Raw genomic sequence first — 461,373 nt, 5'->3', positions numbered from 1 at the left:
TTAATCAAGCTCGACCTGAATCAAGCCGCACAAAATCGTGACAACGTCTTGGCGGAGTGGGAAAAACGATACGCGACCAAGAGTGAACCCAAGTAAGCAGTGAGGAGAACAGCATGACACAATCCTATCTATCCATTCAAGGGGTCAGTAAACGCTTTGGTTTGTTTGCCGCATTGGAGCACATTTCCATCGAAATTGACAAGAATGAATTTGTTTGTCTGCTCGGTCCCAGTGGCTGCGGTAAAACGACATTACTGAGAATGCTGGCTGGATTGGAACAGCCGACAACAGGCAAGATGATCTTGGGAGGCAGGGAGATTACTTCTCTGCCTCCTGCAAAAAGAAACATTGCGATGATGTTCCAATCTTACGCCTTGTTTCCCAATTTGACGGCTGCCGAAAACATTGCCTTTGGCCTGCAAGAAAAGAAGCTAGGGAAAAAAGAGATCGCAGCCAAAGTAGAAGAGGCGCTAGACATGGTTGATTTGTCTCATGCCGCCGCCAAATATCCCAGCCAGCTCTCAGGCGGTCAACAGCAGCGAATTGCCTTGGCGCGAGCGATTGCACTATCGCCGGATATCTTGCTTTTAGATGAACCATTATCAGCATTGGACGCAAAGGTAAGACAAAAGCTGCGCCGGGAGATTCGGCGTTTGCATGAGCAGTACGGCATGACTACCGTGATGGTCACCCATGACCAGGATGAGGCATTAACCATGGCTGACAAGATCGTCGTCATGGATCACGGCGAGGTCGTTCAGGTAGGTACACCCGAGGAGATCTATAACAGACCAGCGACTCCGTTTGTTGCTGATTTTATCGGAGCGATCAACTTTTTTGAGTACAGTCGCTTTGAGAATGCGAAATCTGATCCGAATCGCTTACTTGCGATCAGACCGGAGCATGTGCGGCTTTTGCAGCAAGAATCCGAATGCACCTTGCCTGCGACTATTTCCGAAATAGAATTTCGCGGTGCTTTTTATCGAATCTTTCTGGAGTGGCAAGAGGAAGGTCAGATAAAAAAAGAGCTTCTGACAATCGATTTAATAGCGGCCGAGGCACAAAGGCTTGGAATTGCCCGAGGCAAAAAGGTGTGGCTGGAGTTTCCGCTGGAGAATTTGCTGTCATTTGAGCATGCGCCAACCATAGAGGGACAGGAGTGAGCAGCATGAAGGAAATGACATCGATCTTCGATGGAAAAGCCATACAAAAGTGGCTCATCGGCCTTGTCGTTCTTGGATTGTCAGCGAGTGTTCTGTTGCCACTTGGCCAGCTGTTTTCCAAAGCATTCTATAACAAGAACGGTCAGTTCATCGGCCTGGACAATTTCGTTACGTACTTTTCCACCCCAGCACTGGCAGGGTCGCTGAACAACACTTTATATATTTCTGCTATGACCACGCTTATTGCAGTCACACTCGCTTTTCTATTCGCATATGCCTTGACGCGCAGCGGGATTCGCGGAAAACGAGTCTTTCGGGCTATCGCGCTGCTACCGCTGTTTGCACCCACGATGATGCACGGAATCGCCCTGACTTACCTTTTTGGGAATCAAGGGCTGGTGACGACAGGAATCTTCGGGTTGCTCCCGTTCCAATGGGACATCGATCTGTACGGCCCTGTTGGGATAATTTTGGCGGAGATCGTCTATGTTTTTCCGCAAGCGTATTTGATTCTCGCTGTTTCCCTTGCTTTTGCCGACTATCAATTGTACGAAGCGGCGGATACGCTCGGGGCGAACCATTTGCGCAAGTTTTTTGTAGTGACGATTCCCAGTGTGAAATACGGTATCGTCAGCGCCTGCTTTGTCTGTTTTACTCTCTCGTTTACTGACTTCGGAGCACCAAAGGTTGTCGGCGGACAGTTTTCTGTACTGGCGACAGACGTCTACAAGCAGGTCATCGGTCAGCAAAATATGACGATGGGAGCAACGGTTGGGCTGCTATTGATCATTCCAGCTCTCGTGGCGTTTGTCGTGGACCGGATTGTTGAGCGGAAGCAACATGCGGCTGTTACAGCCAAGTCCAAACCGTATCGAATCAAGGAAAATCGTTTGCGCGACTTGTTTTACTCCGTTATTTGTGTGAGCGTCAGCGGATTTTTGCTGCTTCTCATGGCTGCAGTGGTACTGGCTTCTTTCATCAAAGTATGGCCGTATAATCTGACTTTTGGCTTGGATCATTACGACTTTTCCAATGTAGCCGGAGAAGGGATCGAGCCACTGTGGAACAGCATTCTCGTCGCCTTGCTGACGGCAGTGATCGGGACGGCGGTCACGTTTATTACGGCCTACACGATTGAAAAGTCCCAAGTGTGGAAGGGGCTTCGCCAAGCTGGATACTTCCTGTCGATTCTCCCGCTGGCATTGCCGGGGATGGTCATTGGGCTAGCGTACATTTTCTTCTTCAATAATCCATCGAATCCATTTCACGGCATGTACGGAACGATCTGGATTCTAATTTTGGCGAACGTCATTCATTTTTTCGCAGTCGGTTTTATTACAGCAACCAGCGCGTTGAAAAAGCTCGATCCCGAGTTCGAGCAGGCGGCAGAGTCCATGGGGATCTCGCAAACAAAGCTATTGTGGCGCGTCACGATTCCCGTCTGTATGCCAGCAATTGTCGAGATGGCGGTTTACTTTTTCATCAACTCGATGGTGACGATCTCGGCGGTTGTTTTTCTGTACGCAGCGGATTTCAAGTTGGCATCTGTCTCCATCGTCAACATGGATGACGCCGGGGATGTGGCTCCGGCAGCAGCGATGTCGGTATTGATCGTCTTCCTCAACATCCTCGCACGTGCTGGTGCAGAATGGATTGCATCCAAACTTCGCAAGCGGACAACAAGGTCCTACCAAGAGAAAGGTCAGGTGGCATAAAGCATGAAAGCAGTAGTATTTGATTGGGCAGGAACGATGGTAGATTACGGGTGTTTCGCTCCTTTGGCGGTCTTTTTACAGGTGTTCAAAAAACGGGGGATCGAGCTGACAGCAGCAGAAGCACGCGAGCCGATGGGGATGCTCAAGCGCGATCATATCCAGGCGCTGTGCAAAATGGAGCGGGTAGCAGCGCTGTGGCAAGAGCGTTACGGTCGACTTCCGAATGAAGCGGATGTGGACGAATTGTACGCTGACTTCGAACCGATGCTGATGGCTACGCTGCACGAGTATGCTACTCCTATACCGGGGGCAATCGAATTGGTAGGACGACTGCGTGAGCAAGGCATCAAAATCGGCTCAACTACAGGGTACACAAGGGAAATGATGAATGTTGTAGCAGCATCGGCTAAACAACAGGGCTACGAGCCGGACGTACTGATCACCCCGAGTGAAGTGCCTGCTGGACGTCCATATCCATGGATGTGCTATCAAAATGCGATCCTGCTGGACGTATATCCAATGAACGAGATGGTCAAGGTCGGTGATACGACGAGCGATATGAAAGAAGGCAGAAACGCCGGAATGTGGACCGTTGGCGTTCTGAAGGGTGGAAGCGAGCTCGGTCTGTCCTTGGAGGAAGTGACGAGCATGCCACAGGAAGAGCTGGATAAAAAACTTGCTATCGCAACAGAACGACTGATGGCGGCGGGCGCGCACTACGTAATCGAGGAGATTGGATGCTTGGATGAGGTGCTGAAAAAGATCGAGATGCGTCATGTAGGAGGAGAGAGACCATGAATCAGACAAGACCAACCGACAACCCGTACTTGTTGCTCACCCCCGGACCATTGACAACTTCCTCAACCGTCCGCGAGGCGATGCTGCGGGACTGGTGCACATGGGATCGTGATTACAATGAACTGGTACAGGCAATCCGCCAAAAGCTCGTCCGCTTGGCAACCTCGCAGGTAGAGGATTATACGAGCGTCTTGATACAAGGAAGCGGGAGCTTTTGTGTGGAAGCGGTGATAAGCAGTGCGATTCCCGCAGACGGCAAGCTGCTCGTCCTGACGAATGGTGCATACGGGGATCGGATCGTGGAAATGGCACAAATTCATGGAATTGCAACGGAGGTCATTGATTTTGGCGAAGTGACACAAGCAAATGCAGAGGTATTGGAGCAGAGACTAGCGGCGGATGCAACGATCACGCATGTGGCTGTCGTACACTCAGAAACGACTACGGGCATGCTCAATCCCATAAAAGAAATCGGTGAGGTCGCCAAGAAATACGGAAAAGTCTATATCGTAGATGCGATGAGTAGCTTCGGAGGCATTCCAATGGATGCAGCAGAGCTCTCGATAGACTTCCTGATCTCAAGCGCGAACAAATGCATCCAAGGCGTGCCTGGCTTTGGCTTTGTCATTGCGAAAACGTCTGCGCTCATTAAATGCAAAGGGTTTGCCCGTACGTTGTCCCTTGATTTGTACAGCCAGTGGAAGACGATGGAGGAGCAAAACGGAAAGTGGCGCTATACTTCTCCGACCCATGTCGTGCGAGCGTTTTATCAAGCACTGATAGAGCTTGAGGCTGAGGGCGGAGTGGAAAAACGGTACGAGCGTTACCAGCGCAATCAGCAGCTACTCGCAGAAGGCATGGATCGCATCGGTTTTCGCATCCTGTTGCCAAAAGAATCGCAATCGCCCTTCATCACGTCCTTTTATTATCCCGAAAGCGAGGCATTTACCTTCGCACAGCTGTATGAGCGGCTAAAGCAGGCAGGCTTTGTTATTTATCCGGGCAAAATCTCGCAAGCGGACACGTTTCGGATTGGCAATATCGGAGAGGTTTACCCAGGGGATATCGAGAGATTAATAACGGCAATGGAAAACAATCGTTTCTGGCTGGAGTAAATAAAGGGAGGCTATTGTGATGAAAGTGTTTTGCTTGGGTGGAGCGGGAAATATTTGTCGGGAAGCTGTGCTCGATCTCGTGATGCATTCGGATTTTGAGCAGATCACGATCGGCGATTTTAACGAACAAGAAGGTCGCAAGGTAGTCGAGTGGCTGAATGATCCACGCGTAGATTTTGTTCCGGTAAACGTACGCGATCATGCGGATACGGTCCAAAAAATGCGCGGTTACGACATCGTAATGGACGGAACCACGATCACACTGAACGGCCTGTCTACTGCTGCAATTGCGGAGGCTGGCTGCCATGGCATCAATTTGAACGGTTTTGGGGAAGAAAACGCATCAGATGCGATCTTCCGCGACCATGGGAAGACCTGCCTTCCAGGCTTTGGCATGACACCTGGATTGACCCAAATGATGGCGATGCATGCAGCGAACCAGCTCGATGAAGTCGACGAAGTCCGCGTCAGCCACGGTTCCTTTCGCCCGATTGCCTTTTCCAAATCGATCACAGAGACGACGACCTATGAGTATGATCCAGACTTGCCAGGGCGCGTCGTCTATGAAAATGGGGATTTTATTCAAGTCCCGCCATTTGCTCGCCCACGCGAAATAAAGCTTCCCGAGCCGTATGGAAAAACCATTCAGTACATCATTCCTCATGCAGAAACGAAGACGCTGGCACAAGCTTTGTCTCCAAAAGGGGTAAAGCTGATCGAAGTACGGGGAACATGGCCGAAGCAAAACATGGAGCTGGTCAAAGCCCTCTACGATTATGGCTTTTTACGGAACGATCCCATCACGGTAGGCGAAACAAAGGTGGGAATCCTTGATTGTATCTCCCAATACCTCTACAATTCTAGGGAGGGAAAAGAGACGGAATTATACGGGTACTCTCTCCATGTCGAGGTAACAGGTACCAAGGACGGTCGCAAAGTAGGACACGTCCTGTACCATACACATCCGGCATCTGACGGCTCTGTAGCTGACTGGGCTGGCCTGCGCGCCTATACCCGCAACGTAGGAATCCCGCTGGCGATTGCGACTGAGCAGATCGCAAAAGGAAACGTAAAAGCTACTGGCGTCATTACTCCAGAAGAGGCATTCGATCCGGCAGTGATTTTTCACGAGCTGGCAAAACGTCAGATTTACATCCATGGAGAGAAAATCGAAATGACGTAAAGTACGATATAGGGGGACATTCGTCGTGTCGTTGTTCGGGGAAGAGCGTAAGCAAATCATTTTGCAGTTGATCAATTCCAATGGCAAGGTGCGGACCAATGAACTGGTCGAAAAGCTGCAGGTTTCGTCTGAGTCGATCCGCAGGTATTTGGAAGAGCTGGAAGCGGAGAAAAAGCTGAAGCGCGTTTATGGCGGGGCAGTAAAGCTGACAGTGGAGCGCTCCGAGCCCTCTCATATTACCCGTGAAGTCTTGCGATCGGAAGAAAAGAAACGGATTGGACGGTTGGCAGCAGACTTGGTGCAAGACAGCGATACCATTGTCATCGATGAAGGGACAACGCCTTTGCAGATGATCAGCTTTCTCGTCACGAAAAAAGATTTGACGATCCTCACTAGCTCGATCACGGCGCTGAATCGATTAATCGAGTACCAAAACAGTGGAATGCTTGCGGCAGACATCTACTTCCTGGGTGGAAAAGTGAGCGCCAAGCATCATCGGGTAAGCGGGACCTATGCAGAGAAGATGATGAAACAATTTTATGTGGACAAGGCGTTTATCGCGGCTGACGGCATCTTGCTCCATAAAGGCTTGACCTGCTATGAGCCGGATCGAACAGAACTTGCCCGTTGTTTCATCGAAAATGCCAATGAAAGCATTGTGCTAGCGGACCACTCCAAGATCGGGGTCAGCACATTGTGCAAGATCGCAGATTTAGGAGAGGTCGACATCGTGATCAGCGATACGCCAGCACCAGCAGAATGGAATAAAGGACTCCAAGCCAAAAATGTAGCATGGATGGTAGCAGAGGAGTAGTAAGCAGGCCAGCGATTCCCCACGACAGGGAAGCTGGCCTGTTTGCTTCAGGAAGAATGGCGCAGCAAAAGTGGCAGCACATGCAGCAATCTCTCTCTGGTAAGGGCAGCGCCGCCATTCCATTTTTGCGCTTCTACAAAATAAACATACCCATTTTGAACGGCTGGCAGACTGTGCCACCTATCACTTTGCATCAATGCAGCAGCAGCCTGACGCGATTCGGGGTCTTCGGACAGCAGCATAAAGATCCGATTGCCAGCGTACAGGTGGATGTCCTTCTCTTGAATTTCGATAAAACCGTAGCCAGCTTGCATTACTTCTTGAATTTTATCCACCGGAGTAAAACCGTTTGGATGGTAGAGGGCGGAGGAAAGCCCGGAAGTACCCATTACGAACAGGCGCCAGCCATGCTCATGGATAAAGACGGATGCAGTCTCACCGGGCACAAGCTCGGAGCGGAGCTGATTCCACATGGTGGCAGCGTTCGTGTGGTATTTCCTGAGCCATTCCCGCGCCTCGTTCTTCTTCCCTAGCCAATCTCCGAGTGTATGCAACCGTTCCTCCAGCGAAGCAAATGAATTAAACGTGAGTGTTGGGGCAATCTGGTTCATCTGCTTGTATTTGTCTTCTTCTGCGTTCGCGAAAATAATCAGATCTGGCTTCAATGCCGTCAAATGGTCAAAGTCAACGGGAAACGCAATATCCTTCATGTGTCTTACTCGGTCCCGGTAGATTGTTCGTTCTACCCAGGTAAAATTTCCGCCGACGATATTTTCCACATGGAGCGCGAGCAAATCATTAAATGTCTCCCCAATATAGACGATGCGTTGTGGGAGAAGGGGGATTTCTACCTCATGCCCTGTCCAGTCCTGCACGAGCTCCATGCGTTGAGTCAGCCTGGAATATTGCCTAGGCGTGTAACCGGTCGTCTTTCGAAAGCGACGATTAAAATAATACTCATCCGTGAAGCCGACCTGCGAGGCGATGTCCCGCAGTGAATCGTTCGAGCTTTTCAAGAGCTTTTTCGCATGATGAATACGCAGCGCTGTCAAATATTCCAAAGGCTTTTTACCCGTCAACTGGCGAAAGAGCTGTGTGTACTGCCACGACGGTACATTGGCCAGATCTGCCAACTGCTTGACCGTCATGTTCTCTTGATAATTTTGCTGGATATAACGAATGCTGTTCTCGACCTCTTTGCTCTTGTTGGGGATAAGGCTAGGAGAGAGATTTTGCTCCAGCAAAAATCCGATCAGCTTCTGGAACCGCAATTGCTGCCAAAAGCTGTCCATTTCAGAAGAAGTTGAACGCCCCAAGAGCAAAGCGTCACATAAGCGCAAGAGCTGGGCAGAGGGGTGAGCGGACAGCTCGATACGACCATCAAGCAGTTCGTATGGATAAGATAGGGGCCTATTGTCTGCATCGAACTGGATGACAGTAAACGAGATTTGGTAGCATTCAATCGCGCTGTCGTATAAGGATTCGATAGCAAAAGGAGTAGACGGTGAAAGCAAAAAACACTTTCCTGCCAAAGGTGAAAACGTTTGGTCGTGAATACGGAGGCTGCCGTACCCTTTTGTGAAGAAGAGCAGGGAATGGAAGGGAGTGGCTGAAGGACTAGCCGTCCGCTCTACTTTACACAACTGAAAATGAAGGGAACCGAGCGGAGGAAGAGGTGGTATAGAGTGAAGCATCGGTTTTGCCCTCCTTTTTGTGAGAATCATTATCATTTATTTTATCATTCGTATACAAAAGAAAGAAGCCTTTCAATCATTATTGAAAAGCTTCTCTATTTCATTGCTTCGCCAGGATTTCAGGAATCTTTTGCAGGAGCCATTCTCTTGTTGTCGCATCACTGCTAGATTTTTCGATGTCGATAAAGTAGACAGATCCGTTTTTAACAGCCGGAACGTCTTTCCAGATGCGTGATTTTAGCAGATTCTGCGTTGATTTCTCAGCTTCCTCGCTCGGCGTATTCAGTATAAAGATACGATCTCCCGCTATTTCGGGCAAACGTTCCACGGAAATGAGCTCAAATCCTTTTTGTGCATGGAGTATTTCCTGAATGGGCGCGGTGGGCTTGAATCCGTTTGTATCGTAGAGCACTTGGGAAAGCCCTGTTCTAGCCATGACAAACAGCCGATCACCCGGATAATAGGTAAAGACAGAGGCGGTTTCCCCTTCTTTCATAGTGCCAGACTCCTTCAGCTTCTTCCACATCTCCTCCGATTTCCGCTTGTAATCAGCAAGCCATTTCCTAGCTGCCTCCGGTTTCCCAAGAATATCACCGAGCTGGGTCATCCGCTCTTCCAACGGCGCGAATGTATCAAAAATGACGGTAGGAGCGATTTTGGCTAGCTGTTCATATTCTTTTTCCTCCGTATTTGCGTTGATAATCAGGTCGGGCTGTAATTCCAGGACCTTTTCGAGATTAATGGGAAAACCGACATTCTCGACATCATGGAGTTGGTCCTCAAAGATTTGGTTGGAATACCCGAATCCCCCAATCGGCTTCACGCCCAGCGCGAGCATATCGCCAAATGTCTCACCGGAATAGATGATTCGTGCAGGGGAGACCGGGATGTTGCCTGCATGCCCGAGATAATCCGTATAGGGACGCGTCTGGCTTTTCTGACTTGCCTCACTGCTCGCGGAGCTCGTTGCTTGCGAAGCAGATGGACTGCATCCGATGAGCAAGCTACCAGCCAGCACGAAGATTCCTAGCGTTCCGCTTATGTTGCGCATGTGTTTCATTTCTATTTTCCTCCAGTATTCGTTTGAATCTGTTTGCTATCACTGATAATCATTATCATATACAGCTTACCAGCTCAATGGACAAACGTCAGATACCCTTCATTGATTTTGTGCAAAGGGAAGGGTTTCACACGGACGGTTGTGGAGTTTGGACAAAAAATAATGGAGAAAATGCATTGTCAGATAGAGTGGAAACAAATATGATCAGGATGCAAAAGGTGAGAATGAGTATCAATTGGATAATCATCAACAGATGCGAGAGAGGGTAGAAAGATGGTCAGAACGGTTCGGAATGCAGGATTGGCATGGATGGCATTATTATTGATCATGATGCTCGTGTTAACTGCGTGTGCAGAAAAAGCAGAGGAGCCAACATCCACTGAGCAGAAAGCAACGACTGAGAACACCGCTGTGAAAACCAAAGTGGTGAAGGACGCCTATGGCGATGTAGAAATTCCGATAAAGCCAGAGCGGGTAGCGGCGATTTATCAGGAGGACTTTTTGACAGCATTGGGTGTGACTCCGGTTGTCCAGTGGTATCACCCGGCGTGGGGCAAACAGGATTACCTCGGGCTGGACGTGCCGCTTTTTGATATTACAGGAAGTATGGAAGCGTTGCTTGCAGCCAATCCGGATATCATCATTGTGGATGGCTACGCTGATCCCAAGAAATACGAGGAATTCAGCAAGGTAGCCCCTACGTACAAGCTGCCGGATGAACTCCGTAACGACACGATTGGAAGACTCAAGAAAATCGCCGAGGTGTTAGGCGTTCCAGAAAAAGCAGACGAAGCGATCCAAAAGTACAATGAGAAAATAGCGGATACCAAGGCGAAGCTGGAAAAGGCGATTGGCAATGAAACGGTGGCCGTCATTCGTTTGAACGTGGGAAATAAGCCGAATTTGGCCCTCTTCGGAGATGGCAATGTTTACACAGGCATGCTCTACAAGGAGTTGGGACTTACGCCGTATTCCGCTGCCAAAAATCAGGAAACGCACGTGGTATTATCAGAAGAAGCCATCCCGGCTATCGATGCAGACCATATCATTGTGTTCCCGTCGAATGGCACGTGGACTTCCGAAGAAAACAAGGATGCACTCAAGATTTTGGAGAGCCCCATCTGGAAATCCGTTCCTGCAGTAAAAAAAGGTCATGTCTACCCAATGGAGCGAACGCATTGGCAATCTGGTGCCATTCTGGCCAATATGAAGAAGGCAGACGATTTGGTCAAAGCGATTGTAAAGTAATCGAGTTTAGTAGAGAAAGCGCAGCATCAGTCCTTATATTTTCCAACTTGCTATTGGGAATATCATGCTTGTGCCATGTAAATAATGATCCTGACTTTATGGGCGACCACCAACATTTTAACGACAGGTTGTTATGTCCGCTAATGCTAAGCGTATAAAACAGTTAAAGGTTGGCTCTACCCCTATATAAAGGAGATGATTTACTTGGAAGATAATAATAATAATAATAACAGCGGCTCGGGGAAACCGGATCCAAAGTCAGAGCCTTCGACAGGGTCTACGACACCTACGACACCTACGACATCAACGTCACCGGAGCCTGGAGGAGGTATAATACCGAAGCCTGGCCCTGGAGGAGGTACAATACCGCCACCGTCTCGATAATAGTCCGCAGATGATCAAAACACGCTTTTGTTCATTTGTAACTTGTTCTAAGCATAAGGAGCCTCTGGGGGCTCCTTTAATTATTTTATCCATCTTCTTCTGTTCGAAATGCCCCCACAGTTGTTCCAAATCTTTTGCTATTTTGCTAAACGAATTCATTATTTTGCGATCAATTTCTTGCCTCCTATATTGTCTTGTAACATACATTTGGGAACAGTAGAGCTTGTAGTCGGGATGTTTACTCATTATAATAGAAATGATAATCATTCTCACGAGAAAGGTGAGGGAGATGAATAACGAAGCAACCGGGGCCAAGCTATCTCCACCATCATTCTTTGCCATGACGGCCATCCAAAAAGTAAATGTGGAAAGATGGCAGGACTATCAAGAGCCGGAGGACTACACGATGATTGTAGCAACAGACGGAGAAGGGCACATGGAAATCGAATCGTCGACATATCGGTTCACTCGGGAGCGATGCTGGATTGCAGCACCGCGTCAGAACGTTCGGATCAGTTGCACCAGTCATGTTCTCGACTACTATTATCTGACTTTTCGTGTCGTCCACACGGGAGCTCCGACGCAGGAACAAGCTTCCGAGGCTTTTTTCTGTATGGGGGAGTTGACCTGCACGCCTTTTTCTCGTGTCGTTGAATCGATTGCAGAGATTTACAAGCATCGCGATGCCACAGAGTCGCTGCAACGATTTTATAATCACGTGCGCTTTGAGGAATTGCTATGCGTTTTGGCCCAGCAAAATGTGCCAGGCAAAACAAGTTTGGACCCGAGGAGAGCAGTTGAACGTTCGATTGCGTATGTAGAGGAGCACTATCAGGAGCCGCTGACCGTAGACCAGCTAGCACAGGAAGCGAACGTTCCACGTTGGCGATATACGCAGCTCTTCAAGGAAATGACGGGAGAAATACCGCTCGATTACATGAATCAACTGCGGATCAATCGGGCGAAGCAACTCCTGCTCATGACAGGTGATCGGATCAACGAGATTGCCCAAAACGTCGGATTCAACAGCGAATATTATTTCAATCGTCGTTTTAAACAGAGTGTAGGGCTTGCGCCAGGAAAATACCGCAACATTCATCGGGATGATTTACGAGTCGTCTCTCTTTATATGGAGGATTATTTGCTGGCTCTTGGTATTCGACCCGTCGTTCAATGGGCGCATACATATTGGGGGCAGCAAGACTACTTGGGCCTGCATGATGTACCGACGTACGATGTGCTGACCGATGACGTGCAGCTATTGTCCAGTCGTGCCCCAGATGTCATTATGCTTCGGGAGTGTACAGGCTGGAAGGCGGATGTGTATGACCAATGTGCCCGGATTGCCTTTACATTCGTAATTCGGCAGTTCGGTCCTGAGTGGCGAAAAACATTGCGCACCCTCGGTGATCGGTTGGGCCGAAGTGAATTGGCAGAGCGGTCAATCGAGCAGTATGAACAAAAAGTAAGAGCTGCCAAAAATGGAATAGGACGGAGTCTCAAAGGGCAGAAGGTAGCCTTCTTGCGCATCTCGGCCGATCAAATCCTCGTAGAGAAAAACTACACATCGCAGGTGTTGTTTCAAGATTTGGAAATGGAGCCGGCCCCGCTCGTAAAAAAACAATTTGCCAAGCAAGTGAGAGAAGGGGTGTCGTGGGAAGAGCTGTCTACACTGGATGCTGATCATATCTTTTTCGCCTTTGACAAGTGGCATGACGGAAAACCAGGTGCCGAACAGCTTCAGCTCGACCATCCCGTGTGGCAAGCGCTTCCCGCTGTCCAAAAAAAGCGGGCGTACCAGGTGGATTTCATGACCTGGATGAATCACGGTGTGATCGCCAACGGGAAAAAGGTCGACGAAGTCCTTAAAGTATTAGCGTAAATGTACAAAGAAACGGTCATGACCGTTCTTTGTAGACCGCAAGCGGTCACATCCTGTTTAATGAAAAACGTCAAGACGTTTTTCACAAAAAAGACAAGTTCGCGATTGTCCATTGACACTGTTTTCACGCATCGCCTAAAATCATTATGTGATAATAAGAATCAATATCACTATTAGCAACTCAGCTCCAAACTAACGAAAAAAAGGTGGCACGTATGAGTCAACACGCACATTCCCTGAAAGAGGGGAATAACGGAAAGTCGGTTGCGTTTCGCTCTCGCCCTTGGGCAGCGACACTCATTTTGACCGGCGGAGTATTCGCATTAATATTGGGGATGTTTTTGTCTGTGTCATTTGGAGCAGCCGACATTCACTTTGCTGTCGTATGGGAAGCTATTTTTCAATTTAATCCAGATATTACCCAACACCAAATTATTCAGGAGATTCGTTTGCCGCGTCTGCTCGGCGGTGCAATGGTCGGGGCCAGCCTCGCTGTTGCAGGTGCCATCATGCAAGGGATGACACGAAACCCGTTGGCGGATTCTGGGCTGCTTGGTTTGAATGCAGGTGCCGGATTTGTTTTGGCTCTCTGCTTCGCTTTTTTCCCGGGTCTGCCGTTCATGTACCTGATTCTCTACAGCTTTTTGGGTGCTGGCGTAGGGGCAGGTATGGTCTACGGGATTGGCTCCTTGGCAAAAGGCGGTCTGACTCCGGTACGCCTTGTTTTAGCGGGTGCCGCATTGACCGCACTATTGTCCGCGTTAAGCGAAGGGATTGCGCTTTACTTTAAAATTGGACAAGATTTGGCCTTCTGGTATGCAGGCGGTGTGGCGGGAACCAAATGGTTTCAGCTTGAAGTCATGTTTCCATGGATTGTCGCAGCTCTTATTGGGGCGATGATGTTGTCGCGTTCCATCACGATGCTCAGTCTTGGAGAAGATGTAGCGAAAGGATTGGGGCAGCGCACGGCGTTGGTCAAACTGGCAGGCATGATCATCGTCCTGATTTTGGCTGGATCTGCAGTCGCCGTTGTTGGGGCTGTAGGCTTTGTTGGATTGATCGTTCCGCATTTGACCCGCTTTTTGGTTGGGGTTGATTATCGATGGATTATTCCTTGCTCTGCTATTTTGGGCAGCTTGCTCGTCGTTTTCGCCGATTTGGCCGCAAGAATGGTAAATCCGCCGTATGAGACGCCGTTAGGGGCACTTATTGCGCTAATTGGTGTACCGTTCTTCCTTTACTTGGCGCGTAAAGAAAGAAGGGAGATGTAATGATGCAGCAAATGCTTTCCCAATACCAAACCCGCAAAAGAAATAAAGCCTTTGCGGTTATGACGATACTCGCTATCCTCATTTTCATCGCGTTTATCATCAGTATGAACACAGGCTATATCCGGTTGTCACCAAGCGATCTTCTGATGACGCTAATCGGTTCTGGAACAGACAAACAAAGCCTGATCTTGTTTGAATTCCGCTTGCCACGGATTGTGATTTCCCTCCTGATCGGGGCAGGACTTGCCGTATCCGGTTGTATTATTCAAGGAATTTCCCGCAATGCGTTGGCCGAACCTGGTATTTTGGGGATCAACGCTGGTGCTGGCTTGATGGTGATGCTGTTCATTTCGTTTTATCCATCGACGTCTGCGGCACCTGTTTTTTTGCTGCCAGTGTTGGCGTTGCTCGGAGCCAGCGTGACAGCAGCGCTGATCTTCGCATTGTCTTATAAAAGACACAAGGGATTGTCTCCGACCCGTATTGTATTGACGGGGATTGCCGTGGCGGCCGGGATGAGTGCCGCGATGATCGTCTTGACGCTGAAGCTGAGCCCGGACAAGTACCAGTTTGTGGCGACTTGGCTCGCAGGTAGTATCTGGGGGACCAACTGGAAGTTCGTTCTTTCGCTCTTGCCCTGGATCGCCATTTTAATCCCTTATGTTTTTTACAAAGCACGTGTTATGAATGTGCTCAATTTGGGAGAAGAGTTGGCGAAAGGCTTGGGTGCACCCGTTGCCAAAGAACAATTGAAGCTGCTGGCTGCCGCAGTCGGGCTTGCCGCTTCCTCCGTGGCAGTGAGTGGAGGCATCGGTTTTGTCGGGTTGATCGGTCCGCATTTGGCTCGCAGATTAGTAGGGCCAAAACATGAGATGCTTTTGCCAACATCAGCGCTGACGGGTGCGCTACTGGTCATCGTGGCGGATACTATCGGGCGCTGGATCATGCAGCCGTCAGAGATTCCGACTGGTATTGTTGTAGCGGTTATCGGTGCACCGTATTTCTTGTACTTGCTGGCACGTTCAAAAGCATAGTTTCGCAAAGCGTGGATATAGCGAGCGTTTTCCCGTCTGTTTACGAGGGAGACGCTCGTTTTTGTATTTGGTGAAGTGGAGATGAGGCAATTTGGGAATTGAAAAGAGGGAAATGTTGGAGGACAATGGGGAGGAGAAGCAACCGCCTTGTGTTTGTTATAATAACAGCATGAAGCATGTATCGGGACGAGAAGGAGTAAAGGCATATGATCGATCGATTAGACCACTTGGTTTTGACGGTAAAAGACATCGAGGCAACCTGTCACTTTTACGAAAAAGTCCTGGGTATGAAGGCAGTTACCTTTGGCGATGGCAGGAGGGCTCTGCACTTCGGCCAGCAAAAAATCAATTTGCATCAAATCGGACAAGAATGGGAGCCAAAAGCGATGCATCCAGTCGCAGGCTCCGCTGATTTGTGTCTTATCACATCCCTTCCGCTGGAGCAAGTCATCCAGCATATTCATGCATGCGGCGTCCAATTGGTGGAAGGACCTGTTCCAAAAACAGGGGCTATCGGACCGATTCGTTCGGTGTATTTTCGTGACCCGGATCAAAATTTAATCGAGGTCTCTCAGTACTTGCCACAGGAATCAGGGGAGGATTCCCTTGCTCCTGCCATCAGGGAGATTTCAAAGAGATTGCAAGAACGTGAACGTGGGACGAGCGGCGCGTACAGTGTCTTGCTTCCGCTCGTCAAAATGGCTGACAACCAGCTCGGCATTTTATTTGAAAAAAGAGCCAGTACGATGCGGCGACAGGCGAACGAGGTTTGTTTTCCGGGAGGGCGAGCTGAGAAGAGTGACGAATCACGTTGGGCGACCGCTGCTCGGGAAACAAGCGAGGAGCTGGGGATTCCACTTGATCGGATTCATTATGTAGGCGAGCTCGATCAGGTGATTGGGCCAGGCTCCTCTATCATTACGCCCTTTATTGGATACGTGGAAGGAATTCGAGATATGGAGCCGAACCCAGACGAGGTCGGAGAGGTCTTTATCCTTCCACTCGATCGTCTGTTGGCAACACAGCCAGCGAAGTATCTTTCCTCTGTTATGACCGAGCCCGAAGAGGATTTTCCTTATCATCTGATCCCAGGTGGCAAGCGATATCCGTGGAAAATAGGGACAGTCGAGCATTTGTTTTACGAGGTGGACGGGCGTGTCATCTGGGGGTTAACTGCCCGGGTGTTGGCTCAGTTTCTCGAATGGATTCACAACGACGACCAAGTAATGAGTAAACAATAAAAGCGGTTATTCAAAAAGTGGAGGAGTGAAAAAACGATGTGGCCAAACAATCCGATCACTTCGCGTTTACATTTGAAATGGCCGATTATTCAGGCGCCAATGGCAGGGGGAGCGACCACACCTGCCCTGGTAGCCGCTGTCTCAGAAGCAGGGGGACTCGGGACGCTCGGTGCCGCATATATGTCTCCTGAGCAAATTCGTGAGGCGATCAAGTCCATTCGGGCGTTAACGGACAAACCGTTTGGCGTGAATCTGTTTATTCCCGAAGATTTCGATGCCGACCAGCCGATCGCAGAAGGCGTTGCTCAGGCAATGAATGATGTGCGAGATCGATTGGGCATTCCGCTTAACCCGCAGGTGACGCAATTTACAGAGCCGTTTGCTGAGCAGATGGCTGTCGTCCTGGAGGAACAGCCCTCCGTTTTCAGCTTTACCTTTGGTGTTCTGGATCATCGCTTGATGGCAGAGCTGAAGCAGCGGGGAATTACTGTCATTGGAACAGCGACAACCGTTCGCGAAGCGATTGCATTGGAAGCGAGTGGAGTCGATATGATTGCCGCCCAAGGCAGTGAGGCAGGCGGGCACCGTGGTTCCTTTTTGCCGGATTCACCAAGCAATATGATTGGAACAATGGCGCTCGTCCCGCAAGTCGTGGATCGGGTCAAGATTCCGGTATTCGCGGCTGGTGGGATCATGGACGGGCGTGGGATCGCAGCAGCACTTGCCCTCGGGGCACAGGCAGTGCAGCTCGGAACGGCTTTTCTGACGTGCAAGGAGAGCGGAGCACATGCCCTGCACAAGAAAGCTATTTGGGAGACGAGCGAAGAGTCCATTGTGATGACACGTGCTTTCTCTGGAAAATGGGCAAGGGGCATTCAAAATGAGTTTATGACAACGCTCGCCCCACTTGATCACGAGCTCCCGACCTATCCGGTGCAAAATGCTCTGACGAAAGACATTCGAGCCGCAGCGGGCAAGCAGCAGCAAATTGCGTACATGTCGATGTGGGCGGGGCAGGCAGCTCCACTCAGTCAGGAAATCAGCGCGAGTGAGCTCGTTGAAAAGCTGGCGGCGGAGACGACGAGAATTTGCAGCAATCTGGGGCAACCCCAGTAGAATAAATGGGCAAAGAAAGCCACGCCAAAGACGGAGGAAATCAAATTGAACCAGGAATACGCTCTCAAGGGGAAACTTGTCGCAGATGGACAGGAATTGCATGATGGTCTCGTAGTCGTGGGAAATGGAACGATCATCTATGCAGGCAAGGCTGATGAGTATGGAAAAGCTTTGCCAGATCATGTGGTGACAGTAGAGGATGGGTGGATTTGTCCCGGATTTGTCGATATGCATATGCATGGGATTGACGGATACGACACGATGGACGGGACGCCGGAATCACTTCAGGCCATCTCGACTGCACTCGCGCGACATGGGGTGACGTCTTTTTTGGCGACGACGATGACGGCTCCTTATGCTCAATTGGAGCAAGTGCTGGTAAACATCGCGCAGAACAGCAGGGAAGGGCTTCCGGGGGCACAATCGATCGGCATCCATCTGGAAGGTCCGTGGATCAACCCTCGTTACAAGGGGGCGCAAAAAGAAGAAAACATCGCGATACCCAAGCTCGATGCAGTGCAAAAGCTATACGAGCTATCAGAAGGTCTGATCAAGGTCGTGACGATTGCGCCAGAACAACCGGAAGCGCTTGAAGCGATTGCCTGGTTAAAAGAACGCGATGTCATCGTATCTGCTGGACATACAGGAGCTACGTTCGCCCAAGCGACAGAAGCGGTAGATGCGGGCGTGCGCCATTTTACCCATTGCTTCAATGCCATGACAGGGCTGCATCATCGGGAGCCAGGTGTAGTCGGTGCCGCGATGTATCACGAGCAGTTGAGCACAGAGCTGATCGCAGATGGAATCCATGTGCATCCAGCAGTCATGAAGATTTTGTATCGGGTCAAAACAGCTGAACGGCTCGCTCTCGTCAGTGATTCCATGCGGGCAGCCGCGATGGGCGAAGGGACTTATGACCTTGGGGGACAAGAGGTTCACGTCCAAGACAATCAGGCAAAGCTCGCAGATGGAACCCTTGCTGGAAGTATCCTGACGCTGAATCGAGCAGTCGACAATATGGTGACGCTGAGCGGTGTCTCTTTGCCAGATGCAGTGGATATGGCTTCCCTGACACCAGCAAGCATCCTTGGTTTTGGCGAGCGAAAAGGACGGTTGGCGGCAGGGTATGATGCGGATATTACGGTATTGAATACACAATTTGACGTGATCATGACTTTTGTAGCAGGTAAAGAAGTTTATCACCAGTCAAAATAGTTACTTAATAGAAAAAAGCAGTCCAAGGTCGCTCCTGGATTGCTTTTTTTGCATGAAAGAATAAAGGTATACCCGAGGGTTGTGGTCGGGGCGGAGGCCGAAGCGTAGACTGGAAATGCACTTCTTCCCTCTCCACAGCTCCTCCTTACATCTGCTGCTGCAACGCATCCGGTTGAAACCATATTTTATGAAAGTCCAACCACCCCGACGAATTGATCGAGACACCGCGTAGTGATTTGTGGAACGACGTAAGAGTCTTTTTCTGAACCAAATACAGGACAGCATAATTTTCCTTGATCATGGCTTCGATTCTGGCGAGATGGCATTCCCGAGCAAGCCGGTCTGGCTCCTGAAACGTCAAGCGAATCTCCTTGTTGATAGCCAAAGCCAACGATTCATCAAATGCGGGGAGAAAGTAATTTCTTTGCAAATACATTTCCAACTCGCTGATTTGATCGCTGCTAAACACATTGCCGTACAGCTGGCAGTCATGCTCGGGCAAACATTCGCGATTCGAAAATTCCCATGGTTCTCTCACATCGACTTCCAGATGTATGCCATAATTGCCGCATCGTTGTTGAATCCATAGCGCATCCTCTTCATGGTAGGCTGTGGTCACGAGTCGGAGTGTTTCTCCCTGATAGCCGCTTTCCTGTAGCAGGGACATGATTTTCGCATGGCAGAGCTGCTCGTTCTCTCTCGCTCTTACCTCCCTTAAAACAGGGTGATATGTGCGGAAGCCTTTTGCCGGGTAGATGCGATCACCGCCTAAATCGGAAATCATTTGGTCCCGATCAATCAGCTGATCAAGCGCTTGACGGAACTTGAAATGATTGTGCGGACCGCTCTTCCACTGGTTAAAAACAAGCAAATTACAGCAGGAAAAAAATGCCTCCGTATCGTACCAGTCTTGACCGCCCTGAATGACTGCTTCCTTCAATGCTAGTGCTTTCGACTGGACCCCGTGCGACACCATCACAGACGCCCAATTTGGTTCTTTTAGGCGACCCATGTCCAACTCGGGAAAGATCAAAATTTCCACACGATCCAACTGCGGTCTCCCCAGAAAATGAGCAGGAAATGCCTCAAGAATACAGATCCCCTCGTTAAGGCGGACCAGTTGAAAGGGGCCTGTTCCGATTGGCTTTTCTCCAAAACCTTTCTCATCCTGCTGAACGATTTCTTCTGGAACAATGCTTGCGGGGATCGTCGCCAGCAGCCTCAGAAGCAAGTAATTCGGTTCTTTAAGCAGGATGCGCACGGTTCTGTCATCAATGGCGATGAGCTGATCTATGTCACGAAACATCCAGCTTGCCTCAAACGTGTCTGGATGCAAACGAAGCCGATTCAGGGAAAAAACAACATCATGAGCAGTCAGTTCCCGTCCGTGATGAAACTGCACGTTCTTTTTTAAATAAAAGGTCCATGCTGTTGCATCTGGACTGCTTTCCCACGAGTGAGCGATAGAGGGCAAAATAGACCGACTGTTCTGATCATAATGGACGAGTGTATTGAAAATTTGTCCCGCAAGATGTGCATCGAAGTGGTAGTAAACCAGACCTGGGTCCAGCGTCACAATCGTGCGGTATACCGGAAAGCGGATGATATCTTGGGTACGATTCGATACCGAGTAGCTGGAGAAGCCCATTCCTTCCGAGAGCCAATCCATGATCTGGTCTTTGACGGCTGCTTTGCCGTAGCGATTCATGAGCTCCATCGCTTCTTTGACGTCGCCTTTGTCTATCTGCAGCTTGACCTCGGCGAGGAGGATTTCATCGGAATCAGCATAAAGCGTCATGACCGAGACATTCCCGCGTCCGCGTCCCGCCTTCCATTCGACCCAATCCAGATCGACTAGCTTACGGACAATCAGCTTGGCGTAGCGAGGCGTACAGTGCCAAATTCCTGCCAGCTTTTCGATGGTGACAGGGAACGGTTTCCCGATTTCTTCTTGATGAAAAAACGAACGAAGCTCTAGAAAATGCAGAACGGTAACCATGCTGGCCCCCATTTCTCAAATAAAATACATACTTTAAAAGGTGATCGGATTCACTTAAACCGAACCCTTTTTCCCCTTTTTCTAGTTCCATATACTGAAGATAACACGAGAGATAACAAACGGGAATGGGAAAGAGAGATGGGGAGAATGAGATTTCATCCGGTGGCATGGGGTGTCATTATCGGAACATTTTTGTCACGCACTGGTTTTTTTATGACGCTTCCGTTTTTGGGGATTTATTTAGGAAAGGTAAAAGGAATTGATCCTGCGATCGTCGGTTCGATCCTCGCACTCAGCTTGCTGGTTGGCACAATTAGCAGCTTTGCTGGGGGAGCACTGTCAGATCGATTGGGCAGATATCCAGTGATGATCACTGCGATGGGAGCTTGGAGCATCGTCTTGATCGGATACGTTTTTGCGACGGAGACGTGGATGTTCTTTTTTTTAAGTGCTTGTAACGGTCTTTTTCGAAACGTATTTGAGCCAACGGCCCGTGCCCTGCTGGCGGATGTCACGTCGGATGATCAGCGGGCAGCTGTTTTCAACGCCAGATATTTCGCGATCAACCTGGGTGGAGCAATCGGTCCGTTAATCGGTTTGCAACTGGGAGCCGGAAGCACTTCTTTGTTACCGTTCCTCGTTACAGCCATCATTTTTGCCGTGTACGCAGCTGTGCTGGTGGTATTTATGATCATGTTCAAGGAACAGTGGAAGAAGGATATGGCTGCTAATCCGGTCACCATGAATCAGATGGCACGCATTGTATTTACGGACAAAGTATTTCTTTACTTGCTGCTCGGGAATTTGTTCGTTGCCGGTGCCTACTCGCATCTGGACACCACACTCTCCCTGTACATTGGGCATGATCGGATAGAGGCGTATTCCTTTTTATTTGTAGTGAACACCATCTCCGTTTTAGCGCTTCAATATCCGCTCGCCAAGTTTATGAAGCGGTACTCCTCAATGACTGCATTGAAGCTGGGCTGTCTATTGTTTGGGCTGGGGCTGTTCGGTTTCGGGCTATTTACGAATTTGTTTTGGCTCTCTGTGTCGATGGTGGTGTTTACGATCGGTGAAATCTTGTGCTTTGTCGTTGGAGATATCCTGATCGGGGAGATTGCTCCTCAGCATTTGCGTGGAGCGTATTACGGGGCCAGCGGCTTTGCCTTCCTTGGACAGAGTGTTTGTGCGTGGATTGGTGGCGTGTTGCTCCAGGTACTCGGCTTTGGACAAGGGTCGCTCATCTTCGCGATCCTCATGCTGTTGACCTTTATCGCGCTTCCGTTCTATCAACGCGGCCAGTATTTATGGGAACAGCAACAACAGCAAAGAAAAAGCTGCGAAAAATCTTCTCAAGCTATCATTTGAATAGGGTGCAAAACATCGAAAAGAAGCACGCTGTTGACGCATGCTTCTTTTTCTTTTTTCTATATCCAACTGACTAGTTGTTCTTTTGAATGACTCCCCACATGTTTCCGCTCGGGTCAAAAAACTTGAGCACCCATCCGAAGCCATCGTTTTGGTAGTGGGTAATCGAGACTTCATGGGCCTGCAAATAATCATGGAGTGCATGGACATCGGAAGTGGTGTACAAAAAGACAGGCATGGGTTGATGATGAACGGTAAAGGTTGTGGACGTCTGCTCATCGGTTTCCCATATCATCAAGGTGGGTCCCGCAGACAGGGCAAGAAAAGCGGAAGTACAATACCGCGCCTGCAAGGAAAAGCCAAGGTGATTGCAGTACCAGACAATGGCCTCTTCCAAATTTTTTACGGGAACTTGTACGTGAAGCAACGATTCCAAATGTGCCATGATCTATCATTCCCCTCTCCATTCTTATTCTTTATATTGCCAGAATCCCCCATCTTTCGTTATCATTTTTTGAGAGGAAAGATAGGGGAGGCCATGACATGGGACAGGTAGAACGGGAAAGAGGTCTGAAAAAAGGCACGATCCTGCAAAAAGCTTATCGGATCAAAAAGACCATTTCCACAAGTGAGCTGTCGAATGTGTATGTGGTCTACCATATGAAAAGCAAGCGGACACTTATTCTCAAAGAGTTTTTCCCTCAAGCATTGGCGATGCGAGATTTGGATCACGTGAAGGTCATTTGTCGCAGACCAACGTTAAAAAACAAATTCGACATGTTGCTAGACAGCTTTTGGCAAGAGGCGTCCCTGCACAAGGAACTGAATCATCCCAATATCATCGGATACATCGACCATTTTGCGGAAAATGGCACAGGTTATCTCGTCGTGGACTATTGCAAAGGAAAGACGCTGGATGAGTATGTACTCGCCCAAACTGAGCTTGATCTGGGAGCATTTTTGCATCAGACGGTACTTCCGGTATTTGACGGATTAGACTATTTGCACAAAAAAGGCATTATTCATCGCGATATCAAGCCCAAAAATATCCTGGTCACTGAAGCTGGCCATCCTGTGCTGATCGATTTTGGCTCCGCGATCTACTTCGAGAGTGATGAACCCAAGCCGATTGTGACGACAGAAGGATATTCACCGCTTGAGTTTTACTCGGGTCAATCCAAGCAAGGAGTAGTCTCCGATATTTACAGCCTGGCTGCCACCCTGTATTACTGTCTGACCAAAGAGCGTCCCGTTGAAGTGGCGGCAAGAGTCATTGAGGATACCTTGCCAGCGATTCGAACACGGAACCCTGATGTTCCGCTGCTGCTGGCGAATGTCATTATGTGGGGATTGGCCGTCGACTCGAAAAAAAGATGCCCCACCCTCAAGCTGTTTGCGACAGCGATTCGTGCGGAGCATCTGATTTGGAAGGGAAAGGCGCGCTTCTCTCTTAGGAAGCTTCCTCATTAGACGACGATTTCTTAAAGCGAATTTCGATCTCGGTCATCCGATCCTCAAAGGTCACATACACCTTGTCGTTGTATTGGAGGACGAGCTTTTTATGCCGGGGCATGGTTTCTTTGCCCCGTTCAATTGTGCAGTGACTATGATTGACCAAGAGGAGCGTCTGATTTTTTCCCGGCTGGAAGTAAATCTTCTGCGCTTCGGGCAAATGCTCATTCACATCCAAACTGGTGAACAGCTCCTGCAACGTGATCCGCTGCTTCTTGCCAAAGGAGGCGAGAGGCCAAAACTTGACAGGGATGTCATTGCCGCTTGCCGTGTGCAGGAAATAACCCTCCAGGCGACCCACAAACGCAGGCTTGGGACGTGTAAGCAAGTAAACACCGTAGCCAATCGCAGCTACGAGCAACACAATCATGCCGATGGTGATGTAGCGATCCCATACCGAGTGTACGGTAATGACCAGTGGGCCTGTGACACTTGCTCCTTCTGCATCTGTGGCGGTGATGGTGATTTCTGATGTACCGCTTTTCTCGGGTGTCAGCTTCAGAGCCGCGTCTTGAATCGTAGCGACAAATCGTTCTTCGGGATCAGCGGTGACGATGGTATAGGTCAGCTTGTCGTTATTGGCGTCCGTGAAGAACGAACCCAAATCGATAGCCTGCTCACCGTTTTCCTTCTCGATTGTCAAGGTATTGACCGAAGCAGCAACTGGCGAGATATTCGTAATGTCATAAACGCTCGTAGCCGTTTCGCGATAAAAGTCCGGGCCGTTCATAAAGATTTTCCACTGGTACTTGCCCGTGTGAGGGAAGACGTAGTCGACCGTAAAGCTATCGCCAAGATTCTTCATCGGGACCTTTTCTTCTTTTTTCCCCACGAGATCGTTTACGATCAGTTCTGCTTGCATGGATGCGTACACATCCTTGTCATCCAGTCGTCCCTCCAGATGGTTCAGATAGGTAGTAAACGTGGCAGGAATCCCCTTGATAACAGGTTCAGGCTTGACCTCCACACCAGCCATCAAGCTGTAATTCCCCAGTAAGTTGATCTTCACCAAATCCCCGGGTTTGCCTCTAAATTTAACGAGATAGTTCCCCTTCTTCGGCTTTTCTATTTTCATCAGCGAGTATTTTTTTGATTTCATAAAATGGACATTCTGCGATTGATAGTACACTTGCGATTCCAACAGCGGATTGTTGGACAACAGGATAATGTTTGCTTCCTGCATGCTAGAGTTAGGAATGGTTACGGTCACTTCCTGCAAGCCGCCGGTCGCTGTCATGGCTGCCACCGAAACGAGCTGAGATTGAATATGCTTGGCAAAAATCTGATTGAAGATTTCAGGCAGATCATCCGTACTTTGTGTGACAAAGGAAGTTCCGCCTGTTGCCTCAGCGATTTTTTTCAATTGTTCCTTCTGGACGGAGCCATCGCTATTGAGACCAATCGTATAGATCGGATAGCCTTGCGCTTTTGCCTTCGAGATAGCTGTCTCCACATCCTTGTTGGATGCTGCCACACTCCTGCCACCCGCGTTTTGCCGCAAATCTGTTCCCCCGTCTGACAAAAGGATCAAAAATGGCTTGCGAGCCGGGTCCTTTGCTTTTTCAATCATCTCTGCCCCTCTGCGCAAACCGAGTCCCAAATCCGAATACCCAGAGTAACGCAACCCTTGAATGGTTCGCTTGAGCTGTTCCCGATCTCTTGCTTCGGCCATGCTCGCTGGAGACTGAGCTTGTACAATTCGATCATTATAGGCAACAAAGCCAATGCGGGTACGCGTGGCTTCGCTCATATCAATGAACATACTCATGACCTCTGCGGCTGTTTTGCCAGGGTCCGTTTTGTTCATGGAATTACTCGTATCAACGACAAAGACCGCGTCTACTCCGGCATCTGCTGTTCCATTTGCCCCAGCAGTTAGTGGGGCGGACAAGAAGAGCATGGGGAGGAGCAGTCCAATGACCACCATTCGGAAAAGTGGCGGCATAGAGACGGTTGACTGACGATTTTTGTACATACATTCACCTTTTTTCTGAAAAAAATTTTAAAAAAGTTCATGACTTACTAAAATGGGACGATTTACCTATAAATGGTTGTTCGTATAAAAGATCGGTTTCTTATTGCCGATGTATATAAAAGTTAATTGCACCCATTTTTGTAAATATGAGGTGAATGTATAATCCTCCCCAGCGGCAACTAGGGAGAATTATCTATCAGTCCTTGTGCTTCTTTCCTAGTAAGAGAGTGGACAAGGCGAGGCTTATCCCTATTTTTTCGAAGACCTAGGAAAGGAGACTCTGTGTCTTCAGCATAAAACGGGAATCCAAGAAAAGGAAGATTTGTGGAATAAAATGGGTCTAAATACTGAGAATGGTCGTGCAGGTATAGGAAAATTGTCACAATCTGCGGAATGTTGACAAATAATGCGGGCAAAGTTTAATTTAGAGGCAAGATTTTTTGTTTGTTTTTGGTATAAATGTCACGATTTGTATTTCTATTCATGAAGTAGGACTCATCATTTATCAAGTAGGACTAAGTGGTTATGCAGACAACAGAAAGGGGCCATTTATGGACATTATTAACCAGACCAACCGAACCATGCTGTTCGAAGAGATCAACCCGGAAAAATTGGACCTGATCACTATTGTTGGAGATGTAAAAGGAATCGACAGTCTCAGCGACGACAAGATCAAGGAGATCAACGAGCATCTTCTCGTGCGCAGCTTCGATGAGTTTTTGGACAAGTTCTCCCCGAGTGTGTATTCGTTCTACAATGCAGCGAACCAAAAAGTGATGTACACCTTGAAAAAGCCTGACGGAATTGCAGAGGATGCGATTTCTGAAATCAAGATCGATCAGAGCAATGACTTCTTGAAAATGCTGTTTACCCTGATTGATACGAAGCGCAGCCAAGGGATCACCAACGTGGATTTCAAATTCGAGAATTTGCTCGATATGATTTCCCCGAAAAAAGTGATGGATGACATCCGTCAGGTGCGCAAAGAGATTCACTACTTGTACGGCCATTATGAAAAGCTCGATGATGGCGATCCGAAGAAGCTCGATCTCGGTGACAAGCTGAACACGATGTTCGAGGATGCGAGCAAAAACTACAACAACGTCATGGCGATGCTGCCGCTGGCGATTGAAGATATCAAAACAGGACTGCTCTTGGGTGGCGCTCAAGAGGAGAACCAATCCGAAGCGATTCAGATCGGGATGCTGACGATTGGGGAAGACGGAGAACTGAAGATCATCGAGGCACCAAAGAGTGACAGCCGCGAGCTGATGGTTCTCGATGAAAACAGCGGAAACGGACTGATGAACGTTTTCGAAGAGGATTACGAGTCGATCACAGAGACGCCATCCTCTTATGTAAAAGATCTCGTGGTGCGCACCTTCTGCCCGCTGCCTACGGTACATACCGAAGTCAACATTGAGACAGAAGTACAGAACTACAATACGTATCTGGAGTTTTACAAAAACGCCAAGGACGACTTCGTAAAAACGGTGAAGCCTTTGGTTGAGAAAATTTTGGGCGTGAAGATGTTCTTCGATCAATACGTGACCAAGAACAAAGGCATGCAGCCAGCGATGCTGATCACGAATACGAAGCTCGACATGCTCGTGAAGTCCAGCAACATTCCACGTCTGGAGACATACCTGAACACGGTCAACGCGAAAAACGACTTCACGGATACCATCTGGTTCGGAATCGTTCCATCTGTGGATATGGATTCTGCGGGAAAAGCAAAAGTGACTCGCGAGCGTTTCCGTGGGAACGAAAAAGTCGTCAAGCAGGACGGCAATACGATGGAATCGCTCACCATGCTGCTTCAAGTCGTCAAGGACTTCAAGGTGCAAGTGTTCTTCAGCTTCAGTACAGGTGAAGAAACGACCTTCAACAGCATGGCGACAGCGGGCATTGATAAATATATCGACAAGTGCGGAATCCTGGTACGCAAAGAATTCAGTGAATTCGCTATCCCATGCATTCCGAACTTCACGATTATTCCGAAAGATAAATCAGGAGTTGTCATCGACAGCAGAATGCTGCAAACCGAAGACGGCGTGAAGCTGTCCCAGGAAAAAGAAGACATCTTGAAGCTGTGGATCGAGGGTGTCTATGTTGGTGCCAGCTATGTAGCTGCTGGTGTCGTGGCAGCGTACCAGTGTCCAGAGTACTTGCGCGAAACATTCAAAGTGGTTAGCCGTGAGTATCCGGGTGTGCGCTTTGACATCGAAGCAGGTGAAAACGGACTGCGCGCTGTTACCACAATGGCCAAAGAAATCTCCGGCTTCACCAACAACATCAAAGATTCCATCAACCGCAAAAACTTTGGATTCGTCTTCTCTTCCGAAAATGCACAAATCCAAGGCAAAGACATCAAGCGCATTACGGTGTACAAGGCACGCAGCCTCGCTATGGCAGAGGACGGCTTTGATTCCATCTACAAAACACTTGTCAGCACCTATATCGAGCGGATTCTCCGCTTCCAGACGGGTGATTTCAAACACGACAACATCGTGAAGTTCTTCAGTAACAATCCGAGCAGCCAAAAAAGCAAATGGCTGGGCACGCGTGGCTTCGTGAACTCCATCATTCAAGATGGCGATGATATGAGCTACATCATCGATGACAAGAGCAATCTGTGCCATATCGATTTGGTGTTCAACGGCAATGTGAAAAACCTGGAGGTCACCATCACCAAGGGAACGACTCCGGTCAAGGCATAGCATTGATCCCCTGGAGAGCTGTTTATGAAACTTTTTGACACATTACGCAGGTGGTTTGAGGTGTGTTTCCCAAAACGCACCCTTACACATAAGCCTCGAAGCCAATCAGGTACTTCGAGAGCAAGATTTCATTTCAAGGAGGTTTTATTCATGGGTTTTCGACTCAAAGTAGAAGGTTCTGAAACAATTGAGCTGGGCATGGACAACATCCAAACAGTGAAGTACGACACTGACACGCCAGACGATTCCAACGCGCGCTCCACAGATGTGGGTGCAACACTGAAACTGACTGGCAAAATCATCACTGCAACTGATGGTGACAGTGCGGATGACACCATGAAGCTGGCTCTCTGGTCTTTGGTACCAGCAGAAAAAGCGGATTGCTACCGCAAAGTAACACTGGAAGTAATCGCTGCTGATCAAGTGATCCGCAAAATCTACTTCCCGAACGCATTCGTAGTAGATTACAACGAGAGCTTCGGTGATACCGAGGGTGTAGGAACATTCAGCATCTTCATCAAGCAAAAGAAAGACAAAACCGAACTTACCAAAATCGAAGGCGGCTACGCTGTTTAGGTTTTGGGAGAAGTAAGGTAGGAAGAGCCGTACCTCGAAAGCCGTGTTCGAGGTACGGCTCTACAAAATAACCAAAATCATTGCCAGACAGAGGGTGCGCGCATGAAAAATTATTACGAGATTCTGGGGCTAACCAAACAGGCTTCCACGAATGACATCAAAAAAGCATACCGTCAACTGGCAAAGCAGCATCATCCGGATGTCAATGCCGGGAGCAGTGAGTCAGAACGAATTTTTAAAGAAATTACCGAGGCCTATCAGACATTGCAGGACCAGGCCTTGCGCGAGGCGTACGACGCACGTTACGAAGCTTTTCAGCAGAAGAAACAACAAACTGGTGGTCATACAAGCAGTACAAAACAAGGACAAAGCAAACAGCAAGCGCAGTCTGCACCGGGTGTAAACTTCGAAGACTTGGGGAGCACCTTTGAACGATTTTTTGGGTTTCATCCAAAGACAGGCGAGATTAATCCAAACACCATGAAATCCGAGAAGAAAAATCCACTGGATACAACGGATATGTTTGAACAGTTTTTCCGCATGAAGAAAAAATAAGAGGGAAAAATCGGGCTTGGATGACAGCTCTTTCATGACATAGAGGTAGTAGCAACCTGCTCCTGTCTTTGGATGGATGTCCATACATACACCATTCGCCCAAAGCTCGGAGCATTTTTCATAAGAGGAAGTTCAAAAATTCGTCTATTGATCACGAAGTCATTCTCGAAGTTCATTCGGCATCGAAATTTACGTTCACCTTTGAAGTCCGGTGCTCATGTAGGTCCCCTACACTGCGCTCCTCCTTCTTCAGGTTCACGTAACTTTCTCGGTGCTGAAAAGACAAATTTTTGAACAAGAGCATGTTGAGGTAGTTGATTGGGGGTAAAAATGTGGCGAAGAAAAAAGGGTACCAAAAGTCCGTCAGAGTGAAGCTCATAGAGTTGCTGATTTCCATTCTTGTGATTTGTGCACTTATTTATGTCTTTGGTTATACGGACAGCAACGCTCTGAAAATCTTTACAGGAATTGCCTTCGGACTCTTTTTGTTCGGGGTCATTATCGTCAGATTCGGAAGCCCCGACGAACCGGCGCCAAAAAAAGAGGATGGCGTCACCAAACTGGTTTTATTGGATGAAGAGGGAGAGAGCGTGAAGGAGTGGTTCATCCAAGGGGAGACATCCCTTTTGATCGGCAAAAGCTCTGCGCAAAACGAGGTCGACATCGACTTGGCGGACGCGGAATACGCCGCTTTGATCAGCAAGCAGCATGCGGTTCTGAATCAAGCGTCTGGGGACTGGTTCATCGAGGATATTCATTCCAAAAACGGCACAGGCATCAAGCAGCCGAACAAACGCGACAAGAGCAAGCTGGAGATTGAACAGCCGCATAAAGTGAAGGCTGGCGACATCATTTACATAGCTAATACCCGCTTGTTGCTGAAATAACAACGGGAGAAACATCGCTTTTACACATACATATCGTCCTTGCACGGAACGAAACGGGGGAGCAGAAGAATGAGTTTGACAAGATGCGCGAATGGTCACATGTTTAGCACCAGAAAACACGGAAGCACCTGCCCTTATTGCAGTATGGTCGTTGAGCCTGGGGCGAAACCGGACAACAAAGCACCAGCGAGAGTGGCAGACGACGATAAGACGATGCCGTATCTAGGGGAAACAGAAGGAATTGAGCCTGTTACCGGATGGCTGGTATGTATTGAGGGGCCGCAACAAGGTCAAGATTACCGCATTATGGCAGAGAAGAACTTCATCGGTCGCGCAGAGGATATGCATATCCGAATCGTCGGGGACAACGCGATCTCCCGCCGCAATCATGCGGTGATTGTCTACGATCCGAAAAAACGCAACTTTTACTTGCTCCCGGGCGATGCGTCGGGGCTTGCTTATCATAACAATGAAGCGGTGTACACGCCAGTTGAGCTTACTGCGTACGATGTGCTTCAGCTCGGAAAGAGTACCTTTATATTCATCCCGCTATGCGGTGTTCACTTCGAGTGGGACAACTCCAACAAAGGCAAGGAATGATGAGCATGTTTCAACAGGGCGCAATCCCGTATCTGGTCGTCCTTGGCGTGATCATTGCCATTACTCTTTTGTTTCGTCTGCGTGCAGCTTTGATCCGGCAAGAAATGAATCCCGTCATCCAGATCGGAAATGGACAGACGATCGGCAGACGAGAAGAACAGGATGATTACTTTTCGACAGCAACATCGTCTCATGGGACGATTGCAGTCTTGGCTGATGGAATCAGTGGACTGGCTAACGGCAGACTTGCTTCAACACTTGCCGTGACTACATTTATCCGTGAGTTTACAAAGCTGGACAACCCGAAGCATTTGTCCCTCTTCTTTTCCCGGGCCGCTTCTCTTGCCAATTCGGAGATTTTGCAGGCGCTGAGAGGAAGTCGGGGTGGGACTACACTGGTCGCTGGCGTAATCGTAGAGGACAAGCTGTATTGGGGAGCGGTTGGAGACAGTATCATTACCGTTTTCCGGAATGGAGAATTCATCTCGATCAATCAAAAAGACATTTATGAGTCGGTGCTGGAGGCTCGTTTTCTGTCCGGCGAGATTACGAAGGACGAGGCATTGGACCATCCGCAGAAAAAACAGCTAATCAACTACTTGGGCTACGATAACTTTCAAAATATCGAAATTGGTCGTGAGCCGTTTCCGCTTGAGAAGGGAGACAAGGTCATCCTCTGTAGTGACGGCGTTTACGATACGTTAACTGAGATGGAGCTGGAGCAGATTTTGTTCCAAAATATCGCTGCCCATGACGCGGCTGACCAAATCATTGAAGCGGTGGAAAGCAAGCAAAAAGCCAATCAGGACAACGCAACCATTCTCATCCTGGAAAAAGGCTGGTAACGGGGGAGCGGGTAGTACGAATGAGAAAGGACAACAGTGAATTCATTACCGGGTTTCTATCCGAATCAGGCAGCTTCGTTCGCAACAAGGATTACTTTGCCTACACGGAGCTGGATGATATCGCGTGCTGGGTAATCGCCCGCGGATTGGACAATGATCAGGAAGTAGAAAGTGCGGAGTTGGCGGCCAAAAGCGTTCTGGGCTACTTTTTGCAGAAGCCATCCATTTCGCGTTATCGCATACGCCGCTATTTGCAGGAAGCCCATCGTGTCCTGCAAGCCGAGAGCCATCGCGTCAGGCTAAAAGCGAGCTTGACCGTAGTCGTAACGGACTATGCCAGAGTGAGGTATGGGGTCGCTGGTAACACCCGACTGTATCAGTTTCGCAATGGCCGATTGCAATGGCAGAGCAAGGATCAGAGTCTTGCCCAACAGATGGTGGATGGGGAGGAAATCGCAGAGGACGCGCTTGATCAGCACGAAGAGCGACATAATCTCTTGAGCTATTTGGGGACACCCAATGAATTTCGTCCGTTTGTCTCCAAAAAGTTTCCGCTCTATGACGGTGATGTTTTTCTACTTGCCACCCCCGGTCTGTGGGAGAAAGTAAATCCGGCCGAAATGCAGGACGGGCTTCAAGAGGCGAAAGATCCTGAAGCCTGGATCGATACGCTAGAAGATGTGCTTTTGAGCAAGCAAGAGCATGTCGTTCAAAACTACACGGCAGCCGCTATTTTTGCGAACAAAATTTTTAAGACAGACCCACAAAAAAAATGGCGAATTATCAAACGGGTGGCACTCATCCTTCTCGTGCTTGCCTTGGCTGGAGGCGGAGCTCTGCTGTACAAGATGAAGGAAGCGGAGCGCATCGCGGATGCTGCGACAGGGATGTTTGAGTATGAAACAGCCGGAGACGCTTTCATTGCGGAGGGAGATTATCCGAAGGCACTCAAGGCGTACAGCGATGCCCGAAATGCCGCAAATATCGTGAAAAACAAAGTTCAGGCTGCCCTCTTGGCCAAAAAGATCCGCATTACACAGTTGATCGTGGATGGAGATACGGCTGTAAAGGATGAGCAGTACGCCAAAGCATTGGATAAGTACGACAAGGCGCTCAAGGAAATGAAAGGGCGCGATGATTTTAACGAACCGGAGATTTTGGAGAAAAAAGAAAAGACGCAATCGTATGTGCTCGTCATGCAGTGGAAAAAGGAAGGCGATCTCTTGTTTGAGGCACAGGATTACGCTGGTGCGGAGGCCTATTACCAAAAGGCGCGCAAGCTGGCGTTGGAAACGTCCTTTGTGACAGGAGAAAAGGAGCTTCGCACCAAGCTGGACGAGGTAGCTTCCAAAAAGACCGGAATCGATAAGGAAAAGAAGACGCTTGATGGCGACAAGCTGGAGAAGCAAGGCGACGAGAGCTATGCGGCGCAAGACTTCGAGGGAGCGATCCAATCATATACGATGGCCCAGGAAATTTATCAGGAGATTGGTGTGCTGGAAAAAGTTTTGGCGATGGAGCGCAAGGTGACAAAGGCAGAGGAGAAGCTAAATCCTCCTGCTGCTCCGCCGTCGGCAGGTGCGTCAGCAGGACAGCCACCTGTGCAAGGGACGAGTGCTGCGAGTCAACCAACGGCAGTTCCGGTGAATCAAACGGCACCAGTTAACCAGACGGCTCCCGTAAATCAGACGGCACCGGTGAATCAGACGGCACCGAATAACCAAACGCCCTCGGTTAACCAGACAGTCCCAGTAAATCCGGCGGCTCCAACGTACCAGCCAGTTCAGGCGCCTCCAGTAGTGCCGACCAATCAAGCAGTTCCGCCAGCCGCGACAGCTCCGGCGACTCAGCCAGTTCAGCCACCGCAAGCTAATCCACCAGCTACAGCCAATCCGACACAGGAGGAGGCAGCGAAAACGCCATGAAAGAGATCGTACTGGATCGTTTGAACAAAATGGAGGAGCTGGAGCAGCGCAGGTTGCTCAAGCAGATCATGAACGGCGTCTTCCTCAACCTGGTCGAGTATCAGGAGGAGATGCAGAAAAAGCTGGAGGAGCGTGTTTTTACCGAGATCGAGGACAAGGAAGATAAGCATGACATTTATGTGACCCTCTGCCATCGCGATGACTTTGACCCGATCCATGAGTATTTGTACCCGATGATCCCTGGTGATGAAGAAAAGAAAATATGTGATCGCAAAGAGTTGGCAGTCAAGCTCAGCAACCGGGAAGAAGCGGTCATGATGACGATCTTTTTAGAGTGTGAGTACGACAAGATACAGGCGCTGATAATGAGCAAGCGGACCTTCAAGGGGCGTTTGAACACGGGGGGCAACCACTATCCAATCGAGGTGCGCCTCCAACAAAGTCGTGTGTATATGGATGAGCTGGAAAAGCTGTACAACATGTTTCAAAAGAACGGGATGCCGTGGAAAACGGTGAATCACCCTTACGCGAGCAAGTTTTTCGATGTCATTTTGGTTGCCTGTGAGGGCACGTTTACAGAAGACGAAGAGATACTGGAAATGTCGATTACCCTCGATGAGTGGGAGCCTTACAAAAAGCTGGATGTGATCCCGTTGTGGAACATCGAACGTTTGGCTTTAAAAAACATCGGCTTTCCCGTACCTGCCATTGACCGGGTGAACTTCGAGCATGTTCTGTCGTTACGCAAGACAGGCAGCGAGCACGGGTATTTGGTGGATGGAGATGAAGAGCTGATTCGCTATATCAAGCGGTCACCGGAAGAGCTGACGATTGTCTCACCTCAGGAGAAGTCGGGAGTTTGGAACGTATGCAAAATTACGCAGCCTGTCACGACCCGCATCGGAAGACTCGATTACGAATTGGTATCCAATCGTCGCAAAAACAGCTTTATTGGGAGCTATGCGAGGAAGCAAGCGATGACTGTCCGGGCCAAAGGAGAGATTATCCGAATCGTCCATTCCTTTGAGGCCGCTGAGCAGCTGGAGCTAGTGAATGTGGAGATCCGGGACAAAAACAATCGGCCTTCCGCCACATACGGTTTGAATCCGTTCATTAGCGATAACGTCCGCGTAGAAAATGACAAGAAGATCATGGCTCTCGGCTTTCGGAGACGCGGGGCGAACAGCTTTATTCTCCAAGACATGATGAGCTTTCTCGTCTCCGAGGTTCAGATGTATTTTCCGGAATACAAGTGTGAAGGAGAATGGGCTTGAATTACATCTGGGATTTGGTTATTCGTGCAAAACGCGCCGGGATCGCCAAAAAAGACATCCAGTTCAAAGCGGCTAAAGTGTATTCGCCCTACATGGAGCTGAGTCATGAGGCCATCAACGCCAAAATGGTGGAAAAGACAGTAGAGGTGAATCCGTACTACCGCTTCGACGATATTTTCCGTGACCTTTTTGATGCCAATTACGCGGACGATGCAGAGCTTCGGCATACCTTGTTTGATATCATCATCCATTTGCTTGCCGAGATCGATCTGTCGCAAGGGATGAACAAGCGTGAATACCACATCCGCTTTGTATTGCGCGATTTGGAAGCGGGGCTGTTTGGCAGTCGGGTACAGGAAAATATCCGACTTTTTACCAAAGAGGAGCGAGAGATTATCGCAGGCAATATTTTGCGCTTGTATGAGACTGGCGAAGCGGTGTACCTGCTCAAGGATACGATGCGCAAAATTTTCTCTCACTCCACCATTTACGCCAATTGCGAAGAAAAAGACGAGCTGCTGATTTACGTCGGGCAGTCGGAGAGTGAAACCGCACATGCCAAGCTCGCTTTAATCAAGGATATTTTCCTGCCAGTTCGGTTCCATACAGAGATTTATTGGCGAAATCATTTCGGCATTTTGGATGTCGAGGAAACGATGCTAATTGACAGTGTTGCACTGTACTAGAGGGTTTTGACCGATTGACCCCAACAAAAGGTCGGGAGAGAGGAGAGTTGGGATGTCTACCTATTCATATAAGCTTCATCTCCAAAAAGGCAGCGGAGATGGCAAAGAACGCAATCATCCAGGAGAAGCGACCTATACGCGGGACGAGCTGATGGAGATGACAACCTTTCAGCTCCGCAATATTTGTTACAAGGAAAAGCTGGTCCGCTCTTTCGTGAACAATCTTGATCGGGAGGGACTGCTGCACACGATTCTGCGTTTTCGCGGCGCAGAAGAAAACCTCCTGATTGAGCGTGCTGTTCCAGGTGGTGTTGAACGCCTCGAAGCTGTACTCCACAAATATTTAAACACACCGATGCCAGGTGTAGATGTGATCAAAATTCCAGCGAAGATGTGCTTGTACATGGGTCTCGCCATTGACAGGCTGGACAACTATCGCGTCGAATCCTCCCAAGGCTTGTCCGAATCCAATGTGCTTTTGGTGAATGACCATATGGAGTTATGCGGGATTTTGCATCTGCGCAAGGACAAAGACGATAGGAGAGCCGGGCATTTTGTGCTACACGCTTGCCAAGATGCTCCATTGAGAAAAACGGTCAATCAAAACTACAGCCTGCTCTTTTTCCGCAAACAGGATTCGGAGTATTTGTACAAGGCGTATCACCAGGACCATCCGTTGCCGCCTGTTAATCTCCACTACTACAAAGTACCGGTGACTGACCTCGAGATCAGGGAATTGGAAGAAACAGATGCCGTTCTCGCGATTGATTTTGGTACCTCCTCGACGACAGCGGGTGCTTTTCTCGACCATCAGTATGTCAGCGCCCCTTCCAGCAACGACTTGCTGAATGGACGCATACGTTTGAATGCGATCAATTATGTCTCTTTTCCTGATACAACGCAAAAAAACGAGGAATGGATCGAGGTGCTGCCGACGGCTGTCAGCGTGGCGGATTGCTCCTCCCCGCATGACGTTCGCTTTCACATCGGTTATGAAGCACTTCGGCACATGAAAAAGAACGGATACAGCACGAACGCGACCGTGTTTCAAGGTATCAAGCGCTGGGTGAACAGCTATCACAAAATCGAAGAAGTCATGGACAGCCAAGGGAATACCGCGACTGTGAAACGAAGCGACATCCTGCGCCAGTACCTTCTTCACGTCATTCAAATGGCCGAGCATCAATTCAAATGCCGCTTTCGTCATCTGCATATCACAAGTCCGGTCAAGCTGAAAACGCAGTTTCTTGAGATGTTCACCGAGATTTTGCCGGAGTATCGCATTGAATCAGAGCACGCCCTCGATGAAGGAATGGCCGTCCTGTTTAATACGATTGCGGATCAAATTGACAAAAACAGCTTTCTGGACGGGGAGACGTATCAAGCACTCGTTATCGATTGCGGCGGAGGAACGACGGACCTGTCATCCTGCCATTTCCGGATTGAGGACGGACATATCTCTTATCGCATCGATATCGACACGACCTATGAAAATGGCGACACCAATTTTGGCGGCAACAACATTACGTATCGCATCATGCAATTTATGAAAATCGTCTTCGCGGACTATTACGGAAAAGGGCGACAAGTGACCGACATCGACCAGATCATCGACATCCCTGGATCGGAAATATTCCGGTACGTGGATGAATACGGCGTCGACTCCATCTATGAACGCTTCGAGGCGAGATATCGGGAAGCCGAGGCGATTTTGCCGACTCGCTACAAGGAGTACGAGAACAAGAGCCGGGACGAGTATCAGCGTGTCCGCAACAATTTCCACTTTTTGTGGGACCTCGCTGATCACATGAAAAAAGAGTTTTTCCGTCAGACTGGCATTTTGCGCAATCGCTTCACATCCGATACGGAAAATCGTCAAGAGCCTGATCTAAAGCTGACGGCAGTCGAGCGATGGGTGTTGTCGATACGGGAGGATGGTCGCTTCCGGGATGTGTTTGATTTTCCAGATGTCGTTTTCAACGCCAAAGAGATCAATCACCTGATCAAGGCGGATATTTACGAGATTTTGCGCGTTTTTTTGGACGATTTTTACCAACAGGGAAGGCTGGCTGACTTCTCGATTATCAAGCTGACTGGGCAGTCGTGCCGGATTGATGTTTTCCGTGAAGCGCTCAAAGAGTTCGTCCCTGGACGCAGTATCGAGTTCCGGCAAAAGTCGGAGGATGCGGGCAAGGTGCCAGACCTGAAGCTGTCTTGCTTGCGTGGAGCACTGCGCTATCAAAGTGCCAAAAAGGCGGGTTTCATCGAAGCGAACATTACGAATCATGCACCGATCGTCCCGTATTCTGTGACTGCCTTCACGCATAACAAGCAAGAGAGGGTACTCATTCACAGTCAGGAAAAGCTGAGTCTCGTGCATGGCTCCATCTCGCGTCCTTACGGCGTGAGCGAGGTTGAATTTTATCTCAAGGAAAATGACGGACAGCTGCGCCAGCGGTACTTGTACATAGATGATCCCGCTCAATACAAAACCGTGTTGTATGAGGACATCGCGAGCAAGTATGGGACACATATCCCGCAGGATGAGACGGACTCGATTCAAAATGGCGAGTCGAAATACTTCGTTTTTGCAAGCGGCAGTGAGTGGGGATTCCATGTCGTGCCAGTAGCTCGTCTGAATGAACAGCTTGCTTTGGGGAAAAAGGTTTTCTTTGCCTTTGAGAGTGACTTGTCCGAGCTGGATTTCTTTGACGGGATGAAATGATCAAAATAACCAGGCAGCTTAAATGAACAGGAAGGGGGAACAGCGGTGTTTTCCCATCTCTATCCCAATTTTCATAAAGGGCGAATTCTCAAGCGAGAGATGCTTGAGAATCTGCGTGATTACCCGCGGCATTTTGTAGATTTATACTTTCAGGATTATACAGACGGCATTATTTCCGGGATGGATGTAACGATAGGCGAAGGGCACCTCACTGTCGGCAGAGGGATCATCAAGCATCAAGGACGGATTTACTTGTTTGAACGCGAAGAGCGTGTCCCTTATGAGGCCACAGGTATAGAGACGGTGCTCAAGATTCGCTTTCACGAGGAGACTTCGCTGACCGACTATTATGTTTACGAGACGTCGTATGTTCTCGATCAGGAGCTAGAGTCACGCCCTGATGAAAGGGAGTTGGGGCGCTTCAAGCTCAAGCAAGGAGCAAGGCTTCGCGGTGATTATCAGGACTTATCCGATATGGCGACCGAATTCAATACGTGGAATATCGTGCATGTCGAACATGCCGGGAGAAACGAGCCAACGCTTGTCCCCTACATCCTGCGGTATTTTGCGAATGAAATGCTGAAAACGGTCACCAATCACCCGTATGATCTCACCTTTGCCATGCAGTGCTTGAATGCGGACAGAGTAGAGCGGGGGCTCATTCTTCATTATATAGGCAATAGACTTGGGACGGGTTACCGCGAGTACACGAACCTGCAGATTCTCAAATACCTCGCACGTATATTGGATGACGCCAAGAGCGGCGGAAGGTCCTCAAAAACGGAGTGGAAAACAGGCGGGCGTCAGCGGGTTATTGTTGATTAACGAGAGGATGGTGAATGGAAATGGCGCGCATGGATGAAAGCATTATCGGCATGTTGAATGAGCTTTCCGGTGAGGATGCACAGCCAGCAGCAATACGTTTTGGTCCCAAGGGCAAAAATCGACTGGATGTGGTGAACAAATCATTTATTACAGTCGGTGAAGAGAAAATTCCCATGGAGGACAAGCGCGTCCTCGACGATCTCGTACAGATTCGAATCCCGAAGACATTTTCCATCATGAGTCCAGAAGTAGCAGCTCTGAAGTATCCATCGGAACGTAGGCCTTCCCTGATTTTTACGAACGAAACAGCTTCAATTAACCTGGCTTTTACCTATACCGAGAGCAAGCTGACGGATTCTCCTGCACAACTGAAAGCCTTCATGGATGTCATGAAGCAGGTTTTGCGGAGAACACAGCCGCTCGCTCGTTGGCAGGAGGAAGGAATACGTGAGATTGCTGGGACCAGTGTCGGATTTTTCGAATTTGTTGCACCAGCATTGGATACAGACATTTACAACCTGATCAGCTTTGTCTCCCTACAGGGACGCGCTCTTCTCTGCACGTTCAATTGCACGGAGCAGGAACTGTCAGATTGGAAGCTAGTAGGCTGGGGGATCATGGATTCCCTGTCGCTCGTATCCACCAATTCAGATGAAAATGGGAAGGGAGAAGGGAAAATATGAGTCTTCCTGTCATTGCCTACAACAATTTGCAAATCTCTCCTTATCAATTAACGCATCTGGTAGAACTGACGATTACGAAAAAGATCAATGAGCATGCCCGCCTGACATTTACGGGGATCGTACCAGAAGAATTGAAGGACAGCTATGTAGAAATGACAGAAGCACAGACCCCCATCGAAATCAGTCAGGTGGATAACGAAGGCAATGCCACACCGCTTTTTGCAGGGATCGTTCTGGAGATAGGCATCAAAGCCGTACGGGACGTCTATTATTTGTACGTCGAAGCTGTCTCGCCTACGTACAATCTCGACGTGAAGCGCAAGAGCCGTTCGTTTCAAAACAAAGCGATGACCTACGGTGCCCTTTTGAAAACAATTGCAGGAGAATACCCAGGCATGGACATTATGGACATGGCCTCCAATGGAGGGAAACTGGGCTCCTTTACCATGCAGTATCAGGAGACGGATTGGCAATTTCTCAAGCGGCTGGCTTCGCGTTTTCAGACTGGACTGATGCCGGCATCCGTTTTTGAAAAGCCGAAATTCAGCTTTGGTGTGCCAGAGGGTGCATCAAAAGGCAAGCTGGACGATTTTCACTATCGGGTGCGCAAAAATTTGAATGAATACCGCCACTCCTCGGAAAACGGGGTCAAGGGCGTGGATGAAAATGACTACATCTTTTACGAGGTAGAGACGGATCGCGTACTTGATTTGGGCAACGGAGTGGATTTTAAAGGGAAGAGCCTGTATGTGTATGAGGCCCATACCGAGATGAAGAAAGGCTTGCTCAAGCACAAGTATTTGCTCGCGTCCAAAAAAGGAATGAGCCAAAAGCCGCTCCACAATTCGCTCATCGTAGGGGCATCGGTGCAGGGGAAAGTCATTGAGGTCTCAAAAGACAACGTCAAAATCCACCTCGATATTGATGAGAGCCAAAGCAAGAGCGAAGCGCACTGGTTCCCGTATTCCTCGGTTTATACGGCCGAAGGAAACAGCGGTTGGTATTGTATGCCGGAGCTCGATGACTACGTCCGTGTCTATTTTCCGAGCAACAAGGAGAGTGACGGGATTGCGATTAGCTCTGTCCGGAAAAATTCAGACGAGGGCGAAACGAACAAGCTCGGGAATCCCGATATCAAATACTTCCGTACGGCCAACGGGAAAGAACTGATGTTCAGCCCGTCGGAGGTATTGCTTAGCGCAAAGGATGGGGAAATCCTCATACGCATGACCGACGCGGACGGCATCCAGATTTTCAGCAAGAAAAATATCAAGGTTGTCTCCGAAAAGGACATCCTGATGGACTCTGCCACGAAGGTGATTATCTCTGCGAAAGAGGAGATCAGTCTCACCTGCAAAGAGAGCAACATCAAAATGGACGGAAATACAAGCATCGTCGGGCAGGAGCTCAAAACCAATTGACACACATGGTTGCCACGCGGGTAACCGTGTGTTTGGTGTATGCAAAAAGGTGAGAAGAAGGGGGGATTGGCATGGAGAGAGAGGAAGCCTTGCAGCATTTCAAGGAGCACGAGGTGCCGAAGAGAACCATTGCCAGCCTGCATGCCTTGGATGCTTACTATCAGGCGAATAAAGAGAGGCTTGCAAAAGAATTTCTCCGTTCATTTGAAGAGATTTGCCGACGAGTCGTTGACATGCAGGAGCGAGGGGAAAAACGCAAGCTGGCGCACTTGACCTATTCCATGCTGCGGACGGAGCTTCTTCTTGGAAGCAGTCATTATTTGCTGGAAGCTACGGACAGCAGTTGGTTTTTCGATCCGGTAGAGTGTCAAACCAGCTATGATGCGAGATGGGCATTCCACTTTTTGGATCGGCTTGTAGACGAATGGAACGAGGCTGCCAGAGCGTATGCCGGACACGTAAGACTTCCCGATATCGAACGGATCAAGCTCGTGGAAGCAGAGAAGTTTCATCAATATGTCGTTCACTTAATCCGTTATGCCATGGTGCAGGCTGTTCAGCTGGAAGTCTTTCAACAGGTGGACAAGGAGCCGGAGCTGGAGGTGCGTGTCGGAGAATATCTCGATCAAAGCGAGATCGTGTATTGTCTGGACACTCGCCACAAAGATTCCGGGATGATCCGTACTTGGCTGGAAGAAAAGCAAGAGCTGGAATACGGCTACAAGGTTTTGGCTGGCCTCGATTTGGGACAAGGACAATTCGATGGTCTTGATCTTCGTTATTCGGACCTCTCTGACAGTCAGCTAACGAAAGCGACCCTTCGCGAAAGTGTTTTGGTCGGAACGAGATGGCATCGTGCCCAGCTAAAAGCGGTTGATTTCGGAGAAAGTCTCATTCATGGAGCGGATTTTACTGGAGCGAATCTGCTAGGCGCGAGCTTTCGTGAAGCATCCGGGCCAAGGGGGTTGTTGGAACCAGATGCGTGGGAGACACCCGGCTTTGATGGTGTCTTGTTCGTCGGGGCGGACTTGACCGGGACTGATTTTACTGGAGCCGATCTGCGCGGCGCAGACTTTACAGATGCGATTTTGACCGGAGCGAATTTTAGCGGCGCGCTTCTGGAGAGAGCCGTATTCTCGGAGGAGGCCAGGGATTCTATTCTGTTGGATGAGCTTCAGGAGCGACATGTCATTTGGCGAGAGGGGAGTCAGACATGAATTATTTCATCTTGTCACAGGACGAGCGAATCGCGAGTGCAGTAGAGCCAACGGGCGTTTTTGACGCCATCCGGCAGGAGTGGCTCACCACAGAATATCAGGAGGAGCTAGACGAGGCCGTCATCCAGTTCGACATCAAGCAAAAGAAAGAAAATGACTATCTGGATTTTCTCGACAGACCGATCCCGCTCTATTCCAACCGCTTAAAGACAATCATCCACAAGTTCGCGCCGAAGCTGTTCGTCAAATCTGTCGTGCTGGTAGACAGGGAGCGGATCAAGCAGGATTTGTACTGGCTGATGATCCTGCCGCGCGTGAACTGCCTGTCCGAGAAAAGCGAGTTTCACAGGGACGGCTCACTCAAAAGGTTGGTTCTCGATCCAGAAAAGATTGGACGCCATACGATCTTTCAAATCGAAGGGATTCGCGAACCGTATATCATCATCGATTTGCGGCTGGCGGAAGCTTTGCTGCGCAGGGACTTTTTCGGTATCCGCTTGAAAAAAGTAGAGCAAGCAAGGAGGAGAATAAGTCATGCCCATGATTGAAGATGTCGATGTTGTACCGTCGTCGGCTCCAAAGAAAAGCTACGTCGTGGCAGGAGCAATTCTCACGTGCGACTACGGGAGCCAGAAGAACAAGCTGAAAACACCGTTTAGTCATGGCGTGTACATTCGCAATCAGGCACAGATGAACGTGAATGACTATATGCCGCAAGTGAACATCATGCCGTTCGGCAAATGCAAATGCGAGAAAAATCCAACCGTTGCAGCTGCAACTGCTGCTAACAACGGTGTACTCAAGCCGATGCCATGCGTTCCAGTAGTCACCATGCCCTGGATCGATGGCAAGGCAGATGTACTCGTGGAAAATCATCCCGCCCTGTTAAACACCAGCACGAACATGTGCATATATGGAGGCTGCATTCGCATCGAAGACGACGGACAGGAGCAATAGTGAGGGGGATTGTATGAATACGACAGAGAAGCTGGCTGGATACGAGAATATTCAGTTGGTCTCACCCTTTGAAATCCAAAGCCTACAAGATGTCAGAATCGTGAAGAAAGTCAATGAGCACGCGAGACTGTTCGTCACCGGTATCATCCCGGAGGAAAAAAGCGACCGCTACATTGAGATGGCGACGAGTGAGGATACAGTCGCGCTAAATTTGGTGGAAAACGGTTCGCTTACAAAGACGCTGTTCAAAGGACTCGTGGATTCCGTCAGTGTCAACTTTGTTCACGGCGTGTACCATTTGGAGCTCGAAGCGGTCTCGCACACGCAGCGAATGGACGGACAGCGCAAGATGCGCTCTTTTCAGCATAAACAAATGACGTATGTCAGTCTGCTGGATGAAATCACGAAGGACTATCCCGGCTCGGATTATTTGGACCATGCTTCGAACGGAGCGCCGCTTGGGACCATTGCCATCCAGTATCAGGAGACAGATTGGCAGTTTTTAAAGCGATTGGCCTCTCGCTTTGGTTCCATTCTCGTCGCTGAGGCAGTGGCAGATACGCCCAAGTTCTGGTTCGGCTTGCCCGAGGGACGTACTGCTCAACTGACAGACGCCAGCTACACCATTAGCAAAAGGCTGTCTCCCTATATGGAAACGACAGAAAACGGCTACGCGGCAGGTATGTCGGAAAACGATTTTCTCACCTATGAAGTAGAAAGCGGACAGGTCCTCCAACTCGGAGACCGCGTGAACTACCAAGGCAAAGAGCTGGTCGTCGCGGGATCAACAACAAGGATCGACCATGCCCTTCTCATTCACACCTATCAGCTCATGCCCGAAGCAGGCATTCGTCAAAACCCTATCCGCAACGATGACATATGCGGCGCTGCTCTGGAAGGCAAGATCATCGACATCCAGAAGGACACCGTCAAAATCCACCTCGACATCGATCCGAAGCAGCCCAAGGCAGAGGCGAGTTGGTTCCCGTATGCTACGGTCTATTCGGCAGAGGGCAACAGCGGCTTTCACTGCATGCCGCAAATGGGTGACTCCGTCAAGCTGTACTTCTCCACACCAGATGAAGAAGGCGCCATGGCAGTCAGCTCCGTGCGAAAAGGTGGAGGCAGCACGGCGAAGACGGGCAATCCCGGCATCAAGTACTGGGGAACCAACTTTGGCAAAGAGCTGATGATGGGCGGCAAGGAGCTCGTTCTTACTGCAAAGGAGAGCAAGGAAGGCAATATTTTTATCAAGCTGCATGAAGAGGACGGTATCGAGATTCACAGCATGCATCCGATCGTATTTTCCTCGGAAAAGGATATGGAGATTACGTCAGACACCAAGGTTGAGATTAAGGCCAAAGAAGCGATCTACCTCATGTGCAGCACCAGCAGCATGATTTTGGACGGGGAAGTGGATCTTCAAGCACCGAAGATTGAGATGGTTGGGCTGACGAAGGCGCCTGTGGTTGTGGAGGATTTGCCGCAGGAGGAGGAAGAAGAGGAAGTCGTTGAAGAGGAGCAGGAGGAAGAGGATTCTGGATGGGGCTTCCTCGATAGCTTACAGCTTGGACTCGATATCGTGGGGATGATCCCTGTCATCGGGGAAGTAGCAGACGTCGTCAATGCGGGGATATCTGTCGCGCGTGGCGATTATGCGGGTGCCGCTATGTCCCTTGCAGCTGCGATTCCAGGTGCGGGTACGGCAGTGACTGCGGCAAAGCTGACGACGAAAGCAGTGAAGGCAACAAAAGCGATGACCAAGGCAACGAAAGCGGTAAAGGCAGCAGACAAAGCACTGGGTGTATCTAAAGCGGTAAAGGCGACGGCCAATGCAGCAAGCGCAGTGAAAGGCAAGGTCATTACTGCTGCGCGGAACATTCAGGAGAGTATGGACAAGCTTGCCGCTGTGCAGAAGCTGAAGAAGAGCATGGTCGGCAAGTTCATGCAGAAACCTATTGTGAAGGAAGTGCTAAAAGAGGCGGGATCTGAGGTATTAGATTATGCGACGGATGGTGTCTTCTCAACCGTAACGGGAATTGCCGGGCGCCGTAAAAAAGTTCGTGTGACTTATAAGAACACTGATAGGCTGAAAAAGCGGAACATCAAAAAAGCGAAGCTGAAAAGTTGCCTTCGAGACCCTATCCACGGAGGCACCGGAGCGCAATTTATCGTTCATCCTGCCCTCAAGCTGTATGGAGCCGAGACGTGGACGTTTGAGCTGCATTACAACTCCCTGCTTTTGCAAGAGGGAGCACTGGGAAAAGCATGGACACACAATTACGAAATGCGTCTGGAATTCTTGGATGAGACACGCGAAGAAATTACGGTTTGGTGGAATGCTGGCCGCGCCAATACCTTTACTCGTGTTCAGGACGGCTTATACCGGTCCAGTGATGCGGACGTCTTTTTTGACGAACTGCGGGAAAGACAAGACGGCTATACGCTGTGGGTCAAGGAAACGAGAGAGACGTACGATTTTGCAAGAAATGGACAAGCACTTCGCCATACGGTAGCTGCCGGGATGTCGCTGCTCTTTAGCTATGACCAGCATGGCAGGCTGAATCGCTTGACAGAAGAACGGAGTCGTCGAGCGTTTTCACTGGAATATGGGGCGGATGGCTTGGTGTCAGCATTGTCCGATGGGACTCGTTCCCTTCGCTTTTCGTATGATGCCGACCGCAGGATGACTCGCTACACCAATCCCAATGGTGTTGTCACTGACTTGTCCTATACAGGAAATGACCAACTGGAATCTCTGGCATCCGATGGCGTCATCGTCTATACGAATACGTTTGACGAGGAAGGACGCATCATCTGCCAAACAGACGCGGCAGGCATCCCAGGTTATATTCACTATGATACCGAGAGCCGCCCGGACATGATGGTCACGACCTTCACAGACGGAAATGGGCATGTCGAGGTTATGGTCCATGACGACAATGGCCAATTGCTGGAGAAAACCGAGAAGGATGGAACGGTCACCAAATACTCCTATAATGAGTGGGGACAAACGACTTCTGAAACAAACGGAGCGGGCGAAACAACCACTTACACGTATGACCATCGTGGGAATCTGGTAAAAGAGACAGATCCTCTTGGCAATACAACGACCTATACGTACAACGAAAATGACCTCATGGTAGCAGAAGAAGACGCGGAAGGCGGAGTCACGACCTACGCCTATGATGAACACGAGCGGCTGGTCAGTATTACTCGACCAGATGGCTGCACCTCTTCCATCGGGTATAACGAGCACGGGCAAAGAAGCACTTATATTGATTTTACGGGAGCAAAAACTACTTATCATTACGATGGACAGGGAATGCTCGTTTCCGCTCAAGACCCAGAAGGGCGTATCTTCCGTGTTGGCTTCGACCCTACAGGTAGGATGACAACCTTTACAGATGCTTTTGGGGGGGCGCTGCGTCAGGTATTCGATGCCAATGATAATCTTGTTGGTGTCATAGATCCTCTTGGAAGGATGCATTCCTTCACCTACGATACACAGGATTGTCGGGTAGAGGAGACTACGCCGAGCGGAGTATCGACGAAGATCGGATATACGATTACAGAAAAAGTAGAATCCATCACGAACGTCTATGGTGAAGTCACTCGTTATGAATATGACAAGGAATGGCAGATCGTTGGGGTGGTAGATCCAACCGGAGCGAAGACCAGTCTCGAACGCGATGCCATGGGCAGAGTGACGTCTGTCACCGATCCTTTGGGGAACACCCAGCGCTATGAATACGATGCAGCGGGACGTTTACTGGCTATCTATGATGCAACCGGACAGAAAGTGAGCGGTCTTACCTATGATGGCGCAGGCAATATTCTTGCCCATATTGACGGACTCGGACGAACAACCCAATACCAATTCAACAAGCTTCATCAAGTCATTACCACAACAAATGCGGCTGGACAAAAGAATAAGTTCTCCTACGATGCAGCCGCACGACTGACAGAGGTATTGGAAAACGAATCAGCCGTCTACAAGCAGCAATACGACGCAGAAGGCCGCCTAACGAGCTATACGGATGCCAATGGCAATGCCACCATGCTCTCCTACGATGCCAGTGGTTTGCTTTTAGCTGAACGCAATGCTACCGGAGAAGGAACGACCTACCGCTATGACAAGCGCGGATGGCTGACCGACAAGACCAATGCGCGCGGTCAGGAAACGCACTACCGCTACGATGCAGCCGGACAGCTCATTGAACAGCAGGACGAAGCGGGGACTGTTCGCAGGACTTTCGACGCCGAGGGTCGCGTGGTAAGTGTCAAAGAAGATGGAAAAGACACCAAGCGTCGTACCTACGATCTTTTGGGACGAATCGTCTCTAGTACAGATCAGTATGGGAATACGCTACAGTACACCTACGATGCGGGAGGCAGACTGGCAACGCTCGTCTATCCAGATGGCAAGAAGGTTCACTATTCCTACGATCTCGCAGGTCAATTGACCACGGTCACAGACTGGGCAGGTCGTGTTACAAGGTACACGTACGATGAAAATTACCGCCTCATCCGTACAGAGCGACCGAACGGTACGGTAGAGCAGCGTCACTATGACGCAGCCGGACAGCTTTTGCGTCTTTGGGATCAGAATGCGCAAGGGGTCATGCTCCAGCAATATCGGTTTGTATATAACGAGCTCGGGCAGATCATCCAAGAGGAAGAAAAACAGTACACCTATGATTCCCTGCGGCGCCTGACAAGTGGAGCCATGGCAGGACGTAAGATTCTCTATACCTATGACAAGGGCGGGAATATTACCGCGATCGGGGATTCAGGTTCGAGTCTTGCTACGGCGATGACGTACGCCAAGGACAACCGACTGGACACCGTAGATGGTAAACCCGTTCAGTATGATGAGGACGGCAACCTTCTGTTACTTCCGGGCAAGCATCAGTCAGAAACGTATGCATACGATGCCCGCAATCGTCTCGTCCGTGCCGGACAAGCTCGCTACACCTACGATGCTGAATACGTCCGCACCTCCATGACCTGGAACGGTAAGACGACACGGTATGTGGTTGACCAAAACGCCGATTTGACTCAGGTTCTTATGGAGCTGGAGGAAAGTGGAACCGCCAGAGCGTATTATGTATATGGACTGGGCCTCATTGGTCGTGAGGATGCGCAAGGCGATTATTTGTCCTATCACGCGGATACGCGCGGAAGCACGACCCTGTTGACTGACGAGCATGGTCGAGTCACAGACCGTTATACCTATGGATTGTACGGGGAACTGGAAGTACACGAGGGCAGGACAAAACAGCCGTTTTGCTATAACGGCCGAGATGGAGTCATGACCGATCCGAATGGGTTGTACTACATGCGGGCGCGGTATTACCATCCGGGATTGAAGCGGTTCCTGAATCGAGATGTGCTCCAAGGGGACATGACGGACGGGCAGACGTTTAACCGTTTTGCTTATGTGAATGGGGATCCGATTGGGTTCATTGATCCGTTGGGGTTGATGAAGTGTAAGGATGAAACGGCTAAAAAGAAAGTAACACCAGCAACAAAGAAAGTAGATGAGCTAGGGGAATATTACGAGACAACAATACGTTTTGAAACGAACGTAAAATGGGGTGACGAGTATCGTGATATGAACCGAAGAGATTTTAATCGGAAAGTTAAATATTTGCAAAAATTGAGCGATGCGAATTTATTAAGGAAAGTAAAGCCGGTAAGAGATCAAGAGTTAACAAAGAAATACAAAGCTGCTGTAATTAAGAAAATAATTAAACATTATTATCATAGGGATAAAGAATTAGCTAAAAAGTTAATAGACAAAGTTAGAGATGATTTGGATCCGGATCATATGTGGGATTTAGGACTAGATGGACCAGATGTTAAACGGAATTTAAAACTTATGGATCAATTTACAAATAGAAGATTAGGTGGAGTATTAGGAGTACAATTAAAAGATGTTCCGTATGGTTCTAGAATAAAAATAAAAATAGAAAGGTGAGGAATATGATCGAAATAGTAATCGGAAAAATAGATAAAATTAGTAAAATATTAAGTGACGATCCATTAAGTCTGATCTTTGCGGACATTGTTAAAAATACTAATGAAGAACAATTCACAAATTCCCAGAATAGTAATTTAAAAGATTATTACTTGATTACAAATCGATATGAAAGATTAATTGGAGGAGTTATCAATATTTTTGGTCAACGGAAAGTTGCCGAAAATCAGTTTTATGTAGAGGAAATGCAAAGGTTTGATGGTGACTGGATTTGTATAGGAAAAATTGAAATGTATCCCCTGTTTATTAATAAGGAAAATGGCCAAGTAACGTGTTTATTTGGAGATCCATTAGATCAAAATTATGTTTTGGAGTCATATGGAGACTTCAATAACTTCTTACTTAACTATTTTCTAGGAGAACAATATGGAGAAATTGGATTGAAGTTTGTTGAATCTGGAGGAAGTATAGATACCGTTGGTTCAAAAGAGGATGAATGGTATAAAGTGTTAGAAGAGAATGGTTTGTTAACATAGTAAGGATCTGGCAAGATTTTTGTGTAAATCCATGTAATCCCCAAAAAACAAGAACGTACAATCAATAAACGAAAAAATAAGCAGCTTAACTATCAATTGACAAACTTCCAAAGGCTGATTTCCATCTTTTAACAATGAGGTGGAATCAGCCTTTTTTGCATGCACAAAATCAAGTAGCTGTTTGCTCTCCCAGAATATCAGGAAGAGCTGGACGAGGCAATCATCCAGTTCGACATTAAACAAAAGCGAGAAAACGACTACCTGGATTATCTCGACAGACCGATCCCGCTCTATTCCAACCGCTTAAAGACAATCATCCATAAGTTCGCGCCAAAGCTGTTCGTCAAATCTGTCGTGCTGGTAGACAGGGAGCGGATCAAGCAGGATTTGTACTGGCTGATGATCCTGCCGCGTGTGAACTGCCTGTCCGAGCAAAGCGAGTTTCACAGGGACGGCTCACTCAAAAGGCTGGTTCTCGATCCAGAAAAGATTGGGCGTCATACGATTTTTCAAATCGAAGGGATTCGTGAACCGTACATCCTCATCGATTTGCGATTGGCGGAAGCTTTGCTGCGCAGGGACTTTTTCGGTATCCGCTTGAAAAAAGTAGAGCAAGCAAGGAGGAGAATAAGTCATGCCCATGATTGAAGATGTCGATGTTGTACCGTCGTCGGCTCCAAAGAAAAGCTACGTCGTGGCAGGAGCAATTCTCACGTGCGACTACGGGAGCCAGAAGAACAAGCTGAAAACACCGTTTAGTCATGGCGTGTACATTCGCAATCAGGCACAGATGAACGTGAATGACTATATGCCGCAAGTGAACATCATGCCGTTCGGCAAATGCAAATGCGAGAAAAATCCAACCGTTGCAGCTGCAACTGCTGCTAACAACGGTGTACTCAAGCCGATGCCATGCGTTCCAGTAGTCACCATGCCCTGGATCGATGGCAAGGCAGATGTACTCGTGGAAAATCATCCCGCCCTGTTAAACACCAGCACGAACATGTGCATATATGGAGGCTGCATTCGCATCGAAGACGACGGACAGGAGCAATAGTGAGGGGGATTGTATGAATACGACAGAGAAGCTGGCTGGATACGAGAATATTCAGTTGGTCTCACCCTTTGAAATCCAAAGCCTACAAGATGTCAGAATCGTGAAGAAAGTCAATGAGCACGCCAGGCTGTTCGTCACCGGTATCATTCCGGAGGAAAAAAGCGACCGCTACATTGAAATGGCGACGAGTGAGGATACAGTCGCGCTGAATTTGGTGGAAAACGGTTCGATTACAAAGACGCTGTTCAAAGGACTCGTGGATTCCGTCAGTGTGAACTTTGTTCACGGCGTGTACCATTTGGAGCTCGAAGCGGTCTCGCACACGCAGCGAATGGACGGACAGCGCAAGATGCGCTCTTTTCAGTATAAACAAATGACGTACGCCAGTCTGCTGGATGAAATCACAAAGGACTATCCTGGCTCGGATTATTTGGATCATGCTTCGAACGGAGCGCCGCTTGGGACCATCGCCATCCAGTCCACACCAGATGAAGAAGGCGCCATGGCAGTCAGCTCCGTGCGAAAAGGCGGGGGCAGCACGGCGAAGACAGGCAATCCCGGCATCAAGTACTGGGGAACCAACTTTGGCAAAGAGCTGATGATGGGCGGCAAGGAGCTCGTTCTTACTGCCAAGGAGAGCAAGGAAGGCAATATTTTTATTAAGCTGCATGAAGAGGACGGCATCGAGATTCACAGCATGCATCCCATTGTTTTTTCCTCGGAAAAGGATATGGAGATTACGTCAGACACCAAGGTCGAGATCAAGGCCAAGGAAGCGATCTACCTCATGTGCAGCACCAGCAGCATGATTTTGGACGGGGAAGTGGATCTTCAAGCGCCGAAGATTGAGATGGTCGGGCTGACGAAGGCGCCTGTGGTTGTAGAGGATTTGCCGCAGGAGGAGGAAGAGGAGGAAGAGGAGCAGCAGGAAGAGGAAGAGTCTGGCTGGGGTGGATTTCTGGATGGTGTACAGTTAGCGCTGGATGTTGTGGGACTCATTCCGGGTTTGGGAGAAATAGCGGACTTAGCGAATGCGGGAATCTCGCTCGCACGAGGAGACTATGCAGGAGCGGCGCTATCTTTGGCGGCGTGTATCCCTTTTGCAGGCTGGGCGGCAACCGGAGCCAAGCTGGGAGCAAAGGCGCATAAAGCACTAAAGGGAACGAAAGCGGGACAGAAAGTGCTTGAGGTAGCAGACTCAGCGGCGGATGTAGTGAAGACGGTAGCAAATGCCGTCGAAAGCACCGTCGGGAAGGTCTGGACGGCTGCCCGCAAAACACTAGACGAGATGGATGTGATGCAAGCCGTCCAGCGAATCAAGGAGCAGTTGTACGCTAGCGTCATGGCCGCAAAAGATGCTGTCATAGCCAAGGCAACACAGATGAAGGAACAGCTCAAGCAAAAGGTTAGGAAGCTGCGCGATGATATGCAAGAAGGCTTGCAGAATTTAGCGGATAGTTTAGGCCCTCAGTTACAATCGGCGGAAGGGTTTCCAATAAAATTCTCGAATAAAAAAGATGTAGTGGAGCTTGCCCCTACAGAGAACCAACTGAAGTGGCGCGAAACATACGGGGGACCGAATGGGCAGAAGCCGAATCAAAAGCCGCCGGAGAAGCCGCCTGAAATTGATGGATCCGGAAATGGTCCTAATAAAACATTTGTTGATAATCCATTTGATGAAACAGGAAAACTTAAACCGAATGTGCAGTACAAAGCAGGTGAACACAAATATGACTATGAAACTGATCATCTAGGCAGAATTGAAAGCTTTAAAACAGATGATCTAAAATTAACTGCAAGAGATGAACGATTACCACATGAATCAAATACGCCAGGTAAGGAACCTGGAGACCATGCAGGGCATTTGGCAGGTGATAGGTTTGGTGGTTCACCAGATATCGATAACCTTGTATCCCAGTCAAGTAAGGTTAATCTCAGTACTTATAAGAAAATTGAAAATGAATGGGCAAGAGCTTTAAAAGAGAATCCGCCTAAACAAGTGTCTGTTGATGTAAAAGTAAATTATGAGGGGGATTCGCTTAGACCGTCTAGTTTTAATGTAAGTTACATAATAGATGGTGAGCTAAAAGTTTTTGATTTAGTAAATTAAAGGAGATTGGACTATGACAAAAGTATTTGAAGATTATTTTTCAGAACTACAGGCAGATATGGTCTCCATTTGTCTTGAGTATGTAAATAATAAAGCTGATATGATATATATATATGCCTCGAATGAATATGGACAATTTAGTACAGATGTATTTTATCAAATTAACAAAGCTATTGTAAAAAAACACAAGGTTAATGATGCAGTATTAGACACTAATAGTAATTCAAGACCTAGCTATGATATATCAAAAGAGAGACAAGTAACTTTACTCAATATTCTTAATAAAAACTTACGTGAAATTAGTGATTTATGTAAGAAAAATAACAGGGAAATGCCCACAGAGATGAAATTGGTTTATAACGTATCTGAGAACAAATTAAAAGCTCAATACAGTTACGAGATAAAGTATACTAATGATCCTGAAAAATTACCTAGTCATATATTCAATGATTGGTTCGAAGAAATGGGTGGAAAAATATAAGGACAATATACTAAAAAAGAACCGTACATTACAATAAAAAGCACGTACAATAAGTAACATTACTATCACATGATAAACTTTCAAAGGTTGATTCCATCTTTCAACAATAAGATGGAGTCAGCCTTTTTTGCATGTTCAAAATCAAATGAGCGAAGGTGCGGGTACGGCAGTGACTGCGCCAAGCTGACGACGAAAGCAGTGAAGGCAACAAAAGCGACGGCCAATGCAGCAAGTGCGGTGAAAGGCAAGGTCGTCACTGCTGCGCGGAACATTCAGGAGAGTATGGACAAGCTTGCCGCTGTGCAGAAGCTGAAGAAGAGCATGGTCGGCAAGTTCATGCAGAAACCTGTTGTGAAAGAAGTGATCAAGGAAGCCGGATCTGAGGCATTAGATTATGCGACGGATGGTGTCTTCTCGATCGTAACGGGAATGGCCTGGGCTCGGAAAAGAATCAAAGGGAAGCACAAGAAACCAGGCAAGTTAAGAAAGATGAACGTCAAAAAAGTAAAACCGAAAAGCTGCATCAAAGACCCGGTTCATGGTGGTACCGGAGCGCAGTTTATTGTTCATCCAGCCCTCAATCTGTATGGCGCCGAGACGTGGACGTTTGAGCTGCATTACAACTCCCTGCTTTTGCAAGAGGGCGCGCTGGGCAAAGCATGGACGCACAATTACGAAATGCGCCTGGAATTCCTGGATGAAACTCGCGAAGAAATTACGGTGTGGTGGAATGCTGGCCGCGCCAATACCTTTACTCGTAGTCAAGGCGGCTCATACCGGTCCAGTGATGCGGACGTCTTTTTTGACGAATTGTGGGAAAGACAAGACGGCTATACGCTGTGGGTCAAGGAAACGAGAGAGACGTACGATTTTGCTAGAAATGGACAAGCACTTCGCCATACGGTGGCTGCCGGAATGTCGCTGCTTTTCAACTATGACCAGCATGGCAGGCTGAATCGCTTGACAGAAGAGCGGAGTCGTCGAGCGTTTTCTCTAGAGTATGGGGAAGGAGGCTTGGTGTCAGCATTGTCTGATGGGACTCGTTCCCTTCGTTTTTCGTATGATGCCGACCGCAGGATGACTCGCTATACCAATCCGAATGGTGTTGTCACTGACCTGTCTTATACAGGAAATGACCAACTGGAATCTCTGGCATCCGATGGCGTCATCGTCTACACGAATACGTTTGACGAAGAAGGACGCATCATCTGCCAGACAGACGCAGCAGGCATCCCTGGTTATATTCACTACGATACCGAGAGCCGCCCGGGCATGATGGTCACGACCTTCACAGACGGCAATGGGCATGTCGAGGTCATGGTCCATGACGACAATGGCCAGTTGCTGGAAAAGACTGAGAAGGATGGAACGGTCACCAAATACTCCTATAATGAGTGGGGACAAACGACATCTGAAACAAACGGAGCGGGCGAAACAACCACTTTCACGTATGACAATCGCGGGAATCTGGTAAAAGAGACAGATCCTCTTGGCAATACAACAACGTATACGTACAACGAGAATGACCTCATGGTAGCAGAAGAAGACGCGGAAGGCGGAGTCACGACCTACGCCTATGATGAACACGATCGGCTGGTTAGCATGACAAGACCAGACGGCTGCACCTCTTCCATCGGGTATAACGAGCACGGGCAAAGAAGCACTTATATCGATTTTACAGGAGCAAAAACTACTTATCATTACGATGGACAGGGAATGCTAGTATCCGCTCAAGACCCAGAGGGGCGTATCTTCCGTGTTGGCTTCGACCCTACAGGCAGGATGACAACCTTTACAGATGCTTTTGGGGGTTCGCTGCGTCAGGTATTCGATGCCAATGATAATCTTGTAGGTGTCATAGATCCTCTCGGAAGGATGCATTCCTTTACGTACGATACACAGGATTGTCGCGTGGAGGAAACAACACCGACCGGAGTATCGACGAAGATCGGATACACGATTACAGAAAAAGTAGAATCCATTACGAACGTCTATGGTGAAGCCACTCGTTATGAGTATGACAAGGAATGGCAGATCGTTGGGGTAGTAGACCCAACCGGGGCGAAGACCAGACTCGAACGTGATGCCATGGGCAGAGTGACGTCTGTCACCGATCCTGTGGGGAACACCCAGCGCTATGAATACGATGCGGCGGGACAGAAAACCAAGTTCTCCTACGATGCAGCCGCACGACTGACAGAGGTATTGGAAAACGAAGCAGCTGTCTACAAGCAGCAATACGACGGAGAAGGACGTCTAACGAGCTATACAGATGCCAATGGCAATGCCACCACCCTCGCCTACGATGCCAGTGGTTTGCTTTTAGCTGAACGCAATGCTACCGGAGAAGGAACGACCTACCGCTATGACAAGCGCGGATGGCTGACCGACAAGACCAATGCGCGCGGTCAGGAAACGCACTATCGCTACGATGCAGCCGGACAGCTCATTGAGCAGCAGGACGAAGCGGGGACTGTTCGCAGGACTTTCGACGCCGAGGGTCGCGTGGTAAGTGTCCAAGAAGATGGAAAAGACACTAAGCGCCGTACCTACGATCTTTTGGGACGAATCGTCTCCAGTACAGATCAGTATGGGAAAACGCTCCAGTACACCTACGATGCGGGAGGCAGACTGGCAACGCTCGTCTATCCAGACGGCAAGTCGGTTCGCTATACCTACGATCTCGCAGGTCAATTGACTACGGTCACAGACTGGGCAGGTCGGATTACAAGGTACACGTACGATGAAAATTACCGCCTCATCCGAACAGAGCGACCGAACGGGACGGTAGAGCAGCGTCATTACGACGCAGCCGGACAGCTTCTGCGTCTTTGGGATCAAAATGCGCAAGGCGTCATGCTCCAGCAATATCGGTTTGTGTACAACGAGCTCGGGCAGATCATCCAAGAGGAAGAAAAGCAGTACACCTACGATGCCCTGCGGCGCCTGACGAGCGGAGCTATGGCAGGACGCAAGATTCTCTATACCTATGACCAGGGCGGGAATATTACCGCTATTGGAGATTCAGGTTCGAGTCTTGCTACGGCGATGACATACGCCAAGGACAACCGACTGGTCACCGTAGATGGTCAAACGGTTCAGTATGACGAGGACGGTAATCTGCTGTTGTTCCCGGACAAGCAACAGTCAGAAACGTATGCATACGATGCCCGCAATCGTCTCGTCCGTGCCGGACAAGCTCGCTACACCTATGATGCCGAATACGTCCGTACCTCCATGACTTGGAACGGTAAGACGACACGGTATGTGGTCGATCAAAACGCTGACCTGACTCAGGTTCTTATGGAACTGGAGGAAAATGGAGCAGCCAAAGCGTATTATGTATATGGACTGGGGCTCATTGGCCGTGAGGATGCGCAAGGCGACTATTTGTCCTATCATGCGGATACGCGCGGAAGCACGACCCTGTTGACCGACGAGCATGGTCGAGTCACAGACCGTTATACCTACGGATTGTATGGGGAACTGGAAGTACACGAGGGCAGGACGAAACAGCCGTTTTGCTATAACGGCCGGGATGGAGTCATGACCGATCCGAATGGGTTGTACTACATGCGGGCACGGTATTACCATCCCGGATTGAAGCGGTTCCTGAATCGAGATGTGCTCCAAGGGGATATGACGGACGGGCAGACGGTTTAACCGTTTTGCTTATGTAAATGGGGATCCGATTGGGTTCATTGATCCGTTGGGGTTGATGAAGTGTAAAGAGGAGACGGGTGTTGATGCTTATGGTGGATATTATAAACGTAAGCAACAAAGAACCTATGATTACAATAATAAAACAGGTAAATGGGCACCTGCGAAAAAGGGGACAGGTGATACTCAGGAAATACTCTTCGGACAAAGGCGTATATCCGATACATTTAGGATTAACAGTGGTGCACCAGATTATATTGAGGGACGGAAATTGGCAGATGTAGCGGCAGATTTGAAGTCTGGTAATTTACATCCTGATCAATTTGAGGTTAAATATTTCATTTACCCTAACAGTGGACAAAAAGTAGCTGAAAGTAATAGAACTCTTGCAGTATTAAGTATGGCAGGATTAAAACCAACTAAAACAAAAGAAATAATACCTAGCCAAGATGTTTTAAATCGATTGGACCCAAGCTTGTTGGAAAATAAACCAATAAAGCATCGTGGAGAGACATTTAATATGCCTGGGAGAGCAATTCCAGTAACTGTTGGACCGAACAATTTGGAAATACTAGATATTGTAAGACTTCCATAGAGATGCGGAGGTAAATATATGATCAAAATGAAAGTTGTACCTGTTAAGGTGCCATGGATGATAAGTCCATCTCATGATTTTGCTAGTTTTATTGGTTATGAAAATCGCGAAGTAAGTGTACAAGTTATGTGCGGATATAATACTAAACACTATGATAAGGTTATTGCTAACCTAGAGTTGAAATACGGAGGTGACATACCAGACGAAGAATATAATAAAGCTGGAAGTGTAATCATCGAAATTAAATTTACTCCAATATGTCTTTTTAATATATATGGAAAAATGGATGGTTATGAGAGATATGATTTCAGCATATTTGACTCTTACTATTATGGAGGTTTGTCTATAGGTGATGAGTGGAACAAAACCGATATTTGCCCAAATCCAGGATTTTATGAAGTTGTTGAATCGAACTTAAAAGAAACTTTTGGTTTCATATCCCCTAGAGTAAAGCATTGGGTATTGCGTGGTCATGATTCTTGCATTGATGTGTTAGCATATTCTTTTGAATGGAAGGAGGTAGAATGGTAAAATTTATTGATCTCGGGTAATAGTTTTTAGGCACATGGGATTTATTCTAAATCTCTATCAAATAACAACAAAGGCAGTACAATAAAGCCCTCAAACCATACACTAAACTTAATAAACTTAGAAAGCTTATTCCAACTTGAACATTTAGAAGGAATGAGCTTTTTTCATATCCAAGTTAAAATAAGAAAAGTATATGGCTAAAACAAGTGCAGAATAAAGTAGGTTTAATTACTCAGGCATGAGCACAGTATTATCGGTTACGAGGATGTCATTGACTATTGCTAGGAGTACGAGAGTTACGGTAACAGGCGGCAGAGTTGAGATGCTCTTCAGTGACATAATAGGTAGCAACAGATATCGGGATGTTACTCGAGAGGGTTAAGAGGTTTGACCAGTTGGTTGACCATAAGGACGGACATTATCCGAGGATATTAAGCGGAAAAGAACGAGGGATGGCACAAGTAGCCGTTTAGTTATAATCGTCTCGATGGAGTAATAGCCGACCCGAATGGTTTGTATTACATGTGGGTACCGTATTACACTCCCGGGCTAAAGCATTTACCTCGACCGGGACGTTATCCGTGGGGATAACATAATTGAGGTTAACCCTAAAATGGTAAATTTTGCACAAGAATCAATAAACAAGTCATTTGACACCTCGAACGGTAAGGTCCCAATTACCAAAGTTGTAAAACAAGGGCCAGATCAGGTGAAAATTTCCCACCAATTAGTGTAGTAAATGTTAAAGGTCAACTTGTCGCTAGAGATGGTAATAGCCGTTTGTATGTTGCAGTAAAAACTAAAGCCGAGAAGATCAAAGTGAGAATTGAAAAAGATATTGAAGTTTTAGAGGTCTTACAATGAGGCCGAGAAATAACGACCTTCCTAATGAAGGAACTAAGGAACCACCAACACCAAGGTAGGTGATTAGGGGACACCTCACCGACCTAGAATGGTATGACGACACGAAATGTGGTCGACTAATGGAAATGGAGGGAGTAATGAATGAATATCAAAGAAATTATCGACGAAATAAAAGGTTTTGATAATTGCATTATACATCCATCTCTAGGTTTACCTAAGATTGAATACCCACACATATTACCAGATGACGTGAAAGAGTTCTATGAACTTTGCGGGGGAATTGAATTATTTAAAGATGAAGATTTTGGTGTAGACATTGTATCTCCAAAAAAATTCGAATTAGCAAATCCCGTTATAGTAAAAGAGTTATGTGAATCTGATATCTCTTCTAATTGGTTTATCATAGCCGATGATAGAAATGGAGACTATCTAACAATTGATCTTCATAAAGATAGATTAGGTAAATGTTATGACAGTCATTGGGATTGTCATGCTATTGCAGGTAGTTGTGCGATTATAGCCAACTCGTTTACGGACTTACTGAATAGACTTATAGAGTCAAAAGGTGAAGGCACAACATGGTATTGGTATGAAGATGATTTTGAGTCTCTTGGAGATGCATATGATGGTACCGATTTAGATTAACAATGAGATAGTGGACTAAGTACTACCTATACCTCAAGCGAGTAATATTGTCAGCTCGTCTTGGGTTTCTTTTTTTATGCTCCACTATCATAATCAGGAGGCAATAAGAATGGAAAAAATAATAGAATTTCTCACGTGGGCTGAAGAAAAAGGATGGGAAGTTCAAAAGCGGATCAATGGTGAACTAACATTGACGAATGAAATCGTTAATCGATATCCAGTAATATCCGAACAATTTATTCAATTTCTTAAACTGGTAGTTATTTGTGTAACAGCAGATGAAAAATCTTGGTTTCTATGTGTAAACGATTATAACCGAAAAGTAGAAATAGCGTTTTAGTTGGGATGAGTTTAAGAAAATAAGTTTAGAATCGGCGTGCGACGATGACTCGTGGAAACAAGAGATTACAAAATTTTGGGACAGGTATTTGCCCATAGCTTTATCTGTAAGAAATGGTTATACCGTTTATGCAATAGATCTCGGGAGTGAATTTGGTTCAATCGTATGCGGTTATGAACCTGAATTTGAAGAAGTTGAACAAATTGCATCTTCGTTTGAGCAGTTTTTAGATAAAATCATGAAGAATAGCGTAAACTTTTCATCATTTTAATCGAGCAGTATGAGGTGAGGCTATGTCATATGTAACGTTTGATTGTACACAGTTTATTTCATTTGATTCCGATAATGAAGCTGATATTGCTGCCATCTTTGAAAGAATTTGAATTTGGAGATGTCATTTTGCAAGTGGAACCAGATTACACCAAGAACAGTTATATCAAATAGCTTTCTCTGAGTAACAATCCAGACCCGCCTAGGCCTTCCCTGGGCTTTTTGCGTTTTCCCCAAATCCCACACTTTCCCCTTACTTTTCACGAGGTTATCCCGAACATTCCCGGCGCCCATACGGTACGATTTGTTTGCAAGAAACAATAGGAGACAGGGAGTGTTCACACATGAAAAAATGCTTTCCGTATCTGTAATCGCAGCGTGCTTGATGGCAACGAGTGCGGTAGGAGCTTTTGCGGCGGAGAAAGAAGGAAAAGGAGCAGGGTGGAGCAGCCTGCCTGAAGTTCAATCACTAAAAGCATTGCAAGTAGAGCAAAAAGCTCTGCAAGATAAACTGAAAGCACAATCGCAAATCAACCAACAGGCATGGGATGTTCTTTGGGGCAATGTGACGAGAGAAGTGCGCGAACAGGTAAAAAGTGCACTGGAAGAAACGAAGCCACTGAGCGAAGCAAACAAATCGTTGTCTGCTGAACTGAAAGAAGCGAAGAAAGCAAAGAATAAAGAAAAGGTGGCGAGCATCAAGGCTGAAATCGCCGCAAACCATACCGCCATCGAAGAAAAACTGGCGCATATCCAAACAGAGTTGACCCAGGTAAAAGAGAAAAAAGCGTCCTTCAAAGAGATGAACCAACAATTGAAGCAAATCCGCACTGAAAAGAAAGAGAACAAAGACCAAGCAAAAGAACTGAAAGCAAATGAGAAAAACACAGTGAAAGAAGCAAAAGAAGCATTCAAGGCTGGTGACAAGGAGCCAGCAGCGACATCCTTGAAAGAGGCAGCTAATCTGTTGAAAGAACTGATACAGGTACAAAGCGAGATTTTGGAGCAAAAGCAAGCAATTTCCGAGATTATTCAATAAGGAACGTCTACGAGAATAGTGACAGCCCGAATCCTGTTATTGACTAGACAGATGTTCCCCTTCACATAAGAGACAGAAAGTCCGTTGCACGCCAGCGGGCTTTTTTCATTCCCCAATTCTTCAAGCTCCGTTAAAACATCTATAATAAAATGGAAGATAAAGACATGGGGTGGGAGGAGTTTCACATGGATATTCTTGAGAGAGCGAGTACGGTTGAGAGTAGAGAGGATATGGTTCAATTCATTTCTCATTTGATTAAGGATTATCAGCAAAATAAAAAAGAGTGGGCGAATATGTCCCTTGAAGAGTTCCTAAGTGGGATGGAATCATGGATTGAGGATTGTGATAATATGTTAGCTGATCTTGAAGGTGTAGATTGGAATTTGTTTGCTACCATTTTAATTGCAGGAAGCCGTTATGAATAAATAGGAAACGAATTCAAGGGTCTGCGACGATTTTAAGGGATATTAAAGGTACAAAGCCCCTCTCCTTGCCTCAAAATCATATCATTCAGGACTAACGACCCATTCAAAAAATCCCAAATAATACCGATTGTAAGATTGTATGTAAAATAATGGTCTTATTTGGAAAGGTGAATCTATTTCCCTAGGAGCATCGGAGGAGGGGGATTCATCTGGCAGGGAGGGGATACCATGAGCAATCGAACACTCACTTATGGAGATATACAAGTTTCACCCTATGAGTTTACGCATTTGCAAACGATGAAAGTCGTGAAAAAGATGAACGAGCACGCGCGACTGACGATCACGGGGATCATTTCTGAAGAGCGAAAAGATAGCTACGTGAACCAGACAAATGCGCAAACACTGATCAGCGTGGCACTGGCTGATGAATCGGGCAAGCCGAAAACATGGTTCCAGGGCATCGTTTTGCGCGTCCATGTCAAAGCGGTTCGCGATATTTATTACTTGTCGCTGGAGGCTATTTCTCATACGTATTTGTTGGATGTCAAAACGAGAAAACGTTCGTTTCAAAACCCGGCGATGACTTATGCGGGGCTCGTGAAAACGGTGCTGTCCGGGTACGGAAAAGCTGACTTTATTGACTCAGTTACGAACGGCAAAGCTTTGAATACTTTTGTGATGCAGTATGAGGAAACCGATTGGCAGTTTCTGAAGAGGATGGCATCGCGTTTTTATACAGGTTTGATCCCGACAACGGCTTTTGACATTCCCAAGTTTTACTTCGGTTTGCCAAAAGGTCAAGATAAAGGAAAGCTGGCCGTTAGTCATTATACGGTGCACAAGCGTGTCGGGGATTATCAGAGTGATGCGGAGAACAAGGTTCCGGGAATCGATGACCAGGACTATACCGTGTATGAAGTGCAGAGCGAACGAGTGCTGGAGGTAGGCAATGAGGTGAATTTCAAATCCAGACCACTTGTCGTCGGAGAAGCGGTCACAGAGATGAAGGAAGGCATTGTCACGCACACATACAAGCTTTATCCGCGGCTAGGTCTGGCGCGAAAAAAACAGTATAACCATGCGATCATCGGGGCGTCCATCCAAGGCCGGGTGCTGCAAGTCCAGAAAGACAATGTGCGGGCCAAGCTGGACATGGATGATCAGCAGGATCAGAGTACGGCATACTGGTTCCCTTACTCCACCATTTATGCCTCCGAGGATCAAACCGGATGGTACGTCATGCCAGAGCTGAACGACCAGATTCGGATTTATTTCCCGAGCAAAAAAGAAGAGGACGGTATCGCGATCAGCTCTGTTCTCAAGGAAATCCCAGACGATGACAAGCCATCTCCCAAAAAGAAAGCCACACCGAAAAGCAATGCAGGTGGGGGTGGAGGTGGTGGTGGAGACCGGATGAAGGACCCTGCTGTAAAGACGTTTCGTACCAAATATGGCAAGGAAATCGTGCTGGCTCCTGATAAAATTGTGATCACGACAGGAGATATGTCGATCACGATTAGTGATACGAGTGGAATCGATATCAAGAGTAGCCAGAACGTGAATATAACGGCGGATAAGGACATGAAGCTATCAGCTGCTTCTCTTCATATTAGTGCCGATAAAATAGAGCTGAGTGGAAAAGGAAATACGATCAAACTGGAAGACAAGATCGAGCTGAAAGGTTCGGAAATCAAGATGAACTAGGGGGCACTTGCATCGATGAAGAAAGAGGAAGCGCTCCAGCATTTGAACGATAACACCTTCCGGCCAGCACTGGCTGAAAGCATAGCCGCAACCGAGCGCTATTTCCAGCAAAACAAGGAACAGCTCGTCCGGGAGTTCGTGGAGTCTTTTCGGCAAATGCTTCTGCATATTGAGTTCATGCAGAGCAACGAGGAGCTACCCCCTGTCGGTTTTATTCACTACTCATTGCTGCGGACAACCGTATTGGATGGCACGTACACACTTTTGATAGAGGCTTATACGGAGCAATGGTACTGGGAGCCAGTGGAATGCTATGCACGTTACAATTCAGCATGGGCTTTGCAAGAGGCTTCCAAGCTCATTTCGCTACTGGACGAACGCCGAAAAATGTACATGGGGATCATACACGCTGCTGATGTGGAGTATATGGTGCTAAAGGAAATGGAGCTATTCGGTCAGTTTGTCACAGCGCTTGCCCGAGTAGCGATTCCGGAGCTCATTAAGCTGCCTGAGTACCAACAGATTAGGAAAGCAGATCGTCTGTACATACGAGTGGGGGAATTCAAAGACATCAGTGAAGTGGTGTACGTAGATGAGCGGAACAAGCGGGAGGAGAAGGAGAGTAGAAGCTTGCTTGGGCAACCGAAAGGAACGTTTTGCACCCATGAAACATTCGCCTACATGGATTTGCCGCGAAGCATGGTAGAAGCATTAGATTTGCGCTATTGCGATTTTAGCGGCAGTAATTTTGCAGACAGTCAGTTCCGTGAGTGTGTCCTATTCGGAACAAGATGGGTAAAGAGCAAGCTTCAACGCACAGATTTCAGTCATTCGCTTCTTTGTGATGCCGATTTTCGTCATGCTGACTTGAGTGGAGCCATCTTCTCTTATGCCGAAGGACAAGGAGTCAGTGCGGACGAGCTGCATCGTGTACCGGGCTTACTCGGTGTCCAATTTGCTTATGCTGATTTGCAAGGAGCGGATTTTCGCCATTCTCGTCTGTATCATGCGAATTTTCATGGAGCGAATATGCAAAATACCGTTTTTTTCGAAAAGGATCGTGGGCGTTTTGCGTTGAGTGAAGCACAGATGCAGCAGATTGAGTGGAAAACGGAATAAAGGAGGCGGGATGACATGCGCGATTATTATTTGCTAGCAGATGACAGTCGAATCGCTCAAAAGGTTGTACCAGCGGGTCTGGGGCTGCAAAAGGAAAACACCTTCGAGCAACTCCCGCCGATATCCGTTCTTGAGGTCAACGCGGATGGTACCCACGCCTACACAGATTGGTTGGAAAAGCCACTGCCGATGATTTCGGAGCGGATGAAAACCATTACTGCCAAATACAATCCGAGCGTACAATGGAAGCGCGTCGATTTGATTGACAGTGAAACCAACCTGCGAAACGTCTACTGGGTCATGCAAGTACCTGCTGTAGATTGCCTTTCCATGGAGACTGCGTTTCATTTGAATGGAACGGTAAAGAGACTTGTATTAGATACCGATAAGATAAAGGCACATCATTTCTTTAAAGTTCAAGGGATCTTGGAGCCGTATATCGTGGTGAGTCTGGATGCTGCGGAAAGCTTCCTTCGCAGAAGCTTGAACGGATTTGTTTTGCAAAAAGTAGAGCAGGCACTGCGGAGGGAGCTATGACGATCTACTGGGATGAAAAGATTTTGGATGTATGGAACAGTATCCAGGCACGGCGTCAACTCGCTGAAATGGAAGAACAACAGGTGAAATTGACGCTTGCCGAGTGTCTGGATGGCGTGCGAAAAGGCTGCCTGGAGTACGAAGGACGCAGGTTCGAATTCGCGGAGAATATCCTCTTTGACGGGCAGCTTGGCATTCAGCTGCCCCGATCGATGCAGTTCATACCGAGGGGACGCGGGTCAAATAGCGCAGGGAATTCTCAGCACGAGCAGATTTCCTATAAAGAGGAAGAGAGCGCGGTCATGCTTGGCATGAATCATATGGCACATCCGTTGCCGATGAGCGGCGTGGAAACGTTTGTGCAGGCGATGACAGCACAAGTCAAAAAGGCGCAGGCAGGCTTGCAGGTTGTACATCATGAGCTGATCGAGCTGAATGGATGCAGAGTTGCCTGCAGCGAATTCATTATCCCGGTCGAGGACAAAACCTACTATCAAATCTTGTTCGCGACATCAGTAAACGGGCGGGCACTTCTCGGGAGTTTTCATTTTGAGTCTGAGGAAGTGCTCGTGTGGCAGCCTTTGGCCCATGCGCTGATTCGCACGCTGCGGGTAGAGAACGTTTGATCATGACAGAACAGGGAGGTTTCCAATTGGAACAGCAGCAACATCAACAGCAAATGCAAGTGAGCGTGCCTGAAAATGAGCGGGTCATGTCGGTCAAGGAATGGTTGATTACTTTTTTAATTATGATGGTGCCCGTGGTCAATCTCGTGATGTATTTCGTTTGGGCATTTGGCAGTGAAGGCAATCTAAACAGAAAGAACTGGGCAAAAGCGAACTTGCTGATTATGGGCGTTTGCATCGGGTTGTACTTATGCGTATTCTTTTTTATTCTGATCTTGGCATTCATTGGAGCATCGGTTGAACAATAGCGAGAACGGTGGATTGGCAAAAAATCTGGAGGGTATAGAATGGATCACCAAACGCATGTGGAAGGAAGCGTAGCGGAAAACGAAAAGGTCATGACGATGAAAGATTGGATAATCGTCTCGTTGTTCATGATGATTCCGATCGCGAATATTGTTTTGTTATTTGTGTGGGCTTTTGGTTCAGATGGGAATCTGAATCGTAAAAACTGGGCAAAAGCCGGCTTGTTGTTAATGGCGATTCTTTTTGGTTTATATTTCGTATTTGGTACGATAACCGCAATTATCACGTTTATTTTAATCGGCATGGAAGGGCAATAAGGGACGATACAAAGGCCACTACAAGGCATATTCCAACTCGAATCACCGAGGAGGAACATGCCTTGTTTTTTTACACGGAGGTTTTCTCCTATTCGTGTTATCCTGAAGATAGTAGCAATTCCGATCATGCAGAAAGGGAGAGGTACATGTCAGTTGAGAAAGAGACCCGACTCTGCCAACGCTCCAAACAGATTCATAACCGTACATTTGTCGTGACCTGCCAAGATTTTTTGGTGAAGCAAGCAGACTTTCTGTTGGACGTATTCTCTGATGTAGAAGACGAGATGGGTCCGATCAAGAACGGTGCGAAAATTCAGGTAGGATGGACCATCCTGCTGGTTTTCGAACGGGATGGGTGTATGGAGATCATGGCACCCGACTACGGGGCGAACCCTTTTTCCGAAACAACTTCTGACCTGACTGTGTCCTTGGTCGTGCAAATGGCGCAAAACAACTGCTTGCAAACGGTGCGAGCAGAAGGGGAAGCTGCTTTGTTCCAAGATAAAATTGTGGTGGCAAAAGGTGCATTTGAACAAGAACACGTCTATTTGCAGCGTGCAGAGGATGTTCGAAAAGGTGACTCCGGGTGGTATCTTGGGCCTGTGGAAGGCGAAGTAGACAGTGACCAGCTAAAGTCATACTACGTTTACCAACTGCTAGAGCTACGTCCCTCTCTTTTGCAGGCGATGGCTCTGCCACGAGGCTACATTGTCGTTTTCCAAGGAGATCAGATTGAAGCAGTTCTGGACGAGCACGATGTGAATGTATGGCCGACACTCCATTAGCGGCTGCTATTTAACTCCGCTGATACTTTATTCACGAGTTGATCCGCTTGGCGTGTGGTTTCGGGCAAACGATATTTGGGTGAGAGCGTGGTGATCCATGCGCATGCGGTTGGCAAAGAGATTCCGTGCCCGATTGAGACGAATATCGGTTTGATATTCGGTTGTGTGCGCAAGACTCCGCCGATGATTTCACCCTGATCGAGCAAAGGGGAATACGCACCTCTTACCTGTGCTGGTTCTTCGTATTCTCCTAGCAGTCTCGTTTTTCCACAACCAATGGTAGGAATGTCAAACAGGACGCCCAAATGACTGGCGAGTCCGAATCTTCGCGGGTGAGCGATTCCTTGCCCATCGCAGACGACGAGCTGTGGTGTTGTTTTGAGCCCCTTGAATGCACGTACCAACGGAGGCAGCTCTCGAAAAGAGAATAAGCCGGGAATATACGGGAATTCGACGGTGTCTTGAATGACGACAGACTCGACGACTTGCAGGGAAGTGGCGTCGAGGATCAAGACACCAGCAACTAACAAATCAGACTCGGCATGATAAGCGACATCTACCCCGGCGATAAAGCGTACGTCCGCTAGTTGATCTTCTTTTTTTACTTGCTGGGCTAGCTGTCGTTGTAAGTTGATGGCCTCTTGCTCATCAATGTTCCAAGGATGTTGGATAATCGGCTCCATCTGGTTACCTCCGGATGATAGAAGATTGGTTCATTATATCGAATAGATGTGCTATGCTCCAAGTCTTAGGAACAATCCCGAGAAAATACGTTGACTTCTTGAATGAAAAGCACTATTTTGTAACCGACCGAATCATCATGTTCGAGATTAGCTAGGAGGGCTCGTCGTGAAAATCGCAGTAGTAGGAAGCATCAATATGGATCTCGTAACCCATGTACATCATTTACCCAAAGCAGGAGAAACGATCGCAAGCCATCACTTCGAGCTGATCCCGGGTGGAAAGGGAGCGAATCAGGCGGTAGCAGCGTCTCGCCTGGGTGGGCATGTCTCCATGATTGGAATGGTAGGAGAGGATGAGAACGGCCGAGTTATGCTGGGAGGGCTAACAGATGCGCACGTTCACATAGAGGGGATCAAATGCTCAGGTACGACAGGCATGGCTTTTATCAATGTAAGTGACGATGGGGAAAATAACATCGTGCTTGTTCCAGGAGCGAATGCGCTCGTCAGCACAGAGCATATTGCAGACCATTTGTCTATTTTAAAGGACAGCGACGTCGTATTGCTCCAATTGGAAATCCCGATGCCTGTCGTGGAATATACAGTCAAAGAGGCGGCTCGACTCGGCAAGCTGGTCATTTTAAATCCGGCACCTGCACGCAAGCTATCCAGCGAGCTATTAACTCATGTACATACCTTAACCCCAAATGAAACAGAGCTTTCTATTCTCACAGGAATGCCTGTATCCACGATAGACGAAGTGCATGCTGCTGCCAAAAAGCTTTTGTCTGGTGGACCAAAGCGCGTCATCGTGACGTTGGGGGAAAAGGGCGCTCTCTTAGTCACCGCCGATAAGGCGACCCATATCCCTGCTTTCCGCGTAGAGCCAGTGGATACAACTGCGGCAGGCGATTCATTTACGGCAGCTTTTGCGGTTGGGATCACACAAGGAATGACCGAAACCGAAGCGGCCACTTTCGCCAGCAAAGTCGCAGCGATTGTCGTTACAAGGAATGGTGCGCAGCCATCCCTGCCTACTTTTGATGAAGTACAGGCATACTCTTTTTAATGGAGGGGAAAATGGTGGAAAAGGTCAATTTAGCTGAAAAATTTTCGTTATTCGATGAGCATTGGAGTCCCAAAATTGCAGGAGAAATCAATGACTCCTATGTAAAGCTAGTCAAATTAAAAGGAGAGTTTGTCTGGCATCAGCATGAAAATGAGGATGAAATGTTTTTAGTAGTGAAAGGGAAACTGCTTATCAAGTTTCGGGATAAAGATATTTGGTTAAACGAAGGGGAATTTGTCATTGTTCCAAAAGGGGTAGAGCATATGCCAGTTGCAGAGGAAGAGGTTCATGTATTATTGCTTGAACCAAAGTCGACGCTGAATACTGGAGATCAAGTAAACGAAAAAACAGTAACTGATTTAGAGAGAATATAATCAATGAGCAAGCCTATTTTGAGAAATGATTTTCAAAATAGGTTTTTTCTTTATGCGTAGTTACAGTTGCGGATAGTTCATTTGTTGACCGAGCGGTACAAAATGTGTAAGATTTCCATAACAGTTGGAAACGAAAGGAGGATTCCGGTGAGCAAACGCGGCAGACCTCGTGATTTTGATTACGCGTCCATCGTAGATGTGGCTATGAAAACATTTTGGTCAAAAGGCTACAATGGTTGTTCTACACATGATTTATGCAGTGATACTGGACTGGGGAAAGGCAGCTTGTACAATACGTTTGGCAGCAAACAGGACCTGTATCTCGCAGTGGTGGAACACTATCACGATACCGGGCTTCGTGAACAGCGGGCATTATTGGAGAGTCCGGGTTCTGTGAAAGAACGGTTGCAAAATTTTTTGGCTTGGGCATTGGTGGAAGACTTTGAATCTACGAATCCAAAGGGGTGTTTGCTGATCAATGCGGGATTGGAACGGGCAAAAGAAGATCCCAAGATTGAAGAAATTGTCTCCAGACATGTTGAACTTCTGAAGCAGACCATGGAAAAAGTGATGGAGGAAGGCTTGCGAACGGGCGAAATCTCCAAAAAACGATCTGCGGTGGATTTGGCAAGCTTATTTTTAAGCAGTTACTACGGCTTTCGTGTGTTGAATACATCCACACAGAATCGGACATTGGCTGAACAAATCATGAATGGCACGATAGAATCTATCTTCGGCGCGTAATGCGCTCTTTTTTTGAGTGATTTTTGTACCGATTGTTACAATAATTAGATAAGGAGTGTTCCTTAATGCCGTCGATTATTTATTTGTTAGCGGTAGCGATTTTTGCGATGACGACTTCTGAATTTATGGTGGCTGGGATGATGAATGAACTTGCCGATGATTTTGGCGTGTCGATCCCATCCATCGGGTATTTCATTACGGCGTATGCGGGGGCAATGGTGATAGGAGGTCCCGTCCTGACAGCAACTCTCTTGCATATTCGCCGAAAACAAGCGCTGCTTTCTTTGGTTGCCGTCTTCTTTATTGGTCAAGCGTTAGGGGCAATAGCTTGGAATTACGAGTCGATGATGCTTGCTCGTATCCTAACGGGTATCGCTTCATCCGCAGCGTTTGGTATCTCCGTCAGTATTTCAGCCAGCTTGGTTCCCCCTCATTCACGGGGAAAGGCTGCTTCGATTGTCTTGGCAGGCTTAATGATTGCTACTGTCATCGGGCTCCCTCTGACAACCGTGATTGCACAATATTTCGGCTGGAGAATGAGCTTTTGGGCTGTTGCGGTAGCCGTATTATTATCAGGGATCTTGATTCAATGGATGCTCCCTTCCTCTGCACAAAGAGACCAGATGAATGGAAAGGATGAGCTTGCCAGTTTTCAAAATCCACACCTTTGGGCGGCGTATGCAACGAGTATGCTGATCATTGGTGGTACGTTCGCAGCGTTTAGTTATTTTACTCCGATTCTTACCGGTGTAACGGCATTTTCGGATGCGAGTATCCCGTATTTGCTTGCCCTTTACGGTATCGCGACCGTGATCGGAAATAGCGTGATTGGCAGACTTGCCGATCGTTTTACCATGCGAATCCTTGTAACGGGAATAAGCATACTCCTAGGGGCATTGGTTCTGTTTGCGGTAGGTGCCGAAAATAAATGGATCGCAGTGCTGTCCATTGTTCTGATTGGGTTGACGGGCGTAGCGATGAATCCGGCCATGATTGCACGCGTTATGAAAACAGCAGGCAGTGGGACGATGGTAAACACGGTACATACTTCCTTTATTACATTGGGAGTTACCATTGGTTCTTCTTTAGGTGGGATCGGAATCAGCAGTGGCTATGGACTTGTTTCACCATTGTGGGTAGGTGCTTGTTTAGCTGTAATCGGGTTACTTTCAATCGTTCCCTACCTGAAAAAGAGCAAAGTGTAAAAAACCATACAATCCCTCTTGAAAGTCAAAGAAGGTCAAACTATAATAAAGTCAACGAAGGTCAGAAAAGGTCAAAGATCTTCTGAATTCCAAAACAAAGCTTTTGGGGGGATTGAATATGCATTGTGAAATCTGCAAACAACGTGAAGCAACTGTGACTGTTCATATACGTGTACAAAATCAGCAACAAAAGTACGATCTGTGCCAGGATTGCAAAACAAAGCTAACTAATAAAATGGGAGTGGGCATGGGCTTTAGTCCTTTCTCCTCCTTCTCTGGACTGGATGAGTTCCTGCAAGGCTTTGCCCAAGGTCGGGTGAATCCAGGCAAGTCTTCAGGCCAACCGCAGCAACAATCACCAGAGCGCGGTGGAGGCATCCTCGATGACCTGGGCCGTAATCTAAACGATGCGGCACGTGCCGGACTGATTGACCCTGTGATTGGACGCGAACAAGAAATCGAGCGTGTGATTGAGATTTTGAACCGACGCAACAAAAACAATCCGGTTCTGATCGGGGAGCCAGGCGTCGGGAAGACGGCGATTGCGGAAGGCCTCGCTCTGCGCATTACGGAAGGGCAAGTACCGACCAAGTTGAAAAACAAGCAGGTGTACATTTTAGATGTCGCCTCTCTGGTGGCAGGGACGGGAATACGCGGACAGTTCGAGGAAAAAATGAAGCAAGTAATTGCCGAGCTGCAGAAACGCAAAAGCGTCATCCTGTTTGTGGATGAGATTCATCTCTTGGTGGGAGCAGGCTCTGCGGAAGGCTCCATGGATGCAGGGAACATCCTGAAGCCTGCACTGGCTCGCGGTGAGTTGCAATTGATTGGGGCAACTACGCTAAAAGAGTATCGCGTCATTGAAAAAGACGCTGCTCTGGAGCGCCGCCTGCAGCCAGTTATGGTCAAGGAACCAACCGTAGAACAAGCCATCGAGATTTTAAAAGGATTGCGTCCGAAATACGAAGCATTCCACCAAGTCGCTTACTCGGATGATGTCATCCGTGCCTCCGTGGAATACTCCCATCGTTACATCCAGGATCGATTCTTGCCTGACAAGGCGATTGATCTCATGGATGAAGTGGGCTCGCGCTTGAACCTGAGATCCTCCGCGGTTGATACGACAGAGCTGCATGAGCGGCTGGCGCAAATCAATCAGGAGAAAAAAGAAGCGACGGAGCAAGAAGCATACGAACGAGCTGCCCGTTTGAGAGACGAGGAAGCGGGTATTTTAGAGAAGCTGGATCAAATCGAAGGCACGGAGCAACGCGTCCAGGTTGACGTCACAGACATCCAAGCCTTGATCGAGCAAAAGACCGGGATTCCGGTAACCAAGCTGCAAAGTGATGAGCAGATGAAAATGAAAAACCTGGCGTCCCATTTGGAAGCAAAAGTCATTGGTCAATCCGAGGCAGTCACACAAGTAGCGAAGGCGATTCGACGCAGTCGTGCAGGCCTGAAACCGAAAAACAGACCGATTGCTTCCTTCCTGTTCGTCGGTCCGACTGGCGTAGGGAAAACAGAGCTGTCCAAAGCGCTGGCAGAGGAGCTGTTTGGTACCCGCGATTCGATGATCCGCCTTGATATGAGCGAGTACATGGAGAAGCACTCGGTATCCAAATTGATCGGTTCTCCTCCTGGCTACGTCGGTCATGAAGAAGCAGGTCAATTGACAGAGCGCGTACGCCGCAATCCGTACAGCATTATCCTGCTGGATGAGATTGAAAAAGCACACCCAGACGTGATGCACATGTTCCTGCAAATTCTGGAGGATGGTCGTCTGACAGACAGTCAAGGCCGTACGGTGAATTTTAAGGAGACGGTTATCATTGCGACGAGCAATGCTGGTGTGAGCGAGCGTAAAATCTCCGTTGGCTTTGGAGCACAGGCGCCTGAGCCTGCTACCGTGCTGGATTCTCTGGGAGCGTACTTCAAGCCGGAGTTCCTGAACCGCTTCGACTCGATCATCTCCTTTGCCCATCTGGAAAAACAGGATTTGGTCAAAATCGTCGATCTGCTGCTGCAAGATGTCAAGGGCAATCTGTCTGAGCAAGGAATGGAGATCAGCGTGACAGATGCCGCAAAAGAAAAGCTGGCAGAGCTGGGCTACAACCCTTCCTTCGGGGCACGTCCATTGCGTCGCGTGATTCAGCAATACGTCGAGGATGGCATTGCGGACCTAGTGATGGAAGAAGACAATGTGACAGCTATGGTCATTGATGTCGAGGACAATGTAATTCGTGTGAAAAAAGGATAACAGTCGTAAAAAAAGAAACCCCGATCGGGGTTTCTTTGCTTTTTGAAATCGTCTTATTTATTCATGACTTTCTCATTGATGCCATTTCTGATGCCAGCACTTTCAATTTTCAGCTGGCGGCGCTTGGCGACGATTTTCTTCACCCATAACCCGATCAAGATGAGCGGCACCACGGTGAGAAAGATATAGAGAGAAACGTTATGGACCATATTTTCCGCCATTTTACCGTAAAAATAAAACAAGAATCCGACTGCGTAAAATTTGACAGCCCGTCCAATTGCGGCATACCCGATCAACTTCCACAACGGGAATTTCAAGCAACCCGACATGATTGTAAATACTTTAAACGGAATCGGTGTAAACGAACCGATGAAGATCGCGACTTCGCCCTTCTTTTGAAACATCTCTGTTGCAGAGTCAATCCATTCCTTTTTGAGGATTTTGTACAGAACGGATTTGCCTAGTACTTTACCGATTAAATAACCGACGGGAGTCCCTATGAGACAAGCAATGTAGCCTACCGTTGCAATCCACAATGCCTGCGAAGGATCAACGAGGCTGAGTGGCACTTGAAGAAAGAAGGCAGGAACGGGGAAGATGACTGCGTCTGCAAAAGAATGAATGAACATTCCCAAATAGCCGTATTCCATTAAGAAATCTAAAATGTTCTGAAACATCTATTTCTCCTTTGTCATTCTATCGTTAACTGCCAGTCATCAACTCAATCGAGTCGGATCGTACCAGGTAAATTTTATGTGTATAGATGCGATTCTACTTCAAACTGGCTGACTTTGGAACGAATTTTTTTGAATTGGGATTCACTTACTATGCAACGGTAAACCATGTTCCTGTATCTATCTGATAATACGATGTAGATCGTTTTCTGGTTACTCAACAATTCTTCACGTTCGCCTTGGTTTTTTTGAATACACTCAATAGCTTCATTATCGAGATTTCGTTGTTGTCCAAAAACGCACTCTCGTCGGATTTGATCTACGACTTAAGGCGGATAGGTTAACGGTGCATGCGACGTAACACATCCATCAACACGTCAATCCCTTGCTCAATCACTGCTTCCTTGGCATAGGACACATTCAGCTTCAACATATTTTCTTGCGGAAAGCCCTCCAAATAATTTTTGTCGGCAGTATCCACAAGGATCGAACGTTTTTTGAGCTGGCTGATAACAGCAGGAACCGGGATGGAATCGGTCAACACAATGTGCGTATGAATCCCTGGGTATGCAAGGGGCTGAAAGGTGAACAGATGGTCTTCATTCGCCGCAAAATGGTTCAAGGACGCCATCAGCAGGTTGGATCGCCGGTGATAGGAACTGCGTATTTTTTGCTTGTGTCGCTCGAACATTCCGCTTTTTAGGTAAATTTCCAGCGCTGCTTGAGATAGCATGGAGCTGTCGATATCCATGAGTCGTTTGTGTTGGTTGAAGGAATCCTTTAGCACATCCGGTATAACAGCTACACCCAGACGGAGCCCGGGAAAAATAATCTTGGAATAGCTTTTTACATAAATCGTGCGAGAAAAGCGGTCATAGGCAAAGAGGGGATCGGCTTTACTGTCATGCTCAAGGTCTGCCATGTAATCGTCTTCTACGAGATAGACGTCGTACTGCTGGGCAAGCTCCACAATACGCTGCTTATCCTTTCGGCTGTACGACGTACCGAGCGGGCTATGATAGCGAGGCATCGTGTAGAAAAACTTGATATCTCCCGTGCGGAAAATAGACTCCAGCTCTTCTAAATCGATTCCTTGGGCAGTGCGCTTGATCCCGACGACAGGATGCTTGCGTACTTGCAAGCTTTCAATGAAAAGATGGTAGCTGGGCTGCTCAATCAGAATCGTTTCTTTGCCATTTGGAAAAGGAAGACTGCATAGCAAGGATAGAGCTTGTTGGACACCGGAGGTAATGAAAATATTGCCCGGGTCCGTAAAAACCTGATGATTCCCAAGCAGCTTGGCAACGACAGCAATGAGCGATGGCAAGCCTTGGGTGGTTCCGTATATGAAAAGATCGTTTTTATAGGTTTCAATCGCTTTATTGATGCAATGTTGAAAGTCGATGTAAGGAAAGAGGTCAGGATCGGGAGCAGAGGTCGCAAAATCGATTGTCGACGTATCTGCGGGTTGTATCTTCCTTTGCTTTTTCACGACGTAGTAGCCACTTCGGTCGACCGAGTAGATGAGATGACGCTTTTCGAGCTCATCCAAGGTGCGGATAACAGTACTCTTGCTGCATTGGTAGCGAGAGGCGAGCTCCCGAATGGAGGGAAGTCGGTCTCCGTCTCGATAGGAGAGGCTTTCAATCAACGATTCAAGTTCATTTTGAAGCTGCAAATATTTGTGCATCTAGAAACCTTCCCTTACCCCCGAATTTGTATCGGTACAGTTACTCCTTTTTTGCATTGTAGCACGATTGCTCCCCCATTACTATTAACCTAAGACGGCCGTCTGTAAAAAGTCCCCAGTAGGAGAGATACATGCGATGAAAGACCAACAAAAAGCGATTCTTGCGGCATTACTGAATGCAGGGATTACCGGCTTGTCGTTTTTGTTTCTGAAAATGGCACTTGCTGTAACCAATCCGGTTGATACTTTGGCACACCGTTTTACCGTGGCATTTATCGCTGCATCCATCCCGATCGTGTTTGGGTGGATCAAGCTGTCCATCAAACCAAAAGACATGCTCACGATTATACCGCTCGCCATGCTGTACCCCATTCTGTTCTTTACCCTTCAGGCGTTTGGACTGGTGTATACCACTTCGTCGGAAGCAGGGATTATTCAAGCAACCGTTCCGATTTTTACCATGATCATGGCGGCATTCTTTTTGGGAGAGTCTTCTACGTGGCTGCAAAAGCTGTCCACGCTTTTATCCGTCGGAGGTGTCGTGTACATTTTTGCAATGAAGGGGCTGGGTGTAAGCGCAGGCTCAGGGAGCAGTATCGGTACCATTCTCATCCTGTTATCCGCGTTTTCTTTGGCGGGGTATAGTGTTCTGGCGAGAAAAATGACCAAGTCCTTTCATTATATAGACATGACGTATATGGTGGCGTTACTCGGATTTGTGTTTTTTAATGGCTGGTCTGTTATTCGCCATAGTACAGAGGGGACTTTATCCACGTATTTTGCCCCTTTCGCCAGCTCGGCCTTTATCATCTCGATTGTATTTTTGGGGATACTGTCCTCGCTCATGACGTCATTTATGACCAACTTTGCCTTGTCCAAGATGGAGGCATCCAAACTCAGCGTGTTTAACAATTTGTCTACGCTGGTTACCATCGTGGCAGGCGTTATCTTTTTGCAGGAACAACTGGCATACTACCATCTCATTGGCGCAGTGATGATTATTATCGGGGTGATTGGGACGAACTTCCTGGGGGCAAAATTTAAACAGAAGAACACGCCTCAACCGAAATCCACGTCTTTGTGAGAAAAGAAAAAGGATACACAACAGAGCGAATGTTTATTCATTGGCTCTGTTTGTTTTTGTGGAGGAATCGTTCGTGAAACTGTTTACAAATCGTATCATACACGATATAGTTACCTAGATTGTGAGTATAATGACATATGGTGAGATGACGGAATGAAAAAAATTATACATCTGGATTCGATTGAAAAGAGATTTGCAGATACTGTCGTCGTCCCCTCTTTTTCTCTCTCCATTGAAGAAGGGGAGTTTTTGACGTTACTCGGCCCCAGTGGCTGTGGGAAAACGACACTGCTGCGAATGATTGCTGGATTTGAGCAGCCAACGACCGGGGAAATTTTCCTGGACGAAAAGCCACTTAGCGCTGTGCCGCCGTATCAACGCGATATGAACATGGTGTTTCAGCAATATGCTTTGTTTCCACACATGACCGTGGAACAAAACATCCTGTTTGGTTTGAAAATGAAAAAAGTGAACGCAGCCGAACAACAGAAGCGTTTGGAGGAAGTACTTCAGTATGTCCAACTGACAGAATTGCGGAAGCGCACGCCAAAGCAGCTGTCTGGCGGACAACAGCAACGCGTAGCAATCGCACGGGCGATTATTAACAACCCACGCGTTCTGCTTCTGGACGAGCCTCTAGGTGCTTTGGACTATCAATTGCGAAAAAGCTTGCAGCTCGAATTGAAAAACTTGCAGAAAAACCTAGGGATAACGTTCATTTACGTTACCCATGACCAAGAAGAAGCGATGGCGATGTCCGATCGAATCGCAGTCATGAACAAGGGACGAATTGAACAGATTGCTTCTCCAGCAGAGATTTACAACTCCCCGCAAACCTTGTTTGTGGCTACCTTTATTGGGGAAAACAACATTTTCCGGGAAAACGGAACGAATGCAGCGGTACGTCCGGAAAAGATCAAGCTGTACCCGGTTGACTCTGACAAGGACAAGCACAAGAAGCTGGGTACCATTGCTGACGCGGTGTTCCTCGGCAATCTGCGCAAGGTATTTATCCGCCTTGAGGGGCAGGATATGACCGTAATGGCACACCAGTACGCAGGTGACGGTCTGGACTGGCAGGTGGGAGATCAAGTGGCCATTGGCTGGGCACAGACGGACGAGGTGATTCTTCCTTGTTAAACAAGAAGCCGGTAAAACTGCTCGCGCTTCCCGCCCTTTTGTGGATGGGTGCGCTTTTCGTCCTGCCTATGCTTATGATTGCCATACTGTCTTTCCTCAAAAGAGGCACGTACGGGCAAGTTGTCTATGAGTTTACGCTGAACAATTACATCCGTATTTTCGATCCGCTGTATGGCCAAATTTTTGGGGATACGCTGGTCGTAGCGGTTTTAACAACTGTCTTTTCGATTTTGTGCGGCTATCCGTTGGCGTATTACATTTCACGGCTGGAAAAATCGACTCAGCAAATATGGCTTTTGCTCGTGATGATTCCGTTTTGGATCAACTTCTTGGTCCGTTCCTATGCGTGGGTAATCATCCTGCGTTCGCAAGGCGTAATCAATACGTTCCTGCAATCGCTGGGCATTATTTCGGAGCCGCTGCCGCTTCTGTACAATTCGGGCTCTGTCCTGCTCGGGATGGTGTACACTCTTATGCCGTTCATGGTACTGCCGATTTATGTGTCGCTGGAGCAAATGGATCGCCGCAAGCTGGAAGCCGCGTATGATCTGGGCGCAACGCCTTGGAAGGCTTTTTGGCACGTGACTCTGCCGATGACCAAGACAGGTGTCGTCACTGGATCGATCCTCGTCTTTGTTTCTTCCATCGGGATGTTCGTCGTTCCGGATGTGATGGGCGGAGCGAAATCGGCTCTGATCGGAAACGTCATTCAAAATCAATTTTTGTCCGCGCGTGACTGGCCGTTCGGTTCTGCCTTGTCCATCGTGCTGATGCTATTGTCCATGCTGTTGATTCTTCTTTATTTCCGCGCTACCAAAGCGAGCGAGACAAAGGAGGGATCAGCATGAAAACATTACGTCGAAACGCACTATCTGGATACTCGTGGCTGATGCTGGTCTTTTTGTATCTGCCAATTTTGATCCTTGTCCTTTATTCGTTCAACGATTCACGGATCAACGCTACGTGGACGGGTTTTACGTGGAAGTGGTACGTTTCTTTGTTTGAAAACAGGCAGGTCATGCAAGCGCTGATGAACAGTTTGACGATTGGGGTTATCAGCAGCGTCATCGCAACGGTTTTGGGTACGGCTGCCGCTCTGGCGGTCAAGCACTATTCGCTTCGTTGGAGCAATATCTTTAACGGGCTGATGTACTTGCCGATCGTCATCCCGGAGATCATGATGGGGTTGGCTATGCTCGTGTTGTTTAGCCAGGTGCAGATGGAGCTGGGGAAAGTGACTCTGATTCTGGCGCATGTCACGTTTAGCATGCCGTATGTGATGGTCATTATCTCTGGACGTTTGGCTGATATGGGCAAGGAACTGGAAGAAGCGTCTCAAGATTTGGGAGCAACTCCTTGGGAGACATTGCGCTATGTGACGTTGCCTCTGATTATGCCAGGGATCATCGCAGGCTTCCTGATGGCGTTTACCCTATCGTTGGACGATTTCATTATTTCGTTCTTCGTGGCTGGTCCGAATTCGACTACATTGCCACTCTACATTTATGGGTTGGTCAAACGAGGCGTCTCGCCAGAAGTGAATGCACTCTCGACGCTTTTGATCGTGAGTACCGTGCTGTTGGTTGTGGTGGCAGAGGTTTTCCGCCGCAAAGACTCAAAAAATAATCAATCCATCTTTTAGAAACATCATGGAGTTTTCATAAAGGCAATCCCATAACTGATTTGGAGGTTGAGAGGAAAAAATGAAACGTTTCAAGTCCTTGATGATCGGCGCTTTGACCGCCGTACTTGCGGTGACTGCTGTAGGCTGCTCATCGTCATCTGAGCAAGAGCAACAAGTATTGAATATTTATAGCTGGGCAGACAACTTCGACCCAGACGTCATCAAAGATTTTGAGCAAAAATTCAACGTGAAGGTCAACTATGATGTATACGGCAGCAACGAAGAAATGCTGGCAAAAATTCAAGCGGGTGCATCCGGTTACGACCTGATTCAACCTTCCGACTACATGGTAGGCACTATGATTCAGCTGGGTCTCCTGGAAGAGTTGAACAAAGCGAACATCCCGAACATGGGCAATATTGTGTCTACGTTCAAGACACCTCCTTTTGACAAAGAAAACAAGTATTCACTCGTATATACATGGGGAATTACCGGGATCGCTTACAACAAGAAATATGTAAAAGAAGCCCCGACAAGCTGGAACGATCTGTGGAATGAAGCTTACAAAGGCCGTGTCATCATGCTGAACGATCCTCGTGAGGTTATGGGAATGGCACTGATCAAGAACGGTTTCTCCAATAGCACGACGAACACAGAGGAACTGGAAAAGTCCTTTGCTGATTTGAAAAAAGTAGTACCGAATGTTGTTGCTTTTGATACAGACAACATCAAGCAAAAGATGATTGCGGAAGAAGCATGGATCGGAACGGTTTGGTCCGGAGACGCCGCTTTCATTCACGCACAAAATCCAGATGTGGAGTACGTTATTCCGAAAGAGGGCGCAACGATCTGGGCAGACACGCTGGCGATTCCAAAAGGCGCTAAGAACAAGGAAATGGCTGAGAAGTTCATCAACTACCTGATGGACCCAGAGGTCAGTGTGAAAAACTACGAATCGATTGGCTACAGTAACCCGAACGAAAAAGCATACCCACTGCACAGTGAAGAATATCGTTCCAACAAGATGGTCTTCCTGGATACAGCAGACATTGCCCGTGCGGAGTGGCTGGTCGATGTAGGAGAAACCTTGCAGCAATACGACCGCTACTGGACTGAAATGAAGAGCGGCAGATAAAAAGTGGTGAACAAACCGAGAGGGAGTATTTCCGTCTCGGTTTTTTTTGTGTTCATTTTGTCTGGGATCTTACTCTTCGGCTGGAAGGGGGGAATAGAGCGAAGACATTGGAAAAATAATAAGGGGACACCATATATTGGGGTAAATATTAAATGACAACCAACATGATTTCTGAATCCGTTAGCGAGACGCGTGAAAAATTATGGGATCAGATGCGAAATCCGCGAATGGTGTTTCGTAACCTTTCTTGTGGAACCAATAGCTTGTTGCTAGCCTATCTCCCCTATCTAGTTGATACGGTCATTCTCCAGCAGGTGTTGCTTCCTTATTTCGAAAGGTTACCTGACGAAAAGATCGATCCTGATACGATTTTGGGGAATGTTCCTGTTGCTCATGTCACCAAAACCATGGATTACAGTCAAGTCAGCGATTATCTCGTGAGGGGATGGATTTACCTTCAAATAGAAGGAATGGCGTGCGGGCTTCTTCTCTACGTAGCAAGAATACCGAGTCGTTCTTTGGGAGAGGCTCAGGTCGAAACCCAGATTTTCGGTCCCCAGGTTTCTTTTACTGAAGACTTGGAAACCAATTTAGGGGTGCTACAGGGGTATCTGTCGACTGATTTGCTTACCAACGTATCCATTACGATTGGGAAACGGAGCAGGACGAATGTGGAAATATGTTACATGGAGGAACTGGCGGCTCCTGAAAATATTCAAACCGTCATGCAGCGTTTACGCGATTTAGATATAGACGGCGTGATTGACAGCGGAAAATTGGTTCAACTGATTGATGACAATACGTTCTCTATTTTTCCGCAGCTAATCCTGACAGAGCGACCTGATCATGTAAGTGAAGCTTTGTTGGAAGGAAAGGTAGTCGTATTTGTCGAGGGGAGCCCGTTTGCTATCGTCGGCCCCAGTTCCTTCGTGGACTTTTTCAAGTCCAATGAAGATCTCTATATCCGGTGGCAAATGGCTTCTTTTATAAGATTGTTACGTTTCTCGGCTCTTTTTGTCTCTCTGTTTTTTACAGCTACTTATGTGGCTGCGCTTACGTTTCATTATGAAATGATTCCATCTGCTCTCCTTGTATCGCTCGTAAAGTCTCGATCCAAGGTACCTTTTCCCCCATTATTTGAAGCTTTGTTACTTGAAATGATTATTGAATTCTTGCGGGAGGCTGGAGCAAGACTTCCTTTTAAAGTTGGGCAAACGATAGGGATCGTGGGCGGTATCGTAATTGGACAGGCAGCCGTTGCAGCGGGTTTTACCAGTAACATATTGATCATGATTGTGGCGCTCAGTGCCCTAGCTTCATTTACTTTTCCCTCCTACATGATGAGTACGGCAGTCCGCATCCTCCGCTTTCCGATTATCCTGTTAGCTGGAATTTGGGGAGGTTTTGGAATTATGCTAGGCGCGTCTTTTTTATTGATACACATCCTGCGTCAATCAAGTCTGGGACGCCCGTTTTTTCTCCCCTTTTTTCCTTTTCGCTCGCAGGATTTTAAAAACAGTCTGATCCGGTTTCCTTTTTACTCTCTCGGCAAGCGTCCGGTTATGACACGTTCTCCTGACGATACCCGTTTGCCTGATAAAGTCGAGAAAAAAAGACCAGTTCAGTAGTTAGGTGTTGAGTGTGAATGTCACGGTCCATTTTTCGTCGGAATAGCCATATGGCTATCAGCGTATCGCTTGCGCTATTTATGGTTCATAGCAATCAGGTTGGAATCGGCATAGCAGGCGTACAACGCTTTATTTATGATAGGGTACAACAAGACGCCTGGATTGCGGTCATAATAGCAGGCATTATGACCCATATTGCGGCGTGGTTCATGCTAAAAATCTTAGCGAAATACAAAGACATGGATTTGTATGACATTCATCAACGTGTATTTGGGAAATGGCCTGCCCGTGTTCTTAATTTCATCTTCATCGTATATATCATGGGCTCGGCCTTAACGATCTTGAGAGGGTACATCGAGATTATTCAGTCATGGATGTTTCCGGAAGTACCTTCCTGGATATTAAATGCCTCCTTGCTTTGCCTGGCCATTTATGGAGTAACAGGTGGTATTCGGGTGTTGGCTGGAATTAGCTTTTTTTCTGTAGGGTTGACGATATGGCAGCTACTGCTCTTGGTTTATCCCATGCAATACGCTGATTTTCATCTGTTGCAGCCAGTCTTTCATCATGATCTTGTACAGCTGATGGACGGTGCGAAGAAGATGTCCTTTTCCATCATCGGATTTGAGATCATTTTGTTCATCTATCCGTTTGTAAAGGAAAAGGAATTGCTATCGCGGTATGTACATGGTGGATTGTTTATGACCACCTGCTTGTATGTGGTAGTCATGCTGGTTACACTCTTGTACTTTCAAGGAGAACAGCTTCAGCATCTAATCTGGGCAACGCTAATGATGATGAAAATTGTAGAGTTTCCGTTTTTGGAGCGTTTTGAGTTTGTGTCCATCTCACTGTGGATGCTCATCATGCTGGATAATTTGCTGATGAACCTGTGGGTAGCCATGCGAGGGGTTCATCATATTAGTGGGCTCAAGGAGAGAATGGCACTTATCGGGATTGTTGGTGTCATGTTTTTGGCTAGCAATTTTTTGGAAACACGCCAGTCGATTAATCTCATCACGGATATTTTCGGTGGTGTAGGCTTCTATATCATTTTTGTTTACCCCATCGTGCTTTATGTAGTAATTCGGCTGTTTCGGAAGGGACCGGTCCGGACATGAAAAGGTTGCGTTTGCTTTTACACTATCTTTTAGTGGTCGTGTTATTGAACGGCTGTGGGGAGCAACATGTATTAGAAAAATTGGGACTGGCGGTTGCGGTGGGGTACGATCTTAGCAGAGACGGAAAGCTGTTGGGTACCACGGTATTTTATCAAATTGACCCGGAGGCACGTGAGCTGGTCACTGTCATTTCTGGCACAGCACATACAAGCAAAGGACTCACCGTTTCACAGAACAGGGAGTCTTCCAAAAAAATTGTAGGAGGTCAAATTCGCGTCGTGGTCTATCACGATGAGTTAGCGCGTAAAGGGATCCTGTCTCTTGTGGAAAACTTAACGCGTGATGCCTCCATAGGAAGTAATGTCTATTTAACGGTAGCGAAAGGTCGGGCGTATGATATTTTGACACATCGCTACCCCGAGAACAGCAACATTGGCATTTACCTCTATCAAGCCATACGGCAGAACGTCGAAGGGGAGAATATGATTTCCTCGAAACTTCATGAGTTCATGAAAGATTATTATGCAATCGGGAGAGATCCCGTGATGCCTTATATTGAAAGAGTAAAGAATGAATTGCATATTAATCAAATTGGTTTATTTCGAGATCAAAAACTGGTAGCAGAGATTACTTCAAGGGATGGATTTTTCCTCAAGATATTACGGGAGCGTTACAATAAGGGGGAATTGGAAATAAATATTTCCCTCGATAAAAAGCGTCTTTTTACTGTCATTGAACATATCTCAAGCAAAAAGCAAATAAAAGTTTTAGATTTGGAGAAACCAAGATTTTCTGTGAAAGTCAATATGTCAGCGCAGATTCAGGAAATGGCTGAAAAAATTGATTTATCCAAGCCTGAGCAGTTGAAAAAGGTCCAAAAAGCAATCGAACTGGCGGTTAAAAAAGAGACGGAACATTTACTGGAAAAGTTAAGAAAGCACGATGTAGACCCGGTAGGATTTGGGGAAATCTACAATATAGCCAGTCAAAAGAGTGGGAAAAAGAAATTGAGTAAAGAGGAATGTCGGGAAATCATCAAAAGGGCGAAATTTGATGTAGATGTCGAGATCATGATTTTGCGTACAGGCGTCATTGGGTAGTCGGAACAAAAAATACATAGACAAGCAACAAGCCGGGGTGAGATAGTGAGGGCGAGGTGAGAAAAGATGGAAAACGGGCAAGCTGTACAGACAGGCTTTCTCGAAGCAAATGGTGCACGTATTTACTATGAAGTAGCAGGGGAAGGCGAACCGCTCTTATTAATCCACGGCTTCAATCTGGATACAAGGCTATGGGATGCCCAGCTGCAAGCATTTGCACAAACGTATAAGGTCGTTCGATTTGATATCCGCGGGTTCGGTAAAACACTGGCGACTGACGTTCCTTTTACGCTGTACGATGATGTGAAAGCGGTTCTGCAAGGGCTTGGGATCGAAAAGGCGCATGTGGCCGGGCTTTCGTTTGGGGGAATGGTCGCGCAGGAGTTCGCCCTTGCTTACCCGCAGATGGTGAACAGCTTGATTCTGGTCGCATCCGGCTTGTTTGGTCACCCAAGAAGTGAACAGAGGCTGCACGATGTGGAACGTTTCAATCAAGTATGTCAGCGTGGGACGACAGAGGAAGCGTTGGAAATGACGACACAGATGTGGTTTGACGGTCCTGGTCAGCCGGTAAATGAGCAAGCTCGTCTAGCACGTAATCGTTTTAAAGAAATAAACAGACACGCCTTTTCGCTGCCGGAGTTTGGAGCCGGACTGGAGGTTTTATCTCCCCCACCAATCGAGCGTTTGGAACATATCAAAGCGCCGACTCTCGTTATTGCAGGAGCGCGGGATTATCCAGATTTTCTACAGATCGCCGATGTATTGACTGAACGGATATCCGGCGCAAAAAAAGTCATCCTGCCTGACTCAGCGCATATCCCACCGATGGATCAACCAGAGGTATTCAACAAGCTCGTCCATGAATTTCTCGCACAAAACACTGTAAAATCATCCTAATGCAGTTTGAAATGGCATGGATCGGAGAGAATTACCGAACATGCCTTTTTTTGTTTTCAACACTTTGCCACATCAGATAGCCCGATGGAGCCATATAGATTCTCGCACTATTTTGATAGGATTAAGGACGGAATAAGGAAGCAGGTGATAGCGTGACATACAACATCAGACAATATGCGGTTGTGTTTTTGCTCTCCTTCTTACTTGTACTGACAACGGGTATGACAACTGCTTACGCCCATGCTGGCTTGATGAGCAGCTCCCCACAAGATGGTGAGGTACTGAAGGCGAATCCGGGACAAATATCTGCGCGGTTTACCGAAACATTGGAGCCCGATCTTGTTAACGTGCGTTTATTTGACTGGAATGGCAAGGAAATAAAAGTGGAGCGGCCGACATTGCAGCCGGGTGATGCCTCGCAGTTGAATGCGAAACTGCCGAGCGATTTGGCTGAGGGGACGTATTCGGTAATCGTGTCTGTCGTATCCGAGGACGGACATCCGATCGAAGAGAAGCTCACGTTTTCTATCGGACAAAAAAGTGTGGTTGTGGTTCCGCCAAATGAGCAAAAAGTAGATTCAAGCTACTTGATCATGTACCGCTATTTGGCGCAAGGAATTATTCTGGTCGGTGGCGGCTTGTATCTGGTAGCGTGGGCAGCACAACGTCATGGATTGCCTTCGCTTGCCCAGCTCATCGGGATTGGCAGACAAATCGGATGGAGTTTGGCGATCATCGGACTTATATTTTTGTGGTTCTTGTATGACGAATCGTTAACCGCTGTATCCCTTACGCAAGCACTGTGGCAGATGGACGGGAACTTGCTCAGTCAGTCTCCGTTTGCGATCATGCTGCTGGTGTCCTTTGCTCTACTGTTATTGATCGCGATCCCCAATATGGTGTCAGGCTGGTATGTGGGAATCTGGGTTCTCTTGATCGGCGCGCAAGCTTTTGGCGGTCATGCATGGGGCATTGCTCCTGTCTGGCTGTCCATTTTGCTGAGACTGTTGCATGTATTGACGGTCGCCGTGTGGATGGGGGCACTTGTCTACTTGTTACTTACAGTCAAAGCGGCTGAACGAGGACAGGAGTCGTTCAAGAGGTTCTTTTTGAAAACAGTTGCGGTGGCGGCAGTGCTTGCCGTCGTGACGGGCGTTGTCATGCTCTTCGTGCAAACGGATGTCATGAGCATTTTCCAGAGTGCAACGACATGGAGCTATCTGTTATATGGAAAAATAGCAAGTGTCTGCCTCATGCTTCTTCTGGCCTTTAGGCAAACCAGACGTTGGCGGACGAAAAATTCTTTGCAGCCCGCTTACTTGCGTTGGGAAATCATATTCGGGATTATCGCGGTTCTGGCAGGACTTTGGATGAGCCAAATCAACTACCCGACTGCGACGACAAATAATCAAGCCGTGATTCAAACAGATTCAAATTAGGGAGGATTTCATAATATGAAAATGAAAAAATGGATGAGCAGTGTACTGGTAGCAGGTGCAGTTTTGACGTTGGCGACAGCAGCACAAGCACATGTGAACGTATATCCGAAAGAGGCTACTACAGGCTCCTATGAAAAATACACCGTGCGTGTCCCTGTAGAAAAAGACGTCAACACGACAAAAGTGAAGCTGGAATTCCCGGCAGGTGTGAAGGTAAATTCCGTACAACCGATTCCGGGCTGGTCCTACGAGTTCGAAAAAGATAAAGACGGTGTGAACACAGCGCTTGTCTGGACAGCAACAGAAGGCGGAATCAAGGCGCATGAGTTCCAAGAATTCACGTTTGTCGGGGCAAACCCGAAAGAAGAGGGTCAATTGGCTTGGAAGGCTTATCAGACCTATGCAAATGGCGAGGTTGTGGAATGGACAGGGGACAAGGATTCCAAAACGCCAGCGTCTGTCACTACCATTAAGGCTGGTGTAGGTGAAGCAGGGCATGAGCATGGACAAGAACAAAAGCCGGCAACTGCTCCTGCCGGGGAAGCAGCGGGTGCAGGCAGCAACAATACCTTGCCATTGGTACTTTCCGGTTTGGCGTTGCTGATCTCCATCGTAGGTCTGTTTAGAAAAAAAGCGTAAGTGCTTCTTCATAATTAAGCTGTGCAGTGTGTCCAATCACACTGCACAGCTTTTTCCATTGTATGGCAATTAAAATCATTCTATAATAGTTGTAATTACTTTCGGAGGTGTATCACATGTTAAAAACACTATTCAGAGCAAGCAAGTACACAGGAAGGAAAAATAGGAACGGCAGCATGACGCGTACGCATTTTGCACAGTAGCGGATTGTAGAGTAGCGATCAGTATGTGAAAACGGGACGCGTCATCTGCCTAAAAAAAGGTGGATACTGCTTCCATGTTTATGAATGCGACAAAAGTATATACGATCAAAAGTTTTTTGACTTCCCTTGCCAATACAACCATGTTCACGACCTATGCGCTTTACTATATTGTGACACTGGGCTTTAACCCGTTTGAATTGCTATTGATCGGGACGGTATTGGAGTTATCCGTGTTGGTGTTTGAAGGGATAACAGGAGTAGTTGCGGACACGTACAGTCGCCGTCGCTCCGTCATTATTGGGATGTTTTTTCTGGGAATTGGATTTTCGATGCAGGGGATCGTTCCCGTGCTTGATGCTTGGATACCGTTGATTTCTGTCTTCGGCTTGGTCCTGTTTTCGCAAGTCATCAGTGGTCTCGGGTATACGTTTATCAGTGGAGCGGATACTGCATGGATTGTGGATGAGGTTGGAGAAGAGAAGATCGGTACGATTTTCATGAAGGCTAAGCGCTATTCCTTGTTTGGGAATCTGCTCGGGATTGCACTTAGTGTGGCTTTGTCAACAATCGCACCCCATTTGCCTTTCCTCATAGGTGGCCTTATGTATCTAGGGCTTGGTGTCTTTCTGATTCTGTTCATGAAGGAGACCGGATTTATTCCTCGTGAGCGTGAGCAAGGTGCTTCCCACGTGAAGGAAATGATTCAGACGTGGACTTCGGGTGCCCAAGTGATTCGCAGTCAGCCGATTCTCATGCTGATCTTGTTCGTGACCCTATTTACGGGTGCAGCTTCTGAAGGGTATGACCGTTTGTGGGAAGCGCATTTGATCACAGAAATTGGCTTTCCGGAGCTAGCGGCTATTTCAATGCCAATGTGGTTCGGGATCATTGCCGCACTCGCAAGCTTACTCGGCCTCATCGTCGTAGGCGTTGTAGAAAAAAGGCTGGATGTGAACAATGAGAGGGTTGTCCTTGTGGGCATGTTCACGTTGACGGGGCTCAAAATTGCAGCGATGATTGCTTTTGCTTTTTCCCCTAGCTTTAGCTGGGCATTAGTTGCATTGCTGTTAATCGGTGTGATTCAGTCTTTAAGCAGTCCGCTGTATGATACGTGGCTGAATCTAAACATTGAGAGCAGTGTGCGAGCGACGGTTTTATCGATGATGGGCCAGTCCAATGCCTTGGGACAAACGGCAGGCGGTCCGGCTGTCGGATGGATCGGAACCCGTTTTTCGATTCGAGCTTCTCTTGTTGCGGCGGCTATTTTATTGGCACCGATTCTGATTGTGTTCGGGCGTGCGCTTAGAAGGCGCTGAGTCAAACAAAGTGTGACAAGTATAAGGCATGTGTCCATTTTTAGGGCGCATGTCTTTTTGTTGTGGCAATCGTTGGTTATTGCAAACAGAACTTGCGAACAAATGTTCTCTTTTGATATGATGATCTCAACAACAAGAAGACACATTATGTGGTGGTGACAGCCTGATGATTCAGGAGTTGAGAAGGTACGCAACGCGGCAGCAAGCAGTGGAGATCATTTATTTGAAGAAGGATGGAGAGACTAGCAGGCGCACGAGCCGTCTGGTACAGATTGATGAGAACAAAGGGAGCTTAAAAGCATATTGTTATATGAGGAAGGCGTATCGTGTATTTGTATTGGAAAACATTTTGGCGATCGTACCCGTGTCAGGGCATTTTGCCGGATGAAAAGGGATCATCCTCCACGCCCCCAGCCTATTCCAGCTACACTATGTTATACTAAATAGGAAACAACTTCAAAAAAGAGGAAGGGCGGGGACAACAATGGAGTTCTTCATTGTCATCGTCATCATGTTTTTGATCGTAGTATTTGTCTTGGCGTCCAAAGCTGCAAAAGGCGGAAGTAGTCGCTCTCATTCCTCTTCAGACAGCGGGGGCGGAGCCTTCTTTGTAGACAGCTCTCACAATCATCATCATCGAGATCACGACTCAAACGATCGTTGGGATAGCTATGACGGCGGAAGTGATAGCGGTAGTGGTGGAGACAGCGGTGGTGGCGGAGATAGTGGAGGCGGCGGCGGGGGAGATTGACGCTGTTGCATTTTGTTTCATTATGGTACAATAATTGGGAAATATGATTCCAAACCTGAATGGTAGGTTTGCTAAAGGAGAGATGTTTTATGGTAGTCATCAAATTTGTTCAGAGTGTCGTAGTCGGGGTCACAGGAATCCTCCTTTCAAGCGAACAGTAATACCGTTCACCAAATGAGGATTCGACTGTGACTGGTTCTGGCTGATAGCCATATATTTAACCAATTGCAGGGGGAATCCGCAGTGAATCAACTAACCAATCAACAAGTATTGCAATCTATGGGCTGGAATGAGTATTTTGCTAATCATTTTGCCCCTTATGCCGAGCAAGGCTACAGTGTGGGACGTATCACACTCGAACATAAACGTATTTATCGTCTGTGGAGTGAGCATGGCGAGCTCTTGGGCGAAGTAACGGGTAAGCTTCGTTATGAAGCCATCGGGCGAGAAGATTTTCCGGCTGTCGGGGACTGGGTAGTGATCAGTGCTCGCCCAGAGGAAAAGAAAGCCTCCATCCACGGACTTCTTCCACGTAAGAGCAAGTTTTCCCGCAAAGTAGCTGGGGATACAGTGGAAGAGCAGATTGTGGCCGCGAACGTCGATACCGTTTTTCTCGTGAATTCCTTGAATAATGATTTGAATTTGCGCAGGTTAGAACGCTATCTCATTCTCGCGTGGGAAAGTGGAGCCAATCCGGTAATTGTGCTTTCCAAAGCAGATTTGTGTGACGATCTGGATGCATGCATGGCAGAGGTAGAATCAGTTGCGATCGGAGTACCTGTTCACGTAGTCAGTGCTGAGCAGGGAGAAGGACTGGATCAACTCGCACCGTATCTGGGCGAGGGCCAGACGATTGCCTTGATGGGTTCCTCTGGTGTTGGCAAATCCACGTTGATTAATAAATTGAGCGGAGCGGAGATGCAAAAAGTCAGTGGCGTTCGTGAAGGTGATGACCGTGGCCGCCATACGACGACACATCGTGAATTGTTCCGCTTGCCGAGTGGTGCTCTGATGATCGATACACCAGGCATGAGGGAACTTCAGCTCTGGGAGGCAGATGAAGGCTTCCGCGGTGCCTTTGACGATATCGAGTCCATTGCGGAAACATGCCGTTTCAATGATTGTAAGCATATGCGCGAGCCTGGCTGTGCTGTTCAAGCTGCCATCCAAGCTGGATCATTGGAAAAGGCACGCTTTGACAGTTATCTGAAGCTTCAACGCGAATTGGCACATCTAGCGCGTAAAGAAGATGCAAGGCTTGCAGCGGCTGAAAGGGATAAATGGAAGAAGCTCAACGTTCAAATGCGGCAGAAAAAACCGAAGAGATAAGTATGAGAGCCCTTGAGAAATCAGGGCTCTTTCCTTTGTTTGAGCAAGTAAGCGCTTCCTTTTCCTTTCAAAAATTAACGCTTGCTCACAACGAGGGAGTTATGATAGATTTGGTCAATACTCGTTATTACACTTCGAAAAAAATAGATAGGTAGCTCGTATAATTTTGGGAATAAGGCCCAACCGTTTCTACCAGGTGACCGTAAATCACCTGACTACGAGTGAAAGTGCGTCTAGGGTTCCGTCTTTTTCTTTCCTATTCCAATCATAGGTTGAAAGAAAGCTGGTCCGAGCGACGCAGGCACGAATGATGTGTCACACCTAAGGGATAAAAGCCCAGAGGGACAGTTTCACTTGGCGTTGGTTTATTACGTAGCCCGCTTGTGACACTGTCCACTCTGGGTTTTCTATATTTTCAGCAGGCCGCAGGTAAAAAGTGGCCGGAACCATATCCGAGGAGGAAGAACTGATGAAAGAATTACAAGAGCGCATCGTACAGGACGGCAAGGTACTGTCGGCATCCGTTTTGAAGGTGGATGCGTTTTTGAACCACCAGGTAGATCCACAATTGACGATGAAGATCGGACAGCGTTTTGCCGAGTTGTTCGCTGGTGAAAACATTACAAAAGTCGTGACGATTGAGGCAAGTGGAATTCATTTTGCGATGGCGACTTCCTTTGCTTTGGGTGTTCCCTTTATCTATGCGAAAAAGAAAAAAGCTGTCACGTTGACAGAGGAAGTATACTCTGCTCCTGTTCATTCTTTTACCCGTCAGGAAACGTATCAAATCAGTGTTTCCCGTCAGTATTTGTCCAAAGAAGACCGCGTATTGATTGTCGATGACTTCCTGGCTACGGGAGCTGCTCTGGTGGGTCTTACGAATATTGTCAAAGATGCGGGTGCTCATCTCGTAGGGGTTGGCGCTGTTATTGAAAAAAGCTTCCAGGAAGGCCGCGGTCTCTTGGAGCAAGCTGGCGTACGAATCGAATCATTGGCACGTATTGAATCGATGTCACCAGAAGGCATTCACTTTATTGAAGAAGAGCCTGCACGCGTATAATCAAAAAATCAATAGGAGGTAAGGGTTCACTCATGCTAGCCAAACATAAAATTGTTACTTTGGGCTTACAGCACATTCTTGCCATGTATGCAGGAGCCGTCGTCGTACCGTTGATTATCGGTGGTGCTTTGAATCTGACTCCTACGCAAATCGCTTATTTGATTGCTGCTGACCTTTTCACATGCGGAATCGCGACGCTCTTGCAAGTCCTTGGCACAAGGTATACGGGGATTCGCCTTCCCGTTGTGCTAGGCTGTACGTTTACAGCAGTAGGACCGATCATTGCGATTGCTTCTACGAGTAATCTAGCGACCGCTTACGGTGCCATCATCATATCGGGTATATTCGTTGTTTTGGCAGCTCCACTGTTCGGCAAGCTGCTGCGCTTTTTCCCAACCGTGGTACAGGGTTCAGTTGTTACAATCATTGGACTGTCGCTCATTCCCGTTGCGATGAACAACGCGGCTGGTGGACAAGGTATGCCGGACTTTGGGCAACCGCACAATTTGCTTTTGGCTTTAGGAACGTTGGTTATCATTTTGCTTATTAATCGTTTCTTTACCGGATTTATTCGTGCGATTTCCGTATTGCTCGGCTTGATTGTCGGTACGGCTGTAGCTTACATGATGGGGATGGTCAGCTTCGCGAATGTTGCGGAAGCCTCTTGGTTTAGCGTGGTTGAACCGTTTTACTTCGGTACACCACAGTTCAGTATTGTGGCCATTGTTACCATGATTCTCGTTAACATCATCAGCATGGCTGAGTCCACAGGCGTTTACTTTGCACTCGGTAAAGTGACGGATACAAAAGTAACGGATCAAGACGTTGTCAAAGGTTTGCGCGGAGAAGGGGTTGCAATCGTACTGGGTGGCATTTTCAATGCATTCCCTTACACGGCTTTTTCACAAAACGTTGGTCTGGTTTCCTTGACTGGCATTAAATCGCGCGATGTGATGATTGGTGCCGGTGGAATCCTTGTCGTTCTCGGATTACTGCCGAAGCTGGCTGCTTTGACAACGGTCATTCCTAACGCGGTATTGGGTGGAGCGATGATCGCCATGTTCGGGATGGTTGTTGCATCAGGTATCAATATTCTCTCGCAGGTTGACCTGAGCAAAAACGAGAATCTGCTGATCGCTGCTTGCAGTATCGCTGTGGGTCTAGGCTCTGCTGCAGTTCCGACGATGTTTGATCAACTGCCTACTTTGGCAAAAATGATGCTGCAAAATGGTATTGTGACAGGTTCTTTGACGGCAGTCATCTTGAATATCGTGCTTGTTCACACGAATAAAAAAGCATCTCAGACTGCTCCGGCAAATGTAACTGTTTCGGAAGCGTCATAACATCATTAGATAATGAACCAACCACCATTTCCTGGTTTGATAGGGGAGTGGTGGTTTTTTATTATGTGGCTGCGGTGGGGAGAAGAATATTTCCAGTCTAGGCTCCAGGCTCCGTCCTGCTGAGGGCTGAGACTGCCCGCTCCGAAGGGATTCGCGGGGAAACGCAAAAGTGGTAGCCGCTACGTCGCGTGGGCACGGTTGCGTTTCTGTTGCCCGCGAATCCCTTCTCCGCTGGGGAGGACTCCACAAGTCGCTACGTCTGGAAATATTCTTCTCTGTCGTAACTGATACCATTCTTCATTCTTTTCAGGCTTTTAAAACCCGTTTAACACGGAAAGCTCGTAGAGGAAACAGGAGAAAAAAGCGAAGATCTTAGGGACGCCGACCGAGGCGGAATGAAAAAAAGAGAAACAAGCTCTTAGCGTCCACCTCTGAGAAGCTTCCTGAATAGACCACTTTGGACGCGGGTTTCGCTTTTTTTCATGGAGCCGGGCAGTCCATCCCACAGGGGGTGGCCCTAGAATCTGAGCGTTTTCTCCTGTTTCCTCCCCAGCACTACAGCAACTACTTAAGATTTCTATGTATGTGGCTGCGGTGGGGAGAAGAATATTTCCAGTCTAGGCTCCAGGCCCCGTCCTTCTGAGGGCTGAGACTGCCCGCAACGAAGGGATTCGCGGGGAAACGCAAAAGTGGTAGCCGCTACGTCGCGTGGGCACGGTTGCGTTTCTGTTGCCCGCGAATCCCTTCTCCGCTGGGGAGGACTCCACAAGTCGCTACGTCTGGAAATATTCTTCTCTGTCGTAACTGATACCATTCTTCATTCTTTTCAGGCTTTTAAAACCCGTTTAACACGGAAAGCTCGTAGAGGAAACAGGAGAAAAAAGCGAAGATCTTAGGGACGCCGACCGAGGCGGAATGAAAAAAAGAGAAACAAGCTCTTAGCGTCCACCTCTGAGAAGCTTCCTGAATAGACCACTTTGGACGCGGGTTTCGCTTTTTTTCATGGAGCCGGGCAGTCCATCCCACAGGGGGTGGCCCTAGAATCTGAGCGTTTTCTCTTGTTTTCTCCCACTACTACAGCCCGACCGAGAGGTTTTTAAAAAAGGCTTCCCGGCAATGACAAGCGTCCAACAGTGCTGGCCAAGTTTTACATACGATGACCATGTAAAACAAACTTATCTCCCGAAAGGAAGGGGTGCCATGGCAACCTTTCAGGAAGCGCTCCTGGCCAAGAAGCATTTGCTCAAAAGGTGGAAGCGGATGCCGGGCGTAATTGGCATCGGGATTGGCTACGCAAACGGAAAAAACAAAAAAGGCGGCGCCTGCATTGTGATGTATACCGTAAATGCAAGTGACGCCGTGAAGAAGAGATGCCCAAGTTGCGTCCTTGTCAAAAGGCAGGTGGCGACAGCCCGTGTATCTGTTCCTGTTCGTACCGTCACCTCTGGACCGTGCCAGTGTCATCCTGCTGTACGTCCCTCTGCAACGAATTATCGCAGAAGAATCAGACCTGTGATCGCTGGATATAGTATCGGCTACCCAGGGGCGTCCGGAACGGCTGGTTTAATCGTTGCGCGAAGAGGACAGCGATTTGTACTGAGCAATAATCATGTCCTGAATCGTAACAATACGAGCGGCTATACCGAGACCATCCAGCCAGGTGGAGCAGACGGAGGCCGTTCAGGAAGAGATCGAATCGGACGCTTGTATCGGTATGTTCGACTTCGAAAAAATGCAGGTAATCGAATGGATGCAGCGATTAGTATCCCTACTTCCAATCGACTCCTTGCCCCTCGTTATGCAACAGTGGGCAGAGTACCAGGTGTAATTCGCTCGTATGGCATCGGGCGTAGATTGAAAAAGGTGGGCCGTTCATCAGGGCTGGCATGGGGAACGGTTGAATCGATCCACACTGATATTGATGTGAGTTACGGGAACTACGGAGGACTGGGGACCATCCGTTTTCAGAATCAGACGGTCATCAGAAGTACGGTTCCCATCTCCTTGCCTGGAGATTCCGGCTCTGTTTGGCTGACTGCGGGCAATTACGCGGCGGCTGTGAATTTTGCTGGTTCAGCCAATGGGAGGCTCTCGATTTCGTATCCGGTTGTCTGGGCATTGCAAGCGTTTGGCGTCGGGATAGCAAGAGCAGCAGGGAGAGCCGGCAGGTCGGTTCCTAAAGCCAAAAGAGTCAGGCAAACAAACGCTCGCACTAGACCGCTATCTCCCGGGGAGTTAAACCGTGTCCAAACAAAAAAAGCTGCCTCCAAAAGGCAGCCTGGCAAGAAAAAGCGAAATAGATAATAGCATTAGGAAACTTCTTCGGCTAACTGATCCAGTACGTTGAGAATGCGTTGTGAGATATCTTCTAGCGTATCAAACGTAGCTTCTGCTTCCTCTAGTTTTCCTTGCTTGACGAAGTGGTAAATCCGCCGAACCGTTTCGTGGAACTGTCGATGAGGTGCTTCTAATTGCTTGAAAGAGGGCAAGGTGCTCAAGGAAGGATTGTTCAGGGCCTCGTCATACCAAATCCCCAAGCGGCATTGATGATGGTCGACGATTTCCTTTTCATCAATGTGGTGATACCCAAGCATGAAGTTGTACAGCCACCATCTCCATAAGAGATGATCGGTTTTTACGATTCGCAAATAATGCTTGGTCTTTAATTGGCTCGTTTGTGTGATGCTCAGCTTGTGAAGGCTGTTAATGCCAGCGCCAACATCATAGACGTTTTTACCTACATTTGAGACGTGCGAAGAGACCTGCTCCATATTCGTCAGGACTTGCGATATGCGCATTGAAATATCATCTGTGGCAGCAGACTGCTCTTGTGCCAATGCTGCGATGTGTCCGGTGGAATGCCCGACAGTCTCAATGTTTTGCACAATATCTCCTAGTATCCTTATCGCATCCCGTGTCTGAATCATTTTATCGTTAAAATGGTCGCTCATGAGAGTGGCCGTTTCTTTTACCTGGACAGCTTCATTCTGAACGTTGGTGATTGTGGTTGTAATGCTTTGAACGGATTGCTTGGTCTGTTCTGCGAGCTTTCGTACTTCATCTGCCACGATAGCAAAGCCCCGCCCGTGTTCGTTGGCACGAGCTGCCTCAATAGACGCATTTAATGCAAGCAGATTGGTTTGATCGGCTATATTGCGGATGACTTGGACAACCTGAGAAACTTCTGCGATGGATGTCATTAATTGAGAAGTTTTTGTTTGCATCTCTTGGAACTCCTCCGCCATGGAAAGAAAGCTGGTTAATGACTCTTGGATAATATCCTTGCCCATCGCCGCTTGCTCGATTGTAGTAGAAGCACTCTCTGCGACAGAGACGGCTGATTGAGCCACTTTTTGCACAGATTCACTTAGTTGCTCAGCAGCAGATCCCACATTGCCGGCTTCCTCAGTCGTATCCTCAAGCGTGTCCAGCACATGCTTGAATTTATCGATCTTAATCACTAACTCCAGAACTTCGCCCAGGCGATCAATGACTTTGTAATCATTGTCTTCCTGATACGATTGGAGGACAATTTGCGAATCAAGCGTGATGATCTTCAGGAGTGCCAACAGGACAGAAGATAGTTCCTGGGGACGCTTCGAATAGGTGTTGACGATTGCGGGAATCAAATATTCATAGACCCGCAAGTAAGAGCCCGTATACCATTCTGGCGCAAGTCCAATTTTGCTGTGGACCTCTCCGATTTTCTTGCGCCCGGCAACATAGGCCTCGTCTAGTTTGGCGTGTGGAAGCGATTGCAAATAGTGACGAAAGGAAACGGCCAATCGGTCAACCGTCGTATGCGTTTCGATCGTCTGCATAAGATGGGAATATTGGCGAAGCATGTGGTAATGACGTTCTGTAATGGCCTCTAGGTGTTCTGTTAGGAGTGGTTCAATTTGTTTCAGCCGATCAAGGTCTGTCTGATTCATTTGCAAAAAATGAACCTTCCCCGTTAGCTGATCGGACATTTGGACATCGCTTTTTTGAATTGAGGCGGTAACGGTCTGGACGCCACGCTTACCAAACATAAAATCCCTCCATATGTTTACGAAAAACGGGCCTATTCATAAGGGGAATAGGCCATAAGTACTTTATAGATTATAGCATTCACGTATGGGGTTGAATCTTTGGAACTATTATGATTTTGTGAAAAGAATGTTAAGAAATGGGCAACATCATCGATTATTCAAAAAAGTTCATGTGATGCTTTTCGTCCCGGTAGTAAGCGAGACGGTCCTGGAGAGTGCCTGTATGTAATTCGAACTTATGCCCATCAGGGTCGGTGAAATAAATGGAGCGCTTATCCCGCTCCGAACGATCCCGTCCATGCAAAATGGTAACGCCATGCTTTTCCAAGTGAGCGTACCACTCGTCAAATGACTCTTCTGTTATTGTGAAGGCCATGTGTGTATAGGAGTGAGCAATTTCATTGCGTGGGATGTCAGGTTCCTCGTTTAGCGCCAACCAGTAGCCATTTAAGTCAAAGTAAGCCAGCTTGCGACCTCGTACGAGTGGTTTGGCATGCAGGACATCCCGGTAAAAACAAAAAGATTTTTCCAGATTAGAGACAGAGAAAAGCAAATGATTCAATCCTTGGAGTTGCGGCAATACGTCCCCCACCTTTTTAGCATTCATCTTGCAACTATTGCTATTGTATGGGGAAAACAGGCAAACCACCAGTCATTCCGGGTCTGCCTGCATGTGTTTAGGATTGACTTTGTTGAGCTTGCGCTTGGGTTTGCAGCGAGGATTGGACTTGGGACACCATCGTTTGCGCTTGGGCAATTTCCTGTGACGCTTGTTTCAAGGCTTCTTCGGCGAGCTGTGGATTGGCTGCAGATTGCTCGATCGCTTGCGTAATCATATTTTTTGCCAGCGTGGTTGCTGCCTCTGCTTTTTTTAGTGAGTCAGTGTTAATTTGGCTAGGCATTGCTATACCTCCTGCGGGTTTTGATGATGGGAACACCGTATTAATTTGTCCCTCATGCAACGGTTTATGTATATGGATACGCGTCCAACCGTTTTCCTCCCGTGATGCATAGTCTGACAAGGGGAGGGACGTCAGATGAAAAAGCAATGGGTGCAGGTCATTCGATTGGCAGAGCAAGCATTCTTTACGATTATCTTTTCAGCCCATAAGCGGGTGGGGGATCGCGGAATCATTTTGCCAAAGCGGTTCAATTCCAAGTTGAAAATTCGCCGTTTCCTGCAAAAATTCATGACCCCTTGTCTGGCAAATCGAGTGATCGGCAATCTTGATTTGCGGCGAATAAACGGACGACTCGCGATCCCGGTAGGGGATACGATAGGGGCGCCACCGATTGTAAAATCACAGGTCCTGTCTTCGGGCAGCAAGCGTGCGACACTTGTGGTATGGTTTGCCTTCGATTCCAGTGATCGATTTTTCCGTGTGTATCAGTTGAAAAAGCTTCCAAATGGGCGTTGGATCATTGTAGGGCGTCATCCGCTGGATTATCCTTTTAACCTTCCGCAAGATTTCTTGAAACGGCAAATACCATGTGGGAAAATCTGTCCTCCAAGAAGAGAGAAGTTCAATACTAGGAAAAAATGACTATATTCCAAAAAAATCCGGTATTGATATTGGTTCAATTTGTCTGTATAGTATGTAAGTGTTGCGATACTTATCGGAAGTTGTCGAATGAGAGAAGGTCCGATATGGCTGGCAATCGGGAAGTAGCTCAGCTTGGTAGAGTACTTGGCTTGGGACCAAGGGGTCGCAGGTTCGAATCCTGTCTTCCCGACCATTTTCATTTTGAATAAGCCGGTATGGCGGAATTGGCAGACGCGCGCGACTCAAAATCGTGAGGGAAACCGTGGGGGTTCAAGTCCCTCTACCGGCACCAGCAATCTATACATATGGTTTTCGTTATAAGGTGGGGAACAGTGAGTAGGCCTGTTTCTCACTTTTTTTTGTTCTTACAATCATTGTCCATTATACCGACAATAGATAGGGAAGATTGTATGGAAGCATCAGGACAAACAAAGCCTGCCAAAGGAGAGGACGACAGTGATTAAGGTAATGATAGTGGAAGATGAAAAGCCTATCCTTGATCTCATGAAGCATGTCATCGGACAAAACGATCACTATACGATCGTTGGAGCATTCACACATCCACTAGAGGCTCTCGCTTGTCTGCCCGATCTATGCCCTGATGTGGCGTTCTTAGATGTAGAAATGCCAAAAATGAACGGACTTGAGCTAGGTTCCAAAATAAACGAGTTGTCTGAGCACACAAAAATTATTTTTACGACTGCCTATAAGCAGTACGCGTTGGATGCGTTTAAGGTATACGCGTTTGACTATATTTTAAAACCGATTACGCCTGCTGCCATTGAACGGGTGACGAATCGGTTAGTCAAACAGCTACAAATGACGACTCCGATCAAACATCCCATGAAGAATAGTTCCATCCAATGCTTTGGTGGTATGGACGTGCGCAATGCAGGAGGCGAAGTTGTGCGATGGCCAACGAGAAAGAGTGAGGAGCTGTTTGCCTACTTTCTCTGTCATCCCAGGGAGGATATCAGCAAGTGGCATCTGACTGATCTTTTATGGCCGGAGATGGACGAAAGCAGAGCCACGCATAACCTGCACAATACCATGTACCGCCTGAAGAAAATCATGAAAGAGCAAGAACTCGGCATCGATATACAAAAAACGGGTGAAGGTTATCTATTTCACCCGTTGGATCAGACGTACGATTTATTGGCATTCCAGCAATTCGATCTTGCTTCGTTAAAGGATAGGCAAAGCGCAAGAGGAGCCGAAAACTTGTGTGCAATGTACAAGGGAGCCCTTTTTGATCGCAAGGATTTCTTGTGGAAAGCCCCTCTGGAAGAACGGTATCGAAAAAAGTATACGGAGCTGGTGTGCAAACTGGTAGAGCTAGACATTGCCTCAGAGGAGTTGCCCAAAGCAGTGCGCAGGCTGGAAGAGTACTTGACGGTGTACCCTTTGCACGAGGAAATGAATGTCGCTTTGATGAGCATTTACGCAAGGGGCGAACAAAAACAGAAAATCGTCCAGCACTATGCCAAATTCGCTAATGCCTATCGCCAAGAGTGGGAAATGGATCCGCCTCAGGAGATAAGCGAGTGGGTGACGCGCGTGATTGGGCAGTGAGACAAGAAGCAGGAAGATATCATTACAACCACAGATCCTGTGAGAAGTTTGGGAGAACGAATTGCTATCATTCCAAGAAAAAGGAAGAAGGCGAGTTTCATGCAGTTCACCATAATATCTGTGGGAAAAATCAAAAATGATATCTTGCCGCGAGTGGAAGCATACAGCGAACGCTTGGCCGTGTATTGCAAAATGAACATCGTCGAAATTCCAGAAGATGACCGAATGGAAAAGATGAACAGCTCTGAAATCGAACAAGTGAGGCAGTTGGAAGGACAAAAAATTCTCGCGCAAGTCAAACAAGAACAGTATGTTATTGCCCTCACTGGAGAAGGAGAACTGTGGACCCCGAAGCGACTTTCTATGCAAATTGAAGATTTGTCGGCGGAGGGTCAAAATGAGATTATCTTTGTGATTGGCGGCTCATTTGGCTTATCAGAGGAAGTCTTGTTAAGGGCAAATGAGCGGTTGGCACTCCCAAAGAAAGCATATCCCTATCAGTTGGCGCGTTTGGTCGTGCTGGAACGTTTGTACAGAGCACTGCGAATCAGCTTGGGAGAGCCGCTTCGGTAGTCTCGTTCAACAAGAAGTTGATAATCGGCATAAGGAGTCTTGAAACTATATTCGAGCTCTGTAGGGGAAGGGGATACATTTTTGGAGCGAAGAAATTTCCTGATGCCTGCCGGGATTGGATTGGTTTTTTTACTTTCTATAGCAGTATTTATCGGGATTTATATACAAACCTTTCCTAGTCGGGACATGCCCATGGCGAAGCGGGGATTACTCGATTTGTCGAGCTGGGATTTTCAAAGCCAAGGCTTGGTCAATTTAGATGGGGAATGGGAGATATATCCGGGGGAATTGCTATCACCTGAAGATTTTCGACGAGGGCTACATGCAAATGTCTCGTATCTGGTCGTACCTGGGACGTGGAAGGGAGACCGTGTCATCGATAGTATCGACAGGAAAGGCGCTGCAACCTATCGATTACAAGTAAAGCTCCCAAAAGACGGGCAAATCTACGGATTGAAAACAAAAAGCATTCGGATGTCCCACCGATTATTCCTTAACGGAAACGAAGAGGGTGCGAGTGGACAGCCTGCTGTAGTGAGTGAAGCCCATCAACCAGGAAATACGCCCTATACCGTGTTTTTTTCCGCAGATGACAAGGATCTGGAGATTGTCATTCAAGTGGCGAATTTCATGTTTTTCACCGGGGGGATTGCGAGCTCTATCCAACTAGGTTTGGATGAGGATATTGCCATTTTAAACAGCACCTTGCTCGGAACAGATATCGCCTTTGTCGTAACACTGGGGATCATGGCTGCGTACCATCTTAGCTTTTATTTTCTCCGCTTGAGGGAGCGAACCTATTTATTTAGCGGCAGCTATATGATTCTTCTTGGTATTTATCACATGGTTTTTGGTGAGAAGGTGCTGCTGCAACTCTTTCCTTCGATTCCTTTCACAGTTGCATATAAGGCACAGGATGCCTCCCTATTTGCGAGTTCAATCTTACTCGCCCTATTTTTCTGTTCCATCGATACAAGGGTTCTATCCCGCAACTGGCTGGTGAAGCTGACAGCGCCCATTTTTCTCTACATTCTTGTCATTCTCGTCTTGCCGTACTCCTTCTATACGAATTTGAAAGGGCCTCTCTTGATTTATGTGCAAATCATTCATTTTTTCATAATGGGTAGGCTGATTTATTTATCTGGCAAGAGTCAGAGGGACTCGTCCGACCGAAAAGAACTGCTGCTTTTCATTGGGGCGAGTGTTTCCATGTCGATCGCTCTCATTGACGGTCTCTTATACGCAGAAAACATCGTGCCCACTGATCTTGCAGGAAAAATCGGCATCCTCTATTTCATTACCTTCATCAACATTCTTTTGGCCGTTCGATTCACGAATGCGTATGAAAAGACTGAAATTCTCTCCCATCAATTGAGGATTTCCAATCAGATCAAAGATGAGTTTCTGACGCATACTTCGCATGAGATGAAGACACCGCTTCACGGGATTATCAATATTACGTCCCATTTACTAGAAGATGAGAGCAATGCGTTGTCTTCCAAACAAAGACAAAATCTTTGGCTCGTCAAGGATACATCGATCAAGCTGTCCATGCTAGTTGGTGATTTACTCGATGTTACTCGCTTGAAGCACGGGGAGCTACGCCTCCATTTCTCGATTGTAGATATCAAGGTCATCACCCAAATTGTCTTTGACGTACTGCAATTCGAACTGCTGGGGAAAGATGTCCGGCTGGAAAATGAGGTCCCCGCTAACATTTGGGTGTATGCAGATGAGAATCGGCTTCGTCAAATTATGTATAATCTTGTGCACAATGCCATCAAGCATACGAATATAGGCTCGATTAAGGTAACGGCGGGCGTGGCAGGGGGACAGGTTCGTATCTCTGTAGAGGACACGGGGATAGGAATTTCACCGGATAAGCACGAAGCCATTTTTGATTACTTTGAGCAGGTGGACCAACTATTGCCACAGGATGGGTATACAGGCATGGGCGTAGGCTTATACATCAATCGCAAGCTGGTTGAACTCATGGGAGGGGAGATTTGGGTAGAGAGCTCGGAGCTGGGCAAAGGCACCCGTATGACACTTACGCTAGCGACGGGGCAGCAGCAGATGGTGACACAGGAGCTTGCTGCAACGGCTCAGGAGAGGCTTCGGGAGGCAAGTGAGCAGATTCCTCTCAACATATTGGATAACCACCAATACACCATCATGATTGTCGATGATGAGGCATCCAACATTCACACCTTGCTGAACATCCTTTCCAAGCATCGCTATAATGTCATTTCCGCCTTTTCGGCAAGAGAAGCCATGACGAAAATCAAGGAGCAACCCCAACCTGACCTCGTCATTCTGGATGTGATGATGCCAGGAGTATCAGGGATTGAGCTGTGCCATTTGTTGCGAACGCAGTATTCGATTCTTGACTTGCCGATCCTGTTTGCATCCGTCAGAGATACCCCACAAGACATTGCACTCGGCTATAGAGCAGGGGCGAATGACTATGTGACCAAACCGTTTGATGCGGAGACACTCATTGCCCGCGTGCAGACATTGCTCTCGATGAAGACCTCCATTCAGGAGGCAATTCGCAATGAACACGCGTTTCATCAGGCTCAAATCAAGCCGCATTTTCTCTATAACGCTTTAAGCAGTGTCATTTCTTTCTGTTATACCGATGGAGAAAAGGCAGCGTATCTCATCACCATGCTCAGTCAGTACTTGCGCTATATTTTGGATATGGATCGGACGACGTTGTTCGTTCCGTTATTTCGGGAAATGGAGCTTATCCATGCTTATGTAGAGATCGAAAAGGCTCGTTTTGGAGAAGGCTTCGACTTTGTATGTCACGTGGACGAAGGTATTCTTGAAAAAGAGATTCCTTCCTTGAGCATCCAACCGTTCGTAGAGAATGCGATCCGGCATGGATTGTTCGAAAAGGACGAAAAAGGTCATGTGACGCTTACCATTGTGGACGGAGGTCATTACATCAAGGTCATGATCGAAGACGATGGGGTCGGTATAGCAGATGATCTCTTGTACCAAATATCAAAAGGAGAAAATCAAAAAGGAAGCATCGGCATCCAAAACATCCGCAGACGATTGGATACCATTCCTGGAGCTACCTTGAGTATCACCTCTGAAATGGGAAAAGGGACAAAAGTCGTCATGCACATACCTACTCCTGAGGAAATGAATGCTTGATCCATGAACCTACTGTCTTTTCCTTCTGTACCTGCTACAATAGCGTAGTATAGAAGGAAAAGGAGGCGAGAACATTGAGACTTGCAGGAAAACAAGTGGTTTGCTTCGTCGAAAGTGAATTTGAGGATCTCGAGCTCTGGTATCCGGTGATGAGATTGCGAGAGGAAGGCGCTACGGTCCATTTTGTAGGCCCAAAGGCAAATCACGTCTACATAGGGAAGTACGGTGTACCGTGTGAGGCCGACAAAGCGATGGCAGAGGTCAATCCTGCCGACTATGCAGGTGTACTCGTTCCAGGAGGGTGGGCACCTGACAAGCTGCGTCGCTATCCAGAAGTGCTGTCGTTTGTGGTTGCGATGCACGAGGCGAAAAAACCAATTGGGCATATTTGCCATGCGGGGTGGGTGCTTGCTTCCGCAAAAATTTTACGCGGGGTAACGACTACATCTACGCCGGGCATTAAAGATGATATGGAGAATGCAGGAGCGATTTGGATAGATGAAGAGGTTGTGGTAGACGGTCATATTGTTGGTTCACGCAGACCGCCTGATCTGCCTGCGTACGCCAAAGCGTTTGCTGATTTGCTGGCACAACAATAGGAAAAGTGGAAAAGGGCTTGCTCGGATAGACGGGTGAGTCCTTTCTTGAAAGAAACTCCAATCGAATAGGGGATGATAGGGTGTTCCATAATCGGGAGCTACTCCCAAAAGAAAATCATAGGCCAAGCAGCAAAAATCTATCTGACAATGTACGTTCCCCACAAAATTCCCCCCGAAATCTGCCACCCGTTTTACAGCTCGCCAAAAAAGTAGGAAACAAAGCAATGACGCAGCTGTTGCAAAATCAAAAGCAACCTCGAATGCCAATCATCCAAAGGAAACTCAAACAAGAGAATCTCAATAAAATGAAAGCGGACCATCCAGATGTATTCGAACAAGAAGATTTTGAAGAAGCCGTTGGAGATGACGGGAAGTTTACGGATGTGCAAGCAGATAAAGGACTTCCTACTTTTTGGGGGATGTTAAAGGAAGTGTACGGGGAAAAAAATTTGAATGCAAAGGTATTTGCCAAAACAAAAAAAGAATTGGGAGATACATGCGACCGTCCTCATTCTGTTACCGCTCTTATTACAAAAAGTGCCTCTAAAAATGACCGTGAAGGCTTAAAGTTGGTAACAGCCATTGGAAATCTTGGAAATGAAGAGATTCTCATACGGGAAGGCGCGATCAGCGGGTTATTGGCTAGCTACGACGGAGGTCATTTGGTTGGCTATCAGATCCTCAGAGGACAAGGAGCCGATCAAGAATGGAATGTAGCCCCGCAGGATACAAAAAATAATCAACAATCCTATAATAATACAATCGAGGAAATGCTTCGTGAAGCGAAAATTGGAACAAAGTATGAGTACACGGTAGAAGTAAAATACGATCAATTGAACTTCAGTGTAGACCAGGATCAGCTATTAAAATTGGGGATCTTGAAAAAAATAGACGCGGACAAGCCGTGGGAAATTCAGCTTCCTGTCAGAATACCCTTCAAATGGGAGGCAAAGGCAGAGATGCTCAACAATGGGCAATTTGGTCGTCCGACGGTAGGGGATTCCTCCTATGATCAATATTCAGAAAATATGGACGAAAGTAATTTGGATTATACGGAGAGTGATTATACGGCGAGATACCATTTGTCGTATTCCGTAAATCGCGGAGAAGACAAAGACTATACGAAGAAGTCCAGTGAATTGGAAGATACGAAGGGCGTTTCAGGTATTCGCTTTTCCATGCATCAAGCCTTGATGTCAGATCATGCGAAAAATAAAGATCCGATAGCATGGAAAGGACGGGAAAGGGTAGCGGACTACGGGAGTGTACAAGACGGATTGGTGGTAGAGTCTGCGGGTATTCGAAAAGCAATCGAGAAAATGTACGAGAAAAATAGACAAGATTTTATCGAGTTTGAAGCCATGGAGGATGCAGACCAACCAGAAGCCTTTGAGCTAGCTCCTGCTGTTGTGATGGACAAAATGGTTGATGAAGGATACAGAAGCTGTTTTATCCAAGAGTTGCGAGATGCTGAGATTGAGACGGAATACGATGAGCTGAAATATGCAAATGAAAATTATTTGGAATCCTTTTCCATGAAGGATGATGACTTGAATAGCTTGCAACTGGAAAAGGATCATCTGAAAGACATTGAAACAAAAATGAACGCAAAAGATTCAAGCCCAGACCTGCTGAAGGAATGCAAAGCCCTGCTCCAAAAGCAAAGCCGCGTTTTACGGGTCATCCTCAATCATAGACGGGAAAGAATGACGTATGCAAAGATCGTCAAAAAAACACGTCCTATCTATAAAAGAAAATGGGAAAAATCGGTCAAAAAATCGATTGACGCACATGAAAGATTGAAAAACATGAAGATGAAAAGAAGAAAAACGCGGAGTGAGGAACAAATTTTACGAGACTTCGAGTGGAACAAAAACAATTGCAGGCGAATCGAGACATTTGACGGATATTTGAAGGGGGATATTACATTGCGAGAACTTGAAATCGAATGAGATAAACACCAAGCCGAAACATGGTACATTTCGGCTTGGTGTTTTATGAACCGGAGTTATTCCGTTTCTTCCACGGCGGATCGCCTAACTCATGAATTTTGTTATTGATTTTAAAAAAAAGATAGGGAATCAAAAACGCCATGATCGTTCCTGCGAAGGTCATATAGGGAGGAACTACGCCTAAAAATTTGAGCATGGAATCACCTGTTGTTTTGGCGTTCGGTACGGTTGATTGCACCGATATTGCGTAAATAGACTTTTGCTTGAACTTTTATTTCACTTTTTTCATACAGATGCTGCCCTGTTTCCCAATCCCGCCGAATCTTTTTCCAAAGCGAAAAATAATGCTGCTTCAGATAGTTGCCAAGCTTGATGACATCCACTTTCATCTGCTTATGGACCTTCCTGATGGTATCATTACTCATTCGCTCGATTTCTTCGGCAAACACTTGTTCAAGCTTTTCCATCGTAGTGTTATTCAGAGAATCCATTGTGGCGTAAGACTCGGCTAATGTGCCTTCACACTCGATAGTTATCTTGAATTTCATGTGTTGCGGATCGTGTAAATCTGGTTCAATGCTATGCTTGATCCCTTGGATGTTCATCGAGACAAGATTGTTTTTTAACTTGCCTTTTACCATACCTCCGCTAACTTTTCCCGTGAGAAAATTCAGCCCTTCCGTCTCTTCTTCCCCGAGAAAACCAACCAACTGATTGTCATGGGTAAAAACAGCGGCGCCTGCTAATTTTACCTCCTGCTCTTCGGGTCTAATACGCGGAACCACAAAACTGTACGAACTGAGAAGCTCCTCATGGACATCGCCCAATCGGGCCTCTGGGAGCATGCGGGAATTTTTTTTGACGTTTTCTCCAATCGAGTTGACGTAAATAGCGGGCAGCTTCTCTGTTTTCGGTTTGACTTCCAGTACTTCTTTAGCGAGGCCATTTGAGATAAATACCTTGCTGCTTCGTCTGGAATCTGGATCACGTAGATAGAAATCGAGTGCTCTGGCAAAACCGTTTTTCGTACGGGCAACGTCTTCGGAGACGATCAGGATCTTCATATGCTGATAAAACGGAGTTCTGCTGGTCCGGGTAGCCAATTCGCGGGAAATCTCGAAAAGAGAGTCTCCCTCGGATACGAGGTTGAGGTAAGCCTCATTGGCTGTGTTTTGACCACCGCCGCTTCCTTGGCCGCCGGAGATCAATCCACCGGGGACGACGAATTGATGGGTGACGAGAAAGCGCTCTTTTACTTGAGGTTTGTCTGGTGCCTCTTGTTTGGCTTGCTGCTCGGCTTCTTTTGTACGAGGTTTATCAACCGCTACGCCTACCACAAATCCTCGTTCCTCAATTTGAACCTGATCCCAGCATCCAGCCAGCAAAGTCGATAAAAGCAGGAAGATGCAGAAAGCAGTGAGCTGTCTATTCATGACCCTTTACACCTCGTATGACAGCGATGAGGAGCAGCAAAATCGGACATAAATAGACGAGGATCATTCCGAAATAAGTGATGCTATCTGCAAATGCGAAGAAATCAACCAGGTTTTGCGGAAGCATCGCGACAAAATAAATCATGGGAGAAAGAATGAGCACCCAAAACGTTTTGCGCACCTTGTGGAACATGGAAGATAAATTGAGCACGGTAATATCGAGCCACATCGCACATGTGTTGAAGATCGTCATGATCCAGATGGTGAAGAAAATGGACTCCACCCGCTCAAAAAAACCGCCGGGGATTTCGACCTCTTTTGCCAGCTCGATGGTTGGATAGGTCAGGTTCGTCGCAACCTCCGCAGAGAATACTCCGATGGCGAACATGTAGATGGTCATGTAGAGCAGAATGGGGATCGAGAGACCTAACGTCACGGCCTTTGCCCCTTCCTGAGGCTTTTTCATCAGCATGGTGTAAAAAAGGATAATCTCAAAGCCCGAATAAGACAGTCCGACTACTCTGGAGCCTTCCAAGAGAGAGCGCCAGTCTGATGAAAAGAAGGGACGGATATTATCGATCTCAAACAACTGGGTAGTAAACAGCAGGACGATGAACATGACGACAAGAACTACAGGCAAAAACAGCAAGTTGAGCCGCAGCATGGCAATGCGTGATCCAATCACGGAATATTGAACGATCAAGAGAAACGAGAGCGTGATCATTTCCACCGGGGTATTGTAGAACAGATACTGTTTGGCGATGTTTCCGATTGCCCTGATTTCAAATGAAACAAATAGCATCGTGTAAATACAGACGAGAAAGGTCAAGATGTAGGCGATCGGTTTGCTTGCGATGATCGAGCTGTATTCAAAGAAGCTTTGTCTCGGAAACCGAGCAGCCAGCTTGGCAAGCAGCCAGCCAACCAGACACGCGCAAAGACCGCTAATCACGACGGAAATCCATCCATCGAATGCTCCGGTTGCCTTGGCTAAGGAGCGGGGAAAGGTCAGGATGCCGACGCCGATTGTGACTGAGGCAATATTAATCCCCATATGATTTTTGCTGATCATTTTCTCCGCCAAGGTTTCTGCACTCACTTACGACCCTCCTGTACTCATTCTGTTTTCATCTTTCGTGTGAAGGGCATCTGGTCGGGTTTTCAAAAAGGTAACAGGTGCGCGCAAAATCATATCCTTCCAATCCCTTGGCATCTGTGGAGCAAGAGGCGCCAAATAAGGGTACCCGATGCTGGTCAGATTGGATAAATGAATCATGATGGCAATAAAGCTAAGCACCACGCCATAAATACCAAAAATGGCCGCCATAAACATGGCGAAAAAACGAATCATCCGAAAGGCGATGGCAAGGTGATAAGCAGGGATGGCAAAAGAAGCGATGGCAGTGAGGGCGACGACGATGACCATGACTGGACTGACGATGCCCGCAGAAACCGCAGCATCACCGATGACGAGACCGCCAACGATTCCGACGGTTTGGCCGATCGGCTTCGGCAAGCGTAATCCCGCTTCCTGCAACAGCTCCATCGTCGTCACCATCATGATTGCTTCTACGAATGCCGGAAACGGAACCCCATCACGTGTGGCTGCAATCGAGAAGGCGAGATCTGACGGGATCAAGCCGGGGTGGAAAGTGACGAGAGCGATATAGAAAGCGGGCGAATAGACGGCCAGAAATGCTGCCAAATACCGCAACAGCCTGGCTAATGAACCGACAATCCAACGCTCGTAGTAATCCTCAGGTGAGTGGAGGAGCAAGCCAATCGTCACCGGCAAAATAAGCACCATGGGAGTGCCGTCCACCAATATCGCAATGCGGCCTTGAAACAATGCTGTACTCACTTTATCGGGCCGCTCTGTGTTATGAATCTGCGGAAAAGGCGACAGAAAATCATCTTCAATCCATTGCTCGATAAAACCGGACTCTTCTATCTCGTCAACATCGATCGTAGATATTCGCCGTCTCACTTCATCCAGTAGTTCTGGATCAACGATGTTTTCAATGTAGGCGATAATCACATCTGTACGGCTGCGTCTGCCTATGATAGACCCTTCAAAGCGCAAGTTTGGGTCTTTGACGCGTCTGCGAATGTGGACGGTATTGTCCCGGATACTCTCCGTAAAGCCATCCCGCGGACCTCGCACCAAGCCTTCGGAGACAGGCTCCTCAATGGCCCGCGTTTTCCATCCCTTGCTGTCGATAATAATGACTTCGGTCGCTCCATCTACAAAAATGGCTGTATCCCCGGAAAGAATGCCTTCGAGTATTTTTGTCAAATCCGTTGCTTTCGATATTTCAACAACAGAAAGGACTTCCTCATAAAGCATCCGGACAATCTCATCAGGTTCAGTCGGTACTACTTTGGAAGCAGTCGAGATCATCAACTGGATTTGTCCAAGGACTTGCGCATCTAGCATATCGCAGTTCGCCAATCCATCAATCGCAATCACGGCACAGGAATGTGTGGTGTTGCCGATCGTAAAGGAACGAATTAATAAATCGTGTGGGCTGCCGAGCACAGTCTTAAATGTCTCCATGTTTTGTTGCAAACTGGTCGATAGTGCAAGTGCAGGATCATTTCGCTGCTGCAAACGCTGTGTGATAAGAGAGGGAGTTTTCTTTTTGCGACGCTGTGACAAAAATCTGCGCATCATTTTAAGTTCCTCCCGTTCAGATTGCGAATATCATGTTAGTGCGATTTTTTCCAGATGAGAGGAAAATTATGCGGAAGAATAGGCGAATGCTAAATCTTTCATAGTTTTGAATTGAACTCATTTGTGACCTATGGTACATTCGGCATGGTAGAATAGAGTGTAGGATAAAGGAAGTTCTTTTGAACAGGCACAAGTAGAGAGAGTAGGAACGATGGAGAAGGGTGGAATAGAAGTGCTTGACAGTCAAGTATTGATCCGGGAAACGGACTTTTCCCGACTGGCACATACATGGGAAGAACTCGCAGAAGTAATGAAATCGCAGGGTGACGAAACCACGCCGCACAAGCTCATTCAACTGGCCGCGAAAACAAAACACGCTGAACTGAATATTGCGTTTTGCGGACATTTTTCCGCTGGAAAATCAACGATGATTAACACGCTTCTGGGTGTCAACTTGTTGCCGTCCAATCCGATTCCGACAAGTGCGAATGTCGTGAAGATTCGGGGCGGAGAAAAAGCGGCTCGCGTCTTCACCATGAACAGCGGAGTCCTTACATTTGATCCAGATACAGAGATGGAGAAGCTCAAGCAGTTTGCTGTTGACGGAGATACGGTTGAATCCGTAGAGGTCTCTTATCCGGGAACATTCCTTGACGAATACGCCAGCTTGCTCGATACACCGGGCATTGACTCAACGGATGCCGCACACAAAATCGCTACGGAATCTGCTCTGCATTTGGCGGACGTCGTCATTTACATGATGGACTATAACCATGTTCAAGCCGAAGAGAACTTCAATTTTACGAAGACGTTGAAGGACCGAGGAAAGCCAGTCTATCTGGTTGTGAACATGATCGATAAACATATTGATTTCGAATTGGATTTCGATAGCTATAAGGAAAGTGTCGAGGAAGCATTCGCGACTTGGAACATTCATCCCGATGGTATTTTTTACACGTCGCTTGCGGAGCCAGATCATCCTGAGAACATGTATGCGGATTTTAAGGGCATGCTCTCGCAGTTGATCGCTGATCGTGAAAAGCTGGTTGGCACGAGCGTTCGCAGTGCTGCCGAGCATTTGATCGAGGAACACATCCAAGTAGTAAGAACAAGCCAGGCAGATCAACGCCAGCAGTGGGAAGCCCAGCTGGATGGTCTGGAAGTAGAAGGCATCGACAGTCGTAATAGAGCGGCTGTGGAGAAAGCGCTTGAGCAGGAGGAAGCGACTGCAGCGGCTCTACAGCAGCGCGCTGAGGATGCCCGACTTCAGATGGAAAAAGAGCTGAGTGTACTCTTGGACAATGCTCGTTTGACTTATTTCAGCACAAACGAAGCAGCACGAAGCTACTTGGAGAGCCGTAAGCCGGGCTTCAAGGTGGGATTGTTGTTTGCAGGCAAGAAGACGGAGGAAGAACGCGCACGTCGTGAAGAAGCGCTTCTCGTTGAGTTCCGCGAAAAAGTGGCGGGAAATCTCGACTTCCATTTCAAAGAATGGCTTGGCAAGCAGCCGCAAGTGTTTGATTTGCGGAGCGAAGAATATCACGCCAGCGTGCACGCGACCAAGATTGAGATTACAGGAGAGTTCCTGAGCAAGCACATCAAAGAGGGTGCTGCTTCGAGTGAGTACGTCCTGAACTACTGTGCGGATATTTCCAGCGGGATGAAGCTGGAGTACAGACGAGTGGGTCTCTCTTTCATTGCACAAGTGGTCGAGATGATAAAGGAGAAAGTGCGTGTAGAAAGTGCAGCTCAAGGCGAGCGTCTTGGCGTATTGCGTGAATTGGCAACACTGCATCAAAAGCTGGCTGGACTGGCAGCGAGAGAAGAAGAAACCAAGGGTCGTCTGTTGGCGATTATGCGTGGAGGAGAACAGGTAGCATGAATCAACTACGAGACAAACTAATTGCGGCAGCAGAGCGTCTGCGACGCGCAAGTGAAGAAGTCGTATCTGTACCAGGGATGCAAGCACAGGCACAGGCGATGCTGGATCGAGCAGATCGCCTGACTGCCAATCGTTTTACCGTTGCACTGTTTGGCGCATTCAGTGCAGGGAAATCGTCTTTTGCGAACGCTTTGATGGGCGATCTCGTGCTGCCAGTGTCACCGAACCCGACAACAGCGGCTATCAACAAAATCATGCCGCCGACAGATACACATCCGCATGGCACGGTTCGTGTCGTCATGAAAGAGCGTGAAGCCATTGAGCAGGACGTGATCCGTTCCTTAGCTGTCTTTGGTATGACCGCTACTGATCTCGAAGGGGCACTGGCTGAGCTGGGCAAGATCGACGTCGCCCAAATCCCGCCAACGGCAAAACCTCACTACACCTTTTTGAAAGCTGTTACAAAAGGCTTGCCAGAAATGTCGGCTCATCTGGGCGGCGAGCTGCTGGTTGATATGCAAGCGTTTAAAGGGTTTGTGGCAAAAGAAGAAAAAGCTTGTTTCGCAGAGTACATCGAGCTGTTCTATTCTTGTCCGCTGACTGATCAGGGAATTGTTCTGGTAGATACCCCTGGTGCTGACTCCATTAACGCACGTCACACAGGTGTGGCGTTTGAATACATGAAAAACGCGGATGCGGTTCTGTTTGTGACGTATTACAACCACGCCTTTGCACAGGCTGACCGCGAGTTTTTGCTGCAAATGGGTCGCGTCAAGGATACATTTGAAATGGACAAAATGTTCTTTATCGTCAATGCTTGTGACCTCGCAGCGAATGAAGAAGAATTGCAGGGTGTCCTAACCCACGTAGAGAAAAACCTCCTCTCGTGCGGAATTCGCCTCCCACGTATTTATCCGGTATCGAGCCAGACTGCTCTGTTGGCACGTATGCATGAAAAAGGCAAGCTGGCAGCTTCTGCTGAGAAAGTATACCGCCAGCGCACGAATACGGCTGAAGGCGAGCCGCTAATGCCAGCAGATGAAGCATTCAAGTTCTCTGGAATGGCGTCGTTTGAAGCAGAGTTCCTCCGCTTTACGATTGAAGAGCTGACGCAAATTGCTGTGAATGCTGCAATCGGTGAAATCCGTCGCGCCCATGATACCTTGACTGAATTCATGCGTATGGCACAGTCCGGGGAAGACGAGCGTCTATTGCGCAAAGAAGCAGCAAGCAACGCCAAGACACAGGCTCTGTCAGCTGTTGAAGCACTGTCTACCGCTTCGTTCGAACGCGACTTGGCAAAAGAGCGCGAGGAGCTGCTCTACTACGTTCGCCAGCGCTTGTTCTTCCGTTTCAATGAGCTGTTTAATCTGGCTTTTAACCCGGCTGTGATTAAGGACGATGGACGCAACATGAAGCAAGCACTGCAAGGATGCTTGACTGATCTTCTGCGTTCGATCAGCTACGACTTGGCGCAGGAGCTGCGTGCCACTACCCTTCGTTTGGAGAAATTCACGAACAAGCAGGGCACAATGCTTGTTGCGGCGTGGCAAAAGGATGTACAAGGTTATGCAGCAGGTTTGACCTTGGCACCTTATCAGCAGAGACAGGTGGAAACATTGTCCTTTGCAAACGAGCTGCCAGTAGCCGAATCCGCATTTGCTTCCGCGATTTCCTTGTTCAAAAACACGAAAGACTTTTTCGAGCAGGATGGCAAAGCAAAAATGCGTGACGAGCTGGAGAAGCGGATGCAAGAACCAGTGAGCGGATATGTAGAAATCGGAAACAAGCAATTGGATGAGCAGTTTTCTACGCTGTTCCAAGAGCTGGTGGCAAGTGAACGCAATCGCGTCATCGACCAGATCAACGAGTACTTCACAGGTCTGTTTGCGGCTCTTGAGATGAACGTCGATCTCGACGAGCTGGCTGCAAAAGTGAGTCGTGTGGCGGCTGAGTTGGAATAGAGAGGTTTGAGAGTGAAAAATGAAAAGGGCAGTTCCCGGATCTTGTAACGACGAGGGGATTGCCTTTTTTCTGTTGTTAAATAGAGCATGTCACATGATTAAATGGAGTAAAGGAGTCATCAGATTCTCCTCTTGTAGTTCCATTAATCAAATCTCCTTTTTCCCCTCATAGCTGATCGTCTAAATGAATGACGGTTGATTTTGTGTGAGGATCCGCGTGTCTGGTGAAAAAACCTATGAGCCAAACCGCAATCAAGACGAGTATCGTACCGGTCACGGTGATTATAAAATGACCACCTGTATGAATGAACAAAAAGATAAGACCAATAAAGCTTAGGTACGAATGTAATATACTAAATACTAATGCTGCCCACCCTGTAAACAGATGAAAATGGAAGATATGTTTGACGAGCGGGCCAAGTAAATGAAAGATATCTCGATAATCACCGCTCGCCATATTCGGATGACCGCCACTGATAGGAGGAACTTGGTGCATTTTTTGTGGTGTGGTATAGAATGAATAAAGAATAAACATTGCAATAACCGTTACGAAAAGGACCGCGGGTAGCCAAGGTTTTATTTTTTTTCACAAAAGTCACCTCTGTCTTTAAGTTGGATAAATAGTAGCGTAGAAAACTTAACAAATCCTTAAGTTGCGAGGATGTGAACTTTAAGGAAGAGTTAAGGGTTGTAAGACATAATTGATCCTCAGTATGAAAATAGATGTATTGATGTGGGGTGAAGTGATGTTGCGTTTGTTAGTTGTAGAAGATAATCTCCCGTTGAAAGAATCGATTATTCAAATATTAGTGGATGAGTTTAAAGTAGATGGAGTATCTGAAGGGGAGGAAGCACTCTTTCTAGCCATGCAAAATATTTATGATGCTATTGTGCTAGATGTGATGATACCAAGAATGGATGGCTTTCAAATTATAGAAAGCATGCGCAAGGAGGGAATTAAAACGCCAGTATTATTCTTGACAGCGAGGGATTCATTGGAGGATAGAGTGCAAGGTCTGGAGTTGGGAGGAGATGATTACCTGACCAAGCCTTTTCAAATGGCTGAATTAAAAGCACGCATTCGAGCGCTGTTAAGAAGGAGCGGCAGTTTGACGACTGATCATACTTTAAAGTACCGTGGCATCCAGTTAGTTGGTAAAGAACAGGAAACCCTAGTAGATCTGGTGCCTGTAAAATTGACATTAAAACAATACGAATTATTGGAATACCTCGTACAAAACAAGGGCATCATTCTGACAAAAGAGCAGATTTATGATCGCATATGGGGATTCGAGTCAGATACAACAATATTAGTTGTTGAGGTTTTTGTGCATCATCTTCGAAAAAAGCTGGAGCCCTTCGGATACCATAAAGATATTCAAACCATTAGAGGCGTTGGGTATATGTTAAAAGAACAGTAAGGGGAAGAATATGTTCAGACGAACGCATATGCGCCTTACCATTATGAATTCAGTTGTTTTCATAATGCTTATCGGTTTGCTAGCTACTGTGATCTACTTTTTCACCTATGTACAATTGTATAAGGATGTTGATCGATCCCTGTTAAAAACAGCTGAGAAGTTAAACCCGCAGCCTAGGCCTGAAAGAAGCGATGAGCCTAGAAGTAAGCCCGGGAGTCAGCCTGGCGCTGGAGCAAAAAAAGGACCTGAAAAAGGACCGGCTCTCGAGGAATTCTTGTTTGAAAATGATCCGCGTGTCATTACGCTTGTCTGGAATGATAAAAATGAACTGATTAATACTGGGCCAGGAGTAGATTTCTTCCAAAAAGCGAATTTCGTCAAGAAGCCAAGGCACTTGGATGATGGAGAGATTCAGGAAATTCATGTTAAGCGCTTTGCTTTTCACGTGAAAACCTTGAAAGTTCATTCCCCGAATGGGGTAATAACGGTACAGTATCTCCGCAATGTAAATTCAGAGCAGGAGCTTTTGGACAGATTGCTCGTCATTATTATCATCGGAAGCTGTATCGGGGTCGTATCTTCTGTGATTGCCGGTTATTTTCTTGCAGGTCGAGCATTGGTCCCAATACAAAATTCCTGGACAAAACAACAACAGTTTGTTTCAGATGCTTCTCATGAGTTAAGAACACCACTTGCTGTCATACAAGCAAAAACAGATTTATTATTTCGCTCGCCTGCTGCAACGATTCAAGAAAAAAGTATTGATATTTCCATGATTTCAAATGAGTCTAGAAGATTATCCAAACTGGTCACCAATTTACTTACCTTAGCGAGATCTGATTCCAATCAGATGGAAATGAAGAAACAGCCCTTTTTGCTTGATGAAGTTCTGCGAGATATTGTAGCTAACTATGAAGAAATTACTGTATATCAAGAGAAAGCGATCACTCTTCATACGCCAGTAAATGTCAGTTTCACAGGAGATAAAGAAAGGGTCCATCAGTTGATTCTCATTTTCTTAGACAATGCTATGAAATATACAGAAGCAGGAGGCGAAATCTCACTTATATGTGAACAAACTGCCTCCACAATTAAACTGAAGGTGAAAGATGATGGGATTGGAATGGACGAGAAAGAAATTCCAAACATTTTTGAGCGGTTTTACCAAAGCGACAAAGCACGGACGATGGCAGAAGGCTATGGTTTAGGGCTATCTATTGCCAAGTGGATTATTGACAAGCATCATGGAAAAATTACGGTCAGCAGCAAAGCAGGGGAAGGAACTTGCTTTGAAATTACGTTCCCTAAGAATCAAAAATAACAAAGTATTGGGTACCGATTCCATTGGTACTCTTTTTTCTTTTTCCTGCTCTTGTAGTTCTTAAGGGAAAGTTAAGACTGGAGGTCCATAATCGTACCTGTAAACAAAACATCTCATCATCGAAAAAGGAGGAGAATGGATGAAAGAAAAAAAAAAGAAGCGGAAAATCTGGAGGTGGCTGATCGTTGCTACTGTTTCAGCTGTCATTCTTGCTGGTGGATTCCGGGCTTTACATGCAACAGGCTGGATGAATAAGGAGATGCTCGCTTATCCGCATGTTAATCAAATCTTTGTAAGCTTGCAAGACAGAGGCGAGAAGGAATTGGTAGGACAAAGCGAACATTCCGAGCGATTACAACCCAAATCTGAAGGAAGGCGATTCCACAAAGAGGATATCAAACGAGAACATGGTGAGCGAAAACATCAAGCAGATGTTTGGGTATTCTTCCTGATTGCAGCAGGTCTTGTCATCAGTGGTTGGTTTGTTCGCAAACATGCAAATGAGAGTATCTGGAGAAAATGGACAGGCTGGCTTCTGATCTTTGTTGGGGTTCTTCCCATTTTACCATTACTTGTCATTGCGTTCGTCATTTACTGGTTATGTATACGAATCAGACCGCGTAAAGGGAATATCGTTTTCGTTGATGTACCACTTCACTCCCCATATTCAGGTGAGAATAGTAATTCAGCCATTTTAGATAAATGGGAAAAACAGATGTCGAAGGAGGAAAAATAAGATGGGTATTTTTAAACGGGTAAGAGATATTGTTGTTGCAGATGTGCATGAGGTATTAAATAAAGTAGAGAATCCAATCACTTTGTTAGATCAATATATAAGAGACATGGACAAGCAAATCGAAAAAGCTAACCACGCACTTTCCTATCAACTCTTTCTTGAGAAAAGATATGATCTTCTCATCGCAGAAGAAGAAGCAAACATAGAAAAGCGCACGAAACAAGCCAACCTTGCTGTTGATTGTAATGAAGATAACATGGCAAAGCTTGCCCTACAGGAAAGAGTAATTCATGAAAATAAGCGCAATTTGTACCAGAATCAATATGACGCGACAAAAAAACAGACAGCGATCCTGTATGAGCAAATAGATAAACTTAAAAACACCTATCAAGAGTTCCAATACAAAAAGCTGGTGTTAACATCCAGAGCCCACGCTGCAAAATCTATCAAGCAAGGACAGGAAATGTTGTCAGGGTTTCATAGCGACTATGCAATGAAAGGATTTGCGAGGGTAGAAGAGTTTGTCCAGAAGCTGGAAGCTGAAGTAGCTGCGAGTTCATACGTTTACGGTACGAAAGCTGTCGACAGGAAGCCATATATTGATCATCTTCTGGCAGAAACAGTGGAGGCGCAATTAGCAGAGCTGAAAAAAACGAAAGAAGTGAAATAAGAGGATGTGAAACGCAGACAAACTCCCTTTTTTGTTCAGATAGAAGGGAGTTTGTTTTTTGCGGTACCCGACAACCGACTGAACAGACTTCCGCTGCTGCATGATAAATGGCACCAACAAACACATAGCTCTTTCGTTCTGCATTCGACTTTTGGACGGTGATATCTTCCATATTGGGCATACAGTTTCCTCGTATAGGGAGTTTCCTATACAGATGGAAGATGCTCATGTTAAAAACAACCGTTATTCAAAAGTCTTATTTCCGATCTCCCATTCCTCCCGCAAAATCCCCATCTTAATCGCATCGTAATATTCACCACGAACAATCCTTGCTTTGCGTACCCGCGCTTCTTCCACCATGCCCATGTGAGCAGCCAGCTTGATCATCCGTTCATTGCCAGACCACGTACCAATGCCTAAACGGACTGTATCCATATGGGTAAACAAGTAGTCGATCCACATCCGAAACGCTTCCCGACCATAACCATTCTGCCAGTAGCGGGAGTCGTAAATGACGATTCCGATTTCGCACCAGTTCGTCTCCTCAGATACCCAGTAGCGACCGACACTGCCTTTTAGCTCGCCGTCAATCTCAATGATCAGCTCAGTTCTTGGTGCATCTGTCCCGACGAGAGCGAGAGACTCCTGGTAGCGTGGGAGGGCACGATACTCTTCTTTTGTGTACGGATCAAGCGGTTTGTAGGGGCCATTCCAATTGAGATGTTCACGATCTTCTGCTTCGTATTTCCAATAGTAGATCGTATCCAAATCTTCTGCTCGAATATCTCGCAGAACGACCTTTTCTCCTTGCAAATGAATAGGCATGACTTGTTCTCCTTTCGTTTGGGTGAATCTGGTACAATCATTGTATAAGAGAACTGCTCCTATACATAGTGACAGTTTGGGAGAATTAGATGGGGACAGAATGGAGGGCCGCTGATGGAGTACATACCGATCATGGATGCACAGAGCAAAGAACCTCTGTATCAGCAGCTATACAAGCAATTGAGCAGACGGATTGCATCAGGAGAGATACCATCCGGAACCAAGATGCCGTCGATCCGTCAGTTGATGAAAGCAAGCGGCGTCGGAAAAAATACGATTGAAGCAGCCTATCAGCAACTGCTAGCAGAAGGATACATTGTGAGCCGGGAGCGAAGTGGCTTTTACGCTGCCGAGATCGAGAGATGGTCAGAGCCAGTGGATCAGGATGAGGAGATGGCCTTGTACTCGTCCATCTTGAAAAAGAAAAAAGGGGAGCATCTCACCTGTCGTTACAATTTTCACGGTTCTGTCATCGATACGAAGTCGTTTCCTTACGCTGCATGGCGCTCTTGCATGCTGGAGGCGCTAGATGTCTATCCGGAGGACTTTGCTTTTTACGGGGATGATCAAGGAGAGAGGGAACTCAGAGAAGAACTTAGTAAATATTTGCGCAGAGCACGTACGCTCATTTGTCAGCCTGAGCAAATTATCATCGGCACGGGTTTACAGCAGGCTCTCAGCTTTTTATGTCTGCTCTTGGCAGATCGGCATCGTGTGGTTGCGATCGAGGAGCCCGGCTATGCAGATGCACGGATTGTCTTTTCCCATCACGGCTATGAGGTCGTGTCCATCCCGCTAGCGGAAGAGGGGCTGTCCATTGAAGCCTTGGAGAAAAGCAAAGCAACGGTCGTGTACACGACGCCTGCCCATCAATTTCCGTATGGGATGGTGATGCCAGTCGGTCAGCGCCAACAATTGCTGCAATGGGCAAAAAGAAAGAACGGAATCATCATCGAAAATGATTATGATGGTGAATTCCGCTACAACGTACACCCTACGCCATCTTTGCAAGGAATGGATCGGGACGGTTGCGTTGTTTATATCGGCAATTTTTCCAAAGCATTTTCTCCAGCACTTCGCTTGGATTATACGGTACTTCCGAGGCAATTGCTCGGGCGTTATTTGGAAGCATTTCAGGCGTATCCTTCTCCGGTTTCCCGCCATTTGCAGCGGAGCATGCAGTTGTTCATGCAAAAGGGCTACTGGGAAAAGCATGTCCGAAAAATGCGCACCGTCTATCACCGCAAGCACGATGCATTGCTTCGGGCGATACAGACGTACATGCCCCGGGAAGTACGAGTATTGGGACAGTCAGCAGGGCTGCATATTTTGCTGGAGGTGGATACTTCCCGAACGGAGAAGGAGCTGATCGAGCTGGCCCGTGCGGCCGATGTTCGCATTTATCCGAGTGGGCACAACTGGGCCAATGATCCGACGAATGCACGGCCGCGAATCATCGTTGGATTTGGTGGAGTGGAGGAACAAGATATTGCGGTAGGAATCAGTCGTTTGGCAGAAGCTTGGTTTTCGTTATGATCTGCGCTTTTGCCGGATCTTCTCGTTCCGATGAGGGTCCCAAATCGTTTCAACAGAAAAAAGCAGCCTACGGCGTGGGACAGGGCAATTGTCCAGCGCATAGGCTACTTGGCTTTTTTTCGAAAAGGATTATTTCATGCTTTTTTGGTACTCATCAAACTGAGCGCTGACCTCATTCGAAGGCTTGCTGGTCAGTTGGCTGACAACTACGATGGCGAGCAGGCTAATGGCAAAGCCCGGAACCATCTCATAGAGGAAGTCCTTCAGCACATCAAAACGAGTCCAGATGATAACGGTAAGCGCGCCAGCGACCATACCCGCGAGAGCACCCCATTTGTTCATGCGCTTCCAATAGAGGGAGAGCAAAATGACAGGCCCAAACGAAGCACCGAATCCGGCCCACGCGTATCCGACGAGATCGAGGATCGTGTCATTTTTATTCAAGGCGAGCAAAAAGGCGACGACAGATACTATTAAGACGGACAGGCGACCAAAGTTGACCAGTTCTTTGTCGGTTGCAGAACGCTTGAAAAAGGTTTTGTAAATATCCTCGGTCAAGGAGCTGGAGGTTACGAGCAGCTGAGAGGAAATCGTACTCATGATCGCTGCCAAAATCGCCGCAAGCAAAAATCCGGTAATGAGTGGATGGAACAGGATCGTACCTAGCTGGATGAAGATCGTTTCAGGATCGCTTAACGTCCAGCCTTGCTTGGAGTACAGGGCAATACCGACCAGACCTGTCAGCATGGCGCCAATGACGGAGAAAATCATCCAGCCCATACCGATGCTACGTGCTTTTTTGATCTCACTCGTGGACGTGATCGCCATAAAGCGAACGATAATGTGCGGTTGTCCGAAATAGCCGAGACCCCATGCAAACAAGGAGATGATGCCGAGCAGGCTCGTCCCTTTAAAAATATCGAGCAAAGAGGGATCGACAGTGTGGATCTCGGTAAATGTTTCTCCCAATCCGCCTGCTGTAAGAACGGTCACGAGTGGAACGAGAATGAGCGCGATGACCATGATGAGTCCTTGTACAGCGTCCGTCCAGCTTACAGCGAGGAAGCCGCCAAACAATGTGTAGGCAATGGTGACCAATCCAACAATCCATAGCCCCGTTTGATAGCTCAAGTGGAAAGTGTTTTCAAACAACACGCCTCCAGAAACGAGCCCGGATGAGACGTAAAAAGTAAAAAAGATCATAATAACAAGAGCCGAGACAAGACGGAGCATCCGTGACCCATCTCCGAAACGATTTTCCAAAAAAGCAGGAATCGTAATCGAGTTGTTGGCAACCTCTGTATACGAACGAAGGCGGGGAGCGACGTACAGCCAGTTGGCATAAGCTCCGAGAGTCAGACCGATGGCAATCCAGGATGCGCTAAGACCTTGGGCAAACATGGCGCCAGGCAGGCCCATCATCAACCAGCCACTCATGTCGGATGCACCCGCACTGAGAGCGGTTACAGTTGGACCGAGCGACCGACCGCCGAGCATGTAGTCTGTCAGATTGGAGGTACGCTTGTAGGCATAATAGCCGATCAGGAGCATACCTGCCATGTACACAATAATAGATGCGAGCAGCATATTCATTGGCATCACCTCGTTGTGTTTAGTATTTGTGAAATTTATATGAACATCTTACACATTATCATGCCCAATTATAAAAATCTATAAGGAAACACAGAAAATTTCGTAGAAATCCAATAAAAAGTTTTTTACAACACGAAAAAGCCCGCGAGGATTGATCGCAGGCTTTTCTTGAAATGTTTTCCGAATTACTGAACCTGAACCTGACCGTTTCCGTCGAGCGTTACTTTGAATTCCTTTACGACTGTAGGCTCTGCACCTTGGTTGTTCAAATCGTGCTTGAGCACTTTGAAAGTACCATCGGCAGAGAGCGTGCCTGTATATTCAACACCAAACATGTCAGATTTGTAAAAGCTGAAGTTCGCAAGCTCGGTCTTTTGCAATTGTTCTACAAGCAACTGACCATCTCCACTGAACATGGCATTACGCAATGCTTCAGAGGATTCGTATTTTTGCTGGAGGTATGTTTGCAGCTGTTTGGCGACTTCAGACTCAGCCAGTTGCTTGCCGGCTTCCAGTACTTGTTGGCCCGCCTCGACAGCCTGTTTACCTGTCTCAATCGCTTGTTGACCTGTTTCTACTGCTTGCTGAGCGGTTTGGACCCCTTCGGATAGATCGGAGCAGGCAGTGAGCAGCAACGCGCATGCAATCATCCATACTTTTTTCATGTGATTCACTCCTTTCTGGCGTGACGATTCATACTTTATTTATTTTACCGTATATCCACTGACTTCGCATCCGCATATGATGAGGTAAGCGTAAGAGCTGCACTGATTACAGGGAGGAAACACAATGATTCAAGGGAAAGTAAAATGGTTCAGCAAAGAAAAAGGCTATGGGTTTATCGAGCGTGATGGGGGACCTGATGTTTTCGTACACTATTCTGCGATCACGGGGTCCGGTTACCGGAACTTGGAGGAAGGCGAGCAGGTGGTTTTTGAAATCGTGAATGGGCAGCGTGGGCTGCAAGCCGCCAATGTGGCGAAGAAAGTCGTGTAAAAGAGGCAACATCTTCTACAAACACATGACGAAGGACTTCCTTCGATTCAAAAACGCCGTCATACCTGTAAAAGGCAGACGGCGTCTTATTTATGTCACGTAGCGTCGGGATTGATCAAAGATTGTTGTAGAGAAAGACTGACAGTGCAATGACCAGAGCGATCGTAATGATGCCGTAAATGATCAACAGATTTCGGGAGCGTTGTTTAAAGCCCCGCACTTTGGATTCGGATGGGTTGATTCCGATTTTTATCGTAACGACGAGGGCTATAAGAACAAGTACAATAATTGCAATAATGAAAGGCAAAATACTCATAACAGCCAGTCCTTTCTGTATGGCCCAGTCATCCTGCTGGATATACACGAGGATGCATACGGTAGCTTACTTCGATCATATACCGACCGCACAAAAATGTTGCCATCCACTTGGGGATTATTTTGCCCATCCACTTGCTGAGAATGCATCCGCTAAGCGCGAGACTGCCTCAGGGATCTGATCCAGGGTGGCTCTGCCAAAGGTGAAGCGGACATACCCTTGCTCTGCGCCGAAAAGATGTCCCGGAACAAAGACAACTCCTCGTTTGACTGATTCTGTGAGAAGACATTCGCCGCTCCATACCCCTTTAAATTTGCACCAAAGGTGAATGCCTCCCTCTGAACCGACTATTTCTACTTGATCATTGAACTTGTCTTGAAGCGAGGAGACAAGCTGATCGTGCCGCAAGGATAGCTCTGTTCGTAAAAGATCAATATGACTCGCAAACTGAGGCGATCCGAGAAAGCGATTCGCCAGCCATTGCGGAAAAATGCTGTGTCCAAAATCAAACTGTTGTTTCGCATCTGCCAGTCTTTCCATGACAGTAGGGGGCCCGACAATCCAGCCAATGCGCAGACCCGAGGCGACGATTTTGGTCAAAGAGCTGATGTAGAGTACTGTTCCGTGTTGATCCAGTGATTTCAAGGTTGGGACGGGCTCTCTCGAAAAGCTGGTCAAGCTGTATGGATCATCCTCAATGATGGGAATCCCATTTTCATAGGAAAACGCGAGTAATTCATGGCGTCGCTCCAATGAAAGCAGTGTCCCTGTCGGGTTTTGATAATTCGGATTGAGAAAAACCATTTTGATGCGGTGCTGGCGATGGAGCTGGGCTAAGTGCTTCGGATCGATTCCGTCCCGGTCTACAGGCAGCGAAAACGTACGCAAGCCAGCTGAATGAAAAAGCGGCAAGGAATAACAATAAGACGGCTCCTCAATCGCAACCGCATCCCCTGGCTTTAACAAGCATTGAACGACGAGATGAAGGGCTTGCTGGGCTCCTGACGTAATCATGATCGAGGTAGCAGGTGCTTCGATGCTTCGCCAAGTTTTCATATGGATACTCAATGTCTCTCGCAAAGCCCAATTGCCCTGCGGATGCTCATAGCCGAGATGAGCAGGGAAGTCATCGGGGGTCATGAGCTGTTGGAGCGTTTGGTTGGGGACGAGATCGCTCGAGAGCTCGCCACTCGCCAAATCGATCAAGTCATTTTCCTGTGTTTCACGACGGATTTTGCGAATCAACGGTAAATTCGGACGAAACGAACCTGACTCCGTCAAATGTCGCCAGTTCGGAACGCGGGTCCGTGCCAGTCCCCAAATATCTTGACTGACGATCGTGCCACTTCCTTGTATGCGCTCGATCATACCTGCTGCTTGCAGCTCATCGTACGCTGCGACGACGGTAGAACGGTTGACGTTCAGTTCTTTGGCCAGCGTGCGCTCCGAGGGCAAATAGCTGCCAGGACCGAATTCACCACTGCTGATTCTTTGCTCGATTTGCTCTGCTATTTGTTTATATAAGGGCTTTGTAGCCACAGGAGATATGCCATCCATCACGAATCCCGCTTTCTACATTTATCCATTTATTATATCATGACATTCCGATCTTTCCTTTTTGTCTCGGTCAGGTAAAATAGATGAGATGGAAGGAGAGATGGACGATGAAACAATACCTGGATTTATGCCAGCGCATTTTGGATGAGGGTGTCACAAAAGAGGATCGGACAGGCACCGGAACGACCAGTGTTTTTGGGCATCAGATGCGTTTTGACTTGAGTGAAGGCTTTCCCATGGTCACGACGAAAAAGCTGCACATGAAATCGATCATCCACGAACTGCTCTGGTTTTTATCGGGAGATACCAATGTGAGATATTTGCAGGAAAACGGCGTGCGGATCTGGAACGAATGGGCCGATGAAAACGGAGATTTGGGCCCGGTATACGGGAGCCAATGGCGTTCTTTTACTGGGCGCGACGGCAAAACAGTGGACCAAATTCAATGGGTCATTGATGAGATCAAACGCAATCCGGACTCTCGCCGCTTGATCGTTAGCGCGTGGAATCCGGCTGAATTGGACAAGATGGCATTGCCGCCTTGTCACCTGCTGTTCCAGTTTTATGTAGCGAACGGCAAGCTGTCCTGCCAGCTGTATCAACGCAGTGGCGACACATTTTTGGGTGTGCCGTTTAATATCGCTTCCTACGCGTTGCTGACGCATATGGTAGCGCATGTCACCGGGCTTGAAGTGGGCGATTTTGTTCATACGATTGGAGACGCTCATCTGTATCTCAACCATATCGAGCAGGTCAAGCTCCAGCTCACCCGCGAGCCGAAACCACTGCCAAAGCTCGTGCTCAATCCGGAAGTGACTTCCATTTTTGACTTCAAATACGAAGATATTGAAATCGTCGGCTACGAATCCCATCCCCACATCAAAGGTGAGGTGGCCGTATGATCAGCCTGATTGTTGCCTATGCTCGCAACCAAGTCATCGGAAAAGATGGCGACATGCCGTGGCACCTTCCCGCCGACTTGAAAAATGTGAAAGAATTAACGACAGGCAAAACGATTGTGATGGGACGCAAAACGTTCGAATCGATTGGCAAGCCTCTGCCTAACCGCAGAAATGTCGTGCTGACGCGCAGCCATGACTTTCACCCTGAAGGTGTAGATGTTGTCCATACGAAGGAAGAAGTGCTAGCCATGGGTGATGTTATCATCTTTGGCGGCTCGGAAATTTATCGCCAGTTTCTCGATGTCGTTGATCGTCTGTACATTACAGAGATCGATTTGGAAACGGAGGGCGATACGTTTTTCCCGGCATGGGATCGCGATGCTTATACCTTGGTAGACAAGCGTGAGGGTATCGTGGATGAGAAGAACGTTCATCCGCATGCGTTTTACGTGTATGAGCGAAAAAATAGCTAAAAATCAAAAATGCCTCGTTGCGGAGGCATTTTTTTGTTCTTTTGTCACCTCTTCTGCTAGGTCGTTCGTCATGTGAATACTCGACATATGTATGGAACCAAACGCATATATAACGATAGAAAATAGCAGGGACGAACCCAAGGAGGTGATCGGGTGAAGGTAGACTTTCACGTCCATCTGGAGGAAGGGCCGTATTCGCTGGACTGGTTGCTGAAGCAAGCGGAATCATTGCGCCCCCTCGTGGAGCATGCCGAAGTGAGTGGGAGTCGAAAATGGGCAAGTATGCTGACCAATGGGTTGGCAGAGCGGCTTCAACAAGGACCGTATTCACGGGATTGGCTTGAATTGTATCGATTACGTGCTAAACAGGCTGGGATTCAGCAAGTTTGTGTGGTCGAGCACTTATACCGCTTTCTTGAGTACCAGTCGTACTACGAACAGCATGTGCACATCGGCTCTGATCGTTTGGGGACAGCGCAGCGCAAATGGCTGAGTCAGGTCGCAAACGACTCACTGGACAGCTTTGTTGTTTTCCTGCAAAAAGAGCGGCTTCGTTGGGCGGAGGATGGGATTGAGCTGCGTGTGGGAATTGAATTGGACTATTTTTCAGGTGGAGAAGAGACGCTACGGCATGTCATCAATCAATATCCTTGGGATGTATGTATAGGAGCCGTGCATTTTCTGGAAGGCTGGGGCTATCCGATCCACGATGCACGAGAACGCTTTGGAAGACAGGAGCTCATCGGATTGTATAGCCTTTATTTTGACAAGCTGGAGCAGGCGATCAAATCTCAATTATTCGATGTCATCGCCCATATCGATGGCATCAAAGCGTTTGGTGTAAGACCGGATGAAACTGCACTATTACCCTATTATCAGCGTGTGGCCCGGACTCTTGGACGAATGGGGATTGCGACGGAAATCAATACAGGCTACGGTTTGGCGAGTCAGCTCCGAGAATTTTCGCCCAGCTATCGTTTTCTGGAAATTTTGTTTCAGAATGAGGTGCCCATCACTTTGGCATCTAGTGCTACTGCGCCTGATCAAGTCGGTCAGCAGTTGGACGAGGCTCGAGCGCAGTTGAAACGGGTAGGCTATACGAGCTTTGCCGTTTTTGAAAAACGAAAACGCAGCATGCTCGCTCTGGATTAGTCAAGCTCCCCATTTGGCCCATGATTCTGCTATGATGGGAGAAAGAATGGTGCATCCAGGGGAGGAGTAAGAACCATGAGCTTGCAGGAACAATTAAAAGAGCTGCTCAAAGAAATGGAGCCGCAAATCATTAGCTGGAGGCGTCATCTGCACCAGCATCCCGAGCTTTCCTTTCAAGAGGAGAAGACTCCAGCGCTTATTGCCGAAATATTAAGAGGACTTCGCTTCGATGAGGTTCGCACAGGCGTTGGCGGTAGAGGAGTCATCGGTGTTTTGCGCGGAGGGAGCCCGGGTAGGGTCGTCGCGTTGCGTGCGGATTTTGACGCGCTGCCGATTCAAGATCAAAAAGAAGTACCGTATAAATCTACTGTACCTGGTGTCATGCATGCGTGTGGTCATGATGCGCACACGTCCCAGCTATTAGGACTCGCTTCTGTTTTGGCAGCAAATCGTGAGCAGTTTGCCGGTGAAATTCGCTTTGTCTTTCAGCATGCGGAAGAGGAAAATCCGGGCGGAGCAACCCAAATGGTTGAGGATGGGGCTGTAGATGGCGTCGATGCGATCTTTGGCGTTCATCTCTGGTCGATGTTCCCTGTAGGAAAGGTATTCATTAGTGCGGGTCCGCTCATGGCGAATACGGACGACTTTTCCATCGAGATCAAAGGTAAAGGGGGACACGGTGCTGTTCCAGAAGAAACTGTCGACTCCATTGTGATCGGTTCGCAAATCGTCGGTCATCTGCAAACGATTGCCAGCCGCAACGTCAGCCCATTAGAAAGTGTGGTCGTGACTGTGGGAACGTTCAACGGCGGAGACAGTACGAACATCATCGCAGATAGCTGTCGTTTGACAGGGACTGTCCGCTCCTTTTTGCCAGACGTCCGCGATCGAGCGGAGCAGCGCCTGACAGAAATTGCGGAAGGGACAGCTGCCATGATGGGAGGAAGCGCTACAGTTGTCTACGAGCGAGGGTATCCAGCTGTCATTAACCATGAAAGAGAAACAGCTATCGCCCGGGAAGCAGCCATTGCCGCATTTGGAGCTGGTCGTGTGGAATCGATGAAGCCGTTGATGGGTGGCGAGGACTTTTCGTACTACTTGGAAAAGGTGCCCGGCGCTTACTTGTTCGTAGGGGCAGGCAATCCGGAAAAGCTGGCGACATATCCCCACCATCATCCCCGCTTCGATATCGACGAGGATGCCATGCTGATTGCAGGCGAGCTCTTGGGACGAACAGCACTGCATTATTTGGAAACACATAAACGATAAGAAAACGTATGAAAGATGCGCTTTTGCCTACATAGGACAAAGGCGCTTTTTTTTGCTTTCAACCATAAGCTATACAAGGCTAGCTAGAAAATCGAACAAGGGAGGGAGTGGCCTTTCGGTGAGAAAACGGATAGGCGTACTGACCTACCGAGGAGAATCAGGCTTTGTCGAGCCCGGCTATTTGCGAAGGCTGGTTAAGGAAGGAAGAGAAATGGGGGCAGAGGTTTTTTTATTTAGCCCACAAGATGTCCGTTTGGAAGAAAAGCGGATCAACGGTTATGTACCAGATGGTACGAAGTGGAGACGAGAGCGTTTTGCCTGGCCCGACATCGTCATTGATCGTTATCGCTACTATCCATTGCCCAAGCATCGTGCCTATTTGCCATTTCGCAAGCAAGACTGGTTTCGTTATGCGAATAACCGTTTCTCGAACAAATATGTCGTACATCAGATTTTGATACAAGATCCTGATCTGCAGCGCTGGCTTCCCGAAACACTCCCCTACGACAGAAAAACGCTTGCTACGATGCTTGCCGATCATCGTCTGGTTTATCTCAAGCCGACAAACGGCACTGGTGGCAGAAGTATACTGCGTGTGGAGAAACAAGCAGGTCGCTACCTTTTGCATGGCAGGACCAAGCAGCAAGCCAAAAGCTGCGAAAAACTGGCGACGCTCACAGAGGTGTGCGAGCGGCTGGAGCATTGGATGAACAAGGAGAAGAGCGGAAACGAGCAGTTTTTTCTTCAACAGGGGCTACGGTTGTCACTGGTTCCCAAGCGAACAGTAGATGCTCGCATGCTTGTGCAAAAGGACGGGAAAGGTCAGTGGTGTTTGACCGGGATGGGCATTCGCGTTGGGCCGATACAATCGTCCACCTCCAATTTGCATGGAGGGGGAACCGCTTTGCCTGCTGTTTCCTTTTTGGTCAAACGATTTGGTCAGGAAACGGCAGAGCGGATTGTGCTGGAATGCAGGGAGCTCGCGATCAAGACTGTCAAACGCATTGAAGAGCATTTCGGCCTGATGATGGAGTTTGGCTTTGATCTGGGGATTGATGTTCATGGCAGGGTTTGGATTATCGAAATCAATCCGAAGCCAGGGAGAGAAATTTTCAAGCAGATGCGTCAGCACAAGCGATATGCGACGGCGGTTCGGCGGCCGTTGGAGTATGCGTTGTACCTTGTTAATAAAAACAATGCAGTGAACTAAAGGGGATCTTCCAAAGAGGAAGATCTCTTTTTTTGGTATTTTCGTTTCTTTTAGGAGGGGGACACGGCATAATAATAAAAAAATGCACAAGAGGTGAAACGTACATGCAAAAACAATCCTTTTCCATCGCACTCGATGAGGAGTTGACGCTTCGCGGCGATATTCATACGGAGGAAGCGGCAGGCTCAGAACAGCCACTACTGCTGTTTTGCCATGGCTTTAAAGGCTTCAAGGATTGGGGAAGCTTTCCCTACGTAGCCGATGAGCTGGCCAAGCAAGGCATTACCACGATTCGCTTTAATTTTAGCTGCAATGGCGTAGGGGAGAGCTTGACGGAGTTCGACGAGCTGGAGAAATTCGGACGCAATACATATGCCCGCGAACTGGCTGATTTGCAAGCGTTGACGGAACGGATTTTGTCAGGCGAGCTACCGTTACCCGATTACGTGGACAAAACGAAGCTGTATGTATTGGGACACAGCAAGGGCGGCGGTGACGCGATTTTATTCGGAGCAAACAACCCGCATGTGGCAGGGATTGTGACCTGGAACGGAATCGCTCATGTCGATTTGTTCGACGAGAAGCTGCGCAGACAAATAGAAGAGACTGGTGTCGGATACATAGCGAATGCGCGGACTGGTCAAGATATGCCAATCACGAGAGTCGTGATCGAGGACGTGGATAACAATCGAGAGCAATACGATATTTTGAAACTTGTCTCTACGATGGAGCAACCACTGTGCATCATCACAGGAGAAAAAGATTATGTCCGTCTGGTAGAGGGTGCAAAAAGAATTCATCAGGCCGCCAAAAACAGCGAGCTGCACTGGATAGAAGGCGGAGATCATACATTTAACACGCGTCATCCGTTTGCGGGAACATCGACTCCGTTGGAAGCTGCAATCAAGCAAACCGTCGCATTTGTCCGCACCCCACGGACATAGAAAAAACCTCTATTTTCCCGCGTTTTCTTTCCATTTGGGCTGTGGTATACTGGGAATCGTTCTAACGGTTGGAATGATGTGATTATTCAGAAAAATAAAAGAACAGGTGGAGAAGAAACATGAATAGCAAGGTGTATCTGTATGATACGACCCTGCGAGATGGTACGCAGGGAGAGGGGATCAGCCTGTCAGTAGAAGACAAGATAAAGATCGCACTGCGGCTGGACCAGTTTGGTATCGATTTTATTGAAGGCGGTTGGCCGGGCAGCAATCCAAAGGACATGGCTTTTTTTGAGCGTATCCGGGAGATTTCGCTGCAGCACGCAAAGGTAACGGCTTTTGGCAGTACCTGTAGACCGAATGTAGCAGCGCCGGATGATGACAATCTGCAAGCGTTGATCTTAAGCGGAGCCTCGGCAGCCGCGATCTTCGGGAAATCATGGGATTTGCACGTGACAGATGCTCTGAAGACGACATTGGAAGAAAACGTGCGCATGGTCGCTGATTCGGTCGCATTTTTAAAAGAAAACGGACTGACGACTCTCTTTTTGGCTGAGCATTTCTTCGATGGGTACAAGGCGAATCCGCGCTACGCATTGCGGGTACTGGAAGCAGCAGAAGAGGCTGGGGCTGACTGGATTGTTCTCTGTGATACAAATGGCGGGACACTGCCGCATGAAGTCTATGATATTGTCAAAACGACTGTGGGCCATCTGCGGACGCCTGTAGGCATTCATCCGCATAATGACAGTGGAGTGGCAGTTGCCAATGCACTAGCTGCGATTCAGGCTGGCGCACAGCAAGTGCAAGGAACGATTAACGGCATCGGTGAGCGCTGCGGGAATGTCAATTTGATCTCTGTGGTTCCGAATTTGCAGCTCAAGCTGGGCTATCATTGTGTGAGCACTGATCAATTGCAGGAGCTGACACAGCTGTCTCGCTATGTAGCGGAAATTGCCAACATGACCATGCCGAACAATCAGCCGTTTGTCGGGTACAGTGCTTTTGCTCACAAGGGTGGTATTCACGTAAGCGCCGTTATGCGCGACCCGAAAACGTACGAGCACATCGAGCCAGAAAACATCGGCAACAAACGCCGTGTACTCGTCTCAGAACTCGCAGGACAAAGCAATTTGCTCGCCAAAATGGAAGAGCTCGAGATCGACCTCTCGCTGGATCGCCAAAAGGCGAGAGAAATCATCACACACATCAAAGAGCGCGAATTCCAAGGCTATCAATACGAGGGAGCAGAGGCTTCACTGACGCTGATGCTGCTGGAAGCCTCCGGCAAGCTGAAGAACCTGTTCAAACTAGACTCCTTCAAAATCATGCTGGAAAAGGCAGCCGTCCAATCGATCACGTCGGAGGCGACCGTGAAGTTGCGGGTGAACGGGGAGTCTGTCCATACGGCTGCTGATGGCAATGGTCCGGTGAATGCACTGGACAATGCAATGCGAAAAGCATTGGAAGGCTACTATCCATGCATTGCAAAAATGCAGCTGGAAGATTACAAAGTGCGTGTCCTGGACGAAAATGGCGCGACTGCCGCAAAAGTACGTGTCCTGATCGAATCCTCGAGCAACGGGGAAAAGTGGAGCACAGTCGGCGTCTCTACCAACGTCATTGAAGCGAGCTGGGAAGCGCTGGCAGACAGTATCCGTTACTTGCTGTGGAAAGAAGGCTGCGAGGAAGTCGGAAGCCTTGCTTCCTCCGGGACGCGCGTAGGAATTGTGAATCATTAACAAAGTGAACCAGCCCAGACAGATGTCGTCGGGCTGGTTTTCCTTTGGTATGCAAGTTTTAAAAGGTACCGATCAACCAACAAAGCTGGCGAGAAGAAAAAGCACAGGGCTCGTAGACCTTGACAACGCCTACCCAGTCGGAACTTCCAAAAGGGGACCACGCTTGTCGAACACTTCTTCCCTGAGAAGCCTCCGCCCGTAGGGTGGCTTTGGCTCGACGGTCCCCTTTTGGAAGTGGAGACGGGCAGTGAATCCCCCAAGCTGGCGTGTCAGAGTCGAAGAGAACTGTGCTTTTTCTTCTCCTCCACCATGTTGACTCAAACCCCAAAGACCTTGGGTCAAGGTTTGCTAGAAGTAACAGGCCGATCAATCAACTGCCGCAGCTTTGTCTCCGTGGCAGAATTCGGGTCAGGCGTGTAAATGCTGCACCGCAAATCCGCGCTCCCGGAAACTTGCAGCGAGGTCAGATGAAAGAGCATTTTCCCTGCCTTCGCATGACGGAATTCCAGTAAAACCTCCGGTGCTGAGCTGACGCGGCTTTGCTCCCAAAGCTCGTGAAAGTCGGGATGAACCTGTCGCATTTCGCTTAAAAACTGCTCGTACCACTCGTCCTCTACATACTGACCGTAATTGGCGCGAAAAATCGCGAGAAAGCCGCTGACGAAATGCTCCCAGTTCACGGCCAGCCGCCGTAATTCCTTTCGCGTAAACACCAGGCGGATCAAATTGCGCTCTTCATAAGGGATTTGTTCAAAATCGAGAAAGACATGCGCCGCTGCCTCGTTCCAGCCGACTATATGACTGCGCCGATCTGAAATGATGGTTGGACATGAGCGCAACTCTTTTAAGATTCGTTTGAGGGCAGGATTGATCTTCGGCGGTTCATCTTCTTTTTGCACGTCTTGCCCTACTCCAGTGCCTGTCTCCAGTGCCAGCGCATACAAATATTTTCGCTCATCGACGGTAAGCTGCAAGGCTCTCGCTACCGCATCCAGAACGGATGGCGAGACCTTGATATCGCGGCCTTGTTCCAGCCATGTATACCAGGTGGAGCTAACCCCCGCGAGTTGAGCAACTTCTTCTCTTCGTAGCCCAGGTGTTCTTCTGCGTGTCCCAGGAGCCAGCCCGACCGATTGTGGCAGGATTTTGGCGCGCTGCGCTTTCAAAAAAGTAGACAGTGCCTGCAAGCGTGTTTGCTGATTCATGGTACACTCTCCGTTTCCTCAACTGGTTAAGTTTGTTAGACTAGTACTCATTATACTAGGATAAACAACAACTTGTAATAGGATAACCCGTGTGACAAGATGGTTTTCATAAGGCACTCAATGGGAGGCTAATCATGGAAAAAGTCGTTGTCACAGGCATGGGGGTAATCTCCCCGATAGGGAATACAGTGAATCAGTTTTGGAACAGTCTCGTGCAAGGGAAGTCTGGTATCTCGCCTATTGATACTTTTGATACAGCACGCAATAAAACGAAAATCGCAGGTTTGGTGCGAGATTTTGATCCGGTAGAGCGGTTTGGGCGCAAAGAATCGCGGCGAATGGACCGCTTTTGCCAGTTTGCCCTTGCTGCTGCAGAAGAAGCGCTAGAGGATGCTGGGCTTCGGCTGGACGAGTTGGACCGCGAGCGCATCGGGGTATATGTAGGCTCTGGCATCGGTGGGGTAGGGACGCTCCTTGAGCAGCATGACGTTCTTCGTGAACGAGGTCCTGAGCGGGTCAGTCCGACGCTGGTTCCCATGCTCATCTCCAACATGGCAGCAGCGATGATCAGCATCAAGTACGGTCTGTACGGGCCGACGATGTCACCTGTTACGGCGTGCTCGATTGGGAATACGTCCATCGGTGAGGCTTTCCGGCTCATTCGGGCAGGCGGAGCGGATGTCGTCATCGCAGGAGGGTCTGAGGCCGCAGTGACGGACATATCTCTCGCCAGCTTTAGCAATGCGACGGCATTGTCCACAAGAAATGATGATCCAACAGCAGCGAGTCGGCCATTTGATGCCAAGCGGGATGGGTTTGTCATGGCGGAAGGTGCCGGAATTGTGATTTTGGAATCGGAATCACACGCCAAGAAAAGAAACGCACGCATGTATGCCGAAGTGATTGGCTATGGGGCAAGCTCTGATGCCTACCACATGGTGGCGACACATCCGGAAGGAATCGGTCCCTACCGTGCGATGAAATGGGCCCTCCAGGAAGCAGGGGTGCAACCGACAGACGTGGATGTCATCAGCGCGCACGCAACCAGCACAGAAATCGGAGACCGTTCCGAGACATTGGCTATCAAAAAGCTGTTTGGCGACCATGCGTACCGTGTACCGATCACCGCCAACAAATCGATGACGGGTCATATGTTTGGTGCAGCAGGAGGGGCGGAGGCGGTCGCTCTGATCAAGAGCTTGCAGGAAGGAATCATTCCCCCTACGATCAATCAGGTGGAGCGTGACCCTGAATGCGATCTGGACTATGTGCCAAATACAGCGCGCAAAGCCACGCTTGACATCGGCATGTCCAATTCCTTTGGCTTTGGCGGTCACAACGCAGTCATTGTGCTGAAAAAAATGTAATGGATAGAGCCTGTTCTCGTAGTCTCAGGTAGACTGTGAGAGCAGGCTTTTTTTATTTCGATAGAAAAAAATGAAACGTTTTGTCGCCCTGATTTCTCTAACAGGGGAGAAAAGGAGGGGGGAGCTGTTTGAATAGACAACTTGGTCTCGTTGCTCGTGCCAAGGCTGGTGATGCTGACGCGTTCCAAATGCTGATTCATCAGGAAAAAACCAATTTGTACAAGATGGCTTTCGTGTATACGCGCAACGAAGAGGATGCACTTGAGATTTTTCAGGAAACGGTCTATAAGGCGTTGCTCTCCATTTCAACCTTAAAGGAAGAGCAGTATTTTACCACATGGTTGACACGCATTTTGATCAACTCGGCGCTTGCCTATTTGGCTAGGAAACGCAAGGTAATTTCACTTAGCAAAGACATGATTGAAAATGTGCGGGATACAGGAAGCGTAAGGCTCGAGGAACGGATCGATCTGCTGGAAGCAATGGAAGAGATGGAAGAAAAGTATGTAACGGTACTGCTGCTAAGGTTTTACAAGGACTACTCCGTAAAACAAATCGCCGAAACGCTGGATTGTCCGGAAGGCACTGTAAAAACGAATATTCACAGAGGATTGACGCTATTAAAAAAGAAACTAAAAGGGGAGTATTTCGATGAGAGAAAAAATTCATGCCTATAAAGAGCAAGTAGATCGCATTCCAGTCCCGACAGAGAAGCTGGACGCTATTATCGCCCAAACGGTTCAGGCTGTACCGAAGAGAAAACGCCTGAACAAACGAAAGCTGGTGTACAGTACAGGGGCAGCGGTCGTAGCTTTAGGGGTCTTGTTTAGCTCAGCAGCAGTTTCCCCGGCGATGGCCAATCTGGTGTCCAAGGTGCCTTTGATTGGATCGATTTTCTCGGCATATGGAGACAACGGATTGAAGCTAGCGAGTGAAAAAGGCTTAACAACTGTCATTGGCGAGTCGCAGGAGGTGGATGGTCATGCAATTACTGTCAATGAAGTGTACTATGACGGCACGCGTTTTACGATTGGTTATACATTGGAAACGAAGCAGGCAGTCGGAGAGCATTATTTAGGCTCCTCCCCAGATCTGACGGTAAATGGGAAAGCATTTGGATACGCAGGAAGCAGCAAACATACACAGATCACGCCGACGCTAGCGACCGGGATTGTCGATATCGATGCGATCAATGGCTTGCCAGAGGAGTTCAAGCTGGGATTGAGCTTTCATGGGGAGGACGGCAAGCAGTGGAACTTCTCCTTGCCAATCAGTTCCCGTACAGAAACCAAGCGCATTGCGATCAATCACCAGCAAAAAGCTGGAGGCATTGACCTCACTGTTCCGGATATAACAATGGGTCCAGCAGGACTGGTGGTCAGCTTCCAGGCGGTAACGGAGGAAATCGGCTATTTATCGAGCAATTTGGAATTCAAGGTCGTTGATGATAAAGGAAATGAGCTAGGAGCCTACTCAGGCGGTAGCCAAGGCAAAAAATCTGATGGTAAAGAATACCTTGCAGGAACCCGTCGTTTCGATCCGGTGACAGCAGATGTAAAAGAATTAAGGATCACTCCATATCTGTCATTGCCATCTCAAGGTGGTGGTGTTGGGATAGATGGAAATGGAAAAGAAACGATAATCCAAACAACCATCGACATGATAAAGAAACAAGGGAAAGACATTGAGTTCAAAACGTTTACCGTTACGTTGAAAAAATAAAGTCCACGCAAAAAAGCGTCACTCCATGTACAGGAGCGACGCTTTTTTCTCTTGTTAGGGCAAAAACTAGGATTGTTTTCTCATCGCACCCAGCTCTTCAACGATGGCAGTCATTTCATTGATGCCAAACGCTGCTTTTTTCTGCACCATGTTGTACAGGTACAGCAAATCCTCGTAATGAACGAGATCGAAATCCTCCGGGCGCATCACCGCCGTATTCGCCATGTTCAGCTTTGCTTTGATGCCCTCAATGATAATGGCCAAGTTTTCTACAGTCGGTTGATTCAGGTCAGCCATGCTTTCTCGCTCCTCTCTACAAAGCTGGTTTTTATTTCGTCAGTTGCCCACGTGTGACACCCAACTGGTTGGTTGCCTTCAGGGTACGCCATACATGTGTACCGCTAACTTCTCCGCGCAATGCTTTGCGATACAGACTGATTACCTCTTTCACGCGCTCTGGCTCTTCTTCCAAAAACTCGATGCGATAGCTACCGACATTCAGGGAGCGGAACTCACTCAAATACTCAGCACCAGACTGGTCAATCGCGTTATAAACGGTATTGCGGCAACCGGTATCCACACGTATAGGGTGTGAGAAGCCGACGCGGTCTTTCAAAGAAATGCGGGAGGTCTCACATGGAGTTCCGCAGTTCGTATGGTCAGTACCTTCACTCATGAATGTGCAGTATACGCAGTGCTCCGTGTGGAACATCGGCATGTGCTGGTGGATAACCAGTTCCATGTTCGCAGCGTTTGAGCGGCTGAGCAGATCGACCATTTGTTGGATGTTCAGATCGTACGATGGCGTTACGCGCTCAAGACCTGTTGCAAGGAACAGCTCAACTGCCTTGTGGTTCGCGACATTCAGGGAGAAATCGCCAATCAGCGGAATGTCGATTTCATCACGACGGGACAAGTAGTAATAGAGTGCTCCCGTATTGCGGACCAGAATAGCATCTGGTTTGCTTTTCGCGATCAGGGCAAGGACCCCGTTTTCATCCGGCATATGAATGCGCATCGTAGCAATCCCGATCTTTTTGCCGTACTTATGGGCCAGCTTGACACCCTCTGGATACTGCTTGACGAATTCAAAGTCAGCGTAGAGGAAGTCCACGTCGGTTTGCGCAGCTGCTTCCAATTGCTCAAGGGAACGGCACAGCGCTGTCAGGAGCGGCTTTTCCACTGGCTGGCTCTTCGGAACATCCGCGTATACGTTGATATCGTGATGGTGGTAAATCGGCGGCTTGGAGCGCAGGAACACGAGCTGTTCGACTGCGTCACGGCGCATCCGGTTCAACTCACTGACAGGTACGATGAGATCCCCTTCGAGATCGACAGTCAGATCGTGAGCTTCCAGGTGGAAAATGGTTCCGCCCAGACGGCTTAATTGATCGTGCAGTAACTCTTTCGACAGAGGGCGCTTCAAAGCAGTCTCCAGCAGTACCTCGGAAGGAACACTGACAGCGTGATTCGCTTGTTTATCCACCCAAGTGACACTGAGTTTTTCACCCAGCTTTCCGCTCACGTGAACGGACAGCGGGAAGGTGCGATAAGGCTTTTCGGTCTCGAACGTTTTGCGCAGGCGACGATCCAGCTCAGGGTCGCTCGTCTTCCATACGCGGTCACCGACGTGAAGACGCTTCAGATTCACGTCATTGCGTCCCATGACGATTTCGTACAAGCCTTTGGAAACTTCACCTTCTACCTTTTTACTGCGGCTCAAAATATCGTAGATGCGACCGCCTTCTTCTTTTTGCGTAGGGTCACCCGCGTCGAACACGATACCGTCTCCGCGTTTGACAGGAGCAGTGATGTCCACCAAAACGCCTGTAGGCAGCAGTTTTTTCACGGTTCCCAAAAACACACCGCGGCTTTTCGGGAACGAACCATCTACGAGCTGCTTGTTGTTTGTCCCGGTCAAAAATCCGTGCGTAAACCCGCGAGAGAAGCTTTGTTGCAGCTCACGTACTTCTACCTCGGTTGGTCCCGTATCTTGTCCGGCAAAATAACGCTCGATGGCGGCATTGTACTTGCTCACGACGTTTGCCACGTATTCAGGTGTTTTCAGGCGGCCTTCAATTTTAAAGGAAGTCACGCCAGCCTCGATCAACTCAGGAACCAAATCGATAGCAGCCAAGTCCTTCGGGGACAGCACGTAAGCGATGTTTCCCATGTCCTTTTGCACACCGTCTACCATCAGGTCATACGGCAAGCGACAGGCCTGGGCACACTCCCCGCGGTTTGCCGAGCGTCCCCCCCACATTTCCGAGGTCAGACATTGACCGGAATAAGAAACACACAAGGCACCGTGGACGAATACTTCCATCGGCAGCTTCGCTTTTTCTCCGATTTTTTTGATCTCTTTTAATGAATTTTCACGACCGAGCACGACGCGTTCCATATCAAACGGCTTCGTGAACTCCACCGCTTCCGGCGAAGTAATCGTCATTTGTGTAGAGCCATGAATCGGGAAGTCTGGAGAAATCTCGCGAATCATCTTTACAAGACCGAGGTCTTGTACGATCACCGCGTCTACTCCAGCGTGAATACAGGCGTCAATCAGCTCGCGTGCATCCTCCAGTTCATTTTCAAATACGAGAATATTAAAAGTAAGGAAGCCCTTTACCCCGTACATGTGCAAATAAGCCATAATCTCAGGCAGTTCCGCCATTTGAAAGTTCTCAGCACGAGCACGCGCGTTGAACTTTTCTACCCCAAAAAAGATGGCATTGGCACCGTTGGCCACGGCTGCCTTCAAACAGTCCCAGTTACCAGCAGGTGCCAACAGCTCAATATCTTCACGCTTTATACCATTTCGCATGTGTATGTCTTACCTCCAAGGTCTTCAAACAAGCTCTTCTTCATCATAGGGAAATGTGCTGGTCACCGCAACAAAAACATCCTTTCTGCCAGATGTTGAAAATGTGCCTTCCAGAAAGATACATAGTAATGGTATTCTGTAAGAAAAATCGAAATATTCTACGAACCAGGGGAACCGATATATGTTAATCATCAAAGACATTTTGCTGCAGTTGCTGTTCGTTATCGTCCCTGTTTTGCTGTATAGAAACGTTTGGCTGGGGCGATCAACCTCGAACAAGATGAGCGTCAAATCATCCATGGTTATCGTTTGTAGCTCGATCAGTGTCATTTTTGCCATGAGCTTTCCAGTACAACTCAGTAATGGTATGGAGTACGATTTACGCTCGATACCGATCATTATTACCATTTTATACGCCGGGTATATCCCGGGCATTTTAACGATTTTGATGATGTTTGTTGTAAAGATTGTTCTGGGAGGCGATGGCGTTCTTATAACGATTCTTGGAACGATGGTCTACGCGATCATCCCGTTTTTGTTGGTCAATCGTTGGTATGGCTACTCTTTACGAAAAAAACTAGCGACCGTTCTCTTGATCGGATGCTTAAAGCAGCTATCCATCATCGGTGGAGGGATGGTTGTTTTGATCTGGAGAGGGTTCCCGTTGTCCATCATTAGCGATCATCTGGAGCCGTTAGTGGAGATTGGCTACCTCGCTTTGATCGTTCAAGGTGGAGCCGTTTATTTCATCGAGTTTATTCGAGAATCTCATATTATCCGCAAGCAGGTCGAACGCTCGGAAAAGCTGAATCTGATCAGCGAGCTGGCAGCCAGTGTCGCCCACGAAGTGCGCAATCCACTCACGGTGGTACGAGGTTTTGTCCAATTGTTGCGTGAGGAGACGAATCCGAAAAACGTTGAATACATCCGATTGGTCTTAAATGAACTCGACCGGGCTGAATTTATCATTTCCGACTATTTAAATCTGGCCAAGCCTCATTCTGAGACGCTGGAGCGACTGGAGATTGCGCATACCGTAAAAGAAGTGAGCGCCATTATGTCCTCGTACAGCGTCATGAATCGAGTGGAAATCGCCTGTGAGACCGAGCCGGGCCTATTCGTTGAGAGCAACGCCGTTAAGCTCAAGCAAGCATTGATGAATCTAATGAAAAACGGTATCGAATCGATGGGACAAGGTGGCATACTCCATGTCACCGTACGAGCAGCCGGGAACTATCATGTGATTTCCATCAAGGATGAGGGAGAGGGGATGACGCCGGAGCAGATTGAACAGATTGGGCTACCTTTTTATTCTACGAAGGAAAAAGGGACAGGTCTCGGTTTGATGGTAACCTGCCGGATTATCGAGGCGATGCGGGGGACGATCCACTTTCAGAGTGAACGCGGGCACGGAACGCAGGTGACGATTCAACTGCCTGCAGTGTATACGACCGAAAAAGGAGGCGAACATGGACAAAGATCAAGAGGTGTGGGAGCGACTCTTTCATGAGTTGGCTGTCATCAGAAGTGAATTAAAAGCGTTCAAGCTCGAAACACGTGCAGAACTCTATCAAATCAAAAACGAGCTGAAAGAATGGCAGCAGCGTGAAGAACAGCGAAGGCTCTCAAACGAAGGAGAATAGACCATGAGAAGTTCCGCAAAACGATGGTGGCAAAAGACAGGAAAAGTTGTTTTCGCAGCAGGTTTGGCTTTCGCGCTTGCTGCATGCGGACAACCTCAGGAAGCAGCAAAGCCTGCCACACAACCAACGACAGAAGCTACACCAGCTAGTGCATCTGCGCAACCTGAACAGATACTCAGGCTGAATAACTTTACAGAACCGCTTTCTCTTCATCCCGGACTCATTTCGGATGTTTGGTCATCCAATGTTATTTTTCAGACGTTTGAAGGGCTGACGCGAATTGACGACAAGGGCGTTCCACAGCCCGCGATGGCCCAGGAAATCAAGGCATCAGATGATTTGTTGACGTACACCTTCACGATTCGCGACAATGCGAAGTGGTCGAACGGCGATCCCGTAACCGCGCACGATTTTGAAAATGCCTGGAAATGGGCACTCGATTCCAAAAACGGTTCCCAGTATGCCTACCAGCTGTTTTATGTAAAAAATGCAGAGGCAGCCTTTGCTGGCAAAGCGAAGCCCGAAGAGATCGGGGTCAAGGCAACAGACGACAAGACACTGGTTGTTCAACTGGAAAACCCGACGCCGTTTTTCCTGGAGCTGACGGCTTTTTACAGCTACTTTCCGCTAAATACCAAAGTGGTGAAAGAACATCCGGACTGGGCGAAGGAAGCAGGACCAACCTACACCTCGAATGGACCGTTCAAACTCACTGCGTGGGAGCATAAAAACAAGCTGACGCTTACGAAAAATGAGCATTATTGGGACGCAGACGCTGTCAAGCTGACCAAAATCGAAATGAGTATGATCAATGACGCGAATACAGAGCTGTCCATGCTGGAGGGCGGCGATCTCGATTGGGCAGGCGCCCCGACTGGCAATCTTCCGCTCGACGCGATGCCGACCTTGAAGGAAAAAGGTTTGCTGGTGATCACGCCAAAAGCAGGGACGTATTGGTATGAATTCAACACAGAGCAAAAGCCTTTCCACAACAAAAAAATTCGCCAAGCCTTTTCATACGCGATCAGCCGGAAAGACATTGTGGAGAATATCACCCAGGGAGGGGAATTGGTTGCGACAGCCGTAGTGCCGCCTACGATGTTTGCTGAGAACGAGCAAGGCTTGTTTATAGACAACGACATGGAAAAAGCCAAGCAACTGTTGGCGGAAGGCATGAAGGAAGAAGGGTATGCCAGCATCGACCAGCTCCCGCCGATTACACTGTCCTATAATACGGAGGAAGCACAGACGAAAATCGCCCAAGCCGTACAGGACATGTGGCAAAAAAACTTGGGTGTGCACGTCAAGCTGGAGAATCAGGAATGGAATGTCTATTATGAAAACGTGAAAAACGGGAAGTATCAAGTAGCGCGGATGGGGTGGACGGGGGATTTCAACGATCCGATCAACTTCCTGGAAATATTCCGGACGAAGGAAGGCAACAACCATACTCGTTGGGAGAATCGTCAATTTGCCGATCTATTGGCGGCTTCTGCCAAGGAGAAGGATGCTGCCAAACGAAAAGCGATCTTGCAAGAGGCTGAGAAAATCTTGGTAGACGAAATGCCAGTTATTCCGTTTTACTTTAAGTCTACGGTGTATGCGCAAAACCCCAAGTTGAAAGGCGTAGTCATTTCTGGTCTGGGATACGCGCAGTACAAATGGGCCTATTTCGAATAAATCATATGTAGTCACATTCGAAGGGCTGGTCAGTCGGATTATTCCACGACCAGCCCTTCGAATACGATAGAGACCTTCTCTTCCATGATTTCTTCGAGTGCCCAGGCGCCTTCGCTGCGTACCCAATCATAAAGAGCGTTATAGTAAATATTTTCCAACATATTTGCAGCGACAAGAGGGTTGAATTTGCTTTTCAATTGATTCTTTTCTTGCGCTTCTTCAATCAGGTCAGCGAATAGTTGGCGCAATTCAAAGTACATGTTCTTTTCATTCTCAAGCACTTTTCGATGTTTCATCGAGGATTCTACGACGACTTTGATGAAATCGAAATTGGTAATGGTGACTTCATTCATGATCTTGTAGATCCGCAGTACCTTCGATTTGCAGTCGTTACCATAGTCCCACTCTTCCCGACGCTCCTCGATTTCATGCAGACGTTCATATCCCCAGTTAGCGAGAATGGCTTCCTTTGAAGTGAAATGCAAAAAGATCGTACCGCGAGCAACATCGGCTTCTTCGGAAATCATGTCGATGGTGGTTGCTTCAAAGCCGTGCGTTTTGAAAAGCTTGATGGCAGCATTGAAGATTTTTTCGCGTGTTTCGCGCTTTTTCCGTTCCCGTCTCGTCGTCAAGTTATGTAGCACCTCCTTAAGAACTCGTACGCTTGATTATAACACAACCGTTACCTAACAAAAGAATAGTTCATGGAATTGAGCATAATTTAGGTGAAAAAAGGATAGACTTCTGCGCAGTGCGAATGTATATTTATATACTATAATGAATAAATATTAAATCATACCAGGCTCGTTATGCATGGGGTGGAGGAGAGTAAAATGGGTGTTGCAAAGGCGCTGGCAGTACGTCAGGCTACGATGAAAGACGTGGATGCCATGTTGGAGATTGTTAATGAATATGCACAGCAGGGCTTGATGCTGCCACGTACGAAGCTGTCTTTCTTGGAAAACTTGCAATCCTTTATTGTCGCTCATGATGGAGATTCGGTCGTAGGTGTCGCAGGCTTGCATATTTTGTGGGAGGACCTGGCGGAGATCCGCTCCTTGGCTATCTCGGAAAAAGCAAAGGGGATGGGCGTTGGGAAGCATCTGGTTCTTCATTTGGTTGAGCAATGCCGCCTTTTGGGAATTAAGCGTGTACTGGCGCTGACCTATCAACAAGTGTTTTTTGAAAAGTGCGGATTTTGGGTGGTCGCCAAGGAAACACTGCCGCAAAAAGCCTGGAAGGATTGTATTAACTGCTCCAAGCTGCCGATGTGCGACGAAATTGCTATGATTTTCGAAACGTCCTGATACATTTGGTCTAGCCTTCCTTTTTCCTTTTCTGGTACTATATTCATATGAATAGTAGAAATATAAACAATATTCTATTAGTATACCAGAAAAATAGATTGGCAAAAATGGGGGGCTTTTCCATGAAGTTGGGCGCTCGTATACTGCTCGTACTACTATTGGCAGGAAGTGTACCGCTGACGGCAGCGGGAGTGTTTGCTTATCAGGAATCCAAGCAGGAATTGTTGAATGGAAGTGCCGCTACACTGGAAGCACTACGTCAAAGCAACAAGGAACAGGTGGAAAATTACTTTCGCGAGCGAGCCAGGAACGTGGATACGTTGGCTGCATCGGGAACAGTAATGTCCGCCCTTTCTTCGTTTGAGGACGTGTGGCGGCAAGGCCTGGAATCGCCTGCTTATGAAGAAGTGCAAGCGCGATATACGAACGAATTGAAGATGGAGGTTGCCCGCTACGGCTTCGTAAATGCTTTTCTGTTGAATGCACAAGGGGATATCGTGTACGAGACAAAGCCGCAGGCCGATTTTGGTACCAATCTCCTGACGGGCCCACACGCTGACTCTGTACTTGGCCAGACTGTGCAGCAAGTCCAGAAAACCCAAAGCGCAGAAATGTCGGATCTAGGCATTTACGAACCATCTGGAGGGGCGCCAGGGGTATACATTGCAGCGCCGATCTACGAACGAGGCTACATCATCGGGCAAATAGCAGTCGAAGTCTCCATGGATTATATTTCAAGAATATTCAACCAACGAGAAGGTCTGGGGGAAACCGGGAAGATTTACTTGGTTGGCGGCCCGGACAAGCTCATGCGCTCGCAACTGGGCAGTGGACCAAATACGTTGTTACAGCAAAAAGTAGATACGCCCATCGTCGATCAAGTCTTGCTCACCCAACAATCCGAAGGAACGGCCGAAAGCGTGGATTACTTAGGGCAGCAAGTGCTCGTAGCCTACGATCAGGTTAAAGTGGGGAAGAAGACGTGGGCGATTTTGGCAGAGAGAAATATGACAGAAATACTGGAAGGCCCAACCCGCATTCGGGATGCCATGATTGCCTTTAATGGTGCCGTACTCGTGCTCATTGTCATCATCTCATTACTTACAGCAAACTGGCTTCGCCGCTCGTTTCGCGGCATGCTTGCTGTCGCAGAGCGGATTGGGCATGGTGATTTTTCGCGTGAGATTCCTGACAAGCTATTAAAACGAAAAGATGAATTAGGGGAGCTGGCAGGGTCTCTCGTTACGATGCAAAAGCAACTGCGCAAAATCTTGTTTCAAATTCAGCAGGCAGCTGCTTCCGTTTCCGGTGCCGTGCGAAATATTCAGGGAAACACCAGTGAGATTGCCGCTTCCAGCCAGCAAATTGTCCTCGTCGTCGATCAAGTGGCTGCAGCAGCTGACAGTCAGGTAGAGAAAATGGGACAAACCTTGAATCTTGCTGTGGATTTGACGAAGGATGTGGCGGTGGTAACGGAAAATGTAGAACGAGTGACCTTATCTGCGGAAGAAATGAAGCAGCATGCACACGCAGGCAGACGCGCAATCGCAGATGTGATGGAAAGCATGGACGAAATCAATCGTTCGGTAGAAGCTGCCACGGATGTCATTCATGTATTGGAAGGTCGCTCGAAGGACATTTCGAGAATTATCTCTGTCATTACAGAAATTGCCCGCCAGACCAATCTGCTAGCCTTGAATGCTGCAATCGAAGCGGCCAGAGCAGGAGAGCATGGCAAGGGATTTGCCGTAGTTGCAGGGGAAGTGCGCAAGCTCGCGGAAGATACCAACAGTGCTGCCCAGCAGATCGTAGGCATGATTGGAGACGTACAAAAGGATACGAGAGAAGCAGTATCCAGAATGGTAGAGGGTGCCCAAACGACCGCCCGTGGCATGAAGACAGCACACCAATCGCAAGAGATGTTCCAGCACATCGAGGAAAACATCCACGGGGTGTCGCAAGAAATTAACAGCGTCAGCGAAGCCTTCAAGCGTATGGCGCCAGATACCCAACAGGTAGCTGTAGTCGCTGGGGAAGTATCGTCTGCTTCGATGCAAGCGGCTGCAGGTGTCCAAAGCATCTCGGCTGCGGTGGAGGAGCAGAGTGCAGCGATGGAGCTCATCGCAGATGCTGCGAATCAGCTGGCTATTCTGGCAGAAGAGCTGAGAAGCTCCCTTGCAACCTTTGTTTCGCGCGAAAATTAAGAAAAGAGGGACGGAGCAAAGGCCGGTGACAACTGCCTTTTCTCCCGTCTCTTTTTGTATTTTGGAAGGATATCTCACACAAAATGTTGAATGATAAGGACGATGGAGAGTTTCAAGCCGGAGGGACGTAAGCGTGCACAAACTAGATTGGGAACTATATCTGCTACCGTTCGAACAAGCTGTAGAAGAAATCAAAGTCAAAATTAAAAATATCCGTAACGAGCTGCGCAAACGCAAGGAGCATTCACCGATTGAGTTTGCGGTAGGCAGGGTCAAATCGATCCCGAGTATTTACAACAAGGCAAACCGCTTGCAGTTTCCGATTGATGAGAATATCTGCTGGGAAATTCGCGATATCGCAGGCATCCGCGTCATTTGTCAGTTTATTGATGATATACCGGCAGTCGTAGAGATGATCCGCAATCGCGGAGACATGCGTGTCTATTTGGAGAAGGATTATGTTTCTACCCCAAAAGAAAGCGGATACCGCGGCTATCACCTTGCTGTGGAGTATCCGATCATGATGGCGGGTGGACAAGTGACCATTCCGGTAGAAATTCAGATTCGCACGTTGGGAATGAATTTTTGGGCGACGATTGAGCACTCGCTGAATTATAAATACGAGGGAATTATCCCATCTGATATACGGCAAAGATTGTTTGAGGCTGCCAAGGCGTCCTACAAGCTGGATAGCGAAATGAACAATATCCGGGACGAAATTAAAGACGCCCAAGCAGAGTTTACGAAAAAAGAAGTGCCGATGGAGTCATTGTTATCGCTGGTGGAGCTGGATCTCGACGTCGATGCGGCAATGGACGAAGGAAGTATAAGTGAGGGGACTGTAGAAGAGGATGACAAGCGTTAATTGGCTGGAAGAAACAAATAAACGCAAGGAAGAACTGATTGCGACAACGCAACAATTTTTGCAAATAAAGAGCGTATTGGACCCTGAGTCCGCACGGGAAGGGGCCCCTTTTGGAGAAGGGATTCGGCAAGCGCTTGACTTTGCGCTAGACGTGTGTGAAAAGGCAGGCATGACAACCAAAGACGTCCGCGGCTATGCAGGGCATGCTGAATTCGGGCAAGGCGAGGAATTGATCGGCATTCTGAGCCATGTCGATGTCGTACCGGAAGGCGATGGCTGGAGTACGCCACCGTATGCAGCCGAGATCGTGGATGGACGCATCGTGGCTCGTGGAGCGATTGATGACAAGGGCCCGACGATGGCTGCCATTTTCGCCGCGAAGATCGTGATGGAGCTGGGATTGCCGCTCTCGAAGCGCGTGCGCTTTATTTTCGGTACGGATGAAGAATCGAGCTGGCAATGTGTGAACACGTATTTTGAAACGGAAGAAATGCCGACGATGGGCTTTACGCCGGATGCAGACTTCCCGCTGATCTATGCGGAAAAAGGCTTGACTGATCTGTCGTTGCGTCAGACGCTTGACTCCTTCCAAAGCCTCGGAATGCCTGTAGCGGAAAACGTGGAGGCAAAGCTCGTTTCCTTACAGGCTGGCTTGCGGATGAACATGGTTCCAGACAAGGCTGTAGCAACACTTGCGCCAATCGGTTTGAATAGTGAGGCGATTGCACAAAGTTATCGCCAGCACTTGGATACAACTGGCTTGAAAGGCAAGGCGGAGGAGCAGGACGGTCTCGTAGTGCTGCACATGGAGGGCGTCTCGGTTCACGGAATGGATCCGAGCAAAGGCGTCAACGCGGGTACCGAGCTCATTCACTTTTTGTGCACCTTGTCCCTGGATGAACGCGGAGCTGCATTTGTAAGCTTGGCTGATCGTTATTTGCACAAGCAACACTACGGGGAAGAGCTTGGCATCGCGCATGATGATGAAGAAATGGGTGCGCTCACACTGAACACAGGTGTGATCGAGTATGATGAAAAGCAGGATGCGCTTTTCCGTCTGAATATCCGTTACCCACATTCTGTTTCCTTCGAAAAATGGTCGGCTGTTCTGGCTGAACGATTCAGCGAAGGGGCATTTTCGCTCGAAGTGGCTGAGCACCTGACACCGCACCGCGTCGATCCAAATCACCCTTTGGTGACGACACTGCAACGCGTGTATACAGAACAAACAGGCGAGGAAGCTGGCATCATTGCCATTGGCGGCGCTACCTACGGCCGTTCATTGGATGTTGGGGTAGCATTCGGACCGCTTTTCCCAGGGCGTCCTGACAGTGCACACCAGCGAGATGAATATATTTTCGTGGATGACCTGATCAAAGCGACCGCGATTTACGCGCAAGCGATCTATGAATTAGCGAAGTAGAAATAGCAAACGGCTGGTACAAAGCGCCAGCCGTTTTTTTATTTTTGCTGAATCAGGCGAGACAAAAGACTTTGGGAAATGCTGCGAAGGCAACCCACTCAAATGTGACAGCATAAGAAGTACTCGGGCGCATTCGGGACAGGGGTTGGGGGAACAATCATAAGTAGGGTGTAGGCAATTTGGAAATGAAAGGATTCTGTAGGCGGTTTCTCGAACTCATATGGGAATATGTCAGTATCGAAAAGGAGATAAATGATGGACGATCTTACGAAATTGATCAAGGATTTGACGGAAACGGACGGAGTACCTGGGCACGAGCGCGAAGTCAGGGTGAAGATGGAGGAGTACTTGCAGCCTCTCAGCGACGAGTTGGTAAAGGATCGGCTGGGTGGGGTACTCGGAAAGAAGACGGGTGCAGAAAACGGCCCGAAAATTTTGCTCGCGGGACATTTGGATGAAGTAGGGTTCATGGTGACGCATATCACGCCAAAAGGGTACTTGCGTTTCATCCAGCTTGGCGGATGGTGGACGCACAATATGCTCTCACATCGTGTGAAGGTCAAGACACGCAAAGGTGAGTATCTGGGACTCATTGGTTCTAAGGCACCACACGCGCTGGAAAAAGAAGAACGGGAAAAGGTCATGAAGCTCAAGGAGCTGTACATTGATATCGGGGCAAAAGATGAAGCAGATGCGAAGGAAATGGGTGTTCGCCCAGGTGATTGGATTGTTCCTGACAGTGATTTTACGACCATGCGCGACGGTGAGCTGTGGGTAGCAAAGGCACTCGATAATCGTGCGGGGTGTGCGCTGGCAATCGAAGTACTGAAACGTTTACAGAAGGAAGAGCATCCGAATGTGGTATACGCCGGTGCAACTGTGCAGGAGGAAGTCGGAACTCGCGGTGCTGGCACAGTAGCGAGGCTGGTTGAACCGGATATTGCTTTTGCTGTTGATGTTGGACTCGCATATGACACTCCTGGGAATGAATCGTATCCGATGACCTGCAATGTGGGGGACGGTCCGCTCGTCATGTTATTTGATGCTACGATGATTCCGCATACCGGATTGCGCGATCTCGTATTCGACACAGCAGAGGAGCTCGGCATCAATATCCAGGTGGATGCACTCGCTGGAGGCGGGACAGACGCCGCAAAATTCCATACAAGCGGCATTGGCTGCCCGTCGATTGTCGTCGGTTTTGCGACACGGTATATTCACAGCCATAATGCGATTATGTCCAAAAGCGATTTCGAGCAGGCTGCCCAGCTGCTGACAGCTGTTATCAAGAAGCTCGATAAGGAAACAGTACAACAATTGATAGACAGATAAGGTAAGGAAAGCAAAACCCTCCCCATTCAAGGTGTGAATGCATTGGGGAGGGTTTCGTTTGGTTACTTGTTCTGCTCGGGGAGGTCTACCTTTATTTCCAGACCCTTAATAAACTGATCGTCTGTGACTGTTTCAGCGAAATGATCTTTTACGACAAAAGGCTTGATTATGAAATACTTCGGCTGTCCTTGTTCAGAAGCATAGCGGGCGTCAAATGTGAGAGTGCTATCCTTGCGTTGTTCCCCTTCTCCGTGGAGGGATGTCAGTTGACGACCTTGGTCGTCAAACAGGGCAGCTCTGATGGACTTATCTGATGTCTCGCCATCCAGTTTGACCGAATACAACAAGCGCGTCGTCACTGGCGTCACATTGACCTCGGATACTTCGAAAGAAATCCCATCGTTTGATTGAACAGCATTCGGTTTTAGCTGGATGGTGTTGCTTGTCGCTTTTTGGAACGGAATGTCCAGCTTGAAGGTTTGATCAATTCCAGCAAGCTTAACAACCACTTCCGCTTGGAAAGAGTCTGGAATCTTGCCTGTTGAATTGTGGTCAGGTGTCTTCAAAATTTCTTCGAAGACAAGCATGTTTGGGTGCGATTCGCCAGCAGAGGAGAAAAAACCACCGCCAGATACCAAACTATCTGGGGCATCTTGACCTTTTCCATCGATACTAAAAGTGACATTCTCGATAGCGTCACTGAGTTTGACAACCTCTTTTCCCGTATCAAACATGCCGTCCTTCAGGTTTGGAGCCGTTACACTGAGTAGGTAGACAGCGCGTGTTCCGTCGAAGACGGTCTCCGTTACCTCGAGCTTCATGTCCTGATGAGAAATACTCTTGTTCACCTTGGAAGAAAGACCTTGTTCGCCTGCAGCTCGTAAGCCGAGGTCCGCCTCGATTAAGCTAAAGAGACTCCCCACCACTGGGATCTGTTTAATCGATTGCGCCATGACCGGCGAGATAAAACCGGAGGTGAATACAGTTGCACCCAGAATGACTGCGGCGGCCGCAACATAAGGTGCCTTGCGTGATCGTTGGACTTTTCGATCGCGAGACATTTCTGGGAGTGCAGCGTATGTTTCATCCAGTCGTGCTCGTACCAATGGTGACATCATCGTTTCCTTTGAACGTTTGTACTCTTTTAGTTCGAAATCGAATTTAGATTGATCCATAATGTATCTTCCCTTCCCGAAATGTAGTTAATTTCTCCATCAAGTTGTTCCGTGCCCGACTGAGTCGCATTTTCGCGGCACTCTCCGAAATTTCCAGTACCTCTGCTACTTGTCTTAAAGGCATGTCTTCAAAATAGTGAAGCACAATAACAAGGCGCTGCTGTTCATCCAACCTCTCAACGGCGTCCCGCAGATCAATATGTTCGTCTTTCGGTGAGAGTGACAATTGGGTAGGGAATTCATCCACGAGAACGTTACGGGAGCGATTTGCTACTATCTTGTTGCATTCATTGATCAAAATTCGGAACATCCATGTCTTGAAAAATTGGGGCTCACGAAGTGAATGCAGCGATTTATATGCTTTTAAAATGGTTTCCTGGAGAGCATCCGCAATATCTTCCTCTTTTTTCAGGATGGATTTAGCCGTATGGTACAAGGAGCTCTCCACTTGTTTGACAACAGCGATAAAAGCTTCGCGATCTCCTTGCTTTGCCAGGAGAACCTGTTCTCTTAGATTCACCTTTTTCACTCCTTTCTGTGTTGGTTTTTCACATTGACAGTAATTAGATCAGCGAAATCGATACATGGTCACATTATGTAAGCAAAAATTTCGGCTAGGCTTGCTTCATCGTCGCGAGACTTGAAGAAAAATACCCGGGAGTTGAACGGTTTAGTTGTTTTTTCGAAAGGACTCCTTTAGTATAGGTAGGATAGGATTTCGCAAGGGCAACAACCTGCCTAGGATGAATTTTGATTGATGAGAGCCGATTTTATCGCATTCACTGTCCATGCAGTTATGGTGTACGAATCGGATCGCTTGTGAAAGGAAGTGGAAGTTATGGCAAAATCGTTTGCGTCTTTTGGTTTTCGTCCGGAGCTGATGCAAGGGATTCAAGACCTGTATTATAAAGAACCGACACACATTCAAGAGGAAGCCATTCCTCTCATTATGGAAGGCAAAGATCTGATCGGACAAGCTCAGACAGGTACGGGAAAAACAGCTGCATTCATGCTGCCGATCCTCAACGCATTGGAAGAGGGAAAACGAGACATTCAAGCGCTCATCCTCACCCCGACACGTGAGCTTTCCATTCAGATTGCAAAAGAAGTAGAAAAGCTGGGTAAGCACCTGAATGTAAACGTGCTGTCTCTGCACGGTGGAACGGATATCGACAAGCAACTGAGTAAACTGAAAGAAACGGTTCATGTTGTAGTCGGAACACCAGGGCGCGTGCTGGATCATATGAAGCGCGGATCGCTCCATTTCGGACGCATCTCTACACTAGTGCTGGATGAAGCAGATAAAATGATGGAAATGGGCTTCTTGGAAGATGTGGAGCAAGTGATCGTCCACACGCCTTCCCAGCGTCAAGTGCTGTTGTTCTCTGCTACGATGCCTGATTTGGTGAAAAGACTGGCGCACCGCTTCATGAAGCAGCCACCGCATATCAAGATCGAGGGCAAGCAGAAGACTGTGGAGCGCATTGAACAATTTTACTATGTGGTGAACCAAAGCGATAAGACGGACGCTCTCGTCGATGTGCTGGAGCAGGAGCAGCCGTTCTTGACTATCGTGTTTGCCAATACGCAAGTTCGTGTGCAGCAGCTTACAGCCCGATTGCAGGAAAATGGCCTCGCTGCGAAAGCACTGTACGGTGATTTGTCTCAAAACAAGCGGGAACAACTGATGAAGCAATTCCGTGAGATTCGTTTCCAATACTTGATCGCGACAGATATCGCAGCTCGTGGACTCGACGTAGAAGGCGTAACACATGTCATCAACTACGATTTGCCGAATGACGTGGACAGTTACATTCACCGCGTTGGGCGTACGGGTCGTGCGGGACAAAAAGGAAAAGCCATCTCCCTCATCTCTCCTCGTCAGAAGAATTTGATGGGGCGTTTTGCCAAAGCCACGAAGGCATCGATCGAGGAAAGAATTTTGCAGGTAGGTCGCCATCTGGATGCGGGTCGCCGTGAACGTGCGGAAGAACGGGAAGCTCATTTCATTGAGCTGCGGGCGCAACAGGCGAAAGAGCAACAGAAGGAAAAAGACAAAGAGTTCTCTCCTGTACGTGAAGCCTTGAAGAAAAAGACGAAGGTAAAACCAGGCTACAAAAAGAAGATGGCGCGTGAACTGGGTGAAATGCAGACCCAGTATGAGAAAAATCGCAAGAAGGCAGAAGCAATTGCAGCACGCAAAGCGGGTAAATCTGCTAAGCCTGCCGATGCCAAAAAAGCAGGGAAAGGTGGAGCGGCTCGCTCTGCCAAGGGTGGAAGACCGTTTAGTCAATCTGCCGGGAAATCAAGAGGAAGATAAGAAATGAAGAGGCTGCCCAGATTCGAAAAGGATCTGGGCGGTTTTTTTGTAGAAACGCCTTTGGCGTATGAAAGGAAGTTCTTGACTTTATACTCGACTAGAAGGTTTATACTCGGATCGAAATAATGGGAGAGAAGGTGTGGAATTGTTCAAAATCAGCGAGTTTTCCCGACTGAGTCGAATTCCGTTACAAACGTTGCGCTATTATGATCAGATTGGGATTCTAAAACCAGCAAAAATCGATGATACGACCGGGTACCGTTATTACTGTGCCGAACAGCTTCTGCAGATCAATCGAATTGTCATCTTCAAAGAATTGGGGTTCTCGTTGCAGCAGATTGCGCAGTTGCTTCATGAGAATATACCAGCCGAACAAATTCGGGGCATGCTGAGGCTCAAAGAAAATGAAATCCAATCCCTGCTGGAGATGGAGATGTCAAAGCTTGCCCGTATTAAAGAACGGGTGCAGCTTGTTGAACGGGAGGGAAGGATCGAGAAGGAGCAAGAGGTTGTTCTGAAGCAGGTAGATAGTATGCACTTGATTTCCTATTCAGCACGAGGTGCTGCTGAAGATATTCCTTGGCTGTTTCAAATGTTCGACAGTTTGCTTGATGCCAGCCTGAAATCATCCTTGACTGGTCCCAAAACAGTGCTATGGAAGGAAAGCGGAACAAAGGATCAGCTTTTCGAATTTGGGGTGGGCTACGCCATTAAAACAGATTCTGTCACACTGCCCGAGCAAATGGAACGAAGCTTCTTGCCTGCCGAGACAATGGCTTCGCTGCTATTTCGTTCGGATTCGACCTTTAAGGAATCAGCTTGCCTGGATCTGGCTACGTGGATTGAACAGCATGGCTACTGTATTCGAAGCGAACAGCCCGGCAGAGAAATCTATGTTCCCTTATCAGAAGAACCTGGAGTTGAGCTCATAGAAATCCAGATTCCAATTGAAGCAAGGGGGCTAATTGAGCATGGGAAATAAATGGGTCGTCTATACTCTTGCTTTGGCCGTTTTCCTGATTGGGACAGTGGAGTATTTGATCAGCGGCATTATTCAAATCGTGGCAGTTGACCTGGGTGTCACGACATCGTCTGCCGGATTGCTTGTCACTGCTTTTGCCCTCTCAGCGGCAATAGGGGCTCCCATAATCATCACTGCTACAATCTATCTTGACCGAAAAAAATTATTACTCACGATGCTTGGCATTTTTATGTTGAGCAACTGGCTGGTCTATGTGAGTCCTTCCTTTGAGATGATGCTGGTTACACGTATGATCCAAGGACTCAGTGGAGGAGTTGCTACTGTTGTTGCGATGGCGGTATCTACACAGCTAGTTGAAGAGGGCAATCGTGGGCGAGCAATCGGTATCATTTTGATGGGATTGAGCAGCTCGCTTGTACTTGGCCTCCCGGTTGGCACTTATTTAAGTGAAGCGATTGGCTGGAGACTGCTGTTCATTTTCATTGGACTGCTGGGCTTAATTCCGCTGCTTGTCATTTATAAAAAAGTCCCGCCTATAAAAGCGCAGGAGACTGTAACACCGCGGGCACAGTTGGCTGTTATAAAAAATAAAAAAATTCTGGCCGCGGTTGTTATCACGCTGTTGTACATCGGCGCTTATTCAACAGTGTTTACTTATATTGCGCCTTTCCTGCTAATCCGGGCAGAGCTTTCGGCATCCGAGATTTCCGCGATTCTGTTTTTAGCAGGCATTTGCAGTTTTATGGGGTCAAAAATTGGAGGGGTTATCGCAGATCGCAAGGGACCGAAATTTTCGATTTATTTTGGACTCTCCCTTCAGGCAAGCATGCTGCTTTTGCTTTCGGTCATGGATGGAGTGATAACTGTCCATATTGTGATCATCATGCTGTGGATGCTCGCCACATGGGCAACGTCTCCGGCCCAACAGCTATATCTGGTTACCCAAGTGCCCCGTTCGCCGGATATCGCTCTTGGCATCAATACATCCTTTATTCAATTTGGCTTCGCTTTGGGATCATGGGTTGGGGGACTGGTGATCAGCAACGCCTCTGTGGAGCATCTAGGCTGGTCCGGATTTGTTATTGCGTTGCTGTCACTGTTGCTCGCGATCCGTTTGTTTTCGTTAAAGAAAGAGAAAGAGCAATTATCAGCGTAGAAGATAGCGAAAGATGCCTTTTCGTCTCTCTCGACAGCATGATTTTAGGAAAACGCCCCAAGATTATTTGTGCTACAGAAAAAACAAAAGAGATAGTGCGTCAATTCTTTAAAAAATACGGTAATAGTGCCGAACTCCTTTTTGTTCTAAAGAAATTGGTATAATCTTGATAAAAAGGAGGGGTACCACTATGGACCGGATCGATGAACAAATCCTCCGCTTATTGCGGGAAAATGCCCGAATCACCAGCTCCGACATCAGCAAGCAGGTTCATTTGTCCGTGCCTGCGGTCTCCGAGCGAATACGTAAGCTGGAGGATACAGGACTCATCAAGCAATTCACGGTGAAGCTGGATCGGGAGCAGCTAGGGCTTCACCTGATTGCGTTTGTGATGGTACAAATCGAGAAACCGGAGCATATCGCTGGCTTCCGTGAAACGGTCATGCAGGCAGACTGTGTCCTTGAATGCCATCATATTGCGGGAGCTTACGACTATGTATTGAAGGTCGCCGTAAAAGGGACGGCTGATCTGGAACGATTCATCTCTGAAACATTAAAGCAAGTAGAAGGGGTAAGCAAGACGAATACGATGATCGTCCTGTCTTCCATGAAAGAGGAGATATGAATCTGATGGCGATCTGGAACGGTCTATTATTCGGGATGATGCTCCAGCTATCCGTTGGTCCGGTTTGTCTGGCGGTGTTGCATCGCTCAATGACTCGGCGATTGCGGGAGTCACTTATGATGGTACTGGGTGTGGCACTCGTGGATACGGTGTATATGGTAGGGGCAATTGGGGGACTGTCGCTGCTGTTACAAATCCAATGGGTCAAACAGATGGTCTTGATTATGGGAGCCCTGATTTTGACTTGGTTTGGGATTCAAACCTTGCGTGCCATAAAAGGAAGAGGAGAGCATGAACAAACACCAGTCCAGCATCCTCGGTCGGATCGAAGCAGCTTTTGGCACGGCGTGCTTCTGACGCTCGCAAATCCTCTGACCGTTCTGTTTTGGGCGGGAGTATTTGGCTCGCTATTGGCATCTGGCACTTTTGTTCATTCAACGGAGTTATTCTTGTTTGCTACGGGCTGTCTGTTATCGACTGTATTGTTCCTGGGGTTGGTAGCTTTGTTGGCCGCGTATTTGGCTCGCTTTTTTCGCCCGGGTTGGCTCAACGTTTTTCATGGGCTTAGTGGTGTCTTTCTCATTGGGTTTGCGATTGCTCTTTACGCGAAAAGCTGTTTGCCGCCGCGATACTGGCCTTTTTAAAGGAGTTCGGAATGACTGCATCGAATTTTAATAGGATACAGGAATTGTGAGAGAAAATAGTGTTTTCCTCCCATGTGAATTGGGTAATAGATAGGAAGATAGAACCCTTTCTTGTGAAAGTACCATAGTACAGGGTGTGAGGAGAACCAGTGATGACGACGGATACGTGCTTGAAATGCGGCAGTCCGATGGGCCGGGGAGAGTACAGTTGCCAGGTTTGCGGAGAAAACGAAATACAAGACTACCAGATGATTCGCAATTACGTGAGAACTTATCCGAATTCGAATGCGATGCAAATTGCCAATGCAACAGGGATATCTGTTTCAAAAATATTGCGTTATATAAGAAATGGCTCGTTGACGGTAGTAGACAGTCCGCCCCGCAGAGGGCGATCATGAGAAAAAAGAGAAAAGCCCACAAGCAGTCACGAATGCATTTCGTGTAGCTTTGTGAGCTTTTTTATTTTTGATGTAATCTTATAACCAGCGTAGACCTTTTGGATAATGATTTTTGAGTTGCCCCTCTGATTGCTTGCCCCAACCGATGGAGTATCCATCTACAGTAACCAGCGTCCAGCCGCTTTCCCCATCACGTGTGAGCGCTTCTCCTTTTAGGTACCGCAACAGTTCAGGATCGTCCGCGCCATACGAAGCGACACGGGCTACCTCCGAAGGAGAGAGGGCGAGCGCCAAGGCGTGTGCAGGTTCAAATCTGTTCTTTTTTACGGTTCCCAGGTGCAGACCGACGCGCATGACCTTGAGCTTGTCCCAGTCGAGCTCGGGAGCAGGTGAGTAGTAGAGCTGCTCGCCAAATAAAAGAAAAGCAGCTTCATCTTCGAATGATTTGGAGAGCGCCGGGAGCGCTTCGACTGCGAACGTACGCCAGGCTGCCAGTGCTTCTTTTCGACCCGTCGGAGTTGATTTTGCTGCACGCTTTTCTTTACGCTTCCCGGAAGGTTCATGAACCTCAGCGCTCTCGCTCTTTTGCAGCTTGGCGAGGTAATGACCTTCTCCCTGTAGACGATGCGGCCACAATCTGGCTGTCTGGGTGAGCTGCTCGTTTTGTGGCGACGCCCACTCGGGTTGGCCAGCAGAAAAGCAATCTGCATGTGGCAGCGAGACGATCTCAAATTCCGGGTGACGGTCCAGGAAGTTAACCAGGGACTGTTCATTTTCCAACGGAGCAAATGTGCAGGTGGAGTAGACCAACGTCCCGCCTGGCTTCAGCATTGCAGCGGCCGCCTCGAGAATATCACCTTGCATGACATGGCATTCCATTACTTTTGCAGGACTCCAGTCTTCGATTGCTTCGGGTAGCTTGCGGAACATTCCTTCGCCAGAGCATGGAGCATCTACCAAAATTCGGTCAAAAAACTGGGGGAATCGCTCTTGCAAACGTTCAGGCGTTTCGTTGGTCACGACGGCATTGGTAACGCCGCAGCGCTCCAGATTTTCTGACAAGGCTTTTGCTCGAACAGGATGGATCTCGTTTGCCACAAGCATTCCTTGTCCACGCAAAAACGCTGCAAGCTGCGTCGATTTCCCTCCTGGCGCTGCACATAGGTCGAGGATGCGCTCACCAGGTTGGGCACCGAGTGCTTCGGCAGCGGACATCGCGCTTGGCTCCTGTAAATAGTACATGCCGGCGGAGTGAAAAGGATGCTTGCCGGGACGAGCTGGCTCTTTGTAGCGAAATCCGTTTTCGCACCAAGGGACTGCTTCCAGAGCAAAAGGCGAGATTTTCAAAAAAACGTCACGCCCTACCTTCAACGGATTGACCCGTAAGCCGTGTGTTACAGGCTGATCATAGGAGGAAACGAATGCCTCGAAATCGTGCCCGAGCAAGGTTTGCATGCGCTCGGTAAATGGTGTCGGTAAATTTTTTGTCATAACAGCCTCCGATGTCAGATTTTGGCCCCATGTGAAAGGAAAAGATAGAATCATGGCGAATCATAGAGAATGAGGTGAGAGCATTATGGAAGGATCCCGTGCAAAACGCTACCGCTCCCGGCGGAGGAATGACTCGGAAGTAAGCCGGTTTTGGATCATGGGGTTGCTGTTCTCACTGCTGGTGCTCGCTTTTGAATTCTTTATCGAAATACCCGCCGACGCAGATTGGCTGATCGATATGGAGATGGCTTTGTTTTCTGCCAGCTTTACATTGCTTGCCTTTTATCTGCTCGGACTTACCTTTGCCTTTTCACGCCACCAAAAGGCAGGGAAGATCAATCACCAAATCATCATCTATGTATGGTTGGGTGCGATCTTGTTTCACTTGTTCCTGCTCATCAGCAATTTGTCCAATCAGCATGTGTACAAGGCAGGGATCATTCTATTTTTAGGACCATTGTTTTTAACTGTCTACCATTTTATCACGTACTTGGCAGCTTTGCGCGAGGAGCGTGAGGAGCAGGAGGCAGCTACGACAGCTACGCTTGAGCGTACGGCCTACCAGATGATTCTGGAGGGTGGGCGTGTATACAGCGAGCTAAGTCGCCTGAAAACGGAATATCCAGAAGTGGAGCAAATGCTTCGTGCCAACGATTTTCACGATAAACTGGAGCGCTATGCTTTGGAAATGCAGCAGTATTTGCAGGCGAAGCATTTTGAGCGTAAAGACGTGGAGCTCTTGGAGGGTCACTATTATTTCTTGGAAAACTTGCTGAGCTTGGCGAAACAACATCCGGGAATAATCGAGTCCCGCGTATATAGCCGCCGAGGTGACAATTGATGGGTACAGAGGAGAGGGAAGCGGATGTTTTGGAAAAAAGACAAAGGCCTGGCAGAAAAAGAGACAGCAGCGACGACAGCCACAACCACAATGACAGGACAGCAAGACGCTTGGAAACATGAGCTTCGCGATCTTTACGAACAGATGGGTGCGATCCTCAGTTCAAACCAGGCGATAAACGCCGAATCCGATCAAATGGTGCGACTGGTGACAAGGATGAAGCGTGTCGTAGATAATATCCAGGCCATTAACGAGCGGGATGATGAATCTGCGAGCCAGTTGTCGGTTCGAGGAGAGCGCCTGACAGACATCTGTAAACAATCGGTAGCGTGTGCAGATGAAGGCAAGAAGGCGATGACGGACGTTGTGCAGGTCATGAGCCTGCTCGACAAAGAATCGGTCCATACGTCCAAGTCCATGAGCCGCTTGGAAGAGAGCTCTTCGGAAATTACGAGCATCGTCAAGGTGATCAGCGACATTGCGAATCAGACCAACCTTCTCGCCCTGAATGCAGCGATAGAAGCGGCACGTGCAGGTGAACAAGGCCGAGGCTTCGCCGTCGTAGCGGATGAGGTACGGAAGCTGGCCGAGATGACAGCGAACTCGACCAAGACGATTGCAGAATTGATTGGCAAGATTCAGGAAGAAACAAAAGAAGCATTGTCTAACAGTGAAAAAAGCAGCAGTGCAATCAAAAATGGACTTTCTATCAGCAAGGATGCTGCACAGAAGACAGATCAGATCGTGAACGCTTTCCAGGTACTGAACGTCGAAGTGTCGGGTGTGATGGAAATCATCGCGCATCAAAAGCGATTTGCTGATGATGTGTCCCAGCAGGTAAGTGATGCAAAGGGTTTGCTGGACGAGCTGAATGAAGGCTTGACCAAGCACATAAGGGACGCCAACGCGACGGAGCAAATGCTCGCGACGAGCGTAAAGAATGTCAAATCGTTATTGTGAGCATAAGGAAGAAGAACCAGGAGTCCGTATCCAAGCGATGCGGGCTTTTTGATATTTGTTACTTCCTTTCACGAAATATTTACATGTTTTCGTTTGACTATTAGGAATAGAGTACTATAATCTAAGTATGATTCTCCATATCTTTCCTTTTTTCGACAAAATATTATCAGCATTCGCTATGAATGGGCAAACCCATTGAAAATTGGGGACGCAAAGCCACGGGCCTAATGTACACGTTACGATGGCAGCCGGGTTGCCAACGAGCAGTGTATTTTGCTGTTTTAGTTTTACGGCTCCTTTCATGCGAAAGGGGCCTATTTTACTTTACAAAAGGGAGAGGTTGTAGCATGTCAATCCTGCAAACATTGGACAAGCAGTACATCAATGGGGAGTGGCGCGACGGGCTTGGCGTGAAGACATTGCAAGATATCAACCCTTACAACGGGGAAGTCATCGCAGAATTCAAAATGGCAAATCTGGAGGATATCGACGCGGCTTACAAGGCGGCAGCCCACGCGAAAAAAGAGTGGGACGAAGTGAATGCTTATACCAAATCTCGAATGTTGGAGCGTGCTGTTCACTATATCGAAGAGCATGAAGAAGAAATCATTCAGATCATCATTCGTGAATTGGGCGGAACCCGATTGAAGGCGTTTTTTGAGATCGGGCTTGTGAAGGATATTATTCGCGAGGCGGCTACCTTCCCAGTGCGGATGGAAGGAAAAATTCTGCCTTCTCCCGTTGACGGAAAAGAAAACCGCTTGTATCGGATTCCCGCAGGAGTTGTCGGCGTCATCAGTCCGTTCAATTTCCCGTTCTATCTGTCGATGAAGTCTGTGGCTCCAGCTCTTGGCGCGGGCAACGGTGTCGTCCTCAAACCGCATGAGCACACGCCAATCACGGGTGGGACTCTCATCGCGAAAATTTTTGAAGAAGTAGGTCTGCCCAAAGGCTTGATTAACGTCGTAGTGACGGACATCGCTGAAATTGGCGATGGTTTTGTCTCCCACCCGATTCCGCGCATCCTTTCGTTTACAGGGTCTAGCCAAGTTGGGAGCCATATCGCGCAGGTGGCAGCGAAGCATTTCAAAAAGGCGATTTTGGAGCTGGGCGGCAATAGTGCGCTGATCGTTTTGGAGGATGCGGATCTCCAGTATGCCGTCAATGCAGCAGTATTCAGCCGTTTTACCCACCAAGGTCAGATTTGCATGTCAGCTAACCGGGTTCTGGTTCACCAAGATGTATACGATAAATTCCTCGATCTGTACGTGGAAAAAGTATCTGGACTCAAGGTAGGCGACCCGAATGATCCTGACACGGTAATCGGTCCACTCATCAATCAACGGCAAGTCGCCAATCTGATGGCAACGATCGATGAGGCGATACGCGAAGGAGCCGTTCCTGCACTGAAAGGGGAAGTAAAAGGAAACGTGGTCGAACCGATTGTTTTGACAGGAGTGACCACAGACATGTCGATTACATCCAAAGAGCTGTTTGGTCCGGCTGTTTGCATCATGTCGTTTGCTTCCGAGGAAGAAGCGATTCGCATGGCAAACGAGACACCATTTGGATTGTCCGGGGCAATTCACACCCGCGATCTGGAGAGAGGTGCCGAGATGGCCAAGCGCATTGAGACCGGCATGATTCACATCAACGATGGAACGATCAATGACGAGCCAATCGTGGCGTTCGGCGGTGAAAAGCACTCCGGGTTGGGACGATTGAATGGTCAATGGAGCTTAGAAGAGTTTACTACGCTGAAATGGATTTCGGTTCAGCACAAGAAGCGTCAATTTCCGTACTAATGCCAGCAAAATATAGAGGTGAAGAGGGTCATGAACGGATACGAAGAATGGAACGAAACAGAAGCTTCCGAAAAGGGGAAAAACGCAGAACTGCTTGAGGCTTTCATCAAGGTTGCCCCCTATTTAAATGATTTGCTCTCCGATGACATTACCATTGGGGTCTACGACACGGAAAAGCTATTGTGCAATGTACCTGCCCAAACATTTGCACTGCAAGTCAAGCCTGGTGATCCACTCCAGGAAGGAGATGTGATCACCAACGCGATTCGAAAAAACACCAAGCAGGCGATGATGGTCCCCAAGGAATTGTTTGGTTTCCCTCTCGTCGCACGGGCGATTCCCCTGCATGATCACACGGGAAAAGTCATTGGCGGTGTCGGCATTGGTTCGAGTATGGAGCGAGCCAATGAGCTGTATGAAATCGCTGCAAATCTCTCGAGTGTCGTCGAGCAGGTGAGTGCCACCACACACGAGATGGCCGTGCAGATCGGGAATTTGAACGAGCAAATGAAGGCGATCTCAGAGCAAGCCAATGATGTCAGCCAAAGTACGACCGAGATCGAGCAAATTACACTCGCTGTGAAAAAAATCGCTGATCAAAGTAACATTTTGGGACTAAATGCGAGCATTGAGGCTGCGCGAGTAGGAGATGCAGGGCGTGGGTTCGCTGTCGTTGCGAATGAGGTTCGCAATATGGCGACTGATTCCAGGGCGAATGCAGACAAAATCAAGCAAACCACGGATTCCATCCGGGATTTGATAACCCTTCTGCAAAACTCGATTGAACTGATCAATCAAACCATGGAGAGTCAGGCAGCCGCTACAGAGGAAATTTCCGCGACGATGGTCGAAGTGAGCGGCAATACGCAAAAGCTGGCAGGGCTTGCCCAAGAAGTGTTTGAAATAAAGTAAGCCCATACATGTAACAAAATTCCCCTCTCAGGAGTCTAACTTTAGAGAGGGGAATTTTTCCTTTAATTCTTTTGTGTGGTGGGTAGCGGTTGCTCCAGCATATAGCGATACACCGGGACTTCATCGCCCTTTTCAACGGGCAAGAAGTTAAACGTGACGTAGCTGTCCACTGATTCCGGTTCCAGGGCTAACGCAATGAAGTTCGCGTTTGGCTGGGCCATGCTGAACACGTAACTACCCGCAGGAAAGGTTTTCGTTGTTTCTGTTACATTTGCAGTCACTTGGTTGGTGAAATGCCCATTCTCGTAAATCGTATTCACCTTGTTTTCCAAAATGGTGTAGCTTTCTACCGCTATGGTCGTTTCTTTTGATAGCTTGCTTACCGAAACACCGAGCAATTCCAGCTTGGTCGCGACGTCATGGTAGCCAGGAGGCATGAGGTAGGCAGTGGGGCGCTCGCGTTCGAGTATGGGATAGGCATCCGTGGAGCTTACCCAGTCGATGGGGGTAGAGACTTTTTTTGCGGTGGCTAGATCGACCACTTCGAGAGACTGATCTGGTACGCGCTTATTATCACTCAGGATGACGAGTTTGTCGTTGTCGTTTGCCTTTTTGCCTTTTTCCGTGATTTCTTCGCGTGCTTGCATCACGGCGGACTTGATTGCTTTGGCGTTGACCGCTGTTGATTGAATGACAGCAGCGTGAGTCATGGCCTGGCTGAATACACGGCGCTCAAAATCGGCGCGTCCAATGCCAATGCCGCGTGTCTCCACCAAAAACGTCAATGTGTTTTTCAATCCAAGAGCATTGCGTCCGATTCTTGTCTCTGTGCTGCCTTCTGTTGCGGTCACTTTTCCGTCCTTGCCTTTTGCCAGCGTATAGTAAGCGTGATGAGAAAGCTGCTCCTTGTCGAGTGCTTTTTGAACGTCAGCCAAGAGCAGGTTGTCTGACATTTTTCGCAGGTTTGCGGGGATATTCAAGTTTTTCGCAGAGGAGATCAGAACATCGTAGGAAGAGATCGCGCCTTTTTCTCCAACATCGCGAAGCTGGTTGGAAGAGACGCCGTATTCGTGGGCGTCAAGCACCACATCAGGTTGATAGGCATTAATGGCTTGGTGAACCGCTTGCACTTCTGGATATTCTACCTTCATGTAGTCGCGGTTGGCATCCAGCTCTGTCGCGATGTAGCGTTTGAACTGGTAGGAGCCATCTGGATTGATGCGGGGAACAATCGCAATGTTTACTTTATCCAAGAGATCGGCGCCAAGTTTTCCTTCTGCCAGCCATTTGGCGATCAAAAGAGCAGATTCACCGGATGCGGGTTCATTTCCATGGATTTGTGCCTGTAGCCAGATGAGTGGCTTCTCTTTGTTTTGTTTGAGCTTGCCGTGGTCTTTGCTGAATAACAGCAGGGGGATATCGCGACCTTCCAGGGATGTACCGATGGATAGCAGCTGGATTTCCTTGTTGCCTGCAGCCAATTTGCTTATGTAAGCCATCATTTCTTCCTGGGACGTAAAAGCTTCTTTTCCTTCTTGGAAGCCGGGTGTCCCAAACTGGATAGTTGGCTTGGGAAACAAGCTCTCAATCTGTGCAGGCTGTACATAGGTTGGCCCTATTCCGTAATAAGGAATGTGGGTTTGTGGTTCAGCTTGGTTGGCATGGATGATTGAGGGGCTGGTGAACAGAGATATTACGAGTGCTGTAGAAACAACGTAGCGTACTTTCTTGTCCATAAATTCCCTCCTGAGAAATAGAAGTAGACACCTATGGTTAATTTATCAGATTATTATAAAAATAATAATCACTACGAAATATTCATTTTAAAGTAGGACTTTCGGTTCTCCTTTAATAGAATAGGGGGATGACATGGTCAGAAAAATCAGCAGAATGCTCCTTTTGATGACGGCCATCGCCGTAAGTAGTTTCTTTCCGAGCGATATTTCTGCAAACGAATGGAAAAAACCAACAGAAACAGAGACTGTTGACCACCTGAATGGCGCGATTCACCAAAAACAAGAATTTCGATTCTCCGATGGTGTCACGTATTGGGCCCATAAAATGACAGGTCAGCGCAATATGATGCCCCACGTTTTCACCATTCCGATTCAGGGCAACAGTCAGAACATGATGTTCCGCTATCGTGCCTATGATGAATCGAAGAAACCGTATTGGAAGGTTGTCACGCTTGATCAAGTCCAGACCCTTCCGCTCTCCTCAGGTTTTGTAGAGACGGAGGGCAGGTATATTTGGTTAGGTAAGCCCATTACCTACGTGGATAAAGGCAGAGCCACGATTGAAGAAAAGCCGGCATTGGCGTTGCCAGTCGAAGTCAAACAGACGGCTTATGGTGTCGAGCTCGTGATCAAGCTGCCGATGAAAGCAGGGCTTATCAGCGAAATGTGGGCGCTCGATTCGAGAGATCCGCTCGTTCCTTGGGGAGAACAATCGATTGACAGCGTCTGGATTAACTTGGACGTGACGGAAAAGGCAAAATGGCTGTACGATGGGTATTACTATCAAAGCCCTTCCACGTATGAGCCGACTTCGGAGTCCTCCTTTTGGCGGATTCCTGAAAACTATGTCCTTCGCTCCTTTTTATATACAGGTGGAAGCAAGGCTGCCCGAGATATGGGCTATGTGATGCTGAGGGCGAGCTTGAAACAGCAGGAGCCTGAGGGGTACTGGAAGACGCAGCCGCGCTCCTTGTGGCTAAGTGGCGATTACGGGATACCAGAGGGCTTTTACGATACGAGATTCAACACAGGAGCGGCTGATCTGATGCTGCGGGGCTGTGATCAGTATCAAGAAAAGGACTTTTGCCAATCAGCGAAAAAATATGCTTCTTACTTTCACAATCATGCAGCCATGAACCGTTTTGTCATCGCTGGTGTACAGCAAGGCTGGCTGGTTTCTGACTACGCGACAGCAACGAATCCGATGATTCAGACACATGTTTCTTTGAACCATCAGTTGGCGGAAATCAATTTTCTCTACAAAAGCTACCTGCAATTCGGCGACCGGACTGACAAAGATTTAGCGGATATGATGCTTTATGGTGTCGTAAACCTCGGATCGCAGTGGATTCTCGGAAATGGCGATTTGCATTACGCTTATTTTCCCGATGGAACATTCGGCAGACCGGACTATCCGTTCTTGACCTACAATGACTTGGTCGAAACGCAGCGTTTGTACCGTCAACTGCACGGAATGGATGAGATGACGCTTGCGATGCTAATTGACAGTAAATGGATGTGGATGCAGTTGAATAATGTTTCGTATCGGTAAGTAAAAAATCTAAATGATAATGAATGTGACCCTCAATAAGATCAAGTTAAAGTGATTTTATTGAGGGTTTTTTGTTTTTGTATACTTTTTACATTTCGTTGACAATAAAATCCTAAAAATGTGTAATGATGGTGGGGGTGTTATACAGCATGGCATATTCAATATTAATCGCTGAAGATGATCCATCCATATCCGAACTAATCAAAATGACATTAGGCGCCTCAGGCTATGTCTGTAAAGTTTCATCCGACGGTAACACGGCGTTGAACGATCTCGAAGAAAAGGAGTATCACTTGGCGCTCCTTGACATCATGCTGCCTGGAGTTGATGGGTTCACACTGCTGGAATCCTTTAAGAAAAAGAATATCCCGGTCATTTTTGTTACAGCCAAGACGAGTGTAATGGACAAAGTACAAGGTTTGCGTCTTGGTGCTGAGGATTATATTACAAAACCTTTTGATTTGTTGGAGTTGTTGGCACGAGTGGAAGTCGCTCTGAGAAGAAGTCATCAGGTTGTATTGGAAACATTGACCGTAGGTGATGTGACAGTGGATTATCATAGCCGAAAAGTGTACAAAAGTAATCAGCTCGTCACGTTAACCCCGAAGGAATATGAGTTGCTTGAATTTTTGTTGCATAATCCGAATATTGCTTTTTCTCGTGAAAGTTTGCTGAATCAGGTCTGGGGTTATGACTTTTATGGCAGCACCCGGACAATTGATACACATATCTTGAATCTGCGCACAAAGCTAGGTTTGTCCGATCATATTCATACGGTGCACAAAATTGGCTATCGAATGGAGTTTTAAGATGCGTGAGAGGATGAAGAAAACTCCTCTGTGGATGCGAATCTATCTCATGGTGTTCGGATTGGTGACAGTGGTCATTGTCTTTGTTTCCTACCAGATCATCGAGGTTTCTATTGAGTACAATCTTCAAAGGGAAATCAGCAGTTCCCTTGAGAACCATAGCATGATCGGGAACTCGCTGAAAATGTATGAAAGTACGATTGATGATTACTATCCGACGTTGCTGAAAGACATTTTGCCGAAATCTTTTCAAAATTATGGGCAGTATTTTACTGATCAGAGAAGCCATCTTGCCATAACGGGTGAATCTGGCGAGAAGCATTTTAGCAGTATATCGAATGAAGAAGAGAAGGTAATGAGTCTAGTCCCACCCAAAGATGGGAGAAGAAGCTATGTGATTCGAAACATAGATGCGCGCACCGTACTGTTTGTTTCGAACTGGATGAAAATGGATGGCCAACTGCTTCGATTGGATTACGCCCATGACATAACAAGTCTGATCGATGACCAGAAGTCACTCTCCTTACAGATCTCTTTTTGGGTATTGGTTGGCTTGACGGTCTTTGCGGTTGGCTTGTTTGTCCTGATTAGACAAGCCTTGCGTCCACTCGGCCTGTTAAGCCAACAGGCTCAAGGGATTGCAAAAGGAAGCTATCAGCATCGCATAACGGTTCAGCGCGGCGATGAGATTGGCCAGCTTGCGGTTGACTTCAATCATATGGCAGAAGCGATTCAAGCCAACATGGAGCTTCTGCAGAGGGGCGTAACGGAAAGAGAGGCGTTTATCGCAAGTCTGGCCCACGAATTCAAAACGCCGCTTACATCCATCATGGGCTATGCCAGTTTGCTTCAGCATTATGACCTGGAAGAAAAAGACGTCGAGCAGGCCCTGAGCTTCATTCATTCGGAAAGCAAACGGCTTGACGGGATGTCAAAAAAGCTGTTGGAGCTTTTCCGACTTGGAAATGGGGAGGCACTGAACAAGCAGCAAGTTGATGTTTCTTCCCTTATGCAGCAGTTGAAAATCATCTCCCAGTTTTCGTTAGACAGAAAGGGCCAAACGCTGGAAATCATATATTCAGTCTCTACGGTTACCGTCGATCCGGAGCTTTTTTTGGTGCTATTAAACAATCTCGTGGAGAATGCCTCCAAAGCGTCTGAAAACGATGCAGTGATTCGATTTACTGTTTACACAGAGGACTCATTTGTTGTTTTTTGTGTGGAAGATCATGGCTGTGGGGTGCCGGAAGAGCATCTGACAAATGTTTTTCAACCATTTTTTATGCTGGATAGCGCGAGGGATCGGAAAAAGAACGGTCACGGTTTAGGGTTGTCTCTAAGCAAAGCGATTGCTACGGCACACCAAGGCAGTATTTATATGAAAAGCAGATTGAACGGCGGAACATCGGTTTACACCCTGGTTCCAGATCAAACTTCGAGGTAATTATGGAGGCATGTATTGCGAACTATCCAAAAAATAAAGATAAAGTCCCACGGCTTCAGGCTTAGCCTTGCTGTTATCGGCATACTAGGTCTGGCCTCCTTCTTTTCTCCGGCTGCTTTCGGCCCTGCTGTTCTGGACAGTAAAAAGGATGCCATCATGACGGAAACCTCTCCACCAGCAAACCTTGAAACCAAAGAAATCGCTTGGAAGCAAAGCCACGAGCAGAGTAAAAAATCCTTTGATCCGTTGACCAAGGATCAGGCGGCCCCCTATATTCGGATGGCAAGAGAAGCGTTCGATGCGCAAGGCATGCCAACACCTGAAACCGGTTATTGGATCAGCAGTACCGTGACGGAAGGCAAAAATCATGTGGATATCATCTGGTATCCCAATGGTGTTGTTTTTGGCCAAGAGAGCAAGATCAAGGAAAAGGTTTACTACGCACTATTTTACAACGCCGATGTGGATAAAGGCGTAGGGAAAATGGTTGAACTTGAGGTTATTTGGAATTACGGTGAATCCCATTGGTATGGCGAAAACGCAGAATAAGAAGCAGGACTGTAAGGAGATAGAATTGTGAAAAAATTGACCGATACAAAAATGAAGCTGGGGTTATGGTTAAGTATTGGAGTGATGGGCGTGTTAGCCCTTGCTTTGAGCTTCTCCCCGACAACGTTTGGCTTGGCTGAAATCAATAAAAACAAAGATGTCATTAAGACGGAAACAACGGCGTCAAACACGCTTGAACCGAATGAAGGTGAAGAGCATCAGGACAAGAAGAAAACCGATAATCCGACACCCACCAAAGAAAGTTCAGTGAAGTTAATCCGCACTGACTTTAGTAAAGAAGAGCGAGAGCCCTTCGTCAAGTTGGCAACAGATGCGTTTATCGCCAATCATATCGACCTGCCTGATAATAATTACAGGCTTTCATTTTCCAGTGAAACGAGCGAGGATACAACGACCGCTGAGATATGGTGGCATCCAAAAAGAGAGGAAGGAGCCGAACCACCTTTGATAGGCTTTCACGAAAGCTATTTTGTCAATTTGACCGATGTGGACTTGGAGAAAGGAACGGGCACAATTAAAGAGATCAAGATTTGTATACGCAGGGACATCGTATCGTTCAAACCAAACACGATGTTCGCCCCGTATATAGACAAGGCAACAAAAGTTTGGAAAGACAAAAACATCAAAATTCCGCAAATCGGCTACGATCTGGCGGGATGCTTGGTCGTAAAACCCATCACGGAAAAAGAGACAATAGCGCTTGTCGATCTTTACTGGTACCCAAGATATACGAAAAGCAATAACGTTTATCAAGCTGTTCATGACAAGCTTTATTACGTGCAATTTTCAGATGTTGATTTAAAAAAAGGAACAGGTACAGTTGAGAACGTAGAAACGAACGAAGAAGAAACGAGAATCGTGGACGAAATACCACCAGAGCCGATTATCAGGAGTGTGAAACTGGCACCAGCACAGGCAGCCCCGTTTATCCAGATGGCAAAAGACGCTTTTCAAGAGAAGCAGGTAAAACTTCCTGAAAGTGGCTATTGGATTAGTAGCAAGATTAGGTACCACGATGATCAACCGAAACGACTACCAGAGGTGAGAATTTACTGGTATCCCGACGGCGTTGCTGAAGGGACTGATATCGCTTCTATAAAGGAAAGAGTTTATCTTGCTTATTTTGATGAAGTTGATTTAGAGAAAGGAACTGGTGAATTATGGGATATCTGGGTAAGAAGAACCGTTCCTTAGTAACAAGTTTCACATAGCAGGGTGGACGAAGAAGATGGAGAGTCGCGTATGGCGGCTCTTTTTTCATACCCGGATTCCAGCTTGCCCCAATGCTCGAGACGATCTTTGACAAAACCATGACAACCTACCGATTAAACGTAAGCGCCAAACTCTTCCCACCTTCAACCACTATGCTAGCTAAGAGATCATGAGATTAACCTGAATACGGAGGGTATCTCATGAATGCCAAAGAACAACGCAGACAAGATTGGTATGTACGCATCGAAGCCTATCGGGCAAGTGGCCTCACGATGAAAGCTTGGTGCACCGCAAATCAATGCTCTGTCGAACAATTGAAATATTGGCTCTACAAAATAAATCGTGTTTCATCCAGGGCTACTCCAGATCCAAAGACTTCTCCCGTTCAGTTTGTACCGCTTGCCGCCGTAGATCTGCCTGGTAGCACCTTTCCTGTTCCTTCTCTCATTCCGGTTTTGACCCGAAGCTTCTGCGCGAAGTAATTCACGCGCTTACTTCATCATGCTAACCTTTCCAAGCAATCAGCGTGTGTTTCTCGCCTGTGGTTCTACCGATCTGCGCAAGTCGATCGACGGACTTGCCGCCATCGTTCAGGAAAGCTTTGGTCTGAATCCGTTCTCCTCCGGCTTGTTCGTATTCTGTAACCGGGCATGTAACAAGCTCAAGATTCTCTACTGGGATCATAATGGGTTCTGGCTTTATTATCGCCGTCTGGAACGTGGCAGATTTCAATGGCCGACAGGTAAAGAAGAAGTAGTAGCCATTTCGAGCAGGGAGCTTCGCTGGCTGCTGGATGGTCTTTCACTCAGCCAGCGGCAAGCGCATCCCAAGGTTAATGCCGTTTCCGTCATTTAGTCACATCTTTGTAATCACTTTGTCAGAGGCACTTACAGTAATTGGGTTTTTATTATCTAATGTGTAAAGTATGGAAAAACATGCAGATATGCCAACCATTGAATCTCTACAACAACAAATCATCGAACTATCGGCCAAGCTCAAATGGTACGAAGAGCAGTTCCGCTTAGCGCAGCAGAAGCGTTTCGGTGCTTCCAGCGAGCAGACGCATCCGGATCAATTAGAAATCCCGTTGTTCAACGAAGCCGAAATGCTTGCATCGCCTGCCGATGAAGAGCCGCTGTCTGAACAAATCACCTACGAGCGGCGCAAGTTATCCGGCAAGCGAACAGAGGATCTTTCCAAGCTACCTGTAGAGACCATTACCTATACACTTTCTGAAGGCGAGCAAATATGTGCGTGCTGCGGTGGGTTTCTTCACGAGATGAGTACCGAGACACGCAGTGAAATTGCCGTTGTACCACCACAAGTGAAGGTCATCCGTCACGTGCGGAATGTGTATGCTTGCCGTTATTGTGAACGTGAAGATATTCAAACCCCGATCGTCACAACTGCGATGCCAAGACCTGTTTATCCGGGAAGTTTGGCTTCACCGTCGTCTTGGATACACGTTATCTCGTCAGACGATGGCGAATTGGATGATCTACGGAGCCGAGAAATGGCTCATGCCATTGGTCTCCGTGATGAAAGCTTATCTGCTAAGGCAGGATGTGCTTCATGCAGATGAGACGACGCTGCAAGTGCTGCGTGAGCCCGGGAAGTCTGCCCAATCGTCCTCGTATTTGTGGCTGTATCGCACCGGACGCGGCGTAACGCCGGCGGTCATCTATGATTACCAGAAGACACGTGGCGGCGAGCATCCTCAAAGCTTCTTATCCGGGTTCAATGGTTACCTGCATGTCGATGGTTACGCGGGCTATCATAAGGTTGCTGGTGTGACTCTTGTGGGATGCTGGGCACATGCGCGGCGTAAATATGACGAAGCGCTGAAAGCAGCTCCGCCGGCGACGAGAGATAACAAGGATTCGGTAGCCAGTCAAGGACTGGCTTACTGCAATGCTCTCTTCACCATTGAGCGCGAACTGAAGGATGCTTCGCCAGAAGAACGATATGCCGAGCGGAAGAAGCAAAGCCTTCCAATCCTGGAGACTTATTTGGTGTGGCTCAAGCAACATCGCTCTCAAACCCTACCGAAGAGTCTGGTCGGACAAGCGATTGCTTATAGCCTGAATCAGTGGGAGAAATTGACCGAATTCCTGAAGGATGGCCGACTCGAAATCGATAACAACCGAAGTGAACGCTCGATCAAGCCGTTCGTGATCGGAAGAAAGAACTGTTTATTTGCGAATAAGCCTCGCGGCGCGAAGACAAGTGCGGCGATCTACAGCGTGATCGAGACGGCGAAGGAAAACGGACTTCTTCCGTTTCAATATTTAAAGTATCTGTTCGAGCAGCTTCCGCAGCTTTCGAATCCACAAAATCCAGAAGCGATCGAGCCTTATTTGCCATGGTCATCTTCGCTTCCGAGCACTTGTCGCGTGATGGGATAGGTGTCGTATTACATCAAAATTCTTGATGAGGCCTAAGTCTATGTGACGCTTACGTATATGCGAAACTTGTGATTAAAAAAAGAGTTAATACCGTAAAAAACCCTTAGGTTTCCCTAAGGGTTGAAAAGTATGAGTTGTTTGTTCTGTTAACTCATTTTCTCGGTTGTTGCTTGATCAAAGAATAAGCTGCAAGCGTTACTTTCCGAATCCAGTCTGCTGTGGGAAGAAGAGAAGGGAATTGTGTACCAATTGGCAAGCGGCCTCGCTGTGGATGAACTGAAAAAGATGGCAGAGTCTGTCGGAGTGGGTACACCTCCCACGCCACCGGATCAATACGAAATCGAATCCGATACAAAAACAATTACCGCAGAAGAAGCCGAGAAATGGCTTGGCTCGAAGATCCCAATGCCGACGAAGCTGCCTGTGGGAGCCGTCATCACGTACAGCTTGACGAAATCAGAGGATGAGGAGTCTGTAACTGTCAATTTCCAGAACCCGACCAATCCGGATGAACGCTTTTTCATCGACATCATGAAAGGCGACATCCAAAAAGAGGTAGGGAAGGTCCCGTACATCGAAGGCAAAAGCACCGTGAAGGAAATCAAGCTGGCAAACGGAACGACTGCGTATGCTTGCCAGTATAAGGCGTGGAGCGCTCAAGATCCGAACCTGACAGCCTTGCAGGTGCTGTTCTGGGAGCCGAGCAAAGGTGTCATTTACAAAACGTTCGGAACCAAGCCGATCGAAGAATATGTGAAAATAGCAGAATCGGTGAAATAAACGAGTGGGAGGACGGCGAAGAAGCCGTCCTTTCGTTTTTTTGGAAATTGATCAATTAGTGGATAAATGGATGGAATTTACAAATCCATGACATCGTAATGACGAAGCCATGACATTGGATTGATACTCTATCAATGCTATCGAGTACTTTGGCTCGATAAGCACCGAACCAATGGAGGATTTTCTATGAAAAAAACAAAATCGAAGCTGGGATCATTTCTGAGCGTTTCCGCTCTGTCTGCGTTGGCGGTAACTGCCGTATTCCCTGTAATTCCTGCACAGGCGGCCATGAACGGGAACAAAGATGGTATTGTCGCGCAGGTAAAAAAAGTGGAAAAAGCGGATAGCAAAAAACAGCAGAATGACGAAGAGGACAAGAAGGGCAAGAAGGGCAAGAAGGAAGATATTAAGCTGACTCCAGAGCAGGAAGCCATTTATATTCAAAAAGCAAAAGATGCCTTCCAGGAAAAAAATATTGAACTTCCTGCAAGTGGATACAAGATTGAAGCATACCATTTCATGAAAGAGACAGAGACCGTATATGTGAGTTGGTTTCCTGAAGATGAAGATGAAGATGAAGCAAAGAAACCGATGAAAGTGTATCGAGCCAAGTTTGAAAATGCCGATCTGGATAAGGGAACAGGCACGGTGAGTGTAAAGGTCATCAATCAATTCGGCACCGTATTCAGTAAACTTGACCAAGAACTGGCCGCTCCTTTTATCGAAAAAGCAAAAGAAGCTTTACAAGAAAAGAATATCGACCTTCCTGAAACTGGGTATGAAGCTAAAGGTGTCAAAGTCACTACTGATGATTTACTTCGCTCGGTTGAAGTGTCCTTTTTACCCGAAGGTACTGATGGGCGATCCGGAAAGGTCTACTATGTGCATTTTGTAGATGTCGATTTGGATAAAGGAACCGGTAAAGTATTCAAATCATTTGTTAGAGAACACAAAGAACAGCAGGATGACGAAGACGACAAGAAAGACAAGAAGGCTGATAGTAAGCTGACAGCAGAGCAGGAAGCCAATTACATTCAAAAAGCAAAAGATGCCTTCCAAGAAAAGAATATTGAACTTCCTGCAAGTGGATACAAGATTAATACTGACTTCAGCAGCAAAAATTCAAATACTGTAATTGTGATATGGCTTCCAGAAGATAAAGAAAAAGTACGTACGATGAAAGTGTATCTTGCCGAGTTTAAAAATGCCGATCTGGACAAGGGAACAGGTACGGTGGATGTAAAGGTCATTAATAAATTCGGTACCGTAATCGGTAAACTTGACCAAGAATTGGCTGCCCCTTTTATTGAAAAAGCAAAAGAAGCTTTGAAAGAAAAGAATATCGAGCTGCCTGAAACCGGGTATGAGATTAAGGCTGTCACATTCACTACCAATGATGTACTTCGCTCGGTTGAAGTTTCCTTTGTTCCTGAAGGCACCAACGGAAGATCAGGAAAGGTTTATGAGGTGTCCTTTAGAGATGTCGATGTAGATAAGGGAACTGGTACTCTATACGATGTATTCGTTGATGACAACGACGACGAATAGCATTGAACTTTCGCAAAACGTAAAATGAGGCACAGGATACATGTTAATTCCCCCCAATCTTTATAGAGTCGCTGATGCGGCTCTTTTTGTCTTTCCTTTTGGGAACGAATTGATCAATAAATCCTTATGATCGATTGAGATATTTTTATGTTGACTCGAAAATTTCGCACACGAATAGGGTTATCGTATAGTTCATTTCCCTCCAGCTCGAACTTTTCTAATTTTAGGCGCATTGTATGATAATATTCCCCGTTAAAAACAAGAGAATCAATTTTCCCGCCACTAGCCTTGATTTCTACTCTTTTCATTTCTCTAACCCTTTCTTCGCCGCAAGACTATTAACCAGCAGCTGAGCCAGCATTTTCGACGAATGATGATCTACATCCCGGAGTCCGGAAAATTCAGTTACTTCCAAGCCAATCACACGACGATCTCCAAGGAGCAATTGCAAGATTTCTTGGCATATGTCTAGTGAAAATCCCTGCTCGCTAGGAATGTACGCTACCGGCATTTCTTTCTTGCAAATCGCATCCACATCGAAATGGATAATATCTTGGCATCATTAGGTATTTCGGAAAGCAATAAGCATATAAGCAGAATTACCATGTAGATGTACTAGTTTTTGATAAGTACCGACGATAATATTGCAATCTCCCCCCAAAATTAACGAAAAATCATCTTGGGAAAACCAATCAAAAGATTGATCGTTCACGATATCTTCCCAAACCATTCACATAATAGAATAGCTGCAAGCAGCTCGTGACAAAGCAAAATCTGATGCATCCATAAGGAAAGCATTACATTTACACGCACACTAAACTTACCCCTTAGCTAACGAAAGCGAAGGGGTACGGAGGATTTACATGAACCGCTCAATATTCGTTCGATAGGCAAATCACGAGTGTTCATCCTCCAGCTTTAGGGCTTGCAATACAAGTACCGCAAATTCAACGTATGCCCCTCCAACTGCCGTAATAAATTGTCCATCCATCACAACATCCGCATCTACTTTATTTTCCCACTGGAATACTCCTTCGATATTCTCTACGAAAGAAGTGGTGTACGTCACATCGCGAATTCCATCGATGATCTAAGCGGATTTGACAGTTGTCGTTTTTTCGTTTGCGTAGAAACACTCGATCCAACGCAAAAACCTTGGAGGTAGTACGATGAAAAAGTCCAAAACGAAAAAAACTGCTGCATGGCTGAATCTCTCTGTTATGAGTGCTTTGACAGTGACGGCCATGTTCTCGCCTGTAGCTGCCAGCGCCGCACTCAACGATACGAAGGATAACGTTGCAGCCGAGGCAACAGACGAGGAATTCGATCTCTTGAAACTGACAGAAAAACAGGCGGCTCCGTTTCTTGCAAAAGCAAAAGAAGCATTCACAGCGGAAAATATCTCCCTTCCGGAAAGTGGTTACAAAGCTCGGAATTATGGCAGCAAGAAAAACAATACTTTGACTGTCGTATGGCGATCTGAAACTAACGTGAAGGACAAGGCGTATGTCGCCGAATTTGAGGATATCGATGCAGAAAAAGGAACAGGGACGGTGAAAACGGTAAAGGTCATTAATCGGCCAGGTTACTTCGAAGAGAAACTGACAGAAAAACAGGCCGCTCCGTTTATCGAAAAAGCGAAAGAGGCTTTGCAAGAAAAAAATATAGCTCTCCCAGCGAGCGGGTACAAGCTGTCAAGCAGCAGCCGTGCTTATGACGATGTGCTGGAAAGCGTTCATATTACCTGGCGTCCTGAGACGGGGCAAAAGGAAGGTAAGTACTACTCCGTGCGTTTTGCAGATGTCGATCTGGAGAAAGGAACGGGGAAAATCGATGATGTATATGTAGACAATTATGATAAGCTCATCGCTTTGGAAGAGGAGGATGAAAAGGAAAACAGGAGGACAAGGAACAAAAAAAGGATCTCTTGAAATTGACAGATCAACAGGTGGCTCCGTTTCTTGCAAAAGCAAAAGAGGCTTTGCAAGCAGAGAAGATCGAACTTCCAAATAGTGGATATGAGGTGACGCATTTCGGGAGCAAGAAAGACAAGACCTTACAGCTTCTATGGAGTGCTGAAGAACAATCGAAAGGGTATGTTGTCCATTTTGTTGATGTTGATGTCGAGAAAGGCACAGCGACAGTAAAAAGTGCAAGAGTGATCAATGAGCTTGGCGTCGTTATGCGAGATCTTCCACAAGAACAAGCTGCCCCTTTTATTGAAAAAGCAAAAGAGGCTATGAAAGCGAAAAATTTTACCCCATCTGAAAGTGCATACGAAATTTCTGCTACGGGTGTGACAGTTGACGATGTTTTGCAATTTATTGACGTTTACTGGTATTCAAATGGAAATCCGCAGCCGAAATACAATGTACACTTTACCGACGTCAATTTGGAGAAAGGAACAGGCACAGTGGAGGATGTCATTGAATTTAAGCGCTAATTGATGAGCAAGTATGTGAAAAAAACCAGCCGTTTCCCTGTAAGCTTCAGGGAAGCGGCTTCTTAATCATGTGTTGCGCTTGCTTTTCAAAGGAGAGTAATCTTCTCGTTTTTTTCAAATGCGTTGATGCTCCCAACACAACGTCCCATTCTTTCGTACCACAAGCAGTGCATCGATACCGTTGACGCTTTACCGGTATCTCAATGATTTCATTATTGATGAGATCTTTGTATATTTGGTGTTTATTATCAGATTTGTGAAAGCTCCCATTCCCACAATGAAAGCAAATGATAGGGGCAATAATTGTAAAATTGTATTCGTTGATAATGATACTCACCTTCCGAGATGTGTGTCGCACAAAGTTATAGTAGAAGTAATTAAAAAAGAATGAAAAATAAATAATTTTTAATAGCACGACCCATTTTAACAACGAAATATTGGTTAGTAAACTGCCCAGTTATGGAATAGCAAAGCCTAGACTAACGGGACTCTGTTTGACGTGATTGATCATAAAAAATTGCCGGTTTTCCCTCTCATAGGTGTGACCGGCATACTTCACTTAAAGTTGAGAGCATTCTGATCTATTTCCGCAATGCAAACAAGGTCAAAAAGCTGACAGCCTCCCGCAGCTCTACGCTTAAGCGGCCCGCGATATCTGGCGTAATTCCCTCTTTGTATACCGGCTCTTCACCCAGCAGTGTGAAGCCATTTTCGCTCGCCAACTGCTTGGCTTCCCAGGGCATCATCGTATTTTGGATCGTCGTCTCTTCATATAGTCTGCGATAGCTATGCGCACGTGGACCAGCTGTAGGACCGAGGATACCCAAGACGAGAATTCCTCCGGGTGCGAGCACGCGGTGAAGCTCTAGGATTGCCTTGAGCGGAGACGGAGTGAATTCCACTACGTTAATGGAGAGCACACCGGAGAATGAATCATTGGCAAAAGGAAGCTCACTGATGTCTCCTGTCTGAAAATGAACGGATCCCGAGAAGGAAATGACCCGGTCATGAGCGAGGCGGATCATTTCCCCGGCAATGTCGATGCCCTCCACCTGGTAGCCGTGCTCTGCAAGCTTGCAACTGGCATAGCCGTCACCACAGCCTGCATCGAGAACAGATCCAGATCCGACAGGTACATGCTTCATAAAATAGGGAAGGATGGTGCTTCGACTCCCTTTTTCCCACATGTGCTCACTTCTTTTTTGCCAGTCTTCTGCAAATTGATCCCATTGCTTGGCCGCTTGTTCCGTCCATTGGCTCATCCTTGTTCACGCCTTTCTCTTCGATTGAGTGATACCATTATGAAGAAAAACTCCGGTCGAGGGGGCCGGAGCTTTTCATGGAAGTTGTTTTACGTCAGTTGATCATGGTTTGGGGATATGTGGGACCAAATCAGCAATTTTTTTACTCTTTAGCGTCTGCATCATTTGCTGCTCGGCCTCAGTCACAACCTGTTGAATCAGACAGGCACTATCATGTCGGAAACTGCATTCAAACAAGGAGGTGGTCCCTTCAATGGCTTGGATAACATCCAGAAACGATATATCATCCTGGTTGCGTTTGAGCTTGTATCCGCCATTTGCGCCGGAGATCGAGTGGATCAGCCCAGCCTTGACCAGTTTGGTCAGCATTTTGGATAGGTACGTTTGTGAAACGCCCAGCTTCTCTGCCAAAAGCTGAACACTAACGGGTTTATCAGGGGCTTCTGCTACCAGATAGAGCATCGCATGGAGGGCATAGTCTGTTGCCTGTGAATACTTCATAAGACACCTCAATCATGGACTTAATACATCCATCATAAAGTGAATGGGAAGCATGAGCAAGGGGAAGAGTGATTCGCGCTGTCATCCTGCACTTTCGATGCCCATATTTAGATGGTGCAACTTGACACAAAAAATCTTTAAGGGATATTATAGATGCATCAAGTCTGTGAATGAGTTATTTGAAATGATCGAAGTACAGAGAGTTATTTTTTTGTCTCCATTAAGGATATTAAAGATCTTTAATGATCATTTTGATTAGCTGTTCAACTTATAAAAGGGAGGAAAGTACAAATGAGCATTTGCCACACGACAGATACTACGTTTCAACATGATGTAAAAAGCGAAGGCTATACTCTCGTCAATTTTTGGGCACCTTGGTGCGGGCCATGCCGCTTTTTTGGGCCGATACTCGAATCGTTTGACGGAGAGCATAGCAGCGAAGTGCGAGTCCTAAAGGTCAATGTCGATGAACAAACGGAGATTGCCAATCAGTATGGCATTATGAGTTTGCCAACGACCATTTTGCTCAAAAACGGGGAATTGATCGACAAAGTCGTAGGAGCGGCCCCTCTGGCGGAACTGAAACAATTTGTTTTCAAACACAGGTAAGTAGCTAAACTCAGGGAAAGCCATCGGTCAACTTGATCGGTGGCTTTTTGGTATCCAGTTGTTACTCGCATGCGTACTTTAATGAATGAAAGCGTTTGAGCGTTTTCGCGTTGTTCCGTGTTCTTGCAAGGGGAAGCGCTTCCAATGTACTCTCAAGATAACGACAAAATAATCCCAATTCACAAAATAATGTCAATAATCGAAAAGGAAAGCGGAGGGGTAGGCAATGAGCAATACCGATTTTTTCCCGATTCAGGACTGGGACTACCTGGAGTTTTATACAGGGAACGCCAAGCAAACCATGCACTATTTCACAAAAGCGTTTGGATTTGAAGCAGTAGCCTATGCGGGCTTGGAGACAGGTTCTCGGGAAAAGGTTTCCTACGTCTTGAAGCAGAAGCATATGACGTTCGTGATCAGCGGGGCGCTTACGCCTGACAGCCCGATCTCGGATTTTGTGAAAAAGCATGGGGACGGCGTCAAAGACGTTGCCCTGCGTGTAGAGGATTGTGAGCAGGCTTACCGGGAGGCAGTTTCTCGCGGAGCCATTCCGATCATGGAGCCGACTGAGTATACCGATGAATTCGGGACGGTCAAAAAAGCGATTATCGGTACGTACGGCGAAAACATCCATTCCTTTATCGAACGAAAAAATTACAACGGACCATTCTTCCCAGGCTATAAAGCTTACCAATCTCCTGTCAAAGGAGAGAGTACGGGTATTATCGGCATCGACCACATCGTTGGAAACGTCGAGGTCATGGATGAGTGGGTAGAATATTACCAAAAGGTCATGGGCTTTACAGCTGTACAAAATTTCAGTGAGGACGACATCTCGACAGAGTATTCTGCGCTCATGTCCAAAGTGATGCAAAGCGGAACCGGACGCATCAAGTTCCCGATTAATGAGCCCGCAGAAGGACGCCGCAAGTCGCAGATTCAGGAGTTTTTGGAGTTCTACAAAGGGCCAGGGGTACAGCATATTGCTATCCTGACCAACGATATCATCGACACTGTATCGAAGCTGCGTGATAACGGTGTGGATTTCCTCATGGTGCCAGATGCTTACTACGAAGATTTGAAAGAGCGTGTAGGGGAAATTGACGAAGACATCGAGGCGCTGAGAAAGCTGGGGGTCTTGGTCGACAGAGACGACGAGGGCTACCTCTTGCAGCTGTTCAGCAAGCCGATTGTAGACCGTCCGACGCTGTTCATCGAGATTATCCAGCGTAAAGGTGCGCGTGGCTTCGGGAATGGCAACTTCAAGGCACTGTTCGAGGCGCTGGAGCGCGAGCAAGAGCGTAGAGGTAACCTGTAATTTATTGATGTAACGGCATGACAAGACCATCTCAAGCTGATAAAGCTGAAGGGATGGTCTTTTTCTATTTTGCGAAGCAGAAAAATGAATGCCTCATGAACCATTTACCCGTCTCTATCATCTATACTAATGAGAACCAAATGTTGGATATAAAAGGAGGGTTATGCGATGTGAGCATCAAGAGGGAAGTTCAGCAGGACATTCAGCTGGCGCAGGACGGCAGCGTAGAAGCTTTTGCCAGAGTCATTCAATCGTACGAGCGGACTTTGTATGGCTTGGCACGAACCTATGTCGGGCGGGACGAGGATTGTGCCGATGTGGTGCAGGATGCGGTGATGAAAGCATTCAGAGCCATCCGAACGCTACGAGAGCCTGCTTATTTCAAAACATGGATGATTCAAATTCTCATAAACGAATGCAGACAATGGCAGAGAAAAAAGAAACGAAGCCCAACAACCGTAGAGCTGTTTTCACTACAAATAGAGGAGAAAGCGGTACAGGCTCCCTACGAAGCGATTGAATTAACAGAGGCAGTATGGAAGTTGGAGCAAGAGCTGCGCATCGTCGTTTGGCTTCACTATTACGAGGATTTGCCAATCAAGCAGGTCGCCCTGCGAGCAGGCATCCCGGAAGGCACAGTGAAATCCCGGCTGCACCGGGCTCGCCTACTGCTTGCAGAAGAGCTGGAATCCTCCCAGGAAAGGAACGTGGACGATGACCCGACTTTTGTGCGGAAGCTGAGTCTGGACGACTTCGCTCCGCTATTAGCCGCATAAGTACACAGATGTCCAAAAGAGAGAGAAAGGGCCGAAATTAGGATGATTCATCGATTGGAACCAAATGATTATGCAAAAATCAGAACGTTGCTCTCGCCTGATAATGTGAACATTTTGACCATCCATGCGATTATCAATGGGACAAATCGAGGAGCGATTTACGTAGACGATGTGGAGCAGCCCCGGACAGCCTTGGTCGATCAAACAGGAGTGATCAGCATTTTCGTAGGGGATGCTGCCAATGAAGCGTTCACAGCGGATCTGGGGGGCTTTATTGAGGGGGAATTGCGCACATATACGACCGAATCGTGCGGGGGCACTCATTTTCTGGCAGTTGTCCCAGATGAGACGTGGGAAAAAGCAGTGACCAAAGCCATCTCGCATCGAGAGATCGAAACGGATTGGGAGTATTACTACCAGTTCAATCCCGAGCAATTCCAAGCGCGAAAGATCAGCTATCGCCCTCTGCCCGAAGGATACACGTTGAAAAGAATCGATGCAGGCGTCATTGAAAACGATCCGGACAACATCTTGCTCGAGGTTGTGGAGGAATTCTATCATTCGGTGGATGATTTTCTGCAGTGGGGCGTAGGTTTTTGCGTATGTAAAGGAAATGCGATTGTGAGTGCTTGCCTGTCTTGCTGTGTCCATGAGCGTGACCATGAAATTAGCGTGGAAACGTACGAGGAAGCCGATATGAACAAAGGCTTTGCTACGCTTGCTTGTGCGGCGTACCTGGAGCATTGCGTGGAACATGGGCTGACACCGCACTGGACCATGCTGGAAACGAATGAGGAATCAGTTCGTTTGGGGATAAAGCTAGGATTTGAGCCGAAGGAAAAGTGCAAAATATTGGAGTTCGAGTATTAAAACGATACGGATATCCATGGGTTGTCGAAATCATTTCGGCAACCTTTTTTACTAGGAAAGGAAGAGAAACAAAAGGGAAATACGTAGTAGAGAGTGAATATTTTGATTAGTTACAGAAACGAGCAGGAACCATCGGGCGGCGACAGGAGAGGGATCAACCAATGAATATGGCATTAATGGTTCCGTTGACGGAGCGGACGGCTGTTTTGATAGTGGCGGCCTTGTTGTTTACACGTGTACGAGCATTCCGCAGCATATTGAACCAGCAAGCGACATGGCGAGAAAAAGCACTGATGGTCGTCATTTTTTCTGCTATTTCCATACTGGGTACCTATAATGGCATTTGGTATCAGGATGCGATTGCGAATTCACGTGTGATCGGGACTGTCGTGGCTGGATTGCTGGCTGGTCCCTGGGTAGGGCTGATGACAGGGCTGATTGCGGGAATTCATCGCTATTCATTGGGGGGCTTTACAGATTTGGCATGTGCCATCTCGACTATTAGCGAGGGCTTGTTTGCGGGATTAATCTATCAGTTCCTCCGTAATCGCAGCAAAAAAATCGGGTGGACGACAGCACTCTTCGTTGGTTTCTTGGCGGAGTGGCTGCAAATGGGAATTGTTCTTCTAATCGCACGGCCTTACGCTGACGCTTTGGCATTGGTGCAGGCCATTAGTGTGCCGATGTCAGTCGTCAACTCGGTTGGAATTGCTATTTTGATTATTATAATTGATTTGGCCAAAAAGGAAGAGGATCGGATTGGCGCGCTCCAAGCCCAGCGAACGCTGCAAGTAGCGGACAAGACACTCTCTTACTTGCGTCAAGGACTGACGTATGATTCTGCCCAAAAGGTAGCGGAGGAAATATTACGGACGACGCGTGTAGCAGCGGTAGCAATTACCGATACGCGCTCTGTGCTTGCGCATGTTGGCGCAGGCTCGTCCCATCACGTAGTTGGAGAAGGCATAACAACTAAGGCGACCCGTGAAGTTTTATCGACCAAAGAAGTAAAAATTGCTCAGACGAAAGAAGAGATTGGGTGCAGGGAGACGAATTGTTCCTTGCGCTATGCGATCCTTGTCCCTCTGATGCGAAGACGTGAAGTGGCGGGCGTGCTCAAGCTGTATCAGGATCGGTCTCGCAAATTGTCGGCAGTGGACCTGGAACTCGTGCGTGGATTGGGGAACCTGATCTCGAGTCAGCTCGAACTGGCTGAGCTGGAGAAGCAATCCCGTTTGTTGGCAGATGCAGAAATCAGAGCCTTGCATGCGCAGATCAATCCGCATTTCTTGTTTAATGCGCTCAATACGATCGTTTCGTTCATTCGCTTCCGCCCCGAACAGGCCCGTGAACTGTTGATTCATTTAGGGGAGTACTTCCGGCGTAATTTGCATGACTCTGGCGGATATGTCAGTCTGGCGCGTGAGCTGGAGCATATCGAAGCGTATTTGGCCATCGAACGTGCGAGGTTCGGGGACAAGCTCCATGTAGAGTACGACATCGAGGATGGTGTAGAGCGGATTACTGTGCCAGGACTGATTTTGCAGCCTCTGGTAGAAAATGCGGTCAAGCACGGGCTATTGCCCAAACGCGAAGGGGGAACGGTAGTGATTCGTGCGCGCCGCAAAGAAAAGCAAATCGTCGAACTGACAGTGGCAGATAATGGGGTCGGAATGGAAATGGACCCATTCGAACCAGCCCTAAATGAGAAGCGTGCAGGGCGGCAATTATCCGGGATCGGTCTTGCCAATGTAAAAAGCCGTCTCCAGTCGATCTACGGAGAACCGTATGGAATCGTGATCGAGAGCAAAAGCGGGAGCGGTACAACATGCACCATACAATTACCGATAGGGGTGAACGTCAGTGCTCAAAGTGTTCATCGTCGATGATGAGACGCCTGCCAGAGAAGAACTGCGGTATTTGCTGGAGCAGTTTTCGGAAGTGTCCGTAGTAGGAGAGGCGGGCAGCGGGGAAGAGGCGTTGGAAGCGGTGCTTCAGACAGAGCCAGACGCGGTCTTTTTGGACATTCATTTGCAGGACAGGGATGGAGTTGATGTGGGACAGGAGCTTCTCGAATCCATGGTCAATCCACCTGTTATCATCTTTGCAAGCGCGTATGACTTTCATGCGGTTCGAGCATTTGAGGCCGAAGCCGTCGATTATATTGTCAAGCCGTTCAGTGAAATGCGTCTGGAAAAGACGATGAATCGGGTACGAAAAATGAGGCGGAAAAGCGAACCTGCATTGGACGCGTCACCGCTGCTGGAGGAAAGGCTACAGTCCCTTCTGCAAAATGTGCTGGTCGATACTCAGCCGCGTCGTGTCCCCGTAGAAAAAAACGGCAAGATCATGCTGATTGATCCAAACGAAATCGTCTATGCCACCTTGGAAGGAAGGTATGCGAACATTTATACAGCAGGTGAGCAATATGCGACCACGTTTACGTTGCAGGAGCTGGAGAGCAGGCTGTCACGCCAGCAGTTCTTTCGGACGCATCGGGCTTTTATCGTCAATTTATCTAAAACGGCTGAGCTCGTCCCTTGGTTCAAAGGCTCGATTCATCTAGTCATGCAAGATCACCGCAAAACAGAAGTGCCTGTTAGTCGCAATGTCGTGAAGGAATTGAAGAAACGATTGGGGTTTTAAGCAAACAGACCAATCCTGCGTCCCGTTTGGGGGGAGGATTGGTCTGTTTTTTCCGACAGCTTACATGGGATATTCATCGTTTTTCTTACGTGTCACCATGATCCCGCCTAATACGATCAGGATCAAGCCAAGGATGCCGCCTACCTGGGTAGACGCCAGATTCGCGATCAAAAATACGATAGCAAGAACCGTGAGGATGCCAATGGGGATCAAGAGAGCGGGTTTGCGATTGCCGAATAGGTACAGCTCAGTAAGCCCCACGGCAGGACCGAGCAGGAAGAAGGGCCACGTCGTGCTCATATCCCCATGAAAAAATAGCTGGCTGAAAAAGAAGAGTGGGGCATAAACGAGCAAGATTCCGCCCGGTACGAGCAATCCAGCGCGATTTGGCTTTGGGTTCATAAAAAAGAAAATATGAAACCCGATTCCTGGGATGAGAAGGAAGACTGGCCATAGCAAGTCCAGTGCGAGCGGTACGTTCAGGTAGGTAGCCAGAACAAAAATCGCTCCGATTCCGATAATGATGTAACCCGCGATTCGTCGCATGTGCGTATTCTCCTTTTTGATGTCCATACCAATTTATGTATAACTTTAACATATTGTGGAGGAGTTTGTATCAGACTCTGGGCGGAGACTTTCTACGTCCCAAAATTGAATGCGCTTGCACTCAAACGAGGATGGTGCAGCTTGTGCCTGTTTTTGTACGGTTCAGCCATTTTTTATGTTGACAAGTTGTCCGATGTGATACGTTTTTCTAAGGTTCATTGCCTGAATATTTGATAAATAGAAGGAGGCGACTCGGGTGAAGAAATGGTTTCTTTCCCTCTTGATTTGGGGCGGGATAGCCGCATTGGGTGCTGTCGGATTCGGGATGATAGCCCTCTGGCAAGGGGAATCAGTCAACTCGTTCTGGTTACTGACTGCCGCATTTTGCACTTATGCTGTAGCTTATCGTTTTTACAGTAAATTCATAGCCAAAAAACTAATGGCGCTCAATGACAATCGCGCTACTCCGGCAGAAGTGAACAACGACGGCAAAGACTTCGTGCCAACGAACAAATGGGTGTTGTTTGGGCACCATTTCGCTGCGATTGCAGGTGCAGGTCCGCTCGTAGGTCCTACGCTGGCTGCGCAAATGGGATATTTGCCGGGAACGATCTGGATTATCGTCGGGGTCGTGATCGGTGGAGCGGTGCAGGACTTTATCATTCTGTTTGGATCAATGCGTCGCAATGGAAAGTCTCTCGGTCAGATTGCCAAGGAAGAGATCGGTCCTGTTGGCGGAGCGCTTGCCTTGGTCGGAATTATTGCCATTATGATCATCTTGATTGCAGTCTTGGCGATGGTTGTAGTTAACGCGCTAGCTGAATCACCGTGGGCTACCTTTACGATATTCATGACGCTGCCAATCGCGATATTGATGGGATTGTATATGCGGTATATACGACCCGGGCAGGTATTGGAAGGATCGATTATCGGGCTTGCTCTCTTGTTCTTCTCCCTCTGGCTCGGTCAAATCGTTGCTGCATCGCCAACATGGGGACCAGCCTTTACGTTCTCCAAGGTACAGCTTGCCTGGATGATTATTGTGTACGGCTTTATTGCCTCGGTTTTGCCTGTGTGGCTGCTATTGGCACCGCGCGATTACCTCAGCTCGTTTTTGAAAGTAGGGACGATAGCGGTATTGGCGGTAGGAATCGTGCTGACACTGCCACCATTGCAAATGCCGGCACTGACGAAGTTCATTGATGGTACTGGCCCTGTTTTTGCAGGAAATTTGTTCCCCTTCTTGTTTATTACTATCGCGTGCGGTGCCGTATCGGGATTCCATTCACTCGTGTCTTCCGGAACGACACCGAAGATGATCGCGAAGGAATCGCATGCGCCTTTGATCGGTTATGGCGGGATGCTGATGGAGTCTGGCGTCGCGATTATGGCGATGATTGCAGCATGCGTGCTGACTCCCGGAGTCTATTTTGCGATCAACTCACCTGCTGCAGCAATTGGCGTGGATGTGGTCCAGGTTGCGACGACGATAACGGGCTGGGGCTATACCGTCACCCCTGACCAATTAACCACTCTTGCCAACGACATTCAAGAAAAGACGATCCTTTCCCGGACGGGCGGAGCGCCGTCACTGGCTATCGGAATGGCGACGATTTTCTCCGGTGTATTGGGTGGCAAGGCATTAATGGCATTCTGGTATCACTTTGCGATTTTGTTTGAGGCTGTCTTTATTTTGACGACGATCGATGCGGGAACACGTGTCGGACGATTCATGGTACAAGACATGCTCGGCAACGTCATTCCGAAAATGAAGGAAGTCAACTGGCTGCCAGGTAATCTGATTGGTTCCGGGATCATTACCATCGGATGGGGATACTTCCTGCTTCAAGGTGTCATGGACCCGTTGGGAGGCATTTACACGCTGTGGCCGCTCTTTGGTATCGCCAACCAGATGCTCGCCGCGATTGCGTTTACAGTGGGAACGACGATTATTTTCAAAATGGGCAAAGCGGCTTACTCGTGGATCACACTTGTACCGATGGCTTGGCTGACGACGGCTACGCTGACAGCAGGCTGGCAAAAGCTGTTCCATCCTGATCCAAAAATCGGGTTCCTCTCACACGCAGAAGCATTCCAAAAGGCATTGGATGCCGGTACGCTGCCCAAAGGGGTAAAAACGGTGGAAGCTGCACAAAAAATGATCTTCAACGACCAGATCGATGCGGTGGTATGTGCGATCTTCATGGTCATTACGGTTGGGATCATTCTCGACGGAGCGCGGGTATGGATCAATATTCTTCGCGGCAAGCACTATCCGTTGCAGGAGTCGCCGTACATCAAGTCCAAAGGAAATGTATTTGACGGGAAAGGACATCACGTAGCATGAGGCGCAAGCTAAGAGCCATGCGAAAGGCAATACGCAAAGTGAGCTCTGCTATTAAAACCATTTTCGGAATGCCCGACTATGATCGGTATCTCGCCCATTGGTACGAGACACATGGGGCACCGGGGATCTTTCCGATGACAGAGCGTGAGTACTATATGTACGCATTGACCGAACGATTTGAAAAAGGCGGCGTAACGCGCTGCTGCTAAAGTAGTCATGTAAAAAAGGGTGTCTCCCCGGTCAGAAAATGACGAGGGAGAGGCCCTTTTTCAATAATCCGCGCACTTTAAGGCATATCCCTCATGGCTAACGTGTGGTGTAACAGCAGGTAAAGTATGGTACACTAAATCATATAGCATGACCGTTTTTTAGCACGAGCTGTCTCATCATTTTCAAATAAAACGTCGAAGCCTCTCTATTCCAGAAGAAAAGGGTGTGCTTTGAGAAAAAATAAGTCAAGTTTTAGGTGGCGATACGTGTGCAAGCATCAACACTGGCGGCTCTCAAGGAGCTCGCTTTGCAATGCGCCCGTTCAGCGGGTGAGCTGAGTCTGAAGCGAATGAAGGAGCCTTTTACCGTCGAGTATAAAACATCTGCCTCCGATCTTGTTACAGCCGTAGATAAAGAAGTGGAGAATCACGTCATCCAGATGATTCTTGCACGCTTCCCTGATCACGGCATTCTTGGAGAAGAGAGTGCACATGCGGAGGATTACAAGCAGTATGACACGCTTTGGGTCATCGACCCGATTGATGGCACGACCAATTTTGTGCATCAGCAAATCAATTTTTCCGTTTCCATTGCCGTTTACCATAAGGGAGAGGGAATAGTCGGAGCCGTTTACGATCCTTCCAGAGACGAGTTGTTTTATGCGGTAAAAGGGGAAGGGGCTTTTCTGAATGATCGTCCCTTGCAGGTGAATCGAGAAGTGAGCCTGGAGCAAGCTTTGTTATGCACGAGTGTATTTTGGAACAAGCGTGCTGAGCAGATCGGCATCGATTTGATTGTGAAAAAGCTTGCTGGTAAGGTTCGCGGAATGCGGCTTTTGGGAAGCGCCGCTCTGGAGATGGCGTATGTGGCTGCGGGGAGACTGGATGGCTACGTCAGTATGCAGCTCAATGCGTGGGATTTCGGGGCAGCTCGCATCATTGTAGAGGAAGCCGGTGGGCGGGTGACGACCATGACGGGGACACCACTGCCGTACGACCAAAAAAGCAGCGTGATGGCTTGCAACCCGACTTTTTATGAGGAGCTGCAGCATTTTCTGAAATCGGAACATACCGATGTACCTTCACAAAATTAAGTGGCACCGAACCCGCTGGATATGCGCATCCAGTGGGTTTTCTTTTGCTATGTAGATTGGGTTTTCGTTTGGATGTCGGTTGCATATGCTATAAAAGCATAGCCGGAAGACGAGCAGCGACTGTTTTTGTTACGAAGTCGGCTTGTCCGAATAAGGGGGGATAATCATGACCCTGATCGAGGAAAGTGTAAAGTTGATCCTACAGCATCAAGCGAGTACCGGGGCGTATCTCGCTTCACCCGCATTTGTCCACTATCAGTATGCGTGGCTCCGCGATGGAACATTTACAGCATACGCGATGAACCGTACTGGGAACCATGGGAGTGCCCGCAAGTTTTACCAGTGGTGCGATTCTGTGATCCGAAAGCATGAGACAAAAGCAAGAGCAGCCATTACGGCAGTAAAAAAAGGATTAGACAAAAATGAGGCGGGGAACGACCGCTTTTTGCATACGCGCTATACTGCGGACGGAGAAGAAGTGATAGGTGAATGGGGCAGCTTTCAGCTCGATGGCTACGGGACATGGCTGTGGGGGCTGGCTGAGCATGTGCGGATGAGTGGGGAGTATGACTTGGTTCACGAGCTGAAGCCATCTATTGAACTGACGATTGACTATGTAGTGGCGTGCTGGCAGCTCCCTAACTTTGATTGCTGGGAAGAGGGAGGAGACCGCATCCACCCGGTGACGCTTGGAGCCATTTATGCCGGGATCAAGGCGATGGAGCCTTATTTGTCCGACCGAGCTTTCGAACTGGCTAAAGCAGGTGAGACCATTCGTCAATTCATATGTGAGCACGGCACAGCCAACGGACGATTGATAAAATCCGTTGGGGATCATTCTGTGGATGCTAGTCTGCTCTGGCTGGCACTGCCGTATGGGATCGTCGACGTGGCTGATCCGCTTATGATCCGAACCGTGCAGGCTATAGAAGAAGAGCTGCGCGCAGGATACGGCGTACATCGCTATCCGACCGATACGTATTACGGCGGGGGGCAGTGGCTCTTGTTATCTGCGTGGCTGGGCTGGTATTACGTGAAAACAGGCAGGCGTGAAGAAGCCGAAAAGATAGCGGCCTGGATGGTGTCCCAGCGGCAAGCGAGCGGACTGCCTGAACAAGTACAGGAGCATTTGCTTTCACCGTCTCATTATGAGTCGTGGGTGGAGAGGGCAGGACATCCCGCTGTGCCGCTCCTTTGGTCGCATGCGATGTTTCTCGTGCTGGCGGCAGAGCTCGGCATTCGGTACTAGCCAGGAAGAGGGTCTTCCTGGTTTTTCTTATTGCTGACATCTATTGACACCATTTGTTGCTATGCTCAGCTCAGGACTCTGTTGGAATACTCGCAAGCAGCTTGGCTATCACAGACAGGGTTTCTTTTGCAAATGGCTTGTCCGTGAAGGAGGGGAGAGCTTCATAGGACAAAATCAGAGCAACCGCTTCCTCTGTCGTGAGGGCAAGGGGCCTTGCAAGGGAGCACCTGCCTCGCTGAGAATAGAGACAGTCTGTGATTTGCACTTTGAGGATGCCTGCGCACAAATGAGATGCCCGGTTCTGTTTCTCCCGGAGGAGACTGAGTCAAAGCTCGATGTAAAGCTCTCTCTGATCCAAATGGTTACGAGGCATCCGCAAAGCAAAACGGTAGTCATTCCAAGCTCCAAGCATATTGATTCCGATCGATACGCCTATAGCGACAAGCATGGAAATACTGGCGTTTCTAAAAGGGGTGGTGTTTGAATGTGCTTCTGGATAACCGAGGCTTCATCGTTGCGAGCAGGACACCGACAAGCGTCACAACGCCACCAGCCATCGTCACAAGCGTAGGACCTTCACCCAGCCACACCCAAGCAATCAGAAAAGCGAGCACTGGCGTCATGTAAAGGGAGGTAGTAGCCTCCGAGGTGCCAACGACAGAAGTCACATAGGCGAGGGACAAATAAGCAACAACGCTAGGGAAAATGCCCAAATACACAACACTGAGTGTCACATCCCAAGGCGCTTGAGCTATCGCTGTTCCAAGTCCGGGCAGAAAGAAGAGCATGCAGAAGGTACCTGCCCATAAGGTGTAGGCCGTAAACGCGAGAACGCCGTATTTTTCTACGAATGGCTTCTGAAACGCAAAGTAAATGCTTTCGCTACTGGCTGCCAATAAAATCAAGAATATTCCGTCTGTTATTTGGAGGGTCTCTCCTGTGCCAATCGTACAGATGGCGACTCCTAGAAAACTGATCAGTGCACCGAACCAGCCTCTCACACCGAAATGCTCCCGGAAGAATAGGAGAGCGAGGAGAGCGGAAAAGATCGGCGTCGTCGTGACCAAAAGGCTGGCTACACCTGCACTTACGCTCATCTCCCCGTAGTTGAGCGCTGTATGGTAAACGGCGAAACCCAAGCCCCCAAGCAGAAGGATAGCTGGGACATCCTTTAACTCCGGCAGACGGATGCGGAAAAACAGTGCGAGTATCCCGAGAAAAAGAGAACCAATCAGAAAGCGAAGCAGCGAGAGATGCTCCGGCGAGTATGCTTGCAGCCCAACGCGAATACCGGCAAAGGCCGAGGCCCATAACAAAATGCTGATGGCATGTGCAGCGAAAATACGACTTCTGACAGGATGAAACAAGATAACTTCCCTCCTTCGAATGAAAAAACCAACCTGCTATTCTCTGCTTCTTCTTTCTTTTCCATGGTAAACAAGAAGTGGTAAAATATCTGCAACCACTCGGCTATCAAAAAAACCAACCACTTTTACCTATGAAGATGAGGAAGAGGAAGGGATCGATCAGGTTGCACAGAGAGAAACGGTTGCCGAAATATCGGAAAATTATTGATTTTATCAAAGGAAAAATATCTACAGGAGAATGGCCGATTGGCAGCAAAATCCCCAGCCAACGCGACTTGGCACAAGCGTTCGAAGTCAATCGAAGCACGGTCATTGCGGCATTGGAGGAGTTGACAGCAGACGGGTTGATCGAGGGCAAGCTGGGAATGGGCACTGTCGTTGTCAATAATACCTGGACGCTGTTGGCTACGACACCACCGCCGGATTGGAGTGAGTACGTCAGATCTGGATTGCACAAGCCAAGCATGACGTCGGTGCAAGAAATCAATAAGCGTGAATTCCAGTCAGACCTGATTCAGCTGAGCAAGGGAGAGCTCTCCCCAGACATGTTTCCAGTCGATACGATGAAGCAAGTCATGGAGCGGGTAACGAGGAACCTTAGCGGATTTGGATATGAAGAGCCGAGAGGGTACCTTCCCCTGCGCCAAGCGGTCAGTGAATATGTCGGACGACAAGGAATTACAGCTTCGCCGTCTTCTGTCTTAATCGTGTCTGGTGCATTGCAGGCGCTCCAGCTCATTTCGGTTGGGTTATTGCATCGAGGTTCAACTGTGTTTTTGGAACAGCCTTCGTATCTCAATTCCTTGCATGTGTTCCAGTCGGCGGGGATGGAGCTTGCCGGATTGCCGATGGATCGTCAGGGGATGATTGCACAGGCGATCTATGCGAGGCGAAAAGAGGAGCATGGGGCGATTCTGTACACCAATCCTTGCTTTCATAATCCAACAGGCATCCTGATGACAGAAAAACGCCGGCTGGAGCTGCTGCGGGTATGTGAAGAAGAGCGTCTGCCGATTATCGAGGATGACATTTACCGCGAGCTGTGGACGAAAGAGCCTCCACCGCTGCCGCTCAAGGCTAGAGATAAACACGGACATGTCCTGTACATCGGGAGCCTGTCAAAGACATTGACCCCCGGCTTGCGGATTGGATGGGTAGTGGGGCCAGAGCCAGTTATCGAACGCCTGGCCGATATCAAGATGCAGACGGATTACGGAGTCAGCTCACTATCACAACGTGTGGCGGAGGAGTGGCTGGCAAGTGGCTTGTATGAGAGGCATATGTACAAGGTCAGAGAGCAGCTCATTACAAGACGAGCGGCTGCCATCCAGGCACTTACGAAGCACATGAGTGAGCTCGCGACGTGGGAAGTACCTGACGGAGGATATTTCATCTGGCTGAAAATGAATGGAAAGCTCTCGACGATGGAGCTCTTTACAGCAGCCAAACGCCAGGGCATTCTGCTGAATCCGGGCAACATTTACGGGGAGACGAAAGAAGGGTATGTGCGGCTCTCGTATGGGTACGCTTCGATCGCCGATTTTGAATCTGGCATTGAGAGGCTTGGTCAAATCGTCCGCGATCATAGATAAAAGCAGAGGAAAGGTGGAGGTGGTAAACAATGGAGTATATAGAAATCACGAAAAAGAATATAGAAGCGGAGCACATATGCTGTGCATTAGGTGCAAAACAATACGAACATTCAGTAGCTGAGAAGAAGAAGTGGCTGACAGAGCTTCTCGCACACCAAAAGCCCCGCCCATCCCAATAGGCGAGGGCTTTGTTCGTGTGACTACTTGCTCGTTGGCGTGAAATCCATGCCTTTTACATATTGCTGGCTGTGAACGGCGAACTCTGCCGTGAGTGGGGAGATCGACTGCCAGTTGCGCACCGCGAGCACTACTTCCCTTGTAATCGGGGGCGACAAAGGGATCGCGACGACTTTGGGGATGACAGGTGGCATGTACAGCTCAGGCATGATGGTGACGCCGATATACTCCTGCACCATGGTCAAAATCGTATACACCTCACGCACTTCAAATGTAACCGTCGGAGTGATGTGATTCTCTAGCAGCATTTTTCGGATGCAGCCATCCTTTGGCATGATAAAACAACGCTCTACAATTTCGGAAAAACGAAGGGTCTGACTGTCCTTCAACGGATGGATATCTGGCAAAATGACCATCATTTCGTAGGGCAGTGGCTGTTGTTATTTGCGTGGCTGGGCTGGTATTACGTGAAAACGGGCAGGCGTGAAGAAGCCGAAAAGATAGCGGCGTGGATGGTGTCCCAGCGGCAAGCGAGCGGACTGCCTGAGCAAGTGCAGGAGCATTTGCTTTCTCCGACTCATTATGAGATGTGGGTGGAGAGGGCAGGGCATCCCGCTGTGCCGCTCCTTTGGTCGCATGCGATGTTTCTCGTGTTGGCGGCAGAGCTCGGCATTCGGTACTAGCCAGGAAGATGGTCTTCCTGGTTTTTCTTATTGCTGACAACGATTGATACCATTAGTTTCATACTTCTTAAGGCACTCCTTAGCTCTTTATAGACACATCTTTTTCCAATGTTACTTCATGAAATGATTTCATACGTAGTTGTAAAAATGGGGTGAACAATAATGTACAAGCCGAAGCTAACAATCCAATGCCACCCGCAAATAAAGCGAACCGTAAACCCATTGTGCCCCCTATCATCCCTCCAATTAACGAACCAAGCGGTAAAGACCCCCACGAGATAAATCGAAACGTAGCATTCACGCGACCTTGCAGGGCATCGGGTACAATTACTTGACGTAAACTGATGGTACTAATGCTAAACATGGAGACACCCATTCCGAAAAGAAGCTGTCCCGTCATCATAATCAACGCCATACTTAATTCTGATCCTACTGCTAATGGAGCAAGCAAACCGCCACTGGCTGCGATCGTAGCGGAACCCACAATTGTTGGACCTACTCCAAAACGGTGTACAGCCCTTTGGGCAAGCAGAGAGCCAAATAGGTACCCTAGTCCTAGCGTTCCATAAATGATGCCAAGAATGCTCGCACTGATTTTGAGTTCTTGCGATGCATAAAGAACATAAACACTAAAAATAACATTCCAGGAAAGGTTAAAGATTGTTGAGCAGCGCACCACTCCCCACAGCAACGGTTTTGTGTAAACCGTATGCAGCCCTTCTTTCATTTCCAGCCACATGTTTTTTTGTTTGTTGGCATCTGTCACGACTGTCTCCAACTTGCGAATCCGGGCTATGTACACAGCGGATACAAAAAAGGATACCGACGTGAACAATATTGCAAAAGGAGCGGTTATTAACTGTTCCAGTCCACCTGATAAACCCGGCCCAGCAATTTGCGCGGTAGATTTACTTGTCTCTAGCTTGCTATTCCCATCAACAAGCTGCTCCTTGCTCACAATGGAAGGCAAAAAGGATGTATAAGCAACATCAAAAAAGACAGTACAGATCCCCACTATGAAGGCAACCAAATATAGTACCGTCATATTCAGGAATCCAGTTAGGGCTGTCAGCGGCACAATGAGCAGTAATGCACCCCTGAAAAAGTTAGCGGCGACAAGAATTGGTCGCCGGGGAAATCTGTCTATCCATACACCAGCGAGCAAACCGAAAATGATAAATGGCGCATACTCGGCAAAACCAAGAAACCCCATTTGCATGGGACTGGCCCCTAAATAGAGAGCTGCCACTAATGGCATTCCTAATAATGCAACCTGAGTCCCGAACTGTGATGCAGTTTGCCCAATCCAGAGCCTGCGAAAATCTGCGTTAGTTAACAATCCTTCCACCTTGTTACCCATGTTCGCTCCCCCATTTTTCGTTACAACTAATTGCCATTTTTAGTATAGGGGAATGTACATTTCAAGATCTTGCGCTTTCATTATCAACCTCAAGACCCGTGTAGTTTTCTAGCTGATTCGGTTATTGAATTTTTATTACACCTGCGTTATATTCCATATATGAAATACTAAAGATAAGGAGTCTCTCTATGCATACATTATCGAATGTCGAATTCATGCTCCTGCAAATGATCGCGGAACATCGTCAAGCTTCCGGATACGATATTATGAAGTTAGTCGAACAGCGAGGTTATAAAGAATGGGCGAATATCGGTACAACCTCGATATATACAGGATTGAAGAAACTTAGCGATAAAGGATGGATCTCACCCGAGACATCCGACGAGAAGTCCGGCAAGGGGCCAGCGCCGACCCGGTTTGCCCTCACCGAAGTGGGTATACGTAAGCTGAGAAATGAAATTCTTGACAGTCTGTCGTCTACACGGGAACGTGACAACCGCTTCGATCTCGGTTTGGCCGCTTTGCCCCATATCGGGAAGGAAGAGGCCGTCATTGCTTTACGGAAACGACTGGATTTTCTTGAACAAGCCTCGATAAAAATAAGACAGAAGTACGAATCACAAGGCGGAGCTAGCTTGCCGCTGAACGTAAGGGCGTTGTTCTTGCATCCATTCAGCTTAATCGAGAGCGAGCAAGCGTTCGTTAGACGTTTCATACATGAATTATTGGAGGAGGCAAGTAGCCATGGTCAAATTTATTGAAGGTTTCATCCCTTATCAAGGCGAACATTGCGAAACAACCGCCATGGGCAATTTAATGCAATATGCGGGAGTCCACCTGTCTGAGCCGATGTTGTTCGGACTCGGGCAAGGGCTTGGATTCATATACTGGGATTCGAAGGGAATGGACTTCCCCTTCATCGGAGGAAGGATAAAACCGGATAAACTGACCGCTTATCTCGCCGAACGACTCGGCTTGAACGTCAGATATCAAGAAACCTCGTCCGTTAATAAGGCGTGGCAGAACGTCCGAAGCAGCATTGAACACGGGATTCCGGTTGGGCTTAAATTAGATGCCTATTACTTGGATTATTTTACGAACAAAGTGCACTTCGCCGGTCACTATGCGGTACTTTACGGTATAGATGACGAATACGCCTACTTGGCGGACACCAGACAACAGGGTGGACTAGTGAAGACGAGTTTGACAAGCTTGGCCGCTGCCAGAAATGCAAAGGGACCCATGAGCTCCCGGAATCGTTCCTTTACGATCGAGCCAAACGACGCATTGCTTCCGCTTGTTTCTGCTATGCGCGAATCCTTGACCATGAATGCGCATGACTATCTGAACCCGCCCATTCAGAATATTGGTAATAGAGGCGTTGTTAAAATGAGCAATGAAATCTTGAAATGGCCTTCTCGCAGCAACAATTTCGAACATGATTTATGTCTTACCGCGACGCTAATGGAGCGGGCGGGAACTGGCGGCGCTTTATTTCGGAATCTGTATAGGGATTATTTGAGAGAATGTGCTGATCGGCTGGAGGACCCGAGGATCGAACAAGCCCACTCTATGTTTACAGAGATCGCTCCAATGTGGGTTAGCGTGTCTGCTTCAATCGACCATGCAGGAAGAACAGGTGAGCACCAAGAGCTCGTGCACGCGTCTAAGCTGTTGCTCGAGATTGCGGATAAAGAACGCGCAGCCATGGAGCTATTGTTGTGATAGCCTTATTTCACCAGTAGATATGCTTTAATGATCGCGTATAATAGCTCGATTTCAAAAAAGGAGGAATCCGAAAGTTGAAGTTCTATCGCTATGTGTTAAGTATCCCACCTTTGGATTGGGAGTGTTGCTTTCTTAGCATTGAGGAGTATAAGCAGAGCTTTGCGAATAAGTATCATCAGAATATAGAGTATTACAGGCAAGTTATCGGGGATTGTCAACAGCATCTCGCTGATGTCGACAACCTTGCTGTTGTGACTTATAAAGATCTGTGTGCAAGCGTTCATTCTGCTGAGCTGCGCTGTCCAGCCATGATTTTCTCCATACCGAGTGGCGATCATAGAGGTTCAGCTTTATTTTGTATCATGTACAAGCTTGAAAACGACGGGGATACGTTTATCTACTCTCCTGTTCCACTTGTTCATCTGGAGCAAGATAGAGCAGGTGAAATAGAGCTTTAAATTCGCACGCAATTGCCTTCGATGGCTACTGGTACTACAAATGCTTCTGCTTTCTTTTCCATAGCAGTAAGGAAGTGGTAAAATATACACAACTATTCGGCTACTAAAAGAACAACCATTTTTATCCAGAATCGCCGATTTTATTCTAAAAGCAGAGGAAAGGTGGAGGCGATAAAAAATGGGGTATATAGAAATCACGAAAAAGAACATGGAAACGGAGCACATATGCTGTGCATTAGGTGCAAAACAATACGAGAGTGCAGTAGCTGAAAAGAAGAAGTGGCTGACAGAGCGAATGGATGAAGGATTGGTTTTTTATCGCTTGGATGACCGGGCTAAAGTATTTATTGAGTACTTGCCTGCGGAAATGGCATGGGTGCCGATTGAAGCACCCAATTATATGTATATCAACTGTTTGTGGGTGTCCGGCAGATATAAAGGGAACGGGTATGCGAAGCAATTGTTGCATCATTGCAAGGAAGATGCCATCAAACGTGGTATGGACGGAATCGTTCATATCGTAGGGAAGAACAAGTACCCATATTTGAGCGAGAGACGCTTTTTTGAACATATGGGGTTTGAGCTGGCAGACCAAGCAGAACCTTATTTTCAATTAGTGACATGGAAATGGAATGGACAAGCAGCTATGCCGTCCTTTAAGAAAACAGGAACAACTTCTTTAAAGTACAAAGGCGTCACCATTTATTACACAGCGCAATGTCCATTTGCTGGTGGTGTTTTGGAAGAGCTGAGTAAAGTAGCGGAAGCGAAAAGTGTTCCCTTTCATACTTACAAGCTGACAACGAGGGAAGCAGCACAGAACGCGCCTGCCATATGGACGACCTTTGGCTTGTTTTATGATGGCGAATTTATTACCCATGAAATTATGAGTGCCAATAAATTTGAAAAATGGCTAACAGAGCTTCTCGCACACCAAGAGCCCCGCCCATCCCAATAGGCGAGGGCTTTGTTCGTGTGACTACTTGCTCGTTGGCGTGAAATCCATGCCTTTTACATATTGCTGGCTGTGAACGGCGAATTCTGCCGTGAGTGGGGAGATCGACTGCCAGTTGCGCACCGCGAGCACCACTTCCCTTGTAATCGGCGGCGACAGAGGAATCGCGACGACTTTGGGGATGACAGGTGGCATGTACAGCTCAGGCATGATGGTGACGCCAATATACTCCTGCACCATGGTCAAAATCGTATACACCTCACGCACTTCAAACGTAACTGTTGGGGTGATGTGATTCTCTTGCAGCATTTTTCGGATGCAGCCATCCTTTGGCATGATAAAACAACGCTCTGCAATTTCGGAAAAACGAAGGGTCTGACTGTCCTTCAACGGATGGGTATCTGGTAAAATGACCATCATTTCGTCTTGCAGGAGCGGCAACGTTTGCATTTCCTTATCAGGCATAACGGTAAAAGCAATGTCGACAACCGAGCTGTGCAGCCAGTTGCTAATTTCATCACTGTCGCCTTCCAAAAGCAGGATGTCCACAGCCGGAAACCGCTTGCGAAAGCTGCCCAAAAGTCCGGGCAAAAAGCGGGAGGCGACGCTGGGGATCGAGGCAATACGCAAGGTGCCGGATGAAATCCCACGGGCCACGTTTGCTTCCTCCGTCATGCAGGATGTGATGTTTAAAATGTCGCGAGCGTGCGAAAGCATCCGTTCTCCGATGCTCGTCGGAGTGATCCCGCTGCGACTACGCTGAAAAAGACTGACGCCTAGCTCTTTTTCCAGGGACTGAATCATCTGCGAGACGGCGGATTGCGTAAAGCCGATTTCTTCTGCTGCCCGCGTGAAGCTACCAGCTTTTGCTGCGGTGACAAACACTTGCAGTTGGGTAAGCGTCATGTCTCCACGTTCCTTTTCATTAGTTTTATCTTATGAAAGATATTATAAATCATTGTTTTACTAATGGAAAAGAGCTTCGTATAGTAAAAGACATCACCACCAAGAACATACGAGGAGGAACATAGATGCATCCCGAATGGCAGCGAATTGCAAATGAATTTATCGAGGCGACCTCTTACCGGGTAGGCGAGCTGGAAAAAGGCTGGGCCTCTCGTTACGATTTTTCCAAAAGACCGGCGACGTATTTGCGCTATGAAGAGGTATTTGCCCGCATAGAATTGGGCAAGCCGCAGTTTCCGGCGTCCGTCGATTTGTGGGAGGTTCTCGCCAATCGAAGATCCAAGCGTAATTTCTTGAAGCAGCCCATGACGCTTAACGAATTGAATCTCTTGCTATGGGGGACACAGGGCATCACAGAAGATATGGGAGACTATCAATTACGCACGACGCCGTCTGCCGGGGCCCTGTATCCGATTGAGACGTACCTGATGATCAACAATGTGGAGGGACTCGAGAAAGGCTTGTACCACCTGGATGTACAGAATTGGTGCCTGGAGGGACTGAAGAGAGAAGACACATCCGAGATTGCGTATCTGTTCACGGAAGAACAAGAGGTGACGAGACGGGCTGCTGTCAATTTCGTTTGGACAGCGATGGTGGATCGCACGAAAGACAAATACAAAGAACGTGCGTACCGCTATATTTGGTGGGATTCCGGGCACGTGTCGCAGAACCTGCATTTGGTAGCAAACGGACTGGGGCTTGGGGTAACGACGATTGGTCACTGGATGGATCATGACATGAACGAATATTTAGGCATCGATGGCACGTCTCATTTGTCTGTATTGATGGCATCAGTGGGCAAAATCGCAGGCGGACATTGGCTGACGGACCGTCGACCGGAATAAGCAGCAAAAAAGGATGGGCATCAGTAGCCGCATCCTTTTTTTCATTTATGATGGTGTGCCAAGTGGGATGTCATGTGCAGAAAATGTATCGCGCAGAACGGTCGCCATGAGCTGGTAGCCGAGGACATGCGGATGAAGCCCGTCGTCAGCCAATTCCTTGCGCAGTGTGATGCCATCTGCGTCCGTCATGCGGGAGTGATAATCGACATAGAGACAGTTTGTTTGGTTAGCAATCACTTGAAAACGTTCATTGATAGTGATGACGAGCTCATTTCGTTCACGGTTGCGTGCGTATCGGTCCATGCATGTAGGCAAAAGGGAACAAAGAATGGGCTGAATGCCTTGCTCGAGAGCCGCATGCACCATTGCTTCTACATCACTGGTCACCTGCTGGCAAATCTCTTGGGGTGTCAGTCGGTCGGAAGGCAAGAATGTATCCAGTGCCCACGTATTGTTAATCCCGATCATGATCACCACATAACGTGGCTTTAATTGAAGGACATCCGCGGCAAAACGTCTGCGTGCTTGTTCGGTTGTGTCACCGCCGATTCCACGATTGACGATCGTCTGATCTGGCCGGCCAAAAAAGGTAGAGAGATCCCACCAATGTGTGATGGAATCGCCGAAAAAAACAAAATCGACGGGCTGCTGGTGGAAAAGTAACGCTTCATTATGAAAGTCAAATTCGTTGCGTCGCCTGTCTGCTGGCGCATCGATACTGAAAAATCCGGGCTTTATGAGAGCTGGGCGCTGTCTGTCCAAGCTACATCCCTCCTCGTCCAAAAGTTTACCATATCCTTGAAAGCGTGGTGTGCAGTTTCGTTTACTTCTTACTTGATTTTGACGAGTGTACACGATAACATATGTTCTGAATAAGACTGATAACCATTATCAAAGTGCAAAGTCTAAAAGAAGAGGGTGACCGTTGTGTCCATTGCCAAAATCATTCGAGAGCGCCGCTCTATTAAAAAAGACTATAAACCAGATACTGTGTCCGAAGAACTTGTTCTGGAGCTGTTGAATGACGCCGTATACGCGCCGAACCATGGTATTCGTGAGCCGTGGAGATTTTTGTTTGTATCTTCAGAGAAAAAAGAAGCGTTTGTGGAGAAGCTGATCACCTGCTATCCTCCAGAAGCCCATCAGGCGCGCAGAGACATGTACAACCAGCCGGCAGCCTATTTGGTCGTGATCATGAAAGAAGATCCGCGCCAAAAACAATGGGAAGAAGATTTCAGTGCGACGGCTGCTCTCATTCAAAACTTCCAGTTGCTCGCATGGGAGCGTGGATTAGGCGTCGTCTGGAAAACAAACGCCCACAACTGGGACCCGAAGGCACACGCTATCTTGGGTGTTGCGCCAGGAGAGAAAATCGTTGGCTTCCTGCACCTCGGTTTTTTCGATCAGGAAAATGTACCAGCAGCACGCACACGCACACCTGCCGAAGAAAAGTTCACTCGGTTCGAATAAATGGAAAAAACGAGATCATTAGAAGGTCTCGTTTTTTTTGTGTAGGCTGCACGACTTCGGTTACACTAGTGCTTGAACATGGTTTAATGAGCTCGAGTTGAAATATGGGAGCAGGGTGTATGGTATGAGAGTTTTTTGGACGTTACAAAACCAAGAAGCATGGGATCTGGCTCAAGATCGGGGATATATACGGAGCGAACGAAATTATGCGATGTTCCCAGAAGAATACGAATGGATGATCCACCAGATGAAGAAGCGATTGTCAAACTATGAGGGCGATTATCCGGTATGGTTGTGGGTGAACAAACCTGATTTGAGGAATACAGGCTATTTTGAAAGTGGCGTAAAGTTCGTCAGAATCAAAGTTGAATTGGATGAACAAGAGGTTTTACTGTCTGACTACGATGAATGGCACATGGTATTAAATCATGATTACCTGGCAAACAGTGAACAAGAGTATGAAGAATACCATCAGGGGAAAGGGACGATTTCAAAAGAGGAAAGCTGGGAACGCATCTTTGCATGGGATAGAAAGCGAGACTCCAGTTGGGATATAGATGGGGATAGAGAGTTACAAGGGACAACGGGGAAAATAAATCTAGCTAACGTCAAAAGCGTCGAGTACTTTATCGCGAGGTAATGGGAAAACGAGACCATGGAAAGGTCTCGTTTTTTCATGATTATTTGGATGCTTCCTGCGCTACGACTTTTACCATGCTGGAGATGATCCCTAGATGGATGGACTCGTGCATGACGGCAAAGTTAAAGACCTCTCCTACCGTCGTAAACTGGAAGGGACCCATGGTAATGGGGGCAGGCAAAGCTGCTTCTAGCTCGACAGGGGTGACAGAGGCCAGCAGATCTAGCTGTACGGATAGGTAGTGAATCAGCTCATCTTTCGAGGGTGGTGCAGTCGTCCAGTCAGCAGGCTTCGTTCCGGTCTGAAAAAGAGTCGCGTAAGAAGCGGGCAGGTCAGATTGGTAAGGCAAGCCGATGGACAGGAAATGTTGAAAACAAAAGACGATATGCCCGATATTCCAGCGAAGTGTATTTGAAAAAGCGGGGGATTGAACATCCAATAGCTCCTCAGGAATCAATGGAATCTGTTGCAGGCCAATTTGACGAACGGATGTGGCTGTAGCGATCATGCTTTGAGACATGAGACAAACCTCCCTATCATTTTCCTATGATTGACAGCGCTCTTACCGTCAACTAAAGTGTACGTCGTAGGGGAAAACGGAACAATCATGCTTTTCCGATTAGAATGATTAGTAAAAATGATAATGGACGCAAGAGGTGAAGCAATGGAGCTCAGGCAATTGGAGTATTTTATGGCAATATGTGAGGAAATGCATTTTTCCCGGGCCTCAGAAAAGCTGTGTACCTCGCAGTCCAATCTCAGCCAGCAAATCAAGTTTTTAGAGAGTGAGCTGGGTGTCCCGCTGTTTGACCGTTTAGGCAAGCGAATCACACTGACAGAAGCAGGAAAGGTATTGCTGGAACAGAGTCGGCATGTTTTTTCCCATATCGATTACGCACGCGAAGCGATTGCTGCCATGAAAAACAACGAAGGGGGCACGCTTACGATCGGTGTCTTGCCTGGCGATGCCGATTTATTGTTTGATGCTCTTCTTGTAGAATTCCACCGCTTGTATCCGAAAACATCTTTATCCGTCATAGAGTCTACAAGAATCGTGGAGCAAATCACATCCGGCGAGATTGATTTGGGCGTGACTGTGTTACCTGAGCCGGATGAGAGAATCACTGTCATTCCGCTATTTCATGAAGAGTTCGCAATGGCGGTTCATACCGCACATCCTCTTGCCAAGGAAAAGGCAATCAAGTTTGGGCAGCTTCAAGAGGTAAAGCTGGTGATGTTTCCGCCGGATCATCAAGTGAGACAGCTCATCAATCGCAATTGCATGCAGGAAGGCTTTCGATTGCAGCCTCATATCGAAACAACCACACTACAGTCTCTCTTGACTCTTGTAAAAAAGGGAATCGGGGGCTGTATCCTGCCTAGCTTACTGCTGCAAAACGTAAACGACGACGAGATTGCGATCATCAATCTCTTGCATCCGACACCCAGCCAAGACATCTGTCTGGTTTATCGCAAGGACAAATATATGGGGTTCGCGGCTCGTACCTTCATCGATACGCTACAAGCGTATATTCAATCGGCCATCGACAACGCCCAGGCTTCCGCCATCAATAATAATCACTCGTAAGATTTTCCTTTCCTTGGTAAAATAAATGCATATCATGACGAACAGTACGATCTGGTCGATGGGAGGAAGTTCACATGCATCCAAAAAAAGTCCCCCGTTAATCCCGAGGTCCTCCATTCATGTATTTGTGTCAGCTCACCTCACATTATTTCAAGGGAGATGTACGTAAATGAACATGAATGGACCTGTAAAAATTTCTCGAAGTGAACGATTTCAAACCTGCCAAGAAATTGCTGCGAGATTGCATGAAGTGTACAAAAAAAAGGTTCTGGCCATTGGGGTGTATGGTTCCATCTCTCGCGGGACAGACGGCCCTTATTCGGATATCGAGATGTTTTGTGTACTAGAAGAAACAGGGGAAGAAATAGAATTTAGCTACGAATGGTCAGCGGGACCTTGGAAGGCGGAAGTGAATGTGTGCAGTGCAGATGTTTTGCTGAACACTGCTGCTACTGTCGAGGATGATTGGCCGCTGACACATGGCCCATTCTTTTCTCCGCTCAGTCTGTACGATCCGAAGGGCTTTTTTGAAACGCTCAAAAAAGCAGCAGAATCACCGTCGCAGGAAGCGTTCACAGAGAATATCAACGGTATTCTCGTAGGGGAAATGTATGAGTTTATTGGCAAGCTGCGAAACGTAAATCTAAACGGCCCCCACACCTATCTGCCCTATTTGGCTATGGAGTTTGCCCAATACGGTGCGATGTTGATCGGGCTGCATAACCGACAGCTATACTCAACAGGGGCCAAGGTTTTGCCAGAAGCGCTGGAATTGCCGCATCGTCCGGCTGGATTCGATCAGGTAGCCAGCTTGGTAATGGCGGGGGATTTGACTGATCCAGCAAAAATCGTTACCGCTTGCGAAGCATTCTGGGATGGTCTCCAAGAGTGGGCTGCACAGCATCAGTATGTGATTCATTCAGAACGAATTCCTTTTTAATGGATAAAAAAAGAAATGAGACCCCTACCAAAAGGGGTCTCGACTTACCAAGAAAGCCTTGCTTCCTAGCGAGGCTTTTATTTTTTTCTTACTCAACTTTGCCGCTCAAATGCTCATGAATGAGCTTCCATTCATCTGTCTCTGTTTTCGTAAAAATATTCGTGGCTCTACCACTTCCCTTGACGAATTCCCCGTTGTAATAGCCTTGATATTGATACGTATATACACAGCTAGCGGATCTTTGATCGACAGCAATCCACTGGACATCCGTAGCTGCATAGACTTCATCCTTGATCAGATGCCATGCATTTTCAAAGTAAGCGCGGATCTCACTCATGGATGTACACGTCTTGTCAGAAAACCAGTAAATGGCATTCGGATGAAGCACTTTTTCTACATTGGCAAAGTCATGTGTATTGGTAGCGTCAATATATTGCGCTAACGCCCGTTTATACTCTTCCATGAAGTAAATCCCTCTCTCCGCTAAAAAAAATGGTCTATTTATCCATATTTTATAGGTTTGCGGCAAAGAAAAAAAGCCCGCCCGATGTAGAAGGGGGCTATTCGGGCGGAAATGGAGGACGTAATGTCCATCGTAGGGTCTGACACATTCATGATAGATGTCTGATGTTAAGGAAGAGTAGAGAGAACATGAAGCATTTGTTAATTTTAGGTTTTGTATAAAGGCCGAGGGGCAGGCACCCGTTTTTTTTCTTTTTGATCGCTGGGATAGACAGGCATCCATACAGGAGAGATGCGGTTTTCATAAGCTGAATGGAGTACTGATCCTTGTCAGCTGATCGGTGCTTCCATCTGATCTCAATGAGAGGAGAGGAAGATTATGGGTTGCAATCGCGGTGGCTTCTTTTTTGGTGGCGGGTTCATTTGGATTCTCATTATTATTTTTCTAGTGATTTGTTTCATTGATGATTAAGGCAATCGTACAAAGAAAAGACTCTGTGCTCTTAATACGAGAGACAGAGTCTTTTTTCTGGTCACTACTTCAAATGCTGCAAGAACTGACGTGTGCGTTCCTCACGCGGCTTTGCAAACAAATGGGAAGGTGTATCTCGCTCCACGATGACGCCTTGGTCCATGAAAATAACTTCGTCGGCCACTTCCCGGGCGAACCCCATCTCGTGCGTGACAACGATCATTGTCATTCCTTCCTGGGCAAGCTCCTTCATCACCTTCAACACTTCGCCAACGAGCTCCGGGTCGAGAGCGGAGGTAGGCTCGTCAAATAGCATGACTTGCGGGTCCATCGCCAATGCCCGCGCAATCCCTACGCGCTGCTGCTGTCCGCCAGACAACTGTGCCGGAAAATGGTCCAGCTTGTCGCCGAGACCGACCTTTTTCAGGAGAGCAACGGCTTTCGTGCGTGCTTTTTCTTTGTCTTCCTTTTTGACAGTGACAGGCCCCTCCATGACATTTTCAACGGCTGTCATGTGAGGGAACAGATTGTAGTTTTGGAACACCATCCCTGTCTGCTTACGCAGCTTCGGAATACTTGTTCTCTCTACTTTTTTGGAAAAGTCCAGCTTGACGTCGCCAATTTGGACGCTGCCGCTGGTCGGAACCTCAAGTGCATTCAGGCAGCGAAGCAAGGTTGTCTTCCCGGAGCCAGAAGGACCGATGATAACGACTACCTTTCCTTTTTCCACCGAGAGGGAAATTCCTTTGAGCACATGTAAGGTGTTGAATTGTTTATGCACATCCGTGATCGTAATCATTCGTTTTCACCTGCTTTTTAGACATAACGGTCCAGCTTGTTTTCGATGCGATCCTGGATAATGGAGAGTACGAAACAAATCACCCAGTAGATAAGGGCCGCTTCCACATAGACGAGCAGCGGCTCATATGTCGCAGCAACGACTTCCTGGGCTTTGCGAAACATCTCCGGAACCAGAACGACCGAAGCCAGCGAAGTATCCTTGACCAAACTAATAAACGAATTGGACAAAGGAGGAATGGAGACGCGAGCTGCCTGAGGGAGCACGACTCTGCGCAGTGCTTGCCAGTAGGTCATCCCCAGGGAGTAGGCTGCTTCCCATTGTCCTTTGTGTATGGACAAGATCGCGGCACGTACTACCTCGGAGGAGTAGGCACCTACGCTGAGAGAGAAGCCGATGATTGCCGATGGTATCGGATCGATCATCAAGCCGATGCTCGGCAATCCGTAAAAAATGATGAACAACTGGACCAATAAAGGAGTACCGCGAATGATCGATACATAAAAGCGGGCGATGGCAATCAGCGGCTTTATGCCGGATAGACGTGCCAGCGCAGTGAGAACCGCTAAGATTAGACCAATGAAAAAGGCAGCGATGGCGATTGTTAAAGAATAGAGCAAGGCTCCTTTCAACAGGGGAAGAAAGGAGCTTTGCGCGATATCGATCCATCGGTTCAGGCGTTCTGGGTTTTCAAAGAAGCTACTTAGAGACATCTGCACCAAACCATTTCTCTGATATTTTTGCGAGGGTACCATCTTTCGTCATGTCATCCAGTGCTTTGTTGAATGCATCAACCAGCTCTGCGCTGTCCTTGCGGAAGAGGAAACCGTTTTTCGCTACGTTCGGATCTTTTGCGATAATTTTGATAGGAACATCAGGCTTTTGCTTCATGAAGTCCAACAGGGAAATCCCATCGTTGATCGTAATGTCTACACGCTTGGAAACAAGCAGGTCAATCGCTTGGTTAAAGCCTTCCACACCGACGATTTCCGCTCCGTTTTTCTTCGCGATATCGGTGAGGTTGCTCGTCAATGTTTGCGCTGCTTTCAAACCTTTAATATCCTCAAAGCCTTTTACGGTCGTGTTGTCTTTATGGGTGACAAGGACCGCTGTGGATACAGTATATGGATTGGAGAAATCGTATTTTTCCTGACGATCAGGGCGAATGCCTACCTGATTCGCTACGACATCAAAGCGCTTGGAGTCAAGTCCAGCGAACATCGCATCCCATTGTGTTTCTTGAAACACAGGCTCAACACCGATGCGCTTCGCTACCTCTGTCACGACCTCCACATCGTAGCCCGTCAGCTTGCCAGACTGATCATGGAACGTAAACGGCGCGTATGTGCCCTCGGTTCCGATCAGAATTTTACCGTCGGCTTTTACTTTTTCCAACAAGTTTTGTTCTTTTTTCTCTTCTGTTGGGGCAGGAGCGGCACTATTTTGCGGTGGCTGTCCCGTTGAAGACGACCCGCAACCTGCCAATGCGACTAACAGAGTGGAAGCGAGAAGGGAAAATAATAGTTTTTTCATAAATTAACCCCCACTAAACCGATGTGAATTTGAATAGGAACATACTAAAAGGGACAGACAATTTTGTCAACGCCTAAGAATTTATTTAAATTCGTAGGCGCATGAAAACTTACCGTATAAACGCGGGCGATCCCTCTTTAGTTCTCCTCGATAATGGTTTTCTTCAGGTTTAAGAATTACTTCGTGATATCCTCGCCGAACCATTTGACGGAAATTTTGGAAAGGGTGCCGTCCTGTTGCATCTCATCGAGCACTTTGTTAATCGCATCAATCAATTCCGTGCTACCTTTGCGGAACATGAAAGCGGTTGGTTGGCCTTCTGCATTTTTCGCCACGACTTTGATTGGTGTATCCGGCTTTTGTTTCAGGAAATCAAGCACTGACAAATTATCGTTGAGCACGACGTCCACGCGTTTTTGTGCGATCAGGTCAATCGCCTGATTGAAGTTGTCTACCCCGACGATTTCTGCCCCATTGGCACGTGCAAGGTCAGCGTAATTGCTGGTCATGGATTGTCCGGCTTTTAATCCTTTGATATCCTTGAAGTCTTTTACGGTGTTATTGTCCTTGTGAGTCACCAAAACCGCACGGGAAGTCGTATATGGCTTGGAGAAATCGTACTTTTCCTGACGATCAGGACGGATTCCTACTTGATTGGCAATGACGTCAAAGCGCTTGGAGTCGAGACCAGCAAACATGGCATCCCACTGGGTCTCCTGGAATACAGCCTCTACACCGAGTCGCTTGGCAACTTCCGTGACAACCTCCACATCATATCCGGTCAATTTGCCCGACTGATCATGGTACGTAAACGGAGAGTATGTACCTTCCGTACCAACGACGAGTTTTTTCTCGGTTTTCACTTTTTCCAGCAAGTTTTGCGAAGCTGCTTGATCAGCAGGCGGAGTCGTATTATTCGGCTGAGAAGGAGAACCGGAAGTGCTACAGCCAACCATTCCCAGTAGCAGGCAAGAAAGTAAAGTAGACAGAATGACTTTTTTCATGTTGTAATCCCCTTTATGTTAATCGGATTTCATGGATTCATAGTAGTGGTCGTTCATGCCTTTGTCAATGATTAAATTGTTAAATCCCATTTGATTACTATGAATTGAAAAGGATAAGCTTCTATGTAGCTGCGGTGAAGAGAAGAATATTTCCAGTCTAGGCTCCAGGCTCCGTCCTGCTGGGGGCTGAGACTGTACGCTCCGAAGGGATTTGCGGGGAAACGCAAAAGTGGTAGCCGCTTCGTCGCTCGGGCACGTTGCGTTTCTTTTGCCCGCAAATCCCTTCTCCGCTCGGTAGGACTCCACAAGTCGCTACGTCTGGAAATATTCTTCTCTAACGTAACAGATGTGATTCTTCATTACTTTTTAGGATTTAAAAATTCGGGAACACATGGAAAGCTCGCAGAGGAAACAGGAGAAAACAGCGAAGATCTTTGGTACACCGACCGAGACGGAATGCAAAAAGCGAAACACGCCTTTAAGCGTCCACCTCTGAAATACATCCTGAAAGGACCACTTTGGACGCGGTTTCGCTTTTTGCATGGAGGCGGGCAGTGAATCCCCCAGCGGGTGGGACAAGAATCTGAGCGTTTTCTCCTGTTTCCTCCCCACCACTACAGAACGTTTACACTTTTTATCCCTTTTAAGATTCTCCATTCATGCAGTAGCTATGTGCTTGAGACGAAAACTTGGCGCATAAGTAGTGGTTGAGGTTCCTCGTCAAGAAGCGTACAATTAGTACGAATTGAAAGGCCTACAAGCAATGACGTGCTTGTTCTTCATAGGAGAGCGCACCGACAAAAGGAGTCAATCAACATGTTAAACGACTGGCGTATGTATACAGATGGAAGTGGAATGGAGCAAAAGCATGTAGCTTGGCATGAAGTGCTGAAGGAAATCGCTCAGTTGGATGGAGTAACGCGGACGTTGGTTCACGCAGCGTATGGCGACCATGTGGATTTGGTCGTCGCAGGCGGGAATAACGGCAAAGTATTGGTGCAATGGAAAGAACACGAGCCGGCGGAGCAGCACTTTGTACTTGCGGCAGACAAGCAATCGGCGGTGATGTCCACGCTCGTCATCGAGGGTAGTGAGGTTGCCTTTCCCCTTTCCTGGTGTGTTCCGCTTGAGCAGGTTGTTCCTTTATGCGGGGATTTGCTGCGAACATGTGAAAAAGGGGAGCCGAGCGAACTCGAATGGCTTCCGGTAGAAATGTAGGCAGGAGGGCAGCATGGAACTACAAACGTTGCAGCAGTCCATCCTCATCATGGCCGTCATCATTGGGATCGGTAGCTTAATCGGCTACCGGCAACCCTTGACTGCGGACTCCCGCCAACTCGTCATCACGATTATTGTAAACGTTGCCATGCCGTGCATTATTTTAGACGGGATCTTTCAGACAACCATTGATCAACATATGTTAACCCAAATTTTTGCAATATTCTTCATTTCCATTATCCTGAACTGCTTGGGCATTTTTATCGGCTGGTTAGGTGCGCGTGCACTACCGCTTCCTGTGAAAAAACGTCGGGAGATCGCGCTTTTGTCCGGCTTGGGGAATACTGGATTCATCGGTTTGCCGCTTTGTGCGGCATTGTTTGGGCCAAAAGGGGCGCTCTTGGCGGCTATTTTCGACGCAGGGGTGGATGTTGTGCTATGGACAGTGGGTGTGATGATGCTCCAGGAAAAAGGAAGCTTTTCCTTGAAAGGGCTCAAAACACTCATTAACATTCCGATGATCGCGATTGTATTCGGACTCGGTTCTGCCATCATCGGGTTTGTGCCGCCTGAGCCTGTGAAGCAGCTGTTTGGAACGCTGTCCAAGCTCGCCTCTCCGCTAGCCATGATGTATATTGGTATGCTCTTGCCCATGTTTTTGCGCAACAAACCGCAAGTATCCCTGAAGCTTTTGAGCATGCCACTTACGTTTAAACTAGTTGTTTTTCCGCTGATGACGGCATTTCTTTTGTCCGTTTTTCAAATCGACAGCGATATTGTCAGTGTTTCCCTCGTGCAAGTAGCAATGCCCACCCTGACATTAGCCTCGATCTTGTTCGGGCGCTATGCGGCGGATGAGGAGATGGGTGCCATGACGACGGTTTGTTCTACCTTGCTGGCGCTCTTGTCCATCCCGGTTGTTCTGGTCATGGGAAATTGGCTTTTGCATTAATCTCTCGCCAATCTCAGTCATAGTGAAACGAATCAGAGGTAACCTATGTCTAACAAGTAAAGAATGACGAAAATGATGATCAGGGATGGAGGAACATCAATGAAAGGCAAATCGATTTTGGCTGTTGCCCTCACACTGCAAGTGTTGGCGGCTTATCCTGTGCAGGCGGCAGTGTCTAGCACACCACAAACAACGACAGCTCCGATACTGGTAAACGGAGAGCAAGCTCCCTTGGTAAAAGCACCGCTTCTCGTCCAGCAGCGTACGTATGTCTCCGCAGAGGATGCGAGCAGGATTTTGGAAGGTTCTTGGAAACAGGATGCAACGAATGGGGAAATGAAGCTGGCGAAAGGTACGCTGACGTTCCACCTCGTTACAGGAAAAGTAGCGTTGAATGGCAAGTGGCTACTAGATGGGCAGGGCGCAATCGTGCGTGACAAGCAAGTGTATTTGCCGCTGAGATGGATGGCAGAGCAGGCCGGACATCAAATCACGTGGAATGCCGAGAAAAAGGCGGTGGAAATTGTGATGGCTGGGGAAGAGAGTGCTTTTACGCTTGTCGATGCGGATAAACTGACAGAACAGGAACGTACGTTTATTGACTCGGTAAAAGAACAGCAAGGTATTCACAAGCAAGGGGATCTGTATGTCATCGCTCGCGGCCCATCACCGAATCCCGGTTACGGACTGCAAGTAACCAAAGTCGAGCAGAGCTTGGAGCAGGTTTTTGTGTATGTCAAACAAACGCTCCCTGATCCGGGTAGAATGTACCCGCAAGTGATTTCCTATCCGTATTTGGCGGCAAAAGTAAAGCTGCCACCTTACACGACGATTTCCTTTCTGGATGCAGAGACGAAGAAGCCGCTGTTTGCCACAGAGGGCAACGGAAGTCGATAAGAAAATCGGGTAAAGAAGTACAGGGTCTGCTAGCGATAAGCACGTAGCAGGCCCTCTTGTTTTTGGGTGATTCCTGATGTAAGATATGGTTGTGATTTCCTATCCCTTGAGAAATGGAGGTGTGTGTACGTGTTCGGAACTCTGCAAGCATGGTTTGTGGTAGAAACTTCCAGTATGACGCATGATTTTGCATTCAACGGGACCAGTCTGTCCTTTTTTGCGCATACAACTGAACGGAGTTTCCATAGGCGTACCATGCATCGATCAGGGGCGGTTTGTTCTTGACTATAATGGGTAACTGACGTAAGGTCGGTCCCTTTCACGATGCCGCAGGTAATGGCCTGCGGCTTTTTTGCGTCCACTCGCACGTGCGGTGTGGTCTCAAAATTGTGCCGGGGCCACCAGGAAATCCATTATTTTGAACCGTTACCAACATTTCTAGGAGGAAACAATCATGATTATTGTCGCGACACAGCAATTGCAAAAATCGTACGGAGCAGATCCGGTATTACAAGATATCACATTGGAAATCAAAACAGGAGAACGCGTCGGGATCGTCGGACCGAATGGAGCAGGCAAAACCACGTTGTTCAAGCTGTTGGCAGGTATCGAAAGCCCCGATTCTGGTGAGCTTTTTCGGGCAAAAGGAACGATATGGGCGTACCTGCCGCAAACGCCGCAGTATCCGGCTGAGTGGACGGGGGCGGATGTTGTAGCCAGCGCTTTTGCGGATGTCATCAAGCTTCAGGAGCAGATGCGCGAGCTCGAGCAGCAGATGGGATTGCTTTACGAAAATGAACAAGAGCTAAACCGCCTCATGCTGCGCTATCAAAAGCTGCAAGATGAATTTGAACAACTGGATGGCTATCAGTGGGAGACGAAAATGACCCAGGTGACACAAGGCTTGGGAGTTAGTTCAGAACTGTTAGCGACACCTTTTGCCCAACTCAGCGGTGGGGAAAAGACGAAGGCTGGCCTTGCCAAGCTACTGTGTCAACAAAGCGATGTTCTGCTCTTGGATGAGCCGACGAACCACTTGGATGTGGAGTCGATGGAATGGCTAGAGGAGTTTTTGAAAAATTATCAGGGCACGATCCTGATCATCTCTCATGACCGTTATTTTTTGGATGCTGTCGTCACGTCTGTCTATCATGTGGACGGAGGAGAAGCCGAATTCTATATCGGCAATTACAGCGCATTCGCCACGGAGCGTGAAGAGCGATTGCTGCGCCAGTTTGCCGCTTATCAGGAACAGCAGAAGCAAATCAAAAAAATGAAAGAGACGATCAAACGGCTCAAGGAGTGGGGGAATCGTTCCAATCCGCCGAATGAGGCTTTTCACCGAAGGGCAAAAAGCATGGAAAAAGCACTGGCACGGATTGAGCGTATCGAGCGACCGAAAATGGAAGCGGATCGCATGGGCTTGCAGTTTATGAAAACCGACCGAAGCGGACAGGATGTGCTGAAAGCGACGGGGGTACAGAAAACATTTGGCGGAAAACAATTGTTTGCGGACGCCAGCTTTTTATTGCGTTACGGGGAGCGAAAAGCGCTGCTTGGACCAAATGGCTGCGGGAAATCTACGCTGATTCGCATGCTGCTGGGAGAGGTTGAGCCAGACGCAGGTACGCTCAAAATTGGCAGCAGCGTTAAAGTAGGCTACTTGTCCCAGCAAGCTTTGGAAGGGGACCAAAACCAGCGGTTGATTGACGTTTTCCGTGAGGTAGCCAGAGTGACGGAGCCGGAAGCGCGACATTTGCTGGCACGGTTTATGTTTTACGGCGAACAAGTTTTCAAGCGGATCGGGCAGTTGAGCGGCGGAGAGCGGATGCGACTGCGCTTGGCCCAAATGATGCATCAGGAAATCAACCTGCTCATTCTGGACGAACCAACCAACCATCTGGATATTGAAGCGCGAGAAACATTGGAGGAAGCGTTGGCAGATTTTCACGGGTCGTTGTTCATCATCTCGCATGATCGCTATTTCCTGCAAAAGATGGTAGATGGTGTGTTTTGGGTAGAAAATAAGCGGCTGGTTCACGATGTGGGTTCCTATGAGGAAGCAAGGGAAAAGCAAAAACAGCGGATCGCTGCTCGTGCGGGTAAGCCGGAGGAAATAGAGCGAAAGCAGCCAGCAGTCAAGCAAGTCCAAGAGACCGCCGCGACGAATGCGACAGTCAAACGTCCGAATCCATACAAGCTGGCAGAGCTTGAACAAAAAATAACATCATTAGAAGGAAGAAAAGGCGAACTGACGGCCTTGCTCCAAAGTGAAGGGGCCGATTACGAGCAATTAGTGGCTTGGCAACAAGCGATCGATCAGGTGCAGCAGGAGATAGAGGTAACCTTTTCGGCGTGGATGGAGCTACAGGAGCAGTAGACGGCAATAAAAAGAGCACCTTCAGCAAAGTGTTGATGCTGACGGTGCTTCCTTTTGGTTGGCTTACGATTGTGCTTGTGTGCTTGGTTCTGGCAGGCGACGATAGCCGCTGACGAACCAGAGGAGGAGCAATACCATCAAGACTCCTCCAAGGAAGAACGGACCGCTGTGGGAGACTTGGTATACCGCTCCACCAGCTAATGGACCCAAGATGCGTCCAAGACTGTCCATCGAGCTGATTGCCCCACTCGTCACGCCTTGGCCTTGCATCGTTCGCTGGGTGATCATTGCTGTGGCTGTCGCTCTGATCATTCCTTGTCCTGCTCCGAATAAGGAGAGGATCAACGCCAGCACCCAAAAGTTACCCGACAGCGGAATGGCAAAAAATCCAATGCCGTAAAGAATCATCCCGATGACGAGGACACTTGCTTCCCCTAGCTGCTTGACCATTCTCCCGATGAGTCCGCCTTGTACCGCGGCAGCGATCAAGCCCATGACGAGAAACATATAACCGAGGTCTTTGGAGGTAAAACCGTACAAATCACTTATGTACAGGGCAAAAGTCGTTTCCAGACCCGAAAAAGCAAAGGAGACGGTGAACAAAATACCGTACAGCAAGGACATGGAACCAAACAAAGAGACAAGCGGATTTTGCCGTTGTTCTTTTTGCAGATTTGCCCGTTTTTCTTTTGGCAAGCTCTCTGGCAAGGCAAAAAGGATCAGGAAAAACGTAAGCAACGCCACGATACCCGATGCGTAGAAGGGAACGGCAAAGCCGAATTCACTGAGCAGTCCACCAATGACCGGACCAAAGACAAAGCTAAGACCAATTCCGGCGCCAATGATCCCCATTCCTTTTGCCCGTTCTTCTGAAGGGAAGAGATCCGCTACCATAGCGGTTACGGTTGGCAATGCGGCAGCCGAGACGATTCCACCCAAAATGCGATACAGAAGCATTTCTGTATAACTGTCAGCGAGTCCAAACAGGATAAAGGTGATGGAAAAGCCGAACAGCCCGAATGATATGAGAGGTTTTCGCCCGACTCTGTCAGAAAGTGCTCCCCAAATCGGTGCAAACACCAGTTGCATAATATTGTAGCTGGCAAAAAGGACACCGATTTGAAACGAAGTCGCACCCAACTTTTCCGCGAAAAAGGGAAGAATGGGGATAATGATGCCAAAACCGAGCATGATGAAAAAAGCAATAAAGAACAAGAGGGCAAGGTGCTTCTTATTCACTACGTCTACCTCTTTTCGCACAAAAATCTGTTCAAGCGGATTGTTTGCTTTTTCCACCTTACGTGAAGGAAAAGGTGAAGTCAAGCTAGCAGCGTGGGCAGTTATACCAAGACGTGCTATAATAGAAAAGAAATAAGAATGGCTACCTATTTTGTCAAGTATATATCCATGAGGTGTTTGTTACATGTCTACTGCGATGCTTTACTACCTGGCCTGGCATGAAGATGATTGGCTGGATGAAGTGCTCGATCGTTTTCCTGAGATCAATGCCATTGTGCCTTCGGTCAAAACGTTTGAGTTGCTGGCTAAACAAAGAGAGTCCGGAGAAGTTGAGCGAGCGGTCCTCGTTCTGAATGCGGCTGTCGAACAGGAGAGATGCAAGGAGTTTTTACGCTTGTGTCAAGAACATCCACAGTTGTCCGCGGCTCCGTTGTATATCGTCGGATTGAAACCGGAAGAGGAGGAGGCGTGGCAAGAAGCGTATCCACACGCGAAGATCATCGTCATTACCGGCTTTGCTGTCGAGTTTGATTACGATGCCGTCCTCGCAAGGATGGAAATCGATCTGGAGGGAGCTCATTGAAAATAAACCCGAATGAATTCGATTTGAAGGCGTTTCTGCACCGTTTCGGATTGGTTATTTATACAGGTGATCCTGAAGGGGATTTGCTGTTGATAGAAGATGAAATTCGGGAGCTATATGAGCTGAATGTCATTGACAAGGAAGAGTTCATTGAAGCCATGTCAGCGTTGCGCAGCAAGCGTAAGGCAGAGGGAAGAGAATAAGAGTAAGAACGTGTTTGCCATGCCGTGTGTATGCGGTAGTTGGTGAACACGTTTTTTTGTTTGGGAATCTCGAATTCTATTTTGTAAGAAATTCTTCAGAAACACTTTTCCTTTTCTTAAGGATTTCTGTCTTCTTTTGAAAGGTTTACCCGTTAGGATAGAGTGCAGAGAGAAAGGAGGCGGCGCAGGTGGAGTTTACAGGGTATTACGAGCTATTCGGGAAGATGGTTACAGGCACGCTGGGAAAATTTATTCCTGATGAGATTACGGTCATGTCCATGGGGGCGCAGATTGCCAATACAGGAGCGGACTTTTTTATAGCATTTGCGGTCATATACCCCGTTTTTTTCATCGTTTCTTGCGTGTGGTACTTGCTGGGAGCGAAGGCATTTGGCTGGATGACCCGGAAGCTGGGCTTGCGTGCTGATTTACTGTCGGCATTGCGCGGGTCAATGGGCTGGCTACTTGCTTTTGGTATCTTTCTTCCGATTATTCGTCATATCGTGCCGATCCTCGCCGGTGCCAGCCGAATGCCGTTTCGGCAGTTCCTTCTATTCTTTTTGCCGAGCAGTATGGTTTGGACCTTGCATTACTTTGTGGCAGGCTACTGGTTTTCCGATCAACTGGAAATATTGGTTGCGGGTGTTTATCAATATAGCAAAATTACGTTGACGATCGTTTGTTTCGCGGGGTTTTCGTTCCTCATGATTCGCCAGTTGCAGCGTCTGGGTGGAATGAAAGAACCTCGAACGAATAAGCAACCACCTGTGTCATGATCGATACGAATTCCTAGAGTGCGGCGTCTACTATCCACGAGCTTTTCGGATGGCAGGCGACTTTTTTATGCGGATTTAATTACCAAATGTCATTGTGTCTTAGATTTCCATTTTAACCTGAGCAGGTGGAAGCAGTAGGTCTGGCTAATCAGGGGGAAAAGGTCCTCTTCTGAGATTCGGTAAGCGAAGGGTAACGTAAAAAAAACAACCAACTGCCAAAGCGAGCACAAGGCTTTTGGCGGATTGGTTGCTTTTTATGACTTCTTCTGCTCGAAAGCAGGCTCCCAGCCAAAGCTGTCAAACCACTGCTTTCGTCTAAAGTTCGAGAGAGCTTGCCTCACATAAGGAATGACGTTCGAGGGTAATTTATCCATGTTCACCCATACGAGCTCATCGCATTTATTCGGCTCGGCATTGATAATTTCTCCGCGCCATTCAGTAGCAGCGACAAAAAAATCGATGCGTTCATCAACGGAGCGACGATGCATGACGCCTACCATCTCCAAGCTCGCTGGATCGATGTCAATTCCGCATTCTTCTTTGGCTTCGCGGATCGCGGCTGTCTTCACTTCTTCATTCCCATCGAGATGTCCGGCGGGAACGCTGTAATTGCCGTCTTCGTAGCCGGTATTGTAGCGGCGTAATAACAAAACTTGCGCATCTTTTACCAGGAAAAGGTGAACGGCTACCTGCATCGCGAAGCGCTCTTTCTGCATGCGAATTCTCCTCTATTTAATGATATTCTTCCGGGCGATGATTTTCGGCAGCCTGTCTTCGGCGTTCCAGTCTGTTTTTTTTCAAAATAGGAGAGCTGGTCATCGCCAAGAGCAGCATGCCAATTCCAGCAACACCTAAAATGATCCCGATAGTAAGATAAAGCCAATTCATTGAAAAAGACCTCCTTAATTCATGCAAAGCGAACATGATTATGAATGGGAACTATGCTATAATGGCACAGTGTGTTTTTACCTGATTCTCGGTAGTAATTTCTAGAAAACGCAGGGAGGATTTTGCGAGATGACTCAGCATACGTCTGTTGATCAGTTATCCATTAATACCATCCGCACGCTGGCGATTGATGCCATCGAGAAGGCGAATTCCGGTCACCCGGGAATGCCGATGGGTGCAGCCCCAATGGCACATGTACTGTGGAGCCGCTTTATGAAAGTAAATCCGAGCAATCCAAAATGGATTGACCGTGACCGTTTTGTCCTCTCGGCAGGACATGGCTCTATGCTATTATACTCGATGTTGCATCTGATGAAATACGATGTTTCACTGGAAGACCTACATAACTTCCGTCAATGGGGCAGCAAAACGCCTGGTCACCCTGAGTTTGGGCACACGGCGGGTGTTGACGCGACAACGGGTCCTTTGGGACAAGGGATCGCGATGGCTGTCGGTATGGCGATGGCTGAAAAGCACATGGCAGCTGTTTACAACCGTGACAATTTTGACATCGTTGACCATTACACATACGTAATCTGCGGCGACGGTGACCTGATGGAGGGTGTATCCAGCGAGGCTTCTTCCCTGGCTGCTCACCTGAAACTGGGCAAAATGATCGTGCTCTACGATTCGAACGATATCTCTCTGGATGGCGAGCTTTCCCGTTCTTTCTCTGAAAACGTAGCGGGTCGCTACCAAGCGTATGGTTGGCAATATATTCGCGTAGAAGACGGCAATGATCTGGCTGCTATTGACGCGGCTATCGCAGAAGCGAAAAAAGATTTGGATCGTCCTACCTTGATCGAAGTAAAAACCGTCATTGGATACGGAAGCCCGAACAAAGGCGGCTCCAGTTCTTCCCACGGGGCTCCGCTTGGAAAAGATGAAGTGAAGCTGACAAAAGCAAACTACGAGTGGCACCATGAAAGTGAGTTCCACGTACCACAAGAAGTGGCGGATTTCTATGCAGGCTTGGCTGATGCGGGAGAAAAAGCAGAAGCGGCTTGGCGCGACCTGTTTGCTGCTTACGCAAAAGCGTATCCAGAGCTGGCGCTGCAATTTACGACTGCACAGGAAGGTCATCTACCAACTGGTTGGGACAACCATATGCCGACGTATGAAGTTGGAGCGAAGCTGGCGACACGCGTTGCTTCCGGTAATGCGATCAATGCATTGGCAAACAGCGTTCCGTTCTTCCTAGGTGGCTCTGCTGACTTGGCACATTCCAACAACACGGTGATTAAAGAAGCGGGCAACTTCTTGCCAGGCTCTTACGATGGCCGCAACATTTGGTTTGGTGTTCGCGAATTCGCGATGGGTGCAGCCCTCAATGGTATGGCTCTCCACGGTGGCGTTAAAGTATACGGCGGTACGTTCTTCGTATTCTCCGACTATGTGCGTCCGGCGATTCGCCTCTCTGCACTGATGAAGCAGCCAGTTGTCTACGTATTTACACATGACTCGATCGCTGTTGGTGAAGACGGACCGACACATGAGCCGATTGAACAGCTCGCTTCCTTGCGTGCAATGCCAGGCTTGACCATTCTTCGCCCGTCTGATGCAGTGGAGACGAACGAGGCTTGGAAATACGCTGTATCCCGTACAGATGAGCCAGTCGTCCTGGTACTGACTCGTCAAAACCTGCCAGTTCTGCCTGAAACCATTGAGAAAGCGGCAGAAGGCGTGAGCAAAGGTGCGTATGTTCTCGCAGACGCTCCAAGCGGCAATCCGCAGCTCATCCTGTTGGCAACTGGTTCTGAGGTATCACTCGTGATGCAAGCGCGTGAGCAATTGCTCGCGAAAGGTATTGAAACACGCGTTGTTTCCATGCCGAGCTGGAACCTGTTCGAGCGTCAGCCGAAAGAGTATCGCGACGCTGTGATTCCGCCAACTGTAAAAGCACGCGTGGCGGTAGAAATGGGCTCTCCAATGGGCTGGGAGCGTTATGCTGGCGATAACGGTACGGTCATCGCAATCGATCAGTTTGGCGCATCTGCACCAGGTGAGCGTATTATGAAGGAATACGGCTTCACGGTAGAAAATGTTGTAGCTGAAGCAGAAAAACTGCTGAAATAAATCGTAAACCTTTAGGAAAAAGCCTATCTTCTGTTTCAGGAGATAGGCTTTTCCAGTGACAAACGGAATTTTGTATGGAATGATAGTCTACGACCCAAAACAGAAACTTTTTTGAAATGGGACCGTCTATATAAGATGTGGGGGAGAGAGAGAAGACCAGGAGGTAAAAAATGGCAGCAAAGGCCAAGAAGACAGTCAAGAAGAAAAAGAACAACTTGCTGATGATTGCCGTATCGTTTGCAATTTTCCTTATCCTTAGTGTGATTGGGGGCTACTTTGCTCTGTTGTATGCGGGAGACCGGATGATTGAGCAAAACGTGCAAAAGCTACAGGACTTAAAAGCAGAACCAACTGTCATTTACGACAAAAACGGGAAAGAGATGACGAGCCTGATTCGTCAGAAGAACCGTGTATACAAACCGATTAACGAAATGCCAAAGACTCTGATCGATGCCTTCCTCGCCGTAGAGGATAAGCGCTTTTATGAACACAAAGGCGTGGATATGGTTCGGATCGGTGGCGCCATTGTTAATGACATTAAAAAAGGATCGTTAGCTGAAGGGGGAAGTACCATTACCCAACAGCTGGCAAGAAACGTCTTTCTCACCCTAGACCAAACATTCTGGCGCAAAACAAAAGAAATGAGTATCGCGATTGGCTTGGAGCGTAAGTATTCCAAGGATCAAATTTTAGAGATGTACTTGAACCGCGTTTATTTGGGCGAAGGGGAATTTGGGGTAGAGGACGCTGCCCAGTATTACTTCGGTAAGTCCGCGAGCGATGTTACCGTTGCAGAAGCAGCGATGCTGGCGGCCATTCCAAAAGCACCGACCACTTATTCACCTTTTAACAATCCGGAAAAAGCAAAACTGCGTCGAGACACCGTTATTCGTCTGATGTATGAGCAAGGAATCATTACCAATGAACAAAAAGACGCAGCTCAAGCAGAGGCGTTGCCGAAAGAACCGCATGAAGTGGCGGGTGCGAGCTTGAAAAAAGGCTATCGCGCGTTTTTTGACCACATGCTTCGAGAATCCGAAGCTGAGTTCGGCGTAACGGAAGAAGAACTGTACCGCGGAGGCTGGGACATTTACACGACCTTCGATCCGAAAGTACAGGATGCCATGGTAGAGGAATATGCGAATGCCAAAAACTTCCCGAAAGACGGTGCCAAGCGCGGTGTAGAATCATCGATGATTGTCATCGACGCGAAAACGGGCGGAATTGCCGGGATGATGGGCGGACGCAACTATGCGCCAAAAGGCTTTAACTATGCGACAGACATGAAGCGTCAACCGGGCTCCAGCTTTAAGCCGATTGCCGTGTTCGCTCCAGCAGTAAATAAAGATATCAACAAATGGAACGCGAATTCGCAACTGAGCAATAAAAGGCAGAGCTTCAATGGCTATGAGCCGCGCAACTACAATAACCGCTACAGTGAAACAATGAGCATGAGCCGGGCAATGATCGACTCTGCAAACATCCCGCCTGTATGGCTGCTAAATGAAATCGGTGTAAAGGAAAGCTTGGAGTACCTCAAGAAGGTCGGCATTGAGCTGACACCGAATGACCGGAACCTGGCGATTGCCCTCGGGGGATTGGATGCAGGTATATCTCCGATGCAAATGGCTCAGGCCTATACACCTTTTGTAAATGGAGGGGTAGTGTCCGAAGCGCACGCCATTTCCAAGGTCGAGAACAAGACTGAGGGTGTCGTCCGTGAATACCAGCCAAAACAATCGGAGGCACTGAAGCCGGAAGCAGCTTGGGAGATTCACACCATGCTGGAGAAAGCGGTACAGGAAGGGACAGGGAAGGCAGCACGTATCTCTGGCCGCCATGTTGCAGGGAAAACAGGAACGACACAATCGATTGCGGGAGATAGCAAAGCAAACAAGGATGCTTGGTTTGTAGGCTATACACCGGAATACGTCGGTGCAGTCTGGATGGGCTTTGATCCAGAGGATAAACAGCATTTGATGCACCAAGGTAGTAGCATGACGGCGCAAATGTTCTCCAAAGTGTTGGCAACAGCCTTAAAAGGGGTGCCGTCATCAGACTTCGTTCGACCAGAGGGCGTCGTACAACATAAACAAGAGGAAGTTGAACCGGAAATTCAATTGGCTGCTGACATGACATTGGATACCAGTACCAATAAATTGATGGTCGTGCTTAGCTGGATCGGTGGAGCTGACGGCAGTACGTACGATTTGTACCGCATTAGCGAAAACGGCGAAAAACAACTCATCTCTGCGGGTACGAAGGAAACCTCGTTCCTGGATGTGTTGGACAGTCCCAAACAATATCGTTATCAAGTCGTTCCGAGAAATGCGCAAGGTGAGGAAGGGACACCATCAAAAGAAGTCCCAATCGATTCCAAGAAGCTGGAGAATCTGATTAATCAAGATCCGGGTCATAACGAGGAAGGCACCAATCAGGGACAAAATCCGGATGGTACGGGAAATGGCAACGGTGAAATTCCACCTGACCAAGGTACCGGAGAGACTGGTGAGCATACAAATAATGAAGGCAGTAGCCAACCGCCAAATCAGGGAACAGGTGAGGTTCCACCGGACATCATGAATCCAGTTCCTGGTCAGACAAATGGTTCTTCCAATGAAATTCAATTACCGCCACCTCCACAAGAGGAGGGGCAGAACCAGTTCCCGGATGCTTCAAACGGCTAAAGATTAGCCCAGCAGGAACGATTCAAAACCGATTCGACTATTTGCACAACTTCTTTCGCGTGGTACAATACCATTAAATCGGGAGACAGGGGGGACAGTCCATGTCTGGCTACGCACAAAGGGATCTACCCACATTTTTCAAAGAACAGTTACGCCAAACCAAGTTGAATTTTGAGCGAGCACTTGACTGTAAACACACCGATTTCGATGATCTTTACCCATACATGAACGAACAGCCACAGTTCTTCTGGTACAAACGTTATGTGGCTTGGTCAGAACTGTTGACCGTCGTACGTCTAGCTGAACAATTGGGTATTGAGTGGACAGAGGATTTCAGTGAGCAGCAGGTAGAATTCATTCAAGGCAAGGTTCTGCAAGGAAAAGTGCTCGATTATTGGAACCCAGAAGAAGAACAAGAAGAGTCGATGAGGGAATTGGAAGAAGAAAAATAAATGTGACTGTAAAAACATGGCGCGTTCCCATTTGCGGGAACGCGCTTTTTTGCGTGCGCTAAGCTAGGCTCACTTAGGAAAGTAACAGTGTCTAATGCAACATACATGTTTATGTAGTTATGTAAAAAAATGTATACACATTCACTCTTCTCTTCTGTTATATGTATTGGCACCATAATTGCAATTTTAACAGCGTGTACGTTATTTCATTCCAAAAGGAGGTTTGCTCATTCATGAGGAAAAAGCGTCACACGGTACACACAAGCCGCATGATGGCTGGTGTCCTTCTCTCGACATCATTTCTATTGGGGACGGTTGGTACCCCTGCCCAAGCCTTGGCGGTCAAGGATTACACGAGTGCGATTGGAAGGGATGCGCATCAAAACGTTCCGCCCTCTGGGAAATATGCGGGGAGAAAGCTGGACCCAGTCACCTCGTTTCAGCATCAATCCAGTGACAAATCAGAAGAATATCCGCATCCAGTGGAGCCGACCTGGAGTGTGGAGGAGCAAGATTCTTCTAGCGAACAGCAGTGGAGCATAAAGGCAAATGCCGAAAAGTACGCGATGTCCGATTTGAACAAACTCAGTTATGACGAGTTAGTCAAAGTACTGGTGACGGTCAGCTGGGAGCAGATTCCTGAATTATTCGACTTTACCCCTGATTCGTATGCTTTTTACAACGATCGGCAGCGCGTTCAGGCCATCATTGACGCATTGCAAGTGAGAGGTACGCAATACTCCGGCAGCGATTCCAAAGGAATTGACACCTTGGTTGAAGTTCTTCGCTCTGGATATTACCTTGGCTACTACCATCAGGAATTATCCTATCTCAATCAGAGAAGCGAGCATCAAAAAGTGTTCCCTGCTCTTCAAGCCATTGCAGACAATCCGAATTTCAAATTAGGGACAGATGCTCAAAATGAGGTGGTAGGTGCATTTGGTGGACTCATCGGAAACACTTTTGTAAACGCTTCCCTCGTGGAGAAAGCTGCCCCGATCATCCGTCAATACGAGGAACAAATGGATACTTTCATTACGCAGCGGAGTGCTGGTGATGCTGTATTCCGTATCATGAGCCAGTTTAGCTATATTCTAATGTGGAAAGTGGATGAACCAACGAAGAAGCAGGAGTTTTACGGCAAAATCGATTCGTATCTGAACGAGTTGGGAAAACTCGCCTTGCATGGCGATACGGATGAGGCAAAAGAATGGGTCCTCGACAATGGATTTTATCATAGTGCGTATTTGGGAGAATACCATTCCAATCCGAATAAGGGGAATGAGGTCCTCACAGAAGCGTTAGAGCTTTATCCGTATGTGGGACTTCAGTATATGCAAGCAGCGAAGCTGATCCAGACGGTCTATGGAGGAAAAGACGCGCAGGGAAGAGACATCCAGTTCAACAAGATTCGTGAGGATGCCATGGAAAAGTATTTGCCCAAAGAATACACATTTGATGACGGAAGCATCGTCATGAAAACAGGCGGAGATGTCACGGAAGAAAAAGTGAAACGGTTGTATTGGGCGGCAAAAGAGGTCAAAGCGCAGTTTCATCGGATGGTAGGACGAGATGAACCGATGGAAGAAGGGAACCCCGACGATATTTTGACCATTGTCCTTTACAATAGTCCTTCAGAGTACAAGATGAACAACCCCCTGTATGGCTATGAAACGGACAACGGGGGCATGTATATCGAGGGAAAAGGAACTTTCTTCACCTACGAACGAACACCGCAGCAGAGCACGTACACACTGGAAGAATTGTTCCGCCATGAATTTACGCACTATTTGCAAGGGCGCTATGCCATACCTGGCTTGTGGAATGAGGGGCCGATTTACAGAGACGAGAGACTGTCGTGGTTTGAAGAAGGAGGAGCGGAACTCTTTGCAGGCTCCACGCGAACAACGGGTGTTCTGCCTCGAAAATCCATGGTCAACAATCTCATTCGCTTTGGGCAAAATAATTGGTATACGGCGTCTCAAACTTTGCACGCACGCTATGGCTCGTGGGACTTTTATACGTATTCATACGCCCTGCAGTATCACATGATGAAAGAGGACTGGAACAAGCTGGACGATATCATGGATTACATAGAGGCCAATAACGTGGATGGTTATGACCAGTTAATCCGTACGCTCAGCAATGATTCAGAGCTAAATCGGGATTACCATCGAACAATGGAATCATTGGTAGACAGCTATCCCGATCTGACTGTACCGCTGGTATCCGATGATTATCTGGTCGCGCCAGACCCCAAAGCAAATGCAGAAATCTTTGGGGAAATTGAAGAGGTTACTGGATTGCAAAATGTGTCTACAAACAAGTACGATTCAGCGTTCTTCCAAACCTTTACGTTAACAGGCACGTACACGGGTACGCAGGCACAAGGGGAGAAGCGAGACTGGGAAACGATGAGTCGCATGACAGACGAGTTTCTAACTACACTTACTTCCCAGCCATGGAACGGCTACAAAACCGTAACGGCCTACTTTACCAACTATAGAGTAAATGCATCCAATCAGTTTGAATATGATGTCACGTTCCATGGGGTTCTTCCAGAACAGGGAGATGGTGAGAACCAGCCGCCTGTTATTGTCATGAACGGACCATCAAAAGCGGCCGTAAACGAGGAGGTTGCATTCAGCAGTAACGGAAGCTCCGATCCGGATGGAAGCATCGTATCCTATTTGTGGGAATTTGGAGACGGCACAAGCAGCAGTGATGCCAATCCTACGCATGTCTACGAAAATCAGGGAGAATATACCGTGAAACTGCGAGTAACGGATGACAAAGGAGCGGTTACTGCGAAATCGATGACGATCACAATCGAGGAGCAGGGTGGAGAAATCGGGGAAAAGGAACAAGAGCCAAACAACAGCTTTTCAGAGGCAAATCCGTTGAAAAGCAATGTGGAGTTGAGTGGTCAAACAAGCAAACAAGATGACAAGGACATTTTTGCCTTGAAGGTATTGGGTAATGGAACGGTGAAAATCAACGTAACGAGCGAGCATGATACTGGTTTGAACTGGGTCGTTCACCACGAGGATGATCTGAATCATTATTTCGCTTACCCCAAAACTTCAGGAAAAACGCTTTCCGGTGAGTTTGAAGCAACTCCGGGTACCTACTATTTATCCGTGTACAACTTTAACGGTGAAACCATTCCATACAAAGTAACCGCGGAATTGCCGGAAGAAGAATCAGAACCAATCGAAACGGAGCCGAACAATTCATTCGATGACGCAAATGCACTACATTTGGGCGAAGAGATAAGTGGTCAAACTGATCGTACAGATGACAAGGATACGTACATCATTCAGGTTGAAGAGGAAGGGGTCGTTCAAGTTACGGTAAGTAGCGAGAAGGACGAAGGCTTGAACTGGGTGGTGTTCCATGAAGATGATCTCGAAACGTATTTCGCCTACCCCAAAAATGCAGGTAAGAAACTGACGGGAGAATTTGAGGCAAAACCAGGGAAATATTACTTGTTAGTCTATAACACTAACTACACAAAGATTCCGTACAAAGTTATCGTGAACGCAGGGTAATCCCCCATTCATAGGAAGAAAAGCCCTTTCTACCCCCTTTTTAAAAAGGGATAGAAGGGCTTTTTTTCGTTTGATAAGCGTCTGTTAAAAATCAGTGCGTAACGCTATGACGTTCCACACGTCTTTTCTTTACGAAGCCTAAGGAATCAATGGAGCCAATTGTAAATGACTTGTGGAGTCTCTTCCTCAGGACCAGCCGGGAGAACGAATGGTACAGGATTGTTCCAAGGCTGGGCAGGGGACGGTGCATTGGAGATCATGAATTCTGTCCCCAAGGAAACAAAGCTGTACAACTCCTCGACAGCGGCATTGTACAAGCGAACACATCCGAGCGAAACGGATGAGCCGATGCTCTCGGGATGGTTTGTCCCGTGGAGGGCGTACCCGTTCTCCTGAAAGACCATGCCCCTCGTTCCATAAATATTGTCATGTCCGCGCGGCTGATTGATTTTTTGTTGAATGGTATAGTAGCCTTCGGGTGTAGAACCGTTTTTGCCTATGGCAACGGGATAGCTGCGTACCAGATGGGAACCGCTGATGAGCTTCATCGTATGTGTCGAGGTAGACAAGTGAAGCTGTAACGGTTCGAAAGGCGCCACTGGCTCCGGATAGCCGGGAAGCGGCAGCACATTGCGCAAGCTGTCCCATGCGGACTCTGGCAAGAAGGCTTTGGGATGATACGGATAGCTTTTTAACAAAAGTCTCTTCGGCGGTACTGGAACTTGCGGCAAATAATTGCCTGGATATGCGCCAGCCAGATCAGACAGCTGGGCAGGCAATGTACCGGTTTGCTGATAGTAGCGATACAAGGCGTTTCGCAAAATCAGTACATGCTGGAGGGTTAGCTGCTCATCTATGAGTTCTGCCTTTACTGTGGCAAGTGTCGGTTCTCGTTCCAACTGCACAGGTTTATCCCACCATTTTTCACTGAGAACAGTTCGACTCGTCGGATTGTAACGCAAGATGCCTCGGACTTCACGTGGCTGATAAAACAGCAAGGGACGGAACAACGGCGAACCAGGTACTTCCGGGACAACCATCACCGAAAAAGGCTGCGTCAGAGCAGGGCGCCGAGACTCTACATACCGCCGGACCTGTTCAGATAGCTCACGGGCACTGAGTGTAGGAGGGACTGCAATGACCTCTACATGTGGCTGCGTTTGCCCAGATGTCGGTACGGGCTGTTTAGCAGCCTGCGGCGTTGTCTTGGAAGACGCATCTCGCAACGGTCCGGGAGAAAAAGCGAATTGAAAATAGAGAAACAAGAGTGAAGCCAAGAGTAAACGCGTTCGATTGCCCAAGGAATTTCGTTGTCGCTCCCGCAGCAGTCGTTGATAAGCGTCACGCGTCTCGTTGTAATACGAGCCTTGCTTGGATACCAGGCCACGCCTGTACGCTTCGAGAGCCTGTTCCCGGTTTCCTTGTGCTTCTCGTTCTTGGCCAAGGTGAAACCAGCCGATGGCTTCGTTTGGATACTGCGTCGTATACCACCGGTAAAAAGCGAGGTCGCTCTGATCCGGATATTTCATATGAAATGTACTTTTTTCCTGAAGAAAGGAAACCTTGTCCACGGATACTTCTCCCCCAAATAAATGAGCGTTCAAAAAGGCGCCCTTATAAGGATGTATCGGCGGGAGTCGGGAAAATAATGAGAGTGGAGGTCAAAAATGGTTTATTTACGAACGATCAAGCTGCTGCGGGAGAAATTTCCCAACATGAAAGAATATCCGTTTCACTTGCCGTCCTTGCGCAAGCTGGAAGAGATTGAGCTTGCTAGCAGCGTCACTTTTTTTGTAGGAGAGAATGGCTCGGGTAAATCGACCTTATTGGAATCAATTGCCTATCAATGCGGTTTTAACACAGCTGGAGGATCGCGTCACAACTATTATGAGGTGCATCGCTCGGAGGCGATTCTGGGTGACTACATACGTCTTTCCTGGCTGCCTAAAATAACGAATGGTTTTTTCCTGCGAGCGGAGAGCTTCTATCAGTTTGCCAGCCATATCGATGAGATGGGCCCGAAAAGCTTTCAACATTACGGCGGACGCTCGCTGCATGAGCAGTCGCACGGAGAATCTTTTTTCTCGTTGTTTGCCAATCGCTTCAACGGCAGGGGAATCTACCTGCTGGATGAGCCTGAGGCTGCTCTCTCACCGAAGCGTCAAATCGCTTTTTTGTACTTGATGCGCGATTTGGTGGAAGAAGGAGCACAATTTATCATTGCGTCGCACTCGCCGATTCTATTGGGCTATCCCGGAGCAACTATCCTCAATTTTGATGAATCGCCGGTACAAGAGGTGAATTATCGCGATACGGAGCACTATCAATTGACGCGCCGTTTCCTGGAGAAGCCCGATCTATTTTTAGATGAAAAATAATTTTCATTCTTCCTGTCACAAAAAACGGCTTGGCGGTTTCTATTAGATGAACGAAGCAGTAGGGGCATTCGTCAATAGCGCACGCGGGAAGGAGGAATCCAGTGGAGGTGCAAGCAAACCTGGTGATGAACCATGCTCGAGTAGAGGATCATACAGATTCCTTTCAAGAATTGTTTACGACGTATTATCCGTTTGTAGTCCGACAGATCATGCGAATTGTGAAAGATCAACAAACTGCAGAAGATATTGCGCAGGATGTATTTCTCTCCTTTTACCATACCGATCGCACAGGGATCGAACATATTCCGGCATGGCTGTCCAAGTCCGCGCTCTACGCAGCGTACAATTATCTTCGTTCAGAAAAACGCAGGTACGCAAGACAAGAGCGAAGTGCATCCGAGCAAGAACACGTCAGCCCTTCGTCAGAAGAGATGTGGCTTGCAAAAGAGTCCCAGAGTATCGTCCGCGATGTGCTAGAGGAGCTAGACGAGCGGGAACGAACCTTGCTGGTCATGAAATATTCCGGATTTCCTTATGCGGAGTTGGCGAAAGCGACTGGCACGCAGATCAGCTCGGTGGGAACACTCCTCGCGAGAGCGAAAAGTAAATTTCGTACCATATATGGCCGGATGAGGGGGGAAGAGGAATGAAATGTGCCGATACAGGCTTTATCCAGGCGTTCTTGGATGGGGAATGCAGCTCAAAAGAAAGTAAGCAATTCCTGCTTCATCTGGAGTACTGTGAAACCTGCCGCACACGTTTTGACGAACTGTCCGCGTTGGATAGCTGGACTGGTGAGAAGATGGAGCATGCTTTTTCCGAGAGAAACAATGTGAAGGTCAATACGGAAGCAGCGTGGCAGCGATTTTCGCAATCTATCGAAAAAACGACTGACACATATGTACGAGAGCGACAAATGACAACCAATCGAGCAACAATCAGAAGGAGCTGGAATCAGATGAATAAGCAAACAAAAAGATGGGTGACAGGTGCTTCGGCAGCAGCAGTATTGGCTGTGTCCCTGTCTTTCCCACAAGTACAAGCAGCAGCGAACGATTTTCTGTCCATTTTCCGTATGGATAAAGTAGAGTTCGTCAAAGTGACGCAAGAAGATATGCAAGAGCTGGAACAATGGATCGCTAACGGCAATGTGGGCGAGATGGAGCTGAACGGGATCGGGAAAATCTGGATTGATGAAAACGATCAAGAGAAGCTCGAACAAAGAAACCAGTATTATAACAGCAAAGAAGCTGCTGTAAAGGCTGGAGTGAAGCTGCCTGCGCTACCGAAAGATGTTACGGTGGATAGCGTAGATGTCAATTCTCCTTACACCATGCACATGGAAATCGATGCCGATCGTGCAAACAAGCTACTGGGGCAATTACAGGTAGAGGCGCGCTTTGATGAAAAGCTGAGTGGAAAACGCTTTTCCTTGAAAATCCCACAGATGCAGAACGTGAGGATGGCCGCAGGAAAAGAAAGCTATGGCTACTCTGTCATGGATGCTCCTGAGCTAAGCGCACCAGAGGGAGTCGATCTGGCACAGCTTCGCGAGACAATCTTGGCCCTGCCGTTCATTCCGGATCAAGTGAAAAAGCAGATGATTAGCATCGAAGACTGGCAGCATACCCTCCCTGTGCCATACATGGCAGACGGCGAGAGCAAGATGAAGGAAGTTAAAGTGAACGGTCAAAACGGAATGCTGATCACAGGTAAATACAATTCGCATCTGATGTGGCAGCAGGATGGACAAATTCACATGCTGGAAGGCAGCGAAAAGAACGCTGACGGGCTGTTGGATTTTGCAAATCAACTGAAATAAGTAAACAAATAGTAGGATATTGGCAGAGTTTTCCTGGAAAAGGAGGGCTCTGCTTTGTCCCGTTTTGCGATGGAGAAAGTGAGGTAAACGATGTCAGATTATGTGATAGAGACCTGGGAATTGACCAAGCAATATAACGGTAAAGCCGGCTGCAAAAATATTACGCTACAAGTACCACGCGGCTCCGTATTTGGTTTCCTCGGTCAAAATGGAGCGGGTAAAAGTACCTTTGTCAGGACGATGCTCGGGCTATTGCACCCAACGAATGGCAAAGCGGTCATGCTTGGGCAGCCGATTGGCAGTGTCGAATCGCGAAAAAAGGTAGGGTACTTGCCAGAGCTGTTTCGCTATCCTGATTGGTTGACGGGCCAGCAGCTCCTAGAGCATCATGCTGAGTTGTGCGGATTAACATATCGTGAGAGCAAATCCGTGATAAAAAATGTCGTTGAGCTGGTCGGAATGGCTGGACGAGAGCGTGAACGCATCCGGGGCTATTCCAAAGGCATGCAGCAGCGTATCGGGATTGCCTGCGCCCTCTTATCCGATCCAGAGCTGATCTTCCTCGATGAGCCGACCTCCGCACTGGACCCAATCGGGCGGAAAGAAGTGCGTGAGCTGATCGCGCGGCTGCGTGACCAAGGAAAGACGATTTTTCTCAACAGTCATCTACTGAGTGAAATGGAGAGCGTGTGCAACTACGTCGGGATCATTCACCGCAGTGAGTTGGTCGTACATGGCGACTGGCGCAAGCTGAGCAGCGTCCAACCACAAATTGAATTGACAGTGGACAAGGGTAGCGCAGGCTTTCAGAACGAGCTTCCTTCCTTTGTCACAGAGAGTCGTCTCGTAAGACAAGAGAAAGACCGTGATACATGGTTAATGACGATGGATCAGGACAATCGGGTACCCGCTCTGTTGCAACAATTGGTTGCATCCGGGGCTGGAGTACATGAAGTCGTGCGCAAGCAACAATCACTGGAAGACGTATTCCTGTATTGGGTGCAGAGAAAGGAGGGAGAACGACATGTGGCCGATCATCAAAATCACGTATAGAGAAATGATCTCCAAGCGTATTTTCACGATTACGCTGATCATGTCGCTGGCCTTCCTGCTGCTGTTTGGGCTTGCCACAGGCTATGCGGTCAAGGAAATGAAGGAATCGTTCGGGGGCGCAGGTACAGAAGCTTTGCTGCAAAAAAACTTCTTTTCCACGCAGCTCTTGGGGATGGGCTTGTACTTTGGTTCCGTCATTACGGCACTCTTGGCGATTTTGAGCAGTGTCGGGAGTATTGCATCTGAAATCGAGAGCCACCAAATCGACACGTGGCTGGCTCGCGCCCTTCCTCGCTACAAATATTTATTGGGGAAATTTTTCGGGTTGGCAAGTATGTTGGGGCTATACGCACTCCTGATGTTCCTCGGACTTTTGGCGATCAACCAATGGGTGGGCGGCGGTGCGTTGGCTGTTCAGGTAGGAGGAGACCAAATCCTGAAAGCAGCCGCTTTCTTCGTAAGTATGCCGATCATTCTTGTTTGTGTAGCCATGCTCTTGAGTAGTATGACTACAACAGTAACGGGCGGTATTATCCTAATCATTCTGTACGGGATCAGCTTTATTGGTGGCTTTATCGAGCAGCTTGGTGTTGCATTTAGCAACAGCTCACTCACGAACATCGGGATTATTTCCAGTCTGGTTTTTCCAACCGATTCGTTATTCAGGCAAACGACGCTCTCGCTATTTGATACAGCTGACGATCCGTTGTCCTTCGCTTCGCAAGGTATTTTCGGTACGACTTCACCTCCGAGTACTGCCATGCTCATCTACACCATTCTCTATGGCGTCGTAGCGTTAGGGCTGTCCATTCGGGTGTTTCAAAAGCGAGATGTATAAGAAAGACGAGAGAACGGCTAATTCGGCCGTTCTTTTTCTTTTCTCCCTTGCATGGCCGATCACCATATGCGCATTTCGTGATTTTTATGATGTTAATAGAGGAAATGCGGTTAAAACAGTTTATGCGCATATTCTATTCGGATTTTTACGAACATTGTTATAATGACAGCACAATATGAAAGCGCATTCGTCATGGTTGCTACAACATCATTGTAAGCGCATTCTTGCAAGGGGGAACTAGCGTATGTTGGCATTACTTGGATTTCTCATGGTAGCCGTTTTCATGTACCTGATTATGTCGAGACGGCTTTCGGCATTGGTTGCTTTGATTGTCGTTCCTGTTGTTTTTGCGTTGATTAGCGGATTTGGTACAGAAATTGGCGACATGATGCTTGCAGGCATCAAGAAAATTGCGCCGACGGGAATTATGCTGTTGTTCGCCATCTTGTACTTTGGAGTCATGATGGATGCAGGTCTGTTTGATCCATTAATCAAGAAAATCGTGAAAATGGTGAAGGGTGACCCACTGAAGGTGATTGTAGGTACAGCGATCCTCGCTACCTTGGTGGCGCTGGATGGTGATGGAACTACTACTTATATGATTACGGTTACAGCGATGCTGCCTTTGTACCGCAAGCTGGGAATTAGACCGATGATTCTGGCAGTCATGCCGATGCTCGCACTCGGTGTCATGAACATGACGCCTTGGGGTGGACCGACAGCACGTGTCATGAGTGTACTTCATATGGATGTTTCCGAGATTTTCGTCCCTGTTATTCCTGTAATGATTGGCGGAATTGCGTGGGTGATGATCGTAGCCTGTATTCTGGGCAAACAAGAGCGTAAGCGTCTGGGGATTATGGAGATACCAGATGAAGATTTGCAATCGCTTGCAGGACAAGAAGAAGTGGCGGCGACAGATGAGACTGCTGCACTGAAACGTCCGCGCCTGATCTGGTTCAATCTGTTGTTGACCGCAGCCCTGATGGTCGGTCTGATTACGAGCTTCTTGCCACTGCCGACGATGTTCATGCTCGCTTTTGCCATTGCCCTGTTTGTGAACTATCCGAAAATGCAAGATCAGAAAGAGCGAATTGCAGCCCATGCTGCTAACGCACTGGCTACCGTGTCCATGGTTTTCGCTGCGGGAATCTTTACAGGCATCCTGACTGAAACGAAAATGATCGATGCGATGGCGAGTACACTCGTTTCCTGGATTCCAGATTCACTTGGTTCCCATATGCCTCTACTCGTAGCGCTGACAAGCATGCCATTCACGTATTTCATGTCGAATGATGCGTATTACTTCGGGATCGTTCCAATCTTGGCAAATGCAGCAGCCGCTTACGGAATCGATCCGGCGGAAATTGGTCGCGCTTCCATCTTGGGTCAGCCGCTGCATGTACTCAGCCCGTTGTTTGCAGCACAGTACCTGTTGATCGGAATGGTTGGAGTCGATTATGCGGAAACCCAAAAGTTCGTCCTGAAATGGGCGTTTGGAACATCGATGGTGATGATTGCGCTTGCTCTTCTTACCGGAGTCATCTCATTCTGATCAACGAAAAGAAGGAAGAAAAAAAGAGGCCTGCTCATGGCCTCTTTTTTCGTCATCGGGCGAAATGAGATACAATGAGAAGAAGAGGAGGGAACGATGTGCGTTTTCACAGCAAGCTGATGTTGATTATTTGCTCGCTCCTTTTTGGTGTGATTGTCATACTCGGTACGATGTTTGAACAGATGCTGGCGGGCGTATTAGAGCATGAGATCGGGACGCGAGCACTGCACACCGCCAAGACCGTCGCGCAGATGTCCGAGATCAAACAGGCGTTTGACACAGAAGATCCCGCCAAGATTATCAATCCAATCGTGGAAAAAATACGCGTGGACACGAATGCGGCTTTTATCACCGTAGGAAATTTGCAAAGCATCCGCTACTCACATCCCGATCCAGAGCAGATTGGCAAAAAGATGGTGGGAGGCGACAATGAGGCAGTATTTGAGGGACAATCCATCATCTCTGAGACAGTCGGTTCGCTTGGTCCTGGGCTGAGAGGAAAAACACCGATCTATGATGAGGAAGGAAAAGTGATGGGGGTCGTTTCTGTCGGCTTCTTGTTTGAGGATATAAATGAAACAATCGAATCGTATCGCAATCGAATCGTTGTCATCGGCATCATCATCATGCTTCTGGGTGTGGTGGCTACGCTCATTCTTTCACAAAATGTAAAGAAAGCGATATTTGGTTTGGAGCCAGAACAAATCGGGCGATTGTATCAGGAAAATCAAGCGGTGCTGGAATCGATTCGCGAAGGTATTGTGGCAGTCAATAAGGATGGGGCGATCACGCTGGCGAATCAGACCGCTCTCCACATGCTCGGGCAAGCGAAGGATAAAGACAGGATCATGGACAAACAGGACGAGCTGGTTCGTTCGCTTGGTCTTCATGAGGTGATTGAGACAGGGAAAGCCGAATTTGACCGCGAAACGAATGTGGACGAGCATGTATTAGTCGTGAACCGGGTCCCGATTATGGATAAGGAGCGCCATGTAATGGGTGCTGTAGCGAGTTTTCGCAATCGGTCCGAGCTGTTCGAGGTCACACAGGAGCTGTCACGAGTGAAGGAGTATGCGGAAGTCCTTCGTTCCCAGACGCACGAGTATTCCAACAAACTGCATCTCATATCAGGACTCATCCAGCTTGAATCGTATCAGGAAGCCATTGAAACGATCTCTTCCGAGTTGAATGTGCATGTCCACAATACGAAGTTTATTATGCAAGAAGTTCCCGACCCGCTGATAGGTGGCTTGTTGCTTGGGAAGCTGAATCAAGCCAACGAACGCAAAGTGGAATTGAAAATAGATCCAGAAAGCAACTTCCGTGACATTCCTGCCTCGATTGATCGCTCACAGCTGATTGTCATTCTCGGCAATTTGATAGATAATGCGATGGACGCTGTAAAAGCTCGAGATGCATTTGCTCCAGAAATCACGATCTTTTTGCTTAACATGGAAGAGGTCTTGCTTATAGAGGTAGAGGACCGGGGGCCAGGCATCTCCGAAGAAAATGCCGAACGAATCTTTGAGCTGGGCTTCTCTACCAAACAACATCCGAATCATGGCTACGGTCTGCACTTGGTCAAACAAGCTGTTTTACATGTACACGGCAATATTACGCATACGGGTAATCCGGTAGGCGGAACGATTTTTACTGTGACGATACCAAAGGATGCACGCACGGCAGAACGGAAGGAGGCCGTACTAGATGATACGGGTACTCATTATTGAAGACGACCTGAGAATCGCAGAGGTAAACCGACGCTTCGTGGAAAAAGTAGAGGGGTACGAGGTGATTGGCATTGCCACGAATGGGCAAGAGGCCAAGGACCAAATGGAAATTTTACATCCCGACCTCGTTTTACTCGACATTTATTTTCCGGATATGGACGGCCTCGATTTTTTGTCGATCATAAAGGAGCAGTTCCCTACAACGGATGTCATCATGCTGACAGCCGCCAAAGAAGTAGATGCGGTTGTAGAGGCGATCCGCTATGGCGTATTCGATTTTATTACCAAGCCACTTATCTTTGCACGCTTGCAACAAACGTTGCGGAATTATCAGGAGTTCAGGCAAAAGGTGAGTGATTGGAAAAAAGACACCGATCAAATCAGCCAAGCCCAAATCGATGAGCTTATTTCCCGGACTGGGCAAAAGAAGACAACCGAGACAAGGGCAGTCAAAGGAATTGATCAAATCACGCTGGACAAAATTTCAGGCTTTCTCATGCAGACCCAGGAGGCCACGACAGATTTGGTCAGTAAAGAAACAGGCATTAGCCGTTCAACAGCAAGGCGATACCTCGAATATCTGGTAGCCAAAGGAGACGCCATCGCAGACCTTTCGTACGGAGTCGTCGGACGTCCAGAGCGCGTATACAAGAGCGTCGGGCGGCAAAAAGAATAATAAACCCTCCGCGCAGTCAAGTAGTTTCAAAGCTTACTTGAGAGCGTAGAGGGTCTTTTTTTATGCATATTAAGATTTCTGTTAAGCATTAAAATGTTCCGACGAACCAACAAAAGCTGGTGAGAAGAAAAAGCGCAGGGCTCGCAGACCTTGACAACGCCTACCCAGTCGGAACTTCCAAAAGGGGACCACGCTTGTCGAACACTTCTTCCTTGAGAAACTTCCGCCCGTAGGGTGGCTTTGGCTCGACGGTCCCCTTTTGGAAGTGGAGACGGACATTCAATCCCCCTTGCGGGCGTGTCAGAGTCGAAGAGATCTGTGCTTTTTCTTCTCCTCCTCTATGTTGACTCAAACCCGGTTCTACTTAATCACACAGCTCGCTTCCACCCGATAAATACGCTGCCCACGAGAAGAAAAGCGCTCCTCGTACTCCGTCATCACATTATCCGCCGCCAGCTTGGACTGGTGAAGGTCAAAAGTGATATTGCGCATCTGGAAGCGTTCCCCAGCGAATTGGTTGAGTGAAAACTCAAAAAGGTTCTCGTTGTCTGTCTTCATATGAATCTCACCGTCTGCCACAAGCACCTGACGATAGGTGTTCAAGAAGCTTTTGTAAGTAAGACGGCGTTTCGCATGACGAGTTTTTGGCCACGGATCACTAAAGTTCAAATAGATGCGAGAAATTTCGTGATCGGCAAACAAGTCGGTCAACTTGGAAGCGTCGTATTGGACAAAGGCCAGATTCGGAACAGCTTTGTACTCTGTACGCTGAACAGCGCGCAGAACAACCTCCGCTTTCAGTTCAACCGCAATGAAATTGATGTCAGGGTGACGCTCGGCCAATGTATTAATGAAACGTCCTTTTCCACAGCCGATCTCCACATGAATCGGATTGTTATTCCCGAAGCGTTCCTTCCAGTTTCCTTTATAGGAAAGGGGATTGTCTACGAACGTCGGATATTCTCTCAGGGCCGCTTCGGCACCTGGAATGTTACGCAGTCGCATATGTGCCTCCTTCAAAACGAACTCCTATCTACTTTACGATGACTCCCTGCTAGTTGCAAGTAGAGAGAGAAGAAAGGGAAGCGAGATTCCAGAGGCAGATTACGTGAAAAAGGAGGGAAAAGGGGTTTTTTGTAAATGGAACTAGGACGAAAGTCGCATGGAGTGTGGATTTGGACAAATGGCAGCTGGATAAAATTTGCCAATTTGGGAGGGACATTATGGCAGGAAAATAGACTGAAAATTTGAGGAATGCCCGTCAAATCAAGCGCGAAGGCGTCAAGCGGTAATCGTATCCAGTTGGAAAAATAGTTTTTGGTAAGTTTTTGGTAATTTCATAGAGTGTGAGCTTTGGTAAAGTAGAGAACAAGTGAGAGGTCAGCCAAACTTTGCATAAAATGGTCCCTAGTTGAGCAGGGATCTTTTTCAAAAGAAAAGGGAGGATGAACAGCATGAAATTACATAAAACCCTCATAGGAATCGTAATGGGAGCAGTATTGGGAATCACATCGATGGTCGCTCCACTGCCAGGCAAGCAAAATGTAGCCGAGGCAGCGTGGACGCAATCCAAGGCGGACAAGGTCATTGCCACGGGAAGAAAGTATATGGGTACACCTTATAAATTCGGTGCGAGCAGCAATACCACAGCCGTTTTTGATTGCTCTTCCTTTACAAAGCGCGTATTTAAAGTCGCAGTCGGCAAGAGCTTGCCACGCACTTCTCGCGATCAAGCCAAGGTAGGAACAAGTGTGTCCAAGTCGAACCTGAAAAAAGGAGACCTGGTGTTCTTCAAGGCGAGTAAAACGACGACGTCCAAACGGATCACACACGTGGCGATCTATGCAGGTAACAACAAACTCCTTCATACATATGGAAAACCAGGAGTGACGTATTCGACCTTTAAGGGAACGTCCTGGGAGAAGCGCTTTGTTTCGGCGCGGCGAGTCTTGTAATCTACTCGTCTGGCTCTCTACTTACTAATACGTCTGGCAGCGCAATTTGTTGCGAGAATCGAGGAATGCAAATCTTGTAAAAAAAGCCCTTGTCTTGTGGAGTCTCCCACAAAGACAAGGGCTTTGGTCTGTATGCTAGCAGTGTGCTAGATTTTCAAAATACCACCCATGCTCGCATTCGTTACCAGCTTGGAGTAACGAGCCAAATAGCCTGTTTTTACCTTCGGCTCGAATTCTTTCCAGCCTTCTTTGCGGCGAGCCAGCTCGGCTTCATCCACGAGCAGTTGCATCGTGCGCTCCTCGAGATCAATCGAGATGATATCTCCGTCCTGTACGAAGGCAATTGGACCGCCTTCTGCGGCTTCAGGAGACACGTGACCAATACTGATCCCGCGAGAAGCTCCGGAGAAGCGTCCGTCTGTAACGAGCGCGACTTCTTTACCGAGACCCATACCCACGATTTGCGAGGTAGGAGCCAGCATTTCCGGCATACCTGGGCCGCCCTTAGGACCTTCATAGCGGATGACGACAACATGACCGGATTTGATTTTGCCAGCAGCGATTCCTGCCAGAGCCTCCTCTTGGGAGTCAAAGCAGATAGCTGGACCTTCGTGCTTTTTAATAGAAGGATCGACACCACCTGTTTTGATGATCGAGCCTTGCTCTGCCAGGTTGCCGAACAGAACAGCGAGACCGCCGGAAGCGCTGTACGGATTGTCTAGGCGACGAATGACTTGATCGTTTTTGATTTCGGCGTCAGCGATGTTTTCGCCAAGGGTTTTGCCCGTGACGGTGATACGGTCTGGATGGATCGCGCCTGCTTTTTTCGCGATTTCTTTCAGAACCGCTGATACGCCGCCTGCCTCGTGGCAATCCTCGATATGATAGTCGGAGGAAGGAGCCAGCTTGCAAATATGTGGAATGCGCTTCGCTACTTCGTTGATGCGCTCGATTGGGTATTCGATGCCTGCTTCTTGTGCGATAGCCAGAGTATGGAGAACCGTATTGGTTGAACCACCCATCGCCATGTCGAGTGCGAATGCATCGTCGATTGCCTCAAGTGTCACGATGTCGCGTGGCTTAATGTCGCGTTCAATCAGATTTTTCAGTTTTTCAGCAGATGCTTGTACCAGCTCGCGACGTTCAGGCGAGACAGCGAGTACGGTACCGTTGCCAGGGAGAGCCAAACCAATGGCTTCGAGCAAACAGTTCATCGAGTTTGCTGTAAACATACCGGAACAGGAACCGCAAGTCGGGCATCCATATTGCTCCAGTTCTTCGAGTTGCTGGTCGTTGATCAAGCCTGCTTGGTGAGCTCCGACACCCTCGAATACGGAGGAAAGCGAGATGGAGCGGCCATCACTCGTTTTTCCGGCTTTCATAGGACCACCGGTTACAAAGACGGTTGGAATGTTGACACGAAGCGCACCCATGATCATCCCAGGAGTGATCTTGTCACAATTTGGAATACAGATCATGCCATCAAACCAGTGAGCAGCGACAACGGTTTCCAAGCTGTCTGCAATAATCTCACGGCTAGGGAGGGAATAGCGCATCCCGATATGTCCCATAGCGATTCCGTCGTCAACACCAATCGTATTGAATTCAAATGGTACCATGCCAGCAGCACGAACGGCTTCCTTGACCAGTTTTCCAAACTCCTGCAAGTGCACGTGACCCGGAATAATGTCGATGTACGAGTTGCAAATGGCGATAAACGGTTTATCGAAATCCTCATCCTTTACACCTGCTGCACGAAGCAAGCTGCGGTGTGGTGCGCGGTCGAATCCTTTTTTGATCATATCACTTCGTTGTCTGGCCAATTTGAAAAACTCCCTTCCAATACGGATCATGCCTGTCTTATGTTTTGAACTATCTTATCAATTTTTAATTACAGAAACAACCGTAAAAGTCTGAACATTTGCTCAGTCTCGAATGACATAAGTTTAGGAATCATAGCGAAATCAGCTTGTTTGGGATAAAATAGAAGAATCGATTCTATTTCGGTTGGAGTGAACGAAATGTTAGATGAGCTAAAAAACATCTGGTCGGACGGGAGTGAAGAGGAGCGCCGCATTCTCGAGCTGGCTGTTGCTGCCATTCATCAAAAGCGGGAACGGAATAGTGCGTTTATCTCCGGGTTTCTTGGATTAAAGGGAGAGTTCATAGACGAAGAAAGACAGTCATATCGCTTCGAATTGCCTCTGACCCCTTTTATGCACAATTCAGGGGGAGTTGTTCATGGAGGAATTCTTGCGACCTTGATCGATTCAGCGATGGGCTCCTTGATCAATCGATCCTTGCCACCCAATCAGTATGCAGTGACGACAGAGCTGAAGCTCAATTATTTGCTTCCGGGAACAGGAGAGCGGCTGCGCGCTGAAGCGAGCTTTTTGCATCGCGGACACACGCTGGTCGTCATGGAGGGTAGTGTTTACGATGATCGGGATAGGCGGATCGCCCACGGTACAGGAACGTTCATTGTGCTCTCCAGAAATGGTCGGAAATAAAAAAGCCTCGCTCCACATCAAAAAGGTGAGAACGAGGGGTGACGGTGTTATTTGATGACAACGAGACCGCTGTATTCCGAGATATAGGTGAGCATTTTGGTGGAAAGCGGTACGATAAACTCCATGTTTTCTTTTTCGACGATACCAGAACGTGAAACAATCCGCGCCCACTTGGCGGTCAGCTTGTAGTAATCGGAACCAAACGAGGCGTGTACCGTCTGACTCTGATGCCGAAACGTGACAGGGCTTGTGTCCAGCTTCATCGGGATCATACTGATGATATCCTGTAAAAACAAATGGTAGGTCATATGGGGCTTGAAAAAAACGAGCTCCTTTGTGGTGACGGAGAAGCCGTAGCTATTGTTCATTTGGGTGAATTTGAGTTCACCTTCCATATTTTTCAGCCGAATGAAGTCGGTGTTCATATTTATCCCCCTCCTTCGGGTATCTCTCTATGATAGTAATCTTTCCTATGCAAGTGCAAGTGGAAGGTTGTTCAAAAAAGTGTTCCAAACGTTATAAAGGAGCGAAATATCATGATCGAAATTGCAAAAGAAGCAGCAAGTGTCGCGGGTGCCTTTTTGAAGGAACGTTTTCTTGAACAGCTCGTGCCCGATGAGGAATTGCATAACGACGTGAAGCTGCCAGAGGATAAAGGCAGTGAACAGCGCATCATTGAGGTCCTGCATCGCCACTTCCCGACACATACCATTTTTTCGGAAGAGGTCGGAATGGTTTCCCGCGAGGAAGAGTATCTGTGGATTATCGATCCGTTAGATGGAACGAATAACTACTTTATCGGCTATCCGTATTTCTCAATCTCGATTGCGTTGCAGCACAAGGGCGAGCTGGTGCTGGGCGTCGTCTACAATCCGGTAGCAGGTCAAATGTTTTGGGCGGAAAAAGGAAAAGGAGCCTATTTGAACGGAAAACGATTGAACGTCAATAACCGACAAGACCTCACACGTGCAGTCGGAACGTACATCCGTGGACGCAACACAGTAACGAAGGAGGAAGAGATGGCTTTTACGGAACCGTTTGTATTCCAGACAAAGCGTCTCATGCGAAATATTGCGCCTGCACTGGACTGGTGCCTGCTGGCAAACGGATGGCTCGATTATATCGTGATGCAACGCTCCAATATTATGGATGTAGCCGCCGGAATTGTGATCGCCCAGGAGGCGGGTGCAACGATTACGGACTGGTCTGGAAAACCGTATCAGCATGAGCCGTTCCAACAAGATCACACCCCTTCCTTAATGGCGAGCAACGGACATTTGCATGAAACCATTCGCGGTATGATTCGACAGTAACGGGTACAAAAGAAGCAGGACTTATGTAGCGGTTTATGGCTCTGCTGGATTTCTTTTCATTTATTGGCAACCAAATGTTTCGGCGCACGTATAAAATTGTGCGAAAGATTTGCTATTCTGTGATAGGTAAAGAGGTGAGAAAAATGGCACGAATGGAATATCGGCTGCTGGATGAGGCGAGGGGATACCCAGTTCAGTTTTACTACGACCACGTGAACAAAGATGAGGTCTCCTTGCGTTTTGCTTGCGATTATTTGGTGAAGGGGCATGTCGTTTATGAAAAAACGTCCTGTGCAATCGAAAACGGTACGTATGTCATTTACGTCAAGCGCTCAACAGAAGAACAAGCTGTCGATTACGCGGAGGCTGTGTCTGCACGCTGGGGCAGCATCCAGATCGAAATGCGTGAATTTCAAGAAAATGCAAGCGTTTATCCGCTCGTCCACACGTTTTATTTCAAGGACGATGACGATGCTCTCTTGCATTTGCAAAGCGACTACTTGTACGTGAATGGACGCGAATGGGAGAAGACATCGGCCGAGGTGGATGAAGATCGGCAGGTTTATGTTTACTACGCGAAGCCAGTGTAGGAGGAAGAAAAATGGCACAAACGAAATCAAAGAAAGTAGTCGGTCTGTTCGTCGTAGCTGCACTTGCGATCAGCGGTTGTTCTTCCGGGGACGACTATGATGATTGCTACGATAATGACAATGACGGCTATTGTGACGATAGCAGCAGCAGTGGGGGTTCGAGCTCTACCTACAGGTCTTACAAGAGCAAATCCGGAGTATCGAGTGGGATAAGCACGAGCAGCTCCAAGGGCGGTATCGGCAGCTCGGGCTATTCCAGCTCCGGGTGAGGTGAGGAAAGTGGCGGACCATAACCGACGAGAACGAGAGGCGCTGTACGGCCCGATGCGGGAAGAGGGCGTATTTACCTGGGATTGGATGTATGGCGAGGAATATGCGCTCCATGATATTCACCTGATCTCCCCCACCTTTCGAGAGGAAATCGCGATGGCAACCGAGCGACTGGGGCAAATCTTTACCAAGGTCGTTCCGGTATTGCAGCGTGCAGAGGACTCCCTGTTGTTGGAACTAGGAGTGCCAAAGCAGGCATTGCAGGCAGTCAGGATCGTCGTTTCCCAAACGGTGCCGACTGTGATTGGACGCTTTGATTTTGCCCAGACGACAGAAGGTTTGAAGATGCTTGAGTGCAACAGCGACACCCCTACAGGAATCGTCGAGGCTTTTTATGTGAACGGTCGTGCCTGTCGCCATTTCCTGCGTGAGGACCCGAATGAAGGGATGGAGCGGCAGTTGCGTTCGGCTTTCAGCAAGGTGGTCGACGCGTATCGGGCGAAAGGCTATGATACGGATTCTATCTGGTTTAGCTCGCTCGACTGGCATGAGGAAGACAAGGGAACGACATTGTACTTACTGAACCAATCGGGTCTTTCTGCCCGGTTTGCCGCATTGGAACATTTGCGTGTTTGGCAAGATCGGCTCTATGTAAAGGAGAATGAGGAGCTACTGCCAGTCGATGTGCTGTACCGTCTGCATGCTTTGGAAAAGCTGGCGGTAGAACAAGATGAAGACGGCTACCCGACTGGTGAGCATGTGCTTTCGCTGATTGCCCGCAAAAAGCTCGCCATTATTAATCCTCCTTCTGCGTTTCTCATTCAGACGAAGGCTTTGCAGGCGCTCATCTGGAACTTGCATGAGGCGAATGAGTTTTTCACCGAAGAGGAGCACGCGATCATCGAAGCTTACATGCTGCCTACTTATTTTGAAAATCGGTTTGCAGGCAAAGAGGACTACGTCACGAAGCCGATTTTTGGGCGAGAAGGTGGCGGTGTCATGCTGTTTGCATCAGATGGTACGCTGCAAGAGAAAGATCAGGAAGAGTTTTACTGGGAGCAGCCGATGATTTATCAGAAACGGGTGGAGCTTCCGGAGATTACGGTTCAGACGATGAAGGGGGCTTATGCTGGACGACTGCTCTGGGGGTCCTTTTGGATCGGCACAGAGGCATCGGCAATTGTAGCTCGTGTCGGTGGACCGATTACAAACAACCTATCATATTATTTGCCGGTCGGCATAGACAAGTAGCGAAAGGAGAGGACAACTTACATGTTGGGACAATTGGATTACGTAGTAAACTTTTTGGCATATTTGGCAGTGACCATTCCGATATTGGCTGTAGGGATTTTTGTGTTTACAATTACGACTCCTTACAAGGAGTTTGATCTGATCAAGCAGGGAGCACAGACTGACGATCCGAAGAAAATGGCAGCGGCAAAAGCAGCCTCGCACGATTTGGGAGGAAAAATCATCGGTTTGGCAATCGTCCTCGCTTCGGCTGTTTACCACTCCGTTAACTTGTGGGATTTGGTCATCTGGGGTATTGTAGGAATGGTATTTCAAGTCATCATTTTTTATTTGTTCGAATGGATCACACCATTTAAAGTCGTGTCTGAAATTCCGAACGGGAACGTATCCGTCGGTATTTTCGCATCGCGGTTGAGTATTGCAGCGGGCTTGTTGATGGCTGCGCTGATCAGCTACTAAGCATGGAAAGAGGCGTTCACCTTCGAAGTCTGGTGCTCATGTAGGTTCTCTGCATTTGGCTCCTCCCGCTTCAGGTTCTCGCCTCTTTTTCGATGCGGAACCGCTCATATTTTGAACAGGTACTTACGGGCACAGGGAGGAGTCTTTTTGTTCTGGCGCGTCATGTATGAGATTTTTATCATTATGCTTGTGATTACGTATGCGATTCTGTTGTTCGCAGACTTCTCCAATCATCCGCTGTTGACGGATGAACTGATGGACAAGGTAGACAATGGGCTGATCATTTTGCTGATTGTCGAGTATTTGGTCCGGCTGTGGAGGGCGAAGGACAAACGAAAATTCGTTTATGCCAACTGGTTCGATCTGATCGCAATGATTCCATTGGACTCTTATTTGTATTTAGCCAGAATCATGCGCGTGCTTCGTCTGGTGCGCATCGTGCGTGCTTCGCCGTTTTTGCTGGGAATCATTCGATCTGGCCCGATGCGTCAAGTATTTGGTGTCGTCACGATCATCATGCTGTGGAGCTCGACTGCGATTTATTTGCTCGAATACGGTGTAAACGAGAATATCAAAAGCTTCCCGGATGCGTTGTGGTGGTCGATTGTGACAACTACGACAGTCGGCTACGGTGATATTTCGCCTGTGACGGCAGGTGGAAGGATCATGGCGACGATTTTGATGATAACGGGGATCGGAATGCTGGGAGCATTGACGGCAAATTTTGCTACGCATTGGACAGAGACACATGAAAGCAAAAGTCTGGATGAGAAAGATCGCTTGACGGAAGAGATCAAAAAGCAGGCGATCACAAATATTCAACAGATCGAAAACTTGACCGAGCACGAGTATGAAACGCTCAAAGAAAGCATGGATTTGCTGTATCGCCGAACGAGGAAAAAGAGTGAGGAATAAGGGGAGAGCTGTCAGGCATTAGGCCTGGCAGCTTTTTTCGTGCGAGTGCCTCGAACGCAGGATGTACACTTACTGTTTTGCTTGAGCGTAATGCTGGATAACGAATTCGCGAAAAGCCTGTGCAGCAAGTGACAAGTAGTGTTTTTCATGCCACACCAAATGAGGAGTCCATTGGCAAACAGGCTCCTCTATATGAAGGAGCGTAAGCGGTGGCAATTCCCTTTTGGCATCGATGGGGATAAAAGCAACGCCAAGACCAGCTCGTACCAAGCCGCTGATGGCGGCAGGCTCGTCCCCTTCACATACAATATTGGGGATAAAACCAGCCTCCCGACAGAAAGCATCGGTGATTTCACGGAAGCTGTATCCCGGTTTTAAACTGATGAACGGATCATTTGCTACTTCACTGAGATGGATACGCTGGCGGCCCGCTAGACGATGTGTACTTGGCACAGCCAGTACGATCTCTTCCGTCAATAAGGGTAGATTACAGATTCCTGGTCGATCAATCGAGGAAGAAGTGAGGCAAAAGTCGATTTCCCCCTTTTCGAGCAATTGGACCTTCAATTCTTCTGTCGTCGCTTGGGTGATGCGAAAGCTAATGCGAGGATATAAGGATAGAAAAGGTGCTAGCAATTCAGATACCCGATTCAAGGTTGTCGTGGCTAACAAAACACTTCCGCGTTCCAATCCAGCCAGGTCTGAAATTTCGCGTTTCCCATCTTCTAATGCTCCAAGAGCGATATCCACCTTTTTGAGAAAAGCTTGTCCAAAAACATTCAGGCGGATTTGTCGCCCAATCCGATCAAATAAGGGGACTCCTAATTCTTCCTCCAAGCGAGCTATGGTAACACTTAAAGCTGGTTGGGCTATACGGAGTTCCTGTGCCGCTTTTGTCATATGTTCCGTACGGGCGACTGTCTGAAAATACTTGAGTTGAAGTAATTCCATAGTACATTTCCACCTTATATTGATATATTCAGTGTTATTAATGTGATAATGAATTATATATTTTTATTTATGGATGATCAACTTTATAATAAAAACGTAAACAGAAACATTGTAAATGATTAAGTATAAAAAGAGGTGAATCATATCATGGATACACAAAAATATTTAGAATATATAAAGGCTGAAAGAAGAAGTGAGCTAAGTCTCGGTTATTTGTCCCATCTCCAAAAACAGCATGTCCTCCAAGTTCACTTTGAGAATCTTGATATTCTCGCAAAAAAACCTCTGTCTTTGCGTGAAGAAGACCTATATCAAAAAATTGTCCATGCTAAAAAGGGTGGCGTGTGCTACGAGTTAAACGGAATATTTTACTTTCTGCTAAAAGAACTGGGATTTGCGCCTTATCTGATGGCAGGGACTGTCTATGTAGGAAATGGAGTCTGGGCTCTTGAGAACGCTCATTTATTCAACATCGTACCGCTAGATAACGAGGAATACTTGGTGGATGTAGGCATGGGCGGTAATTCGCCACGGCTTCCTGTTCCAATGAGTGGCGGTGAAGTTGTTGATAGTGATGGAATTTACCGCGTATACCAGGATGAGACCAATTCGCTCTACTATTTGCAAAAGAAGACGGACGAGGAGTGGGAAAATCAATATCGATTTGAGACACCTTCCCATCAATGGAATTTAGAAAACATCCATCCAATCTGTGTGCTAACGGAAACATCTCCTGAATCGATGTTCAACAAGATGTATTTCCTTTCAAGAGTGACGGAAAATGGGCGTATCACCTTGTTGGGAAATACGTTGATTATCGTCGATGGCAAAGAAAAAACAAAAGAAAAACTGGAAGGACACGAGATTGAGGAAGCGGCTCGTCGCTATTTCCAGATCAATATTTGATAAAAACTTTAAGGAGGACTATTTTATGGCCTTAGATCCACAAGTACAATCATTTATGGCACAAGGGGGGGATCTTAATTCCCTCACAGGGAAGGAGCACGGGGAAGCCAAAGCTGTATCGAAAGTAGAGGATTTTCTAGTCCCTGTAAAGAACGGTGAAATTAAAGTTCGCATGTATACTCCAAATGAAAAGGATTCATTACCTGTTTTTGTTTATTTGCATGGTGGTGGATGGGTGGCAGGAGATATTCAATCTGTGGATATCTTGTGTCAAAACATCGCACATGATGCTGAGTGTATCGTTGTTTCGGTAGAGTATCGCCTAGCTCCTGCATATAGATTCCCGATTCCACTAGAGGATTGCTATGCAGCCACCAAATGGGTAGCTGAAAATAGTTCCATGCTGCGCGCAGATAAAACAAGAATTGCAATTGGTGGGGACAGTGCTGGTGGAAATATTGCTGCTTCAGTTGCCGTCATGGCACAAAAGTTCAACAATCTCTCGTTAGCGGCTCAAGTATTAATCTATCCGGTGGTCGATCTTACTTTGACCTTCAACGCACAATCATACCGCGACAATGCCGAAGGTTATTTGCTTACGACTGAGGGCGTTTTCTGGGCAGCTTCAACCTATTTACGTGACGAAATCGACAGATACAATGTAATTGCTTCACCTTCATTGAACGATGACGTAAAGGATTTACCACCGACGCTTATGATTACAGCAGAATACGATCCTTTACGAGACGATGGTGCGGCATATGCTGAGCGTCTAAAGGAAGCAGGGGTTCCCGTAGAATACAAGTGTTATGAAGGAATGGTCCATGGCTTCTTCTGGATGGCAGGGATTTTGGATAAAGGGCTTCAAGCACGTAATCAAGTTTCGAATTATTTAAAGGATGTATTTGCAAAAAAATAGAAAACTCCACTTTGCAAGAAGCCGCCAGGGTTAGGGCGGCTTCTACTATGTTCAAGCGAAATATCATTTTGTTATTGACGAGGCAATCCAACCCAATTATAATTCCGAGTAAACATATATGAATTACAAAATAAGTTTGGATAAGGGGATTATCCGATGGCGAAAACAGCGGTTTTGGTAATTGCTCACGGTTCACCGGATCCTGACTGGTTGGCGTTGGTGGAATCAGCCGTTTGGCAGTGCCGCACTGATTTGCCAATTCGGGTAGCTTACTTGGGAGGAGTGGAAGGACGAAGCATCAGCGAGGAAGTGAATCGTCTGGAAGCATCAGGAGCGACAACGATTGTCGTCGTTCCGCTATTCGCTACGGCTGGAAGCAATCACGTAGGGGAAATCCGTGCGATGCTTGGACTAGACCCATGGCCGACAGGAGAGACAGACCTGATTCGCGTTCCCGTTCAGGCAAGAATTCTTTGGTGTCCACCATTGGAGGATCACGGAAACGTCGAGCAGATTGTGGCAGAGCGAATCGCAAGTCTATCACGCTTGCCTAATCAGGAGGCTTTGTTGCTCGTCGGGCACGGCAGTGACTTGCCGGGATGTCATGAGCGCTGGGAAAAGCTGCTCTTGCGTCTGACATTCCGCTTGCAAAACCGCTATGCATTTGCCGCTGCCGGATATGCTACACTGAGGCCTGATACACTGTACGATCAAGCCTGTTTACTTGCAGAAAAAGGGGAGGTTCTCGTGCTTCCTCTGTTTGTCAGCCAAGGTTACTTCACGCGACAAGCAATCCCGAAAAGGCTTGTGGGCTTGGCTTATCGTTATGAGGGCAGTGCGTACTTGCCCCATCCACTGATTGCGGACTGGATGAGCCAATCAATTCGAATGGCATTGGTAACTGACATCTTCACACAAAGGAGCATGTACGAGCATGGCCGAGAGAAAGCAGTGGAAATGGGCTGCTGATCCATCCCTCAACAAAATGGAGTTTACGAAGCTGGAAAAAGACGGACTGGATGTTATCGAGACGATCGTAAACACCTATTCCAAAGAAGGATTTGCATCGATTGAATCTTCTGACATGGATCGATTTAAATGGGCAGGCGTCTATCAGCAGCGGCCAAAGGACGGACACTTCATGATGCGCGTACGCATACCTGGAGGCATTTTGAGCAGTGAACAAGCTCGGGTGCTCGCCAATATCGCAGCAGATTATGGCCGTGATCTGGTGGATGTGACCACGCGTCAGGCTGTGCAATTTCACTGGCTCACGGTAGAATCGCTCGCTGACATTTTTGAGCGGCTCGCATCAGCCGGACTTTCCTCTTTTGAGTCATGTGGAGACTGCCCGCGGCAAATCATGGGGAACCCACTGGCAGGAATTGATCCGCATGAAGTGCTGGATACGCGCCCCATCGTAGCGGAGTTAGAAAAATTTTTCTTGCTCAATCGGGACTTTTCCAATCTGCCACGCAAGTACAAAATATCGGTTTCTGCCAACATCCATAACGCCGCGCATGCGCAAATCAACGACCTGGCTTTCACTCCGGCCAAAAAAGTCATAGCTGGCGAGGAAGTGATCGGTTTTCATGTATGGGTGGGTGGCGGCTTGTCAGCGAAGCCATTCTTGGCGAAGCAACTGGATGTTTTCGTGCGACCAGAGGATGTCGTCAAAGTAGCGGCAGGAGTTACGACTTTATACCGTGATTTCGGTTACCGTCAAAAACGTACGCATGCACGTCTAAAGTTCTTGGTCGCTGACTGGGGACCGGAAAAGTTCAAGGAGCAATTACTGGAGCTGGTTGGCGAGTTAGAGCCAGGTGGTATCGATTTAACCGCGGGGTGGAATGGTGGATATTTTTATGGCATTCACGAGCAGCGTCAAGCAGGACTGAACTACGCAGGCTTGTCTGTTCCCGTTGGGCGGATGAATGCAAGGGAACTAAATGAACTTGCCCGTTTGGCGGACGAATATGGCGATGGGACGATTGGCACCTGTAACACGCAAAATGTCCTGATTCGCAACATTCCTGAAGCAAAAGTAGCAGCTTTCCGCAATGAGCCGATGATTGTGAATCGTTTCAAATTGCAGCCAAATACGTTTGTCGGGTATGCCGTATCGTGTACAGGTACGGAATATTGCAATCTGGCTATCGTGGAGACCAAGGAGCGGATGCGTTCGCTGGCTCAATATTTGGATGATACGGTCGTTCTCGAAACGCCGCTGCGCATTCACATGATCGGTTGCCCGAATTCTTGCGGACAGCGCCAAATTGCGGATATCGGCCTGCAAGGTGCATTGGTCAAGACAGCGGACGGAATGGTAGAGGCGTTTGACATCTTCGTAGGCGGGACATTGGAGGAGCCGCAATTCAACCGCAAGCTCAACGCACGGATTACTGTGGACAGACTCGGGCCGTTCCTTGCCCAATTGATCACGCTGTACAAGGTGGATCGTCAGGAAGACGAACCGTACTGGCGCTACGTGGAGCGGGTAGGACTTTCCCATATTCAAGCACAGGTTGACTCCATTCTGCAACCAGCGTAATGCTTGGGCGGGTAGCGTTAGATTAGGGGGGGAATGTCATGGGAGAGGAACAAGCAGAGAGCTACCTTTACAAGCTGGAAGCCGTGCTAGAGGAAGGGCGGTTACTGACGATTGTTGTGATCGCCCAAACGGATGAGCGAGCTTTCACTTCAGCCGAGAACAATCTCTTGCGACATACCATAGCGCCACCTCGCATCAAAGAGCTGAGCTTGGTAGAAAAGAAGCCGCTCGGACGCCAAGGAGTCGGGTACGTAGTGGAAACCTCTACGTTTGCCTGATACAGCCAAGGCTCTTCCTGTGAAGGAACAAAGCAGCAAGGAGGACGGATTCGCAATGAACACAGGTAGAGTCGTTTTTGTCGGAGCAGGGCCGGGTGACCCCAAGCTGCTGACAATTCGCGGCATGGAGTCGCTTCGTCTTGCGGATGTGATTGTGTACGATCGCCTGGCAAGCCCGCAGCTTCTCTCGTACGCAAAAAAGGGCGCCAGCCTCATCTATTGCGGGAAAGAGGCCGATCATCATACATTGCCGCAGGAAGAGATCAACCTCCTGCTCATCCGGGAAGCCCAAAAAGGGAAGTATGTCGTTCGACTGAAAGGCGGGGACCCGAGCATGTTCGGGCGGGTAGGAGAAGAAGCGCAGATGTGCCGTGACCATTCTATTCCGTTTGAGATCGTCCCAGGGATTACTTCTGGGATGGCGGCTCCGCTCTATGCGGGTATTCCGCTGACGCATCGTGACTACAACTCTTCCGTCGCTTTTGTCACTGGTCACTTGTGTGAAAAAAATGCGGGAAAGGAGCCGGACTGGGCAGCCCTCGCCTCGATGGAAACGTTGGTTATCTACATGGGTGTGAAAAATCTGCCTCGGATCAGGGAGCGCCTTCTTGCGCATGGAAAAGACGCCGATACACCCGTTGCTCTCGTGCGCTGGGGGACGGTGCGTGAGCAGGAGACGCTGATCGGCAAGCTTGGGACGATAGATAAGGAAGTAGAGCAGGCACGTTTTGCCGCACCCGCTATCATTATCGTAGGGGAGGTCGTCCGTCTGCGGGAATCGCTGAACTGGTACGAATCCCGCCCCTTGTTCGGTAAACGAGTAGCTGTTGCAAGAAGAGCAAGCGATGAAGGAAATAGCGAGCTCTTGATTGCCTTGGAACAGTTGGGAGCCGAAGTCATGCCGATTTCTTTGATCGAACGCTGCACGTTTGACATCCCATTGACAGAGCTTGCCACTTATCGTTGGCTCGTCTTCCAGAATGCGCAGCAGGTATCCTTTTTTACTTCTGCCCTGCGACAACAGCGCTACGATGTACGGCGCTTAACGAGCAAGCTGGCTGTTTGTGGACAACGGGCATATGCGGCTTTCGAGAAACAGGGGATATATCCGGACTTGGTGTTCGATGAAAACACGTCACTGCTGGCATTCCCTGACCTGCTCGCCTTGGAAAAAGAAGAGCAGGTGCTTTACGCAGGGGAAGGGAAGCCGCAAAAAATCAGGTTGGACGATGGCAAAGCGATTAAAGTGATGCAAGCGGGCACGTTCGAATGGGATGGGAAGAACCCCAATGAAAAGATGGCAGGATGCTCATTTGACTGGCTAGCCACGGATGATGTCCATACGCTGTCAGCGCTGGCCCAATTCGCTGGCGATGCCTGGTCAAAGACACCGATCGTATGTGTCGGAAAGGAAACAGCGGATGCAGCCAGAGAAATGGGCTGGCAATTCGTGAGCAGCCAAGAAGATAACGCGATCAATATAAACGAGCTGAAAGAGTCGTACGCTAAATGATCAAGGAGGGGGCACATGAGCCAGCTAAATTATGCGTCAGCGACAGAGGAACAACTCGCTTCTATCAATAATCGTCTCGAAAAGGGCGACACCATAGAAGTAATCAAATGGGCCTACACCACGTTTTCGGATGATTTGATTTATTCGTGTAGCTTTGGAGCCGAGGCCATGGTGCTGCTCGATATGATCAGCGATGTGAAAAAGGATGCCAAGGTCACCTTTTTGGATACCAATCTCCACTTTTCCGAGACATACAGCTTGATTGACCAGGTGAGAGCGAGGTATCCTGCGCTTCGTATAACAGTCAAGCAGCCTGACATCACGCTGGCACAGCAGGCAGACCTCCATGGCGAAGAATTGTGGAGCAGGCAGCCGGATATGTGCTGCCATATCCGCAAGGTACTGCCAATGGAAAGTGTGCTGACTGGAACGGTTGCATGGATGTCAGGGCTGCGCAGAGAGCAATCTGCTACGAGAGCGAATGTCGCGTTTATCAATCGCGATGAAAAATTCCAGTCGTTAAAAATTTGCCCGCTCATTCATTGGAAGTCGGAAGAAGTGTGGCAGTACATCCGAGCATTTGAGTTGCCGTACAACCCCCTTCACGACCAGAGCTATCCGAGCATCGGCTGTGCTCCTTGTACGCGTCCTGTAAAAGAGGGCGAGGATTCAAGAGCAGGGCGCTGGGCGCAAGCAGGGAAAACGGAATGTGGTCTTCATCTCGCAAGGTAAGGAGAAAGAGAAGAACAAATCAAGGATAGGAGGGGCTTTTGTATGAGTGGGAAACCTCACGGGGGAGAGTTGGTAAACCGTTTTGATCCACAGGCAGACCTGTCGGTGACTACGCATGAGGTGGAGATAGATGCATTTGCACTCGCAGATCTGGAGTTAATCGGGATTGGAGGCTACAGTCCGCTTGAAGGGTTTTTGAATCGGGCGGATTATATTTCTGTCGTTGAGCAGATGCGGCTGGCAGATGGTACCGTTTGGAGCATTCCAATTACACTTCCGGTCTCGACCACTGTCGCAGGAGCGTTGCAGATCGGAGACAAGGTGCGTTTGAGTCATCAGGGGTCGGTCTACGGTATTCTTGCAATTACCGATATTTATTCACCTGACAAGGAGCGAGAAGCTCGTCTCGTCTATGGCACCGATGATACGAATCATCCCGGGGTGAAAAAGCTGCTGGAGCGTCCCGCCGTTTATTTGGCTGGCCCAATTACGTTGGTAAAGCGCACCGAAAAAGGGCGTTTTGCCAGCTATCACTTCGATCCGGCACAAACGAGAGAAAGATTTGCCGAGAAGGGCTGGAAAACGATTGTCGGCTTTCAGACACGCAACCCAGTCCACCGCGCGCATGAATACATCCAAAAGTCAGCTCTCGAGATCGTCGACGGTCTGTTTTTAAATCCTCTTGTGGGCGAAACGAAGGCAGATGACATTCCTGCTGATGTGCGGATGAACAGCTATCAGGTATTGCTGGAAAAATACTATCCGGCTACACGGGTAGAGTTGGCTGTGTTCCCGGCTGCCATGCGCTATGCAGGACCGCGTGAAGCGATTTTTCATGCATTGGTGAGGAAGAATTATGGCTGCACTCATTTTATTGTAGGCCGGGACCACGCTGGCGTTGGCAACTATTACGGGACGTACGATGCCCAGCATATTTTCCGCCAGTTCCAGCCAGAGGAGCTAGGAATTACACCATTATTTTTCGAGAACAGCTTTTATTGCAAGACCTGCGGAAACATGGCATCTACCAAAACGTGCCCGCATGATAGCGAGCATCATATCGCGCTGTCTGGGACCAAGGTGAGGGAAATGCTGTCGCGTGGTGAGGCTCCGCCACCTGAATTTAGCCGTCCTGAGGTTGCACGGGTATTGATCGAAGGGCTGCGCCCGGTGTCCGTCTAATCCGCTGAAAAAATCGGTTGTGCGAGAGGGGAGAGACGATGAGTAGAGAGGGTACCGCGAATATCGTATGGCATCCGACGACGGTAACGAAACAAGACCGACAGAAGCGTGCGGGCCACAAAAGCTGTGTCTTATGGTTTACGGGGCTGTCTGGTGCTGGCAAATCAACGTTGGCGAATGCAGTCGAGCATGAGCTTCATCAAAGAGGGGTAGCCAGTTACGTGCTGGATGGTGACAATATACGTCACGGCTTAAACCGGGGATTGGGGTTTGGGGCAGAGGATAGACGGGAAAATATTCGCCGAATTGGCGAGGTCGCGAAGCTGTTCGTAGAGGCAGGCGTGATTACCTTGACGGCATTTATCTCTCCCTATCGGGAAGACCGGGAGCTTGCGCGTAATCTGGTAGAAGCTGGGGAATTCATCGAGGTATATGTAAAATGTTCATTGGATGAGTGTGAGCGCCGAGATGTAAAGGGACTGTATCAAAAAGCGAGAAGCGGGGAGATTGGTCAGTTTACGGGGATATCAGCACCGTATGAAGAGCCTGTTCAAGCGGAGTTGGTCATTGAGAGCGACAAGCAGACCATTGAAGAAGCTGTCCAGATTGTCCTTACATACCTGGAAAAGCACAAGATTCTCTAGTTTTATGGATAGGTAAAAAAGCACGACGCGAGAGGCGCCGTGCTTTCTTCGTGAGGAAAAATATTACTTCGTAGTGGTCGCTGCTTCTTCAACTTCCAGATCCTCAGCCAATTCTTCCATCCATTTTTGTTGATCAACCATGTTTTCAGCGATTGGACGAACAAAGCCTTTGTCGCTAAAGCTGTTGATTGCTTTTTCATCTTTCACCAGCTGTTCTACAGTCAGACCAGCATCTTTTGCTGGCGCACTGAACTTGGTTGCTTTTCCGAAGTTGTATGCATATTGATCAGCAGCCAGACCGATTGTTACAGCTTGCTTCATTTCAGGAGCTTGGAAAGTTACGCTCAAATCGCTTGTTTGTTTCACAGGCATTTTGTTGCTGTCGATGTAGAAGTCGAGGTTCCAAGCGAGCTTGTGGAAGCCTTCTTTTTTCATTTCTTCTACGATTTTTTCAGGTGTGTATGCTTTACCTGTTTCATCCAACCATTTTTTCGCTTCAGCCATGCCTTCGTTTACCATCGCTTCCGCATTTGCGCGCTTCTCAGCTTCTGTGGTTTTCTTGCCCAGTTCCGGATACAGATCTTCTGTCATGGAAGTGGTCAGTACCATCATATCGATCGCGAAATCTTTTACTTCTTTGCTAGCTACTGCATCGTTAGCTGTGAAGAAGAACATTTTTACCAATTCTTTTGCGTCGATTTTTACAGTTACATGAGTTGCTTCTACTTTTTCACCGTTCGGCAATGTTACGGATTGTTTGCCATGGTTTTTCGCGTCAGCCAATGTATAGCCATATTTACTCACATACTTTTTCACAAAGTTGAAAGTAAGGTCGTTCATTTTGTCTTGGTATTCTTTCAGCTTCGCAGCGTTAGCAGCATCGGAGCCGCCAAGCTCAGCCATGAAAGGATTGGAAGAGTTCGAATCGATTACCAAGTACTTGCTGTCCAGTGGAGACTTCACGTAGACTTTATCCTCGTCAACGATGGTTTCAACGGATGCTTTTTTGTCACCTGTCCAGAGCTTGTTGTCGCGCAGGAGCTTGTCGTCTTTTACTTCCACTTCAAACTTCACAGTGTCCAGATCCAGCTGGGAGCCTTTTACTGTTACGCCTGCTTTCAAAGCGGACAACAATGCTTGCCCTTCTTTGTCAACCGGTTCTCCGAATGCTTCAGGCAATTTCTCAACGTCGCCTGTCAGCTTCAAAGTGCCTTCAAAATCATAGTTAGGCTTGTCAATTGTCGCTACGATAGAATCACGCACCAGGGATGCCTCTCCTGCACAACCGGTCAGCAGTACTGTACCTGCTACCAGAAGGGCGCTACCTTTTTTCCACATGATGTGTTCCTCCCCTATGTATATTATTTTTTATTCCCCCTTTGTTCTACGCACAAATAGAGAAAAGGTTTCGCAAAAACGGAAAAAAATCACAATCCGGCTAATTCTGCCTCATTTTCGTGGTAAAATGAAGGGGAGAAGATGGTTAGTGAAGAAAGGGCGTTGCAACATGTGGTCGTGGCTTCAAAAGCTGATGAACTTTTTTCAGGGAGAAAGAGAAGAAGAAATAGAGGAAGAAGGCCGTCCAGCAGGTACCGGTAACCCAACAGGTAATCCCGTTCCCCGTCAGCCTCAGCCTCAGGCGAGAACAAAAAACATATACCCAAAAGAGCGGGTAGACAATCGAGATACAGAAGACAATGTGCGTCAAAGAAGAGAGCGTCAATTTCGTTTTCCGGTTGTCCCGGATGACTATTTGGAGAGGAAGCGCAATCAAAGCGTAAATTCTTCCGAATCGAATGAACGCAGTCGCCAACAGGCACCTCGTGAGCGATTCGAGCCGAAGCGTGAAACGATGCGGCCAGCCAATGATCGCGTGCCAGAAACAAAGACAGAGCCCGTTTTCGAGAAAAAGAAACCTGAGCTTGTCAAAAACAACAGCGAGATACCGCAGCGTCCCGTCCGTACGCCGCAAAAAGAAGTGGAAAAAGTGACGAGAACCGTTTTTTCTACAGAAGAAAAGCGTGCCTATCAGCCTTCTGAAATCGTTTCGCCTGTTTACGGGAAGATTACTCCGGCGACGCGCGAGGCGGAACATCGCATCCATACGACTGCGGGAATCATTTACCCGCGCTTGGAACAAGAAGAGCATTTGCAGCAGATGAAGCAGTGGGAACAAGAGATAAGCGAGCGGTATTTTCCAGAGGAGCAAGAGTCTGCATCTACTGAGCAAAATGAACCGCAGCATGCTTTTGTTACGAATGATTCTGTACATAACGAAGGTGAAAATGCTGTTGCAAAGACTGCTGTGGCAGATGCTCTTGATTCAGAACAAGAAGTTGCTGCTTCCGTACAATTGGAAGAGACGGTAGTAGAAGAAATAAAAGCGACGGCGCTGCAAGATTCTGATTCTGACGCATTCGAGCCAAAAGTCGAAGAGACGGTGGCTGATGTGCATGAGGAAGAAGTGGTATCGGAGTCTATTGGGCAACCAGAACCTACAGTCTCCTCTCAAACGATGGAAGAGCGGCAAGCACATGAAGAAGCCGAGCATAGACTGATTACTACACTCAGTGCGGTTGTGCAGGTGGAAAGCGAGCATGATGGCGTTAACGTTCCTTCTGTTGGTGAGGAGAATCAAGCAGTCGATACGGCCCTAGAGAGCGATGGCGTCGAAGAGCCTGCCTATGCACCTGCTATCAGTCGTTTGCTAGAGAGAGCAGAGGTAGATACACTGGAGCTCAGTTCAGCAGGAGTGGGTTCGGTCTCCGAAGATACGTCAGAGCAAACAGAACCAACAGAACCAACTGAGCCTGAATCCATTGTTCAACCAATTGTGGAGTCCGTTGTGGAACCGGTTGTAGTACCAGTTGCAACCTCTGTTGCAGAAACCGTTCCAGCCCCAGTCCCTGCTTCATCCACAGCACAGCCCGTGAACATGTCCCAGGCATCCAGGGCGGTGCAGCCTGCGTCAGCTCCGGTAAAAGACTCGTCCAATGAAGCTGACCAAGGAGCAGAGTCCACACAGCCGCCATACGCCTTGCCGGATTTGGGACTGCTGAATCCGAGCCCGCCGGTCAGCGATGATGACGATGAGCATACCCAAATTCAAAAGCTGTTATTGGAAGAGACGCTCGCGAATTTCAATGTCAGCGCTCAGGTCGTAGGGATTGTCAAAGGCCCATCCGTGACACGCTTTGAGTTGCAACCGGCTCCCGGGGTAAAAGTGAACAAGATTACGGGATTGATTGACGATATTAAGCTGAATTTGGCTGCCAAAGATATTCGCATCGAGGCACCGATTCCAGGACGCAATGCCATTGGGATCGAAGTCCCGAATATGTCCAGCCAACCTGTATTAATCGAGAAGATCATCAGTTCAGACAAGTTTCAGGAGCATTCATCTCCGCTGGCGGTCGCACTCGGTATGGACATCGGCGGAGAGCCGATTATTGCGGATATTAAAAAGATGCCGCACGGTTTGATTGCCGGCTCGACAGGCTCGGGTAAAAGTGTGTGCATCAACTCGATCATCGTCAGTCTGCTGTACAAAGCGACTCCTGAGCAGGTGCGATTGCTCTTGATCGATCCGAAAATGGTGGAGCTCGCGCCTTACAATCACTTGCCTCATCTGGTTACGCCTGTCGTGACAGAGGCCAAGCAGGCAACGGCATCTCTCAAGTGGGCCGTGGAAGAAATGGAGAAGCGCTATGCTCTTTTCGTAGATGCGGGTGTTCGCGATATTGATCGCTACAATCAGACGACAGATGATCAGCTGCCTTATATCGTGATCATCATCGATGAGCTGGCTGACCTGATGATGGTCTCGCCGCAGGATGTCGAGGATTGCATTATCCGGATCGCTCAGAAAGCACGTGCTTGCGGTATTCATTTGCTTTTGGCGACACAGCGCCCATCTGTGGATGTCATTACCGGAAACATCAAGGCAAATGTACCGACGCGTCTTGCTTTTGCCGTATTCTCCCAAGTTGACTCGCGTACGATTCTCGATCAATCTGGGGCAGAACGACTGTTGGGTAGAGGGGACATGCTGTTCCTTGAGAGCGGCACGACTCCGGTTCGTCTGCAAGGGAACTTCGTCTCGGATGACGAGATCGAGCGAATCACGCACATGATCAAAAAGCAAAGAAAGCCTGCGTATATTTTCAGCAAAGAGGATTTGGAGCAGCAGGTTGCATCGTTTGACAGTGGAGACGATCCGTTGTATCAGGAAGCGCTCGTGTTCGTGGCCGAGCAGGGTCAAGCTTCTGCATCTGGATTGCAACGTCGTTTCCGCGTCGGATATAACCGTGCTGCCCGTCTCATCGAAATGATGGAGGCAGATGGATACGTCGCAGGCCAAAGCGGCGGTAAGGCTCGCGCTGTCCTTATTTCCAAGGAGGACGCACAAGCCGTAGTGGAGGGATCGACACTCCTGTAGAAAACGAGGGTCTTGCATGGAGCAAGGCCCTTTCTAAACGGACGAGTTGCCTAAATATTCAGTAAGGTAGTATGCTATAAAATAGATGTGAGATGGAAAGGATCGATGACGATGAATCCGCTGGCGAAAAAGTATCAGGAAATTGACGATAAACTTGTCTTGTTCAATGAAGAGTATTATTTGAGCGTGGAAAAAATCGACATTGCCGCAATGACGCTGGAAAAAAGAGAATGGCTCTTTAACCAGCTGTACGATTTCGACAGTCCGGACATGGAACTGGAGATCGATGTCTCCGAGGAAGAAAAGGGCGTTTGGTACCTGCAATTGCTCGTACCGCATGTATTGACACTGCCTGAGGCTGCCAAAAGACGCATCGAAAATGGAACCAATCAACTCACCCGGCATTTGAGTGAACGGGCAGATGAGCTAGTGAGAACGCAATTGCTTGGAGAAGAAATTTTTACCTACGTGAAACGGTACAATCCGGATTTAGAGCGTATTGCCTAATAATAAACATCCATCTATCCCACGACGAGGGGCAGATGGATGTTTTTCATTCCCCTTAGCTTTTGGCTGTTTTGGTCACAAGCCAAGTGCAGGCAGTCTTATTTGTCGTAGTTGCAATCCATTCGCATGGTTGATTGTTTACAGGAGTGATCAAGCGCAGAGTATCGCCTTTGAGACCACCGTATTTGACGGAGGCGCTGGGGGCTGTTGCGACATACACCACACGTTCGTTGATGGAAACAGTTGGGATATAGGAAGAGTTTTCGGATTTGTAGCCGCTAGTGAGGGAGACAGGAACAGGGAGGTTTTTCATGGAGAGGGTTATTTTATCCGAAGTCTTGTGATAAAACATTTTTCCGGTAACCTGGCTGAAGTCGCCACCATCCACGGTGACTACCAATGGGTACGTTCCAGTGCCGTAGAGCATGATCGCGTGGTCAGATCCGGAATAACGGTTGTTTATGAGATAGACGTTTCCGCAGCGGTTCAATGAAATGTTTTGGGTCAGTCGAGGGTCAAACGAACAACTTCTCACGGTAACATGCCGCTCGGCGAGCACATCCCATGGCTCCAAGCTCAAGGCGTAGCCGCCGATGGAAGCCGCTGTATCATTGGCCTCGAAGCTACAGCCATCAAATACAAGTCCTACATCCGAATAATCCACGGTTATACCAGTACCTACCGTCTTTGTACTTCCTTGCGCGGTTGTATGCAGTACCCAGCGACAGTTGCTGAAAGTCATGTTTTTCATAAAGTTCACCCGATTTTTCTGATCAGGTGCCGTATAAAAAACCGAGGAGCTGATACAGCCTGTCATGCCAGTAAGACTGAAGCTGGCGAGCGAAACCAGATTACTACCTTGCACGACCATCGGGGAGGACAAATCTCCTTCCAAGTCGAGCTGTTGACGGCAAGAGATATTGCTCAGGTTTACGAACATGGGTGTGGCTCCGTCGTACCCTTGATTGAGCTCGACTTCAAAACGATCACAAGCTACATTCGTTGCATTCAGCCGCTCCAGGCCACCCGTCACGGTAATGTCTGAGCGTGTACGCTTGCGGTTGTCGCTATAAAAATCGGTAATTTGCACCGTGCGGACATAGCAGTTCGTTTCCCCGGCAAAGTAAAAATGGTCGGCGACTCCATCCGTACACCATACTTGTTGTAGCGCTACGTAATTGATATAGCTACTAGGACCTCCACCACGAATGTAGAAATCAGCGCTATGTTCGTAATCGTAAGGATCGGGTGGCAGCGGATTTGCTCTTGCATTGGAATCAATCTTCAGGTTGGAGACCACAAAAGAATCAGCATCACCACCCGAGGACGTAATCGAGAAAAGCCAGCGCCAATCTGCGCCAGATGAATTGGCTTTCCTTTTTAACACGGAAAACGGACCGATTCCCTGCATCACTAGGCTTTTTCCTGCTCCTAGGATGACCTCCAGTCTGTTTGGCTCAATGATATAGGTGCCAGCAGGAAAAAATAATGGAATTTGCAGGTTCAGAGCAGCAGTCAATGCAGCCTGGATTGCTTGGGTATCGTCGGTCACTCCATCCCCCTTTGCTCCGTGTGTTTTTACATCAATCCACATAAAAGCATTCTCCTCCAGTAATTGGTAGACAAGATTGTCTTCATTTCATTTCATTCAACCATTTCTCAAATGTTGACAACCATTTAGTAAAAAGGGCATGGACTACATAAAAATGTGTTCCATAAACTTTGGGCAGCCACTGGCATATTTGTCCTAGAACCTCCGTATGAATAAGCAAAGAGGTGGATAGTATGTCGATTTTGGTGACTGGTGCAGCTGGATTTATCGGTTTTCATGTAGCACGACGGCTTTTGGAACAAGGACAGACGGTCTGGGGGGTAGATAATTGCAATGAGTATTACGACCCGGTCTTGAAGAGCAACCGACTGGAAATCCTCCAAGCGTATCCATCCTTTCGTTTTGTCAAAGCGGATATTGCAGATCAGAGCAAAATGGACGAGTTGTTCCGAGAGATGGAGCCGGAAATTGTCATTCACTTGGCCGCTCAAGCGGGCGTCAGGTACAGTCTGGAAAATCCTCACGCCTATACGACTTCCAATATCACCGGGTTTCTGCACATTTTGGAAGGATGCCGTCGGTCGAGGGTCAAGCAGTTGCTCTACGCATCTTCAAGCTCCGTCTACGGAGGGAACACAAAGCTACCATTTGCGGAGTACGATCCCGTAGATGAGCCGGTCAGCTTGTACGCAGCAACGAAAAAAGCCAATGAACTGATGGCCTATACCTACAGTCATTTATACGGCTTGCCTGCGACGGGACTTCGCTTCTTTACGGTATATGGGCCTTGGGGCCGACCAGATATGGCGCTCTATACGTTTACCAAGGCGATTTTGTCGGGAGAGCCTGTCCGCATTTTCAACTACGGCAACATGACGAGGGACTTTACGTATGTGGACGATATCGTCGAAGGGATGCTGCGACTGATGAATCGAATCCCGCAAAGGGAGGGGGATAAAGCGCCGCATGAGGTGTTCAACATCGGGAATCACCAGCCGATCGATTTACTTTCGTTTCTCTCAATCTTGGAAGAGAAGCTGGGGAAAAAGGCTGTTCGCGACTATTTGCCCATCCAGCCGGGGGATGTTCCTGCTACCTATGCGTCAGTAGAAGCTCTGTATGAGGCGACAGGCTTTCGCCCAAAAACACCAGTCGACGTGGGGATATCTCGATTTGTAGACTGGTACGTCAGCTATTATGGTGTCGCTCATGCGTAAAAAAGTGGGAGTCGTAGGTCTTGGATATGTAGGACTGCCTGTCGCGATTGCTTTTGGCCAAGTGCTTCCAGTGGTTGGTTTTGACATAGACGAAAGACGCATACGCAGTCTGGAGAGTGGAATGGACGAAACGGGAGAGATGTCGACAGATGAGCTGAAGCGAGCCAACATCATGTATACAGATGACCCTGCAAGTCTCGCAGCGTGCGATTTTATCATCATAACGGTGCCCACTCCTGTCGATTCTGCGAAACGGCCCGATATGCGGGCACTCATTCTCGCGTCTGAAAGCGTTGGGCAACACCTGAGTTCAGGGACTATCGTCGTCTATGAATCGACAGTATACCCAGGGGCAACAGAAGAGATTTGTATTCCTGTATTGGAACAAGCGTCTGGAAAGCTGGCGGGGATTGATTTTTATGTCGGCTACTCACCTGAACGAATCAATCCGGGGGATCGGGAGCGGAGATTGTCCCAGATCGTCAAGGTCGTTTCTGGGCAAGATCGCCAGACGTGTGAAACGATTGCCGAGATGTATGGGCTGATTGTAGAGGCAGGTATTCACAAAGCGCCCTCGATTCAGGTGGCTGAGGCAGCCAAGGTGATTGAGAACACGCAACGCGACATCAATATCGCCTTGATCAATGAGCTCTCGATTATTTTTGACCGTTTGGGCATCTCAACGGCAGATGTGCTCGAAGCCGCTCGAACAAAATGGAATTTCCTTCCGTTCTCTCCGGGACTCGTCGGTGGTCATTGTATTGGCGTCGATCCGTACTATTTGACATACAAGGCGGAGAGTGTCGGTTATCATCCGCAGGTCATACTCGCTGGACGACGGATCAATGACGGGATGGGCAAGTTCGTCGCGACCTCACTCGTGAAACAAATGATCTGGCAAAATATTGCGATTCAAGGCTCGCGGATCACGATTATGGGCATCACCTTTAAAGAAAACGTGTCGGACATTCGCAATAGTCGGGTCATCGACATTGTCCAGGAACTGAAGGAGTTCGGAGTAGAGGTCCAAGTGACAGATGAATTGGCTTGTCCAGAGCGGACGAGAGAGGAATACGGCATTCAATTGCGAGAGTGGGAAGACCTGCAGCCTGCCCACGGAATCGTATTGGCCGTACCTCATGAGCGATATCTGCACCTGGGATGGGAGGAGCTTGCCGGGCTCTTGTATCAGGGGCAAGGTGTCATCGCAGACGTGAAAAGCGTGCTAAATCGCGAAACATGCCCGGCAGAAATTAGCCTGTGGCGTTTATGATGACCATTCTTTGAATAAAGATCACCTGGAGCGGATGAATATGAGCTACCGGAAGAGAAGATTCTGGTTAAGCTTATCGGACGCAGGAATTATCAGCTTGGCTGTCTGGTTAGCCTGCCTGGTTCGATTTGATTTTTCTTTCACGGAGATAAGCGAATATCAACCTATGTATTTGATGATTGGCCACGTACTGTTCGTCGTGACAGGCATGCACTTTGCTCAACTCTATCGACCTGTTTTCCGCTATGTCAGTGTTCGCGAGCTGGTCTCGATCATTTTTGCCACGAGCTTTTCCGTTTTGGCGCTCTACCTGGTACTCAAAATGACGTACCTGCTTAGTTGGTCTATCCGATTTCCCACCTCACTCTTTCTGATGACGCTAGCCTTTGTTTTGCTCGGCATCACAGGCTCCCGGTTTGTATGGAAGTGGTGGAATGAAGAGCGGGAGAAAAGAACGCAGGATCGCAGGCGCACATTGATTATCGGGGCAGGCAACGCAGGTGTGCTCGTAGCCAGAGAGATGAAAACCTCACCTTTGTCGGAACTGCGTCCAGTGGCCTTTATCGATGATGAGCCCAGCAAACAAAATCTGCGCGTGTACGGCTTGCCGGTCGTAGGGAATCGGGCTGATATCGCCCGTGTCGTGCAACGACTTTCCATTTCAGACATCGTGATTGCCATGCCATCCGCTTCCCGACAGACAATTAAGGAGATTTTCGACATTTGCAAAACGACGAGAGCGAGTGTCAAAATTTTGCCGCACGTAGCAGACATCATCAGTGGAAAAATCACGATGAACATGATTCGGGATGTAGCGTTGGAGGATTTATTGGGAAGGGAGCCTGTTCAAGTCAATCTGGAAGAGATTACAGGCTACTTGCGACAGCAAGTCGTACTCGTGACAGGAGCGGGCGGCTCGATTGGGTCCGAGCTTTGCAGACAAATAGCTAGATTTGGCCCAAGGAAACTTCTTCTCTTGGGGAATGAAGAGAACGGGATTTTTGAAATGAGCCTGGAGCTCTCGCGTTTGTTTCCTGAGCAGGAGACAGTCAGCTTGATTGCAGATATTCGTGACAGACAAAGAATTGCTTCGATTATGCATGAATATCGTCCCGCCGTTGTTTTTCATGCGGCAGCCCACAAGCATGTGCCGTTAATGGAGAACAACCCGTGTGAGGCATTAAAGAACAACATTCTGGGTACGAAAAACGTAGCGGAATGCGCACTGGAAACCAGCGTCTCTCATTTCATCCTGATCTCGACGGACAAGGCAGTGAATCCAACGAGTGTGATGGGTGCCACGAAAAGGATCGCCGAGCTTTTGATCCAGGGGTATAACCATTTCGGACTTACCCGGTTTGCGGCTGTTCGTTTTGGAAATGTCCTGGGGAGCAGGGGGAGTGTCGTTCCCGTTTTTCTCAATCAAATCCGGGCAGGTGGACCGATTACTATTACACATCCAGATATGGAGAGATTTTTCATGACCATTCCTGAGGCTGCCCAGCTCGTCATCCAGGCGGGAGCACTCGCTCAGGGAGGGGAGATCTTCATTCTCGATATGGGGAAACCGGTCAAAATTGTTGATATGGCCCTCGACCTGATTCGCTTGGCAGGCTTGGAGCCGGGTAAGGATATTCCGGTTGTATTCACAGGAATTCGTTCGGGTGAGAAGCTGTACGAAGAAATTTTGACGGCGGAAGAAGGCTTGTCGTCTACTTGCCATAATCGCATCTTCATAGGCAAGCCGCTCGATTTTTCCTGGAATGAGCTCTTGGCAGGGATCGCCCGGTTGGAGCAAATTGCAGACAAGGGAGCGACGATGGAGGACAAACAATCCATTATCGAGATTTTGCAAGGGATCGTTCCAGGCTATCAATCCACTTCTTATGTGAAGGAAGAGTCTACGCCAGTCCCTTATCCAGTGGCAATCGGATGAGCGTCAGCAAATGGAAGGAAAAGATCGCCACGATTAAGTGGAAGCGGATGCTTGCATGGGGAGGATTGATTTGTCTCATCGGCTTGAGTGGTTATGGTGTGTACGTCTATCTGTCGTTAAAAGAAACCGCCAGCAAAATGTACCTCCCTATCCGCACGCAGAAATCTGTGGAGATACCTGTAGCGACTGAACCAGCATCTGTGAGACAAACACCGGCTTTAAATTCCCAAGGTGCAACAACACCACTTGCGGCTGAAGTGGAGAATTCCGCTATCTTGCCCAAAGAACCGATCACCTTGCTGCTTCTAGGCGTTGATGAGAGAGAGAATGACAAGGGACGCTCAGATGTCATCCTCGTACTCTCCGTCAACCCGAAAACGAAATCTGCGCTGCTCATCAGCATACCGCGTGATACGCGAACCGCTATCGCTCACAAAGGTACTCAGGATAAGATCAATCATGCCTATGCATTCGGCGGCGTACAGCAGGCAGTAGACACCGTCGAGCAGTTTCTCCAATTTCCCATTGATTACGTGGTGACCGCAAATATGGAAGGATTCGCAGGTGTGATCGATGCGCTGGGCGGAGTGGAAGTCAACAACAAGCTTGCCTTTACTTATGCCGATTACACCTTTCCGGTAGGTCCCATCCAGTTAGACGGGAAGCAAGCCTTGGTCTACGCTCGCATGCGCTACGAAGATCCGAGAGGCGACCTCGGGCGCAACGAAAGACAGCAGGAAATCATCAAGGCATTGCTGGATAAAGGGGTAACTCTTGCATCGCCTACCCGATTGAATGATGTCCTTACGACGATGGGGAAATACGTGAAAACGAACATGACCTTTGATGTGATGAAACAGCTTGCCCTAAGCTACAGCACGGCAGTTACCTCCGTCGAGACGATTCGTTTGGAAGGAAAGGGTCAAATGATCAATGGAATCTACTACTATATCGTCAGCCCGCAAGAGCGTGAGAGATTGACCGAGAGTCTTTCAACTTTTCAAAAACAAATCGAACCTCCCGTACAACTGCCGAAAGAAGGAAGTGACAGCATGGCGGGGCAAAGGGGGAAGCAGGATGAATGAGGAGCTTAATCTTCGTGAAATACTCTTGATGTTGTTGAAGCGATGGAAGCTGATCCTTTTGATTACTTCTTTGTGCACCATCGGAACAGCGCTCGTGAGCTTCTATTTGCTGACACCGATTTATCAGGCTAAGACGGAAATATTAGTGAATCGCTCGCTGGATTCAACCGTAGAGAGCATGCTATCTGTCGCAGAAATTGATTCCAATCTGAAATTGATTGAGACCTACCGCGTCATTATTGAAAGTCCACGGGTGATGGAACGCGTGCTCGAAGTGATCGGGGCCGGCGCTACGATGGAGGATCTGCTTCTTCAAACGAAAGTGGAGCCAGTCAAGGACTCGCAGGTCATTTCCATTACGGTAGAAGACCCGGATCAGGGCAGAGCTGTGCTCATCGCCAATACCATCGCGAAGACCTTTCAGGAAGAAGTCGTCAAAATGCTTAGCATGAACAACGTGCATATTTTGGCGGAAGCCCGAAACAATCCGGCGGCCATTCCCGTGAGCCCAAAACCGATCCTCAATTCGGTGATCGCTTTTGTCCTCGGGTTGGCAACATCTATGGTCGTCGTCTTCTTGCTTGTGCAGATGGATACTCGACTTCAATCGGAAAAAGAAGTGGAGGAGTTTTTAGGTTTACCTGTACTGGCAACGATTGCGGTGATTGACAAAAAAACACGGAAGGCATTTCGCCAGCCCAAGGTGGAGGAAGTGAGGAATGAGTATGAGAAGGCAGAAGCCTGATGATCGTTATCAAAAGCTGATCGCCCATTGGGAGCCGCTGTCTCCGCTGGTAGAGGGCTACCGTACTCTTCGCTTGAACATTCAGTTTTCCATGGGCGACAAGCTGATGCAAACGATTTTAGTCACCAGTCCAGGGGCTTCTGAGGGAAAAACGATCACCGCTGCCAACCTGTCCTTGATGATGGCAAAGGATCACAAGAAAACGGTGCTGCTTGATTTTGACTTGCGCAATCCCCGGGTGCATTTCACCTTTGATATGCCGAATCTGTACGGGATCAGTTCTTACTTTTCGGATATGTGCCAGATTCCCGATATCATCCAACCGTCTGGGGTATCAGAGTTGTCGATCATTACAGCAGGGCCGATCCCGCATAATCCAGCGGAAATGCTCGGGACGCCACGGCTCTTGGAATTGATGGACTATCTGCGCCACAACTACGATTTTGTGATTGTCGACAGTCCGCCACTAATCGTAAGCGACGCAATGGTGCTGGCGAGGGAAATGGACGGCTGTGTCATGGTTGTGGATGCAAGCAAGACGAAGCGGGATTCTGCTGTCAAGGCGGTAGAGCAGTTAAAAGCAGCAGGCGCCAACTTGCTCGGTGTTGTTCTCAACAACAAAAAGGTAGGAAAGAGAGAAGGCTACTACGGATACGGGTACAACGCATAGCAGAAAGTGGGGCGTTTGTAGACATGCATGCCCTCAAAATAGCTTGGCAACGACAATGGAGCCGTCTCAATAAAGATCGCGACGTTCACGAAGTGATTCGCGGCTCGGCCTTCACGTTTTTGTTTCGGCTCCTTGGCTTCGTACTACTCTATCTCTTGCAGTTCTACATTGCCAGAGAGTATGGAGCCGAGAGCCTGGGCATCTATTCGCTGACGATCACCCTGATGAATATCGGAATGGTGCTGGCCGTTTTGGGGACGGATACAGCCATCATCCGCTTTCTCTCGGAGTTTCGCGCGAAAGGCTCACTTTATCAGATTTCCGAAGTCTTCAACAAAGTAGTGCTGTGGGCTACGCTGATTTCGATTGTGCTTGGGGTACTTTTGCATCTGTTCTCAGAGCAGGTGTCCGCCTACGTGTTTGCAGGGGAGCTGCCAGCAGAGGCACTAAGAGTCGTCGCGTGGATGCTTCCGTTTGTGTCGCTCGCCAGGCTGTATGCATCTGCATTTCGGGCACTGCATCGGGTTGTCATCTCGATCACTGTCGATATCGTCGGTATGCGTTTTCTGCACTTGGCGTTTCTCTTCATCGCCATTCCTTTTTTCGAACCCAGTACGATGCTCTTGATTCAACTGCTCGCAGCTGCTGTTATCTTGAATGCGGTCTATGGGATGGGGCAGTGGTATGCGACGAGCCGAGGATTTCGTAGCGGTGTACAGCCGACTGCGGGAGAGCCCGGTGTTAGGTTGAGGGAAATTATTGCAGTCGCACTCCCGATGTATCTCAGTGCGTCGATGGAATTGATTATGACGTGGACAGATATGATCATGCTGGGGATTTTTACGGACGCCAAAACCGTCGGAGTATACAGTGTGGTCATTCGTCTGGCAATGGTGACGGGCTTTGCGTTGATTTCCATCAATACGATCCTCTCTCCGAAGTTTTCTGAGCTGTACGCACGTAATGATATGGACGGCTTGAAAAAGATGATTGCGTTTGCCAATCGGCTCATTTTCTTCACCTCTGCTCCTCTCAATCTGCTAGTGGCGCTATTCGCCGTTCCGTTGCTCACTTTTTTTGGCGAAGAGTTTGCCAGTGAGAGCCTCGTCCTAGTGATTTTGTGCATGGGGCAGTTTGTCAATTTTTGCACAGGGAGTGTTATCCCCTTATTGACGATGACCGGGCATCAGAAAACGGCCCGCAATATTCTTGTCTGTTCAGCTGCACTAAACATAATCGGAAACGCTTGCCTCATTCCGCTGTATGGAATTATCGGGGCCGCCATTGCTACATCAATCAGCCTGATCTGTCGAGATCTTTGTGCTTCGTATTGGGCATCCAAATATTTTGGATTTCGCACGTGGTATATCCCGTTTTTGTCCGAAAAATATTCCGTCTCGCTCCAGGAGACGAGGTCATGAAGAAGGTGGCTTACCGTGAAGGATGAGCTGTATCCGTCTATGTTTTGGGATAGTGAAGAGACACGCCATTGCCGTCTGCAGGTGCAGAAGCCGTGGAGCAGGGAGGAATTTTGGTCGTACTACTTCACTCGTCGCATCTCCATCTACGTGAGCTTATTGCTGACCCGAAAAACACGCATTTCCCCCAACGCGATTACAATGGGGGGGATTGTTGCCGGGCTCCTAAGCGCTGCAGCATTTATGTATGGAACGGCGGCATCCTTTCTGCTCGGCTGCTTCTTCTGTCAGGTGTGCTACTTGGCGGATTGCGTCGACGGGGAAGTGGCCCGCATGCGCAACCAGAAGAGCAAGGGAGGAGAATGGCTGGACATCGGGCTCAACTATGCACTCTACCTGGTGTCATTCGGTGTGATATACGGCATCATCAATCATCACGCGATGTTGGGGCCGTGGTTGCTTTATTTGATTCTGCTGACGATTTTTGCAGAGATTTTGGCGACGAATGGCTCCGATCTCGTCTTTAGTCAAGGGAAAATCTCTCACGAAACAGTCTCTATGAGAAAGCGCAGCAAATGGATCGATGCTTTTGTCTTCCTTTTTCTTACCCAAACGGGCTATCAGTTGGGCGTGCTCGTTACCGCGTTCCTGTGGGCAATCAGCGGTCAGATGCTATTTTTGCTCCTATGGACCTTCTACCACCTGTTCGTCGGACTGGCCAGATCGATGTACAAGCTGAAGCTGAACATCAAATACGTCATGCCATCTCTGAAAGAAGGAGGGGAGTCGGATGAAGGCACTGCTCATGGCAGCAGGTCTCGGGTCACGAATCAACGAGCAAATTGACGGTATTCCCAAGTGTACAGTGGACATCGGAAACCAGGCGCTCATTGAAAATACGATAACGGAGCTAAGGCGCCACGGAATTGATGAGATCGCGATGGTGGTGGGCTATCGAGCCAACGTGATTACCCAGTTGCTCGGAGATGAACCGATTCGTTTTTATCACAACCCTTTTTATGATCGGACGAATAGTATGGTGTCCCTCTGGTTCGCCCGCGAGTTTTTGCAAGGAAGCGACTGCTTGCTGTTGAACGCCGACGTTTACTTTGAGTCGAAGGTACTGGAGGTCGTGTTGCAAGAGACCAGATGCCCTGTCATGTTTGCTGATCCAGTGCGTCGCTATGAGGGGGATTATAAATTTGGCTATGAAAACGGACTCTTGCTCCGCCATGGAAAGGAGCTCTCACTGGAAGAGACAACTGGCGAATACGTTGGAATTGCCAAGCTTCAAGAGAGCTTTCTGCCAATATTTTTGCGGCGAGTACAAAGGTTGATTCAGGAGAAGCAGTATGATTTGTGGTGGGAAAATGTCCTCTATTCTTTTTTGGGGGAAAGGAATGTGTATGTCGCACAAATACCATCGGGATTGTTTTGGGCAGAGGTTGATACGTGGGAGGATTATCGGCGAATCCTGCAATTCACCAACCATCTGGCGCACAGGTAAATGATGATCAAGGAAAAGCTCTCACCGGACAAGATCCTTCTTTTGCTATATGTGGTACTTAAGCCCTTCTACTTCTTCCCAAGTGGCAATCCGCAAATCGCCGATTTTATTATGCTGATCTTGATCGCCTACAGCTTCTTGTTTCGCTTGGGGCGGGTCAACCGCAGACTCGGATTTTTTCTCTTCCTTACCCTTCTGTTTTTGTACGACATTATGATGGTGAACGGCATATGGGCGATTGCACTCGGCGGGGAAATGGATGTATTCAGCTCGACCAAGTGGTATTTGTACAACGGAGCCGTGATGCTTGCCCTGGTTATTTTGTTCAGGCGCAACCCGCAAGAGTACGTCAAATGGGTCTTCCTGGCTACGTCCACTTCCTTGCTCGTTCAGGCATTCATTCTCGTGTCAGGACTGTCACCGGATAGTGACGAGTTCAGGCAGTCCTTGTTCTTCAACAATCCGAACCAGCTCGGCTATTTTGGGCTTCTGTGCATGGGGATATGCCTGCTGTGTGCCCGCTTCGTATCTGTGAAGACCATTCCTCTCTTTGTTGCGATCGGCACGGCGTTTAGCATCATTGCAGCGTCCCTGTCAAAAGCAGCGATCATTAGTGCCGTAGGGATGTACCTCGTTTTTTTGCTCCTCTCGATCAAAGAACGCACGGGCTTGTTTTGGATGAATCTCCTTTGCGTGCTCGTCTCGTCCTTCACTGTCTTCTTCATCTATTTGTACACCAACGAAAACGTGCTGAGCGATGCTTCTATTTACACACAAATCGAAGAACGAATGGTCACACTCGGCGAAGATTCGGATGACAATTGGGCAGCGCGGGGCTATGACCGGATTGCCAACCATCCGGAGTACATTTTGTTCGGAGCAGGGGAAGGGATGTACGAGCGATTTAACAGCAGCATTTCGTTGGAACTCCATTCTACCTTAGCCAACCTGTTCTTTTCCTACGGCGTAATGGGCACGGTGTTGTTCATTCTCGTGATTTATGGGGCGGTTCGTGGGCATCGATTGGTTGCTTGGTATCCGCTTTTTTTCCAAATTTTGTACGGACTCACTCATAATGGAATTCGCGAAACGTTTTTCTGGATCATGCTCGCGCTGTATTTTGTGACAGCCGAAATCAATACGCGTCAGATCAAAAATGGCGGTGATCTGCTTGAAAAAAATCTTACAAGTATGCGCAATTGACCGCTCTGTAGAAAGCTTGCTGTTTCCCCTGATTGAAAAGCTGATGGGTGAAGGCTACGAGGTGCATACCGCGTGTTCGGATACAGGGCGCTTTGATGTGCTAACAGCAAAGGGATTGACGCTCAGAAGTATCCCCATTAAGCGAAAGATCGACCCGATTTCCAATCTGGTCACGATTGGGGCATTGTATCGGTTAATGAAAAGGGAGAAGTATGATGTCGTGCATGTTCATACACCGATCGCTGCTGTTCTCGGGCGTGTGGCAGCAAGGTTGGCAGGAGTGCCGCATGTCATTTACACAGCACATGGCTACTTCTTTCATGAGGGCATGAGCAAAAGAACGTATCGGATGTATTACACGCTGGAAAAATGGTTTGCCCGGCATATGACTGACTATCTTTTGCTTCAAAGTCGGGAGGATTACGAGTTGAGCGTGCAGGATGGCTTCTCCTCTCAGGCGGAGCGGATTCTGCATATTGGCAACGGTGTTGATCTCACAGAACGCTTTCACCCGCGACACGTTACGAGAGAAAAGGTCCAGTCCATCAAGTCCTCACTGGGGCTGCGGGATGATCATGTGGTGATCACCTATGTAGGACGTATGGTCTCGGAGAAAGGAATTTTTGAGCTGTTGGAGGCCTTTCGCAAGCTGGCGGGCGAATTTCCACGTCTGCGCCTCTTGTTGGTGGGGGACGTGTCTTCCAGTGAACGCGATCAGCGGGGGCAAAACTTCGTGGAGCTTTGTCGACAGCATCCGCAAATCATTTTGGCTGGATTCCGCACAGACATCCCGGAGTTGATGGCCACCAGTGATATTTTTGTCCTTCCTTCTCATCGCGAAGGGCTGCCTCGATCCATCATTGAGGCAATGGCGATGGCAAAACCGATCGTCGCCACGAATATCCGTGGATGTCGGGAAGAAGTCAGAGACGGGGTCAACGGATTTTTAGTAGAACCAAAACAGATATGTCCCTTGTATGCAGCTTTAAAAAAGCTCGTAGTGGATTCGAGACTCAGAGAAGCATTCGGGCAGAACAGCCGCAGTATCGCGCTTGAGCACTTTGATGAGCGAACGGTCCTCGCGAAGCAGGCGGCGTTATTTGCCCAACTGACTGGTCAGCTGAGAGAAGAAAGAGAGCAGGAGAAAGGAGGCAGCGGAGAAGATTGGACAAGACGGGAGCATTCGTCATTTCCCTAGACTTTGAACTTTACTGGGGCGTCCGAGACAAGAGAACCATTCAGTCCTATGAGCAAAATTTGCTAGGCGTTCGTCAAGTGATCCCCGCACTTTTGGAGCTGTTTGCCAAGTATGAAATGCACGTCACCTGGGCGACTGTCGGTTTTTTGTTTTGCGAGTCGCGCAAGGAGCTGGCAAGTGTCGTCCCATGGCATCTCCCGGCGTATGCCGATGAAAAGCTGTCACCCTATCCCTATATGGACACAGATGCGATCGGAGAGCATGAGCAGGTCGACCCGTATCATTTTGCTCCTTCCTTAATCAAGCTGATATCCTCTTACCCGCATCAATTCATCGGAAGCCACACCCTTTCCCACTACTATTGTCTGGAGCCGGGACAGACTCCCGAAGCTTTTGCTGCTGACCTTGATTCTTTTCATCGAGTGACTCACAAAAAAGGATACTCCCCTACCAGCATCGTTTTTCCGCGAAATCAGGTACAGCCTGCCTATTTATCTTTGTGCAAGAAAAAGGGGTTTCGTTCCTATCGCGGCAACGAGCAGTCTTGGATGTATCACACACAAGGGGCTGCCGAAGAGACATTGTTCAAAAGAGCCATGCGACTGATGGATGCGTATGTGAATCTCTCCGGTCATAACAATTATGTTTCATTGCAGCGTAGTCCAGAGGGAATGGTCGATGTTCCATCCAGTCGGTTTTTGCGTCCTTATCATCCTCGACTACAGAGGTTGGAAAAATGGCGCATGAAAAGAATCAAACGCGACCTGACTCATACGGCAGAGCACAATCGCTTGTACCATCTATGGTGGCATCCGGAAAACTTCGGGAACCACATGGAAGAGAATCTGTCCTTTTTGGAGGAAATCCTCCAGCATTACTCCATGTTACGCGAGAGGTACGGCATGCAGAGCCTCAGTATGGAGGAAGCGGCAGCGAAGTGGAATCAACAGGAGGTGCGGCATGAAGTCCTTGTTTGATCGTGGCGTATCCTTCCTGATGCTCGTCATGCTGTCCCCGCTGATTTTGCTGGTGAGTCTGCTCATCCGTTGGAAGCTGGGGTCTCCGGTTTTGTTTGTACAAGAGCGACCAGGTTTGCACGGAAAACCTTTTTTTATCTACAAATTTCGCACGATGACCAATGAGCGTGATGAGAGTGGAGTGCTTCTCTCTGACGAGCAGCGGCTGGGTTCATTCGGAACGCTTTTGCGCAAGTATAGCTTGGATGAATTGCCACAACTATGGAATGTGCTTCGCGGTGAAATGAGCCTCGTAGGGCCGAGACCGCTACTGATGGAGTACTTGCCGTTGTACACGCCGCGGCAGTTAAAACGACACGACGTAAAGCCGGGGATTACAGGCTGGGCGCAGGTCAATGGAAGAAATGCGATTGACTGGGAGCAAAAGTTCGAGCTGGACGTCTGGTATGTAGAAAATGGCAGCTTTTTACTGGATATGCGGATTATCGGTCTGACGATCAAGCGTGTTTTTCAATCGACAGGCATAAATCAACTGGGCAGCGTCACGGTAGAAGACTTCAGAGGGAGTGAAAACACAGAGCGCGCTGGGAGGGAAGCATGTGAGCCTGATCGTACTGTCGGAACAGGATGATTGGACCGAATATTTGCGACGGTTTTTCAAATTAGACGTGTCCTACACGAAAGAATTTGTGCAGCTATACGCCAAAATGGAGCAGGGCACGCCAGAAGCTGTCTTTTTCAAGAGTGGGGAGAACGAGGTTTTCTACCCGTATTTGGTCAGACGTCTGGATGGGTGGATTCCCGGCTATGCGGATTTGGTTTCGATTGGATACGGAGGGCCATTTGTCGTGGGAGGACAGACGGCTGCCCGATTGTTCCAGGAGCAATTCCACGTCTACTGTCGGTACAAAAACTATCTGACAGAAACGGTCCGCTTTCATCCGTTGCTGGGAAATGCGGAGCTGTTTGCGGATCAAATGCGACTGGATTTGGTGAGGATGGTAACGGCTGTCGATTTGCGCCCCACACTTTCCTACATTCGTGCTCACTATACGCAAAACGTCGGACGAAATATCAGGAAGGCCGCGGCAAACGACGTCCGGGTTACATTGGGCGGAACCGATTGGCTTCCTTCTTTTATCCAGCTGCATCGGGAGACGATGGACCGTAATCAAGCCGCGGCGATCTATTACTATGCACCTGAATTTTTTTGGGGACTCATGAAAAAAACAGAGCTGTGCAAGCCGCGGCTTCTGCTTGCCATGCATGAGGATCGGCCGGTGGCGGGAGTACTTTTGCTCAGTGGAAATCAATTCGCCCATTATCAGCTAGGGGCATCCCATACGGAAGACATGGCGCTTGGCGTCAACCACCTCCTCTTCGACGCCATGATCCAGCAGGCAAAGCAAGATGGAGCACAGCTACTTCTCCTTGGAGGAGGGAATTTGGATGGGGATGGCTTGTTCCGTTTCAAGTCCTCGTTTGCAAACGGCAATCATTTTCCGTACTGGATGGGCAAAAAAGTTCACGATGAGGAAGTGTATCTGGCTTTGTGCCAAAAACTACAGGTCGATCAGGCTGGCGAGCAAGATTTCTTTCCTGCCTATCGCAATGGAGGGACGTCGTAATGAGTGCGCAGCAGCGGATTTTTTTATCACCGCCACATATGGGGGAGGATGAGCAGGAGTTGGTGGCAGACGCCTTTGCCTCCAATTGGATTGCACCATTGGGGGAACACGTCGATGCTTTTGAGCGGGAGATTGCCCAGTATGTCGGCGTAAAAGCTGCGCTGGCTGTATCCTCTGGAACGGCTGCTATCCATCTCGGCCTTAGGCTAGCCGGTGTGGCTCCGGGTGATACGGTGTTTTGCTCCAGTCTCACCTTCGTCGCCAGTGCCAATCCGATTCTGTACCAGGGAGCGACTCCAGTATTCATTGATTCCGAGGAAGGGTCCTGGAATATGTCTCCGCAGGCATTAGAGCGAGCCTTGCAGGAAGCTGCAGCAGCGGACAAGTTGCCCAAGGCGGTCGTCATCGTCAATTTATATGGGCAGAGCGCAGATATGTGGCCGTTGATGGCGCTTTGTGAGCAGTATGGGGTGCGCGTGGTGGAAGATGCAGCAGAATCGTTAGGAGCTGTATACAAAGGGAGAATGAGCGGTGCCTTTGGTCATGTTGGGACTTTTTCATTTAATGGCAATAAAATCATGACGACTTCAGGTGGTGGAATGCTCGTCTCCGATGACGTTGAGGCGATTGAAAAGGCGCGCTTCTGGTCGACGCAGGCGAAGGAGCCAGTGAGGCATTACCAGCATGAAGAGATGGGCTACAACTATCGGTTGAGCAACGTACTGGCGGCAATTGGCCGGGGGCAGCTGCGCGTCTTGGAGGAGCGAATCGAGGCAAGGCGAGGGATTTATAAGCGTTATGAACAAGCCCTCGGACAATTGCCTGGCATTTCGTTCATGCCCGAGCCGGCGACAGGGCGATCCACCCGCTGGCTAACGGTGATGAGACTGAATCCAGCTGACACGACACTCTCTGCTGCACAATTGATCGATGCACTGGGTAGAGAAAATATCGAAGCCCGTCCCGTGTGGAAGCCGATGCATCTACAACCGTTGTTCGCACAATGCCAATACTATCCGCACCAACCTGATGAGAGTATATCAGATCAGCTGTTTGCCGAAGGTGTTTGCTTGCCGTCGGGTTCCAGCTTGACTGCTGAACAACAGGAGCGGGTCATCGGTCTGATCATGAGCTGCCTCCTGAACCAGGAACGGGGGGTGCGCCATGTATAGTTATGAGCAGCTAGAAAAATGGCGTAGCCTCTGCTCGTCTTCTTATTACGTGCTGGACACCGTGAAGCTCTCCGAGAACTATCGTCGTTTCCAACGGGCTTTTACCCAGCGGTATGAGCATGTAGTCGTCGCGTATTCGTATAAGACCAATTACTTGCCGTTTTTATGCCAAAAGCTGCATCAGCTAGGGGCGCATGCTGAAGTCGTCTCTCGACTGGAATACGAATTGGCACGGAAACTCGGCGTCGACCCTGCGTCCATCATTTTTAACGGCCCGCTCAAAACGGAAGAGGACATTCATTTTGTCTTGGAGCAGGGGAGCCTGATCAATCTGGATTCTTTTTCGGAAATCCCGTGGGTGGTGGCCTACGCCAAGCAGTATCCCGAGCAGACGTTTCGGATCGGGCTGCGGATTAATGTGGATTTGGCCAGGGGTGGCGTGAGTCCTCTGCAAAATGGGTACGAGGTCAGCCGATTTGGTTTTTGCGTCGAAAACGGCAATTTGGAAAAAGCCCTGAGTCAATTGGCTGTCGCCCCGAATGTGCATGTAGTCGGGTTGCATGGACACTTTTCCACCAATCGCAGTGTCGGTGTGTATCGCCAAATTGCGCGCTATTTATGCCGTTTGGGAAAACAGCATTTGGGTGAGCGGCTTGCTTTTATCGATATGGGAGGCGGATTTTTTGGCGAGCTCCCGACCTCATTCGGGATGACGGCTGCACCAACCTTTGAGGAGTACGCCGAAGCGATTACGTCAGTCATGAAGGAGGAGCTGGCAGAGCTGGATCACGCTCCGTTGCTGATTCTGGAGCCGGGTATTTCACTTGTGGCAGATGCCGTTGATTTCGTTTGCCAGGTCATCGATGTAAAAGAAAACAGAGGAGAGCGATTTGTTCTCGTGGATGGCAGCATTCACAATGTCAAGCCGACGATGCACGCGCACCCTTTGCCAGCCCGACATGTGTGCAACCGCAAGCCAGTTCCCGAAGCGAGCTATCATGTCGTCGGGTATACGTGCATGGAAAAAGATTATTTGCTTCAAAGCTATACGGGACCTTTGCCTGATAGCGGGGATTATTTTGTCTTCGGACACGTAGGGGCGTATACGCTTGTCTTTAATCCACCTTTTATTCGGGAGAGGCCGCCGGTTCTCGCTATCGATGGAAAAGATACAGTCATTGTCAGGGGAAAAGAGACTCTCCAACAATTCATACCCGAATCGGTTTATCGTTTTCACGTTGACAAGCAGGGGGTCGTGAACTGAATGAACGTACTTGTGACCAGTGTAGGCAGACGAGTCAAGCTGCTCCACTATTTTGTACGCGAATGGGGTGACACTGGCAAAATCATCGCAGTCGACTGCGATCCGACAGCCCCGGCCCTGTACGCTGCCCATTATCATGAGCAGGTGCCGCGTATCGACGATCCTGGTTATCTCGATGCCCTGCTGCACATTTGCCAACGCTACGAGATCAAGGCAATCCTCTCTTTAATAGACCCGGAGTTGACACTGTTGGCTGCATATGCAGATCGTTTCTACATGCAGGGCATCGAGGTGATCGTGTCCGATCGGGATGTAATCCAGATGTGCTTGGATAAGATGGCTACGTATGATTTTTTGTCCGCGCATCAGATTCCCGCCATTCCCACCTTTACAAAAGTGGATGAGGTACAAGCAGCGCTTACAGCAGGGCAGATTACATATCCATTGATTGTCAAGCCGCGGTATGGAAGTGCCAGTTTAGGCATCACACGTGTGGAGAATGATCAAGAATGGTCCATGCTCATGGAAAACACGGAGGATGTCGTCATTCAACCGTTCTTGCAGGCAGAGGAGTACGGAGTGGACGGCTATGTGGATCTGATCTCGGGGGAGCTGGTGACACTATTCACCCGCAAAAAGCTGCGCATGCGGGCAGGGGAGACGGATCGCTCACTCGCGGTAAAAGATCCGCGTCTGCTATCGCTAGCGAAGGAACTGATTCGTGTCCTGGAGCCGCGTGGGCCCATTGACATCGATTGTTTTTTGGTGGGAGATCAGTACGTTGTGTCGGAGATCAATCCCCGCTTTGGCGGAGGGTATCCGCATGCTCACGAAAGCGGAGTGAACAGCGTCCGTGCGCTTCTCCAAAACGTAAAGGGTCTGGTGAATGTACCGAAAGTAGGGGAGTACAAGGAAGGAAGCATCATGATGAAATACGATGAGGTCATGCTTCTGGAGTGAAGGGAAAAAAATCCCTCAGAAGCGGGAAAGGGCAGGGAAGCGAAAAACAAGATAAATATTGCGTACCTGCCCCATATTGTACAGTGGCTGTATTGCTGAAATATGCTACAATTGTAGTTGAGCGTCCACGTGATGCCTACTTAATCAAAGTGCAGGAGTGTTACAGACCATGATCATCCAGTTCATTCGTTATCGGTAATGTGAGGTACAGCTCAACAGAATCCCGCATTTTTTGAAAATGCTTGGGGTTTATTTGACTGTGCCTTTTTTCATTCACCGAAATACGAATGAATGGGGTGCTTTTTTTGATGTCTACAGCTATTTCCCAGTATGTGGAGATTTTTCGTTGTCCAATTTGCCAGTCGGCTATGCGCAACGTACCTGTCACCAGCTTGGTATGCAACAATCATCATTGCTTTGATTTATCCAAGCACGGCTATGTTCACTTGGCTACGCGAACCTACAAAACAAAGTATGACAAGCAATTGTTTGCAGCGAGAAGGGCAATCATGGAGCAAGGCTTCTTTGATCCATTGTATGACGTATTGAGCGAAGTCATCCTGCATAGGACAGACGCTGAGGAAAGCCAGATGTACGTGCTGGATGCAGGATGCGGCGAAGGCTATCATCTGACGCAGGCTCGGCAGAGAGTGATGCAAACAAGCAAAGTCCCATTTGTCGGAGTGGGTGTCGATCTCGCCAAAGAGGGGGTTATGCTCGCGGCGAAGAGCGATCCAGAAGTAGTTTGGTGCGTTGGCGATTTGACAAATGCGCCGTTTGTCGACAGACAGTTTTCATGCATTTTGAATCTATTATCTCCATCCAATTCGGATGAGTTTCATAGACTCCTCGCTGATGATGGAAGGATGATCAAAGTCATTCCGGAGGCCAACTATTTGCGAGAGCTAAGAGAAGCCTTGTATCAAGAAACTCCCAAAACACAATATAAGAATACTCGTACGATCGAGCACTTCAAAACCAGCTTCCAGCTAATTGGTAAGGAACGGGTTCAGTATCAGTTCCGACTGGAGGAAGAGCGTCTTGTTTCCCTGCTTCAGATGACTCCGTTGGCGTGGGGAGCGACACCTGAGCAGTTGAAGCGAGTGTCTGACTTGGCAGGAGTGGATATAACGATAGACTTGGCTGTGTTGATTGGCAGGAAATAAAGCAGCGACTGTCCTGAGCGGAAAAATCCGTTGGGACAGTCGCTTTCCTATTTGTAGATGGTCGTTGTTGACAGCGTTCTTTATTTTTTTGAAAATAAGCATGAATACTCAGAAAAGTTTCGGAGGGATAGTATGGGGGCTGATCAGGATAAGGCTTCCTTTTTGCGCGTAAAACCTTTCCTTGCGGATATCCAAAAGCATTGCTTGTCCCTCACGAAAAACGAGTGGGATGCGCAGGATCTCTTCCAGGAAACATTGACGAAGGTGTATCGTTCCTTGCAGAAGACTCCAGACAGAGAACTAACCAAGGCATTTTTGAAGCAAATTGCTACGAATGCTTGGATCGATCATTGCAGGAAAGTAAAGGCGAATGAGCATCCCGCCTTGTTTGATGAAGCGATCTATCTGCATCAGTCCAGTGTATCTGATGCGTTTGTGCAGAGAGAGGTGTTCGAGCAACTGGCGGATCGACTAAATGCCAGACAGATGGTGCTGATTCTCATGATGGACATTTTTTCGTTTACGGCGCAGGAAACAGCCACATTGCTCCATACGACCGTAGGGGCAGTGAAGGAAGGAGTGAAGAGGGCACGCCAGCGCTTGTTCGTGTTGGCAGAGCAATCCAGACAGGGAGAAAGCCCATTCCACAAAAAGAAATTCGACAAAGCTGGCCGTCGTGATTCGTCCGGCTTTGTATCAAAAGAAGGGTTCGAGCAATTTTTGACTGCCTTTCGTGCAGGGGATGCCTACGCGATTTGTCAAACGTACCTGCGCCTCGCAAAACTGGGCGTGAGCGTGGAAAAGCTTTCGGTAGCAGGCGATCGCCTTTTCTTTGCGGTTCGTGACCCGGATGGACATTTGCTGCATTTTTTTCAGAAATGGTAGAAGTACCCGTTTCTTTTTGTTCTTTTCTTTCGTTCATGAGGGTGAAAATACATATTTCAAAGAAAGGAGCGAACACAAATGAGTATTCATGTGCGTAATTTTGCGGTTGTACAGCTGCCAGTCAAAAACTTGGAGGTATCCATAAAGTGGTATCGCGATGTGCTCGGTATTCCGTTCACGTTTGAATATACACCTGGAGACAATGAGGCTTGGTTGAACGTAGGAGGAGTAGGTCTCGGACTCATTCGTTGCCCGGAGGTTCCGCGATTGGACTTTACCGATATGGCCGGACAAGCCCAGCCGATCATCTCCTTGCAGGTAGACCAAATCCATGAGGTTTATGAGGAGTTGAAAAGCAAAGGAATCGAAGTAAGTGAAATGACGTATAAGCGAGGCGGAGGCTACAGCTTTCGATTTCGTGATCCAGATGGGCATTTGAACCACCTATGGGGTGGCTGGCCTTCTGTTGAGGATGAAGAGAGAAACGCATAGAAAGTGGTAGCTTTTAAGCGTTTTTGATTCCCCCGTTAACAACCGTACTTTTTGAAGGATGCCACTCCCAGAACAACTAGGCTTGCTCCTGGGGTGGCATCCAAAATCATTTTCCCTTCTACCGCACAGTACTAGTACGTCCTTACTACTTCAAGTTCTGAAAGTCCACCGCTTTTTGGCTCATCAGGTAGGAAACAATCTCCTCCTCATTGGACACTTCGTCCATAAACGTGACTTTGAAACAAACGTCATTTTCTCTCCAGAAATAGGAGATGAGAGTTGGATCCTCTGGTTTGCTCGCCTCTCCAAAACGCTTGTATTTCGCCGTTTTGAACACTTCATTTCCAGCGATTTTCAGCATGTTTACCTTAACTATGTGCTTATCGTCCATACCGAGGTGAAATGCTACATTTCCATCCTTTTTCATATCTTCGTATATTTTTGTGTCTTTGATTTGATCAAATGAGATTCTATTTTCTCCGCTCAATCTTTTGTTTTTCTCAGCAACATCGTAGTAAATCCCAAGGTACATAGTCTTATAATCTTCCTCATTTGCCGGCATGCTGAAATTTACTTTTGAGCTTATATCTGCTGCTGTACCTTTGAACTGTCCCGGCAGCTCCAAAGGAAATTTAGGAGTAAACCCTATAGCTTTTGAGCCGTGCTGTACATCTTCCGTATCATATAAGCCCAAGACGTAACTGGAATAGCCTACATAACGTTCTTTCATCGCTTGATCCGGGTATTTCACATTCGAGATCATTTTCACAATGTCTTCTTGAGGATCGCTAGCGAAACTACTAATGTTATACTGTATTCCGTTATCTTGCCATAGATAGTAAACGTAGTTAATGTTGTTTTCTTCACCGGAGTGTTCGCTATTAAAAGTCACTTTCATTACAGCTAGCCCTTGGACATTTAAATTTTGCTTCGCTATTTTTTGTTCCCCATATCCCTTTTTTTGTTCATCTACGATTATTTTGTAAGCCGCCTCCAATCCTTTTAGTCCGCTCCTTGCAGAAAAACGCACATATTTGGATGATGGACCTCTTTTTCTAAATTCAATCTGAACGTGCGTTTCTTTATTGGTACGCAACTTTTTCTGATCGATATACATCCCTCTAAACTCATAGTCCATAGCAAGCACATCAGGAACTTTAAAATCAAAACCAGTTGTCTGTATTCCTTTTGACAAACGGTCGTATGTTCGCTCATCCGAGTCAAATAAAAATCTAGCCTCTTGCCCTGCATTAGCTTTATCGGAGGCGACTGGCTGGGCGGTGCTCCCCACCTTCACCGCGGCATTCGTAAGGGTCACCGAACTCATCAAAGCTACACACAAAACGGCAGCAACCGAAAGCTTGTAAGATCCTGCTTTAAAGCTTTTTATCATCTGAATTCTCCTTATCAGTTGATTCTTGTTATTTGCTTCGTTAAAGTGAAGCAAGTGAAGCTGCTGGCGGTTGGCAGAAAAACGCTGCAAAAATTGAATAATCGTCATCCCGTAGGGCACAGACTCATCTTCACCCAGAACGTTCAACACATAAGCGTCACACGCAAGCTCCCGGTCGGCTTTCATCTGTTTTACACACAACCAAACAAAAGGGTTCATCCAGTGAATGGCCAAAGCAAGTAGACTCAGCAGGTTCCACGCGATGTCTTTTCTTTTGTAGTGGGCAAGCTCGTGGGAGAAGACGTGGGTAAGCGCAGAGGCGTTCGATTCCTTGCATATCTCTTCGGGACAGTAAATCCATGGATGGATCACCCCGGAGATATGCGGACTTTTTCTATAGCTTCCTGAATAGATAGGGATTGGTTTGGTGATGCCAAATCTTTTTCGGCAATCATCTAGGATGGAAATGACTTGCGGGTCGGTTTCGATCTTGAGGCTGCTCATTCTGCTTCTGGTTCGCAACATGTAGGCACACATAAATCCAAGCAGTGAAAAACATCCCACAAGCCAAACGATGGCTGCTATTTTTACGCCAAGGATGTGATTGTTCTCGACAGGGTCTGGATCGATTTTGATTTGGTGGGATAGGGAGGGATCCAGAAGTTTTTGATTTTCTGGCTGGTTTGTCTTATTATTTTGAGGTGAGTTTGTTTGTTTGCTGTTTTGCTCTATCTCTTTTTGTGACGCGTCATTCGCAACAGGGGAGTGGGGGGAAACAGCATTTTTTATGCTGTCTACGCCTACTTGCCAGATATTGAAGATGCTTACCGGACTGTTAGGGAGAAAAGGGAACAGAAGCCGTATTAACACAATCAGCCAAAGTGCGTGGTGAAGTCGAGCACTTATTCGGTGATGAAAGATTTTCTTGGTGGCTATCACCATCAAAGCGACGAGGCTAGCTCCAATGGTGGCATCAAAAACCCATAAAAAAATATCACATAACATATCCATGCTTTCTACCTCTTTACAGTGAGTTCTGCTGCTTTGTCATTCTTCACATCTGTCATCGCCTCTTTTGTCCTTGTCTTTCTGTTTTTCATTCAGAATCTTTTGGAGATGCTCGATATCCTTCTGGGACAACTTGACGTCTTCTAAAAAATTGGTCATCATCATGTCTGCCGCCCCGCTAAAGACTCTTTTCAAAAACGACTGGCTCTCTGCCTTGATGCATTCTTTTTCGGAAATCAATGGAAAGTACTTATAACTTCTTCCTGCTTTTTCAAAACCGATCACCTTTTTCTTCAAAAGTCTGTTGATAAAGGTACGAACGGTTTGATCGGTCCACTCGATTTCATCAGGCAAGAGGAGTGCGATATTCTCGGCGTTTATAGGGTTGTTCTTCCAAATAATCTTCATGATTTCCCACTCTGCTTCAGAAATTTTCGGGAGATTGTGCATGTACTCACCTCCTAATCCATCTTTTGATTTACAGATGTAAATATAATCTGTCGGGTTAATATTACAAACGTAAATAAAGCGTGTCAAGAAATATTTTCCATTCATAACCACAGGTTGTTATTTACATATGCATGGCTCAGCTGCGGTTCAATTCGGCCAGAAACGCAAGGGAATGTTCGCAACAATTGTACTTGACATTATGCAGAACATATAGAATAACTACAAATATCTATCAATCAACAAATTACGTAAAGAGGAAACAGGTGATCACCAAATGAGAGCAAACCGGATGGAAGCGTTCAGCGATGGCGTACTGGCGATTATCATTACGATCATGGTGCTAGAATTCAAAGTACCGGAAGGCCAAGACTGGTATTCGTTAATTGAATTAGGACCAAAAGTGCTTAGCTACATCTTCAGTTTCGTTTATGTCGGCATCTACTGGAACAACCATCACCATCTGCTGCACATGATTCGAACAATGAACGGGCGGCTAATGTGGCTCAACTTGATATTGCTTTTCTGGCTATCCCTTATTCCCTTCACGACCGCCTGGATGGGGGAAAGTCATTTTGCTCCCGCCCCGATGGCATTGTACGGGATCGTTCTTCTGCTTGCAGCTACTTCTTACAGGTTTCTCCAGCTTGCAATTATTAGCCAGCATTCTGGCGATTCCGTATTCGTAAAGTCAATGGGCCGAGACTGGAAGGTGAAAGTATCTCCTTTTCTCTACTTGCTCGCAATATTGACCGCGTATGTGGGTCCATGGGTTTCCGGTTTCTTTTATGTACTCGTTGCTGTGATCTGGGTCGTGCCGGAAAAGCGAATCGAGCATATCTTGAGAAGCGAATAATTGTCCTAAGCAAAGCCTCCAAACCGGAGGCTTTTTTTCAAAAATAGGTTCCCGCAAAGGATGGCCTTAAACCTTGTTAGTAACATTGCTTCACTTTCATCAGTAATCGCGTGCGGCGTCGAACCAGCGTTGAGCCATTTCCTCCGTAATAGGCTGGCCGATTTGGTGGTCAGACTGGCTTAGTTGCCAGACAGCTTCACCCAGGTCATCTCGTTCGATGGTTTCGATACCTTTGAGGGTGTTAAAACGCACGGTAAAGGCCGTAAAGGCTGCCTCCGCATCAGCAAGGCTGCGGGCTTGCGCCAAGGCCGCTTGTGCAACGTCATAGGCTTCATTAGCCAGCTTGGCCAGACGTTTCGGCCAGGACGAAAATGGGCGGCCAAACTCGGTCGTCCACCACTCGGGCTTCCGTAATTGGCTCACGGAAGCGTGGCCAGTCCATGGGCGGGTGTTGGCTCGGGCTTTCATTTGCTGCCTCAGTCGCTTGCCTGTAATCTCTTCCACGTTAAAGGCGATAAATCTGTCAAGCAACGGCCACACATTTAATGGCGGCAGGTCACCTAGATCAGGCATGAAGCGGAGCTCCAAATTTGTTAACTGCGTCTGACGAGCTAACAGCTCCAAGTCGCAGAAATTGCCCCACAAGCTCAATGATGTAAGATTTTGAAATCTCTCTAAACACGTCAGCGAGACAGGCTGCGCCAGCGGTTCGTTTCGAAGTGTCAGGCTCGTGACCTGGTGCAGCTCGCCCAGATCGGGTAGCAAGACGGGGGCATGATTCTTGCGGCGGCTGGTTCGCGGCTTGAGTGTCAGGGAGTATGGCATGTCGCCATTGACAGAGAAGCGTGATAGATCTCCAGCCACACTCAGACGGAAATATTCAGAGACTTGGCGTTTCGGGAGTTTCAAATGCAAACAGCTTTCAAACTGGTCCAGTTCGATATGCAAGCTGTGCAATTTGGATTGGCTGGCGTCAACGACCATGTCTTTTGACAGGATCGGAACCCATGCCATTTCTTCAATGGGGCGTTCTTTGGCCCAGTCGAAGAAGCCCGCGTCGCTACCTGTGTAGTACAGAAACCGCGGCCAGGGAGAGCCAGCTGGTGTGGCAAAGGAATCGAATATGTTCCAATTGATGGGCACATAGGGATCGACGTGCAAATCTGCCTTATTGCCCAATTGTGAGGGTCCAATGGAGAGACTGCCTACGCCGGGCTTGATAACAAGTGTATGGCTGTGAGGGCCAGTCAGGTCGATGGGATATCGACCATCTTCTCTTATAGAACCAGCAGGAGAACGAACTTGCTTATGATTTGTCATTTCCTTCATCCTTCCTTCTTAACTCCTGACTTCTGCGCTATGTATCAATACATCTCAATACCTTGGAGCTTAATAAAAATATAGCATAGAAAGCCAAGTTGATTTTGTAGTTGCTGTAGTGGAGAGAAGAATATTTCCAGTCTACGCTCCGGGCTACGTCCTGCTGGGAAGTGGGGACTGTCCGCTCCGCAGCGATTTGCGGGGAAATGCAAAAGTGGTAGCCGCTTCGTAGCGTGGGCACGTTGCATTTCTGTTGTCCGCAAATCACTGCGAAGCTGTCCAATGATTCTCAATCTTTAAAAGCCACTTGAAACTACATCCGCTCGCAAGGAAACAGGAGAAATAAGCGAAGATCCTGGTGACCCAAGAAGCTGGAGCGTTTTCTTCTGTTTCCTCCCACCACAGCAGTCGGGATAAAAAGTCTCAAAAAAAGACTAAAAGTATCAAAATGATACGATTTCATCTCATTATGATACGATTCCCACCAAAACAATAAGCCACCCACGCCTCCCACCGTTGGCACGATCCTTGCTCTATCATTCAGGATGAAACCAACGGAGGAGGTACACATCAAATGGATAAACGTAATCAACCACCAATCTACGTCGTAAAAAATAAGAGAAAAAATAGCGAGAGTTCTCGCATTCCTACCTATTTGACCACAATAGAATCCCGTTTTGCCAAAGCTTTTCACCAATCTCTCGCAAACTACGAGCCAACTCCCCTTGTTACATTGCCTGCACTGGCACGTGAGCTGGGGGTAGGACAGGTACTTGTAAAAGATGAGTCCGAGCGATTTGGTCTCAATGCTTTTAAGGTTTTGGGAGCTTCTTACGCGATGGCGCGTTTTTTGTGCGAGAAGCTGGGGAAATCGACAGAAGACATGACTTTTGAAGCACTGTGCTCCCAAGAAGTGAAAGAGCGAATTGGAGAAGTCACCTTCGTCACTGCAACAGATGGCAATCACGGACGGGCCGTTGCATGGGCTGCGAAGGCGCTCGGACAACATGCCGTTGTTTATTTGCCCAAAGGCTCCACCCAGCAACGGGTAGATGCGATACGCGAGGCCGGCGCAGAAGCTCACGTGATCCATGGAAACTACGATGAAGCCGTGCGACTCTCAGAACAAATGGCCAAAGAACGTGGTTGGCAAGTGATTCAAGATACAGCATGGGAAGGCTACACGACTATTCCCATGTGGATTATGCAGGGCTATACGACAATGGCAGCAGAGGCTATGGAACAACTCTCAGCCCTTACTGACGCCAAACAGCCGACGCATCTTTTCTTGCAGGCTGGTGTCGGTTCCATGGCTGCCGCAGTCTTGGGACATTTCGTAGCGGCGCAAGTAAACAAAGACCTAACAACCGTGATCGTAGAGCCACATAGCGCCAATTGCATGGTCCTCTCAGCAGAAGAGAACGACGGACAGCCACATACTGCTACGGGAGAGCTAGGAACCATCATGGCAGGTCTGGCATGTGGCGAGCCGAATCCGATGGCATGGGAGATCTTGCAGGAGCATGCGGACTTCTTCGTTAGCTGTGCCGATTATGTGGCTGCAAACGGCATGCGTATACTTGCGGCACCGATTGGAACCGACCCTTCTATTGTAAGCGGGGAAAGTGGAGCAGTCGGGGTAGGGCTACTCGCTGCCTTGATGAGCAAGCCAATGAATCATCAACAGCGTGAGCAGCTCGGCTTAGATGAAAATTCCGTTGTTTTATGCTTTAGTACGGAGGGTGACACGGATCGGGATATCTACAAACGCATCATCTGGGAGGGCGCATGCCGGGAAGAGGAGGGTCTGACAAAATGAACGTGACGATCAATCGAGATGAACTGATTTCATTCGTACAGGATTTGATACGCATTGATTCGGTGAATCCATACCTGGACGAGGATGGCCCAGGCGAAAAAGCGATCGCCGCTTTTATTCGAGAGCGTTTGGAGGCGGCTGGACTGGAGGTTCACGTCACGCCTATTAGCGACACAGCGGTCAATGTCGTCGGGATCCTACGGGGAACGGGCGGCGGCAAATCCTTGATGCTAAATGGACATATGGATACGGTAAGCGCCAAGCGTATGGAGATTCCGCCGTTTGAGCCTACCTTTGTGGACAACAAAATTTTCGGCAGAGGCAGTCAGGACATGAAGGGCAGTCTGGGGGCCATGATTGCCGCAGTAGAGGCGATCGCACGAGCAAAGGTTCCATTGGCAGGAGATGTCATTTTGACTTTTGTCGCTGACGAGGAGTATAAAAGCATCGGCACGGAGGAGTTGGTAAAGGCGTACAAAGCAGATGCAGCGATATGCTGCGAGCCTTCCGATCTGGCGATTGGTGTCGTACACAGAGGTTTTTCCTGGGTCAAATGCGAGGTGCTGGGCAAGGCAGCTCACGGAAGCCGTCCATCAGAAGGGATTGATGCAATCGTTCGGGCGGGCAGAGTCCTGCAAGAGCTGGAGCGCCTCTCGGACAGGTTGGCTCAAGGTCCCGCTCATCCGATTCTCGGTGCGGCATCTGTCCATGCATCACTCATTCAAGGAGGAACGGAGCTGTCCACCTATCCAAACTATTGCCGGATCGACTGGGAGAGAAGGACGTTGCCGGGCGAGACAGAGGCAGACATTGCCAATGAAATAGAAGCATTACTTCAGAAGCTGCGCGCAGAAGATGAGACGTTCCAAGCAAGCGCCGAGCTGTCATTTTTGCGGGAGCCGTTTGAAGTCGGGTTAGATGAGCCTGTTTATATAGCCCTTCAGGGAGCGTGTAAGAGTGTGACGGGAAAAACACCCGAAGTGTGCGGATTCTCGGGTTGGACGGACGCAGCATTGTTGCAGGAAGCGGGAATCCCTACAGTTTTGTTTGGACCAGTGGGAGCTGGGCTGCATGCGGCAGTCGAATATGTAGAGGTGGATAGCTTGGTAGACATGAGTGCCATCTTGGTGGAGACAATTTGCGATTTTTGCCGGTAAAAATTGCATAGAGGGCTGGCTTCTCCTGTGATGCGTTATAATGGATGCAAGAGATTGACGGGAGGGGAAGCCAGATGCCCTTGCGAGATATTCAAGAAAGTGTGCAACAGATTGCTTCGGCTGTTGCATCCGTTCTACGCGTAGAAGTAGAGATTGCGGACAGTCAGTTCTTGCGGATCGCAGGGACGGGGAAGAATGAGGCTGGCGTTTTGCGAACGATGGCAGGAGAGGATCATATCTACCGGGAGTCGTTGCTCGCCGGGCATCCTGTTGTGATCATGCATCCCGGGCAGGATGAGCGGTGCCGTCCTTGTATGCATTATGGAAATTGCAGGGAGACGGGAGAGATTTGTTGCCCGATTCAATTAGATAATGAAAACATAGGTGTGATCGGCTTGCTCGCTTTCGATGAGGAGCAACGCGAGCGGTTGTTTGCAGATGTGGATGCGATATTGACCTATTTGCAAAAAATGGCTGAGCTGATCGCCATTAAGTTAAAAGAGCATTACTTGTACGTCGAGCAGCTGCATACGGTAGAAAAGCTGCGTGTCGTTATGGATGAAATGGACAAGGCTATGTTTCTCGTCGATCAAGACAATCGGATCATGCAAGCGAACCAGCGTGCCCGTCAATATTTGCAGCTCGATCACGACGACAGTCAGACGGCAGAATGGATAGATGCCATTCGCCGTGCAGATGCTGAGCAATCTGCGCCAAAGCAGGTCGTTTTGTCCATCGGGCAGGAAGACAAGACCTTTTTGTTTGCCATCAAGCCCATTCTACTGGAAGGAACGGTCAAAGAATGGGTGATTACGCTTGATGATGTACAGGAAGTCGTGCAAATCGCAAGGCAGGTGAGTGGATATTCGGAGCCCGACCCTTTTCGGATGATCGGTGGAAACAGTCCTGCCATTGTGCAGGCAAAGGAAGTGGCAAGACGTGTGGCAGCCAGTGATTCGACTGTCCTGCTCCAAGGTGAAAGTGGAACCGGAAAGGAGCTCTTTGCCAAAGCCATTCATCAGGCAAGCCCGCGTCGTGACGAGCCGTTCCTTTCGATTAATTGCGCAGCAATCCCTGAGCATTTGATGGAAAGCGAGTTGTTCGGTTACGAGGAAGGCTCATTCACAGGAGCGCGAAAGGGTGGAAAACCGGGCTTGTTTGAGGTCGCGGGAAAAGGCACACTGTTCCTCGATGAAATCGGGGATATGCCCATGCCTCTGCAGAGCAAGCTGTTGCGCGTGTTGCAAGAAAAGGAACTGTACCGAATCGGAGGAAACGGCAAGCCTATACGCTTAGCGGCGAGGATCATTGCAGCGACCCATCTGGATTTGCAGGAGCGAGTAGACGCGGGGTTGTTTCGGTTGGACCTGTACTATCGTTTGCATGTAATTCCCATCCACTTGCCCTCGCTGCGCGAACGCAGAGAGGATATACTGCCTTTGGCGAACGATATCCTTTTGGCGCATGCGAATAGAGCGGGGAAGAAGCTGCTCGGCTTTTCCCAGGAAACGCAAAACGTCCTGTTTCATCACGGCTGGAGAGGAAATGTCCGAGAGCTGGAAAATGTAATCGAGTACGCGGTCAATATGGAAGCAAGCCCTTGGGTTCAGCCTGCGAGCTTGCCCATTCGAACGGGAATGCTGCGTGAATCTTCCCCACATTTCGTAAAAGAAAATCAGGGGTCATTCGACTGGCAAAAGCAAGGGCTTACGCTGAAAGAGCTGGAACGAGCAGCAATTGATACCGCGATGCAACAAATTCGGGATAGAAACGGACGAAAAGAAGAAGCAGCTGCGCTATTAGGCATAAGCCGGGCAACGCTGTTTCGGAAACTGCGCGAGTACGGTCTCACCTGATCTTTGCTTCCGGTCGATTTTTTGGGATTGGGCGGATAATGTGGTATGATGGTTTCGATACAGGAAGAGAGAATGGTATAAGGAAGGAGTGCCAAAAGAAAATGAAAGAAGTATTGGGATGGATTCGGTCGATAACCTTTGCTGTCGTTTTCGCTCTTGTCCTCGGAATCTTTGTATTTCAACCGTTCAAGGTTGATGGGCATTCCATGGACCCAACCTTACAAGACGAACAGCGCATATATGTGTCTAAACTATCACACACGTTTTCTTATTTGCCAGATTACGGCGACATTGTCGTGATCGACAGTAGGGTAGAGCGAGACCGTACATTGATGGACGATATCATGGGGCATCCCTTGGTGTCGCTGGTCACAGGCCAAGGCGATGATCACACGATGTATGTCAAACGTGTCATTGGAAGACCAGGCGACGTACTCGAGTTCAAAGACAACAAGGTGTATCGAAACGGTGAGGCATTGAACGAACCATATATCAAAGAAACGATGGAATATGTAGCAGACGGAAAGATCACGGTTCCAGCCGATCATATTTTTGTTATGGGAGATAACCGTAATCACAGTACAGATTCCCGCGATATTGGCTTTATTCCGCTGGATCATGTGATGGGAACCATGATCGAAAACCCTCTCAAGAAGTAAGGAACGTGAAGGAGAAAAGGTTGTCCATTTATGGGCAACCTTTGTTTCATAGTGAAAGATGTCCCACTTTTCTGATCGCTCTAAAAAGGAGGACGGCTTATGCCCAGCATTTTGATAGCGGATCGGGACCAGAACGAACGAATTGGGATCGGATGGCTCGTCAACAGCTATGCCATTCCGTATGACAAGGTGCATAATGCCGGGACCATGGAAGACGTTTTCGAAAGGATGGAAGCGCATACACCGGAAGTACTCTGTATTGAACTGGACATGATCGGGCGCGGGGAGTGGGATCGGCTGAAGCTCCTGGTGGAGCAGTATCGTCCGACCGTTGTGGTGACCACATCAGAAGCCACGTTCGAGCGGGCGATGCAGGGAATTGGACTTTTTGCCCGCGATCTATGGCTGAAGCCACAGACACCGGAATACATCAGGAGAATCCTGACGAGATGCTGCCAGGAGCGCTTGGATCGGAAGCGAGTGAACGAAGAGAAGAGAACAGGATCGGACAATGACAGGGATGTCTCGTATCTTGACCTGTTTTTCCCCGGGCATGTTCAAGCCAAGTCTTATTCGCTCATGCTGGCTCAATTGGAGGATCCGAAGCGCCACCCCGAGCTGCTGCGCTTTTTTGAAGAATATCCGTTTCGCGACAAACCCGCTCTTTTGCCGTTAGGGGAGACCATTGTGGGGGTTTTTCCAATGGATGCTGTGGTCTCGCCTTCTACGCTCCACCAAATGGGCAAGCGTCTGCTGATGGACTGGGAAGCAAACAATGACGCGCCGCTCTTTTTGGTCATGTATGACCCAAGCAACCATGAGCGGAGCTTGAACGAAAATTATGCGGATGCGAGCCAAGCCCTGCAAGTCCGCTTTTTTAAAGGATATCGGCAAGTGACGGTCGTGGACAATCGCGTGAATTGGACGATGATTGACCCATTTTTGACCCCCGCCGAACAGCGCACGTGGGTAGAAATGCTGGATGAAGGCAATCGGGAAGAGTTGAAGCAGTGGCTGTATACACACTTTTTTTACAAGGAAGAGCCCTATCCAGAGCCCGGGCTGTTGCGTATTCGGCTGACGAGTATTTTGGCCCAAGTCAGACGCTACATGATATCACGTGGTCTTGACTCTGGACCTTTGGAAGAGGAGTATCACCGGGTTTTCGAAACGATTCTTTACTCGCCGATCTTGTATCGGATCGTAGTGGAACTGCTGCTGTTTATCAATCAGCTTCTGGATGCTGCTCACCATCCCATCGACGAGTCCCGTGTCGATGTCGTGGAACAGGCGATTCGTTATATAGAGGGCCGCTATACCGATCCGGCACTGCGTCTGGAGGAGGTTGCACGCTATATCGACCGTAGCCCTTCCTATTTCAGTACGCTGCTCGCGCAAAAGCAAGGAAGCTCTTTTCGCCAAATACTCACTTCGTTGCGGGTAAAAGAGGCACGTCGATTGCTTCTTGAAACATCGATGTCTGTTCAAGAGGTAGCAGAGCGATGCGGATTCATTAACGCCAATTATTTCAGTAAAATTTTTAAGGAAAAAACAGGGACAACTCCACGTTTGTTACGAAATCAGAAGAAAAGATAGAAATCGAAAGAAAAGACAGATTTTTTCGTCAAACCATGAATGCGGTTGCAACTGAATCGAAAATAGAGGCACCAAATCGAAAGCGCGGTGCCTTTTTTGTCTTTCCTTGCTTTTTTACAATGGAGCTAAGAAGTACATCCTTTTAGAAAAGCAGGTGGAAATGATGACGACGACACAATCCGTTGAGCAATTGATCCAAGCCTTTTCAGGTACCCAATTACATACAAAGGGATGGGTGCAGGAAGCTGCGCTGCGCATGCTTTTGAACAACCTCAATCCCGATGTAGCGGAGCGTACAGAGGATCTGGTCGTATACGGCGGAATTGGCAAGGCGGCGCGGAACTGGGAATGCTTCGATGCAATTGTCAAAACATTGCAAACGTTGGAGAGCGATGAAACACTTCTCATCCAGTCTGGCAAGCCAGTTGCTGTATTCAAATCGCATACCGATGCGCCGCGTGTGCTGCTGGCAAACTCGAACCTGGTGCCTGCCTGGGCGAATTGGGAGCATTTCCACGAGCTGGACAAAAAGGGTTTGATGATGTACGGACAAATGACAGCGGGAAGCTGGATTTACATTGGCAGCCAGGGCATCGTACAAGGAACGTATGAGACCTTTGCAGAACTGGCACGCCAGCATTTTGAAGGAACGCTGACCGGAACCATTACCGTCACAGCAGGCTTGGGCGGCATGGGTGGGGCGCAACCGTTAGCCGTATCGCTCAATGGCGGTGTGAGCATCAATATCGAGGTGGACCCGACTCGTATCCAACGCAGACTGGACACAAAATACCTGGATGTGATGACAGAGAGTCTGGATGAAGCGATCCGTTTGGCGGAAGACGCGAAACGCGACAAAAAAGGCATTTCCATCGGTTTGTTGGGCAATGCACCCGAAGTGCTGAATGCCATGCTGGCTCGCGACTTTATCCCGGATGTGCTGACGGACCAGACCTCCTCGCATGATCCACTCAATGGCTACATTCCCATCGGTATGTCACTGGAGGAAGCAGCTGAACTGCGGGCGCGCGATCCGAAAGCATACGAATCTCGCGCAAAAGCAAGTATTGCTGAACACGTTCGCGCGATGCTCGCCATGCAGGAAAAAGGAGCAGTCACTTTCGACTATGGCAATAACATCAGGCAGGTGGCAAAAAACGAGGGTGTGGAGGACGCGTTCCGTTTCCCTGGCTTTGTGCCAGCCTACATCCGTCCGCAGTTTTGTGAGGGCAAGGGGCCGTTCCGTTGGGTAGCGCTATCCGGCGATCCGGAGGATATTTACAAGACAGACGAAGTCATCCTGCGCGAGTTTTCCTATAACACGCATCTGTGCAACTGGATTCGCATGGCACAGGAGCGCATTCAGTTCCAGGGACTGCCTTCCCGCATTTGCTGGTTAGGCTATGGCGAGCGTGCGCGTTTTGGTCAAATCATTAATGAGATGGTGGCGCGCGGCGAGCTATCGGCTCCTATCGTCATTGGGCGTGACCATCTGGACTCCGGTTCTGTTGCTTCGCCAAACCGTGAGACGGAAGCGATGAAGGATGGCAGCGATGCGGTTGCAGACTGGCCAATTCTCAATGCCATGATCAATGCAGTAGGCGGAGCGAGCTGGGTGTCTGTGCACCACGGAGGAGGCGTTGGCATGGGCTACTCCCTCCACGCCGGAATGGTCATCGTGGCTGACGGAACACCAGAAGCAGCACGTCGTCTGGAGCGTGTCCTCACGACCGATCCAGGCATGGGCATCGTCCGACATGTCGATGCAGGGTACGACCTCGCGATTCAAACAGCCAAGGAAAAAGGCGTCCACATTCCGATGATGAAGGAGTAAGAGCCATGACAAAACCTGTATGGATTCGCCATGCCAGTCAGCTTGCCACGCTGGCTGGCGGCTCCTCTTCCCCAGTAGTTGGAGCGCAAATGAACGAGTTGTCGATCATCGAGGACGGAAGCATCTGGCTGGAAGACGGCGTGATCCAGCGTGTGGGAACAGATGAAGAGCTGGCACTTCACTATCGAGATCGTGCGCATGAGGCGCAAATCATCGATGCTTCGGGCCAACTGGTCACGCCAGGGCTGATCGATCCTCATACACATTTGGTGCACGCGGGCAGTCGGCAAAACGAGTTTAATATGCGACTAAACGGTGCGACCTATATGGAGATTATGAACAATGGCGGTGGTATTCACTCGACCACTGCAGCGACCCGCGCAGCCACCCACGAAGAGCTGTTTGCCCAGAGTAAGCAGCGTCTTGACCAGTTTCTGTTGCATGGGGTCACAACCGTCGAGGCGAAAAGCGGATACGGCCTGACATTGGAAGATGAGCTGAAGCAGCTCGAGGTCGCCAAGCAGTTGCACGAAGCACATCCCATCGACATCGTTAGTACCTTTATGGGTGCACATGCGGTGCCGCGTGAATATAAGGAAAATCCGGATGCGTTTGTAGACGTGGTCATCGAGGAAATGATCCCGGAGGTTGCTCGTCGCAAGCTGGCTGTTTTTAACGATGTGTTTTGCGAAAGAGGTGTGTTCACCCCTGAGCAGTCCCGACGCATTCTCGAAGCTGGGGTCCGACATGGGCTGCTGCCGAAGATTCATGCGGACGAAATCGAACCGTATGAAGGGGCAGAGCTGGCAGCTTCGGTTGGGGCGGTATCTGCGGATCATTTGTTGCGTGCCTCCGACAAGGGGATTGAACAGATGGCAGAAGCGGGTGTCATCGCTGTGTTACTGCCCGGTACGGCGTTTTTCCTGATGGCTGAGTCAGCAAATGGCAGGAAAATGATTGATCGTGGCGTGGCTGTCGCGATTTCAACGGATTGCAATCCGGGCTCGTCTCCAACGGTTTCGCTCCCACTCATCATGAATCTTGGTTGCCTGAAAATGGGGATGACGCCAGCCGAGGTGCTGACAGCAGCTACCATCAATGCCGCTCACGCAATCCGCTGCGCGCATGAAGTCGGCAGCCTTGAGGTTGGGAAAAAAGCAGATGTCACGATTTTTGACGTTCCTGATTTCATGACCTTGCAATATCGGTATGGGATTAATCACGTAAACACGGTCATCAAAAACGGAACAATTGTCGTTGCTGGGGGCAGACTGGCGTAATACGAAAGAGAGCAAAAGAAAAACGGATAGAAGTGGGGGAGACCGGCTTGTCTTTAAAATGGGGGGACATGTATGGGAAATATTTCGAACAGCAATCTTGCACCTCATCCTGATCAGCAAGCCGTATCCACCACACATGCTTGGAAGTTTTTTGTTTTTAGCCTCATTGGTATTTTTGTCTTTTTTATTCCAGTTACCGTTAATGACACAAGCTCGATTATGCTCGATCACATCGTGACATGGGTTCGGCAAATCATGCCGGGTGTAATACCGATATATGCCTTGCTTGTGATTGTGCTTGGGGCCATTTATCCGTTTGTAACGGGCAGTTGGAAGCAGAGCAAATTAAATCTCGTCTTTTCTGCACTAAAAGTACTGGGTGTGCCTATCGCTCTGTTAATCTATTTTCAGGCGGGTCCAGCATGGCTGCTGGACAAGAATATGGGGCCATTTCTTTTTGAAAAACTGGTGATTCCCGTAGGCATGGTGGTCCCGATCGGCTCCGTGTTCTTGGCGTTGCTGGTTGGCTACGGCCTTTTGGAATTTATCGGGGTACTGGTGCAACCGATCATGCGCCCGATTTGGAAAACACCAGGCCGCTCTGCGGTAGATGCGGTGGCTTCCTTTGTGGGAAGCTATTCGATCGGTCTTTTGATCACGAACCGGGTATTCAAAGAAGGCAAATATACGATTAAAGAAGCAGCCATTATTGCAACGGGCTTTTCCACCGTTTCTGCGACATTTATGATCGTCATCGCGAAAACATTGGATTTGATGAATTACTGGAATCTTTACTTCTGGGTGTCGCTCGTCGTGACGTTTCTCGTAACCGCAGTGACGGTTCGTATTTGGCCGCTGTCCAGCATGAGCGATGCGTATTATCAGGACAACGGCGATCCTGAAAAAGTAATCAAGGAAAAACGGCTGCGCCAGGCGTGGACGGAAGCAATGGATGCGGCGGGAAAAGCACTGCCGCTTAAACGAAACATTTGGGAGAACTTGCGGGATGGCTTTATTATGACCATGAGTATTCTTCCGTCCATTATGTCGGTCGGTTTGCTCGGGTTGGTGCTGGCTGAATTTACCCCTTTGTTTGACTGGTTGGGTTACTTGTTTTATCCGATTACATGGCTCTTGCAAATTCCAGAGCCGATGCTGGCTGCAAAAGCGTCAGCAATCGAAATTGCCGAAATGTTTTTGCCCGCACTATTAGTGGTAAAAGCGCCTCTGGTCACCAAGTTTGTCATTGCAGTTGTCTCAGTTTCTTCCATCCTGTTCTTTTCCGCGACGATTCCTTGCATTTTGTCTACCGAGATTCCGATTAGTATTCCAAAGCTTCTGGTGATTTGGGTAGAGCGTACGATCTTAACACTGCTGTTTGTTACCCCGTTAGCTTTCCTGCTCCTGCCATAATCATGAAAAGAGAATGGGCAAATATGGTATGATGGTGGCAGATTCGAACAAGCAGAGGAAAGAGGGGGAAGTCATGTCAGGATTCGGAATATTCCGGAATGTAATCACGTCAGAGCAGCAACTGCGCGAAATGGTAGGAGAGCCAAGTCGTCTCGTACAGAACAAGGCGATAACCCAGCTGGATAACCATAGCCGCAATTACATTGCCCAAGCGCCATTTCTCATCATTGCCACAGCAGACAAAGATGGCCATTGCGATGCTTCGCCACGCGGAGATGCGCCTGGCTTTGTGCATGTCATCGACGATCACCATCTCGTCATCCCTGAGCGCCCAGGAAACAAGCGAATGGACTCTATCACGAATATTTTGGTCAACCCGCATATTGGGCTTATCTTTTTGATTCCTACGCTAGAAGAGACATTTCGCGTGAACGGCAAGGCTTGCATTATTCGCGATGAAGAAATACTCGCGAAAATGGCGGTAAACGGGAAGGCGCCAACGCTCGGGATCGGCGTAAAGGTAGAGGAGTGCTTCGTCCACTGTGCGAAGGCATTTATGCGCTCCGGTCTATGGAAGCCAGAGACCTGGCCGGCAGAGGGGACCACTCCTAATGTCGCGCAAATGCTGGCGGATCATGTGAAGCTTCCAGGTGTGACGGCAAAAGAAGTGGCAGAGGGCTTGCAAGACAGCTATACGAATCGATTGTACTAATGTCAAAAGTGAAACGACAGCCATTTATTTAGCGTGGCTGTCGTTTTATCATGTTATTCGCGAACAGGATCATCTACCAGCCACCCTGCCCCGATTTCACCCCAGTAGTAACACTCCAACGAATACGATGGCATATTCGAATAACGGATGTGTTCCGGGATAATGAATGCAGGATTTACACCACCGGTTCCGCCTGTGGGTGTACCTCTGGTGATGCCGCGGAATATAACCTTGATATTATAGTTGGGCAGATTGGTCATGCTCCCCAATCTTTGAATAACCCTTTGCTTGAGATCGCCTAGTTCGGCAGCCGCCCGGTTTTCCATTTTGGTGTACGGCCAAGGATTTTCTGGATGATATTTTTGAATGACGATGACGTATTCATCATATTGATCGGTATCTCGTCGTTTATCCAATTGACCAATCGCCTCGTGAATACGTGCGTTAATTTGTAAATCATCATGGGAACTGATCGTCTTGATCTCCATTGCAACGCGTTTTTCCACGTGTAAAACATTTGAATTCTCCTCGTCTTCGTCCATCATGTCGACTCTCTCATCGTTGTCGTTTTCTTGCTCCTCCCAATAGCTGTAATCGATGTCAGGATCATTGTCCTTATCCTGACCGAAAAAAGGCGTGATTTCCTCTCCCAAAAGGCGCTGTGCCTCTTCAAGTTCTGTATAGTTCCCGCCTGTAACTGAAAAAATATCGGATATTTTGGAATGCAGACTATAGCTGAAGCGCACTTTGTCATTGAAGGTTAAGTAGTCAACATTGTCAAAAAGTTCACTGACTGTGCCGTCATGCAAGTCATTGGTTTTATCCACATGCTTACCCCACATTCTTCGTGCATCTTTTAAAGCTTCATCCCAAGTGCCTTGGATAATGGGGGATGATACAGAACCAGAAGCATCCGTACCTGTATCATCCGTCATGGTTCCTGCTGCTGCCAGTGACCCATAGTGATCAGCTTCCGCTTCCAGAGCCGGATCATCATTGATGGGCAAGCTGGAATCAGGAACGTTCGCCTGTACCCGTCCTTGTCGTTGCTGGACCACATGTGTCAGCTCATGACCGAGTAGCTGTTGGCCGCTATGCGTCTCTGGCTGATACGTCCCCGGAGCAAAGTGAATGTCATTCCCTTGGGCGAAGGCAACAGCCCCGATTTGGGAGGCGACAGACGATTCTGGATGAATTTGTACATCTGAAAAATCAGTGTGAAAAGCCTTTTCCATTTTTGCTTGGACGGAACCGGGGAGCGAGCGGCCGCTGCCGAAAGAGAAATTCTCCGATTTTTGCAGGGGAGTATTCGATAACATGCGCTGGACGGCCTGGTTGCCAAGAGTCTTTTGCAGCGAAAGGATGTGGGAAGAGTGACTCGCCTTTCTTTGGATCTGGCTCGGTTGGAGCATGGGCTTGGAGACAGGTGCTTTCGGTTTTTCCTGAATCGCATCCATAGACGACTTGCTAGATTCATAGCGTCGCATGATTACACCCCCTCTGCTTTTGACACGTCCAATTGAACGGGTTCCTTTTGCTGTGCCTGATAGAAATAGAGATACAGATACGGGTCGACCAAATAGCTCGTGATAGCGCCAGTACGGGTAGAGTATGTGGAGGATGTCTTGGGCAAAATGGCAGATTTGCTGTCGAGCTCGTTCCGATCTTCTTTGACAATCGAGATGACCTGTGGGTGATATACGTGAACGGCAGTGACAATCTGCTTGTCAGGGAGTCCTGGTGCTGGTTCAAGTGTAAAAGCCATGTTCATTTCACGATATGAAAGTTTTTGCGGCGATAAGGTGGTATCCTTTACTGGTGGAACTTCGGGTGCTTTTTGATCGGCAGGAGGAGGAACAGCACCCTCGGCTTCCTTCGGTGTGTCATCGTCGGGCTTGCCCATGATTTCCTCCAGCTTGCTCCGGGAGATGCCAATGAATCCTGGCAAATGAATGCGCCCTTCGCGAAAAAAACCTGTATATAGAGGCAAGCCTTCCTGGTTGTAGAGTACCCCGATGCCGTCGTAGGCACCTGCCCGAAATTGCCCTTGATACAACAGAGCGTCTTCGGCAGAACGAAGCTCTCCCGTTCCGTGATAATGCCCTTCGGCAAAGCCGCCTTTATACAGCGTTACGCCACTTGCATCTTTCAGCTCGCCCTGCCCGTGATACACGCCCAGCAAAAAATCACCTTGATAAACGATGCTGCCACTGGTGGAGAATTTGGTTCCGGTTCCATTGAAGTGCCCATTGCGAAAATGCCCTTCATACACGAGCTTGCCATCCCGATCAAAAAGACTCCCGGCCCCGTTGTATCTGCCGTCCACAAATTGCCCTTTATACTGCACGAGCCCGTTTTCGTAGTAATCGGTACCTTCGCCGCCGTAGAAGCCATTGTCAAAAAGTCCGTCGTAGAGCAGCTTCCCATCCTTCGTAAAAAGTCGGCCTGCTCCGTTGTACACCCCGTTTTGAAAAGCACCTTCGTACTTGATTGCACCATTTGTGTACAATTCCTGACCGGCTCCATCCAGCTTCCCATTTTTGAAATCTCCCCGAAAAACAACTTGCTGGTTGTCGTTGTACAACGCTCCTTGACCAGCGTATACCCCATTGTCAAACCCGCCTTGATAGACGAGAACGCCTTTCCGGTATCCTTTGCCCAAGCCTTGCGGAGTGCCGCTTTTAAACTCGCCGCTGTAGAAAAGCTTGCCATTGTCATCATAGAGTTCGCCTTTTCCGTCATACAGACCATCCACGAGCTGACCAGAATAGATCATCGTGCCTTCCGGGTTGTAGATGATCGCCAAACCCGTGTCGGAAATCTGTTGATTGGGAGTTTTTAAGTGAATGACGATGGGACGTTGCAAAAAGCGGTTAAGCGCATCGGGAGGATTGATGAACAGGAAGTAGGCCAGGACAAGGAGGAATAGTCCTGTCAAAATGAGAAAGCGTTTGGCGATGTAAAAACGGCCGATATGCACGTAATCGTTGAGTGAAGTTTCTTTTTTTGTGAATAATCCGGCAATGCCGTTCTTGATCCAATCGAGGGCTTGCTTGGGGAGGGCGGCTCCTTTTTTTATCCAATCCTGCCCCCATTTTTTGAGCGGATGGGTGAGCGGGTCGACAATCGTTTGTTCCGTTAGCTTTTGGAGTTGTTTGTCCATATCGTAACCTCCCTACTTGTCAGGGAACCTGAATCGTCGCTTGTCCGGGGTTCGTGATTGAAATGACGCCACCCCAGCTGCACTTGAGCTTGGAGGTTTGATTGAGGGCAGGCATGTTGGCGACGAGAACAGTAGGGGAGCCAGGAACCCAAGGGGCGGCTGTGACAGGAACGCAGGGGACCGGAGTGAAAACGCCCAGCTTTGCCGCTGTGGCTGCTGCGACCTGAGGGTTGGACATCGTATTGCACATCCCGAATGGAAGGACGTTTACCATCGGTTTATTGTCCATGATGTTTGCAATCGGCATACTGGTTGTGACGCGATTCACCGGGAGCACCATAAGTGAACTGGGAGCAGCACCAAAGCTGCACTGTAGCATGGCTCCTCCGCAGACAAGTTGTCCCATGAAGCCAACTCCTTTTCATAAGTCATCTGGTAAGATATTGAAAATCAATCTGTATAGTAGTATAAATGTCAAATAGAGAAGATGTATAGCGAAATTTGTAATTTTTAGTATAATGTTGCTTGGTATCATTTTCGAAAATACGTTTTCGAGAGATGGGAGAACCGCAAACGATGGGAAATAACAAGAAGTATTCCTGGTTGACCGGACTGCTGATTGTATTTGTTGGGATCGGCTTGCTGCTCGTTTGGAACATGGATAGAAGCGGAAAGCAGGACGAACCGTTTCAAGGGATCAACAGCATCGCGGTCAATAGTCAAAAGGATGTCGTCCTCATAACGGATGGACACCAAAAGCTGACTAGCCTGTACCCCGATCGGACGCTACGGTACCAGCAAGTCCTAGAGCAAAATCCAGAGGAAGGCTTGGAAAATTTCACAGAGGTAGCCATCGACGAAGAAGGATATGCGTACGTGCTGATTACAAAGCTCGACAGCTTTGGCTTGCGGACTGTATCCGAGAGAATCGTGCGAATGTCGCCAGAGGGAGAAATCGTACAAATCGTGTATGAAGATTCATACGGAGCGAACAGCTCGTACAAGCGAATTGGCAAGGTACGCTCCCTGCAAGTTGCGAAAGATCGCCTTTATTTTTATGTGTATCAACATCCTGAAGTAATTGCCTATCAATTTGTACCCTCTGATTCACCCCCCACACAACTCTATCAAATCCAATTGCCTAATGAAGTGTACGTCAATGAAATCACAGGAGTAGACCCACGGAATACCTATGTCACTACTAAGCGCGGAGAGTTTTTTCAGGTCGACGTTCCCCAGGGAAGCGGGGAAGCTCAAGTGAAAGGTCCGCTCTACATTCACTCTGAACGCTCGGAAACGAATCGTACCGTCCCCGATCATGTCAAAGTGGGGCCAGCAGGTCGTCTTCTTTTCTACAATTCTGATCAAAATGTCATTGAACGCTTCGATCCCGCACATCCAGATGAAATCGCCTTGATGGTGCCTTCCAAAACATTCGAGCAGATCAAGTCGAGCGATAGCAGTGCCTTAACGGCGTTTGCTGTAACTCCCCAGTATGAGATCGTAGTCGCCACAGACAGTCAACTCGCCTTCCTGGATCAACAAGGAAATGTGATGACCAAGCTCACGTCCCCGTCTGTATCCGGAGAAGACCGCTTGAAGGAATGGACCTGGTGGACAGGATTGGGTGTGGCAGTTCTCCTGTTTTGTGTCATTCAGTTTCTGTTGTTTCGCCTCTTCCGGATTCCGTTGATTATCAAGCAAACGATTGTGATCGCCCCACTCATTGTTGTCCCTGTATTTCTTCAACTGGAGGGAACGAAGCTGACCTTCTCGTTTATGGAGAAGGAAAATCAAACCGATCTTCGTCTCCAAGCCTATGTTATTTCTACGCTGATCGAAGGGGACAGGCTGGATGGAATCAATGGAGCGATTGACTACATGAATGCGGACTATCAAGCCATACAGGCCAACCTGAAAAAACTGGAGGTCCCAGACGATGTAAATGTGAACAGGGGGTTATATAAAACGATTTACAAATACAAAGATGGCGAATTGTTTCTCATGATGGATGACAATGACAGCGCAGAAGTGTTTGAGAATGTGTCCATTGATGATGAGTTCCGCAGTGTGGTCATGAAACGGGAGATCGTCTCGGGTAAAGCCCAGGATCGGACAGGCTACTGGATGTACGCGATGGCCCCGATCTACAACTCCGCAGGCAAGCTATCCGGTGTGTTGGAGCTAGGCAGAGAAATGAACGGGGTCCGCATACAGCACAACGAAATGTCCCGTGAGCTCGGTCGTGGCGCTGCGCTAGTGTGGTCGATCTGTGCGAGTCTATTTTTCCTTTTCTCGTGGCTGACTTACCGAAACATCCGCAATCTGCAAACGAACGTCTCCGATATGGGAAAAGGCGACTACAGTGTGGTGGCCAGGGTTCGTTCCATGGATGAAATTCAAAAGCTGGCAGAAAGCTTCAACCAAATGGCAAAGCGCATTCGTCAGTACATTTCGAATATCACGAGGATGAGCGAGGCGAACAATCGCTTTGTGCCGCAGCAGTTTATCCATTTTCTCGGGAAGGAAAGCATACTCGACGTGGAGCTGGGCGATCAAGTGGAGCGGGAAATGGCCGTTATGCGGATGAGTCTGCAATCGTTTCATGCCATCTCTCATCGCCTGCAACCAGAGACGACCTTCCGTGTCATCAATGCGTTTCTCAAACGTTTCGCCCCGATTGTGAACGAGAATCAAGGGATGATTACCGAATATCTCGATCCCGGGGTACTTGCTGTTTATCCAAAAGAGGCAAAAGATGGGTTGGATGCGGCGGTACAGATGCGCCGTACGTTAGCAGACTATAACGAGCAACGGGCGGAAAAAGGATACGATCCGATTGAGTTGCGAGTTGCTCTGCATCATGGTCCGCTGATGCTGGGGATTATTGGCGAGGCGACACGGTTAGAGGCTGCGATTATATCGGATCACGTCCGCGTGGTGGAGAAAATGGAAAAAATGGCGGAAACGCTCGGGGCCTGCATCCTGATGTCCGATTCGCTGTTTGCCAAGATGGGAGAGAGCACGCCGTATCGATATCGTGATTTAGGCTGGGTGCATATCGAGGGGGAGGCTCAGCCGATGCATTTGTACGACGTCTACGAGGGGGACGCTGAACAGATTCGTGCGCACAAGGATGAGACGAAGGATTTGTTTGAGCAAGCGATTGCGATGTATCAGAATGGGAGGTTTCACGATGCACGCTCCGCTTTTCTGTCCGTCATCAAGCAAAACCGCTGGGATCAGGCGGCGCGACAGTATTTCTACTTATGTGACGAATACGCGCAAAAAGGGGCCGAGCGAGATTGGTCTGGCGAGTTGAAAATATCGTAGGAGCGGTGAAAAAGCGAAATGACGAGTCCCGAACCGAATCACAACCAGTGGAACTATTACGAAGAGATGCTTCGATGGCTGGATATTCATCTGATGCGCTTGCTGGCCGTGCGAGCACAGCAGGGGGATGATTATCCGCTGGATCAAATGAGGGGGGTGATTGTCACAGAGGAAGAAGTCGTGCAATTGCTCGAGGCAGCTCCGCCGGCAACGCTGCTATGGGAAGCCTTCGCAGAGCGGGTGGCAGCATGCGAGGAACGACTTCATGCCCTGCACATGCAAGAAGCGGGTAGCGTACCGATTTTGGAAGTGGCAGACGCTTTTTCACTCAACCGCTTCGAGCTGGGATGTTTATTTCTTTGCCTGGCAGTCGAGCTGGATCGGAAGTACGAAAAGCTGTTTGGCTACCTCCTCGATGATATTACATGCAAGTCACCTACTCCCGAATTGGCGATGCAGCTATTTTGCCGGACAGCGACCGAGAGAATAGAGGCCTGGACAGCATTTGCGCAAAAAAGCAAGCTGGGCCGATTGCTGCTTTTTACCGAGGGGGACATGGGGGGCAGCGGCTCTTGGCTCTCTCGGCCGTTAAAGCTGGATGAACGTATGCTGCACTTTTTGACGACAAGGGATGGAGGTGATGCCAGTCTGCCGCCTTGGCTATCCTGGAGCTTGCCAGATCAAGAGCTGGAACCGTTGGTAGGAGAAAGTGCGATTCATTTGCAGGAGCGCTTTGACACATTGTGGGAAACGGCAGGAGCAGATTCAGAGCGGATTCTCCTGCATTTGCATGGTCCGACTGGCGTTGGCAAAAGGCAGCGAGTCAAGCATCTGTTTCATCGCGTCAGGAGACCAGTGCTGTTCGTCGATGCAGAGCGTTTGATCCGCGAGGAAGCTTTTTCACGCAGATTCCAGCAGGTATTGCGGGAGGTGCAGCTGCGTCGGGGGGTGCTGTGCTTGCATCAGTTCGAGGTTTTGAAGACAGAAGAGGTCCAAACCGTTGGGCGAAAGCAACTGATGATGGATGAACTCGAAAGCTTTCTGGGCCCCATTGCCATTTTGGCGAAAAGTCAATGGAAGCCGGAAAACGCTCTGGGGAAGCGGATTTGGCTGGAAATGGAGGTGCCTGGTCCAGATGAAACGGAAAGGAGGCGATTATGGGAGAAGGGCCGTGCTGGCATGAGCTTTTCTCAAGAGATTGATGTAGGCGTTTTGGCTGGAAAATTCAAGCTGAATGCCGGGCAAATCAACCAGGCGCTGCACAGAGCAAACGAGATGGCGATGCAGACGAAAGACGGGATCATTACGAAAACACATCTCCATGAAGCTTGCTTCCTGCAAATGAGGCATGCACTAGAAAAGCACGCCACGCGTTTGAGACCCAAATACAGCTGGGAAGATTTGATTTTGCCTGAGGAGCAACTGACTTTGTTGCGGAACGCCTGCAATCAGGTGACCTACCGAAATGTCGTTTTGGGAGAGTGGGGCTTTGGGCGAAAGCTCTCTTATGGCAAGGGCGTCAGCATGTTGTTTGCAGGTCCTCCGGGTACGGGCAAGACGATGTCGGCGGAAGTCGTGGCAAATGAACTAGGTTTGGAACTTTGTACAATTGACTTGTCGCAGGTGATCAGCAAATACATTGGGGAGACGGAAAAAAACCTCCACCATATCTTCTCAGAAGCGAAGATCGGCAATGCCATCCTCTTCTTTGATGAAGCCGATGCCCTTTTTGGCAAGCGCTCAGAAGTGAAAGATTCGCATGACAAATACGCGAATGTGGAAACGGCTTACTTGCTGCAAAAGATGGAGGAGTATGAGGGGGTCTCCATTTTGGCGACGAATCTCTTGCAAAATTTTGACGAGGCTTTCATGCGCAGAATCAACTACGTGGTGAAGTTTCCTTTTCCCGAACCGGACTATCGCGAAGAAATATGGCGCAGCATGTTCCCGACCGATACGCCGCGAACTGCTGATATCGATTTTGAGTTTCTCGCGTCCAAGCTGCACATTGCTGGGGGAGGGATCAAAAATGTGGTTCTCGCTGCATCCTTCTTGGCTGCATCGGAAGGCACGCCCGTTTCCATGAGTCATTTGATTGCGGCTGCGAAGCAGGAGTTAAAAAAGACGGGTAAGCTGCTATTGAAAGAGGATTTGGGGGAGTACGCCAGCAGGTAGCGTGTCGAAGAAAGTGTGTAATTTTACAAAATTAGATAAAAATTCATGTAAAACCATTAATTTGAATGTTATGATAAGTATATTCTGTCAAATAATGTCGAGGTGAGCGGGTATCAGTCAGTACACCGCCATTGCTGAAGTAGGAGAGACGCTGCTCGCTCTTTTGCGAAAAGAGATGACGCCGGAGCCGATTAGCCAACCCGAACTGATTGGTCTAAGCTCGCCTGCTCAGCCAGGAGATTTGGCCTTAGCCTTGTTTTTATACGAAATCCGGGAAAGTCAGGAGAGGCAGCACATGATGATCAGTGAAGGTACTGATCAGTTGCGATATCCCCCAATGACGGTCAATCTCTCCTACATAATGACCGCCCATTCCCCAGCGGAACAGCATACCCGCATGCTGGACGAGCACCGCATCCTCGGGCGTGCCATGCAGGTTCTCTACGACAACGCCATTTTGCGTGGCGATCAGCTTCAAGGCTCCCTTGCAAACATGGATACAGAGCTTCGTGTCGTCGTGGAGCAGCCTCCCGTTGATAAACTCATCCAACTCTTTCCGCATGTTCCGTACAAGCTATCCATCGGCTACTCGGTCGGGCCGGTTCATATCGATTCCACCCGAGTTCGTTCAACGAAGCGCGTGCTGGAACGGGATATTCGCATACGAGGGGAAGGTCATGGTTAATGGAGCAGCATTTCCAGGTGCGCATTCGTTCCGTCTTCTCGTATGCCGTCCGTCTGGTGGACATGTATACAAGAGGAGCTCCTTTTCGCTCGAGCTTGTCTGTTCGCTTGGCGAATCATCCACAAGTGCCCATAGAAAAAGGGGACGGATGGTATATCTTTACTGATTTGCCCGATGGGATTTACACACTCAACATAAGCAGCAGGGAGTATATGGATTACTCTGTGACCTTCTCCGTGATCACCGGGAGCACATCTTGCTCCGAACGAATCGTTTACTTGCATCCGAGTCCAGCCTATCCATTCCGGCCAGGAGACTCCCTTGTTAGAGGGAGAGCCTGCGTGGCGGATGGTTCCCCAGCTGGCGGTGCCTGTGTGCAGGCTGTCATCTCGTATGAGCGAGATGCCCCGGTGAGATTGGCCGAGGATGCTGACAAAGAGGCCACGGAGCTAATCGTAGCCAGTAAAAAGGGCCAAGTCGATTTGGCTGACGCTTTTCTTCTCGAAACACCCACATGTAAAGGGACGATCATTCGTTTTGCAAGTCCCCCAAAAGGTCGGGTTTATCCCTTGACCGAACCTCTTTCTTTTGCCTACCCAAGAGGCACTGTCTTACTCCCACTGCTCGAAACGCACTGCGACGACAGAGGAGAATTCGTAGTTGCCCTTCCGTTGTTTCTGGAAAAAACTCATGCGCGTATGAAAATTGAAGTGCGGCGGGAAGAAGCCGCTGGTTTTGCCGAGCTTTCCATTCAAGCCGGTACGAACCAATCCATAGGTATCATCCAAATGAACAGACCTAAATAGGGTGATCCGGCAGTTGTTTGGCGTCGGTCCATGACATCCTGCTGCCTGATTATAGAGCAAGGCTCACGTATCAAAACGGCATTTTTGTAAGTGGTCAAGCAAGTGATGAAATTAATCGGAGGGAGGGACTGATTGCAGGTTTCTGCTGCTGATACATGCGGAACTCTCCAATCAGGTTACGATGCCAGAGTACCTATCACCAGGGGTGTATGTCGAGGAGTTTGATAGTGGCCCCGTTCCCATGGAGGGAGCGAGTACGAGCACGGCCGGCTTTATCGGGCTGGCCCAAAAAGGACCCGTTGCGGGATTGCCTGAGCTGATTACAGGTGTCAATGACTTCCGCAAGTTGTTCGGTTCCTATTTGTCTGAAAATGCATTTGGCGAATACCGCTATCTTGCCTATGCGGTGGATCACTTCTTTCTGAATGGTGGCTCTCGTTGCTATGTGATGCGGGTAGCGCCAGCAGATGCGAAGCCGGCTTCCAATGAGGGCAACAGCGAAGGGGCTGTCCTTCGGATTATGGCAAAAAACCCGGGGGCATGGGGAAATCAGATCCGCGTAAATTTGATTCCGTCGAGCAAGGCAAAAACGCAGATTTACGAGCAGCTAGGCGAAGCTCCTAAATACCGCGTGAAAAACAGTGCAGGCTTTCAAGCAGGTGATGTTGTTTCTTTCTACGACGGTGAAACGAAGCAGTACAGCGAAGTGGTTTCTTCGCAGGACAATGTGATCGAGTTGTCTACCGTGCTTACAGGAGACGTCATCGATAACAATCTGCTGCCGGTCAAGATTTTGTCCACATGCGAATTTACGGTGCAAGTCTTCTACAACGATGAGGCCGAAGAGTTCGACAAATGCTCGCTCAATGTCTCTGCTGCCAATCATGTCAGCAAGCTGCTGTCCAAGAGCAATATCGTCGAGGTCGAAGCAGGTGCTGCCCCAGCGAGCGCAGAAGTCATCCCTCCTTTTACCGTCATTTCAGGGATGGCGGAAGAAACGCAATCCGAGGGCGGAAAGACGGAATTCGGTCTGTATCAAATCTCATTGGCAGGGGGTAGCGACGGTTCTGTCGCCAATCTGTCAGCAGGCGAATACATGGGGGAGGACCACGGACCGGGAAAACGTACGGGAATCCAAGCCTTCATCGATAATGACGAAGTGAGCATTATGGCCATTCCGGGCGTGACAGACCCGAATGTGCAGCTTGCGCTTGTGGCTCATTGTGAAAACCTGAAAAGTCGCTTCGCCATCCTCGATATCCCACGCGACAAGAAAAAAGTAAGCGATGTGTTGACGCATCGCAATATTTTCGATACACAATACGCGGCCATCTACAATCCTTGGCTGCAAGTGTTCGATCCGTTGGACAAGCGCAACATCTACATTCCGCCATCAGGCTCCATGGCTGGTATATACGCGCGCTCGGACAACACCCGCGGCGTCCATAAAGCCCCGGCTAACGAGGTCGTACGTGGCTGCACAGGACTGGATTGCCAGTACAATACGGGCGAGCAGGATATTTTGAATCCGAAGGGAGTCAACCTGATTCGTGCGTTTACAGGTCAAGGAATTCGCGTCTGGGGCGCGCGTACAATGTCATCCAATGGGCTATGGAAGTACATAAACGTGCGCCGCCTGTTCATTTTCATAGAACAATCGATCAAAAACGGGACAAACTGGGTGGTATTTGAGCCAAATGATGAGAGGCTGTGGGCCCGCGTCCAACGCACGATTGATTCTTTCCTGACGCGCGTCTGGCGAGATGGCGCGTTGATGGGCTCAAGCCCTCAGGAAGCCTTTTACATCCAAATCGGCAGAAGCACGATGACGCAAGATGATATCGACAATGGCAGACTGATCTGCGTGATTGGTGTAGCTCCTGTCAAACCAGCAGAGTTCGTCATCTTCCGTATTACACAAAAAACATCTGATCAGCAATAATTCACGGAGAAAAACGGTGTGAGGAAAGGGGTACAGTATGGCAGATCGCAAGGATCCATACCGCAAGTTTCGGTATCGGGTAGAGATGGACGGCATTCAGCAGGCAGGCTTCAGTGAGGTATCGGGCTTTGATGCGTCTGTGGACGTAGTCGAGTATCGCGAAGGCAATGAGGTGATTACTCCACGCAAGCTCCCGGGCTTGGCGAAATACGGGAACATCACGCTGAAATGGGGCGTGACGGATTCGATGGATTTGTACAACTGGATGCAGGACACCATCCAGGGCAAGGTCGCACGCAAAACGGTAACGATCATTGCCATTAACGAAGCCGGAGATGATGTCGCTACATGGAAGGTCATCGAAGCATGGCCGACCAAATACACGGCCCCTGATTTTAACGGTACGTCCTCAGAGGTGGCAATTGAGCAGTTGGAAATTGCCCACGAAGGAATGACACGCACGAAATAATAGAAAATCCCGACGCCTAAGAGTGGCAAGGAAAAGGCTTTTCTTTGTCACTCTTGTTGGTCTCGGGTGATGAGGAGGATGACACCATGGCATTTAAAACGGAATACGAATTTGAGCTCCCACGCGGCTATGTGGATGAAGAAGGAAACCTGCACAAGCGGGGGGTCATGCGCTTGGCGACGGCTGCTGACGAGATTTTGCCGATGCGTGATCCGCGTGTCCAGCAAAATCCCGGCTACCTGACGATTATTTTGCTGACGAGAGTGATTACCAAACTGGGAGATGTACGGGGAATAGATACAAGAGTGGTGGAACGACTGTTTACAGCGGATCTCGCGTACCTGCAAAACCTGTACAGACAGATCAATGAATTGGACAGTTCGATGTTCAAGACATCTTGCCCGAAATGCGAGCATGAATTTCAGGTAGATATGGCTTTTTCAGGGGCGCTGGAGGGAGTATGAGTGGGTATCCCGTCGACAAGATCTATGAAGAAGCCGCCTTCATCGCCTACTATTTTCACTGGCCTCACGACGAGATCATGTCGATGGAACACAAGGAACGACGGCGCTGGTGTGAAGAAATATCCGCCATCAATCGCAAGCAAAATGACGAACCGGAAAATGTTTTTGATGTGTTCAAGCGGAGGTGAGTCTGGTGTTCGGCAATGAGAATCCATATTACACCAACCTCCGATTTCGTGTGGACTTTCTTCCGTTTGGATTGGAGATGGATGGTATCTGGGTTGCTGGATTTAGTGAAGTGTCCGGATTGGCGGTTGAAACAGAGCTGGAGGAATACCAGGAGGGCGGCGTGAATCATTTCGTTCACAAGCTGCCGAAACGCAGCAAGTTTCCCAATCTGGTCTTCAAACGGGGGTTTGTGAGATCAAACGAGCTGTGGAGATGGTATGAGGACTTCCACTTTGGCCCGCCAGAAAAGCGCAAGCGCAAGCAAGGGGCAATCATTCTTATGGACCCAAACGGAAACGACGTGGGGGCTTGGGCATTTGAAGGGGCGTATCCGGTCAAGTGGGTTGGACCGGAGTTCCGGGCCACGCATGGAGAAGTGGCGGTCGAGACATTGGAAATCGTGCACCAAGGCTTAAAATCGTATTTTTAAGCTGTATCCCGTCTGCAAGGAGCAAAAGAAACGATGATAACGATCAAGCAGCTCCCACCTTCGCGCCGTCCATCACTGCTGCCAAGAGCGTCCAACCAAGGCTTTGCACAGGGCATCATGCAAAAGTATCGGCACGGGGAAGGTCGCGATCCCGGCTACCTCGCTTTGATCCATCGTGATTTTTCGCCGAGTATCGGAGGGCAGGAAAACCACTTTCATCAGACCTTCATTCATGTGCGCATGCGTGCACAAGTGGACTCCTACCTCGGATTGAATCGCGAAAGGTTGCCGAACGGACAGGCTGGCTCACCAGGGGCAAAAGAGCGCGTGGTGATGACGCAAGCATCGGGATCAGGACGAAAAGTACGACCAGCTACTTTGATACATGAGCTTTTTCAGAAGTGGGCGTCATCCAAAATAATCGAGAAGGTTTACCTGCCGCAGATCACGGTTATCTCAAATGGAAGAGATAGATATCGCAGGTCCAGCTATGTTCAATCTTCGGTTCAGCGAGGAAGCTCACTTGAAAAATGGCTCCCGCAGTGGCGGTTAAAAGAGCAGATACACCCAGCCGATTTTGCCGCGCCTCTTTTGAAAGCAATGGTTTCAGACAGCAAGGAAACGGTACGCGGAAGTTTTTGGACGCCTGAGACTCCCTATGTTTCACCGGAGTTTTTAGTACACACGGTGCGAATGGGTGATCCTGGTGGACGCAGGAGATTGCAACATGAACTTGAACGGATACGGTTCGCGGCAAGAGTAGATGCAATTTCGATTTCACGTGTCAGATCGACACTTTCTAAAACTGGCCGATTCGAACAGATTGGAGTTCGCCATTTTTGGCAGTTGATTCACAGAGGGATGGATCCAACGATTGGGACGTGGTTTTTTCCAGTTTTCTTAAAAAGAGTAGAAGGACGGGCTGCGAGCTCTTTCTTGGACCGCTCGGTGTGGACGGAGAAAGCCGGAAATGACGGCAGAGATATCACAAGTCCAAGGACGATGAACGCGCATCCACGTCTACGTGTATTACAGCCGATTGTTTTCGCGAGAAGCCGTCAACATTTACAAGTAAAAAGCGAGTGGATGATAGAAACGCAGTCTGATGTTTCTTTAATCCCATTGGAACGGAAGATACTTCATAGCAATGAGCTTTCGAAGATGTTCTCGTCCTTAATGCCTCGCATACTTCATCGAGCGGATACTGGTCGGACCAAACAGCAGGCTGTAAGGGAACGCTTTAAACAGCTGTTCCATTTGGCTCAACAGTTTTCGAAGGCAGAAAGTGATCCTGTGCATTTTGCCGTACATGGTTCTGGACAGAGCTCGAAGCAGATAGACAGCTGGCGGGAACAACAGTCGAGTACTTTTTTACATTGGTTGCGTCAGCTTGTCCTAAGCCAAGAGCAACTGGCAACCATGTTGGTGTCTCGGGTTGAGCAGAAACCCCCTAGCATACCATTACATACGCTGCAACTGCTTCCATTTGAAACGATGGCAACAAAGAATCAAAGGAATCAGCGGACATACGAGTGGCTGCAACAGCGAATCTCACAGGAAGCTGGGTTGAATCAGATTGCTAGGGAGCAGTCCATTCGCTTGAGATCGAGCCATGGGCAATCTCATTTTGGTAACAAGAATGTGATTCCAGCTGTGTCTCGTGCTTCGTATCAGCAGCTTGACATGCTACAGCAAGAGTGGAGGACGGGTTCGCCGTTACACGTTTTACACTATATGCAAGGTCTACCGTTCCCATTGCGTATAACGCGTACCACAGATAGCTCCCGAACATTTCCGCTTCTCTCACAGTCAGTTGTCAGGAAATCGATCACTGCTTATTGGATTCAGAGCTACCAGTCCGCCAATGATCCTGTTTTCTTTGAAAAACGAGGATGGTTGAACCAACCGTGGGTCAAGCAATATCTTGAAACTCATAACGAAATCGAGCGTGAGCCAGCAGGTACAGCAAGTGCTGCACGATTTGTAGGGAATCGCTTCGTGCCTGTCTTCCGTGTGAATCGCCAACTCTGGCAGACACTACAGAATCGTATCGTAAGTTCTACCCATCACGAGACGAACGAGAAGTCTGTGATGGAGTGGGTGCATCTTCAACAGATGGCGGTAAAACAGCTGAGAGCAAGGGAGCTCCTTGCTACTAGAACTCAAGCGCCAAGGAACCTTTTGAATGAACCGGAGAATCGATCTCTGCATCCTGTGGCAGGTACGCCTAGTAGATGGTTGATACACCTGCTGAATGTTCTAACGAAAGAGAGTACATCGGTCAGTAATCATGTCCAGCCAGCTATTTATTTTCTGCAAAATCAGCACGTTTCTCAGATGTCAAACGAGATGGTACGTCAGCTACTGTCGTTTCAGAGTGAGAGGGGCAAGCAGACAAATGTTGCTTTCCCTTTCTCCAAGAATCAAGAAAAGCTCAGCCTATTGGGACGAAAAGCGACGATCTCGATGGTACACGAGCATGTGCATAGACCATTACGGCACACCGTCTTCCTAAAAAATGAACAGAGTACAAGTCAAGCATTCGTGCATTCACATCGTCATGATCGGGAAGCCATTTTCCTCAGGTTGAACCGCTTTGGTTTTGCAAAGCTTCGTGCCACAGATTGGATTGGACTTGGAGGAGCAGATCATCAGCAATTGCAAAGTACGTCTGCGAAGCCGTTTTCTACCAGCGAGGACGTCACTGACAGAAACTCATTGCGACAGCTAGCTGCTGGATGGAGTGTGGAACTAGGACTCACGATCCTCTTGCAAAAAAGCGCGAAGCTGGCAGCGATGAGCGAGTTTGCAAAGCTATCGTCAACAAGTGGGTTTGCAAAGGTAGGCTCAACAAGCACAAGTAGGAAAGCTTCCCCGAGCAGTGAAAAGCAATCGAATGATCAGTCAAGGTCTCGCAAGGGCGAAAGCAATCCATTACGAGAAAGCCGTCGCTCCCACTTCTTGCAGCAGACAGCCAACTTGCGGACCAACGCCGTTGCCCTACGTGCTCGCTCCTTTCTTCAAGTCATGGAGCAAATCAGAAAAGCTATCCAAACTGATTTCCGGACGGAAACATATGTCCAAAGCCATCACCCACTCTCGACTATTCTGAATCGTCACGATGCACAAATGGTTGTCCAGAAACAATGGGGACCATTCCATAGCCTTGTGCATGGTCAAATCGTGGGGATGCCCCGCAGTATCGTGCATGAGAGTGGAAACAGACGTGCAATCGAGCCACTCCAACGACAAGATCGAGTCAACAGATTGGAGCCATTTTCTCGCCACCATCCAATCAGCTCCGTTCCATTCGCGAGAGAAAAATCCATTGATTTAACCATGGACAGATTGCATTCTGGACAGTTCAGTCGCAGCAGCCGTTTTCAACAAACGAACTATGAACAGATTCTGACGGTTAACCAGAAGATGCAGACGATCAAACAGCTAACTAGTGATTGGGCACAGGAGGCCGAGATTCGAGACGCTCGTCTCACTCCTCTGCAAAAAACAGGGCTATTCACGGAAAAAGTAGAACAGGCGGAAAAAAACACATCCCTAACACTTGTTCCAAAGCCAATGGTTGCAATGACGATGCTGCCTCCACTCCTGCAACGAATCCAACAAGCTCAAAGAGCGTCAGAAGAATCGGGGCTGCTTTCCCTGTCCGAAAACGCAACCCATATTCATCGACGAGGATTACGCACAGCGGACAGCCACACAAGCCCTGTGGCTACCGTTCAGTCGCCGCCGTCCATGGAGTACTTGCGAAAAAGCATTCAGCCTCAAGAAACCGCTGTGCAGCAGACGACAACACTTCCACCCCAGCGACAGGTCGACTTACACGTGCAAGAGGGGGCTGGCAATCAGAGGTCGCTGCCCCCACAAGAGGTGGATCGATTGATGGATAAAATGATGAAGGAGCTGGACAAGCGCCTCACTCAGGAGCGGCAGCGACGAGGTTTATAAGCAGGATTTGCCGCATGCTCAGACGACTATTTCTTCGGTAAAGAGAGGCAAAAGCCAATGATGGGTCAGGAGAAAAAGGCCAAAATTTTAGTGGATCGCAATGGGCAAGGTGACTTCAAGGAGAGTATTTCTGTTCTCTTTAACCCTTCGGAATACAAGGTAGATGCTTCCAATAACTACTCGTGGCAAAAGATATTGGGGCAATCTGTACCAGTCGGAATGTTTACGAGCGGTGATATCGAGACATTATCGGTCGACTTGTTTTTTGATACATACGAGGCAGGAGTGGATGTGCGTGCATTCACCAATCAGGTGCTGGGACTGATGGCCGTAGAAAAGAAAATCAGTACACCACCCCTATGCAAATTCGTCTGGGACAGCTTTCAATTCACTGGTGTTGTCGAGAAGGTTTCGCAGCGATTCACGATGTTTCTCGATCAAGGCACACCGGTACGAGCCACGCTAGGCGTCACATTTAAAGGCACGAGCGTGAAAAAGTCCGCGGACGATATCGGGGCCGCAAGAGAAAAGGTCGCACAACAGACAGTCAACCAAGGAGATCAGCTGTACTTGATGGCGTATCGCTCGTACAATGATGCGTCGAAATGGCGAAACATTGCGAACGCCAATCGGATCGACAATCCCAGACTTCTAAAACCGGCTACTACCCTGCATGTGCCACTTGTGAGGTGACGAGGGCATGAGCGAATTGAAATTGACGACAGACCGCCATTCCTTCGATGACCTGCGCCAAACGTACAACAACTTTCATTCCCCAGCCCTGGAAATACTCGTTGGAGGGAAAAAGCTGATCAGCCAGGTAGGTGTCGCCATTACCAAAGCAACGATCAACTCTAGCTTGGAAGGCAAAGCAGATACGTTTTCGTTTTCAGTAACCAATGCTTTTGATACGGCAGCGTGGGAGTTCCGCTGGGTAGATGACTATTTGGTTCCTGGCAACGAAATTGAAATTCAGATGGGCTATGGAACCGAGCTATCCAGTCTCTTTTACGGACACATTACAGCCGTTTCGTTTGCATGCGAGGAGACGCCTACCATAACGGTAAAAGGGATGGACAAATCGTTCCTGCTTATGGTCGATAACAAGTCTACCTCCTGGAATAAAAAGAAATACAGTGATGTCGTGAAAGAGCTGGGACAAAAATACGGCTTGTCAACGCATGTGGATGATACGGTTCAGACAATCGAGACCATTACCAAGACAGTGGCCGAGACTGACTTTCAGTTTATCAATCGTCTTGCGAAAATTTGTAACTACGACTTTTTTATCGTCGGGAAGAACTTGTATTTCCGTAAGCCACTGAGCAACACGACGCCGGTCCTTACCTTGATCTGGGGAGTTTCCTTGCGCAGCTTTTCCGTCGATGTGAACATTGCTTCTCAAGCCTCCTCCTATACGGTGCGATGGGTAGACAAGGACAAAACAACGGTGCTCCAGGAAGCGAAAGCAACGAGCGCAGATATCGGGAAGCTCGGGACCAATTCGAAGACAAGCGCTGATCTGCTACGAGCAATCGGTGATTATTTTGATAAATACGAGTCTACGAAAAAGCTGGACTCACCTGAGGAGATAAAGGCGGTCGCCAAGGCACGCCTGAATCAACTCGCCATGAACCTTCTCGACGGCAACTGCGAGGCCATCGGTTTGCCAGAAATTCGTGCTGGCCGCTATATCACACTAGAGGGCATGGGGAAAAAGCTGAGTCAGCCATATTACATCACATCTGTTACACACACCATCGATGTGGCATCTGGCTATGTCACGACGTTTCAAGTGAAGGGAAATACGATATGAGCTTTGATCATTGGTTCTACCAGGATGAAATAACAGAAGAAGAACGGGCAAAAATCCATGGTGTCATTGTCGGGATTGTGACGAACAACGAAGACCCGGAAAAGCTCTCGCGTGTGAAGCTGAAGCTGCCTTTGGTTGATAACGAGCGGGAGACAGATTGGGTGCGAATTGCCACGCTTTTTGCAGGAAAAGATCGCGGCAGCCTGTTTATTCCGGAGGTAGGCGACGAGGTGTTGGTCGCTTTTCACTGGGGAGATGTACGCGAACCATTTGTGATTGGGATGTTATGGAATAAGGAAAACAAAGGTCCGGAAATGGCGGAGAAAAACAACATCCGAAAAATCACGACCCGTGCAGGCCATGAAGTGATTTTCGGCGATGATCCGAATGACGGGAAGATCACGATTGCCACGAAAAAAGGACAACAGGTGGAACTGTCGGACAAGGATGAGAGTATTGTGCTTACGGAGAGCAGTGGAAACAACCAAATCGCTATTAAAGGCGGTAGCACCAATGAAGTTACGGTGAAGAGCGGCTCAAGTACGATTACGTTGAATGCAAAAGGGCAAGTGATCATTCAGTCAGACACATCGCTGACAATCAAGTCCACCCAGTTGAATCTGGAGGCGCAGGGAGCCATGTCGATTAAAGCAGGAGCGTCTCTGAACATCAAATCTGACGGCATTGTTGCCATCAACGGCTCGGTGATCAAATTGAATTAATTCATGGGGGGATTCCATGCAGCAGCCATTCGGTGAAAAAGGATGGAAGTTCCCTATTCAGGTGGATCAGGCTACAGGCCGTATTCGCTTGTCCGACTACGAGGATGACATCGCTGAAGCGATACGCATCATTCTTTCCACAGCAAAGGGTGAGCGTGTGATGCGACCGAAATTCGGGAGCGGATTGCAAGGTTTTATGTTTGATGGCACGGATGGAACGAGCCTAGCTTTGCTCCAATCAGACATCGCAGAAGCGATCATGATCTGGGAACCGCGTGTGCGGGATGTCCAAGTGGAGGCCAAGGTCGACAAGACTCATTCCGAAACGGTGAATGTTACGATCAGCTATACCGTACGTGCGACAAACAAAGGCTATCAGCTGTTGTATCCTGTCCATCGTCTCGATCCACGTGGATAGCACAAGAGTCACAATCGTATGAAGAATTCAGGAAGGGAGGTGGGTAATGTGAAGCCACCTTTGGTCGATCCGCGGGACATGCAGGCAGTCATCCGGAAAATGCGTGAAATGGTGCCATTCTACACACCGGAGTGGCGCTTCACTCCAGAAGATCCTGATGCGGGTACGGCATTATTTCTCCTTTTCGCAGACATGCTGATGAATAATCGTGATCGCTTGAATCAAGTGCCGGAGCGAAATTTTGTCGCTTTTCTCAACATGCTTGGTGTCGGGATGGCTCAGGCAAGACCGGCAGAAACCTTTTTGGCATTTGAATTGAGTACGGGCGTGCAAAAGCCAGTGTGGATTCCGGCGGGTACAAAGGTTTCGGGGAAGTCTGCCCTTGGCGATGAAGTGGTTTTTGAAACCGATCAGCCTATGCTGGCTACCCCCTCTCTCCCGACAGATTTGTTGTTTGCCAATGGCAGTCGAGACTTTTTAACAGATGTAACGTGTTGGCTTGGAACAAATACACCGCTCCCGCTATTGGACTGCCAGGCTTTGCCTAATCACCAGGAGCATTGCTGGTATTTGGGGCACGAGGACTTGTTTTGTTTAGGGGAGAGTGCTTCGATCCAGCTCACGATGGTGTCCAATCAGGAACGCTATCTGGAATCCTTGCTGACCGAGAAGCTGGCGAATCCAGAGCTGGTCGAGTGGACGTATCAGTCAGAGGGCGAATGGGTTTTGTTCGACAAGATCGAAGCTGATCTAAATCGGCTGCGCTTGGAAAAAAAGCAGCGGAAAAAATGGGAGCCTAGTCAAGTGCAAGGAATCGAAAACCGTTGGCTCCGCTGTAGAGTGAAGTCAGGCATGATTCATGAGTGGATGAAAAATGGCGGGAGCACCTCTCTGACCCAAATCCAGATGAAGACGGATTATTTGCCGACAGATGATCCGAAGGGCCTTGCACCCGACATGCTTTTCTCCAATGATGTACAGGTTTCTGGGAGTGGTTACCTTGCGTTTGGCGAGCAGCTTGCACCTTATGGCATGTTTTTTTTGTCCTGTGAAGAGGCGTTGACGAAGCCTGGAAGTACGGTTGCCCTTCGTTTTCGAATGAAGACAGTGCCCTATCCCGCTACGCATCTTTCACAACCGGAACCGAAATGGAAATGGATCATGAAGGAGTCTTCCTTTGACCCTCCTGCGACGACACCCGTCACGGTCAGCAAGGTGGTATGGGAATACTGGAATGGCAGTGGATGGATGGTGCTTCTGTCAGGAGAGGATCGGGAGAAGCTGTTTGCCGGCACCGATTCGGATGAGGAGATTGTGGTTGCCTTTACGTGTCCAGATGACTTGCAGCCGACAACCGTGCAATCCCAGTATGGTTATTGGATTCGTGTGAGAATTCTTCAGGTGGAAGGCTTATACGGCCCAAATCCTGTATACATGGCCCCGTGGCTGGAAGATATGCGTCTGAGCTACTCGTACCGAGAGTCGCTGCATGAGCCGGAAGCGATTCTCATACAGAACGACTTGGATTGGCAGCAACCTGTCGGTACAGGCAATTATCAGGGGAGCTTCCAGCCGTTTTTGCCGCCCGAATGCCTGCACCCCGCCGTCTACTTTGGATTTGAGCAGCCGCCATTACAAGGACCGCTTTCTTTCTACTTTTCTTTTCTCCCAATGGAAGAATCCCCAGGGGCTGCTCCGGTAGTGCAATGGGAGTACAAGCGGGGAGAAGCAGGAGCAACGACTTGGGCCAAGCTGCAGACGATTGATCAGACCACTGGTTTTACGGAAAGTGGTACCGTGCGTTTCGCTGGTCCTTTTGATATGGAAAAAAGCAAAATGTTTGAACGGGAGCGTTATTGGATTCGCGCCGTCAACGTAGACAATCGTCTTGGAGGAGGCACTTCGGATGCACGACATCCCGTGCTAAGCGGCTTTTATCCGAATACGATACGAGCCATTCAACAGGAGACGATTCGCAATGAAATGGCAGAGCGAATAACAGAGGGGCCACAAGCCGAGTACAGATTGATCCGACATCCCGTCATGGGCGAAGAGGTATGGGTAGATGAAACAGGCTTCTTTTTGCCGAGTGAACGAAAGAGCTGGCTGGAACATCCAGAAAATCGGGTGGAGCTTCTCTATGATTCTGAAGGGAACGAACAAAAATGCTGGGTTCTGTGGAAGCGAGTAGAGCATCTGCACGATTCTGGCCCGGATGATCGCCATTACTGCCTGGAGAGTGCTAGCGGAAAAATTTTGTTTGGCGATGGCCGACACGGTAGGGAGCTTCCACAAACCGGACTCGGTTCCGTAAGGGTGACGTATAAGGTTGGTGGGGGAGCGGCAGGGAATCTTTCAGCAGGACAGTTGAATCAACTGGAACAATCGATTCCGTTTGTCCAAGCTGTCAGCAATCCGGTGCCTGCGATTGGGGGAAGTAATCGGGAATTGCTGACGAAAGCCTTGCAGCGCGGTCCTCAGACAATCAAGCATCGTTATCGAGCGGTGACGGCTGAAGATTTCGAATGGCTCGTCCGCGAAGCGCATCCGGGGATAGTCAAAGTGAAGTGTTTGCCGAATCGGAACAACCGACTGCAAAAAGAAGCAGGGCATGTCACTGTGATCGTATTGCCCGCAGTGGGAAGCTTCGGGACACCATTTTTGGAGCTCCGGCGTTCTGTCACGAACTACTTGCTTACACATGCGGCAGCGACAATAGCCTCTCCCGAACGGATTCATGTCAGGGAGCCTGTCTACTTGGAAATTGCGGTGACGGCAGAGCTGGCAGTGGGGGCTTTGGAGGAAATCGTTGAAGTGGAGCTGGAGACACTCGGCAAGCTCGCGAGATTCCTTGACCCGATTTCGGGAAATCTGCATGGTGGGGGCTGGGAAATAGGCCAGCGTGTACACCCTTCGCTCTTGTTTGCCTTGTTGAAATCCGTAAAGGGCGTCCGCTTTGTGGATCATTTGACCTTGGCTGTATTTCGAACAGAAAATGGGCACCGAAAAGAAATACTCGCTTCTGAATACGAAACGATTGTACATGGGATCGTCACAGAGGGAGCACATCGAATCAGCGTCCGCGTTCACGAAGGCTAGGCTTTCTTCCCACCCAAACATTGAAAAAGGAAGTGTGCACTATGCTTCCATCCAAGAATCTGGATGATCGCCACTTTGAAGAGATCGTCGAACAAGCAAAAAACGCGATCCCCAAGCTGCAGCCAGAGTGGGGGGATCACCGTCATCACGATCCCGGCATTACGCTTTTGGAGATGTTCGCGTGGTTGATGGAAATGCAGCAATATTATCTCAACCGGATAACCGAAAAGAACGAACGCAAATTTTTGCAGCTCATGGGTGTACACCCAAAGGACCAGTCATGTGCAATGACAGATGTAACGTTTTTCGACGTGTCAGAAGAAGCGATCCTTCCGGAGAAGACGAGATTGTTCGCGGGGAATCTTCCTTTCGAGACGGAACATTCGCTTGTTCTGGTACCGGCCAGCCTGGAGCGAGTGCTGGTTCATACAGAAAGCGGGACGGCGGATGTGAGTTCATCGAATGCGCATAACGGTGTTTCCTACTACGCATTTGGCCAGGAACCGAAGACAGGAAACAAGATTTACTTGGGCTTTGATCGACCGCTGCCAGTGGGGAAAGCAGTCTCCATCGGATTGCGCCTGTTTGAGGACTATCCTGTCCCAATTGCCCCGCTTACGCCCACATCGCTTTTCGTTCCATCGGCCAGCCTCGAGTGGGAGTACTACGGACAGAACGAACGAACGCAGGAAATGGGGTGGAGTCCGTTGCCACCAATCTCGGATGAAACGATGAATCTCTCCTTCTCCGGACGAGTCCTGATCGAGCTGGAAGGAACAATGAAGCCGCTCATGCTTTACCCTGCCAATGATCGGCCGCGTTTTTGGCTCTGTGCGACATTGCGAGCAGGTCGATTCGAATTGGCTCCTCGCATGGAAAAAATCGAGCTGAACACCGTGAGTGTCATCCAACGAGAAACCTTCAGTCAAGTATGGGAGTTCGATGGAACGGGGCAAGCGGATCAGACGATCGTCCTTTCCAGTTCGCTATCGTACGACGGCACTGTGGAGGTTCAATACAAAAAGGGGCAATATTGGCAAAGTGGATGGGATCAAGATGAACCAGACCAAGCCGATACAGGCGTATTTTCGTTTCGTGTTTCGCGTGACCCAGAACAGGGCACAACGATGATTCGATTTGGAAGTGCAACGCCAGAAGGTCGCAAAAATATTCGGGTCATCGCCTATCGGAGTGACTTTGCAGGGCAGCGGTTCATTGGAGAAAGCAATGGATTGCCACATCAAGTGTTTCGGCTGAATGTCCAATCGATCTTGCCGGAAACGTTTGTCATTCAGGTAGCGCGTCAGGATGAAGGCAGTCCGTTGCCCGTCTGGGAAGACTGGTCGCTGGTCACTGATTTTGACCGATCAGGACCACAGGACCGCCATTTTATGCTGATTGATGCAGACGGGGCAGAAATTGCGTTTGGCAACAATGAGCACGGAGCCATTCCCGAAAGACTGGAAGGCATGGCGGGTATTCGGATCATATCGTGTCAGACAGGTCAAGGTGCGAGGGGGAATGTGCAAGGAGGTCAAATTACCCGATTCCTGCCGCTCGCCCGGCAGCGAACCACTGCGCAGGTGACGAATCCCCGTCCAGCCTGTGGGGGAAGCGAACGGGAAACGATTGATGAAGCCAAGCGCAGGATGAGGACGGAATGGAAAAAACCGCAGCGGGCCGTTACAGCAGAAGATTATGAGGCCATCGCGCTATCGACTCCCGGATTGCGAGTGGCCCGGGCGAAGGCAATCCCCCTGTACAAAGTTGGGGAAATGGGAGCTTCCGAGCAAAATGCAGCCGCTCAAATGACCGTCGTCATCGTCCCATTCAGCGATCAGCCGACACCACTGCCAAGTGAAGGCTTCCTGCGTACTGTTCGCCATCACTTGGAACAGCGAAGGCTCCTGACGACAGAAGTCCATGTAGCAGCTCCTGCCTATATCAAGGTGACCGTTTTTGCGACAATCATGGTGGAGCCTGCATTTGCAGACAAAAAGCAAGTGGTGCTACAAGCATTGCAGCGATATTTGACACCATTGGATCTGCACAATCCTTCGACTCACCAAGGAAAAGGATGGGAGTTTGGCCGACCTGTTTATAAAAGTGATCTCTACGAGGTGTTAAACCAGATCGAGGGTGTGCTGTACGTGACGGATTTGTGGGTTTCCGCAGAGGGCACAGGCATCGTCAGGGACGAAGGGGGCGATATTCAGATTCCGCGCCATGCGCTGGTGTACTCAGGAGAGCATGTTCTGGAGCTCGTTTTGGATAGAGAAAGATAGACGTGAACAAACGGAGGAGTGGGCGTGGATACAATGAATCGTTTCTTTTCCCTGAACAATCCGTCCGATTGGCAGCGGGGGGCCTGGTATAACCTTCACGTCTCCAACGAGGGGATCGCGCTAAATAAATCGCCCGAATATGTGATCGATCATGTGCATCAGGCTGGGACGACACATCACTCTCGACTCTTGGATTTTGCCATGGCACGCGTTGGTTCGTTGCTTTGGCTGGATGAAAGCGGGCAGATCACGCATTACGATGACAGCAACAACTTCAAGGAGACGGTGTTTCGGGCTGGACGCGGGTTGTTTTCCAGAGATTCGTTTCTCGTCGCTGACGATGAATACGTGTACATCATCGACCCCGAGGCGAGGCGAAAAGTCGGAGCGTATTCCATAGCCAATGGCCAGTGCGTTTGGAGCTGGGAAGAGGGGGAGGAACCGCGGCTTTTTCCTTTGGATGCAGGGCTGGATGGAGAAGGACGTCTTTACATCGCGACACCTGTGGTGGTAGATGGAGACAATGTACGGAAGGAAATCGCAGCGGGAACACAAGTCATCGTCCTTCGGCTGAATCGGGCAGGCAAAGTGGACGCTACATACGTGCATGAGGAATTGAAAGTAACAGAGACATCTGCACTCCGTGAGATCAGGCGAAGAAGGTTGTTTCGTCTGTCCGTTGCCGAAACGGGCATGGCCTATCTATTTTTGGCACAGACGAATCAAGTGTTTCGGTTCTCTTCGGAAGGCGCCGATGTGTGCACTCTGGCGATTCCGTCAGGCACCAAGCCCGCGGGATTTGCAGTGGGTCCAGGTCCCATCCTCTATGTGGGTGATAGTCGTTCCATCGATTCGGCCCATGATCATACCCGATTCATTTTGCGTTTTCAACCTACGGGAGAAGCACTTGCGCCATTGACCAATTACCACGGTCGAGCAGACAAGCTTGTTTTTGATCACCAGCAACGATTGTACGTTTGGGATGCGCAGAAAAATGTTCTGACTATGATGAGGCTCGTCTCGCGGACGTCCAACCTGGATGCGACGGGAATACCGATGGGCATCTACTTCTCTCGTGCATTGGATAGCACGGAATTTGAAACGGTGTGGCATAAATTCACGCTGGAAGCAGACATACCGGAAGAAACGCAGTTACTCATCTCGACGTTTTCTTCTGATCGAAAAGAGCAGGTGATTGATGGAGCCGTACGCAATCTGGATGATTTTTTGCTGGAACCCGGCATGGACTGGAAAACCAAGCTGCAACGGACGGCTACTCTATGGTCAGAGCCGGTAATCAATGCTTCAGATGCACTGTTTCATTCCGCACAAGGCCGCTATTTATGGCTCAAAATCGAATGGCTCGGTACTGACCGCCACTCGCCGCTCCTCAGGCAAATGCGGATTTACTCGCCGCGCGACACATTTTTGCGTTATCTGCCAGCGACTTATCAAAGTGAACCTGCCAGTGCTGATTTCTTGGAGCGCTTCCTCTCCCTTTTCGGGACGTTTTACTTGGAGCTGGAGGAACAGATTGATACCATCTCACGTTTGTTCGATCCTGATACGACACCTGGAGAGTTCGTCCCTTGGCTCGCTTCCTGGTTAGGGATGGGCAGGGAAGAGCATTGGACAGAGGCACAGCGCCGAGAGCTGATTCGTCGCGCACCGGAGCTGTACGCAGAGCAGGGTACTCGTGCGGGATTGGAAAAGATGGTACAGCTGTATACCGGGGAGCGCCCGATGATCGTTGAGTATTTTCAAATCAGGGACATGAAGGCGATTCCGGAGCTGCACGAGCTAATCTCTTCCTTGTACATGGATCATCCGTATCAATTTTGCCTGATCGTTTCGCAGGAATGCGCGAAAACAGAGCGAGAGCAGTCGGTTCTGCAAAAGATTTTGGAAGATCAAAAGCCTGCTTTTACAGAGGCGAAGCTCATCGTCCTGCGACCGGGCATCTACGCCGACCTCCATAGCTACGTAGGAATTAATTCTTATTTGACGGAGCCGTCGTTCCTTACGCTTGATCAAAATTTATCCATGCCGTACAACACGGTGCTAAGCGGAAAGGACCGCAGCAGACGAATCGATTATGACACGAGGATTGGCCTGGATGCAGAGCTGGAGTAAGAAGCCGAGATTTTTACGCAAAGTGGGGTGTTCGAGATGAAGAATCTGCGTTATTTTCCACATGAACGGAATGTGTATTTCAAAGGGAAGCTGTTGACCGTCAGAGATTTCGAAACAGAACAGCGCTATTTCAATGACAAGCGTCGACTCACCAATCGGTTGCTTCACGGGGGTGGAGTGGTATGCGGTTTGCAGGTGATCGCTGTGGACGAAAAGCAGATTTCGGTCGAAGCTGGAGTCGCTCTCGATTATCTCGGGAGGGAAATCGTGCTCCCTGAGCCTGTGAAGCTGAAGCTGTCCATGATGGAAGGCTTTAGCAACAACGATTACGCGAAAAATGTGTACGTCTGCTTGGCCTATGATGAAAAAGGCAAAGAACAGGTCTTCTCCGTCTCCGAAACCGTCGAGCAGGAAATGGCTGAATACAACCGGGTGGCAGAAGGATACCGGCTTTTTATTAAAGAGGAAGCACCACATCCCGCTTCCATCGAAGGGGTGCAACTGGTAGAGCAAAGAATGCTCCTCTATGCAGATCAACAGGTGCGCATTTGGCAGGCAACTCCGCGATACGTCAATCCGGGTGAAGTATTTACCTTGCAGTTGCACATCGAGAAGACGGTACAAACCTCACGCGTGCAATTCCACTACAAGCTGAATGCGCTAGGGCTGACAGTCTTGGAAAGCAGCGACGGTAGCGTATCCTTCTTAGAGCCTGTTGACGCGAAAGAGACGGATTACGTCATCTCCATTCCGATCAAGGCTGGCTGGGATCGCGGTACGGTGGAGCTGACAGTGCTGGGTGGCAAGGCAGAGGTTCGACTCGGCGATCGCTTGGTGCATACCGATCTCGTCTCTGTAGGGAAAATTGAAATCACGCCAGACGATCTGGTAGAGCGGCTTGTGTCCGATTACTACAATCGCAAGCTAGATCAGGTGACACAGGCAAACGAACAGCCTTTTCTTTATTTGGCAAAAGTATGCTTGCTGCAAATGAATGCGACCTATGTCATTGAGAAGGTTGTTCCTGTTCCGTTTGGGGAGTACGTGTACACGCCAGCGCTTTTGCAAAAGCTTGCGTTGCGTGTACAGAAGGGAAAGCCAGTCGAGCAAGGGTCCCCTGGGGATTCCTTCCGGGTGACCACGCGTGTGAAAGAAATCCCGGCAGGCGATAAGCCGCAGTTCGATGTGAGCTACGATCATCTGGCGTCTGTCTACCAGTTTGAGCTTGGACTGCCCCGACCAGGAAAGACTAATGAACAAGTAGCAACTGGGGTGGTAGAAATACCGATTGAGCCATACTCCTCCAACTGGCCGTTTGGAGTCAAGATTGGCAATCGTTATTTTTCTGAGGAGCTCAAGCATTCTCTCGGAAAAGGTAACGTGTATGTCAGTGCAGGAATCGAGGATTTTCATGCAGATGTGATCGATGAGTTGCTTTCCCAGCATGAGCAAGTGATGTACGGGCATAGCAGTGTTTTTGATGATTCGGAGTATGCGACAGATGCAGCGCATTTTGCCGTGGGGGTTATCGTTTATCCGCAGAAAGGAACGTTTCGGATCGGCGTCCAGGTGAAGGGACCTGTTCAGACAGATCGGGCAAGGATCAGATGGTGGGCGATCAAACCGCTGGTAGCTGGGACAGAGGATGAAGTGTATCCAGATTCGCAAGAGTAGCAAGGTTTGCTTCATTTTGTATTTATGCTACACTTTCTTAATGTAAGTACATATCAGCGTAAGACGGGAGGAGATCCAATGGCAACACATATCACAGATCATTCCGTTTTGAACAACGGGGTGAAGATGCCCTGGCTGGGTCTGGGTGTCTGGAAGGCAAAAGACGGAAACGAAACGTTGGCCGTCCGATCCGCGATTGAAGCGGGTTATCGCAGTATAGACACGGCAGCTATCTATGGCAACGAAGCAGGCGTAGGCGAAGGAATCCGTCAAGCCGGGATTGATCGCGATCAATTGTTCATCACGACCAAGGTATGGAATGCGGATCAAGGCTACGAGTCAACGCTGAAGGCTTTTGATGAAAGTATGAAAAAATTGGGTACCGATACGCTGGATTTGTACCTGATTCACTGGCCCGTAAAAGACAAGTATGTCGATACATGGAGGGCCTTGGAAAAGCTGTACCGCGATGGATATGTACGTGCGATTGGCGTCAGTAATTTTCATAGCCACCACCTCGAGGATTTGCGTCAACATAGCGAGATCATTCCAGTTATCAACCAAGTCGAGTATCATCCATTGCTTACCCAAAAAGAATTGCATGCGTATTGCAAAGAGCATCACATTCAACTAGAGGCATGGAGCCCGTTGATGCAAGGAAATCTCGATCATCCTCTCTTGGTGGAATTGGGACAAAAATATGGCAAGTCTCCTGCACAAATTGTGCTTCGCTGGGATTTGGAAAACCAAGTGGTAACGATTCCGAAGTCGATCACACCTGAGCGGATTCGCCAGAACGCAGATGTTTTTGACTTCTCCCTCAGTGCAGAGGATGTAGAAAAAATCACTGCCCTAAATGAAAATAAGCGTTTTGGGCCAGACCCGGATCATTTTGATTTTTAAAAGGACAATCACACACATAAAAAGGGGGCCGCGTCAGAACGGCTCCCCTTTTTCTTATACATGCCTTCGATAAGCACATATTCTGTTGTACATTGATTTGTCGGCAAGCTTCAGAAACAGGGTAATGTCGGGGTGGAGATTGGCTTCAATAATCCACACGCGGCCACTTGCGTCAATCCCCATATCCAGTCCGAAGACCTTCTGGCTCGTGTAATAGCGTGCCAATCGTTTCGCAGCGAGGATGGCGATTCTTCGCAGGCGAGCAATGATCGTGGAGGTAGAAGCACCGCGAATCGATGAGTGTTGAATGGCTGAACGGATCGGCAGCACCCGTCCCTTGCTTCTTTTGACATTGGTGATGATATAGCCTCTGCCTGCTACTTTTGCAAGGATTCCGGTAACGGCCCAGGGAGAGCCTGATCTTTTTTGGACCATCACTCTTACATCGAACAAGGCACCATTGACGCGTGCCAGTGAGATACCGCGCTGAATCAGATAAGAGGTCGTTATTTTTCTGCGCAAATACCTGTAAGTCTCCAACTTGCCACGCAACGTGTAGTGTGCAGGTCCACGTTGGACGCGGTAACGGCCCTTGGCTTTCCGTGTGATGAGCATGACGCCAGCACCACCACTTCCTGTTGCTGGTTTGACGATCACCTTTTTGTATTGATCCAGAAATGCATGCAAAGACTGTTTAGAAAAACGAGCTGTCCGGGGTAAGGCCGAGCCAAGCGCAGAACTTGCTCGGAGCAGGTTATGCTTGGTCAGTTTTGATTTGCTCTTTTTGCCCAAGAAGGTCATTCCCCCAATCGAGAATGGAAACGTTGCTATTTTGCTGTCAGTGTATGTCCTATCTGGTTTCCGCGTCTGTGGGAATGACCTCATAAATAGAAAATAGGTAGGGGAGCCTTTGGATTCGCTCTTTACTATGCTTTATTTTTTCGTATACTGAAAAGTAGCATATTCGTTTCATCAGATGAAACGATCGGAACAAAGTAGGAAGCAGGTGTCAAACACTTATGGAAGAAGAACAAAAAGCAAACGTTCGAGCAGTCGATCGGGCTTTGGATATCCTGCTCTGTTTTACGGACGCAACGGATCTGGGCCTGAGCGAGATAGCGAGTCGACTCTCCTTGCATAAAAGTACCGTGCATCGTTTGCTGGCAACGCTGGAGAACAAAGGGTTTCTGATACGAGATGTCCAGACGGAGAAGTATCGACTTGGGTTTCGCGTTTGGGAGTTATCCGCCAATTTGTCGCAAAACGATGATCCAGCGACTTTGCTGCTGCCGGAGATGGAGCGATTGAGGGATTTGGTGGAGGAAACGATTAGTTTGTACGTGCGGGATGGAAACGAGCGGATACGCGTACAGGCAGTCCAAAGCAAGCAGCCGATTCGCAGGGTGGCGCCAATCGGAGCGCGTATGCCACTTGCGGTGGGGGCATCCAGCAAGGTACTCGTTGCTTACGCAGAGCCTTTCATTTTGCAGGAAGTCATCAGCGATCCGAATTGGCCTGACTATGTGAACAAGGAGTCTTTCATTGAGCAATTGGATCAAATCAGGAAGCAAGGCTTCGCAACTAGCGTAGAGGAACGGGAGCTGGGGACAGCAGCCGTAGCCGTCCCGATATTCAACCGCAACGGACAATTGGTAGCGTCAATAGCGGCGTCGGGTCCTTCCAACCGCCTGACTCCTGAAAAAATGAGCCAATATGCTCCTTACATCATGGAAGCAGCCTATCGGATGGGGAAAATGATGAAGTAACGAAGAAGCCAGCACACCGCCATGGAGGTGCTGGTTTTTTGTTACTCGAATAAAAACTTTACTTAAGTTAATTTATGTACTATGATAAACGAAAATGGAAATATGGAAAAAGGAGTACAAGATGGCAGAAGCATTATCACTACGTGAGAAAAAGAAAGCAAAAACCAAATTCGCCCTTCTGGACGCTGCCTTGGAGCTGATAGGAGACGGGAGCTTCCGCAATGTACTTGTGGATGACATTTGCGAACGAGCAGAGGTGTCGAAGGTTACATTCTTTAAATTTTTCCCGCAAAAAGAAGAGCTCTTGATTTATTACATGAGCATATGGCAGGCAGAGTGCTTTGTTGAGTTGCGGAGTACTGACAAGAGAGGTTGGGAAGCTGTTCGGCATATTTTTGCCAAGGTTACGCGTGATAGCGAGAAGCAGCCTGGGGTCATGCTTAGCCTTATCAGCTTTTTAGCCGAGCAAAAAATGCACCCGTGTGTCCCGCTTTTATCTGATGCAGAATTGTACTTGCGCTTCCCCGAGGAAGAGGAGAGAGAAGCCATTAGAGCAACTGATCTGCATCAAATGTTGCAAAAGTGCGTACAAGAAGCAGCCGAGGATGGTCAACTCGCCCTTCACCTGCCGGAGAGGGAAGCCGTTATTCTGTTATTCTCGATATTTTACGGAGCCTATCTGACGGCACATTTGTTTCATGTGTCTGATTATATGGCGTGTTATGAGCTGCACCTCAAATCATTGATAAGGTAGGGGAGTCGGATGGCAAAAGTAGTTCCGGGGCGTTTTACAGCACAAATGGAAGGATCTTTCGTCGTATTTATCATCGGGATGCGAATCAACCGTATGCTTGCGGTTCATAAGTGGATGCCAGTAGCCAACGCCATGGGTGGCATGATGCGAGAGTTGTATCAGCATCCTGAGCTCGGACTTTTGGGGCACACTTCGCATTTTAATCTCCGTGAAATCACCCAAATCCAGTACTGGCGATCCTATGAGCACCTGGAAAATTACGCGAGAAAAAGCCACAATCATCTGAGCGCGTGGAAGAAGTTCAACCAAGCGGTAGGAATGGATGGAACGGTTGGGATTTTTCACGAGACGTATTTGGTCGATGCTGGAAAATACGAATGTCTTTACGGAAATATGCCTGTCTGGGGATTGGCCATGGCAGGAGAGCATCTACCGGCAGTGGGAAAAAGGGAGACGGCACGCCGGCGTTTGGGCGGTGAGAACGAGCCAGCAGTTCCTACCCCTGCACAATAACAGAAGAGACCGGCAGCCACAAAAGAATTGAGTAGCGGTAAGTTTATCCACTAATCCAATGCGCGTCGATACAAAAAAGGTCGCCCCGATTCTGCTGTGGGCGACCTTTTTGCCGTCAAAAGTCAGGCAGATTATCCAAATTGTTTTCCTTGATTCCGTCTGGCTCACTCCGCAGAATGTCTCTCCCATACTTGTGAAATACGTCTACATGAGCCAGCTTGCCAGCCTTTGCGTCGTTGAGTGCAGTGATATAGTCGAGCTCGCGGCCTGTGTCTGTTTTAAAGGCGATCAAGTCTCCATCGTCATTTTTCCTGACGGCGACGATTTGCTCTTTTCCCGTATTAGTCAGTGGGCTGTTGTCTTCATTTTCCTGGATCGCCTGTTGTTCTCCGGCATTTTTGTACGTTTCATAAATTTGTTCAAAGTTTCGTTGATCCATGCATCATTCCTCCTCATCAGTAGGGTGCCTAAAATGGGGGAGAACATGTATTCGTTTTGATTTTCGGTGACTATGCTCGCTGTGAACTTAGAGGAAGCAAGGTCGCTGCAATCCACTTATACGATTCGATTGAATAGCTACTATCCAAACGATTCGCAAAACTCCGAACCCATCCATCCAAATCATCCAAGGAGAGTTCATCACGATTCCAGACAGGTCAGTCTGATCCAGCTCACTGCATTGAGTCAGGTCATCGAGAGCGTCTGCAGCATGAGCGGTAGCATGCGCCCAGCGTTTTTCTTCCACATAGCCTCGCAGGTCTGTTTCTTGCCGGATGTAAGAGAAAAGGATGATTCCGATGCAGGATCAAGATAAGGGGAAGCAATAAAACGACGGAATAAAAAGAGTAGAGGGCAGGTTTTCCGAAACCCGCCCTTTCTCTAAAAAACTGCCTTACTCACTCGGTTGTCAGGCGTAGCAGCCAATCTTTCAAGTCGACGATACGCAAGGTTTTGGGTTTCGTGGTTGTCCCGGTTACCAGCAGGGGAACGAGTGAATCGATCTCGTGCAAGGAACCGTGTGCCGCTCCGCCGATATGGGTGGGAGAGCTTTCGGTAATGAGCTCATGCCCAGGCTGAACAGTAACGACCACATAGCTGCCTTCATGCGAATTCATTGCGCCATAGAGCCTCGCTAGAACGTCCGGGTATTTCCCGTATGTCATCCGGTTGTTCTTGATGGTCATATCCAGCAGACGCGGATCGCCATCGAAGGTCCATGTTTGACCATATGGATCAATATAGGGACCGTTTGGCTGGTAGGAAAACTGTCGGCTGATCTTGCCTGCTGTTACGACAATCTTTTGATCTTCCTTACGCGCAATGATGTCCAGCTTAGCTTCACGCTGCAAGCGTTTTACGATATCCGATAACGGAATACGTGAGTCCAAGGCGTAAATATAAGCCATCCGTTCGTTGGTCGAAATCACGACTTGATCAGTAGGGGTGACAGGCTGACTGATTTTGGCTATACGATAGTCGGTCAATAAGCTGCGCAAGTCAATGGTAGCGGTCTTGCGATCATTCAGAACAGGGGTCTGTCCACTGTCTCCCATGACGATCCACCGCGCTTCTTTGATTGCCTTGTCCCACGAGCCAAATGCATCGAGTACGGTCTGAAGCGCTTTATCCGCTTTTTCAATCCCTTCGATCGTAGCGGGTCCCTTCTTATGTACTTCCATATCATTTTCCGGCAAGTAGGTGATGGTAAGAGGGGGAAGCTTCTTGTTGGCGATGAGATAGGCAGCCTCCTGCGCGGAAAACTCATCGTTCATCCCGTATTTTCGCCAAATGCGCTTTTCACGCTTTTGATTCGGATCAAGCTGGGCAAATGCTGCATACGACATCAATTTTGGTCCGGTCACATTCAGTTCACTTGGCAAACGTGTGCCGAAATCAATGAGACGGGGGATTTGTAAGGTGTGGGGCGTTTTGCCTCGCCATAGAATCGCATTGATGGAAGCGGTATCCTTGCCTTTTTCCGCCAATTCTTCATGGATGGTTTTCGTATGCGGATTGAGCTGGACCAGGTTTAATTGATGAAGGATATCTAACAGCACTTGTGGCTGATCGATCTTTAGCCCTTCTTTGGGACCATACCCGTAATAAATCATCCGCTTTTCCTTGTTGCTGAACCAGGATAATCCCGGTACATGATGCTGATTGGCATACGTCCCTGTAAGAAGGGTGCTGTCGATCGCCACCGACATGGTGGGGAATGAGCTCACAACTTGCGGGTAATAGCGCCCGTTTGCAAGCAAATAGCCCAAAGCTGGAGCGCGGCCTTGCCGGATTGCTTCTTGCAATGGTTTGTCCATTAACGAATCAATGAGAATGAGCAGGACAGGCTTTTGTGATTCGTTTTTCTCAGCCGTGGGTTGAGCCTTAAGGCTATGCTGACGGATTTGGGAAGCTGAGTCTGGCTTGCAGCTGATCACAGTCAGACTCAGCGCCAACAGGAGAAGGGTGGCGTATGTGAATCGCGGCTTCATGTTTCCATTCCTTTTATGCGAATTTGGTTTTCCCTATTTTTCGTTTTCGGGGAAAAATTATTCTCCAAGCCTACCTCATTTACCCTTCCGGCAACAGATGAGAGATCTCTACTACCACCCCTTTTTCCAAAAATAAACGAGGGATGCGATTACTGAGGGTGGCAACGACTTCATAATTGATCGTTCCGAGCATTTCAGCAATCTCATCGACAGTAATCTCGACGTTTCCTTGCTTGCCATAAATCACGACTTCATCGCCTTGCTTTCCACTGCCTTCTCCCAAGCTGACCATCATCTGATCCATCGTCACTCGCCCTGCGATTGGCAACCTTCTGCCTCGATACAGAACAAATCCCCGGTTAGAGAGTGCGCGCGAATATCCGTCGGCATAACCGATTGGAACCGTCCCGATGACCTCTCCGTGCTTTGCTATGTATGTAGCCCCATAACTGATGGTATACGGTGGCGTCAGCATTGTCTTCACATAGGAGAAGCGCGATTTCAAGCTGAGTGCCGGAACGAGCTTCACACGATGGAGTTGGCGGATATAAGCAGATGGATACAGCCCGTACATGCCGATTCCGAGGCGGATCATATCGGCGCTGTATTCGGGAAAAGCAATAGTGGCGGCGGTGTTGCACATGTGTACGGTCGGAAGCTCGAAGCCTTTTTCCTTCAGGTAACGAAGATAATCAACAAATAACTCGTGTTGCGCTTTGGTCAATGTGTGGTCAGGTTCATCTGCAGTGGAAAAATGAGTGAAGATTCCGGTCCATGCAAGGGAAGAGCTTGAAGTTAACGCCTTCACGACTGAAAGCAACGCAGATTTTGTCCGTACGCCGAGACGTCCCATGCCAGTGTCTACATTGATATGGATGTTCAAACGATTGGAGAAAGTGGTTGCTTTGACAATTTTATCGGCTTTTTTGATCCAATCGGCCTGAAAAGCAGACAGCTCAATATTCCAGGCGACCGCCTCTTTGACACGTGAAAGAGGAGTGAATCCCAGCACGAGAATAGGTGCTACAATGCCCGCCTTTCGCAAGACGATGCCTTCTTCCAGGATGGCGACAGCGAGAGAAGTAGCCCCGTACTCGAGGGCATGGCGGGCTACTCCAACAGAACCATGGCCATAGGCATTCGCTTTTACAACTGCCATGATTTTCGTCTGTTCAGGAATATGCCGGCGTATGGCCCGAATGTTTTTCTTAATGGCATCGAGATTGACCTCGATCCAGGTTTCGCGAAACAACTGTTTCATCACGAAAATCCCTCCCTTTTTGTGGGAAACAATTCCCTCTTCCATGCGTATTCACCGTTTCTTCTTCTTAGGCGTGGCCTATCACTATCAGGAAGTGAAAACAAAAAACAGACCAAGTGTAGAGAGGCCTGTTTAACGACAACCATGTTCTGACTGGGAACGTAAAAAGGGCAGACTGCCGAGATACTCGGAGCCTGCCCTTTTCATTGGGTGGGTGCTGATACGAACTTATTTTTTATTCGTTTGCTTACGCGTTTACTGGTTTGCCTTCATCCAGCAACTGACGCAGAACCGTTTGCAGGATACCACCATTGCGGTAGTAGTCTACGTCTACCATGGAATCGAGGCGCACGATTACTTCGAATTCGAAAGTGCTGCCGTCTTTCTTCGTTGCTTCTACTTTTACGCGTTGGCCAGGTTGAACATCATCGGAGAGACCCACAATGCTGAAGGACTCAGTACCGTCGATGCCGAGGGACTTCCAGCTTTGGCCATCAGCGAATTGCAGAGGCAGAACGCCCATACCAACCAGGTTAGCACGGTGGATACGCTCGAAGCTCTCAGCGATAACCGCTTTGATACCCAAGAGGAATGTACCTTTTGCTGCCCAGTCACGGGAAGAACCAGTACCGTACTCTTTACCAGCCAGTACAACGAGTGGAGTACCGTCTGCTTGATACTTCATGGAAGCATCGTAGATGGACATTACTTCGTCAGTTGGCAAGTATTTCGTTACGCCGCCCTCAGTTCCAGGAGCTACTTGGTTGCGGATACGGATGTTCGCAAATGTACCGCGCATCATGACATCGTGGCTACCACGACGAGCACCGTAGGAGTTGAAGTCTTTGCGCTCTACGCCGTTTGCTTGCAGATACAGACCTGCTGGGCTAGTTGGCGAGATGTTACCAGCTGGGGAGATATGGTCAGTTGTCACAGAATCACCGAAGAGTGCGATGGTGTTCGCTGCTTTGATGTCTGCAATTTTAGCGATTTCTCCAGCCAGGTTTTGGAAGAATGGCGGTTCTTGGATGTACGTGGATTTTTCATCCCACTCATACAGGTCGCCAGTTGGAACGTCGATTTTGTTCCAAGCTTCGTTTTGTGTGAACACTTGGCCGTACTCAGCGCGGAACAGAGCCGGATTCATAGCTTTGTCCATAGCAGCTGCGATCTCTTGTGGAGTTGGCCAGATGTCTTTCAAGAATACAGGTTGACCGTCTTTGCCAGTGCCGATTGGCTCTGTAGTCAGGTCGATATTTACAGTACCTGCGAGTGCATAGGCGATAACCAATGGAGGAGAAGCGAGGTAGTTCGCTTTTACCTGTGCATGGATACGGCCTTCGAAGTTACGGTTACCGGAGAGTACTGCTGCAACTGTCAGATCTTCGTCAGCGATAGCTTTGCTGGTTTCCTCTGGCAATGGACCGGAGTTACCGATGCAAGTGGTGCAACCATAACCTACGACGTTGAATCCGATAGCATCCAGAGAATCGATCAGACCAGCGTCTTTCAGGTATTGGGTAACTACGCGAGAACCTGGAGCCAGGGAGCTTTTTACGAAAGGAGGCTTTTTCAGGCCTTTTTCCACAGCTTTTTTCGCCAGGATACCTGCACCCAGCATTACGCTAGGATTTGATGTATTGGTACAGGAAGTGATCGCTGCGATAACAACCGAACCAGTTTTCAGCGTAGCTGTTTCACCGTTTGGATAAGCAACAGGTGCGCTAGCTGCGATTTTCTCTTCGGAGAGACCAAATCCGCCTTTGTCGATCGGCGTCACGAGGCTGTTATTGAAGGATTCCTTCATAGCAGTCAGTTCTACGCGGTCTTGAGGACGTTTTGGACCAGCCAAGCTAGGTACGACAGTGGACAGATCCAGTTCCAATGTTTCGGAGAATACTGGGTCAACAGTCTCGTCAGTACGGAAGAGGCCTTGTGCTTTGGTGTAAGTTTCAACCAAGGAGATCAGGTCTTCTTCACGACCGGTTTGACGCATGTAGTTGAGTGTCTCAGCATCTACTGGGAAAAAGCCCATAGTAGCGCCGTACTCAGGTGCCATGTTCGCTACGGTAGCGCGGTCAGCCAGCGAGATGTTGGACAGGCCTGGTCCGTAGAACTCCACGAATTTACCTACAACGCCTTTTTTACGCAGCATTTGCGTAACAGTCAGAGCGAGGTCGGTTGCAGTCGCACCAGCACTCAGGGTACCAGTCAGTTTGAAACCAACTACTTCTGGCGTTACGAAATACAGAGGTTGTCCGAGCATTCCTGCTTCTGCCTCGATACCACCAACACCCCATCCAAGAACACCAAGACCGTTGATCATAGTGGTGTGGGAGTCAGTACCTACGAGAGAGTCAGGGAAAGCAACCAATTCGCCATCTACTTCGCGAGTAGCGATTACAGTTGCGAGGTACTCCAAGTTTACTTGGTGAACGATACCAGTAGCTGGAGGAACCGCACGGAAGTTGTCAAACGCAGTTTGTGCCCAACGCAGGAAGCGGTAGCGCTCTTGGTTGCGTTCGAATTCCAATTTCATGTTGTTGTCCAGAGCGGACGCGTTACCGAAATCGTCAACCATGACGGAGTGGTCGATAACGAGGTCAACTGGAACCAACGGGTTGATTCGTTTTGGATCTCCACCAGCGCGCTTCATCGCGATGCGCATCGCTGCCAAGTCAACTACAGCCGGTACACCGGTGAAGTCTTGCAGAACGATACGAGCTGGCATGAGAGGTACTTCTTGGTTTTCGTCGCGGCCTTTTGTCCAGGTCGCCAATTGTTGTACGTGTTCTTTGGTGATCGCGCGGCCGTCGAACTGACGAACAGCAGCCTCGAGCAGAACTTTAATGGAGAACGGCAGTTTGGAAACATCGCCCAATCCTTGTTCTTCCAACCCTTGCAGGCGATAGTAAGCAAAAGACTTGTCGCCTACTTGCAGGGAAGACTTTACTTTGTAAGCATCTTTGTTAGCCAATGTATACAACCTCCCTATAATAACTTGGAGTTTCATCTGGTGAAACGTTGTTTCGTTTCTTCATTACGAACCTATTATATACGATTTGTTTCCCGGCTTCTACCCCAAATTCATCATTTATATACAAAAATCATAGGTAAAGAAAATTGGATCAGAAACGTCTTCTTACTTAGAAAGAAGAAAATTGCACGCACTTGAATTATTATCCCGTTTATATTTCGTTTACATTCATGCAGTATCTTATCACTTGCAAGTGAAAATGAGTGGAGGAAAAAGGGGAGAAATGAACGAATGGAACAAACCAACAGCGTAGCGAAATGGGGAAACTGGCGACCTTTCTTTCGATTAATTAGGGACACAAAGCCATCCAAGCTGAAAATCGGTGTCGCGTTGTTCATGAGCATCGCAACTACACTAGTTAGCTTAGTGATACCGTTGTTTACGAAGGATTTGGTGGACAGCTTTTCCCTGTCTACGATCACAACACCACAAATCATTCTAATGATCGTTGCCTTTGTCGCACAAGCCATTGCAGGAGGACTGTCCATCTACTTATTAAATCATGTCGGCGAGAGTGTGGTGGCCTCACTCCGTGAACGACTATGGAAAAAACTGCTCGTCCTGCCGATCTCTTATTATGATAACAACCGGACAGGTGATACGATCAGTCGAATGACAAACGATACCGGCGTTGTGAAAAGCCTGATTACGGAGCACCTGTCCAGCTTTTTCACAGGATTGATCACGATTGTTGGTTCTGTGGTGACCTTGCTCTACCTCGATTGGCAAATGACGTTAACCATGCTCGTTGCTGTGCCGCTGTGCATCGGGATTCTCATGCCGCTTGGCAGTCAGATGTACAAAATTTCAAAAGGATTGCAAGATGAAACCGCCAGCTTTACAACCATTATGAATCAAGTGCTCCAAGAAATGCGGCTCGTCAAATCTTCCAATGCCGAAACCCACGAGTTGGGAATGGGAACAAAGGCAATCGGGAATTTGTTCCGATTCGGGCTGAGAGAAGGAAAAGTCCAAGCCGTCATTGGACCGCTAATGTCCTTTATCCTGATGGTGCTGCTCGTGGTTGTGATCGGCTATGGTGGCATGCGCGTGTCCATGGGAGCATTGACAGCTGGTGAGCTGGTCGCATTTATTTTGTATCTGGTGCAAATTGTCATCCCACTGGGGCAATTCACACAGTTTTTCACCTCGTTACAAAAAGCCATGGGGGCAACCGAAAGAATCATCTCGACACTGAACGCTGAAGAGGAAGATCTTCTGACAGGACGGACGCTTGAAAACGCAGGACTGCCCATCCATTTGAGCCATGTGAGCTTCGCGTATGAGAACGGGGAAACCATTCTCGATGATGTCAGCTTTACGATTGGGGCCGGAAAAGTAAATGCGATTGTCGGACCGAGCGGCAGCGGCAAGACGACGTTGTTTTCCCTGGTTGAAAGATATTACCAGCCACTGACTGGAGAAATCAGGCTAGGCAATGATCCCATCACGGATTTTTCCTTGAAGTCATGGAGAAGTCAAATCGGCTACGTTTCCCAGGAAAGTCCATTGATCGCCGGAACCATCCGAGAGAATATTTGCTACGGGATTTCACGGACGATTACCGACGAGGAGTTGAAGGAAGCGGCAAAGATGGCCTATGCGGATCAATTTATTGAGGAATTGCCGAATGGCTATGAGACAGAAGTAGGGGAGCGAGGCATGAAGCTATCGGGTGGACAACGCCAACGAATCGGCATTGCCCGTGCACTGCTTCGGGACCCGCAAATCTTGATGCTGGATGAAGCGACCTCTAGCTTGGACAGTAATTCCGAGATGATCGTCCAGAAGGCGTTGCAAAATTTGATGAAGGGACGCACCACCCTCGTGATTGCCCATCGCTTGTCTACCGTGGTGGAGGCAGACCAAATCATCTTTTTGGAAAAGGGAAAAATCACAGGTATGGGTACACATGAAGAGCTTTTTCAAACTCATGAGATGTACCGGGAATTGGCTAGTCAGCAATTGCTCGTAAAAGAGAGGGTGTAGAACGTGACCACGATTATGGTAGTTGACGACGATCCGCATATTCGCGAGCTCGTCAGCGTCTTCTTGCGCAATGAAGGCTTTACGATAGTGGAAGCCGTTGACGGACAGGAGGCATTGGACAAATTGGAATCAGTTGCCGCACAACTGGTGATTCTTGACATCATGATGCCGAACATGGACGGCTGGGAGCTGTGTCGAAAGCTTCGTGAGTATTATGATTTTCCCTTGCTCATGCTGACTGCCAAGGGAGAGACATCACAAAAAATCAAAGGCTTTGAGCTGGGGACAGATGATTATTTGGTGAAGCCGTTTGATCCGCAGGAGCTGGTCGTCCGGGTAAAAGCGCTGCTCAAGCGCTACCGGATTGCCGCTTCGCATCAGGTTCAAGCAGGTCAACTGTTACTTGATCGTAAAACATTTGCAGTCACGAGTGGCACGAAAACCTGGACGATCCCACTAAAGGAGTTCGAGCTGTTGTTCAAACTGGCCAGCTATCCCGGGCAGACCATTTCCCGCGAGCAGCTGATCGAACAAATATGGGGCTATGATTTTGAGGGGAATGAGCGTACGGTAGACGTGCACATCAACCGGTTGCGGGAACGTTTTCCGGAAGCGATGTACGGCTTTTTGATCCGGACGGTCCGAGGACTTGGTTATCGTTTGGAGATCGTCGTATGAAAAAGAGAAGTCCAGAACATTCCTATGTTTTGCTGAAAAAAATCGTCAGTGTGGTGGGCTTATGTGTTGTTTTTGCCTTGTGCGGCCTAGGTGCATACGGGATTACGACTCTCTTTTATAGCTATACGGGCTATCATCCCAATAATCTTGTAAAAACGTTGGTCCAATCCGTTTTGAACTGCATCCTGTTTATTGGGGTAGGAATAATTATTTCTTTCTTCACCATGTCAAGGCATCGGGGCAGGTTTCAACCATTGATTGATGCGCTTAGACGGATTGCCATGGGGGATTTTCGGGTCAATCTGGATATCAAGCTGGCGCATGAATGGGGGGAGTTGGTGGACGGCATCAACCATGTGGCGGAACAATTAAATGAAATGGAGAAGCTGCGGCAGGAGTTCATCTCCAATGTTTCCCACGAAATCCAATCGCCTTTGACGTCCATCAGCGGGTTTGCTCGCGCCCTGCATAATGAAAGACTTAGCCAAGAAGAGCGTAAACGCTACTTGGAGATTATCGAGTCGGAAAGCAAGCGACTGTCCAAGATCAGCGACAACCTGCTTAAGCTCACTGCACTAGAGGGCATCCAGCATGATTTGGAGCGGAAGTCATATCGGTTGGACACGCAACTACGCGCACTTATCCTTGCATGCGAGCCCCAATGGGTGGCGAAAGAGATTGAAATGGACATAGACTTGGAAAAAGTCGAAATCGTGGCCGACGAGGATATGCTGAGTCAAGTCTGGACCAACTTGCTTGGGAACAGCATCAAATTTACAGGGGCAGGCGGGAAAATCAGCGTAAAGCTGGAGAAGGTAAACGGAGAAGTACTCGTGAAAATAACCGACACGGGAATCGGGATATCCAAGGAAAATCAGGAGCGCATTTTCGAAAGATTTTTCAAGGCGGACCCATCGCGGAATCGAGCCAATTCGGGCAGTGGTCTGGGGCTGGCGATTGTGAAAAAAATAATGGATTTGCATCATGCCACGATCGTCGTGGATAGTGAAGTAGGGAAAGGTACCACGTTTACGATTACATTTGTTCAAACGGCGTAAAAAAGCTGCCCCTTCGTCCGAGTGACGGTCTGGGACAGCTTATTTTCATTACGGGTAAACCAGTTACGCGCCGATATACTTGGCATGGAGCGAACGTGCCAGGCTGACGTCATCTGTGCCTTGCACGAGGACGCGACCATCTGGGAAAATGACGAGCGTGTACGTATCGACACGGAAACGCAGCAAAAACTTGTTCTGCTCAATTTGTCCCAAAGGGGAAAGTCTTGCTGCCAATGCGTTCAGATCAAGTGTCATTGCAGCGGCGGGCGAGATTTGTACGGTGTCTCGACCACAAAGCGAAACGGCTTGTCCATCTTGGGTATCCGGCTGTAAAAACGAAAATTGCTTCTGCCCGCATGTCGGACAATCGTCTCGGCGGGCATTGACCACCTTGATTTGCTGATGGCGGTTATGCCAAATCTCAAAGTGCTCCAAATTCGGATTGAGTTCATCGATTGCGCCCACTAACAGCTTGAATGCTTCTGTTGCCTGATAGGAGGCGACGATGTGAATGATAGGTCCGATGACGCCAGCCGTGTCACAGGTAGGCATCTCACCCGGGTTTGGCGCTTCAGGGAAAAGACAGCGCAAGCAAGGCGTGACCCCCGGACGAATCGCGGTAAAGGTTCCGGTCGCACTCACAGCGCCACCGTACACCCACGGAATGCCATGTTTGACGCAAACATCGTTTACGAGGTATCTCACCTGAAAATTATCTGTCGCATCCAGAACAAGATCGACGTCTGCCAGCAATTCCTCCGCATTGTAAGCGGTGAGGTCTGCGACAATCGGTTCGATCGTAACAGCTGCATTGATCTTTGTCAGCTTGGCGTGGGCTGCAATTGCTTTTGGCAAATGCTCGGCTGCATCGGATTCGTCGTAGAGCATTTGACGCTGTAGGTTGCTCGGCTCGACGAAGTCGCGGTCAATGATGCGGACAAAACCTACCCCAGCACGGACCATATGATTGGAGAGAACCGTTCCGAGCGCTCCCATGCCGACGATCGCAACACGGCTTTGCCCGAGCTTTTCCTGTCCACTGCGCCCGATTGGATGAAACAATATTTGACGGGAATAGCGAGTATCCAAGGCGTTACTCCACCTTTCCTTCTGGCATCGCAAGAGGATTCCATGGTCCTTGCTGATGGCCCTTCCATTCGCTTCCATCTTCCCACATTTCTTTTTTCCAAATAGGAACGATCTGCTTGAGTCGCTCGATGGCATAACGGCCTGCTTCAAATGATTCATTACGATGCGCTGTTGCCACGGCACAAACAACCGCAATCTCTTCCACAGTCAAATGACCGATACGATGGTGCATCGCGACTTGGGCTCCCGGCCAGCGTTCCTCGATCTCAGCTGCCACCTGCTTCATTTTTTCAACAGCCATAGGGGCATACGCTTCATAGGACAAATACACGGTGCGCTGCCCATGGGTAAATTCCCGAACAGTTCCGACAAAAGTAAGAATTGCGCCCGCATGCGGGTTGCTCACCAATCGAACGAGCTTGTCCGCAGAAATAGGCTCCTCGGTAATGGCAAAGCGCGGGTCTTCTTCTCCGCCGCTTACTGGAGGTAAGAGGGCAATCTCGTCATCGGCTGAAATGATCTGATTTTTCGTTGCATATTCGTGGTTGATAGAAACAAAGCAACTGCCCAAAAGCGCAGAGAGCGCAGGATATTCTTTTTCCACTGCTTGCAGAAGGTCGCTAACGGTCGCGCCTTCAGATAAGGTCAACTGTACTTCCCGGGCATTCGCACGTTCGGCGAGTCCGGCAAATAACAAGATTGTAATGGTCAAGACAATTCCTCATTTCCCTGGATGATACTACTCTCTAGGCTAGACGATATCATAAACCGATCAAAGTTGCCAATGAATGGGGTGTTACAATCGACAGTAGATTCTAAGGGGCGAAGCCTTCCTGACTCAAATAAATCTGATCCGGCGGAAAAACACGTAATAGCCGATCATAGACGATCCGATAGGCGGTAGGATCATACCATTGTTCCAGTCCCAGCTGTTCATAGAGAGCGGGAATGCCGTTTCTTTTCGTTCGTTTACCGCCGCTGCCATCTCCCATATAAAAGTCATCGACACAGACACGGGTGACCAAGGGGCGCAAAATCTCCGGGAATGACTCACTGCTCGGCAAAACAGGGGCAATCGTTGCTTGTGTAGGGATGCCTGCTTCCGCCAAGCGCTGGAGTGTTTTGAGCCGCGCTTGAATGGGGGGAGCTTGCGGGCTAAAGTACCGGCGAATTACCTCCAAATCGGTCTCGACGGTCATGCTGACGCGGACGCGATCACCCAGCAGGAGCAACAAATCTGCATCCCGCCAAACCAAGGGACTTCTCGTCTGCACCAGCAAAAAATCGGGTGGATTCTCTACCATGACTTCGAGTAAAGACCTCGTTACTTTTTCCGTTTGTTCGATGGGCTGGTACGGGTCTGTACTCGAAGACATGAAGATGGTTACCTTTCCTTTTTTCTTTGCCCGCAAAAGCTCCTTGCGCAATAAATCGGCAGCTTGCTGCTTAATGTCAACCCACGTGCCCCATTGCTCGTTGCGAAACAAAGAGACAGGCATTTGCCGAACATAGCAATAAGAGCAGGCGAAAGAACAGCCCGTATAGGGATTGAGCGAGTGAGTGTAATCAGCAAGAAATCCGCTTCCTTTATTAAGGAGGGTTTTCGGCATTTTATAGGAAAGGATGCTTTTCATATGGGGCGTTCCTCACTTTGCATCGTGAAAAATAATTCCGAGGCTGTAGCGCTTTCCTGAGGTAATCGTACTGACACCGTGGCGCAGCGTGTTTTTATAGTAGCCTCGCGTTCCCTGCACTGGACGGTAGGATGTCGGGAAAATCAGGCCAGCGCCTTGGTCCAAGGTTATCACATATCCCCTGCTCTGTGCGCGCAGTCGTTGCTCCATCAGTAGAAATTCTCCGCCCCTGTAGTCCTTCTCCTTCTGATTCAAGGCAAAAACCACTTGAAACGGGAAGAACACCTCGCCGTACATATCCTGATGCAAGCAATTATAGCCACCTGTTTCGTATTTCAAAATCAGTGGAGTAGAGCGCAACTGACCCTGCTCGTGACATTGCGCCAAAAATTCAGGGAGGGTAGCAGGATAAATAGCTTCGCGTCCCAGCAGTTCCAGCCACCGATTCGCAGTCTGCGCAAGCATTGGATAAAAGCCTTCGCGAAGCTCCTGCAAAAGCGAGGGAAGGGGAGCTTGATAATAGCGATACTCCCCTTCACCGAAACGGTACCGCGCCATTTGGATCGTATTGCGAAAAAGGTCATCCTGTCCATACGTAGCGATTAATTCTTCGCACGCATCGGCGCTTATTAAGGAAGGAAAAGTCGCATACCCTTGTTTGTCTAGCTCCTGTTGCAAGGAATGCCAGTCAAGTGCAGTGATCGTCTCTGCCACTGATTTAGCCATGCTTCACACCCCGATTTGTCTTTTTCTCCAGATCAAGCAGAGTTGTCTTCATGGGCAGTCCTCCACGATAGCCAGTCAGTGAACCGTTTTTACCGACGACGCGGTGGCAGGGTACTGTAATGAGAACCGGATTGGCACCGATTGCTGCACCGACAGCACGAACAGCAGCAGGCTTTTCAATAATGGTTGCAATGTCGGTGTACGATACCGTTTGACCGTATGGGATTTGGCGCAGTGCCTCCCAGACAGCGAGCTGAAAAGGCGTTCCAGACAGGTCGCAATCCATGGAAAAATGCTCGCGCGTTCCCTGCAAATACTCCATCAGTTCTGTTGCAAAAGGCTTTAGCCATAGATCGTCTTGCACCAGCGAACTTTGTGGGTGATGTTTTTTAACCCAAGCTTCCAATTCAGCAAAAGGCTGGTTGACCGAGCCGACATAACAAAGCCCGGCAGCCGTTGCAGCTAGATAAATGGTCCAATCACCATGCACAAGCATGGACCAATGTACCGTCTGATTCTTCCTCATTTCCATTTCCATACGCCTCCTTTGAACTGTGTACGCACAGTATACCTCCAGCACCTGTTCTTCGTACGTTTTTAGGAGTGGATGAGCAAGATAACGAAACAATGTCTTCTACATTCCCATTGCTTTTATCCAGCGGCGGGAGTAAGGTAGGAGGAGATAGAGGAGGAACGATTCTAGTATGACAGATCAATTAACACATTTTAATGAACAAAATCGAGCGCGGATGGTAGACGTATCCGAGAAGGACGTCACAAAACGGGTGGCTGTAGCCGAGAGCCAAATCAGCATGAAACCCGAAACACTCGCCCGAATCCGCGAAGGTCGAATCGAAAAGGGCGATGTACTCGCAGTTGCGCAGGTAGCAGGTGTCATGGCTGCCAAAAAGACGTGGGAAATTATCCCGATGTGTCATCCGCTGCCATTGACTGGCATCGACATACAATTTGCATTTGTAGATGAAACGACGCTTGCGATTACAGGAACCGTGAAGACGACAGGGAAAACTGGCGTCGAGATGGAGGCGTTGACCGCTGTCAGCGTAGCGGCTTTGACGGTGTATGACATGTGCAAAGCCATGGATAAAGCAATGATAATCGGTCCGACCAGTTTGCAATCCAAAACAGGCGGAAAAAGCGGCGATTTCCATCGGGGAGAGAAGTAAGCCATGAGGCAAAAATGGGAATCCTATCCGAGCAGCATTCGTTTATTGGCGATTGCTGCCGTCATTTTTTCTACCGGAATGGCGTGTATTTGGCCGCTAGTCACGATCTATATTCACAATCATCTCGGAAAGCCGCTGACTGTAGCCGGCTTCTTGTTGCTTTTAAATCAAGGCGCATTTTTGATCGGAAGTATTGTTGGCGGGATGATGTTTGACCGCTGGGGCAAAATGCGCACTATTATTGTAGGTTCCATCGGTGTTATCCTGATTTCGATCGGATTAGGTGTAACGCAAGATTTTACGATTTATGTTGTCTTGCTTCTGTTGAATGGACTGTTTTACGGGACACTTTCTCCTGTGATGAATGCATTGGCCGTCGTTTTATGGCCGGACGGAGGACGTAAAGGAATCAATCTGATTTATGTCTCCCTCAATGTGGGGGTAGCTGCCGGGTCTGCGTTGGGCGGCTTCTTGGCAAGTGTATCGTTTGCCTGGACGTTTTTCGGTAATGCCATCTCTCAAGTGATCGTCCTCGCGATGTTCATGCTCATTTTGCCGCGTCAGCTAAAAATGGTGGAACAACAACGCGAAAACGCGACGACTGGACAAAGCATGCCTGAGCAAGTAGCTGGTGATGTGCTGCGACAACCACAACAAGAGACAAAAGTGGTATGGGGCGCATTGCTGCTATTATGCGGAGGGCTGTTAATTAGCTGGATTGTCTATGTCCAATGGACGACGGTGCTGTCGACCTATATGCAAACCCTGGGCATTTCCCTCCGTCAATACAGTCTGTTGTGGACGCTGAACGGCGGTTTGATCCTGTTTGGTCAGCCATTGATTGCGTGGGTCATTCGACGCTTTGCTCGTACGCTAAAAGCACAAATGCTCTTGGGCGCTTATATTTTTGCCTTGTCGATGTTGATTTTGTCTCAGTCAACGGTTTATGCAGGCTTTGTGGCAGGCATGTTCATCATGACGCTGGGCGAAATGCTCGTGTGGCCAGCGGTGCCGGCAGTAGCTGCACAATTTACGCCTGAGGGACGAGAAGGCTTTATCCAAGGGCTGATTGCAGGGACTGGATCGGCTGGGCGGATGCTCGGTCCACTGCTTGGCGCATTCATTTTCCAATCCATTCACGCGCAGGGACTATTGTTCGTGATGGCAGGCTTGTGTTTGTTGTCTGTCGCCTTCTTTGCCTTCCACAGCTCTTTTCAGAAAAGAAGGCATCAAATGCCGGTACAGAACCAAGCATCTTGACACGGTTTACGTGCTCAAGTAGTATGATATAGACGAAAAAACAGTATATTCCGTGTGTTTGACTTATTCAGAGAGGTGGAGGGACTGGCCCTATGAAGCCCGGCAGCGGATCTGTTCCATGTGATGGACAGATGCTGTGCCAATTCCAGCAGGATTTTTTCCTGACAGATAAGGACGTGACCAAGCTGATCTCCCCCTTTTTCTGTCTGGAAAAAGGGGGTTTTACTGTATTGGGCCCAAGAAAGGAATGGAACAAAGATGCGCATTCAACCCTCCGATATGATTGATCGACTCCCTACCCAGTTTTTTGCGACCCTGGTGGCAAAAGTAAACAAGGTCATTGCGCAAGGCCATGACGTCATTAACCTGGGGCAGGGCAATCCCGATTTGCCGACACCGCCGCACATTATTGAAGAATTACAGATGCAAGCGGCACAACCACTCCATCACAAATATCCGCCTTTTCAGGGACGCGTGGAACTGAAGCAGGCAGTGGCTCATTGGTATAAGCAAGAATTTGATGTGGACCTCGATCCAGAGGAAGAAGTAGCGATTTTGTTCGGTAGCAAAACCGGACTCGTAGAGATTTGCCAAGTCCTCATGAACGCAGGCGATGTTGCACTAGTTCCAGACCCAGGCTATCCGGATTATTGGTCGGGGGTTGCGGTCGTAGGCGGACGGATGGCCATGATGCCGTTGAAGGCGGAAAATGATTTCTTGCCCGACTACAGCCAGCTCTCCCAAGCTGATTTGGATCGAGCGAAACTGATGTTTCTCAACTATCCGAACAATCCGACAGCAGTCAACGCACCAATTGAGTTTTATGAAGAAACTATTCGTTTTGCCCGAAAACATGAAATCGTCGTCTGCCACGACTTCGCTTACGGGGCGATTAGCTATGACGGGAAAAAGCCGGTCAGCTTCATGCAGGTTCCGGGTGCAAAAGAAGTAGGCGTAGAATTTTATACCTTGTCCAAAACGTACAATATGGCAGGTTGGCGTGTGGGTGCCATGGTAGGAAATCGCGAGCTGGTTCGTCTGATTAACCTCATTCAGGACCATTACTTCGTCAGCCTGTTCGGAGCGGTACAGATGGCAGCAGCCAAAGCGATGACGGATTCGCAGCAGTGCGTCCGCGATCTCGTCGCTGTCTACGAAAGCCGCCGTAATGCCTTGTATTCCAATCTGCATCGGATTGGCTGGCAGGCGCCACCATCTCAAGGTTCGTTTTTTGCTTGGCTTCCTGTTCCAAGCGGCTTCACATCCGTGGAGTTCTCTGACCTGCTTTTGGAAAAAGCGCATGTCGTCGTAGCGCCGGGAAATGGCTTTGGCCCCACAGGTGAGGGCTATGTGCGAGCGGCTTTGTTATCCAACGAAGAGCGTCTTGCGGAAGCGGTCCAGCGGATTGAGCGGCTGGGGTTATTTACGAAAACAAAATAAAAGCGAGACAATTTGGCCACACTACCGTATAAATGGAGTGTGGCTTTTTCCTTTTAGAATAAAAATCATTCTCATTATTGACAGATAATGATTTTCATTATACGATGTCATTGTTGTTAATGATAATTAGTCTCAGCGAGAGCGGGAGGGTACCATGCGCTATCAGATTAACGGTTACACGGATATGTATACGGTGATCGCCAACGAGAGAAAAATCGGCGGAGCCATTGAAGCAGGCCAGATTCGCTTGCGGACGGGAGAAGTTTACGCCAATGCTGTTCTCACTCGTTTGGAAATGTCAGGTGCGCATTTTTGCTCGATCGGATTTGTTACAGAAGAAGGCAAAAGACTGATTGTCCATGTGAATGATATCAGCATGATCGCTGATGCTCGTCACGTCAACGTATGTGAGCTGACGAACGAATGCATGAGAATAGAAAAGTCAGCAGAGAGACTGAAGCGATTGAAGCGACTCTGTGAGCTAAATGAAGGCAGCTGTACGCCGACCTTCCAGGAAGAGGCATTGCTGTTGGCAAGCGATATCGGTATGGAAGAAGCGTCCAATCATGTCGACCTCTCTTTCCTCCCACATACAGAAAAACCGCGTGTGTTCCGCATCGCCTAGATATAGCGATACATATGGACCCCTTTTCGTTTGATACGAGGAGGGGTTTTTTGCATGGAGTGTGTCAAGACTAATGGTTGAACAACCGCTCGACATAGTCAAAACCTATCTGCTCATAGCTAGCAAGGATTGGACTTACGCTGTTGACAGTGATAAAACAAGGATAAGCAAAATCAAGGGGGAACGGAACATGGAGTACTCGTTTTCAAAATCTGTTGAAGCACTATCCTCCTCGGCTGTCCGGGAAATCTTGAAGCTGACTCAAGGCAATCAAGTGCTCTCGCTCGCAGGTGGACTGCCAGCAGAGGATTCTTTTCCAATCGCAGAGATGCGTGAAGCGTTTAATCGCGCATTCGAACAAGGGGCAAAAGCTCTTCAGTACGGATTGACCGATGGATACTTGCCGCTTCGTGAGTGGATTGCATCCCGCATGAAGCAAAAGCATATGAACGTCGGTGCAGATAATATGATCATCACTACTGGCTCTCAGCAAGCAGTTGACTTGTTGTGCCGTGTATATTTAGACGAAGGCGATGTCGTTCTCGTCGAAAACCCTACCTATTTGGCAGCCGTTCAGCTGTTCCAATTCCGGGGAATCAAAGCGATTCCCGTAGACGGTGATGCCAATGGGATGGATTTGGACGATCTGGCGAAAAAAATTGCCCAGTATCGCCCGAAAATGGTGTATGTCATTCCTACCTTTGCCAACCCAACAGGAAAGGTATGGAGCCTTGAACGTCGTCTAGGCTTGCTTCGTCAATGCAAGGCGCAAAACATTCTCATCCTGGAAGACGATCCATATGGAGAGATCCAATTCGATGGGGAAGCTCCGTACCGTTCGATTTTCTCACTGGATGAGCATCCGACCGATTCCTGTGTGGTGTACACTAGTACCTTCTCCAAAATTGTCGCGCCAGGCTTGCGTACCGGATGGGCCATTGGAGATACCCGCGTGATTCAAATGATGGTGAAGGCGAAGCAAGCAGTTGATTTGCAGTCGAGCACAATCGACCAGTACGCGCTGTATGAGCTGTTGTCCCGCTTTGATCTGGAGCGCCACATTGAGAAAATCCGCGAGTCCTACAAGGCGCGCATGGAATGGATGCATGAGCTTTTGATTGCGCAAAACTGGGAGGGCGTACAGTGGGAAAAACCAAGAGGCGGGATGTTCCTCTGGGTGAATCTGCCTGAGCACTTCGATGCAGAGAAGCTGCTGGCCCAATCCGTACAGGAAGGCGTGGCATTCGTGCCAGGGAAGCCGTTTTATGCAGCTGAGCCGCATCTCAATACGATGCGCTTGAACTATACGCTTTTGAACCGGGAAGACACGGAGCTTGCGATTTCACGACTGGGCAAAGCATTTCACGCCTACAGCGAATCACTGGTGACAAATGTTTAATGGAAGCAAAAAGACAACCATTCTCCTTGAGCTGGTTGTCTTTTTTATGCATGTTTACAGGGAGATCTCTCTTTCTGCACGATCCAGCCATTCATTCACAAGCTCTGTAAACAGAAGCGGCTGCTCGATCTGCAAATTGTGGCCGGCACAATCGAGAGCGGCAAAGGTAGAGCGCGGGTAGCCTTCGATGATATCCCAAATATCGCGATAACCGACAGAATGATCTTGTTTGCCGACAAGAAAAAGGCTCGGATGGGGGAAGGGGGCCGTATCTAATGGGAAGGACACGCCATACGCTTGTCTGATTTTCGTGAGGAAAGAAGGGTCAGACAGCATGTAGCCATCGATAATCTCTTTTCGATAGCGATTCCACGTATAATCAGTAGCGACTACCGCCATCGACTCAAACTCCGCCCGTTCCGTCACGCTTAGCTGCTCCCAGAGAGAAGGCTCCTTTATCAAGACGGGCTTATCCGGCAGTGTGCGCTTTTCTTTATCAGGAATGACGTTCGGGCAGATGAAAAGGGCGCCCTTCACTTGATCCCGGCGCTTTTCGATCACTGCTCGTGTCAGATATCCGCCGTATGATTCACCTGCAATGAAAAAGGGCTCTCCTGGAATAAGTCGATCAATGAACGCGAGGACAACCTCCAGAATATCGTCTGTGGTGTGGATATGGTCGTAGTTTTCCGTTTGTCCCATTCCCGGCAGGTCTATGTAAAGTCGTCGGTATCCCGGACGTTTCTCAAAAATTGGTTCCAGACAGCCAGTCATGCAGCGGTGATCAAGTGAAAAGCCGTGAATCATTACGACAGGGAAACCACTTCCGATCTCCTCGTAATAAAGGTTGACGCCATTGACTTCACATCTCATAAAAAGCCCCCTAAATGACATTTGTGTCAGATTGTTTCGAAAGTTCCGAATGTATGTTCTTATTATAAGTGATCTGTTACATATTTCAAGTATGAAAAAACACACCCATAACGAGAATCGTCAATGGGTGTGTAATTGAGCATCCTATTCTTCTGTTTCTTCCAAGGTGCAAATGGCGCTTGGACGCTTGATGCGCAATACAACGCACTCATATACACGGAACAGGCTGTTCATTTGCTCGTCTCCGAGGAACGCAGAGTCGAAGTCTTCTGCAATCGCCAGGTCGAGATTGTGACGGCCAGTCGCTACCAATACGCCGGAACGGCCTTTAATGGTAGGGGATTGGAAGACACCATCTGTAACCAGATTGCGAACGTGCTCGATCTCAAGCACGTTGGTGCCTTTGTGCACGCGATGCAAGAGAGAGTAGAGCTCAGGAGAAACAACCAGTGCATACGGACCGCTGTGGCCCATTTTCAGCAGCTTGTTGCGTGCTTCCACGATATCGGCAAATGCATTGCCAGATTCCATCCAATCGCTCTTCAGATGAGTGAGGCGGCCTTTTACGTTCATCAGACCAGGAAGGTCGAATTCCGCAGCGCCGTTGAAGATCAGATCGTCTTCCATCAGTGCACCACCCGCAGCCGCGTTCGCAGCCGCGCTCATGTCCAAAGGCATACCCAGTGTGCGTGCTTGGGCAACATCGCGCCAGTAGAGCATGAAATCTTTGTACAGAATCGGAATCGTCATGCTGACACGGCGGCTAGGCTGTGTCATTTCCAGTGATTCTCCGCGCAGGGAGAGACCGCCAAAACGAGATTCCTCATATACATCGTTGGTAATGGTTTGGATGCCTTCACCCAATGGTCCATAAATATCGATAAAACGACGTCCTACCAGCTGGCGGCGAGCCATGTCAACGACAGTTGCGTCCAACTGGTTCCATTCTTCGGTCGTCAAGGGAGAGTCTGGGTATTTACGAAGCTTGTCCATAGTGTAACCTCCATGTTATTTCAGGATTTCCGATTCTTTACATTCCTTTCAAGCTGCCAACAGTCAGTCCTTTTTTGCCAGAAACTGCAGGGGCGGAATGCTTGATCACGGAAGCAACACCGTGAGGAGCGGAAGCCGAGGCTTTCAAATGATCAACCTGGTGAATGTCATGCCCCTCATCGTGATCAGTGAGATCAGGATGAGCCGCATCAGAGAAGCGTTGGCTTATGTTCGCCATGATCTCTTTGACTGTCAAATAGTCTGTATGCGTCTTTTCACGCATGCCATCCAGGAGCTGACGTGTTTCGTCATCCTTGAATTCATACAGAGAGAGCTCCAGATGCTCGCGGAAATTGTGCAGTCCAAAACGTTCCAGATTCACATCGGACAGCATTTGTGAGAGGTCGCGATCACTTAGCTGATCCAGGCTTTTTCCTGCTGACAGCTTCTCCAGGTAGGGAACCAATTCCTGCAAGCGTCCCATGCGCTGTTCTTCTTCTTCCAAAATATGATGGTAGTAAAGACGAGTATGCTCGTCCGTTGCCGCGTCGATAATCGGCTGGATAACGCCCATGAAACTGTTGATGTAACCTCTGGTGCGATCAAAAATGGCGTGCAGCTGTGTAATTTCTTGCACCCTACGCCACCTCCTCATTCACAATCTATTTTTTCATTATACCTTTGGAAAAAACACCCGGGCAACACCTATGTACATTTTCCTATGATTATGAAGAATATGGTGCGGTGTAATTTGGAAAAGAGGGCCGGAACACTAGAGCGCCGTGGCTTTTCTTATCGGCATCGTATCTAGTTTTGTTTTTTGACAAAAAAGTTATCATGGAGAGTATTGTCAAAGCCAAATGGGAATGATAATATTTATCAATAAGAGTGATATTCATTATCAATTAGCATTCAGAGAAGAAAACATAAATCCTACATCACCTAAATTTAAGGAGGTAACAAGTTATGTCATCCATTTTAGTTATAGGCGGAGATCGTCTGGGCAATATTATCGAATTTCTGCAGGGTCAAGGCTTCAAGGATATTCACCACGTAACTGGACGGAAAAGCTCGCAAACCGGGGTGAAAATTCCAGCTGGTATCCACATGATTCTGGTGTTGACTGATTTCGTCAATCACAACTTGGCCAAAACTGTGAAAAACCAAGCCAAAGATCGCGAGCTGCCCATCGTTTTCTGCAAGCGTTCGTGTTCTGCGATTGCCAAAGCTTTTGACCTCACTGCGTAAATACATACTCTCCGGATCGGGCAGACTACGATCGTGAGTCTGACACCAACGGAGGAATGCGCATGGAACAGAATCGTCTGAGTGAACTGCCTATCGCACAGCTTACGGCCGCTCAGCTGCAACAACTAAAACAGGCAGAAGAACAAATCAACACAGAAGGTCCAAATGTATATCTTATTGCACTAGAGAAGCAATCCCCGTCCTCCTAGACGGGGTTTTTTTATTGAAGCGATGCTTCTCACTTGAATACGTATTGCTCCAGTTGCATTTTGAGGGCGTCAATTCCGATGGCGAAGCCCAAGCATTGGCTGGATTGAATGATGAATGCATTGAGACCAACGACTTCTCCATTCAAATTAATGAGTGGGCCTCCGCTATTTCCTGGGTTAATAGCAGCATCCGTCTGAAAAATTTCTTCGTACATTCGCTTCGCAACCTGTAGGCGGCGGTTTTTAGCACTGATGATTCCCGCTGTCACAGAATTTTCCAACCCGAGTGGGGAACCACCTGTATCCATACAAACAAAATCAGTAGCAATTTTTAATGAAAGGACAACAGACGCAAACAGACCTCTCTATTTTTTTGACCAGAGGCAGCGTCTGTTGCTTCTGCGTCAATACGTTGGATGAGTGTGCACACGAGCAATCGCCGTTCTTTTTCATTTGCATACGTCCAAATGAGATTCCAATTGGAAAGGGCATCTAAATCAAGATGGTGTACGTGTGAAAAAGCAGAGTAAGCCCGTTCCTGTTCTTTTGCAGCCAGCTCCAACGCACTTATTTTCTCTCGCAAGGCAGGGAGAGTAAGGAATCCCTCTTCATAAGCTTGTTCCCAACGTTGCCTTCGAATTAGCAGCTGCTCGGTTTCTTTTGCGGGAGCGCGGGAATTCGTCTGCAACACAGTCTGATACACTTCCTTCATTACAGCGATTGACTCTGGCGAATACTGCATCAGCTCTTGCACAATGGCTTTTTCCAAGCGATCCTCACGTATGGCAGGAGCATCACACGTACCAGCCAACTTGTTTTTACATAAATAGTAGCGGTGCGTGTAGCTTTTTTCCCTTTTTCCTGTGATCGTAGTTGTTTTCCCGCGCATCGCGGAGCCACAACGCGAGCAGTACAGCAATCCGGAAAAAAGGTAGCGGGAGCTGAGAACGCGGGGGTGTCTTGTTGCCCGAAAACTCATCCGCTCCTGCACCCGGGAGAAACAGGATTGATCGATGATGGCCGGGTGAGTCGCCTCTTCGATAATCCATTCCTCAGGGTCATTGCGTTGTTGATCGGCGTCGGTGTAATTCCAACGCAGCGCACCGTGATAGACCGGATTTTTTAACAGGCGAAGCACGGCACTTGCACTCCATGAAGCGCCATTTTTGCCGCGCAATCCGGAATGATTTGCCCATTCAGCGATTTGACGCGGAGATTCGCCTCGATCATAGCGCTCGAACATGCTTCGTACGCCTGCTGCTTCCCTTTGATTCACGACCAGCGTTCCTCGTACCAGATTGTATCCATACGGTGCAGGTCCTCCTGGTCGTTTTCGTTCTCTTGCCATCTGGCTCATCCCCAGCTTGACCCGTTCTGCCAAGTTTTCCCGTTCCCATTGTGCGAGGGCAGCCACTAAGGTTATAAACAATCGCCCGATTGCCGTAGTCGTATCGTATACCTCCGTGCAGCTTTTAAAATGCACCGAATGTCGATCGAACTCCTGCAGGAGCTGATACAGATCAAGGACAGAGCGAGTGAGCCGATCGAGTCGATAGACGAGGACGACATCGATTTGACCCGTTCGGATATCCTGCAAGAGCTGACCAAGTGCGGGGCGATTCGTATCTTTGGCACTCACGCCTTCATCTGCGTAAACTGCATGGACTTCCCATCCTTGGGAGTGAACGTACGAGAGCAGCTTTTCCCTTTGAGCGGGGATCGAAAACCCTTCGCGTGCCTGATCCTCCGTACTGACGCGAATGTAGACGGCCGTTCGCATCGCCCGTCCTCCCTTCATCTTGGGTTGCTAGAGTGTACAGCAAAAGGGAGGAGCTTATGCCTGACCGCAAATAAAAAACCCCGCTTATCCGTTTTGGACAAGTGGGGTTATGCTACATCCATTTTTGGCCCCATTCGTGAATGGAATCAATGACAGGACGTAAATCTTTTCCTTTTTCGGTCAATTCGTATTCAATGCGAACCGGGATCTCTGGGTACACTTTGCGCTCCAAAATCTCGAGCTCTTCCAGCTCCTTCAGTCTTTCCGAGAGCATTTTATCGCTCATATGTGGAACCATTTCCCGGATATCTTTGAATCGTACAGTCCCGCGTAGCAACACATGAATAATCAGGCCGGTCCAACGTTTTCCAAGGACGTTCATTGCACATTCATATTTTGGACACATGTGTTCGCCAGAAAAATCATGACTCATATCGGCGTCACCTCTATCTAGCATCATTATTGTTGCCCTTTATTCTAACAGATTAGCTTGAAAAAAGTAAGTAACGAAAAGTTGGAATGACACTTTGACAATGCTGAGAAGTCAAGCCCGTTTTCATGGACAAATGTTTCCCTATAAGGTGTCTACACATACACTAATCGCGAAAGAAAAGAAGCGAAGAGGGTGTTGCGATGCTTCCAAAACGGGTAATCGGCATTTTAACCTGGCGGGAGGGGTTACGCTTTGAGGAACCAGCTTATTTGCGAAGACTGGTTCAAACAGGGCAAAAGCTAGGCGCAGAAATCTACCTGTTTTCGCATCAGGACGTCAATGTTTCCGCCAGAAAGATCAAAGGCTTCATTCCCAAACCAAACGGGGGCTGGATGAGTAAAACATTCCCTTGGCCAGAAGTCGTAATCGATCGGTACCGGCGCAGGGTAAAGGAGTATATCCGGCTGCGAAATAGCGATCTGTTTTTCTTTGCAAACAGTCCGTTCAGTAAAAAATGGAGAGTGACGAATCTGCTCGCTTCTGATGAACGCGTTAAACGCTGGATTCCGGAGACGCATGTTTACGAAAAAGGCAAGATCCGAAACATGCTCGCACGCCATGGGCTCGTCTATGTCAAGCCAGGGAATGGCACAGGAGGAAGAAGCATTCTCAGAGTGAAGTGCAGTGGCAAGGAGTATAACCTCTCTGGACGTGACAAAAAGCATAAGCATCATGTAGCTCGAATTGATACGGTGGATGGCGTGGAAAAATGGGTCAAAACGTGGGTAGAGGAACAGCGCATTCGCGACGGCAATTTCCTGGTGCAGCAAGGGTTGGACCTGGGCCTGCTACGCAAGCATGTCGTTGATGTACGGTTATTGATTCAAAAGGACGAGCGTGGGGAGTGGGCGGTGACTGGGTGCGCAGTACGTATGGGGGAGAATGGCAGTGCTACTTCCAATTTACATGGAGGAGGCAAAGCGATTCCCTTTGAATGGTTTATGTTCAGGCGATTTGGCGGGGAGCGTGGAGAGCTGATCAAACAGGAATGTTATCGGCTTGCTTTTGATGTAGCAAACACGCTCGAGGACTATTTCGGCCGCATGATGGAATTCGGGCTGGACATTGGGGTGGATGTGGACGGACGTGCGTGGTTAATCGAAGTGAATCCCAAGCCGGGAAGAGAGGTTTTTCGCCAGATGGGTGACATGGCATTATACAAGAAGGCGATAGCCCGTCCCGTTCAATTTGCGCTGTATTTGGCCCGGAACTAGGCTCGTTTTTTGTCTCTTTGAATACAGATGGAGAACCGACGCTGATGACCCATTCTCCTACTTTTGTATGAGAGGAGTTGCCTAGTGGCAGCGGATATAGCTTGCAGTCTGCATCAATTTTGATGACGGCGTAATCCCGGACTCGATCGGCTATAATGCGTTTGGCTTCAAACACTCTACCGTTATATAGCTTCACGAAAATGTTTTTGGATTTGCCGATGACATGCTCGCTCGTCAAGATATACCCTTTCGGATGAAAAAGAAATCCGGAGCCAAAGCTTCGTTCCATGGGTGGAGAATTATCTTCATGATCAATGAGGCTGCGAATTAACGAATCCACGTCTTTGGAATGGGGAGCATCTTCGGTCACGATGGAGACTACTCCCTCTTGAACTCGCTCGACAATGGGAACGAAGAAATTGAATGGGTGCAGACTGCTGCTGCTCACAGGGTACTTTACCCGCGTATACTGGGACCATTTTTTACTTTTCACCGATCTCTCCCCCTACAGCAGATAGGTATGTATCATCTTATGGGGAGTGGAGAGGGAAGGGACGCCCAATTTCTAGTCGAGTGTATGGTTATATCATTAATTTTGATTGATATAATAAAGAAATAGCATTGGTATAATTATTTAAATGCATTTATAATAACATGTAGTTAAAGAATATTTTGAACATAAAGGCTAAGTCCTAGCCGCTAGAGAGAGAAAAAGAACGGTAACGGAGGATGCGAAGAGATGGATGTTAAAACGATCATACTGGGTTTCTTGAGCTATGGGGAAATGAGTGGCTACGATATTAAGCAAGCGTTTACAAACAGTATTGGATTCTTTTATGACGCTAGCTTTGGTGCTATTTATCCAGCATTGCGCAAACTGGAGGAAGAAGGCTTCGTGACGAAGCAAGAAATCATTCAGTCTGGCAAGCCGAACAAGATTTTGTACCGTATTACAGAAGCCGGAAAACAATCTTTCCGTCAAGAAATCCAGACGCCTATCTTGCCGCCAGTATTGCGTTCAGACATGCTGGTTAAAATTTTCTTCGGCAAGAGCCGCACGATCGACGAACAAAAGGATTTGCTAGAGGGCTGTTTGGATACGCAGCGTCAATTGCTCCAACAAAGTAAGGCTTCTTATAAAAAGCTGGAAGTAAATTTTGACGATTATCAACGTTTTTGCTGGGAGTATACCATTCATCATCTGGAGTCAACGATTTCCTTTATGGAACAAAAAATGACTTCCTTGTTGAAACAACCAGCTTATTCCGTTTAGCCAATAAAGCGAAGGGCTCATGTCTTGTGAACAATGAGCCCTTCGCTTATTTTCATTTATTTCAGGTTTTCTGGATTGAGGCATTCGAGCTCTGGTACAACGAAACGTCCGTCTTTGCGGATCAGGCGATCGTCAAACCAAATTTCTCCACCGCCCCACTCAGGACGTTGAATCATAACCAAGTCCCAGTGAATGGAGGATTTGTTTCCGTTAAATGCTTCATCGTAGGCCTGTCCCGGTGTGAAGTGGAAGCTTCCGTCAATTTTTTCGTCGAAGAGGATGTCTTTCATCGGGTTTTGGATGTATGGATTCACGCCAATCGCAAATTCCCCAACGAACCTCGCACCTTCATCCGTATCAAAGATTTCATTGATCTTCTCGGTGTCGTTCGCAGTTGCTTCGATGATTTTGCCATCCTTGAAGGTGAGCTTGATGTTGTCGTATGTAAAGCCTTGATAAGGAGATGGCGTGTTGTACGCGATCGTACCGTTGACGGAATCACGGACAGGGGCAGTAAATACTTCTCCGTCAGGGATGTTGGCTTCACCAGCACATTTGATTGCCGGAATATCTTTGATAGAGAAGGTCAGATCAGTGCCTGGTCCTACGATACGTACCTTGTCGGTTTTCTCCATCAGCTCGACCAGGCTGTCCATGGCTTTATCCATTTTGCCGTAATCAAGCGTGCACACTTTGAAATAAAAATCTTCGAAAGCGGCGGTGCTCATATTAGCCAACTGAGCCATGGATGCATTTGGATAGCGTAGCACGACCCATTTGGTATGCGGTACGCGAATATCCAGTACAGGACGCGCTAGCAGCTTGGAATGCAACTGCATTTTGTCTCCAGGTACATCAGAGAGCTCACTAATGTTGTCGCCGCCGCGGATGCCTATGTAGCAATCCATTTGTTTCATGAAAGCCACATCTGCTTCACGCATGATACCCAATTGTGTTTCGTTGGCACCCATCAAGATTTCGCGCTGAACGGATTGGTCGATCAGTTGGACAAACGGATTTCCCCCAGCTTCGTATACCTTGGCAATTACGGCTTTTGTCAGATCGGTAACGTTGCCAATGGAGTAAATTAAAACGTTTTCACCAGGCTTGACAGTCACCGAATAATTGACGAGTACGTCAGCCAGTTTTTCAATTCGTGGATCTTTCATAGGAAGGGGATCCCTCGCTTTCCATATCATTCTTATCCATTGTACACAACTCAAACAGAAAAAAGCTACCCACTGGCGAGGGTAGCTTGCGGAGGAAACGCGCTTGAAGGATTCGGTACTTCATGTATATGCAACGGCCTGCTGAATATGGCTATATCTTCGGGGAAGAAAGATTAATCGCAGCTGCACCCGATAATAACCAGCAGGATGAAAAGAATCAAAACCAGAGTGAAGCCGTCGAATTCTCCATTAAAGATGCCGCTCATCGAATAAACATCCTCCTCATGTGTGTGTTAAGCCTCTTGTGCTTACATCTACAACATATGGGTGATCACATAGGACCGAACCGGGCATCCGCCCATTTTTGAGAAAATTGTTTTGATAATCTCTCGTTTTTCATACTCTTGCAATTCTCGATGTTTATTATTCTGAAAAGCAGGAAAAGCTAGAGGATACCAAAAGACTTTGCAAGTATGAAAGGATGTTTATGTGATGCAAAGATCATTATCGAGCCTGCAGCATGATTTGGTCCAAATTACGATTAATGTTGGAGAAGACTTTAAATCCATTGTGTGGAAAGCGCAGTACGATATGGACTTCAATACAGAATGTCTCTTTTGTTTCTCCGAGCAAATTACTGGCTATCGTGTAGAAGACGAAGACGGAAAAGCGGGGAAAGTCGCTGTTTGTCCGCATTGTGAAAAAGTAAACGCAATCTACGCGTGAGATTGAAGTTTTGATCACAAAGGAAAGACGATGTTTCTTACAAGCATCGTCTTTTTTGCGTTACCGATAAACGCACTTAGCTGGTGAGAAGAAAAAGCATAGGGCTCGTAGACCTTGACAACGCCTACCCAGTCGGAACTTCAAAAAGGGGACCCGGTTGTCGAACACTTCTTCCCTGAGAAACATCCGCCCATAGGGTGGCTTTGGATCGACGGTCCCCTTTTTGAAGTGGAGACGGACAGTCAATCCCCCTTGTGAGCGTGTCAGAGTCGAAGAGAACTGTGCTTTTTTTTCTCCTCCACTATGTTGACTCTAGTCTATATCTGACTCTATATCCACCAAGTACCACCTGCTCTCTAGCAGGATTGAAAGGACGCTCCTCGAATAGTTATGAGAGACATACATAGATAGGTAGGGGTGAACATTTTGCAAAAGAGATGCAACCGCTGCGGGAACGAAATGGAGATCGAGCTACGCAATGTCGTGTACCGGAAACGGGTTAAAATCATGAATGTACCTGTACACGTCTGCGTGGACGAAGACTGTGACCATTCCCAAGTGGTAGATGTGATTAAGGATGATTTGAAGTCACTCATGGAGGAACTGGGCCAACATCCGCAGCGCCAGGCAATCGAATTCGAAGAAATGTCAGAGTTATCCAACTTATTGGTATTGATTGCTAATGAGAAGGTGAATTCGACCGTAAGAGAATTACTTGGTGAAAAAGTCAACGAGCTATTGGATCTGTTTTTGTTGGCGCAGTCCCTTGGCGATGAAAAATGGATGCTGGAGCTACGCGAACGTCTAACGAAAATCATGGTGTAAGGATAAAGAGATGCCTAGGAAAAAGGTATCTCTTTTTCATTTCTCCACTGCACCGCAAATGTAGACTTTGCTGCTTGGACTTAGGTATACTGATAGGCACATAAGATAAGGAGAGATGAATCATGTCACAAAAACAGCTTCACTCCATAGAAGAACTGGATGAGTTCGTAGCGAAAAATGGGAAAAAGCTTTTGTTTAAGCATAGCACAATCTGCCCAATCAGTACGTCCGCTTATGAAGAGTTTCAAGCGTATTTGCAGGACAATCAAGTGGAATCTGCGGTCATTCTGGTAAGGGAGGATCGCCCTGTATCCAATGCCGTAGCGGATCGTTTTTCCATCAAACACGAATCTCCGCAAATCTTTTTGCTGGAGGACGGGGAAGTAAAATGGCACACATCTCACTGGAAAATTACGAAGGACGCGATCGGACAGGCGCTCAACGCGTAATCAAAAAGCCGGAACACCCTATAAGGAGGTGAATCCGGCTTTTTGCATGGAGAAAAAGAGCGCGGGAGAGACTATTCCCAGAATAGCTCCAACTTGTCTCCACTTTTCAATTCTGTCTGGAAGTTGGCTTGTTCGCCGTTGACGAGCATGACGAATCCGGAGATACTCTCACGGTCGGGCTTTTCCAAGGAAACATCGACAAAACGGAAGACATCGCTAAACACAGGTGTAGTCGCAGGTGAGGATTTTACCGTGATGTCGGCACCTTCGCTCACAGGATCAGAGGCATTCGCCGCTTTTCCGTCTACGGTAATCGTTACCTGGGCAACAGGCAATTCGACCCGTTCACCATTGAAGTGTACGATCATAGTCTCCTGCACCCATTCTTCCAAGGGGATGACATCTTGTATGGAAGGGGCGGGGACTTCATCCAGCCGGTATACGAGGACATCTCCTTGCCGGACGAGATCTGTCAAAGCCGCTAGTCTTCCGTTCAGCTCGATCACCTCGATACGGGACGGAATCGAATAATCTTGTCCATTCACGGAAAAACGCAAGCCCGATTCCGCCGACGTTTTCAGTCCAGCGAGCGCCAGTACTTCATAGACAGTGCGCGGAAGACGGATGTCCACCTCGGCACGATCAGTGATCAAGGTATCGAGAGTAGCAACCGCTCCATTAACATGTACGACTGGACCGAGCGAATAGGGACGGTCATTGCAGATCACTTCAAGCGTGTCCAGCTCATCGAATAAATCTTTGGCAAACACACGTGCATCATCGCCATTTGTACCTGCCACTACAGTGATTTGGTCTCCGTCATTGATTGGCGTGTCGAGACTGACGCCCTCCCCGTTGCGCTCAATCACCGGCGCCGTACCGTGACCACCCGGAATCATTTTCATCCGTCCGTTTACCGTGACAGTCATCGCCAATCCGGGGCGACCATACAGACGGCGGATATCCAGTCCGGATGCAATGAGGGCATCACCCAACGTCATTTTTCGCAGATCGAATATGCGCACAGGAGCATCATTGACCGTAACGGTTACATAGCGCAACGGATGACGGCGCGCAGCAACAGCAATACCGACCGGCGTTACGAACTCAGGTCCACTGAGCGCAGGATTGTCTCCGACGTACTGTTTGATCGCATCGCCGCCTCTAACGGCAACACGGGCGGCAGGAATATTTAAGACCTGAGCAACTTTTCCGGTAAGCCCAGGGGTGAGGCTGCCGCCGCCGATCAGCATGACAGCTTGGGGAGCTTTTCCGTTGAGCTCCAATATTTTGAAGGCAATTTTATCGGCGAGTTGCTGGATGTCTGCCTCAATCGCACTCGTTACCTCAGAAGCGCTCAGCGTATGCTCCATTCCGAGAATGTCCGTGAAGGTGACGGACTCCTCGGTGGATAAGAGACGCTTCACCTCTTCTGCCATCGGAAAATCCATGAGAAAGGCATTCATGAGCGCATCCGTGATTTCATCGCCTGCAACGGGCACCATGCCGTAGGCGGTAATTGCCCCTTCCTCAGTCAACGCTACGTCAGAAGTACCTGCCCCAATGTCCACCAATGCGATATTCAGTCGGCGCATCGTCACTGGAATCAGGACATTGATCGCCGCAATAGGCTCAAGCGTCAATGCCTGCATTTCCAGATCACATCGTTTCAGTGCTGCGATCAGCGAGTCGACAACCACACGTGGAAGGAAGGTTGCGATCACATCTGTGCTTGCTATGTCACCCCGCTGGTCGATCAGACTCCCGATCAACTCTCCATCCAGATGGTAATGGACGACGCTGTAACCCACGCAATAATAGCGAGTGACGTCTTGATCCTTTAGCTCCTGGGCTAATGCGGCTTGAGCCTCCTGTACAGCGGAAAACTCCAAAGCGACAACATCTTCACGCGAAATGAAGGCATGTCTGGCTAACGGCATGTCCACACGCACACGGCGGGTGCGCAATGACCGACCGGCAGCAGCGACCGCTACTTGATGCAGCTTGCCATATTTCCCCTCCAGCTCTTCTTTTATTTGTTGAATCACCTTAGCTACGGCGACGATATCGTGAATTTGCCCATCGAGCATGGAGCGTTCATCGTGCTCTCGAATTGCGCAGTCCAATACGCGGTACTGCTCGCCGGTCGTTTCCACGATCAGGCCGACGACGCTGCGCGTTCCAATATCTAATGAAAAAATAAGCTCAGGGGCTGTGATGTCAGACAAATGTAGGTCACTCCTTGTAAGAGGTTGTTCATGAAGTCTTTACAATACTTATCGGTGATTTTGGTCTGTATCGGAAAGGAACAATCACTTTTAGCTAGAACATATATCCAAAACTATTCGATTTGAAAGGAAAGAATCCTGTCGAATCAAGGAATCTTCTTCGTTTTGACGAATAATTGGAAAAGATAAAAAAACAGAAAAAATTTACTTTCGCGCTTTTTGGCGCTAAACTGCTGACAAGGGTGTTTGAATCGATTATAATTACCCTAATTTATCGATAAATCCCTATATAAAAAGAGGAGAGTGGAGAGAGATGGCACACGATCAAATCGAAACTATGCGTAAGCAGATAGACGAGATCAACCTGCAAATTCTTGAATTGATCAACAAACGAGCTACCTTGGTTCAAGAGCTCGGCAAAGAAAAAGAAAAACAGGGCAGCAACCGTTTTGACCCAGAGCGTGAGCGCCAAATGCTCAATCTGCTCGTTGAAAACAATAAAGGTCCTTTCAATGACAATGCTATTCGTCATTTGTTCAAGCAAATTTTCCAAGTTTCTTTAGATCTGCAAGACGATGATAAGAAAAAAGTACTCCTCGTCAGCCGTAAGAAACAGGCAGAGGATACGGTTATCACGGTAAAAGGCGTAGAGTTCGGAGGAAAAAATCCGATCCTCATCGCAGGTCCTTGCTCCGTGGAAAGCTACGAGCAAGTAAGAGCAGTAGCAGAAAATCACGCAAAACGCGGTCTGCGCACACTGCGCGGTGGCGCGTACAAGCCTCGTACTTCGCCATACGACTTCCAGGGTCTCGGTGAAGAGGGCTTGCAAATTCTCAAGCGCATCGGGGATGAATTCAACCTCGTAACGATCAGTGAAATCGTGACGCCAGCAGATCTTGAGATGGCGACGAAATACATCGATGTCATCCAAATCGGTGCTCGCAATATGCAAAACTTCGAGCTGCTGAAGGCGGCAGGTCGTGTGAACAAGCCGATCCTCTTGAAGCGTGGCCTCTCAGCTACGATTGAAGAGTTCATCTACGCGGCAGAGTACATCCTGTCCGAAGGGAACACACAAGTCATGCTGTGCGAGCGTGGAATCCGCACGTATGAAAAAGCGACACGCAATACGCTCGATATTTCTGCTGTACCACTCCTCAAGCAGGAGACGCACTTGCCGGTGTTTGTAGACGTGACGCACTCTACAGGCCGCCGTGATCTGCTCTTGCCTTGCGCGAAAGCAGGTTTCGCAGTCGGCTCTGACGGAATCATGGTAGAGGTTCACCCAGATCCAGATGTGGCACTGTCTGATGCGAAGCAACAGTTGAACATTCCACAGTTCAATGAGTTCGTTGATGAACTGCTCGCTTCTGGCCTGTACAAAGGCGAGATTGTGGCAACGAGAGCATAAGAATATCTTTCAGGTATCTTTTAAGGGTCCTTCCTGCGCGCGGGAGGACCTTTCTCATTTGACGAACCATTGGCGACCAAGTAAGCTAGAATTACGTGCTGATATTGGTGAAGGAGGATAGGCCATATGGAAGACAACCATCAATGCTGCTCGACTGATCGGTCCACTGAAAGACCTGATAAAATCAAGTCGAATCTCATCTCCCGTCTGAATCGGGTAGAGGGACAGGTTCGTGGAATTCGCGGAATGGTAGAAAAGGATGTCTACTGCGACGACATTCTCAATCAAATTGCGGCTGTGCAGTCCGCACTGAATGCGGTTGGGAAAATGCTCCTCGAAGGACATATGAAAAGCTGTGTGATGGATCGCATTCAGCAAGGCGATCATGAAGTGATTGATGAGCTTTTGAAAACGATGAACAAACTCATGAAGTAACGGGTGCGCAAGCCGTCAAAAACGATTGCAACGGCATACGGCTTGTCGTATCATAGGTGCATATATTTATGAAAACGCTTATGAAAACCAAAAAATAGGGAAAGTGAGGGTGCATGATGCCGGTTACTATATACGACGTAGCAAGAGAAGCGGGGGTGTCGATGGCGACAGTTTCCCGCGTAGTCAACGGGAATCCCAACGTAAAGCCTTTGACCCGAAAAAAGGTATTGGCTGCGATTGAGCGCTTGGGATATCGACCAAATGCGGTTGCTCGTGGACTCGCTAGCAAAAAAACGACTACAGTTGGTGTCATCATCCCGGATATCTCCAGTTTGTTTTTCTCCGAATTGGCGCGAGGGATCGAAGATATCGCTACCATGTACAAATACAACATCATTCTGTGTAACTCTGACCAACGGATGGAAAAGGAATTACAGCTCATTAATACTTTGCTCGAAAAGCAGGTGGACGGGCTTCTGTTCCTGGGCGCAGAAATCAAAGAAGATCATTTGCAGGCATTAACAAGCACCTCCGTACCGACTGTACTCGCCGCGACTCGCGATGCGGATAACGTACTTCCCTCGGTTAGCATTGACCACTTCCAAGCCGCATATGATGCGACGGAAGCATTGGTTGCACGCGGGCACAAGCGCATTGCGATGATCGCAGGTCCTGCAAACGATCCATTGGCAGGGTTGATGCGCTATGAAGGCTATAAAAAGGCGTTGAAAGATGCGGGTATCGAGCTGGATGAAGAGCTGATTGCGACAGGCAACTATTTTTATGAATCCGGCTTGTCCACTACAAAAGCTTTTCTTGCCCTTAAAAATCCGCCGACGGCGATTTTTGCAGCAAATGATGAGATGGCCATTGGCGCGATCCATGCCATTCAAGATTCTGGCCTGAACGTGCCAGGTGACATCGAAGTCATTGGTCACGATAATATTCGTCTGGTTGAAATGGTACGTCCACGACTGACTTCTGTCGTACAGCCCATGTACGATATTGGTGCGGTGGCGATGCGCCTGTTGACCAAGTACATGAATAACGAAAATGTCGAAGAGCATGTCGTGCTGCTGCCGCATCGAATTGAGTATCGGGAGAGCACAAAACCCGATCAAGCCTGATCGGTAAAGGGACGTAGGTAATTGACAGCAAGAGGGGGATGGGAAATGCGTTACGGAATTATCGGCGCGATGGATGAAGAAATCGCGCTTTACTTGGAAGCGATGCAAGAGACGACTACAGCCACCAAAGCAGGCATTACCTATTACACAGGTAAAATGGAAGGCAAGGATGTCGTGCTGTGCAAATCAGGTGTCGGCAAGGTGAATGCTGCCGTGACGACACAAATCCTTATCGATTCATTCCAAGTGGAACGTGTCATTTTCACAGGTGTAGCAGGAGCCGTTCACCCTGAATTAAATATTGGTGATATTGTAGTTTCGACGGATTGCATCCAACATGATATCGATGTGACACCACTTGGCTTTGAGCCAGGACAGATTCCGTTTACAGAGCAATGGACTTGGCAAGCGGATGCTGGGCTGATGCAGCAAGCGATCGATGCGGGCAAGGAGCTGGAAGCGGGAGTTCAAGTAGTGAGCGGGCGCATCTTGTCCGGTGACCAGTTTGTTGCCAGTCGGGAAAAGGTTCAATGGCTGTATGAGCAATTTGCAGCACACTGCACCGAAATGGAAGGGGCATCTGTTGGACAAGTATGTGCGATGAATGGCGTGCCGTTTGTCGTGGTTCGTTCGATGTCGGATAAAGCAGACGGCTCCGCGCATGTAAACTTCGTGGAATTTACCAAGCTGGCTTCCCAGCGCTCCTACGCGATTGTCCGTAATATGCTGACAGCAACACAAGCATCGACAACTGCCGGAGTGATTGTCTACTCGACGAAAAACTGTGTGGATTGCGACATGGTTAAGAATTGGCTGACAGCAAAAGGTGTTACCTTTGAAGTGCGCGATGTCATGACGAGTCGTGCCTATCAAGAAGAAGTGGAGCGCTTTGGCTTCATGGGTGTGCCTGTTACAGTCGTAGGTGATAAAGCTGTAAAAGGCTTTGCACCGTCTGAGCTGGAAGAGCTGGTGAAATAGAGTTTGGAATAGAAAAAGCGTGCTGACCAGTACCCAAAGGTACGAGGACAGGACGCTTTTTTTCTTACTTCTCTGATCCAGTAGGTGCGTACAGCATCGCACGTTCTAACGTAAGCCGATTTTTTTCCGTGATCTCTGCTCGTCGTGGGATTGTTGGGAATGGTTCGTCAAAAAGCCGAGGTGGCAAGGGCAAATCCGTCTCAGGCTGCCAGCGCTTGAGCCAGGCTTCGGGAAGATCACCGTCCGCAAGAGGCTGATCACTCATCTCACTCCATACCAGTGTCCACGCCCGTGGCACCACCCGCCAAATATCGTAACCCCCACCTCCTACTGCTATCCAACGACCGTCACAATATTCGTGAGCGAGACGGTGAGCAAGGCGAGGAATCGCTTGATAAATTTTCATCGAGCAAGACAAATGGGTGAGGGGGTCGTATGCATGAGCGTCACAACCATTTTGGGTCAGGATGACATCCGGCTTGAAGCCAGCCGCTAGCTTTGACACAAGTTCCTCATATACTTCCAGAAAAGAATCGTCTTCTGTGAAGGCATCGAGCGGAACGTTGACAGAATAACCGTAACCGCTTCCATCACCACGTTCAGACAAATTGCCTGTTCCCGGGAAGAGATACTTTCCTGTTTCGTGAATGGATACAGTCAATACATGAGGGTCATCGTAAAACGCCCACTGTACCCCATCCCCATGATGGGCATCAGTGTCGATATACAACACGCGCGCATTCCAGTTTTTTCGCAAATAAGCGATCGCGACGGAGCAATCATTGTAGATACAAAATCCGGAGGCGCGCCCACGAAAGGCATGGTGCAGTCCACCGGCGGGATTGAAGGCGTGTTCTGCCTGTCCACTCATAACCGCGTCCACTGCGTTTAACGTACCTCCGACGATCAGCGAGGACGCTTCATGCATGTTTGAAAAACAGGGAACATCCTCTGTTCCCAAGCCATAACTGGCTGCCTGCGGAAGCTCGTGTTCACTATGGCCCTGATCGCGAACAAATTGGATATAGCGTGGGTCATGCACCAGGGCGAGTTCTTCATCTGTCGCCGGTCGGGGAGTCAGGATGTCTGAGTCTTGGAGTATTCCGTAACTGCTCATCAGATCGTGTGTGAGGAGCAGACGACGCTGGTTGAACGGATGATCATCATGAAAATAATATTGCGTGTAGTCTGGAGAGTAGATCAGACGAGCATTTCGGCTCACTGGGGTATCCCTCCTTCCGTAGGGCCGATTACGGAAAAGCCTTTTTCAAGGAGCAATTGCGTCACGATACGCGGATCAATGGTCTGTACCCGAAAAACAAGGTTCTTTTTCGCCGGCTTTTTCCCAGGAAAGACCACGACGCTCGTGACATTTACCTGTGCATCGCGAAACACTTGACTGACTTCTGCCAGCATGCCGACGCGGTCGTCTACTTCTACTTCGATATGGGAGCTAGGTTTATTAACGCCGAAAAGTTCGATCAGGCTAGAGAAAAGATCCGATTCCGTGATCAATCCTACGAGCCGATTCCCTTCGACGATGGGTAGAGAGCCGATTTTGTGCTCGTATAGTTGGAGGGCTGCGTCTTCGATGAAATCCAGTGGATGGGCTGTGATGACTTGTTGATTCATGATATCGGCTACAGGCTTGTGCAGGACGGTGTCATCATCGTCATGTGTGAGCAGGCGAGAGGGGAGAGCGTCTCGCAGGTCGCGGTCCGAGACAATGCCTACGAGTGAGTCGTTTTCAATGACAGGCAAATGCCTGATTCTGTTTGCACGGAGGAGAAGAAGTGCTTCTCCGATTGTAGTGGAAGGCTGGATCGTGACAATTTTTTTCCGCATAATCTCTTCAATACGCATAAGAGTGACCTCCTGGAATCAAAAGGCATCCAAACTAGTAAAGAAAACGATTTTGAAACCGCATAGCATCAAAGGCAACGATTGTTTCTGGCGGTACACGCTTGCCGATTTTGGCCATCAGACAGTTGGCGGGATGTGAGCATATTTCCGGGTCGTCTGTCGCCATCCAGCTCAGGCCTGCGCTACCCATGACCTTTTCCATGACCTTTCTGTATTGCCATACATCGAGTCCTGTTCCTTTCAGGTCCCAATGCCAATAATACTCCGTTGTAATAATGACGTAGTCTTCCATGGCGTCGTCCAAGAAGGCGACTTCCAGCAGCTTTTTGCCTACGCCACCTGCTCTCACTTTATGACTGATTTCAATCGCACCCAACTCCAGTAAATCGGGCAGTTGGGCTTGTGACCATCGCTCCAGTGGATCGGGGTGCAGAAAGGTCACGTAACCGAGGACGAGGTCTCCTTCGCGTGCAATAATAATGCGCCCTTCAGGCAAATCAGCGATTTCGATGAGAGCTTCGTGTTGCTGTTCAGGGATACGAAAAGCTTTCAGTCCTTCATCAAAGCGTAATGAGGCTAGATAACTTCCTGTAATCGGTCCTTCGACGAGCAGCTCCTTGTTGTTCACCATTAGGCTCAATGAATGATAGCGTTTGACGTGCTCCATCAGTTCCCCCCCTTACGTTTGTAGAAAAACAGAGATGGCGTCTAACCATCTCTGTCAGTTGTCATTCCAGTTTATTCTGTGGTGTTGGCAGTTACGATGTTAGAATGTGGCGATTCTCCGTAACTGTTGACTGCGGTAATGTAATAGTTGCTGCCATTCGGTACTTCTGCCGCGTGTGTAAAGCTTGTGCTAGAGACAGTGCCGAGTAGCAAATAGCCGCTTGCTGAGTCAGGGCTGAAATATACGTTGTACATCTGCTCAGACGAGCTGCTTCCTTTCCACTTTAGCTGCCAACCGTTAGGTGTATTTTTGATAGACAAGGATTTTGGAGCAGCAGGTAGTGAAGTGGAATCTGTGTTTGTATTCGTGCCTCCTGATCCATCTGCTGGGTTCGTCTCCGTTCCGCCTGGATCTGTTTGACCATTCCCGTTATTGTTTATCGGATTCGGGATGCCTGTTTCCGAACCTTGATTTGGATCAGGCAACTGCCATGTCTGTGATGAACCGACAGAAGCGATTGCGGAAGGCTGCGATTCATGGCCGGCGATATCCACAGAAGTGACATAATAGCCTAAATCTCGATGGATTGCAGTCGTATCGGCAAAAGTCAATTCCGATGGATCTTTCACAGTCGCTACTTTGACAAAGCCGTTCTGAACATCAGCACGGTAGATGCGATAACCGACCAAGTCAGCTTCTTTGGCTGACTGCCACGTAAGCGTAACTTGCTTGCCTGAGCCTGTAGCTGTTACACCGCTTGGCGAAGATGGTGCGCCACCTGTCTCTGTGCGAGGATCTTCCCTGTCAGGCAGACGCTGCTCCCAATCTGGTGGTTGGGTGGCGACTCTGCTGTTTTTCGCTTGAATTTGCTCCTTGGTAGGAAGCGGATCAGGTGAGCGGTAGAAGACGCCTTCAGTAACAAAATCTTCAGGTGTCCCTTCCTTCGCCAAATACCGTTCGCCATTATAAGTAATGACGCGTGCTTTTTGGTGGGTATCGTCCACCTTCCTCGGAACGAATTTGCTGTTGAACAAATCAGTGATCAAATGGCCAGCTTCTTTCGAAAGCTCACTTGGCAAAAGACCTGATTTCGAGTCAACAGTCGCGCTGACAATTCCTGCCGGCTTTTTAAAGGTGGAATCAGGAGGTGAAAGGTTCGGATGCTTCGCAATGACATCCTTCATGACCTTACCCCATACGACCATCGGAACATATTTGTCCGCGTCTGGCATTGGATATGGCTCGTCAAAGCCAACCCATACCCCCATGGACAGCTCTGGCGTGTAACCGACGAAATAGAGGTCGTTGCTGTTGTTCGTTGTTCCGGTTTTACCTGCCACATCGACTTTGCGCGGCACGTATTTGCGGATGTGTGTGCCTGTACCGTTATTGACAACGGAACGCATCATATCCGTGATCAAGTATGCTGTTTGCTCGCTGTACACTTGCACTGGTTTAGTCTCATGTCGGTAAATGACTTTTCCGGTGCTATCTTCAATTCGGTCAATCAGATAGGCATCCACGAAAGAACCGTGATTTGCGAATGTCCCATAGGCGTTTGTAATTTCCTCAACAGTTGTTCCGTAGGTAAGACCGCCAATTACACCAGTTGCTGCATAGTTGTCAGCCTCTACCAATGTAGTGATTCCCATTTTCTTTACGTATTCGAGAGCCGTTGGAATGCCAACTTTCAAATACGTCTTGATCGCCGGAATGTTCCAGGACATCCGCAGCGCTTCGCGGGCACTCATCATCCCTTGCCATTTGTTGTTCCAGTTCTTAGGTAAATGAGAACCGTTCTGGCCGTCAGCGAGTAGCACGGGAGCATCATCGATTGGGGATGCTGGCTGGAGCAATCCCAGTTCAAAAGCAGGAGCATAAGCGGCAAGTGGCTTCATGGCCGAACCAGGCTGACGAGGTACAGTGGCGTGGTTTGTCTGTTCCACCTTGAAGTCACGTCCCCCGATCATTCCGAGGATGGCTCCTGTTTTGTTGTGAATCAGCATTGCACCGACTTCTTCCAGAGCATTTTCGATTTTCTCTGTTTTGCCGTTAGAGCGGCGAATCGTATAGGTGCGATTCTTACCGAAGTTTTTCGGATCGGCTGCAACAGCCTGCATGATGTCATATACGCTCTTGTCGATTGTGGTATGTATTTTGTACCCTTTTCGCAGTATGTCGCGACGTTTCTCTTCAACGAGCTGTCGGTATTCGTTGCGGCCGATGGTTGATTTGTCTCGTCCTTTTTCCAAGAGGTCTGCATCCACAAGTTGACGTGCGGCACGATCTTCAATTTCCATCATCAAGAATGGTACTTCCCGATAAGCTTGCTGCGTCGGTTTTGCTAGCTGTGCCTTCAAATCACTGGCGAGAGCTCCATCGTATTGGGTTTGTGTGATGTAGCCATTTTCCAGCATGCGATCCAACACCATTTCTTGGCGTTCCTTCCCGCGCTGATAGCTTTCTGCACGGAACGGAGAGTAGGCACCTGGGTTTTGAATCATGCCCGCAAGATATGAGCCCTCAGCAAGCCCCAGCTCTTTTACATCTTTGCCAAAAATCCCTTTTGCGGCAGCCTGAACGCCGTATACGTTTGATCCGTTGGCGTTTTTTCCGAAGTAAATTTCGTTCATGTAGGCTTCCAGAATCTGATCTTTGGAAAACATGCGCTCGATTCGAATCGCGGTAAAGATTTCACGGGCCTTACGGGTGTGGCTAACTTCAGCAGAAAGGATTGTATTTTTTACAAGCTGCTGTGTAATCGTACTACCACCTGTGACGACAGGCTGGTTGGTAATTTCCTGAATCGCTCCGCGCATGGTAGATTGAAGCGAAACTCCAGAGTGGTGGTAGTAGGTTTTGTCTTCAGTTGCGATGATGGCATTAATCAAATAGGGAGAAACGTCTGCTTTCTTCACTAAACGTCGATCGCCTTCTTCGGCCCGCAATTGGCCAATCAGAGAGCCGTCGTTGTAGTAGGCGAATCCAGTCAGATAGTTGGTGAAGATTTTATTCTCCAGTTCCTCCTTGCTGCGCACAGGCTCGTCCTTCACGAGTGCGGCAACATAACCTGTCACGATTCCTCCCGCGACTGCAGCTCCCATAAGCCCTAGCACGAAGACGATTTGGAAGATGATCCAGAACGTTCTACCGCGGCTTCTGCGTCGCTTTTTCTTCGTCGGTTCAGAGGAAGATGTGTGGTTATTCGACATAATCTACGACCCCCTAGCATACCCCCTGATTATACCATACGAGGAACCTAGAGGATAGAAAATGCGCAGGAGATAGCAAAATGTGTCAAAAAACGTTGGAAGTTGTCAACGGCATGTGATTGATTGCGTTTTACAGACATTATTAAGCTTATAGAGTGGCATGAGAAAATAGATTTCATAGGAGGAGACAATTGAACACAGCAATCAGAAAGATGAATTCATCCGAGAGGTGTTGGAGCTGGAGAAAGCGTGGCGTAAAGCAAATACATAAAAAAGAGCAGGCCGACAAGCGGCACTACTCTTTTTCTTTTTATCCTCAGACGATTAACGGCTGTAGAACTCAACGATCAGAACTTCGTTGATTTCAGCTGGCATTTCTTCACGGTCTGGCAGACGAGTGAAGGTACCTTCAGCAGCAGCATCGTTGAATGTAACGTAGTTCGGCAGGAAAGTGCGGCTTTCCAGAGCGTCCTTGATCAGTTGCAGACCACGGGACTTTTCACGAATGGAGATTACATCACCCGGTTGTACGCGGTAGGATGGGATGTTTACTTTTTTGCCGTTTACCAGGAAGTGACCATGGTTTACCAACTGACGAGCAGCTGGGCGAGTTGGAGCAAAGCCCATGCGGTATACCAGGTTGTCCAGGCGGGATTCCAGCAATTTCATGAAGTTTTCGCCCACTACGCCAGCCATTTTGCTAGCATTGTCGAAAGTGCGGCGGAATTGTTTTTCGTTAAGGCCAAACATGTGGCGCAGTTTTTGCTTTTCTTGCAACTGGATTCCGTACTCGCTCAGTTTACGACGGTTGTTGTGACCGTGTTGACCTGGAGGGAAGTTGCGTTTGATGTCTTTTCCTGTACCATCGAGGGAAATACCCAGACGACGAGCCAGTTTGTGACGAGGTCCTGTGTAACGTGACATGTTTTCATTCTCCTTTAATATGGATTCGCAGGTGTTTACTTCCGGCAGGTTAGTTCCTACTTTATCTACACGAACTTCGGACGGTAGCGTTTCCGCATCGTGCTCCTCACAGATGATCAGCCGCAGTCTGTAAAGGGAGGGAACTAAGAGGGTACATCCTTCCGTTTTTACCTACAATCAATGCTACCCTGTACACATACATTCAATAATACTAGGCGCGTCATAGTAAAGTCAAGGGAAAAGAAGCGCGCCATCCGCCGCAAGAAGTGGGATGGATGGCGCTTTTTGGGTTTTATTTTCGCAACAAAGTAACCGGACCGTCTGGATTATCCCGTTTTTCGAGGAAACGGGTAAAGGTAATGGCTGCATCGGCACGAGGGACGAGGCTCTGCGGCTGGAACTTCTGCTTATCGGTCGGCACAATACCGAGTGTAGTCGCGATAATGATCGAACCGCGGTACTTCGAATTGGCAATGTCTGAGAGCCCGGACTGAAACATGCCAGGGAAGTCCGTCAGTTTTTTGTAACCGAGTGCACGAACAATCATATCCGCGAGCTCTTCACGTGTAATCGTCTCATTTGGGTTCAGCTTGGAAGCATTTTTATCGAGAAGTCCGCGATCAACAGCACCTTCCACGGCTGAGAAGAAGCGGGAGCCATTTGCCACATCGCTATAGGTGGCCTTGCGTTCCAGAGAGTACTGTGGATAGTTTCTGCCTTGGTTGAGACTGATCATGAGCATCTCAATCATTTCGCCACGTGTGATCGGTTTTTGCGGCATAATATTGCCGTTTTCAAGTGTGAGTGCGTCGTATTCATACATCAGCAAAAGTTCCTTCTCTGCTGGATGTCCTTCCAAATCGGCAGGAGCCGGACGATGCAGTGCAATCGTTTTGCCAGTAGAGGTGGAGCTCCACTCGCCTGTTACAGCGTCAAGGTAATACGGCTGCTCAAATGGCGTAATGGTCGCCCGATAAACGATCTTGGCGGTTCGCTTCGGTGTGTAGGAAGGCTGCTCTTTTGCGCGTTTGGCATCCTCAGGAGTAAGAGGGACGAGGGCGTATACTTCCTCTGCTTTTGTCTCGGTCCACCACTTCTCGCTCGCTTCGGCAGCAGGCAGGTGCTTGGGAACTTGTGTCGGGTATGTTTCGTTGCCCAAATCAGCGCTGTAATTCAGCAGATCGCCTGTTTCTATGTCAAACGTGAAATGGGCAGAGCCGCTAGCTGCAGCAATTCCATTGATAAAACGCTCAAATCGGATCTGCGTCCGCTCGGAATCAACAACGGGTTGATTTTCTTCCTCAATACGTTCTGTCCAGTAAAGCTGGTGGGCCATGGTTGGAGCCAGTTCGCGAATCGCTTCCATCGCTTTTGCTTTGAATTTTTCCATATCTGGTTTTTTAGTAGCGGTTGTTTTTTCTTTATGGCCGCGGAAGTCCTTGTTCAATCGGTAGATGTCGCCGGTTACAGCATCCACGGAGACATACGCAAATCCGTCTTCGCTATTGCCTTTTTCGCCGAATTCGAGATCCCAGACAGGGCGATTGCCACGGAAGTCTTTTTCATTGTAATTGGCAGAACGAAGCTCGTAGTTGGACAAATTCAATGTTTTCAATGCCCATTGTACAGCTTCCTCTTGGGAGAGCGGTTGTCCGCTGCGGCGTGCAGGAAGGACTTTGCTGCTTACAGGCTCAGGATCTTTCGGTGCTTGATACGAGGTCAACGATTGTGTCATTGCTTTACCAGTCTCCGCATCAATATAAAAGGTGAAGGGATTCATATAACCTAGGGATGGCTTGTTGTTTTGCGTCTCCATTCGCTCCCACGGCAGCAGGTAAACTGGTTTTGGATTCGCTTGTTCTTTAAACAGTTTCTCGGCTTCGTCCTCTGAGATTTTCGTATCCGTATCCTCGAAAGTCACGTCGTTCCAGGACAGAGAATAGTTGGTCACAGTACCGGAAGCATCTACGGTGATTTCTGCGCCGTTGTCGGGAAAGAGAATGCCATCCACGTCACGAACAAAACGGAAATTATAGAAGACTTCTGCGTTCAGCGGAGTTTTTGGCTCTGGCATGTCGCGAGTATATAGTCTTGTTTCCGCTGCTTTTCCTGCATTGTTTTTCTCCAAAAAACGCTTCGCCTGCTCTTGCGCCTCTGTATAGGAAATTCGCTTTGCATAGGGAAGCGAAGATGCTCCCTGCTCATGACGCGAATAGGAAGTCAGCTCGCCTGTATTGGCGTGGATACTGACGCTATATGATAGAAGGACTTTGCCGTTTTCCGGATTTTTCTTCACCCAACTAAACGACCATTCAGGAAATGGGCGCCAGCTATCCGCTGAACGAAATGATACATCTTGCACTGTCATCCCGGCGGTAGGCACTATTTTTGTAGCGAGTGCCAAGGCAGCTTCCTTGGAGAGCTTTGCTTTGGCTTGTGCCACGGAGTCTGCTTGTGACACAGTAGTCGCCATATTATTGGTACTCACATGAGGTGATTGTGCATGCGCTTGTGCGACAGGCAGCAACAGACTGGCAGATAGAACAAATGAGCTAGACCGAATGATCCACGGTTTCATAGGAACCCCTCCAACGATGTCATATTCTTCTTATCACCTCTGACGAGGGGAAGTAAAAGTTCGTTTCAGTTCAAATCCATAAAAAAAAGCTCCCGGTATTTGCAGAAAGGAATGAAATATAGGAATTTTGTACCAAATGTTTTTTTATCAATCTAGAATTGTGAACATGCATCTTATATAATAAGAAATACTATCCATAAGAATACAGAACGGTAAGGAGATAAATCGTTTTGGAAACCATCATGTATCTCATTCGTCATGGAGAGACGGAGTGGAATCAGGTTCGCCGTATACAAGGCCACAGTGACATCGCATTGAACGAGCTCGGGGTACGCCAGGCCGAGCAAGTAGCAGACAGGTTCCAAGGCGAGACGATTCACGCTTTTTATTCGAGTGATCTTAGTCGTGCGCGCGATACGGCTGCCAAGATTGCTGATAACTTCCAATCCTCTGTTTCAACGCGGCCAACCTTGAGAGAGCGCTGCTATGGGGAGTGGGAGGGGCTCACCTATGAAGAAATACGTGAGCGATTTGAGAATCAGGATGAGGCCTCCTGTGGAATCGAGACATTCGAAGACATGCAGCGTCGAGCGGTAGCTGCCATGACAGAAATAGCAGGAAGCCATCCAGGTGAGGCGATTGTCGTTGTCTCGCATGGCGGTCTCATTAATAGCTTCTTGCATTATGTGACGGTAGGAGAACAAGGAACGGGGATTACACGTATCGATAATACCGGTATTACGATATTTCGGTATGTAGATCGCAGGTGGGAAGTTCTATCCGTTAATGATACAGACCATTTGAAAGCTTGAGAAAATGCTGAGAGAGGGAGTTTCTCGTGTCAAGTAAAATGTTGGGGAAGTTAGAGACGGTCTTTTCCTACACGGCCCATTTTATCTTACAATCTTGGCCGGAAAAGCGCCCAGGCATCCTTTTCTTGACAGATTCCGGGGGCCGCGTAATCAACTTCATGGAAATGCAGGTTGGTCCATCTCGGAATTCTCAAGGGCTTACCCTGCAACACGATGTATCGATTGGTAAAGTCTTTGATTTTGTTGTAGAGGCACTTTCTTCCAAAGAGATCGTAGTCAAAACGAGAAGTGAAACAAATAATGTGTGTGGAGCCTTTCCTTTGTGTGAAGAAGATGGAAGGGTTCGAGCTGTCATTGGCATAATAGCGCCCACAGATCAGATCCACTTCGATTTGTCATCCTACATGCGCGGGCTAGAGCCGTTGATTCGCATGGGATATGATGCTTATATTCAACACGTGACCAGCCAGATTGTCATGGATTTGACGCTGCATGATACGGCCAAAGAGCTGCTGCAAAGCTTGACGGGTCAGATTAGTGACATTATCCAAAAAGGCTATTGTTCGGCCGTTAAGCTCGCTGACAATGCCACATTGATTCCACAGGAGAGCGTAACAACGCAAGTGGCCGAAGGTGGACAAACCCACATTGCCCAACTGGTTTCGAGATTCGGTACGGCGCCAATCATGCCATCCATTTTGGATGACCACAGGCTTGTCGTCGTGCCTGTCTCCTTGAACCAAACGCCGCTCTACGCATTGTTTTTGCATCTGCCACCCGAAGAAACAGATTGCGTGTACGATGAACGGGATGTAGCTTTTTTGCAGGAAGTAGGCGCGAAGGCAAGCGTTGCGCTTTGGCGTTCGATCATGTCGGACGACCTGCGTCGTGAAGCGAGCAAAAAAGACTTGTTGTATCAGTTGATGTCTAAGATTCAGGCATCGATTGATGTGAATGATGTTTTGCATGAAATCGTGACGAGCATTCCCAGCCTTTATCCGTACTTGTCAGCAGAGCTTTTCCTGACGGTTGAACCCAATGCAACCACCCCGGTCAAACAGCTATCTTTTCAAGAAGTAGAGCCGTCGACCAGTACCAAGGCCTATTTGGAAGGACGTCTCATTGCCGAAGAAGTGGGAGAAGGGGAGCAACAGGTGACGGTGATCGCAGCGCCGCTCTTGGGCAAGCAAGGCATCTACGGAGTTTTGCAAGTGACATCCGATCAGCGAATCACCTTGAATCAGCATGAAAAGGATTACATCTCGATCTTGGCGGATACTGCTGGCACTGCGTTTGAAAACGCACAGCTCTATCAGCAATCGCGCAATTTAATTCGAGAATTGCGTTTGATTAATGAGATGGCACGCCAGTTGAACAGAAGTCTTGATTTAAAGGAAATTCTCGATTTTGTTACAACCATGATGCGGGCTACTTTTGATGCGGAGTTTTGTGCTATTTTGCGAAAAACGCCAGGAGAAGATTGCTTCGATGTGCTCTCTTCCTCCATACCAGCATTCAATGGCCAGGCTATCAATTCTAATGAAAAGCCATTTCAGCAAATCTTGCAAAACAAGCAGGCATTGTTGCTTGCTCAGCCAGGGGCAGGACCGCTTCCTTTTTCGCTCTTTTCGTGCTGTTCCTTCATGGGGGTTCCACTCGTTGTTGAAGGTGAGATTAGTGGAGTCCTTTTAGTCGCAGATTCCCGTTATCATTTTTTTAGTTTTGACGACTACAAACTCCTCGAAATCTTTGGCCAGCACGCGAGCTTGGCAATGACCAACGCGGTCCTGCATAATGAAATGGAACGAATGGTCATTACGGATAATTTGACAGGTCTGTACACGAGAAGACATTTGAATGAACGAGTAAGAGGATCATTACAAAAAGACAACAATGGCTCGTTGATCTTGATCGATATTGATTATTTTAAGAACGTGAATGATACGTTTGGTCATCAGGTAGGGGACGAGGTACTGATTCAGGTCTCCAATCTGATTCGACATAGCATTCGAGACAGTGATATCGCGGCAAGATGGGGCGGAGAGGAACTCGCTGTTTATTTGCCGCGTGTGGACAAAAACACCGCGCATTCCGTGGCAGAGCGCATACGGGAATGCGTCGAGCAGGAGACGTCTCCACAGGTCACGATCTCCTGCGGACTAGCGAAATGGAGCAGGGAGATGGATGTAAACCTGAGTGTAGAAGCGCTGTTCCATCAAGCAGATATAGCTTTGTATGAAGCCAAAAATTCAGGTAGAAATCAAGTTGTTCTCGCCTAGAGCCAAAACAATGGCTCTTTTCTCTTTTCGGAAAAAAAGGCAAAAAACTTGAGAGGTAGATAAAAAATGACAACAAATGATGGCAAGCAAAGGATCGCGATGCAAGTAGCACCTGATATTTATTGTCTGGAAATACCTACTCCTTTTGATGTGGGGGCAGTAAACGTTTACTTGCTAAAAGGGGAGCGCTTGACCTTAGTTGATGTGGGCCCATTGACCGACGCTGCGTGGGTGGCCTTAACAGAAGGCTTAGAATCGGTTGGGGTAAGCGTGCAAGAGATCGATCAAGTCATACTGACGCATCATCATGTGGATCATTGCGGGCAGTTAGAAAAAGTACGGGAGCGATCGGGAGCGAAGACATTTGCCCATCCGCAGGCAACACCTTATGTACAGCAGGATGAGCAGTTTATGACTTTTCATGATCAGTTTTTCGAAGAGCTGTACATCCAGAGCGGTGTGCCAGAAAAAATGATGGTCATTATCTCGAAATTCCACAAGCTGATGAAGACGTTTTCTGCGCCAAGCCAGATTGACTTTCATCTGAAGCATGAGCAAAAGGTGCCGTACCTGGAGGACTGGCAAGTACTGTATACGCCGGGACACAGCCAAAGCCATCTGTCGTTGTATCGGGCAAAGGATCAAGTCATGATTGGTGGAGACCATATCATTAAGCGCATTTCATCCAATGCGTTTATTGAACCACCCCGGAATCGTACGAGTACAAGACCACTGACTTTGATCCAATACCGCACAGCGCTGCAAATGTGTGCGGACATGGAGATCGAACAAGTCCTGAGTGGACACGGTGAACCGGTTTACAATCATCGAGAGCTCATACTCACTCGTCTGCAAAAGAACTGGGAGAGAACAGACATGCTCCGCAGGCTTCTTGCAGATGGAGAAAAGACAGCTTTTGAACTGAATGCTCTCTTATTTCCGGGCTTGTACCAAAAAGAATTGCCATTAACGCTATCCGAGACATTGGGGCACATCGATTTGTTGATGATTCTCCATCAGATTGAAGTGAGAGAGCAGGATCGAGTCTTGTATTACCACCTGTAAAACCTAATCGCGCAAGAGAGGCTTGCAAGTAGAATAAGCCTATTCCTCCCCGGAAACGCTAAAAGGGACTATTACCCTGGGACCTCACATGAGGCTGACCTAAGGGTAACCGAGGGAGGGTAGCATCGATGCAGAAGTATTGGCCCATTTGCGTGATGGCTCTAGCGTGTACAGTTGCTGTGGGTGGCTGTAACCAAATGAGAGTGAAGCAGGATGCGAATACAACGTTTGAGCAGGTGCGTGACAAGTTCGATGCACAAAAATCGTATGCGTTCTACGGCCAAACCAAGCTGTTGACGGCGAACAGTGCCAATGCGAACATGGTTAACTTTTCGGGAAGAAAAGACGGAGAGGCTGTTTACATGAACGTGAAGCTCTCCGTACCAGAGGAAAACAGAGTGGACAACCTATCCTTGCTCAGCCAAGGGGACAAGCTGTACACCAAGGATGGACAAAACGAAGGCTGGAACCATGTTGCAGGAGATAGTCCGGCCCTGCATCAAGAAATGAACAACTGGAACCCCATTGCTTCGTTTCAGCAAATAGACGATATGAAACGAAACGTCCGGATGTTGCCTGATGACAATCCAAAAGACGATTTTGAGGCGATCGGAGTGGTATTGGATTCTGCCAAACTAAAGAGCTGGCTTGTTACCCAAATGCAAGAACAAACAAAGTCGGGAGCAAAAGTCCAATCGATAGCAGGGCGAGAAAAACCCTACATACCGAAGCTGAAGATAGCGATGTCACTCTCGGAAGGCAATTGGAGAGGAACGCCTGCCCATCATTCCGGACCCACGATTCAGTCCAAGAAGAAGGTGGACGTAAACGAGCTCGTGAACCAGATGGAGGTGGAGGCAGAGTACACGATTCACTACAACAAAAAAACGATGCTCCCCACGAACATGACGATGTCAATCCGATCTTCGTACGATTTGAACGATCAGCGTGTAAAAGAGCATACGCAAGTAGAAACATATTTGCAGCAATATGGAACGGTAGCCCCCATCATAGCTCCAACGGAAAAAAGCAAATAGGAAGTAAGAGTAATCAAGTGAGACGTTCCTCTTGCAAAACAGACAGGAGCGTCTTTTTTCTGTCAGGGAAAATTAAAAAGATAAGGTAACGTACTCGATACTTTTTACGTACTTCTTATGTGGAAGAAAATCTATGCGGTAGCGGTTTTTTTCGGTGGAATCAGCATTGTGAGAAGGAATCATGGAAAACATTGTCGAACTTACAACAAGACTATCTTTTTTCGTCGAATAATCTGTACAATGGGAAAGATGCCTGATGGATCAGACGAAAATGCGTATTTTATCCGCAGCAGCGAAGCTTTTTGATGTTCATGGCTACAAAGGAACCTCCGTAAGACAAATTGCCTCTGTTGCTCAAGTAAATTCCGCGCTGATTTCCTATCACTTTGAAGGGAAGCAAGGAGTCCTGGAGACGCTGATTGCTTCCTACTTTGAGACGTTGTTTCGCCTTTTGGAAGAACTGGAAAACGAGCAGGAAAACATCCCTGCCTATCAACGATTGGAACAAGTTGTGCAGCTGTATTTGCAATTTCAATGTGAGCATGCGCCTATCACACGTTTGATTCACCGTGAGCTGAGCGTAGAATCCATGCTTGCACGTGAAGTGATGACACTGTATATGAGCCGATGGAAGCACGGGCTTTCGCGTGTGATCGAGGGCGGTGTCGTCTCGGGTGAGTTTTTGCCCGTCTCTATTGATCGTACAGTACTGGCTATGACGAGCCAGATGATATATCCATTTTTGCAACCACAAATGGTTCGCCAGGTCTATGATCTGGAGCCATCTTCCGAGGATTTCGTCCAATGGCTGCAAACCTCGATTATGTGTTATCTGCGAGGTTCTTTGCTGCCCGCTTAGGCGTGGCCTCTCCCAATGAATGATTCTAGTAAGGGGATGTATGACAAGTGAAACGAAAACTATTCATGCTCTGTTTGGCAGGCATGTTGTTATATACGAATCCGGCTTATGCAACGCCGTTTCCAGATAAAAAAGACGAAGTTGTTCAGGACGCTGACAACTATTTGAAAAAAGAAGACAGAACGGCCTTTGCAAATTCTTTGAACGGGATACCCGGCAGCTACAAAGTCGTGGTAGTGGAAAGCACTGCACCGGAAGCTGAATCTCCAGATATTTACGCGCAAAAGCTGTTTGACAATTACAATTTGGCCGATGATGCACTGATGATCGTACTTGACATGAACACCGAGCAGCTGGGGATTTATGCCGGTCCTTCATTGCAGGAAAAAGGTGCCACGATGGCAATGCTGCATGAAAAGATCGCGTCTTTTTATGACGCATTCCGCACACAAAAGCAGTATTTGACCGGTATACAAACTGTAATCGCGGAAGTAAACAGGGAGCTTAGCCGTATTGAAAGCAAGCAAGCAACAGCAAAACCGGATGCGACCGACGCTAGTAAAGCGGGAGAGAGCGAAAGCAGTAGCACACTCGGAGGGATTCCCTGGTGGATCTATCTGGTTGGTGCGGTATTTGCTGGGCTATCGATCGGTTTGATTTACGCAATGATCAGACGTCGTGCTATTTTTGCCCAAGTAGACGATGTAGAGGATTGGAAGGAAGAGCTCGTTGAGAAGATCAATGTCATTGAGGTGGAAAAACCGCTTCGCCGTTCCAGCGGCATGACAGAAGTACGTTACCACCACTTGGCTGACAAAAAAGAAAACCTGCTGCGCATTCGCATCCCAGATGTGGAAATGATGATTCTCGATGCAGAAGAGGCTTGCGATCGTTTCCGTTTTACATTGGCACTTGGCATGCTGAATGAGGCGAGAGAGGCCATTTCAAAAATTGAAGAAGAGCTTGATGAGCTGAAAACTGACACTTCCAAAGTGGCCGTTACCAAGCAAGAAAACAAGGTTGTTGTTCCTGAGATCGGAAAACAAGTGGAACAGATGGAACGACGCTTGTCCGATTTGCGCTTGGAGTACGGATTGTCTTTCCATGAATTGAAAGCATCGCTGGATGAAGTAGACACGATGCGAAAACTCGTGAAAACAGCGCGGGCGGCAGGGGATGACATTGCCGCCTACGAAACCACACAAAAAGCTCAGCAAGTCTTGGAGCAGGTAGGACAAGCGATGGAGCTCATTCCAAAGCTTGTGCAACGCGTGAAAAAGGAATTGCCGGAAGAATTCAAGCATCTGGAGGAAGGAATTGAGCAGGCCGTTCGTGACGGCTTTCAATTAAAGCAGGATTCCTTTGACAATGCTCTTTTGCAGGCAAAGCAATTGGTCATGTCTGCGAAGAGCGCTTTGGAAGAGGGAAGCCTGGAAATGGTGTTGACCCATGTCAAAGCGTTCGAAGTGCTCATTGATGCGACGTATCAAGCGATAGAAGATGGTGTTCTTGCTCGTGATGAAGCCGCAGCGACGGTGTATGCAGAAGTTGAATCGGAACCACAAGCAGAAGTGAATCAAGGTAAGGATGAAAAAGAATTTGTGCAGGAAGAAAAGAGAGCAGAGGTAGGAGAGGCGGAACAGGATGATTCCCTACAGCAAGTAGCTGCGACATCCGCGCCTGTGGAGCCGGAGATTCGTACACCTGAGCCGACTCTGGCTAGCGAGACCGCGCATTCTAACAGCGAAGAAGATCCTGCAAAGCCGACGCCTTTCCAGCAGACGAAAGTGGAGGAAGAGCAAGCGGTTCGAGGAAAAGCCTCTGAGCTGAGTGAAGCTGAACGTTCCGTGTTGTTGCAAGCAATTCCTCAGCTTTTCAATAAAAAAGCACAAAAGCCAGCTCCAGCAGCCAAAGCGGAGGAGCCTGTGTACGAAGAAGAAGAGTATGAACTGGTCATGCCGAAGAGTCAGCCTGAACAGGAAGAGATGATTCTGGAAGAAGAAGAGCAAGCGTATTTGGTCATCGAAACGGAAGACGATGCGCTGGATGAACTGGAGCGAATTTCTAACACATTAGTCCGACTCCGTCAGCAAATCAAGCGCAGCTACTTGCCGGGCATTCCGGATCAATTGAAATACATGTTTGAAGAAGTCGTGCAAACGTTGGGCCGCGTGCAAATGATCATGGAACAGTACCGCTATGATCTGGAAGAGGTGGCCATGTTGATCCAGGACGCGAGTGATTTGGTCGGCGAAACAGAGCGGATGGCAGAACGGATTATCACAACTTGTCAGATGGCTGAGGGTGCCATTCAGTATACAAACCGTTATCGTCGCCAAAATCGCCAGGTCAATGATTTGTTGACGAAGGCAGAGATATCATTTCGACAACTGGCTTTCGCAGAAGCCTACCAGCTTGCGGAGGAGGCACGTCTGGTAATCGAAGGCGCACCAACCGAAGATGACAACGGTTGGCTTCTCCGTCGTAAGAAAAAGGGATGAGCCAGATGATGGTCTTTCCTCTCTTCTTACTGGCAGTTGGCATACTCGTCATGGTGCAGCCGCGGACAAAACGTTGGCAATCGCGGATGAACGCTTATTTTCAGGGAGACGAAAGGCGCGTCAAGCAGCGTGCCAATACGTTCTTTCTGTTGGGTCTAGGCTTTTTGCTCGCTGGATTTGCGTATTTGTTCCGCCTTGTTGGATAAACCGATAATCAATGATAAAGCACCTGCTATGAAAAGATGGACTTGCCGTCTTTTGTAGCCGGTGCTTTTTGGTGGGCAAAAAAAAGAAGCATCGCTCACGCAGGCGATGCCCCATCTAGGAAGATAAAGGGAGTAAGGTCTGTTAAACCAGCACATTACAACTAGGGGGGAGTAATGTGCTGATTTCTCTTTTCATGAAAAGAGAACCTGATTCATAGTTTCCCCAATCCTTCATAACCTAAACGTCATTCTCGTAAAAAAATTCAAATGCTTCCTGCGCACTATGCGTACCTGCAGAATGGCCAGACGAAAAGGCGATGGTGATGTTGTAGCCGCCGGTATGGGCGTGGACGTCCATGACCTCTCCAGCAAAATATAACCCATCCATGAGTTTGGATCTCATCGTACGTGGATCGATCTCTTTTACACTCACACCGCCACCTGTAATGAACGCTTCCTCGAGAGAGAGCGTCCCCGTAATGGTAAGTGGAAAAGCTTTGATCAAGCTCGTGAACTTGCTCCACTCCTGTTTCTTCATATGGCTGTAGGTCGTTTCATCCGAAATTCCTGCCATGGCAAGCAAGAGTGGGATAATCCGTTCGGGCAGGAAGCCTTTGATTGCATTTTTTACTGCCTTTTTTGGCTGTTCCTCGATCAGTTGCCAGCTTTCCGACATGATTTCCTCGGCTGTTTTGTCAGGCATGAGATCGATCGTCAGAGATAGAGGAACCACTCCGTATTTTCGTTGCGACACAGAGACATAATGTCCCATGCGCAGAGAGGCGGGGCCTGATATTCCGAAATGAGTGAAGATCATGTCGCCTTCCTGTGTATTTATCTTTTTCCCATTGGGCGCGTACAACGTCATCGTGATGTCACGCAGCGACAGACCCTGGATCGATTTATCGCGAATAAAAGAGTCATTGGCTGTAAGCGGTACTTCAGTAGGATACAGTTCTGTGATTGTATGCCCGGCTGTTTTCGCCCAAGCATAGCCATCGCCTGTAGATCCCGTCTGTGGTACAGAACAACCCCCAACGGCAATAATCACACAAGGTGCGGTAATTTTTTCACCAGACTGGAGCATGATGCCACCGACTCTGCCTTCCGAATAGAGCACTTCTTTTACAGGGGCATTTAAATGAATACTGGCACCTCTTTGCTTCAACAAATCAATCAACGCTTGGGCGACTGTCACGGCTTTATCTGTGACCGGAAACATGCGACCGCGATCCTCTTCTTTTAACGAGACCCCCAACTCCTCAAAAAACTGGATAATCTCTCGGTTGCCGAATTGGGTGAGAGCACTGTACATGAAGCGGCCATTTCCCGGCATTTGTTTGATCAATTCATCTTGTTCCTTCGCATTGGTTACATTGCAACGACCGCCGCCAGATATGATGAGCTTGCGTCCGAGCTTTGAGCCTTTTTCCACGAGACAAACTCTTGCTCCTTGGCCAGAAGCAGCAATAGCAGACATCAACCCAGAGGGGCCGCCGCCGATGATGATAACGTCATACTTGTATTGTGATCGATTCATTTCATTCTCGTCCTTTGTTGTGTAGGGTTGGGCAACCACCATTTTACCACAACCTGCGCACCCGGCGCGCAATTCTAGCTAGGATAGAGAGGATGAGACACCTAAAATATCAGTCAACGGCTGCTTTTCTAAGACGTAACGAACGATGGATTCATCTCGGATGATATTCGTAACGACATAACCTTTGGCAAAATAGACCGTAAACAATTCGCGGGTCATCTCTCGCCACATGGAAGCGACGGTCATATCAGCTCGTTTAACATCCTGGAAGAAGGCAGGGACAGGCAGCAGCACGATAGGCTCTTCGCGTGACAAGTCGATTTCGACAGGATATGGAATACCATTCTTGATTTCCAGACGCAACAGGTCTGGCGCCTGTTCTAAAGAGGGAGTAAGGTTCTTTCCTGCCTGACGGGATTCCACACGATCGCTTCCGATCATCCATTCCACGAGGAAACGGTCTGTCGGCAGTCCGCGATTAAAGTCGTCATCGAGCTCTCCGTAGCAGTTTGGCAAATAGGTTCGAACAATTCCGCCGAGCTTGGCGATGTTCAGAACACCGTTTACCGTCTCAAGCGGGTCGTACGTCCATGTAATTTTGGAATAGCCTGCTGCTGCCGCTTCTTCCTTTTGCAGCCATTTCATTTGTACACCTAGCCCTTGCTTGCGATACTCTGGCAAAAAGCCGAGCATGTGCGAACAAAGATGGGGTTCTCCGTTGGTAAAGCCCGGGAAGCTGTACAAGAAGCCGATCATTTCCTCGCCATCGAATGCCCCTAAAAACAGACCGCCAAACTTTTGCATCGTGAGTGTCATATGGTGAGGAATAGCACTAGAAGGGTCCCATATTTTTCCTTCCATTCCTTCTAATTGCTCAATTTCACTGAATTCGGTCAACTTTCGCAATGTGATTGCCATCTGCTTTTTCCCCCTCAAAACGATTCGTGTTTTTTCTTCATTCGGGACAAGATCTTGCATTCCTGCTTGGAGGTGGTTGCGTCTGAATTCTCTCTCGCGGATAATAGAGAAGGTTAACTGGCATGAAACTAGGGTCGAGGAGGATTTTTGGCGATGGAAAATAAATTTCAAGCTGAACTGTGGAACCGTTTGACGCAGGCACCAGGAGCGCCTGGCTTCGAAGGTCCGGTACGCGAGATTATGCGAGAATACATAAGCAGCTATACGAGTGAACTCATGTACGACAATCTGGGCAGTATTTTTGGCGTTATGCGTGGTGACGAGAACGGTCCCAAAATTATGGTAGCGGGTCACATGGATGAAGTCGGCTTCATGGTGACCCGAATTTCAGATAAAGGATTTATTTCATTTCAGACGCTGGGAGGCTGGTGGGGGCAGGTCCTGCTCGCGCAACGTGTACATATTATTACGGACAATGGACCAGTCGAAGGCGTAATCAGCTCGATCCCGCCGCATGTCTTGAGCGACGATCAGCGTAATCGTCCGATGGATGTACGCAACATGTACATTGATATCGGCGTGGATTCACGAGAGGAAGCCGAACAGGCAGGAATACGGGCTGGCCAGCAAATCGTACCGGTTTGCCCGTTGCAGGTCATGGCCAATCCGCGCCGTATCATGGCTAAAGCATGGGATAATCGCTATGGTTGCAGTTTGGCAGTGGAGCTCGCAAAAGAGCTGCATGAAAACCCAAATCATCCGAATGTCGTCTACGTCGGGGCTACTGTACAGGAAGAATTGGCTGGGCAGCGCGGTGCGAAAACTGCCGCTGCGTCCATTGATCCGGATTTGTTCCTGGCATTGGATGCGAGTCCAGCCACAGACATACCAGGGGTAAAAGATGATGGCGGCAAGCTCGGCGGTGGACTGTTGATGCGCATCTACGATCCGATGTACGTCATGCCGGTAGGATTGCGTGAGCTTCTTATCTCCACGTGCGAAGAAGAGAACATTCCATACCAGATTTATGTAGCAAAAGGCGGGACGGATGCAGGTGTCGTTCAGTACCATGGCAAGGGAGTACCGTCTGCCGTTATTGGAATTCCGTCCCGTTACATTCACAGCCATGCTTCGATCATTGATCGCGAGGATTACGAGGCAGCCAAGCGTCTCTTGTTCAGTGTCATTCGCAAGCTGGATCGTGCGACCTGGGAATCTATTTTGCCCAGATAAACGGTAGGAAGAATATTGTTGAGTGAGTAGAAAGCGGAGGAATGCTTTTGAACGCGATCATATTGTATACACGGCGTCAGGGCGAAGCTACGTCCTTTGAGTTTAATGTGTTTGATAATCAATTTGCTACGGAGAATCTGGCAGTGCGCAAGGTGTTGATGGCAATGCTTGCAGCCGTTTCCAACAAATTGACCGATCTGGAAGTGGAATACAACGACAGCCTACTGGTGGAAAAGGTCGGGGCGAAGCGTGCCGGTGAACTGCTTCGTTTTCTTGGGGCAACAAAAGAGAACATGAGGGAAAATCAGAGCAATGGTGTAGTTGTCAGCCGGATCTTTCATGCGCCTTTTACACAGGAGCACTATGAATACTTCTACAACCTGACGGACATCGCACAACTGTCACACTATCGCTTGAAGGAGGGCAAAGAAGATCGCATCGTGTTTTATTTCACACGCTATCTCCAACTCATTACGCCCGATGAAAAGTCCCGCCAAGCATTTTTGGACAGATTAGAAGAATTTTCTTTGCCGTACAAGCTCGTACCGATTGCGTAAAGGAAACGAAAAAAGTCATTTTGCCCTTGCATGAAGGCGCAAAATGACTTTTTTCATTGATTACCTAAGGGTTAGGTGGAAGGACGATTTGGCCCCTCCAGTTTTTTGTCTCCATAGCCCGGCGCATCGTTTTGAACGTTTTTGGGCTGACGATTGCGTTCGTCTGGTCGATTTTGCTGTACAGAGGAATCCTTGTTTTGCTTGGTCATGTAACTACCCCTTTCTTAGAGCCATGGCTGCCAAGGCGAATTTGTTTTTTGGCGAATACGGGAGGATACATGGTCCTCCAGTTGGATGAACAGGGAGGTGAGCGGCACTCGCCGAAGCACTTCCATCTGCTTTTCGAGTTGATGCTGTGCGTTTTCCTCTACGTTCATGTGGCCCCTTCCTTTCTGGGAGTTTTTGAGGGGGAGTCAAGTACAGCATTTTTGTGGCGAGGAATGGCGTATAGGGCAAACAGACCAAGAATAGCCGCCAAAAACAGTGTAATCACTCCATAGCCAATCCACGGATTGATGCTGCCGACTCCCCCTAGCTTTTCAACCATTGCTCCACCCAAACCCGTCCCAAGAGCTGTCCCAAGACCAGAGACGAAATTGGAAAAGCCAAAGTACGCCCCCAGCCATTCTTCTTTTGCGAAATGGGTGACGAGACTGTCCAGCATCGGCATAAACAGCATCTCGCCCAAAATGAAAAGAATCGCAGCCCCGCACAGTGTGAGGAAGTGGTTTGCCCATCCCATGAGTGTTAGCCCTGCACCTAACAAGATCGTTCCCATTGTGACGGACAAGTACGGATTGATGCGCTGTAGTACAAAACGTGAAATCAACCCTTGCAAGACGACGACACTGAGCGAGTTGATCGTCCAAATGAGACCAATCATCGTAGCCGAATGCAGGACATGTTCTCCCCGCAGCGGCAGGATCATGGCGAATTGAGCGTAAAGCGACCAGATCAAGAGCGAGATCAGGGAAAAAAGCAGAAAGCTGCGATGGGTCAAGATGTGACGATACTCCTTGATTGGCGTTTGCTTGCAATCTGTTCCGACACAGCGATCATCGGGAAGGATGAAGCGAGAAAAGAAAGCAAGTGCTCCGTATACAGAGGCAGCCACGAGAAACGGCTGTTTCCCACCCGCAGTCATCCATGTAATGATCAAGCCTGCGACAATAATCCCGCTGTGAGCGAGTATCCCTCTCCACGAGAAGGCAGCAGTTCTTTGGCTCTCATCCACTTCATCTGCGATCATGGCTTTAATGGTAGGAGCGAGCAGGCCAAGACCCAAGCCGTTGACAGCGGAAAATAACAAGAAGAAACCATAGGAATGGCTGAAGTGATAGCCTGCCATGGCACATCCTTGAAGGAATGCCCCTAAGGCTAGGATAGAGCGTTTGCCCCAGCGATCTGACATCAAGCCGCCTGCCAAGCTTCCGATTTGGTATGTGATGCTTCCCGCTGCCAAAATGATGCCGACTTGGGAGAGTGAAAGAACCCGTACCTTTTGCAAAAAGACTGGGAAGACGGGAATGACCAGGTAAGAGGCCATGTGCATGAAAAAGACGACTAGCAGTAACAACAAGTAAGACTTGTTGCGTAACAGAGATCCAGTAGAGGCTATCATGTTCGTCTCCTCTTTGCTTCAGTCCTCTCTAGTATGAGTGGAAAAGGATTGTCCCTATGCGTCGTTTTTCACAACAAAGTAGGCCAGCACACAAAATTAATATGAAGGCAGGCAAGCGTCCAATCCAACAAGCGTGGAACGACATATACCTATAGGGAAAGGTACCATGGGCGTATGGAATGGTGCGAGGAGCGCGGCAGGATGAAGGGGGGATCTGACGTGAGAGGATTTGGTTTCTTCAACGAGGAAGGTTTCGAAGTAATCATCTGGATCATCGTGATCGTTTTTCTCCTCGTTATATTTTTTGACGAAGGGATAGATTAAGATGAGTGGATATCGTCGACCGGTTCGGCAATTGAATCACTATTACAAAACAAACGACGCTTTCAAGAAATGGATTCGTGCCAATGAGCAATGGTTCAAGCAAAATCCAGAGGTTTTTAACCAGATGCTGCGCAATCCGAAAATGGTTAACCTGTTTACGGATCTCATGATCATGAACTCGCCTAGCATTGAAAAGAAATTGAAGAAATGGAGAAGGAACCAACGCTGATTGATCCGGCATGCTGCCCAATATAGCATGCCGCTTTTTATTTGGAACGCTGTCAAGTCCTGTTATAAAACCGGGACGACGAGCGTAGGGATAAGCATATGCTGCTTGTTCGAAGAAAGGATGAAGCACATCATGGCACAAGTCATTTTGACGTTTTTTGTGGCTTATGGCATTGTGGTCGGCGGCGCTCTTTCAGGTGGGGTGGGCGCATTTCTCACGGAAAAGCCTCCTCTGTTATCGATGGCCCAATTGGCTGACCAGCTCAAAATATGGGGATTGGTTGGGGCATTGGGCGGAACATTTGATTCGTTTTTGCAGATCGAAAAAATACTGATGGGAAATTTGACTCCGGTCTTTAAACAGCTTGTTATGATCGTCGTTGCATTCTTGGGTGCCCATATCGGAACGATTTGCGTGCATTGGCTGGTACAGGTGCGCTCATGAAGGTAATTCTTTGGAAACGTTACCTCGCTCTTTTGCTCATGGGGTGCGTGTTGGGCGGAACCGTGATTTTATTTACATACGGACGCGAGATGGAGCAGATGATGCTGATCAAAAAAAGCTTGGAACTGCAAAACAAAAAACTGTACGAGGAAAATCTGGAGCTGAAGCAAAATCAGCGGGTTTATCGCAAAAAGCAAGAGACCGTTATCGAAGACGTACGCGCCTCTGTTCTCACTGCCGATCAGAAGCAGCCGCTTCATGCCACCATTGTGGTTCAAGTAGTCGATCGCGTGGAAAAGGATCTCGCTTCGTTAAAAGGGAAGAAGGTTGAACAGGTTGCAGAGGTCCATCAGGTCTTGCATGAGATGCTGCGACGCCGCGAATATATTTTGTCAGATCGAACGACCGTGGAGGTACGAATCAAAACGGTTGTGATTAGTAGAACGCTGCATGTGTTCGTGACAGCGGACGTTATACCCGATGATGTATGGCAAAAGATTGCGCGAAACTTTCTATTTCTTCCGCCGTATATTTCTATATAGAATATCTGATAGCCGGATCATGTAGGTCTGGGTCGGTATAAAGGAGAGGCGAACGCATGTCCATGTTCAAAAAATTGTTGGCTAGTGTAGGTATTGGCTCTGCCCAAGTAGATGCACGTCTTGAGCAGGATTCACTCATTCCCGGCGATATGGTCAGAGGTGAAGTCCATATCAAGGGAGGAGATGTGGCCCAGGAAATCGACGAAATCTACATGTATGTCGTTACACACTATGAAAGAGAAATCAACGATAACAAGACGAAGGAAGAATGCACACTTGTCAAATATCGTTTGTCTGAGCGGGTACAATTGAAACCGAAAGAAGAAACCGTTCTGCCATTCGCTTTTCAATTGCCTTATGAGACGCCATTGACAATGGGGCGTCAACCCGTTTACTTGCGGACAGGTCTCGATATTAAAAATGCGATTGACCCAGGGGATTCCGATTTCATCGAGGTTCGCCCACATCCGTTAATGACCAAAGTGTTGGATGCTGTTCAACAGATCGGATTCCAGCTGTATAAGGTAGACTGCGAATACAATCGCCACCTTGGTCGCAACCATCCGTTTGTACAGGAATTTGAATTCCGTCCAACAGGGCCATATCGCAGCCAATTGGAGGAGCTCGAAGTAGTTTTCTTCCTTCGTGATGGCGAATTGGAAGTTTTATTGGAACTGGACAAACGTGCGCGCGGCTTTATGGGAGCATTTGAAGAAGCGTTTAATCTCGATGAACGCTATATTCGTTTCCGCTTAACGAATGCAGACGTGAACAAACATACGCATGTCATTGCCGAAGCGATTGAAGCGCTCATTAAGCAGCAGCTTCGCTAGAGTGTGATTCAAAAAAGGCCTGACGGAGTGAAAATAACCACTCTGCCAGCCTTTTTTCTTTTTGGAGGTTTTACCATCGCCAACGCCTACGATAGTCGAGGCTTCTACCTCCATTCCTGTACACAATTCTCTTTCTACTTTTTCGATTTGCATGTATAGGGCTGGATTTTTCTGACAATACTGTGAGCATGAAGAATCCAGAGGAGGATATTATTATGAATTTGTTAGAAAAAACGAGAAAAATTAATGTGATGCTTCAAAAAACAATGGGTGGCAGCGGAGTAGGTTTCCAAGATCTCGCAAGGCTTTTATCTGAAGTGATTTCTGCAAATGTTTACATCATTACCGCAGATGGTTCGATCCTGGGAAGTGGAATGAATCAGGAGATCTCCCTGCAAGAAGAGGGTCGTTCATCCACGCAACTGCAGGAAGGTGTACATCAGAAGCTGCTGGAAGTGTCACAAACCTTGGCCAACGAGCCGGTTACCAGCCCGTACAGCCTGGTTCCAAAAGAGTTGAATTCGATCTTCCCGCAAATGATGACGACGATTGTTCCTATCAATGCAGGGGGAAGCCGTCTTGGCACACTCGTCCTGCTGCGTGCTTACGGTCAGTTTGAAACAGAAGATCTGATTTTGGGCGAGATCGGTGCTACCGTAATCGGTATGAAAATCGTTCGTCAGCGCACAGAACAGATTGAAAATGAAGTCCGTGACAAAACATTTGCCAAAATCGCACTCTCTTCGTTGTCCTACAGCGAACAGATCGCGATTGAAAAAATTATGGAGCAATTGGATGCACGCGAAGGTTTGCTGGTAGCTAGTCAGCTTGCAGATCAAGCAGGTCTGACACGATCTGTCATCGTGAACGCTCTTCGCAAGTTGGCAAGCGCGGGTGTACTGGAATCCCGTTCGTTAGGAATGAAGGGTACCTATATCAAAGTGTTGAATGACAAATTCCCTTCTGAATTGGCGAAATGGAAAACCTCATAATTTGCACGAACAACACAGAAGCTCTCCCTGTACGGGGAGGGCTTTTGTTTATGAATCAACGAGTATAGCAGAAACGATAAAACGTTCATAATTTAGCGATTGAATAAATGATTTTCTTCCCTTTATAATGTCCACAAAGGTTTAAACTTCAAAAAATTCAAAAATTAAAGTTCATACTTCAAAAGCGGATGGAGGGTCTAAGAATGAAGGTGATAATTGGTGGGATTGCGCATGAAACGAATACGTTTTCCAATGTGCCCACGACGCTCGAGATGTTTCAAAGCTATGAGTGGGATTATCATGAAACGATTGTGAATCGCAATCGGGGCGTTCGCAACTTTCCTGGAGGGATGGTGGATCGCGCCGAAGAGCTGGGCATCGAGCTTTTGCCGACCTTTCTCACCTTTACGTATCCAGCGGGGACGATTGTGCGAGAAGCGTATGACCGGATTAAAAAGGAGCTTCTTGACACAATTGCTGCGACAGAAGGTGCAGATGCCATTTGTCTGGGGCTTCACGGAGCGGGGGTTGTAGAAGGAATAGATGATCTGGAGGGCGACATTCTGGCATCAGTGCGTCAGTTGGTCGGTTATGACATTCCCTTAATTGTTACGCTCGACCTCCATGCAAACATGACACAAAAAATGGTGGATGAGGCCGATGCGCTCCTGGGTGTTCACCTCTACCCGCATGTGGATTGCTATGAACGTGGTATTGAAGCAATCGACCTGGCCCATAAGATGGTTACAGAAGGTATCAAGCCGACCATGCATTTGACCCGACTGCCATTATTGATTCCTACATCGGCTACCCATCATTCCCCAGCACGTGAAATAAACGAAGCCTGCTGGGCGTGGGAAAAGGAAGAAGGCGTCATCGACTGTGCATTCTTCCACGGTTTTCCGTACACAGACATTCCTGAGTTGGGCGTCTCCGTTTTGAGCGTTACGAATAACGATCAGGAGCTCGCCAAAAAAGTGAGCGAGGATGTCGCCAGTCTGATTTGGGAAAAGCGGGATGAATTCGAGCTGAACATGCCCACGCCTGCCGAGGGAATTGCGATGGCACTGCAAACGGAAGGCATGCCCATCGTAATCAATGAGACCTCAGATAATCCTGGCGGAGGCACACCCGGAGATGGAACTCATTTGCTGCGGGCGATGCTGGAAGCCAAGCTGACGAATGCATGCTTTGGTTTCATTTACGATCCCGAAGTAGTCCAGATTGCCCATCAGGCAGGAGTAGGCGCTACCATACAACTATCACTGGGTGGAAAGACAGACTACTTGCATGGAGAACCGCTTGAAGTAACAGCCTACGTCAAAGCTTTGACAGATGGAAAATTCATTGCGACAACGCCGATGGGGCAAGGGGGCCATGAGAATCTTGGCAAGTCCGTTCGTTTGCAAATTGACGGGGTTGATGTACTGGTTTGCTCCGTGAAATCGCAAGTGCTGGATGAGCAAATTTTTCTGTTGCACGGCATTGATGTGACCAAATACAAGATCGTGGCCTTGAAATCGAGCACACACTTCCGGGCATCCTTCGAACCGATTAGCGCACGCGTTATTACCGTCGATTCTCCTGGATTGACGACGCTCAACTTCCGCTTCTTCAAATACGAGCGCGCCATTCGTCCGATTTATCCGTTAGACCCAGCCACAGAGTGGAACCTACATCAATTGACAAGGAAGTAGATGATCATGGAATCCGTACAGGAGCGCATCCGCAAGCATTATCCGGAATTGACCAACCAACAAAAACTAGCAGCCAAATATATTCTCGCCGAGCCGAAGACCGTTGCACTGCAACCAGCCAAAGTTGTTGGGGCATTGAGCGGCACAAGCGAAACGACAATCATCCGACTATCCTATGCTCTCGCCTACTCCGGGTACAGCGAATTGCAAAATGAGATTCGCAGCTCCTTATTGGAAAAAGTCCCAAAAGCTGATGCCATCCACAGTTTTCGAACAGCGGCTGTTGAGATGAAGGGAAAACAAGACCTGATTTCTTATAACATGGAACAGGATGTTGCGTATATTCGGCAAACGTTAGGGGAATTGCAAAAGAACCATCTTTTGCAAGCGGTTTCAAGTATTATGGCAGCCAAACACATTCTCGTTGTAGGGTTTCGCAGCTCCTATGCTCCAGCCCATTGGCTCGCCTTTACATTGAATGTCGTCAGAGGAAACGCGCATCTGTACAATGGGCCAGTTGATGACGTCAACTATCTGTTGACCCAGATCAATCAGGAGTGGCTCGTGATCGCACTCTCCTTCCCCCGCTATACGAGTGAAACGATTCTGTTTGCAAAAGCAGCCAAAGAGAGAGGCGCCAAAATCATCGGGATTACAGACGATGAGCTATCTCCTATTGGGCCGGTAGCCGATCAAATTTTAAAAGTCAGCGCACCTGCTCCTACTGCTTTAAAAGGAATGACGGCGATCTTTTCCATGCTGAATATTTTGATCAGTGGTGTGGTTCAGGCTGATGGAGAACAGGTACAACAAAGACTGAAAGAATACGAAGAGACAAGTCGACAAATATACCCGTTTGCGGAAGGGACCGAAGTGTAACGGCAATTGATAAGGGGGACGGGAAATGAAAATTCACAAGTGGAAGCAAGGGGCCATGAGTGTATTTGTGGCAACGGCGTTGATTGCAGGCTGCTCCTCACAGCCGACCAATCAAACGGGGAATGACACGGCGGCCAAAGGGAACACATTAGTCATCGCTTCCTTGACGGACCCAGACTCGCTTGATATGCACAAAACGAGCTGGCTGAGTATGGAAAACAGTTTAATATACGAGCCTCTATTGACCCGTGATGCAACAGGCAAACTTCATCCGGGTTTGGCAGAGAAGTACGAAATCTCGCAGGACGGCAAGGTTTGGACATTCATCCTCCGCAAAGATGTCCGCTATCACTCTGGCGATCCAATGACGGCAGCATCCGTAAAAGATTCCTTTGACCGTTTGCTCGCCATTTCGCCTGTCAAGGGGCTTGCAGGTCCAATTGAAAAAGTGGAAGCAACAGACGAGCATACGCTCAAGGTGCATTTTAGCCAACCGTTTGCTCCGTTTGTTAACGTCATTGTCGGTGGATTAGTCTCGCCACTTGACGCCAAAAAGGCAAAAGAATTAGGGGATGGCTTCGCAGATAACCCATCTGCAACGGGGCCGATCATTTTTGACAAACGCGAGCGGGGTGCTTCGCTCACCTACAAGAAAAATCCCGATTATAACTGGGGACCGGAGTACGCTGCCAACAAAGGTCCTCTGCAATTCGACAGCATGATGTTCCGGTTTATGAAAGACGACGATACACGCCTGATGGAATTCAAAAAGGGTACGGTCCATGTGTTGTATGATGCGCCACCGAACTCGGTTGCGGAGCTGGAGACACTGCCCGGAGTCAAGATTGAGAAAGTGATGGACATTGGAAACAAATACATCGCATTGAATAATAAGCACCCGTTGTTTTCAGATGTCCGTCTGCGCAAAGCAGTAGCCCTCTCCGTAGATCGCGATCCACTTGTTCAGGTAGCGTTGAACGGCTTCGGCAAGCCGGTCTATGGTCCTTTGGCACCCACGATTTATGGCTACAGTGAAGCGATTGAAAGCAAGGCGAAGCAGTTATATACGAGAGATTTAGGCAAAGCCAGGCAGTTGCTAGCGGAAGCAGGCTGGACGGACAGTAATGGGGATGGCATCGTAGATAAGGACGGGAAACCGTTGTCTGTAGAAATGCTCGTCTCTCAAGAGCCAGCATTTCAGCGAGCGGTGCAGATTTTGCAGAGCCAGCTGAAAGAAGCGGGTATTGATATGAAAATCAGCGTGCAAGAAATGACAACCATCAAAGAGCGTATTTCGAAAAAGTCGTATGACATGGCTTTGATGTACTACGGCTGGTTTGATGCGGATATCTTGTACCTCATTTTTGAAAAGAGCAATTCAACAAGCCGTACTCATTACAACAACCCTGAGTTGGATGTTTTACTGAATAAAGGACGTTTGGAAATGAATGAGCAGTCGCGTCTCAAGATTTACGAAGAGGCACAGGAGATTTTGGTAAATGATTTGCCGTGGGTCCCTTTATGGGTAAGTGAGACGGTGATAGCCACACGCGGCGTCAAAGGCTTTACGGTCAATCCGTACACGCAAGGCATTACGTTGCATGATGTCACGCTCGAAAAATAGACAACGGAGGTGAAGGCATGCGCCGATATGTAATAAAAAGATTACTTTCCCTGGTGGGTACACTGCTTGGCGTATCCGTCCTGATCTTCTTGATGGTGCATCTCATTCCGGGCGATCCCGCAACACAAATACTCGGACAGTTTGCGACACCAGAGGCTATCAGTCAAATGAGAGCGAAGCTTGGTCTTGACCAACCACTGTGGCAGCAGTACTTGCGGTTTGTCGGAAACCTGTTCGCTGGCGATTTGGGAACATCGTTATTCACTGGTGAAAAGGTATGGGATCAGATTATGAACCGTTTCCCGATCACTATGCAGCTTGCCATTCTTAGTGTAATCATTGCCGCAATATTCGGTATCTTGCTGGGCACGATTGCTGCCGTCAAGCAAAACACCATCATCGATCGGCTTGTGGTGCTTGCCTCGTTACTCGGTATTTCGGCACCCGGCTTCTGGATTGCCTTGTTTCTCATCTGGATTTTTGCTTACAAGCTGGCCTTGTTTCCGATTTCCGGCTATGAGGGGATTCACTCCCTGTTGCTGCCAGCGATCACGTTGGGTTTGGCGGAAGCGGGGATGATCGCCCGAATGACCCGCTCCAGCATGCTGGAAGTCATCAGGCAGGATTACATGCGGACAGCCGAGGCTAAAGGGGCGGCGCTTTTCCGAGTCATTTTGAGCCATGGTCTGCCGAATGCCATTATTCCTGTTGTCACGATGTTAGGCTTGCAGTTCGGTGCGCTCATGGCTGGAGCTGTGGTGGTGGAAACCGTGTTTTCTCTGCAAGGGATCGGCAGTCTGGCGATTGAGGCGATCAGTAAACGGGATATGCCGACCATACAGGGCATGGTGTTTTTCATGGCGTTGATTTTTGCCTTAACCAATTTGATCGTGGATCTGATTTACAGCCGGATTGATCCGCGAATCCATTTCGACTAAGGAAGGAGCGGATAGATGGTGAACAGTAATCGTCCGGAGTCGTATTGGGGAGGGATGGGCAAACGCCTGAGGCGCAATAAGACAGCAATGGCGGGTGTGGTTATCTTGATCGTCTTTACACTGGGATCGCTTCTTGCGCCAGTCATTGCCCCTCATCCTGTCGAACAAATGAACTTTAATAGCCGATTAAGCGCTCCGAATTTGACTCATCTTCTCGGAACGGATGATTTCGGCAGAGATATTTTTTCCCGTCTGTTGCACGGGGGGCGAATTTCCTTGCTGATGGGTTTGATAACAGTTGTGCTTTCTACCTTGATCGGAGTTACGCTCGGGATTATCGCTGGCTATTATCGTCGTGTGGATCTGTTTATCATGCAGGGCATGGATATTCTCATGTCACTTCCTGCACTGCTTCTGGCGATTGCTGTCATTGCGGTCTTGGGTCCAGGTTTAACGAATGCCATGATCGCGGTAGTCATTGCCGTTATTCCATCCTATGTGCGGGTCGTTCGCTCTGCGGTCTTATCCATAAGGGAAAAAGAGTATATTGAGGCTGTTCGCGCTCTGGGGATCAGGGACTGGCAGATTTTGCTGAAACACGTTTTACCCAATATTCTCTCCCCGATCATCGTGCTTTCCACCATTCAATTCGGTGTGAGTATTTTAGCAGCTGCGGCCTTGAGTTTTCTCGGACTGGGCGCGCAACCGCCGATGCCTGAGTGGGGAGCCATGGTTTTTGTCGGCAAGGCATTCTTGAGTCAGGCCTGGTGGATGTCCATTTTTCCTGGATTGGCCATCATGCTGGTTGTCCTTGGCTTCAATCTGTTAGGTGACGGATTACGGGATGCATTCGACCCGAAAACGAGGTAATGGATGAAGGGGGGGCACGAGCTGATGAAAGAGGTACTTTTGGAAGTAAAGGATTTGCGCCTGCAGTTTAAGACGGACAAGGGCGAGCTGCCAGCGCTGCAAGGCATTTCCTTTCAACTGAAAAAAGGTGAGACGGTAGCGTTGGTAGGCGAGTCTGGCTGCGGTAAAAGCGTGACGTCCTTGGCGATTATGGGACTCTTGTCCCGGGCGAATGCACAGATGGAGGGAAGCATCCGATTTCGTGATATCTTATTGAACCAGTTGAGTACCGGTGAACTTCGCAACATTCGCGGAAAAGATATCGCGATGATATTTCAGGAGCCGATGACGTCGCTCAATCCGGTGCATACGATTGGCCGACAGCTAGAGGAAGTGTATCAGCTGCATACCGATTTATCGAAAAAAGAACGCCAAGCAAAAGCGATTGAGATGCTCAAAAAAGTGGGCGTGCCGAGGGCAGAAGACATCATGCGGGAATATCCCCATCAGCTATCAGGTGGGATGAAGCAGCGTGTCATGATTGCGATGGCGATGGCTTGCAACCCCGATTTATTGATCGCGGACGAGCCGACCACCGCGCTGGATGTGACCATTCAAGCGCAAATTTTGGAACTGATGAACGATCTGAAGGAAAACGATCATACCTCTCTGCTGCTCATTACGCATGACTTGGGTGTCGTGGCTGAAATGGCTGATCGTGTGCTTGTGATGTACTACGGGGAGATCGTAGAAGAAGCTGATGTTGCCAGTCTGTTTTCGCATCCGAAGCATCCGTATACGATTGGGCTTTTACGCTGCATCCCCGATCTGGATGAGGAGGAGAAGCTTCGCCTTGATCCGATTGAAGGCAGTGTCCCGCTGCTGGGTGAAGTGACACAAGGGTGTGCATTCCGCTTCCGCTGCTCGCAGGCCGAGGAGCGATGTTACCAAGAAAAACCGCCGCTGATGGCAACGGGCACAGGCACACAGGCCGTTCGATGCTGGCTGTACGAGAACAAGGAGATGGCGGTATGAGGGATATCTTGTTATCGGTAAACGATTTAAAGACGTATTTTCCCATTAGCAAAGGATTGTTTCGCAATAGCGACGAAGTGATCAAGGCAGTCGATGGGGTTTCTTTCCAGTTACGAAAAGGAGAAACACTTGGATTGGTAGGAGAGAGCGGCTGTGGCAAGTCAACGACTGGTCGCAGTATCATGCGACTCATTGAGCCGACGAGTGGAACGATTGAATTTGAAGGGCAAAACATTTCAGAGATGTCGGCTGCACGTTTTCGTCCACTCCGCAAACGAATGCAAATCGTGTTTCAGGACCCGTATGCGTCGTTAAATCCACGAATGACTGTACAAGGGGCTTTGGAGGAAGCGTTAGGCGTCAAAAATCCGCAGATGTCGGCGAAAGAAAGGCGCGATCAAGTAAGGGAACTGCTTCAAATGGTCGGGCTGAATGCTCAATACGCTACTCGCTTTCCTCATGAGTTTAGCGGTGGGCAGCGGCAGCGGATCGGGATCGCTCGCGCACTGGCAGTGGAACCTTCATTAATCGTAGCCGATGAGCCGGTCTCAGCACTTGACGTCTCCATTCAGGCGCAGATCGTGAATCTTTTGCAGGATTTGCAGCAACGTCTAGGTTTGAGCTATTTGTTTATTTCACACGATCTAGGTGTCGTTCGCCACATCAGTGACAGAATTGCGGTGATGTATCTCGGACGAATCGTCGAAATCGCCAGCAAAAAGGATTTGTTTACGCGCCCGTTACATCCGTACACAGAAGCGCTCATGTCAGCAGTTCCCAAAGCCAATCCGTTTCGGAAGAAGGAGCGAATCGTTCTTTCTGGGGATGTTCCCTCACCGGCGAATGTTCCCGTAGGGTGTGCGTTCCATACCAGGTGCTCATATGCTACGGAAATTTGCCGCACAGTGCGTCCTGTCGCTACATTAGCTTCGCCGCAACATTATGTCGCATGTCATTTATATGGAACAGAAGGGATGAAGTACATTGAAAATCGAACGAATTGAATTGCAGCAACTACACATGCCACTTCGTTTCCGTTTTGAAACGAGCTTTGGATATACGACCATCAAGGAGCTCATTTTGGTTAGCGTGTATGGAGAGGGAGAGGTAGGGCACGCGGAAAGTGTGGCGATGTCGGCCCCTTATTATAGTGAAGAAACGACAGAGACAGCATGGCACATGATGGAAAAGTTTATGATACCGAAGCTGTTCACGAATGAGATCGAGACCCCTGAGGATGTGGATCGGCTGTTTGCCCCGATTCGCCGCAATAACATGGCGAAGGCGGCTTTAGAAGGCGCAATCTGGGATCTCTACAGTAAACAAAAAGGAATCTCTCTCGCCAAAGCATTAGGAGGCGAGAAATCTGTCATCGACGTTGGGATCAGCATCGGTATCGAACCGACTGTCGAGCAAGTTTTGGCAAAAGTAGAGCGCCATCTCGGTGAGGGCTACAAGAAGATCAAGGTAAAGATCAAGCCGGGCTTTGACGTAGAGGTGGTTCGAGCAATCCGCGAACGCTTTGGCGAGGGTGTCCCGTTGATGGCAGATGCGAACTCCGCTTACACAATGGAGCATCTGGATGTGATGAAGGAGCTGGATCAATATGGGCTGATGATGATCGAACAGCCACTCGCTCATGACGATATTATTGATCATGCCAAGCTGCAAAGGGAGCTGTCCACACCAATCTGCCTCGATGAAAGTATTCACAATGTGGATGATGCCAGAAAAGCGATAGAGCTAGGCAGTTGCGGCATTATTAATATCAAGGTGGGGAGGGTCGGTGGACTGACAGAGTCCAAGCGCATTCACGACTTGTGCCAGGCACACGGTATTCCGGTTTGGTGCGGAGGCATGATTGAGTCGGGGGTTGGCCGCGCGCACAACATTGCGATTACTTCATTGCCGAATTTTACGATCCCAGGTGATACAGCCGCCTCCAGCCGTTACTGGGAGGAAGACATCGTCGAGAATGGTGTAGAGCTGATGGCTCCCGGTCAATTGGCAGTTCCAGATAGCCCGGGTATCGGTTATACCCTGAACCAAAAGGCGATCGGCAACTATGTGATTCGCACGGCAAACTTCCGGCCTTAAACCAAAGCTTAATGAAAAAGGGGAGAAGGAACATGGCGGATTGGGTACAGTCGTTTGAGGAATACGCGCAAAAGCTGCTTGCAGAGGCAAAAGTAACAGGAACAGCAGTCGGATTGGCAGAGCAAGGAGAGCTGAGGTATTTCCATGGCTTCGGTCTGGCAGACAACACAGAAGACGCAAGAGCATTAACCGCTGATACGGTGTTTGGCATCGGTTCTGTGACCAAGTCCTTTACATGTGTAGCCATCATGCAGCTTCAGGACGCAGGAAAGTTATCCGTTCATGATCCGGTCATCAAGTATCTCCCTGAGCTCCGTACACCCAATGAAGCTTATACCCGGGAGATCACGATTCATCATTTGATGACACATACCGCAGGTTTTCCTCCTTTGGATACATTAGCGGGTGCAATGAAAAGAAGCATTGTAGAGGGAGGGGATGACCTGTCCTCTAGCTCCGGTCTTGCTTTTGATCTCGATAAAGTGGAAGAGATCAATACAAAGGAAGAATTCATGACCTATATCGGCAAGCTGAATTACGAGTTTCTAGGTGCGCCTGGAACGGAATTTAGCTACTCCAACGACAGTTACGCCATGCTCGGACTGATTATTGAACGAGTAAGCGGAATATCTTACGAGCAGTTTGTGCATGACCATATTTTGGAGCCTGCCGGGATGAAGAACAGTGCTTTTCTCGTCGAAGATTTGCCAGAGGAAGCAGAGGTGGCTACGCTATTCACCCGAAAAAGCCCAAAGGATGGCGGTGAGGTATACCGTTCCCCTTCCTGGTGGGATTCACCATCGATGCGGGCCGCTGGCTTTCTGAAATCGACCATTCACGATCTATTGCGCTATACGGAAATTTTTAGAACGGGTGGAATGGTGGGCGAGAATCGCTTGCTCTCACCTGAGAGTGTGCAGGCCATGACGGCGCCTCATTTCTCGATTTCGCCGTTTCAAGCATACGGCTATGGATTGTTTGTAGCCAATTGCCATGATGGAACACTCATTGAGCATGGTGGAGCGATCAAGGGAGTTGCGGCACAAATTTTTGTTTTACCGGAGCGGGGCCTGACAGGAGCCGTACTGATGAACACAGATGGCGGGCCAATGGCCGATTTGATGCATGGCATTTTAAACGCAACTAATGGACACTCTCCGAATACAGTGCCGTTCCAATATCCGGATTATGAAATTTCTGTAGATGCACTCGCTGCATTTACAGGGGAGTACCGCTCGTCTGAAGGGGCGACTGTATCGGTAGAAATCGAAGAGAACGAGCTGGTAGCCAAGAGTAATGGAACGAATATTCCACTGCGTTCAGTGGGAGAAGACAGCTTCGTCATGAAGCGGGGAGAAACGGATGCGTTTATCCGCTTCGTCCGCGATGAGGCAGGAGTAGTTACGCGGATGGGCTTTGGCGCTCGTCAGTTAATAAAGGTCTTTGCCGAAAAAGAACAAACTGTATAAAAAAGCAAAACGCGTACCTGCAAGAGCTCATGCTTGCATGGTGCGCGTTCTTTCTATTTATAAGAGAGGCGTTACGAAGAAAGGGTGGCCGGAAGCTGTTGCTCCTCTACGGTAGGTCGTTTCCAGTTCGGATGCTGCTCCATTTGGCGAAACGAGCGGAAAAAGAACAGGCCAAGGCTGATACTTGCAAATATGATACCGCCAAAGAACAATAGAAGCCCCGGTGTTGCGATGTTTTTGGCGAGAAGAAAGGAGCACAGTGCATAGCTGACAGGCCCGAAGCCGACGGACATCAGGGAAAGCAATGACATGACACGACCGAGCATGTTGGCAGGGACGATACTTTGAATGTAGGTGATGAACGGAATATTCGTCATACTGAGTGCCATTCCGATGAGAAAATGAGAGACAAGTCCATAGGAAAGCTTCTCAATGAAAAAATACGAGCTGATGCTGACTCCCATGCATCCGAGAATGATAGGGAGTAACATGAATTTTTCACGGAATCCTTTAAACAATGCAGTCAAAATACCGCCGACAATCATGCCCACTCCAAGTGAGGTACTAAGTGAGCTAAAAGCACTCCCGTCCCATCCGAGGTTATTCACATGAATGGGAATGATCATGTTAACTGGGCCAGAGAACATCATATTGGTGAAAAGTGATGTTGTTAAAATAAGAGCGAGGATCGGGATTGAATACGTATAACGAATTCCTCCCACGATATCTTTGAAATAGGAGCTTGCTCTTGGTTCTGTTGTAGACTCTGAAATCGTGTCTTTGATGTATGAGTGTGAATGGAGAGAGAGAATAAAGAGTGTTCCTACGAAGAAGGTGCATGCCAAGATCATAAACATGATCGGATAACGAACGGTTCCAATTAATAAGGCAGTAACTACGGGTCCGGCAACCAAGCTAATCTGATGGCATAGTTCCATTAAGCTGTTAGCTGGCGCAAGTTGTTCTCGAGAGACTAGAGAGGGCAGAATCGAGCTGCGTGCTGGCCAAAAAAATGCATCGACTGTTCCGAATAAAGCTGCCAAGACGTACAGGCTCACCGGGAACCAGGCGCCATTTCCTTGAAGCATAAGCAAACTGAAGCAGGCTAAAATAATTCCCCTAACCAAAAGGGAGGAAAACATAATCCATTTTCGATTCAAACGATCAGCAGCCACCCCGCCTGCCAGCATAAAGAGAAGACGGGGGATGGACAGACAAATCAAAGTCGTGCCGAGGATTGCCCCTGAGCCCAGGGCATTCACAATATACCAGTTGAGCAGGATGAAGAAAGCTCCGTCAGCCATTGCCGAAAAGAAAGTGCCCCACCATAATCGGACAAACGATCCATTTTTCCAAAGGGAATTATTTGTTGCCAGCGTGCTCATCTCCATTCTCCTCCTTCTTTTTCTTCACCACAATCTTGCCAGTGATATGCTTGAATTCAGATGGTTGGTGCTCATAGTTATCAGGTAAGGAATCGTCTTCTGCGACGTAGTAGCGTTCATTCGTCATGAACCCGACCGTGACCATGTAAAAGTTTTCAACCGTATCCTCCTCTTCTCCAGCAGCAATCCTCTCCAAGTAACGATCTTCCATTTCCGATAGCTCCTCAAGTAAAGCCTTATATTTATTGAGCCAAGCAAATATTTCTTTCCTAGGTGCTTTTACTTCGGAGTTAACTGCAATTGCAGGAGGACGATCCTCTTGATCCGAAAAGAGCATAAATGATTCGTCTGGTGCGTTATACAGGCGATTCATACTGGAGCGCAGGTGATTAAGCATCGTTTCCTGCAACAGGATACTGTCTTCGCGCAGGGAGGGCAGCAAATCATCACTTACTTTGAAGTCGTAAGCAACAGCCCGATAAAACTTTTGCACGATCCCGTTCTTTTCTTCCGTACGCACGACTTCAACGAAGCCGTGGCTTTCTAATTCCTTTAGGTGATAATGCACTTTAGAGGGAGAAAGGGAGAGAAGGGTAGCGAGCTGCTTGCCTGTGTATTCCTCCTTGACCAGCATCGTGATGATCTGTAGGCGCAAGGAATCGCTGACAGCTTTTAATTGATCCAAAGTTTCCACAACTACGTATCGTTTCAAGTCGATCAACCTCTTTCGCTGAACGTGGATATTTTTTTAGACGTTCAGTTTTATTTGAACGTATTGTAACAACAAAACGATCCGTTTCGCAAGAATGAATTGCGCCTATTTTTCGACAAATGCTACAATATTAAAAACGGTGAGAGGATGCATTCCTGTGGCGATCTTACAACATCCCGTCTTTCGCCGTTTGTATACGGCCCACATTGTACACATCATCGGAAATGAATTTACATTTATTGCGGTCGTTGGACTATTACATGATTTAAGTGGATCGGGTCTTTCCTTTGCGGCAGGTACTGTGTTTCGCATGATCCCCTATGTATTTGCCAGCTTTTTCGCAGGGACACTTGTGGAGAATTGGGATAAACGGAGGGTCATGATTGTCGTCAATCTGCTTCGGGGCATACTCGTCAGTTTGTTTTTCTTCATCACTTCTGCGACCTACTTATGGGTGGCTTTTTTGTTATTGATCCTGGTTAATATTTGCAGTGCTTTTTTCCAACCAGCCATGCAAGTAGCGATCGTACAATCCGTGGAGGAAAAGGACAGACTGGCTGCCAATTCCCTTTTACAGGGGACGACTTCGTTTCTCATTATTGTTTGTCAGGGTATGGCAGCAGTTCTGGTTTACTTGTTCTCCTATCGTTACAACTTTTTGCTCGATGCCGCCTGTTATTTGTTGTCGCTGTTCGTCTTGCTGCCGCTCCCGCATATCGCCAATTCTGTTGATTCGAAAGCGGTTGTACCTTTTATGGAAAGGCTAAATGAGGGCTTCCGCTATATCGGCAAACATCGGGAAATTGCCAGTGTCATCGGCTATCAGATGGCGGAACGGGTGTGTGGCGCCTATTACATTATGCTGATGTACTATGTTCTTACGGAGCGGGGAGAGGGCTTGTATGTATTCGGACTCTTGGATATTCCGTTGGGACTCGGAGGTGTGATCGCTGGGATTGCTGTGAACAAGCTGTCTGATAGTCTGAGTGAAAAAGCAACATGGCGTGTCCAAGGATGGGCACTCGTAGCGATGGGATGCTCAATTATCGCCGTGTTTCATGCAAAACCACTACTTGGACTGGCGATCGCCATCCTGTTTGCATCAACGGCTCAGTTTAGCTCATCGATATTGTCTGTGACAAAGCTACAACGACTCTCTGATCCTGCTTATTTGGCTCGCGTTTTTTCCATTCGGGAAATGGCGACCATGGGGAGCTTTTCTGCGAGCTGCTTGATTCTCGGATTCAGTGCGGAGCAGGTCGGCAGTGCTGCTGTCTCCGTGTGGCTTGGCTTCTTTGGGGTAGCAGCAGGACTTCTGTGGCTTTGGAGCCGTCGTAAGTTGCAAAAAGATCGCAGACGTTCAGTGATGACATAGGAGAGGTTCCTCTGCTGATTTGGAGCAGAGGTTCTTTTATATACAAAATAAGACTTTTTAATTTAATAAATATAATTGTTGAAAAAGTATTAATCTGAATATACAATGAATGGAAAATAGAGAAAAAGGAAGATGCAGCATGAAGGAATTATGGCGGCAGCGTTCATTTCGCTGGTATTGGGTGGGGATGTTCTTATCTAGTCTGGGGGATCAGTTTGGCTGGATGGGATTGACGTGGTTTGTCATGAATAAAACAGGCTCACCTGCTGCAATGGGTGGGGTCGTTCTTGCGTATATGCTCCCTGCTGTTTTTGCTGGTTTAGTAGCGGGAGTTTTGCTGGATCGATTTGATCGACGCAAGCTCATCATGATGGACAATGTGGCGCGAGGGCTTATTTTTATAGCGTTGGTCGCATTATTGCAGGTCGATCAGGTTCCACTATTTGTGATATACATACTAATTGTGATTGCAGGAATCCTTTCTCCGTTGAGCACTGCTGGGGCACAGACTTTATTGCCGAGAATCGTCTCGGACAAAAATCAATTGGTCAAAGCGAATGGCGTGATGGAAACGCAATGGCAAATTGTTTATATGTTTGGACCGGCACTCGCGGGTGTTTTAATCGGGGTGATTGGGGAAGCTTATGTTCTGTTGATTGATGCGGCCAGCTTTTTCGTATGTGCATTCTGCTTCTCCAGGCTGCCGCGTGAGCTTACGAAAAGTGCGAATCCGGCAGCGATTGTAAAAGGTCAAATGGGAGTGTTCTTGCGTTCTCTCTTGAGTGACATGCGGACAGGGTATCGCTACATATTTGGACGCAAGCAATTGATCATTCTTGTTTTCTTTACGTTTTTGTTTAACATGTCGTATGGCCCCATTGAAATTGCACTACCCCTGTATGCGAATCAGGATTTGGCAGGAGGGTCTGTTGCGTTAGGGATGCTGTGGTCTTCTTTGGCAGTTGGGGCTTTATTAGGCTCACTCTTTTTCTCGACGGTTACGTGGAAACTACCGTTGGGGTCGACGCTGGCAGGAATTATTGTGGCGTGGGGATTGACCACATTGCCAATCGCTTTATTCTCGAGGCTGGAGATCGCAATGGCTTCGATGGTTGTGGCGGGCTTTTGCTTTGCTCCCTATAACATCATGTACAGAAGCTATCTGCAAAAGCAGGTGCCCGATGCTCTCTTGGGGAGGGTATTAACCAGCGTTCGCACAATTACGGGGACAGGGATGCCGGCGGGAGCGGCTGTCTCCGGCTTCCTCATCCCTTTTCTGGGCGTTCAAGGGATCATTGGAGCCGGAGCAGCCGTATGTATCATTTTCGGTCTCCTTGCATTCGGGGCATTGAAAAACTTGGAGGATTCCTCTTCACTTCCTGTTGAGGAGCGGTGAGACGAGGTGTTTTAGCCACTGAGGCATTAAGAAGTAGATGCGGGAGAGCGCATGAAGACGAAATGGCATGGCAACCTCCGGACGCTTTGCTTCCGCCGCTCGATAAATAGCCTTTGCCGTTTGTTCCGGTGTCAGCAAATACCGATTCACTTTGCTACGATAGCTGCCCGTTTTGTCTGCCTTATCTAAAAAGGGTGTGTCGATCGGCCCTGGCATCGCACACGTTACAGCGATACCACTGCCTTGCAGCTCGTGGCGCAATCCTTCACTAAAGCGGATGACGGCTGCTTTGCTTGCTGCATATACTGCAGCTTTGGCTGTTGCGACTTGTCCAGCGAGGGAGGCAACCGTAATAATATGACCTTGCTTTTGTTGGAGCATCATCGGCAAAAAGGCACGGGTCGTGTAAAGAACACCGGAAATATTTGTTCGCAGTGTTTCTTCCAGCTCCTCTACGCGCATTTCGATCAGTGGTTCAAAGACGGCCATCCCGGCATTGTTGTAAAGAAAATCGCAACGTTCGAAGCGGATGTGCACCCATGCAGCGAACTGCCGAATGTCTTCGTTGCTGCTGACGTCTAACGGGTAATGATGGAGACGATCAGGATAAACTTTTTGTAACGAAACGAGTTCCTGGGTAATCGTTTTCCGGCTTGTGGCAATGACACAGTCTCCTTTTTCCAAATGAAGTCGTGTCAAAGCTAGACCAAGGCCACCAGAAGCTCCGGTGATGACGACAATACGGGCAGTCGACATGTCATTCTCTTCTTTCCTTGTAGAGTTTGTTTCCATTGTAAATGGCAAAGTATAAGCCCCTAAGTTGATGTGAAGGCTAGCCTCTAGGGGGTGAATGCACATGCCAGCAGTAAAATGTTCTGTTGCAAACTGTGAGTACTGGGCGAAGGGCAATCTTTGCAGCGCCGAAGAAATCATGGTGGAGATTGACGCACACGCAACTGTTAACTTGAAAGAAGAGTTTGCAGGTGAGTATGGTCAAAATACGCAGCATAAGGATCAGGCTTCCACTTCGTCTGAGACCTGTTGTCTGACGTTTAAGCCGAGGACATCCGAAAAGAAATAACGCGGCTTCGGCGCAAAAAGGACGTATCCCTTAATGGTGATACGTCTTTTTGCTATTCAACCTATACGCTTGTCTTAGCCGGAAAAAGCTCGTTGACTTTTTGGGCAACTTCTTCCCAAGAAGTGACTCGATGGACGAGCGGAGGTAGGGAAGCTTGGTTATACGGAGTGTCAAACAAGAACACCGGAATTTGCAGTGCTTCTGACAATTGCAAAGCGTTCTCCAGACGATCCTCCAAAAAGAGATCCACACCCCACTTGCGTGCAGCTGACAGCTTGTCGTGGCTCCCAATCAAATCCACTTCATGATGAGGGATATTGTAGCGAGCAAACCATTGTAAGGTCACATCGCGGTGACGATCCTCACGAGCACTTATATATACCAGCTTGTGGGAGGAAAACCAATCGCGCAAAACCTGATCGGCAATTCCATGAACAGGCGCACCATCATAAAGGCGCTCCCCATTTTGATCCAGCCACATTTCAAACTCTGCGTCCGTGATTTGATACACGTTGGCTAAATTGTACTCCACACAATCTTCATATCGTAAATCTCTTCCAAAGCTCTCATTCATCAACGGAACAATACTGCTAGGTGATGTGACTGTACCGTCAATATCAATGCCAATGGTTAGGATTTTGTCTGGTTTCATTCTCTCGCCTCCCGTTTAAATTGTACAACGTAGGCAGACAATAAGGCTACTTCCTTCACTTAATTAATCCTTTACCAAAAAAGGGGCTGAGCATGCTATGTTGGATCGACATGAACGTAATGATGCGAAGCGGAAGGAAGACACCGGTTTTTCCGAGACGGTTGATCAGCACGACAGGGAGTTTGCAGCGAATACTTGGACACAGGCCGTCTTTGACGAAGAGGAAAATCGGTCTAGGCGCAGGGTTCACTACGACCCCCACTCTTTGACAGAGCGCTATACAGGCGAGCTGGATGAGGAGAGAAAGGACTTTTCGGAGCGCTTGGATGGCGTTGTTTTGACAAAAGAAGACCGTTCACCGGTTGCCAAAGTCAGAGATGACGACATCGAGGCGGCGGCAGAAATCGCCGAGCCGTTTCCGACCAGTCGTGCTGCCAGTGAGATCGACACAGACGAGGATAACCGGGAAAAAGGGGCCAGCGGTATCGGGATGACTGGCTTGGGCTTATCGATCCTGTCCCTGTTTCTCATGCCGTACTTGGTGGCTCCAATTGGTATGGTGCTTGGCTATCTGGCGTATCGACGCAACTCGAAGACGCTGGGAGTTTGGGCGATGATCATAGGTGCTGTTGCCATTTTGGGCGCATTAGTCATCTACCCGTATTATACGGCTCGCTAAAAGCATCAAACCGCAAACCCTCTCCAGTTCGTTCAAAGCCGGAGAGGGTTTTTATGCTGCGCTACTGCTATTTGTACAAAGAGGAAACAAAAGGCGTAATGGCTGCGATCACGGCGTCACAAAACACATCGGAACGACGTACGCGATTATCCGTTAAAAGGGAATAGGCGCCGCCACGATGATTACTGCCAACGGTTTTCCCCCATTCATCAATGATGGTACTGAGCTCAATTTGCTCCTGCTGGATTCGGTGAACGGCTTGATTCGGGATAGGAAAAGCCAACCCCTTACCAATAAATAGCTCACTTCCATTCCAGGCTGCGCAGATGGAAATCAAATACCACTGCTTTGTAAAACGCTCATCGTACATAAGTCCGCCTTCCAAGCCTAGCCCAATGTCTGCTTCAGGGGTTTGACTACGTGCAGCTTTTGCTCGATTGATCGCTCCTGTAATCGTCTCTTCTTCACTCATCGGCTGAGCCGATACGCCCGAGGGGACGGATATGCAGAAAGGCTCCGTTCCGGTTGCTTTTTGCACAGCGAGACGCTTAGCTTCATTTTTCGTTCCGAGTGCATAGCGGAAAATATGGTAATCCAACGGCTTGTTCCACCTCTTTCCATCATCGATGCTAGTGGTAGTATACCACCTTTTGATTCGACCGCGATTCTCTAGGTTGTGTTAAGATAATAGGCATAGATAAGAGTCAGACCCAGCATACGAAAGAGAAAGAGGAGTGGACGATGAAATTTACAAAGCTGCATGGCTTGGGGAATGATTACGTTTACGTCAACTGTTTTGAGGAAGACTTGTCGCGTGTAGATTTACCCGAATTGGCTAGAAGGGTGAGTGATCGGAATTTTGGGATTGGGGGCGATGGACTGATCCTCATTATGCCATCGGAGCGAGCTGATTTTCGCATGCGGGTCTTTAACAATGATGGCAGCGAAGCAAAAAACTGCGGAAACGGCTTGCGCTGTGTAAGCAAGTACGTATACGATCACGGTTTGACGGAACAAACAACGTTTACCGTGGAGACGTTGGGAGGGACCGTCACTCCTGTCGTATCGCTAGGAGCAGATGGTAAGGTCGATCAAGTAACGATCAATATGGGGGAGCCTCATTTTGAGCGAGCAGCAATTCCGATGACTGGCATTCCTGAGGAGCAAGTGCGAGAAGAGGTAATCGAGGTCGGTGGAACGGCGTTTACGATGACGGCTGTTTCGATGGGCAATCCCCATGCCATCCTTTTCGTGGATGAAGTGAAGGAAGAAGATGTTCGTCACTACGGACCATTGATCGAGTATCACGAATGGTTTCCAGAGCGAACCAACGTCGAATTTATCCAAATATTGAATCACGAGGAAATTCTTTTCCGTGTATGGGAGAGGGGATCAGGTGTAACGCTTGCCTGTGGGACGGGAGCTTGCGCTGCTGCAGTAGCTGCCCACTTGAGCGGGAAGACAGGTAGAAAGGTCACTGTCCACCTGGCAGGAGGCGATCTCTTTATTGAATGGAAGGAAGCGGATAACCGCGTCTATATGACGGGCCCGGCAACTGAAGTTTTTTCTGGTGCGTATTTGGGGGAGATCCCTTTAAAATAACAGCAAATCCAAAACCGTTCCGTCGCAACCGACAGGAGCGGTTTTTTTACAAAAAATAGCGTGGTCACGGCCAATCCTACATGCCGTCACCACGCTATCGAATTCGAATAAGTGTCACGCGTTGTACACCTCATTTAGGTATGCGACTTCCGTGCGGTCGTATTGAGGGGTATTCTTGTTCATCTTCGTAAGTTCTGCTTGCAGTCTTTTCAATTCCGCTTCCATCTTCTTGATTTCTTCTTGCATAGCTTGTGCTGTCATGGTGGTTCTCTCCTTGTTGTTTTTTATCTAAATTTATTGACTATTCTAACGAAAGGCCAAAACAATGTAAATAGCCTATATCTGGATGTAAGCGCTTTATCGGTGAATAGTCTGTGAACGGTTGTTCAGATTGTCTGATTTGGTCTTTTGAGAGCAAGGCACTCTGGGAAAAATAAGGTCGAGAAGTGTAATACTTTGTATGTTCTTTACGAAAAGTCATGTTATGATGAAGCGTAGTATTCGGGCCTTTTGCCCTTAGGAAGGTGTGTACTGGTGATTTACTTGGACAACAGTGCGACTACCCGGCCTCATCCTCAAGTGATTGAAACCGTTAGACGCGCGATGGAAAGCTACTATGGAAACCCGTCTTCTTTGCATCAAAAAGGAGTAGAGGCGGAAAATGTACTGAAGCAGGCGCGAAAGGTTGCCGCTCAGTACTTGAGCTGTAAAGAAAGTGAAGTTATTTTTACTTCAGGTGGTACGGAGAGCAATAATACGGCGATCAAGGGTGTAGCCTTTCAATATCAAAGCAGAGGGAAACATATTATTACGACGCAGGTTGAGCATCCGGCTGTTTATGATGTTTGCAAACAGTTGGAAGGCCTGGGGTTTGCTGTGACGTATCTGCCGGTAGATCGTGAAGGACGCGTGTCAGTAGAAGCTGTTCAAAAGGCAATGCGTCCAGATACGATTCTCGTTTCGGTCATGCATGTGAACAACGAGTTGGGAACCATTCAACCGATCTTGGAAATCGGACAATGGTTGAAGCAATTCCCGAAAGTCCTGTTTCACGTCGATGCTGTCCAAGGAATTGGGAAAGTTCCTCTGCGCATCAAGGATTCAGGGATTGATTTGTTGAGCGTCTCTGCTCACAAGTTTTACGGCCCCAGAGGAGTCGGCATTTTGTATAAACGCGAAGGCTTGATCATCCACCCGTTGATGATGGGTGGCGGTCAAGAAGGTGGTGTTCGCTCAGGAACGGAAAACCTCCCGGCCATCGCCGGTATGGCAAAAGCAATCCGGATTCTAGAAGAACTGGGCAGCGTCGAGATGATCAGGCTGCAAAAATTGAATCAACAGCTCCGTGAAGGGATTGCAACCATTGAAGGTTGCATCGTGAATACCCCAGTAGCGAATACGGCTCCTCATATTATGAACTTGTCAGTTCCAGGAGTAAAAGCGGAAGTTCTGTTGCATGCTTTGGAGGAAAAAGGTTTTCTGATATCCACCAAGTCCGCATGCTCATCCAAAGTCAATGAGCCGAGCAGAGTACTGACTGCGATTGGCATCGAGCGGGATTGCGCATTGTCGTCTTTGCGGGTCAGTCTGGGCCGGGAAAATACAACGGACGATATTCAGCAGTTTTTAAAGGCGTTAGAGGAATGCGTCAGTCTGCTTCGTACTTATATCAAACAACAACCTGCCCCCGCGCACAGAAAATAGTGTGGACAACTAAAAGGAGATAAACATGAACTACGATGTTATTTTAATTCGTTATGGTGAGTTGGCGCTTAAAGGGAAAAACCGGGATCAATTCGAAGAAGCCCTTGTAAAGAGTGTGAGAAACGTACTGCGCTCATTTTTTAAAGTAAAAGTTCGACGCAATTACGGCCGGATGTATGTGGAGCTGCACGGCGAGGACGCTTATGCGGTTATGGAGCGTTTGAAGCGCGTTTTTGGTATTTCTTCCTTTAGTCCGACGATCCAGGTAGATCCTGATATTGAAACAATCAAGGAAAAAGCACTGGAGATGGTCCGTCAATTAAATCCACAGCCGCGTACATTCCGCGTGGTTTCCCGCCGGGCTGATAAACGCTATCCGATTCCTTCTATGGAAGTCAATCGAATGGTAGCAACGCATATCCTGCGCGCACTGCCAGCTATCAGTGTAGACTTGCATGAGCCGGACACCATCGTGAATGTAGAAATTCGCACAGAGGGTACTTACCTTAGCTGTGAAACCATCCAGGGACCTGGTGGCTTGCCAGTTGGGGTGAGCGGAAAAGTACTGCTGCTTCTATCTGGGGGTATCGACAGTCCCGTAGCAGGTTGGATGATGCTGAAGCGTGGTGTGACGCTTGAAGCAATCCACTTCCACAGCTATCCGTTTACGAGCGAGCGCGCTTTGCAAAAAGTACGTGATTTGGCTCATAAGCTGACGAAATGGGGAGGAACTGTTCGTCTCCACGTTGTACCGTTTACCGAAATTCAGACCGCCATTCGTGAAAAATGTCCAGAAGACTATTTGATCACCATCATGCGTCGCTTCATGATGCGCATTTCGGAGCGTGTTGCGGAAAATACCAATGCCAAGGCACTCGCAACAGGAGAAAGCCTCGGTCAAGTCGCATCGCAAACTTTGGAAAGCATGGACACGATCAACAAGGTGATTTCAATTCCAATCCTGCGACCGCTCGTCGCCATGGACAAGGTAGACATCGTGGATATTTCTCGCCAAATCGATACGTACGAGCTTTCGATTTTGCCGTATGAAGACTGCTGCACAGTGTTTACACCGAAAAATCCTGTAACGCGACCGAAGCCTCGCCTCGCTGCAAAATTTGAGGAAGCGCTGGATGTAGAAGCGTTAGTGGAGGATGCTGTAGCGCGAACTGAAATCGAAGAGATTACAACGAAGCCAAAAGAAACGACAACCGACTTGTTCTAACTACAAGTATAGAGAAACTCGCGACACGGGGGAGAAGGAACCATGATAATCCGTTATGAGCGCAATGGTAAGGTGAAGCATGGCTGGATGGTGGAAGAGGATCGCAAAGTACGCGTGATTGAAGGGGACATATACAAAATCCATACGGCAAAACCGATCATGACGGGCCTTGAGCTGCTTTTGGATGAGGTCACGTTAAAGGCGCCAAGTGATCCAAGCAAGGTCGTATGCATCGGATTGAATTACCGGGACCATGCGGCTGAGATGGGGATTGACCTGCCAAAAGAACCGCTGATGTTTTTGAAGCCGTCAACAACAGTCATTGGACCTGGCGAGCCTATCGTCTATCCAAAGCTGACGCAGAACCTTCATTATGAAGGCGAACTCGCCGTGGTGATTAAGAAAGAGGCCAAGAAGATCAAGGCTGCGGATGCAGACGATTATATTTTGGGATTCACTTGTGCGATTGATGTGACCGCTCGCGATCTGCAGATGAGCGATGGGCAATGGACTCGGGCAAAAGGCTTTGATACGTTTTGTCCGCTTGGACCTGCTATTGCAGCCAAACTTGATTATCATAATTTGCGTATCGTGACACGAGTAAACGGGGAAGTTCGTCAGGATGCTCGCACAGACCAATTGATTTTTTCGATTCCGCAGTTGATCGAGGCTGTGTCAGCGGTCATGACGCTTCGTCCCGGCGATGTTATTTTAACCGGGACGCCATCTGGTGTAGGTGAGCTTGTTCCGGGTGATGAAGTTTCGGTAACCATTGAAGGGATCGGAACCTTAACGACTCATGTAGTGGCTGAGGAGTAGTCATACATTCTTTGATAAGATGGACCAAGCCCCCTGCTTGTTTGAAGTGGGGGCTTGGTTTGTTTATTTTATTCTTCTTCGTTCGGATCATCATGAATGGGGTGCGCGGATGGGTCTTGTCTAGGAAGGTCTTGATGCATTAGCCTTGTTTCGTAAGTGAATCGAGTGGTGGTGGAATGCTGTCCCGGCTCCCAGCCTGTTGCTTTCCCTAAGCGAGCTTCGTTTGTGGCAGATCCAAATGGCCCCTCAGGGAATTCTTCCTGAAGGATTTCATTGCGTTGTGACTCTACGGTAGATAATTCACTGTAATGATCGTTTTCGTATTCTTCATAGGTTGGTTTTGGATCCATAGTAACACCGCCGTTTATTTGTTGGATACTTCATGGGCATGGAGCTAAAACGCCAAGCGTTTATAGTGTGAAATAAAAAGAGAATCGCTATTCGTTTTTCCTATTGACTCCGTGACTTATTTCATTTATATTTAAATTCTGCTCGAAACAATCAATACACATAAAAAATCATCAATAAAAAAGTGAGAGAAATACTTGACTTATATCTGGTGATTTTGTTATATTAGATCTTGTCGCTGCTGAAGTAAGCGAAATGGTTAAAAAAACCTCTTGCAAAAAACAGCTGCTACATGATAAAATGGGAAAGTCGCCTTCGGGCGAATGAAACAAATTGCTCCTTGAAAACTGAACAGCGAAAGCGTTAATGAGTCTATCATGAAATGATTTGCCAGCTTTGAACCAGTAACAAACTTTATTGGAGAGTTTGATCCTGGCTCAGGACGAACGCTGGCGGCGTGCCTAATACATGCAAGTCGAGCGAGGGTCTTCGGACCCTAGCGGCGGACGGGTGAGTAACACGTAGGCAACCTGCCTCTCAGACTGGGATAACATAGGGAAACTTATGCTAATACCGGATAGGTTTTTGGATCGCATGATCCGAAAAGAAAAGATGGCTTCGGCTATCACTGGGAGATGGACCCGCGGCGCATTAGCTAGTTGGTGGGGTAACGGTACCACCAAGGCGACGATGCGTAGCCGACCTGAGAGGGTGACCTACCACACTGGGACTGAGACACGGCCAGACTCCTACGGGAGGCAGCAGTAGGGAATTTTCCACAATGGACGAAAGTCTGATGGAGCAACGCCGCGTGAACGATGAAGGTCTTCGGATTGTAAAGTTCTGTTGTTAGGGACGAATAAGTACCGTTCGAATAGGGCGGTACCTTGACGGTACCTGACGAGAAAGCCACGGCTAACTACGTGCCAGCAGCCGCGGTAATACGTAGGTGGCAAGCGTTGTCCGGATTTATTGGGCGTAAAGCGCGCGCAGGCGGCTATGTAAGTCTGGTGTTAAAGCCCGGGGCTCAACCCCGGTTCGCATCGGAAACTGTGTAGCTTGAGTGCAGAAGAGGAAAGCGGTATTCCACGTGTAGCGGTGAAATGCGTAGAGATGTGGAGGAACACCAGTGGCGAAGGCGGCTTTCTGGTCTGTAACTGACGCTGAGGCGCGAAAGCGTGGGGAGCAAACAGGATTAGATACCCTGGTAGTCCACGCCGTAAACGATGAGTGCTAGGTGTTGGGGTTTCAATACCCTCAGTGCCGCAGCTAACGCAATAAGCACTCCGCCTGGGGAGTACGCTCGCAAGAGTGAAACTCAAAGGAATTGACGAGTACACAAGCGGTGGAGCATGTGGTTTAATTCGAAGCAACGCGAAGAACCTTACCAGGTCTTGACATCCCGCTGACCGCTCTGGAGACAGAGTTTCCCTTCGGGGCAGTGGTGACAGGTGGTGCATGGTTGTCGTCAGCTCGTGTCGTGAGATGTTGGGTTAAGTCCCGCAACGAGCGCAACCCTTATCTTTAGTTGCCAGCATTCAGTTGGGCACTCTAGAGAGACTGCCGTCGACAAGACGGAGGAAGGCGGGGATGACGTCAAATCATCATGCCCCTTATGACCTGGGCTACACACGTGCTACAATGGTTGGTACAACGGGATGCTACCTCGCGAGAGGACGCCAATCTCTTAAAACCAATCTCAGTTCGGATTGTAGGCTGCAACTCGCCTACATGAAGTCGGAATCGCTAGTAATCGCGGATCAGCATGCCGCGGTGAATACGTTCCCGGGCTTGTACACACCGCCCGTCACACCACGGGAGTTTGCAACACCCGAAGTCGGTGAGGTAACCGCAAGGAGCCAGCCGCCGAAGGTGGGGTAGATGACTGGGGTGAAGTCGTAACAAGGTATCCGTACCGGAAGGTGCGGATGGATCACCTCCTTTCTATGGAGATATGACCGTAACGCAACATTCGCTGTTCAGTTTTGAAGGAGTATTTCCTTCATATAGTCTGGTGATGATGGCGGAGGGGACACCCGTTCCCATGCCGAACACGGTAGTTAAGCCCTCCAGCGCCGATGGTACTTGCTCCGCAGGAGCCGGGAGAGTAGGACGTTGCCAGGCAGTTACTCTTGCGAGTAACTATCCATTTGTTCTTTGAAAACTGGATACTGCATGAAATTGCTAAGATATTAACTGTAAGTACTTTTTAGTGCTAACCAAACGTGGTTAAGTTACTAAGGGCACACGGTGGATGCCTTGGCGCTAGGAGCCGAAGAAGGACGCAGCGAACTGCGATAAGCCTCGGGGAGCGGTAAGCACGCTTTGATCCGGGGATCTCCGAATGGGGAAACCCACCATCTGTAATGGGATGGTATCCGTATCTGAATACATAGGGTACGAGAAGGCAGACCCGGTGAACTGAAACATCTAAGTAGCCGGAGGAAGAGAAAACAATAGTGATTCCGTCAGTAGTGGCGAGCGAACGCGGAAGAGCCTAAACCGTCAGGTTTACCTGGCGGGGTTGTGGGGCGTCTCACACGGAGTTACAAAAGACGCGCGTAGGTGAACAGCTTGGGAAAGCTGACCATAGAGCGTGATAGTCGCGTAACCTAAACGCGCGTCTCTCCGAGACCAACCCCGAGTAGCGCGGGACACGTGAAATCCCGTGTGAATCTGGCAGGACCATCTGCTAAGGCTAAATACTACCTAGCGACCGATAGTGAACCAGTACCGTGAGGGAAAGGTGAAAAGCACCCCGGGAGGGGAGTGAAATAGTACCTGAAACCGTGTGCTTACAAATAGTCGGAGCCCGTTAAAGGGTGACGGCGTGCCTTTTGTAGAATGAACCGGCGAGTTACGGTAGCGTGCGAGGTTAAGTTGAAGAGACGGAGCCGCAGCGAAAGCGAGTCTGAATAGGGCGATAGTACGCTGCCGTAGACCCGAAACCGTGTGATCTAGCCATGTCCAGGGTGAAGGTAGGGTAACACCTACTGGAGGCCCGAACCCACGCACGTTGAAAAGTGCGGGGATGAGGTGTGGCTAGCGGTGAAATTCCAATCGAACTCGGAGATAGCTGGTTCTCCCGAAATAGCTTTAGGGCTAGCCTCGGAATTTAGAGTCTTGGAGGTAGAGCACTGATTGGGCTAGGAGGCCTCATCGGGTTACCGAACTCAGTCAAACTCCGAATGCCAATGACTTATGTCCGGGAGTCAGACGGTGAGTGCTAAGATCCATCGTCAAAAGGGAAACAGCCCAGACCATCAGCTAAGGTCCCCAAGTATACGTTAAGTGGGAAACGATGTGGAGTTGCCCAGACAACCAGGATGTTGGCTTAGAAGCAGCCACCATTTAAAGAGTGCGTAATAGCTCACTGGTCGAGTGACTCTGCGCGGAAAATGTAACGGGGCTAAACGTATCACCGAAGCTATGGCAGTCCTTACGGACTGGGTAGGGGAGCGTTCAAGCAGCAGTGAAGCCGTACTGGAAAGAGCGGTGGAGCGCTTGGAAGTGAGAATGCCGGTGTAAGTAGCGAAAAGACAAGTGAGAATCTTGTCCACCGAAAGCCTAAGGTTTCCTGGGGAAGGCTCGTCCTCCCAGGGTTAGTCGGGACCTAAGCTGAGGCCGAAAGGCGTAGGCGATGGACAACAGGTTGATATTCCTGTACCACCTCTGTTCCGCTTGAGCAATGGCGTGACGCAGGAGGATAGGGTGAGTATACTGGATGGCGTCCCAAGCAAGTGTGGTGTGTAGGCAAATCCGCACACCGTGAAGCATGAGCTGTGATGGCGAGGGAAATTTTAGTACCGAAGTCCCTGATTTCACACTGCCAAGAAAAGCGTCTAGCGAGGAACAAGGTGCCCGTACCGCAAACCGACACAGGTAGGCGAGGAGAGAATCTAAGGTGCGCGGGATAACTCTTGCTAAGGAACTCGGCAAAATGACCCCGTAACTTCGGGAGAAGGGGCGCCTCGGTAGGGTTAATAGCCCGAGGAAAGCCGCAGTGAAAAAGGCCCAAGCGACTGTTTAGCAAAAACACAGGTCTCTGCGAAGCCGCAAGGCGAAGTATAGGGGCTGACGCCTGCCCGGTGCTGGAAGGTTAAGGGGATGAGTTAGCGCAAGCGAAGCTTTGAACCGAAGCCCCAGTAAACGGTAGTAACTATAACGGTCCTAAGGTAGCGAAATTCCTTGTCGGGTAAGTTCCGACCCGCACGAAAGGCGTAACGACTTGGGCGCTGTCTCGGCAAGAGACCCGGTGAAATCATAATACCTGTGAAGATGCAGGTTACCCGCGACAAGACGGAAAGACCCCATGGAGCTTTACTGTAGCCTGGTATTGGAACTTTGTGCATCATGTACAGGATAGGTGGGAAGCTGAGAAGCAGGGGCGCCAGCCTCTGTGGAGCTGTCGGTGGGATACCACCCTTGATGTACGGAGTTTCTAACTCGTCGCCCTTATCGGGCGAGAGGACCATGCCAGGTGGGCAGTTTGACTGGGGCGGTCGCCTCCTAAAAGGTAACGGAGGCGCCCAAAGGTTCCCTCAGAATGGTCGGAAATCATTCGTAGAGTGTAAAGGCAGAAGGGAGCTTGACTGCGAGACCTACAAGTCGAGCAGGGACGAAAGTCGGGCTTAGTGATCCGGTGGTTCCGCATGGAAGAGTATCGCTCAACGGATAAAAGCTACCCTGGGGATAACAGGCTTATCTCCCCAAGAGTCCACATCGACGGGGAGGTTTGGCACCTCGATGTCGGCTCATCGCATCCTGGGGCTGAAGTAGGTCCCAAGGGTTGGGCTGTTCGCCCATTAAAGCGGTACGCGAGCTGGGTTCAGAACGTCGTGAGACAGTTCGGTCCCTATCTGTCGCGGGCGTAGGAAGTTTGAGGAGAGCTGTCCTTAGTACGAGAGGACCGGGATGGACGCACCGCTGGTGCACCAGTTGTCACGCCAGTGGCACAGCTGGGTAGCTATGTGCGGACGGGATAAGCGCTGAAAGCATCTAAGCGTGAAGCCCCCTCCAAGATGAGACTTCCCACAGCGCAAGCTGGTAAGACCCCTCATAGACGATGAGGTTGATAGGTTCGGTGTGGAAGCGCGGTAACGCGTGGAGCTGACGAATACTAATCGGTCGAGGACTTATCCACACATTCTTAGCAATCATGCGTATTCAGTTTTGAAGGAACAAACCTTCTACGTTCCTCGGTAGCTCAGTTGGTAGAGCAATCGGCTGTTAACCGATCGGTCGGCGGTTCGAGTCCGTCCCGAGGAGCCATAATATGCTCCTGTAGCTCAGTCGGTAGAGCGTTTCCATGGTAAGGAAGAGGTCGCAGGTTCGATTCCTGTCGGGAGCACCAGAAGTAATCTTAATCTTGAACCCGTTGGTGAAGCGGTTTAACACAGCAGCCTTTCACGCTGTCATTCAGGGGTTCGAATCCCCTACGGGTCACCTAGAAAAATCCCTACATATTTGTAGGTGATTTGGAGGCTTAGCTCAGCTGGGAGAGCATCTGCCTTACAAGCAGAGGGTCGGCGGTTCGATCCCGTCAGCCTCCACCACTTATATAAATGGACAAGGAAGGTCAGCTAAAAACGTCACGTCTTGTGGCAACACTGACACTCAGTCGTCCTGACTATCGCGGGATGGAGCAGCTCGGTAGCTCGTCGGGCTCATAACCCGAAGGTCGCAGGTTCAAATCCTGCTCCCGCAACCAAATTTTCTACTTGCTCTACATCGAGTAATCTTCTTGAACAAGTAGGATCGGAGTACCCAGTGGGTGCAACCAAATATGGAGCTGTGGTGAAGTTGGAGTTCACGCCGGTCTGTCACACCGGAGGTCGCGGGTTCGAGTCCCGTCAGCTCCGCCATCTTTCTTAATGAGATGGCATAGTTCATGAACATGAAAAAGGTTTAACGGAATAAAAAAACGTTGATTTTCATGAAAGATATGCCATAATTAAAGATATGCCGGTATAGCTCAATTGGTAGAGCACCTGACTTGTAATCAGGGGTTGTGGGTTCAAGTCCTATTGCCGGCACCATGAAATTGGGGAGATAGTGAAGTGGCTAAACACGGCAGACTGTAAATCTGCTCCCTCCGGGTTCGGCGGTTCGAATCCGTCTCTCCCACCATTTTTCATGAGCCATTAGCTCAGTTGGTAGAGCATCTGACTTTTAATCAGAGGGTCGAAGGTTCGAGTCCTTCATGGCTCACCAGTTTTCATAAACCCGAAAAGTGAAAGTCAGCTTGTTAACACCTCTGACTACTTGGATGGGAAAATGCGGTCGTGGCGGAATTGGCAGACGCGCTAGATTCAGGTTCTAGTGGTGGCAACACCGTGGAGGTTCAAGTCCTCTCGACCGCACCAATCAACTTCTTCTTATAATGCGGACGTAGCTCAATTGGTAGAGCGTCGCCTTGCCAAGGCGAAGGTCGAGGGTTCGAGACCCTTCGTCCGCTCCATAACATGTGCCCTTAGCTCAGCTGGATAGAGCGTTTGACTACGAATCAAAAGGTCGGGAGTTCGAATCTCTCAGGGCACGCTTCTTTACTACAAAAGTGAAGATGATAATTTGTCGGGAAGTAGCTCAGCTTGGTAGAGTACTTGGCTTGGGACCAAGGGGTCGCAGGTTCGAATCCTGTCTTCCCGACCATGATTTGCCCACGTTTTACAGGTTTGCCGGGGTGGCGGAATGGGCAGACGCAACAGACTTAAAATCTGTCGGGAGTTTCTCCCGTACCGGTTCAAGTCCGGTCCTCGGCACCAGCATCTATTTTGATGCGGGTGTAGTTCAATGGTAGAACTCCAGCCTTCCAAGCTGGTCGCGTGGGTTCGATTCCCATCACCCGCTCCATACATAAAGCAGAGAGCCAATAGGTTCTCTGTTTTTTTGTGTCTAGGAAAGCAGGCCTATTTTTACTTGAGGCAAAAGTATGAAGGCTTATCCAACAGTTGAATAGATAAGCCTTTGTTCAATACAGGTATAAAAGTTTGTCGAAAGCTGTCTGACGTTTTCTATGGTAGCAACATATGTTTTCGTGTACAGTAAAACTAAGATCGCTTACCGATGAAGTTGGTAACGGATCTCTTGCCTTGCCTCCTGCATTGTCAGGGGGCTTTTTTGCGTGGTTCAAAAAAGAGCGACCTAGAGAGCTTCCATTCGCGGACCAACTTCCTGGGCATTTGCAATCGGCAGAGAAACGATAAAGCGTGTGCGTTTTTCATTGGAATCACAATGGATCGTGCCCTGATGCTTTTCGATAATATTTTTGCAGATGGACAAGCCAATACCCGTCCCATTTTGTTTAGTCGTAAAGAATGGTTGGAAAAGATTCTCGACGATCTCGGGTGGAATCCTTTCGCCGTTGTTTTCCACACTCAAATAGAGCCATCCATCAGAAGAAGTGGAAATGACATGAATATACTTGTCTGTGCGATTTTGCACGGCGTCAATGGCATTGTTTAATAGATTGACGACAACTTGCTTCAAGCCTTCTTCATAACATGCGAGTAAGCAGGGGTGGATTTGTTTTTCAAAACGTATGTTTTCTCCCACGAGGCGAGGGGTAATCAGCATCTCTACTTCTTCAAGCAGTTCTTCTACTTGAACGGTTTTAAAAATTTCATCGAGAATTGGTTTTTTGGAAAAGCTGAGGAATCCGGTCAGTTGCCGATGTAAATTCTCAAACTCATGCATGACGACTTGGATATACGTCTGAAGCTGGGCCTGTTCCCGTGTAGACTCGCCGATCAGCTTTAGGAACCCTTCAATGGCGCACAATGGATTGCGCAGCTCATGAGCCATATTGGCGGCAATTTTTCCGAGCATGGTCAGTTTGTCGTTATGCAAATAGGAGATCGTTTCTTCCTTCTGGACGAGCTCTTTATTCATCATTTGTTCAAAGTGATAGACAGCCCAGAAGACACTTTCATCCATGGCCTTACCCAGTTGGCTTTCCAAATAGTGCATTTCTTGTGAAGAGAGGGACCATCTCTGTAATTCTGGTTGGAGAACCCGCCAGAATACATTCCGGTACAATTGATATGTGCGCAAAATGGAGGAGAAGGGGAATTCCTGAGAACGAAGCCACTCTCCCATATCTAATGCCCAAGTCTGCATGTCATGATCTACATCCTCAACCAGATAGCGAGCCAAGAGCACTGTTCGTTTTTCTGCAAAATCGCGAGGAATGGTTACAGGAATTTCCATGCTGCGAACAATTTCTTGCAGCCATATTGTGGTGATACTTGGTGTTAAGTCTAAAATCTTTCTTGAAACGTCATAAAGGTTTAGCGTCACAGTCTCCACCATCTCTTATCCACCCCACTAAAATCGTAAGGGAAAATGCCTAATTTAGACAAGGTATAATTAGCCTGATTTCGCAATAAAATGTATTTTTTTCGGAAGTTTTTATCTACAAAATCCGCTGAAAACCGCCTTTTTTCGGAAAAATATTCAATCATGAGTCCGATTCCAGTCGCATAAAGTAGAATGGACGAACTTTATTGGACCAGGGAGGCAGGGATGGGCGAGTATTTTTGGCTGGGTCTTGTACACATCTTCATGATCGATCTGGTATTAAGCAGCGACAATGCTGTGGTCATAGGTATGGCCTGCCGCGGACTCCCGAGAAATGAGAGAAAACGGGCAATTTTATATGGGACAATGGGTGCAATCCTCTTGCGGATTGTGCTAACGACAATGACTACCTGGATGTTGGATATTCCTCTCGTGAAGGCAATCGGGGGAATATTATTGCTATGGATCGCGTGTAAACTGATGCTGGGTGAGAATGAAGAGCTCGCAGACGTATCGCATAATCAGACAATTGGTCAGGCAGTCAGGACCATCATAGTAGCAGATTTTGTCATGAGTTTGGACAATGTTTTGGCAGTTGGTGGCGCGGCACATGGCGATTTATGGTTAGTTTTGCTAGGGTTAGCGATGAGCATTCCATTATTAATGTGGGGAAGTGTGTGGATTGCCCGCATGATGAATCGTTTTCCCAGTATGGTCATCATTGGGGGCGGAATTCTTACCTTTACAGCAGTGGAGATGTGTCTTCAGGATCCGTATGTCTGGAAGTGGGTGAATCCTTTGCTTCTCAACCATATGTGGCTGCCCGTATTTGCTGCCGTCGTGGTCATGTTTTGGGGGCGCATGAAAAGGACGTGAAAAGGTGATGAAGATTGCCCATTCTTGGGCATACTACAACAAAGGTCATGACCGTTTTGCGAAAATGTAAGTGGTCACATCCAGCTTAATGAAAACATAGCGGGAAAGGAACTTTTTCGAAATGAATACAAGCCTCTTGATGCTATGGGGATACTGGGATGAAATCTACCAGCGCTGCACCAGACTTACCTATATTGAGAAAGGGAAAAATATATTTCGGGTTGTGGTTTTACGCTATCGGGGAGAGCCACTCGTTACTACCGATAATTGCACCATTCATGACGGGGATTTGATCTTGAAGTTACATATACACAATTATTACTTTGCTACCCTGTGCAAAGAAGTGAAGGATGAACTGCGCGTGGCACTTCTTTTGCGAAGACATATCCTCCAATCCCTGCCGAAGCTGGCCGCGTTCCTGAATTCGATGGAAAATAAGGATCAAATAAAAGGGATAGTGGGAACGACTATGCTACATAAAGGGGTAACACCCTTGGGCTTCTCGATCTCGGATGTACCCATGACCTGGTTTTTTCGATACAAGCGATGGTACTTGCGTCTCATGCTCAGAATCGTGCATCCCAATGGAAAGCGACGATTGCAAACATTGAATTATGAAATGCCCCTAAAGCGTGTTTATATGTCCAAGGAATTTTTACTCAATCGATATGCTGACGGTAAGCAGCCTCTAGGAGAGTCCTACTAATGGCAAAGCGGTTTCTGTTAGTGACAGAGGAATGGGCAGGAAGTGGTCATCGCATGGCTGCCGAAGCTTTGCAAGAGGTTTTACTGGAAAGTGAGGGTGCACGATCGGCACGAGTGGTGGGAGGACTGAAAACCGCCAGTCCAGGCTTACGTGTACTCTCTCATTTTTTTTATCGCAATATGCTTCGCTACGGCCAACCAGTCTGGCAACGCATCTATGAACAAGAAGAAATGCTGGGCAGTGCATTGACTAAACCACTCGGATGGTGGCTATCCGCTCGATTAATCAATCAACTGTTGCAAGAAGAGATGCCGGATGTCGTCATCGCTACGCATGCATACTGCTTGTCCGCATTGGCAGAAGCGAAGAGAAGGGTGTCCAAGCCTTTCCAGCTCGTTTGTGTACCCACGGACTTCCATATTAATCGGTTTTGGGTTCATCCAGAAATTGATGCGTACATGGTGGCACATGAGCAAATTGGACAAATGCTAATCGAGCGCTATGGGATTTCCCCTGAAAAAATCCATGTTTATGGCATTCCAGTTCGGCCTGCCTTTACTACAGCGCTTCATACCGACAAAGCGGCTTGGAAAAAACAGCTTGGACTCGTGCCAGATCAATTCACCGTGTTGATTGGTGGAGGAGAAGGCGGTCATGGTGGAGTGGAGCAGGTCGTACGAGAGTTGCTGTTGGAAGAGCAACCATTGCAGATGGTAGTCGTGACAGGGAAGAATACAAGCCTGTACAGACGCCTAGCGGGCTTGCTAAGTACAGAGAGCAAAGGCCATCGGTTTATATTGAAAGGTTTTGAGCCGCAAATGTGGCAGTGGATTGGAGCAGCTGACGCCTATATAACGAAGCCAGGCGGCATTTCGTGCGCGGAGTCACTTGCTCTTAAGACACCGCTCATTTTATTCCACCCATTGCCCGGACAGGAAATGCATAATTGTTCCTTTTTACTCGAGCAACAAGCAGCGATCTTGGCTGAAACACCGGTTGAAATCAAAGAAATCATCAGATCATGGCGTCAGCCTGAAAAAAGGGACGCTTTTGCAGGATGTTTGGACAAGCTGGGGAGACCAGACGCAGCTTACCAAATTGCACAAGCCCTTCTTCAATGAACAGACTAAAATTGGAAGAAAAAAAGGACGCATGAACAAGCAAAACTTCACACATATTAAACTTACCAACGACGAGGAGGTGATATAGATGGCTAACAACAACAGCGGATCTCGTAACAACTTGCTGGTTCCTCAAGCAAACCAAGCTCTGGATCAACTGAAATACGAAATCGCATCCGAATTCGGCGTTCAGCTCGGAGCAGACACCACTTCCCGTCAAAACGGTTCAGTTGGAGGAGAGATTACAAAACGTCTTGTCTCCTTTGCTGAGCAACAATTGGCTGGACGTGGCTAATCTAATAAGCTGGATGAAGGGAGGCACCCATGGTGTCTCTCTTTTTATTTTTCCAGCAAAAGGGAAATTATTGACAGAAGAAAATGAGGGAGAGCACCGCATAAATAATGGGTGGAGGCGGATTCTATATGTGTTAGGAGGTGAGTGGATATGACAGTAGGAGCACAAGTGAAACAAACGCTTGCCAGCTTGAAAGGCGCACAAGCAGATTTTGAAACGTTTGCTCTTAGCACGCAAAACAAGAAAGCGAAGCAATTGTATTCGCAAGCAGCAGAGCAAACGCAATCCATCGTAGATAACCTCCAGCAGCGTGTAACGGAGCTGGAAAAGGAAGAACCACAGTTTAAGGGATTCTAGTGGAAGTGTTGGGAAAGGGAGAGGGACTTCCTCTCTCTTGGTTTTACAATCAAAAAATCACCTCAGGTGATGGAGGTGGCTTATGCCTGATTGGTTATCAATCCTTTTGCGCTCAATAGGCGCTGTTGCTTACTTATTTCTTTTGACAAAGATCATTGGGAAAAGGCAAATCAAACAACTTACATACATCGAATATATCGTCGGTATCAGCATCGGTTCGATTGCTGCTTTTATGGCAACCGAAATGGATGGGCCGGTCTACCATAGTTTAATCGCCATGGGGATTTTTGCGCTTTTTCCTTATTTAATGGAGTGGCTCTCACTCAAGAGCAAGTTTCTCCGCGACCTATTTGAAGGGAAATCAACGGTTCTTATCAAGGAAGGCAAGATTTTGGAAGACAATCTGAAAAAGGAACGCTTGACCGCGGAAGACTTGATGGAACAATTACGAATCAAAAACGTGTTCCGAGTAGCCGATGTAGAGTTTGCATTAATGGAAACAAGCGGGGAGGTCAGTGTCCTCTTAAAATCAGAGAGTCAGCCCGTAACCCCCAAACATCTTGAATTGACAGTGGCTCCTTCGGAAGAGAATCAAGTGGTCATTATGGATGGGATAATCATGGACGAGCCCCTGGCAACAGCAGGTCTAAATCGCAGATGGGTTCGCACAGAGCTGCAAAAAGCAGGAGTGGCTTTGGAAAATGTGTTCCTCGGCCAAGTAGACAAAGGTGGAGAGCTCTATCTCGACCTGTATGACGATAAACTGATGGTTCCTGGTGCCCAAGCGACGAAGCTGGCTTTTGCTACGTTGAAAAAATGCCAGGCGGATCTGGAACTATATGCACTCAATACAAAAAATGAACAAATGAAACGTACCTACCAAACCGATTCGGAAAAGCTCCAACAGATAATCGATCAAGTAAAACCGTTCATGATACGGTAAAAAGGAGTGAGTGGCATGGCGGATCAAAAAAAGAAAAAGCTGACCCCCGTCCAGCAAGAATATCAGCAATTGGCAAAAACGCACGAGCCTCCGCGACCGCTTTTGCGCAATTTTACCCGTGCCTTTTTAGTAGGTGGTGGCATTTGTGTGATCGGACAAGGGATACAAGAAATGTTCATTCACTACTTCGATTTTACGGAGAAAACCGCTGGGAATCCTACAGCAGCTGTCTTGATTATTCTTTCTGCCCTTTTGACCGGTCTAGGACTATACGACCGGATTGCCCAATGGGCTGGGGCAGGAACGAGTGTGCCAGTTACAGGTTTTGCCAATTCGATTGCCTCTGCGGCCATCGAGCACCGCAGCGAAGGATTTGTGCTGGGGGTCGGTGGTAACATGTTCAAGCTGGCAGGGTCAGTGATTGTGTTTGGAGTGGCGGCGGCATTCGTCGTTGGCTTGATCAAAACATTGTTTACGATGGGAGGCTGACGGATGCGCCAAGGTCATCAGTCTTGGGTCTTTCCTTTAAAACCTGTCATTCTCGGGCACGCTGCAATTGGTGGGCCTTTTGAGGCTAAGGGACCGCTAGCCGACGACTTTGATATCCTGCACGGTGACTTGATGATTGGGCAAGACAGCTGGGAAAAGGCAGAGAAGGTCCTGCTGGAAGAAGCGTGCTCGAAAGCGGTAGAGAAAGCGGGGCTCACCAAAGAGCAAATAAACTTTATGCTTGCCGGGGATTTAATGAACCAGATCATATCTGCCAGCTTTTCGGCCCGGACGCTTTCGATTCCGTTTCTGGGGATATTCGGCGCGTGCTCAACAGCAATGGAAGGCTTGGCCTTGGCTGCTCTCATGGTGAATAGTCAAGCTGCTGATTACGTCTTGGCTGCTACCTCCAGTCACAATGGGGCTGCGGAAAAGCAATATCGTTATCCAACGGAGTACGGCTCCCAGAAGCCCCCAACAGCACAATGGACAGTGACAGGTGCAGGGGCTGCTGTTGTAGCCAGTCAGGGTAAGGGGCTGCGGATTACGGGAGCTACCATCGGGCATGTCGTCGATATGGGATTGACAGATCCATTTAATATGGGAGCGGCGATGGCTCCAGCCGCATTATCCACGATTGAGTCGCATTTCCGTGACTTTCAGCTCCCTCACGACCATTATGATTTGATCGTAACAGGCGATTTAGGACGAACGGGCCATGCCATTTTATCTGATCTGTTGCCCAAGCATCACATGCACATCCCACTAGAGCGTTATGTCGATTGCGGGAAACTCATTTATGGAGAAAATCCGAATGTGTGGTCAGGGGGGAGCGGATGTGGCTGTATCGCGACAGTGACCTACGGGCATCTACTTCGGCGGATGAAGCAAGGAGAATGGAAGCGGATCTTGCTGGTTGCCACGGGAGCCCTCTTATCCCCGCTGACCTTCCAGCAGGGAGAAAGCATTCCTTGCATCGCGCATGCCGTGGCTGTTGAGTCGGAGCAACTTGGAGAGTGATACCATGATGTTTTTGTGGGCGTTTCTCGTAGGAGGAACGATTTGCTTAATCGGTCAATTTCTCATGGATGTCGTCAAGCTCACACCTGCCCATACGATGTCCTCCCTTGTTGTCACAGGGGCAGTGCTAGACGGACTCGGTCTATACGAGCCACTAGTTAATTTTGCTGGAGCAGGAGCAACCGTACCTATCACGAGCTTTGGAAATGCACTCGTACACGGGGCAATGGCGGAGGCCGAGAAGCATGGAGTGATTGGCATCATCACTGGCATTTTTGAAGTGACGAGCGCGGGGATTTCGGCTGCCATCGTCTTTGGATTTATCACGGCAGTCTTGTTCCGACCAAAAGGATAGCAGCAGGTACATGTTTCCACTTATGCCAAAATACTTGAATTGAACCTACTTTCGCCAACTTGTAGAATGGGTTGGGTAAAGGAGGGTACAATTTATGTGGTGGAGCAAGAAAGTAGTAACAACCTTGCTTGCTGCCTTTATGGCTGTAGCATTTATTTTCCCGGCCGACTCCCTGGCAGCCACACAGATTCAGCGTGGTAGTGTGAACGGGGATGTATGGGATTTGCAGTATCGCTTGCAGATGCTGGGCTACTATGATAGCAAATTGGATGGCATTTACGGAGCATATACAGCAAAGGCCGTCAGACAGTTTCAAAAAGCATACGGATTACAGATTGACGGTATCACTGGTCCAAATACATGGCGCGTTCTCAAGAAAGTGTCAGTAAATAAAGCGGAGATGCAGATGCTGGCGCAGCTGGTCTATTCCGAAGCTCGTGGAGAACCTTATGAGGGCCAAGTAGCTGTGGCAGCGGTCGCGTTGAACCGTGTCCAGTCCAAAAACTTTCCCGATACACTTGCGGGTGTCATCTTTGAGCCATTAGCGTTTACCGCTGTAGATGATGGACAATTCTGGTTGACTCCTGACAAGACTGCTTACCAGGCAGCTTGGGATGCTGTACGAGGATGGGACCCAACCAACCATGCTCTTTACTACTTTAACCCTGTTACGGCGACCTCCGATTGGATTTGGTCTCGTACCCAAGTGAAGAAGATCGGCAAACACATTTTTGCCATTTAACCATTGTTCATGCAGCCCTTGAAACAGTCTTCGTCATGTTGCTGTTCGAGGGCTTTCCTTTTTACTGGAAACTATTGTTCATTGTTTTTGCAAAATAGTTCGATAAAATGATACGAAAGGAATCGCATATTTCCCCATGGAGGTTGATGATGAAGAAACGGATGATCCTTGCCTCGCTGGCAGCCTTTTTGCTTATAGGCACACCAGTTACACCAGTTGTCGAGGCAGAAACAGCTCACATGAACGAAACACCTTATGTAGACATTAGTGGCCATTGGGCAGAAAAAGAAATCAAACAACTATACATAGCCGACGTAATTGGTCAAAACGAATATTTTCGACCTGATGACAACGTGACATTGGGTGAACTGCTCACGATGTTTGTGAATGCGAAAGGAATTGAACCTCTGGGTAACAAGCAATCATCCTTTGCGGACGTACCAGCAAACAGCTGGCTGTCGTCCTATGCCGAGACAGCTTATCGACTGGGAATTGTCCATGGGCAAAAGCAGGGGAATCACCTGTATTTGCATCCAGATGCCCCAGTAAAAAGAGCGGAGCTCGCCTCTATTCTGGTAAGAACGATGGGGGACAGCGGAGCAGTCAATAACTTGAAGTGGTCTACGACGATTCAGACATTGAACCAATACCCGGATGGGAACAACGTGAAAGAAAAAGAGCAGCGCCCACTCGTTTACGCCATGCAAAACGGGCTAATGAGTGCCTACGAGGACGGTACATTACAGCCGAACAAGTATATGACGAGAGCCGAAGCAGCCACATACGCTGCCCTTCACTTGCTTCCGAATAAGCCGAGAACATCAAAAGCCCTCGCAAACGGTACACCTTTTCGCCAGGAATTAACGGTACAGACGACTGCTTACAGCTACAAGAACGACAAGATTATGTCGTATCTGGAGTATCCACTGCGCGAAGGTGTTGTCGCGGTTGATCCAAATGTCATCCCGCTTGGTACACACTTGTACATCGATGGCTACGGTTATGCAGTGGCAGCTGATATCGGTGGTGCGGTAAAGCAACGACATGTGGATCTGTATCTTCCAACGTTGAACGAAGCTGAAAATCACGGCTTGCAAAAAGGCGTCAAAGTATACGTGCTTGATTAATAAAAATACTGAACATATTTCCTGCTCTTTCCACTCATACTAACGTGGAAGGGGTGGGATTTTTTGATGGTATGGGTGTTGTTAGGATTGCTTGGTTTCATTGTCCTATTAGTGATCACGCCAATACAATTGACGTGTTTGTACAGTCGCGAGGGCGATAATGATCAATTGGATATTACGATAGCAGCTTGGGGAATCATTCGCAGGAAATACGAAATACCCATTCTCCTTGTGAAAATGACAGAAGCTGGTCCTGAGCTTGTCGCGAAGGTAGAAACCATCCAACAGGGAAGCAAGCTTCGGGAGAGGGTCAAAGATTTTACACGGAGGCAAGTGAAAATATGGTATCGGAATTATCGGGATGTGCTGGAAAGAGTACGTGATTTGCTGCCTTTGATAAAAGATTTGTTCAGACAAATTCGTTGTACGAAGTTAGAATGGCATACATTGCTGGGAACAGGTCAGGCTGCTGAAACAGGGGCGCTGACAGGAATAGTCTGGGGAGTGAAAAGCCTGGTTGTAGGGATCCTCTCCCACTCCATCTCTTTACAGACGATGCCTGCCATCAGTGTACAACCTGTTTGGAACCAAGCACTTCTACATACGAAGGTTCATGCGGTGTTGCATTTTTATTTGGGTCATTTCGTTTTCTCTTCGCTAAAAGTATTTCTGCGGATTCGAAAAAGCAAGCAACGAAAATGGCAGACTTCGCCTACGCGCGCCTAAATACAAATGTGGCAGCAAACATATTTATTCCTTTGTGCAAGGTACATGCTCCGGATTTGTTGGGGGAATGATAAAACATGACACAGACAGGAAGGAGGAGCGACAAAAATGGCAGACCACCCGATTCAAGGCCTGATGAGAACAGCGATGGAAAACCTCAAGCAAATGGTGGACGTGAATACAATCATTGGTGATCCCGTTGAGACACCTGACGGTAGTGTCATTCTTCCAATCTCCAAGGTAGGATTTGGTTTCGCGGCCGGGGGTAGTGAGTTCCAATACGATCACCATCATAATGGGCATCAAAACCATCAACAATTTGAACCTGCTAGTCACCCGTTTGGCGGGGGTAGTGGGGGCGGTGTCTCCATCACACCTGTAGCCTTTTTGGTCGTTGGCAAACAAGGAATTCGTTCGATTCCGCTTGAAAATACGACCCATCTCTACGACCGGATTTTGGATTCTGTTCCGCAAATCGTGGATAAAGTTCAGGGGATGTTTACCAAATCAGATGAACCCACTGTTTATTCTAATACGATTATTGCCGGAGCAGAAGAACAAGATTTGGAAGACCTTATGGATCGAAAGTAAGAAAAGCACAAAACAGGTATGCTCCATAAAAGGGGCATACCTGTTTTTTCGGTAGTAGGCGTATGGCATTACCAGACTTCGTTTACATACAAACCTGTCTTCGCAACATGCTGATAATGAAGGCTTGAGCTGGAGGAGGCGATATAAGGATGGAGGGCCATTGCTTCCTCGTAGTAACGTGAAAAGGAGCCAAAGGGTTTGCTTTGCAATCCCAATATACCTGCTCTGAATGCTTGAGCTACACGCTCCATTGAATTTGTATAGTCCACATAGCGGGTCCGTACAGCTTCCAACCATTTCTCATCGTCCATTTCCAGTTGTCCATCTGGTAACAGCTTGATTCCAAAGGATTGGAGTTTTTCCTCTGCGTTTTTTGCCACTTGAGCGAATGCGTCCAGCTTTTGCGTCGCCAAGGTATCTGCTTTTTCTGCAAGAAATAGCTGCAGGCGATTGTATTTACTTACTAACGAGTGTGTGCGTTCCTGTAATAGCTCAATGTCAGTTTCAGCCTCGCTGTCTTTCCCCGCGGCAATAAATTCTCGTGCACTCTTCTCCAAATCTGAGGAAAACCGGTACAGACGAGATAAGGAATCGGAAAGCTCCGTTGTCCATTGCTGCTGACGAGTGTAGAACGGCTGCAAATTAAAACTGAGAATCGGATTGACTGGCGTGCTTAATTTTGCCTGAAGCATATGGGAATGATAGCGGCCTACCCGCTGCGTAAATGGAACATGGCTGACTCGATTCGTTTTCATGTCGGTCACCTCCTCAAAAGCTAATGGAATGAATCCCCAGGAACAATTTACTATCTCTTATTATAGACGATGCCTACTCCATTTCAATGAGCAGATCGCCAGTTTGAATGGCTTCACCTGCTTTCACATAGACGGCTTTAATTTTTCCGTCGAGTGGAGCCTGAATCGTCGTCTCCATTTTCATCGCTTCACTCACCAAAAGATGTTCGCCTTTACGAACCTTGTCACCTTCTGCTACAAGCACCTTGAGCACTTTTCCTGGCATGGAGGCACCGAGGTGGGCAGGGTTTTGCGCTTCTGCTTTTCGGCGGATCAGTTCAGAGACTTTTGCCGATTGATCTCGGATGAAGATTTCACGTGGCTGTCCATTCAGTTCAAAATAGATGATGCGTCGGCCATCTGGATGAAGCTCTCCGACTGCGACCAGTTTGATAATCAACGTTTTACCGCGCTCGATCGTAATGGCGGTTTCCTCACCCGGACGCAATCCGTAGAAGAATGTTCCCGTATTCAATACCGACAGGTCACCGTATTCCTTCAGGCGTTGTTCAAATTGCAAATAGACTTGCGGATACATGATATAAGACAGGACGTCTAAATGACTGGGCTCACGTCCGATTTTGCCTTCCAGCTCAGCAGCAACTTGCGTAAAGTCAATGGGTGCGAGCAATTCACCAGGACGAGCAGTAAAGGCATCGCGACCTTTTAGCACGAGTTCCTGCAACTTCTTAGGGAATCCGCCAGGCGGTTGGCCAAGATACCCTTGGAAAAATTGAATGACGGAATCCGGAAAATCGAGGCGTGTTCCTTTCTCCCAAATGTTTTCTTCATTCAAGTTGTTTTGGACCATGAACAGTGCCATATCACCGACGACCTTGGAAGAAGGGGTCACTTTTACAATGTCGCCGCACATTTGATTGACGACGGCATACATGTGCTTCACTTCGTCCCAACGACCTTCCAGTCCAACCGCTTTGGCTTGCTGCTCCAGATTGGTGTATTGTCCGCCTGGCATTTCGTGTACGTAGACCTCCGTGTTGCTCGCTTTCATGCCGCTTTCAAAGCCTTGGTAGTACGGACGTACATCCTCCCAGTAATCAGACAGCTTGTTGAACGATTCAAGAGATAAACCAGTCTCACGCTCCGTGTGGGCAAGGCTTGCGATCAATCCGTTCAAGCTTGGTTGGGAAGTGAGTCCAGACATGGAACTGACGCAAGCATCGACGATATCCACGCCTGCTTCGATGGCTTTCAGAAGCATGGCGCCAGCATTCCCTGATGTATCGTGCGTGTGCAGATGGATCGGAATGCTGATTTCTTGTTTTAAAGCAGAGACAAGCGAATAAGCAGCATACGGCTTCAAAAGACCTGCCATATCCTTGATTGCGAGAATATGGGCACCTGCTTTTTCCAATTCCTTTGCCAGATCGACATAGTAGGCCAAGGTGTACTTGGTCTTGGTCGGGTCCAGAATATCTCCAGTGTAGCAAATCGCTGCCTCGGCCACTTTGCCGGATTCACGAACGGCTTCAATGGCTGTTTGCATCCCGGGAAGCCAGTTCAGGCTGTCAAAGATCCGGAAGACATCAATGCCATTTTCAGCAGAGGCTTTGACGAAAGCGTGAATCACATTATCCGGGTAGTTGGTGTAGCCTACGCCATTTGCTCCGCGCAAGAGCATTTGGAACAGGACGTTTGGTATGCGCTGGCGAAGGATTTGCAGCCGTTCCCAGGGAGATTCCTGCAAAAAGCGCATCGTTGTGTCAAAAGTGGCGCCGCCCCACATCTCCAACGAGAAGAGGCCAGAACCGAGCTTGCCTGTCGCCTCTGCAATGGAAGCGAGATCGTAGGTACGCACACGCGTAGCAAACAAAGACTGGTGGGCATCGCGGAAAGTCGTGTCTGTGACGAGCACGTGTTTCTGCGCCTGAATCCACCGTACCAGACCGTCGGCACCTTCTTTATCCAGAATTTGCTTCGTACCGTCCGGATATGGCTGGGTAAATGGTGTCCGCGGGATGCGGGGCGAGTCGAAGTGCGGCTTTTTCTCCGATTTCTGGAGACCGGGATATCCGTTGACAATCGTGTCTCCGATATAAGATAGTAATTTGGTACCCCGGTCTTGACGGCCAGGGAAGACGAACAGCTCTGGTTTGGTATCAATAAACGACGTATCGTAGTTGCCACTCAAAAAATCAGGATGTGTCACGACATTTTCCAAAAACGGCAGGTTCGTTTTCACGCCACGAATACGGAACTCTCGCAATGTGCGGAGCATTTTGCGAGCGGCTTGATCAAAGCTCGCGCCATACGTGGAGATTTTGACCAGTAGCGAATCATAAAACGGTGTAATGATCGCGCCTGGATAACCATTGCCTCCATCGAGCCTTACTCCGAAACCGCCACCGGAACGCCAAGCGGACAAGCGACCAGCATCTGGCAGGAAGTTGTTTTCTGCGTCTTCTGTCGTGACACGGCATTGGATGGCAAAACCACTCATTTGGATATTGTTCTGCCCACTGATGCCAATCTCTTCATCGGAGAGGGCATGACCCTCGGCTACACGAATCTGCGACTGAACGATGTCGATTCCAGTGATGAGCTCCGTGATGGTATGCTCTACTTGAATGCGTGGATTGACTTCTATGAAATAAAAACGCTTGTCCGGCGTTAACAAAAACTCGACAGTACCAGCGTTCGAATAGCCGGCTTTTTTCATGAGTGTGAGAGCAGCCTGGCAAATATCTTCACGCAGCTTGTCATCCAAAGATAGGCTCGGTGCTACTTCGACCACTTTTTGATGGCGCCGTTGAACAGAGCAATCGCGCTCATACAGATGGACGATGTTTCCGTGGTTGTCACCGAGAATTTGGACCTCGATGTGTTTGGGCTGTTCCAAGTATCGCTCCAAATACACCTTGGCATTGCCGAAGGAAGAGCGGGCCTCGGAACGGGCACGATCTAACGAATCTTGCAATTCCTCCTGACTGCGAACGATGCGCATGCCACGGCCCCCGCCGCCAGATACGCCTTTAATAATGATGGGGTAGCCGTATTCTTTGGCAAAGAGAAGCGCCTCTTGGAGTGTTTCGATTGGCTCAGGAGTGCCTGGAATCACTGGGATTCCCGCTTCAATCGCCAGACGACGTGCTTCTACCTTGTCCCCGAATTTGTCGATCAGCTCAGGGGATGGTCCAATGAAAATAATGCCTTCCTCTTGGCAGCGCTTTGCAAAATCAGCATTTTCAGCAAGAAATCCGTAGCCTGGGTGAATGGCATCAATATCGTTGCGCTTGGCAATTTCGATGATACTCTCGATATCGAGGTAAGCCTCGATAGGCCCTTTTCCCGCTCCGACCAAGTAAGACTCGTCAGCCTTGAAGCGATGGATAGAAACGTTGTCCTGCTCGGAGTATACGGCTACCGTACGTATGCCGAGCTCCGTTGCTGCGCGAAAGATTCGAATGGCGATCTCACCGCGGTTTGCTACCAGTAGGCGATTGATTTTTCTCTTTTTCATTATTCTCTCCCCCTAACGTCTCGGAAAAAAAGACGTATTAAAATTATATATAGAACAAATATACAAAATTTTCTCGACGCAAGACACACTTTTTTCGATCACAGGAGGATGGATGAGCGTGAACAATCAGAACGACAAGCTGCCTGTATTTGTGTACGGCACACTTTTGGCGGGCTTTGGAAATCATAGGAATTACGTGAAACCGTATCAACATGAGGCAACATCTGCGACGATTCAAGGTGAGATCTATCATTTACCGGCAGGCTATCCGGGATTGCTGAAAGGAGAGCAGGAGGTTGTGGGGGAGATCGTTACGTTTGCCCCTGACGTGTACGAGCAAGCGCTAGCTGGACTGGACGAGCTGGAGACGTACTATGTATGGCGAGGGTGATCCGCGCAATGAATATGAACGGATCATCATTCCAGCGACCATGGAAGGAACAGGTCAGGTCGTGAATGTCTTTGTTTATCGTTATTTGGATCAAGACCTGGTCAAGCAAACAGGGGTGCACATTGCGGATGGAAATTGGCGACGCTACATGCAGGAGCTGCCTGAATAGCCAGTGCTAGTTTTGCCAAAACTGGTAGGGAAAAGGAGGGACCCTGCCATGGAATTACTCCATTGTGAACCCGCACAAATCTGGCGTTACCTAATTCCGCAAAATCACTGGATGTTTGCCGACGAAGTTCCAGAAGATGAACTGATCTTTCATTATCGCGACCATATTTATTTTGTAAACAATGACGGCTCAGTTTTGTCCATGCCACAGCCCGCTTGCTTCGATACGCTCGATATGGGGACCTTGCTGGAGTATTTGGCAACATCGGACGACACCATTGATTTTGACGATGAAGGACAATTCGATTACGGTCATGTCCTAAAGCGTATGGGGTATATCGTGCCAGTCAGGGACAAGCGGGAAAAAGCCACATATCAAATTGAGATTATCAACACGGCATTGCCGAAAGCTTATGGAACGCGGTACGAAATGAAGCAGGTGACCTTTGCATTTGCCCTCTATCACGCGCTGATGCGCTGTCATGAACTGAATGCGAAAACGGATTGGGAGTATGAGCATGAAGTGAAGCGAATCGCTGAGGTCCAAGCCAAGCGAAGCGGGAAAGTGCAAGTGAATCTGTAATTTCTACTATTGGCATAGTGAAAAAAAGTGAATGATAGGGTATGATAATTGATGTACATACTGAAAGATTTGGTGAGGAGGAAGAAATCATGACAACTGCTGTTGAGCGTCAAGGCGCGTTTGTATTCAAAGGTGGTCCTGTAACACTGCTCGGTCCTGAAATCAAAGTAGGAGATACTGCTCCTAACTTTACTGTAGTAGGTGGCGATCTGTCCCCTGTAACTTTGGAAGATTCCAAAGGCACTGTTCGCATCATCTCCGTAATCCCTTCTATTGACACTGGCGTGTGCGATGCACAAACTCGCCGTTTCAACGAAGAGGCTGCGAAATTGGAAGGCGTTACTGTGCTGACTGTTTCCGTTGACCTGCCATTCGCGCAAAACCGCTGGTGCGGTGCTGCTGGCATCGACAAAGTGAAAACAGTATCTGACCACAAAGACCTGAGCTTCGGTACAGCTTACGGCGTAGCGATCAAAGAATTCCGTCTCTTGTCTCGCGCTGTATTCGTAATCGACGCAAACGACAAGGTTGTACACGCTGAGTATGTGGCTGCCGCTGGTGAGCATCCAAACTACGAAGCTGCGATTGCTGCTGCACAAGCTGCGAAATAAGCAATTTTCATAAGTAAGCTCCCTTTTTGTCCAAGGACGAGAAGGGAGTTTTTTTTATTTGCAGCAAGTGGGAAAATTAGTCTTGACGGATTTTATAACCAGTGGTTATATTATAACCAACGGTTACTAACCATCGGTTATAAAGTTTTTAAAGAGGTAAGGAGCTGAATATCTCGCATGGCAAGCAAACAGGAAATACGCTCGGAAGAAACGAAACGGGCCATTTTGACGGCGGCAGCAGACCTTTTCGCTACCCGAGGCTTTGATACGGTATCTATCAGGGAAATCGCCAAAGCAGCCGGCTGTTCCCATACAACCCTCTATATTTATTTCAAGGACAAAGAAGCACTGCTTCATCATCTGTCTAAAGAACCTTTGCAGAGCTTGGCTCTACAAATGGAAGAAACACTGTCCAAACAAAGAAGAACACCAGAAGAGATTCTGCGGGAAATCAGCAGTCAGTTCATTCACTTTTGCTTGCGCAATCGAACCATGTATACCTTATTCTTCATGATCAAAGCCTCTCGTATTGATGTAGAGGAACCGGAAAAAGAATTGCAAACGCTGCGCAATCAATTGTTTGGTTTGTTGAGGGAGGCTGTAAGACGTTGCTTGCCAAGCGAGATAGAGGAAGAAAAAGCGCTTGCCCATGCACGGATATACTTCTACATGTTGCATGGCATCGTCGGTACGTATACACATTCCGAGGAACCATTGGACAGCTTAATGGAAAGGCTAGCCCCTACATTCGCTTTATCCATAGATGTTTTTCTTGCAGGCAGTCAAAAAATAATGAACAGGGAGTGACGAGAGAATGATCAGAGTGGAGCAAATCTCAGCGAACATTTGGTGTATCAAAGCGTGGTTGTTGATTTCTTTGCGGGTCTGGATTGTCAGGGAGGAGGATGGCGTTACGCTTATCGATGCAGGAATGCCATTTATGGCGAAACGGATTATGGCTTTTATCAAGCAGTTGAATGCAGGCCCACTCAAGCGAATTTTGCTGACGCATGGTCATTCGGATCATGTTGGGGCGTTAAAAAAAATCACGGAGGCAGAATCTGTACCAGTCTATGCGCATCGAATCGAGATTCCGTATATGGAAGGGAAAGAGCTATATCCTCGTCGTAAAAAGCTGGAAGCAAACGTACAGCCTGGCTTGGCGCAGCCTTTGCCAGAGGATGCCGAAGGAAATATAGCTGCCGTTGGCGGGCTGCAACCTTATTTGACACCCGGTCATTCTCCGGGGCATGTGGTTTATTTTCACGAAAAGGATGGAGTGCTTTTGGCGGGAGATTTGTTTACTTCCAAACACGGCAGATTGCATCGTCCCATGCCGATGTTTACGGCGGATATGGCGCAAGCACTCAAAAGCAGTCTGATCGTCCGCCAATTGCGACCACGGCATTTGGAAGTATGCCATGGCAAGCCAATCCAAAATCCGGCAGAGCAGCTCGATGATTATTTGAAAGAGGTCTCTACTTCTTTTTCGATTCCAACAAGTGTTTGGCAATCATAAGGAAATGATCGACCGGAGCCAAGTCGGATGAAACGAATGCCTTTTTTCTCGCGTCATAGGTTTGAGGTGATTGGATGAAAAAGGTAGAATGGCTTGGTCAACTATTTCTGATAGCGACACTGTTATTGACGGGGTGTGGGAATGGATCGTCCGCGCAAGGGACTGCGCAGCTTGCGGAACCACCACAGCCAGTCATTGAATGGCGCGGAAAAACAGCTGCGACGGTGCCGGCATCTTCCTGCTGGAGCTATAATAGCGAGGCGATCTGCAAGGATACGGCGGCACCACCGGAACTCGTCGCAGAGCAAAAGCCTGCACCCCTGCAAGTAAAGCCCGGGGCGACGCTGACTGTCACTTTTGCCCAGCAGCCAACTGCAAATACGCTCAAGGTAACCCAATGGGACGGCGTGAAAGAAGTTGAGCAAGCAGTGGAAAACGGCAATCAGTGGAAGGCACCCGAACAGCCGGGCTGGTATTTGTTCGATGTTCGCGGTCAGTGGACCCAAGGCGATGCAGGTCATGCATTTGTTATCGAAGTGAAAGACAACATATGATAGACATCCAAACGGTCGTGGCCAAACAGCCTGATCGTTTTTTGCTATACTGAGGAGAAGGGAAGACTTAAAGGAGAGACAACATGCTGGAAGAATTAATTAGCTTCACGGTTGATGAGGCAGATGCAGGGCAAACCGTGCGAGAAGTATTGCAAAAGCGGTATGGTGTATCGCGGCGCTTGCTCATTCGTGCCAAGTTTAAAGGCTCCATTACACGGAATGGCGTCCTCGTATTTGTAAACGAAAAATTGCAAGCCGGCGATAAAATAGCAGTCATGGTTGAAGAAGAGGCGGAAGAGACCGTCGCGCCAGAGGATATGCCGCTCTCCATCCGTTACGAGGACGAGGATTTGATGGTCATTGCAAAGCCAGCGGGATTGGTTGTTCATCCGACAGGAAATCATCCTAGCGGAACCTTGGCAAACGGGATGATCGCTTATTGGAAAAGTCGTGGCGAAAACAGAAAGTTCCGAGCGGTGAACCGTTTGGATAAAGATACATCAGGCTTGATGATCGTAGCCAAGAATCAATGGGCACATGAACAATTCAGTCGTATGCAGCAGATCCGGACGTTGCAGCGGACTTATCGAGCAATTGTTCAAGGAATCGTGGAGTCAGACGAAGGTACGATTGATGCGCCGATTGGCCTTGCGGAAAATTCGTTTATCACCAGACAGGTAAGACCGGATGGGCAGACGGCTGTTACCCATTATCGTGTGCTTGCCCGAGGGGAAGGTATGAGTTTTGTCGAGGTAAAGCTGGAGACGGGGCGCACGCATCAGATTCGCGTACATATGAGCAGTAAAGGGCACCCACTCGCCGGAGATGATCTGTACGGAGGAGAACGGGAGCATATCGGCAGACAAGCTTTGCATGCATGGGGGCTATCTTTTGTCCATCCGCGCAGCGGTCTTGCGATGAGCTGGGAGGAGCCGCTGCCAAGTGATATGGAACAGCTAGTTCAACAATTTTTTCCCGATGATCCATGCAAGGAAATGACTTAGGCGAAAAATTTCGTCATTTCCCTCTGGAAAGCTGTAAGCGTTTTCGATATGATAGAAGAAATTCAATTCAAATATGTGGAAACATAACAGAGAATAGCTGGCTGTCTGCGGGGGAAAATCCCGCAAAGATTTTTTTCAGTAGCAGACGAGACCCAGCTTGCGCCTGATGCCTGTTTCGGATCGTTTTGACAAAGAGGGCTTCCTTTTTTATTTGTCATGCGCCGGAAATGCCTTGGGGGTGAGCTGGGTTTTCTTGTCATATCGGAAAGCATACACCTCTTCGGGTTTCTTCCCGATAGTACGGAAAACATTCCGCTAATACGCGGTCGCTCATCCTTGAGCAAGCATCGATATAGGTTTTCTTATTGCCCAAGAGAAGGAGAGGGTTTCATGAAGCTGGTTTCCTATCGAGAAAGGGAAAGGGATGCTTGGCGAGCGGGGCTCGTGCGCGAAGGAAAAGTCAAAGATATTGCGCATGCGTGTCCGGGGGCGCCGAGTACAGTGCTAGGTTTGCTCGAGGAGTGGGCAAACTGGCTACCCGTTATTCAAACCGCGTACGAGGCAGAGGAAGGCTGGGATTTGGAGCAAGTCGAGCTAGGCTCGCCACTTCCGCGTCCCGCCAGCTTTCGTGACTTTTACGCCTTCGAGGCTCATGTGAAGACAGCGCGAGCCAAACGCGGACTTCCGATGGTGCCCGAATGGTACCATTTCCCCGTCTTTTATTTTTCGAATGCAGCAGCTTTTACGGGGACGCAAGCGAATATTCGCAGACCCAAAGCAACCGAGTGGCTGGACTATGAGCTGGAAATTGCCTGCGTGATTGGAAAAGCTGGAGTAAACATTCCAGTAGAACGAGCGGAAGAGCACATCGCTGGATATTGTATTTTAAACGACTGGAGCGCCCGGGATATACAACGGGAGGAGGTCAAGGTTGGCTTGGGGCCAGCCAAGGGCAAAGATTTCGCAACGTCCATGGGTCCCTGGCTGGTTACACCGGAGGAGCTTGCGGATGTACGCATCACAGGCGAGAAGGGCAGCCGCTACAATCTGGAAATGGTGGCACGCATTAATGGCAGAGAGTATTCAAAAGGAAACTTCAAGGACATTCACTATACATTCGCAGAAATGATTGCCCGTGCTTCGGAGGATTGCTTCTTGTATCCCGGAGATGTTATCGGATCGGGAACAGTAGGGACTGGCTGCATTTTGGAGCTGGGAACAGAGCAGTATGCTTGGCTTGCGCCAGGTGATGTAGTGGAGCTAGAGGTGGAACGCCTCGGTGTGCTTCGCAATACGATTTGTGAATAAGGATGAAAAAAGGAGGAAGGAACGTATGGCTTTTTATCAACGAATGGGGGAAGTTCCAAAAAAGCGGCATACGACGTTTTACAAGCCGGATGGGGGACTGTACCGCGAGCAAGTGATGGGAACAAAAGGGTTTTCCGGGATTCAATCCATTCTGTATCACCACAATCCGCCTACCCAAGTGAGGGAGACGCGCAAATATGCAGATGTCCGCTTGGAATATGTGGAGCAGGTTGATTTGAAGCATCAGCATTTTAAAACGTTTGATGTTCAGCCGGGCGGAGACCCGATTTTCGGACGTCGCTACATGCTGGGGAATAACGACGTCGTCATGGCTGTGTGCGCACCAACAGAACCGATGGATTACTTTTATCGCAATGCAGATGGGGATGAAGTTGTTTTTGTCCATCAAGGTGAGGGAGAGCTGCAAACGATTTTCGGTACGCTCACTTACAAGCCTGGCGACTACCTTGTCATTCCGATTGGCACGACCTACCGGATAGTACCGTCTGTGCAGAGTCGTTTTCTTGTCATTGAGTCCCAGAATGAGATCGTGCCACCAAAGCGTTATCGCAACGAGCATGGTCAATTATTGGAACATTCGCCGTTTTGTGAACGTGATATTCGTGTACCGGAAAAATTGGTGACGCATGTGGAAAGCGGAGACTTCGAGGTGCGAGTCAAACGCCAGTCCGTGGTCTACAGCTACTTCTTTGACTTCCATCCGTTCGATGTGGTGGGGTGGGACGGTTATTTGTATCCGTATGCACTGAGTGTTCATGATTTTGAACCGATTACTGGACGCATTCATCAACCGCCACCTGTCCATCAAACCTTTGCCGGTCAAAACTTTGTCATCTGCTCATTCGTTCCGCGGATGTACGACTATCATCCGCAAGCGATCCCTGCGCCTTACTATCACAGTAATGTAGAAAGTGACGAGGTGTTATACTACGTAGATGGCAATTTTATGAGCAGAAAAGGGATTTATGAGGGGTCTATCACCCTGCATCCAATGGGGATTCCACATGGGCCGCATCCAGGCAAGGTAGAGGCGAGCATTGGGAAAAAAGAAACGCAGGAGCTGGCTGTCATGCTGGACACATTCCACCCGCTACACGTCACAAAGCAAGCGTTGGAAATTGAGGATGACGCATACATGGCAAGCTGGTTGCCACCGAAGGAATAGAAAGAGGTGCAAAAACGCAATGGAAATCGCCATTCATGAGATTGAGCGGCAGGAAAAATACAAGCTTTTGATCGGGTGTATCGTCCCGCGGCCGATCGCTTGGGTTACCTCGTTAGCGGAGGGAGGAATCGTCAATGCCGCTCCTTTCAGTTATTTTAATGTTGCCAGCATTGAACCGATGATGGTCTCGGTTGCGGTCATGCGCAAGCCGGGAAGTGTCCCAAAAGATACGGCACGAAACATCATGCAAACGGGAGAATTCGTGGTCAATATGGTGGACGTACACAATGTGGATGCAGTCAATCAGACTTCTGCTGATTATCCACCGCAGATCAGTGAGGTAGAGGCATTGGGGCTGGAAGTCGCACCATCCGTTCGCGTCAAGGTGCCAAGGCTGCGTGCATCCCGCATCCATTTTGAGTGCAAGCTGCATCAGATTGTGGAATTAGGGAGTCCAACGACTTCGGATTTGATTATCGGGGAAGTGGTGCATGTACATGTAGTGGATGAGTTGTATCATGCAGGACGGATTGATGCTACAGCATTTGCACCCGTCAGCCGATTAGCGGGTCATACGTATGCGACGCTGGGCGAACAGTTTGATCGTCCACGTCCCGTTTATGAGCCACCTGTCAAATGATTGATCTCCGTCCAGCGACGGAGGACAAATCCCTCTACGGACCATTTTACCGAAATCGCCTATCGGGTATCCTGTAGATACAAGGCAAGCGGATACTGTAGAGAGGGTGGAAGCAATGATGGAAAGACGACTATATCGTTCGCATCATGATAAACGGTTATTTGGAGTTTGTGGTGGGGTTGCGCAGTTTTTGCGCATTGACTCTACGCTGGTACGTATAGGAGTTGTCGTTCTTACTGTTTTTACAGGAGTACCGATTCTGCTTTACTTGCTGATGGCAATGATCATGCCAAAAGAACAGCAGTGGTCATACGCTTCTGACAGCTTCCCAATGTATGATGCGCCATATAGTGGACATGCACGTATGAATGATTTGGATCAAGAGATTGACCGTCTGGAAAAGCGTGCTTTGGTACAGGAAGTGTATCGCCTGCGCGAAGAATTGGGCAAATACAAAGGGCTTTAGAGCAAATAAGAGACTTCCTGGGCATTACGCTCACGGGAAGTCTCTTTTCACGTTTACCTATTTTGATCCTACCAAAAAAATGGTCGGCAACTTCCGGAAATCGCTGCATAACATATAAGGTGGAAAACCTACATAGGGAGGGAAAAGCAGTGTATCTCGGCGTGTTCGATTTGAATCAGCGTTTGGAGCAAACCCGCAAAATCCTGCGGGAAAAGCAACATCTGAAAAAACTGATTGAAGAAGACATCCATGACTTGGAACAAGACGTCAAAGAATTAGAAGCAATGACGGCGAAACAAGAAAAGTATGCGACCAGTGCTCAGCGCTAAAGCATCTTTCATGAGCGACAAAAAGAGGAAGTGGCAACTGCCGGAAGAAGGCAGGGAGCCACTTTTTTAATGGGGAAGCGCTTGGTCCAAAACTTTTTCTACGATGCCAGGAACCATGCGGATCGCTGCACTATCGGTTCCGTACGTCTGGCTATCCGCGTAAGTACCTTCCATCAACAAGATCAGCGTATAGGCCAACTCGCATGGATTCGCTGCGCCAAGGGCAGTCGTGCGTTCCAAAAAAGCGTCGCGGATTCGTTTCTGATGGGAGCATACCAGCTCGCGAACTGGATGAACCGGATCAGGAAACTCGACAGCTATATTAATAAAGCAACAGCCGCGAAATTGCTCGTTGGACGCGCGCGCAGCCAGATCAGCAAAAAACTGAATAAGTTGCTCTCGTGGCCGATTGGGATGTTTGGCGATGCTCTCTTCCCACTCTTGCCAAAAAACGTCTTGCTTGCGCTTCATGTAGGCGAGAATCAGGTCTGTTTTCGAGGAAAACTGCCGATAGACGCTCATTTTATTCATTCCGGCACGCTCAACGATGGCGTCTACACTGACGGCATGGATCCCTTCTTGATAAAACAATTCTTCAGCAGCGTTCAAGATGATCTCTTGTGCTTTTTCACGAGGCACGCGAGGCCGTTTTGCTTCCGTCATATACCATCCCCCATTCAGGACTTCCAGACGTCGGCGACAATTTCAAAAGAGCGCACACGGTCGGCATGATGGTACATTTGCGTTGTAATCATGAGCTCATCTGCTCCTGTGGCATCGAGCAACTCTTGCAGTTTGCTTTTCACGGTAACAGGGCTACCAATGATGGAGGAACGCAGTTGAGCTTGGACAGACAGTTTTTCGAATTCGCTCCACAGTTCATCCATATTGTCCACAGGTGGTTGGATTGGCTTGAGATCACCGCGGACGAGATTTAAGAATGCCTGGTAATGGGAAGTGGCGAGTCGATTCGCGAGCTCATCCGTATCGGCTGCCATCACGTTGACCCCAACCATGGCATATGGCTGATCCAGTACTTCCGATGGACGGAAACAATGGCGATACGTCTGCAAGGCGGGCAAGGTGAAGTTCGGTGAAAAATGCCCAGCAAAAGCAAACGGCAATCCGAGCATGCCCGCGAGTCGCGCTGAGAAATCGCTGGAACCGAGCAGCCAGATCGGGATGTTCAGACCTTCGCCAGGGATAGCGCGGATGGCTGATGCCGACTCGTCTGTTCGTGGACGAAGATATTCACGCAGCTCCTCCAATAACTCTGGAAAATCCTCTCCGCCAACCCGCAAATCGCGGCGTAGCGCACGTGCTGTTCGCTGGTCCGCCCCGGGTGCCCGTCCTAGACCTAAGTCGATCCGGCCTGGATAGAGGGACTCCAATGTCCCGAATTGCTCGGCGATCACGAGTGGAGCATGGTTGGGCAGCATAATGCCGCCTGAACCTACACGGATTTTGCTGGTGCCGCCGGCAATGTAACCAATGAGAACGGAGGTGGCAGAGCTGGCTACGCTGGGCATTGCGTGGTGTTCGGCGAGCCAATAACGTGTAAAGCCCCATTTTTCCACTTGTTGCGCCAGATTGAGACTGTTTTTATACGATTCAGCAGCGTTGCTACCCTCCGTAATAGGTGCCAAATCGAGAACAGACAATGGGATATCTCGCAGTTGCTTAGATGAGATTGTATCGGACATGGGATGGAACCCTCCTTGTGCTTAGCGGTTGCTGGTCGGATAAGTTTGTTACTGAGTAGTAACAAAGCGTACTTGAATCATACGGAGCGGCAGAAGGGATGTCAACGTTTGGATGTGCGACAGAGCACATTGGGAGAAAAAGAAAAAGCCCTGACAATGTAAGGGCTCTTCGTACATCCTTATTGTTTTGTTAAGATAAGAGGTCCATTCGCGGTAATAGCGAGGGTGTGCTCGTATTGAGCGGACAGCTTCCCATCGCGAGTACGTGCTGTCCAACCATCTTCATCGACCGTTGCATGATACGTCCCGATGTTCAGCATGGGTTCAATGGTAATGACCATGCCTTCTTTGAGGCGTTGACCTCTCCCGGGAGGGCCAAAGTGAGGAACGAACGGCTCCTCATGCATTTCCTGACCGATACCATGTCCGGTAAAATCGCGCACGACGGAGTAGCCTTGTGCTTGCGCATACGTTTGGATGGCGTGTGAAATATCGCCGATCCGATTGCCTACGACAGCTTGCTCAATACCGAGATACAGCGATTTTTCAGTGACTTCCAGCAGTCTTTTCGCTTCCGGAGACACGGTTCCCACTTCATAAGACCAAGCGGAGTCAGCCAGCCAACCGTTTTTGCGAACAACCATGTCGATGGTAACGATATCGCCATCACGCAGAGGCTCTTTTTTCGGGAAGCCATGGCAGATGACATCATTTACTGAACCGCATGTGGCATAAGGATATCCATGAAACCCTTTTTGCTCAGGGGTCGCGCCATTTTCAGCCAAAAATTCTTCAACGAATTGATCAATCTCCCAGGTAGAAATGCCTGGACGAATCATCTTGGCAATCTCACGATGACAAGCAGCCAAAATCTGACCTGCTGCATGCATGAGTTCAATTTCTTCAGGTGTCTTGAGGATAATCATCGACTCTCTCCTTCTCCTCGTTAGTCAAGAACTCTCTATAGTATATAGTGTAGTCCTGTTCTGCGCCAATTGCCACACCGAAAACGGCATGGTAGGATGAGGAAGAAATAATCAACCTTGGGGGTAGGTAGCGTGGACAAGTTTCAAGAACATCTGGCGAACTACCAGATTCATGTAAAAGAAGACGTGGAAAAACGTATTGCCTTTATTCGTGAGCAAATTGACGGAAATGGCCTTGGCGGTGCAGTCGTTGGTATCTCTGGTGGGATTGACAGTGCCGTTACAGCAGCGCTGTGTGTGCGTGCATTAGGTTCAGAACGCGTCATTGGCATTTGGTTGCCTGCTTACTCGCAAACCGTTCATGAAACAGATTCCAAGCGACTTGCTGAAGCGATTGGATTGAATTTGCACACGGTAGATGTAGGGCCTGCCTACGATGCTTTGGTACCTGCGATCGAGGGTGTACTTGGGCTTGATGACAAAACAAAGGGAAATACAAAGGCTCGCTTGCGCATGACAGTGCTGTACGCCATCGCTAACCAAAAAGGATACTTGGTAGCGGATACGTGCAACCGCAGCGAGATTCATGTTGGTTATATGACAAAAGGCGGAGACGGTCTTGCCGACTTTAATCCAGTAGCTAGCTTGACGAAGCATGAGATGCGAATTCTTGCTGCTGAGCTCGGGGTGCCTGGAGAAATCATCACGAAGCCGCCTTCTGCCGATTTGTGGGAAGGACAGACGGATGAACAGGAGATGGGTTTCACTTATGAGGATCTGGATCGTTTGCTGATTACAGGGGAAACTCGACCGGAAGCCAAAGAACGCATCGATTACCTGCATCGAATCTCTGAGCATAAGCGCAATATCATGCCAGGCATATAGATATGGCAAAATCCTACAAGCTGTTTACAAGTTGTCTATGGCAAACGACCAGTGCAGTCGTAGCAACCGAGCAACGTCTCTACTTGTTTGATCCGGCCTATTTTCCTCATGAGATAGAGGCGATTGCTGACTATGTGCAAAGTGAGAGGAATGGAAGAGAGCTCGTACTTGTCCTCACTCACGGAGATTGGGATCATGTTGTCGGAGTAGGCAAGTTTTCGGATGCCACAGTCATTGCGCAAAAGGAAATCCTGACCGATGGACGGATCGAGAGTAAGCTAAACAAAGCGAAAAAGTTTGACGGGTCGTATTACGTGGTCAGATCGTATGAAGTAGGAATGCCGACATTCACGAAATTAGTGGACGATGCACAAGAGTGGCAGGAAGTCTTTTTCTTGCCTGTACCAGGACATACAGCCGATCAGATGGCGACCTTGTTCCGGGAGCAGAAGCTGCTTGTTGTCGGTGACATGCTATCCAATTTGGAGTTTCCGTTTATCGATGACAGCGGTGCCTATTTAGAAAGTCTGGAAAAGATCGAACGGTTGGTTCTCCAAGGAGAAGTGGAAGAAGTCATTCCTGGGCACGGAGTACCTGCCAAAGGACGCGAGGAAATCCTGCATCGGATTGAACGGGATCGCCAGTATTTGTTGGATGCACGTGCAGTTGTTTTCGAGGGTATCGCCAATAACGTAGAGGAAGATGTACTCAAAGAACAGTTTTCCCAACTGACGTATGATGGTGTATCGATCGATGAACATCTCCGTTCTTCCCATGAGCAAAACTGGGATCAACTATGCAAGGAAGCTCTTTCGCAGAAAGGTTGATTATTCCACGGTTTTATAAGATAATAGGGGTTACGCAAATCTTTCTAGGAAAGAGGTGGAACAGATGTCTACGACTGAATTGATGCTGAGAACAAGTCTGGAAGGACGTGTGAAGCGTACGTTGCAAACGTACTTCCGTCGCCCTAACGACGTGTTGATCAAGGAAAGCCTCGGAGCGAACGGTTTGTCCCCAGAGCAAGTGGAAGTAACCGTGGAGCTCTTGAAAGAAGACAAAACTGTTGCCGAAATCATGGAGCACCTGCACGATAAAGGCTACTTTGCATAACATTGCGAGCAAAAAAGACCGGACTGACATCGATTGTCGGACCGGTCTTTTTCGTTCGAGCAACTAGGGATTAGGACTTTCCTCAGGTAATGAGCGCCGTAGTTTCTTGCGGCGATACCATTGAAGGCCAGTTAAAACGAGAAAGTAGCTCGCGAACGCGACAAAAAGCCCCATGATGGCACTCCCGGTGAAAAAGACAAGTCCTTTTTCCCTCACCCAGACAAGCCATTGCATCCCAGACTCGTGATGGTTCGAATGCCCTTGTAACGGTTTGCCGATCAACACGTATCCAATATTGTAATTGAAAAGAATGAAAAGCGGTAAGATGAGCTTTCCGATGACAAACGCAACCAAACCAGCAGGCAAACTGGCACGAAACAGCTTGCATAGCGGGAAAAGCAACAGAAACGCGATGCCAAAAGTAGGCAGAGTAATGAACTCAATGAAGATTCCGAGCGAAAATCCGCGGGCGACAAAAGCTGGAGCCCCTTTCATTCTCAGCACCTTGTAGTATTCGAATTTTAGCTTTCGATATGCTTTTTTCCACATCCGTGCTATCCCTCGTTTGTCCCAAGTCATTTGTCCGCAAAATTCCCTAA

423 protein-coding genes, 17 tRNA genes, 3 rRNA genes, 3 pseudogenes and 3 riboswitches (1 of these 449 running past the window's edge) are annotated in these 461,373 nt (G+C 48.4%); of the genes and pseudogenes, 341 read left to right on the top strand and 105 right to left on the bottom strand.

Going from position 1 to position 461,373, the window contains the following annotated elements:
• The 7 genes in view from HP567_RS25090 to HP567_RS25060 are tightly spaced (at most 25 nt apart) and all read left to right on the top strand, a layout consistent with a single transcriptional unit that may run on beyond the window.
• Window positions 1-96, top strand: partial view of a putative 2-aminoethylphosphonate ABC transporter substrate-binding protein gene (locus tag HP567_RS25090; RefSeq protein WP_173611991.1) — the 3' portion only. Its footprint begins 981 nt before the window's first position; only the last 96 of its 1,077 coding nucleotides appear in the window; its start codon lies beyond the left edge, outside the window; its stop codon occupies window positions 94-96.
• Between the two features lie 17 nt (window positions 97-113).
• Complete coding sequence (locus HP567_RS25085; RefSeq protein ID WP_173611990.1) at window positions 114-1,163, top strand: putative 2-aminoethylphosphonate ABC transporter ATP-binding protein; 1,050 nt, start codon at window positions 114-116, stop codon at window positions 1,161-1,163.
• A gap of 5 nt (window positions 1,164-1,168) precedes the next feature.
• Window positions 1,169-2,878: a putative 2-aminoethylphosphonate ABC transporter permease subunit gene (locus HP567_RS25080; RefSeq protein ID WP_173611989.1), complete on the top strand. Its 1,710-nt coding sequence runs from the start codon at window positions 1,169-1,171 to the stop codon at window positions 2,876-2,878.
• 3 nt (window positions 2,879-2,881) lie between these two features.
• Window positions 2,882-3,676, top strand: a complete 795-nt coding sequence (gene phnX, locus HP567_RS25075; protein WP_173611988.1) for a phosphonoacetaldehyde hydrolase — start codon at window positions 2,882-2,884, stop codon at window positions 3,674-3,676.
• Window positions 3,673-4,791: a 2-aminoethylphosphonate--pyruvate transaminase gene (phnW, locus tag HP567_RS25070; RefSeq protein WP_173611987.1), complete on the top strand. Its 1,119-nt coding sequence runs from the start codon at window positions 3,673-3,675 to the stop codon at window positions 4,789-4,791. Before phnX ends, phnW begins: the two co-directional genes overlap by 4 nt.
• Window positions 4,792-4,810: 19 nt before the next feature.
• Window positions 4,811-5,974: a saccharopine dehydrogenase family protein gene (locus HP567_RS25065; protein WP_173611986.1), complete on the top strand. Its 1,164-nt coding sequence runs from the start codon at window positions 4,811-4,813 to the stop codon at window positions 5,972-5,974.
• A 25-nt stretch (window positions 5,975-5,999) separates the two neighbouring features.
• A complete protein-coding gene (locus tag HP567_RS25060) occupies window positions 6,000-6,788 on the top strand; it encodes a DeoR/GlpR family DNA-binding transcription regulator (RefSeq protein WP_173611985.1) in 789 nt (262 codons plus the stop codon).
• Between the two features lie 47 nt (window positions 6,789-6,835).
• Here HP567_RS25060 and HP567_RS25055 read toward each other — a convergent pair whose 3' ends face one another.
• Both HP567_RS25055 and HP567_RS25050 read right to left on the bottom strand, forming a co-directional pair.
• Window positions 6,836-8,482, bottom strand: a complete 1,647-nt coding sequence (locus HP567_RS25055) for a helix-turn-helix domain-containing protein (protein WP_173611984.1) — start codon at window positions 8,480-8,482, stop codon at window positions 6,836-6,838.
• 100 nt (window positions 8,483-8,582) lie between these two features.
• Window positions 8,583-9,542 carry an ABC transporter substrate-binding protein gene (locus HP567_RS25050; RefSeq protein WP_173611983.1) on the bottom strand — a complete coding sequence of 320 codons (960 nt, stop codon included), beginning with the start codon at window positions 9,540-9,542 and terminating at the stop codon, window positions 8,583-8,585.
• Between the two features lie 273 nt (window positions 9,543-9,815).
• On the opposite strand from HP567_RS25050, the gene HP567_RS25045 reads away from it, so the two are divergent.
• The 7 genes from HP567_RS25045 to nagA all read left to right on the top strand — a co-directional run bounded on the left by HP567_RS25045 (window position 9,816) and on the right by nagA (window position 18,933).
• Window positions 9,816-10,790, top strand: coding sequence for an ABC transporter substrate-binding protein (locus HP567_RS25045; RefSeq protein ID WP_173611982.1), 975 nt, complete (start codon window positions 9,816-9,818; stop codon window positions 10,788-10,790).
• A 673-nt stretch (window positions 10,791-11,463) separates the two neighbouring features.
• Window positions 11,464-13,056, top strand: coding sequence for an AraC family transcriptional regulator (locus HP567_RS25040; RefSeq protein WP_173611981.1), 1,593 nt, complete (start codon window positions 11,464-11,466; stop codon window positions 13,054-13,056).
• A gap of 215 nt (window positions 13,057-13,271) precedes the next feature.
• Window positions 13,272-14,327, top strand: coding sequence for a FecCD family ABC transporter permease (locus tag HP567_RS25035; RefSeq protein ID WP_173611980.1), 1,056 nt, complete (start codon window positions 13,272-13,274; stop codon window positions 14,325-14,327).
• Between the two features lie 2 nt (window positions 14,328-14,329).
• Window positions 14,330-15,361 (top strand): FecCD family ABC transporter permease, encoded by a 1,032-nt coding sequence (locus HP567_RS25030; RefSeq protein WP_173612067.1) that lies wholly within the window; start codon window positions 14,330-14,332, stop codon window positions 15,359-15,361.
• A 206-nt stretch (window positions 15,362-15,567) separates the two neighbouring features.
• Complete coding sequence (locus tag HP567_RS25025) at window positions 15,568-16,602, top strand: VOC family protein (RefSeq protein ID WP_173611979.1); 1,035 nt, start codon at window positions 15,568-15,570, stop codon at window positions 16,600-16,602.
• Window positions 16,603-16,638: 36 nt separating this feature from the next.
• Window positions 16,639-17,718, top strand: coding sequence for an NAD(P)H-dependent flavin oxidoreductase (locus HP567_RS25020; RefSeq protein ID WP_173611978.1), 1,080 nt, complete (start codon window positions 16,639-16,641; stop codon window positions 17,716-17,718).
• A gap of 45 nt (window positions 17,719-17,763) precedes the next feature.
• Window positions 17,764-18,933, top strand: a complete 1,170-nt coding sequence (gene nagA, locus HP567_RS25015) for an N-acetylglucosamine-6-phosphate deacetylase (RefSeq protein WP_173611977.1) — start codon at window positions 17,764-17,766, stop codon at window positions 18,931-18,933.
• A gap of 145 nt (window positions 18,934-19,078) precedes the next feature.
• Here nagA and HP567_RS25010 read toward each other — a convergent pair whose 3' ends face one another.
• Window positions 19,079-20,932: an SgrR family transcriptional regulator gene (locus HP567_RS25010; protein ID WP_173611976.1), complete on the bottom strand. Its 1,854-nt coding sequence runs from the start codon at window positions 20,930-20,932 to the stop codon at window positions 19,079-19,081.
• 147 nt (window positions 20,933-21,079) lie between these two features.
• Between HP567_RS25010 and HP567_RS25005 the strand changes: the two genes are divergently transcribed.
• The gene (locus HP567_RS25005; RefSeq protein ID WP_173611975.1) at window positions 21,080-22,300 is read left to right on the top strand and encodes an MDR family MFS transporter; all 1,221 of its coding nucleotides are present in this window, start codon (window positions 21,080-21,082) and stop codon (window positions 22,298-22,300) included.
• A 73-nt stretch (window positions 22,301-22,373) separates the two neighbouring features.
• Here the strand turns inward: HP567_RS25005 and HP567_RS25000 are convergent, their stop codons facing one another.
• On the bottom strand, window positions 22,374-22,745 hold the full coding sequence (locus HP567_RS25000) for a VOC family protein (protein ID WP_173611974.1): 372 nt from the start codon (window positions 22,743-22,745) through the stop codon (window positions 22,374-22,376).
• A 98-nt stretch (window positions 22,746-22,843) separates the two neighbouring features.
• On the opposite strand from HP567_RS25000, the gene HP567_RS24995 reads away from it, so the two are divergent.
• Window positions 22,844-23,770, top strand: coding sequence for a serine/threonine protein kinase (locus HP567_RS24995; RefSeq protein WP_173611973.1), 927 nt, complete (start codon window positions 22,844-22,846; stop codon window positions 23,768-23,770).
• Here HP567_RS24995 and HP567_RS24990 read toward each other — a convergent pair.
• Window positions 23,751-25,787: a VWA domain-containing protein gene (locus HP567_RS24990; protein WP_173611972.1), complete on the bottom strand. Its 2,037-nt coding sequence runs from the start codon at window positions 25,785-25,787 to the stop codon at window positions 23,751-23,753. The genes HP567_RS24995 and HP567_RS24990 overlap by 20 nt on opposite strands.
• Before the next feature lie 551 nt (window positions 25,788-26,338).
• On the opposite strand from HP567_RS24990, the gene HP567_RS24985 reads away from it, so the two are divergent.
• The 37 genes from HP567_RS24985 (at window position 26,339) to HP567_RS24805 (ending at window position 67,613) form a co-directional block, all read left to right on the top strand.
• Entirely contained in the window at window positions 26,339-28,507 is a 2,169-nt protein-coding gene (locus HP567_RS24985; RefSeq protein ID WP_173612066.1) for a transcriptional regulator, read from the top strand.
• 150 nt (window positions 28,508-28,657) lie between these two features.
• On the top strand, window positions 28,658-29,083 hold the full coding sequence (locus tag HP567_RS24980; RefSeq protein WP_007728098.1) for a hypothetical protein: 426 nt from the start codon (window positions 28,658-28,660) through the stop codon (window positions 29,081-29,083).
• 102 nt (window positions 29,084-29,185) lie between these two features.
• Window positions 29,186-29,638, top strand: coding sequence for a J domain-containing protein (locus HP567_RS24975; RefSeq protein WP_173611971.1), 453 nt, complete (start codon window positions 29,186-29,188; stop codon window positions 29,636-29,638).
• A 332-nt stretch (window positions 29,639-29,970) separates the two neighbouring features.
• On the top strand, window positions 29,971-30,525 hold the full coding sequence (locus HP567_RS24970; RefSeq protein WP_173611970.1) for an FHA domain-containing protein: 555 nt from the start codon (window positions 29,971-29,973) through the stop codon (window positions 30,523-30,525).
• A 69-nt stretch (window positions 30,526-30,594) separates the two neighbouring features.
• Window positions 30,595-31,125 (top strand): FHA domain-containing protein, encoded by a 531-nt coding sequence (locus tag HP567_RS24965; RefSeq protein WP_173611969.1) that lies wholly within the window; start codon window positions 30,595-30,597, stop codon window positions 31,123-31,125.
• Window positions 31,126-31,130: 5 nt separating this feature from the next.
• On the top strand, window positions 31,131-31,970 hold the full coding sequence (locus tag HP567_RS24960) for a PP2C family protein-serine/threonine phosphatase (protein WP_173611968.1): 840 nt from the start codon (window positions 31,131-31,133) through the stop codon (window positions 31,968-31,970).
• A gap of 20 nt (window positions 31,971-31,990) precedes the next feature.
• Complete coding sequence (locus tag HP567_RS24955; RefSeq protein ID WP_173611967.1) at window positions 31,991-33,895, top strand: PP2C family protein-serine/threonine phosphatase; 1,905 nt, start codon at window positions 31,991-31,993, stop codon at window positions 33,893-33,895.
• A complete protein-coding gene (locus HP567_RS24950) occupies window positions 33,892-35,169 on the top strand; it encodes a normocyte-binding protein (protein WP_173611966.1) in 1,278 nt (425 codons plus the stop codon). The genes HP567_RS24955 and HP567_RS24950 overlap by 4 nt, the downstream gene beginning before the upstream one ends.
• Window positions 35,160-35,855 (top strand): iron-dependent peroxidase, encoded by a 696-nt coding sequence (locus HP567_RS24945; RefSeq protein ID WP_173611965.1) that lies wholly within the window; start codon window positions 35,160-35,162, stop codon window positions 35,853-35,855. Before HP567_RS24950 ends, HP567_RS24945 begins: the two co-directional genes overlap by 10 nt.
• A gap of 52 nt (window positions 35,856-35,907) precedes the next feature.
• On the top strand, window positions 35,908-38,580 hold the full coding sequence (locus HP567_RS24940; RefSeq protein ID WP_173611964.1) for a molecular chaperone: 2,673 nt from the start codon (window positions 35,908-35,910) through the stop codon (window positions 38,578-38,580).
• A gap of 45 nt (window positions 38,581-38,625) precedes the next feature.
• Entirely contained in the window at window positions 38,626-39,405 is a 780-nt protein-coding gene (locus tag HP567_RS24935) for a DNA and RNA helicase (protein ID WP_173611963.1), read from the top strand.
• A gap of 14 nt (window positions 39,406-39,419) precedes the next feature.
• Entirely contained in the window at window positions 39,420-40,088 is a 669-nt protein-coding gene (locus HP567_RS24930; protein ID WP_173611962.1) for a hypothetical protein, read from the top strand.
• Window positions 40,085-41,509 carry a contractile injection system protein, VgrG/Pvc8 family gene (locus tag HP567_RS24925; protein ID WP_173611961.1) on the top strand — a complete coding sequence of 475 codons (1,425 nt, stop codon included), beginning with the start codon at window positions 40,085-40,087 and terminating at the stop codon, window positions 41,507-41,509. The genes HP567_RS24930 and HP567_RS24925 overlap by 4 nt, the downstream gene beginning before the upstream one ends.
• A gap of 71 nt (window positions 41,510-41,580) precedes the next feature.
• On the top strand, window positions 41,581-42,726 hold the full coding sequence (locus HP567_RS24920; RefSeq protein WP_173611960.1) for a pentapeptide repeat-containing protein: 1,146 nt from the start codon (window positions 41,581-41,583) through the stop codon (window positions 42,724-42,726).
• Window positions 42,723-43,274 (top strand): imm11 family protein, encoded by a 552-nt coding sequence (locus tag HP567_RS24915; protein ID WP_229088142.1) that lies wholly within the window; start codon window positions 42,723-42,725, stop codon window positions 43,272-43,274. Before HP567_RS24920 ends, HP567_RS24915 begins: the two co-directional genes overlap by 4 nt.
• On the top strand, window positions 43,261-43,683 hold the full coding sequence (locus tag HP567_RS24910; protein WP_048034243.1) for a DUF4280 domain-containing protein: 423 nt from the start codon (window positions 43,261-43,263) through the stop codon (window positions 43,681-43,683). The genes HP567_RS24915 and HP567_RS24910 overlap by 14 nt, the downstream gene beginning before the upstream one ends.
• Before the next feature lie 13 nt (window positions 43,684-43,696).
• Complete coding sequence (locus tag HP567_RS24905; protein WP_229088141.1) at window positions 43,697-49,666, top strand: RHS repeat-associated core domain-containing protein; 5,970 nt, start codon at window positions 43,697-43,699, stop codon at window positions 49,664-49,666.
• Between the two features lie 5 nt (window positions 49,667-49,671).
• Window positions 49,672-50,202, top strand: a complete 531-nt coding sequence (locus HP567_RS24900) for a hypothetical protein (protein ID WP_173612583.1) — start codon at window positions 49,672-49,674, stop codon at window positions 50,200-50,202.
• 177 nt (window positions 50,203-50,379) lie between these two features.
• Window positions 50,380-50,850 carry an imm11 family protein gene (locus tag HP567_RS30060; RefSeq protein WP_370648072.1) on the top strand — a complete coding sequence of 157 codons (471 nt, stop codon included), beginning with the start codon at window positions 50,380-50,382 and terminating at the stop codon, window positions 50,848-50,850.
• A complete protein-coding gene (locus HP567_RS24890) occupies window positions 50,837-51,259 on the top strand; it encodes a DUF4280 domain-containing protein (protein ID WP_048034243.1) in 423 nt (140 codons plus the stop codon). The genes HP567_RS30060 and HP567_RS24890 overlap by 14 nt, the downstream gene beginning before the upstream one ends.
• Before the next feature lie 13 nt (window positions 51,260-51,272).
• Window positions 51,273-53,369, top strand: a complete 2,097-nt coding sequence (locus tag HP567_RS24885; RefSeq protein WP_229088139.1) for a DNA/RNA non-specific endonuclease — start codon at window positions 51,273-51,275, stop codon at window positions 53,367-53,369.
• A 13-nt stretch (window positions 53,370-53,382) separates the two neighbouring features.
• Window positions 53,383-53,850, top strand: a complete 468-nt coding sequence (locus HP567_RS24880) for a DUF600 domain-containing protein (protein ID WP_173612575.1) — start codon at window positions 53,383-53,385, stop codon at window positions 53,848-53,850.
• 198 nt (window positions 53,851-54,048) lie between these two features.
• Window positions 54,049-57,513, top strand: a complete 3,465-nt coding sequence (locus HP567_RS24875) for a DUF6531 domain-containing protein (RefSeq protein ID WP_229088137.1) — start codon at window positions 54,049-54,051, stop codon at window positions 57,511-57,513.
• Window positions 57,514-57,568: 55 nt separating this feature from the next.
• Window positions 57,569-58,105, top strand: a complete 537-nt coding sequence (locus tag HP567_RS24870) for a hypothetical protein (RefSeq protein WP_173610760.1) — start codon at window positions 57,569-57,571, stop codon at window positions 58,103-58,105.
• A gap of 18 nt (window positions 58,106-58,123) precedes the next feature.
• On the top strand, window positions 58,124-58,636 hold the full coding sequence (locus HP567_RS24865; RefSeq protein WP_173610761.1) for a hypothetical protein: 513 nt from the start codon (window positions 58,124-58,126) through the stop codon (window positions 58,634-58,636).
• A gap of 1,005 nt (window positions 58,637-59,641) precedes the next feature.
• Complete coding sequence (locus HP567_RS24860) at window positions 59,642-60,145, top strand: SMI1/KNR4 family protein (RefSeq protein ID WP_173610762.1); 504 nt, start codon at window positions 59,642-59,644, stop codon at window positions 60,143-60,145.
• Between the two features lie 109 nt (window positions 60,146-60,254).
• Window positions 60,255-60,485 (top strand): hypothetical protein, encoded by a 231-nt coding sequence (locus tag HP567_RS24855; protein WP_229088136.1) that lies wholly within the window; start codon window positions 60,255-60,257, stop codon window positions 60,483-60,485.
• A gap of 88 nt (window positions 60,486-60,573) precedes the next feature.
• Window positions 60,574-60,756, top strand: a complete 183-nt coding sequence (locus HP567_RS24850; RefSeq protein ID WP_370648039.1) for a hypothetical protein — start codon at window positions 60,574-60,576, stop codon at window positions 60,754-60,756.
• A 333-nt stretch (window positions 60,757-61,089) separates the two neighbouring features.
• Window positions 61,090-61,794, top strand: a complete 705-nt coding sequence (locus HP567_RS24845; protein ID WP_229088135.1) for a hypothetical protein — start codon at window positions 61,090-61,092, stop codon at window positions 61,792-61,794.
• A gap of 185 nt (window positions 61,795-61,979) precedes the next feature.
• Window positions 61,980-62,219: a DUF7660 family protein gene (locus HP567_RS24840; protein ID WP_173610763.1), complete on the top strand. Its 240-nt coding sequence runs from the start codon at window positions 61,980-61,982 to the stop codon at window positions 62,217-62,219.
• Between the two features lie 228 nt (window positions 62,220-62,447).
• Window positions 62,448-63,923, top strand: coding sequence for a contractile injection system protein, VgrG/Pvc8 family (locus HP567_RS24835; protein ID WP_173610764.1), 1,476 nt, complete (start codon window positions 62,448-62,450; stop codon window positions 63,921-63,923).
• A gap of 15 nt (window positions 63,924-63,938) precedes the next feature.
• On the top strand, window positions 63,939-65,042 hold the full coding sequence (locus HP567_RS24830; protein ID WP_173610765.1) for a pentapeptide repeat-containing protein: 1,104 nt from the start codon (window positions 63,939-63,941) through the stop codon (window positions 65,040-65,042).
• 15 nt (window positions 65,043-65,057) lie between these two features.
• The gene (locus HP567_RS24825) at window positions 65,058-65,579 is read left to right on the top strand and encodes an imm11 family protein (RefSeq protein WP_173610766.1); all 522 of its coding nucleotides are present in this window, start codon (window positions 65,058-65,060) and stop codon (window positions 65,577-65,579) included.
• Window positions 65,576-66,205 (top strand): hypothetical protein, encoded by a 630-nt coding sequence (locus HP567_RS24820; protein ID WP_173610767.1) that lies wholly within the window; start codon window positions 65,576-65,578, stop codon window positions 66,203-66,205. The genes HP567_RS24825 and HP567_RS24820 overlap by 4 nt, the downstream gene beginning before the upstream one ends.
• Before the next feature lie 26 nt (window positions 66,206-66,231).
• A complete protein-coding gene (locus HP567_RS24815; protein WP_229088133.1) occupies window positions 66,232-66,513 on the top strand; it encodes a hypothetical protein in 282 nt (93 codons plus the stop codon).
• Between the two features lie 39 nt (window positions 66,514-66,552).
• Window positions 66,553-66,828: a hypothetical protein gene (locus tag HP567_RS24810; protein WP_173610769.1), complete on the top strand. Its 276-nt coding sequence runs from the start codon at window positions 66,553-66,555 to the stop codon at window positions 66,826-66,828.
• 146 nt (window positions 66,829-66,974) lie between these two features.
• Window positions 66,975-67,613 carry an immunity protein Imm33 domain-containing protein gene (locus HP567_RS24805; protein WP_173610770.1) on the top strand — a complete coding sequence of 213 codons (639 nt, stop codon included), beginning with the start codon at window positions 66,975-66,977 and terminating at the stop codon, window positions 67,611-67,613.
• Here the strand turns inward: HP567_RS24805 and nfi are convergent.
• On the bottom strand, window positions 67,610-68,296 hold the full coding sequence (gene nfi / locus HP567_RS24800; RefSeq protein WP_173610771.1) for a deoxyribonuclease V: 687 nt from the start codon (window positions 68,294-68,296) through the stop codon (window positions 67,610-67,612). The genes HP567_RS24805 and nfi overlap by 4 nt on opposite strands.
• A gap of 166 nt (window positions 68,297-68,462) precedes the next feature.
• Here nfi and rbsK point away from each other — a divergent pair, with 166 nt between their 5' ends.
• From rbsK to HP567_RS24775, 5 genes are all read left to right on the top strand, one after another.
• The gene (rbsK, locus tag HP567_RS24795; protein ID WP_173610772.1) at window positions 68,463-69,365 is read left to right on the top strand and encodes a ribokinase; all 903 of its coding nucleotides are present in this window, start codon (window positions 68,463-68,465) and stop codon (window positions 69,363-69,365) included.
• Between the two features lie 11 nt (window positions 69,366-69,376).
• Window positions 69,377-69,739 carry a cupin domain-containing protein gene (locus HP567_RS24790; RefSeq protein ID WP_217367201.1) on the top strand — a complete coding sequence of 121 codons (363 nt, stop codon included), beginning with the start codon at window positions 69,377-69,379 and terminating at the stop codon, window positions 69,737-69,739.
• 147 nt (window positions 69,740-69,886) lie between these two features.
• A complete protein-coding gene (locus tag HP567_RS24785; protein WP_173610773.1) occupies window positions 69,887-70,483 on the top strand; it encodes a TetR/AcrR family transcriptional regulator in 597 nt (198 codons plus the stop codon).
• 65 nt (window positions 70,484-70,548) lie between these two features.
• Window positions 70,549-71,688, top strand: a complete 1,140-nt coding sequence (locus tag HP567_RS24780; protein ID WP_173610774.1) for an MFS transporter — start codon at window positions 70,549-70,551, stop codon at window positions 71,686-71,688.
• A gap of 118 nt (window positions 71,689-71,806) precedes the next feature.
• Complete coding sequence (locus HP567_RS24775; RefSeq protein WP_173610775.1) at window positions 71,807-73,945, top strand: ATP-dependent Clp protease ATP-binding subunit; 2,139 nt, start codon at window positions 71,807-71,809, stop codon at window positions 73,943-73,945.
• Window positions 73,946-73,998: 53 nt separating this feature from the next.
• Here the strand turns inward: HP567_RS24775 and HP567_RS24770 are convergent, their stop codons facing one another.
• Together HP567_RS24770 and HP567_RS24765 are read right to left on the bottom strand one after the other, a co-directional pair.
• Window positions 73,999-74,622, bottom strand: coding sequence for a YqaA family protein (locus HP567_RS24770; RefSeq protein WP_173610776.1), 624 nt, complete (start codon window positions 74,620-74,622; stop codon window positions 73,999-74,001).
• Between the two features lie 337 nt (window positions 74,623-74,959).
• Window positions 74,960-76,309 carry an aminotransferase-like domain-containing protein gene (locus HP567_RS24765; RefSeq protein ID WP_173610777.1) on the bottom strand — a complete coding sequence of 450 codons (1,350 nt, stop codon included), beginning with the start codon at window positions 76,307-76,309 and terminating at the stop codon, window positions 74,960-74,962.
• Between the two features lie 136 nt (window positions 76,310-76,445).
• On the opposite strand from HP567_RS24765, the gene HP567_RS24760 reads away from it, so the two are divergent.
• The 18 genes from HP567_RS24760 to HP567_RS24675 all read left to right on the top strand — a co-directional run bounded on the left by HP567_RS24760 (window position 76,446) and on the right by HP567_RS24675 (window position 96,425).
• On the top strand, window positions 76,446-77,393 hold the full coding sequence (locus tag HP567_RS24760; RefSeq protein ID WP_173610778.1) for a DMT family transporter: 948 nt from the start codon (window positions 76,446-76,448) through the stop codon (window positions 77,391-77,393).
• A 153-nt stretch (window positions 77,394-77,546) separates the two neighbouring features.
• Entirely contained in the window at window positions 77,547-78,533 is a 987-nt protein-coding gene (locus HP567_RS24755) for an ABC transporter ATP-binding protein (protein ID WP_173610779.1), read from the top strand.
• Window positions 78,534-78,577: 44 nt separating this feature from the next.
• On the top strand, window positions 78,578-79,381 hold the full coding sequence (locus HP567_RS24750) for an ABC transporter permease (RefSeq protein ID WP_047072025.1): 804 nt from the start codon (window positions 78,578-78,580) through the stop codon (window positions 79,379-79,381).
• Window positions 79,378-80,175, top strand: a complete 798-nt coding sequence (locus HP567_RS24745; protein WP_173610780.1) for an ABC transporter permease — start codon at window positions 79,378-79,380, stop codon at window positions 80,173-80,175. Before HP567_RS24750 ends, HP567_RS24745 begins: the two co-directional genes overlap by 4 nt.
• A 61-nt stretch (window positions 80,176-80,236) precedes the next feature.
• Complete coding sequence (locus HP567_RS24740; protein ID WP_173610781.1) at window positions 80,237-81,292, top strand: ABC transporter substrate-binding protein; 1,056 nt, start codon at window positions 80,237-80,239, stop codon at window positions 81,290-81,292.
• A 152-nt stretch (window positions 81,293-81,444) separates the two neighbouring features.
• A complete protein-coding gene (locus HP567_RS24735; RefSeq protein WP_173610782.1) occupies window positions 81,445-82,920 on the top strand; it encodes a spore germination protein in 1,476 nt (491 codons plus the stop codon).
• 17 nt (window positions 82,921-82,937) lie between these two features.
• Entirely contained in the window at window positions 82,938-84,041 is a 1,104-nt protein-coding gene (locus HP567_RS24730) for a GerAB/ArcD/ProY family transporter (RefSeq protein ID WP_173610783.1), read from the top strand.
• Window positions 84,038-85,141, top strand: a complete 1,104-nt coding sequence (locus HP567_RS24725; protein ID WP_173610784.1) for a Ger(x)C family spore germination protein — start codon at window positions 84,038-84,040, stop codon at window positions 85,139-85,141. The genes HP567_RS24730 and HP567_RS24725 overlap by 4 nt, the downstream gene beginning before the upstream one ends.
• A 66-nt stretch (window positions 85,142-85,207) precedes the next feature.
• Entirely contained in the window at window positions 85,208-86,041 is an 834-nt protein-coding gene (locus HP567_RS24720; protein ID WP_173610785.1) for an alpha/beta fold hydrolase, read from the top strand.
• A 152-nt stretch (window positions 86,042-86,193) separates the two neighbouring features.
• Complete coding sequence (locus tag HP567_RS24715; protein WP_173610786.1) at window positions 86,194-87,480, top strand: copper resistance CopC/CopD family protein; 1,287 nt, start codon at window positions 86,194-86,196, stop codon at window positions 87,478-87,480.
• Between the two features lie 15 nt (window positions 87,481-87,495).
• Entirely contained in the window at window positions 87,496-88,119 is a 624-nt protein-coding gene (locus tag HP567_RS24710; RefSeq protein WP_173610787.1) for a YcnI family copper-binding membrane protein, read from the top strand.
• Between the two features lie 277 nt (window positions 88,120-88,396).
• Window positions 88,397-89,638, top strand: a complete 1,242-nt coding sequence (locus HP567_RS24705; RefSeq protein WP_173610788.1) for an MFS transporter — start codon at window positions 88,397-88,399, stop codon at window positions 89,636-89,638.
• 166 nt (window positions 89,639-89,804) lie between these two features.
• A complete protein-coding gene (locus tag HP567_RS24700) occupies window positions 89,805-90,026 on the top strand; it encodes a WYL domain-containing protein (protein ID WP_173610789.1) in 222 nt (73 codons plus the stop codon).
• Between the two features lie 96 nt (window positions 90,027-90,122).
• On the top strand, window positions 90,123-90,389 hold the full coding sequence (locus HP567_RS24695) for a hypothetical protein (protein ID WP_173610790.1): 267 nt from the start codon (window positions 90,123-90,125) through the stop codon (window positions 90,387-90,389).
• Between the two features lie 243 nt (window positions 90,390-90,632).
• Window positions 90,633-91,718: a ribosome small subunit-dependent GTPase A gene (rsgA, locus tag HP567_RS24690; protein ID WP_173610791.1), complete on the top strand. Its 1,086-nt coding sequence runs from the start codon at window positions 90,633-90,635 to the stop codon at window positions 91,716-91,718.
• A gap of 136 nt (window positions 91,719-91,854) precedes the next feature.
• Window positions 91,855-91,956, top strand: a riboswitch (purine riboswitch).
• A gap of 231 nt (window positions 91,957-92,187) precedes the next feature.
• Complete coding sequence (locus HP567_RS24685; RefSeq protein ID WP_015892653.1) at window positions 92,188-92,778, top strand: xanthine phosphoribosyltransferase; 591 nt, start codon at window positions 92,188-92,190, stop codon at window positions 92,776-92,778.
• Window positions 92,779-92,810: 32 nt separating this feature from the next.
• Entirely contained in the window at window positions 92,811-94,121 is a 1,311-nt protein-coding gene (locus HP567_RS24680) for a nucleobase:cation symporter-2 family protein (RefSeq protein ID WP_173610792.1), read from the top strand.
• Between the two features lie 1,200 nt (window positions 94,122-95,321).
• A complete protein-coding gene (locus tag HP567_RS24675; protein ID WP_173610793.1) occupies window positions 95,322-96,425 on the top strand; it encodes a hypothetical protein in 1,104 nt (367 codons plus the stop codon).
• Between the two features lie 5 nt (window positions 96,426-96,430).
• Here HP567_RS24675 and HP567_RS24670 read toward each other — a convergent pair whose 3' ends face one another.
• The 3 genes from HP567_RS24670 to HP567_RS24660 form a co-directional block, all read right to left on the bottom strand.
• Window positions 96,431-98,152 (bottom strand): protoglobin domain-containing protein, encoded by a 1,722-nt coding sequence (locus HP567_RS24670; protein ID WP_173610794.1) that lies wholly within the window; start codon window positions 98,150-98,152, stop codon window positions 96,431-96,433.
• Between the two features lie 154 nt (window positions 98,153-98,306).
• Entirely contained in the window at window positions 98,307-98,759 is a 453-nt protein-coding gene (fosB, locus tag HP567_RS24665) for a metallothiol transferase FosB (RefSeq protein WP_173610795.1), read from the bottom strand.
• 70 nt (window positions 98,760-98,829) lie between these two features.
• Window positions 98,830-99,054: a hypothetical protein gene (locus HP567_RS24660; protein WP_173610796.1), complete on the bottom strand. Its 225-nt coding sequence runs from the start codon at window positions 99,052-99,054 to the stop codon at window positions 98,830-98,832.
• Between the two features lie 135 nt (window positions 99,055-99,189).
• Between HP567_RS24660 and HP567_RS24655 the strand changes: the two genes are divergently transcribed.
• The 8 genes from HP567_RS24655 to HP567_RS24620 all read left to right on the top strand — a co-directional run bounded on the left by HP567_RS24655 (window position 99,190) and on the right by HP567_RS24620 (window position 107,560).
• Complete coding sequence (locus HP567_RS24655; RefSeq protein ID WP_173610797.1) at window positions 99,190-99,696, top strand: hypothetical protein; 507 nt, start codon at window positions 99,190-99,192, stop codon at window positions 99,694-99,696.
• A 116-nt stretch (window positions 99,697-99,812) separates the two neighbouring features.
• A tRNA-Pro gene (locus tag HP567_RS24650) sits at window positions 99,813-99,889 on the top strand.
• Window positions 99,890-99,905: 16 nt separating this feature from the next.
• Window positions 99,906-99,988 (top strand) — tRNA-Leu (locus tag HP567_RS24645).
• A 164-nt stretch (window positions 99,989-100,152) separates the two neighbouring features.
• Complete coding sequence (locus HP567_RS24640) at window positions 100,153-101,268, top strand: response regulator (RefSeq protein ID WP_173610798.1); 1,116 nt, start codon at window positions 100,153-100,155, stop codon at window positions 101,266-101,268.
• A gap of 99 nt (window positions 101,269-101,367) precedes the next feature.
• Window positions 101,368-101,841, top strand: coding sequence for a 23S rRNA (pseudouridine(1915)-N(3))-methyltransferase RlmH (locus HP567_RS24635; RefSeq protein WP_173610799.1), 474 nt, complete (start codon window positions 101,368-101,370; stop codon window positions 101,839-101,841).
• A 102-nt stretch (window positions 101,842-101,943) separates the two neighbouring features.
• On the top strand, window positions 101,944-105,009 hold the full coding sequence (locus HP567_RS24630; RefSeq protein WP_229088243.1) for an ATP-binding protein: 3,066 nt from the start codon (window positions 101,944-101,946) through the stop codon (window positions 105,007-105,009).
• Window positions 105,010-105,083: 74 nt separating this feature from the next.
• Entirely contained in the window at window positions 105,084-105,608 is a 525-nt protein-coding gene (locus HP567_RS24625) for a type 1 glutamine amidotransferase domain-containing protein (RefSeq protein WP_173610801.1), read from the top strand.
• 224 nt (window positions 105,609-105,832) lie between these two features.
• Window positions 105,833-107,560, top strand: coding sequence for a DNA/RNA non-specific endonuclease (locus HP567_RS24620; RefSeq protein ID WP_229088132.1), 1,728 nt, complete (start codon window positions 105,833-105,835; stop codon window positions 107,558-107,560).
• Window positions 107,561-107,760: 200 nt separating this feature from the next.
• Here the strand turns inward: HP567_RS24620 and HP567_RS24615 are convergent, their stop codons facing one another.
• From HP567_RS24615 to HP567_RS24605, 3 genes are read right to left on the bottom strand one after another with little or no spacing between them, the layout of a single operon-like run.
• Window positions 107,761-108,993 (bottom strand): Ger(x)C family spore germination protein, encoded by a 1,233-nt coding sequence (locus HP567_RS24615; RefSeq protein WP_173610803.1) that lies wholly within the window; start codon window positions 108,991-108,993, stop codon window positions 107,761-107,763.
• Window positions 108,986-110,092 (bottom strand): GerAB/ArcD/ProY family transporter, encoded by a 1,107-nt coding sequence (locus tag HP567_RS24610; protein ID WP_173610804.1) that lies wholly within the window; start codon window positions 110,090-110,092, stop codon window positions 108,986-108,988. The genes HP567_RS24615 and HP567_RS24610 overlap by 8 nt, the downstream gene beginning before the upstream one ends.
• Window positions 110,093-111,667: a spore germination protein gene (locus HP567_RS24605; protein WP_173610805.1), complete on the bottom strand. Its 1,575-nt coding sequence runs from the start codon at window positions 111,665-111,667 to the stop codon at window positions 110,093-110,095. It lies immediately after the preceding gene.
• Window positions 111,668-111,878: 211 nt separating this feature from the next.
• On the opposite strand from HP567_RS24605, the gene HP567_RS24600 reads away from it, so the two are divergent.
• The 6 genes from HP567_RS24600 to HP567_RS24575 all read left to right on the top strand — a co-directional run bounded on the left by HP567_RS24600 (window position 111,879) and on the right by HP567_RS24575 (window position 119,661).
• On the top strand, window positions 111,879-113,549 hold the full coding sequence (locus HP567_RS24600; protein ID WP_173610806.1) for a dynamin family protein: 1,671 nt from the start codon (window positions 111,879-111,881) through the stop codon (window positions 113,547-113,549).
• Window positions 113,546-115,513, top strand: a complete 1,968-nt coding sequence (locus tag HP567_RS24595; protein WP_173610807.1) for a dynamin family protein — start codon at window positions 113,546-113,548, stop codon at window positions 115,511-115,513. The genes HP567_RS24600 and HP567_RS24595 overlap by 4 nt, the downstream gene beginning before the upstream one ends.
• Window positions 115,514-116,262: 749 nt before the next feature.
• Complete coding sequence (locus HP567_RS24590; protein WP_064201164.1) at window positions 116,263-116,934, top strand: response regulator transcription factor; 672 nt, start codon at window positions 116,263-116,265, stop codon at window positions 116,932-116,934.
• Between the two features lie 10 nt (window positions 116,935-116,944).
• Window positions 116,945-118,255 (top strand): sensor histidine kinase, encoded by a 1,311-nt coding sequence (locus tag HP567_RS24585; protein WP_173610808.1) that lies wholly within the window; start codon window positions 116,945-116,947, stop codon window positions 118,253-118,255.
• Between the two features lie 139 nt (window positions 118,256-118,394).
• Complete coding sequence (locus HP567_RS24580) at window positions 118,395-118,991, top strand: hypothetical protein (protein WP_173610809.1); 597 nt, start codon at window positions 118,395-118,397, stop codon at window positions 118,989-118,991.
• Between the two features lies 1 nt (window position 118,992).
• Window positions 118,993-119,661, top strand: coding sequence for a PspA/IM30 family protein (locus HP567_RS24575; protein WP_173610810.1), 669 nt, complete (start codon window positions 118,993-118,995; stop codon window positions 119,659-119,661).
• A gap of 243 nt (window positions 119,662-119,904) precedes the next feature.
• Here the strand turns inward: HP567_RS24575 and HP567_RS24570 are convergent, their stop codons facing one another.
• Window positions 119,905-120,486 (bottom strand): GNAT family N-acetyltransferase, encoded by a 582-nt coding sequence (locus HP567_RS24570; protein WP_173610811.1) that lies wholly within the window; start codon window positions 120,484-120,486, stop codon window positions 119,905-119,907.
• A 114-nt stretch (window positions 120,487-120,600) separates the two neighbouring features.
• Here HP567_RS24570 and pdxR (HP567_RS24565) point away from each other — a divergent pair, with 114 nt between their 5' ends.
• Window positions 120,601-122,022: a MocR-like pyridoxine biosynthesis transcription factor PdxR gene (pdxR, locus tag HP567_RS24565; RefSeq protein ID WP_173610812.1), complete on the top strand. Its 1,422-nt coding sequence runs from the start codon at window positions 120,601-120,603 to the stop codon at window positions 122,020-122,022.
• Between the two features lie 129 nt (window positions 122,023-122,151).
• On the opposite strand, the gene putP is transcribed toward pdxR (HP567_RS24565), so the two are convergent.
• Both putP and HP567_RS24555 read right to left on the bottom strand, forming a co-directional pair.
• Window positions 122,152-123,615, bottom strand: a complete 1,464-nt coding sequence (gene putP / locus HP567_RS24560; protein ID WP_173610813.1) for a sodium/proline symporter PutP — start codon at window positions 123,613-123,615, stop codon at window positions 122,152-122,154.
• 185 nt (window positions 123,616-123,800) lie between these two features.
• A complete protein-coding gene (locus tag HP567_RS24555; RefSeq protein ID WP_173610814.1) occupies window positions 123,801-124,280 on the bottom strand; it encodes a hypothetical protein in 480 nt (159 codons plus the stop codon).
• A gap of 124 nt (window positions 124,281-124,404) precedes the next feature.
• On the opposite strand from HP567_RS24555, the gene HP567_RS24550 reads away from it, so the two are divergent.
• Complete coding sequence (locus tag HP567_RS24550; protein WP_173610815.1) at window positions 124,405-124,611, top strand: cold-shock protein; 207 nt, start codon at window positions 124,405-124,407, stop codon at window positions 124,609-124,611.
• A gap of 115 nt (window positions 124,612-124,726) precedes the next feature.
• Here HP567_RS24550 and HP567_RS24545 read toward each other — a convergent pair whose 3' ends face one another.
• Both HP567_RS24545 and pdxR (HP567_RS24540) read right to left on the bottom strand, forming a co-directional pair.
• Window positions 124,727-124,927, bottom strand: coding sequence for a hypothetical protein (locus HP567_RS24545; RefSeq protein ID WP_173610816.1), 201 nt, complete (start codon window positions 124,925-124,927; stop codon window positions 124,727-124,729).
• 117 nt (window positions 124,928-125,044) lie between these two features.
• Window positions 125,045-126,484 carry a MocR-like pyridoxine biosynthesis transcription factor PdxR gene (pdxR, locus tag HP567_RS24540; RefSeq protein WP_173610817.1) on the bottom strand — a complete coding sequence of 480 codons (1,440 nt, stop codon included), beginning with the start codon at window positions 126,482-126,484 and terminating at the stop codon, window positions 125,045-125,047.
• 107 nt (window positions 126,485-126,591) lie between these two features.
• On the opposite strand from pdxR (HP567_RS24540), the gene HP567_RS24535 reads away from it, so the two are divergent.
• The 7 genes from HP567_RS24535 to cimA all read left to right on the top strand — a co-directional run bounded on the left by HP567_RS24535 (window position 126,592) and on the right by cimA (window position 134,176).
• The gene (locus HP567_RS24535; RefSeq protein WP_056489736.1) at window positions 126,592-127,386 is read left to right on the top strand and encodes a thymidylate synthase; all 795 of its coding nucleotides are present in this window, start codon (window positions 126,592-126,594) and stop codon (window positions 127,384-127,386) included.
• Window positions 127,383-127,859: a dihydrofolate reductase gene (locus HP567_RS24530; protein WP_173610818.1), complete on the top strand. Its 477-nt coding sequence runs from the start codon at window positions 127,383-127,385 to the stop codon at window positions 127,857-127,859. Before HP567_RS24535 ends, HP567_RS24530 begins: the two co-directional genes overlap by 4 nt.
• A gap of 153 nt (window positions 127,860-128,012) precedes the next feature.
• Entirely contained in the window at window positions 128,013-129,011 is a 999-nt protein-coding gene (locus tag HP567_RS24525) for a histidinol phosphate phosphatase domain-containing protein (RefSeq protein ID WP_173610819.1), read from the top strand.
• 75 nt (window positions 129,012-129,086) lie between these two features.
• A complete protein-coding gene (locus HP567_RS24520; protein ID WP_173610820.1) occupies window positions 129,087-130,280 on the top strand; it encodes a M20 metallopeptidase family protein in 1,194 nt (397 codons plus the stop codon).
• Between the two features lie 118 nt (window positions 130,281-130,398).
• A complete protein-coding gene (locus HP567_RS24515; RefSeq protein WP_173610821.1) occupies window positions 130,399-131,490 on the top strand; it encodes a YheC/YheD family endospore coat-associated protein in 1,092 nt (363 codons plus the stop codon).
• Window positions 131,491-131,594: 104 nt separating this feature from the next.
• The gene (locus HP567_RS24510) at window positions 131,595-132,434 is read left to right on the top strand and encodes an alpha/beta hydrolase (RefSeq protein ID WP_173610822.1); all 840 of its coding nucleotides are present in this window, start codon (window positions 131,595-131,597) and stop codon (window positions 132,432-132,434) included.
• Between the two features lie 119 nt (window positions 132,435-132,553).
• The gene (gene cimA, locus HP567_RS24505) at window positions 132,554-134,176 is read left to right on the top strand and encodes a citramalate synthase (RefSeq protein ID WP_173610823.1); all 1,623 of its coding nucleotides are present in this window, start codon (window positions 132,554-132,556) and stop codon (window positions 134,174-134,176) included.
• 338 nt (window positions 134,177-134,514) lie between these two features.
• On the opposite strand, the gene HP567_RS24500 is transcribed toward cimA, so the two are convergent.
• Window positions 134,515-135,381 (bottom strand): helix-turn-helix transcriptional regulator, encoded by an 867-nt coding sequence (locus HP567_RS24500; protein ID WP_173610824.1) that lies wholly within the window; start codon window positions 135,379-135,381, stop codon window positions 134,515-134,517.
• Between the two features lie 134 nt (window positions 135,382-135,515).
• Here HP567_RS24500 and fabF point away from each other — a divergent pair, with 134 nt between their 5' ends.
• The 3 genes from fabF (at window position 135,516) to HP567_RS24485 (ending at window position 138,470) form a co-directional block, all read left to right on the top strand.
• Window positions 135,516-136,748: a beta-ketoacyl-ACP synthase II gene (gene fabF / locus HP567_RS24495; protein ID WP_173610825.1), complete on the top strand. Its 1,233-nt coding sequence runs from the start codon at window positions 135,516-135,518 to the stop codon at window positions 136,746-136,748.
• Window positions 136,749-136,876: 128 nt separating this feature from the next.
• The gene (locus tag HP567_RS24490; RefSeq protein ID WP_173610826.1) at window positions 136,877-137,425 is read left to right on the top strand and encodes a sigma-70 family RNA polymerase sigma factor; all 549 of its coding nucleotides are present in this window, start codon (window positions 136,877-136,879) and stop codon (window positions 137,423-137,425) included.
• Window positions 137,400-138,470 carry a DUF4179 domain-containing protein gene (locus tag HP567_RS24485; protein ID WP_173610827.1) on the top strand — a complete coding sequence of 357 codons (1,071 nt, stop codon included), beginning with the start codon at window positions 137,400-137,402 and terminating at the stop codon, window positions 138,468-138,470. Before HP567_RS24490 ends, HP567_RS24485 begins: the two co-directional genes overlap by 26 nt.
• A 66-nt stretch (window positions 138,471-138,536) precedes the next feature.
• On the opposite strand, the gene HP567_RS24480 is transcribed toward HP567_RS24485, so the two are convergent.
• Window positions 138,537-138,767, bottom strand: coding sequence for a DUF1128 domain-containing protein (locus HP567_RS24480; protein WP_015892616.1), 231 nt, complete (start codon window positions 138,765-138,767; stop codon window positions 138,537-138,539).
• 31 nt (window positions 138,768-138,798) lie between these two features.
• Window positions 138,799-141,291 (bottom strand): DUF3656 domain-containing U32 family peptidase, encoded by a 2,493-nt coding sequence (locus HP567_RS24475; protein WP_173610828.1) that lies wholly within the window; start codon window positions 141,289-141,291, stop codon window positions 138,799-138,801.
• 181 nt (window positions 141,292-141,472) lie between these two features.
• Between HP567_RS24475 and HP567_RS24470 the strand changes: the two genes are divergently transcribed.
• Genes HP567_RS24470 through HP567_RS24460 form a run of 3 tightly spaced genes read left to right on the top strand, consistent with a single transcriptional unit; the run spans window position 141,473 to window position 144,614 of the window.
• On the top strand, window positions 141,473-142,801 hold the full coding sequence (locus tag HP567_RS24470; RefSeq protein ID WP_173610829.1) for an ATP-binding protein: 1,329 nt from the start codon (window positions 141,473-141,475) through the stop codon (window positions 142,799-142,801).
• On the top strand, window positions 142,761-142,934 hold the full coding sequence (locus tag HP567_RS24465) for a hypothetical protein (protein ID WP_173610830.1): 174 nt from the start codon (window positions 142,761-142,763) through the stop codon (window positions 142,932-142,934). Before HP567_RS24470 ends, HP567_RS24465 begins: the two co-directional genes overlap by 41 nt.
• 3 nt (window positions 142,935-142,937) lie before the next feature.
• Window positions 142,938-144,614 carry a peptide ABC transporter substrate-binding protein gene (locus HP567_RS24460; RefSeq protein WP_173610831.1) on the top strand — a complete coding sequence of 559 codons (1,677 nt, stop codon included), beginning with the start codon at window positions 142,938-142,940 and terminating at the stop codon, window positions 144,612-144,614.
• A 38-nt stretch (window positions 144,615-144,652) separates the two neighbouring features.
• Here the strand turns inward: HP567_RS24460 and HP567_RS24455 are convergent, their stop codons facing one another.
• Complete coding sequence (locus HP567_RS24455) at window positions 144,653-145,246, bottom strand: TetR/AcrR family transcriptional regulator (protein ID WP_047071619.1); 594 nt, start codon at window positions 145,244-145,246, stop codon at window positions 144,653-144,655.
• A gap of 201 nt (window positions 145,247-145,447) precedes the next feature.
• Between HP567_RS24455 and HP567_RS24450 the strand changes: the two genes are divergently transcribed.
• The 5 genes from HP567_RS24450 (at window position 145,448) to HP567_RS24430 (ending at window position 151,745) form a co-directional block, all read left to right on the top strand.
• Window positions 145,448-145,921: an N-acetyltransferase gene (locus HP567_RS24450; RefSeq protein ID WP_173610832.1), complete on the top strand. Its 474-nt coding sequence runs from the start codon at window positions 145,448-145,450 to the stop codon at window positions 145,919-145,921.
• 122 nt (window positions 145,922-146,043) lie between these two features.
• Window positions 146,044-148,125 (top strand): methyl-accepting chemotaxis protein, encoded by a 2,082-nt coding sequence (locus HP567_RS24445; RefSeq protein ID WP_173610833.1) that lies wholly within the window; start codon window positions 146,044-146,046, stop codon window positions 148,123-148,125.
• Between the two features lie 133 nt (window positions 148,126-148,258).
• Window positions 148,259-148,990, top strand: a complete 732-nt coding sequence (locus tag HP567_RS24440) for a GTP pyrophosphokinase (protein ID WP_173610834.1) — start codon at window positions 148,259-148,261, stop codon at window positions 148,988-148,990.
• The gene (pepV, locus tag HP567_RS24435; RefSeq protein WP_173610835.1) at window positions 148,977-150,413 is read left to right on the top strand and encodes a dipeptidase PepV; all 1,437 of its coding nucleotides are present in this window, start codon (window positions 148,977-148,979) and stop codon (window positions 150,411-150,413) included. The genes HP567_RS24440 and pepV overlap by 14 nt, the downstream gene beginning before the upstream one ends.
• Before the next feature lie 255 nt (window positions 150,414-150,668).
• Window positions 150,669-151,745 carry a M42 family metallopeptidase gene (locus HP567_RS24430; protein ID WP_173610998.1) on the top strand — a complete coding sequence of 359 codons (1,077 nt, stop codon included), beginning with the start codon at window positions 150,669-150,671 and terminating at the stop codon, window positions 151,743-151,745.
• A gap of 62 nt (window positions 151,746-151,807) precedes the next feature.
• Here the strand turns inward: HP567_RS24430 and HP567_RS24425 are convergent, their stop codons facing one another.
• Both HP567_RS24425 and HP567_RS24420 read right to left on the bottom strand, forming a co-directional pair.
• On the bottom strand, window positions 151,808-152,920 hold the full coding sequence (locus tag HP567_RS24425; protein WP_173610836.1) for a DUF4179 domain-containing protein: 1,113 nt from the start codon (window positions 152,918-152,920) through the stop codon (window positions 151,808-151,810).
• The gene (locus HP567_RS24420) at window positions 152,907-153,440 is read right to left on the bottom strand and encodes an RNA polymerase sigma factor (protein ID WP_173610837.1); all 534 of its coding nucleotides are present in this window, start codon (window positions 153,438-153,440) and stop codon (window positions 152,907-152,909) included. Before HP567_RS24420 ends, HP567_RS24425 begins: the two co-directional genes overlap by 14 nt.
• A 318-nt stretch (window positions 153,441-153,758) precedes the next feature.
• Here HP567_RS24420 and HP567_RS24415 point away from each other — a divergent pair, with 318 nt between their 5' ends.
• From HP567_RS24415 to HP567_RS24390, 6 genes are all read left to right on the top strand, one after another.
• Complete coding sequence (locus HP567_RS24415) at window positions 153,759-155,240, top strand: DEAD/DEAH box helicase (protein WP_173610838.1); 1,482 nt, start codon at window positions 153,759-153,761, stop codon at window positions 155,238-155,240.
• 145 nt (window positions 155,241-155,385) lie between these two features.
• On the top strand, window positions 155,386-156,222 hold the full coding sequence (locus HP567_RS24410) for a MerR family transcriptional regulator (protein WP_173610999.1): 837 nt from the start codon (window positions 155,386-155,388) through the stop codon (window positions 156,220-156,222).
• A complete protein-coding gene (locus tag HP567_RS24405) occupies window positions 156,212-157,378 on the top strand; it encodes an MFS transporter (RefSeq protein ID WP_173610839.1) in 1,167 nt (388 codons plus the stop codon). Before HP567_RS24410 ends, HP567_RS24405 begins: the two co-directional genes overlap by 11 nt.
• A 190-nt stretch (window positions 157,379-157,568) precedes the next feature.
• Complete coding sequence (locus tag HP567_RS24400; RefSeq protein WP_173610840.1) at window positions 157,569-158,003, top strand: Lrp/AsnC family transcriptional regulator; 435 nt, start codon at window positions 157,569-157,571, stop codon at window positions 158,001-158,003.
• A 5-nt stretch (window positions 158,004-158,008) separates the two neighbouring features.
• On the top strand, window positions 158,009-158,647 hold the full coding sequence (locus HP567_RS24395; RefSeq protein WP_173610841.1) for a LysE family translocator: 639 nt from the start codon (window positions 158,009-158,011) through the stop codon (window positions 158,645-158,647).
• A 152-nt stretch (window positions 158,648-158,799) separates the two neighbouring features.
• The gene (locus HP567_RS24390; RefSeq protein WP_173610842.1) at window positions 158,800-159,045 is read left to right on the top strand and encodes a hypothetical protein; all 246 of its coding nucleotides are present in this window, start codon (window positions 158,800-158,802) and stop codon (window positions 159,043-159,045) included.
• Window positions 159,046-159,123: 78 nt separating this feature from the next.
• On the opposite strand, the gene HP567_RS24385 is transcribed toward HP567_RS24390, so the two are convergent.
• Window positions 159,124-160,536, bottom strand: coding sequence for an RsmF rRNA methyltransferase first C-terminal domain-containing protein (locus HP567_RS24385; protein WP_173610843.1), 1,413 nt, complete (start codon window positions 160,534-160,536; stop codon window positions 159,124-159,126).
• 85 nt (window positions 160,537-160,621) lie between these two features.
• On the opposite strand from HP567_RS24385, the gene HP567_RS24380 reads away from it, so the two are divergent.
• From HP567_RS24380 to HP567_RS24365, 4 genes are all read left to right on the top strand, one after another.
• On the top strand, window positions 160,622-161,377 hold the full coding sequence (locus HP567_RS24380; protein ID WP_017250646.1) for a hypothetical protein: 756 nt from the start codon (window positions 160,622-160,624) through the stop codon (window positions 161,375-161,377).
• A gap of 24 nt (window positions 161,378-161,401) precedes the next feature.
• The gene (locus HP567_RS24375; RefSeq protein WP_173610844.1) at window positions 161,402-162,337 is read left to right on the top strand and encodes a methyl-accepting chemotaxis protein; all 936 of its coding nucleotides are present in this window, start codon (window positions 161,402-161,404) and stop codon (window positions 162,335-162,337) included.
• Window positions 162,338-162,512: 175 nt separating this feature from the next.
• Window positions 162,513-162,598: riboswitch (cyclic di-GMP riboswitch) on the top strand.
• 86 nt (window positions 162,599-162,684) lie between these two features.
• Window positions 162,685-164,142 (top strand): aldehyde dehydrogenase family protein, encoded by a 1,458-nt coding sequence (locus tag HP567_RS24370; RefSeq protein WP_173610845.1) that lies wholly within the window; start codon window positions 162,685-162,687, stop codon window positions 164,140-164,142.
• Between the two features lie 30 nt (window positions 164,143-164,172).
• The gene (locus HP567_RS24365; RefSeq protein ID WP_173610846.1) at window positions 164,173-165,054 is read left to right on the top strand and encodes a methyl-accepting chemotaxis protein; all 882 of its coding nucleotides are present in this window, start codon (window positions 164,173-164,175) and stop codon (window positions 165,052-165,054) included.
• A gap of 62 nt (window positions 165,055-165,116) precedes the next feature.
• Here HP567_RS24365 and HP567_RS24360 read toward each other — a convergent pair whose 3' ends face one another.
• Window positions 165,117-166,790, bottom strand: coding sequence for a M14 family metallopeptidase (locus HP567_RS24360; RefSeq protein ID WP_173610847.1), 1,674 nt, complete (start codon window positions 166,788-166,790; stop codon window positions 165,117-165,119).
• A 133-nt stretch (window positions 166,791-166,923) separates the two neighbouring features.
• Between HP567_RS24360 and HP567_RS24355 the strand changes: the two genes are divergently transcribed.
• The 10 genes and pseudogenes from HP567_RS24355 to HP567_RS24310 all read left to right on the top strand — a co-directional run bounded on the left by HP567_RS24355 (window position 166,924) and on the right by HP567_RS24310 (window position 177,110).
• On the top strand, window positions 166,924-168,342 hold the full coding sequence (locus HP567_RS24355) for a hypothetical protein (RefSeq protein WP_173610848.1): 1,419 nt from the start codon (window positions 166,924-166,926) through the stop codon (window positions 168,340-168,342).
• A 149-nt stretch (window positions 168,343-168,491) separates the two neighbouring features.
• The gene (locus tag HP567_RS24350) at window positions 168,492-169,151 is read left to right on the top strand and encodes a response regulator transcription factor (protein ID WP_173610849.1); all 660 of its coding nucleotides are present in this window, start codon (window positions 168,492-168,494) and stop codon (window positions 169,149-169,151) included.
• Between the two features lie 13 nt (window positions 169,152-169,164).
• Window positions 169,165-170,595, top strand: coding sequence for a sensor histidine kinase (locus tag HP567_RS24345; RefSeq protein WP_229088130.1), 1,431 nt, complete (start codon window positions 169,165-169,167; stop codon window positions 170,593-170,595).
• A gap of 15 nt (window positions 170,596-170,610) precedes the next feature.
• On the top strand, window positions 170,611-171,144 hold the full coding sequence (locus HP567_RS24340; RefSeq protein WP_173610851.1) for a hypothetical protein: 534 nt from the start codon (window positions 170,611-170,613) through the stop codon (window positions 171,142-171,144).
• 27 nt (window positions 171,145-171,171) lie between these two features.
• Complete coding sequence (locus HP567_RS24335; protein WP_173610852.1) at window positions 171,172-172,359, top strand: hypothetical protein; 1,188 nt, start codon at window positions 171,172-171,174, stop codon at window positions 172,357-172,359.
• A gap of 218 nt (window positions 172,360-172,577) precedes the next feature.
• Window positions 172,578-172,859: an IS66 family insertion sequence element accessory protein TnpA gene (gene tnpA / locus HP567_RS24330; protein WP_229088128.1), complete on the top strand. Its 282-nt coding sequence runs from the start codon at window positions 172,578-172,580 to the stop codon at window positions 172,857-172,859.
• Window positions 172,860-172,878: 19 nt separating this feature from the next.
• Window positions 172,879-173,232 (top strand): IS66 family insertion sequence element accessory protein TnpB, encoded by a 354-nt coding sequence (gene tnpB / locus HP567_RS24325; protein ID WP_173610853.1) that lies wholly within the window; start codon window positions 172,879-172,881, stop codon window positions 173,230-173,232.
• A 70-nt stretch (window positions 173,233-173,302) separates the two neighbouring features.
• Window positions 173,303-174,782, top strand: a pseudogene (tnpC, locus tag HP567_RS24320) (IS66 family transposase).
• 240 nt (window positions 174,783-175,022) lie between these two features.
• A complete protein-coding gene (locus HP567_RS24315; RefSeq protein ID WP_173610854.1) occupies window positions 175,023-175,562 on the top strand; it encodes a DUF4367 domain-containing protein in 540 nt (179 codons plus the stop codon).
• 186 nt (window positions 175,563-175,748) lie between these two features.
• The gene (locus HP567_RS24310; RefSeq protein WP_173610855.1) at window positions 175,749-177,110 is read left to right on the top strand and encodes a hypothetical protein; all 1,362 of its coding nucleotides are present in this window, start codon (window positions 175,749-175,751) and stop codon (window positions 177,108-177,110) included.
• 304 nt (window positions 177,111-177,414) lie between these two features.
• Here the strand turns inward: HP567_RS24310 and HP567_RS30055 are convergent, their stop codons facing one another.
• Both HP567_RS30055 and HP567_RS24305 read right to left on the bottom strand, forming a co-directional pair.
• Entirely contained in the window at window positions 177,415-177,645 is a 231-nt protein-coding gene (locus tag HP567_RS30055) for a hypothetical protein (RefSeq protein WP_217367202.1), read from the bottom strand.
• A 360-nt stretch (window positions 177,646-178,005) separates the two neighbouring features.
• Window positions 178,006-178,179 (bottom strand): hypothetical protein, encoded by a 174-nt coding sequence (locus HP567_RS24305; RefSeq protein ID WP_173610857.1) that lies wholly within the window; start codon window positions 178,177-178,179, stop codon window positions 178,006-178,008.
• 100 nt (window positions 178,180-178,279) lie between these two features.
• Between HP567_RS24305 and HP567_RS24300 the strand changes: the two genes are divergently transcribed.
• Both HP567_RS24300 and HP567_RS24295 read left to right on the top strand, forming a co-directional pair.
• A complete protein-coding gene (locus HP567_RS24300; protein ID WP_229088127.1) occupies window positions 178,280-179,041 on the top strand; it encodes a hypothetical protein in 762 nt (253 codons plus the stop codon).
• A 2-nt stretch (window positions 179,042-179,043) separates the two neighbouring features.
• Complete coding sequence (locus HP567_RS24295) at window positions 179,044-179,553, top strand: hypothetical protein (protein ID WP_229088125.1); 510 nt, start codon at window positions 179,044-179,046, stop codon at window positions 179,551-179,553.
• A gap of 581 nt (window positions 179,554-180,134) precedes the next feature.
• Here HP567_RS24295 and HP567_RS24290 read toward each other — a convergent pair.
• Window positions 180,135-180,815 (bottom strand): class I SAM-dependent methyltransferase, encoded by a 681-nt coding sequence (locus HP567_RS24290; protein ID WP_173610858.1) that lies wholly within the window; start codon window positions 180,813-180,815, stop codon window positions 180,135-180,137.
• 102 nt (window positions 180,816-180,917) lie between these two features.
• The gene (locus HP567_RS24285) at window positions 180,918-181,316 is read right to left on the bottom strand and encodes an RrF2 family transcriptional regulator (protein WP_173610859.1); all 399 of its coding nucleotides are present in this window, start codon (window positions 181,314-181,316) and stop codon (window positions 180,918-180,920) included.
• A gap of 291 nt (window positions 181,317-181,607) precedes the next feature.
• On the opposite strand from HP567_RS24285, the gene trxA reads away from it, so the two are divergent.
• The 6 genes from trxA to HP567_RS24255 all read left to right on the top strand — a co-directional run bounded on the left by trxA (window position 181,608) and on the right by HP567_RS24255 (window position 187,535).
• A complete protein-coding gene (gene trxA / locus HP567_RS24280) occupies window positions 181,608-181,925 on the top strand; it encodes a thioredoxin (RefSeq protein ID WP_017250634.1) in 318 nt (105 codons plus the stop codon).
• 226 nt (window positions 181,926-182,151) lie between these two features.
• Window positions 182,152-183,243, top strand: coding sequence for a 4-hydroxyphenylpyruvate dioxygenase (gene hppD / locus HP567_RS24275; RefSeq protein WP_173610860.1), 1,092 nt, complete (start codon window positions 182,152-182,154; stop codon window positions 183,241-183,243).
• Between the two features lie 170 nt (window positions 183,244-183,413).
• On the top strand, window positions 183,414-184,019 hold the full coding sequence (locus HP567_RS24270) for a sigma-70 family RNA polymerase sigma factor (protein WP_173610861.1): 606 nt from the start codon (window positions 183,414-183,416) through the stop codon (window positions 184,017-184,019).
• Between the two features lie 42 nt (window positions 184,020-184,061).
• A complete protein-coding gene (locus HP567_RS24265) occupies window positions 184,062-184,889 on the top strand; it encodes a GNAT family N-acetyltransferase (RefSeq protein ID WP_173610862.1) in 828 nt (275 codons plus the stop codon).
• A 161-nt stretch (window positions 184,890-185,050) separates the two neighbouring features.
• Window positions 185,051-186,778 carry a sensor histidine kinase gene (locus HP567_RS24260; protein ID WP_173610863.1) on the top strand — a complete coding sequence of 576 codons (1,728 nt, stop codon included), beginning with the start codon at window positions 185,051-185,053 and terminating at the stop codon, window positions 186,776-186,778.
• Window positions 186,753-187,535: a LytR/AlgR family response regulator transcription factor gene (locus HP567_RS24255; protein ID WP_173610864.1), complete on the top strand. Its 783-nt coding sequence runs from the start codon at window positions 186,753-186,755 to the stop codon at window positions 187,533-187,535. Before HP567_RS24260 ends, HP567_RS24255 begins: the two co-directional genes overlap by 26 nt.
• Window positions 187,536-187,595: 60 nt before the next feature.
• Here HP567_RS24255 and HP567_RS24250 read toward each other — a convergent pair whose 3' ends face one another.
• Window positions 187,596-188,081 (bottom strand): hypothetical protein, encoded by a 486-nt coding sequence (locus HP567_RS24250; RefSeq protein WP_173610865.1) that lies wholly within the window; start codon window positions 188,079-188,081, stop codon window positions 187,596-187,598.
• Window positions 188,082-188,337: 256 nt separating this feature from the next.
• Here HP567_RS24250 and HP567_RS24245 point away from each other — a divergent pair, with 256 nt between their 5' ends.
• The 4 genes from HP567_RS24245 to HP567_RS24230 all read left to right on the top strand — a co-directional run bounded on the left by HP567_RS24245 (window position 188,338) and on the right by HP567_RS24230 (window position 192,980).
• The gene (locus HP567_RS24245) at window positions 188,338-190,428 is read left to right on the top strand and encodes a carbon starvation CstA family protein (protein WP_173610866.1); all 2,091 of its coding nucleotides are present in this window, start codon (window positions 188,338-188,340) and stop codon (window positions 190,426-190,428) included.
• Window positions 190,425-190,637 (top strand): CstA-like transporter-associated (seleno)protein, encoded by a 213-nt coding sequence (locus HP567_RS24240; RefSeq protein ID WP_173610867.1) that lies wholly within the window; start codon window positions 190,425-190,427, stop codon window positions 190,635-190,637. The genes HP567_RS24245 and HP567_RS24240 overlap by 4 nt, the downstream gene beginning before the upstream one ends.
• Window positions 190,638-190,906: 269 nt before the next feature.
• Window positions 190,907-191,731 (top strand): inositol monophosphatase family protein, encoded by an 825-nt coding sequence (locus tag HP567_RS24235; protein ID WP_173610868.1) that lies wholly within the window; start codon window positions 190,907-190,909, stop codon window positions 191,729-191,731.
• A 166-nt stretch (window positions 191,732-191,897) separates the two neighbouring features.
• Window positions 191,898-192,980: a glycoside hydrolase family 15 protein gene (locus tag HP567_RS24230; RefSeq protein ID WP_173610869.1), complete on the top strand. Its 1,083-nt coding sequence runs from the start codon at window positions 191,898-191,900 to the stop codon at window positions 192,978-192,980.
• Window positions 192,981-193,444: 464 nt separating this feature from the next.
• On the opposite strand, the gene HP567_RS24225 is transcribed toward HP567_RS24230, so the two are convergent.
• A complete protein-coding gene (locus tag HP567_RS24225) occupies window positions 193,445-194,347 on the bottom strand; it encodes a DMT family transporter (RefSeq protein WP_173610870.1) in 903 nt (300 codons plus the stop codon).
• Window positions 194,348-194,484: 137 nt separating this feature from the next.
• Here HP567_RS24225 and HP567_RS24220 point away from each other — a divergent pair, with 137 nt between their 5' ends.
• Window positions 194,485-195,939, top strand: a complete 1,455-nt coding sequence (locus HP567_RS24220) for an aminotransferase-like domain-containing protein (protein WP_173611000.1) — start codon at window positions 194,485-194,487, stop codon at window positions 195,937-195,939.
• Window positions 195,940-195,968: 29 nt separating this feature from the next.
• Window positions 195,969-196,076 (top strand): annotated as a pseudogene (locus HP567_RS24215) (GNAT family N-acetyltransferase); the annotation flags it as partial.
• Between the two features lie 63 nt (window positions 196,077-196,139).
• On the opposite strand, the gene HP567_RS24210 reads toward HP567_RS24215, so the two are convergent.
• Window positions 196,140-196,523 carry a LysR family transcriptional regulator substrate-binding protein gene (locus HP567_RS24210; protein ID WP_229088123.1) on the bottom strand — a complete coding sequence of 128 codons (384 nt, stop codon included), beginning with the start codon at window positions 196,521-196,523 and terminating at the stop codon, window positions 196,140-196,142.
• Between HP567_RS24210 and HP567_RS24205 the strand changes: the two genes are divergently transcribed.
• Entirely contained in the window at window positions 196,509-196,799 is a 291-nt protein-coding gene (locus HP567_RS24205) for a hypothetical protein (protein WP_229088120.1), read from the top strand. The genes HP567_RS24210 and HP567_RS24205 overlap by 15 nt on opposite strands.
• 79 nt (window positions 196,800-196,878) lie before the next feature.
• Here the strand turns inward: HP567_RS24205 and HP567_RS24200 are convergent, their stop codons facing one another.
• Window positions 196,879-198,159: an MFS transporter gene (locus HP567_RS24200; RefSeq protein WP_173610871.1), complete on the bottom strand. Its 1,281-nt coding sequence runs from the start codon at window positions 198,157-198,159 to the stop codon at window positions 196,879-196,881.
• Between the two features lie 188 nt (window positions 198,160-198,347).
• Here HP567_RS24200 and HP567_RS24195 point away from each other — a divergent pair, with 188 nt between their 5' ends.
• From HP567_RS24195 to HP567_RS24180, 4 genes are all read left to right on the top strand, one after another.
• Window positions 198,348-198,920, top strand: coding sequence for a PadR family transcriptional regulator (locus tag HP567_RS24195; protein ID WP_048034144.1), 573 nt, complete (start codon window positions 198,348-198,350; stop codon window positions 198,918-198,920).
• Window positions 198,904-199,884, top strand: coding sequence for a BtrH N-terminal domain-containing protein (locus HP567_RS24190; protein WP_229088118.1), 981 nt, complete (start codon window positions 198,904-198,906; stop codon window positions 199,882-199,884). Before HP567_RS24195 ends, HP567_RS24190 begins: the two co-directional genes overlap by 17 nt.
• 77 nt (window positions 199,885-199,961) lie before the next feature.
• Window positions 199,962-200,345 carry a hypothetical protein gene (locus tag HP567_RS24185; protein ID WP_173610873.1) on the top strand — a complete coding sequence of 128 codons (384 nt, stop codon included), beginning with the start codon at window positions 199,962-199,964 and terminating at the stop codon, window positions 200,343-200,345.
• A 178-nt stretch (window positions 200,346-200,523) separates the two neighbouring features.
• A complete protein-coding gene (locus HP567_RS24180) occupies window positions 200,524-201,303 on the top strand; it encodes a GNAT family N-acetyltransferase (RefSeq protein ID WP_173610874.1) in 780 nt (259 codons plus the stop codon).
• 21 nt (window positions 201,304-201,324) lie between these two features.
• Here the strand turns inward: HP567_RS24180 and HP567_RS24175 are convergent, their stop codons facing one another.
• Window positions 201,325-202,206: a LysR family transcriptional regulator gene (locus HP567_RS24175; RefSeq protein ID WP_173610875.1), complete on the bottom strand. Its 882-nt coding sequence runs from the start codon at window positions 202,204-202,206 to the stop codon at window positions 201,325-201,327.
• A gap of 125 nt (window positions 202,207-202,331) precedes the next feature.
• Between HP567_RS24175 and HP567_RS24170 the strand changes: the two genes are divergently transcribed.
• Window positions 202,332-203,114, top strand: a complete 783-nt coding sequence (locus HP567_RS24170) for a SagB/ThcOx family dehydrogenase (RefSeq protein ID WP_173610876.1) — start codon at window positions 202,332-202,334, stop codon at window positions 203,112-203,114.
• Window positions 203,115-203,159: 45 nt separating this feature from the next.
• On the opposite strand, the gene HP567_RS24165 is transcribed toward HP567_RS24170, so the two are convergent.
• Window positions 203,160-203,876, bottom strand: coding sequence for a GDSL-type esterase/lipase family protein (locus HP567_RS24165; protein WP_173610877.1), 717 nt, complete (start codon window positions 203,874-203,876; stop codon window positions 203,160-203,162).
• A 156-nt stretch (window positions 203,877-204,032) separates the two neighbouring features.
• On the opposite strand from HP567_RS24165, the gene HP567_RS24160 reads away from it, so the two are divergent.
• Both HP567_RS24160 and HP567_RS24155 read left to right on the top strand, forming a co-directional pair.
• Window positions 204,033-204,584 carry a nitroreductase family protein gene (locus HP567_RS24160; RefSeq protein WP_173610878.1) on the top strand — a complete coding sequence of 184 codons (552 nt, stop codon included), beginning with the start codon at window positions 204,033-204,035 and terminating at the stop codon, window positions 204,582-204,584.
• A gap of 124 nt (window positions 204,585-204,708) precedes the next feature.
• Window positions 204,709-205,224: a DUF3841 domain-containing protein gene (locus tag HP567_RS24155; RefSeq protein WP_173610879.1), complete on the top strand. Its 516-nt coding sequence runs from the start codon at window positions 204,709-204,711 to the stop codon at window positions 205,222-205,224.
• Between the two features lie 40 nt (window positions 205,225-205,264).
• Here the strand turns inward: HP567_RS24155 and HP567_RS24150 are convergent, their stop codons facing one another.
• Complete coding sequence (locus HP567_RS24150; RefSeq protein ID WP_173610880.1) at window positions 205,265-205,744, bottom strand: DinB family protein; 480 nt, start codon at window positions 205,742-205,744, stop codon at window positions 205,265-205,267.
• A 144-nt stretch (window positions 205,745-205,888) separates the two neighbouring features.
• Between HP567_RS24150 and HP567_RS24145 the strand changes: the two genes are divergently transcribed.
• A complete protein-coding gene (locus HP567_RS24145; protein ID WP_173610881.1) occupies window positions 205,889-206,812 on the top strand; it encodes a LysR family transcriptional regulator in 924 nt (307 codons plus the stop codon).
• A 169-nt stretch (window positions 206,813-206,981) separates the two neighbouring features.
• Window positions 206,982-207,752 (top strand): ANT(4')-I family aminoglycoside nucleotidyltransferase, encoded by a 771-nt coding sequence (locus HP567_RS24140; protein WP_173610882.1) that lies wholly within the window; start codon window positions 206,982-206,984, stop codon window positions 207,750-207,752.
• A gap of 88 nt (window positions 207,753-207,840) precedes the next feature.
• On the opposite strand, the gene HP567_RS24135 is transcribed toward HP567_RS24140, so the two are convergent.
• From HP567_RS24135 to HP567_RS24115, 5 genes are all read right to left on the bottom strand, one after another.
• Complete coding sequence (locus HP567_RS24135) at window positions 207,841-208,215, bottom strand: YybH family protein (protein WP_056489635.1); 375 nt, start codon at window positions 208,213-208,215, stop codon at window positions 207,841-207,843.
• Between the two features lie 535 nt (window positions 208,216-208,750).
• Window positions 208,751-209,485, bottom strand: coding sequence for an amino acid ABC transporter ATP-binding protein (locus HP567_RS24130; protein WP_173610883.1), 735 nt, complete (start codon window positions 209,483-209,485; stop codon window positions 208,751-208,753).
• Between the two features lie 17 nt (window positions 209,486-209,502).
• Window positions 209,503-210,198 carry an amino acid ABC transporter permease gene (locus tag HP567_RS24125; RefSeq protein ID WP_056489631.1) on the bottom strand — a complete coding sequence of 232 codons (696 nt, stop codon included), beginning with the start codon at window positions 210,196-210,198 and terminating at the stop codon, window positions 209,503-209,505.
• Window positions 210,185-211,018, bottom strand: coding sequence for an amino acid ABC transporter substrate-binding protein (locus HP567_RS24120; RefSeq protein ID WP_173610884.1), 834 nt, complete (start codon window positions 211,016-211,018; stop codon window positions 210,185-210,187). Before HP567_RS24120 ends, HP567_RS24125 begins: the two co-directional genes overlap by 14 nt.
• Before the next feature lie 176 nt (window positions 211,019-211,194).
• On the bottom strand, window positions 211,195-212,022 hold the full coding sequence (locus tag HP567_RS24115) for an amino acid ABC transporter substrate-binding protein (protein WP_173610885.1): 828 nt from the start codon (window positions 212,020-212,022) through the stop codon (window positions 211,195-211,197).
• An 816-nt stretch (window positions 212,023-212,838) separates the two neighbouring features.
• Between HP567_RS24115 and HP567_RS24110 the strand changes: the two genes are divergently transcribed.
• The 4 genes from HP567_RS24110 (at window position 212,839) to abc-f (ending at window position 217,469) form a co-directional block, all read left to right on the top strand.
• Window positions 212,839-213,240 carry a hypothetical protein gene (locus HP567_RS24110; protein WP_047071713.1) on the top strand — a complete coding sequence of 134 codons (402 nt, stop codon included), beginning with the start codon at window positions 212,839-212,841 and terminating at the stop codon, window positions 213,238-213,240.
• Window positions 213,241-213,253: 13 nt separating this feature from the next.
• Window positions 213,254-214,192 carry an AEC family transporter gene (locus tag HP567_RS24105; protein ID WP_173610886.1) on the top strand — a complete coding sequence of 313 codons (939 nt, stop codon included), beginning with the start codon at window positions 213,254-213,256 and terminating at the stop codon, window positions 214,190-214,192.
• 99 nt (window positions 214,193-214,291) lie between these two features.
• Window positions 214,292-215,089, top strand: coding sequence for a stalk domain-containing protein (locus HP567_RS24100; protein WP_173610887.1), 798 nt, complete (start codon window positions 214,292-214,294; stop codon window positions 215,087-215,089).
• Window positions 215,090-215,543: 454 nt separating this feature from the next.
• Complete coding sequence (gene abc-f / locus HP567_RS24095) at window positions 215,544-217,469, top strand: ribosomal protection-like ABC-F family protein (protein WP_173610888.1); 1,926 nt, start codon at window positions 215,544-215,546, stop codon at window positions 217,467-217,469.
• Between the two features lie 63 nt (window positions 217,470-217,532).
• Here the strand turns inward: abc-f and HP567_RS24090 are convergent, their stop codons facing one another.
• Window positions 217,533-218,870 (bottom strand): MFS transporter, encoded by a 1,338-nt coding sequence (locus tag HP567_RS24090; protein WP_312027536.1) that lies wholly within the window; start codon window positions 218,868-218,870, stop codon window positions 217,533-217,535.
• 22 nt (window positions 218,871-218,892) lie between these two features.
• On the opposite strand from HP567_RS24090, the gene HP567_RS24085 reads away from it, so the two are divergent.
• The 3 genes from HP567_RS24085 (at window position 218,893) to HP567_RS24075 (ending at window position 220,270) form a co-directional block, all read left to right on the top strand.
• Window positions 218,893-219,291, top strand: a complete 399-nt coding sequence (locus HP567_RS24085; protein ID WP_173610889.1) for a hypothetical protein — start codon at window positions 218,893-218,895, stop codon at window positions 219,289-219,291.
• Window positions 219,288-219,494, top strand: a complete 207-nt coding sequence (locus tag HP567_RS24080; protein WP_015892550.1) for a YqgQ family protein — start codon at window positions 219,288-219,290, stop codon at window positions 219,492-219,494. The genes HP567_RS24085 and HP567_RS24080 overlap by 4 nt, the downstream gene beginning before the upstream one ends.
• A 188-nt stretch (window positions 219,495-219,682) precedes the next feature.
• On the top strand, window positions 219,683-220,270 hold the full coding sequence (locus HP567_RS24075) for a DedA family protein (RefSeq protein ID WP_173610890.1): 588 nt from the start codon (window positions 219,683-219,685) through the stop codon (window positions 220,268-220,270).
• A 254-nt stretch (window positions 220,271-220,524) separates the two neighbouring features.
• Here the strand turns inward: HP567_RS24075 and HP567_RS24070 are convergent, their stop codons facing one another.
• Window positions 220,525-220,986, bottom strand: a complete 462-nt coding sequence (locus HP567_RS24070) for an NUDIX hydrolase (protein ID WP_173610891.1) — start codon at window positions 220,984-220,986, stop codon at window positions 220,525-220,527.
• 16 nt (window positions 220,987-221,002) lie between these two features.
• Window positions 221,003-221,158: a hypothetical protein gene (locus HP567_RS24065; RefSeq protein WP_229088116.1), complete on the bottom strand. Its 156-nt coding sequence runs from the start codon at window positions 221,156-221,158 to the stop codon at window positions 221,003-221,005.
• Window positions 221,159-221,287: 129 nt separating this feature from the next.
• Here HP567_RS24065 and tkt point away from each other — a divergent pair, with 129 nt between their 5' ends.
• The 4 genes from tkt (at window position 221,288) to HP567_RS24045 (ending at window position 229,984) form a co-directional block, all read left to right on the top strand.
• Window positions 221,288-223,294 carry a transketolase gene (gene tkt, locus HP567_RS24060; protein ID WP_173610893.1) on the top strand — a complete coding sequence of 669 codons (2,007 nt, stop codon included), beginning with the start codon at window positions 221,288-221,290 and terminating at the stop codon, window positions 223,292-223,294.
• 170 nt (window positions 223,295-223,464) lie between these two features.
• A complete protein-coding gene (locus HP567_RS24055; RefSeq protein ID WP_173610894.1) occupies window positions 223,465-225,981 on the top strand; it encodes a transglycosylase domain-containing protein in 2,517 nt (838 codons plus the stop codon).
• A gap of 101 nt (window positions 225,982-226,082) precedes the next feature.
• Entirely contained in the window at window positions 226,083-226,433 is a 351-nt protein-coding gene (locus tag HP567_RS24050) for a hypothetical protein (protein WP_173610895.1), read from the top strand.
• A 233-nt stretch (window positions 226,434-226,666) separates the two neighbouring features.
• The gene (locus HP567_RS24045; RefSeq protein WP_173610896.1) at window positions 226,667-229,984 is read left to right on the top strand and encodes a collagenase; all 3,318 of its coding nucleotides are present in this window, start codon (window positions 226,667-226,669) and stop codon (window positions 229,982-229,984) included.
• Window positions 229,985-230,130: 146 nt separating this feature from the next.
• On the opposite strand, the gene HP567_RS24040 is transcribed toward HP567_RS24045, so the two are convergent.
• Window positions 230,131-231,555, bottom strand: coding sequence for a L,D-transpeptidase family protein (locus HP567_RS24040; protein ID WP_173610897.1), 1,425 nt, complete (start codon window positions 231,553-231,555; stop codon window positions 230,131-230,133).
• 96 nt (window positions 231,556-231,651) lie between these two features.
• On the opposite strand from HP567_RS24040, the gene HP567_RS24035 reads away from it, so the two are divergent.
• The 8 genes from HP567_RS24035 (at window position 231,652) to HP567_RS24000 (ending at window position 240,036) form a co-directional block, all read left to right on the top strand.
• Complete coding sequence (locus HP567_RS24035) at window positions 231,652-232,362, top strand: AAA family ATPase (protein ID WP_173610898.1); 711 nt, start codon at window positions 231,652-231,654, stop codon at window positions 232,360-232,362.
• Window positions 232,363-232,487: 125 nt separating this feature from the next.
• On the top strand, window positions 232,488-233,012 hold the full coding sequence (locus HP567_RS24030) for an RNA polymerase sigma factor SigX (protein ID WP_217367222.1): 525 nt from the start codon (window positions 232,488-232,490) through the stop codon (window positions 233,010-233,012).
• On the top strand, window positions 233,009-234,184 hold the full coding sequence (locus HP567_RS24025) for an anti-sigma factor family protein (RefSeq protein ID WP_173610900.1): 1,176 nt from the start codon (window positions 233,009-233,011) through the stop codon (window positions 234,182-234,184). Before HP567_RS24030 ends, HP567_RS24025 begins: the two co-directional genes overlap by 4 nt.
• A gap of 90 nt (window positions 234,185-234,274) precedes the next feature.
• A complete protein-coding gene (locus tag HP567_RS24020; RefSeq protein WP_173610901.1) occupies window positions 234,275-235,237 on the top strand; it encodes an ABC transporter ATP-binding protein in 963 nt (320 codons plus the stop codon).
• Complete coding sequence (locus tag HP567_RS24015) at window positions 235,209-236,075, top strand: ABC transporter permease subunit (protein ID WP_173610902.1); 867 nt, start codon at window positions 235,209-235,211, stop codon at window positions 236,073-236,075. Before HP567_RS24020 ends, HP567_RS24015 begins: the two co-directional genes overlap by 29 nt.
• Before the next feature lie 244 nt (window positions 236,076-236,319).
• Window positions 236,320-237,630: a CitMHS family transporter gene (locus HP567_RS24010; protein WP_173610903.1), complete on the top strand. Its 1,311-nt coding sequence runs from the start codon at window positions 236,320-236,322 to the stop codon at window positions 237,628-237,630.
• 98 nt (window positions 237,631-237,728) lie between these two features.
• Entirely contained in the window at window positions 237,729-239,360 is a 1,632-nt protein-coding gene (locus tag HP567_RS24005) for an ATP-binding protein (RefSeq protein ID WP_441299785.1), read from the top strand.
• Window positions 239,338-240,036 (top strand): DUF977 family protein, encoded by a 699-nt coding sequence (locus tag HP567_RS24000; protein ID WP_173610905.1) that lies wholly within the window; start codon window positions 239,338-239,340, stop codon window positions 240,034-240,036. Before HP567_RS24005 ends, HP567_RS24000 begins: the two co-directional genes overlap by 23 nt.
• A gap of 360 nt (window positions 240,037-240,396) precedes the next feature.
• Here HP567_RS24000 and trmB read toward each other — a convergent pair whose 3' ends face one another.
• On the bottom strand, window positions 240,397-241,041 hold the full coding sequence (trmB, locus tag HP567_RS23995; RefSeq protein WP_173610906.1) for a tRNA (guanosine(46)-N7)-methyltransferase TrmB: 645 nt from the start codon (window positions 241,039-241,041) through the stop codon (window positions 240,397-240,399).
• A gap of 449 nt (window positions 241,042-241,490) precedes the next feature.
• On the opposite strand from trmB, the gene HP567_RS23990 reads away from it, so the two are divergent.
• Entirely contained in the window at window positions 241,491-241,991 is a 501-nt protein-coding gene (locus HP567_RS23990) for a C40 family peptidase (protein ID WP_173610907.1), read from the top strand.
• A 146-nt stretch (window positions 241,992-242,137) separates the two neighbouring features.
• Here HP567_RS23990 and ilvD read toward each other — a convergent pair whose 3' ends face one another.
• Window positions 242,138-243,814, bottom strand: coding sequence for a dihydroxy-acid dehydratase (gene ilvD / locus HP567_RS23985; RefSeq protein WP_015892520.1), 1,677 nt, complete (start codon window positions 243,812-243,814; stop codon window positions 242,138-242,140).
• Window positions 243,815-244,012: 198 nt separating this feature from the next.
• Between ilvD and HP567_RS23980 the strand changes: the two genes are divergently transcribed.
• On the top strand, window positions 244,013-244,501 hold the full coding sequence (locus HP567_RS23980) for a PaaI family thioesterase (protein ID WP_173610908.1): 489 nt from the start codon (window positions 244,013-244,015) through the stop codon (window positions 244,499-244,501).
• A 47-nt stretch (window positions 244,502-244,548) separates the two neighbouring features.
• Here HP567_RS23980 and HP567_RS23975 read toward each other — a convergent pair whose 3' ends face one another.
• Window positions 244,549-244,926 (bottom strand): hypothetical protein, encoded by a 378-nt coding sequence (locus tag HP567_RS23975; RefSeq protein ID WP_173610909.1) that lies wholly within the window; start codon window positions 244,924-244,926, stop codon window positions 244,549-244,551.
• A 111-nt stretch (window positions 244,927-245,037) separates the two neighbouring features.
• Here HP567_RS23975 and HP567_RS23970 point away from each other — a divergent pair, with 111 nt between their 5' ends.
• The 6 genes from HP567_RS23970 (at window position 245,038) to HP567_RS23945 (ending at window position 249,299) form a co-directional block, all read left to right on the top strand.
• Window positions 245,038-245,814, top strand: a complete 777-nt coding sequence (locus HP567_RS23970; protein WP_173610910.1) for an inositol monophosphatase family protein — start codon at window positions 245,038-245,040, stop codon at window positions 245,812-245,814.
• A 143-nt stretch (window positions 245,815-245,957) separates the two neighbouring features.
• The gene (locus HP567_RS23965; RefSeq protein ID WP_173610911.1) at window positions 245,958-246,404 is read left to right on the top strand and encodes a hypothetical protein; all 447 of its coding nucleotides are present in this window, start codon (window positions 245,958-245,960) and stop codon (window positions 246,402-246,404) included.
• A gap of 11 nt (window positions 246,405-246,415) precedes the next feature.
• On the top strand, window positions 246,416-246,673 hold the full coding sequence (locus tag HP567_RS23960) for a hypothetical protein (RefSeq protein ID WP_173610912.1): 258 nt from the start codon (window positions 246,416-246,418) through the stop codon (window positions 246,671-246,673).
• 10 nt (window positions 246,674-246,683) lie between these two features.
• Complete coding sequence (locus HP567_RS23955) at window positions 246,684-247,925, top strand: glutathionylspermidine synthase family protein (protein ID WP_173610913.1); 1,242 nt, start codon at window positions 246,684-246,686, stop codon at window positions 247,923-247,925.
• A 21-nt stretch (window positions 247,926-247,946) separates the two neighbouring features.
• A complete protein-coding gene (locus HP567_RS23950) occupies window positions 247,947-248,384 on the top strand; it encodes a DUF350 domain-containing protein (RefSeq protein WP_173610914.1) in 438 nt (145 codons plus the stop codon).
• 147 nt (window positions 248,385-248,531) lie between these two features.
• A complete protein-coding gene (locus HP567_RS23945) occupies window positions 248,532-249,299 on the top strand; it encodes a potassium channel family protein (RefSeq protein WP_173610915.1) in 768 nt (255 codons plus the stop codon).
• A gap of 69 nt (window positions 249,300-249,368) precedes the next feature.
• Here HP567_RS23945 and HP567_RS23940 read toward each other — a convergent pair whose 3' ends face one another.
• Window positions 249,369-250,250 (bottom strand): LysR family transcriptional regulator, encoded by an 882-nt coding sequence (locus HP567_RS23940; protein ID WP_173610916.1) that lies wholly within the window; start codon window positions 250,248-250,250, stop codon window positions 249,369-249,371.
• Between the two features lie 147 nt (window positions 250,251-250,397).
• On the opposite strand from HP567_RS23940, the gene HP567_RS23935 reads away from it, so the two are divergent.
• From HP567_RS23935 to cysC, 9 genes are all read left to right on the top strand, one after another.
• Window positions 250,398-251,156, top strand: a complete 759-nt coding sequence (locus tag HP567_RS23935; protein ID WP_173610917.1) for an arylamine N-acetyltransferase family protein — start codon at window positions 250,398-250,400, stop codon at window positions 251,154-251,156.
• Between the two features lie 25 nt (window positions 251,157-251,181).
• The gene (locus HP567_RS23930; RefSeq protein ID WP_173610918.1) at window positions 251,182-252,075 is read left to right on the top strand and encodes an alpha/beta hydrolase; all 894 of its coding nucleotides are present in this window, start codon (window positions 251,182-251,184) and stop codon (window positions 252,073-252,075) included.
• A gap of 156 nt (window positions 252,076-252,231) precedes the next feature.
• Window positions 252,232-253,044, top strand: coding sequence for a sirohydrochlorin chelatase (locus HP567_RS23925; RefSeq protein ID WP_173610919.1), 813 nt, complete (start codon window positions 252,232-252,234; stop codon window positions 253,042-253,044).
• Window positions 253,010-254,626: a nitrite/sulfite reductase gene (locus HP567_RS23920; protein ID WP_173610920.1), complete on the top strand. Its 1,617-nt coding sequence runs from the start codon at window positions 253,010-253,012 to the stop codon at window positions 254,624-254,626. Before HP567_RS23925 ends, HP567_RS23920 begins: the two co-directional genes overlap by 35 nt.
• A gap of 38 nt (window positions 254,627-254,664) precedes the next feature.
• Entirely contained in the window at window positions 254,665-254,904 is a 240-nt protein-coding gene (locus tag HP567_RS23915; RefSeq protein WP_173610921.1) for a DUF3906 family protein, read from the top strand.
• 55 nt (window positions 254,905-254,959) lie between these two features.
• Window positions 254,960-256,417 (top strand): uroporphyrinogen-III C-methyltransferase, encoded by a 1,458-nt coding sequence (cobA, locus tag HP567_RS23910; protein ID WP_229088115.1) that lies wholly within the window; start codon window positions 254,960-254,962, stop codon window positions 256,415-256,417.
• A 15-nt stretch (window positions 256,418-256,432) separates the two neighbouring features.
• Window positions 256,433-257,149: a phosphoadenylyl-sulfate reductase gene (locus HP567_RS23905; RefSeq protein ID WP_173610922.1), complete on the top strand. Its 717-nt coding sequence runs from the start codon at window positions 256,433-256,435 to the stop codon at window positions 257,147-257,149.
• A 42-nt stretch (window positions 257,150-257,191) separates the two neighbouring features.
• On the top strand, window positions 257,192-258,331 hold the full coding sequence (gene sat / locus HP567_RS23900; protein WP_173610923.1) for a sulfate adenylyltransferase: 1,140 nt from the start codon (window positions 257,192-257,194) through the stop codon (window positions 258,329-258,331).
• Window positions 258,332-258,369: 38 nt separating this feature from the next.
• A complete protein-coding gene (gene cysC, locus HP567_RS23895; protein WP_173610924.1) occupies window positions 258,370-258,975 on the top strand; it encodes an adenylyl-sulfate kinase in 606 nt (201 codons plus the stop codon).
• 63 nt (window positions 258,976-259,038) lie between these two features.
• On the opposite strand, the gene HP567_RS23890 is transcribed toward cysC, so the two are convergent.
• Window positions 259,039-260,313: a hypothetical protein gene (locus HP567_RS23890; RefSeq protein WP_173610925.1), complete on the bottom strand. Its 1,275-nt coding sequence runs from the start codon at window positions 260,311-260,313 to the stop codon at window positions 259,039-259,041.
• On the opposite strand from HP567_RS23890, the gene HP567_RS23885 reads away from it, so the two are divergent.
• Entirely contained in the window at window positions 260,207-263,413 is a 3,207-nt protein-coding gene (locus HP567_RS23885; protein WP_370648034.1) for a DNA translocase FtsK, read from the top strand. The genes HP567_RS23890 and HP567_RS23885 overlap by 107 nt on opposite strands.
• Before the next feature lie 111 nt (window positions 263,414-263,524).
• Window positions 263,525-263,920, top strand: a complete 396-nt coding sequence (locus HP567_RS23880) for a hypothetical protein (protein ID WP_173611003.1) — start codon at window positions 263,525-263,527, stop codon at window positions 263,918-263,920.
• A 55-nt stretch (window positions 263,921-263,975) separates the two neighbouring features.
• Here the strand turns inward: HP567_RS23880 and HP567_RS23875 are convergent, their stop codons facing one another.
• Window positions 263,976-265,514: a glycosyl hydrolase family 28-related protein gene (locus tag HP567_RS23875; protein ID WP_173610926.1), complete on the bottom strand. Its 1,539-nt coding sequence runs from the start codon at window positions 265,512-265,514 to the stop codon at window positions 263,976-263,978.
• Window positions 265,515-265,705: 191 nt separating this feature from the next.
• On the opposite strand from HP567_RS23875, the gene HP567_RS23870 reads away from it, so the two are divergent.
• The 20 genes from HP567_RS23870 (at window position 265,706) to HP567_RS23775 (ending at window position 286,268) form a co-directional block, all read left to right on the top strand.
• Entirely contained in the window at window positions 265,706-266,689 is a 984-nt protein-coding gene (locus HP567_RS23870) for an NAD-dependent epimerase (protein WP_173610927.1), read from the top strand.
• Window positions 266,682-267,962, top strand: a complete 1,281-nt coding sequence (locus tag HP567_RS23865; RefSeq protein WP_229088112.1) for a nucleotide sugar dehydrogenase — start codon at window positions 266,682-266,684, stop codon at window positions 267,960-267,962. The genes HP567_RS23870 and HP567_RS23865 overlap by 8 nt, the downstream gene beginning before the upstream one ends.
• A 40-nt stretch (window positions 267,963-268,002) precedes the next feature.
• Entirely contained in the window at window positions 268,003-269,898 is a 1,896-nt protein-coding gene (locus HP567_RS23860) for a polysaccharide biosynthesis protein (protein ID WP_173610929.1), read from the top strand.
• A complete protein-coding gene (locus tag HP567_RS23855; protein WP_173610930.1) occupies window positions 269,895-270,983 on the top strand; it encodes an LCP family glycopolymer transferase in 1,089 nt (362 codons plus the stop codon). The genes HP567_RS23860 and HP567_RS23855 overlap by 4 nt, the downstream gene beginning before the upstream one ends.
• Window positions 270,976-271,728 carry a YveK family protein gene (locus HP567_RS23850; protein WP_173610931.1) on the top strand — a complete coding sequence of 251 codons (753 nt, stop codon included), beginning with the start codon at window positions 270,976-270,978 and terminating at the stop codon, window positions 271,726-271,728. Before HP567_RS23855 ends, HP567_RS23850 begins: the two co-directional genes overlap by 8 nt.
• Window positions 271,703-272,398: a CpsD/CapB family tyrosine-protein kinase gene (locus tag HP567_RS23845; RefSeq protein WP_173610932.1), complete on the top strand. Its 696-nt coding sequence runs from the start codon at window positions 271,703-271,705 to the stop codon at window positions 272,396-272,398. Before HP567_RS23850 ends, HP567_RS23845 begins: the two co-directional genes overlap by 26 nt.
• 23 nt (window positions 272,399-272,421) lie before the next feature.
• A complete protein-coding gene (locus HP567_RS23840) occupies window positions 272,422-273,819 on the top strand; it encodes a flippase (RefSeq protein WP_173610933.1) in 1,398 nt (465 codons plus the stop codon).
• A gap of 15 nt (window positions 273,820-273,834) precedes the next feature.
• Entirely contained in the window at window positions 273,835-274,662 is an 828-nt protein-coding gene (locus HP567_RS23835) for a CDP-alcohol phosphatidyltransferase family protein (protein WP_173610934.1), read from the top strand.
• Window positions 274,607-275,323, top strand: a complete 717-nt coding sequence (locus HP567_RS23830; protein WP_173610935.1) for a phosphocholine cytidylyltransferase family protein — start codon at window positions 274,607-274,609, stop codon at window positions 275,321-275,323. The genes HP567_RS23835 and HP567_RS23830 overlap by 56 nt, the downstream gene beginning before the upstream one ends.
• Window positions 275,324-276,526: an O-antigen ligase family protein gene (locus HP567_RS23825; protein WP_173610936.1), complete on the top strand. Its 1,203-nt coding sequence runs from the start codon at window positions 275,324-275,326 to the stop codon at window positions 276,524-276,526.
• Window positions 276,486-277,724 carry a glycosyltransferase family 4 protein gene (locus HP567_RS23820; protein ID WP_229088241.1) on the top strand — a complete coding sequence of 413 codons (1,239 nt, stop codon included), beginning with the start codon at window positions 276,486-276,488 and terminating at the stop codon, window positions 277,722-277,724. The genes HP567_RS23825 and HP567_RS23820 overlap by 41 nt, the downstream gene beginning before the upstream one ends.
• Window positions 277,691-278,701: a polysaccharide deacetylase family protein gene (locus tag HP567_RS23815; RefSeq protein WP_173610938.1), complete on the top strand. Its 1,011-nt coding sequence runs from the start codon at window positions 277,691-277,693 to the stop codon at window positions 278,699-278,701. The genes HP567_RS23820 and HP567_RS23815 overlap by 34 nt, the downstream gene beginning before the upstream one ends.
• Complete coding sequence (locus HP567_RS23810; protein ID WP_173610939.1) at window positions 278,685-279,332, top strand: sugar transferase; 648 nt, start codon at window positions 278,685-278,687, stop codon at window positions 279,330-279,332. The genes HP567_RS23815 and HP567_RS23810 overlap by 17 nt, the downstream gene beginning before the upstream one ends.
• The gene (locus tag HP567_RS23805) at window positions 279,301-280,329 is read left to right on the top strand and encodes a GNAT family N-acetyltransferase (RefSeq protein ID WP_173610940.1); all 1,029 of its coding nucleotides are present in this window, start codon (window positions 279,301-279,303) and stop codon (window positions 280,327-280,329) included. Before HP567_RS23810 ends, HP567_RS23805 begins: the two co-directional genes overlap by 32 nt.
• Window positions 280,329-281,501 carry a DegT/DnrJ/EryC1/StrS family aminotransferase gene (locus HP567_RS23800; RefSeq protein WP_173610941.1) on the top strand — a complete coding sequence of 391 codons (1,173 nt, stop codon included), beginning with the start codon at window positions 280,329-280,331 and terminating at the stop codon, window positions 281,499-281,501. The genes HP567_RS23805 and HP567_RS23800 overlap by 1 nt, the downstream gene beginning before the upstream one ends.
• Entirely contained in the window at window positions 281,494-282,765 is a 1,272-nt protein-coding gene (locus HP567_RS23795; RefSeq protein ID WP_173610942.1) for a diaminopimelate decarboxylase, read from the top strand. Before HP567_RS23800 ends, HP567_RS23795 begins: the two co-directional genes overlap by 8 nt.
• A complete protein-coding gene (locus HP567_RS23790) occupies window positions 282,766-283,725 on the top strand; it encodes an ATP-grasp domain-containing protein (RefSeq protein WP_173610943.1) in 960 nt (319 codons plus the stop codon).
• Between the two features lie 308 nt (window positions 283,726-284,033).
• Entirely contained in the window at window positions 284,034-284,891 is an 858-nt protein-coding gene (locus tag HP567_RS23785; protein WP_229088110.1) for a putative RNA methyltransferase, read from the top strand.
• A gap of 132 nt (window positions 284,892-285,023) precedes the next feature.
• Window positions 285,024-285,776 carry an RNA polymerase sigma factor gene (locus HP567_RS23780; protein ID WP_173610945.1) on the top strand — a complete coding sequence of 251 codons (753 nt, stop codon included), beginning with the start codon at window positions 285,024-285,026 and terminating at the stop codon, window positions 285,774-285,776.
• Window positions 285,777-285,854: 78 nt separating this feature from the next.
• Window positions 285,855-286,268 carry a VOC family protein gene (locus tag HP567_RS23775; protein WP_173610946.1) on the top strand — a complete coding sequence of 138 codons (414 nt, stop codon included), beginning with the start codon at window positions 285,855-285,857 and terminating at the stop codon, window positions 286,266-286,268.
• Between the two features lie 145 nt (window positions 286,269-286,413).
• Here HP567_RS23775 and HP567_RS23770 read toward each other — a convergent pair whose 3' ends face one another.
• Window positions 286,414-288,672, bottom strand: a complete 2,259-nt coding sequence (locus HP567_RS23770; protein ID WP_173610947.1) for a M56 family metallopeptidase — start codon at window positions 288,670-288,672, stop codon at window positions 286,414-286,416.
• 36 nt (window positions 288,673-288,708) lie between these two features.
• Window positions 288,709-289,119 (bottom strand): BlaI/MecI/CopY family transcriptional regulator, encoded by a 411-nt coding sequence (locus HP567_RS23765; RefSeq protein ID WP_173610948.1) that lies wholly within the window; start codon window positions 289,117-289,119, stop codon window positions 288,709-288,711.
• Window positions 289,120-289,393: 274 nt separating this feature from the next.
• On the opposite strand from HP567_RS23765, the gene HP567_RS23760 reads away from it, so the two are divergent.
• Window positions 289,394-289,972: a TMEM175 family protein gene (locus HP567_RS23760; RefSeq protein WP_173610949.1), complete on the top strand. Its 579-nt coding sequence runs from the start codon at window positions 289,394-289,396 to the stop codon at window positions 289,970-289,972.
• A 99-nt stretch (window positions 289,973-290,071) separates the two neighbouring features.
• Here the strand turns inward: HP567_RS23760 and HP567_RS23755 are convergent, their stop codons facing one another.
• Window positions 290,072-291,301 carry a hypothetical protein gene (locus HP567_RS23755; protein WP_370648031.1) on the bottom strand — a complete coding sequence of 410 codons (1,230 nt, stop codon included), beginning with the start codon at window positions 291,299-291,301 and terminating at the stop codon, window positions 290,072-290,074.
• Between the two features lie 565 nt (window positions 291,302-291,866).
• On the opposite strand from HP567_RS23755, the gene dpaL reads away from it, so the two are divergent.
• From dpaL to HP567_RS23710, 9 genes are all read left to right on the top strand, one after another.
• A complete protein-coding gene (dpaL, locus tag HP567_RS23750) occupies window positions 291,867-293,111 on the top strand; it encodes a diaminopropionate ammonia-lyase (RefSeq protein ID WP_173610950.1) in 1,245 nt (414 codons plus the stop codon).
• The gene (locus HP567_RS23745) at window positions 293,108-294,268 is read left to right on the top strand and encodes an ArgE/DapE family deacylase (protein WP_173610951.1); all 1,161 of its coding nucleotides are present in this window, start codon (window positions 293,108-293,110) and stop codon (window positions 294,266-294,268) included. Before dpaL ends, HP567_RS23745 begins: the two co-directional genes overlap by 4 nt.
• A 74-nt stretch (window positions 294,269-294,342) precedes the next feature.
• Window positions 294,343-296,124, top strand: coding sequence for a sigma-54-dependent Fis family transcriptional regulator (locus HP567_RS23740; RefSeq protein ID WP_173610952.1), 1,782 nt, complete (start codon window positions 294,343-294,345; stop codon window positions 296,122-296,124).
• Between the two features lie 101 nt (window positions 296,125-296,225).
• Window positions 296,226-296,783, top strand: a complete 558-nt coding sequence (gene lepB / locus HP567_RS23735) for a signal peptidase I (RefSeq protein ID WP_173610953.1) — start codon at window positions 296,226-296,228, stop codon at window positions 296,781-296,783.
• Window positions 296,784-296,882: 99 nt separating this feature from the next.
• Window positions 296,883-298,379: a helix-turn-helix domain-containing protein gene (locus tag HP567_RS23730; protein WP_173610954.1), complete on the top strand. Its 1,497-nt coding sequence runs from the start codon at window positions 296,883-296,885 to the stop codon at window positions 298,377-298,379.
• Between the two features lie 163 nt (window positions 298,380-298,542).
• A complete protein-coding gene (gene hutU / locus HP567_RS23725; RefSeq protein WP_173611005.1) occupies window positions 298,543-300,213 on the top strand; it encodes a urocanate hydratase in 1,671 nt (556 codons plus the stop codon).
• A 5-nt stretch (window positions 300,214-300,218) separates the two neighbouring features.
• Complete coding sequence (hutI, locus tag HP567_RS23720; RefSeq protein ID WP_173610955.1) at window positions 300,219-301,493, top strand: imidazolonepropionase; 1,275 nt, start codon at window positions 300,219-300,221, stop codon at window positions 301,491-301,493.
• 72 nt (window positions 301,494-301,565) lie between these two features.
• Window positions 301,566-302,906: a YjiH family protein gene (locus HP567_RS23715; protein ID WP_173610956.1), complete on the top strand. Its 1,341-nt coding sequence runs from the start codon at window positions 301,566-301,568 to the stop codon at window positions 302,904-302,906.
• 73 nt (window positions 302,907-302,979) lie between these two features.
• Window positions 302,980-303,618 (top strand): pyridoxamine 5'-phosphate oxidase family protein, encoded by a 639-nt coding sequence (locus HP567_RS23710; protein ID WP_173610957.1) that lies wholly within the window; start codon window positions 302,980-302,982, stop codon window positions 303,616-303,618.
• 53 nt (window positions 303,619-303,671) lie between these two features.
• On the opposite strand, the gene HP567_RS23705 is transcribed toward HP567_RS23710, so the two are convergent.
• The 3 genes from HP567_RS23705 to HP567_RS23695 are packed head-to-tail and all read right to left on the bottom strand — an operon-like array spanning window position 303,672 to window position 307,187.
• Window positions 303,672-305,105 carry an eCIS core domain-containing protein gene (locus HP567_RS23705; protein WP_173610958.1) on the bottom strand — a complete coding sequence of 478 codons (1,434 nt, stop codon included), beginning with the start codon at window positions 305,103-305,105 and terminating at the stop codon, window positions 303,672-303,674.
• Window positions 305,106-305,107: 2 nt separating this feature from the next.
• Complete coding sequence (locus HP567_RS23700; RefSeq protein ID WP_173610959.1) at window positions 305,108-306,781, bottom strand: MORN repeat-containing protein; 1,674 nt, start codon at window positions 306,779-306,781, stop codon at window positions 305,108-305,110.
• Between the two features lie 19 nt (window positions 306,782-306,800).
• On the bottom strand, window positions 306,801-307,187 hold the full coding sequence (locus HP567_RS23695) for a DUF4280 domain-containing protein (protein ID WP_173610960.1): 387 nt from the start codon (window positions 307,185-307,187) through the stop codon (window positions 306,801-306,803).
• Window positions 307,188-307,357: 170 nt separating this feature from the next.
• On the opposite strand from HP567_RS23695, the gene HP567_RS23690 reads away from it, so the two are divergent.
• The 19 genes from HP567_RS23690 (at window position 307,358) to HP567_RS23600 (ending at window position 334,329) form a co-directional block, all read left to right on the top strand.
• Complete coding sequence (locus tag HP567_RS23690; protein ID WP_173610961.1) at window positions 307,358-310,114, top strand: adenylate/guanylate cyclase domain-containing protein; 2,757 nt, start codon at window positions 307,358-307,360, stop codon at window positions 310,112-310,114.
• Between the two features lie 18 nt (window positions 310,115-310,132).
• A complete protein-coding gene (locus HP567_RS23685) occupies window positions 310,133-312,289 on the top strand; it encodes an ATP-binding protein (protein ID WP_173610962.1) in 2,157 nt (718 codons plus the stop codon).
• A gap of 112 nt (window positions 312,290-312,401) precedes the next feature.
• Window positions 312,402-312,974, top strand: a complete 573-nt coding sequence (locus HP567_RS23680; RefSeq protein WP_173611006.1) for a DUF4255 domain-containing protein — start codon at window positions 312,402-312,404, stop codon at window positions 312,972-312,974.
• Window positions 312,974-313,780: a hypothetical protein gene (locus HP567_RS23675; RefSeq protein WP_173610963.1), complete on the top strand. Its 807-nt coding sequence runs from the start codon at window positions 312,974-312,976 to the stop codon at window positions 313,778-313,780. Before HP567_RS23680 ends, HP567_RS23675 begins: the two co-directional genes overlap by 1 nt.
• Window positions 313,781-313,961: 181 nt before the next feature.
• A complete protein-coding gene (locus HP567_RS23670) occupies window positions 313,962-315,722 on the top strand; it encodes a phage tail sheath subtilisin-like domain-containing protein (protein WP_173610964.1) in 1,761 nt (586 codons plus the stop codon).
• A gap of 37 nt (window positions 315,723-315,759) precedes the next feature.
• The gene (locus HP567_RS23665) at window positions 315,760-316,191 is read left to right on the top strand and encodes a phage tail protein (protein ID WP_007721341.1); all 432 of its coding nucleotides are present in this window, start codon (window positions 315,760-315,762) and stop codon (window positions 316,189-316,191) included.
• 86 nt (window positions 316,192-316,277) lie between these two features.
• Window positions 316,278-316,655, top strand: coding sequence for a hypothetical protein (locus tag HP567_RS23660; RefSeq protein WP_007721338.1), 378 nt, complete (start codon window positions 316,278-316,280; stop codon window positions 316,653-316,655).
• Window positions 316,652-316,843, top strand: coding sequence for a DUF6760 family protein (locus HP567_RS23655; protein ID WP_007721336.1), 192 nt, complete (start codon window positions 316,652-316,654; stop codon window positions 316,841-316,843). The genes HP567_RS23660 and HP567_RS23655 overlap by 4 nt, the downstream gene beginning before the upstream one ends.
• A gap of 5 nt (window positions 316,844-316,848) precedes the next feature.
• Complete coding sequence (locus HP567_RS23650; protein ID WP_173610965.1) at window positions 316,849-317,313, top strand: phage tail protein; 465 nt, start codon at window positions 316,849-316,851, stop codon at window positions 317,311-317,313.
• A gap of 33 nt (window positions 317,314-317,346) precedes the next feature.
• Window positions 317,347-321,279 (top strand): hypothetical protein, encoded by a 3,933-nt coding sequence (locus HP567_RS30125; protein WP_173610966.1) that lies wholly within the window; start codon window positions 317,347-317,349, stop codon window positions 321,277-321,279.
• A gap of 57 nt (window positions 321,280-321,336) precedes the next feature.
• On the top strand, window positions 321,337-321,972 hold the full coding sequence (locus tag HP567_RS23640) for a CIS tube protein (protein ID WP_173610967.1): 636 nt from the start codon (window positions 321,337-321,339) through the stop codon (window positions 321,970-321,972).
• A gap of 7 nt (window positions 321,973-321,979) precedes the next feature.
• Entirely contained in the window at window positions 321,980-323,095 is a 1,116-nt protein-coding gene (locus HP567_RS23635) for a phage late control D family protein (RefSeq protein ID WP_173610968.1), read from the top strand.
• On the top strand, window positions 323,092-323,817 hold the full coding sequence (locus HP567_RS23630; protein ID WP_173610969.1) for a phage baseplate assembly protein V: 726 nt from the start codon (window positions 323,092-323,094) through the stop codon (window positions 323,815-323,817). Before HP567_RS23635 ends, HP567_RS23630 begins: the two co-directional genes overlap by 4 nt.
• Before the next feature lie 16 nt (window positions 323,818-323,833).
• A complete protein-coding gene (locus HP567_RS23625) occupies window positions 323,834-324,235 on the top strand; it encodes a GPW/gp25 family protein (protein WP_173610970.1) in 402 nt (133 codons plus the stop codon).
• A 48-nt stretch (window positions 324,236-324,283) separates the two neighbouring features.
• Window positions 324,284-327,334 carry a putative baseplate assembly protein gene (locus HP567_RS23620; RefSeq protein WP_173610971.1) on the top strand — a complete coding sequence of 1,017 codons (3,051 nt, stop codon included), beginning with the start codon at window positions 324,284-324,286 and terminating at the stop codon, window positions 327,332-327,334.
• 41 nt (window positions 327,335-327,375) lie between these two features.
• Entirely contained in the window at window positions 327,376-329,619 is a 2,244-nt protein-coding gene (locus HP567_RS23615) for a putative baseplate assembly protein (RefSeq protein WP_173610972.1), read from the top strand.
• A 33-nt stretch (window positions 329,620-329,652) separates the two neighbouring features.
• A complete protein-coding gene (locus tag HP567_RS23610; protein WP_217367229.1) occupies window positions 329,653-331,752 on the top strand; it encodes a phage tail protein in 2,100 nt (699 codons plus the stop codon).
• A 36-nt stretch (window positions 331,753-331,788) separates the two neighbouring features.
• Window positions 331,789-333,426 (top strand): hypothetical protein, encoded by a 1,638-nt coding sequence (locus HP567_RS23605; protein WP_173610974.1) that lies wholly within the window; start codon window positions 331,789-331,791, stop codon window positions 333,424-333,426.
• A 78-nt stretch (window positions 333,427-333,504) separates the two neighbouring features.
• Complete coding sequence (locus tag HP567_RS23600; protein WP_173610975.1) at window positions 333,505-334,329, top strand: aldo/keto reductase; 825 nt, start codon at window positions 333,505-333,507, stop codon at window positions 334,327-334,329.
• A gap of 54 nt (window positions 334,330-334,383) precedes the next feature.
• Here the strand turns inward: HP567_RS23600 and HP567_RS23595 are convergent, their stop codons facing one another.
• A complete protein-coding gene (locus HP567_RS23595) occupies window positions 334,384-335,130 on the bottom strand; it encodes a YheC/YheD family protein (protein WP_229088109.1) in 747 nt (248 codons plus the stop codon).
• Between the two features lie 218 nt (window positions 335,131-335,348).
• Here HP567_RS23595 and HP567_RS23590 point away from each other — a divergent pair, with 218 nt between their 5' ends.
• The 3 genes from HP567_RS23590 to HP567_RS23580 all read left to right on the top strand — a co-directional run bounded on the left by HP567_RS23590 (window position 335,349) and on the right by HP567_RS23580 (window position 337,362).
• A complete protein-coding gene (locus HP567_RS23590; RefSeq protein WP_047071855.1) occupies window positions 335,349-336,095 on the top strand; it encodes an IclR family transcriptional regulator in 747 nt (248 codons plus the stop codon).
• Window positions 336,096-336,216: 121 nt separating this feature from the next.
• Entirely contained in the window at window positions 336,217-336,849 is a 633-nt protein-coding gene (locus tag HP567_RS23585; RefSeq protein ID WP_173610977.1) for a TetR/AcrR family transcriptional regulator, read from the top strand.
• Window positions 336,850-336,858: 9 nt separating this feature from the next.
• Window positions 336,859-337,362, top strand: coding sequence for a DUF4188 domain-containing protein (locus HP567_RS23580; RefSeq protein WP_173610978.1), 504 nt, complete (start codon window positions 336,859-336,861; stop codon window positions 337,360-337,362).
• 115 nt (window positions 337,363-337,477) lie between these two features.
• Here the strand turns inward: HP567_RS23580 and HP567_RS23575 are convergent, their stop codons facing one another.
• From HP567_RS23575 to acnA, 5 genes are all read right to left on the bottom strand, one after another.
• The gene (locus HP567_RS23575) at window positions 337,478-337,801 is read right to left on the bottom strand and encodes a DUF3892 domain-containing protein (protein WP_173610979.1); all 324 of its coding nucleotides are present in this window, start codon (window positions 337,799-337,801) and stop codon (window positions 337,478-337,480) included.
• A gap of 87 nt (window positions 337,802-337,888) precedes the next feature.
• Window positions 337,889-338,107, bottom strand: coding sequence for a DUF2785 domain-containing protein (locus tag HP567_RS23570; RefSeq protein WP_229088108.1), 219 nt, complete (start codon window positions 338,105-338,107; stop codon window positions 337,889-337,891).
• 151 nt (window positions 338,108-338,258) lie between these two features.
• A complete protein-coding gene (locus HP567_RS23565; protein ID WP_173610980.1) occupies window positions 338,259-339,851 on the bottom strand; it encodes an alkaline phosphatase family protein in 1,593 nt (530 codons plus the stop codon).
• Window positions 339,852-339,930: 79 nt separating this feature from the next.
• Window positions 339,931-341,112, bottom strand: coding sequence for an alanine racemase (gene alr, locus HP567_RS23560; RefSeq protein ID WP_173611007.1), 1,182 nt, complete (start codon window positions 341,110-341,112; stop codon window positions 339,931-339,933).
• Between the two features lie 247 nt (window positions 341,113-341,359).
• Window positions 341,360-344,089 (bottom strand): aconitate hydratase AcnA, encoded by a 2,730-nt coding sequence (acnA, locus tag HP567_RS23555; protein ID WP_173610981.1) that lies wholly within the window; start codon window positions 344,087-344,089, stop codon window positions 341,360-341,362.
• Window positions 344,090-344,380: 291 nt separating this feature from the next.
• Here acnA and HP567_RS23550 point away from each other — a divergent pair, with 291 nt between their 5' ends.
• From HP567_RS23550 to HP567_RS23540, 3 genes are read left to right on the top strand one after another with little or no spacing between them, the layout of a single operon-like run.
• Window positions 344,381-346,138, top strand: a complete 1,758-nt coding sequence (locus tag HP567_RS23550; RefSeq protein WP_173610982.1) for an ABC transporter ATP-binding protein — start codon at window positions 344,381-344,383, stop codon at window positions 346,136-346,138.
• A gap of 15 nt (window positions 346,139-346,153) precedes the next feature.
• A complete protein-coding gene (locus tag HP567_RS23545) occupies window positions 346,154-346,816 on the top strand; it encodes a response regulator transcription factor (protein ID WP_217367230.1) in 663 nt (220 codons plus the stop codon).
• Window positions 346,813-347,874, top strand: a complete 1,062-nt coding sequence (locus HP567_RS23540; protein ID WP_173610984.1) for a sensor histidine kinase — start codon at window positions 346,813-346,815, stop codon at window positions 347,872-347,874. The genes HP567_RS23545 and HP567_RS23540 overlap by 4 nt, the downstream gene beginning before the upstream one ends.
• 63 nt (window positions 347,875-347,937) lie before the next feature.
• Here the strand turns inward: HP567_RS23540 and HP567_RS23535 are convergent, their stop codons facing one another.
• The 5 genes from HP567_RS23535 to HP567_RS23515 form a co-directional block, all read right to left on the bottom strand.
• On the bottom strand, window positions 347,938-348,963 hold the full coding sequence (locus HP567_RS23535) for a ThiF family adenylyltransferase (RefSeq protein ID WP_173610985.1): 1,026 nt from the start codon (window positions 348,961-348,963) through the stop codon (window positions 347,938-347,940).
• A 4-nt stretch (window positions 348,964-348,967) separates the two neighbouring features.
• Window positions 348,968-349,675 (bottom strand): molybdopterin converting factor subunit 1, encoded by a 708-nt coding sequence (gene moaD, locus HP567_RS23530; protein WP_173610986.1) that lies wholly within the window; start codon window positions 349,673-349,675, stop codon window positions 348,968-348,970.
• 103 nt (window positions 349,676-349,778) lie between these two features.
• Window positions 349,779-350,597, bottom strand: a complete 819-nt coding sequence (locus HP567_RS23525; protein WP_173610987.1) for an SPL family radical SAM protein — start codon at window positions 350,595-350,597, stop codon at window positions 349,779-349,781.
• Between the two features lie 12 nt (window positions 350,598-350,609).
• On the bottom strand, window positions 350,610-351,323 hold the full coding sequence (locus tag HP567_RS23520; protein ID WP_173610988.1) for a 2OG-Fe(II) oxygenase: 714 nt from the start codon (window positions 351,321-351,323) through the stop codon (window positions 350,610-350,612).
• Entirely contained in the window at window positions 351,316-351,855 is a 540-nt protein-coding gene (locus HP567_RS23515; RefSeq protein ID WP_173610989.1) for a methylated-DNA--[protein]-cysteine S-methyltransferase, read from the bottom strand. The genes HP567_RS23520 and HP567_RS23515 overlap by 8 nt, the downstream gene beginning before the upstream one ends.
• 172 nt (window positions 351,856-352,027) lie before the next feature.
• Between HP567_RS23515 and moaC the strand changes: the two genes are divergently transcribed.
• The 5 genes from moaC to HP567_RS23490 all read left to right on the top strand — a co-directional run bounded on the left by moaC (window position 352,028) and on the right by HP567_RS23490 (window position 357,234).
• On the top strand, window positions 352,028-352,510 hold the full coding sequence (gene moaC / locus HP567_RS23510) for a cyclic pyranopterin monophosphate synthase MoaC (protein ID WP_173610990.1): 483 nt from the start codon (window positions 352,028-352,030) through the stop codon (window positions 352,508-352,510).
• Window positions 352,511-352,513: 3 nt separating this feature from the next.
• Window positions 352,514-353,770: an MFS transporter gene (locus HP567_RS23505; RefSeq protein WP_173610991.1), complete on the top strand. Its 1,257-nt coding sequence runs from the start codon at window positions 352,514-352,516 to the stop codon at window positions 353,768-353,770.
• A gap of 60 nt (window positions 353,771-353,830) precedes the next feature.
• A riboswitch (SAM riboswitch) is annotated at window positions 353,831-353,945 on the top strand.
• 83 nt (window positions 353,946-354,028) lie between these two features.
• Entirely contained in the window at window positions 354,029-355,210 is a 1,182-nt protein-coding gene (locus tag HP567_RS23500) for a pyridoxal phosphate-dependent aminotransferase (RefSeq protein ID WP_173610992.1), read from the top strand.
• A 154-nt stretch (window positions 355,211-355,364) separates the two neighbouring features.
• Window positions 355,365-355,835 (top strand): hypothetical protein, encoded by a 471-nt coding sequence (locus HP567_RS23495; protein WP_173610993.1) that lies wholly within the window; start codon window positions 355,365-355,367, stop codon window positions 355,833-355,835.
• A 190-nt stretch (window positions 355,836-356,025) separates the two neighbouring features.
• Entirely contained in the window at window positions 356,026-357,234 is a 1,209-nt protein-coding gene (locus HP567_RS23490) for an aminotransferase-like domain-containing protein (protein WP_173610994.1), read from the top strand.
• 54 nt (window positions 357,235-357,288) lie between these two features.
• On the opposite strand, the gene HP567_RS23485 is transcribed toward HP567_RS23490, so the two are convergent.
• From HP567_RS23485 to HP567_RS23475, 3 genes are all read right to left on the bottom strand, one after another.
• Complete coding sequence (locus HP567_RS23485) at window positions 357,289-358,107, bottom strand: alpha/beta fold hydrolase (protein WP_173610995.1); 819 nt, start codon at window positions 358,105-358,107, stop codon at window positions 357,289-357,291.
• A 144-nt stretch (window positions 358,108-358,251) separates the two neighbouring features.
• On the bottom strand, window positions 358,252-359,100 hold the full coding sequence (locus HP567_RS23480) for a family 1 encapsulin nanocompartment shell protein (RefSeq protein ID WP_007721249.1): 849 nt from the start codon (window positions 359,098-359,100) through the stop codon (window positions 358,252-358,254).
• 37 nt (window positions 359,101-359,137) lie between these two features.
• On the bottom strand, window positions 359,138-359,737 hold the full coding sequence (locus HP567_RS23475) for an IMEF encapsulin system ferritin-like cargo protein (RefSeq protein ID WP_047071899.1): 600 nt from the start codon (window positions 359,735-359,737) through the stop codon (window positions 359,138-359,140).
• A gap of 329 nt (window positions 359,738-360,066) precedes the next feature.
• Between HP567_RS23475 and HP567_RS23470 the strand changes: the two genes are divergently transcribed.
• Both HP567_RS23470 and HP567_RS23465 read left to right on the top strand, forming a co-directional pair.
• Window positions 360,067-360,348, top strand: a complete 282-nt coding sequence (locus HP567_RS23470) for a DUF2325 domain-containing protein (protein WP_007721245.1) — start codon at window positions 360,067-360,069, stop codon at window positions 360,346-360,348.
• Window positions 360,349-360,410: 62 nt separating this feature from the next.
• Window positions 360,411-360,557: a hypothetical protein gene (locus HP567_RS23465; protein WP_017250462.1), complete on the top strand. Its 147-nt coding sequence runs from the start codon at window positions 360,411-360,413 to the stop codon at window positions 360,555-360,557.
• Window positions 360,558-360,586: 29 nt separating this feature from the next.
• Here HP567_RS23465 and HP567_RS23460 read toward each other — a convergent pair whose 3' ends face one another.
• From HP567_RS23460 to HP567_RS23450, 3 genes are all read right to left on the bottom strand, one after another.
• Entirely contained in the window at window positions 360,587-360,865 is a 279-nt protein-coding gene (locus tag HP567_RS23460; RefSeq protein WP_221868157.1) for a S1C family serine protease, read from the bottom strand.
• Window positions 360,866-360,888: 23 nt separating this feature from the next.
• A complete protein-coding gene (locus HP567_RS23455) occupies window positions 360,889-362,337 on the bottom strand; it encodes a recombinase family protein (RefSeq protein WP_173612581.1) in 1,449 nt (482 codons plus the stop codon).
• 112 nt (window positions 362,338-362,449) lie between these two features.
• The gene (locus HP567_RS23450; protein WP_088908731.1) at window positions 362,450-362,770 is read right to left on the bottom strand and encodes a winged helix-turn-helix transcriptional regulator; all 321 of its coding nucleotides are present in this window, start codon (window positions 362,768-362,770) and stop codon (window positions 362,450-362,452) included.
• A 200-nt stretch (window positions 362,771-362,970) separates the two neighbouring features.
• Between HP567_RS23450 and HP567_RS23445 the strand changes: the two genes are divergently transcribed.
• Window positions 362,971-364,044 carry a YheC/YheD family endospore coat-associated protein gene (locus HP567_RS23445; RefSeq protein ID WP_173612580.1) on the top strand — a complete coding sequence of 358 codons (1,074 nt, stop codon included), beginning with the start codon at window positions 362,971-362,973 and terminating at the stop codon, window positions 364,042-364,044.
• Window positions 364,045-364,129: 85 nt separating this feature from the next.
• On the opposite strand, the pseudogene HP567_RS23440 reads toward HP567_RS23445, so the two are convergent.
• A pseudogene (locus tag HP567_RS23440) lies at window positions 364,130-364,333 on the bottom strand (trypsin-like peptidase domain-containing protein); the annotation flags it as partial.
• A gap of 450 nt (window positions 364,334-364,783) precedes the next feature.
• On the opposite strand from HP567_RS23440, the gene HP567_RS23435 reads away from it, so the two are divergent.
• Window positions 364,784-365,317 carry a PadR family transcriptional regulator gene (locus HP567_RS23435; protein ID WP_173612391.1) on the top strand — a complete coding sequence of 178 codons (534 nt, stop codon included), beginning with the start codon at window positions 364,784-364,786 and terminating at the stop codon, window positions 365,315-365,317.
• 56 nt (window positions 365,318-365,373) lie between these two features.
• On the opposite strand, the gene HP567_RS23430 is transcribed toward HP567_RS23435, so the two are convergent.
• Both HP567_RS23430 and HP567_RS23425 read right to left on the bottom strand, forming a co-directional pair.
• On the bottom strand, window positions 365,374-366,486 hold the full coding sequence (locus tag HP567_RS23430; RefSeq protein ID WP_173612390.1) for an aminopeptidase: 1,113 nt from the start codon (window positions 366,484-366,486) through the stop codon (window positions 365,374-365,376).
• A 173-nt stretch (window positions 366,487-366,659) separates the two neighbouring features.
• A complete protein-coding gene (locus HP567_RS23425; protein WP_017250455.1) occupies window positions 366,660-366,752 on the bottom strand; it encodes a YjcZ family sporulation protein in 93 nt (30 codons plus the stop codon).
• 226 nt (window positions 366,753-366,978) lie between these two features.
• On the opposite strand from HP567_RS23425, the gene HP567_RS23420 reads away from it, so the two are divergent.
• The 3 genes from HP567_RS23420 to ytxJ all read left to right on the top strand — a co-directional run bounded on the left by HP567_RS23420 (window position 366,979) and on the right by ytxJ (window position 368,486).
• A complete protein-coding gene (locus HP567_RS23420) occupies window positions 366,979-367,212 on the top strand; it encodes a hypothetical protein (RefSeq protein WP_015892416.1) in 234 nt (77 codons plus the stop codon).
• 426 nt (window positions 367,213-367,638) lie between these two features.
• Window positions 367,639-368,037, top strand: a complete 399-nt coding sequence (locus HP567_RS23415) for a hypothetical protein (protein WP_173612389.1) — start codon at window positions 367,639-367,641, stop codon at window positions 368,035-368,037.
• A gap of 122 nt (window positions 368,038-368,159) precedes the next feature.
• On the top strand, window positions 368,160-368,486 hold the full coding sequence (gene ytxJ, locus HP567_RS23410) for a bacillithiol system redox-active protein YtxJ (RefSeq protein ID WP_047071916.1): 327 nt from the start codon (window positions 368,160-368,162) through the stop codon (window positions 368,484-368,486).
• Window positions 368,487-368,557: 71 nt separating this feature from the next.
• On the opposite strand, the gene HP567_RS23405 is transcribed toward ytxJ, so the two are convergent.
• On the bottom strand, window positions 368,558-370,714 hold the full coding sequence (locus HP567_RS23405; protein WP_173612388.1) for a cell division protein FtsA: 2,157 nt from the start codon (window positions 370,712-370,714) through the stop codon (window positions 368,558-368,560).
• Between the two features lie 313 nt (window positions 370,715-371,027).
• Between HP567_RS23405 and HP567_RS23400 the strand changes: the two genes are divergently transcribed.
• From HP567_RS23400 to HP567_RS23385, 4 genes are all read left to right on the top strand, one after another.
• Complete coding sequence (locus HP567_RS23400) at window positions 371,028-372,125, top strand: bifunctional 3-deoxy-7-phosphoheptulonate synthase/chorismate mutase (RefSeq protein ID WP_173612387.1); 1,098 nt, start codon at window positions 371,028-371,030, stop codon at window positions 372,123-372,125.
• Between the two features lie 126 nt (window positions 372,126-372,251).
• Window positions 372,252-372,560, top strand: a complete 309-nt coding sequence (locus tag HP567_RS23395; RefSeq protein WP_007720961.1) for a metal-sensitive transcriptional regulator — start codon at window positions 372,252-372,254, stop codon at window positions 372,558-372,560.
• Window positions 372,561-372,676: 116 nt separating this feature from the next.
• Entirely contained in the window at window positions 372,677-373,687 is a 1,011-nt protein-coding gene (gene ccpA / locus HP567_RS23390) for a catabolite control protein A (protein WP_173612394.1), read from the top strand.
• 45 nt (window positions 373,688-373,732) lie between these two features.
• A complete protein-coding gene (locus HP567_RS23385; protein WP_173612386.1) occupies window positions 373,733-374,665 on the top strand; it encodes a 5'-methylthioadenosine/adenosylhomocysteine nucleosidase in 933 nt (310 codons plus the stop codon).
• A 64-nt stretch (window positions 374,666-374,729) separates the two neighbouring features.
• On the opposite strand, the gene HP567_RS23380 is transcribed toward HP567_RS23385, so the two are convergent.
• The 6 genes from HP567_RS23380 to HP567_RS23355 form a co-directional block, all read right to left on the bottom strand.
• Window positions 374,730-375,887: an acetoin utilization protein AcuC gene (locus HP567_RS23380; RefSeq protein WP_173612385.1), complete on the bottom strand. Its 1,158-nt coding sequence runs from the start codon at window positions 375,885-375,887 to the stop codon at window positions 374,730-374,732.
• On the bottom strand, window positions 375,884-376,528 hold the full coding sequence (locus HP567_RS23375; protein ID WP_173612384.1) for a CBS and ACT domain-containing protein: 645 nt from the start codon (window positions 376,526-376,528) through the stop codon (window positions 375,884-375,886). The genes HP567_RS23380 and HP567_RS23375 overlap by 4 nt, the downstream gene beginning before the upstream one ends.
• 34 nt (window positions 376,529-376,562) lie before the next feature.
• The gene (locus HP567_RS23370; protein WP_173612383.1) at window positions 376,563-377,195 is read right to left on the bottom strand and encodes an N-acetyltransferase; all 633 of its coding nucleotides are present in this window, start codon (window positions 377,193-377,195) and stop codon (window positions 376,563-376,565) included.
• Between the two features lie 71 nt (window positions 377,196-377,266).
• Window positions 377,267-380,407 carry a penicillin-binding protein 1A gene (locus HP567_RS23365; protein WP_173612382.1) on the bottom strand — a complete coding sequence of 1,047 codons (3,141 nt, stop codon included), beginning with the start codon at window positions 380,405-380,407 and terminating at the stop codon, window positions 377,267-377,269.
• A 324-nt stretch (window positions 380,408-380,731) separates the two neighbouring features.
• The gene (gene rpsD, locus HP567_RS23360; protein ID WP_016742106.1) at window positions 380,732-381,331 is read right to left on the bottom strand and encodes a 30S ribosomal protein S4; all 600 of its coding nucleotides are present in this window, start codon (window positions 381,329-381,331) and stop codon (window positions 380,732-380,734) included.
• Between the two features lie 292 nt (window positions 381,332-381,623).
• Window positions 381,624-383,909: a YcdB/YcdC domain-containing protein gene (locus HP567_RS23355; RefSeq protein ID WP_173612381.1), complete on the bottom strand. Its 2,286-nt coding sequence runs from the start codon at window positions 383,907-383,909 to the stop codon at window positions 381,624-381,626.
• Window positions 383,910-384,139: 230 nt separating this feature from the next.
• Here HP567_RS23355 and HP567_RS23350 point away from each other — a divergent pair, with 230 nt between their 5' ends.
• From HP567_RS23350 to HP567_RS23320, 7 genes are all read left to right on the top strand, one after another.
• The gene (locus HP567_RS23350; protein ID WP_173612380.1) at window positions 384,140-384,721 is read left to right on the top strand and encodes a histidine phosphatase family protein; all 582 of its coding nucleotides are present in this window, start codon (window positions 384,140-384,142) and stop codon (window positions 384,719-384,721) included.
• Window positions 384,722-384,759: 38 nt separating this feature from the next.
• Window positions 384,760-387,000 carry a sensor domain-containing diguanylate cyclase gene (locus tag HP567_RS23345; protein ID WP_173612393.1) on the top strand — a complete coding sequence of 747 codons (2,241 nt, stop codon included), beginning with the start codon at window positions 384,760-384,762 and terminating at the stop codon, window positions 386,998-387,000.
• Between the two features lie 66 nt (window positions 387,001-387,066).
• Window positions 387,067-388,065 (top strand): MBL fold metallo-hydrolase, encoded by a 999-nt coding sequence (locus tag HP567_RS23340; RefSeq protein WP_173612379.1) that lies wholly within the window; start codon window positions 387,067-387,069, stop codon window positions 388,063-388,065.
• Window positions 388,066-388,193: 128 nt separating this feature from the next.
• Window positions 388,194-389,102 carry a hypothetical protein gene (locus HP567_RS23335; RefSeq protein ID WP_173612378.1) on the top strand — a complete coding sequence of 303 codons (909 nt, stop codon included), beginning with the start codon at window positions 388,194-388,196 and terminating at the stop codon, window positions 389,100-389,102.
• A 256-nt stretch (window positions 389,103-389,358) separates the two neighbouring features.
• Entirely contained in the window at window positions 389,359-389,961 is a 603-nt protein-coding gene (gene refZ, locus HP567_RS23330; protein ID WP_173612377.1) for a forespore capture DNA-binding protein RefZ, read from the top strand.
• 47 nt (window positions 389,962-390,008) lie between these two features.
• Window positions 390,009-392,462 carry a septation ring formation regulator EzrA gene (locus HP567_RS23325; RefSeq protein ID WP_173612376.1) on the top strand — a complete coding sequence of 818 codons (2,454 nt, stop codon included), beginning with the start codon at window positions 390,009-390,011 and terminating at the stop codon, window positions 392,460-392,462.
• Window positions 392,459-392,668, top strand: a complete 210-nt coding sequence (locus HP567_RS23320; RefSeq protein ID WP_173612375.1) for a hypothetical protein — start codon at window positions 392,459-392,461, stop codon at window positions 392,666-392,668. The genes HP567_RS23325 and HP567_RS23320 overlap by 4 nt, the downstream gene beginning before the upstream one ends.
• Before the next feature lie 238 nt (window positions 392,669-392,906).
• Here the strand turns inward: HP567_RS23320 and HP567_RS23315 are convergent, their stop codons facing one another.
• Entirely contained in the window at window positions 392,907-394,208 is a 1,302-nt protein-coding gene (locus HP567_RS23315) for an NAD(P)/FAD-dependent oxidoreductase (RefSeq protein WP_173612374.1), read from the bottom strand.
• Window positions 394,209-394,286: 78 nt separating this feature from the next.
• A complete protein-coding gene (locus HP567_RS23310; protein WP_173612373.1) occupies window positions 394,287-395,126 on the bottom strand; it encodes a GNAT family N-acetyltransferase in 840 nt (279 codons plus the stop codon).
• A gap of 153 nt (window positions 395,127-395,279) precedes the next feature.
• On the opposite strand from HP567_RS23310, the gene HP567_RS23305 reads away from it, so the two are divergent.
• Window positions 395,280-396,359 (top strand): M42 family metallopeptidase, encoded by a 1,080-nt coding sequence (locus HP567_RS23305; RefSeq protein WP_173612372.1) that lies wholly within the window; start codon window positions 395,280-395,282, stop codon window positions 396,357-396,359.
• A gap of 41 nt (window positions 396,360-396,400) precedes the next feature.
• The gene (locus HP567_RS23300) at window positions 396,401-396,916 is read left to right on the top strand and encodes a hypothetical protein (protein WP_173612371.1); all 516 of its coding nucleotides are present in this window, start codon (window positions 396,401-396,403) and stop codon (window positions 396,914-396,916) included.
• Between the two features lie 71 nt (window positions 396,917-396,987).
• Here the strand turns inward: HP567_RS23300 and HP567_RS23295 are convergent, their stop codons facing one another.
• The 3 genes from HP567_RS23295 to HP567_RS23285 are packed head-to-tail and all read right to left on the bottom strand — an operon-like array spanning window position 396,988 to window position 398,537.
• Window positions 396,988-397,125 (bottom strand): hypothetical protein, encoded by a 138-nt coding sequence (locus HP567_RS23295; RefSeq protein ID WP_167402441.1) that lies wholly within the window; start codon window positions 397,123-397,125, stop codon window positions 396,988-396,990.
• A 15-nt stretch (window positions 397,126-397,140) separates the two neighbouring features.
• A complete protein-coding gene (locus tag HP567_RS23290; protein ID WP_173612370.1) occupies window positions 397,141-397,293 on the bottom strand; it encodes a hypothetical protein in 153 nt (50 codons plus the stop codon).
• Window positions 397,290-398,537 carry an MFS transporter gene (locus HP567_RS23285; RefSeq protein WP_173612369.1) on the bottom strand — a complete coding sequence of 416 codons (1,248 nt, stop codon included), beginning with the start codon at window positions 398,535-398,537 and terminating at the stop codon, window positions 397,290-397,292. Before HP567_RS23285 ends, HP567_RS23290 begins: the two co-directional genes overlap by 4 nt.
• 325 nt (window positions 398,538-398,862) lie before the next feature.
• Here HP567_RS23285 and HP567_RS23280 point away from each other — a divergent pair, with 325 nt between their 5' ends.
• From HP567_RS23280 to HP567_RS23215, 14 genes are all read left to right on the top strand, one after another.
• The gene (locus tag HP567_RS23280; RefSeq protein ID WP_173612368.1) at window positions 398,863-399,090 is read left to right on the top strand and encodes a hypothetical protein; all 228 of its coding nucleotides are present in this window, start codon (window positions 398,863-398,865) and stop codon (window positions 399,088-399,090) included.
• Between the two features lie 132 nt (window positions 399,091-399,222).
• The gene (locus tag HP567_RS23275) at window positions 399,223-399,534 is read left to right on the top strand and encodes a YtrH family sporulation protein (protein ID WP_007720892.1); all 312 of its coding nucleotides are present in this window, start codon (window positions 399,223-399,225) and stop codon (window positions 399,532-399,534) included.
• Complete coding sequence (locus tag HP567_RS23270) at window positions 399,531-400,076, top strand: hypothetical protein (RefSeq protein WP_007720889.1); 546 nt, start codon at window positions 399,531-399,533, stop codon at window positions 400,074-400,076. Before HP567_RS23275 ends, HP567_RS23270 begins: the two co-directional genes overlap by 4 nt.
• 56 nt (window positions 400,077-400,132) lie before the next feature.
• Complete coding sequence (locus HP567_RS23265) at window positions 400,133-400,909, top strand: sporulation protein (protein ID WP_173612367.1); 777 nt, start codon at window positions 400,133-400,135, stop codon at window positions 400,907-400,909.
• Window positions 400,910-401,124: 215 nt separating this feature from the next.
• Entirely contained in the window at window positions 401,125-401,901 is a 777-nt protein-coding gene (gene codY / locus HP567_RS23260; protein WP_016742124.1) for a GTP-sensing pleiotropic transcriptional regulator CodY, read from the top strand.
• 203 nt (window positions 401,902-402,104) lie between these two features.
• Window positions 402,105-403,598 carry a M81 family metallopeptidase gene (locus HP567_RS23255; RefSeq protein WP_173612366.1) on the top strand — a complete coding sequence of 498 codons (1,494 nt, stop codon included), beginning with the start codon at window positions 402,105-402,107 and terminating at the stop codon, window positions 403,596-403,598.
• On the top strand, window positions 403,599-404,477 hold the full coding sequence (locus HP567_RS23250; RefSeq protein WP_173612365.1) for a MurR/RpiR family transcriptional regulator: 879 nt from the start codon (window positions 403,599-403,601) through the stop codon (window positions 404,475-404,477).
• 25 nt (window positions 404,478-404,502) lie between these two features.
• Window positions 404,503-406,101 (top strand): ABC transporter substrate-binding protein, encoded by a 1,599-nt coding sequence (locus tag HP567_RS23245; RefSeq protein WP_173612364.1) that lies wholly within the window; start codon window positions 404,503-404,505, stop codon window positions 406,099-406,101.
• 17 nt (window positions 406,102-406,118) lie between these two features.
• On the top strand, window positions 406,119-407,039 hold the full coding sequence (locus HP567_RS23240; RefSeq protein WP_173612363.1) for an ABC transporter permease: 921 nt from the start codon (window positions 406,119-406,121) through the stop codon (window positions 407,037-407,039).
• Between the two features lie 15 nt (window positions 407,040-407,054).
• Window positions 407,055-407,909 (top strand): ABC transporter permease, encoded by an 855-nt coding sequence (locus HP567_RS23235; RefSeq protein ID WP_173612362.1) that lies wholly within the window; start codon window positions 407,055-407,057, stop codon window positions 407,907-407,909.
• Between the two features lie 24 nt (window positions 407,910-407,933).
• Window positions 407,934-408,923, top strand: a complete 990-nt coding sequence (locus tag HP567_RS23230; RefSeq protein WP_088908700.1) for an ABC transporter ATP-binding protein — start codon at window positions 407,934-407,936, stop codon at window positions 408,921-408,923.
• Window positions 408,920-409,927: an ABC transporter ATP-binding protein gene (locus HP567_RS23225; RefSeq protein ID WP_173612361.1), complete on the top strand. Its 1,008-nt coding sequence runs from the start codon at window positions 408,920-408,922 to the stop codon at window positions 409,925-409,927. The genes HP567_RS23230 and HP567_RS23225 overlap by 4 nt, the downstream gene beginning before the upstream one ends.
• Window positions 409,908-411,020 carry an o-succinylbenzoate synthase gene (gene menC / locus HP567_RS23220; RefSeq protein WP_173612360.1) on the top strand — a complete coding sequence of 371 codons (1,113 nt, stop codon included), beginning with the start codon at window positions 409,908-409,910 and terminating at the stop codon, window positions 411,018-411,020. The genes HP567_RS23225 and menC overlap by 20 nt, the downstream gene beginning before the upstream one ends.
• Window positions 411,021-411,052: 32 nt before the next feature.
• Entirely contained in the window at window positions 411,053-412,489 is a 1,437-nt protein-coding gene (locus HP567_RS23215; protein WP_173612359.1) for a serine hydrolase, read from the top strand.
• 71 nt (window positions 412,490-412,560) lie between these two features.
• On the opposite strand, the gene HP567_RS23210 is transcribed toward HP567_RS23215, so the two are convergent.
• Together HP567_RS23210 and HP567_RS23205 are read right to left on the bottom strand one after the other, a co-directional pair.
• Entirely contained in the window at window positions 412,561-413,880 is a 1,320-nt protein-coding gene (locus HP567_RS23210; protein ID WP_173612358.1) for an MFS transporter, read from the bottom strand.
• Entirely contained in the window at window positions 413,852-414,586 is a 735-nt protein-coding gene (locus HP567_RS23205; protein ID WP_173612357.1) for a transcriptional regulator, read from the bottom strand. The genes HP567_RS23210 and HP567_RS23205 overlap by 29 nt, the downstream gene beginning before the upstream one ends.
• Window positions 414,587-414,743: 157 nt before the next feature.
• Between HP567_RS23205 and HP567_RS23200 the strand changes: the two genes are divergently transcribed.
• Complete coding sequence (locus tag HP567_RS23200; RefSeq protein WP_173612356.1) at window positions 414,744-415,961, top strand: MFS transporter; 1,218 nt, start codon at window positions 414,744-414,746, stop codon at window positions 415,959-415,961.
• Window positions 415,962-416,100: 139 nt separating this feature from the next.
• Window positions 416,101-417,357, top strand: coding sequence for an MFS transporter (locus HP567_RS23195; protein WP_173612355.1), 1,257 nt, complete (start codon window positions 416,101-416,103; stop codon window positions 417,355-417,357).
• Here HP567_RS23195 and HP567_RS23190 read toward each other — a convergent pair.
• Window positions 417,334-418,113 carry an SDR family NAD(P)-dependent oxidoreductase gene (locus HP567_RS23190; protein ID WP_229088104.1) on the bottom strand — a complete coding sequence of 260 codons (780 nt, stop codon included), beginning with the start codon at window positions 418,111-418,113 and terminating at the stop codon, window positions 417,334-417,336. The two genes, HP567_RS23195 and HP567_RS23190, sit on opposite strands and share 24 nt — an antisense overlap.
• Window positions 418,114-418,213: 100 nt before the next feature.
• Here HP567_RS23190 and HP567_RS23185 point away from each other — a divergent pair, with 100 nt between their 5' ends.
• Entirely contained in the window at window positions 418,214-418,438 is a 225-nt protein-coding gene (locus tag HP567_RS23185; protein WP_173612353.1) for a DUF1540 domain-containing protein, read from the top strand.
• Between the two features lie 61 nt (window positions 418,439-418,499).
• On the opposite strand, the gene HP567_RS23180 is transcribed toward HP567_RS23185, so the two are convergent.
• Window positions 418,500-419,090, bottom strand: coding sequence for a 5' nucleotidase, NT5C type (locus HP567_RS23180; protein WP_173612352.1), 591 nt, complete (start codon window positions 419,088-419,090; stop codon window positions 418,500-418,502).
• Window positions 419,091-419,187: 97 nt separating this feature from the next.
• Here HP567_RS23180 and HP567_RS23175 point away from each other — a divergent pair, with 97 nt between their 5' ends.
• Window positions 419,188-419,769 carry a DUF456 domain-containing protein gene (locus HP567_RS23175; RefSeq protein ID WP_173612351.1) on the top strand — a complete coding sequence of 194 codons (582 nt, stop codon included), beginning with the start codon at window positions 419,188-419,190 and terminating at the stop codon, window positions 419,767-419,769.
• A 67-nt stretch (window positions 419,770-419,836) separates the two neighbouring features.
• Here HP567_RS23175 and HP567_RS23170 read toward each other — a convergent pair whose 3' ends face one another.
• Entirely contained in the window at window positions 419,837-420,367 is a 531-nt protein-coding gene (locus tag HP567_RS23170; protein WP_173612350.1) for a DUF84 family protein, read from the bottom strand.
• A gap of 143 nt (window positions 420,368-420,510) precedes the next feature.
• On the opposite strand from HP567_RS23170, the gene dapF reads away from it, so the two are divergent.
• Window positions 420,511-421,371, top strand: a complete 861-nt coding sequence (gene dapF, locus HP567_RS23165) for a diaminopimelate epimerase (RefSeq protein WP_173612349.1) — start codon at window positions 420,511-420,513, stop codon at window positions 421,369-421,371.
• Window positions 421,372-421,485: 114 nt separating this feature from the next.
• Here dapF and HP567_RS23160 read toward each other — a convergent pair whose 3' ends face one another.
• Window positions 421,486-421,632 (bottom strand): hypothetical protein, encoded by a 147-nt coding sequence (locus HP567_RS23160; protein ID WP_162837761.1) that lies wholly within the window; start codon window positions 421,630-421,632, stop codon window positions 421,486-421,488.
• A 273-nt stretch (window positions 421,633-421,905) separates the two neighbouring features.
• Here HP567_RS23160 and HP567_RS23155 point away from each other — a divergent pair, with 273 nt between their 5' ends.
• From HP567_RS23155 to HP567_RS23145, 3 genes are read left to right on the top strand one after another with little or no spacing between them, the layout of a single operon-like run.
• A complete protein-coding gene (locus tag HP567_RS23155; RefSeq protein ID WP_173612348.1) occupies window positions 421,906-423,075 on the top strand; it encodes a cysteine desulfurase family protein in 1,170 nt (389 codons plus the stop codon).
• A 25-nt stretch (window positions 423,076-423,100) separates the two neighbouring features.
• Window positions 423,101-424,300: a tRNA uracil 4-sulfurtransferase ThiI gene (gene thiI / locus HP567_RS23150; protein WP_173612347.1), complete on the top strand. Its 1,200-nt coding sequence runs from the start codon at window positions 423,101-423,103 to the stop codon at window positions 424,298-424,300.
• A gap of 42 nt (window positions 424,301-424,342) precedes the next feature.
• Complete coding sequence (locus HP567_RS23145) at window positions 424,343-425,119, top strand: fumarylacetoacetate hydrolase family protein (protein WP_173612346.1); 777 nt, start codon at window positions 424,343-424,345, stop codon at window positions 425,117-425,119.
• Window positions 425,120-425,187: 68 nt separating this feature from the next.
• Here the strand turns inward: HP567_RS23145 and HP567_RS23140 are convergent, their stop codons facing one another.
• Complete coding sequence (locus HP567_RS23140) at window positions 425,188-425,469, bottom strand: hypothetical protein (RefSeq protein WP_173612345.1); 282 nt, start codon at window positions 425,467-425,469, stop codon at window positions 425,188-425,190.
• A 412-nt stretch (window positions 425,470-425,881) separates the two neighbouring features.
• Here HP567_RS23140 and HP567_RS23135 point away from each other — a divergent pair.
• The 18 genes from HP567_RS23135 (at window position 425,882) to HP567_RS23050 (ending at window position 432,319) form a co-directional block, all read left to right on the top strand.
• Window positions 425,882-427,411 (top strand): 16S ribosomal RNA (locus tag HP567_RS23135).
• A 66-nt stretch (window positions 427,412-427,477) separates the two neighbouring features.
• Window positions 427,478-427,591: ribosomal RNA gene (rrf, locus tag HP567_RS23130) — 5S ribosomal RNA — on the top strand.
• Window positions 427,592-427,694: 103 nt separating this feature from the next.
• Window positions 427,695-430,610: ribosomal RNA gene (locus HP567_RS23125) — 23S ribosomal RNA — on the top strand.
• Together the 16S, 23S and 5S rRNA genes with 15 tRNA genes alongside form the textbook arrangement of a ribosomal RNA operon.
• 52 nt (window positions 430,611-430,662) lie before the next feature.
• Window positions 430,663-430,738 (top strand) — tRNA-Asn (locus tag HP567_RS23120).
• Between the two features lie 6 nt (window positions 430,739-430,744).
• Window positions 430,745-430,820 (top strand) — tRNA-Thr (locus HP567_RS23115).
• Between the two features lie 17 nt (window positions 430,821-430,837).
• Window positions 430,838-430,912: transfer RNA gene (locus HP567_RS23110), tRNA-Glu, on the top strand.
• A gap of 34 nt (window positions 430,913-430,946) precedes the next feature.
• A tRNA-Val gene (locus HP567_RS23105) sits at window positions 430,947-431,022 on the top strand.
• A 78-nt stretch (window positions 431,023-431,100) separates the two neighbouring features.
• Window positions 431,101-431,177 (top strand) — tRNA-Met (locus HP567_RS23100).
• Window positions 431,178-431,254: 77 nt separating this feature from the next.
• Window positions 431,255-431,331 (top strand) — tRNA-Asp (locus HP567_RS23095).
• A gap of 99 nt (window positions 431,332-431,430) precedes the next feature.
• Window positions 431,431-431,505, top strand: a tRNA-Thr gene (locus tag HP567_RS23090).
• Between the two features lie 7 nt (window positions 431,506-431,512).
• Window positions 431,513-431,596 (top strand) — tRNA-Tyr (locus HP567_RS23085).
• 8 nt (window positions 431,597-431,604) lie between these two features.
• A tRNA-Lys gene (locus HP567_RS23080) sits at window positions 431,605-431,680 on the top strand.
• Window positions 431,681-431,745: 65 nt separating this feature from the next.
• A tRNA-Leu gene (locus HP567_RS23075) sits at window positions 431,746-431,832 on the top strand.
• Window positions 431,833-431,851: 19 nt separating this feature from the next.
• Window positions 431,852-431,927, top strand: a tRNA-Gly gene (locus HP567_RS23070).
• 6 nt (window positions 431,928-431,933) lie between these two features.
• A tRNA-Arg gene (locus tag HP567_RS23065) sits at window positions 431,934-432,007 on the top strand.
• Between the two features lie 34 nt (window positions 432,008-432,041).
• Window positions 432,042-432,118 (top strand) — tRNA-Pro (locus HP567_RS23060).
• A gap of 25 nt (window positions 432,119-432,143) precedes the next feature.
• A tRNA-Leu gene (locus HP567_RS23055) sits at window positions 432,144-432,231 on the top strand.
• A gap of 14 nt (window positions 432,232-432,245) precedes the next feature.
• Window positions 432,246-432,319, top strand: a tRNA-Gly gene (locus tag HP567_RS23050).
• A 291-nt stretch (window positions 432,320-432,610) separates the two neighbouring features.
• Here the strand turns inward: HP567_RS23050 and HP567_RS23045 are convergent.
• Window positions 432,611-433,777, bottom strand: coding sequence for a sensor histidine kinase (locus HP567_RS23045; RefSeq protein WP_173612245.1), 1,167 nt, complete (start codon window positions 433,775-433,777; stop codon window positions 432,611-432,613).
• Window positions 433,778-433,990: 213 nt separating this feature from the next.
• Here HP567_RS23045 and HP567_RS23040 point away from each other — a divergent pair, with 213 nt between their 5' ends.
• The 13 genes from HP567_RS23040 to ytfJ all read left to right on the top strand — a co-directional run bounded on the left by HP567_RS23040 (window position 433,991) and on the right by ytfJ (window position 443,113).
• Window positions 433,991-434,641, top strand: a complete 651-nt coding sequence (locus tag HP567_RS23040; protein WP_173612246.1) for a TerC family protein — start codon at window positions 433,991-433,993, stop codon at window positions 434,639-434,641.
• A 121-nt stretch (window positions 434,642-434,762) separates the two neighbouring features.
• Entirely contained in the window at window positions 434,763-435,347 is a 585-nt protein-coding gene (locus HP567_RS23035) for a YkoP family protein (protein WP_173612247.1), read from the top strand.
• The gene (locus tag HP567_RS23030; RefSeq protein WP_173612248.1) at window positions 435,347-436,468 is read left to right on the top strand and encodes an MGDG synthase family glycosyltransferase; all 1,122 of its coding nucleotides are present in this window, start codon (window positions 435,347-435,349) and stop codon (window positions 436,466-436,468) included. The genes HP567_RS23035 and HP567_RS23030 overlap by 1 nt, the downstream gene beginning before the upstream one ends.
• Window positions 436,469-436,556: 88 nt before the next feature.
• Complete coding sequence (locus tag HP567_RS23025) at window positions 436,557-436,763, top strand: alpha/beta-type small acid-soluble spore protein (RefSeq protein WP_047068578.1); 207 nt, start codon at window positions 436,557-436,559, stop codon at window positions 436,761-436,763.
• Between the two features lie 150 nt (window positions 436,764-436,913).
• Complete coding sequence (locus tag HP567_RS23020) at window positions 436,914-437,120, top strand: DUF1657 domain-containing protein (protein WP_007717150.1); 207 nt, start codon at window positions 436,914-436,916, stop codon at window positions 437,118-437,120.
• 82 nt (window positions 437,121-437,202) lie between these two features.
• Window positions 437,203-438,063, top strand: a complete 861-nt coding sequence (locus HP567_RS23015) for a DUF421 domain-containing protein (RefSeq protein ID WP_173612249.1) — start codon at window positions 437,203-437,205, stop codon at window positions 438,061-438,063.
• A 15-nt stretch (window positions 438,064-438,078) separates the two neighbouring features.
• On the top strand, window positions 438,079-438,552 hold the full coding sequence (gene spoVAC / locus HP567_RS23010) for a stage V sporulation protein AC (RefSeq protein ID WP_173612250.1): 474 nt from the start codon (window positions 438,079-438,081) through the stop codon (window positions 438,550-438,552).
• Between the two features lie 3 nt (window positions 438,553-438,555).
• Window positions 438,556-439,572 (top strand): stage V sporulation protein AD, encoded by a 1,017-nt coding sequence (spoVAD, locus tag HP567_RS23005; RefSeq protein ID WP_173612251.1) that lies wholly within the window; start codon window positions 438,556-438,558, stop codon window positions 439,570-439,572.
• A gap of 4 nt (window positions 439,573-439,576) precedes the next feature.
• Window positions 439,577-439,927 (top strand): stage V sporulation protein AE, encoded by a 351-nt coding sequence (spoVAE, locus tag HP567_RS23000; protein ID WP_007717126.1) that lies wholly within the window; start codon window positions 439,577-439,579, stop codon window positions 439,925-439,927.
• A gap of 94 nt (window positions 439,928-440,021) precedes the next feature.
• Window positions 440,022-440,669, top strand: coding sequence for a spore cortex-lytic enzyme (sleB, locus tag HP567_RS22995; RefSeq protein WP_173612252.1), 648 nt, complete (start codon window positions 440,022-440,024; stop codon window positions 440,667-440,669).
• A 146-nt stretch (window positions 440,670-440,815) separates the two neighbouring features.
• Window positions 440,816-441,796 (top strand): S-layer homology domain-containing protein, encoded by a 981-nt coding sequence (locus HP567_RS22990; RefSeq protein WP_229088102.1) that lies wholly within the window; start codon window positions 440,816-440,818, stop codon window positions 441,794-441,796.
• A gap of 66 nt (window positions 441,797-441,862) precedes the next feature.
• Complete coding sequence (locus tag HP567_RS22985) at window positions 441,863-442,522, top strand: DUF2953 domain-containing protein (RefSeq protein ID WP_173612253.1); 660 nt, start codon at window positions 441,863-441,865, stop codon at window positions 442,520-442,522.
• A gap of 108 nt (window positions 442,523-442,630) precedes the next feature.
• The gene (gene ytfJ, locus HP567_RS22980) at window positions 442,631-443,113 is read left to right on the top strand and encodes a GerW family sporulation protein (RefSeq protein WP_173612254.1); all 483 of its coding nucleotides are present in this window, start codon (window positions 442,631-442,633) and stop codon (window positions 443,111-443,113) included.
• Between the two features lie 68 nt (window positions 443,114-443,181).
• Here ytfJ and HP567_RS22975 read toward each other — a convergent pair whose 3' ends face one another.
• Together HP567_RS22975 and pyc are read right to left on the bottom strand one after the other, a co-directional pair.
• A complete protein-coding gene (locus tag HP567_RS22975; protein WP_173612255.1) occupies window positions 443,182-443,868 on the bottom strand; it encodes a hypothetical protein in 687 nt (228 codons plus the stop codon).
• A 73-nt stretch (window positions 443,869-443,941) separates the two neighbouring features.
• The gene (gene pyc / locus HP567_RS22970) at window positions 443,942-447,388 is read right to left on the bottom strand and encodes a pyruvate carboxylase (protein WP_173612256.1); all 3,447 of its coding nucleotides are present in this window, start codon (window positions 447,386-447,388) and stop codon (window positions 443,942-443,944) included.
• 118 nt (window positions 447,389-447,506) lie between these two features.
• On the opposite strand from pyc, the gene HP567_RS22965 reads away from it, so the two are divergent.
• From HP567_RS22965 to HP567_RS22905, 13 genes are all read left to right on the top strand, one after another.
• Window positions 447,507-447,779, top strand: a complete 273-nt coding sequence (locus tag HP567_RS22965; protein WP_229088100.1) for a gamma-glutamylcyclotransferase family protein — start codon at window positions 447,507-447,509, stop codon at window positions 447,777-447,779.
• A complete protein-coding gene (locus tag HP567_RS22960; protein WP_229088099.1) occupies window positions 447,763-447,948 on the top strand; it encodes a hypothetical protein in 186 nt (61 codons plus the stop codon). Before HP567_RS22965 ends, HP567_RS22960 begins: the two co-directional genes overlap by 17 nt.
• A gap of 48 nt (window positions 447,949-447,996) precedes the next feature.
• Entirely contained in the window at window positions 447,997-448,530 is a 534-nt protein-coding gene (locus tag HP567_RS22955; protein WP_173612257.1) for a hypothetical protein, read from the top strand.
• Window positions 448,531-448,619: 89 nt separating this feature from the next.
• Window positions 448,620-449,141: a thiol peroxidase gene (tpx, locus tag HP567_RS22950; protein ID WP_015892342.1), complete on the top strand. Its 522-nt coding sequence runs from the start codon at window positions 448,620-448,622 to the stop codon at window positions 449,139-449,141.
• Window positions 449,142-449,318: 177 nt separating this feature from the next.
• Window positions 449,319-449,948, top strand: a complete 630-nt coding sequence (locus HP567_RS22945) for a TetR/AcrR family transcriptional regulator (protein ID WP_173612258.1) — start codon at window positions 449,319-449,321, stop codon at window positions 449,946-449,948.
• Between the two features lie 7 nt (window positions 449,949-449,955).
• Window positions 449,956-450,660, top strand: a complete 705-nt coding sequence (locus HP567_RS22940; protein ID WP_173612259.1) for an MBL fold metallo-hydrolase — start codon at window positions 449,956-449,958, stop codon at window positions 450,658-450,660.
• A 74-nt stretch (window positions 450,661-450,734) separates the two neighbouring features.
• Window positions 450,735-451,214 carry a hypothetical protein gene (locus HP567_RS22935; protein WP_173612260.1) on the top strand — a complete coding sequence of 160 codons (480 nt, stop codon included), beginning with the start codon at window positions 450,735-450,737 and terminating at the stop codon, window positions 451,212-451,214.
• A gap of 83 nt (window positions 451,215-451,297) precedes the next feature.
• A complete protein-coding gene (locus HP567_RS22930; protein WP_173612261.1) occupies window positions 451,298-452,218 on the top strand; it encodes an RluA family pseudouridine synthase in 921 nt (306 codons plus the stop codon).
• Between the two features lie 390 nt (window positions 452,219-452,608).
• Window positions 452,609-453,526: a fumarylacetoacetate hydrolase family protein gene (locus tag HP567_RS22925; RefSeq protein WP_173612262.1), complete on the top strand. Its 918-nt coding sequence runs from the start codon at window positions 452,609-452,611 to the stop codon at window positions 453,524-453,526.
• A 25-nt stretch (window positions 453,527-453,551) separates the two neighbouring features.
• Entirely contained in the window at window positions 453,552-454,712 is a 1,161-nt protein-coding gene (locus HP567_RS22920; protein WP_173612263.1) for a homogentisate 1,2-dioxygenase, read from the top strand.
• 19 nt (window positions 454,713-454,731) lie between these two features.
• Window positions 454,732-455,352 (top strand): flavin reductase family protein, encoded by a 621-nt coding sequence (locus tag HP567_RS22915; protein ID WP_173612264.1) that lies wholly within the window; start codon window positions 454,732-454,734, stop codon window positions 455,350-455,352.
• A gap of 115 nt (window positions 455,353-455,467) precedes the next feature.
• Window positions 455,468-455,818 carry a PspC domain-containing protein gene (locus HP567_RS22910; RefSeq protein WP_173612265.1) on the top strand — a complete coding sequence of 117 codons (351 nt, stop codon included), beginning with the start codon at window positions 455,468-455,470 and terminating at the stop codon, window positions 455,816-455,818.
• 149 nt (window positions 455,819-455,967) lie between these two features.
• A complete protein-coding gene (locus tag HP567_RS22905; protein WP_047068559.1) occupies window positions 455,968-456,147 on the top strand; it encodes a hypothetical protein in 180 nt (59 codons plus the stop codon).
• 66 nt (window positions 456,148-456,213) lie between these two features.
• On the opposite strand, the gene HP567_RS22900 is transcribed toward HP567_RS22905, so the two are convergent.
• The 3 genes from HP567_RS22900 to map form a co-directional block, all read right to left on the bottom strand.
• Window positions 456,214-456,810, bottom strand: coding sequence for a TetR/AcrR family transcriptional regulator (locus tag HP567_RS22900; protein ID WP_173612266.1), 597 nt, complete (start codon window positions 456,808-456,810; stop codon window positions 456,214-456,216).
• A 14-nt stretch (window positions 456,811-456,824) separates the two neighbouring features.
• Window positions 456,825-457,850, bottom strand: coding sequence for an LLM class flavin-dependent oxidoreductase (locus tag HP567_RS22895; RefSeq protein ID WP_173612267.1), 1,026 nt, complete (start codon window positions 457,848-457,850; stop codon window positions 456,825-456,827).
• 179 nt (window positions 457,851-458,029) lie between these two features.
• Window positions 458,030-458,776, bottom strand: coding sequence for a type I methionyl aminopeptidase (gene map, locus HP567_RS22890; RefSeq protein ID WP_173612268.1), 747 nt, complete (start codon window positions 458,774-458,776; stop codon window positions 458,030-458,032).
• A 132-nt stretch (window positions 458,777-458,908) separates the two neighbouring features.
• On the opposite strand from map, the gene nadE reads away from it, so the two are divergent.
• From nadE to HP567_RS22875, 3 genes are all read left to right on the top strand, one after another.
• Window positions 458,909-459,661, top strand: coding sequence for an NAD(+) synthase (gene nadE / locus HP567_RS22885; RefSeq protein ID WP_173612269.1), 753 nt, complete (start codon window positions 458,909-458,911; stop codon window positions 459,659-459,661).
• Window positions 459,662-459,663: 2 nt separating this feature from the next.
• A complete protein-coding gene (locus tag HP567_RS22880) occupies window positions 459,664-460,488 on the top strand; it encodes an MBL fold metallo-hydrolase (RefSeq protein ID WP_173612270.1) in 825 nt (274 codons plus the stop codon).
• A 64-nt stretch (window positions 460,489-460,552) separates the two neighbouring features.
• On the top strand, window positions 460,553-460,774 hold the full coding sequence (locus HP567_RS22875) for a hypothetical protein (RefSeq protein ID WP_017250368.1): 222 nt from the start codon (window positions 460,553-460,555) through the stop codon (window positions 460,772-460,774).
• Window positions 460,775-460,837: 63 nt separating this feature from the next.
• Here HP567_RS22875 and HP567_RS22870 read toward each other — a convergent pair whose 3' ends face one another.
• Window positions 460,838-461,323, bottom strand: a complete 486-nt coding sequence (locus HP567_RS22870; RefSeq protein WP_173612271.1) for a DUF2062 domain-containing protein — start codon at window positions 461,321-461,323, stop codon at window positions 460,838-460,840.
• Window positions 461,324-461,373 lie beyond the last annotated feature (50 nt).

Origin of the sequence: Brevibacillus sp. M2.1A (assembly GCF_013284355.2) — a bacterium.
Lineage (GTDB): Bacteria > Bacillota > Bacilli > Brevibacillales > Brevibacillaceae > Brevibacillus.
The sequence above is the reverse complement of the archived record's forward strand: the minus strand, read 5'-3'. Positions and strand labels throughout refer to the sequence as shown.

Coding starts and splice junctions, on each gene's coding strand:
- HP567_RS23215 (WP_173612359.1), top strand. CDS start 411,053: ATGGCGGATTGGGTACAGTCGTTTGAGGAATACGCGCAAAAGCTGCTT.
- HP567_RS25010 (WP_173611976.1), bottom strand. CDS start 20,932: ATGGTTACCGTTCTGCATTTTCTAGAGCTTCGTTCGTTTTTTCATCAA.
- HP567_RS24630 (WP_229088243.1), top strand. CDS start 101,944: ATGCCTGCCGGGATTGGATTGGTTTTTTTACTTTCTATAGCAGTATTT.
- HP567_RS25080 (WP_173611989.1), top strand. CDS start 1,169: ATGAAGGAAATGACATCGATCTTCGATGGAAAAGCCATACAAAAGTGG.
- HP567_RS24430 (WP_173610998.1), top strand. CDS start 150,669: ATGGACGATCTTACGAAATTGATCAAGGATTTGACGGAAACGGACGGA.
- HP567_RS23385 (WP_173612386.1), top strand. CDS start 373,733: ATGCGTTACGGAATTATCGGCGCGATGGATGAAGAAATCGCGCTTTAC.
- HP567_RS23825 (WP_173610936.1), top strand. CDS start 275,324: ATGATGATCAAGGAAAAGCTCTCACCGGACAAGATCCTTCTTTTGCTA.
- tnpA (WP_229088128.1), top strand. CDS start 172,578: ATGAATGCCAAAGAACAACGCAGACAAGATTGGTATGTACGCATCGAA.
- HP567_RS24770 (WP_173610776.1), bottom strand. CDS start 74,622: ATGTTTCAGAACATTTTAGATTTCTTAATGGAATACGGCTATTTGGGA.
- alr (WP_173611007.1), bottom strand. CDS start 341,112: ATGAAACAGTTGTTTCGCGAAACCTGGATCGAGGTCAATCTCGATGCC.
- HP567_RS22915 (WP_173612264.1), top strand. CDS start 454,732: ATGGAAATCGCCATTCATGAGATTGAGCGGCAGGAAAAATACAAGCTT.
- HP567_RS24535 (WP_056489736.1), top strand. CDS start 126,592: ATGAAACAATACCTGGATTTATGCCAGCGCATTTTGGATGAGGGTGTC.
- HP567_RS23025 (WP_047068578.1), top strand. CDS start 436,557: ATGGCTAACAACAACAGCGGATCTCGTAACAACTTGCTGGTTCCTCAA.
- HP567_RS24760 (WP_173610778.1), top strand. CDS start 76,446: ATGAAAGACCAACAAAAAGCGATTCTTGCGGCATTACTGAATGCAGGG.
- map (WP_173612268.1), bottom strand. CDS start 458,776: ATGATTATCCTCAAGACACCTGAAGAAATTGAACTCATGCATGCAGCA.
- HP567_RS24555 (WP_173610814.1), bottom strand. CDS start 124,280: ATGAAAAAAGTATGGATGATTGCATGCGCGTTGCTGCTCACTGCCTGC.
- HP567_RS23930 (WP_173610918.1), top strand. CDS start 251,182: ATGGCCTTAGATCCACAAGTACAATCATTTATGGCACAAGGGGGGGAT.
- HP567_RS24735 (WP_173610782.1), top strand. CDS start 81,445: ATGACAACCAACATGATTTCTGAATCCGTTAGCGAGACGCGTGAAAAA.
- HP567_RS23480 (WP_007721249.1), bottom strand. CDS start 359,100: ATGGACAAGCTTCGTAAATACCCAGACTCTCCCTTGACGACCGAAGAA.
- HP567_RS24265 (WP_173610862.1), top strand. CDS start 184,062: ATGATTCATCGATTGGAACCAAATGATTATGCAAAAATCAGAACGTTG.
- HP567_RS22925 (WP_173612262.1), top strand. CDS start 452,609: ATGAAGCTGGTTTCCTATCGAGAAAGGGAAAGGGATGCTTGGCGAGCG.
- HP567_RS23715 (WP_173610956.1), top strand. CDS start 301,566: ATGGGAAATATTTCGAACAGCAATCTTGCACCTCATCCTGATCAGCAA.
- HP567_RS24605 (WP_173610805.1), bottom strand. CDS start 111,667: ATGATGCGCAGATTTTTGTCACAGCGTCGCAAAAAGAAAACTCCCTCT.
- HP567_RS23575 (WP_173610979.1), bottom strand. CDS start 337,801: ATGGATCAACGAAACTTTGAACAAATTTATGAAACGTACAAAAATGCC.
- HP567_RS22930 (WP_173612261.1), top strand. CDS start 451,298: ATGCTGGAAGAATTAATTAGCTTCACGGTTGATGAGGCAGATGCAGGG.
- HP567_RS24655 (WP_173610797.1), top strand. CDS start 99,190: ATGAAAAAGCAATGGGTGCAGGTCATTCGATTGGCAGAGCAAGCATTC.
- HP567_RS24260 (WP_173610863.1), top strand. CDS start 185,051: ATGAATATGGCATTAATGGTTCCGTTGACGGAGCGGACGGCTGTTTTG.
- refZ (WP_173612377.1), top strand. CDS start 389,359: ATGGATCAGACGAAAATGCGTATTTTATCCGCAGCAGCGAAGCTTTTT.
- HP567_RS24990 (WP_173611972.1), bottom strand. CDS start 25,787: ATGTACAAAAATCGTCAGTCAACCGTCTCTATGCCGCCACTTTTCCGA.
- HP567_RS24905 (WP_229088141.1), top strand. CDS start 43,697: ATGAATACGACAGAGAAGCTGGCTGGATACGAGAATATTCAGTTGGTC.
- HP567_RS24725 (WP_173610784.1), top strand. CDS start 84,038: ATGAAAAGGTTGCGTTTGCTTTTACACTATCTTTTAGTGGTCGTGTTA.
- HP567_RS24250 (WP_173610865.1), bottom strand. CDS start 188,081: ATGCGACGAATCGCGGGTTACATCATTATCGGAATCGGAGCGATTTTT.
- HP567_RS22875 (WP_017250368.1), top strand. CDS start 460,553: ATGTCTACGACTGAATTGATGCTGAGAACAAGTCTGGAAGGACGTGTG.
- HP567_RS23295 (WP_167402441.1), bottom strand. CDS start 397,125: ATGACCAAGCAAAACAAGGATTCCTCTGTACAGCAAAATCGACCAGAC.
- HP567_RS24030 (WP_217367222.1), top strand. CDS start 232,488: ATGAACCATGCTCGAGTAGAGGATCATACAGATTCCTTTCAAGAATTG.
- HP567_RS23980 (WP_173610908.1), top strand. CDS start 244,013: ATGTTAGATGAGCTAAAAAACATCTGGTCGGACGGGAGTGAAGAGGAG.
- HP567_RS24180 (WP_173610874.1), top strand. CDS start 200,524: ATGGGGTATATAGAAATCACGAAAAAGAACATGGAAACGGAGCACATA.
- rpsD (WP_016742106.1), bottom strand. CDS start 381,331: ATGTCACGTTACACAGGACCTCGTCACAAACTGGCTCGTCGTCTGGGT.
- HP567_RS24710 (WP_173610787.1), top strand. CDS start 87,496: ATGAAAATGAAAAAATGGATGAGCAGTGTACTGGTAGCAGGTGCAGTT.
- HP567_RS22935 (WP_173612260.1), top strand. CDS start 450,735: ATGAAAAAGGTAGAATGGCTTGGTCAACTATTTCTGATAGCGACACTG.
- HP567_RS24045 (WP_173610896.1), top strand. CDS start 226,667: ATGAGGAAAAAGCGTCACACGGTACACACAAGCCGCATGATGGCTGGT.
- HP567_RS24035 (WP_173610898.1), top strand. CDS start 231,652: ATGGTTTATTTACGAACGATCAAGCTGCTGCGGGAGAAATTTCCCAAC.
- HP567_RS24200 (WP_173610871.1), bottom strand. CDS start 198,159: ATGGGTAACAAGGTGGAAGGATTGTTAACTAACGCAGATTTTCGCAGG.
- HP567_RS23515 (WP_173610989.1), bottom strand. CDS start 351,855: ATGGAAATGAGGAAGAATCAGACGGTACATTGGTCCATGCTTGTGCAT.
- cysC (WP_173610924.1), top strand. CDS start 258,370: ATGAGTAGAGAGGGTACCGCGAATATCGTATGGCATCCGACGACGGTA.
- HP567_RS23705 (WP_173610958.1), bottom strand. CDS start 305,105: ATGCGACGCTATGAATCTAGCAAGTCGTCTATGGATGCGATTCAGGAA.
- HP567_RS23970 (WP_173610910.1), top strand. CDS start 245,038: ATGATCGAAATTGCAAAAGAAGCAGCAAGTGTCGCGGGTGCCTTTTTG.
- HP567_RS24825 (WP_173610766.1), top strand. CDS start 65,058: ATGCGCGATTATTATTTGCTAGCAGATGACAGTCGAATCGCTCAAAAG.
- HP567_RS24220 (WP_173611000.1), top strand. CDS start 194,485: ATGAGGAAGAGGAAGGGATCGATCAGGTTGCACAGAGAGAAACGGTTG.
- HP567_RS24750 (WP_047072025.1), top strand. CDS start 78,578: ATGGGTGCGCTTTTCGTCCTGCCTATGCTTATGATTGCCATACTGTCT.
- HP567_RS24020 (WP_173610901.1), top strand. CDS start 234,275: ATGTCAGATTATGTGATAGAGACCTGGGAATTGACCAAGCAATATAAC.
- HP567_RS23860 (WP_173610929.1), top strand. CDS start 268,003: ATGAGCTACCGGAAGAGAAGATTCTGGTTAAGCTTATCGGACGCAGGA.
- HP567_RS24755 (WP_173610779.1), top strand. CDS start 77,547: ATGAAAAAAATTATACATCTGGATTCGATTGAAAAGAGATTTGCAGAT.
- HP567_RS22910 (WP_173612265.1), top strand. CDS start 455,468: ATGATGGAAAGACGACTATATCGTTCGCATCATGATAAACGGTTATTT.
- abc-f (WP_173610888.1), top strand. CDS start 215,544: ATGATTATTGTCGCGACACAGCAATTGCAAAAATCGTACGGAGCAGAT.
- HP567_RS24465 (WP_173610830.1), top strand. CDS start 142,761: ATGGACAAAGATCAAGAGGTGTGGGAGCGACTCTTTCATGAGTTGGCT.
- HP567_RS23865 (WP_229088112.1), top strand. CDS start 266,682: ATGCGTAAAAAAGTGGGAGTCGTAGGTCTTGGATATGTAGGACTGCCT.
- pyc (WP_173612256.1), bottom strand. CDS start 447,388: ATGAAAAAGAGAAAAATCAATCGCCTACTGGTAGCAAACCGCGGTGAG.
- HP567_RS23745 (WP_173610951.1), top strand. CDS start 293,108: ATGAACGTGACGATCAATCGAGATGAACTGATTTCATTCGTACAGGAT.
- HP567_RS23700 (WP_173610959.1), bottom strand. CDS start 306,781: ATGGACAAACAACTCCAAAAGCTAACGGAACAAACGATTGTCGACCCG.
- HP567_RS23030 (WP_173612248.1), top strand. CDS start 435,347: ATGGCAAAGCGGTTTCTGTTAGTGACAGAGGAATGGGCAGGAAGTGGT.
- HP567_RS23210 (WP_173612358.1), bottom strand. CDS start 413,880: ATGGAGATGAGCACGCTGGCAACAAATAATTCCCTTTGGAAAAATGGA.
- HP567_RS23175 (WP_173612351.1), top strand. CDS start 419,188: ATGTTGGATCGACATGAACGTAATGATGCGAAGCGGAAGGAAGACACC.
- HP567_RS24950 (WP_173611966.1), top strand. CDS start 33,892: ATGAAAGAGATCGTACTGGATCGTTTGAACAAAATGGAGGAGCTGGAG.
- HP567_RS24775 (WP_173610775.1), top strand. CDS start 71,807: ATGCATTGTGAAATCTGCAAACAACGTGAAGCAACTGTGACTGTTCAT.
- HP567_RS23235 (WP_173612362.1), top strand. CDS start 407,055: ATGGTGAACAGTAATCGTCCGGAGTCGTATTGGGGAGGGATGGGCAAA.
- HP567_RS23310 (WP_173612373.1), bottom strand. CDS start 395,126: ATGGCAATCACATTGCGAAAGTTGACCGAATTCAGTGAAATTGAGCAA.
- HP567_RS24170 (WP_173610876.1), top strand. CDS start 202,332: ATGCATCCCGAATGGCAGCGAATTGCAAATGAATTTATCGAGGCGACC.
- HP567_RS24920 (WP_173611960.1), top strand. CDS start 41,581: ATGGAGAGAGAGGAAGCCTTGCAGCATTTCAAGGAGCACGAGGTGCCG.
- HP567_RS24955 (WP_173611967.1), top strand. CDS start 31,991: ATGAGAAAGGACAACAGTGAATTCATTACCGGGTTTCTATCCGAATCA.
- HP567_RS22945 (WP_173612258.1), top strand. CDS start 449,319: ATGGCAAGCAAACAGGAAATACGCTCGGAAGAAACGAAACGGGCCATT.
- HP567_RS23300 (WP_173612371.1), top strand. CDS start 396,401: ATGCTTTTGAACGCGATCATATTGTATACACGGCGTCAGGGCGAAGCT.
- HP567_RS24600 (WP_173610806.1), top strand. CDS start 111,879: ATGGAGAAGGGTGGAATAGAAGTGCTTGACAGTCAAGTATTGATCCGG.
- HP567_RS23655 (WP_007721336.1), top strand. CDS start 316,652: ATGAGTGGGTATCCCGTCGACAAGATCTATGAAGAAGCCGCCTTCATC.
- tkt (WP_173610893.1), top strand. CDS start 221,288: ATGACTCAGCATACGTCTGTTGATCAGTTATCCATTAATACCATCCGC.
- ytfJ (WP_173612254.1), top strand. CDS start 442,631: ATGGCAGACCACCCGATTCAAGGCCTGATGAGAACAGCGATGGAAAAC.
- HP567_RS24310 (WP_173610855.1), top strand. CDS start 175,749: ATGAAAAAAACAAAATCGAAGCTGGGATCATTTCTGAGCGTTTCCGCT.
- HP567_RS24675 (WP_173610793.1), top strand. CDS start 95,322: ATGGCAACCTTTCAGGAAGCGCTCCTGGCCAAGAAGCATTTGCTCAAA.
- HP567_RS24120 (WP_173610884.1), bottom strand. CDS start 211,018: ATGAAAAAACTATTATTTTCCCTTCTCGCTTCCACTCTGTTAGTCGCA.
- HP567_RS23470 (WP_007721245.1), top strand. CDS start 360,067: ATGTCATCCATTTTAGTTATAGGCGGAGATCGTCTGGGCAATATTATC.
- HP567_RS24485 (WP_173610827.1), top strand. CDS start 137,400: ATGAGAGAAAAAATTCATGCCTATAAAGAGCAAGTAGATCGCATTCCA.
- HP567_RS23495 (WP_173610993.1), top strand. CDS start 355,365: ATGCGCTATCAGATTAACGGTTACACGGATATGTATACGGTGATCGCC.
- HP567_RS23435 (WP_173612391.1), top strand. CDS start 364,784: ATGGATGTTAAAACGATCATACTGGGTTTCTTGAGCTATGGGGAAATG.
- HP567_RS23775 (WP_173610946.1), top strand. CDS start 285,855: ATGAGTATTCATGTGCGTAATTTTGCGGTTGTACAGCTGCCAGTCAAA.
- HP567_RS24900 (WP_173612583.1), top strand. CDS start 49,672: ATGATCGAAATAGTAATCGGAAAAATAGATAAAATTAGTAAAATATTA.
- HP567_RS24570 (WP_173610811.1), bottom strand. CDS start 120,486: ATGCCTATTCATTTGCAAGGAGAAAAGGTCGTTCTGCGAGATATTCGA.
- HP567_RS24000 (WP_173610905.1), top strand. CDS start 239,338: ATGATACGGGTACTCATTATTGAAGACGACCTGAGAATCGCAGAGGTA.
- HP567_RS23250 (WP_173612365.1), top strand. CDS start 403,599: ATGATCATGGAATCCGTACAGGAGCGCATCCGCAAGCATTATCCGGAA.
- HP567_RS24350 (WP_173610849.1), top strand. CDS start 168,492: ATGGCATATTCAATATTAATCGCTGAAGATGATCCATCCATATCCGAA.
- HP567_RS23145 (WP_173612346.1), top strand. CDS start 424,343: ATGATAATCCGTTATGAGCGCAATGGTAAGGTGAAGCATGGCTGGATG.
- HP567_RS24100 (WP_173610887.1), top strand. CDS start 214,292: ATGAAAGGCAAATCGATTTTGGCTGTTGCCCTCACACTGCAAGTGTTG.
- HP567_RS24620 (WP_229088132.1), top strand. CDS start 105,833: ATGACGCAGCTGTTGCAAAATCAAAAGCAACCTCGAATGCCAATCATC.
- HP567_RS24890 (WP_048034243.1), top strand. CDS start 50,837: ATGCCCATGATTGAAGATGTCGATGTTGTACCGTCGTCGGCTCCAAAG.
- HP567_RS24820 (WP_173610767.1), top strand. CDS start 65,576: ATGACGATCTACTGGGATGAAAAGATTTTGGATGTATGGAACAGTATC.
- HP567_RS23880 (WP_173611003.1), top strand. CDS start 263,525: ATGAATCCGCTGGCGAAAAAGTATCAGGAAATTGACGATAAACTTGTC.
- HP567_RS24065 (WP_229088116.1), bottom strand. CDS start 221,158: ATGAATTGGCTTTATCTTACTATCGGGATCATTTTAGGTGTTGCTGGA.
- HP567_RS23485 (WP_173610995.1), bottom strand. CDS start 358,107: ATGAGATGTGAAGTCAATGGCGTCAACCTTTATTACGAGGAGATCGGA.
- HP567_RS23935 (WP_173610917.1), top strand. CDS start 250,398: ATGGATACACAAAAATATTTAGAATATATAAAGGCTGAAAGAAGAAGT.
- HP567_RS24290 (WP_173610858.1), bottom strand. CDS start 180,815: ATGAGCCAATGGACGGAACAAGCGGCCAAGCAATGGGATCAATTTGCA.
- HP567_RS23830 (WP_173610935.1), top strand. CDS start 274,607: ATGAAGGCACTGCTCATGGCAGCAGGTCTCGGGTCACGAATCAACGAG.
- HP567_RS22880 (WP_173612270.1), top strand. CDS start 459,664: ATGGCAAAATCCTACAAGCTGTTTACAAGTTGTCTATGGCAAACGACC.
- HP567_RS23905 (WP_173610922.1), top strand. CDS start 256,433: ATGAGCCAGCTAAATTATGCGTCAGCGACAGAGGAACAACTCGCTTCT.
- HP567_RS24885 (WP_229088139.1), top strand. CDS start 51,273: ATGAATACGACAGAGAAGCTGGCTGGATACGAGAATATTCAGTTGGTC.
- HP567_RS23770 (WP_173610947.1), bottom strand. CDS start 288,672: ATGGATATGTTATGTGATATTTTTTTATGGGTTTTTGATGCCACCATT.
- HP567_RS25035 (WP_173611980.1), top strand. CDS start 13,272: ATGAGTCAACACGCACATTCCCTGAAAGAGGGGAATAACGGAAAGTCG.
- HP567_RS24105 (WP_173610886.1), top strand. CDS start 213,254: ATGGAACTACAAACGTTGCAGCAGTCCATCCTCATCATGGCCGTCATC.
- phnX (WP_173611988.1), top strand. CDS start 2,882: ATGAAAGCAGTAGTATTTGATTGGGCAGGAACGATGGTAGATTACGGG.
- HP567_RS24805 (WP_173610770.1), top strand. CDS start 66,975: ATGTCAGTTGAGAAAGAGACCCGACTCTGCCAACGCTCCAAACAGATT.
- HP567_RS23890 (WP_173610925.1), bottom strand. CDS start 260,313: ATGTGGAAAAAAGGTAGCGCCCTTCTGGTAGCAGGTACAGTACTGCTG.
- HP567_RS23855 (WP_173610930.1), top strand. CDS start 269,895: ATGAGCGTCAGCAAATGGAAGGAAAAGATCGCCACGATTAAGTGGAAG.
- trxA (WP_017250634.1), top strand. CDS start 181,608: ATGAGCATTTGCCACACGACAGATACTACGTTTCAACATGATGTAAAA.
- HP567_RS23940 (WP_173610916.1), bottom strand. CDS start 250,250: ATGGAATTACTTCAACTCAAGTATTTTCAGACAGTCGCCCGTACGGAA.
- HP567_RS24975 (WP_173611971.1), top strand. CDS start 29,186: ATGAAAAATTATTACGAGATTCTGGGGCTAACCAAACAGGCTTCCACG.
- HP567_RS23465 (WP_017250462.1), top strand. CDS start 360,411: ATGGAACAGAATCGTCTGAGTGAACTGCCTATCGCACAGCTTACGGCC.
- HP567_RS24155 (WP_173610879.1), top strand. CDS start 204,709: ATGAGAGTTTTTTGGACGTTACAAAACCAAGAAGCATGGGATCTGGCT.
- HP567_RS22975 (WP_173612255.1), bottom strand. CDS start 443,868: ATGAAAACGAATCGAGTCAGCCATGTTCCATTTACGCAGCGGGTAGGC.
- HP567_RS23610 (WP_217367229.1), top strand. CDS start 329,653: ATGAATCGTTTCTTTTCCCTGAACAATCCGTCCGATTGGCAGCGGGGG.
- HP567_RS24415 (WP_173610838.1), top strand. CDS start 153,759: ATGGCAAAATCGTTTGCGTCTTTTGGTTTTCGTCCGGAGCTGATGCAA.
- HP567_RS24395 (WP_173610841.1), top strand. CDS start 158,009: ATGGCGATCTGGAACGGTCTATTATTCGGGATGATGCTCCAGCTATCC.
- HP567_RS23450 (WP_088908731.1), bottom strand. CDS start 362,770: ATGAGTCATGATTTTTCTGGCGAACACATGTGTCCAAAATATGAATGT.
- HP567_RS24660 (WP_173610796.1), bottom strand. CDS start 99,054: ATGCCTAGCCAAATTAACACTGACTCACTAAAAAAAGCAGAGGCAGCA.
- HP567_RS23795 (WP_173610942.1), top strand. CDS start 281,494: ATGTATAGTTATGAGCAGCTAGAAAAATGGCGTAGCCTCTGCTCGTCT.
- HP567_RS23290 (WP_173612370.1), bottom strand. CDS start 397,293: ATGAACGTAGAGGAAAACGCACAGCATCAACTCGAAAAGCAGATGGAA.
- HP567_RS24940 (WP_173611964.1), top strand. CDS start 35,908: ATGTCTACCTATTCATATAAGCTTCATCTCCAAAAAGGCAGCGGAGAT.
- HP567_RS23870 (WP_173610927.1), top strand. CDS start 265,706: ATGTCGATTTTGGTGACTGGTGCAGCTGGATTTATCGGTTTTCATGTA.
- HP567_RS23755 (WP_370648031.1), bottom strand. CDS start 291,301: ATGAAGGAAATGACAAATCATAAGCAAGTTCGTTCTCCTGCTGGTTCT.
- HP567_RS24840 (WP_173610763.1), top strand. CDS start 61,980: ATGGATATTCTTGAGAGAGCGAGTACGGTTGAGAGTAGAGAGGATATG.
- HP567_RS24700 (WP_173610789.1), top strand. CDS start 89,805: ATGATTCAGGAGTTGAGAAGGTACGCAACGCGGCAGCAAGCAGTGGAG.
- HP567_RS23740 (WP_173610952.1), top strand. CDS start 294,343: ATGCCCTTGCGAGATATTCAAGAAAGTGTGCAACAGATTGCTTCGGCT.
- lepB (WP_173610953.1), top strand. CDS start 296,226: ATGAAAGAAGTATTGGGATGGATTCGGTCGATAACCTTTGCTGTCGTT.
- HP567_RS24575 (WP_173610810.1), top strand. CDS start 118,993: ATGGGTATTTTTAAACGGGTAAGAGATATTGTTGTTGCAGATGTGCAT.
- HP567_RS24980 (WP_007728098.1), top strand. CDS start 28,658: ATGGGTTTTCGACTCAAAGTAGAAGGTTCTGAAACAATTGAGCTGGGC.
- HP567_RS24545 (WP_173610816.1), bottom strand. CDS start 124,927: ATGAGTATTTTGCCTTTCATTATTGCAATTATTGTACTTGTTCTTATA.
- HP567_RS23925 (WP_173610919.1), top strand. CDS start 252,232: ATGGCGAAAACAGCGGTTTTGGTAATTGCTCACGGTTCACCGGATCCT.
- HP567_RS24585 (WP_173610808.1), top strand. CDS start 116,945: ATGTTCAGACGAACGCATATGCGCCTTACCATTATGAATTCAGTTGTT.
- HP567_RS23960 (WP_173610912.1), top strand. CDS start 246,416: ATGGCACAAACGAAATCAAAGAAAGTAGTCGGTCTGTTCGTCGTAGCT.
- HP567_RS24855 (WP_229088136.1), top strand. CDS start 60,255: ATGGAAAAAATAATAGAATTTCTCACGTGGGCTGAAGAAAAAGGATGG.
- ccpA (WP_173612394.1), top strand. CDS start 372,677: ATGCCGGTTACTATATACGACGTAGCAAGAGAAGCGGGGGTGTCGATG.
- HP567_RS24780 (WP_173610774.1), top strand. CDS start 70,549: ATGCCGTCGATTATTTATTTGTTAGCGGTAGCGATTTTTGCGATGACG.
- nfi (WP_173610771.1), bottom strand. CDS start 68,296: ATGGAGCCGATTATCCAACATCCTTGGAACATTGATGAGCAAGAGGCC.
- HP567_RS23045 (WP_173612245.1), bottom strand. CDS start 433,777: ATGGTGGAGACTGTGACGCTAAACCTTTATGACGTTTCAAGAAAGATT.
- HP567_RS23595 (WP_229088109.1), bottom strand. CDS start 335,130: ATGACCTTCTTGGGCAAAAAGAGCAAATCAAAACTGACCAAGCATAAC.
- HP567_RS24915 (WP_229088142.1), top strand. CDS start 42,723: ATGAATTATTTCATCTTGTCACAGGACGAGCGAATCGCGAGTGCAGTA.
- HP567_RS23195 (WP_173612355.1), top strand. CDS start 416,101: ATGAAGGAATTATGGCGGCAGCGTTCATTTCGCTGGTATTGGGTGGGG.
- HP567_RS23425 (WP_017250455.1), bottom strand. CDS start 366,752: ATGAGCGGCATCTTTAATGGAGAATTCGACGGCTTCACTCTGGTTTTG.
- HP567_RS23975 (WP_173610909.1), bottom strand. CDS start 244,926: ATGAACACCGACTTCATTCGGCTGAAAAATATGGAAGGTGAACTCAAA.
- HP567_RS23335 (WP_173612378.1), top strand. CDS start 388,194: ATGCAGAAGTATTGGCCCATTTGCGTGATGGCTCTAGCGTGTACAGTT.
- HP567_RS23915 (WP_173610921.1), top strand. CDS start 254,665: ATGGGAGAGGAACAAGCAGAGAGCTACCTTTACAAGCTGGAAGCCGTG.
- spoVAE (WP_007717126.1), top strand. CDS start 439,577: ATGATGTTTTTGTGGGCGTTTCTCGTAGGAGGAACGATTTGCTTAATC.
- HP567_RS23500 (WP_173610992.1), top strand. CDS start 354,029: ATGCGCATTCAACCCTCCGATATGATTGATCGACTCCCTACCCAGTTT.
- pdxR (WP_173610812.1), top strand. CDS start 120,601: ATGGAGTACATACCGATCATGGATGCACAGAGCAAAGAACCTCTGTAT.
- HP567_RS25045 (WP_173611982.1), top strand. CDS start 9,816: ATGGTCAGAACGGTTCGGAATGCAGGATTGGCATGGATGGCATTATTA.
- HP567_RS24140 (WP_173610882.1), top strand. CDS start 206,982: ATGAACATGAATGGACCTGTAAAAATTTCTCGAAGTGAACGATTTCAA.
- ytxJ (WP_047071916.1), top strand. CDS start 368,160: ATGTCACAAAAACAGCTTCACTCCATAGAAGAACTGGATGAGTTCGTA.
- dapF (WP_173612349.1), top strand. CDS start 420,511: ATGAAATTTACAAAGCTGCATGGCTTGGGGAATGATTACGTTTACGTC.
- HP567_RS25005 (WP_173611975.1), top strand. CDS start 21,080: ATGAGATTTCATCCGGTGGCATGGGGTGTCATTATCGGAACATTTTTG.
- HP567_RS24355 (WP_173610848.1), top strand. CDS start 166,924: ATGGTCAGAAAAATCAGCAGAATGCTCCTTTTGATGACGGCCATCGCC.
- HP567_RS23275 (WP_007720892.1), top strand. CDS start 399,223: ATGGCACAAGTCATTTTGACGTTTTTTGTGGCTTATGGCATTGTGGTC.
- sat (WP_173610923.1), top strand. CDS start 257,192: ATGAGTGGGAAACCTCACGGGGGAGAGTTGGTAAACCGTTTTGATCCA.
- HP567_RS24860 (WP_173610762.1), top strand. CDS start 59,642: ATGAATATCAAAGAAATTATCGACGAAATAAAAGGTTTTGATAATTGC.
- HP567_RS24835 (WP_173610764.1), top strand. CDS start 62,448: ATGAGCAATCGAACACTCACTTATGGAGATATACAAGTTTCACCCTAT.
- HP567_RS22990 (WP_229088102.1), top strand. CDS start 440,816: ATGATGAAGAAACGGATGATCCTTGCCTCGCTGGCAGCCTTTTTGCTT.
- HP567_RS24425 (WP_173610836.1), bottom strand. CDS start 152,920: ATGGATCAATCTAAATTCGATTTCGAACTAAAAGAGTACAAACGTTCA.
- HP567_RS24405 (WP_173610839.1), top strand. CDS start 156,212: ATGGGAAATAAATGGGTCGTCTATACTCTTGCTTTGGCCGTTTTCCTG.
- HP567_RS24400 (WP_173610840.1), top strand. CDS start 157,569: ATGGACCGGATCGATGAACAAATCCTCCGCTTATTGCGGGAAAATGCC.
- HP567_RS23225 (WP_173612361.1), top strand. CDS start 408,920: ATGAGGGATATCTTGTTATCGGTAAACGATTTAAAGACGTATTTTCCC.
- HP567_RS24945 (WP_173611965.1), top strand. CDS start 35,160: ATGGGCTTGAATTACATCTGGGATTTGGTTATTCGTGCAAAACGCGCC.
- HP567_RS23370 (WP_173612383.1), bottom strand. CDS start 377,195: ATGGAGCACGTCAAACGCTATCATTCATTGAGCCTAATGGTGAACAAC.
- pdxR (WP_173610817.1), bottom strand. CDS start 126,484: ATGGATGGCATATCTCCTGTGGCTACAAAGCCCTTATATAAACAAATA.
- HP567_RS24205 (WP_229088120.1), top strand. CDS start 196,509: ATGGATATCTGGCAAAATGACCATCATTTCGTAGGGCAGTGGCTGTTG.
- HP567_RS24745 (WP_173610780.1), top strand. CDS start 79,378: ATGAAAACATTACGTCGAAACGCACTATCTGGATACTCGTGGCTGATG.
- HP567_RS24025 (WP_173610900.1), top strand. CDS start 233,009: ATGAAATGTGCCGATACAGGCTTTATCCAGGCGTTCTTGGATGGGGAA.
- HP567_RS23760 (WP_173610949.1), top strand. CDS start 289,394: ATGAGAGCAAACCGGATGGAAGCGTTCAGCGATGGCGTACTGGCGATT.
- HP567_RS25030 (WP_173612067.1), top strand. CDS start 14,330: ATGCAGCAAATGCTTTCCCAATACCAAACCCGCAAAAGAAATAAAGCC.
- HP567_RS23710 (WP_173610957.1), top strand. CDS start 302,980: ATGTCAGGATTCGGAATATTCCGGAATGTAATCACGTCAGAGCAGCAA.
- HP567_RS23605 (WP_173610974.1), top strand. CDS start 331,789: ATGAAGAATCTGCGTTATTTTCCACATGAACGGAATGTGTATTTCAAA.
- HP567_RS24580 (WP_173610809.1), top strand. CDS start 118,395: ATGAAAGAAAAAAAAAAGAAGCGGAAAATCTGGAGGTGGCTGATCGTT.
- HP567_RS24730 (WP_173610783.1), top strand. CDS start 82,938: ATGTCACGGTCCATTTTTCGTCGGAATAGCCATATGGCTATCAGCGTA.
- HP567_RS24470 (WP_173610829.1), top strand. CDS start 141,473: ATGTTAATCATCAAAGACATTTTGCTGCAGTTGCTGTTCGTTATCGTC.
- HP567_RS23320 (WP_173612375.1), top strand. CDS start 392,459: ATGAGCCAGATGATGGTCTTTCCTCTCTTCTTACTGGCAGTTGGCATA.
- HP567_RS24110 (WP_047071713.1), top strand. CDS start 212,839: ATGTTAAACGACTGGCGTATGTATACAGATGGAAGTGGAATGGAGCAA.
- HP567_RS25055 (WP_173611984.1), bottom strand. CDS start 8,482: ATGCTTCACTCTATACCACCTCTTCCTCCGCTCGGTTCCCTTCATTTT.
- HP567_RS23695 (WP_173610960.1), bottom strand. CDS start 307,187: ATGGGACAACTTGTCTGCGGAGGAGCCATGCTACAGTGCAGCTTTGGT.
- HP567_RS24085 (WP_173610889.1), top strand. CDS start 218,893: ATGTCTACTGCGATGCTTTACTACCTGGCCTGGCATGAAGATGATTGG.
- HP567_RS23245 (WP_173612364.1), top strand. CDS start 404,503: ATGAAAATTCACAAGTGGAAGCAAGGGGCCATGAGTGTATTTGTGGCA.
- HP567_RS24550 (WP_173610815.1), top strand. CDS start 124,405: ATGATTCAAGGGAAAGTAAAATGGTTCAGCAAAGAAAAAGGCTATGGG.
- tnpB (WP_173610853.1), top strand. CDS start 172,879: ATGCTAACCTTTCCAAGCAATCAGCGTGTGTTTCTCGCCTGTGGTTCT.
- HP567_RS24015 (WP_173610902.1), top strand. CDS start 235,209: ATGTGGCCGATCATCAAAATCACGTATAGAGAAATGATCTCCAAGCGT.
- HP567_RS23990 (WP_173610907.1), top strand. CDS start 241,491: ATGAAATTACATAAAACCCTCATAGGAATCGTAATGGGAGCAGTATTG.
- HP567_RS23285 (WP_173612369.1), bottom strand. CDS start 398,537: ATGATAGCCTCTACTGGATCTCTGTTACGCAACAAGTCTTACTTGTTG.
- HP567_RS23850 (WP_173610931.1), top strand. CDS start 270,976: ATGAATGAGGAGCTTAATCTTCGTGAAATACTCTTGATGTTGTTGAAG.
- HP567_RS24390 (WP_173610842.1), top strand. CDS start 158,800: ATGACGACGGATACGTGCTTGAAATGCGGCAGTCCGATGGGCCGGGGA.
- HP567_RS23780 (WP_173610945.1), top strand. CDS start 285,024: ATGGGGGCTGATCAGGATAAGGCTTCCTTTTTGCGCGTAAAACCTTTC.
- cimA (WP_173610823.1), top strand. CDS start 132,554: ATGAATAGCAAGGTGTATCTGTATGATACGACCCTGCGAGATGGTACG.
- HP567_RS24360 (WP_173610847.1), bottom strand. CDS start 166,790: ATGGACAAGAAAGTACGCTACGTTGTTTCTACAGCACTCGTAATATCT.
- HP567_RS24500 (WP_173610824.1), bottom strand. CDS start 135,381: ATGAATCAGCAAACACGCTTGCAGGCACTGTCTACTTTTTTGAAAGCG.
- HP567_RS23730 (WP_173610954.1), top strand. CDS start 296,883: ATGCCCAGCATTTTGATAGCGGATCGGGACCAGAACGAACGAATTGGG.
- HP567_RS23040 (WP_173612246.1), top strand. CDS start 433,991: ATGGGCGAGTATTTTTGGCTGGGTCTTGTACACATCTTCATGATCGAT.
- HP567_RS25050 (WP_173611983.1), bottom strand. CDS start 9,542: ATGAAACACATGCGCAACATAAGCGGAACGCTAGGAATCTTCGTGCTG.
- HP567_RS24150 (WP_173610880.1), bottom strand. CDS start 205,744: ATGTCTCAAAGCATGATCGCTACAGCCACATCCGTTCGTCAAATTGGC.
- HP567_RS24375 (WP_173610844.1), top strand. CDS start 161,402: ATGTTTTGGAAAAAAGACAAAGGCCTGGCAGAAAAAGAGACAGCAGCG.
- HP567_RS23445 (WP_173612580.1), top strand. CDS start 362,971: ATGCTTCCAAAACGGGTAATCGGCATTTTAACCTGGCGGGAGGGGTTA.
- HP567_RS24685 (WP_015892653.1), top strand. CDS start 92,188: ATGAAAGAATTACAAGAGCGCATCGTACAGGACGGCAAGGTACTGTCG.
- HP567_RS24995 (WP_173611973.1), top strand. CDS start 22,844: ATGGGACAGGTAGAACGGGAAAGAGGTCTGAAAAAAGGCACGATCCTG.
- HP567_RS24070 (WP_173610891.1), bottom strand. CDS start 220,986: ATGCAGAAAGAGCGCTTCGCGATGCAGGTAGCCGTTCACCTTTTCCTG.
- HP567_RS24960 (WP_173611968.1), top strand. CDS start 31,131: ATGTTTCAACAGGGCGCAATCCCGTATCTGGTCGTCCTTGGCGTGATC.
- HP567_RS23365 (WP_173612382.1), bottom strand. CDS start 380,407: ATGTCGAATAACCACACATCTTCCTCTGAACCGACGAAGAAAAAGCGA.
- HP567_RS24460 (WP_173610831.1), top strand. CDS start 142,938: ATGAGAAGTTCCGCAAAACGATGGTGGCAAAAGACAGGAAAAGTTGTT.
- trmB (WP_173610906.1), bottom strand. CDS start 241,041: ATGCGACTGCGTAACATTCCAGGTGCCGAAGCGGCCCTGAGAGAATAT.
- HP567_RS24345 (WP_229088130.1), top strand. CDS start 169,165: ATGAAGAAAACTCCTCTGTGGATGCGAATCTATCTCATGGTGTTCGGA.
- HP567_RS23550 (WP_173610982.1), top strand. CDS start 344,381: ATGGAACAAACCAACAGCGTAGCGAAATGGGGAAACTGGCGACCTTTC.
- HP567_RS24385 (WP_173610843.1), bottom strand. CDS start 160,536: ATGACAAAAAATTTACCGACACCATTTACCGAGCGCATGCAAACCTTG.
- hutU (WP_173611005.1), top strand. CDS start 298,543: ATGACGACGACACAATCCGTTGAGCAATTGATCCAAGCCTTTTCAGGT.
- HP567_RS23035 (WP_173612247.1), top strand. CDS start 434,763: ATGAATACAAGCCTCTTGATGCTATGGGGATACTGGGATGAAATCTAC.
- HP567_RS24380 (WP_017250646.1), top strand. CDS start 160,622: ATGGAAGGATCCCGTGCAAAACGCTACCGCTCCCGGCGGAGGAATGAC.
- HP567_RS24680 (WP_173610792.1), top strand. CDS start 92,811: ATGCTAGCCAAACATAAAATTGTTACTTTGGGCTTACAGCACATTCTT.
- HP567_RS23580 (WP_173610978.1), top strand. CDS start 336,859: ATGGCAAAAGTAGTTCCGGGGCGTTTTACAGCACAAATGGAAGGATCT.
- tpx (WP_015892342.1), top strand. CDS start 448,620: ATGACAACTGCTGTTGAGCGTCAAGGCGCGTTTGTATTCAAAGGTGGT.
- HP567_RS24930 (WP_173611962.1), top strand. CDS start 39,420: ATGGAAATGGCGCGCATGGATGAAAGCATTATCGGCATGTTGAATGAG.
- HP567_RS23585 (WP_173610977.1), top strand. CDS start 336,217: ATGGCAGAAGCATTATCACTACGTGAGAAAAAGAAAGCAAAAACCAAA.
- HP567_RS24635 (WP_173610799.1), top strand. CDS start 101,368: ATGCAGTTCACCATAATATCTGTGGGAAAAATCAAAAATGATATCTTG.
- HP567_RS30125 (WP_173610966.1), top strand. CDS start 317,347: ATGATAACGATCAAGCAGCTCCCACCTTCGCGCCGTCCATCACTGCTG.
- fosB (WP_173610795.1), bottom strand. CDS start 98,759: ATGAATGCTAAAAAGGTGGGGGACGTATTGCCGCAACTCCAAGGATTG.
- HP567_RS23520 (WP_173610988.1), bottom strand. CDS start 351,323: ATGGCTAAATCAGTGGCAGAGACGATCACTGCACTTGACTGGCATTCC.
- HP567_RS24695 (WP_173610790.1), top strand. CDS start 90,123: ATGGAGTTCTTCATTGTCATCGTCATCATGTTTTTGATCGTAGTATTT.
- HP567_RS22955 (WP_173612257.1), top strand. CDS start 447,997: ATGGAATTACTCCATTGTGAACCCGCACAAATCTGGCGTTACCTAATT.
- HP567_RS23270 (WP_007720889.1), top strand. CDS start 399,531: ATGAAGGTAATTCTTTGGAAACGTTACCTCGCTCTTTTGCTCATGGGG.
- HP567_RS24365 (WP_173610846.1), top strand. CDS start 164,173: ATGAACGGATACGAAGAATGGAACGAAACAGAAGCTTCCGAAAAGGGG.
- moaC (WP_173610990.1), top strand. CDS start 352,028: ATGACAGATCAATTAACACATTTTAATGAACAAAATCGAGCGCGGATG.
- HP567_RS24450 (WP_173610832.1), top strand. CDS start 145,448: ATGGGTGTTGCAAAGGCGCTGGCAGTACGTCAGGCTACGATGAAAGAC.
- HP567_RS23920 (WP_173610920.1), top strand. CDS start 253,010: ATGGCCGAGAGAAAGCAGTGGAAATGGGCTGCTGATCCATCCCTCAAC.
- HP567_RS24190 (WP_229088118.1), top strand. CDS start 198,904: ATGGTCAAATTTATTGAAGGTTTCATCCCTTATCAAGGCGAACATTGC.
- HP567_RS23315 (WP_173612374.1), bottom strand. CDS start 394,208: ATGAATCGATCACAATACAAGTATGACGTTATCATCATCGGCGGCGGC.
- HP567_RS23160 (WP_162837761.1), bottom strand. CDS start 421,632: ATGACAGCACAAGCTATGCAAGAAGAAATCAAGAAGATGGAAGCGGAA.
- HP567_RS24530 (WP_173610818.1), top strand. CDS start 127,383: ATGATCAGCCTGATTGTTGCCTATGCTCGCAACCAAGTCATCGGAAAA.
- HP567_RS23395 (WP_007720961.1), top strand. CDS start 372,252: ATGGAAGACAACCATCAATGCTGCTCGACTGATCGGTCCACTGAAAGA.
- HP567_RS23765 (WP_173610948.1), bottom strand. CDS start 289,119: ATGCACAATCTCCCGAAAATTTCTGAAGCAGAGTGGGAAATCATGAAG.
- phnW (WP_173611987.1), top strand. CDS start 3,673: ATGAATCAGACAAGACCAACCGACAACCCGTACTTGTTGCTCACCCCC.
- HP567_RS23140 (WP_173612345.1), bottom strand. CDS start 425,469: ATGGATCCAAAACCAACCTATGAAGAATACGAAAACGATCATTACAGT.
- HP567_RS23785 (WP_229088110.1), top strand. CDS start 284,034: ATGTCTACAGCTATTTCCCAGTATGTGGAGATTTTTCGTTGTCCAATT.
- HP567_RS23810 (WP_173610939.1), top strand. CDS start 278,685: ATGAAGTCCTTGTTTGATCGTGGCGTATCCTTCCTGATGCTCGTCATG.
- putP (WP_173610813.1), bottom strand. CDS start 123,615: ATGAATATGCTGCTCGCATCTATTATTGTGTACATGGCAGGTATGCTC.
- HP567_RS23185 (WP_173612353.1), top strand. CDS start 418,214: ATGCCAGCAGTAAAATGTTCTGTTGCAAACTGTGAGTACTGGGCGAAG.
- HP567_RS24240 (WP_173610867.1), top strand. CDS start 190,425: ATGAGGCGCAAGCTAAGAGCCATGCGAAAGGCAATACGCAAAGTGAGC.
- HP567_RS24050 (WP_173610895.1), top strand. CDS start 226,083: ATGTCTGGCTACGCACAAAGGGATCTACCCACATTTTTCAAAGAACAG.
- HP567_RS23015 (WP_173612249.1), top strand. CDS start 437,203: ATGCCTGATTGGTTATCAATCCTTTTGCGCTCAATAGGCGCTGTTGCT.
- HP567_RS23675 (WP_173610963.1), top strand. CDS start 312,974: ATGGAGCAGCATTTCCAGGTGCGCATTCGTTCCGTCTTCTCGTATGCC.
- HP567_RS23640 (WP_173610967.1), top strand. CDS start 321,337: ATGATGGGTCAGGAGAAAAAGGCCAAAATTTTAGTGGATCGCAATGGG.
- HP567_RS23800 (WP_173610941.1), top strand. CDS start 280,329: ATGAGTGCGCAGCAGCGGATTTTTTTATCACCGCCACATATGGGGGAG.
- HP567_RS24615 (WP_173610803.1), bottom strand. CDS start 108,993: ATGAATAGACAGCTCACTGCTTTCTGCATCTTCCTGCTTTTATCGACT.
- HP567_RS24985 (WP_173612066.1), top strand. CDS start 26,339: ATGGACATTATTAACCAGACCAACCGAACCATGCTGTTCGAAGAGATC.
- HP567_RS24230 (WP_173610869.1), top strand. CDS start 191,898: ATGACCCTGATCGAGGAAAGTGTAAAGTTGATCCTACAGCATCAAGCG.
- HP567_RS23965 (WP_173610911.1), top strand. CDS start 245,958: ATGGCACGAATGGAATATCGGCTGCTGGATGAGGCGAGGGGATACCCA.
- HP567_RS24300 (WP_229088127.1), top strand. CDS start 178,280: ATGAAAAAGTCCAAAACGAAAAAAACTGCTGCATGGCTGAATCTCTCT.
- HP567_RS23430 (WP_173612390.1), bottom strand. CDS start 366,486: ATGAAAGATCCACGAATTGAAAAACTGGCTGACGTACTCGTCAATTAT.
- HP567_RS24765 (WP_173610777.1), bottom strand. CDS start 76,309: ATGCACAAATATTTGCAGCTTCAAAATGAACTTGAATCGTTGATTGAA.
- HP567_RS23240 (WP_173612363.1), top strand. CDS start 406,119: ATGCGCCGATATGTAATAAAAAGATTACTTTCCCTGGTGGGTACACTG.
- HP567_RS24055 (WP_173610894.1), top strand. CDS start 223,465: ATGGCAGCAAAGGCCAAGAAGACAGTCAAGAAGAAAAAGAACAACTTG.
- HP567_RS24445 (WP_173610833.1), top strand. CDS start 146,044: ATGAAGTTGGGCGCTCGTATACTGCTCGTACTACTATTGGCAGGAAGT.
- HP567_RS23375 (WP_173612384.1), bottom strand. CDS start 376,528: ATGCGTATTGAAGAGATTATGCGGAAAAAAATTGTCACGATCCAGCCT.
- HP567_RS23665 (WP_007721341.1), top strand. CDS start 315,760: ATGGCAGATCGCAAGGATCCATACCGCAAGTTTCGGTATCGGGTAGAG.
- HP567_RS24010 (WP_173610903.1), top strand. CDS start 236,320: ATGTTGGCATTACTTGGATTTCTCATGGTAGCCGTTTTCATGTACCTG.
- HP567_RS24475 (WP_173610828.1), bottom strand. CDS start 141,291: ATGCGAAATGGTATAAAGCGTGAAGATATTGAGCTGTTGGCACCTGCT.
- HP567_RS24195 (WP_048034144.1), top strand. CDS start 198,348: ATGCATACATTATCGAATGTCGAATTCATGCTCCTGCAAATGATCGCG.
- HP567_RS23400 (WP_173612387.1), top strand. CDS start 371,028: ATGGCACACGATCAAATCGAAACTATGCGTAAGCAGATAGACGAGATC.
- HP567_RS23490 (WP_173610994.1), top strand. CDS start 356,026: ATGGAGTACTCGTTTTCAAAATCTGTTGAAGCACTATCCTCCTCGGCT.
- HP567_RS23660 (WP_007721338.1), top strand. CDS start 316,278: ATGGCATTTAAAACGGAATACGAATTTGAGCTCCCACGCGGCTATGTG.
- HP567_RS23845 (WP_173610932.1), top strand. CDS start 271,703: ATGAGTATGAGAAGGCAGAAGCCTGATGATCGTTATCAAAAGCTGATC.
- spoVAC (WP_173612250.1), top strand. CDS start 438,079: ATGGCGGATCAAAAAAAGAAAAAGCTGACCCCCGTCCAGCAAGAATAT.
- HP567_RS23265 (WP_173612367.1), top strand. CDS start 400,133: ATGTCCATGTTCAAAAAATTGTTGGCTAGTGTAGGTATTGGCTCTGCC.
- HP567_RS24870 (WP_173610760.1), top strand. CDS start 57,569: ATGAAGTGTAAAGAGGAGACGGGTGTTGATGCTTATGGTGGATATTAT.
- HP567_RS23950 (WP_173610914.1), top strand. CDS start 247,947: ATGTTGGGACAATTGGATTACGTAGTAAACTTTTTGGCATATTTGGCA.
- HP567_RS24910 (WP_048034243.1), top strand. CDS start 43,261: ATGCCCATGATTGAAGATGTCGATGTTGTACCGTCGTCGGCTCCAAAG.
- HP567_RS22985 (WP_173612253.1), top strand. CDS start 441,863: ATGGTATGGGTGTTGTTAGGATTGCTTGGTTTCATTGTCCTATTAGTG.
- HP567_RS25000 (WP_173611974.1), bottom strand. CDS start 22,745: ATGGCACATTTGGAATCGTTGCTTCACGTACAAGTTCCCGTAAAAAAT.
- HP567_RS23280 (WP_173612368.1), top strand. CDS start 398,863: ATGAGTGGATATCGTCGACCGGTTCGGCAATTGAATCACTATTACAAA.
- HP567_RS23565 (WP_173610980.1), bottom strand. CDS start 339,851: ATGAAGCCGCGATTCACATACGCCACCCTTCTCCTGTTGGCGCTGAGT.
- HP567_RS23525 (WP_173610987.1), bottom strand. CDS start 350,597: ATGAAAAGCATCCTTTCCTATAAAATGCCGAAAACCCTCCTTAATAAA.
- HP567_RS25025 (WP_173611979.1), top strand. CDS start 15,568: ATGATCGATCGATTAGACCACTTGGTTTTGACGGTAAAAGACATCGAG.
- HP567_RS23180 (WP_173612352.1), bottom strand. CDS start 419,090: ATGAAACCAGACAAAATCCTAACCATTGGCATTGATATTGACGGTACA.
- HP567_RS24285 (WP_173610859.1), bottom strand. CDS start 181,316: ATGAAGTATTCACAGGCAACAGACTATGCCCTCCATGCGATGCTCTAT.
- HP567_RS23190 (WP_229088104.1), bottom strand. CDS start 418,113: ATGTCGACTGCCCGTATTGTCGTCATCACCGGAGCTTCTGGTGGCCTT.
- HP567_RS25040 (WP_173611981.1), top strand. CDS start 11,464: ATGAATAACGAAGCAACCGGGGCCAAGCTATCTCCACCATCATTCTTT.
- HP567_RS23540 (WP_173610984.1), top strand. CDS start 346,813: ATGAAAAAGAGAAGTCCAGAACATTCCTATGTTTTGCTGAAAAAAATC.
- HP567_RS24145 (WP_173610881.1), top strand. CDS start 205,889: ATGGAGCTCAGGCAATTGGAGTATTTTATGGCAATATGTGAGGAAATG.
- HP567_RS24925 (WP_173611961.1), top strand. CDS start 40,085: ATGAGTCTTCCTGTCATTGCCTACAACAATTTGCAAATCTCTCCTTAT.
- HP567_RS25065 (WP_173611986.1), top strand. CDS start 4,811: ATGAAAGTGTTTTGCTTGGGTGGAGCGGGAAATATTTGTCGGGAAGCT.
- HP567_RS23340 (WP_173612379.1), top strand. CDS start 387,067: ATGACAACAAATGATGGCAAGCAAAGGATCGCGATGCAAGTAGCACCT.
- HP567_RS24670 (WP_173610794.1), bottom strand. CDS start 98,152: ATGTTTGGTAAGCGTGGCGTCCAGACCGTTACCGCCTCAATTCAAAAA.
- HP567_RS23420 (WP_015892416.1), top strand. CDS start 366,979: ATGCAAAGATCATTATCGAGCCTGCAGCATGATTTGGTCCAAATTACG.
- HP567_RS23790 (WP_173610943.1), top strand. CDS start 282,766: ATGAACGTACTTGTGACCAGTGTAGGCAGACGAGTCAAGCTGCTCCAC.
- HP567_RS23625 (WP_173610970.1), top strand. CDS start 323,834: ATGCAGCAGCCATTCGGTGAAAAAGGATGGAAGTTCCCTATTCAGGTG.
- HP567_RS22960 (WP_229088099.1), top strand. CDS start 447,763: ATGTATGGCGAGGGTGATCCGCGCAATGAATATGAACGGATCATCATT.
- HP567_RS24810 (WP_173610769.1), top strand. CDS start 66,553: ATGGATCACCAAACGCATGTGGAAGGAAGCGTAGCGGAAAACGAAAAG.
- HP567_RS23345 (WP_173612393.1), top strand. CDS start 384,760: ATGTTGGGGAAGTTAGAGACGGTCTTTTCCTACACGGCCCATTTTATC.
- HP567_RS24720 (WP_173610785.1), top strand. CDS start 85,208: ATGGAAAACGGGCAAGCTGTACAGACAGGCTTTCTCGAAGCAAATGGT.
- HP567_RS23230 (WP_088908700.1), top strand. CDS start 407,934: ATGAAAGAGGTACTTTTGGAAGTAAAGGATTTGCGCCTGCAGTTTAAG.
- sleB (WP_173612252.1), top strand. CDS start 440,022: ATGTGGTGGAGCAAGAAAGTAGTAACAACCTTGCTTGCTGCCTTTATG.
- HP567_RS24880 (WP_173612575.1), top strand. CDS start 53,383: ATGACAAAAGTATTTGAAGATTATTTTTCAGAACTACAGGCAGATATG.
- HP567_RS24130 (WP_173610883.1), bottom strand. CDS start 209,485: ATGATTACGATCACGGATGTGCATAAACAATTCAACACCTTACATGTG.
- HP567_RS22895 (WP_173612267.1), bottom strand. CDS start 457,850: ATGTCCGATACAATCTCATCTAAGCAACTGCGAGATATCCCATTGTCT.
- HP567_RS23690 (WP_173610961.1), top strand. CDS start 307,358: ATGGGAAATAACAAGAAGTATTCCTGGTTGACCGGACTGCTGATTGTA.
- HP567_RS22870 (WP_173612271.1), bottom strand. CDS start 461,323: ATGTGGAAAAAAGCATATCGAAAGCTAAAATTCGAATACTACAAGGTG.
- codY (WP_016742124.1), top strand. CDS start 401,125: ATGAATTTGTTAGAAAAAACGAGAAAAATTAATGTGATGCTTCAAAAA.
- HP567_RS24790 (WP_217367201.1), top strand. CDS start 69,377: ATGGTGGAAAAGGTCAATTTAGCTGAAAAATTTTCGTTATTCGATGAG.
- HP567_RS24740 (WP_173610781.1), top strand. CDS start 80,237: ATGAAACGTTTCAAGTCCTTGATGATCGGCGCTTTGACCGCCGTACTT.
- HP567_RS23615 (WP_173610972.1), top strand. CDS start 327,376: ATGCTTCCATCCAAGAATCTGGATGATCGCCACTTTGAAGAGATCGTC.
- hutI (WP_173610955.1), top strand. CDS start 300,219: ATGACAAAACCTGTATGGATTCGCCATGCCAGTCAGCTTGCCACGCTG.
- HP567_RS24965 (WP_173611969.1), top strand. CDS start 30,595: ATGAGTTTGACAAGATGCGCGAATGGTCACATGTTTAGCACCAGAAAA.
- HP567_RS24510 (WP_173610822.1), top strand. CDS start 131,595: ATGCAAAAACAATCCTTTTCCATCGCACTCGATGAGGAGTTGACGCTT.
- HP567_RS23460 (WP_221868157.1), bottom strand. CDS start 360,865: ATGGATACAGGTGGTTCCCCACTCGGGTTGGAAAATTCTGTGACAGCG.
- HP567_RS23840 (WP_173610933.1), top strand. CDS start 272,422: ATGCATGCCCTCAAAATAGCTTGGCAACGACAATGGAGCCGTCTCAAT.
- HP567_RS24125 (WP_056489631.1), bottom strand. CDS start 210,198: ATGTCTCTAAGTAGCTTCTTTGAAAACCCAGAACGCCTGAACCGATGG.
- HP567_RS24865 (WP_173610761.1), top strand. CDS start 58,124: ATGATCAAAATGAAAGTTGTACCTGTTAAGGTGCCATGGATGATAAGT.
- HP567_RS24480 (WP_015892616.1), bottom strand. CDS start 138,767: ATGGCTGACCTGAATCAACCGACTGTAGAAAACTTGGCCATTATCATT.
- pepV (WP_173610835.1), top strand. CDS start 148,977: ATGACAAGCGTTAATTGGCTGGAAGAAACAAATAAACGCAAGGAAGAA.
- HP567_RS23455 (WP_173612581.1), bottom strand. CDS start 362,337: ATGCGAACGGCCGTCTACATTCGCGTCAGTACGGAGGATCAGGCACGC.
- HP567_RS22920 (WP_173612263.1), top strand. CDS start 453,552: ATGGCTTTTTATCAACGAATGGGGGAAGTTCCAAAAAAGCGGCATACG.
- HP567_RS23635 (WP_173610968.1), top strand. CDS start 321,980: ATGAGCGAATTGAAATTGACGACAGACCGCCATTCCTTCGATGACCTG.
- HP567_RS24135 (WP_056489635.1), bottom strand. CDS start 208,215: ATGGAAGAGTATAAACGGGCGTTAGCGCAATATATTGACGCTACCAAT.
- HP567_RS23630 (WP_173610969.1), top strand. CDS start 323,092: ATGAGCTTTGATCATTGGTTCTACCAGGATGAAATAACAGAAGAAGAA.
- HP567_RS23305 (WP_173612372.1), top strand. CDS start 395,280: ATGGAAAATAAATTTCAAGCTGAACTGTGGAACCGTTTGACGCAGGCA.
- HP567_RS24705 (WP_173610788.1), top strand. CDS start 88,397: ATGTTTATGAATGCGACAAAAGTATATACGATCAAAAGTTTTTTGACT.
- HP567_RS23545 (WP_217367230.1), top strand. CDS start 346,154: ATGGTAGTTGACGACGATCCGCATATTCGCGAGCTCGTCAGCGTCTTC.
- HP567_RS23020 (WP_007717150.1), top strand. CDS start 436,914: ATGACAGTAGGAGCACAAGTGAAACAAACGCTTGCCAGCTTGAAAGGC.
- HP567_RS24115 (WP_173610885.1), bottom strand. CDS start 212,022: ATGAAAAAAGTCATTCTGTCTACTTTACTTTCTTGCCTGCTACTGGGA.
- HP567_RS24830 (WP_173610765.1), top strand. CDS start 63,939: ATGAAGAAAGAGGAAGCGCTCCAGCATTTGAACGATAACACCTTCCGG.
- dpaL (WP_173610950.1), top strand. CDS start 291,867: ATGGATAAACGTAATCAACCACCAATCTACGTCGTAAAAAATAAGAGA.
- HP567_RS23355 (WP_173612381.1), bottom strand. CDS start 383,909: ATGAAACCGTGGATCATTCGGTCTAGCTCATTTGTTCTATCTGCCAGT.
- fabF (WP_173610825.1), top strand. CDS start 135,516: ATGGAAAAAGTCGTTGTCACAGGCATGGGGGTAATCTCCCCGATAGGG.
- HP567_RS22940 (WP_173612259.1), top strand. CDS start 449,956: ATGATCAGAGTGGAGCAAATCTCAGCGAACATTTGGTGTATCAAAGCG.
- HP567_RS23505 (WP_173610991.1), top strand. CDS start 352,514: ATGAGGCAAAAATGGGAATCCTATCCGAGCAGCATTCGTTTATTGGCG.
- HP567_RS24370 (WP_173610845.1), top strand. CDS start 162,685: ATGTCAATCCTGCAAACATTGGACAAGCAGTACATCAATGGGGAGTGG.
- HP567_RS25085 (WP_173611990.1), top strand. CDS start 114: ATGACACAATCCTATCTATCCATTCAAGGGGTCAGTAAACGCTTTGGT.
- HP567_RS24175 (WP_173610875.1), bottom strand. CDS start 202,206: ATGACGCTTACCCAACTGCAAGTGTTTGTCACCGCAGCAAAAGCTGGT.
- HP567_RS22900 (WP_173612266.1), bottom strand. CDS start 456,810: ATGACGGAAGCAAAACGGCCTCGCGTGCCTCGTGAAAAAGCACAAGAG.
- HP567_RS23875 (WP_173610926.1), bottom strand. CDS start 265,514: ATGTGGATTGATGTAAAAACACACGGAGCAAAGGGGGATGGAGTGACC.
- cobA (WP_229088115.1), top strand. CDS start 254,960: ATGAACACAGGTAGAGTCGTTTTTGTCGGAGCAGGGCCGGGTGACCCC.
- HP567_RS23670 (WP_173610964.1), top strand. CDS start 313,962: ATGCCAGAGTACCTATCACCAGGGGTGTATGTCGAGGAGTTTGATAGT.
- HP567_RS24595 (WP_173610807.1), top strand. CDS start 113,546: ATGAATCAACTACGAGACAAACTAATTGCGGCAGCAGAGCGTCTGCGA.
- thiI (WP_173612347.1), top strand. CDS start 423,101: ATGAACTACGATGTTATTTTAATTCGTTATGGTGAGTTGGCGCTTAAA.
- spoVAD (WP_173612251.1), top strand. CDS start 438,556: ATGCGCCAAGGTCATCAGTCTTGGGTCTTTCCTTTAAAACCTGTCATT.
- HP567_RS23685 (WP_173610962.1), top strand. CDS start 310,133: ATGACGAGTCCCGAACCGAATCACAACCAGTGGAACTATTACGAAGAG.
- HP567_RS24520 (WP_173610820.1), top strand. CDS start 129,087: ATGAGCTTGCAGGAACAATTAAAAGAGCTGCTCAAAGAAATGGAGCCG.
- HP567_RS23590 (WP_047071855.1), top strand. CDS start 335,349: ATGGAAGAAGAACAAAAAGCAAACGTTCGAGCAGTCGATCGGGCTTTG.
- hppD (WP_173610860.1), top strand. CDS start 182,152: ATGAGCAATACCGATTTTTTCCCGATTCAGGACTGGGACTACCTGGAG.
- HP567_RS25020 (WP_173611978.1), top strand. CDS start 16,639: ATGTGGCCAAACAATCCGATCACTTCGCGTTTACATTTGAAATGGCCG.
- HP567_RS23600 (WP_173610975.1), top strand. CDS start 333,505: ATGGCAACACATATCACAGATCATTCCGTTTTGAACAACGGGGTGAAG.
- HP567_RS23255 (WP_173612366.1), top strand. CDS start 402,105: ATGAAGGTGATAATTGGTGGGATTGCGCATGAAACGAATACGTTTTCC.